This is a genomic window from Bacillus sp. FSL M8-0049 (assembly GCF_038593355.1).
Taxonomy (GTDB): domain Bacteria; phylum Bacillota; class Bacilli; order Bacillales; family Bacillaceae; genus Bacillus; species Bacillus safensis.
In genome coordinates, this window is sequence record NZ_CP151986.1 from 630,382 (window position 1) to 1,091,754 (window position 461,373).

Annotated in this window: 436 protein-coding genes, 17 tRNA genes, 3 rRNA genes, 8 pseudogenes and 3 riboswitches (2 of these 467 cut by a window edge); of the genes and pseudogenes, 309 read left to right on the top strand and 155 right to left on the bottom strand. The window is 41.8% G+C overall.

The features are described 5' to 3' along the window. Positions 1-128: the 5' portion of a hypothetical protein gene (locus NSU13_RS03160; protein WP_041116052.1), read on the bottom strand. The gene continues 46 nt to the left of window position 1, outside the view; the window shows 128 of its 174 coding nt (coding positions 1-128); the start codon lies at positions 126-128; its stop codon lies beyond the left edge, outside the window. Positions 129-307: 179 nt separating this feature from the next. Here NSU13_RS03160 and NSU13_RS03165 point away from each other — a divergent pair, with 179 nt between their 5' ends. Together NSU13_RS03165 and NSU13_RS03170 are read left to right on the top strand one after the other, a co-directional pair. Next, positions 308-853: a sigma-70 family RNA polymerase sigma factor gene (locus tag NSU13_RS03165; protein ID WP_041116055.1), complete on the top strand. Its 546-nt coding sequence runs from the start codon at positions 308-310 to the stop codon at positions 851-853. After that, positions 822-2,267: a DUF4179 domain-containing protein gene (locus tag NSU13_RS03170; protein WP_041116057.1), complete on the top strand. Its 1,446-nt coding sequence runs from the start codon at positions 822-824 to the stop codon at positions 2,265-2,267. The genes NSU13_RS03165 and NSU13_RS03170 overlap by 32 nt, the downstream gene beginning before the upstream one ends. Before the next feature lie 18 nt (positions 2,268-2,285). Here the strand turns inward: NSU13_RS03170 and NSU13_RS03175 are convergent, their stop codons facing one another. Then, entirely contained in the window at positions 2,286-3,473 is a 1,188-nt protein-coding gene (locus NSU13_RS03175) for an MFS transporter (RefSeq protein ID WP_041116059.1), read from the bottom strand. Between the two features lie 100 nt (positions 3,474-3,573). On the opposite strand from NSU13_RS03175, the gene NSU13_RS03180 reads away from it, so the two are divergent. The 21 genes from NSU13_RS03180 (at position 3,574) to ablB (ending at position 23,014) form a co-directional block, all read left to right on the top strand. Beyond that, complete coding sequence (locus NSU13_RS03180; RefSeq protein WP_024426705.1) at positions 3,574-4,470, top strand: LysR family transcriptional regulator; 897 nt, start codon at positions 3,574-3,576, stop codon at positions 4,468-4,470. A gap of 115 nt (positions 4,471-4,585) precedes the next feature. After that, a riboswitch (purine riboswitch) is annotated at positions 4,586-4,687 on the top strand. A 145-nt stretch (positions 4,688-4,832) separates the two neighbouring features. Then, on the top strand, positions 4,833-6,158 hold the full coding sequence (locus tag NSU13_RS03185; RefSeq protein WP_024424502.1) for an NCS2 family permease: 1,326 nt from the start codon (positions 4,833-4,835) through the stop codon (positions 6,156-6,158). Positions 6,159-6,365: 207 nt separating this feature from the next. Continuing rightward, complete coding sequence (locus tag NSU13_RS03190) at positions 6,366-6,527, top strand: hypothetical protein (RefSeq protein WP_166644707.1); 162 nt, start codon at positions 6,366-6,368, stop codon at positions 6,525-6,527. Positions 6,528-6,538: 11 nt separating this feature from the next. Next, complete coding sequence (locus NSU13_RS03195) at positions 6,539-6,718, top strand: YezD family protein (RefSeq protein ID WP_024424503.1); 180 nt, start codon at positions 6,539-6,541, stop codon at positions 6,716-6,718. Between the two features lie 222 nt (positions 6,719-6,940). Then, positions 6,941-7,732: a hypothetical protein gene (locus NSU13_RS03200; protein WP_211043988.1), complete on the top strand. Its 792-nt coding sequence runs from the start codon at positions 6,941-6,943 to the stop codon at positions 7,730-7,732. A 204-nt stretch (positions 7,733-7,936) separates the two neighbouring features. Next, the gene (locus NSU13_RS03205; protein ID WP_024424505.1) at positions 7,937-8,491 is read left to right on the top strand and encodes a DUF2179 domain-containing protein; all 555 of its coding nucleotides are present in this window, start codon (positions 7,937-7,939) and stop codon (positions 8,489-8,491) included. Further along, positions 8,488-8,688, top strand: coding sequence for an NETI motif-containing protein (locus tag NSU13_RS03210; protein WP_012009137.1), 201 nt, complete (start codon positions 8,488-8,490; stop codon positions 8,686-8,688). The genes NSU13_RS03205 and NSU13_RS03210 overlap by 4 nt, the downstream gene beginning before the upstream one ends. Before the next feature lie 79 nt (positions 8,689-8,767). Further along, positions 8,768-8,869, top strand: a riboswitch (purine riboswitch). Positions 8,870-9,038: 169 nt separating this feature from the next. Further along, complete coding sequence (gene purE / locus NSU13_RS03215; RefSeq protein ID WP_024424506.1) at positions 9,039-9,527, top strand: 5-(carboxyamino)imidazole ribonucleotide mutase; 489 nt, start codon at positions 9,039-9,041, stop codon at positions 9,525-9,527. Next, on the top strand, positions 9,520-10,662 hold the full coding sequence (gene purK / locus NSU13_RS03220; RefSeq protein WP_168948582.1) for a 5-(carboxyamino)imidazole ribonucleotide synthase: 1,143 nt from the start codon (positions 9,520-9,522) through the stop codon (positions 10,660-10,662). The genes purE and purK overlap by 8 nt, the downstream gene beginning before the upstream one ends. Next, positions 10,659-11,954, top strand: coding sequence for an adenylosuccinate lyase (purB, locus tag NSU13_RS03225; protein WP_008355754.1), 1,296 nt, complete (start codon positions 10,659-10,661; stop codon positions 11,952-11,954). Before purK ends, purB begins: the two co-directional genes overlap by 4 nt. A 72-nt stretch (positions 11,955-12,026) precedes the next feature. Then, positions 12,027-12,749 carry a phosphoribosylaminoimidazolesuccinocarboxamide synthase gene (gene purC / locus NSU13_RS03230; RefSeq protein ID WP_046314143.1) on the top strand — a complete coding sequence of 241 codons (723 nt, stop codon included), beginning with the start codon at positions 12,027-12,029 and terminating at the stop codon, positions 12,747-12,749. Next, complete coding sequence (purS, locus tag NSU13_RS03235) at positions 12,742-12,996, top strand: phosphoribosylformylglycinamidine synthase subunit PurS (RefSeq protein WP_003214349.1); 255 nt, start codon at positions 12,742-12,744, stop codon at positions 12,994-12,996. Before purC ends, purS begins: the two co-directional genes overlap by 8 nt. Further along, positions 12,993-13,676, top strand: a complete 684-nt coding sequence (gene purQ / locus NSU13_RS03240) for a phosphoribosylformylglycinamidine synthase subunit PurQ (protein ID WP_024424510.1) — start codon at positions 12,993-12,995, stop codon at positions 13,674-13,676. The genes purS and purQ overlap by 4 nt, the downstream gene beginning before the upstream one ends. Beyond that, on the top strand, positions 13,660-15,891 hold the full coding sequence (gene purL / locus NSU13_RS03245; protein WP_211043989.1) for a phosphoribosylformylglycinamidine synthase subunit PurL: 2,232 nt from the start codon (positions 13,660-13,662) through the stop codon (positions 15,889-15,891). Before purQ ends, purL begins: the two co-directional genes overlap by 17 nt. After that, a complete protein-coding gene (gene purF / locus NSU13_RS03250) occupies positions 15,867-17,297 on the top strand; it encodes an amidophosphoribosyltransferase (RefSeq protein ID WP_144496732.1) in 1,431 nt (476 codons plus the stop codon). The genes purL and purF overlap by 25 nt, the downstream gene beginning before the upstream one ends. Before the next feature lie 96 nt (positions 17,298-17,393). Next, complete coding sequence (gene purM, locus NSU13_RS03255) at positions 17,394-18,434, top strand: phosphoribosylformylglycinamidine cyclo-ligase (protein WP_327825679.1); 1,041 nt, start codon at positions 17,394-17,396, stop codon at positions 18,432-18,434. Continuing rightward, on the top strand, positions 18,431-19,000 hold the full coding sequence (gene purN, locus NSU13_RS03260) for a phosphoribosylglycinamide formyltransferase (RefSeq protein WP_046314139.1): 570 nt from the start codon (positions 18,431-18,433) through the stop codon (positions 18,998-19,000). Before purM ends, purN begins: the two co-directional genes overlap by 4 nt. Positions 19,001-19,015: 15 nt before the next feature. Continuing rightward, positions 19,016-20,554, top strand: a complete 1,539-nt coding sequence (gene purH, locus NSU13_RS03265; RefSeq protein ID WP_024426697.1) for a bifunctional phosphoribosylaminoimidazolecarboxamide formyltransferase/IMP cyclohydrolase — start codon at positions 19,016-19,018, stop codon at positions 20,552-20,554. A gap of 12 nt (positions 20,555-20,566) precedes the next feature. Continuing rightward, the gene (gene purD, locus NSU13_RS03270) at positions 20,567-21,841 is read left to right on the top strand and encodes a phosphoribosylamine--glycine ligase (protein ID WP_342489846.1); all 1,275 of its coding nucleotides are present in this window, start codon (positions 20,567-20,569) and stop codon (positions 21,839-21,841) included. A gap of 111 nt (positions 21,842-21,952) precedes the next feature. Beyond that, positions 21,953-22,147 carry a hypothetical protein gene (locus tag NSU13_RS03275; protein WP_070326825.1) on the top strand — a complete coding sequence of 65 codons (195 nt, stop codon included), beginning with the start codon at positions 21,953-21,955 and terminating at the stop codon, positions 22,145-22,147. Between the two features lie 21 nt (positions 22,148-22,168). Further along, on the top strand, positions 22,169-23,014 hold the full coding sequence (ablB, locus tag NSU13_RS03280) for a putative beta-lysine N-acetyltransferase (protein WP_034282832.1): 846 nt from the start codon (positions 22,169-22,171) through the stop codon (positions 23,012-23,014). On the opposite strand, the gene NSU13_RS03285 is transcribed toward ablB, so the two are convergent. Then, positions 23,009-24,667, bottom strand: coding sequence for a PucR family transcriptional regulator (locus NSU13_RS03285; RefSeq protein WP_081124058.1), 1,659 nt, complete (start codon positions 24,665-24,667; stop codon positions 23,009-23,011). The two genes, ablB and NSU13_RS03285, sit on opposite strands and share 6 nt — an antisense overlap. Positions 24,668-24,858: 191 nt before the next feature. Here NSU13_RS03285 and NSU13_RS03290 point away from each other — a divergent pair, with 191 nt between their 5' ends. From NSU13_RS03290 to NSU13_RS03305, 4 genes are read left to right on the top strand one after another with little or no spacing between them, the layout of a single operon-like run. Next, positions 24,859-26,223, top strand: coding sequence for an aspartate aminotransferase family protein (locus NSU13_RS03290; RefSeq protein WP_024426693.1), 1,365 nt, complete (start codon positions 24,859-24,861; stop codon positions 26,221-26,223). 12 nt (positions 26,224-26,235) lie between these two features. Next, a complete protein-coding gene (locus tag NSU13_RS03295; RefSeq protein WP_041116078.1) occupies positions 26,236-26,922 on the top strand; it encodes a CoA transferase subunit A in 687 nt (228 codons plus the stop codon). Beyond that, the gene (locus NSU13_RS03300; protein ID WP_342489847.1) at positions 26,898-27,563 is read left to right on the top strand and encodes a 3-oxoacid CoA-transferase subunit B; all 666 of its coding nucleotides are present in this window, start codon (positions 26,898-26,900) and stop codon (positions 27,561-27,563) included. The genes NSU13_RS03295 and NSU13_RS03300 overlap by 25 nt, the downstream gene beginning before the upstream one ends. Positions 27,564-27,577: 14 nt before the next feature. After that, positions 27,578-28,843, top strand: a complete 1,266-nt coding sequence (locus NSU13_RS03305) for a peptidase (RefSeq protein ID WP_342489848.1) — start codon at positions 27,578-27,580, stop codon at positions 28,841-28,843. A gap of 32 nt (positions 28,844-28,875) precedes the next feature. On the opposite strand, the gene NSU13_RS03310 is transcribed toward NSU13_RS03305, so the two are convergent. Beyond that, the gene (locus NSU13_RS03310; protein WP_024424522.1) at positions 28,876-29,097 is read right to left on the bottom strand and encodes a DUF2892 domain-containing protein; all 222 of its coding nucleotides are present in this window, start codon (positions 29,095-29,097) and stop codon (positions 28,876-28,878) included. A 125-nt stretch (positions 29,098-29,222) separates the two neighbouring features. Here NSU13_RS03310 and NSU13_RS03315 point away from each other — a divergent pair, with 125 nt between their 5' ends. Beyond that, on the top strand, positions 29,223-30,965 hold the full coding sequence (locus NSU13_RS03315; protein WP_024426688.1) for an adenine deaminase C-terminal domain-containing protein: 1,743 nt from the start codon (positions 29,223-29,225) through the stop codon (positions 30,963-30,965). A gap of 561 nt (positions 30,966-31,526) precedes the next feature. Further along, positions 31,527-31,841, top strand: a complete 315-nt coding sequence (locus NSU13_RS03320) for a YerC/YecD family TrpR-related protein (RefSeq protein ID WP_024424524.1) — start codon at positions 31,527-31,529, stop codon at positions 31,839-31,841. Positions 31,842-32,092: 251 nt separating this feature from the next. Here NSU13_RS03320 and NSU13_RS03325 read toward each other — a convergent pair whose 3' ends face one another. Further along, positions 32,093-33,673, bottom strand: coding sequence for an FMN-binding glutamate synthase family protein (locus NSU13_RS03325; RefSeq protein ID WP_046314119.1), 1,581 nt, complete (start codon positions 33,671-33,673; stop codon positions 32,093-32,095). A gap of 139 nt (positions 33,674-33,812) precedes the next feature. Here NSU13_RS03325 and NSU13_RS03330 point away from each other — a divergent pair, with 139 nt between their 5' ends. Then, positions 33,813-34,043, top strand: coding sequence for a hypothetical protein (locus NSU13_RS03330; RefSeq protein ID WP_046314118.1), 231 nt, complete (start codon positions 33,813-33,815; stop codon positions 34,041-34,043). A 46-nt stretch (positions 34,044-34,089) separates the two neighbouring features. On the opposite strand, the gene NSU13_RS03335 is transcribed toward NSU13_RS03330, so the two are convergent. After that, positions 34,090-34,449 (bottom strand): DUF2283 domain-containing protein, encoded by a 360-nt coding sequence (locus NSU13_RS03335; protein ID WP_231293956.1) that lies wholly within the window; start codon positions 34,447-34,449, stop codon positions 34,090-34,092. Positions 34,450-34,713: 264 nt separating this feature from the next. Here NSU13_RS03335 and NSU13_RS03340 point away from each other — a divergent pair, with 264 nt between their 5' ends. The 5 genes from NSU13_RS03340 to NSU13_RS03360 all read left to right on the top strand — a co-directional run bounded on the left by NSU13_RS03340 (position 34,714) and on the right by NSU13_RS03360 (position 42,080). Further along, on the top strand, positions 34,714-35,406 hold the full coding sequence (locus NSU13_RS03340; RefSeq protein WP_081124061.1) for a heptaprenylglyceryl phosphate synthase: 693 nt from the start codon (positions 34,714-34,716) through the stop codon (positions 35,404-35,406). Between the two features lie 57 nt (positions 35,407-35,463). Continuing rightward, positions 35,464-37,686 (top strand): DNA helicase PcrA, encoded by a 2,223-nt coding sequence (pcrA, locus tag NSU13_RS03345; RefSeq protein WP_041116090.1) that lies wholly within the window; start codon positions 35,464-35,466, stop codon positions 37,684-37,686. Between the two features lie 40 nt (positions 37,687-37,726). Next, the gene (gene ligA, locus NSU13_RS03350; protein ID WP_046314111.1) at positions 37,727-39,733 is read left to right on the top strand and encodes an NAD-dependent DNA ligase LigA; all 2,007 of its coding nucleotides are present in this window, start codon (positions 37,727-37,729) and stop codon (positions 39,731-39,733) included. 42 nt (positions 39,734-39,775) lie between these two features. After that, entirely contained in the window at positions 39,776-40,945 is a 1,170-nt protein-coding gene (locus tag NSU13_RS03355) for a CamS family sex pheromone protein (RefSeq protein ID WP_231122822.1), read from the top strand. Positions 40,946-41,072: 127 nt separating this feature from the next. Further along, on the top strand, positions 41,073-42,080 hold the full coding sequence (locus NSU13_RS03360) for a phosphotransferase (RefSeq protein WP_342489849.1): 1,008 nt from the start codon (positions 41,073-41,075) through the stop codon (positions 42,078-42,080). 43 nt (positions 42,081-42,123) lie between these two features. Here NSU13_RS03360 and NSU13_RS03365 read toward each other — a convergent pair whose 3' ends face one another. Together NSU13_RS03365 and putP are read right to left on the bottom strand one after the other, a co-directional pair. Beyond that, entirely contained in the window at positions 42,124-42,822 is a 699-nt protein-coding gene (locus tag NSU13_RS03365) for an MgtC/SapB family protein (protein ID WP_169510856.1), read from the bottom strand. A gap of 161 nt (positions 42,823-42,983) precedes the next feature. Beyond that, positions 42,984-44,465, bottom strand: coding sequence for a sodium/proline symporter PutP (gene putP, locus NSU13_RS03370; protein WP_034282812.1), 1,482 nt, complete (start codon positions 44,463-44,465; stop codon positions 42,984-42,986). A gap of 423 nt (positions 44,466-44,888) precedes the next feature. On the opposite strand from putP, the gene gatC reads away from it, so the two are divergent. The 3 genes from gatC to gatB are packed head-to-tail and all read left to right on the top strand — an operon-like array spanning position 44,889 to position 48,095. Then, positions 44,889-45,179 (top strand): Asp-tRNA(Asn)/Glu-tRNA(Gln) amidotransferase subunit GatC, encoded by a 291-nt coding sequence (gatC, locus tag NSU13_RS03375; RefSeq protein ID WP_024424549.1) that lies wholly within the window; start codon positions 44,889-44,891, stop codon positions 45,177-45,179. Positions 45,180-45,193: 14 nt separating this feature from the next. After that, positions 45,194-46,651 carry an Asp-tRNA(Asn)/Glu-tRNA(Gln) amidotransferase subunit GatA gene (gene gatA / locus NSU13_RS03380; RefSeq protein ID WP_342489850.1) on the top strand — a complete coding sequence of 486 codons (1,458 nt, stop codon included), beginning with the start codon at positions 45,194-45,196 and terminating at the stop codon, positions 46,649-46,651. Between the two features lie 13 nt (positions 46,652-46,664). Next, positions 46,665-48,095 (top strand): Asp-tRNA(Asn)/Glu-tRNA(Gln) amidotransferase subunit GatB, encoded by a 1,431-nt coding sequence (gene gatB, locus NSU13_RS03385; protein WP_024424551.1) that lies wholly within the window; start codon positions 46,665-46,667, stop codon positions 48,093-48,095. Between the two features lie 180 nt (positions 48,096-48,275). On the opposite strand, the gene NSU13_RS03390 is transcribed toward gatB, so the two are convergent. Further along, positions 48,276-49,121, bottom strand: a complete 846-nt coding sequence (locus NSU13_RS03390) for a TetR/AcrR family transcriptional regulator (RefSeq protein ID WP_342489851.1) — start codon at positions 49,119-49,121, stop codon at positions 48,276-48,278. 131 nt (positions 49,122-49,252) lie between these two features. Here NSU13_RS03390 and NSU13_RS03395 point away from each other — a divergent pair, with 131 nt between their 5' ends. Beyond that, positions 49,253-52,453 carry an efflux RND transporter permease subunit gene (locus NSU13_RS03395; protein WP_342489852.1) on the top strand — a complete coding sequence of 1,067 codons (3,201 nt, stop codon included), beginning with the start codon at positions 49,253-49,255 and terminating at the stop codon, positions 52,451-52,453. A gap of 31 nt (positions 52,454-52,484) precedes the next feature. On the opposite strand, the gene NSU13_RS03400 is transcribed toward NSU13_RS03395, so the two are convergent. Beyond that, positions 52,485-53,438: a nucleoside hydrolase gene (locus NSU13_RS03400; protein ID WP_342489853.1), complete on the bottom strand. Its 954-nt coding sequence runs from the start codon at positions 53,436-53,438 to the stop codon at positions 52,485-52,487. 181 nt (positions 53,439-53,619) lie between these two features. Here NSU13_RS03400 and NSU13_RS03405 point away from each other — a divergent pair, with 181 nt between their 5' ends. From NSU13_RS03405 to NSU13_RS03420, 4 genes and pseudogenes are all read left to right on the top strand, one after another. After that, positions 53,620-54,528 (top strand): diacylglycerol kinase, encoded by a 909-nt coding sequence (locus NSU13_RS03405; protein WP_024424554.1) that lies wholly within the window; start codon positions 53,620-53,622, stop codon positions 54,526-54,528. 61 nt (positions 54,529-54,589) lie between these two features. Continuing rightward, positions 54,590-55,984 carry a 23S rRNA (uracil(1939)-C(5))-methyltransferase RlmD gene (gene rlmD, locus NSU13_RS03410; RefSeq protein WP_342489854.1) on the top strand — a complete coding sequence of 465 codons (1,395 nt, stop codon included), beginning with the start codon at positions 54,590-54,592 and terminating at the stop codon, positions 55,982-55,984. 566 nt (positions 55,985-56,550) lie between these two features. Then, positions 56,551-56,676: pseudogene (locus NSU13_RS03415) on the top strand (N-acetylmuramoyl-L-alanine amidase); the annotation flags it as partial. Continuing rightward, positions 56,667-56,762: pseudogene (locus tag NSU13_RS03420) on the top strand (peptidase M15); the annotation flags it as partial. The pseudogenes NSU13_RS03415 and NSU13_RS03420, both read left to right, overlap by 10 nt. 195 nt (positions 56,763-56,957) lie before the next feature. On the opposite strand, the gene NSU13_RS03425 reads toward NSU13_RS03420, so the two are convergent. Next, complete coding sequence (locus NSU13_RS03425) at positions 56,958-57,686, bottom strand: hypothetical protein (protein ID WP_211043999.1); 729 nt, start codon at positions 57,684-57,686, stop codon at positions 56,958-56,960. A 465-nt stretch (positions 57,687-58,151) separates the two neighbouring features. On the opposite strand from NSU13_RS03425, the gene NSU13_RS03430 reads away from it, so the two are divergent. The 3 genes and pseudogenes from NSU13_RS03430 to NSU13_RS03440 form a co-directional block, all read left to right on the top strand. After that, a complete protein-coding gene (locus tag NSU13_RS03430; protein WP_061110517.1) occupies positions 58,152-59,279 on the top strand; it encodes a Rap family tetratricopeptide repeat protein in 1,128 nt (375 codons plus the stop codon). A 406-nt stretch (positions 59,280-59,685) separates the two neighbouring features. After that, positions 59,686-60,660, top strand: coding sequence for a tRNA-dihydrouridine synthase (locus NSU13_RS03435; RefSeq protein WP_111927656.1), 975 nt, complete (start codon positions 59,686-59,688; stop codon positions 60,658-60,660). A gap of 106 nt (positions 60,661-60,766) precedes the next feature. Then, a pseudogene (locus NSU13_RS03440) lies at positions 60,767-61,210 on the top strand (SMI1/KNR4 family protein); the annotation flags it as partial. A 143-nt stretch (positions 61,211-61,353) separates the two neighbouring features. Here the strand turns inward: NSU13_RS03440 and NSU13_RS03445 are convergent. Beyond that, on the bottom strand, positions 61,354-62,118 hold the full coding sequence (locus NSU13_RS03445) for a MurR/RpiR family transcriptional regulator (protein ID WP_111927655.1): 765 nt from the start codon (positions 62,116-62,118) through the stop codon (positions 61,354-61,356). 148 nt (positions 62,119-62,266) lie between these two features. Between NSU13_RS03445 and NSU13_RS03450 the strand changes: the two genes are divergently transcribed. Further along, on the top strand, positions 62,267-63,856 hold the full coding sequence (locus NSU13_RS03450) for an alpha-glucoside-specific PTS transporter subunit IIBC (protein ID WP_335370548.1): 1,590 nt from the start codon (positions 62,267-62,269) through the stop codon (positions 63,854-63,856). 17 nt (positions 63,857-63,873) lie between these two features. After that, entirely contained in the window at positions 63,874-65,199 is a 1,326-nt protein-coding gene (locus NSU13_RS03455; protein WP_111927653.1) for a 6-phospho-alpha-glucosidase, read from the top strand. A gap of 113 nt (positions 65,200-65,312) precedes the next feature. Here the strand turns inward: NSU13_RS03455 and NSU13_RS03460 are convergent, their stop codons facing one another. Then, the gene (locus NSU13_RS03460; RefSeq protein WP_046314086.1) at positions 65,313-65,684 is read right to left on the bottom strand and encodes a hypothetical protein; all 372 of its coding nucleotides are present in this window, start codon (positions 65,682-65,684) and stop codon (positions 65,313-65,315) included. 184 nt (positions 65,685-65,868) lie between these two features. Between NSU13_RS03460 and NSU13_RS03465 the strand changes: the two genes are divergently transcribed. Then, positions 65,869-66,306, top strand: coding sequence for an Rrf2 family transcriptional regulator (locus tag NSU13_RS03465; protein ID WP_034282786.1), 438 nt, complete (start codon positions 65,869-65,871; stop codon positions 66,304-66,306). Positions 66,307-66,370: 64 nt separating this feature from the next. Further along, the gene (locus NSU13_RS03470) at positions 66,371-67,282 is read left to right on the top strand and encodes an NAD(P)/FAD-dependent oxidoreductase (protein ID WP_342489855.1); all 912 of its coding nucleotides are present in this window, start codon (positions 66,371-66,373) and stop codon (positions 67,280-67,282) included. Between the two features lie 10 nt (positions 67,283-67,292). Here the strand turns inward: NSU13_RS03470 and NSU13_RS03475 are convergent, their stop codons facing one another. Further along, positions 67,293-67,499, bottom strand: coding sequence for a hypothetical protein (locus NSU13_RS03475; protein ID WP_070326795.1), 207 nt, complete (start codon positions 67,497-67,499; stop codon positions 67,293-67,295). Between the two features lie 113 nt (positions 67,500-67,612). Between NSU13_RS03475 and NSU13_RS03480 the strand changes: the two genes are divergently transcribed. Next, positions 67,613-68,260: a DUF3885 domain-containing protein gene (locus NSU13_RS03480; RefSeq protein ID WP_070326794.1), complete on the top strand. Its 648-nt coding sequence runs from the start codon at positions 67,613-67,615 to the stop codon at positions 68,258-68,260. A gap of 34 nt (positions 68,261-68,294) precedes the next feature. Here the strand turns inward: NSU13_RS03480 and NSU13_RS03485 are convergent, their stop codons facing one another. After that, a complete protein-coding gene (locus tag NSU13_RS03485; RefSeq protein ID WP_024424565.1) occupies positions 68,295-69,623 on the bottom strand; it encodes a 6-phospho-beta-glucosidase in 1,329 nt (442 codons plus the stop codon). A 197-nt stretch (positions 69,624-69,820) separates the two neighbouring features. Here NSU13_RS03485 and NSU13_RS03490 point away from each other — a divergent pair, with 197 nt between their 5' ends. Next, positions 69,821-70,552 (top strand): MurR/RpiR family transcriptional regulator, encoded by a 732-nt coding sequence (locus NSU13_RS03490; RefSeq protein WP_034282778.1) that lies wholly within the window; start codon positions 69,821-69,823, stop codon positions 70,550-70,552. 17 nt (positions 70,553-70,569) lie between these two features. On the opposite strand, the gene NSU13_RS03495 is transcribed toward NSU13_RS03490, so the two are convergent. Beyond that, on the bottom strand, positions 70,570-71,769 hold the full coding sequence (locus tag NSU13_RS03495) for an MFS transporter (protein ID WP_046314073.1): 1,200 nt from the start codon (positions 71,767-71,769) through the stop codon (positions 70,570-70,572). A 145-nt stretch (positions 71,770-71,914) separates the two neighbouring features. Between NSU13_RS03495 and NSU13_RS03500 the strand changes: the two are divergent. Next, positions 71,915-72,394, top strand: a pseudogene (locus NSU13_RS03500) (YbaK/EbsC family protein). Between the two features lie 34 nt (positions 72,395-72,428). Here NSU13_RS03500 and NSU13_RS03505 read toward each other — a convergent pair. Next, the gene (locus NSU13_RS03505) at positions 72,429-73,337 is read right to left on the bottom strand and encodes a LysR family transcriptional regulator (protein WP_065215101.1); all 909 of its coding nucleotides are present in this window, start codon (positions 73,335-73,337) and stop codon (positions 72,429-72,431) included. Between the two features lie 102 nt (positions 73,338-73,439). Here NSU13_RS03505 and NSU13_RS03510 point away from each other — a divergent pair, with 102 nt between their 5' ends. Further along, complete coding sequence (locus NSU13_RS03510; RefSeq protein ID WP_065215102.1) at positions 73,440-74,642, top strand: MFS transporter; 1,203 nt, start codon at positions 73,440-73,442, stop codon at positions 74,640-74,642. A 63-nt stretch (positions 74,643-74,705) separates the two neighbouring features. Here the strand turns inward: NSU13_RS03510 and NSU13_RS03515 are convergent, their stop codons facing one another. Further along, the gene (locus NSU13_RS03515) at positions 74,706-75,785 is read right to left on the bottom strand and encodes a DUF3900 domain-containing protein (RefSeq protein ID WP_034282768.1); all 1,080 of its coding nucleotides are present in this window, start codon (positions 75,783-75,785) and stop codon (positions 74,706-74,708) included. A 200-nt stretch (positions 75,786-75,985) separates the two neighbouring features. Further along, positions 75,986-76,135, bottom strand: a complete 150-nt coding sequence (locus tag NSU13_RS03520; protein ID WP_072367870.1) for a DUF1540 domain-containing protein — start codon at positions 76,133-76,135, stop codon at positions 75,986-75,988. 353 nt (positions 76,136-76,488) lie between these two features. Here NSU13_RS03520 and rfbF point away from each other — a divergent pair, with 353 nt between their 5' ends. Genes rfbF through NSU13_RS03545 form a run of 5 tightly spaced genes read left to right on the top strand, consistent with a single transcriptional unit; the run spans position 76,489 to position 81,270 of the window. Continuing rightward, a complete protein-coding gene (rfbF, locus tag NSU13_RS03525; RefSeq protein WP_034282763.1) occupies positions 76,489-77,253 on the top strand; it encodes a glucose-1-phosphate cytidylyltransferase in 765 nt (254 codons plus the stop codon). A 4-nt stretch (positions 77,254-77,257) separates the two neighbouring features. Beyond that, on the top strand, positions 77,258-78,229 hold the full coding sequence (locus NSU13_RS03530) for a GDP-mannose 4,6-dehydratase (protein ID WP_025092661.1): 972 nt from the start codon (positions 77,258-77,260) through the stop codon (positions 78,227-78,229). A 12-nt stretch (positions 78,230-78,241) separates the two neighbouring features. After that, positions 78,242-79,153, top strand: coding sequence for a putative nucleotide-diphospho-sugar transferase (locus NSU13_RS03535; RefSeq protein ID WP_024426658.1), 912 nt, complete (start codon positions 78,242-78,244; stop codon positions 79,151-79,153). Continuing rightward, positions 79,150-80,340, top strand: a complete 1,191-nt coding sequence (locus NSU13_RS03540) for a glycosyltransferase family 2 protein (protein WP_326484030.1) — start codon at positions 79,150-79,152, stop codon at positions 80,338-80,340. The genes NSU13_RS03535 and NSU13_RS03540 overlap by 4 nt, the downstream gene beginning before the upstream one ends. After that, a complete protein-coding gene (locus tag NSU13_RS03545; protein ID WP_335370551.1) occupies positions 80,341-81,270 on the top strand; it encodes a putative nucleotide-diphospho-sugar transferase in 930 nt (309 codons plus the stop codon). Positions 81,271-81,301: 31 nt separating this feature from the next. On the opposite strand, the gene NSU13_RS03550 is transcribed toward NSU13_RS03545, so the two are convergent. Both NSU13_RS03550 and NSU13_RS03555 read right to left on the bottom strand, forming a co-directional pair. Next, positions 81,302-82,540, bottom strand: coding sequence for an MFS transporter (locus NSU13_RS03550; RefSeq protein ID WP_024426656.1), 1,239 nt, complete (start codon positions 82,538-82,540; stop codon positions 81,302-81,304). Positions 82,541-82,687: 147 nt separating this feature from the next. Beyond that, complete coding sequence (locus tag NSU13_RS03555) at positions 82,688-84,727, bottom strand: penicillin-binding transpeptidase domain-containing protein (RefSeq protein ID WP_342489856.1); 2,040 nt, start codon at positions 84,725-84,727, stop codon at positions 82,688-82,690. 238 nt (positions 84,728-84,965) lie between these two features. Here NSU13_RS03555 and NSU13_RS03560 point away from each other — a divergent pair, with 238 nt between their 5' ends. After that, the gene (locus NSU13_RS03560) at positions 84,966-86,411 is read left to right on the top strand and encodes an SLC13 family permease (RefSeq protein ID WP_335371006.1); all 1,446 of its coding nucleotides are present in this window, start codon (positions 84,966-84,968) and stop codon (positions 86,409-86,411) included. A gap of 5 nt (positions 86,412-86,416) precedes the next feature. On the opposite strand, the gene NSU13_RS03565 is transcribed toward NSU13_RS03560, so the two are convergent. Next, positions 86,417-86,764 carry a hypothetical protein gene (locus NSU13_RS03565; RefSeq protein WP_046314051.1) on the bottom strand — a complete coding sequence of 116 codons (348 nt, stop codon included), beginning with the start codon at positions 86,762-86,764 and terminating at the stop codon, positions 86,417-86,419. A 92-nt stretch (positions 86,765-86,856) separates the two neighbouring features. Here NSU13_RS03565 and NSU13_RS03570 point away from each other — a divergent pair, with 92 nt between their 5' ends. Further along, a complete protein-coding gene (locus tag NSU13_RS03570) occupies positions 86,857-87,084 on the top strand; it encodes a hypothetical protein (protein ID WP_251232644.1) in 228 nt (75 codons plus the stop codon). On the opposite strand, the gene NSU13_RS03575 is transcribed toward NSU13_RS03570, so the two are convergent. Beyond that, a complete protein-coding gene (locus NSU13_RS03575; protein ID WP_024424582.1) occupies positions 87,065-87,544 on the bottom strand; it encodes an Hsp20/alpha crystallin family protein in 480 nt (159 codons plus the stop codon). The genes NSU13_RS03570 and NSU13_RS03575 overlap by 20 nt on opposite strands. A gap of 65 nt (positions 87,545-87,609) precedes the next feature. Here NSU13_RS03575 and NSU13_RS03580 point away from each other — a divergent pair, with 65 nt between their 5' ends. Both NSU13_RS03580 and NSU13_RS03585 read left to right on the top strand, forming a co-directional pair. Continuing rightward, a complete protein-coding gene (locus NSU13_RS03580) occupies positions 87,610-87,867 on the top strand; it encodes a hypothetical protein (protein ID WP_003213975.1) in 258 nt (85 codons plus the stop codon). A 6-nt stretch (positions 87,868-87,873) separates the two neighbouring features. Further along, the gene (locus tag NSU13_RS03585; protein WP_342489857.1) at positions 87,874-88,101 is read left to right on the top strand and encodes a hypothetical protein; all 228 of its coding nucleotides are present in this window, start codon (positions 87,874-87,876) and stop codon (positions 88,099-88,101) included. Positions 88,102-88,142: 41 nt separating this feature from the next. On the opposite strand, the gene NSU13_RS03590 is transcribed toward NSU13_RS03585, so the two are convergent. Both NSU13_RS03590 and NSU13_RS03595 read right to left on the bottom strand, forming a co-directional pair. Beyond that, on the bottom strand, positions 88,143-89,534 hold the full coding sequence (locus NSU13_RS03590; RefSeq protein WP_024426650.1) for an amino acid permease: 1,392 nt from the start codon (positions 89,532-89,534) through the stop codon (positions 88,143-88,145). A gap of 180 nt (positions 89,535-89,714) precedes the next feature. Further along, a complete protein-coding gene (locus NSU13_RS03595; protein ID WP_211044008.1) occupies positions 89,715-90,788 on the bottom strand; it encodes a glycosyltransferase family 2 protein in 1,074 nt (357 codons plus the stop codon). Positions 90,789-90,920: 132 nt separating this feature from the next. Between NSU13_RS03595 and NSU13_RS03600 the strand changes: the two genes are divergently transcribed. Beyond that, a complete protein-coding gene (locus NSU13_RS03600; RefSeq protein ID WP_342489858.1) occupies positions 90,921-92,804 on the top strand; it encodes an ABC-F family ATP-binding cassette domain-containing protein in 1,884 nt (627 codons plus the stop codon). 32 nt (positions 92,805-92,836) lie between these two features. Here the strand turns inward: NSU13_RS03600 and folE2 are convergent, their stop codons facing one another. Further along, on the bottom strand, positions 92,837-93,733 hold the full coding sequence (gene folE2 / locus NSU13_RS03605) for a GTP cyclohydrolase FolE2 (protein WP_081124078.1): 897 nt from the start codon (positions 93,731-93,733) through the stop codon (positions 92,837-92,839). Between the two features lie 143 nt (positions 93,734-93,876). Here folE2 and NSU13_RS03610 point away from each other — a divergent pair, with 143 nt between their 5' ends. Together NSU13_RS03610 and NSU13_RS03615 are read left to right on the top strand one after the other, a co-directional pair. Next, entirely contained in the window at positions 93,877-94,302 is a 426-nt protein-coding gene (locus tag NSU13_RS03610) for a MerR family transcriptional regulator (RefSeq protein ID WP_024424586.1), read from the top strand. Between the two features lie 56 nt (positions 94,303-94,358). Next, on the top strand, positions 94,359-95,549 hold the full coding sequence (locus tag NSU13_RS03615) for an MFS transporter (RefSeq protein WP_041116148.1): 1,191 nt from the start codon (positions 94,359-94,361) through the stop codon (positions 95,547-95,549). Between the two features lie 47 nt (positions 95,550-95,596). Here the strand turns inward: NSU13_RS03615 and NSU13_RS03620 are convergent, their stop codons facing one another. Then, positions 95,597-97,150: an ABC-F family ATP-binding cassette domain-containing protein gene (locus NSU13_RS03620; RefSeq protein WP_024426645.1), complete on the bottom strand. Its 1,554-nt coding sequence runs from the start codon at positions 97,148-97,150 to the stop codon at positions 95,597-95,599. Positions 97,151-97,302: 152 nt separating this feature from the next. On the opposite strand from NSU13_RS03620, the gene NSU13_RS03625 reads away from it, so the two are divergent. Then, the gene (locus NSU13_RS03625) at positions 97,303-98,445 is read left to right on the top strand and encodes a DEAD/DEAH box helicase (protein WP_342489859.1); all 1,143 of its coding nucleotides are present in this window, start codon (positions 97,303-97,305) and stop codon (positions 98,443-98,445) included. Positions 98,446-98,479: 34 nt separating this feature from the next. On the opposite strand, the gene NSU13_RS03630 is transcribed toward NSU13_RS03625, so the two are convergent. Together NSU13_RS03630 and NSU13_RS03635 are read right to left on the bottom strand one after the other, a co-directional pair. Then, complete coding sequence (locus NSU13_RS03630; RefSeq protein WP_342489860.1) at positions 98,480-99,484, bottom strand: NADP-dependent oxidoreductase; 1,005 nt, start codon at positions 99,482-99,484, stop codon at positions 98,480-98,482. A 121-nt stretch (positions 99,485-99,605) separates the two neighbouring features. Beyond that, positions 99,606-99,983 (bottom strand): YfmB family protein, encoded by a 378-nt coding sequence (locus NSU13_RS03635; RefSeq protein WP_342489861.1) that lies wholly within the window; start codon positions 99,981-99,983, stop codon positions 99,606-99,608. A gap of 221 nt (positions 99,984-100,204) precedes the next feature. Between NSU13_RS03635 and NSU13_RS03640 the strand changes: the two genes are divergently transcribed. Together NSU13_RS03640 and NSU13_RS03645 are read left to right on the top strand one after the other, a co-directional pair. After that, positions 100,205-100,552 carry a general stress protein gene (locus NSU13_RS03640; RefSeq protein ID WP_034282732.1) on the top strand — a complete coding sequence of 116 codons (348 nt, stop codon included), beginning with the start codon at positions 100,205-100,207 and terminating at the stop codon, positions 100,550-100,552. Between the two features lie 957 nt (positions 100,553-101,509). Next, positions 101,510-102,166: a methyltransferase domain-containing protein gene (locus NSU13_RS03645; RefSeq protein WP_024424594.1), complete on the top strand. Its 657-nt coding sequence runs from the start codon at positions 101,510-101,512 to the stop codon at positions 102,164-102,166. A 35-nt stretch (positions 102,167-102,201) separates the two neighbouring features. Here the strand turns inward: NSU13_RS03645 and NSU13_RS03650 are convergent, their stop codons facing one another. After that, complete coding sequence (locus tag NSU13_RS03650) at positions 102,202-102,327, bottom strand: hypothetical protein (protein ID WP_254968622.1); 126 nt, start codon at positions 102,325-102,327, stop codon at positions 102,202-102,204. A gap of 119 nt (positions 102,328-102,446) precedes the next feature. Here NSU13_RS03650 and NSU13_RS03655 point away from each other — a divergent pair, with 119 nt between their 5' ends. From NSU13_RS03655 to NSU13_RS03700, 10 genes are all read left to right on the top strand, one after another. After that, positions 102,447-103,172 (top strand): GTP cyclohydrolase II, encoded by a 726-nt coding sequence (locus NSU13_RS03655; protein ID WP_024426639.1) that lies wholly within the window; start codon positions 102,447-102,449, stop codon positions 103,170-103,172. 32 nt (positions 103,173-103,204) lie between these two features. After that, a complete protein-coding gene (locus NSU13_RS03660) occupies positions 103,205-104,008 on the top strand; it encodes an SUMF1/EgtB/PvdO family nonheme iron enzyme (RefSeq protein WP_024424597.1) in 804 nt (267 codons plus the stop codon). 4 nt (positions 104,009-104,012) lie between these two features. After that, the gene (locus NSU13_RS03665) at positions 104,013-105,770 is read left to right on the top strand and encodes a WD40 repeat domain-containing protein (RefSeq protein WP_024426638.1); all 1,758 of its coding nucleotides are present in this window, start codon (positions 104,013-104,015) and stop codon (positions 105,768-105,770) included. 283 nt (positions 105,771-106,053) lie between these two features. After that, positions 106,054-107,136 (top strand): bifunctional diaminohydroxyphosphoribosylaminopyrimidine deaminase/5-amino-6-(5-phosphoribosylamino)uracil reductase RibD, encoded by a 1,083-nt coding sequence (gene ribD / locus NSU13_RS03670; RefSeq protein ID WP_342489862.1) that lies wholly within the window; start codon positions 106,054-106,056, stop codon positions 107,134-107,136. A 112-nt stretch (positions 107,137-107,248) separates the two neighbouring features. Next, the gene (locus NSU13_RS03675; protein WP_342489863.1) at positions 107,249-110,569 is read left to right on the top strand and encodes an exosporium glycoprotein BclB-related protein; all 3,321 of its coding nucleotides are present in this window, start codon (positions 107,249-107,251) and stop codon (positions 110,567-110,569) included. 141 nt (positions 110,570-110,710) lie between these two features. Further along, positions 110,711-112,306 carry a sensor histidine kinase gene (locus tag NSU13_RS03680; RefSeq protein WP_342489864.1) on the top strand — a complete coding sequence of 532 codons (1,596 nt, stop codon included), beginning with the start codon at positions 110,711-110,713 and terminating at the stop codon, positions 112,304-112,306. 3 nt (positions 112,307-112,309) lie between these two features. Continuing rightward, entirely contained in the window at positions 112,310-113,005 is a 696-nt protein-coding gene (locus NSU13_RS03685) for a response regulator (RefSeq protein WP_025092679.1), read from the top strand. Positions 113,006-113,008: 3 nt separating this feature from the next. Continuing rightward, positions 113,009-113,986 (top strand): tripartite tricarboxylate transporter substrate-binding protein, encoded by a 978-nt coding sequence (locus tag NSU13_RS03690; protein WP_046314227.1) that lies wholly within the window; start codon positions 113,009-113,011, stop codon positions 113,984-113,986. A 347-nt stretch (positions 113,987-114,333) separates the two neighbouring features. Then, the gene (locus NSU13_RS03695; protein ID WP_034283666.1) at positions 114,334-115,632 is read left to right on the top strand and encodes a citrate:proton symporter; all 1,299 of its coding nucleotides are present in this window, start codon (positions 114,334-114,336) and stop codon (positions 115,630-115,632) included. 177 nt (positions 115,633-115,809) lie between these two features. Next, the gene (locus tag NSU13_RS03700; RefSeq protein WP_024424605.1) at positions 115,810-117,441 is read left to right on the top strand and encodes a M14 family metallocarboxypeptidase; all 1,632 of its coding nucleotides are present in this window, start codon (positions 115,810-115,812) and stop codon (positions 117,439-117,441) included. A gap of 72 nt (positions 117,442-117,513) precedes the next feature. Here the strand turns inward: NSU13_RS03700 and NSU13_RS03705 are convergent, their stop codons facing one another. Next, entirely contained in the window at positions 117,514-117,999 is a 486-nt protein-coding gene (locus NSU13_RS03705; protein ID WP_342489865.1) for a phenolic acid decarboxylase, read from the bottom strand. 112 nt (positions 118,000-118,111) lie between these two features. On the opposite strand from NSU13_RS03705, the gene NSU13_RS03710 reads away from it, so the two are divergent. Next, a complete protein-coding gene (locus NSU13_RS03710; RefSeq protein ID WP_024426629.1) occupies positions 118,112-118,669 on the top strand; it encodes a PadR family transcriptional regulator in 558 nt (185 codons plus the stop codon). A 104-nt stretch (positions 118,670-118,773) separates the two neighbouring features. Beyond that, positions 118,774-119,880 carry a nitric oxide synthase oxygenase gene (locus NSU13_RS03715; RefSeq protein WP_342489866.1) on the top strand — a complete coding sequence of 369 codons (1,107 nt, stop codon included), beginning with the start codon at positions 118,774-118,776 and terminating at the stop codon, positions 119,878-119,880. 309 nt (positions 119,881-120,189) lie between these two features. On the opposite strand, the gene NSU13_RS03720 is transcribed toward NSU13_RS03715, so the two are convergent. Beyond that, on the bottom strand, positions 120,190-121,599 hold the full coding sequence (locus tag NSU13_RS03720) for an MFS transporter (protein WP_342489867.1): 1,410 nt from the start codon (positions 121,597-121,599) through the stop codon (positions 120,190-120,192). A 101-nt stretch (positions 121,600-121,700) separates the two neighbouring features. Between NSU13_RS03720 and NSU13_RS03725 the strand changes: the two genes are divergently transcribed. Further along, entirely contained in the window at positions 121,701-122,588 is an 888-nt protein-coding gene (locus tag NSU13_RS03725) for a LysR family transcriptional regulator (RefSeq protein ID WP_342489868.1), read from the top strand. Between the two features lie 263 nt (positions 122,589-122,851). Here NSU13_RS03725 and NSU13_RS03730 read toward each other — a convergent pair whose 3' ends face one another. Next, a complete protein-coding gene (locus NSU13_RS03730) occupies positions 122,852-123,124 on the bottom strand; it encodes an acylphosphatase (protein WP_024426625.1) in 273 nt (90 codons plus the stop codon). Positions 123,125-123,246: 122 nt separating this feature from the next. On the opposite strand from NSU13_RS03730, the gene NSU13_RS03735 reads away from it, so the two are divergent. Further along, complete coding sequence (locus tag NSU13_RS03735) at positions 123,247-123,897, top strand: MOSC domain-containing protein (protein ID WP_025092683.1); 651 nt, start codon at positions 123,247-123,249, stop codon at positions 123,895-123,897. A 42-nt stretch (positions 123,898-123,939) separates the two neighbouring features. On the opposite strand, the gene NSU13_RS03740 is transcribed toward NSU13_RS03735, so the two are convergent. The 3 genes from NSU13_RS03740 to map all read right to left on the bottom strand — a co-directional run bounded on the left by NSU13_RS03740 (position 123,940) and on the right by map (position 125,446). After that, a complete protein-coding gene (locus NSU13_RS03740; RefSeq protein WP_064497716.1) occupies positions 123,940-124,077 on the bottom strand; it encodes a YflJ family protein in 138 nt (45 codons plus the stop codon). A gap of 134 nt (positions 124,078-124,211) precedes the next feature. Then, positions 124,212-124,373 (bottom strand): hypothetical protein, encoded by a 162-nt coding sequence (locus NSU13_RS03745; RefSeq protein ID WP_087978305.1) that lies wholly within the window; start codon positions 124,371-124,373, stop codon positions 124,212-124,214. 323 nt (positions 124,374-124,696) lie between these two features. Beyond that, positions 124,697-125,446 (bottom strand): type I methionyl aminopeptidase, encoded by a 750-nt coding sequence (map, locus tag NSU13_RS03750; protein WP_024424611.1) that lies wholly within the window; start codon positions 125,444-125,446, stop codon positions 124,697-124,699. Positions 125,447-125,634: 188 nt separating this feature from the next. Between map and nagE the strand changes: the two genes are divergently transcribed. Then, positions 125,635-127,002, top strand: coding sequence for an N-acetylglucosamine-specific PTS transporter subunit IIBC (gene nagE, locus NSU13_RS03755; RefSeq protein ID WP_034283672.1), 1,368 nt, complete (start codon positions 125,635-125,637; stop codon positions 127,000-127,002). A gap of 18 nt (positions 127,003-127,020) precedes the next feature. On the opposite strand, the gene NSU13_RS03760 is transcribed toward nagE, so the two are convergent. Beyond that, positions 127,021-127,779, bottom strand: coding sequence for a DUF817 domain-containing protein (locus NSU13_RS03760; protein ID WP_111927620.1), 759 nt, complete (start codon positions 127,777-127,779; stop codon positions 127,021-127,023). A gap of 195 nt (positions 127,780-127,974) precedes the next feature. Here NSU13_RS03760 and NSU13_RS03765 point away from each other — a divergent pair, with 195 nt between their 5' ends. Next, positions 127,975-128,478, top strand: coding sequence for a DoxX family protein (locus tag NSU13_RS03765; protein WP_034283676.1), 504 nt, complete (start codon positions 127,975-127,977; stop codon positions 128,476-128,478). Between the two features lie 207 nt (positions 128,479-128,685). On the opposite strand, the gene NSU13_RS03770 is transcribed toward NSU13_RS03765, so the two are convergent. Together NSU13_RS03770 and NSU13_RS03775 are read right to left on the bottom strand one after the other, a co-directional pair. Then, positions 128,686-129,273, bottom strand: a complete 588-nt coding sequence (locus tag NSU13_RS03770; protein ID WP_034283677.1) for a YjgB family protein — start codon at positions 129,271-129,273, stop codon at positions 128,686-128,688. Positions 129,274-129,371: 98 nt separating this feature from the next. After that, positions 129,372-131,354 (bottom strand): LTA synthase family protein, encoded by a 1,983-nt coding sequence (locus NSU13_RS03775; RefSeq protein ID WP_046314243.1) that lies wholly within the window; start codon positions 131,352-131,354, stop codon positions 129,372-129,374. 579 nt (positions 131,355-131,933) lie between these two features. Between NSU13_RS03775 and NSU13_RS03780 the strand changes: the two genes are divergently transcribed. From NSU13_RS03780 to NSU13_RS03810, 7 genes are all read left to right on the top strand, one after another. Further along, positions 131,934-133,592 carry a pyridoxal-dependent decarboxylase gene (locus tag NSU13_RS03780; RefSeq protein ID WP_081124091.1) on the top strand — a complete coding sequence of 553 codons (1,659 nt, stop codon included), beginning with the start codon at positions 131,934-131,936 and terminating at the stop codon, positions 133,590-133,592. A gap of 31 nt (positions 133,593-133,623) precedes the next feature. Beyond that, positions 133,624-135,348 carry a methyl-accepting chemotaxis protein gene (locus tag NSU13_RS03785; RefSeq protein WP_041116177.1) on the top strand — a complete coding sequence of 575 codons (1,725 nt, stop codon included), beginning with the start codon at positions 133,624-133,626 and terminating at the stop codon, positions 135,346-135,348. A 179-nt stretch (positions 135,349-135,527) separates the two neighbouring features. Further along, on the top strand, positions 135,528-135,914 hold the full coding sequence (locus NSU13_RS03790) for a DUF1992 domain-containing protein (RefSeq protein ID WP_034283684.1): 387 nt from the start codon (positions 135,528-135,530) through the stop codon (positions 135,912-135,914). Positions 135,915-136,082: 168 nt separating this feature from the next. Then, the gene (treP, locus tag NSU13_RS03795; protein ID WP_342489869.1) at positions 136,083-137,519 is read left to right on the top strand and encodes a PTS system trehalose-specific EIIBC component; all 1,437 of its coding nucleotides are present in this window, start codon (positions 136,083-136,085) and stop codon (positions 137,517-137,519) included. Positions 137,520-137,534: 15 nt separating this feature from the next. Beyond that, a complete protein-coding gene (gene treC, locus NSU13_RS03800; protein ID WP_342489870.1) occupies positions 137,535-139,235 on the top strand; it encodes an alpha,alpha-phosphotrehalase in 1,701 nt (566 codons plus the stop codon). Positions 139,236-139,254: 19 nt separating this feature from the next. Further along, the gene (treR, locus tag NSU13_RS03805; protein ID WP_024425854.1) at positions 139,255-139,983 is read left to right on the top strand and encodes a trehalose operon repressor; all 729 of its coding nucleotides are present in this window, start codon (positions 139,255-139,257) and stop codon (positions 139,981-139,983) included. Positions 139,984-140,055: 72 nt separating this feature from the next. After that, positions 140,056-140,490 carry a terpene synthase gene (locus NSU13_RS03810; RefSeq protein ID WP_081124094.1) on the top strand — a complete coding sequence of 145 codons (435 nt, stop codon included), beginning with the start codon at positions 140,056-140,058 and terminating at the stop codon, positions 140,488-140,490. Between the two features lie 38 nt (positions 140,491-140,528). Here NSU13_RS03810 and NSU13_RS03815 read toward each other — a convergent pair whose 3' ends face one another. Next, positions 140,529-144,821, bottom strand: a complete 4,293-nt coding sequence (locus NSU13_RS03815; RefSeq protein ID WP_342489871.1) for a multifunctional 2',3'-cyclic-nucleotide 2'-phosphodiesterase/3'-nucleotidase/5'-nucleotidase — start codon at positions 144,819-144,821, stop codon at positions 140,529-140,531. Positions 144,822-145,074: 253 nt separating this feature from the next. On the opposite strand from NSU13_RS03815, the gene NSU13_RS03820 reads away from it, so the two are divergent. Beyond that, positions 145,075-145,593, top strand: coding sequence for a type 1 glutamine amidotransferase domain-containing protein (locus tag NSU13_RS03820; protein ID WP_034283692.1), 519 nt, complete (start codon positions 145,075-145,077; stop codon positions 145,591-145,593). A 107-nt stretch (positions 145,594-145,700) separates the two neighbouring features. Here NSU13_RS03820 and NSU13_RS03825 read toward each other — a convergent pair whose 3' ends face one another. Further along, the gene (locus tag NSU13_RS03825) at positions 145,701-145,916 is read right to left on the bottom strand and encodes a DUF1128 domain-containing protein (RefSeq protein ID WP_003214000.1); all 216 of its coding nucleotides are present in this window, start codon (positions 145,914-145,916) and stop codon (positions 145,701-145,703) included. A 77-nt stretch (positions 145,917-145,993) separates the two neighbouring features. After that, a complete protein-coding gene (locus NSU13_RS03830; RefSeq protein WP_034283694.1) occupies positions 145,994-147,349 on the bottom strand; it encodes a sodium:alanine symporter family protein in 1,356 nt (451 codons plus the stop codon). A 173-nt stretch (positions 147,350-147,522) separates the two neighbouring features. Here NSU13_RS03830 and NSU13_RS03835 point away from each other — a divergent pair, with 173 nt between their 5' ends. From NSU13_RS03835 to NSU13_RS03845, 3 genes are read left to right on the top strand one after another with little or no spacing between them, the layout of a single operon-like run. Then, positions 147,523-147,993 (top strand): low molecular weight protein-tyrosine-phosphatase, encoded by a 471-nt coding sequence (locus tag NSU13_RS03835; RefSeq protein ID WP_327827777.1) that lies wholly within the window; start codon positions 147,523-147,525, stop codon positions 147,991-147,993. Positions 147,994-148,013: 20 nt separating this feature from the next. Beyond that, the gene (locus NSU13_RS03840; protein ID WP_041106306.1) at positions 148,014-148,337 is read left to right on the top strand and encodes a YtxH domain-containing protein; all 324 of its coding nucleotides are present in this window, start codon (positions 148,014-148,016) and stop codon (positions 148,335-148,337) included. A 27-nt stretch (positions 148,338-148,364) separates the two neighbouring features. Beyond that, positions 148,365-149,183 carry a YhjD/YihY/BrkB family envelope integrity protein gene (locus NSU13_RS03845; protein ID WP_024425272.1) on the top strand — a complete coding sequence of 273 codons (819 nt, stop codon included), beginning with the start codon at positions 148,365-148,367 and terminating at the stop codon, positions 149,181-149,183. 207 nt (positions 149,184-149,390) lie between these two features. Here NSU13_RS03845 and NSU13_RS03850 read toward each other — a convergent pair whose 3' ends face one another. Genes NSU13_RS03850 through NSU13_RS03860 form a run of 3 tightly spaced genes read right to left on the bottom strand, consistent with a single transcriptional unit; the run spans position 149,391 to position 151,073 of the window. Continuing rightward, complete coding sequence (locus NSU13_RS03850; RefSeq protein ID WP_251232628.1) at positions 149,391-149,582, bottom strand: hypothetical protein; 192 nt, start codon at positions 149,580-149,582, stop codon at positions 149,391-149,393. Positions 149,583-149,629: 47 nt separating this feature from the next. After that, positions 149,630-149,893: a hypothetical protein gene (locus tag NSU13_RS03855; protein ID WP_251232626.1), complete on the bottom strand. Its 264-nt coding sequence runs from the start codon at positions 149,891-149,893 to the stop codon at positions 149,630-149,632. 16 nt (positions 149,894-149,909) lie between these two features. After that, complete coding sequence (locus tag NSU13_RS03860) at positions 149,910-151,073, bottom strand: MFS transporter (RefSeq protein ID WP_101676701.1); 1,164 nt, start codon at positions 151,071-151,073, stop codon at positions 149,910-149,912. A 75-nt stretch (positions 151,074-151,148) separates the two neighbouring features. On the opposite strand from NSU13_RS03860, the gene NSU13_RS03865 reads away from it, so the two are divergent. The 3 genes from NSU13_RS03865 to NSU13_RS03875 all read left to right on the top strand — a co-directional run bounded on the left by NSU13_RS03865 (position 151,149) and on the right by NSU13_RS03875 (position 153,509). Then, positions 151,149-151,526, top strand: a complete 378-nt coding sequence (locus NSU13_RS03865) for an OsmC family protein (RefSeq protein ID WP_046314262.1) — start codon at positions 151,149-151,151, stop codon at positions 151,524-151,526. A gap of 65 nt (positions 151,527-151,591) precedes the next feature. Next, entirely contained in the window at positions 151,592-152,659 is a 1,068-nt protein-coding gene (gene cax, locus NSU13_RS03870; protein WP_101676702.1) for a calcium/proton exchanger, read from the top strand. 88 nt (positions 152,660-152,747) lie between these two features. Next, a complete protein-coding gene (locus tag NSU13_RS03875) occupies positions 152,748-153,509 on the top strand; it encodes a YfkD famly protein (protein ID WP_223255680.1) in 762 nt (253 codons plus the stop codon). 113 nt (positions 153,510-153,622) lie between these two features. On the opposite strand, the gene NSU13_RS03880 is transcribed toward NSU13_RS03875, so the two are convergent. The 3 genes from NSU13_RS03880 to yfkAB all read right to left on the bottom strand — a co-directional run bounded on the left by NSU13_RS03880 (position 153,623) and on the right by yfkAB (position 156,528). Beyond that, positions 153,623-154,342, bottom strand: a complete 720-nt coding sequence (locus NSU13_RS03880) for a YebC/PmpR family DNA-binding transcriptional regulator (RefSeq protein ID WP_264316048.1) — start codon at positions 154,340-154,342, stop codon at positions 153,623-153,625. A 220-nt stretch (positions 154,343-154,562) separates the two neighbouring features. Continuing rightward, positions 154,563-155,399 carry a mechanosensitive ion channel domain-containing protein gene (locus tag NSU13_RS03885; protein WP_041106319.1) on the bottom strand — a complete coding sequence of 279 codons (837 nt, stop codon included), beginning with the start codon at positions 155,397-155,399 and terminating at the stop codon, positions 154,563-154,565. 7 nt (positions 155,400-155,406) lie between these two features. Then, positions 155,407-156,528, bottom strand: a complete 1,122-nt coding sequence (gene yfkAB / locus NSU13_RS03890; RefSeq protein WP_024425845.1) for a radical SAM/CxCxxxxC motif protein YfkAB — start codon at positions 156,526-156,528, stop codon at positions 155,407-155,409. A gap of 146 nt (positions 156,529-156,674) precedes the next feature. On the opposite strand from yfkAB, the gene NSU13_RS03895 reads away from it, so the two are divergent. Together NSU13_RS03895 and pdaA are read left to right on the top strand one after the other, a co-directional pair. Then, a complete protein-coding gene (locus NSU13_RS03895; RefSeq protein WP_012009274.1) occupies positions 156,675-156,866 on the top strand; it encodes an SE1561 family protein in 192 nt (63 codons plus the stop codon). A gap of 101 nt (positions 156,867-156,967) precedes the next feature. Further along, positions 156,968-157,759 (top strand): delta-lactam-biosynthetic de-N-acetylase, encoded by a 792-nt coding sequence (gene pdaA, locus NSU13_RS03900; RefSeq protein ID WP_024425844.1) that lies wholly within the window; start codon positions 156,968-156,970, stop codon positions 157,757-157,759. 96 nt (positions 157,760-157,855) lie between these two features. On the opposite strand, the gene corA is transcribed toward pdaA, so the two are convergent. Both corA and NSU13_RS03910 read right to left on the bottom strand, forming a co-directional pair. Further along, a complete protein-coding gene (gene corA / locus NSU13_RS03905) occupies positions 157,856-158,815 on the bottom strand; it encodes a magnesium/cobalt transporter CorA (RefSeq protein WP_024425843.1) in 960 nt (319 codons plus the stop codon). Positions 158,816-158,948: 133 nt separating this feature from the next. After that, entirely contained in the window at positions 158,949-159,458 is a 510-nt protein-coding gene (locus NSU13_RS03910; protein WP_024425256.1) for a hypothetical protein, read from the bottom strand. A 434-nt stretch (positions 159,459-159,892) separates the two neighbouring features. On the opposite strand from NSU13_RS03910, the gene NSU13_RS03915 reads away from it, so the two are divergent. The 10 genes from NSU13_RS03915 (at position 159,893) to NSU13_RS03960 (ending at position 169,812) form a co-directional block, all read left to right on the top strand. After that, the gene (locus NSU13_RS03915; protein WP_111927629.1) at positions 159,893-160,762 is read left to right on the top strand and encodes a DNA-3-methyladenine glycosylase; all 870 of its coding nucleotides are present in this window, start codon (positions 159,893-159,895) and stop codon (positions 160,760-160,762) included. A 102-nt stretch (positions 160,763-160,864) separates the two neighbouring features. After that, entirely contained in the window at positions 160,865-162,250 is a 1,386-nt protein-coding gene (rlmD, locus tag NSU13_RS03920; protein WP_342489872.1) for a 23S rRNA (uracil(1939)-C(5))-methyltransferase RlmD, read from the top strand. Positions 162,251-162,384: 134 nt separating this feature from the next. Then, entirely contained in the window at positions 162,385-162,795 is a 411-nt protein-coding gene (locus tag NSU13_RS03925) for a DUF6508 domain-containing protein (RefSeq protein WP_342489873.1), read from the top strand. Positions 162,796-162,834: 39 nt separating this feature from the next. After that, positions 162,835-163,230, top strand: a complete 396-nt coding sequence (locus tag NSU13_RS03930) for a hypothetical protein (protein ID WP_231293961.1) — start codon at positions 162,835-162,837, stop codon at positions 163,228-163,230. 398 nt (positions 163,231-163,628) lie between these two features. Further along, positions 163,629-164,438 (top strand): MerR family transcriptional regulator, encoded by an 810-nt coding sequence (locus NSU13_RS03935; RefSeq protein ID WP_342489874.1) that lies wholly within the window; start codon positions 163,629-163,631, stop codon positions 164,436-164,438. A 33-nt stretch (positions 164,439-164,471) separates the two neighbouring features. Further along, positions 164,472-165,659, top strand: a complete 1,188-nt coding sequence (locus NSU13_RS03940; RefSeq protein WP_342489875.1) for an MFS transporter — start codon at positions 164,472-164,474, stop codon at positions 165,657-165,659. A 250-nt stretch (positions 165,660-165,909) separates the two neighbouring features. Continuing rightward, the gene (locus NSU13_RS03945) at positions 165,910-167,094 is read left to right on the top strand and encodes a DUF1835 domain-containing protein (RefSeq protein ID WP_342489876.1); all 1,185 of its coding nucleotides are present in this window, start codon (positions 165,910-165,912) and stop codon (positions 167,092-167,094) included. A 226-nt stretch (positions 167,095-167,320) separates the two neighbouring features. Further along, positions 167,321-167,890 (top strand): hypothetical protein, encoded by a 570-nt coding sequence (locus NSU13_RS03950; RefSeq protein WP_034283720.1) that lies wholly within the window; start codon positions 167,321-167,323, stop codon positions 167,888-167,890. Positions 167,891-167,913: 23 nt separating this feature from the next. Beyond that, positions 167,914-169,197: a hypothetical protein gene (locus tag NSU13_RS03955; RefSeq protein WP_284384717.1), complete on the top strand. Its 1,284-nt coding sequence runs from the start codon at positions 167,914-167,916 to the stop codon at positions 169,195-169,197. Between the two features lie 333 nt (positions 169,198-169,530). Next, positions 169,531-169,812: a hypothetical protein gene (locus NSU13_RS03960; protein ID WP_024425245.1), complete on the top strand. Its 282-nt coding sequence runs from the start codon at positions 169,531-169,533 to the stop codon at positions 169,810-169,812. Between the two features lie 53 nt (positions 169,813-169,865). Here NSU13_RS03960 and NSU13_RS03965 read toward each other — a convergent pair whose 3' ends face one another. Next, positions 169,866-171,374 carry a helix-turn-helix domain-containing protein gene (locus NSU13_RS03965; protein ID WP_034283723.1) on the bottom strand — a complete coding sequence of 503 codons (1,509 nt, stop codon included), beginning with the start codon at positions 171,372-171,374 and terminating at the stop codon, positions 169,866-169,868. A 700-nt stretch (positions 171,375-172,074) separates the two neighbouring features. On the opposite strand from NSU13_RS03965, the gene NSU13_RS03970 reads away from it, so the two are divergent. The 4 genes and pseudogenes from NSU13_RS03970 to NSU13_RS03985 all read left to right on the top strand — a co-directional run bounded on the left by NSU13_RS03970 (position 172,075) and on the right by NSU13_RS03985 (position 180,397). Next, on the top strand, positions 172,075-178,227 hold the full coding sequence (locus tag NSU13_RS03970; RefSeq protein ID WP_342489877.1) for a SpaA isopeptide-forming pilin-related protein: 6,153 nt from the start codon (positions 172,075-172,077) through the stop codon (positions 178,225-178,227). A gap of 17 nt (positions 178,228-178,244) precedes the next feature. After that, positions 178,245-178,847 carry a class D sortase gene (locus NSU13_RS03975; protein ID WP_342489878.1) on the top strand — a complete coding sequence of 201 codons (603 nt, stop codon included), beginning with the start codon at positions 178,245-178,247 and terminating at the stop codon, positions 178,845-178,847. Continuing rightward, entirely contained in the window at positions 178,840-179,223 is a 384-nt protein-coding gene (locus NSU13_RS03980; RefSeq protein WP_342489879.1) for a hypothetical protein, read from the top strand. The genes NSU13_RS03975 and NSU13_RS03980 overlap by 8 nt, the downstream gene beginning before the upstream one ends. 361 nt (positions 179,224-179,584) lie before the next feature. Next, positions 179,585-180,397: pseudogene (locus NSU13_RS03985) on the top strand (leucine-rich repeat domain-containing protein). 93 nt (positions 180,398-180,490) lie between these two features. Here NSU13_RS03985 and NSU13_RS03990 read toward each other — a convergent pair. The 3 genes from NSU13_RS03990 to NSU13_RS04000 form a co-directional block, all read right to left on the bottom strand. Next, positions 180,491-180,805, bottom strand: a complete 315-nt coding sequence (locus NSU13_RS03990) for a multidrug efflux SMR transporter (protein ID WP_034283733.1) — start codon at positions 180,803-180,805, stop codon at positions 180,491-180,493. Next, positions 180,806-181,150 carry an SMR family transporter gene (locus NSU13_RS03995; RefSeq protein ID WP_034283735.1) on the bottom strand — a complete coding sequence of 115 codons (345 nt, stop codon included), beginning with the start codon at positions 181,148-181,150 and terminating at the stop codon, positions 180,806-180,808. It abuts the gene before it with no gap. An 81-nt stretch (positions 181,151-181,231) separates the two neighbouring features. Further along, positions 181,232-181,810 (bottom strand): TetR family transcriptional regulator, encoded by a 579-nt coding sequence (locus tag NSU13_RS04000; protein WP_046314349.1) that lies wholly within the window; start codon positions 181,808-181,810, stop codon positions 181,232-181,234. A 176-nt stretch (positions 181,811-181,986) separates the two neighbouring features. Here NSU13_RS04000 and NSU13_RS04005 point away from each other — a divergent pair, with 176 nt between their 5' ends. The 4 genes from NSU13_RS04005 (at position 181,987) to NSU13_RS04020 (ending at position 184,973) form a co-directional block, all read left to right on the top strand. Beyond that, the gene (locus tag NSU13_RS04005) at positions 181,987-182,532 is read left to right on the top strand and encodes a VanZ family protein (protein WP_342489880.1); all 546 of its coding nucleotides are present in this window, start codon (positions 181,987-181,989) and stop codon (positions 182,530-182,532) included. Then, on the top strand, positions 182,533-182,997 hold the full coding sequence (locus tag NSU13_RS04010) for a DUF6884 domain-containing protein (protein ID WP_342489881.1): 465 nt from the start codon (positions 182,533-182,535) through the stop codon (positions 182,995-182,997). It begins immediately after the preceding gene. Positions 182,998-183,149: 152 nt separating this feature from the next. After that, positions 183,150-183,779 (top strand): rhamnogalacturonan acetylesterase, encoded by a 630-nt coding sequence (locus NSU13_RS04015; protein WP_340899161.1) that lies wholly within the window; start codon positions 183,150-183,152, stop codon positions 183,777-183,779. 153 nt (positions 183,780-183,932) lie between these two features. Then, positions 183,933-184,973, top strand: a complete 1,041-nt coding sequence (locus tag NSU13_RS04020; protein WP_034283741.1) for an NAD(P)/FAD-dependent oxidoreductase — start codon at positions 183,933-183,935, stop codon at positions 184,971-184,973. 67 nt (positions 184,974-185,040) lie between these two features. Here NSU13_RS04020 and NSU13_RS04025 read toward each other — a convergent pair whose 3' ends face one another. Next, positions 185,041-185,367: a YnfA family protein gene (locus NSU13_RS04025; RefSeq protein WP_034283743.1), complete on the bottom strand. Its 327-nt coding sequence runs from the start codon at positions 185,365-185,367 to the stop codon at positions 185,041-185,043. Between the two features lie 356 nt (positions 185,368-185,723). Between NSU13_RS04025 and NSU13_RS04030 the strand changes: the two genes are divergently transcribed. The 6 genes from NSU13_RS04030 to NSU13_RS04055 all read left to right on the top strand — a co-directional run bounded on the left by NSU13_RS04030 (position 185,724) and on the right by NSU13_RS04055 (position 189,565). After that, positions 185,724-186,290, top strand: coding sequence for a sigma-70 family RNA polymerase sigma factor (locus NSU13_RS04030; RefSeq protein WP_335370707.1), 567 nt, complete (start codon positions 185,724-185,726; stop codon positions 186,288-186,290). Continuing rightward, on the top strand, positions 186,287-187,027 hold the full coding sequence (locus NSU13_RS04035) for an anti-sigma factor (protein WP_342489882.1): 741 nt from the start codon (positions 186,287-186,289) through the stop codon (positions 187,025-187,027). The genes NSU13_RS04030 and NSU13_RS04035 overlap by 4 nt, the downstream gene beginning before the upstream one ends. Positions 187,028-187,127: 100 nt before the next feature. Then, positions 187,128-187,631, top strand: coding sequence for a hypothetical protein (locus tag NSU13_RS04040; protein ID WP_065215145.1), 504 nt, complete (start codon positions 187,128-187,130; stop codon positions 187,629-187,631). 90 nt (positions 187,632-187,721) lie between these two features. Further along, positions 187,722-188,747 carry a zinc-binding alcohol dehydrogenase family protein gene (locus NSU13_RS04045; protein WP_046314304.1) on the top strand — a complete coding sequence of 342 codons (1,026 nt, stop codon included), beginning with the start codon at positions 187,722-187,724 and terminating at the stop codon, positions 188,745-188,747. After that, the gene (locus NSU13_RS04050; RefSeq protein ID WP_342489883.1) at positions 188,744-189,271 is read left to right on the top strand and encodes a YfiT family bacillithiol transferase; all 528 of its coding nucleotides are present in this window, start codon (positions 188,744-188,746) and stop codon (positions 189,269-189,271) included. The genes NSU13_RS04045 and NSU13_RS04050 overlap by 4 nt, the downstream gene beginning before the upstream one ends. A gap of 12 nt (positions 189,272-189,283) precedes the next feature. Beyond that, a complete protein-coding gene (locus NSU13_RS04055) occupies positions 189,284-189,565 on the top strand; it encodes a hypothetical protein (RefSeq protein WP_034283749.1) in 282 nt (93 codons plus the stop codon). 22 nt (positions 189,566-189,587) lie between these two features. On the opposite strand, the gene NSU13_RS04060 is transcribed toward NSU13_RS04055, so the two are convergent. Continuing rightward, entirely contained in the window at positions 189,588-190,067 is a 480-nt protein-coding gene (locus tag NSU13_RS04060; RefSeq protein ID WP_120208572.1) for a MarR family transcriptional regulator, read from the bottom strand. A 168-nt stretch (positions 190,068-190,235) separates the two neighbouring features. Between NSU13_RS04060 and mprF the strand changes: the two genes are divergently transcribed. From mprF to NSU13_RS04075, 3 genes are all read left to right on the top strand, one after another. Next, a complete protein-coding gene (gene mprF / locus NSU13_RS04065) occupies positions 190,236-192,806 on the top strand; it encodes a bifunctional lysylphosphatidylglycerol flippase/synthetase MprF (RefSeq protein ID WP_034283750.1) in 2,571 nt (856 codons plus the stop codon). A gap of 92 nt (positions 192,807-192,898) precedes the next feature. Further along, complete coding sequence (locus NSU13_RS04070; RefSeq protein ID WP_034283751.1) at positions 192,899-193,447, top strand: thioredoxin family protein; 549 nt, start codon at positions 192,899-192,901, stop codon at positions 193,445-193,447. 333 nt (positions 193,448-193,780) lie between these two features. Continuing rightward, positions 193,781-194,248, top strand: a complete 468-nt coding sequence (locus NSU13_RS04075) for a DUF393 domain-containing protein (RefSeq protein ID WP_041116252.1) — start codon at positions 193,781-193,783, stop codon at positions 194,246-194,248. 36 nt (positions 194,249-194,284) lie between these two features. Here the strand turns inward: NSU13_RS04075 and NSU13_RS04080 are convergent, their stop codons facing one another. Further along, on the bottom strand, positions 194,285-195,541 hold the full coding sequence (locus NSU13_RS04080; protein WP_034283753.1) for a transcriptional regulator: 1,257 nt from the start codon (positions 195,539-195,541) through the stop codon (positions 194,285-194,287). Positions 195,542-195,815: 274 nt separating this feature from the next. Here NSU13_RS04080 and NSU13_RS04085 point away from each other — a divergent pair, with 274 nt between their 5' ends. Continuing rightward, on the top strand, positions 195,816-196,403 hold the full coding sequence (locus tag NSU13_RS04085; protein ID WP_046314306.1) for a nitroreductase: 588 nt from the start codon (positions 195,816-195,818) through the stop codon (positions 196,401-196,403). Between the two features lie 38 nt (positions 196,404-196,441). On the opposite strand, the gene NSU13_RS04090 is transcribed toward NSU13_RS04085, so the two are convergent. From NSU13_RS04090 to NSU13_RS04100, 3 genes are all read right to left on the bottom strand, one after another. Next, positions 196,442-196,597 (bottom strand): YfhD family protein, encoded by a 156-nt coding sequence (locus tag NSU13_RS04090; protein ID WP_024425223.1) that lies wholly within the window; start codon positions 196,595-196,597, stop codon positions 196,442-196,444. Between the two features lie 61 nt (positions 196,598-196,658). Further along, entirely contained in the window at positions 196,659-196,769 is a 111-nt protein-coding gene (locus NSU13_RS04095) for a YfhE family protein (RefSeq protein ID WP_017358836.1), read from the bottom strand. Between the two features lie 52 nt (positions 196,770-196,821). Continuing rightward, on the bottom strand, positions 196,822-197,718 hold the full coding sequence (locus tag NSU13_RS04100) for a TIGR01777 family oxidoreductase (protein ID WP_046314308.1): 897 nt from the start codon (positions 197,716-197,718) through the stop codon (positions 196,822-196,824). A 94-nt stretch (positions 197,719-197,812) separates the two neighbouring features. Between NSU13_RS04100 and recX the strand changes: the two genes are divergently transcribed. Continuing rightward, entirely contained in the window at positions 197,813-198,604 is a 792-nt protein-coding gene (recX, locus tag NSU13_RS04105; RefSeq protein WP_024425808.1) for a recombination regulator RecX, read from the top strand. A gap of 3 nt (positions 198,605-198,607) precedes the next feature. Then, the gene (locus tag NSU13_RS04110; RefSeq protein WP_046314310.1) at positions 198,608-198,922 is read left to right on the top strand and encodes a YfhH family protein; all 315 of its coding nucleotides are present in this window, start codon (positions 198,608-198,610) and stop codon (positions 198,920-198,922) included. 225 nt (positions 198,923-199,147) lie between these two features. Here the strand turns inward: NSU13_RS04110 and NSU13_RS04115 are convergent, their stop codons facing one another. Continuing rightward, positions 199,148-199,321, bottom strand: a complete 174-nt coding sequence (locus tag NSU13_RS04115; protein WP_008360604.1) for a YpzG family protein — start codon at positions 199,319-199,321, stop codon at positions 199,148-199,150. 25 nt (positions 199,322-199,346) lie between these two features. After that, entirely contained in the window at positions 199,347-199,496 is a 150-nt protein-coding gene (locus tag NSU13_RS04120; protein ID WP_003217849.1) for a small, acid-soluble spore protein K, read from the bottom strand. Positions 199,497-199,612: 116 nt separating this feature from the next. Here NSU13_RS04120 and NSU13_RS04125 point away from each other — a divergent pair, with 116 nt between their 5' ends. From NSU13_RS04125 to NSU13_RS04135, 3 genes are all read left to right on the top strand, one after another. Then, entirely contained in the window at positions 199,613-199,885 is a 273-nt protein-coding gene (locus tag NSU13_RS04125; RefSeq protein WP_024425219.1) for a YfhJ family protein, read from the top strand. A 300-nt stretch (positions 199,886-200,185) separates the two neighbouring features. Beyond that, positions 200,186-201,169, top strand: coding sequence for a glycosyltransferase family 2 protein (locus NSU13_RS04130; RefSeq protein WP_284384723.1), 984 nt, complete (start codon positions 200,186-200,188; stop codon positions 201,167-201,169). An 87-nt stretch (positions 201,170-201,256) separates the two neighbouring features. Beyond that, positions 201,257-203,851 carry a YfhO family protein gene (locus tag NSU13_RS04135; RefSeq protein ID WP_342489884.1) on the top strand — a complete coding sequence of 865 codons (2,595 nt, stop codon included), beginning with the start codon at positions 201,257-201,259 and terminating at the stop codon, positions 203,849-203,851. Positions 203,852-203,874: 23 nt separating this feature from the next. Here the strand turns inward: NSU13_RS04135 and NSU13_RS04140 are convergent, their stop codons facing one another. Continuing rightward, entirely contained in the window at positions 203,875-205,008 is a 1,134-nt protein-coding gene (locus tag NSU13_RS04140; protein WP_041116312.1) for an NAD(P)/FAD-dependent oxidoreductase, read from the bottom strand. A gap of 219 nt (positions 205,009-205,227) precedes the next feature. Here NSU13_RS04140 and NSU13_RS04145 point away from each other — a divergent pair, with 219 nt between their 5' ends. Continuing rightward, a complete protein-coding gene (locus NSU13_RS04145; protein ID WP_342489885.1) occupies positions 205,228-205,758 on the top strand; it encodes a DinB family protein in 531 nt (176 codons plus the stop codon). On the opposite strand, the gene NSU13_RS04150 is transcribed toward NSU13_RS04145, so the two are convergent. From NSU13_RS04150 to NSU13_RS04160, 3 genes are all read right to left on the bottom strand, one after another. Further along, positions 205,667-206,086 (bottom strand): regulatory YrvL family protein, encoded by a 420-nt coding sequence (locus tag NSU13_RS04150; RefSeq protein WP_081279494.1) that lies wholly within the window; start codon positions 206,084-206,086, stop codon positions 205,667-205,669. The genes NSU13_RS04145 and NSU13_RS04150 overlap by 92 nt on opposite strands. Positions 206,087-206,155: 69 nt before the next feature. Next, entirely contained in the window at positions 206,156-207,319 is a 1,164-nt protein-coding gene (locus tag NSU13_RS04155; RefSeq protein ID WP_065215152.1) for an oxalate decarboxylase family bicupin, read from the bottom strand. A 94-nt stretch (positions 207,320-207,413) separates the two neighbouring features. Beyond that, the gene (locus tag NSU13_RS04160; protein ID WP_073204399.1) at positions 207,414-207,578 is read right to left on the bottom strand and encodes a YvrJ family protein; all 165 of its coding nucleotides are present in this window, start codon (positions 207,576-207,578) and stop codon (positions 207,414-207,416) included. Positions 207,579-207,744: 166 nt separating this feature from the next. Here NSU13_RS04160 and NSU13_RS04165 point away from each other — a divergent pair, with 166 nt between their 5' ends. Together NSU13_RS04165 and rsoA are read left to right on the top strand one after the other, a co-directional pair. Next, on the top strand, positions 207,745-208,347 hold the full coding sequence (locus NSU13_RS04165; RefSeq protein ID WP_065215153.1) for a sigma-70 family RNA polymerase sigma factor: 603 nt from the start codon (positions 207,745-207,747) through the stop codon (positions 208,345-208,347). Further along, positions 208,295-208,516, top strand: a complete 222-nt coding sequence (rsoA, locus tag NSU13_RS04170; protein ID WP_041087348.1) for a sigma-O factor regulator RsoA — start codon at positions 208,295-208,297, stop codon at positions 208,514-208,516. Before NSU13_RS04165 ends, rsoA begins: the two co-directional genes overlap by 53 nt. A 25-nt stretch (positions 208,517-208,541) precedes the next feature. Here rsoA and NSU13_RS04175 read toward each other — a convergent pair whose 3' ends face one another. After that, positions 208,542-209,522 (bottom strand): metal-dependent hydrolase, encoded by a 981-nt coding sequence (locus tag NSU13_RS04175; RefSeq protein ID WP_034623275.1) that lies wholly within the window; start codon positions 209,520-209,522, stop codon positions 208,542-208,544. A 191-nt stretch (positions 209,523-209,713) separates the two neighbouring features. On the opposite strand from NSU13_RS04175, the gene mutY reads away from it, so the two are divergent. Next, positions 209,714-210,814, top strand: a complete 1,101-nt coding sequence (gene mutY, locus NSU13_RS04180) for an A/G-specific adenine glycosylase (protein ID WP_081124132.1) — start codon at positions 209,714-209,716, stop codon at positions 210,812-210,814. Here mutY and NSU13_RS04185 read toward each other — a convergent pair. Continuing rightward, positions 210,801-211,025, bottom strand: coding sequence for a hypothetical protein (locus NSU13_RS04185; protein ID WP_003217808.1), 225 nt, complete (start codon positions 211,023-211,025; stop codon positions 210,801-210,803). The genes mutY and NSU13_RS04185 overlap by 14 nt on opposite strands. A gap of 81 nt (positions 211,026-211,106) precedes the next feature. Between NSU13_RS04185 and fabL the strand changes: the two genes are divergently transcribed. The 10 genes and pseudogenes from fabL to NSU13_RS04235 all read left to right on the top strand — a co-directional run bounded on the left by fabL (position 211,107) and on the right by NSU13_RS04235 (position 220,656). Continuing rightward, positions 211,107-211,859 (top strand): enoyl-[acyl-carrier-protein] reductase FabL, encoded by a 753-nt coding sequence (gene fabL / locus NSU13_RS04190; RefSeq protein WP_024425211.1) that lies wholly within the window; start codon positions 211,107-211,109, stop codon positions 211,857-211,859. 75 nt (positions 211,860-211,934) lie between these two features. Further along, a pseudogene (locus NSU13_RS04195) lies at positions 211,935-212,084 on the top strand (gamma-type small acid-soluble spore protein); the annotation flags it as partial. 175 nt (positions 212,085-212,259) lie between these two features. Next, entirely contained in the window at positions 212,260-212,520 is a 261-nt protein-coding gene (locus tag NSU13_RS04200) for a YgaB family protein (RefSeq protein ID WP_034284208.1), read from the top strand. Positions 212,521-212,667: 147 nt separating this feature from the next. Further along, positions 212,668-213,198, top strand: coding sequence for a DUF402 domain-containing protein (locus NSU13_RS04205; protein WP_024425209.1), 531 nt, complete (start codon positions 212,668-212,670; stop codon positions 213,196-213,198). Positions 213,199-213,295: 97 nt separating this feature from the next. Then, positions 213,296-215,038: an ABC transporter ATP-binding protein gene (locus NSU13_RS04210; RefSeq protein WP_034284209.1), complete on the top strand. Its 1,743-nt coding sequence runs from the start codon at positions 213,296-213,298 to the stop codon at positions 215,036-215,038. Positions 215,039-215,149: 111 nt separating this feature from the next. Further along, the gene (locus tag NSU13_RS04215; protein ID WP_326135430.1) at positions 215,150-216,172 is read left to right on the top strand and encodes an ABC transporter ATP-binding protein; all 1,023 of its coding nucleotides are present in this window, start codon (positions 215,150-215,152) and stop codon (positions 216,170-216,172) included. After that, positions 216,141-217,118 (top strand): ABC transporter ATP-binding protein, encoded by a 978-nt coding sequence (locus tag NSU13_RS04220; protein WP_120208556.1) that lies wholly within the window; start codon positions 216,141-216,143, stop codon positions 217,116-217,118. Before NSU13_RS04215 ends, NSU13_RS04220 begins: the two co-directional genes overlap by 32 nt. Beyond that, positions 217,093-218,679, top strand: a complete 1,587-nt coding sequence (locus NSU13_RS04225; protein WP_061110602.1) for an ABC transporter substrate-binding protein — start codon at positions 217,093-217,095, stop codon at positions 218,677-218,679. The genes NSU13_RS04220 and NSU13_RS04225 overlap by 26 nt, the downstream gene beginning before the upstream one ends. 61 nt (positions 218,680-218,740) lie before the next feature. Then, the gene (locus NSU13_RS04230; RefSeq protein WP_061110605.1) at positions 218,741-219,742 is read left to right on the top strand and encodes an ABC transporter permease; all 1,002 of its coding nucleotides are present in this window, start codon (positions 218,741-218,743) and stop codon (positions 219,740-219,742) included. 17 nt (positions 219,743-219,759) lie between these two features. After that, positions 219,760-220,656, top strand: a complete 897-nt coding sequence (locus tag NSU13_RS04235; protein WP_025093464.1) for an ABC transporter permease — start codon at positions 219,760-219,762, stop codon at positions 220,654-220,656. A 222-nt stretch (positions 220,657-220,878) separates the two neighbouring features. Here the strand turns inward: NSU13_RS04235 and NSU13_RS04240 are convergent, their stop codons facing one another. Both NSU13_RS04240 and NSU13_RS04245 read right to left on the bottom strand, forming a co-directional pair. Next, positions 220,879-221,952 (bottom strand): aromatic acid exporter family protein, encoded by a 1,074-nt coding sequence (locus tag NSU13_RS04240; protein ID WP_034284217.1) that lies wholly within the window; start codon positions 221,950-221,952, stop codon positions 220,879-220,881. A gap of 247 nt (positions 221,953-222,199) precedes the next feature. Further along, positions 222,200-223,495, bottom strand: coding sequence for a glutamate-1-semialdehyde 2,1-aminomutase (locus NSU13_RS04245; RefSeq protein WP_061110603.1), 1,296 nt, complete (start codon positions 223,493-223,495; stop codon positions 222,200-222,202). Between the two features lie 129 nt (positions 223,496-223,624). Here NSU13_RS04245 and bcp point away from each other — a divergent pair, with 129 nt between their 5' ends. Both bcp and perR read left to right on the top strand, forming a co-directional pair. Then, a complete protein-coding gene (gene bcp / locus NSU13_RS04250; RefSeq protein WP_056766971.1) occupies positions 223,625-224,092 on the top strand; it encodes a thioredoxin-dependent thiol peroxidase in 468 nt (155 codons plus the stop codon). A gap of 157 nt (positions 224,093-224,249) precedes the next feature. After that, positions 224,250-224,687, top strand: a complete 438-nt coding sequence (perR, locus tag NSU13_RS04255; RefSeq protein ID WP_012009347.1) for a peroxide-responsive transcriptional repressor PerR — start codon at positions 224,250-224,252, stop codon at positions 224,685-224,687. 36 nt (positions 224,688-224,723) lie between these two features. On the opposite strand, the gene NSU13_RS04260 is transcribed toward perR, so the two are convergent. Continuing rightward, on the bottom strand, positions 224,724-225,071 hold the full coding sequence (locus tag NSU13_RS04260) for a YgzB family protein (protein ID WP_024425201.1): 348 nt from the start codon (positions 225,069-225,071) through the stop codon (positions 224,724-224,726). Positions 225,072-225,260: 189 nt separating this feature from the next. On the opposite strand from NSU13_RS04260, the gene NSU13_RS04265 reads away from it, so the two are divergent. The 23 genes from NSU13_RS04265 to NSU13_RS04375 all read left to right on the top strand — a co-directional run bounded on the left by NSU13_RS04265 (position 225,261) and on the right by NSU13_RS04375 (position 235,478). Beyond that, the gene (locus tag NSU13_RS04265) at positions 225,261-226,139 is read left to right on the top strand and encodes a nucleotidyltransferase-like protein (protein WP_024425790.1); all 879 of its coding nucleotides are present in this window, start codon (positions 225,261-225,263) and stop codon (positions 226,137-226,139) included. Between the two features lie 317 nt (positions 226,140-226,456). After that, a 16S ribosomal RNA gene (locus tag NSU13_RS04270) occupies positions 226,457-228,005 on the top strand. A gap of 182 nt (positions 228,006-228,187) precedes the next feature. After that, a 23S ribosomal RNA gene (locus NSU13_RS04275) occupies positions 228,188-231,118 on the top strand. Positions 231,119-231,226: 108 nt separating this feature from the next. Continuing rightward, positions 231,227-231,342, top strand: a 5S ribosomal RNA gene (gene rrf, locus NSU13_RS04280). The 16S, 23S and 5S rRNA genes sit together here with 16 tRNA genes alongside, the layout of an rRNA operon. Positions 231,343-231,351: 9 nt before the next feature. Beyond that, positions 231,352-231,426: transfer RNA gene (locus tag NSU13_RS04285), tRNA-Asn, on the top strand. Between the two features lie 4 nt (positions 231,427-231,430). Next, positions 231,431-231,521, top strand: a tRNA-Ser gene (locus NSU13_RS04290). Positions 231,522-231,538: 17 nt separating this feature from the next. After that, positions 231,539-231,613: transfer RNA gene (locus tag NSU13_RS04295), tRNA-Glu, on the top strand. A 33-nt stretch (positions 231,614-231,646) separates the two neighbouring features. Next, positions 231,647-231,722, top strand: a tRNA-Val gene (locus tag NSU13_RS04300). A 15-nt stretch (positions 231,723-231,737) separates the two neighbouring features. Next, positions 231,738-231,814 (top strand) — tRNA-Met (locus tag NSU13_RS04305). A gap of 4 nt (positions 231,815-231,818) precedes the next feature. After that, positions 231,819-231,895, top strand: a tRNA-Asp gene (locus NSU13_RS04310). A gap of 18 nt (positions 231,896-231,913) precedes the next feature. Then, positions 231,914-231,989, top strand: a tRNA-Phe gene (locus NSU13_RS04315). A gap of 6 nt (positions 231,990-231,995) precedes the next feature. Then, positions 231,996-232,068 (top strand) — tRNA-Thr (locus NSU13_RS04320). Positions 232,069-232,083: 15 nt separating this feature from the next. Continuing rightward, a tRNA-Tyr gene (locus NSU13_RS04325) sits at positions 232,084-232,168 on the top strand. A gap of 14 nt (positions 232,169-232,182) precedes the next feature. Further along, a tRNA-Trp gene (locus tag NSU13_RS04330) sits at positions 232,183-232,256 on the top strand. A gap of 30 nt (positions 232,257-232,286) precedes the next feature. Then, a tRNA-His gene (locus tag NSU13_RS04335) sits at positions 232,287-232,362 on the top strand. Positions 232,363-232,371: 9 nt separating this feature from the next. Beyond that, positions 232,372-232,443: transfer RNA gene (locus NSU13_RS04340), tRNA-Gln, on the top strand. A gap of 7 nt (positions 232,444-232,450) precedes the next feature. Further along, positions 232,451-232,525: transfer RNA gene (locus NSU13_RS04345), tRNA-Gly, on the top strand. A gap of 5 nt (positions 232,526-232,530) precedes the next feature. Then, positions 232,531-232,601, top strand: a tRNA-Cys gene (locus NSU13_RS04350). A 14-nt stretch (positions 232,602-232,615) separates the two neighbouring features. Then, positions 232,616-232,704 (top strand) — tRNA-Leu (locus NSU13_RS04355). Between the two features lie 36 nt (positions 232,705-232,740). Beyond that, positions 232,741-232,822, top strand: a tRNA-Leu gene (locus NSU13_RS04360). A 290-nt stretch (positions 232,823-233,112) separates the two neighbouring features. Then, on the top strand, positions 233,113-233,538 hold the full coding sequence (locus NSU13_RS04365) for a hypothetical protein (RefSeq protein WP_061109577.1): 426 nt from the start codon (positions 233,113-233,115) through the stop codon (positions 233,536-233,538). 422 nt (positions 233,539-233,960) lie between these two features. Further along, a complete protein-coding gene (locus NSU13_RS04370) occupies positions 233,961-234,755 on the top strand; it encodes a phosphotransferase (RefSeq protein WP_034282318.1) in 795 nt (264 codons plus the stop codon). A gap of 18 nt (positions 234,756-234,773) precedes the next feature. Then, on the top strand, positions 234,774-235,478 hold the full coding sequence (locus NSU13_RS04375; RefSeq protein WP_061109962.1) for a hypothetical protein: 705 nt from the start codon (positions 234,774-234,776) through the stop codon (positions 235,476-235,478). A gap of 34 nt (positions 235,479-235,512) precedes the next feature. On the opposite strand, the gene NSU13_RS04380 is transcribed toward NSU13_RS04375, so the two are convergent. The 5 genes from NSU13_RS04380 to NSU13_RS04400 form a co-directional block, all read right to left on the bottom strand. Beyond that, on the bottom strand, positions 235,513-236,055 hold the full coding sequence (locus NSU13_RS04380; protein ID WP_034282317.1) for a histidine phosphatase family protein: 543 nt from the start codon (positions 236,053-236,055) through the stop codon (positions 235,513-235,515). A 62-nt stretch (positions 236,056-236,117) separates the two neighbouring features. After that, the gene (locus NSU13_RS04385; protein WP_065214154.1) at positions 236,118-236,315 is read right to left on the bottom strand and encodes a hypothetical protein; all 198 of its coding nucleotides are present in this window, start codon (positions 236,313-236,315) and stop codon (positions 236,118-236,120) included. 141 nt (positions 236,316-236,456) lie between these two features. Beyond that, the gene (locus NSU13_RS04390) at positions 236,457-236,726 is read right to left on the bottom strand and encodes a hypothetical protein (protein WP_061109579.1); all 270 of its coding nucleotides are present in this window, start codon (positions 236,724-236,726) and stop codon (positions 236,457-236,459) included. Between the two features lie 65 nt (positions 236,727-236,791). Further along, complete coding sequence (locus NSU13_RS04395) at positions 236,792-237,481, bottom strand: DUF1963 domain-containing protein (RefSeq protein ID WP_217008499.1); 690 nt, start codon at positions 237,479-237,481, stop codon at positions 236,792-236,794. A gap of 18 nt (positions 237,482-237,499) precedes the next feature. Continuing rightward, the gene (locus NSU13_RS04400; RefSeq protein ID WP_065214157.1) at positions 237,500-238,303 is read right to left on the bottom strand and encodes a DUF2262 domain-containing protein; all 804 of its coding nucleotides are present in this window, start codon (positions 238,301-238,303) and stop codon (positions 237,500-237,502) included. Positions 238,304-238,844: 541 nt separating this feature from the next. Between NSU13_RS04400 and NSU13_RS04405 the strand changes: the two genes are divergently transcribed. Beyond that, on the top strand, positions 238,845-240,788 hold the full coding sequence (locus NSU13_RS04405) for an LTA synthase family protein (protein ID WP_024427404.1): 1,944 nt from the start codon (positions 238,845-238,847) through the stop codon (positions 240,786-240,788). Between the two features lie 155 nt (positions 240,789-240,943). Beyond that, positions 240,944-241,510, top strand: a complete 567-nt coding sequence (gene lepB, locus NSU13_RS04410; protein WP_041116900.1) for a signal peptidase I — start codon at positions 240,944-240,946, stop codon at positions 241,508-241,510. Between the two features lie 41 nt (positions 241,511-241,551). Here lepB (NSU13_RS04410) and NSU13_RS04415 read toward each other — a convergent pair whose 3' ends face one another. After that, positions 241,552-242,847 carry a homocysteine synthase gene (locus NSU13_RS04415; protein WP_041116902.1) on the bottom strand — a complete coding sequence of 432 codons (1,296 nt, stop codon included), beginning with the start codon at positions 242,845-242,847 and terminating at the stop codon, positions 241,552-241,554. Positions 242,848-243,112: 265 nt separating this feature from the next. Here NSU13_RS04415 and NSU13_RS04420 point away from each other — a divergent pair, with 265 nt between their 5' ends. The 12 genes from NSU13_RS04420 to NSU13_RS04475 all read left to right on the top strand — a co-directional run bounded on the left by NSU13_RS04420 (position 243,113) and on the right by NSU13_RS04475 (position 252,337). After that, on the top strand, positions 243,113-243,268 hold the full coding sequence (locus tag NSU13_RS04420) for an FbpB family small basic protein (RefSeq protein WP_070325637.1): 156 nt from the start codon (positions 243,113-243,115) through the stop codon (positions 243,266-243,268). A 163-nt stretch (positions 243,269-243,431) separates the two neighbouring features. After that, a complete protein-coding gene (locus tag NSU13_RS04425; protein ID WP_024427408.1) occupies positions 243,432-244,199 on the top strand; it encodes an ABC transporter ATP-binding protein in 768 nt (255 codons plus the stop codon). Between the two features lie 14 nt (positions 244,200-244,213). After that, positions 244,214-245,206 (top strand): aliphatic sulfonate ABC transporter substrate-binding protein, encoded by a 993-nt coding sequence (locus tag NSU13_RS04430; RefSeq protein ID WP_081124140.1) that lies wholly within the window; start codon positions 244,214-244,216, stop codon positions 245,204-245,206. Next, on the top strand, positions 245,203-246,033 hold the full coding sequence (locus tag NSU13_RS04435; RefSeq protein ID WP_342489886.1) for an ABC transporter permease: 831 nt from the start codon (positions 245,203-245,205) through the stop codon (positions 246,031-246,033). The genes NSU13_RS04430 and NSU13_RS04435 overlap by 4 nt, the downstream gene beginning before the upstream one ends. Before the next feature lie 17 nt (positions 246,034-246,050). After that, on the top strand, positions 246,051-247,193 hold the full coding sequence (ssuD, locus tag NSU13_RS04440) for an FMNH2-dependent alkanesulfonate monooxygenase (protein WP_342489887.1): 1,143 nt from the start codon (positions 246,051-246,053) through the stop codon (positions 247,191-247,193). A gap of 539 nt (positions 247,194-247,732) precedes the next feature. Further along, positions 247,733-247,945 (top strand): hypothetical protein, encoded by a 213-nt coding sequence (locus tag NSU13_RS04445; RefSeq protein ID WP_012009371.1) that lies wholly within the window; start codon positions 247,733-247,735, stop codon positions 247,943-247,945. Between the two features lie 115 nt (positions 247,946-248,060). Next, positions 248,061-248,807: an ABC transporter ATP-binding protein gene (locus NSU13_RS04450; protein ID WP_342489888.1), complete on the top strand. Its 747-nt coding sequence runs from the start codon at positions 248,061-248,063 to the stop codon at positions 248,805-248,807. After that, positions 248,785-250,251 carry a hypothetical protein gene (locus NSU13_RS04455; RefSeq protein ID WP_340907471.1) on the top strand — a complete coding sequence of 489 codons (1,467 nt, stop codon included), beginning with the start codon at positions 248,785-248,787 and terminating at the stop codon, positions 250,249-250,251. The genes NSU13_RS04450 and NSU13_RS04455 overlap by 23 nt, the downstream gene beginning before the upstream one ends. Then, positions 250,235-251,140 (top strand): PqqD family protein, encoded by a 906-nt coding sequence (locus NSU13_RS04460; RefSeq protein WP_025093297.1) that lies wholly within the window; start codon positions 250,235-250,237, stop codon positions 251,138-251,140. Before NSU13_RS04455 ends, NSU13_RS04460 begins: the two co-directional genes overlap by 17 nt. Beyond that, a complete protein-coding gene (locus tag NSU13_RS04465) occupies positions 251,137-251,418 on the top strand; it encodes a hypothetical protein (RefSeq protein WP_024425332.1) in 282 nt (93 codons plus the stop codon). Before NSU13_RS04460 ends, NSU13_RS04465 begins: the two co-directional genes overlap by 4 nt. Before the next feature lie 61 nt (positions 251,419-251,479). Further along, entirely contained in the window at positions 251,480-252,136 is a 657-nt protein-coding gene (locus NSU13_RS04470; protein WP_342489889.1) for a hypothetical protein, read from the top strand. Between the two features lie 127 nt (positions 252,137-252,263). Then, positions 252,264-252,337: transfer RNA gene (locus tag NSU13_RS04475), tRNA-Gly, on the top strand. A 98-nt stretch (positions 252,338-252,435) separates the two neighbouring features. On the opposite strand, the gene NSU13_RS04480 is transcribed toward NSU13_RS04475, so the two are convergent. Beyond that, positions 252,436-253,032 (bottom strand): hypothetical protein, encoded by a 597-nt coding sequence (locus NSU13_RS04480; protein WP_254001624.1) that lies wholly within the window; start codon positions 253,030-253,032, stop codon positions 252,436-252,438. An 83-nt stretch (positions 253,033-253,115) separates the two neighbouring features. Between NSU13_RS04480 and queG the strand changes: the two genes are divergently transcribed. The 10 genes from queG to NSU13_RS04530 all read left to right on the top strand — a co-directional run bounded on the left by queG (position 253,116) and on the right by NSU13_RS04530 (position 263,771). After that, positions 253,116-254,264, top strand: a complete 1,149-nt coding sequence (queG, locus tag NSU13_RS04485) for a tRNA epoxyqueuosine(34) reductase QueG (protein WP_024427417.1) — start codon at positions 253,116-253,118, stop codon at positions 254,262-254,264. A gap of 61 nt (positions 254,265-254,325) precedes the next feature. Continuing rightward, entirely contained in the window at positions 254,326-255,228 is a 903-nt protein-coding gene (locus NSU13_RS04490; protein ID WP_046310336.1) for an amidase domain-containing protein, read from the top strand. A gap of 43 nt (positions 255,229-255,271) precedes the next feature. Beyond that, positions 255,272-255,745: a tRNA (uridine(34)/cytosine(34)/5-carboxymethylaminomethyluridine(34)-2'-O)-methyltransferase TrmL gene (gene trmL / locus NSU13_RS04495; RefSeq protein WP_034282301.1), complete on the top strand. Its 474-nt coding sequence runs from the start codon at positions 255,272-255,274 to the stop codon at positions 255,743-255,745. A 173-nt stretch (positions 255,746-255,918) separates the two neighbouring features. Further along, positions 255,919-256,626: a YrpD family protein gene (locus NSU13_RS04500; protein WP_034282300.1), complete on the top strand. Its 708-nt coding sequence runs from the start codon at positions 255,919-255,921 to the stop codon at positions 256,624-256,626. A gap of 375 nt (positions 256,627-257,001) precedes the next feature. Next, complete coding sequence (locus tag NSU13_RS04505) at positions 257,002-258,897, top strand: PrkA family serine protein kinase (protein ID WP_024425326.1); 1,896 nt, start codon at positions 257,002-257,004, stop codon at positions 258,895-258,897. Between the two features lie 139 nt (positions 258,898-259,036). Continuing rightward, entirely contained in the window at positions 259,037-260,200 is a 1,164-nt protein-coding gene (gene yhbH, locus NSU13_RS04510; RefSeq protein ID WP_034282299.1) for a sporulation protein YhbH, read from the top strand. Positions 260,201-260,564: 364 nt separating this feature from the next. After that, a complete protein-coding gene (locus NSU13_RS04515; RefSeq protein ID WP_024425324.1) occupies positions 260,565-261,197 on the top strand; it encodes an HlyD family efflux transporter periplasmic adaptor subunit in 633 nt (210 codons plus the stop codon). A gap of 39 nt (positions 261,198-261,236) precedes the next feature. Continuing rightward, positions 261,237-262,856, top strand: a complete 1,620-nt coding sequence (locus NSU13_RS04520) for a DHA2 family efflux MFS transporter permease subunit (protein ID WP_041116922.1) — start codon at positions 261,237-261,239, stop codon at positions 262,854-262,856. A gap of 17 nt (positions 262,857-262,873) precedes the next feature. Further along, positions 262,874-263,398, top strand: a complete 525-nt coding sequence (locus NSU13_RS04525; protein ID WP_024425322.1) for a flavodoxin family protein — start codon at positions 262,874-262,876, stop codon at positions 263,396-263,398. 13 nt (positions 263,399-263,411) lie between these two features. Next, complete coding sequence (locus NSU13_RS04530; protein ID WP_034282297.1) at positions 263,412-263,771, top strand: hypothetical protein; 360 nt, start codon at positions 263,412-263,414, stop codon at positions 263,769-263,771. Between the two features lie 114 nt (positions 263,772-263,885). Here NSU13_RS04530 and cspB read toward each other — a convergent pair whose 3' ends face one another. Both cspB and NSU13_RS04540 read right to left on the bottom strand, forming a co-directional pair. Then, entirely contained in the window at positions 263,886-264,086 is a 201-nt protein-coding gene (gene cspB / locus NSU13_RS04535) for a cold shock-like protein CspB (RefSeq protein ID WP_008349061.1), read from the bottom strand. Positions 264,087-264,297: 211 nt separating this feature from the next. Continuing rightward, positions 264,298-265,389, bottom strand: coding sequence for a diguanylate cyclase (locus NSU13_RS04540; RefSeq protein WP_342489890.1), 1,092 nt, complete (start codon positions 265,387-265,389; stop codon positions 264,298-264,300). A gap of 97 nt (positions 265,390-265,486) precedes the next feature. On the opposite strand from NSU13_RS04540, the gene NSU13_RS04545 reads away from it, so the two are divergent. After that, positions 265,487-265,867, top strand: coding sequence for a hypothetical protein (locus NSU13_RS04545; protein ID WP_342489891.1), 381 nt, complete (start codon positions 265,487-265,489; stop codon positions 265,865-265,867). A gap of 34 nt (positions 265,868-265,901) precedes the next feature. Here NSU13_RS04545 and NSU13_RS04550 read toward each other — a convergent pair whose 3' ends face one another. After that, the gene (locus tag NSU13_RS04550) at positions 265,902-266,300 is read right to left on the bottom strand and encodes a spore coat protein (protein WP_081124145.1); all 399 of its coding nucleotides are present in this window, start codon (positions 266,298-266,300) and stop codon (positions 265,902-265,904) included. Positions 266,301-266,451: 151 nt separating this feature from the next. Between NSU13_RS04550 and NSU13_RS04555 the strand changes: the two genes are divergently transcribed. Next, positions 266,452-266,958 (top strand): YhcN/YlaJ family sporulation lipoprotein, encoded by a 507-nt coding sequence (locus NSU13_RS04555; RefSeq protein WP_034282294.1) that lies wholly within the window; start codon positions 266,452-266,454, stop codon positions 266,956-266,958. 156 nt (positions 266,959-267,114) lie between these two features. Continuing rightward, on the top strand, positions 267,115-267,987 hold the full coding sequence (locus NSU13_RS04560; RefSeq protein ID WP_317222578.1) for a hypothetical protein: 873 nt from the start codon (positions 267,115-267,117) through the stop codon (positions 267,985-267,987). A gap of 24 nt (positions 267,988-268,011) precedes the next feature. Here the strand turns inward: NSU13_RS04560 and NSU13_RS04565 are convergent, their stop codons facing one another. Then, positions 268,012-268,656, bottom strand: coding sequence for a spore coat protein (locus NSU13_RS04565; RefSeq protein WP_034282292.1), 645 nt, complete (start codon positions 268,654-268,656; stop codon positions 268,012-268,014). A gap of 144 nt (positions 268,657-268,800) precedes the next feature. Between NSU13_RS04565 and NSU13_RS04570 the strand changes: the two genes are divergently transcribed. The 3 genes from NSU13_RS04570 (at position 268,801) to NSU13_RS04580 (ending at position 275,783) form a co-directional block, all read left to right on the top strand. After that, positions 268,801-272,181, top strand: a complete 3,381-nt coding sequence (locus tag NSU13_RS04570) for a CheR family methyltransferase (RefSeq protein WP_342489892.1) — start codon at positions 268,801-268,803, stop codon at positions 272,179-272,181. An 86-nt stretch (positions 272,182-272,267) separates the two neighbouring features. Continuing rightward, on the top strand, positions 272,268-275,171 hold the full coding sequence (locus NSU13_RS04575) for a 5'-nucleotidase C-terminal domain-containing protein (RefSeq protein WP_342489893.1): 2,904 nt from the start codon (positions 272,268-272,270) through the stop codon (positions 275,169-275,171). 45 nt (positions 275,172-275,216) lie between these two features. After that, positions 275,217-275,783: a class D sortase gene (locus NSU13_RS04580; protein WP_342489894.1), complete on the top strand. Its 567-nt coding sequence runs from the start codon at positions 275,217-275,219 to the stop codon at positions 275,781-275,783. A gap of 38 nt (positions 275,784-275,821) precedes the next feature. On the opposite strand, the gene NSU13_RS04585 is transcribed toward NSU13_RS04580, so the two are convergent. Then, a complete protein-coding gene (locus tag NSU13_RS04585) occupies positions 275,822-276,730 on the bottom strand; it encodes an RluA family pseudouridine synthase (protein ID WP_034282286.1) in 909 nt (302 codons plus the stop codon). Between the two features lie 109 nt (positions 276,731-276,839). Here NSU13_RS04585 and NSU13_RS04590 point away from each other — a divergent pair, with 109 nt between their 5' ends. From NSU13_RS04590 to NSU13_RS04655, 14 genes are all read left to right on the top strand, one after another. Next, complete coding sequence (locus NSU13_RS04590; RefSeq protein ID WP_024425310.1) at positions 276,840-277,187, top strand: DUF5365 family protein; 348 nt, start codon at positions 276,840-276,842, stop codon at positions 277,185-277,187. A gap of 311 nt (positions 277,188-277,498) precedes the next feature. Continuing rightward, positions 277,499-278,164 (top strand): HAD family hydrolase, encoded by a 666-nt coding sequence (locus tag NSU13_RS04595; RefSeq protein WP_342489895.1) that lies wholly within the window; start codon positions 277,499-277,501, stop codon positions 278,162-278,164. Between the two features lie 15 nt (positions 278,165-278,179). Then, complete coding sequence (locus NSU13_RS04600; RefSeq protein WP_034282283.1) at positions 278,180-279,718, top strand: bifunctional GNAT family N-acetyltransferase/carbon-nitrogen hydrolase family protein; 1,539 nt, start codon at positions 278,180-278,182, stop codon at positions 279,716-279,718. Positions 279,719-279,844: 126 nt separating this feature from the next. Beyond that, positions 279,845-280,261 (top strand): VOC family protein, encoded by a 417-nt coding sequence (locus tag NSU13_RS04605; RefSeq protein WP_034282281.1) that lies wholly within the window; start codon positions 279,845-279,847, stop codon positions 280,259-280,261. 80 nt (positions 280,262-280,341) lie between these two features. Continuing rightward, positions 280,342-281,259 (top strand): AEC family transporter, encoded by a 918-nt coding sequence (locus tag NSU13_RS04610; protein ID WP_034282279.1) that lies wholly within the window; start codon positions 280,342-280,344, stop codon positions 281,257-281,259. A gap of 33 nt (positions 281,260-281,292) precedes the next feature. Beyond that, positions 281,293-282,885, top strand: a complete 1,593-nt coding sequence (locus tag NSU13_RS04615) for a PucR family transcriptional regulator ligand-binding domain-containing protein (RefSeq protein ID WP_342489896.1) — start codon at positions 281,293-281,295, stop codon at positions 282,883-282,885. Positions 282,886-283,140: 255 nt separating this feature from the next. Continuing rightward, positions 283,141-284,481 (top strand): aspartate aminotransferase family protein, encoded by a 1,341-nt coding sequence (locus tag NSU13_RS04620; RefSeq protein WP_342489897.1) that lies wholly within the window; start codon positions 283,141-283,143, stop codon positions 284,479-284,481. Positions 284,482-284,638: 157 nt separating this feature from the next. Continuing rightward, complete coding sequence (locus tag NSU13_RS04625) at positions 284,639-285,196, top strand: glycerol-3-phosphate responsive antiterminator (RefSeq protein ID WP_024425304.1); 558 nt, start codon at positions 284,639-284,641, stop codon at positions 285,194-285,196. A 215-nt stretch (positions 285,197-285,411) separates the two neighbouring features. Continuing rightward, positions 285,412-286,227: an MIP/aquaporin family protein gene (locus NSU13_RS04630; RefSeq protein WP_342489898.1), complete on the top strand. Its 816-nt coding sequence runs from the start codon at positions 285,412-285,414 to the stop codon at positions 286,225-286,227. 15 nt (positions 286,228-286,242) lie between these two features. After that, positions 286,243-287,739: a glycerol kinase GlpK gene (gene glpK, locus NSU13_RS04635; protein WP_034282273.1), complete on the top strand. Its 1,497-nt coding sequence runs from the start codon at positions 286,243-286,245 to the stop codon at positions 287,737-287,739. Between the two features lie 139 nt (positions 287,740-287,878). Next, positions 287,879-289,540, top strand: a complete 1,662-nt coding sequence (gene glpD / locus NSU13_RS04640; RefSeq protein WP_034282271.1) for a glycerol-3-phosphate dehydrogenase — start codon at positions 287,879-287,881, stop codon at positions 289,538-289,540. 194 nt (positions 289,541-289,734) lie between these two features. Continuing rightward, positions 289,735-291,480: a phospho-sugar mutase gene (locus tag NSU13_RS04645; RefSeq protein WP_144496534.1), complete on the top strand. Its 1,746-nt coding sequence runs from the start codon at positions 289,735-289,737 to the stop codon at positions 291,478-291,480. A 155-nt stretch (positions 291,481-291,635) separates the two neighbouring features. After that, positions 291,636-292,781: a GAF domain-containing sensor histidine kinase gene (locus NSU13_RS04650; protein ID WP_342489899.1), complete on the top strand. Its 1,146-nt coding sequence runs from the start codon at positions 291,636-291,638 to the stop codon at positions 292,779-292,781. Then, positions 292,778-293,428 (top strand): response regulator transcription factor, encoded by a 651-nt coding sequence (locus NSU13_RS04655; RefSeq protein WP_024425298.1) that lies wholly within the window; start codon positions 292,778-292,780, stop codon positions 293,426-293,428. Before NSU13_RS04650 ends, NSU13_RS04655 begins: the two co-directional genes overlap by 4 nt. Positions 293,429-293,805: 377 nt before the next feature. Here NSU13_RS04655 and NSU13_RS04660 read toward each other — a convergent pair whose 3' ends face one another. Next, positions 293,806-294,054, bottom strand: coding sequence for a YhdB family protein (locus tag NSU13_RS04660; RefSeq protein WP_024426598.1), 249 nt, complete (start codon positions 294,052-294,054; stop codon positions 293,806-293,808). Positions 294,055-294,302: 248 nt separating this feature from the next. Between NSU13_RS04660 and NSU13_RS04665 the strand changes: the two genes are divergently transcribed. Continuing rightward, the gene (locus tag NSU13_RS04665) at positions 294,303-294,566 is read left to right on the top strand and encodes a YqzG/YhdC family protein (protein ID WP_224426432.1); all 264 of its coding nucleotides are present in this window, start codon (positions 294,303-294,305) and stop codon (positions 294,564-294,566) included. Between the two features lie 109 nt (positions 294,567-294,675). Here NSU13_RS04665 and NSU13_RS04670 read toward each other — a convergent pair whose 3' ends face one another. Further along, a complete protein-coding gene (locus tag NSU13_RS04670; RefSeq protein WP_024426596.1) occupies positions 294,676-296,151 on the bottom strand; it encodes a catalase in 1,476 nt (491 codons plus the stop codon). 159 nt (positions 296,152-296,310) lie between these two features. Further along, a complete protein-coding gene (locus tag NSU13_RS04675) occupies positions 296,311-296,742 on the bottom strand; it encodes an Rrf2 family transcriptional regulator (protein ID WP_034282262.1) in 432 nt (143 codons plus the stop codon). Positions 296,743-296,925: 183 nt separating this feature from the next. Between NSU13_RS04675 and NSU13_RS04680 the strand changes: the two genes are divergently transcribed. Together NSU13_RS04680 and NSU13_RS04685 are read left to right on the top strand one after the other, a co-directional pair. Then, positions 296,926-298,125 carry a globin domain-containing protein gene (locus NSU13_RS04680; RefSeq protein ID WP_342489900.1) on the top strand — a complete coding sequence of 400 codons (1,200 nt, stop codon included), beginning with the start codon at positions 296,926-296,928 and terminating at the stop codon, positions 298,123-298,125. A 76-nt stretch (positions 298,126-298,201) separates the two neighbouring features. Further along, a complete protein-coding gene (locus NSU13_RS04685; RefSeq protein WP_034282259.1) occupies positions 298,202-299,614 on the top strand; it encodes a SpoVR family protein in 1,413 nt (470 codons plus the stop codon). Between the two features lie 38 nt (positions 299,615-299,652). On the opposite strand, the gene garD is transcribed toward NSU13_RS04685, so the two are convergent. From garD to NSU13_RS04720, 7 genes are all read right to left on the bottom strand, one after another. Further along, complete coding sequence (gene garD, locus NSU13_RS04690) at positions 299,653-301,182, bottom strand: galactarate dehydratase (protein ID WP_065214176.1); 1,530 nt, start codon at positions 301,180-301,182, stop codon at positions 299,653-299,655. Positions 301,183-301,244: 62 nt separating this feature from the next. After that, a complete protein-coding gene (locus tag NSU13_RS04695) occupies positions 301,245-301,949 on the bottom strand; it encodes a FadR/GntR family transcriptional regulator (protein ID WP_034282256.1) in 705 nt (234 codons plus the stop codon). Between the two features lie 71 nt (positions 301,950-302,020). Next, the gene (locus NSU13_RS04700; RefSeq protein WP_342489901.1) at positions 302,021-303,385 is read right to left on the bottom strand and encodes an enolase C-terminal domain-like protein; all 1,365 of its coding nucleotides are present in this window, start codon (positions 303,383-303,385) and stop codon (positions 302,021-302,023) included. Between the two features lie 27 nt (positions 303,386-303,412). Continuing rightward, entirely contained in the window at positions 303,413-304,789 is a 1,377-nt protein-coding gene (locus NSU13_RS04705; RefSeq protein ID WP_046310382.1) for an MFS transporter, read from the bottom strand. A 65-nt stretch (positions 304,790-304,854) separates the two neighbouring features. Next, a complete protein-coding gene (gucD, locus tag NSU13_RS04710) occupies positions 304,855-306,321 on the bottom strand; it encodes an alpha-ketoglutaric semialdehyde dehydrogenase GucD (RefSeq protein WP_342489902.1) in 1,467 nt (488 codons plus the stop codon). A 21-nt stretch (positions 306,322-306,342) separates the two neighbouring features. Continuing rightward, a complete protein-coding gene (gene kdgD, locus NSU13_RS04715) occupies positions 306,343-307,269 on the bottom strand; it encodes a 5-dehydro-4-deoxyglucarate dehydratase (protein ID WP_046310385.1) in 927 nt (308 codons plus the stop codon). A gap of 180 nt (positions 307,270-307,449) precedes the next feature. Continuing rightward, complete coding sequence (locus NSU13_RS04720) at positions 307,450-308,811, bottom strand: alkaline phosphatase (RefSeq protein ID WP_061109610.1); 1,362 nt, start codon at positions 308,809-308,811, stop codon at positions 307,450-307,452. A gap of 353 nt (positions 308,812-309,164) precedes the next feature. On the opposite strand from NSU13_RS04720, the gene NSU13_RS04725 reads away from it, so the two are divergent. Both NSU13_RS04725 and NSU13_RS04730 read left to right on the top strand, forming a co-directional pair. Continuing rightward, positions 309,165-309,995 carry a C40 family peptidase gene (locus NSU13_RS04725; protein WP_041116968.1) on the top strand — a complete coding sequence of 277 codons (831 nt, stop codon included), beginning with the start codon at positions 309,165-309,167 and terminating at the stop codon, positions 309,993-309,995. Between the two features lie 452 nt (positions 309,996-310,447). Then, positions 310,448-311,848 (top strand): amino acid permease, encoded by a 1,401-nt coding sequence (locus NSU13_RS04730; protein ID WP_024425289.1) that lies wholly within the window; start codon positions 310,448-310,450, stop codon positions 311,846-311,848. A 64-nt stretch (positions 311,849-311,912) separates the two neighbouring features. Here the strand turns inward: NSU13_RS04730 and NSU13_RS04735 are convergent, their stop codons facing one another. The 3 genes from NSU13_RS04735 to NSU13_RS04745 are packed head-to-tail and all read right to left on the bottom strand — an operon-like array spanning position 311,913 to position 313,733. Continuing rightward, on the bottom strand, positions 311,913-312,203 hold the full coding sequence (locus NSU13_RS04735) for a hypothetical protein (protein WP_024425288.1): 291 nt from the start codon (positions 312,201-312,203) through the stop codon (positions 311,913-311,915). Beyond that, positions 312,191-313,249 carry an anti-sigma factor gene (locus tag NSU13_RS04740; protein WP_070325651.1) on the bottom strand — a complete coding sequence of 353 codons (1,059 nt, stop codon included), beginning with the start codon at positions 313,247-313,249 and terminating at the stop codon, positions 312,191-312,193. The genes NSU13_RS04735 and NSU13_RS04740 overlap by 13 nt, the downstream gene beginning before the upstream one ends. After that, the gene (locus NSU13_RS04745; RefSeq protein WP_024425287.1) at positions 313,242-313,733 is read right to left on the bottom strand and encodes a sigma-70 family RNA polymerase sigma factor; all 492 of its coding nucleotides are present in this window, start codon (positions 313,731-313,733) and stop codon (positions 313,242-313,244) included. The genes NSU13_RS04740 and NSU13_RS04745 overlap by 8 nt, the downstream gene beginning before the upstream one ends. A 370-nt stretch (positions 313,734-314,103) precedes the next feature. Here NSU13_RS04745 and NSU13_RS04750 point away from each other — a divergent pair, with 370 nt between their 5' ends. Next, a complete protein-coding gene (locus NSU13_RS04750) occupies positions 314,104-314,706 on the top strand; it encodes a 1-acyl-sn-glycerol-3-phosphate acyltransferase (RefSeq protein WP_024425286.1) in 603 nt (200 codons plus the stop codon). A 39-nt stretch (positions 314,707-314,745) separates the two neighbouring features. On the opposite strand, the gene NSU13_RS04755 is transcribed toward NSU13_RS04750, so the two are convergent. After that, a complete protein-coding gene (locus tag NSU13_RS04755) occupies positions 314,746-316,077 on the bottom strand; it encodes a hemolysin family protein (protein WP_034282244.1) in 1,332 nt (443 codons plus the stop codon). Between the two features lie 58 nt (positions 316,078-316,135). Further along, positions 316,136-316,576 (bottom strand): MerR family transcriptional regulator, encoded by a 441-nt coding sequence (locus tag NSU13_RS04760; RefSeq protein WP_034667702.1) that lies wholly within the window; start codon positions 316,574-316,576, stop codon positions 316,136-316,138. A 337-nt stretch (positions 316,577-316,913) separates the two neighbouring features. Here NSU13_RS04760 and NSU13_RS04765 point away from each other — a divergent pair, with 337 nt between their 5' ends. Continuing rightward, the gene (locus NSU13_RS04765) at positions 316,914-318,296 is read left to right on the top strand and encodes a hemolysin family protein (RefSeq protein WP_041116973.1); all 1,383 of its coding nucleotides are present in this window, start codon (positions 316,914-316,916) and stop codon (positions 318,294-318,296) included. A 90-nt stretch (positions 318,297-318,386) separates the two neighbouring features. After that, on the top strand, positions 318,387-318,779 hold the full coding sequence (locus tag NSU13_RS04770; RefSeq protein ID WP_034282242.1) for a hypothetical protein: 393 nt from the start codon (positions 318,387-318,389) through the stop codon (positions 318,777-318,779). Here the strand turns inward: NSU13_RS04770 and crcB (NSU13_RS04775) are convergent. Genes crcB (NSU13_RS04775) through NSU13_RS04785 form a run of 3 tightly spaced genes read right to left on the bottom strand, consistent with a single transcriptional unit; the run spans position 318,776 to position 320,258 of the window. Beyond that, positions 318,776-319,141 carry a fluoride efflux transporter CrcB gene (gene crcB / locus NSU13_RS04775; protein ID WP_041116974.1) on the bottom strand — a complete coding sequence of 122 codons (366 nt, stop codon included), beginning with the start codon at positions 319,139-319,141 and terminating at the stop codon, positions 318,776-318,778. The genes NSU13_RS04770 and crcB (NSU13_RS04775) overlap by 4 nt on opposite strands. Beyond that, on the bottom strand, positions 319,142-319,537 hold the full coding sequence (crcB, locus tag NSU13_RS04780; protein ID WP_327828435.1) for a fluoride efflux transporter CrcB: 396 nt from the start codon (positions 319,535-319,537) through the stop codon (positions 319,142-319,144). A gap of 4 nt (positions 319,538-319,541) precedes the next feature. After that, positions 319,542-320,258, bottom strand: a complete 717-nt coding sequence (locus tag NSU13_RS04785; protein ID WP_070325652.1) for a glycerophosphodiester phosphodiesterase family protein — start codon at positions 320,256-320,258, stop codon at positions 319,542-319,544. Between the two features lie 305 nt (positions 320,259-320,563). On the opposite strand from NSU13_RS04785, the gene NSU13_RS04790 reads away from it, so the two are divergent. The 3 genes from NSU13_RS04790 (at position 320,564) to NSU13_RS04800 (ending at position 322,679) form a co-directional block, all read left to right on the top strand. Further along, the gene (locus tag NSU13_RS04790; RefSeq protein WP_017360338.1) at positions 320,564-320,665 is read left to right on the top strand and encodes a YhdX family protein; all 102 of its coding nucleotides are present in this window, start codon (positions 320,564-320,566) and stop codon (positions 320,663-320,665) included. A 164-nt stretch (positions 320,666-320,829) separates the two neighbouring features. Continuing rightward, positions 320,830-321,918: a mechanosensitive ion channel family protein gene (locus NSU13_RS04795; RefSeq protein ID WP_034282237.1), complete on the top strand. Its 1,089-nt coding sequence runs from the start codon at positions 320,830-320,832 to the stop codon at positions 321,916-321,918. Positions 321,919-321,932: 14 nt separating this feature from the next. Further along, positions 321,933-322,679, top strand: coding sequence for an NAD-dependent protein deacylase (locus NSU13_RS04800; protein ID WP_080769816.1), 747 nt, complete (start codon positions 321,933-321,935; stop codon positions 322,677-322,679). 40 nt (positions 322,680-322,719) lie between these two features. Here the strand turns inward: NSU13_RS04800 and NSU13_RS04805 are convergent, their stop codons facing one another. Further along, positions 322,720-323,574, bottom strand: coding sequence for a polysaccharide deacetylase family protein (locus tag NSU13_RS04805; protein ID WP_046310400.1), 855 nt, complete (start codon positions 323,572-323,574; stop codon positions 322,720-322,722). Positions 323,575-323,870: 296 nt separating this feature from the next. Between NSU13_RS04805 and dat the strand changes: the two genes are divergently transcribed. Continuing rightward, the gene (gene dat, locus NSU13_RS04810; protein WP_101677410.1) at positions 323,871-324,728 is read left to right on the top strand and encodes a D-amino-acid transaminase; all 858 of its coding nucleotides are present in this window, start codon (positions 323,871-323,873) and stop codon (positions 324,726-324,728) included. Between the two features lie 45 nt (positions 324,729-324,773). On the opposite strand, the gene NSU13_RS04815 is transcribed toward dat, so the two are convergent. Then, on the bottom strand, positions 324,774-325,280 hold the full coding sequence (locus tag NSU13_RS04815) for a universal stress protein (protein ID WP_034282233.1): 507 nt from the start codon (positions 325,278-325,280) through the stop codon (positions 324,774-324,776). Positions 325,281-325,836: 556 nt separating this feature from the next. Between NSU13_RS04815 and NSU13_RS04820 the strand changes: the two genes are divergently transcribed. Both NSU13_RS04820 and NSU13_RS04825 read left to right on the top strand, forming a co-directional pair. Then, positions 325,837-327,594 carry an ABC transporter transmembrane domain-containing protein gene (locus NSU13_RS04820; RefSeq protein ID WP_101677409.1) on the top strand — a complete coding sequence of 586 codons (1,758 nt, stop codon included), beginning with the start codon at positions 325,837-325,839 and terminating at the stop codon, positions 327,592-327,594. Then, positions 327,591-329,606, top strand: a complete 2,016-nt coding sequence (locus tag NSU13_RS04825; RefSeq protein ID WP_101677408.1) for an ABC transporter ATP-binding protein — start codon at positions 327,591-327,593, stop codon at positions 329,604-329,606. The genes NSU13_RS04820 and NSU13_RS04825 overlap by 4 nt, the downstream gene beginning before the upstream one ends. 122 nt (positions 329,607-329,728) lie before the next feature. On the opposite strand, the gene NSU13_RS04830 is transcribed toward NSU13_RS04825, so the two are convergent. From NSU13_RS04830 to NSU13_RS04860, 7 genes are all read right to left on the bottom strand, one after another. Beyond that, complete coding sequence (locus NSU13_RS04830) at positions 329,729-330,346, bottom strand: NAD(P)H-binding protein (protein ID WP_034282230.1); 618 nt, start codon at positions 330,344-330,346, stop codon at positions 329,729-329,731. Positions 330,347-330,631: 285 nt separating this feature from the next. Continuing rightward, on the bottom strand, positions 330,632-330,835 hold the full coding sequence (locus NSU13_RS04835) for an alpha/beta-type small acid-soluble spore protein (protein ID WP_024425744.1): 204 nt from the start codon (positions 330,833-330,835) through the stop codon (positions 330,632-330,634). A gap of 236 nt (positions 330,836-331,071) precedes the next feature. Beyond that, positions 331,072-332,178, bottom strand: a complete 1,107-nt coding sequence (gene ugpC, locus NSU13_RS04840) for a sn-glycerol-3-phosphate ABC transporter ATP-binding protein UgpC (protein WP_034282227.1) — start codon at positions 332,176-332,178, stop codon at positions 331,072-331,074. Positions 332,179-332,321: 143 nt separating this feature from the next. Further along, a complete protein-coding gene (locus NSU13_RS04845) occupies positions 332,322-333,197 on the bottom strand; it encodes a helix-turn-helix domain-containing protein (RefSeq protein ID WP_342489903.1) in 876 nt (291 codons plus the stop codon). A 20-nt stretch (positions 333,198-333,217) separates the two neighbouring features. Beyond that, entirely contained in the window at positions 333,218-333,427 is a 210-nt protein-coding gene (locus NSU13_RS04850; RefSeq protein ID WP_003211787.1) for a YheE family protein, read from the bottom strand. 152 nt (positions 333,428-333,579) lie between these two features. Then, the gene (locus tag NSU13_RS04855) at positions 333,580-334,938 is read right to left on the bottom strand and encodes a YheC/YheD family protein (RefSeq protein WP_056766057.1); all 1,359 of its coding nucleotides are present in this window, start codon (positions 334,936-334,938) and stop codon (positions 333,580-333,582) included. Beyond that, positions 334,931-336,007 (bottom strand): YheC/YheD family protein, encoded by a 1,077-nt coding sequence (locus NSU13_RS04860; protein ID WP_025093328.1) that lies wholly within the window; start codon positions 336,005-336,007, stop codon positions 334,931-334,933. Before NSU13_RS04860 ends, NSU13_RS04855 begins: the two co-directional genes overlap by 8 nt. Positions 336,008-336,220: 213 nt before the next feature. Between NSU13_RS04860 and NSU13_RS04865 the strand changes: the two genes are divergently transcribed. The 5 genes from NSU13_RS04865 to NSU13_RS04885 all read left to right on the top strand — a co-directional run bounded on the left by NSU13_RS04865 (position 336,221) and on the right by NSU13_RS04885 (position 342,113). After that, positions 336,221-337,354 carry a DUF445 family protein gene (locus NSU13_RS04865; RefSeq protein ID WP_024426577.1) on the top strand — a complete coding sequence of 378 codons (1,134 nt, stop codon included), beginning with the start codon at positions 336,221-336,223 and terminating at the stop codon, positions 337,352-337,354. A gap of 121 nt (positions 337,355-337,475) precedes the next feature. Then, the gene (locus NSU13_RS04870; protein WP_024425750.1) at positions 337,476-337,832 is read left to right on the top strand and encodes a YlbF family regulator; all 357 of its coding nucleotides are present in this window, start codon (positions 337,476-337,478) and stop codon (positions 337,830-337,832) included. 451 nt (positions 337,833-338,283) lie between these two features. Then, positions 338,284-339,150: a Cof-type HAD-IIB family hydrolase gene (locus NSU13_RS04875; RefSeq protein ID WP_024426575.1), complete on the top strand. Its 867-nt coding sequence runs from the start codon at positions 338,284-338,286 to the stop codon at positions 339,148-339,150. Positions 339,151-339,263: 113 nt separating this feature from the next. Next, a complete protein-coding gene (locus NSU13_RS04880; protein ID WP_342490025.1) occupies positions 339,264-340,763 on the top strand; it encodes a coproporphyrinogen III oxidase in 1,500 nt (499 codons plus the stop codon). Positions 340,764-340,838: 75 nt separating this feature from the next. Further along, positions 340,839-342,113 carry a SidA/IucD/PvdA family monooxygenase gene (locus NSU13_RS04885; RefSeq protein WP_342489904.1) on the top strand — a complete coding sequence of 425 codons (1,275 nt, stop codon included), beginning with the start codon at positions 340,839-340,841 and terminating at the stop codon, positions 342,111-342,113. 37 nt (positions 342,114-342,150) lie between these two features. On the opposite strand, the gene NSU13_RS04890 is transcribed toward NSU13_RS04885, so the two are convergent. The 3 genes from NSU13_RS04890 to NSU13_RS04900 all read right to left on the bottom strand — a co-directional run bounded on the left by NSU13_RS04890 (position 342,151) and on the right by NSU13_RS04900 (position 344,266). Next, positions 342,151-343,374 carry a cation:proton antiporter gene (locus tag NSU13_RS04890; protein WP_034282218.1) on the bottom strand — a complete coding sequence of 408 codons (1,224 nt, stop codon included), beginning with the start codon at positions 343,372-343,374 and terminating at the stop codon, positions 342,151-342,153. A gap of 3 nt (positions 343,375-343,377) precedes the next feature. Continuing rightward, a complete protein-coding gene (locus NSU13_RS04895) occupies positions 343,378-343,875 on the bottom strand; it encodes a cation:proton antiporter regulatory subunit (RefSeq protein WP_024425442.1) in 498 nt (165 codons plus the stop codon). Between the two features lie 64 nt (positions 343,876-343,939). Next, positions 343,940-344,266, bottom strand: coding sequence for a potassium:proton antiporter (locus NSU13_RS04900; RefSeq protein WP_231293971.1), 327 nt, complete (start codon positions 344,264-344,266; stop codon positions 343,940-343,942). 181 nt (positions 344,267-344,447) lie between these two features. Between NSU13_RS04900 and NSU13_RS04905 the strand changes: the two genes are divergently transcribed. Next, a complete protein-coding gene (locus tag NSU13_RS04905; RefSeq protein WP_081124168.1) occupies positions 344,448-345,221 on the top strand; it encodes an enoyl-CoA hydratase in 774 nt (257 codons plus the stop codon). A gap of 31 nt (positions 345,222-345,252) precedes the next feature. Here NSU13_RS04905 and NSU13_RS04910 read toward each other — a convergent pair whose 3' ends face one another. Next, a complete protein-coding gene (locus tag NSU13_RS04910) occupies positions 345,253-345,441 on the bottom strand; it encodes a YhzD family protein (RefSeq protein WP_041117003.1) in 189 nt (62 codons plus the stop codon). A 171-nt stretch (positions 345,442-345,612) separates the two neighbouring features. On the opposite strand from NSU13_RS04910, the gene NSU13_RS04915 reads away from it, so the two are divergent. The 4 genes from NSU13_RS04915 (at position 345,613) to NSU13_RS04930 (ending at position 350,988) form a co-directional block, all read left to right on the top strand. Next, complete coding sequence (locus NSU13_RS04915; RefSeq protein WP_081124169.1) at positions 345,613-346,827, top strand: DNA repair exonuclease; 1,215 nt, start codon at positions 345,613-345,615, stop codon at positions 346,825-346,827. Positions 346,828-346,843: 16 nt separating this feature from the next. Beyond that, complete coding sequence (locus tag NSU13_RS04920) at positions 346,844-349,630, top strand: AAA family ATPase (protein WP_342489905.1); 2,787 nt, start codon at positions 346,844-346,846, stop codon at positions 349,628-349,630. Between the two features lie 62 nt (positions 349,631-349,692). Continuing rightward, positions 349,693-350,640, top strand: a complete 948-nt coding sequence (gene yhaM, locus NSU13_RS04925; protein ID WP_024425447.1) for a 3'-5' exoribonuclease YhaM — start codon at positions 349,693-349,695, stop codon at positions 350,638-350,640. A gap of 117 nt (positions 350,641-350,757) precedes the next feature. Continuing rightward, a complete protein-coding gene (locus tag NSU13_RS04930; protein WP_041089925.1) occupies positions 350,758-350,988 on the top strand; it encodes a sporulation YhaL family protein in 231 nt (76 codons plus the stop codon). 53 nt (positions 350,989-351,041) lie between these two features. On the opposite strand, the gene NSU13_RS04935 is transcribed toward NSU13_RS04930, so the two are convergent. Continuing rightward, complete coding sequence (locus NSU13_RS04935) at positions 351,042-351,926, bottom strand: peptidylprolyl isomerase (RefSeq protein ID WP_041117009.1); 885 nt, start codon at positions 351,924-351,926, stop codon at positions 351,042-351,044. A gap of 161 nt (positions 351,927-352,087) precedes the next feature. Between NSU13_RS04935 and NSU13_RS04940 the strand changes: the two genes are divergently transcribed. Both NSU13_RS04940 and NSU13_RS04945 read left to right on the top strand, forming a co-directional pair. Continuing rightward, a complete protein-coding gene (locus NSU13_RS04940) occupies positions 352,088-352,174 on the top strand; it encodes a YjcZ family sporulation protein (protein ID WP_008361129.1) in 87 nt (28 codons plus the stop codon). A 145-nt stretch (positions 352,175-352,319) separates the two neighbouring features. Further along, positions 352,320-352,409 carry a YjcZ family sporulation protein gene (locus NSU13_RS04945; RefSeq protein ID WP_017360317.1) on the top strand — a complete coding sequence of 30 codons (90 nt, stop codon included), beginning with the start codon at positions 352,320-352,322 and terminating at the stop codon, positions 352,407-352,409. Positions 352,410-352,460: 51 nt separating this feature from the next. Here NSU13_RS04945 and NSU13_RS04950 read toward each other — a convergent pair whose 3' ends face one another. Both NSU13_RS04950 and NSU13_RS04955 read right to left on the bottom strand, forming a co-directional pair. Next, a complete protein-coding gene (locus NSU13_RS04950) occupies positions 352,461-352,646 on the bottom strand; it encodes a hypothetical protein (RefSeq protein ID WP_072368131.1) in 186 nt (61 codons plus the stop codon). An 82-nt stretch (positions 352,647-352,728) separates the two neighbouring features. Then, positions 352,729-353,250, bottom strand: a complete 522-nt coding sequence (locus tag NSU13_RS04955) for a DUF3267 domain-containing protein (protein WP_034282208.1) — start codon at positions 353,248-353,250, stop codon at positions 352,729-352,731. A gap of 232 nt (positions 353,251-353,482) precedes the next feature. Between NSU13_RS04955 and NSU13_RS04960 the strand changes: the two genes are divergently transcribed. Beyond that, positions 353,483-353,827 (top strand): YhaI family protein, encoded by a 345-nt coding sequence (locus NSU13_RS04960; RefSeq protein ID WP_024426566.1) that lies wholly within the window; start codon positions 353,483-353,485, stop codon positions 353,825-353,827. Here the strand turns inward: NSU13_RS04960 and NSU13_RS04965 are convergent. Together NSU13_RS04965 and NSU13_RS04970 are read right to left on the bottom strand one after the other, a co-directional pair. Further along, positions 353,805-354,425, bottom strand: a complete 621-nt coding sequence (locus tag NSU13_RS04965) for an HTH-type transcriptional regulator Hpr (RefSeq protein ID WP_034282207.1) — start codon at positions 354,423-354,425, stop codon at positions 353,805-353,807. The genes NSU13_RS04960 and NSU13_RS04965 overlap by 23 nt on opposite strands. A 187-nt stretch (positions 354,426-354,612) precedes the next feature. Continuing rightward, positions 354,613-354,969 (bottom strand): YtxH domain-containing protein, encoded by a 357-nt coding sequence (locus NSU13_RS04970; RefSeq protein WP_024425453.1) that lies wholly within the window; start codon positions 354,967-354,969, stop codon positions 354,613-354,615. A 128-nt stretch (positions 354,970-355,097) separates the two neighbouring features. On the opposite strand from NSU13_RS04970, the gene NSU13_RS04975 reads away from it, so the two are divergent. Then, positions 355,098-355,289, top strand: coding sequence for a hypothetical protein (locus tag NSU13_RS04975; protein WP_041117013.1), 192 nt, complete (start codon positions 355,098-355,100; stop codon positions 355,287-355,289). A gap of 252 nt (positions 355,290-355,541) precedes the next feature. Here the strand turns inward: NSU13_RS04975 and NSU13_RS04980 are convergent, their stop codons facing one another. The 3 genes from NSU13_RS04980 to NSU13_RS04990 all read right to left on the bottom strand — a co-directional run bounded on the left by NSU13_RS04980 (position 355,542) and on the right by NSU13_RS04990 (position 357,855). Further along, a complete protein-coding gene (locus tag NSU13_RS04980; RefSeq protein ID WP_024425455.1) occupies positions 355,542-356,060 on the bottom strand; it encodes a tryptophan transporter in 519 nt (172 codons plus the stop codon). A gap of 127 nt (positions 356,061-356,187) precedes the next feature. After that, positions 356,188-357,267, bottom strand: coding sequence for a 3-phosphoserine/phosphohydroxythreonine transaminase (serC, locus tag NSU13_RS04985; protein WP_034282206.1), 1,080 nt, complete (start codon positions 357,265-357,267; stop codon positions 356,188-356,190). A 159-nt stretch (positions 357,268-357,426) separates the two neighbouring features. Next, the gene (locus tag NSU13_RS04990) at positions 357,427-357,855 is read right to left on the bottom strand and encodes an HIT family protein (protein ID WP_024425457.1); all 429 of its coding nucleotides are present in this window, start codon (positions 357,853-357,855) and stop codon (positions 357,427-357,429) included. Positions 357,856-358,341: 486 nt separating this feature from the next. On the opposite strand from NSU13_RS04990, the gene NSU13_RS04995 reads away from it, so the two are divergent. From NSU13_RS04995 to NSU13_RS05005, 3 genes are read left to right on the top strand one after another with little or no spacing between them, the layout of a single operon-like run. Further along, positions 358,342-359,082, top strand: a complete 741-nt coding sequence (locus tag NSU13_RS04995; RefSeq protein WP_003212171.1) for an ABC transporter ATP-binding protein — start codon at positions 358,342-358,344, stop codon at positions 359,080-359,082. After that, positions 359,075-360,295, top strand: coding sequence for an ABC transporter permease (locus tag NSU13_RS05000; RefSeq protein WP_211042966.1), 1,221 nt, complete (start codon positions 359,075-359,077; stop codon positions 360,293-360,295). Before NSU13_RS04995 ends, NSU13_RS05000 begins: the two co-directional genes overlap by 8 nt. A gap of 45 nt (positions 360,296-360,340) precedes the next feature. Further along, a complete protein-coding gene (locus tag NSU13_RS05005) occupies positions 360,341-361,048 on the top strand; it encodes an EcsC family protein (RefSeq protein WP_342489906.1) in 708 nt (235 codons plus the stop codon). A gap of 27 nt (positions 361,049-361,075) precedes the next feature. Here the strand turns inward: NSU13_RS05005 and NSU13_RS05010 are convergent, their stop codons facing one another. After that, complete coding sequence (locus NSU13_RS05010) at positions 361,076-362,263, bottom strand: M20 family metallopeptidase (RefSeq protein ID WP_024425461.1); 1,188 nt, start codon at positions 362,261-362,263, stop codon at positions 361,076-361,078. Between the two features lie 283 nt (positions 362,264-362,546). Between NSU13_RS05010 and NSU13_RS05015 the strand changes: the two genes are divergently transcribed. Further along, positions 362,547-362,699 carry a hypothetical protein gene (locus NSU13_RS05015; protein WP_224426392.1) on the top strand — a complete coding sequence of 51 codons (153 nt, stop codon included), beginning with the start codon at positions 362,547-362,549 and terminating at the stop codon, positions 362,697-362,699. A gap of 64 nt (positions 362,700-362,763) precedes the next feature. Here NSU13_RS05015 and NSU13_RS05020 read toward each other — a convergent pair whose 3' ends face one another. After that, the gene (locus tag NSU13_RS05020; protein WP_120207478.1) at positions 362,764-363,249 is read right to left on the bottom strand and encodes an antibiotic biosynthesis monooxygenase; all 486 of its coding nucleotides are present in this window, start codon (positions 363,247-363,249) and stop codon (positions 362,764-362,766) included. Between the two features lie 127 nt (positions 363,250-363,376). Between NSU13_RS05020 and NSU13_RS05025 the strand changes: the two genes are divergently transcribed. The 7 genes from NSU13_RS05025 to NSU13_RS05055 all read left to right on the top strand — a co-directional run bounded on the left by NSU13_RS05025 (position 363,377) and on the right by NSU13_RS05055 (position 373,422). Further along, a complete protein-coding gene (locus NSU13_RS05025) occupies positions 363,377-365,512 on the top strand; it encodes a PBP1A family penicillin-binding protein (RefSeq protein ID WP_342489907.1) in 2,136 nt (711 codons plus the stop codon). 125 nt (positions 365,513-365,637) lie between these two features. Then, positions 365,638-366,696: a uroporphyrinogen decarboxylase gene (gene hemE, locus NSU13_RS05030; protein ID WP_041117026.1), complete on the top strand. Its 1,059-nt coding sequence runs from the start codon at positions 365,638-365,640 to the stop codon at positions 366,694-366,696. A gap of 32 nt (positions 366,697-366,728) precedes the next feature. Next, positions 366,729-367,667 carry a ferrochelatase gene (gene hemH / locus NSU13_RS05035; RefSeq protein ID WP_024426557.1) on the top strand — a complete coding sequence of 313 codons (939 nt, stop codon included), beginning with the start codon at positions 366,729-366,731 and terminating at the stop codon, positions 367,665-367,667. Between the two features lie 22 nt (positions 367,668-367,689). Beyond that, positions 367,690-369,102 carry a protoporphyrinogen oxidase gene (hemY, locus tag NSU13_RS05040; protein WP_251232216.1) on the top strand — a complete coding sequence of 471 codons (1,413 nt, stop codon included), beginning with the start codon at positions 367,690-367,692 and terminating at the stop codon, positions 369,100-369,102. A 175-nt stretch (positions 369,103-369,277) separates the two neighbouring features. After that, positions 369,278-369,856 (top strand): TetR/AcrR family transcriptional regulator, encoded by a 579-nt coding sequence (locus NSU13_RS05045; RefSeq protein WP_041117030.1) that lies wholly within the window; start codon positions 369,278-369,280, stop codon positions 369,854-369,856. A 63-nt stretch (positions 369,857-369,919) separates the two neighbouring features. Then, positions 369,920-372,229, top strand: a complete 2,310-nt coding sequence (locus NSU13_RS05050) for a YhgE/Pip domain-containing protein (protein ID WP_176967535.1) — start codon at positions 369,920-369,922, stop codon at positions 372,227-372,229. Positions 372,230-372,372: 143 nt separating this feature from the next. Continuing rightward, the gene (locus tag NSU13_RS05055) at positions 372,373-373,422 is read left to right on the top strand and encodes a M42 family metallopeptidase (protein ID WP_081124171.1); all 1,050 of its coding nucleotides are present in this window, start codon (positions 372,373-372,375) and stop codon (positions 373,420-373,422) included. Between the two features lie 34 nt (positions 373,423-373,456). Here NSU13_RS05055 and NSU13_RS05060 read toward each other — a convergent pair whose 3' ends face one another. Both NSU13_RS05060 and yhfH read right to left on the bottom strand, forming a co-directional pair. Next, positions 373,457-374,746 carry a cation:dicarboxylase symporter family transporter gene (locus NSU13_RS05060; RefSeq protein WP_034282190.1) on the bottom strand — a complete coding sequence of 430 codons (1,290 nt, stop codon included), beginning with the start codon at positions 374,744-374,746 and terminating at the stop codon, positions 373,457-373,459. A 339-nt stretch (positions 374,747-375,085) separates the two neighbouring features. After that, the gene (gene yhfH / locus NSU13_RS05065; protein WP_008359029.1) at positions 375,086-375,223 is read right to left on the bottom strand and encodes a protein YhfH; all 138 of its coding nucleotides are present in this window, start codon (positions 375,221-375,223) and stop codon (positions 375,086-375,088) included. A gap of 156 nt (positions 375,224-375,379) precedes the next feature. Here yhfH and NSU13_RS05070 point away from each other — a divergent pair, with 156 nt between their 5' ends. From NSU13_RS05070 to NSU13_RS05080, 3 genes are all read left to right on the top strand, one after another. Then, complete coding sequence (locus tag NSU13_RS05070; protein ID WP_342490026.1) at positions 375,380-376,123, top strand: MBL fold metallo-hydrolase; 744 nt, start codon at positions 375,380-375,382, stop codon at positions 376,121-376,123. A 2-nt stretch (positions 376,124-376,125) separates the two neighbouring features. Next, positions 376,126-377,115, top strand: coding sequence for a lipoate--protein ligase (locus NSU13_RS05075; RefSeq protein WP_098676786.1), 990 nt, complete (start codon positions 376,126-376,128; stop codon positions 377,113-377,115). 172 nt (positions 377,116-377,287) lie between these two features. Next, positions 377,288-378,841, top strand: coding sequence for a fatty acid--CoA ligase family protein (locus tag NSU13_RS05080; protein ID WP_034282189.1), 1,554 nt, complete (start codon positions 377,288-377,290; stop codon positions 378,839-378,841). 71 nt (positions 378,842-378,912) lie between these two features. On the opposite strand, the gene NSU13_RS05085 is transcribed toward NSU13_RS05080, so the two are convergent. Further along, positions 378,913-379,320, bottom strand: coding sequence for a hypothetical protein (locus NSU13_RS05085; RefSeq protein ID WP_034282188.1), 408 nt, complete (start codon positions 379,318-379,320; stop codon positions 378,913-378,915). Positions 379,321-379,497: 177 nt separating this feature from the next. Here NSU13_RS05085 and NSU13_RS05090 point away from each other — a divergent pair, with 177 nt between their 5' ends. Beyond that, complete coding sequence (locus NSU13_RS05090; protein WP_034282187.1) at positions 379,498-380,784, top strand: M48 family metallopeptidase; 1,287 nt, start codon at positions 379,498-379,500, stop codon at positions 380,782-380,784. A gap of 45 nt (positions 380,785-380,829) precedes the next feature. Here the strand turns inward: NSU13_RS05090 and NSU13_RS05095 are convergent, their stop codons facing one another. From NSU13_RS05095 to NSU13_RS05110, 4 genes are all read right to left on the bottom strand, one after another. Further along, positions 380,830-381,975, bottom strand: coding sequence for a S8 family peptidase (locus NSU13_RS05095; RefSeq protein WP_034282323.1), 1,146 nt, complete (start codon positions 381,973-381,975; stop codon positions 380,830-380,832). A 387-nt stretch (positions 381,976-382,362) separates the two neighbouring features. After that, complete coding sequence (locus NSU13_RS05100; protein ID WP_024426547.1) at positions 382,363-382,947, bottom strand: histidine phosphatase family protein; 585 nt, start codon at positions 382,945-382,947, stop codon at positions 382,363-382,365. 61 nt (positions 382,948-383,008) lie between these two features. Continuing rightward, a complete protein-coding gene (locus NSU13_RS05105) occupies positions 383,009-384,304 on the bottom strand; it encodes a globin-coupled sensor protein (protein ID WP_342489908.1) in 1,296 nt (431 codons plus the stop codon). A gap of 93 nt (positions 384,305-384,397) precedes the next feature. Beyond that, positions 384,398-385,930: an FAD-dependent oxidoreductase gene (locus NSU13_RS05110; RefSeq protein WP_328699310.1), complete on the bottom strand. Its 1,533-nt coding sequence runs from the start codon at positions 385,928-385,930 to the stop codon at positions 384,398-384,400. Positions 385,931-386,071: 141 nt separating this feature from the next. Here NSU13_RS05110 and NSU13_RS05115 point away from each other — a divergent pair, with 141 nt between their 5' ends. After that, positions 386,072-386,932 carry an SDR family oxidoreductase gene (locus tag NSU13_RS05115; RefSeq protein WP_034282185.1) on the top strand — a complete coding sequence of 287 codons (861 nt, stop codon included), beginning with the start codon at positions 386,072-386,074 and terminating at the stop codon, positions 386,930-386,932. A gap of 56 nt (positions 386,933-386,988) precedes the next feature. On the opposite strand, the gene NSU13_RS05120 is transcribed toward NSU13_RS05115, so the two are convergent. After that, on the bottom strand, positions 386,989-387,225 hold the full coding sequence (locus NSU13_RS05120; RefSeq protein ID WP_008348804.1) for an IDEAL domain-containing protein: 237 nt from the start codon (positions 387,223-387,225) through the stop codon (positions 386,989-386,991). A 288-nt stretch (positions 387,226-387,513) separates the two neighbouring features. Between NSU13_RS05120 and NSU13_RS05125 the strand changes: the two genes are divergently transcribed. Together NSU13_RS05125 and NSU13_RS05130 are read left to right on the top strand one after the other, a co-directional pair. Then, entirely contained in the window at positions 387,514-388,092 is a 579-nt protein-coding gene (locus tag NSU13_RS05125) for a competence protein ComK (protein ID WP_041117040.1), read from the top strand. 301 nt (positions 388,093-388,393) lie between these two features. Further along, positions 388,394-388,876 (top strand): hypothetical protein, encoded by a 483-nt coding sequence (locus tag NSU13_RS05130; RefSeq protein ID WP_041117042.1) that lies wholly within the window; start codon positions 388,394-388,396, stop codon positions 388,874-388,876. A 31-nt stretch (positions 388,877-388,907) separates the two neighbouring features. Here the strand turns inward: NSU13_RS05130 and NSU13_RS05135 are convergent. Next, positions 388,908-389,060, bottom strand: a pseudogene (locus NSU13_RS05135) (PLP-dependent aminotransferase family protein); the annotation flags it as partial. Between the two features lie 108 nt (positions 389,061-389,168). Here NSU13_RS05135 and NSU13_RS05140 point away from each other — a divergent pair. The 6 genes from NSU13_RS05140 (at position 389,169) to NSU13_RS05165 (ending at position 394,306) form a co-directional block, all read left to right on the top strand. Further along, positions 389,169-389,444: a barstar family protein gene (locus NSU13_RS05140; RefSeq protein ID WP_065214458.1), complete on the top strand. Its 276-nt coding sequence runs from the start codon at positions 389,169-389,171 to the stop codon at positions 389,442-389,444. Between the two features lie 160 nt (positions 389,445-389,604). Further along, the gene (locus NSU13_RS05145; RefSeq protein WP_041117046.1) at positions 389,605-390,555 is read left to right on the top strand and encodes an ABC transporter permease; all 951 of its coding nucleotides are present in this window, start codon (positions 389,605-389,607) and stop codon (positions 390,553-390,555) included. Further along, the gene (locus NSU13_RS05150) at positions 390,548-391,498 is read left to right on the top strand and encodes an iron chelate uptake ABC transporter family permease subunit (RefSeq protein WP_041117048.1); all 951 of its coding nucleotides are present in this window, start codon (positions 390,548-390,550) and stop codon (positions 391,496-391,498) included. Before NSU13_RS05145 ends, NSU13_RS05150 begins: the two co-directional genes overlap by 8 nt. After that, complete coding sequence (locus NSU13_RS05155) at positions 391,489-392,247, top strand: ATP-binding cassette domain-containing protein (protein ID WP_252050319.1); 759 nt, start codon at positions 391,489-391,491, stop codon at positions 392,245-392,247. Before NSU13_RS05150 ends, NSU13_RS05155 begins: the two co-directional genes overlap by 10 nt. Positions 392,248-392,269: 22 nt before the next feature. Further along, complete coding sequence (locus NSU13_RS05160; RefSeq protein WP_252050320.1) at positions 392,270-393,214, top strand: siderophore ABC transporter substrate-binding protein; 945 nt, start codon at positions 392,270-392,272, stop codon at positions 393,212-393,214. A gap of 138 nt (positions 393,215-393,352) precedes the next feature. Beyond that, positions 393,353-394,306 (top strand): LCP family protein, encoded by a 954-nt coding sequence (locus NSU13_RS05165; RefSeq protein ID WP_034282168.1) that lies wholly within the window; start codon positions 393,353-393,355, stop codon positions 394,304-394,306. Between the two features lie 68 nt (positions 394,307-394,374). On the opposite strand, the gene NSU13_RS05170 is transcribed toward NSU13_RS05165, so the two are convergent. After that, positions 394,375-394,737: a hypothetical protein gene (locus NSU13_RS05170; RefSeq protein ID WP_034282166.1), complete on the bottom strand. Its 363-nt coding sequence runs from the start codon at positions 394,735-394,737 to the stop codon at positions 394,375-394,377. Positions 394,738-394,893: 156 nt separating this feature from the next. On the opposite strand from NSU13_RS05170, the gene NSU13_RS05175 reads away from it, so the two are divergent. Together NSU13_RS05175 and lepB (NSU13_RS05180) are read left to right on the top strand one after the other, a co-directional pair. Beyond that, positions 394,894-395,511, top strand: a complete 618-nt coding sequence (locus NSU13_RS05175; RefSeq protein ID WP_252050322.1) for a TVP38/TMEM64 family protein — start codon at positions 394,894-394,896, stop codon at positions 395,509-395,511. Next, positions 395,511-396,023, top strand: a complete 513-nt coding sequence (gene lepB / locus NSU13_RS05180; protein ID WP_034282162.1) for a signal peptidase I — start codon at positions 395,511-395,513, stop codon at positions 396,021-396,023. Before NSU13_RS05175 ends, lepB (NSU13_RS05180) begins: the two co-directional genes overlap by 1 nt. 38 nt (positions 396,024-396,061) lie before the next feature. Here lepB (NSU13_RS05180) and NSU13_RS05185 read toward each other — a convergent pair whose 3' ends face one another. After that, positions 396,062-397,207 carry an AbrB family transcriptional regulator gene (locus NSU13_RS05185; RefSeq protein ID WP_034282161.1) on the bottom strand — a complete coding sequence of 382 codons (1,146 nt, stop codon included), beginning with the start codon at positions 397,205-397,207 and terminating at the stop codon, positions 396,062-396,064. A 266-nt stretch (positions 397,208-397,473) separates the two neighbouring features. Here NSU13_RS05185 and NSU13_RS05190 point away from each other — a divergent pair, with 266 nt between their 5' ends. The 3 genes from NSU13_RS05190 to NSU13_RS05200 are packed head-to-tail and all read left to right on the top strand — an operon-like array spanning position 397,474 to position 399,195. Further along, positions 397,474-397,896, top strand: a complete 423-nt coding sequence (locus NSU13_RS05190) for a BlaI/MecI/CopY family transcriptional regulator (RefSeq protein WP_034282159.1) — start codon at positions 397,474-397,476, stop codon at positions 397,894-397,896. Continuing rightward, positions 397,889-398,728, top strand: coding sequence for a M56 family metallopeptidase (locus NSU13_RS05195; protein ID WP_342489909.1), 840 nt, complete (start codon positions 397,889-397,891; stop codon positions 398,726-398,728). Before NSU13_RS05190 ends, NSU13_RS05195 begins: the two co-directional genes overlap by 8 nt. Positions 398,729-398,784: 56 nt before the next feature. Beyond that, entirely contained in the window at positions 398,785-399,195 is a 411-nt protein-coding gene (locus NSU13_RS05200; RefSeq protein WP_034282155.1) for a DoxX family protein, read from the top strand. A gap of 196 nt (positions 399,196-399,391) precedes the next feature. On the opposite strand, the gene NSU13_RS05205 is transcribed toward NSU13_RS05200, so the two are convergent. Next, on the bottom strand, positions 399,392-399,838 hold the full coding sequence (locus tag NSU13_RS05205) for a ferritin-like domain-containing protein (protein WP_034282153.1): 447 nt from the start codon (positions 399,836-399,838) through the stop codon (positions 399,392-399,394). A 152-nt stretch (positions 399,839-399,990) separates the two neighbouring features. Between NSU13_RS05205 and addB the strand changes: the two genes are divergently transcribed. The 5 genes from addB to NSU13_RS05230 are packed head-to-tail and all read left to right on the top strand — an operon-like array spanning position 399,991 to position 412,095. Further along, entirely contained in the window at positions 399,991-403,500 is a 3,510-nt protein-coding gene (gene addB, locus NSU13_RS05210; protein WP_342489910.1) for a helicase-exonuclease AddAB subunit AddB, read from the top strand. Next, positions 403,478-407,182 carry a helicase-exonuclease AddAB subunit AddA gene (gene addA / locus NSU13_RS05215; protein WP_342489911.1) on the top strand — a complete coding sequence of 1,235 codons (3,705 nt, stop codon included), beginning with the start codon at positions 403,478-403,480 and terminating at the stop codon, positions 407,180-407,182. The genes addB and addA overlap by 23 nt, the downstream gene beginning before the upstream one ends. Positions 407,183-407,208: 26 nt before the next feature. Then, positions 407,209-408,384 (top strand): exonuclease subunit SbcD, encoded by a 1,176-nt coding sequence (sbcD, locus tag NSU13_RS05220; protein WP_326135024.1) that lies wholly within the window; start codon positions 407,209-407,211, stop codon positions 408,382-408,384. Next, on the top strand, positions 408,381-411,776 hold the full coding sequence (locus tag NSU13_RS05225) for an SMC family ATPase (protein WP_034282146.1): 3,396 nt from the start codon (positions 408,381-408,383) through the stop codon (positions 411,774-411,776). The genes sbcD and NSU13_RS05225 overlap by 4 nt, the downstream gene beginning before the upstream one ends. A 19-nt stretch (positions 411,777-411,795) precedes the next feature. Next, positions 411,796-412,095 (top strand): hypothetical protein, encoded by a 300-nt coding sequence (locus tag NSU13_RS05230; protein WP_034282144.1) that lies wholly within the window; start codon positions 411,796-411,798, stop codon positions 412,093-412,095. A 47-nt stretch (positions 412,096-412,142) separates the two neighbouring features. On the opposite strand, the gene NSU13_RS05235 is transcribed toward NSU13_RS05230, so the two are convergent. The 8 genes from NSU13_RS05235 to NSU13_RS05270 form a co-directional block, all read right to left on the bottom strand. After that, positions 412,143-412,361 (bottom strand): spore germination protein, encoded by a 219-nt coding sequence (locus tag NSU13_RS05235; RefSeq protein WP_003211468.1) that lies wholly within the window; start codon positions 412,359-412,361, stop codon positions 412,143-412,145. 22 nt (positions 412,362-412,383) lie between these two features. Then, the gene (locus NSU13_RS05240; protein ID WP_041117063.1) at positions 412,384-412,815 is read right to left on the bottom strand and encodes a spore germination protein GerPE; all 432 of its coding nucleotides are present in this window, start codon (positions 412,813-412,815) and stop codon (positions 412,384-412,386) included. Next, complete coding sequence (locus tag NSU13_RS05245) at positions 412,815-412,991, bottom strand: germination protein GerPD (RefSeq protein WP_003210893.1); 177 nt, start codon at positions 412,989-412,991, stop codon at positions 412,815-412,817. Before NSU13_RS05245 ends, NSU13_RS05240 begins: the two co-directional genes overlap by 1 nt. After that, on the bottom strand, positions 412,988-413,602 hold the full coding sequence (locus NSU13_RS05250) for a spore germination protein GerPC (protein WP_041117065.1): 615 nt from the start codon (positions 413,600-413,602) through the stop codon (positions 412,988-412,990). Before NSU13_RS05250 ends, NSU13_RS05245 begins: the two co-directional genes overlap by 4 nt. A 30-nt stretch (positions 413,603-413,632) precedes the next feature. Next, positions 413,633-413,866 carry a spore germination protein GerPB gene (locus tag NSU13_RS05255; RefSeq protein ID WP_003210877.1) on the bottom strand — a complete coding sequence of 78 codons (234 nt, stop codon included), beginning with the start codon at positions 413,864-413,866 and terminating at the stop codon, positions 413,633-413,635. A 14-nt stretch (positions 413,867-413,880) separates the two neighbouring features. Beyond that, a complete protein-coding gene (locus tag NSU13_RS05260; RefSeq protein ID WP_003211745.1) occupies positions 413,881-414,102 on the bottom strand; it encodes a spore germination protein in 222 nt (73 codons plus the stop codon). Between the two features lie 125 nt (positions 414,103-414,227). Next, positions 414,228-414,389: an aspartyl-phosphate phosphatase Spo0E family protein gene (locus tag NSU13_RS05265; protein WP_029707539.1), complete on the bottom strand. Its 162-nt coding sequence runs from the start codon at positions 414,387-414,389 to the stop codon at positions 414,228-414,230. Between the two features lie 122 nt (positions 414,390-414,511). Then, complete coding sequence (locus NSU13_RS05270) at positions 414,512-415,606, bottom strand: CotH kinase family protein (RefSeq protein ID WP_041117067.1); 1,095 nt, start codon at positions 415,604-415,606, stop codon at positions 414,512-414,514. Between the two features lie 997 nt (positions 415,607-416,603). Between NSU13_RS05270 and NSU13_RS05275 the strand changes: the two genes are divergently transcribed. Continuing rightward, positions 416,604-417,509, top strand: coding sequence for a fumarylacetoacetate hydrolase family protein (locus tag NSU13_RS05275; protein WP_070325686.1), 906 nt, complete (start codon positions 416,604-416,606; stop codon positions 417,507-417,509). Positions 417,510-417,601: 92 nt separating this feature from the next. After that, on the top strand, positions 417,602-417,970 hold the full coding sequence (locus NSU13_RS05280) for a YisL family protein (RefSeq protein WP_034282135.1): 369 nt from the start codon (positions 417,602-417,604) through the stop codon (positions 417,968-417,970). Positions 417,971-418,008: 38 nt separating this feature from the next. On the opposite strand, the gene NSU13_RS05285 is transcribed toward NSU13_RS05280, so the two are convergent. Continuing rightward, positions 418,009-418,536 carry a DUF2777 family protein gene (locus tag NSU13_RS05285; protein WP_041117073.1) on the bottom strand — a complete coding sequence of 176 codons (528 nt, stop codon included), beginning with the start codon at positions 418,534-418,536 and terminating at the stop codon, positions 418,009-418,011. A gap of 154 nt (positions 418,537-418,690) precedes the next feature. Here NSU13_RS05285 and asnB point away from each other — a divergent pair, with 154 nt between their 5' ends. From asnB to NSU13_RS05305, 4 genes are all read left to right on the top strand, one after another. Next, positions 418,691-420,532 (top strand): asparagine synthase (glutamine-hydrolyzing), encoded by a 1,842-nt coding sequence (gene asnB, locus NSU13_RS05290; protein WP_041117075.1) that lies wholly within the window; start codon positions 418,691-418,693, stop codon positions 420,530-420,532. Positions 420,533-420,679: 147 nt separating this feature from the next. Next, a complete protein-coding gene (crtI, locus tag NSU13_RS05295) occupies positions 420,680-422,197 on the top strand; it encodes a phytoene desaturase family protein (protein WP_342489912.1) in 1,518 nt (505 codons plus the stop codon). Next, on the top strand, positions 422,194-423,669 hold the full coding sequence (crtI, locus tag NSU13_RS05300) for a phytoene desaturase family protein (RefSeq protein ID WP_268436399.1): 1,476 nt from the start codon (positions 422,194-422,196) through the stop codon (positions 423,667-423,669). The genes crtI (NSU13_RS05295) and crtI (NSU13_RS05300) overlap by 4 nt, the downstream gene beginning before the upstream one ends. Beyond that, a complete protein-coding gene (locus NSU13_RS05305; RefSeq protein ID WP_034282127.1) occupies positions 423,662-424,501 on the top strand; it encodes a phytoene/squalene synthase family protein in 840 nt (279 codons plus the stop codon). Before crtI (NSU13_RS05300) ends, NSU13_RS05305 begins: the two co-directional genes overlap by 8 nt. Before the next feature lie 25 nt (positions 424,502-424,526). Here NSU13_RS05305 and NSU13_RS05310 read toward each other — a convergent pair whose 3' ends face one another. Beyond that, entirely contained in the window at positions 424,527-425,903 is a 1,377-nt protein-coding gene (locus NSU13_RS05310) for an MATE family efflux transporter (protein ID WP_034282125.1), read from the bottom strand. 113 nt (positions 425,904-426,016) lie between these two features. Between NSU13_RS05310 and NSU13_RS05315 the strand changes: the two genes are divergently transcribed. The 3 genes from NSU13_RS05315 to NSU13_RS05325 all read left to right on the top strand — a co-directional run bounded on the left by NSU13_RS05315 (position 426,017) and on the right by NSU13_RS05325 (position 427,817). Beyond that, positions 426,017-426,883, top strand: a complete 867-nt coding sequence (locus NSU13_RS05315) for an AraC family transcriptional regulator (RefSeq protein WP_065214208.1) — start codon at positions 426,017-426,019, stop codon at positions 426,881-426,883. Positions 426,884-426,897: 14 nt separating this feature from the next. Then, entirely contained in the window at positions 426,898-427,464 is a 567-nt protein-coding gene (locus NSU13_RS05320; RefSeq protein ID WP_305933612.1) for a GNAT family protein, read from the top strand. A 95-nt stretch (positions 427,465-427,559) separates the two neighbouring features. After that, on the top strand, positions 427,560-427,817 hold the full coding sequence (locus NSU13_RS05325) for a hypothetical protein (protein ID WP_034282121.1): 258 nt from the start codon (positions 427,560-427,562) through the stop codon (positions 427,815-427,817). On the opposite strand, the gene NSU13_RS05330 is transcribed toward NSU13_RS05325, so the two are convergent. After that, positions 427,812-428,348, bottom strand: a complete 537-nt coding sequence (locus NSU13_RS05330) for a serine acetyltransferase (protein ID WP_098676799.1) — start codon at positions 428,346-428,348, stop codon at positions 427,812-427,814. The two genes, NSU13_RS05325 and NSU13_RS05330, sit on opposite strands and share 6 nt — an antisense overlap. A gap of 384 nt (positions 428,349-428,732) precedes the next feature. Between NSU13_RS05330 and NSU13_RS05335 the strand changes: the two genes are divergently transcribed. Genes NSU13_RS05335 through NSU13_RS05360 form a run of 6 tightly spaced genes read left to right on the top strand, consistent with a single transcriptional unit; the run spans position 428,733 to position 437,034 of the window. Then, a complete protein-coding gene (locus NSU13_RS05335) occupies positions 428,733-430,079 on the top strand; it encodes an aspartate aminotransferase family protein (protein ID WP_034282119.1) in 1,347 nt (448 codons plus the stop codon). After that, positions 430,066-431,553 carry an aspartate aminotransferase family protein gene (locus tag NSU13_RS05340; RefSeq protein WP_144496563.1) on the top strand — a complete coding sequence of 496 codons (1,488 nt, stop codon included), beginning with the start codon at positions 430,066-430,068 and terminating at the stop codon, positions 431,551-431,553. Before NSU13_RS05335 ends, NSU13_RS05340 begins: the two co-directional genes overlap by 14 nt. Then, the gene (locus NSU13_RS05345; RefSeq protein WP_034282117.1) at positions 431,550-433,331 is read left to right on the top strand and encodes an IucA/IucC family protein; all 1,782 of its coding nucleotides are present in this window, start codon (positions 431,550-431,552) and stop codon (positions 433,329-433,331) included. Before NSU13_RS05340 ends, NSU13_RS05345 begins: the two co-directional genes overlap by 4 nt. Further along, the gene (locus NSU13_RS05350; protein ID WP_024426511.1) at positions 433,328-433,882 is read left to right on the top strand and encodes a GNAT family N-acetyltransferase; all 555 of its coding nucleotides are present in this window, start codon (positions 433,328-433,330) and stop codon (positions 433,880-433,882) included. The genes NSU13_RS05345 and NSU13_RS05350 overlap by 4 nt, the downstream gene beginning before the upstream one ends. Further along, entirely contained in the window at positions 433,857-435,206 is a 1,350-nt protein-coding gene (locus NSU13_RS05355) for a lysine N(6)-hydroxylase/L-ornithine N(5)-oxygenase family protein (RefSeq protein ID WP_061109654.1), read from the top strand. The genes NSU13_RS05350 and NSU13_RS05355 overlap by 26 nt, the downstream gene beginning before the upstream one ends. Before the next feature lie 13 nt (positions 435,207-435,219). After that, positions 435,220-437,034, top strand: coding sequence for an IucA/IucC family siderophore biosynthesis protein (locus NSU13_RS05360; RefSeq protein ID WP_251232204.1), 1,815 nt, complete (start codon positions 435,220-435,222; stop codon positions 437,032-437,034). A gap of 43 nt (positions 437,035-437,077) precedes the next feature. On the opposite strand, the gene NSU13_RS05365 is transcribed toward NSU13_RS05360, so the two are convergent. The 4 genes from NSU13_RS05365 to NSU13_RS05380 form a co-directional block, all read right to left on the bottom strand. Next, a complete protein-coding gene (locus NSU13_RS05365) occupies positions 437,078-437,935 on the bottom strand; it encodes a GNAT family N-acetyltransferase (RefSeq protein ID WP_120207325.1) in 858 nt (285 codons plus the stop codon). 134 nt (positions 437,936-438,069) lie between these two features. Beyond that, the gene (metH, locus tag NSU13_RS05370) at positions 438,070-441,498 is read right to left on the bottom strand and encodes a methionine synthase (protein WP_342489913.1); all 3,429 of its coding nucleotides are present in this window, start codon (positions 441,496-441,498) and stop codon (positions 438,070-438,072) included. After that, positions 441,482-443,323 (bottom strand): bifunctional homocysteine S-methyltransferase/methylenetetrahydrofolate reductase, encoded by a 1,842-nt coding sequence (locus NSU13_RS05375; protein ID WP_041117099.1) that lies wholly within the window; start codon positions 443,321-443,323, stop codon positions 441,482-441,484. The genes metH and NSU13_RS05375 overlap by 17 nt, the downstream gene beginning before the upstream one ends. 78 nt (positions 443,324-443,401) lie before the next feature. After that, a riboswitch (SAM riboswitch) is annotated at positions 443,402-443,520 on the bottom strand. Between the two features lie 81 nt (positions 443,521-443,601). Further along, complete coding sequence (locus NSU13_RS05380; protein ID WP_012009527.1) at positions 443,602-444,093, bottom strand: YajQ family cyclic di-GMP-binding protein; 492 nt, start codon at positions 444,091-444,093, stop codon at positions 443,602-443,604. Between the two features lie 225 nt (positions 444,094-444,318). Between NSU13_RS05380 and NSU13_RS05385 the strand changes: the two genes are divergently transcribed. The 3 genes from NSU13_RS05385 (at position 444,319) to NSU13_RS05395 (ending at position 447,936) form a co-directional block, all read left to right on the top strand. Beyond that, complete coding sequence (locus NSU13_RS05385; RefSeq protein WP_342489914.1) at positions 444,319-445,167, top strand: S1 RNA-binding domain-containing protein; 849 nt, start codon at positions 444,319-444,321, stop codon at positions 445,165-445,167. 145 nt (positions 445,168-445,312) lie between these two features. After that, the gene (locus NSU13_RS05390) at positions 445,313-446,290 is read left to right on the top strand and encodes a BMP family ABC transporter substrate-binding protein (protein WP_065214218.1); all 978 of its coding nucleotides are present in this window, start codon (positions 445,313-445,315) and stop codon (positions 446,288-446,290) included. Continuing rightward, positions 446,287-447,936: a methyl-accepting chemotaxis protein gene (locus tag NSU13_RS05395; RefSeq protein WP_342489915.1), complete on the top strand. Its 1,650-nt coding sequence runs from the start codon at positions 446,287-446,289 to the stop codon at positions 447,934-447,936. The genes NSU13_RS05390 and NSU13_RS05395 overlap by 4 nt, the downstream gene beginning before the upstream one ends. Before the next feature lie 47 nt (positions 447,937-447,983). Here the strand turns inward: NSU13_RS05395 and NSU13_RS05400 are convergent, their stop codons facing one another. Next, positions 447,984-448,835, bottom strand: a complete 852-nt coding sequence (locus NSU13_RS05400; protein WP_024425073.1) for a DegV family protein — start codon at positions 448,833-448,835, stop codon at positions 447,984-447,986. Positions 448,836-448,974: 139 nt separating this feature from the next. Between NSU13_RS05400 and NSU13_RS05405 the strand changes: the two genes are divergently transcribed. Both NSU13_RS05405 and NSU13_RS05410 read left to right on the top strand, forming a co-directional pair. After that, entirely contained in the window at positions 448,975-449,817 is an 843-nt protein-coding gene (locus NSU13_RS05405; RefSeq protein WP_024425072.1) for a YitT family protein, read from the top strand. Between the two features lie 14 nt (positions 449,818-449,831). Continuing rightward, positions 449,832-450,287: a BsuPI-related putative proteinase inhibitor gene (locus tag NSU13_RS05410; RefSeq protein ID WP_024426502.1), complete on the top strand. Its 456-nt coding sequence runs from the start codon at positions 449,832-449,834 to the stop codon at positions 450,285-450,287. A 50-nt stretch (positions 450,288-450,337) separates the two neighbouring features. On the opposite strand, the gene NSU13_RS05415 is transcribed toward NSU13_RS05410, so the two are convergent. The 3 genes from NSU13_RS05415 to NSU13_RS05425 form a co-directional block, all read right to left on the bottom strand. After that, complete coding sequence (locus tag NSU13_RS05415; RefSeq protein WP_024425070.1) at positions 450,338-450,529, bottom strand: DUF3813 domain-containing protein; 192 nt, start codon at positions 450,527-450,529, stop codon at positions 450,338-450,340. Next, a complete protein-coding gene (locus NSU13_RS05420) occupies positions 450,526-450,675 on the bottom strand; it encodes a hypothetical protein (protein ID WP_024425069.1) in 150 nt (49 codons plus the stop codon). The genes NSU13_RS05415 and NSU13_RS05420 overlap by 4 nt, the downstream gene beginning before the upstream one ends. 88 nt (positions 450,676-450,763) lie before the next feature. Further along, a complete protein-coding gene (locus NSU13_RS05425; protein ID WP_024425068.1) occupies positions 450,764-451,576 on the bottom strand; it encodes a Cof-type HAD-IIB family hydrolase in 813 nt (270 codons plus the stop codon). 137 nt (positions 451,577-451,713) lie between these two features. Here NSU13_RS05425 and NSU13_RS05430 point away from each other — a divergent pair, with 137 nt between their 5' ends. The 10 genes and pseudogenes from NSU13_RS05430 to NSU13_RS05475 all read left to right on the top strand — a co-directional run. Continuing rightward, positions 451,714-452,499, top strand: a complete 786-nt coding sequence (locus NSU13_RS05430) for an alpha/beta fold hydrolase (RefSeq protein ID WP_034282104.1) — start codon at positions 451,714-451,716, stop codon at positions 452,497-452,499. A gap of 46 nt (positions 452,500-452,545) precedes the next feature. Then, entirely contained in the window at positions 452,546-452,854 is a 309-nt protein-coding gene (locus tag NSU13_RS05435; RefSeq protein WP_024425066.1) for a metal-sulfur cluster assembly factor, read from the top strand. A gap of 226 nt (positions 452,855-453,080) precedes the next feature. Beyond that, positions 453,081-453,887 (top strand): hypothetical protein, encoded by an 807-nt coding sequence (locus tag NSU13_RS05440; protein WP_342489916.1) that lies wholly within the window; start codon positions 453,081-453,083, stop codon positions 453,885-453,887. Between the two features lie 28 nt (positions 453,888-453,915). Beyond that, a pseudogene (locus NSU13_RS05445) lies at positions 453,916-454,029 on the top strand (MFS transporter); the annotation flags it as partial. A 137-nt stretch (positions 454,030-454,166) separates the two neighbouring features. Then, on the top strand, positions 454,167-455,204 hold the full coding sequence (gene argC / locus NSU13_RS05450; protein ID WP_342489917.1) for an N-acetyl-gamma-glutamyl-phosphate reductase: 1,038 nt from the start codon (positions 454,167-454,169) through the stop codon (positions 455,202-455,204). Positions 455,205-455,226: 22 nt separating this feature from the next. Beyond that, positions 455,227-456,447, top strand: a complete 1,221-nt coding sequence (gene argJ, locus NSU13_RS05455; protein WP_342489918.1) for a bifunctional ornithine acetyltransferase/N-acetylglutamate synthase — start codon at positions 455,227-455,229, stop codon at positions 456,445-456,447. Between the two features lie 14 nt (positions 456,448-456,461). Next, a complete protein-coding gene (gene argB, locus NSU13_RS05460) occupies positions 456,462-457,238 on the top strand; it encodes an acetylglutamate kinase (protein WP_025093396.1) in 777 nt (258 codons plus the stop codon). After that, positions 457,235-458,386 (top strand): acetylornithine transaminase, encoded by a 1,152-nt coding sequence (locus NSU13_RS05465; RefSeq protein ID WP_326136587.1) that lies wholly within the window; start codon positions 457,235-457,237, stop codon positions 458,384-458,386. Before argB ends, NSU13_RS05465 begins: the two co-directional genes overlap by 4 nt. Positions 458,387-458,457: 71 nt before the next feature. Continuing rightward, positions 458,458-459,519: a carbamoyl phosphate synthase small subunit gene (locus NSU13_RS05470; protein ID WP_024425061.1), complete on the top strand. Its 1,062-nt coding sequence runs from the start codon at positions 458,458-458,460 to the stop codon at positions 459,517-459,519. Continuing rightward, positions 459,512-461,373 carry the 5' portion of a carbamoyl phosphate synthase large subunit gene (locus tag NSU13_RS05475; protein WP_342489919.1) on the top strand. 1,219 nt of this gene lie beyond the right edge of the window, so the window shows 1,862 of its 3,081 coding nt (coding positions 1-1,862); the start codon lies at positions 459,512-459,514; its stop codon lies off the right edge, out of view. Before NSU13_RS05470 ends, NSU13_RS05475 begins: the two co-directional genes overlap by 8 nt.

Sequence of the window (461,373 nt, forward strand, 5' to 3'; positions counted from 1 at the left end):
TTCCTGAGCCAAGCCTTTACCTCTGTCATTCCTCGTCTCTTTGGATAGACCAGCTTGACGTACACTTCTTCGTTTCCTTCTATCTTTTTCTGACAGCTAGCACACGTGGGTTCTTCAAATAGAAACAATCGACTTACTCCTTTTTGTACATATTTCTTCCATTATATCAAATGTTCGACATGTTCTTTGCGGCTCGTTCTTCACTTTCTCTATTTTTATCCGACATATGCTAAGTAAAAGAAATTTCCATTTGTTGAAACCGTTTGAAAGAAAGCTTGCTCTAACAGGTGTAGGAGGTGTGAGTGTGATGAAGCAAGTGCGTCTAATTAAAAAAGCACAAAAAGGGAATGTCCCGGCATTTGAGAAATTAATGCTGATGTATCAAGAGCGTTTATATAAAACAGCTTTTCTCTACACAAGAAATAAAGAGGATTCGTTAGATGCTGTTCAAGAGACGGTATTTAAAGCGTTTAAGCATCTATCTGGTTTGAAAGAACCGGCTTATTTTTCTAGCTGGCTGACGAGAATTTTGATTCATACAATTTTTGCGATGAAGAAAAAACAGCAAGATGTTGTTCCGTTTGAACAGCAGCACGAAAGCGTTGAGCGTCATGATTTTTTGGAAGACAAGCTCGATTTAAAAAATGCACTTGAAGTGTTAGATGAGCAATACCAGGTGGTCATTCAGTTGTTTTATTTTCAAGATTATTCAATTTCGATGATTTCTGAGCAGATGGGTGTGCCTGAAGGAACGGTTAAAACTCATTTGTATCGAGCAAGAAAGTTATTAAAGCAAACATTGGAGAAGGAGGAGAGTGTCGATGAAACGAAAAGAAATGAAAAAGCTTTATGATGAGATTGATGTACCAATGGTTGAAGTAACCTCTGCGATTCGCCAAGCAATAGGAGATGTAAAAGCGGAACAGAAAAGACATTGGTTCAAATGGAACTGGAGAACGCCAATATACTCTGTCATTGTTCTCATCGTCCTTTATTTTTCTTCAGGTTTTCTTTTTCCTTCTCTTAATACAGCAATGGCACGTGTACCGATTATTGGGCAGTTTTATATGATGTTTCACGATAAAGTAGGAATGTCTCTTTTTCAGAGTGATTTGGTGAAGCATGTCAATGAAGGGGCTGAATCAAGAGGGGTGACTGTGAAAGTAAACAGCGTGTACTATGATGCCGGGCGGCTTGTTTATACGTTTACGGTGGAGAATCTCCATACAAAAGAAGATTCTGTATCGTTCAGAGTGAATGCAGAAAAAATCGATGGAAACTTCCAACTTAATTATGATAAAACAGAGTTGAAAAAATTAAAAGATGGCCGCTATGTTGGGCAGACGGAAGTCTATACAAATGGACAAACGATCAAACAAGGTCAGCAAGTGCCACTTGTCATTTCGAAGATTGGGGATATTGCAGGGAATTGGCGTTTCAAGTTACCTGTGGTCAAGCAAAAAACCACCTTACTAGCGGGACAAAAAGACGTGTCTATTTTAAATGGACGTTATCAAATAAGAAACGTAAAGGTAGAAAATGGAGTGAATGGCTCTGCTATTCAATATGCCATTGATTACAATGGTTTTGCCAAAGATGATAGAGTTAGTATTGATAGAATGAAGGATAATTTAGGGAATGAGTATGAGCTTGAGATTGGAACCGTTTTAAGAAAAAAACAACTGACTTCTGACAAAACTAGAAAAGATCATTTGACAATTTTGAATCAGCCGATCAATCCAAAGGCGACTGAATTGACATTTTACACAGATGTGAGATACGAACGAGAATACAGCCACATCATTCCTCTCAAGACAAAGCTGCCTGTTCAGTTCAAAACAAAACACCATGGCATCGGAATCAAAATCATTAAGATAGAGCAAAAAGACCGTTCTGTGATTGTTGATTATCAATTTACTGGAGTAGATCAAAAAGAATTAGATCAGGATGTGATGGAGAATATAGGTGAATTCATTGGATTAGGCGATGTTGAAAAGATGAAATCATGGCCCGATCCACAAGCAGACTATGAAAGCGGATATTACTTGAAGGGGAACCATGCGAAGGTGACGAATTTAAAGACAGCTTCCATGCAATCCACCTTTGAATTTGATGATAAGAATTTAGAGACTTTATCATTAAACCATTTTTCTTTTAAAGAATATGGGCTTTATCTTGATTTGACTGAACTGAACATGTTGGCACCACAGAAAGCGATAAAGGTAACCATTCCAGTCAAAAAAGAAACTTCAAAAGCTAGTCGATAAATAAGAAAGCGAACATGGTTATACATGTTCGCTTTTTGTCTGTTGTTCCACCAGTCGATGACGATTGATCGAATACCGAATCAACATCAACGCCACAAAACTAGCTAATCCGCCAATCCAACTTAAATTAGTCACATTTGTATACTGTATAATCACACCGCCCATTGACGATCCGAGCATCATGCCGATGTTCATAATCGCTGTATTAAAGCTTAGCACGGTTTCTGATGCTTGGGGTTTAAGGGAGATCAGATAAAATTGCTTCGCTGGTGTTGTTGTCCATGTGGCGATGCCCCAAATGGCGAGTGTGATCAAGACGCTAATTGTAGAGAATTGCGTAAAGAATAAGGCAAAGAGAGCGAACATCTGGATCATGATGCTGATCGAGATGGTTCGGTTTGGTCCCCATTGATCAACGGCGAAGCCGCCAAAGCGTGAGCCGATAAAAGCAGAAATGCCTAAGACGAGCAAGGCCATGCTTGTCATTTCAATTGAAAAGCCGGCGGTCTGTCGTAATAAAGGAGAGATATAAGCAAAGACCATCGTGTAGCCTAAGATCCAAAAGACCGTCGTGGCTAAGCCGCTGATCACTCTGCGGTCTTGAAGAATGTGTAATTGCTGCTTTAATGGCAGATGTGAATGTCCCTCTATGCGTGGCAGCAATTGATAAAGAAGCAAGAAGAGACAAGCAGTACCTAGTGCAATGATGAGAAAAATATAGTGCCAATCCACGTGGCCTGATAGAAATGTTCCAATCGGCACACCAAGTACGAGTGAAACAGTGAATCCAGTGATGACAGTCGCCATTGCGCTTCCCTTTTTTTCTGGCGGGGCGATCTGCGCTGCATAATTCGTGGCGACGACAATATATAAACCGCCGCTCATGGCCATGATGACACGAGAGAGCAGGAGCAGCACAAAATGATGGCTGAAAAAGGCGAGCATATTGCCTAAAATAAACACAAAAATAGCTGATAACAAAACCTTTTTTCGGTTCAGCTTCGACGTTGCCATGACTAAAAAGAGAGCGCCCACTGCATAAAAAAGAGAATAGACGGTGATGAGCTGTCCGGCAGCAGGAATAGAGATGTGTAAATCAACAGCAATGATATCTAGAATGCCTGACACAACGAATTCTGACGTGCCTGTGACAAATGAACCGACAGCTAAAAGAATGATTAATAGCTGATGAGATGTGTTTTTCATTTTGAACCCTTCCTTCATGTTGATACGTTGTCTTTAGTTTAAATTCCGTGCTAACATAAGTAAAATTGATGTTTTTCATGAAGGAGATGAGTAAATACTCATGAGCTTTGTTCGCTTTGATATTATCGCAAAAGTTGTGGAGCTTGGCAGTTTTACAGCAGCAGCTGAAGCATTAAACATGACGCAGTCAGCTGTCAGTCATGCAGTGGCAAATTTAGAGTCAGAGTGGGGCGTGTCTTTATTCATTCGTGACCGAAAAAAAGGTATTATGCTGACGGAGATTGGTCAAACGCTTCTCCCGCATATTAGAGAAGTGTTAAATAGAGTGGAGAAAATCCAGCAAGAAATTGCGTTAACGAAAAATATTGAAACGGGCCTGATTCGTATCGGCACATTTGCCAGTGCCTCTGCTTGTTTATTGCCTAAACTGCTTGTGAGCTATCAGAAAAAACATCCGAAAATCGAATTTAAATTCTATGAGGGAACGTATGAAGAAATATTGGAGTGGCTGGATTCTGGCATCATTGATGTTGGATTCGTTGTAAAGGGTCATGCGGATGAAGCCTTTGATTTAATGCCGCTTATGAAAGATGAGATGGTCGTCGCCTATCACCCAAATCATCGATATGAACAGCAGCCCATTGTGGATATAACAGATTTGGCGGGTGAACCATTTATTATGCCGACTGGCATGTATCAATCACATGTAGAGGATATTTTTTCAGAGGCGCAAATGAAGCCGGCTGTTTTATTTGAAGTTCATGATTGTACGACCATTGCCCGTATGGTCGGGGAAGGACTTGGCGTCACGATAGGTCCGGAGTTATTTTTAAAAACGCAGCAGCTTGTGCATATTCGCCAGCTGAATGTCTCTCATCATCGTGAGGTTGCGCTCGCCTGTCCGTCGCTCTCTCAAGCTTCGCCGGCAGTGAAAGAGTTTTTCCATGTAGCCGAAGCGGTTTTTGCAAAAGAGAAGGATTTGGGGAAGGGTGTATAAAGAACTACATGTGAATTTCCAAATTCGTGTAATAAGACGAATGAAGCGGACATTTCTTTGAAAAATGTTCGCTTTTCGTATTGTGTTTTAAAAATGAAGTTGGTACAATAGACACAGAAATCAAATAGATAGAAGTCGTATAATCGCGGGGATATGGCCCGCAAGTTTCTACCAAGCTACCGTAAATGGCTTGACTACGTCAATTCACACTCGTTTGATATAAATCATGCATTGTTCTTGTTTTATGTCACAGTCTGAATTCACATATGGTAGTCAAGCGTCCCAAAATTGTTGGGGCGTTTTTTATTTGACTAGTGAATGGGGCAGGCTAAAGCAAAAGGACATGAAGGGAGTCAGTTGGCTTGAAACAGTTTTTTCAGTTTGATGAATTAGGTACGAATTACCGCAGAGAGATCATCGGTGGTTTAACCACATTTTTGTCGATGGCTTACATTCTGTTTGTTAATCCGATCACACTTGCATTAGTGTCTGTGCCGGATTTTCCAGATAAATTACGAATTGATCAGGGGGCAGTCTTTACAGCGACGGCGTTAGCTTCTGCTGCAGGGTGTATTCTGATGGGATTGATCGCCAGGTATCCGATTGCGATTGCACCCGGTATGGGTCTGAATGCGTTCTTCGCCTTTTCGGTTGTACTTGGCATGGGCATCAAATGGGAAGCTGCACTTTCAGGTGTGTTTGTTTCAGGATTGATTTTCGTTGCTCTTTCTTTAACAGGTTTCCGTGAAAAAATCATCAATGCCATTCCGGCTGAGCTGAAGCTGGCAGTTGGTGCGGGTATTGGTTTGTTCATTACGTTTGTCGGTCTTCAAGGCTCTGGCATTATCGCCAATAATGATAATACGCTCGTTTCGCTTGGAAATATTCATAGTGGTCCGGTTCTGTTAACGGTGTTTGGTATCGTTGTGACGGTCATTTTAATGGTACTTCGAGTGAATGCAGGTGTCTTCATTGGGATGCTTGTGACAGCTATTGCAGGGATGATTTTTGGTCTTGTGCCAGTACCATCTCAAATTGTGGGAAGTATTCCAAGCTTGTCTCCAACCTTTGGTCAAGCCTTGATTCACTTACCAGAAATTTTCTCTATTCAAATGCTTGTCGTGATTTTAACGTTCTTATTCGTTGGGTTCTTTGATACAGCTGGTACACTTGTGGCTGTGGCAACACAGGCTGGTTTAATGAAGAATAATGAGCTGCCTCGTGCAGGAAGAGCACTTCTGGCGGATTCTTCTTCTATTGTTGTAGGTTCTATTCTTGGTACATCTACAACAACATCTTATGTTGAATCTAGCTCAGGTGTTGCTGCTGGTGCGCGTTCTGGTTTTGCAGCTGTCGTCACAGGTATTTTCTTCTTGCTTGCGATGTTCTTCTCACCACTTTTATCCATCGTTACATCGAATGTAACAGCACCTGCTTTAATCATTGTCGGTGCGCTGATGGTCGCTCCGCTGGCGAAGATTGCATGGGATCGTTTTGAAATTGCGGTACCAGCTTTCTTAACGATGATTATGATGCCACTGACATACAGTATTGCAACAGGGATTGCGGTTGGCTTTATTTTCTACCCGATTACGATGATCTTTAAAGGGAAAGCGAAAGAAGTGCATCCAATCATGTACGGATTGTTTGTCATCTTTATTCTATATTTTGCTTTCTTAAATCATTAATTGAACATCCGAAACAGCAGCTCATGGAAGCTGCTGTTTTTTTGTTAAAAAAATCAAAACATAGTTGACTTATAGGAATTATGTGTTTATGATAAAAAGACATAATTCGCTGATTGGATCACCAAAGGCGCTTTGATTTCCTTTTTAATAGAAGGTTTCAGGGTGCCTTTTTTTCTTGCAGACATTCAAAAGGGGAGGAGATGTCTTTTGTCACGCTGGCTTAGACAGGTGATTGAACGAAAAAAGCAGGTGCTGATTCAAAAGCTCCTTTTATGGGGGCATGAAGAAAAGCAGGAAGCGCTCATGCATTATACGATTCATGAGCTGGAAAATGAGGTTCTCTATTTAAAAGAGCGAAAACAAAAATAGGGGGATGAGCGATGGATGAACAAAAGCTGAATTATATTTTATCTGCCTTAAAAGGGATCGACTATGGATCAGTGGTCATCACCATTCATAATGGACATATTACACAGGTTGATACGACCAAGAAGACTCGGTTCCCCGCTCATCAGGAGAATCTCCGGGTCCAGCAAGGAAAGCGGAGTCAATATCGTTGACCATGAATTTCAACATTGATAAAAAGCTGATGGAGGCCGTCAGCTTTTTTGTTTTGTCTTATTTTCTCTCCATTTTAAAACCTCTGCTGCCTTTTATCCGTCTATTCGTATGAACGTCAAGGAATCTTGACTGAATAGAGAGACTCCGCTACTTTAAGAGGAGTCATCCGAACAGTTCATGCACTTTTAGCACTGTAAGGATTGGATAGGAGTTGATATGAGATGTTAGAGAAAGATCAAGATCAGGGGACATCTGAAAAGAAAAACGAAGAGTCATCAATAGATCAAGAAACAAGGCAATCCCGCCTCAGCCGCAGCGCTGCAAAACGAGGAAGAACCTCAAAAACAGCGGATGATGAGCGCTCAGCTATACAGCGTATACTGCAAGGTGTAGGAGGCGCGTTTAAGCGGTATGTTTCATATGGACTGGCGATGTTAAAATCACCGAGCCGGGCCATTAATCAAGCGGAAACATTGCGTATGAAGTACGCCTGGATCTCGATTGTGTTATTCAGCGTGTTTTTTGCTTTAGGCAACTATGTTCAATTAAAGGCGTCAAAGACCCGTTTATTAGGCTTTGGCATTCATTATTCTTTTGGTGACGCCTTTTTGAGGATTGCGGTCTTTACACTCATTTTGTTGACATTGATGATGCTTACCGTCTGGATGCTCGGAAAGTACATGCTAAAAGGAAACATATCACTGAAAGAAGTGATCATGAAGTTTGGTGCTGCGCTTGTGCCGGTGTTGGTTTTATCCATCCTTTGGCTTGTATTTGCCATGCTGAATATTCCATATGTGACCGTCATAATATCTGTGATGATGTTTGTCGGCCTCCAGTTGATTGCGGTCGTGCTCTTTCGCTCGATTCAATCGGAGCATGATGCCGTACGTGGAGATTTGATGTATGTGGGCTGGGTCTTTTTATTGGTTGAGCTTGTCATCATTGCGCTGCTCTGGGGCATAGTCGGGGAGTATTTGATTCCATCACTTGTTCCTGTTCGATTTGGATAAAACACACTGAAAACCTCCTTTTTTGAAAAAGGAGGTTTTCATGTTGAGAAGAGAAAAAAACGGGTAAACTCTTGGTAACAAACACCATCCTTGTTGTCGAAAGATATATGTGTTTTGATCGCGTAAATTTGATTGTATCAAGGTATGTTCTCTAGTAGAATATGGGGTGCTTTATTTGATTTTTTAGTGCAGGGGGTTCGAATCGTGCTTCAACAACTTTTATCCAATGCGTTCACCATGGTTTTAATCATTTTAGTGATTAATATTGTTTATGTTTCTTTTTCCACCATGCGTTTGATTTTAACGATGAAAGGCAGACGGTACGCAGCTGCTTTTGCGGGTACGATCGAAATGCTCATTTATGTCATTGGGTTAAGTATCGTTCTAGATAACTTAGATCAAATACAAAATGTCATTGCGTATGCGCTAGGCTATGGGATGGGGATCATTGTCGGGATGAAAATTGAAGAGAAGCTGGCACTTGGCTACACAACTGTTAACGTGATCACAAAAGAATTGGATGTCGATCTCCCAAGACAATTGAGAGAAAAAGGATATGGTGTCACCAGCTGGGTAGCAGGCGGTCTTGAAGGAGACCGGACAGCATTGCAAATTTTAACACCGAGAAAATATGAACTGCAATTATATGAAACGATTAAGACGCTGGATTCAAAGGCATTTATCATTTCATATGAGCCCAAATCGATTCACGGTGGCTTCTGGGTGAAGGCTGTGAAGAAAAGGAGAATTAAAGAATGACCGCAAAACCAAAGAAGAAAAAATTCTATGTGGAAGACAACATGACGATTGATCAAGTGTTGTCCCAGATGGCAGCGGAAGGCTACTCGCCTGTCCGTCGAATGGAGGAACCGATTTTTCAAGAAAAGAAGGAAAATGGGTCGATTCAGATCATTCCGATTGGGAAAAAAATCGTATTTGAAGGAAAAATAGTCTAAATCCGAACATTAAAACGACGACTTCGTAGATTGTTCGATAAATCCGTTGACATCATGAACATCCGTTGTTAAGATAAACATGAAATCAAAACACGAGCCTCATATAATCTTGGGAATATGGCCCATAAGTTTCTACCCAGTTACCGTAAATGACTGGACTATGCAGGATAGTGAACAAAACTGACATGGCGTTTCAAAAGCGAACAGCGCTTACCATGGCCCGGTTTGTGTTGCTTCCTAACATTGCAATACAGACCGGGCCTTTTTGTTCGGCGTTTGACAAGCTGCTTAGGTTTGGGAAGCGTGTCAAACGATACAAAATCGAATAACAGCTTAAAGGTGGGGACAAAATGAAGCCGCTTGTAGGTGTCATCATGGGAAGTACATCTGATTGGGAAACAATGAAAAATGCGTGCGACATCTTAGAGGAATTAAACATTCCGTATGAAAAACAGGTAGTATCCGCACACCGGACACCTGACTTGATGTTTGAATATGCGACTGAAGCAAGAGGTAAAGGACTAAAGGTCATCATTGCCGGTGCTGGAGGCGCAGCACATTTACCGGGGATGGTCGCAGCAAAAACGACACTGCCGGTCATTGGTGTGCCTGTACAATCAAAGGCACTAAACGGGCTTGATTCCTTATTATCCATCGTTCAAATGCCAGGCGGTGTACCAGTTGCTACAGTAGCCATTGGCAAAGCCGGTGCAACAAATGCAGGCCTTCTTGCCGCACAAATGATTTCAGCATTTGATGAAAAGGTCGCAGCTCGCCTTGAAGAAAGAAGAGAGCAGACAAAACAGACTGTACTAGAAAGCAGTGATCAGCTTGGCTAAGCAGACCATTTTTCCAAACGCAACCATCGGGATCATTGGCGGCGGACAGCTTGGCAGATACATGGCTGTCAGCGCAAAGCAAATGGGGTACCGGGCAGCAGTTCTAGACCCAGTCGCACAATCTCCTTGCGGACAGGTTGCCGATAAAGAAATCACAGCCGCATATAGTGACCTTGAAGCGATTCGAAAGCTGGCAGACATCAGCGATGTGGTGACTTATGAGTTTGAAAATATTGATTATGATGCACTCAATCAGCTGAAGGAAGAAGCCTATTTACCACAAGGAAGCGACCTTCTCCTTTTAACTCAAAATCGTGAGACCGAGAAAAAAGGAATTGTAGACGCAGGCTGTGAAGTAGCGCCTTACCGCATCGTTCATGATGAAAAAGAGCTGGAAGACGCAGTGGACGTGCTCGGTTTGCCAGCCGTGCTGAAAACATGCAGAGGCGGCTACGACGGAAAAGGACAGTACGTCATTAAAGAAAAAGGACAGCTTCAGGAAGCAGCTGCACTGCTCACACATGGAACTTGTATTTTAGAAAGCTGGGTTCCATTCCAAATGGAGCTATCAGTGATCGTCACTCGTTCTGTTCATGGAGAGATTGCAGTATTCCCAGTCGCTGAAAACATTCATAAGCATAATATTTTGTTCCAAAGCATTGTACCTGCAAGGGTAGAGAACCGCATTCAGGAGAAGGCGAAAGAACTGGCAACAACACTGGCTGAAAAGCTGGGGCTGGTTGGTACTCTTGCTGTAGAACTGTTCCTGACAAATGACGGAAAGCTGCTCGTCAATGAACTGGCACCACGCCCGCATAATTCTGGTCATTATACACTCGATTTATGTGAGACAAGTCAGTTTGAACAGCACGTCCGCGCTATATGTGGTTTGCCGCTTGGCGGTACAGCCCTTTTATCAGAGGGAATGATGGTGAATTTATTAGGCGATGAAGTGGACATTCCAAAAGAGCATCCTGAGCTTCTCAAAGAAGCGAAGCTTTATCTATATGGAAAGCATGAAGTAAAAGCCGGCCGCAAGATGGGGCATATGACGTTTATGAAACAGCTCGATGATGAGTGGATGACAAACATCACAAAGATATGGACTGAAAGAGATGGAGGAAACGGGAAATGATCGAACGTTACGCACGACCAGAAATGTCAGCAATCTGGACAGAGGAAAACAAATTTAATGCATGGCTTGAAGTAGAAATTCTCGCTTGTGAAGCTTGGGCAGAGCTTGGCGTCATTCCGAAAGAAGACGTTGTGACAATGCGCAAGAATGCAAGCTTTGATATTGGACGTATTTTAGAGATTGAACAAGACACGCGCCACGACGTGGTTGCCTTTACGCGTGCTGTCTCTGAATCTCTAGGAGAAGAAAGAAAGTGGGTTCATTACGGATTAACATCGACAGACGTAGTGGATACGGCGCTTTCATATCTATTAAAACAGGCGAACGATATCCTGCTCAAGGACATTGAGAGATTTGTTGACATACTAAAAGAAAAAGCAAAAGAGCACAAATATACCGTCATGATGGGCCGTACACACGGTGTACACGCTGAACCGACAACATTTGGCCTGAAGCTTGCTCTTTGGTACGAGGAAATGAAGCGTAACCTAGAACGTTTTAAACAAGCAAAAGCTGGCATTGAATATGGCAAAATCTCTGGAGCTGTTGGCACATATGCGAACATCGACCCGTTTGTTGAGCAATATGTATGTGAGAAGCTCGGCATCAAAGCTGCACCAATTTCAACCCAAACCTTGCAGCGTGACCGCCATGCAGATTACATGGCTACTCTTGCTTTAGTCGCAACGAGCATTGAGAAATTTGCTGTTGAAATTCGTGGCCTTCAAAAGAGTGAAACACGTGAAGTAGAAGAGTTCTTTGCCAAAGGACAAAAAGGATCATCAGCGATGCCGCATAAGCGTAACCCAATCGGCTCTGAAAATATGACGGGAATTGCCCGCGTGATCCGTGGATATATGCTGACAGCTTATGAAAATGTACCGCTTTGGCATGAGCGTGATATTTCTCATTCATCTGCTGAGCGCATCATTTTACCAGATGCAACGATTGCACTGAACTATATGCTCAACCGTTTCTCAAACATCGTGAAAAACTTAACGGTTTTCCCTGAGAACATGAAACGCAACATGGACCGCACACTTGGCTTAATTTACTCACAGCGCGTTCTTCTTGCATTAATCGATACAGGCATGGCACGTGAAGAGGCATATGACACGGTTCAGCCAAAGGCAATGGAAGCGTGGGAGAAGCAAGTACCGTTCCGTTCATTAGTAGAAGCAGAAGAAAAAATCACGTCACGCTTAACACCGGAACAAATCGCTGACTGCTTCGATTACAACTATCATTTGAAAAATGTCGATATGATTTTCGAACGTCTAGGTCTTGCGTAAGAAATGGGCCGCCTGCTTGCCAGGCGCCCAATCCTGAAAATTGCCAACATTCAAATTAGGAGGCCAACCTGAATGACTGTGAAACAAGAACTTCTCTACGAAGGCAAAGCGAAAAGAATCTATCAGACCGATGACGAGCATATTTTATATGTCGAATATAAAGACTCAGCTACAGCATTTAACGGCGAAAAGAAAGCCGAAATCGAAGGCAAAGGCAGACTGAACAACGAAATTTCGAGCTTAATCTTTCAAATGCTGCATGAGAAAGGAATCAACAATCACTTTGTGAAACGCCTTACTGAAACAGAGCAGCTCATTCAAAAGGTACAGATTGTTCCGCTTGAAGTGGTTGTACGAAATGTAGTGGCAGGCAGTATGTCAAAACGCCTCGGCATTCCAGAGGGAACGAAACTGGACACACCTTTGATTGAGTTTTACTACAAAGATGATGCGCTCGGCGATCCGCTCATTACAGAAGATCATATCCGCATTTTACATGCAGCGACACCAGAGCAGGTCGAGGAAATGAAACAAATCACAAGACAAGTGAATGAAGAGTTAAAACAAATCTTCTCAGACTGCCATGTGAATTTAATTGATTTCAAGCTTGAATTCGGAATAGATCACGAGAATCGTATTTTGCTAGCTGATGAGATTTCACCTGATACGTGCAGGCTTTGGGACAAAGATACAAACGAAAAGCTTGATAAAGACGTGTTCAGACGAAACCTGGGCGGCTTAACGAATGCATACGAAGAAATTTTCAAAAGACTTGGAGGCCATAAACATGTATAAAGTGAAAATTTTTGTCAGCTTAAAAGAGAGCGTTCTTGATCCACAAGGAAGTGCCGTGCAGCACGCTTTGCACAGCATGTCTTATCAGGAAGTAAAGGATGTCCGTATCGGGAAATACATGGAGCTTGTCATTGAAAAATCAGATCGTGATTTAGACACAGTCGTCAAAGAAATGTGCGAAAAATTACTTGCCAACACGGTGATTGAAGATTACCGCTATGAGGTGGAGGAGGTTGTCGCACAGTGAAGTTTGCAGTGATCGTCTTGCCTGGCTCTAACTGTGATATCGATATGTACCATGCGATTCAAGATGAGTTAGGTGAACAAGTTGAATATGTATGGCACGACGAAACGAGTCTTGACGGATTTGACGGTGTACTCGTACCAGGCGGTTTCTCTTATGGGGATTACTTAAGATGTGGTGCGATCGCCCGCTTCTCAAACATCATGCCGGCGGTGAAAAAAGCAGCTGAGGAAGGAAAACCTGTTCTTGGTGTTTGTAACGGGTTCCAAATTCTTCAGGAGCTAGGCATTCTTCCGGGTGCGATGAGACGAAATAAAGACTTGAAATTTATCTGTCGTCCAGTTGAACTCATTGTAGAAAACAACGAAACGCAATTTACAAGCGGTTATCAAAAAGGCGAATCCATTACGATTCCTGTAGCGCACGGTGAAGGCAACTTCTACTGTGACGAAGACACTTTAGCGAAGCTCATTGAACGCGGCCAAATCGCTTTCACTTACGGAGACGATATTAACGGCAGTGTGAATCGTATTGCAGGTGTAACGAATGAAGAGGGCAATGTACTCGGCATGATGCCGCACCCTGAGCGCGCGGTTGATTCATTACTAGGCAGCGCAGACGGACTTAAATTGTTTCAATCTATCGTGAAAAATTGGAGGGACACTCATGTCACTACTGCTTGAACCAAGTCACAAGCAAATTAAAGAAGAGAAATTGTATCAGCAAATGGGATTGAGTGATGAAGAATTCGCTTTAATCGAATCCATTATTGGCAGGCTGCCAAACTACACAGAAACGGGCATTTTTTCTGTCATGTGGTCAGAGCATTGCAGTTATAAAAACTCAAAGCCTGTTTTAAGCAAATTCCCGACAAAAGGAGAGCACGTCCTTCAAGGTCCTGGGGAAGGCGCTGGGATCGTTGATATTGGAGACAACCAAGCGGTTGTATTTAAAATCGAATCACATAACCATCCATCTGCGATTGAACCGTATCAAGGAGCGGCGACAGGTGTCGGCGGAATTATCCGTGATGTATTCTCCATGGGTGCGCGTCCAATTGCTGTATTAAACTCTCTTCGTTTTGGTGAACTGACTTCACCTCGCGTGAAGTACTTGTTTGAAGAAGTAGTGGCAGGGATCGCAGGCTATGGAAACTGTATCGGAATTCCAACAGTCGGCGGAGAGGTTCATTTCGATCAAAGCTATGAAGGCAACCCGCTCGTAAATGCAATGTGTGTTGGATTAATCAACCATGAAGACATCAAAAAAGGGCAGGCAAAAGGTGTCGGCAACACGGTCATGTACGTTGGTGCCAAAACGGGACGTGACGGAATTCACGGTGCAACATTTGCATCTGAGGAATTTTCTGATGAATCAGAAGAAAAACGCTCAGCAGTTCAAGTCGGTGATCCATTCATGGAAAAACTGCTGCTTGAAGCGTGCCTTGAAGTCATCAAAAACGATGCACTCGTTGGAATTCAGGATATGGGAGCGGCTGGCTTAACAAGCTCAAGTGCGGAAATGGCGAGTAAAGCAGGTTCTGGTATCGAGATGAATCTAGACCTTATCCCGCAGCGTGAAACAGGCATGTCAGCATACGAAATGATGCTGTCTGAATCTCAAGAGAGAATGCTTCTGGTCATTGAAAAAGGCCGTGAACAAGAAATCATTGATATTTTTGAAAAATACGATCTTGAAGCGGTATCAGTCGGTCATGTGACAGACGATAAAATGCTTCGTTTACTTCATCAAGGTGAAGTAGTATGTGAGCTTCCTGTTGATGCCCTTGCAGAAGAAGCGCCGGTTTATCACAAGCCGTCAAGTGAGCCTGCATACTATCGTGAGTTTTTAGAAACAAAAGTTGAAGCACCTGCTATCACAGATGCAGCTGACACGTTAAAGCAGCTTCTCCAGCAGCCGACAATTGCAAGTAAAGAATGGGTTTATGACCAATATGACTACATGGTTCGGACAAATACAGTCGTTGCACCAGGCTCTGATGCGGGCGTTTTAAGAATCCGCGGAACGAAAAAAGCCCTTGCGATGACAACCGATTGTAACGCACGTTATCTGTACCTTGATCCAGAGGTCGGCGGGAAAATCGCAGTCGCAGAAGCAGCACGTAACATTGTGTGCTCAGGCGCTCGTCCGCTTGCAGTAACAGATAACCTGAACTTCGGTAACCCAGAAAAACCAGAAATTTTCTGGCAAATTGAAAAATCTGCTGACGGTATTAGTGAAGCGTGCCGCAAGCTAAGCACACCAGTTATCGGTGGTAACGTCTCTTTATATAACGAATCAAATGGTACAGCGATTTACCCAACACCAGTCATTGGGATGGTTGGTTTGGTTGAGGATACAGCTCATATTACGACGCAGTCGTTCCAGCAGGCTGGCGATGTGATTTTCGTCATTGGTGAGACGAAGGAAGAATTTGCAGGCAGTGAGCTTCAAAAGATGACAGAAGGCCGTATTTACGGAAAAGCACCAGAAATTGATTTGGATGTAGAGCTCACTCGTCAGGAAGCCCTTCTTGCTGCGATTCAAAACGGACTTGTTCAATCAGCTCACGATGTGTCTGAAGGCGGTCTTGGTGTTGCACTTGCTGAAAGTACATTTGGAACAGACGGTCTTGGCGCTCATATCCAAATTGATTTAAACAGCGAAGCTTCACTATTCAGTGAAACACAGTCACGTTTTGTTGTCACAGTGAAACCAGAGCACCGCGAAGCGTTTGCTGCGGCTGTCAAAGATGCGAAAGAAGTTGGAACGGTCACAAATGATGGTGTATTCACTGTCAAAAATCAAAAAGGACAACAATGGATTCATGCAGCGGTCAACGAGCTTGAACGCGCATGGAAAGGAGCGATCCCATGCTTGCTGAAATCAGAGGCTTAAACGAAGAGTGTGGCGTCTTTGGGGTTTGGGGACACGAAGAAGCCCCGCAAATCACATATTACGGATTGCATAGCCTTCAGCACCGAGGACAAGAGGGTGCGGGAATCATTGCAACAGATGGTGAAAACCTGACGGCACATAAAGGCCTTGGACTGATTACGGAAGTCTTTCAAAACGGTGAGCTAAAGGATCTGAAAGGCAAAGGAGCGATCGGACACGTTCGGTATGCGACAGCAGGCGGAGGCGGCTTTGAAAATGTGCAGCCCCTCTTCTTCCGCTCGCAAAACAACGGCAGTCTTGCCCTTGCTCATAATGGGAACTTAGTGAATGCAACGCAATTAAAGCAGCAGCTAGAGAACCAGGGGAGTATATTCCAAACATCTTCTGACACTGAAGTGCTCGCTCATTTAATTAAGCGCAGCGGCTATGTTGAATTGAAAGAGCAGATCAAAAATGCCCTGTCCATGCTTAAAGGCGCATATGCTTTCTTAATTATGACGGAAACAGAAATGATTGTGGCACTTGATCCGAACGGCTTACGTCCGCTTTCACTTGGTATGCTTGGGGACGCGTATGTTGTTGCTTCTGAAACATGTGCATTTGATGTTGTCGGTGCCACGTATTTACGAGATGTGGAGCCTGGCGAAATGCTGATCATTAATGATGAAGGCATGAAATCTGAACGCTTCTCCATGAACATTAACCGCAGCATGTGCAGCATGGAATACATTTATTTCTCAAGACCTGACAGCAATATCAACGGCATCAACGTGCATAGTGCGAGAAAGAACCTTGGCAAAAAGCTTGCCGAGGAAGCGCATGTCGAAGCAGATGTCGTGACAGGTGTACCAGATTCGAGTATTTCTGCAGCAATTGGATATGCCGAAGCAACAGGTATTCCATATGAGCTCGGTTTAATTAAAAATCGTTATGTCGGACGGACCTTTATCCAGCCGTCTCAAGCATTGCGTGAGCAGGGCGTGCGCATGAAGCTGTCTGCTGTGCGCGGGGTCGTCGAAGGAAAACGTGTCGTGATGGTGGATGATTCCATCGTACGCGGAACTACGAGCCGCCGCATTGTGACGATGCTAAGAGAAGCGGGTGCGACGGAAGTCCATGTCCGCATTAGTTCACCGCCAATCGCACATCCATGTTTTTATGGAATTGATACGTCCACACATGAAGAGCTGATTGCTTCTTCTCATTCAGTGGAAGAAATTAGACAGGAAATCGGTGCAGACTCCATTGCATTTTTATCTGTAGACGGTTTAATGGACGGGATTGGCAGGAAGTATGATGATCCGCAGCGCGGTCAATGTTTAGCATGCTTTACTGGGAAATACCCGACTGAAATTTATGAAGATACTGTTCTTCCGCATGTGAAGGAAACAGCACTGACGAAATAATCGAATAAAGGAGCAGCAGTCAAGATGATTTGATATGCTGCTCTTTCATTCTGCTGAAAATAAATGGAAGAGAAGCAGCTAAAAGGAGTGAATGGGATGTCAGAAGCATATAAAAACGCCGGTGTCGACATCGAAGCAGGATACGAAGCCGTCAAACGAATGAAAACACACGTAGAACGTACAAAAAGAGCAGGCGTCATGGGTGCTCTAGGCGGATTTGGCGGTATGTTTGATTTATCTGAGCTGTCATACAAAAAGCCCGTTCTTGTCTCAGGAACAGATGGTGTCGGAACAAAATTAAAGCTTGCCTTTTTAATGGATCAACACGATACGATCGGTGTTGATGCCGTGGCAATGTGTGTGAACGATGTGCTGGCACAAGGGGCAGAGCCGCTCTTTTTCTTAGATTACTTAGCAGTTGGTAAAGCAGATCCGATAAAAATTGAATCAATCGTCAAAGGTGTGGCTGACGGCTGTGAGCAGTCTGGTTCAGCGCTTGTCGGCGGAGAAACAGCAGAAATGCCGGGTCTTTACACAGAAGATGAATATGATATTGCTGGTTTTTCAGTAGGCGTCGTTGAAAAGGATGAAATCGTGACAGGAGAGAGCATTAAAGAGGGGCACTTGCTTATTGGACTCAGCTCAAGCGGAATTCATAGCAATGGGTACTCCCTCGTTCGTAAAGTATTGCTGGAAGACGCTGGTCTGGATCTGCATCAAACGTATGAACCTTTTACAAGACCGCTTGGAGAAGAGCTGCTTGAACCGACCAAAATTTATGTGAAGCCTGTTCTCAAACAAGTGAAAGCTGGCAAGATTGACGGCATGGCACATGTGACAGGCGGCGGCTTTATTGAAAATTTACCGCGTATGCTGCCTGAAGGGCTTGGCGTTGAGATTGATAACGGCTCATGGCCAGTACCGCCAATTTTCTCCTTTATTCAAGAAAAAGGACAGTTAAAGGCTGAAGAAATGTTCAACGTGTTTAATATGGGCATTGGTTTTGTCTTAGCGGTAAAAGAAGATGACCTTGTCGAAGTGATCAGAGGACTTGAAGAAGACGGAGAGAAAGCATTTCTCATCGGCCGTGTTCAAAAAGGAGAAGGTGTCACATTCGGCGGTGGAAGCCTCTCATGAAGAAGTTTGCGATCTTCGCCTCTGGAAGCGGGACGAATTTTCAAGCCATTATGGATTCATTAAAAAAAGAACAGTGGCAGGCAGAGGCCGCCATTGTGATTTGTGATAAACCGGGTGCAAAGGTGCTGGAGCGAGCTGAGAAAGAGGGCATTCCTTCCTTTGCCTTTACCCCGAAGGCTTTTCCGAATAAAGCCGCTTTTGAACAAACGATCATTGAACAGCTTAGGCTGCATGAAGTGGAATGGATTTTCCTTGCTGGGTATATGAGACTGATTGGTCCGACATTACTTGAAGCATTCAGAGGGAAAATTGTCAATATCCACCCGTCCTTGCTGCCAGCCTTCCCAGGGCTGGATGCCATTGGACAAGCCTATCAAGCAGGCGTCAAAGTGGCAGGCATCACTGTCCATTTTGTCGATGAAGGTATGGATACCGGCCCGATTATTGACCAAGCCGCGATTTATATCGAACAAGGGGAAGAGCTTGAATCGATTGAAAAAAGAATGCATGAACTAGAACACACACTATATCCAAAAGTGATCAAATCACTTTTAGAATTATCTTAATGAGGTGACGAAGGCATGACGATCAAACGCGCATTAATCAGTGTTTCCGATAAAACGAATCTTGTACCTTTTGTGAAAGAATTAACAGAACTTGGCGTTGAAGTGATTTCAACTGGAGGTACACATAAGCTTCTTCAAGAGAACGGCATTGATGTCATTGGAATTTCAGAAGTCACTGGATTCCCTGAAATCATGGACGGACGACTCAAAACACTTCACCCGAACATTCATGGCGGACTTTTAGCAGTGAGAGAAAACGATGAGCATATGGCACAGATTGAAAAGCATGGCATTCAGCCGATTGATCTTGTTGTCGTGAATCTCTATCCATTCAAAGAGACGATCTCAAAAGACGATGTGACGTATGAAGAAGCGATTGAAAACATTGATATTGGCGGACCGGGAATGCTTCGTGCAGCATCAAAAAACCACCAAGACGTCACCGTGATTGTCGATCCTCGTGACTATGATACAGTCATTCAGCAAATCAAAGAAGGCGGCGTGTCACTCGAGAAAAAACGTGAGCTCGCTGCCAAGGTATTCCGTCATACGGCTGCATACGATGCTCTGATTGCGGATTACTTAACAAACTTTGTGGGCGAAACAGAGCCAGAACAGTTCACTGTCACGTTTGAGAAAAAACAATCCCTTCGTTATGGAGAAAACCCGCACCAAGCGGCGACTTTCTATGAAAATGCTCTTCCAGCCAAAGGTTCTTTGGCTACTGCAAAGCAATTACATGGAAAAGAACTTTCCTACAACAATATCAAGGATGCAGATGCAGCTCTCCAAATTGTACGTGAATTCACAGAGCCGGCAGCTGTCGCTGTGAAGCATATGAACCCGTGCGGCGTTGGTACAGGAGAAACGATTGCAGAAGCATTTGACCGAGCATTCAAGGCAGATGAAACTTCTATTTTTGGCGGCATTGTGGCACTTAACCGTGAAGTAGACAAACAAACAGCTGACGTGCTGCATACGATTTTCTTAGAAATTGTCATCGCCCCATCGTTCAGCCAAGAAGCCCTTGACGTGTTAACGGCGAAAAAGAACCTTCGTCTATTAACATTAGATGTAGAAGCGGATCTCGGGAAAAAAGAAAAACAGCTGACAAGTGTCCACGGCGGATTGCTTGTTCAGGATATTGACACGTATGGCTTAGAGGAAGCAACTATTTCTATTCCAACGAAAAGAGAACCAACAGAAGACGAATGGAAAGACTTAAAGCTAGCTTGGAAAGTCGTCAAGCATGTGAAATCAAATGCTATTGTCCTTGCGAAAGATCAAATGACAGCAGGGATCGGTGCTGGTCAAATGAACCGTGTGGGCTCAGCTAACATTGCCATTGAGCAAGCAGGTGAAAAGGCAAAAGGAAGCGCACTAGGCTCTGATGCATTCTTCCCAATGGGCGATACAGTGGAAGCTGCTGCAAAGGCAGGCGTCACAGCGATCATTCAGCCAGGCGGATCTATTCGTGATGAAGAATCGATTCAAAAGGCAGATGAATACGGCATCGCCATGGTCTTCACTGGCGTTAGACATTTCAAACATTAAGGGGATGACAGTGTGAACGTACTAATTATCGGCAGAGGCGGAAGAGAGCATACCATCGCATGGAAAGTGAATCAAAGTGAACTTGTCAGCCAAGTATTTGTCGCACCCGGCAATGATGGAATGACAGATGCTGCGAAGCTTGTACCAATCGACGAAGGCGATCATGAGTCATTAATTCGTTTTGCAAAAGAAAACGAAATCGGCTTAACCATTGTCGGTCCAGAGGTTCCTTTAATCGCAGGTGTCGTTGATGCATTTGAAGAAGCAGGTCTAAAGGTATTTGGACCGAATGCAAAAGCTGCGGTCATTGAAGGCTCAAAGGAATTTGCAAAAGATTTAATGAAGAATTACGATATCCCGACGGCTGCTTACGCTACCTTTACATCGTTTGAAGAAGCAAAAGCATATGTGGAAGAAAAGGGTGCGCCGATTGTTATTAAAGCAGACGGGCTTGCCGCAGGAAAAGGCGTCACAGTGGCCATGACGCTGGAAGAGGCGGTCGATTGTCTGCATGATTTCTTAAAGGATGAAAAGTTTGGCGATGCAAGTGCATCTGTTGTCATCGAAGAATTTTTAACAGGCGAAGAATTTTCACTCATGGCCTTTGTCAACGGAGAAAAGGTGTACCCGATGGTGATTGCGCAGGATCACAAACGTGCCTTTGAAGATGACAAAGGGCCGAATACCGGCGGAATGGGCGCTTATTCACCAGTTCCGCAAATTTCAGATGAAGTGGTCCAAAAAGCGGTGGAAGATGTCGTCAAACCGGCAGCTCGCGCGATGGTGCAAGAAGGGCGTCCATTTACAGGCATTTTATATGCGGGCTTAATGCTGACACCAGAAGGCTCAAAGGTGATTGAATTCAATGCACGCTTTGGCGACCCTGAAACGCAGGTGGTTCTCCCTCGTCTTGAATCAGATCTAGTCCAAGTCTTCCTCGATATTCTTGATGGAAAAGATGTGGACTTACAGTGGAAAGACACTGCAGTTGTTAGTGTGGTTCTAGCATCAGAAGGGTACCCTGAGGACTACGCAAAAGGCACACCGATCGGTGCCTTGCAAACGACTGTGCCTGATGTTGTGACCTTCCACGCAGGAACAAAAAAAGAAAACGATCAATTCGTCACAAATGGCGGCCGTGTAGCGAATGTGACCGCATTTGACGACACATTTGAAGCGGCAAGATCAAGAGTGTATGAAGCGGTTGAAGAAATCATACAGCCAGGTCTATTTTATCGCCGTGACATCGGTGCCCGTGCGCTGAAGGCTGCAGGGAAGAACGTTTAATCAAAACACCTTTCTATCTGACGAGATGGAAAGGTGTTTTTTGTTCATGAGAAGGGATGATGATTGAATATGAAGAAGTAGTATGGGATGACGAGTTTATGAGGAGGCAGCATGGTCATTCAAGGAATCATTCTATTAGCAATTGTGTTACTTATTTTATTTATACTGTTCTCCAATCTCATCATGTATGAAGCGAGAAAGCAAAACAAAGCCAAAAAAGGCTCAGCCATTAGGTATATGATCATGTCGATTTTTTCTGGTATCGTCATTGTTTCATTTTCCATTTGGATTTTTTTTATTAGCTGATTTATAAGAGAGGATGAGTATATGGTGCAATTGAAGGAACTTGCAAACGAGCGTTTTTCTGCCTCGATCTGTATTGATTCATTTAATGAGCGCATCCGTTTGGATGACTACAGCGGCAGGGTGAGGGATGTGATTCAGTCGGTTCTAAAGGAAGCGGCAGACTGCAAGGCTTCTAAGGTCATTGTGAAAGTCAGGCGTGAGCATATGCCTCTTTTTTTAGAAAAAGGCTTTCGGCTTGAAGGCGTGTTTTCTCATTATTTCCTTGGAAGTGATGCGTACGGCATGTCGCTCTTTCTGACGGAGGATCGGATGAACAGCCCGTATTGGCTGAAGGAAGATGAAATTGTTGCGTCTATTCAGAAAAAGCCTCTCAAAAAAGACCAAGGCACTTGGCAGGATGAGTATGTGATGAGGAAAGCGGATACGCAGGATATTCACAAGCTGGCAAAGCTCTATGATACCGTTTTTGAAACGTATCCTACGCCAATGAATGAGCCAGATTACATCCAAAAGGTGATGGAGGAAGGGACCGTCTTTTATGCCGTTGAACATGACGGGCACATTGTGAGTGCGGCATCCGCTGAAATCAATGCGCCGTATGGTCATGCGGAATTAACAGATTGTGCGACCCTTCCATCATACAGAAAACTAGGATTCATGCATCATTTGATTCTAGCACTCGAAAAAGAACTTCAATCCATGCACATCTATGTCTTTTATTCTCTCGCACGTGCACTGTCCTATGGAATGAACCAAGTGTTTTATCAGCTCGGCTATACGTATACCGGGCGTTTCCAAAACAACTGCTATATTTTTGACAAAATTGAAGATATGAATCTATGGGTGAAAACGCCGAATGAATCATGAAATGGTTCTCATCTGATCAAGCAGACCAGATAGGCGGTACGCCATGATACTGAGCTGCAGCTTCATCCGGTCATCCGTGGATTTGAGGCTGCAGCCTGTTCTCGTTTCAATTTGTTTTAAGCGATAGCTTAATGTATGCCTGTGAATAAACAATTCCCCCGCAGATTTTTGAATATTTTCATTGTGTGTCAAATACACTTCGAGTGTATGGATCAGGTCAGCCCCCTGTTTTTTCGTATAAAGCAAGGGACTTAACAGCTCCACGTAAAAGTCATGCAAATTCATACCCGCTTCATTCATTTCAAGCAGCATCCCGTACAAGCCGAGCTTCTGATAATGAATGATGCATTCGTCTGTCTTTAAAAGTGGAAGAAGCCTTGCTGCATACTGTGCTTCCTTCGCGCTTTTTGAAAAGAGACCGATCTGGTCATAGGCTCTCCCGATTCCAATCACAATCGGATGGACGGGAAAAAAATAAGACCAAGTGCTCCGGCACTCCTCTGCTGCGCGATACCACTCCGCTTCTTGAAATGCTTTTTTACCTGCTGGCGTAAGAACAAAAATGGAATCGAGCCTTGTTTTAAGTAAAAAAGGAATATGTCTGCGTTCAAATATCGACGTGAGCAATTGAGACAGGCGCTGCATCATTTGGTGATCGAGCTGTGTGTGCTGATGCTGAAATTGAAAGTAGATGACCACCTGCTCATCGCTCATATCGTATTGCAGCTTTGTTGCCTGTTCGACCACATAGCTTTCTTCTGTGTATTGCTGCTGCAAAATATCATCTAACAAATGACCTTGCATTTGGTTTTCTGTATCTTGAATGGCTTTTTGCTTCAGCCATTCAATCGCATACACCGCCCCGGCATGCTCGATGGCAATCGCGTCGAGATGATGCCACGCATCCTTTTTCTTTAAAGATACAATAAATCCGAAAATATCGCCCATCGCAATCACTGGACATGCAGCGAGGACAAACGCACCGCACGTGTCATAAACGAGCCGTCCTTTCTCCTCAGCCTGCTTGAGAAGAGGCGTCGTTTCGATTGGTTCATGATCTGTCAGAAAGCCAAAAGCAGGAGCGTACGTCACTTCATCTTTTATGAGATGAGCTGCTGTTTGATGTAAAAAAACATCAAGCACAACGATGTTCGCCGAAGTGAGGTGTGCCAGCTCATCTGTAATTTGTGTGACATTTTTATTGCTGACATTTAAATGGGTCAGTCTTTGGTGAATGGCTGAAGAATATTTAAGCTGATGGAGCTGGCTGCTGACGATTTGCTCTAGGACGGCTTTTGTAATGTCTGAGAAGTTGACATGTGAAGGAATCTCGATGAGTGGAATGCCGCTGTTTTTGGCAGCTTCGATCAGTGATGCCGGAATTTCTGTTAAGTATACGCCTTTATAAATCGCAATGGCTGATAGACGTTGAGATTGAATCAGCTCCTCAAGCCGGGTGCGCCTTTCCTGATTGTCTGCAAGCCCAAAGCCGGTTGTGACGAGCAGTTCCCCTTCTGAAAGCCTTGAAGTATCTTCGATAATTTCCACAATGGTCACCCACTGAATGAGACGGTCCAGTCCATTTTCCCCAGCAAGCAGCTTTGTTTCTTTCATGATATCGAGCGAGAGTGCATCTTTGACGAGAATCGCCATAGACTCATGACCTCCTTTTGAACACTCTTATACACGATGTATAAAAAATGCGTGTGAAATTCGGGCATGTGGCGAATGGAGGATGACTGCCCTCTTGATTAAGCTAATCTTATAACAAGTATACAAAATTTTCTTGCGATTCATGAAAAAAGAAAGATGCAGCTGCTGACGAGAGAGGGAGGAATGACAAAGTGGAGACCCGGGATTACTTAATCAAACCGATGTTGAATCAGCATTATCCTGTGGCTGTGAAAGGAGAGGGGATTTATTTATATGATCGGGACGGGAAAAAATATTTAGACGGCTCATCGGGTGCTGTCACGGCGAGTATTGGACATGGCATACGAGACATCATTGATGCCATGACAGAGCAAGCGGAAAAGGTGAGCTTTACGTACAGGTCACAATTCACAAATGAACCAGCAGAAGAACTTGCCTATGAATTGAGTACGCTCTGCCCAGGGAACCTGAACTGGTCTTTTTTTGTCGGAAGCGGATCAGAGGCAACAGAGACCGCCATGAAAATTGCCATTCAGCATTGGCAGGAGCAGGGGAAGGCTGAGAAGAATCACATCATTTCAAGATGGATGAGTTATCACGGCATCACACTCGGTGCGCTGTCGATGTCAGGTCATATTGCAAGGAGAGAGCGCTTTGAACCACTGCTCGAAAAACACCCGGTGCTGTCTCCGCCATACAGCTACCGTTCGTGGCTGCCAAAGGAAGAAAGCAAGCAGGTCGAATGGTATGTACAGGAATTTAAAACTGTCATTCAGCGTATAGGAAAAGAGAGGATTGCGGCTTTTATTGCAGAGCCGATTGTTGGAGCAGCGGGCGCGGCGCTTGTTCCGCCAGATGGATATTTTGCGGCGATGAAGCGAGTTTGTGAGGAAAACGATATTTTAATGATTGCAGATGAAGTCATGACAGGCTTTGGACGAACTGGGAAAATGTTTGCCATGGAACATTGGGGCGTCGTACCAGATATTATGGTACTCGGAAAAGGCATGAGCGCCGGCTATTCACCAATTGCGGCAGCTGTCTCAGCGGATCATGTGATTGCACCGATTCTCAGCGGTTCGGGCTCTGTGATGGCAGGCCACACTTATAGCGGCAATCCGCTTTCAGCAGCCGTCTCACTGGCTGTCATTCGATACATGAAAAAACACCAGCTTTCAGAACGGGCTGATCTGTCTGGCCGATATTTAATGAATGCTTTAAAGGATTTGCAAACAAAACATTCCATCATAGGGGATGTGAGAGGAAAGGGACTGCTCATTGGCATTGAGTTTGTCGCAGACCGATTATCGAAAACACCATTTCCTGCCCATGCTCAAATGACGCATTTAGTTGTGGAGACGGCCAAGCAAAATGGTTTGCTTGTTTACCCAGCAAGCGCTGGAGAGGATGGTGTGGGAGGTGCAGCGGTCATGATCGCACCGCCGCTTTCCATTACGCAGCAGGAGATGGATGAACTGATTCATTTATTCGGGCAGACAATGACGCAGGTCGAGCAAGAAGTCATCAATAGAGGGTTTTTCCCATCTGCCATGTAGGGAGGAAAGATGATGAACAAAACAGCGAACTTTGATCAAGTCATCACGCATTTTAGAGACGGAATGACCATCATGTTTGGCGGCTTTGGCGGTGTGGGGTCCCCGCCATCATTGATCGATGCCATCCTAGAAGCCAATATCAAAGACCTGACATTGATCGGAAACGATGCAGGCTTCCCGCAAATCGGTGTTGGCAGGCTGATCACAGAAGGAAGAGTGAAGAAAATCATTGCCTCTCATATTGGCTCAAATCCAATTGCCGGGCAGAAAATGCAGGCAGGTACACTAGACGTTCTTTTTTACCCGCAGGGCATCCTAGCAGAAAAGATCAGGGCAGGCGGGATGGGTTTAGCGGGCATTGTGACAGATATCGGCATGGATAGCCTCAATCTTGATGAGAAACAATTGGTTCAGCTGGATGGAAAGAAGTATATTCTTGAGCCTGCACTGACTGCGGATATCGCGATTGTGAATGCCCTCAAAGCAGATGAAGCAGGCAACCTGATTTTTGATAAAAGTGCACGGAATACAAACCCGATTGTGGCGATGGCAGGAGACTGGACCATTGCGGAGGTAGAAGAGATTGTGCCTGTGGGCGGGCTTCATCCAGAGGAAATCGTCACACCAGGCGTATTTGTGAACCAGATCGTGCAATCAAAAGGAGTGAACTGGACATGGGCATGGGAGACATCGATTTAAGACACCGCATAGCCAAACGCGCGGCACAGGAAATTGAAGATGGCATGATTGTGAATCTTGGGATCGGCATCCCGACCCTTGCAGCTGAGTACATTCCAGCACATTACGAGGTGTGGCTGCATGCAGAAAACGGCATTATGGGAGCAGGCGCTTCACCAGCACGAGGCGAAGAAGATCCGAATTTGTGCAATGCCGGGGGTTTTCCCATTACGTTAACAAAAGGCGGAACATATATGGACAGCACAACCGCTTTTGGCATCATTCGCAAAGGGATGCTGGATATGACCATTTTAGGTGCACTTGAAGTCAGCAGTCATGGGGATCTTGCCAATTGGATTGTACCAGGGAAACGAGTGCCGGGTATGGGTGGAGCGATTGAACTTGCGCAAAAAGCGAAAAAGGTGGTGGTCGTGATGAGCCACCTTGATAAACATGGACAATCTAAGATAAAAGCAGCCTGCACGCTGCCCTTAACTGCTAAGTCTTGTGTAGATCTGATTATTACGGATATGGCAGTCATTGAGGTCAAATCACAGCTGCTCATTTTGCGTGAAGTCATGCCGCCGTTTCAGCCGGAAGATGTCATGAGGGCGACAGAGGCGCCGCTCATTTTAGCGCCTGATGTCAAATCTGTTGTGTAGAAAGGATGACCGACTTGCAGCCAACCACACGTATCAGAAACTGGATGAAAGAGCATAAGGAGGAAGCCGTGACGCTTCTTCAGCAAATGGTGCAATGTGACAGCACACAAGGAAATGAGCAAGAAGTACAGCAAATCGTAGCAAATAAACTTTCTGCCATTGGCTTTGATGTTGACGTATGGGACATTGGCGGGGATGACTTGCTGAACCATCCGTATTTTTATTCCCCGAGGCGTTCCTTTAAAGGAAGTCCCAATGTCGCCGGACGATTGAAAGGTAAAGGAGGCGGCAAATCTATTTTATTAAATGGGCATGTGGATGTTGTCCCGGCAGGTGATCACAAACAATGGACATATCCGCCCTACAGCGGGCATATCATAAACGGGAGACTTTATGGACGCGGGGCAACAGATATGAAAGGTGGAAACGTTTCTTTACTCTTTGCACTTGAAGCACTGCATGCACTTCAGATTCCGCTGAAGGGAGATGTCGTGTTTCATAGTGTTGTCGAAGAAGAGAGCGGCGGTGCAGGCACCCTTGCAGCCATACTAAGAGGATATACCGCAGATGCAGCCATCATTCCAGAGCCAAGTCATATGAAAATCTTTCCGATTCAGCAGGGATCTAAATGGTTCAGACTGCATATTAAAGGAAGGGCTGCTCATGGCGGAACAAGATATCACGGCGTTTCTGCTATTGAAAAGAGCACGATTGTCCTTTCACATATAGCGGCACTTGAAGAAAAAAGAAATCAGCGAATCACCGAGCCGCTGTTTCAGCATATCCCAATCCCGATCCCAATCAATATCGGGAAAATTCAAGGCGGTGATTGGCCATCCTCTGTAGCAGACCTTGTCACAATGGAAGGCAGGCTCGGGGTGATGCCGGGTGAAACGATAGAACAGGCAGAGAAGGAATTAGAAAATTGGATGGCAGGACTCGGAGAAAAAGATGAATGGTTCCAAGAGCATCCTGTTGAGGTCGAATGGTTTGGTGCAAGATGGCTTCCGGGTTCAATCGATACAGATCATCCGCTTTTAGGTTTATTGAAGGAACAATATGAAGCGGTCATGAAGCAGCCGCCGAAAATCGAAGCCGCCCCTTGGGGAACGGACGGCGGATTACTGTCACAAACTGCAGGTATTCCGATCATCGTGTTTGGACCGGGAACAACGGAGCTTGCCCATTTTCCGAATGAATCCATTGACATTGAGCATGTGATTGAAGCAGCAGAAATTATTGCAGAGACAATAGTAGAATGGTGTGAAGCAGTGGAATGAGATGAAAATGATCACAAAAAAAGAAGGCTGCCTTACTCAGCCTTCTCTTTATGTGTGTCCTGCTGCTCACACATATATGTCACTGGACAAAAACGAAGAATGCCAGATCCCAGTTTCATACCGCCAAACATGATGCCCAAAAGCAGCATTTTACTCCATGGTTTTCTAGCATATAAGGATCCAGCCACAGTACATATTGTCATTCCGCAGGCAATTCTAATGAGCGCTTCCATTAAGCCGAGATTAGGTTTCATTGAAGGTGAATCTCCTTTTTTAAATTATTTTAAGTGTGATTTCAAGAAATTGTAACGTTTCATTAATGCGTAACGTAGTTCGTTATGTTACGATAGGGCTAATACAAATGAAGGAGAGTATGTGAATGTCCGAACGTACTTTTAATTGGAGAAACAATGACATCCGCACACAAATCGATGTAGTCGACTCAAAAATAGTTCCAACACTCCTTTTAACGAATGGACTCGTGCTTAACCCGTTTTTGAAGCAATGGGTGAAGGCAAATATTTGGATACATGATGATCGAATTGTTTATGTCGGAGCAGAGCTTCCTCAAAATAAATCAGCTAAACGTGTGATTGATTGTGAAGGGAAATACATTGTGCCTGGGTATATAGAGCCTCACGCGCATCCGTTCCATATTTATAATCCCCAATCACTTGCAGAATATGTGTCTCAATTTGGCACAACAACGATGGTCAGCGATAACTTATTTCTTCTTTTGCAAAGCAATGAAAAGAAAGCGCTTTCCACCCTATGTGAATTAAAAAAGCAGCCATTTCAGTATTTCTGGTGGTCCAGATACGATCTTCAAACGGAAGTCAGATATGAAGATGAGATGCTGCCAGTCAACTACCGGAAGGAATGGATTGATCATCCTGACGTCCTCCAAGGCGGCGAATTAACAAGCTGGCCAAGATTGATGGACGGTGATGATCTCATTTTATATTGCATGCAAGAAACAAAGAAGCAGAGAAAACGAATTGAAGGGCATTTCCCTGGAGCTTCTGAGAAAACGCTAACAAAAATGAAGCTGTTTGGCGCGGACAGTGATCATGAAGCGATGAATGCCGACGATGTGTTAAAACGCTTGTCCCTTGGCTATCATGTTTCATTGCGGCATTCTTCCATCCGTCCAGATTTAGTGAACATTTTAAGAGAACTGCATGAGCGTGACTTTAGACACTATGATCACTTTTTCTATACAACAGATGGTGCTGCCCCTCACTTTTATGAGGAAGGCATGATTAACCGTTTGATTTCGATTGCCCTTGAAGAAGGCGTGCCGATCATTGATGCGTATAATATGGCGACATTTAACATTGCAAAATACTATCAAATTGATGATTTACTAGGCGTTGTTGGCCCAGGCCGGCTGGCTTCTTTGAATATTTTAGATGATCCAATGAACCCAAATCCTGAAACGGTCATATCTAAAGGGGTTATTCTCAAATTAGATGGCGAGAACCAGCATCAATTCCAAGAAACAAAATGGGAAAATGGCGGGCTTGCTCCATTAGATTTAAGCTACGACCTCACGATGAGTGATTTGCAATTCTCTATGCCGCTAGGTGTGAAGATGAGAAATGCTGTCATCATGGAGCCTTATACAGTGGAAATTGATAACTCAATCAACCAGCTGTCATGTGACCATGATCAAAGCTTCTTTAGCCTGATTGACCGAAAAGGTGAGTGGCGTGTGAATACGATGCTAAAAGGGTTCGCAAATAAAGTGCAGGGCTTTGTCAGCTCATTTTCGCTCACGGGTGATATTTTAGTGATCGGGAAAAATAAAGAAGATATGATGCTGGCACATAAGCGGATGAAAGAAATTGGCGGGGGAATCGTACTCACAGAGAACGGGAAAATTTTGCACGAAATTCCGCTGCAATTATCAGGCTGTGCATCGGCTGAACCGTTTGAGACTGTTCTTCAGCAGGAACAAACATTACGCGAGCTGCTCATTGAGCGCGGCTATCCATTTGACTGCCCAATTGATACACTTGTCTTTTTCCAAAGTACACATTTGCCGTATATTCGAGTGACACCAAGAGGAATATTTGATGTCATGAAAAAAACTGTACTCTTTCCGTCTATAATGCGTTAAAATATAACAGAGTGGAGCTGTATCATCTTTGCCGCATTTCTGACTGCTGTTATAGGGCAGAAGTGAGCCATGGTTCTCTTCACTGCCATGTAAGTGATCATGATCTTATGTGGAGCTGTTGACAAAGCAGAGGGCTTTGACATGACGAATGAAGTACTCTAATTGTAAAATGAATTTGCCGGTTACGCTGACCGGCCAACATATTTTGAATAACCCGAGCAAGGCGGGGCGCATATTTGTGGTCTCGCCGAGCTTTCCGTAAAGCCTGTATATGAGGGCAGAAGACCTAACCAAGCAGAATTCATCTTTATACCGGAAGCAAACAAGTTTGTCAGATTGTCATACAAGGAAAATGACAGAACTTGTCGAATTTGTTTACGATAAAGAAGCTTCGGCTTACGAAAGAACCTGACGGCATTTTCAGCGTAGAACCAAACCTGTCATGATCTGTTCAAAGCTCATTGCTGAGGTTTTAAAAAAATTAGTCAGGAAAGATACCGCTTTCTTAGAAGAAGATCGTGCGAAGCGGTGTGGCAATAGTAAAGGAGAAGATGTATTAAGATGCAAATTGATAAATTAAGGGGCAAAAGCTTAGATCAGTTATTCAACTCCATCTTATCCCTTAAAGACCTGGAAGAATGTTATCGATTCTTTGATGATTTATGTACCATCAATGAAATCCAATCTTTATCACAGCGTCTTGAAGTAGCGCGTATGCTTCGTGAGGGAAACACGTATCATAAAATTGAGACGGAAACAGGTGCAAGCACTGCAACCATCTCACGTGTCAAACGCTGCTTGAACTATGGCAACGATGCCTATACGATGGCACTTGACCGCGTAGCAGAACAGCAGGAAAATAACGAAACAAAATAAAGCAGCTTTCACTGTAAACAATCCTTTTCACGAAAAATGGACTTGTTTGCAGTTTTTTTATGAAAAGGCGGGCAGGGGCTGATAAAGTGTCCCTGTTTTTTTACTTTAGCTCGCCCATCAACCATCTTTCTCCTTCATAGGAGATGCCGTCTTCGCTTGAGATGATTTCCTTAAACTCTACTGTTTGCAAACTTAGTACGCGATTGATCAAAAATATTAACAAAAAAGGCGCGTTTCCGCACCTTTTCGAGCTAGACAGATGGCTGTGTGCCTGAGAACATCGGCACTTCGCTTGTCTCGCCATTCTCTTGTCTAAAAATAATATGTTTTTCATTAAAATGAATAGGCGATTCTAGACCCGCAGCTGCGGATAAATTAAACAAACCTTCTCTAAGAGACAGGATATAATTGCACACTCGGTATTTTTTTTCTTCAATCGATAAACCCTTTTGCAGCTTTGGATCAGTCGTGGCGACCCCGACCGGGCATTTATTCGTGTGGCAGACTTGGGCGCGAATGCATCCGACTGAAAACATGAGACCTCTGGCAATATTCACAAAGTCAGCTCCCATTGAAAGGGCAATCGCAATTTTATCAGGCGAGAGAAGCTTGCCAGAAGCAAAGAGCTTCACCTGATGTCTGACACCGTATTCTTTCAATATTTGATGAACCATTGGGAGCGCCGTGAAAATCGGCAGCCCTGCGGAATCCGCCAATTCATGAAAGGACGCCCCTGTACCGCCTTCTCCGCCATCCACTGTAATGAAATCAGGGTGTTTCCCGCTTTTTTTCATATAGCTGGCGAGCTCTTCAATATTTTCTTTATGTCCGACAACAAGTTTGATTCCAACTGGCTTTCCGCCTATACTCCGCAGCTGTTCAATGAAATCAAACATGTCAGGAATGGAGTGGAACATCTCAAAGCGGTTTGGGCTGTCAATGGATTGGTGAGGCGGCAATTTACGGATATTCGCTATTTCTTCCGTCACCTTTTCGCCGTCAATATGACCGCCGCGTGTTTTTGCTCCTTGTGCCAGCTTGAGTTCAAATGCTTTGACTTCCTCGTGTTCGCTTTTTTTCTTGAATTCTTCAAAGGAAAATGCGCCATCCTCTGTTCTAACGCCAAATAAACCAGGCCCAATCTGGCAAATGATATCTGCGCCGCCTTTGAGGTGATAAGGAGAAAGCCCGCCTTCACCTGTGTTCATCCACGTCCCGCCGGCCATTTTTAATCCTGAAGATAGAGCTGTAATCGCCCTGTCGCCTAAGGAGCCGTAGCTCATGGCAGATTGACCGATCAGTCCTTTCACATGGAAAGGCTTTTGACATGTATGTTCGCCAATGACTTGTACATCCTCTTGATGAAGAAAGTAAGGATTTGCTTCGACTTCTTTGACATGTTCACTTCTTCTCAGTAAATTGTCTTGATCAATCTGATACACTTTCGTTTTGATTTTTTCAGATTGATCGATGCGAAGTTCATTTCGCTGCTTTGGAAACAAAACGTTTCGAATGTAATAGCCTGGCTTGTCAAAATCACGTTTTGATCCAAAGCCCATCGTCCGGCTTTTGTACTTCCCTGACATGACCGCCTGCTCGTATTCTCTTCTTGAGAAGGGCAGTTCCTCTCGGTCATTCAGAAACAGATATTGGCGAAGCTCAGGTCCTATTTTTTCAAAGATAAACCGCAGCTTTCCAATGACCGGATAATTTCGCAGAACTGAATGTTCTTCTTGTTTTTCATCCCTCATCCAAATCCAGATCAATAGAATGATTGGGATGATCAAACAAATGACTAGCAATGCGCCGATGACAATTAAAGTTGTTGTCACGAAGATCCCCTCTTTTCTCTTTCATTGCTGTTGTTATTCCACTTTTTAATGAAAGAGAAACCACATCAGCATATTGTGACGTTTAGAAATGAAAAGGCGGGGTAACTTACAAATAAGATCATAAGGGGAGGGAACATACATGAATAAGCGTCCAAATGCGTATGTACTTGCAGGATTAGGGGTTGGAGGAGCTGTGTTATTAGCGGTAAAAAATAAACAGCATCTGAAAAAATGGGCAGGCATGTTCCGGTCAGATGAAAAGGTTCCTGAAAAAGCCGGCCACCCAGATCCATTAGATATCCAAGACAACAAGATGGTCGACGAAGGGGCCATGACATCCGTCCATTATTTTAATGAAGTGAGACAATAATTTGAAAAAACCGTTTTGAAAGATCAAAACGGTTTTTTCTTGTTTATCATTTGACGTTATATCGAATTGGATCGACAATAGTAAAACCGATCAGCCCATTGTGATCAGGTGTTGAGAATTGGAATTCAACGCCTGACAGTTGATAGGTTGAGAGAATTTCCTGATCCGTCAAACGTAAAGAAAGCTCATCCTCATAAACCGGTGTGTTCCGCAGGACTTCGGATTCTTCTGAAAATAACTCCAAGCCAGCCACTCGGCCCTCTTGGTCGATATCTACATTGACACATTCATTTACATCTAATTCAATGGTTTCTTTGATTTTCATATGCTCCGCTTGCGGGGTGATATAGATGTATCCGATGTCTATATTTTGTTCATATGTAATCGTTCTTTTCAACTGAGTCACCTCTGCTTAATAGATGGTTTTTAAATCTATAGTAAAATATTCCTTTATTGTATAATAGCATGTGACAAAGTGCCAAAATAACAACCTCTTTCAGCTCCTCTTTGAGTGAATTTTTTAACTATTCTCCAGCAATTTTTTCTAAAGTCACAATCACCCATTTTCAAAAGAATGAAACTTTTAGCTAAAGGAGGTTACCCATTTTTTGCGGCCTTTGATTTTGTTATAATATTTAAATGGAATGAAACGAATGGAGGAACGTTTTTCATGTATGATGTTACCGAGTGGAAGCATGTCTTTAAACTCGATCCAAATAAAGAAATTTCCGATGAACAGCTAGAAGCGATTTGCGAATCTGGGACGGATGCCATATTGATTGGCGGAAGTGATCATGTGACAGAGGACAACGTGCTTCAATTGATGTCAAAGGTCCGCCGGTTTCTAGTGCCATGTGTGCTCGAAATCTCCACACATGAGATGATTGTGCCTGGCTTTGATCTGTATTTCATCCCGACCGTTTTAAACAGCTCTCATCCTGACTGGATTGTTGGGCTGCATAAGGACGCAATGAAGGAATTCGGTGATTTGATGTCAATGGAAGAGATTGTGCCTGAAGGTTATGTCATCTTAAATGAAGATTGTAAAGCGGCCAAGCTCACAGAGGCAAATACAGCGCTGGATATCGATGACGTCAGGGCATATGCAAGAGTGGCAGAGCATTTGATGAAGCTGCCCGTTTTTTATCTGGAATACAGTGGAACGCTTGGAGACATAGAGCTTGTCAAAGAAACAAAAGCAGTGCTTGATGAAACAGTTCTTTTTTATGGCGGCGGCATCGAGAACGCTAAGCAGGCAAAAGACTTCTCCCAGCATGCAGACGTCGTGGTTGTAGGAAACGTCATTTATGACAATTTCAAAGAAGCATTAAAGACAGTGGATGCAGTCAAAAAGTCATCATAGTCAAATAAGACGAAACGGGTTAAAATAGAACATAAGTTCGAATTGGCGGTGAATGGAATGAATGAAATATCGAATCATCTATTAGAAGGGCTGAATGACGCGCAGAAAGAAGCAGTCAAAGCAACAGACGGTCCTTTATTGTTGATGGCAGGAGCAGGAAGCGGGAAGACACGGGTGCTCACACATCGAATTGCCTACTTAATGGCAGAAAAGCATGTGGCTCCGTGGAACATTTTAGCGATTACATTTACAAATAAAGCAGCACGTGAAATGCGTGAACGTGTCCAAGCTATTTTAGGGCCTGGCGCAGATGACATCTGGATCTCTACGTTCCACAGCATGTGTGTCCGTATTTTAAGACGTGATATTGACCGCATTGGTGTGAATCGCAACTTCTCTATTTTAGACACATCTGACCAGCTTTCAGTTATTAAAAACATTTTAAAAGAACGGAATATCGATCCTAAAAAGTTTGACCCGCGCAGCATTTTAGGTTCCATCAGCAGTGCAAAAAACGAACTCATTGACGCAGAGGAATACGCCAAAACAGCTGGTGATTTCTATGATCAAGTGGTCAGCGATGTCTATACAGATTATCAAAAGCGTTTACTCAAAAACCAATCACTCGACTTTGATGATTTAATTATGATGACAATTCGTCTGTTTGAGCGCATTCCTGAAGTATTAGAGCACTATCAGCGGAAATTCCAATACATTCATGTAGATGAGTATCAGGATACGAACAGAGCACAGTACATGCTTGTGAAACTGCTCGCGCAGCGCTTTCAAAATATATGTGTTGTCGGTGATTCGGATCAGTCTATTTATCGCTGGCGCGGAGCGGATATTACAAACATTCTCTCCTTTGAAAAAGATTATCCATCCAGTGAAGTGATTCTGCTTGAGCAAAATTACAGATCGACGAAACGCATTTTGCAAGCCGCAAATACGGTCATTCAAAACAATGCAAACCGGAAGCCGAAAAATCTTTGGACAGAAAATGATGAAGGAGCGAAGATTGCCTATTATCGTGCAGATAATGAATTTGGTGAAGGACAATTTGTCGCAGGAAAGATTCGTCAGCTTCATCAGAGCGGAAAGCGCAAATTATCCGATTTTGCGATCCTTTACCGGACAAATGCTCAGTCTCGTGTCATAGAGGAAACGTTAATGAAAGCCAACATTCAGTACAATATTGTCGGCGGCACGAAGTTCTATGACAGAAAAGAGATCAAAGACATTTTGGCATACTTACGCCTAGTGGCAAACCCAGATGACGATATTAGTTTTGCACGAATTGTCAACGTACCAAAGCGCGGAATCGGTGCGACATCTGTTGATAAAATTGCAGCATATGCTGAGATGAATGACCTGTCTATGTTTGAAGCACTTGGTCAGGTGGATTTCATTGGACTGAGTGCACGGGCAGCCAATGCGCTTGATGAGTTCAAACAGCTCATTGATCAAATGACGAACATGCAGGACTATTTATCTGTCACTGAATTAACAGAAGAAATTCTAGAGAAAACAGGCTATCGTGAAGCGCTGAAGCTCGAAAAAACGATTGAAGCACAAAGCCGCTTAGAAAATATTGACGAGTTTCTATCCGTCACTAAGAATTTTGAAGAACAAAATGAGGACAAGTCACTTGTGACCTTCCTGACAGATCTCGCCCTCGTCGCAGACATTGATAAGCTGGATGAGAATGAAGAAGAAGATCAGGATGCCGTCATCTTAATGACACTTCACGCTGCAAAAGGTCTAGAATTCCCTGTTGTTTTCTTAATGGGAATGGAGGAGGGGGTCTTCCCGCACAGCCGTTCATTAATGGAAGATGCAGAGATGGAAGAAGAGCGCCGCCTGGCTTATGTAGGCATCACACGGGCTGAAGAAGAGCTTTATTTATCAAGTGCAAAAATGAGAACACTTTTCGGCCGGACGAACATGAACCTTGAATCAAGATTCATTCGAGAAATACCAGCCGATTTATTGGACAACCTAAATGAGAAAAAAGAAACAAAAACACCGTTTGGCCAAACAAGAGAAAGACCGCAAAGACGGGGACCAGTCTCACGTCCGCAAACACAAACGATTCAAAACACAGGCGGCGGCAGTATTGGCTGGGCTGTGGGCGATAAAGCGGCCCATAAAAAATGGGGCGTTGGTACGGTTGTCAGTGTGAAAGGCAGCGGAGACAGCACAGAGCTTGATATTGCGTTCCCAAGCCCTACAGGCATTAAGCGTCTTCTCGCAGCATTTGCACCAATCGAGAAGCAATAAACTGATAGGACAAAACGAATGAATTGAAAGGAAGAAGCAGATGGATAAAGAAGCAGCGAAACGCCGGATCGAGGAACTGCACCAGATTTTGAATCAATACAACTACGAATATCATACACTTGATCGTCCAAGTGTTCCTGACGCTGAATATGATGCGCGGATGCGTGAGCTGATTTCTCTGGAGGAAGAGCACCCTGATTTAAAAGCAGCGGATTCTCCTTCACAAAGAGTAGGCGGCGCTGTTTTAGACGCCTTCCAAAAAGTGCGTCACGGCACACCAATGCTCAGCCTTGGGAATGCGTTTAATGAACAGGACCTTCTTGATTTTGACCGCCGGGTTCGTCAAGCAGTCGGTGACGATATCGCATATAATGTCGAGCTGAAAATTGATGGACTCGCTGTTTCTCTCCGTTATGAAAATGGCGTGTTTGTCCGAGGAGCGACACGCGGAGATGGAACAACGGGGGAGGATATTACTGAAAACCTCAAAACGATTCGTTCCATCCCGCTTAAAATCAAACGCCCTCTGTCGATTGAAGTGAGAGGCGAGGCATTTATGCCAAAACCTTCTTTTGAAGCATTAAATGAAAAAAGAATACAAAACGAAGAAGAGCCGTTTGCAAACCCGCGTAATGCGGCTGCAGGTTCACTTCGTCAGCTTGATACGAAAATTGCAGCGAAACGAAACCTTGATATATTCGTCTACAGTATAGCGGAGCTTGATGAAATTGGTGTTGAAACGCAAAGCGCAGGACTTGATCTTCTCGACGAACTTGGCTTTAAAACAAACAAAGAAAGACGGATGTGCCAAACGATCGAAGAAGTCATCGACCTTATTGAAACATTAAAAGTAAAGCGTGCCGATTTTTCATATGAAATCGATGGAATTGTCATTAAAGTCGATTCACTGGCTCAGCAGGAAGAACTCGGCTTTACAGCAAAAAGCCCGCGCTGGGCGGTTGCGTACAAGTTTCCGGCTGAAGAGGTCGTAACGAAGCTGCTTGATATTGAACTAAGCGTCGGACGTACAGGCGTGATTACACCAACAGCGATTCTTGAGCCTGTCAAAGTAGCAGGGACGACAGTGCAGCGTGCATCTCTTCATAATGAAGATTTGATCAAAGAAAAGGATATTCGCTATTTTGATCAGGTGATTGTGAAAAAAGCCGGCGATATTATTCCTGAAGTCGCAGGTGTCCTTGTCGATCAGCGTACAGGCGAAGAAAAGCCGTTTCACATGCCAACTGAATGTCCAGAGTGTCATAGTGAGCTGGTGCGAATCGAAGGAGAAGTGGCCTTGCGATGCATCAATCCAGAATGTCCTGCCCAAATACGTGAGGGTCTCATTCACTTCGTTTCCCGTAATGCAATGAATATTGATGGGCTTGGCGAGCGGGTCATTACACAGCTCTTCAAGGAACAGCTCGTTTCTCGTGTGTCAGACCTTTACCGATTAACAAAAGAAGAGCTGATTCAGCTTGAACGAATGGGCGAAAAATCTGTCGACAATTTACTGCGTTCGATTGAGCAGTCGAAAGAAAACTCTCTTGAGCGTTTACTATTTGGACTCGGCATTCGATTTATTGGTTCAAAGGCGGCTAAGACCTTGGCGATGCATTTCGAAAACATCGATCAATTAAAGCAAGCAACGAAAGAACAATTACTTGAAGTCGACGAAATTGGTGAAAAAATGGCTGATGCCGTCGTCACGTACTTTGAGAAAGAAGAAATACTTGATCTGCTGAACGAACTAAAAGAGCTTGGAGTCAATATGACCTATACAGGGCCAAAGCCGGTAAAAGCAGAAGAAAGTGATTCCTATTTTGCAGGAAAAACCATTGTGCTGACAGGAAAGTTAGAAGAAATGGCTCGAAACGATGCAAAAGCAGCGATCGAAGCATTAGGCGGCAAGCTGGCAGGCAGTGTGAGTAAAAAAACAGATCTAGTCATTGCCGGAGAAGCAGCGGGGAGTAAGCTGACAAAGGCAGAAGAACTCAATATTGAAATTTGGGACGAAGCTAAAATGCTCGAGGAGCTAAAGAAATAAGAGGAGTGTTTTCTATTGAAAAAGTTGTTATTGCTGCTGACAATGCTCACACTGGTATTGTCAGCGTGTGCACCTTTTGGGGGAAAGGAAGAGGAAGAGGTCACACAAAAAACGGATGAAACGAAGGAAACAAAGGAAACAGCCATCATCCCGATGTACAATATCTCAGACTCCTATTACAAAATGGTGCTGCCGTTTAAACAAGGAGCTGCGAGAGGTTTAACAGCGGAGCGTCTCAACACACGCTTGGACATTGATGAATTTGAAACAGGACTCATGCGCCTCGCAACAGAGTCATTTAATACAAACGACTATCTTTTCCAAGAAGGACAGCATTTAGATGAGGACACCGTTCTCAGCTGGCTGGCACGCAAAAAAACAGGCAGTGATCTGAAAAAGGCAGAAAAAGAAGATAAAGACTTTAAGAATCTAGGCTTAAATCCTGCTCTTCCAAACTCAGGTTCAACAAAGTCTAAAAATGAAAATAGTCCTATCTACTTAGCTTCGATGCTAGAGCATAATTACTTAATTCGAAAAGACAAAAACAGCTTACAGCTTGGCGGAGTTGTCATTGGTCTTGCACTGAACTCTGTTTATTATTACCGTGAAAAGATCGGTGACCCGCAGCAAGAGGTGACCATCGATTCATCGAAAAATTCAAAGAAACTTTTGGCAGAGGGTGAAAAAATCGCTGAACAAGTGGTCAAGCGCATTCGTCAAATGGACGGACTGCAAAAAGTGCCTGTCATGATTGCCCTTTATAAGCAAGCACCAAAATCATCTATCGTTCCAGGCAACTTTATCGCCAAAACGGATGTGAAGGCAGGCTCTGCTGATATCGGAAATTGGGATACGCTCAATGAGGAGAATGTATTCTTCCCTTCAGATAATGCGAAAAGCAGCTACAAAGATGATTCAGAGCGATTTGACCGCTTCAAGACAAAGGTCGAAGACTACTTCCCGAATTACACTGGTGTTGTAGGAAAAGGCTTTTACAAAAACGGCAACCTGCAAAAAATGAAAATCGAAATTCCAATGCAGTTCTATGGAAAAACGGAAGTCGTAGCCTTCACACAATATTTAACCGGTGAAGTCATGGATTATTACAAGAGTACCAATATTGAAATCAACATCACATCTTCTGATCAACAAGAAGCCCTGATCACGAAAAATGCTGAAGACAAAGAACCGACTGTTCATATATATGACTAAATAAGAGGGATTTCCAAACTCTTGTCAAAATATTAGTAGAAACCAAGAAGAAAGGCAGGTATGTTGATGCTCGTATAATGCTGATTACCGTCAAGAACATTTAAAAAGACGATAAAGGAGAATCAGCATGCATAAAGAAGTAAAAGCACGATACGATGAACAGAAAGTCTTAAAGAAAGCGGCTCACTTGTATAAATTTCAGCTTGACCAAGTCACATTTCTAGCCGATGCAGAAAATTATGTGTATGAATATAAGGCAATGAATGGGGAGAATTATATATTAAAAATCACCCATACCATTCGTCGTTCACCCACATATATTTTAGGAGAAATGGACTGGATTCGATTCCTGTCTCATCATGGTATTTCCGTAGCAAAGCCGATTTCATCAGCAAGAGGAAAAGACGTTGAAACCATTCCTGATCAAGCCGGAGGCGCATTTTTACTCCGTGTGTATGAAAAAGCACCGGGGAGAAAAGTGAATGAAGGAGATTGGAATGGGGAGCTGTTTGAAGCGTTAGGGTCCTATACAGGACGAATGCATCAAATAACAAAACGATATCAAGTAAAAGATCCTCTTTATAAGCGTCAAGAGTGGTATGAAGAGGAGCAATTAAAGCTTGATCAATATATTCCGTCTGATCAAACGGTTGTTTTGCGAAGAAAAGATGAACTGATGCAAAAGCTTCACCAGCTCCGAATTTCGAAGGATGTGTATGGGCTGGTGCATGCCGATTTGCATCACGGGAACTTCCATTATCATCAAGGAGAGATTATCGCATTCGATTTTGATGATATTGGATATCACTGGTTTATCAATGATATTAGTATTTTGCTATACAATGTTCTTTGGTATCCAGTGATTCCATATGATGATAAAGCTGAATTTACGGCAGAATTTATGAGTCATTTTTTAAAAGGCTATCGACAGGAGAATGAGCTTGATGACGTGTGGCTGGCAACAATCCCTGATTTTCTCATGCTGCGTCATATGCTTATTTATGGGCTTTTACATCAAGCATTTGATCTCCAAACAATGACTTCTGACCAAAAAGCCATGCTGTCATGTTTTCGAAAGGAAATTGAGCAAAAAACACCAATTACTCCTTTTGACTTTCAACAGCTGGCCCGATAAAAGAAACCCCTTGCTGTGTCAAACAGCAAGGGGTTTTTTATGACTACACCGTATCACACTTCACGCCAACGACGCCTTCTAGATCTTTAATATCAAAGTACACATCGGTTGTATAGCGGTCTTTATGCACTCGTACACGTACTTCCATGATCGGATAGTCCTTTTCTTTTAAATCATCAATTCGTACAGAATGAATGCGGATATTGAGGGCTTTCATTTCTTTTAAAATATCGGTCATGCGGTTTCGGTCAGAAAGAGACATTCTGATGCGGATTTCTTTTTCCTGCAGGCGAATCGGTCCGATCCGCTGGAAGAGCCATGGCAGGAATTCGACACTAATGAGAATAAAGAAAAGACTGAGGAAGGCTTCTTTATAAAATCCTGCACCTGTTGCAACCCCAAGTCCTGCTGCTCCCCATATCATCGCAGAAGTCGTGAGTCCTGAGATGACATCATTGCTTTTTCGAAGAATCACACCTGCTCCAATAAAACCAACACCAGATATAATTTGCGCCGGTAACCTGAGTGGGTCCATTTGAAGCTTAGAGACTCGAGGGAAATTGTAGGCTGCATCAATGCTGATGATGGTTAAGACGCAGGAGCTGACAGCAATGACAATACACGTTTTTAAGCCGAGGGGCTTTTTCTTCAGCTCTCGTTCAAGCCCGATAATCAGACCGATTAAGGTGGCCACGGCTAATTTTAAGACTGTATCCCATTCAATTGTCCAAAACATGCGTATCGCTCCTTTCACTTCATGTACGTTTCACAACATGTATATGATCTTCTCACAGCCCATATGGCTGCACAACTCTTATTTTATTCAGTTTCTGAAGAAAGAAAAGCTTTTTATTTTATTTAAAAAGAGAGTCATCCGCATAGGGCAGATGACTCTTCAATTCTTTATTTTGTTTCTTCTTCAAGATGATCTTCCATTTTGTGAAATAGCTGTTTTGATGCTTTTGACGGCTTACTTGTCAATAAGCTCACAATAATGGCAGCTAATCCACTAAGGGTAAAGCCTGGAATCATTTCATAAATACCTGTGGCATGGTTGAGGCCTGTTGTAATCCATGTCAGAACCACGACTGCACCAACGATCATTCCAACTAGGGCACCGTGATGATTCATTCGTTTCCAGTATAGGCAAAGCAAGATGACTGGACCGAATGAAGAACCAAATCCTGCCCACGCATAACCGACAAGGTCAAGAATGGTGTCACTTGGGTTAAGTGAAAGGCAGAGAGCAATCACAGCGACAACGAGTACAGACATCCGGCCAATCATGACGAGCTCTTTGTCTGATGCTGTTTTTCTAAAGAACGTTCTGTATAGATCCTCTGTCATGGCACTTGCTGTGACAAGCAGCTGTGACGAAATTGAACTCATAATCGCAGCTAAAATGGCAGAAAGTAAAAATCCAGTGATATATGGATGGAACAATACTTTAGAAAAAACGATAAAGATGGTTTCAGGATCAGCAAGATTCATACCCGTTTCATGAACATAGGCAACACCCACTAAACCGACAGACAGTGATCCAATCACTGAAATAATCATCCAGCTCATTCCAATTCGGCGTGCTGGTTTTAAATCTTTAACAGACGTAATGGCCATAAAGCGCACGATAATATGCGGCTGTCCAAAGTAACCTAGTCCCCAGGCAAGGAAGGAAATAATGCCAATGACGCTCGTTCCTCTAAAAATATCAAGCAATTTAGGGTCAATCTGTTGAATATCTTGGAATGTAGCAACAGGTCCGCCTAATTGTGTAAAGGCAACGATCGGCACGAGCACTAATGCTAAAAACATGATAGCTCCTTGGACAAAGTCCGTTAAGCTCACTGCCAAAAATCCGCCGAACAATGTATACAAAATGACAATACTTGACGTCAAAATCAGTCCAAACATGTAGTGAGCACCGAATGCTGACTCAAATAAACGTCCGCCTGATACCATCCCAGACGATGTATACAGCGTAAAGAAAATTAAAATGATGACGGCTGAAACAGCTTTTAATAAAGCAGATGATCCTTTGAATCGTTTATCAAAGAAATCAGGAATCGTAATCGCATCATCCGCAATCTCTGTATAAGAACGTAAACGAGGTGCAAGAATGAGGTAGTTCAAGTAAGCACCAACGATTAAACCAATCGCAAGCCAGGCTGTCGATAAACCTGTTTTATACATCTCACCTGGCACACCCATCAGCATCCATCCGCTCATGTCCGCAGCACCTGCTGAAAGGGCTGTAACGAACGGGCCAAGCCCGCGTCCGCCAAGCATATAATCATTTAAATCATGTGTTTTCCTGAATGCATACCAGCCAATGGCAAGCATCCCGATAAAATAAATAGATAAGGAAATTGTAACTTCAATACTCATTTTCTGTTCTCACCTTTTTCGTATTAATTTGACATCACCTCAATCAAAATATACAGAAGAGCGATGGCAGCTTTTTTGCCTGACTGTCCCGCTCACTGCTATGGTTACTTAACCTAACAGAGTATTCCCAAGTGATCAACCTGCCTAAACCTCTTCATTTTGAAGAAAAAATGGACAGATCGGTGATAAGAACCAGTATGTAAGCGATTACAAAAATAAACAAAAGTAAAAATTTTCTGAAAAATAAAGAGTCACTTGATGAACATTTCATTTATTGGTTTGATAAGAAGACGTTTTCAAGAAAACGAACCTTTCACCGCACCTTCGTAAAGTTGCTTTAGAACAGTAAAATTTGATATGATAAAGTGTATATGACTTATGATCATGACCACGAGTACGCATCATTTTTGGAGGTGAACCTGCATGTCAAGAATTTCAATAGAAGAAGTCAAGCACGTTGCCCATTTAGCAAGGCTTGCGATTACAGAAGAAGAAGCTGAGATGTTTACAGAACAGCTTGATAGCATCATTTCATTTGCAGAGCAGTTAAACGAGGTAGATACGGAAAACGTTGAACCTACTACACACGTATTAAAAATGAAAAACGTCATGAGAGAAGATGTTCCGAATAAAGGTCTTTCCATTGAGGCAGTCGTCAAAAACGCGCCTGATCATAAAGACGGTTATATTCGTGTGCCATCAATTTTGGACTAAAGGAGGCCCGAGACATGTCACTGTTTGATCACAAAATTTCTGAATTAAAAGAGCTTTTACATAAAAAGGAACTGTCTGTTTCTGATTTAGTGGACGAGTCTTATAAACGAATCAATGAAGTAGACGGGAAAGTACAAGCATTCCTTGCACTGGATGAAGAAAAAGCACGTGCGTATGCAAAGGAATTGGACGAGGCAGTTGGTGAAAAGGACGAGCTTGGCCTATTGTTCGGTATGCCGATCGGTGTGAAAGATAACATTGTTACAAAGGATTTGCGTACAACAGCTTCAAGTAAAATCCTGCAAAACTTTGATCCGATTTATGATGCAACCGTTGTGAACCGCTTAAGAGACGCAGAAGCAGTCACAATCGGTAAATTAAATATGGACGAATTCGCAATGGGATCTTCTACGGAGAACTCAGGCTACAAAGCGACGAAAAACCCATGGAATTTAAACACCGTTCCAGGCGGATCAAGCGGTGGATCAGCAGCTTCTGTTGCAGCAGGTGAAGTACCGTTCTCACTTGGTTCAGATACTGGCGGTTCTATTCGTCAGCCGGCATCTTTCTGCGGGGTTGTCGGTCTTAAGCCGACATATGGTCGTGTATCCAGATACGGATTAATCGCATTTGCTTCATCATTAGACCAAATTGGTCCGATTACACGTAATGTAGAGGACAACGCATATGTTCTTCAAGCGATTGCTGGTGTCGATCAAATGGACGCAACAAGCGCAAATGTCGATGTCCCAGATTTTATTTCTTCATTAACTGGCGACATCAAAGGCTTGAAAATTGCTGTGCCGAAAGAATACCTTGGCGAAGGTGTTGGCGAGGAAGCAAAAGAATCTGTTCTTCAAGCGTTAAAAGTATTAGAAGGACTTGGTGCTTCGTGGGAAGAAGTGTCTCTTCCGCATTCTAAATACGCGCTTGCGACTTACTACTTACTGTCTTCTTCAGAAGCATCTGCAAACCTTGCTCGTTTTGACGGCATCCGCTATGGCTACCGTACAGATAATGCAGACAACTTGATTGATTTATACAAAAATACTCGTTCTGAAGGCTTCGGAGACGAAGTGAAGCGCCGCATCATGCTTGGTACATTCGCGCTAAGCTCAGGATATTACGATGCGTACTATAAAAAAGCGCAAAAAGTCCGTACATTGATCAAAAAAGACTTTGAAGATGTTTTCGAAAAGTATGATGTCATTGTAGGACCAACAACGCCGACTCCTGCATTTAACATTGGTGAAAAGACAAGCGACCCGCTAACCATGTATGCAAACGATATTTTAACGATCCCTGTTAACCTTGCAGGCGTTCCAGGAATCAGTGTGCCTTGTGGGTTTGCAAATGGCCTTCCGTTAGGACTGCAAATCATCGGCAAGCACTTTGACGAAGGAACAGTGTACCGCGTGGCTCACGCTTTTGAGCAAGCAACAGATCATCATAAAGCAAAACCTGAACTGTAAGGGGTGAATCAGAATGAACTTTGAAACGGTAATTGGACTTGAAGTCCACGTAGAGCTAAAAACACAATCGAAAATTTTCTCAAGCTCGCCGACACCTTTTGGTGCAGCTGCCAACACGCAAACAAGTGTCATCGACCTTGGATATCCTGGCGTACTGCCTGTACTGAACAAAGAAGCGGTGAACTTTGCGATGAAAGCGGCCATGGCGCTGAACTGTGAAATCGCAACAGATACAAAATTTGACCGTAAAAACTACTTCTATCCTGATAACCCAAAGGCGTATCAAATTTCTCAGTTTGATAAACCGATCGGTGAAAACGGCTGGATTGAAATTGAAGTAGAAGGCAAAACAAAACGAATCGGTATTACGCGTCTCCATTTGGAAGAGGATGCAGGGAAACTGACGCACACAGGCGACGGTTACTCACTCGTCGATTTCAACCGTCAAGGCACACCGCTTGTTGAAATCGTATCTGAGCCAGACATTCGCACGCCAGAAGAAGCGTATGCTTACTTAGAGAAATTAAAATCCATTATTCAATATACAGGCGTTTCTGACTGTAAGATGGAAGAAGGCTCACTTCGCTGTGATGCCAATATTTCTCTTCGCCCAATCGGCCGTGAAGAGTTTGGTACAAAGACAGAGCTCAAAAACTTGAACTCATTCGCTTTCGTACAAAAAGGCCTTGAATTCGAAGAAAAGCGTCAAGAGCAAGTATTGCTTTCTGGCGGCTTGATTGAACAGGAAACCCGCCGTTATGACGAAGCGTCTAAAAAGACGATCCTGATGCGTGTCAAAGAGGGATCTGATGATTACCGCTACTTCCCAGAACCGGATTTGGTGGAACTATACATTGATGACGAGTGGAAAGAACGCGTAAGAGCATCGATCCCAGAGCTTCCAGACGAGCGCCGCAAACGCTATATCGATGAGCTTGGACTCCCTGCATACGATGCAATGGTACTCACGCTGACGAAAGAAATGTCTGATTTCTTTGAAGCGACCATTTCAGAAGGTGCAGAAGCGAAGCAAGCATCGAACTGGCTCATGGGTGAAGTATCTGCTTACTTAAACTCTGCTCAAAAAGAGCTGGACGATACAAAGCTAACGCCGCAAGGACTTGCTGGCATGATCAAGCTTATTGAAAAAGGAACAATTTCCTCTAAGATTGCGAAAAAGGTATTCAAAGAGCTCATTGAAAATGGAGGAGATGCAGAAACAATCGTCAAAGAAAAAGGACTTGTCCAAATTTCTGACGAAGGTGCACTGCTCAAACTTGTCACAGAAGCACTTGATAACAACCCGCAATCCATTGAAGACTTTAAAAATGGTAAAGACCGCGCGATTGGTTTCTTAGTCGGACAAATCATGAAAGCATCGAAGGGCCAAGCTAACCCGCCGATGGTGAACAAGATTCTCCTTGAAGAAATCAAAAAACGCTAAATCTCAAAAAAACCGCCTGATGAAATAGGCGGTTTTTTTGCTTGAAATGACAGGGTCTTAACATAGATTCAGACCACCGCCGTATATCAATTTAGAGAATCTTTTCTTATAATGAAGCATAAGCGAAAGTGCACATTCGAAGGGGGAAAGGTGAGCTAAATCGAAAAACAGCACGACATGTTACTGAAGAAACAGCTTCAATTGCTCCACTGCTCTTAGAACAGCAGGCTCCTCACACTTTTCTAAATTCGTCAGCATTCCTTGGATGACTGGCTTTCGAGGTTCAGCTTTTGCCAGCTCTTCTTCAATCACTTCAATGGATACAACGGTATCATCTGAAAGCAGATGCTCAAGCTTTAACAAGCGAAGCTCCTCTTGAAGGGAAGCAGCACTCGGCGCTTCATCATCCCAAATGCTTTGCTTCAAAATCGGCTTCGTCTGAGAACGAAGCAAGCCGTGAACCAGATCATCAAACCGTTCGAGTATAAAGGATGAGAGCTCATCAAATGATAATTTCATTTGATCCTGTAAAAGCAGAACCTGCACATATGATTGGATAATTCCTTGAATCATGACTGACAGGTCAGTTATATATGGTTCGATTTCCTGTCCATAAGTGGTCAAGATGGAAATTTGAATTTCATCGTTCATTTGCTTTTTCACAGTTTTTGAATACTTTTTAATCTGCTGGTTTTCCGGAATAATGTTCTCGCTGAGGATCAGAATGATAAAATCCTTGTTCTCAGCAAAATGCTGAAACTGTTCAGAGATTTGTTTCTGAAAGATCTCTCTCGGCGCGAGATGCTGATTCTCTTTTCGAATCATTTCGATAGTTTGCATCGAAGTGTCGATATAATATTCAAACGCTCGGTTGAAAAGCTGTTCTTTTGATTTGAAATGTAAATAAAATGCGCCTTTTGATATTCCGCATTCATCTGCAATTTCCTGAATGGTCGTAGAAGAAAAACCCTTTTTCGCAAACAATTGGATGCTTGCTTTAATGATTTTTTCTTTTTTTTCGTTCATGAAATAAGGCCCCTTCAGCTTTAGAATGTTACGTCAAACGCAAGTGAAATGGTTGACGGCATTGTATATCACCGTTTATTATGATATAGAATGACCAGTCAGTCAATACATAAAGGAAAATGGAGGATATAATGAATTCGATCATCAATTTTGTATTAAAGAATAAGTTCGCTGTATGGCTCATGACGATTATCGTAACAGTTGCTGGTCTATATGCCGGATTGAATATGAAACAAGAATCAATCCCTAATATCAACACGCCAGTCATTACGGTTTCTACAACGTACCCTGGCGCAACGCCGGACGAAGTATCAGATAAGGTGACAGATCCAATTGAAAAATCGATTCAAAACCTCAATGGGGTCAGCGTGGTCACTTCTAATTCATTTGAAAATGCATCATCCATTCAAATCGAGTACGATTACAACAAAGACATGGATGAAGCAAAAAAGGAAATTGAAGATGCGATTAGCAATATCGATTTCCCTGAAAATGCAGAAAAACCTAAAATCGCACGCTTTAGTATTAATGCGATTCCAATCCTAGCTCTTAGTGTCTCTGGTGATAAAGAATCATTACAAGACCTTACACAAAAAGTAGAAAATGATCTCGTTCCTTCACTTCAAGGATTAGACGGTGTCTTTTCTGTCGAAACTTCAGGACAGCAAATCAAAGAAGTAGAATTTTCGTTTAAACAAAAGAAATTGAAAGAATACGGTCTAGATGAAGATACCGTCCAAAACATGATCAAAGGCTCTGATGTGAATGTACCATTAGGTCTATACACATTTGGCAACAAACAAAAATCAGTTGTCGTGGACGGCAATATTTTAAGCGTCAAAGATTTGAAAAACATGCGTATTCCAGTCACACCAAGTGCAGGCGGCGGTGCGGGAAGCGCTGGAGCTGGAGCACCTTCTAACGGCTCAGAAAACCCAGGTGCGCAAGGTGCGGAGCAGCAGGCTGGAAGTGCAAGTCAGCAGCAAGCAGGTGCAGCAAGCAGTCAATCTGTAGAGCTGCCGACGATCAAGCTATCTGAGATAGCAGATATTAAAGTCGTAAAAGATGCAGAATCGATCTCTAGAACGAACGGAAAAGACAGTATCGGTCTGCAAATTGTTAAAGGTTCTGATGCCAACACAGTGAGTGTAGCAGAAGAAGTGACAAAAGAGCTTGAGAAATTTAAAAAAGACAACAAAGGCATCAAAGTAAGCACCACATATGATCAAGCAGGACCGATTAAAGAGTCTGTCAGCACAATGCTGAACAAGGCGATCATCGGAGCAATCTTTGCGATCATTATCATTATGTTGTTCCTTCGAGATATCAAATCAACATTAATTTCGGTCATTTCCATTCCGTTATCTCTGTTGATTGCTGTTTTATTATTAAATCAGCTGGATATTACATTAAATATCATGACACTTGGTGCCATGACCGTCGCCATTGGGCGTGTTGTCGATGACTCGATTGTGGTCATAGAAAACATCTATCGACGAATGGCATTAAAGGATGAACCATTAAAAGGCAAGGCACTCGTCAGAGAAGCCACAAAAGAAATGTTTATCCCGATTATGTCTTCGACTATTGTGACTATTGCAGTATTCTTACCGTTAGCATTAGTAGGTGGAATGATTGGTGAACTATTCATCCCATTTGCCCTAACGATTGTGTTTGCGTTACTTGCTTCACTGCTTGTCGCCATTACAATTGTTCCAATGATGGCACACAGTCTATTTAAAAAGAATCTCTACGGCACAGCGAAAAAAGTAAAAGAACATAAACCAAGCAAACTTGCTGGCGGTTATAGACGTGTACTTAATTGGACACTCAACCATAAATGGATCACATCAGGAATTGCCATTCTTATGCTTGTCGGAAGCTTATTCTTAGCACCACTTGTCGGTGTCAGCTTCTTACCACAGGAAGCAGAGAAAACGGCCATGGTGACATACACGCCAGAGCCTGGACAAACGAGAGAGCAAGCAATTGATGAAACGAAAAAAGCTGAAGATTATTTGATGAAACGTGATCATGTCAATACAGTTCAGTATTCACTAGGCTCTTCAAATGCCATGACAGCAAGTGTTGGCGGTAACTCTAACGGTGCATTATTCTTCGTACAATATGATGATGACACGCCAAACTTTGATAAAGAAAAAGATCGCGTGGTCAAAGCTCTGCAAGATAAAGCATCTAAAGGGGAATGGAAATCACAAGACTTCTCATCTGCTGGTGCAAGCAATACGGTGACGTACTATGTGTACGGGGATAAAGCAAGTGATATTGAAGGCACAGTAAAAGATGTTGAGAACATCTTAAAAGATGAGAAAAACCTGAAAAATGTCAGCACAAGCTTATCTGAGAAATACGACGAATATACGTTTAATGCAGATCAAGAAAAACTAGCGAAACTAGGTCTAACTGCTTCACAAATCGCTCAAGCGATTGCACCTCAAAATAGTGAAACAACACTGACGAAAGTCACAGAGGACGGCAAAGAACTTGATGTGAAGCTTCAAACGGAAAAAGATGAATATAAGAGCAAAAAAGATTTAGAAAATAAAAAGATCACCACACCAACAGGGCAAGAAGTCCGTATTGGTGATGTCGTCAAAGTAAAAGATGGTACGACAGCAAATACAGTGACAAAACGTGATGGGAAAATCTACGCAGAAGTGTCTGGTGACATGACAACAGAAGACGTCTCAAGTGTAACGCAGGATGTTCAGAAGAAAGTCGAAAAGCTTGATCTAAAATCTGGCGTAACGATTGACACAGGCGGCGTAAGTGCGGATATTGAGGAATCCTTTACACAGCTTGGCCTTGCAATGCTTGCAGCGATTGCCATTGTGTATCTCGTTCTCGTCATCACATTTGGCGGAGGACTTGCACCATTTGCGATTCTCTTCTCACTGCCATTTACGATTATTGGCGCACTGCTTGGATTGTTTATAGCAAAAGAAACCATCAGCTTAAATGCCATGATTGGATTGCTCATGCTGATCGGGATCGTTGTAACAAATGCCATTGTCTTGATTGACCGCGTAATTCATAAAGAAAAAGAAGGTCTCTCAACAAGAGAAGCATTACTTGAAGCTGGTACAACAAGATTACGTCCAATCTTAATGACGGCACTTGCGACAATTGGTGCACTGCTGCCACTCGCATTAGGATTTGAAGGCGGAAGCCAGATCGTATCAAAGGGACTTGGCGTAACCGTAATTGGCGGTTTAACAAGTTCTACACTTCTCACATTGGTCATCGTCCCAATCGTGTATGAAATGTTAAGCAAGTTTAGACGTAAGAAAAAGTACGCAGAAGAAGAATAAGAGGAAGCCCCGCTCATTGGCGGGGCTTTTTTTATTTTGAAATCTGACAAACAGCTTTTCTCATAAGCTCTTCAAATGCGTGGAAAAAGGCATCACGATCGACATGGTCAATCACTTGAATTGATTTTCCATCTGGATGCTCTTCGGTGCGTCCTTGCTTTGGCGTCTCGGTATAAACGATCGCATTAACTTCTTTCGAACGGGTAAATGATGTAGATGCAAGAGTAATCGTTGTCAGCACATCCCATAAGTAATACGTCGAGTTCGTTTCATGATGAATGAGCGGCGGACAAAAGGCGTAGCACTGTCCGATAAAATCTATTCCAATATGAGAACGAAGAGAAGCCCAGCGCTGACGTACATCAAGTGTAAGCGGGACTTGATTTGTACTCTCAAGTGCGACCATTTCAATAGGAAACGGTTCTTGAAAGACAGTGCTCACAGCATAAGGGTCCCAAAATGCATTCCATTCTGCTGTCCCGTCATGCTCGGGTTCTTCAACATTGCCTTTTTCAAGGAACGTGCCGCCCATCCACACCAATTTCTCAATTTTATTAGAGATAGAAGGATCTTCTTCTAAAGCGCGTGCAAGATCTGTGAGCGGACCAGTAAAGAGCAGGGTGACAGGTTCTTTTGCCTTCTTAACCGTTTCAATCAGATGAAGGTGTGCTGGCAGCTTGGACACCTTTGTATCAACAGTGCCTTTTTCGTTTAAAATTGGCAGAGCATCTACATAAAAAGCATGCATGCGCCACTCCTTCGGAAATGGATTGACGCCTCTAGAAGTTGAAGCAGCGACTTCCATTTCATAAGGGCTGAATCGATCAATGATTTTTTGAGATGCACTGAGAGCAGGCTCTAAATAACAATCAGCAGGAATCACAGACATTCCGATGACTTTCAGATGTTCCATTTGAAGGAGAAGAAATAAAGAGACGAGGTCATCAACACCGCCGTCATGATTAAAATAGACAGGCTTTTTCATCGCATATCATCCTTTACAGCGTTTTCTTTTATCTTATCAGAATGCTTTCTTGCTGCGGGAAATGTGGTAGGAGATTTCACATATTAGGTGGTTGTTTTGTTGCCATTTTCAAATCTCATAGTATAATTAAAGGTTGTTAGTGGTGAAAATAGATTGCATAATGAATATAGGATGATGATGAATGAAACGTGCTCGAATTATATACAATCCGACATCTGGGCGTGAACTCTTCAAGAAGAATTTACCGCAGGTTTTGCAAAAATTTGAACAAGCTGGCTATGAAACTTCTTGTCATGCGACGACATGTGCAGGAGATGCCACGCAAGCAGCAGAAAAAGCCGCACAGAGAGATTTTGATTTAATTGTAGCAGCAGGTGGAGACGGCACGATCAATGAAGTCGTCAACGGACTAGCACCGCTTGAAAAAAGACCAAAACTAGGAATTATTCCAGTTGGAACAACAAATGACTTCGCAAGAGCACTTGGAATTCCACGAGAAGGTGTTTTGAAAGCGACAGATGCCATTATTGAGGGTGTAGCGAAGCCGCTTGATATCGGTAAAGTCAATGGCCATTATTTTATTAATATTGCTGGCGGCGGCCGGTTAACAGAGCTCACCTATGAGGTGCCTAGTAAACTGAAGACCATGCTTGGACAGCTTGCTTATTATTTAAAAGGCATGGAGATGCTTCCTTCTATCCGCCCGACAGAAGTCGAAATTGAATATGACGGCAAATTGTTTCATGGAGAAATCATGCTGTTTCTTGTTTCACTCACAAACTCAGTAGGCGGCTTTGAAAAACTAGCGCCAGATTCCATTTTAGATGATGGGATGTTTGACCTGATCATTCTAAAGAAGGTCAATCTAGCAGAAGCCATTCGAGTGGTCAGCCTTGCACTCAGAGGCGAGCATATTCATGATAACAATGTCATCTACGCAAAAGCGAATCGCGTGAAGGTAGATGTAAAAGATAAAATGCAATTAAATTTAGATGGTGAATACGGCGGCATGCTGCCAGGTGAATTTGAAAACCTGTATCGCCATATTGAATTTATTGTGCCAAAAGCAACAGCTGAAAAAATAGGGTGAAGACTGAACTTGGTTCCTTATGGCGGCCAAGTTTTTCTTTGCAAATGAGGTGATAAAATTGGTGAAAATGAAACCGCCTGTTGAAAAGAATGAATACTACAATGTAACCTTCGAAGACTTAACGCATGAAGGTGCAGGTGTAGCAAAAATTGAAGGATTCCCTGTCTTTGTACCGAATGCCCTTCCTGACGAACAAGGGCAAATCAAAGTTACACGAGTTAAAAAAGGATTTGCTTTTGGACGACTCATGGAGCTGACAAAGGAAAGTCAGCACAGGCAAGATGCGCCATGTCCCATTTACAAGCAGTGCGGCGGCTGTCAAATTCAGCATATGAGCTATGAAGGCCAGCTGCTTTTTAAACAGAAACAAGTAAAGGACGTTTTAGAGCGGATCGGCAAGCTTGATATGAGCCGTGTAAAAGTTCATCCTGTACTCGGCATGGATGACCCTTGGAATTACCGAAACAAAGCACAAGTTCCAATTGGCGAACGCGAAGGCGGACTTGTTGCAGGATTTTATCAGCAGCGTACCCATGAAATCATTGATATGGAAAAATGTTTGATTCAGCAGTCAGAAAACGACGAAGTGGTGCAGGCAGTAAAAGACATATGCAATGCGTTTGGCATCAAAGCATATAACGAAGAGCGGCACAAAGGCTGGCTGCGTCATGTGATGGTTCGCTACGGTATTGCAACAGGTGAAATGATGGTTGTGTTTGTGACTAAAACGGCTGATTTTCCGCAAAAGCAGCAGGTGATTGAGCAGATTATAGCACGCTTCCCACATGTTCGGTCAATTGTACAAAACGTGAATTCAAAGAAAACAAATGTCATTTTCGGAGACGAAACAACCGTTTTATGGGGAGAAGAATACATTTATGACACGATTGGCGACATCAAATTTGCCATTTCGGCCCGCTCATTTTATCAAGTGAACCCAGCTCAAACAAAGGTGCTTTACGACAAAGCGCTTGAATATGCAGAGCTGCAAGGCGAAGAAACCGTCATCGATGCCTACTGCGGAATCGGTACGATTTCCTTATTTCTCGCACAAAAAGCAGGCAGAGTTTATGGGGTTGAAATTGTTCCAGAAGCAATTGAAGATGCAAAACGAAACGCTGCCTTAAACGGAATCAATAATGTTGAATTCGCAGTCGGCGAAGCAGAAACCGTCATCCCAAACTGGTACAAAGAAGGCATCAAAGCAGACACCCTCGTCGTCGATCCGCCAAGAAAAGGCTGTGACGAAGCACTGCTTGACACCATTTTAAAGATGAAACCAAACCGAGTTGTTTATGTTTCCTGTAATCCTGGGACGCTAGCTCGTGATTTGCGTATTCTTGAAGATGGAGGGTATGTGACGGAGGAAGTGCAGCCTGTGGATATGTTTCCGCATACGAGTCATGTGGAGTGCTGTGCGTTGCTAGTTAGAAAAGATAAATCATTTACAAATTAAGAACCCTAAGCTTGTAGATTAAGTCTGCAAGCTTTTTTGTATAGAGGTGCTCGAACATAATCCAATGTTTAATTGGAATTCATCTTTATGTTCCAAAAAATGAAAACCGAAAATTTAGATAGAGGGATAATTGGTTATATATAAAAAAGTTAAAATAAAGATATTTTCGAATTATCTTTTGCGGAAATTCATTGTAGTTAGAATAAGAAGAAATATATGATCTGAACGTAACGCTTCTCTACTTTATGCCGCTACCTGTTCTAGTTCTTTTTGGATTGGTTAACGTGCATGGCGGGGCATTTAAAAGCAAATTAAAAGGGGGGGTTTATTAATCAAGTAATATAAAGCAACTTTAAATGCTGGGGCGTGTTTGTACTCACTATAGCTATTTTTTGATCATCTTTCAGTAGCTCAATATTCCCTGTCAAACTCAAATACTCCTTTGCATGGGAAAATTAAAGATCAGTTTGATAAAGTGTATAGACTGAATGCGCGTTGCACAGAAAACGCATTGAATCAACTAGATCAATCTAAAAGAATAACGGCTCATGGATTGAGGCACACTCACGGGCAATATGAACTGGATCGGCATTGAAATTAGTGCAAATAGTGACGGGGATTTTGAGAAGGCAGTCGAGAACGCTCAATGGTTAATTCGCCAATTAATGATGGATCACCGCATTCCATTGTCAAATGATTTTAATTGATGCATGGTCTTGCTGCTGAAGGCATCTATGGTTCAAAGACTAAAGCAGTATTAGAAAAAGCGTTGAAATAATGAAAAACCCCTCAATTAGAGGGGGCATGCTGTCGAAAAAATCGACAGTCTTTTTCTTTATCATTGGTCAACTTGACCTTTTTTTATATTTTTTTATTGCAAACATTGCAATCCCTATGAAAATTAAAGTTGGTATACCATAAGCAAATGCTTGGAACACAATATCTCCGACTGCCATTCGATACCCCCATAATCTTAGTAGTAAGTGTTACCCTGTGCTTTAGCTTTATCTTTACCTACGATGAGGGAAACACTTCGTGTTATACTGCCTATTCCTCCACCAATAACCAATGTAGCTGAAAGCCTAGCTTCTGCTTTTTTGAAATCAGTTTCTTTCTTTCTGATAATTCTCATCTTTGGATTACTGTAACTACCTGTTACTGTCCAAATGTTCCACTTTCCAGCACTAGAGATTGAATCAAACCCACCTTTGATAATTGAATAGCTGGCTTTAAAACTCAATGAAAATGTACCACTATTGTTGTAATAAACATTCCTGCCTGAGCAGTTAGTGTAACCTGACCCTCCTTGGCACTTTCCTCCATCAATGCCGATATATGCTAGGGTGGAAAAACCAGGTTCATCAACAGCCGATTGAGTATAGGAACCATCAGAAAAAATGTAAGTTATTTCATAACCAGTAGCTGTTTCTTTTTTAATAGTTTCAATAGCTTTTTCTTCCGGTAAAACAAAAGAATCCAGAGCTTCCCCACTAGCAAGTTTCTTTAATAGCTTATCCTGAGTCTCAAAAGATACTACTCCTTCAGTCTGCATGTTTTGTTTCACTTTATCTAGTTGCTTCTTAGTAAAACCACTCTGATCTTCAGGACTATTGTTTTGAGTTTCTTGAGCAGATACTTGTTGTGGTAAAGATAATCCAATTGTCGCAAAAACAATCACAAATAAAAGAACCAATTTTTTCATTTTTCTCTCTCCCTTAATAATTTTTTTCCAAGAGTTTATACCTACATCACAATCAAATCTATAATCAGAATGCAATAAGTCTATAAGCAACCCTCCCTATTACAAACATTAACATGTAAAATATTCAAAAACAAACATTTTTATCATAAAATAGTTAAAAATTTCTATGTCATTTGAAGTCAATTAATCATAAAGACCCTTCTGATAGTTTTTCGATTTGTAAAGAAGCTATAAATTTTCTTATTCAAGACATTCATACAATCATCACTCAATTTATGTTTGTCCGCATAACCGGGATTAAAAATTTGGACTTCAAATATTTTCATCTTTAGCAAATTCCTATTCATCACTCGTCTTCTTTTCGGGAGTCCTTTTTTATTATTGCGGTTTCTTTTCGGTGTGGTGTTATTCCAAAAATAATAATATGTGTCATTATAAGGGATATTAAGGAAGTAGATAGCGGGAGTGGGGAAAATTCTTTCTTCTCAAGTTGGTATCTTGATAAATGATTGGTATAGATTTATAAGAACATTCAACGTGCCGGATGCAGAGATTTTAAAAGAACAGGTTGAAAGAGAAATAGAGAACATGGAAGAGGATCAAGATTTACTACTTTATTATCAATTAATGGAGTTTAGGCATCGACTCATGCTTGAGAGCCTTGAGCCTATTGAAATGAATCAACAACGCCCCACTTTACCCAACTTACTCAAAGAAATAGAGAACAAACAACCTCATGTCAAAGGAACGCTTGACTACTATTCAAACTTCTTTAGAGGTATGCACGAATTCCATCACAAAAATTATGTTGCTGCTATAAATTTTTATAAGATTGCTGAAGAACATTTAAAGAATGTACCTGATGATATAGAAAGAGCGGAATTTCATTATAAACTAGCTGATGCATATTATCGCATTGATCAACATTTCGTATCGTTAAACCATTTGGAAAAAGCAAAAGAAATGTATTCAACAAGCGAGTTTTACAAAGCAAAAGTAGTCGGTTGTAATATCAAATTTGGAGCGAATATGTACGACTTATACCGCTTAGATGAGGCAGAATCTTATTATAGGGAAGCCTTGAGCTTGGCTCAAGAGCTTAATGAGGAAACAGCCCAACGGATTATTGGTGTAATACATCATAATTTAGGTTTAGTGAAAAAAAGAGCCGGAGAAATTGAAACCGCAGAAAATGAATTTCTAAATTCAATTCAAATAAAAGAACATGCCGAAACGATCTCGGGAATTAGAACACTTTATATGTTGTCCTGGGTATTCTACGAACAAGATAAAAAAGATAGAGGAAACCACTATTTCACCATTGGCTTAAATAGAGCTAATTTTGCAGACGATCAAGAATATATAGCTAAATTAAAAATCATTTATGCACTGTTTGAAGAATATAATGAATCGGAGGTAAATGAAAGCCTCAGTTATTTAGAAAGCAAAAGTTTGTGGCAAGATGAAGCGGAGTTATCAGAAAAACTCGCAGATTATCATTATCAAAAAGGGAATTTTGAATTGAATAGAGAATATCTAAAAAAGACCATTAAAGCACAACAACAAATACTAAAAATGGCGGAGGCGTTATGATGAAAAAGTTATTTATCAGTTTAACAATTTTTTCTGTGTTATTCGCTGCCGGTTGGTCACTTGATAAAATCATTACTTCTAACACTTATCATGTAACAGAAAAGGCAATTACAATTTAAAAAGCCCCTCCATAGGGCTTTTTTATTTGAATATCTTTTCATTAGTTTGCCGGATGCTGTACCTGCTGCCCGTCGCGTGACATGTTTACCCTGAAGTAGCTTTTTGAACGCCGTTTACGTCTCCTCAAATTTTTGATATTTTATAAAGTGCTGATAGTATTTTGTTCATTTTATCCTTGTTTTGCGTTGAATCCTTACTAAAGTATATAATGATAAAAATTGCTGAAAGACTTTATAGAAGGACATGCCCTATAAGGCGCTATGTCATGAGAGGAATTGGATGAAAGATGAGTAAAAATTTCTGGCGTGATTTGCCGCGGCCATTTTTTATATTAGCACCAATGGAAGAAGTGACAGATGTTGTGTTTCGTCATGTTGTGAGTGAGGCGGCGAGACCGGATGTGTTTTTTACAGAGTTTACGAACAGTGAGAGTTATTGCCACCCTGATGGTATTCAAAGTGTGAAGGGGCGTTTAACCTTTACAGAGGATGAGCAGCCGATTGTTGCTCATATTTGGGGAGACAAGCCTGAGAACTTTAGACAGATGAGCATTGGAATGGCGGAGTTAGGATTTCAGGGGCTTGATATTAATATGGGCTGTCCTGTCCCAAATGTTACGCAAAACGGGAAGGGCAGCGGCTTGATTCTTCGCCCAGACGTTGCGGCAGAGCTGATTCAAGCGGCAAAAGCTGGGGGATTACCTGTCAGCGTCAAAACAAGACTTGGTTTTACTGAAGTCGATGAATGGCGCGGGTGGCTTAGACACATTTTGGAGCAAGACATTGTGAATTTATCGATCCACCTTCGCACAAGAAAGGAAATGAGCCAGGTGGATGCGCATTGGGAGCTCATTCCTGAAATTAAAAAACTTCGTGATGAAGTAGCACCTGATACGCTTTTGACAATCAATGGTGATATTCCTGATCGTCAAACAGGCTTAAAGCTCGCTGAGCAGTATGGAGTAGACGGCGTGATGATTGGACGAGGGATTTTCCATAACCCATTTGCTTTTGAAAAAGAGCCGAAGGAACATACAAGTGATGAACTGCTCGGTCTTTTAAGATTACATCTTGATCTCCATGATCAATACTCATCACTAGGTTTGCGTCCATTCAAGGCACTGCACCGCTTCTTTAAGATTTATGTGAAAGGATTCAGGGGAGCGAGTTTCTTGAGAAATCAATTAATGAACACATCATCAACAGGTGAAGTGCGTGCAATGCTGGATGAATTTGAAGCGAGAAATCAAGAACAATCATGACCAACAAGAGGAGGGGGAACCCTTCTCTTTTTTTATAAATAGGACTATTAAACTAGTTATTATAAATGGTAAAATGAGATAGAAATAACAATTGGAGGTATTTTGTTTGAAACCATTTTGGGATAGAGAAAGCGAAGAAACATTTAAGAAAATCAATGAGAAAGGCATTGCAAAAGCGGAAAAGAAGCTAGGCGTCATCCTGCCGGATACATATAAGCAACTGATTCTCGAACAAAATGGCGGGTATACATTGCATAATGCTTTTCCAACAGATCAGCCGAATGGATGGGCAGAGGATCATGTGTCATTTGATCATTTAAGAGGAATTGCCAAAGATGAAGGTATTATGGATAGTGATTATTTAATAGAAGAATGGGAATTGCCTGAGGGACTTGTGCTCATTTGTGGGGATGGTCATACGTGGATTGCATTGGATTATAGAGAAACAAAGGAGCAGCCGCCGATTCACTACTTTGATCTAGAAGATGAGACGGATTTCAAATTAGCGGATTCGTTTGATGAACTGATTGCTGGGCATTATACTGCTGAATAACATGAAAAGGAAAAGGCAGCCGCGAGTAGATATATTTCATTAAAACCGTTGTTATACAGTATTTTTTGAGAGAGACAAAAGAGTCTCTCTTTTTTTGCGAAGCAATATGGATTCTCTCTCCAAAACTGTACCAGTTATGTTTAAGTCCTATTATTCAATTGGTTCACTTTCCACTCACTAAATTTCCTGACGATAATATCTGCCACAATGTAAAATGGCAGAAAGCTGGAGTTGTCCACTTTGTTATATAAGGGAAACGGGGTGCTGCTTACATAGATGTTAAACATGGCATTTTGTGCAAGGAGATTATTCCTTAAAGTGGTCATGCTGATAAATTTGATATGTCTTGTTTTCACCAATTGAATGATTTCATCTAAATTCTTCGATTCACCTGATAAGGAAATGATAAATAAAAGGTCATCCTCACCAAATTCAATGATTCCATCTGTTAAGTCCCGCTTGCTTCGTAATACTTGAGATTTCTTATGCAGTGACCATAGCTGCCGCTGTACATCATTGGCCAAATCGAGCTGTGCTGTTCCTGTCCCATAAATATAAATATACGGTGCACGATCAATCAGTACATTTAATTGATGAAAGTCCAGCTGCTCCATATATTTTCTTGTCTGCTGGATATCTTGATCGAGCAGCTTCATTAAATCTTGTGTTGTCTCTTCAGTGAAAGCATTTAATTTCACATAAGACTTTAAGTCACTGTAGCCGTCGAACCCTATTTTCTTAGCAAGCCGATGGATGGATGAGATGGAAGTATGAGCATAACGGGCAAGGTCTTGAATTTTCATTGTCTTCATTTCTTCAAGATGATCATGGATTGTTTTAATAATGTGCAAGTCATTCTTATTTAAGTCTTCGAAGTATTCATTTACCAGCTTGTCGAGTATCATGCGATGTGCCCTCCAACATGAAAATATTTTCTTCCTGTGAAAATATAATCTAATGTTACAACTTGATTTCTAAATACGTCAAACCTATTGGTTTTTGTAAGCGCTCCCTTTACAGTGGTGTTATGGATCAAGCAAAGGGGTTATGCTTATGAATGCAATCAAGCGGTTTGGCAGTGCTATGGTAGTTCCTGTACTTTTATTCGCGTTTTTTGGTATTGTTGTCGGCCTCGCGACTTTATGTAAGAATCCGGCGATTATGGGGGAAATGGCTGGAGAAGGTACGATGTGGTATAAGGTTTGGTCACTGATTGAAAGCGGAGGATGGACGATTTTCAATCATATGGAATTAGCCTTTGTGATTGGATTGCCCATCTCACTTGCAAAAAAAGCGCAAGCACGTGCGACGCTCGCAGCTTTGATGATTTATCTTGTATTTAACAATTATATTCATGCTATTTTGACACTTTGGCCGTCTACTTTTGGCGTTGATTTATCGCAAGGTGCCGAAAACGTAGCGGGAGTAAAAGAAATAGCGGGTATACCTACGCTGGATACAAGTATCATTGGTGCGGTGATGATATCTGGAATCGTCATTTGGATCCATAATCGTTTTTATGATCAAAAGCTGCCTGAAATGCTTGGAATTTTCCAGGGGCTTGTATTTGTTGTCATCATCGGATTCTTTGTGATGATTCCTATTGCTTTTATCGTTGCTTTTGTATGGCCCTATGTTCAGCAGGGGATTCAATCTCTTCAAGGGTTTATGGCACAGTCTGGTTATATTGGTGTCTGGCTGTTTCATTTCTTGGAAAGGGTGTTAATTCCAACAGGACTTCACCATTTTATTTATACACCTTTTGAGTTTGGTCCAGCGGCTGTAAATGGGGGGTTAAAACCATATTGGATTGCTCACTTAAATGAATTTGCGTCCTCCACTTCCGATTTGAAGGATCTTTATCCATACGGATTTTTATTGCATGGGAATATTAAGATGTTCGGCTGTTTAGGGATAGCTTTAGCCATGTATTTTTCTACACCGAAAGAAAACAGAAAAAAGGTTTTGGCATTGGTATTACCGGCCACATTAACAGCCATATTTGCCGGAATTACAGAACCGCTTGAATTTACATTCCTATTTCTCGCGCCTTATTTATTTGTGATACATGCACTTCTTGGTGCGACCATGGTGACAATTATGAATATGTTTGGTGTTGTTGGAATGATGGGTTCCGGGCTTATTGAAATAGCTGCATTGAACTGGATTCCGCTCTCTTCAAATCATGGAGGGACTTATCTGATCCAAGCGATGATTGGACTTCTCTTTACAGCAGTGTATTTTGTCATCTTTAGATGGATGATTGTGAAATTTGATATTCCATTACCAGGACGAAAACACGAGGAGGAGACGAGGCTATATACAAAACAAGATTATGAGAATGCTCATAAAAAAGGTCATGACCAAAAAGAAGGCCCCGTTTATGCGTCTGAGTATGAAGAGAAAGCCGTTTATTTCTTAGAAGGCCTTGGCGGTAAAGAAAACATTAAAGATGTGACAAACTGTGCCACGCGTCTGCGTATTACAGTGATTGACCCTAGCTTGGTGAAAGATAGGGACTACTTTACAAAAAATAAACGGGCACACGGCATGGCGAAAAGTGGTCAAAGCATTCAAATCATTGTTGGCTTAAGTGTACCGCAAGTAAGAGAGTCCTTTGAGACAAAACTTTCATTAGATTGAAAAAGGAGCTGGATATGATGAAAAAATTTAATATTACCATCGCTGGAGGCGGAAGTACATTTACACCGGGAATCATTTTGATGCTGTTAGACTATCTAGAGGAGTTCCCAATTCATACAATTAAACTCTATGATAATGATGAAGCTAGACAAAAGACGATTGCAGATGCATGTGAGATTATGTTAAAAGAACGAGCAGCAGAAGTACGATTACTGGCAAGCACGGACCCAGAAGAAGCCTTTACTCAAGTCGATTTTGTGATGGCACATATTCGTGTCGGCAAATATGCAATGCGTGAATTAGATGAGAAAATTCCATTGAAGCATGGAGTCGTCGGACAGGAAACATGCGGCCCAGGCGGAATAGCTTACGGAATGCGGTCCATTCCAGGTGTATTAGAACTTGTCGATTATATGGAAAAATACTCACCTGAAGCTTGGATGTTAAACTATTCGAACCCTGCAGCGATAGTAGCAGAGGCAACACGTAAGCTAAGGCCGAATGCCAAGATTTTAAACATATGTGATATGCCAATTGGTATCGAAGAATTAATTGCAAAAAATTTAGGCTTATCTTCGCGGAAAGAACTAGAAGTCGATTACTATGGTTTAAATCATTTTGGCTGGTGGACAGATATTCGAGATAAAGCTGGAAATAGCTTAATGCCTGAGGTAATTAAGCATGTAAGCCAGCATGGTTATGCAACAGATGGAACATCTGAGCTAGAACAGCAGAAGAGCTGGAACAGCACATTAAAAAAGGCCAAAGATATTCAAGCACTTGATCCAAAAACGGTACCGAATACGTATTTGAAATACTATCTATTTCCAGATGAAGAAGTGGCACATTCAAATATTGAGTTCACGCGTGCCAATGAAGTGATGGAGGGGCGGGAAGCTTTTGTTTTTAGTGAATGTCAGGCCATCATTGATAAAGGAACTGCAAAGGAAACAAAGCTGACCATTGATGAGCACGCTTCTTATATTGTTGATTTGGCACGAGCCATTGCTTTTAATAAAAAGGAACGGATGCTGATGATCGTAGAGAACAATGGCGCCATTAGGAACTTTGATCCAACAGCCATGGTCGAAATTCCTTGTATCGTTGGCAGCAGCGGTCCAGAAAAATTAGTAGTTGGAGAGATTCCTAGATTCCAAAAAAGTCTCATGGAGCAGCAAGTGGGCGTAGAAAAATTAGTAGTAGAAGCATTTGAAGAAGGGTCCTATCAAAAACTATGGCAGGCCATCACATTATCGAAAACGGTGCCAAGTGCTAAAGTAGCAAAAGATATTTTAGACGACTTAATTGTGGCAAATCAAGCATTTTGGCCAGAGTTAACATAACACGAGAATAAGCAATATGGGCGTGACAGCGCTCATATTGCTTATTTGTTTTTTCAACCGATGTTTTGTAATGGAGACAAAAAGCCCCCTTACCAAAAGGGGGCCGCCATTCCTTACTCTGCGCTCTCCTCAACCTCACGGCTATCCTCTGTTTCACCAATATAAATAGGGCCGTTTGCGTGGTCGATTCGGATTGGCCATTCGTATGGGATTTGAAGTCGTCTAGCAATGGCTCTCCAGAACTTTGTGGAATCCAATTCGAATTCTTGGAAGTCTTTTAATAAGTCTTTGTAAGACGAGCCATCAAATTGAATGAACATATCTTGAAGGCGCATGAACGCGACGTGTCTCACTTCAAGTGCTGCTGCGGCTTCCATTTCTTCTTCTGTTGCTTCTCCGATGATTGTACCTGCCGGCGGAAGCATGTCGTATACGTTAAATTCCTCTTCTTCTTCGTGTGCTGCATTGTGCTGCTGATCTGACATTTTTCTTCACTCCTTCTCGTTCTCAATCAAAACTTTATTTCGTGCTTACTTCTATTATCGGAAGGAAATGTGAAATGTGGAATGAAAAGTGGAGCAGATTCACAACTCTTGCTTTTTTCTCTTGAATCATCTATGATCAATTACAGATATAAAAGGTCTATAATAGATAGAAAGGAGTTTCCTCATGAAATATTCTAAAGCAACCAACTATGCGCTGCATACGATGGTGTTTTTAACTCTTGCGCCAAAGGGTAAAGCGATTGGCGTTGAGCCTCTTGCTAAGATGCAAGACCTTTCACCAACCTATCTATCCAAAATTTTAACAAAGCTTGTGAAGGCGGGACTGATTGAATCAACACCTGGTGCAAAGGGAGGATACACCCTTATCAAACGAAAGGAAGACATTTCGTTTTTAGATGTCATTCAGGCTGTAGAAGGGCAAACGAATTTATTTCGCTGCTCTTTAGAGCATGACTCCTTCATGCCTCATGATGGCTGTTTGATTGAACAAGTTATGCAGGATGTTGAAACGAAAATGCAGGAGACATTAAGTCAAAAACGGTTAATTGATATTGCGAACCAACTTGAGCAAACAGAAAAAAATCCATTTTTCAACGTGTGATTTTTTTGAACTGATTATAGATATTAAGAGTCTTTAAAGTCTTTGATAAAAGGGAGAGATTGATATGTTATTAGATTGTGCCATTATCGGAGGCGGGCCAGCCGGATTAAGTGCAGTACTTGTTGTAGGAAGAGGCAGAAAGCAGGTCGTTGTATTTGATGATGAGCTGCCAAGAAATCGAGTGACGCAGGAATCACATGGATTTATTACAAATGATGGAATGACACTGTTTGAAATCAGACAAGCGGGAGAGGCAGACCTTCAAAAATACCCTCATATCCAAATCAACCGATGTAGAATTGTTGATATACAAAAGCAAGAGGAAAACTTTACGTTACTAACACACGAGGGGGATGCATTCGAAGCGAAAAAAATCATTTTGGCAACTGGATTGCAGGATATACTGCCAGAGATCGAAGGAATTCATGATGTGTACGGAAAAACATTGTTTAGTTGTCCTTTCTGTGATGGATGGGAATTAAAGGAGAAAGCACTTGCCCTCATTGCAGAGAATCAGCGAGCCTTGCACATGGCTAAACTTCTTTCCAATTGGACAAAGGATTTGATCGTGTTTACGAATGGGCACATGTTAGCTGAAGAAGACAAGACGCTTCTGACGGCACATTCTATTCAAGTCATTGATGTGCCAATTGTGTCGATTGATCATGACAATGGGCAGCTGCGCTCTCTACAGCTTGCGAATGGGGAGATAGTGAATAGGGAAGGCGGTTTTGTCGCAAGTGAATTCAAGCAGTCAGCCCCATTTGCCGAAAAGCTTGGCTGTCAAATGACGAAGAATGCGGGTATTGAAACAGATATTCTTGGACGTACAACCGTCAGTGGTGTCTTTGCATGTGGTGATAATTTAGGCGGTCCTGCTCAGTTAGTTCTCGCAGCAGCAGCTGGAAGCCAGGCAGGAATGGGCGTCATTCATGAACTTGTGCAAGAAGAGTTTCAAGAAAAAACATCTCTATGAAAAGAGATGTTCAGCGGAGAGCGGTTTTTCGTTTTGCTAAGACGTGAGCTGTCCATTCAAAAAGTGCATAGATGACAAAGAAGATCAGGATCCAGCTGCTGACATCGACCCATACATTGGTGATCTGAATGATGTTCGCTTGATCAAGTCCAGCCTGTATCCACATGGTGATCAGTGCTGTAAGGAACACTTGTAAAAACCATTTTGATGTTTTCAATTGGCCACACCTCCATCTCTTTCTATCATATAAGAAATGACAGTTCATTTCCAATTGTTTTCCTATATGTTTCAACGGTAAAATGAAAAATAAAACGAGTGAAAGGAAAGCAAATGAGTGATCAAACAAATATGTTTCTAAAAAGTCATTTTCCTCATCTTATCCTCACGCCGCCGCTTTTTTATGAGTGGCCTATTGGGCTTCGGTTTGAATTGGCAGATTGGTCATTAGGAAAAGAATCGATTGTATTAGAAAAAGCGGGGGATCGTGCTTTAGAGATTGTGAAATATGCTTTTGATCCAGAAGACGAGATGCTGCTTGTAACGGATGTGTATACAGAACATGAACATGAATTAACGAAGCGTCAGCTCTTGGTTTATCAAAAATATGTCAATCGGAAAATGCGTTACCGATTGCGTCATGAGCTTTTGACCTATGTACGTCCAGAAATAGAAGATTCACTGACAATAGAGAGATTTACACTCAAATGCCAGCTGCAAGACATTCGATTGCGTCCGCTTCTCCATGCGATCTGCCAGGAAGACTTCTATGCACCGAATCAAATCTTGAAGGGGAAGCATGGTTATGAAATTTACCTAATGAATCTCTCGAAAAAAATGATTTTTCACTTATATGATGATCGAGGCTGTGATCTCATTGCGGCAGATCCAGAGCGTTTAAGACCAGTCTATGAAGGCTTACAGCACTGGCTATTAGACTATGATCGCCCTCAGATGGACCGCGTGTTTGCAGCGAAATAAGAAAAACCGCACTTTCGACAAGTGCGGCTTCTTTTTATGCTTCTACTTTATTGAAGAACTGCGGCAAATATTCTTTGTGTGCTTCTAGCATTTCATCTAGGATGCTTTTTGCAATGGCATCTGATGGGACAAGCGGGTTGATGGTCATTGCGACAAGAGCTGTGTTGTAATCGCCTGTCACGGCTGCTTCAGCAGCTACGCGTTCAAAGGATTTAATTTGAGAAATGAGTCCTTTGACAGCGACTGGCATTTCACCAACAGCAATTGGTTTAGGACCGTCTTTTGTGATAACACAGTTGAGTTCAACCGCAGAATCATTTGGAATGTCACTAATAGCCCCATTATTAATGGTGTTTACAGGCTGAATGTCATGCTTGTCGTTATAAATGGATGCAATTAAGTTACAAGCGGCATCACTGTAGTAGGCACCGCCTCGTTTTTCAAGCTGTGGCGGCTTGATGTCGAGATCAGGGTCTTTGTAAAGCTCGAACAAATCATTTTCTAATGCGCGAACGACCTCAGCACGAGTTCCTTCATTTGCTGCTGCTTTCTTTTCCTCAGCCAGCATATCACTTGTTTTGTAGTAGTAGCGGTGATACGGACAAGGAATGACGCCAAGCCCTTTTAAGAAATCAGCATCCCACGGAATCGCTTGAATGTTGTTCATCGACATGCTGGAGTTTGGATCAGCCATGTCTTCGATGACTTGATCCATGATGCTCTTGCCGTCTAAGAATACATTGAGTCCAAAGACCATATGGTTTAATCCAGCAAAGCTGACTTCGACTCTGCTTGCGTCGACACCAAGCCCTTTGGCGATTCCCATGCGAATGCCGATCGGCACGTTACATAAACCAACGACTTTGCGATGGTTTGAATAACGAAGAACGGCTTCAGTAACCATACCAGCTGGATTTGTGAAATTCACAAGCCATGCATTCGGGCAAAGCTCTTCAATATCTTTGACAATATCAAGAATGACAGGAATGGTGCGAAGTCCTTTGAATAGACCTCCTGGACCATTTGTTTCTTGACCAATGACATCATATTTTAAAGGAATGCGTTCATCCTTCATACGTGCTTCAAGAAGTCCGACACGGAATTGTGTTGTGACAAAATCAGCATCTACAAGTGCTTTCCTGCGATCTAATGTTAAATGAACCTCGATTGGAAGCCCTGCTTTTTTGACCATGCGTTTTGCAAGATTTCCGACGATCTCAAGCTTTTCTTTTCCCGCTTCAATATCAACGAGCCAAAGTTCGCTAATCGGAAATTCATCGTATCGTTTAATAAATCCTTCTACAAGCTCTGGTGTATAGCTTGATCCTCCGCCAATTGTGACAACCTTTAATCCTTTTGCCATGCTCTGCACCTCCGAATAATGTAACGCGCAATGTTATAATAGAGAAAAGTCTTTTTTATTGTGTACATCAATAGCTTATCGTGAGAGCATCGCGTGCGTAAATGACTTCAGCGTCTTTAGGCAAGGGTGCCCTATTTAGAGATTTGTTACATAAAAGAAACACATTGTGACATGTTGTTGGAGAAAGGGGAAGTCAGATGTTTTCAAGTGAGGTCATTTCCAGCTTTAATGAACTAGAAAGCGCTTTATACCGATATATCATGGAAAACAGTGAAAAGGTCGTGTACATGAGAATTCGAGACCTTGCAGATGCTGCACATATTTCCACCTCGTCTGTCCTTCGCTTTTGCCGAAAAGTAAATTGTGATGGCTTTTCAGAGTTTAAAGTGAAGCTCAAAATGTATTTAGAATCAGAGCAGACACCTTCTTTAAAAAGCACACAGCACTTTCTATATGAATTTATTGAACGAACATTAAAGGGAGACTTTGAGGGGAAAATTAAGGAGGCAGCGAAGCTCATTGCTGAGGCAAAAAATGTGCTGTTTATTGGGACTGGCAGTTCTGGCATTTTGGCGCAGTATGGGGCGAGGTACTTTTCAAGTCTTGAGAAATTTTCATTTTACATCAACGATCCGTTTTTCCCGATGAATATGCAGTATTTAGACAATAGTGTCACCATTGTGCTGTCTGTATCAGGGGAGAACAGTATTACGATTGATCATATTTCGAAGTTAAAAAGAGAAGGCAGCACAATCATTAGTATTACGAATAACCAGCACTGCACGATTTCGCGCATTTCAGATTTAAATATTGCCTACTACGTCACAGATGAACGGGTCCACAGAGCCAATATCACCACACAGACGCCAGTTGTGTATATTTTAGAAGCCATGGCCCGTGACATGTTTGCGATGTTAAAAGAAAAGTAAAAGAGCCGCTGCATACATCAGCTGCTCTCTTTTTTCTGCTTCATAAAAGCAAGGATGGCAATGCCGGAACAGACGAGCACAAACAGACCGCCTAGCAAATACACAGACCTCGCCCCGTATACATCTGCAATCAATCCAACAAAGAAAATAGACAAACCGACCGATACTGAAGAAAGGACGTAGTGAGCCGAATACACCTTTGATAAATCACGTACTGGCGTTTCCGTTTGAAGAATGGTTTGCTGCGAAACATCTCGGATTTGATAAGCAGGCCCCATCAAAATACAAAGCAGCAAAGCAAGCCACGGGAGGCTGTTCAGTGAATAGACAATGGTCAGCACTGCATAAATGAATGAACCAGCTGCCATAAAGAGGAGAAGCTGTTTTTGGATAAACTGACTCATCCATGCAGCTAAGAGCCCGCCTATGATGGCACCTGTATAATAAGCGGCATTGATAAATCCCCACCATTCCTCACCTTGCTTTAAATCATGGGTGACAAAAGCAAGCGTAATTGCTCCGATCCACACAGCACCCGCAATATTTTCACAAACATCCATAAATGTCAGGGTGCGCACCGTTTTATTTCTCCAAATGATCGTCCATCCATCTTTGAAGCTGTTCATCTTATTTGCCTTTCGAACCGTCTCTTCTTGCTTGAGAAGAGGAAAGACAGGGATGAATAATAGATAAGACAACACAATCATGACACAAGTGATCCACATTAAATAAAATGGCCCGATCCATAGGACGAGCATTCCAGTGAACGAATAGCCGGCGATTTGAATCATTTGATGTAAAATGGAGGCTGTACTGTTTGCTTTCACAAGCTGATTTGCTTTCACAAGCATCGGCATGATGGCCTGCATTAAAGGACTGATGAACCCGCCTGTGAGGGAAATCAAAATAAGCGCACTAAACAACCAGACCATGTGCTGCTGAAACAAATGAAATTGGGCTGTAAACACGATGAGCATCCCAAGACGTAAAAGCGGGACCCATTTTAATAGGCGGCCAGCTTGAAAGTAATCGGTTAAAACAGGAGAGAAGAGCCCAGCCAATAGCTGGCATATTGTTCTAATCAGCGGAAATACAGCCGCATAGGCAACAGATTGTGTATCTTGATAAATGACAAACGTGATCGTCATCACAAATAAAATATCACTCAGCATGAGAAGGCTTTTACTGCTTGTATAACACCAAAACTTGTTTCCCATATCAAACCGGCTCCTTTTCAAAAACAAGTTTAGTATAGCATGGTGATGAAGGGTCCATAGGCTTTCCATTGAAAAATACATCTTAAGGATGAGAAGATTGTGATAAGCTAAATGAAGGACATTGTAAGGAAAGGGGTTCAATCGATTGAAAAAATTACCGGCTCATGACTTTTTGGACAAACACGAGATCCCATATGAGATCAAAACATTTTCTGCCGAAACAGAGAAGGGAGCAGCAAATGTAGCGGCAGCTCTTGGTTTTCGTGAAAGACAAATGATTAAAACATTGATTTTTGAAACAGGAGAAGGAGAGTAGCTGCTTGTGATGGTTGGTGCTGACCAGCATATTAAGTCAGGGAAACTAAAGAAAGCCGCCGGCTCCCGTAATATTAAAATGGCTTCACCGGAGAAGGTTCTTGAAGTGACGGGCTATCGAATTGGCTCGATTCCGCCGTTTTGCTGGCAGCCAGAAGGATTCCGCACCATTATTGAGGCTTCGTTATTAGAAGAGGAGATATTAGGTGTTGGGGCAGGCGAATGGGGAAATGAAATCCTCATCACCCCAGAACAATTAGTGAAAGCCTCAAAAGCTGTACCGTTTGACATCGTGCAGCCAGCCGAATAGAAAAAAAGTGCCTGTTTCAGAAGCAGGCACTTTTTTAATTGGCAGCAGGCGTAGTAAATGGACCGATACCTTTCATTTGCAGGAAGGCATCCACGGTTCTATTTTCTTCAAGATCATTCGCCCGTTTGCACACAACAACCGGTCTGACGATCTCAATGCCTTCAATGTACACGCGCCCAATTTCTTGCCGCTTGAGACTGCCATGAACCGCATCACGGGGAACAAGTGTGATGCCATATCCAGCTTTGATCATTTGAATCGCTTCATGAACACCGCTGAATTGTAAATCAACGGTTGGTTTTTTGATCCCTTTCGAGGTAAAAAGAGAAAAGAGTTTATCTCTTGTGGAACTGCCTTCTTCACGCATCAAAAAAGGCTCCTGACTCAGGCGCTCTAGCGGGACAGTTTTTCCGTTCAACGGATGGTCTGCCGGCACAATAAAATCATAGCTTAAATTCGTTAAATGAGAGGTGAGAATCTCCTCATGGTGCAGATCCTCGATCACAGCGATGGCCACATCTGATTCATATTGAAGCAGGCTCTCTAAAACTTGAGCGGAGTTTCCGCTTTTTAATTCAATTTCTGTCTGTGGTGAAGATGTTTTAAAGGCAGCAAGCCAATCTGGCAGTAAAAAGTTAAGTGGTACATAGGTAGAAGCGATGCGGAGCCGCCCCTTTTTTCCGTTTTTTAAAAGTGTGATCTGATATTCTACTTCTTTTTCAGCCTCGAACACTTGCCGGGCATAAGGGTATAGAATTTTCCCCATTTCCGTAAGTGTAATGCCTCTGCCATTTCGTTTAAAAAGACGGAAACCGATCTCACTTTCAATGCTTCTAAGCTGAGCCGTCACAGCAGGCTGTGTCAATGACAGTACGTCTGCTGTTTGTGTAACGCTTTTTGTCTCTGCGACCTTTGCAAAAATCCGAAGGGCATGTAAATTCAACTTTACACCACCTATCAATTATTTTGATGGTTTAATCAAAAACATTCATTAGATTTATTATAAGGCATCCCTTATTGTAAAGATAGCGAAGGGGGAAGAGAAATGGATCATCGTCGAAAGCAAGTGGTGTCAATATCGCTTATCACAGCATTTGCACTGATTGGGGATTCAATGCTTTATATTGTTCTTCCGATTTATTGGAAAGAGATTGGTTTATCGTCTATTTGGGAGGTCGGGCTGCTGCTGTCCATTAACCGATTCATCCGCATCCCGCTAACGCCTGTCGTTTGGTGGCTCTATCGGTTTGTCCCAATGAAGACTGGTGTATTGATCGCTATTTTGATTGCTTCAGTGACCACGATGCTATATGGTGTGAGTGGTTTTTGGCTGCTGCTGATTTGCCGCTGCGCTTGGGGGCTGGCATGGACGTTATTGCGTATGAGTGGAATGAGATTAATTGCTGAGATGGAGGAAAGCTCTCAAGGGCATTATACGGGCATTTATAATGGGCTTTACCGGCTTGGCAGTTTATTCGGCATGTTATTTGGCGGAATATTCGCCAGCCTGATGGGCTTCCAGTCCATGACGTTAGTTTTTGGTTTACTCACATTACTAGGGGTCATTTTTTATGTCTCTTTGGATGAGATTGAAAAGGGAGAAGAGGGGCAGGTGTATCAAGTCATCAAACAGAGGTGGCTTACACGGGATGTTGTAAAAGTATTAATGACAGGTATGCTGATCGCACTTGTGATACAAGGGTTATTCGCATCAACACTCAGTCATGTCATTGAAGCAAGGATCGGTCATGGTGAATTTGCTCTGTTCGGCTTTGTTATCGGAGCTTCGGCTTTAAGTGGAATCATTCAAGCGCTCAGATGGGGGTGGGAACCATTTGTAGCACCGAAAACGGGCAGATGGTTTGATGGGCTTGTGATGAAGGAACGAACGCTTTGCTGGATGTTTCTTTCATTTGGAGGTCTCAGTTTTCTGGCGGTCATGCTGAAGGTAAGCGGCTGGTTTCTTGTGATGCTGCTTTTGATCCAGCTGCTCTCAACAATCTTAACGACATTAACGGACACGCTTGCTTTTCAAAAAGCGTCTGCTCAAACAGATAAAAACCGCTTCCTCGCAAGCTATTCCTTTGTTCAAGATATGGGAGCGGCTTTAGGACCCTTGTGCGGGTATACGATGATTCAGTTTTTTGGATCAAGCAGCGTCTTTTGGCTGATGCTCATCATAAGCTTATTGCTTGTCAGCATGTGGGCAAGAGGCAGGGAGCTGCATGTTTCTTCTGATCCAGCGTAATAAATCAAGCGTTATACAAAAAAATGCCTCATGCGCTGAATGCAAGAGGCAGTCATGTTTTTTTTATTCTAGATCTGAATCATAGGCTTTTTGCGTCAGCTGGCTGACCACCTCTTTTAACCCATTTGGTTTATGAAACTCAACAGGTGTGCTTCCCTTTTCGAAGACGATTTGATCTGCTTCAACGAGCACGACATATCGATTGTTGAGCTTTGCAATATGGATTGATTGGCCGAAGTCTGCTAGAAGACCTTTGATTTCCGTTTCGCCTAGACGCATTTTCATTGTGATATCAGGGGTTTGTTCAACAATATGGGAGGCCGCTTGTGTGACCTGTTCTGTATCGAGTGTTTCTCTAATTTCTCGCTTTTCACTCGCTTCCCATATTTCAAGATCCTCTTCAAACTGCTTTAATTCTTCACTTTCATCCTGTAATGTTTCAAAAACCTGTTCCTGTACCATATTCATGACCTGTGATTTCATGATTTCAGGCATGGATTCACCGTATTCGACGAATTTCAAAAAGTCCTCAAAATAACGAGCGTGTGAAGATTGATGAATTTTCACTTCAGCTTCCTCAGTCATGCCCTCTTCTGGCATAAACGGGTATTGAATTGATTTCATGTTTTTTGTCGTAATGGCCATTTCGACTTTTCTAATCAAGGTAGATGTATCAGCGATAGAAGCCACTTTCTGTTCGAAATCGCATTTCATAATAAAGACAAAGGAATCATCGAAATACTTTTTTGGAACAGCAGAAGCAACTAAAAAAACGCCGCCTCTGACAGCACTTGTATCTAAATATGTGCGAACAAACTGTTCACTGCATTCATTAAACAATTCTTTTGTATCTGCAAATCTCGTTTGATGAAATAGGTTGTAGTTGGGATTTGAATCGAGCTCATGACCGGGTTCTACAATAAATCGGCCAATTTTGGTCGGTACTTGTTCAGATTTAGGGTGCCTGTCCACTTTTCGTTTGACGATTTTTTTCAACTCACCGTCTAAAAAGTCCTTCAGCTCACTTTGTTCAAATTCTTCTTGATCTAGTGTTTGATAATGTTTAAACCGTTTATTTGCTTGTTCATCTTTGCCTTCGATTTCCACGACAAAGAATGATAGAAAACGTATCGTAAAATCCATTGATTGGTCACCACTTTTTCTTCTTCGGATATGTTGAGTATAGAAAAAGGAGTGAAAATCGTCAACGAATGGAGAAATATCGTGTCATTATTTCCCGAGAAATGTTTATTGAAAAACACTTGATAATAATTATCATTCTTGATAGAATGATAAAAGAAAAGAAGGAACCTGCCAGTTCCTTCATCTCAGAGAAAAATAGATTATTTTGTTTCAAATGTTTCGCAATCAGTTTCAGTATTACGAGTCACTTCAGTCATCGTGTTTTTACCAATTTTAATGGTAGAAGCGGTACAGCTGTTTTCAGCCCAAAAACGGCAAGAGTTCACTTCACAAAGAACGTTTTGTGCCATGGAATTCACCTCCGTGATTCATATTGAGAATGAAGCAAGCTGCCACTTGAATTCATTCAATCTAGTAGTCTCTTTGTAGAAAGAGGCTGTTTGTGCTGATTATGCACATGTTTATCATACCATCTACCCTGAAAATATACAATTTAAACTTTGGAAGAGCGAGAATATGAATCTCGCTCTTTTTTTATTTGTAAAAATAGTTAAATGCTAGGTGGCACACTCTCTCATTTCGACATATGAATAGAGTAGATTCAAAACCTGATGTCGGACAAAGTATGAGGGTACATGTACTGATTTTCCGCATAAAGATAGGGTTTTAATCAAAAATCTTCATAGAGAGATGAGGGGAGAAGATGAAAGCAGTCATTCTCTGCGGAGGAAAGGGAACGAGAATGAGTGAGGTCACACAAGCGCTTCCTAAACCACTTGCTATGATCGGAGACCGGCCTATTCTATGGCATATTATGAAAATCTATCAGTATTACGGTGTAGACGAATTTATCCTATTGCTTGGATATAAAGGAGAGAAGATCAAAGAGTACTTTCTGAACTACGACTGGCAGCATCACAGCATGCAGCTCGATATGGCGACAGGAGAAATGAAGCTTTTAGGTAAATCGGAAAACTGGAAAATCACCTTTTTAGATACAGGTGAAAATACGATGACAGGCGGACGTTTAAAGCAGGCACAGGATTACATTGGTGATGAGACCTTTATGATGACGTATGGTGATGGACTGGCTAATATCAATATGTTTCATTTGCTGAAACGTCATCAGGATCTTGGAGCAGCTGCGACTGTCACAGGCATTGAAAAGAAGTCCCAGTACGGGACACTGAAGGTGTATAACGGGATGGCACAATCCTTCTCTGAGAAGACAGACAGTATCGGGATGATCAATGGAGGATTTTTTGTGTTGTCTTCAAAGGTATTTGATTATTTGACAGACGATGATCAATGCGTGTTTGAAGCAGAGCCTCTTCAAAACCTGGCGGATGATGGAGAGCTTGCCGTTTATGAGCATCACGGATTTTGGACAGCAATTGATACGTATAAAAACCTGAAGGAAATCAACGACATGTGGACAGATGGAAAACAACCATGGAAGGTTTGGTGACAGCATGAGCGGATTTTGGAATGGAAAGAACGTATTTGTAACTGGATGTACAGGGCTGTTAGGGAGCTATCTCGTTAAGGAATTGATTGATCAAGGGGCAAACGTGACTGGACTTGTGCGTGATCAGGTGCCTAGGTCGAATTTATATCAAGGCAGTCAATTTGAAAAAATGAATGTGGTGCAAGGCGCATTAGAGGATATGCAGACAATTGAACGTGCGTTAGGAGAATATGAAATTGATACCGTCTTCCATTTGGCTGCCCAAGCCATTGTTGGGGTCGCGAATAGACATCCTGTTTCTACATTTGAAGCGAATATCTTAGGGACATGGAATGTGCTTGAGGCTTGCAGAAGACAGCCGCTGATCAAACGAGTGATCGTGGCATCAAGTGACAAAGCCTACGGTGATCAAGAGCAGCTGCCATACGATGAAGACATGCCGTTAAACGGGAAACATCCGTATGATGTCTCAAAGAGCTGTGCAGATCTCATTTCTCATACGTACTACAACACATATGGTCTTCCGGTTTGTATTACACGCTGCGGTAATTTATATGGAGGCGGGGATTTGAATTTCAACAGAATCATTCCGCAAACCATTCAGCTTGTGTTAGAAGGAAAGGCGCCGGAAATTAGAAGTGACGGGACATTTATTCGTGATTACTTCTACATTGAAGATGCAGTGAAGGCTTATTTGCTGCTAGCTGAGAAGATGGAGGAAAAAGGGCTGGCGGGAGAAGCCTTTAACTTTAGTAACGAGATTCAACTGACAGTGCTAGAGCTTGTGGATAAGATTTTAAAGGCAATGGGAAGTGAACTGAAGCCTCGTATTTTGAATCAAGGAACACATGAAATTAAGCATCAATATTTGTCAGCAGAGAAAGCGAGAAAGCTGCTTGATTGGAAGCCTGATTACTCCATTGATGAAGGCTTAGAGAAGACGATTGAATGGTACCGCGAATTCTTTCAAAAATAGAGGTGTAAATAGATGAACAGCATATATTGTACGGTTCTTTCAAGTGGAAGACTTTATCAAGCCATTGCGTTTTTCTTATCGTTGAAGCAAGTAGAAGATGATGCTGTCATCAAGACGTTATGTATGGATGATGCTGCATTTGATTTGCTTCATCAAATGAATTTTCCGCATGTGGATCTTGTTCATGTACGGGAGCTCGAAACACCAGAGCTGCTGGAGAAAAAAGAGGAACGGGATGCATCGGAATATTGCTGGACCTTAAAGCCGATTTGGATTGAGTGGTTATTTGAACAGGAGCAGGCAGAGAGCGTGACCTATCTTGATGCGGATTTGTTCTTTTATGAGAGCCCTCAGGTGATTTTTCAACATCAGCCGAATGCTTCTGTTTTAATTTCGAGAGGGGATATTGTCATTCCAAGCTTTGATGCAGAGGAAGTGAAGATGCTTCAGAAGCTTTTAGGACGCTATAATTCAGGCTTTCTGCATTTTAAAGGAGATGAAGCCGGACGAAAATGCCTCAGCTGGTGGAAAGAAGAATGCTTAAAAGAATGTAAAAATGCACCGGGAGAAGGCAAGTTTGGCGATCAAGGATATCTAGATCATATGCCGAGGCTGTTTGACAAAGTAGAAGATATTGAGACAAAAGGCGTGAATATTGGTCATTGGAACTATGGGCAGCATTCTTATCGGGAGGAGAATGGACGTATTCTTCTGGAGGATGGGCACCCGCTCATTTGCTATCATTACAGCGGCTTTCGGATTGTGAGCAAGGATGAGATGCAGCAAATTCATGAAAAAGGACGAAATGACCTGCCGTTTTTTCAAGAAGCCTATCGGCAAGTGCTTCGCCACGTGATTGAATCTGTGGAGCAGGTCGACCCGCTGTTTAACGGCTATGCCAAACGGGAGGAGGATGACGCATGAATGAAAAGCCAAAGGTAAGCGTCATTATTCCAAGCTATAATGCCAAAGAGCGTTTAGAGGGAAGCCTTTTTTCTTTAACGCTTCAGGAAACAGATATTCCATTTGAAGTCATTGTTGCTGATAATGGCTCAACGGATGGCACGATGGAAATGCTTGAGAATATTGAGGTGAACTTCCCGTTTAAAAAAGTGCGCATTCCTGTCAATCAAGGGATTGCAAAGGGACGTAATCATGCCATTCGCGAGGCGGAGGGGGATCTGCTCATTTTTCATGACAGTGATATGCTGGCAGAACCGAGATTTATTCAAAAACATGCAGAGGCTCATGCTGACAGGGAGGATCTTGTCATTTGCGGTGTGTGCTGGAAGCGGATTTATCGCTATTTTTACACAGCTTTTGATAAGGATCATATGAAGCGGTTGAAAAAGCAAGGACTGTATAAACGGAAAATGGAGGACAAAACGCCTCTTTTATCATTGGAAGAAGTCGAAAATGGTGCATTTCTAGAGAAAAGCTTCGATTTGCAGTCTGAGTTTATTGATATTCTGAAAGATATTTTGGAAACGTACCACTATGATTTAGGTTCTTATGAGCTGCCATGGCGCTTTTTTATTACAAATAACTCCTCTGTTAAACGTAAGCATGTCATGGCACTAGGGATGTTTGATGAAAATATCGTTCGGTATGGATTTGAGGATTATGATTTAGGAATTCGACTGAATCAGCTTGGTCTCTCCTTTGAATTGCGAGAGGATATTATGAGTGTGCATCAAGAGCATCCAAGTAATTTAACGTCATTTGATGACATCAAATACAACATTTTGTATATGTGTGAGAAGTATAACAATATTGATTCCATTGATGTCCATTTGGCTTTCTCTGGTCCGTTTTCTCACACTGTGACAAATGATATTGTGAAAGAAGTTCGGCAGCTGCGTGAGAATCCAGCATTTGATGACCTGTTATCCTATTTTTTAGAGCTGCTTCATTTGATCACAGAGCGGAATGTAGGCATCAAGCGGGATAAAAAAGATATGCTGACAGCCAAGCATTTTCCTTTGAAAAAGCTGGCAGAAGCGGCGCAGCTTGCACGTGAGGAGTATGGCTGCATGGTGCTTGTAGAAGCCATTCAAGGGCTGACGAAAGAGCTGTTGCGCGTTGATTTGTTCCAAGTGGATGTGTTGTAAATGGCGTCTTATCACTTTACAACCATTGTGTCGAATACCCATGTTTTTAAGCTTTTGGCGCTGATTCATTCGCTTGAACAAAACGCTCATGCCTTTAAGCTGTCCGTTTTATGTGCAGACCCTTTGGCTTATAAGGTATTAAAGGAGTTCCCTCACCCGCATGTTCAATATGAACAGCTTGAGGACATTGAAGATGATACGCTGCGAAGGGCAAAAGAAGATCGAACGTTTCATGAGTATTGCTGGACGTTAAAGCCTGCTTTTCTGCTCAACATTCTTGAGTCCTCAGATGCGGATTATCTTGCCCATCTGGATACGGATTTGTATTTTTATCATGATCCGGAGGCGATTTTTGCAGAGAATCCAAGCGCTCATTTATTTTTGACGGATCATATGAATTCCAAGCGGTTCTATCATTTTTATGAGTTGTCTGGCCGCTTTAATACAGGGTTTGTAGGCTGTCGTAACACAGATGTTGCCATACAGGCAGTCACGCAATGGAAAGAAAATTGTCTTGCCCATTGTACAGTAGAAATGGATACAGAAAAAAAGACGTACGGAGATCAGCGGTATGTGGAAAGATGGGTTGATGATTTTGAAGGGGTTCATATCGTTGCATCTAAAGGAGCCAATGCGGCGATTTGGAACATTGAAAACTACAAGCTTTCAGTTGTAAAAGGAGATATGTATCTCGACGAATGTCCACTCTTGTTCTATCATTTTTCTGCCTTTACGATCATTGACGAGAATACCTTTAACCTTAATTGGTATTACTATATGAAAGAACAGAAGCTTGTGGATCATTTGTATATTCCGTATGCCGACTTGGTTCATCAAAAGATTAAGCAGGTGCAAAAGGTATTTCCAGAATTTAAGCAAGGATTTATTGCGAAGAAGCATGTGCCTGACACGCATTTTTATGAGAGATGAAAAACCGCTCATTGATTGAGCGGTTTTCTTTTTATGATTCATTCCATTTAGAAATGGTTTGGTCGCTAGGAAGTAGGAAGGCTAGGATGCCTAATATCGGTAAAAAGGCAACACCAATCATGGTAGGCGTTAAGCCGAAGGCATCAATGAATGAGCCGAGGGCAACCGATCCGATTGCACCCATACCAAACGCAAGCCCAACAGTTAAACCAGACATTGTGCCAATTTTCCCGGGAAATAGTTCTTGGGCATAAACCACGGTAACAGAGAAGCTTGATGTCAAAATGAGCCCAATCAGCCCGAGTAAAACATAAGCAAAAACCGGTCCGGCAAATGGCAGCAGCAGGGCAAGCGGGAAGGATGCCAATAAGGAAACTAAAATCACGTTTTTCTTGCCAAAGCGGTCTGCAAGCGGCCCGCCTAAAAATGTCCCAATTGCACCTAGAATAAGAAATAAGAAGATATAAGTCTGTGATTCTTTAATCGTCAAACCGTATTGTTCAATCGCATAAAATGCATAGAAATTCGAAATGGCATTTCCATACCAAGAGCGGGCAAAGATGAGAAAGACGATAATGCCAAGTGCAATGAGTGCTGATTTACGATGAATATCAGATCTGACAGCTTTTGCAGGAGCTTTTTTCGCTTCGGCCCGAATGGTTTGAAGCCTTCCTGCGTACCATCTTGAAATATAAAGAAGGAAACCAACCGCCAACATTCCAACAATCGTAAACCAAGCCACGCCTGTCTGACCGAGCGGGACGAGCATTAATGCAGCGATAAGCGGAGCAAAGGCTTGACCTGTATTCCCGCCTACTTGATAGATGGACTGGGCAAGACCTCGTCTTGGACCAGCTGCCATGTTGGCAACACGGGAGCCCTCTGGATGGAAGATCGCAGAGCCGAGTCCGATAAAGACAACGCAAAGCAGAATGGTGGCAAACGACGGAGCAAACGCGAGTCCGAATATACCGACAGCACTTGAAAATAAAGCAATCGGAAGTGCATAAGGCATCGGCCGTTTATCTGTGTACCACCCAATAGCTGGCTGCATCACGGAGGAGACCATATTTAATGTAAAGGCAATCAGCCCTAATTGTGTAAAGGTCAGCCCCATTGAGCGTTCCAAAATAGGGAACATCGCAGGAATAACGGCTTGTAATGTGTCGTTCAGCATATGACAAATACCAATAATCAATAAGATGGGATAAACCGTTGAGCCGGTAACAGAATGTTGAGGTTTATCCTTTGTACGAGCAGCAATGGCCAATGAGACTTCCTCCCTTCATTTATCTGTTTTCTGTTTTTTGTATTCTTCTCATTTTATTCATAAGGTGAACTATAAAACAATAGCAAATTGTCATGATTTAGAAAAAAAGAGACACAAGCATTTGATTGAGCTTGTGTCTCTAAAGAGTTATTTGTAAAAAGAAGCAATGACAGGCTTCATTTTTTGAACGACGAGTCCGCTGCCGCCGCGGTTTTTTACCCCTTCGATCATGCCGACGAGGACGTAATCTTCTTTTTTAGGATTAAACGCAAGTAAAAATCCATTTTCGGTGCCGTCTGTTGCACCTTGTTTGCTTTTTAACTCTGCCGTTCCCGTTTTAGCGGCAATATCCGCTCCTTCGATTTGTAAGGAGTGGGCTGTTCCGTTTGGACTGGTCACGACCTTAGTCAATGCATCTTTCACTGTGTTTGCCGAGCCTTCTTTGATGATTTGTTTTGGTGAAGCTGTTTTTTCATCTTGAATCACTCGAGGATAGACAAGCTTGCCTCCTGTAGCAAATGGAGAATAGGCATGTACTTGTTCAATCGGTGACATGAGTAATTCGCCTTGCCCATACGCCGAGTCAGCCAGTAAGATATCCGATTGAATGCCATCGTTCGATACTTGTGCAGGCTTCATTGTAAATGGCATGTGTAAGTCTTCGCCAAATCCAAATGTTTTCACTTTTTTCTCGTAGGTGTCTTTGCCTATTTCGAGTGCTTCCTGTCCAAAATAAATATTGTCTGAGTACACAAGGGCATCGACCATATTTACTTTTTCTTTATCGTGAACCCGGGTGATGCGATAATTTCCCCAAGATTGATCCTTTTGCCATTTCAGTCCGTGAATGGTGCGCACTTTGTCAGGCTTTGTGACACCTGTTTCCAGCCCAATGGCGGCTGTAATGGTTTTGAATGTGGACCCTGGTGCATACCGGCTCGCATATCGAGCTTGGAATGGAAGGTCTGGATTTTCACTGTATGCCTGATATTGCTTAGGTGTAATCCCGTTTGTCATGAGATTGACATCGTAGGAAGGGGTGCTGACAAGTGCTAATAAATCACCTGATGATGGATTCATGATCGTGACGGCCCCTTTTTCACCTTTCAGCTGATCATAGGCTTTTTTCTGTAAAGAAGCATCAATCGTCAGCTTCACTGTTTTTCCATCTTTTCGAGCTGATTTTTGCAATGTTTCTTCAATGCCTGTTTCATCATGGACGATGAGAATGCTTCCGCCATCTTGTCCGCGTAAGTTTTTGTCAAATGTGAATTCAAGGCCGGTTTTGCCGATGATTTGATCCGCCTTTAATGCTGGATTTCTTTTGATATCATCAGCATTTGCTTTTCCTACATATCCGGTGAGATGAGCGGCGGCTTTGTTATATGGATAGTAGCGCATTTCCTTTGATTGATAGGTAACGCCATTGACGTCCTTTGGAATTGGCTTTTGTTTTAACATCGATTTGAGCGGGACAAACGTGTCGTCTGTGACCCATGCTTGTTTCAGATGATTGTTGATTAGTTCTTCCTCTATATCAAAAGCTTTGCTGATTTTTTTGATATTGCGTTCTTTTTCTTCTCCTGTTCCGAGCTTGCCCGGGATGATGCCAAGGGCGTTTCCACCAGTTGTTTCTGCCAGAGTACGTCCTTTTCGATCGACAATGTTTCCGCGGACAGCAGGGTCTGATTTGACCTTGATGGTATCTCCTTTCTCCATTTGCGGGAAGATGAGATTTGGTTTCCAGTCCACTTTCCACTTGTCGCCCTCTTCAGAGAGAATGCCCTTGTAAGACAGCTTATGCAGCTTGCCAAGAGACGTTTTCATCGTTACATCATAGGAAAATTGATACCCATTTCCTTTGTCCTGTTTTTCAACGTTGAGCTTTGATATGTTCAGATCATAAGCTCCAATGCCGTTGAAAATATTGTCGTATTTTTCGGCTAGTTGTTTTTTTGAAAAGTCATTGGCTTTCAAAGATGCACTTGTCACCTCATCTGCCAGCTTCGTAAAGTCTTTCTTCTCCATATGTTTCGTAAAGCTTTGAGCGGCTTTTAAAGCCTCTTTTTCTTTTGAGAAAAGAGTATCTTTTAAGAAAAAGAAAGCAGCAGCAACTACGATGATGCTAAGAAGAGGGATGATGACTTTTTTCTGTTTCCAAAATGATTTTTTTTGACCCGTATACAATGAAAACACCTCAATTTTTGATTAGATCCTCTATATTTTACAGTGATTGGTCGTGATTTGTATAGTTTCTCATAGAAACCTTGCTCGTTGGATGAGACAAACGGACCGTGATTTTGCCATTTGGGGTGCCGAATTTCCCTGTGTTAAACATGCCTTTCTACCTGTTCATCGCAAAAAGGAAATCACTTTAGATCATCGAAGGAACATAAGGACGAAATCGCTTGAAAGCGATGACAAAATGGAGGGATGTTTCATCGCATATCAAAAAGTCAATATCATAGGATTATTGCTTGGACCGTGTTTATTTGTCATCCTCATGCTGTTCATCCCAGAGACTGAACTGGCCTATGCGCCTAAGGTGGTACTTGCCGTTACAGCTTGGACAGCTGCTTGGTGGGTGACAGAAGCTTTGCCAATTCCAGCAACATCTCTTTTGCCGATTATTTTGCTGCCAACACTTGGAGGGCTGCCGATGGATGCAGCGGCAAAATCTTATGGTGATCCGATTGTCTTTATGTATATGGGCGGTTTTATGATTGCGATTGCGATTGAGAAGTGGCATTTGCATCGACGAATGGCGCTGCATATCCTCAGCTTCATTGGTACAAGAAGTGATCGTATCGTCCTTGGTATCATGGTATCTACGGCTTTTTTATCATTATGGATCTCAAATGCAGCGACTGCTTTAATGATGCTTCCTGTGGCACTGGCGATCATTAAAGAGGTGAAAGCGAATCAGATGTTGACAGGCCTCTCGCTTGAAAAGTTTAGTAAGAGCATACTGCTGTCCGTTGCGTATTCTGCTTCCATTGGCGGTTTGGCCACACTCGTTGGCACAGTACCAAATGCAGTGTTTGCCGCAATGTCCAAAAAGTTATTGGATCGTGAAGTTATGTTTTTTGAATGGTTTTTATTTGGCTTTCCTGTCACGGTCGTCATGCTGTTTCTTTTATATGTGTATTTAACAAAGATTCAGTTTCGAGTGGAGCATCGGAGTGATATGACAGCACATTTCATTCAAAAGGATTTGAAGGATTTGGGGAGGATTAAACAAGAGGAGAAGTGGGTTCTTGCGGTTTTTCTCATGACAGCGTGTTTATGGATTTTTAAATCCTTTTTGTTTGGAAATCTCTATGTATCTGATACATCCATTGCGATTTTTGGTGCGATGCTGCTTTTTCTCATTCCATCAACTACTGGTGAGAGAATCCTAGAATGGCCTGATATGAAACAGCTTCCTTGGGGATTGCTGCTTTTATTCGGGGGCGGTTTGTCGCTTGCTACTGGATTTGCAGAAACCGATTTGACGGGCTGGATGGGGGAAAAGCTTCAACTGTTAAACGGTCTTTCTTATTTCATGATCGTTGTCATTTTAACAGCGGCTGTTCTTTTTATGACTGAATTTATGTCTAATACAGCTGTTGCCAATATGTTGATACCAATCACTGTGGGGCTTGGTCTCGCAATTGGCATAGAGCCGTATGGTTTAATGGCCGCGGCTGCTTTGGCTTCCTCCTGTGCGTTTATGCTGCCGATTTCCACACCGCCAAACGCCGCTGTCTTTAGTGCGGACGTGCTGAAAATATCTGATATGGTCAGGGCGGGTTTTTGGTTAAATATCATCAGTATTGTGGTGATTGTTCTTGCGGTCTATTTCTGGCTGCCGGTCGTGCTGAAAAGCTGAGCGAATTAAGAAGATGAAGGCTTTGATCGAATCGAGACAACCGGTGTTTTTGTTTCTTTTGGCTTCGGTGTTTGTGTGGATTTTTTGATGCATGTGTCCTTTGGCGTGTAATAGGTTGCCCCAATATTGAGCCTGCCTTGAAGCTGGTCAATAGAAAGCTCCCCAAATTCTAAATGGTAGTCAATTTTGTCCACTCGCAGGGATTCGATATGGATGTGTGTATCCTCTGAGACAGGAGCAGCTGGTGCAGACATTTTTTGCTCAAGAGCGGCGAGTCTTTTTTCTAGCTCAATGACAGATGGGGATGGATTGGATTCAATTTTTTTAAAGAGTGATTGAATGAAATGTTTCAAGTAGACCACAACCTTTTCTTCCGCCTTACTCTAGTCTATGGAAAAGCTGCCCCGTATATACTTATAGAGATGACAAGAAAGGGGAGAAGCATATGCTGCCTACTCAGATTCACATTTCCCATATGAAAACGAATTCGATTGGCACAGGATCATCTATGACGTTTGGCTCGACGTTTGTTCGCAATCATTGCAGTACGATCAAACGAAACAATGGCTTTGGGGAACAGAATGCTGATGGCGTGATCACGATCCTGCCAATTAAAACAATTGATGATCGTGATCAAATAGACGCAGTGAGTATCAATATTCGTCATCTATGATGATAGCCGTCGCTTTTCCTTCATCCTTTTGCAGGCGGATGTAAAGTACACCGTCTTTAAAGGCAGCATTCATTTGACCAAGAATCATTTCTGGAAGGCGGATTTTCTTTTCAAACGGACCATACTTCCCTTGCTTTTGGCGAAAGTCCTGTTCGTTAAAAAAGGAAAAACGCTGTCCTTTCACAACCAAATATTCACCATATGATAACACCTGAACATCTTCCTTTCGGTAGCCAGGCAAGTAAATTAAGTATTGAATTTCTGCATGGGTTTCCACCATGTCGATTGGAGGAAACGACGCATCTGATCCCCGCTGATCCTGCTGTGTGAATGTAAATGGAGATGGACCGTTTGCCATAAAGGGGGATCTTTGCTCATCATCGAAGATCATTTTCCAAAAATCATCTCCATGCATTTGCTGGGCAATATCCATCCACTGCTTCATTTTTTCGAAGTCCATGTGAAGACCTCCCGTTAACATACTTGATGGGTGCTTGCATATACCTATAAAAAGGAGGTTTATCTGTGGTTCAACCAACTCCATATATCAATATTAATATTTTCATGTTAAAAATTAATTCCTTTGAAAATGCGTCGGCGGTGAATGTCGGACAAAATTTGTTAGCAGAGTGGCAAAACTCAGATAAAAAAAATCAGGGTTACGGACAGAATTTTGGAGATGCCAGCGGTTTTGTCGGTACAAAAAGCCATGTAGATGATCGAGATCAAGTGGACTCACCTGCCTCTTTTTCACCAGCAGCTAAACCCATTCAAAGGAAGTGACGTGTGATGTTATTCTCACCCTCAGTCGTCAATGTCGGTGCTTTTAAAATCAATGCAATGGATCGGGGTGCATCACTGACGCTAGGACCTTATCAGCAGATTGATTATTTTCTCTCAATGAAAATGAACCAAGGTTTTGGTGAGGACAATGGAGATTGTTCACCGCTTGTCATTCCGATTTCAAGCGTGCTAGATCCAGATATGGTGGACTCAAATTCAGTCAAAACAGCGTGATTTAAGCAAAAAAAGAGACCGGGAATCCCCGTGTCTCTTTTCTAATGTGTTTCATTGAGATGGCTTTTTCTTCTTGCATAGGTGAAATAGACAACAACACCGATGGCGATCCAGATGAGGAAGGCTCTCCATGTGACCCAAGAAAGTGTTGTCGCAAGTGTGATACAAATGATCGCGCTGATAATTGGAAGCACAGGCACGAATGGCACTTTAAACGCAGCTTTAACATTCGGGTGTTTTTTTCGCAATATGATGACCGCAATGGAAATCACCGTAAAGGCTGCAAGTGTTCCGATACTGACTAAATTCGCAAGCGTCGATAAATTCACAAAACCTACGATACATGCTGCGACTGCCCCTGTCAGCCAAGTGTTGGCAACAGGAGTTTGTGATTTTGGATGAACCTTTGAGAAAACCTTTGGCATAAGTCCATCGCGGCTCATCGCAAAGGTTAAGCGAACCTGTGCATAGACCAAGGCAATGAGTACCGTTGTAATCCCAATAATGGCACCGGCTGATATGATACCCGCCACACTATTCAGACCGACCACTTGAAGAGCAAATGCGACAGGATCACTGACATTCAGTTTCGTATAGTGAACCATGCCTGTTAAGACAAAGGAAACCCCGATGTATAAAATGGTACAAACACCGAGCGCTCCCATAATCCCAATCGGCATTGCCTTTTGCGGATTTTTGACCTCTTCCGATGCATTGGCGATTGCATCAAATCCGAGGTAAGCAAAAAAGACTGTTGCTGCGCCTGCGATCACGCCCTCAAATCCCATTGGCATAAACGGTGTCCAGTTTTCAGGTTTGACGTAAGCAAAGCCTGAAATGATAAAGAGAAGGACGATGGCAATTTTGATCAGCACAATAATGTTATTCAGCTTTGTGCTTTCTTTGACGCCTCTTGAGACGATAAAGGTGATGAGCAAAATAATGAGTGCGCCTGGAAGGTTAAAGACGGCCCCGTCAGCGGCTCCAGGTGCAGCTGATAAAGCCTTCGGTATGTGCAGGCCAAATCCGCTGAGCAGTGATTGAAAATAGGACGACCATCCACTTGCTACAGCAGAGAGCGCAATGACATATTCAAGCATGAGATCCCAGCCCATTAAAAAGGCGAGAAATTCTCCAAGTGTTGCGTAGGAATACGTATAAACGCTTCCTGACACAGGAATGGATGAGGAGAATTCAGCGTAGCAAAAAGCAGCAAGGGCGCATGCAATTGCAGCCAAAATAAAAGATATAATAATCGCAGGTCCCGCATCATTTGCCGCAGCAACCCCCGTAATGACAAAGATTCCAGTCCCGACCACACAGCCAATGCCAAGCAAGATTAAATCAAACGTATTTAACGAACGGCTGAGCCGCTTTGTTTGACTTTCAAGCATGAGCTGGTCGAGAGATTTTTTTCTAAATAAAGAACTCATGTTGACCTCCTAATGGATAAATCTTTTCGTAAGACGAATGTTAGTATATGCGCAAATGACAATTTAGTCAATTGGTTGAAAAACGCTTTAAATCACTAAAGTGTTAAACGTCACAACCGAATAAGTGTATAAAAAGAGACATCCGCCGTGAGATCGAAGGCGGATGTGGTAACAGACGATCTATGTCTGATCAGCAAATATTTTTTCATTGTACATGACACTTGGATGAGTCGGATGATGGGCGGAGGAGGCATGGTGATGTATTTTGGCTTGCTCCAGGTCACCGAGCTGATAATAACAGTAGCAAAGCTGAAGGTGAGGATACCACGTTTTATATTGTGTAAGTGTGAAGGCTGTTTCGTTTTCAGGAGCCTTCAGCGCCTGCTCATACCAAAAGATGGCTGCCTGATGTTTATTTTGTATTTTTAAATGATCCCCGATCCGGCAACAAAATTCTGGCCGGGGCTGATCATATATGAAGGAACGTAATAAGGAGGATAAGGCCGCTTCCTCAAAGCCTGCCGCATAATAGCAGTCCGCTAAATATTGGCATGTGCGAATTTCATCCTCAATCCAGCACTGTTTTGTGTTTAAAAATTCATGATAAAAACGAATCGCTCTGACATGCTGCCCATTGTCTCTTAATTCATTGGCAAAATAAAAGAGATCACGGGGCGTCATGTCCTCTCCTTTTGCCAGCATGTCTTCATAAATTCGCAAGTTGCGCCCAGGCTCACCAGCAGTTGTTTTCTTGCGTTTTTGATGTGTGACGGCGATATCTGCTGGAAAGATGTTTCCATACACTTGAAGAAACTCATGAACGGCCCCGTACCACTGAAAGTTTAAGGAACGCTTCACAAGGCGATTTCTTCTATATTTGAAATTGACTTGACCGCTTTCATCGAAGCCCACATGATAAAACATCGAAACGGCATCCACTGAGGGATCAAATGTCTGCTTGAGTTGAAGCAGTTTTTGGCGGTCTTCTTCAAGCAGAACATCGTCAGCATCGAGCCATAAAATATACTCTTTCGCTGCATGTGAGAAAGCAAAGTTACGTGCTTTTGCAAAATGCTGCACCCATTCAAAATCCAGCACCTTTGCTGAAAAGGAATGAGCGATCTCTTTTGTTTGATCTGTTGATCCCGTATCAACGATGATTATCTCATCGACAATGTCTTGAACAGAAGAAAGGCATTCCGCCAGCACTTCCTCTTCATTTTTCACAATCATACATAAGCTAATGGTTATCATCTTTAGATCACCTCTTCATAGTGTATCGAGCATCAAAAGGAAACATTCTTTTCAGCAGCGGGTTTTTTAAAACTAGTTTTCTGCTACTGGCTGATTTAAAATAAAGGAAGAATCTATGTAAGGGCTGATAAAATGAGTTTATTGAATGTTGAAGGATTATATAAAACCTATGGCGAGAAAACGCTGTTTGATCATATTTCGTTTCATATAGAACCGAAGGAACGCATCGGATTGATTGGTCCAAATGGTACAGGGAAATCAACACTTCTAAAGGTCATCGCGGGACTTGAATCGTATGAGGAAGGTGACATCACGAAAGCAGGGACACTTGATATCGAATTTCTTGAGCAAGATCCTGAAATGACCGGAAATGAAACGATTCTTGACTACATTTTTTCTGGAACGGCACCAATGATTCAAACGATGAAGGCGTATGAACGGGCACTCGCCGATTTAGAGCATGACCCGCAAAATGAGGCAAAACAAGAGGTGCTGATGCGCATGCAAAATCGAATGGATCAGGAAGATGCTTGGGATGCGAACCTTTCAGCTAAAACGATTTTGACAAAGCTTGGCGTGAAAGATGTGAGCCGCTCTGTACATGCATTATCTGGCGGACAGAAAAAACGTGTCGCCATTGCTAAAAATTTAATTCAGCCTGCAGGTTTGCTGATTTTAGATGAGCCAACCAACCACCTTGATAATGCCACCATTGAATGGCTTGAAGGATACTTAAGCCAATACAGCGGTGCTGTCATCCTCGTGACGCACGATCGTTATTTCTTAAACCGGGTGGCCAATCGGATTTATGAGTTAAATCAAGGGCAGCTTTATACGTATAAAGGAAATTATGAAGTCTTTTTAGAAAAAAGAGCGGAGCGGGAAGCAGAGGCTCAGGTGAAAGAAACGAAGCGTCAAAACTTGCTTAGACGAGAGCTTGCATGGCTGAGACGAGGAGCAAAAGCAAGAACGACAAAGCAGAAAGCACGTATCGGCAGAGTCGAAGAGCTGAAAGATCAAAAAGGACCTGATGCGAAGGGAGAGCTTGATTTTGCCATCGGCTCGCACCGCTTGGGGAAACAAGTGATAGAGGCAGAAGACTTATCAATTTCATTTGCTGGCCAGACCCTTGTGGAGCGGTTTACAGATTTAGTCGTGCCGGGTGATCGTATCGGATTCATCGGACCGAATGGAGTCGGCAAAACCACTCTGCTGAACTGTCTAGCGGGTAAGATTGAACCGACCTCAGGACAATTGACCATTGGACAAACCGTTCGTATTGGCTATTACACGCAGGATCACAAGGAAATGAATGATGAGCTGACCATCATTGAGTATATCAAGGAAACAGCTGAGATCGTCAAGACGTCTGATGGCGTTATTGTCACAGCAGAGCAGATGCTAGAGAGGTTCCTTTTTCCAAGATCGATGCAGCGGACGTATATTCGTAAGCTGTCAGGGGGAGAACGCCGCAGATTGTATTTATTGAAGGTCTTAATGGAAGAGCCGAATGTTCTCTTTTTAGATGAGCCGACGAACGACCTTGATACAGAGACCCTCAGTATTTTAGAAGATTATTTAGAGCAGTTCCCTGGAGTCGTCATCACCGTGTCCCATGATCGTTATTTCTTAGACCGAGTGGTTCACCGTCTGCTTGTCTTTGAAGGAAATGGGCGCATTTCACACTTCCAAGGTGCTTACAGCGATTATATGGAACAGGAAAAAGAGCAGAAGCGGACAGAGACAAAGCCTGCTGAGAAACAAGTAGAAGCCGCACCTAAAAAGAGAAAAAAACTTTCTTATAAAGATCAGCTTGAATGGGACGGGATTGAAGACCGGATACAGGCATTAGAGGAAAAACATCAGCAGCTCGAAACCAGCATTGTAGAAGCAGGAAGTGATTTTGGAAAAATTCAAGAGCTGATGGACGAACAAAAAGCCGTTGCGGAAGAACTAGAACAAGCAATGGACCGCTGGACAGAATTATCGCTTATGATTGAGGAATTGAATGAATAAAGATGTGGAAATAAAAAACCTGTAGAATCGCTCTACAGGTTTTTTTGATAGGAGCATTTGGCATACGCATCATGCTGGTGGATGGATTCCTCATTACGGCACTCGATTTGAAAGCTTTTAATCCATGGCTGCTCATATAATTCGATGGCAATTAATCTTGTGATATCTTCTACAAAGCGCGGATTTTCATAAGCCTCTTCCGTCACTTTCTTTTCATCAGGTCTTTTGAGCACGGGATAAAGCGGTGCGCTCGCATTGGACTCGATGATATGTAAAAGAGCGGCCTTGATGTCGTCAGGATGCGATGCTTGTTCAAATAACCCTACTTGAATGGAAACAGATCCGCGCTGATTATGTGCACCATATTCACTGATTTCTTTGGAACAAGGACATAATGTCGTGACCTGTGCATCGCAGCCAACGTGACAGGTCCATCCGTCCTTTTCATGAAAATGGACGTCATATTGGACGGTCGCATGCATCAAGCCTGACTGACCGGTGACTGGGCTCTGTTTTTCCATGTACCATGGAAAGGCAACTTGAATGGAAGCAGAGGGCTGATCCATTTTCCGGGCGAGCGCTGCCGTCCATTCTTTTAGGGCATTCACATTAAGCGGCTTGCTGCTCTCATAAAACGAGTGCAGCTGTTCAGTGAGCCGGCTCATATGAATGCCTTTTTGATGAGCTGGCAGGGAAGTACTCAGTGTAAATTCAGCTGTAGTTGTCTGGCGATGTGGTGCTGTTTTAGATACGATATGCACCGGATAGGACATGCGGCAGATCCCGACTTGTTCAAGATGAAAATAAAAGTTTTGCTCTGTTTTTTGAATGTCCGTCATGTCCTCTTTTTGCCAAGGCTTTGTGCCAAGACTTGGCGGTACAGATCCGAATAGCTGATGCCGTTCTTCTTTAGATGGAAATGAGCGCATATAGTACCTCCTTTAAATCGTAATTATTCCTATTTATTTTGCGATAAAACACGAAGGAAATCAAGGGTTAAAACTTTGACGTTTACGTTAAGGTTATAAAGGTGTATAATAAAACATGAATTGATGAGCAGGAGGCACTGGTGATGGAATGGATGAAAATTGATCAAGTGGCGAAAAGAAGCGGACTGACAAAACGGACGATTCGTTTCTATGAAGAGATTGGTTTATTATCAGCACCAAAGCGGACAGAGGGCGGAGTCAGACTTTACTCAGAGGACGACATGGAAGAGCTAGAGAAAGTGATGCAGGCAAAAGAGGTACTCGGCTTTTCTTTACAGGAGCTTCAATCGTTTATGGAAATCGGAAAGCAGCTAGAGCTGAATAAAGAAGGCTACTTGCTGTCGCTTGATCCGAAGGAACGATTAGAGAAGCTGTTAGATATTGAGGCGCAGCTGACTGTGCAGCATCAATTGATTTCAAAAAAGCTTGAAACCATTCAATCCTTTAAAAAGGATCTTGAAGCGATGAAAGAAAGAGCGGCTCATGCAATTGAGCAATTACAAAAATAAACACCTCTGCGTGTTTATTTTATTTTGTCAACATTTGAAGGAAAGGTTCTGATGGAATGAAGGAAGAAGAAGTGTTGAAACAGCGTACAAGTCTGCTTAGGCAGCCAAAAGCCGTTTGGGCTGTTGCCTTTGCATGTGTGATTTCGTTTATGGGAATAGGACTCGTTGACCCGATCCTGCCAGCCATTGCATCGCAATTACACGCATCTCCAAGCCAGGTGTCTCTTTTATTTACAAGCTACTTACTTGTGACCGGCTTTGTGATGTTTTTTACCGGTTTTATTTCTAGCCGGATTGGTGCGAAATGGACGTTATTAGTAGGACTCATTTTTATTATTGTTTTTTCTGCTTTAGGAGGTACTTCTTCAACGATTAATGAATTAATTGGCTTTAGAGGCGGATGGGGCATCGGGAATGCTTTATTTATTTCAACTGCACTCTCTGTCATTGTCGGTGTGTCTGTTGGAGGAAGTGCGAAGGCCATTATTTTATACGAGGCAGCACTAGGTCTTGGGATATCGGTTGGACCGCTGCTTGGCGGTGAGCTTGGAACAATTTCTTGGCGCGGGCCTTTCTTTGGCGTTGCCGTGTTAATGCTTATCGCTCTTTTAGCGATTACCTTTATGCTTCCACCTATGCAAAAGCCGCAGAAAAAAGTGAAATTATTTGAGGCTGTCGGGGCGTTAAAATATAAAGGGCTTTTAACGATGGCATCTGCCGCTTTCTTATATAATTTTGGTTTCTTTGTGCTTTTAGCGTATTCACCATTTGTGCTCCATCTTGATGAGCATGGACTTGGTTATGTCTTTTTTGGTTGGGGGCTATTTTTGGCTGTGACCTCCGTCTTCTCCGCGCCGGTCATTCATCGTAAACTTGGGACATTGACCTCGCTGGTGGTTTTGTTTGCTTCGTTTGCTGTGATTTTATTCGGCATTGGAATATGGACGTCTCATATTGTGGTCGTGATCTGCGGAATTGTCATTGCTGGGGGAATTCTCGGTATGATCAATACGGTGCTCACGACAGCTGTGATGGGGTCAGCACCGGTTGAACGTTCAATTGCTTCATCCTCTTACAGTGCTGTACGATTTATTGGGGGCGCGATCGCTCCTTGGATTGCCGGAGTTCTCGCTGAATCCTATACAGCAAGTACACCTTACTATGTCGGGGCTGGTGTTGTTCTTCTAGGCATGATTATTCTGCTCCTTGGACGTAAGCATTTGGTGAATATCCAAGCAGGTCATTAATTAGAAAAAAGCCTTATATCTGCAAAAGATATAAGGCTTTTTTGTCGTTATAATACTTTTGTCGTCCAAGATTCGCAATTCCAAGTTTCAGTTGCCACATCTTGATAAAATTCAGGCTCGTGAGAAATCAATAAGACGCTACCTTTATATTCTTTTAAGGCGCGTTTTAGTTCTTCTTTTGCATCGACATCTAAATGGTTTGTCGGCTCATCGAGAACAAGTAAGTTGGTTTCTTCGTTGATCAGCTTACAAAGACGGACCTTTGCTTTTTCTCCTCCGCTTAATACAGACACACGGCTTTCAATATGTTTTGTCGTTAATCCGCATTTTGCAAGAGCGGCTCTGACTTCATATTGCGTGTAAGAAGGGAAGGTGCTCCATACTTCTTCAATACAAGTATTGCTGTTTTGCTCTTTTACTTCTTGCTCAAAGTAGCCAATATGCAAGAATTCTCCACGTTCCACCTCACCAGAAATAGGTGTGATTTCCCCAAGAAGACTTCGGAGCAGCGTCGTTTTTCCGATACCGTTAGCACCGTACAGCGCAATTTTTTGCCCGCGTTCCATTTTCAAATTCAATGGGCGGGAGAGCGGTTCATCATAACCAATGACCAAATCTTTCGTTTCAAAAATCAGTTTCCCAGACGTACGTGCCGGTTTAAAGTGGAATTCTGGTTTTGGCTTTTCTGCTGCCAGTTCAATCATATCCATCTTATCCAATTTCTTTTGACGGGACATCGCCATATTTCTTGTGCTGACACGTGCTTTGTTTCTTGCGACAAAATCCTTTAGTTCAGCCACTTCCTGCTGCTGTCTTTTATAGGCTGCTTCAAGCTGCTGCTTTTTGACTTCGTACACTTGTTTAAATTGATCATAATCACCAACATAGCGCGTGAGCTCTTGATTTTCAACATGATAAATCAAGTTAATAACACTGTTTAAAAACGGAATATCATGTGAAATGAGGATAAACGCATTTTCATATTCCTGTAAATAACGCTTCAGCCACTCAATATGCTGCTCATCCAAATAGTTGGTCGGCTCATCGAGAAGGAGAATTTCTGGCTTCTCTAACAGCAATTTTGCTAGCAGGACCTTCGTACGCTGACCGCCGCTGAGCTCCGTCACATCACGGTCCAGTCCAAGATCCGTTAAGCCAAGACCTCTTGCAATCTCCTCGACCTTAGAATCAATGATATAGAAATCATTGTTTGTCAGTGCGTCCTGAATGACGCCAACTTCCTCTAACAGCTTTTCCAGCTCATCAGGATCGGCTTCACCCATTTTGCCATAAATGTCATTCATCGCGGCTTCCATGGAGAATAAATAATGGAATGCATCCTGAAGGACTTCACGGATCGTTCTGCCCTTTTCTAGCACGGTATGCTGATCAAGGTAGCCGACACGGACATTTTTCGCCCATTCGACTTTTCCTGCATCTGGCTCCAGCTTGCCAGTAATAATATTCATAAACGTTGACTTTCCTTCACCGTTGGCGCCGATTAAGCCGACATGCTCGCCTTTTAATAAACGGAAGGACACTTCGTGGAAAATGGCTCTGTCGCCAAAGCCATGACTTAAATCTTTAACAGATAATATCATTTTTTACACCTCAAATAGATTCAAAACGGCTAGTGCCTCTCATGATTATATCGAACTGTCCGGCTCGATAAAAGCATCAAAAGAAAAATTGCGTTTCAAAGCTGATTTTGAGATACTAAAGGATAGATTGAATGAGGATAAAGGAGATCGACATGACGGAAAATTGGGCATTTTTGAAAGAAGCAAAGCCATTTATTCAGGAAAACTTTCAAGCGGCTGGCTTCGAAAAACCAACAGCTATACAAGAAAAAACAGCAGAGTGGATTACGGAGAAGCGTGATGTGATCGCAGAATCGCCAACTGGAACGGGGAAGACACTTGCGTATGTTCTGCCGCTTTTAAATAAAATTGATGTCAATATTAAGCATCCGCAAGTCTTAATCTTGGCACCTTCAAGAGAGCTTGTGATGCAAATCTTTGATGTCGTGCAAGAGTTTAAACAAGGATCAGACATCAAAGCGGTCTCCTTGATTGGTGGAGCGAACATCAAGAAGCAGCAAGAAAAACTAAAGAAACATCCGAATATCGTTGTGGCGACACCTGGCCGAGTACAAGAATTAATCAAAATCAAGAAACTGAAAATGCATGAAGTCAAAACGATTGTATTAGACGAAGCAGATCAGCTTCTTGTGCCAGAGCATTTGAAAACGATCCAAGGGATCATTAAGTCCACATTAAAAGAAAGACAAATCCTTTGTTTTTCTGCAACGTTGAAAGAAGAAACCGTTCAGCTGATCAAAGAAATGACATCTGAACCAGAAGTATTGAAAATTGCTAGAAGCGAGGAAGAAGCGCAGAAAGTGGGTCACTATTATCTGTTATGTGATCAGCGTGACAAAGTGAAACTGCTGCAAAAGCTATCACGGCTTGAGGACATGCAGGCGCTCGTTTTTGTGCGTGACATTACGAACTTAAGCATTTATGCAGAGAAATTAGCGTACCATCATGTCGACCTTGGTGTCCTTCATAGTGAAGCAAAAAAAGCTGAACGTGCTGTGATCTTGAAATCATTTGAACAGCGTGAATTCCCGCTCCTCCTTGCAACAGATATTGCAGCAAGAGGAATCGATATTGATGATCTGCCATATGTGATTCATGCAGATATGCCAAATGAAGAGGGCTACATCCACCGTTCAGGCAGAACCGGACGAGCAGGAAAAGAAGGCGCAGTCATCAGTCTTGTCACACCTCAAGAGCAATCAATGCTGAAAAAAATGGCGAAAAAGCTGAATCTTTCGCTTGAAGAAATTGTGTATAAGCAAGGCCAGCTGCACCTTGCGCCCAAGCAGGCATAAGAAAAGGACCCTCCACATGGAGGGTCCTTTTTTGTTATGAAATTTTGACAAGCTGTTTTCCGACATTTTCTCCTTTGAATAGTCCAAGGAATGCGTCAGGAATATTGTCAAAGCCTTCTATGATTGTTTCTTTATATGTGAGTTTGTCTTCTTTTACCCATTGTGCGAGATCCTTCGCTGCCTCTCCAAAACGATCTGAATAGTTGGCAACGATGAAGCCTTGCATCAATGCGCTTGTTTTGATGAGTTTTGTTTGCACACGCGGTCCGATGTCCTCGCTTGCGCTAATATTATAAGAAGAAATGGCGCCGCACACTGGAATGCGTGCAAAACGGTTTAAATGATTCATCACCGCATCTGAAATCTCGCCGCCTACATTGTCAAAATACACATCAACGCCGTTAGGGCAGGCTTTTGCAATAGCATCATCTAAATCATTTGTTGTTTTATAATTAATCGTTTCATCAAAGCCCAATTCTTTTAAATAAGCGAGTTTATCGTCAGATCCGGCAATTCCCACGACGTGTGCGCCTTTGATCTTAGCGATTTGTCCCACAACAGAACCAACGGCACCTGCTGCTCCAGAAATGACAACCGTCTCGCCTTCTTTTGGCTGGCCAATCGCAAGCAGGCCGAAGTAAGCGGTTTGCCCTGGCATGCCCAAAATCCCTAAATAATAGGACAATGGCGCAATGGACGGATCAATTTTAGTCAGAGATTCAGCTTTGGCAGTGGAGTATTCTTGCCATCCAAGGAATCCAAGGACAAAATCACCCTTTTCAAATTGAGACGATTTCGACTCAACGACTTCTCCGACAACACCGCCCTGAATCACTTCATTTAGCTTGAACGGAGGTGTATAGGATTTTGTATCCTGCATTCGCCCTCTCATATAAGGATCTACAGAAACATATTTCGTTTGAATCAAGACCTCCCCTTCTTGCGGCACAGGTATATCGACTGTTTCAAAATGAAAAACATCTTTTGTAGGTAATCCTTTAGGACGTTTAGCTAATTGAATTTGCTTTTGTTGACTCATGTCAAATCCTCCCTTTCACTTACAGCCTAGATTTACATTAACATGATGCTTCTTTTCGTTCAAAACATACGGTCTTTTTAAAACACATACAAAAAAGCAGCCGCCATCTTATCGAAGGGGACTACTTTTTCTGAAAAGATACAGAGAGGAGCGGCGGGAGACAGCCAAACAGCTGATACACATCCGCATCACGTTCTTTTAACAAATATTCGTTTGCATTTTGCATGGAGGCTTTCATCATATCGCGCGTCACAAAAGCAAAAAGGATATTCAAGTATGAGGACAACATGTCTTGTGGATCTTGTTCAATTGACTCAATATCTCCAATGTTAATAATGATGGAAAAGAGATAATCAATTGAGATGTGAAAGTGCTGTTCGGCAAACAATGTAAGCGGCTTTGTATTTGCTTCTTCAGGATTCCACTTTTGAAAAAGCTGTTTCACCAAATCACTGACAACCCAAGCATTAAACTGCTGCTCCGCTGAAAAGTAATACATCAGCTCTCCCTCATTTCTAGCCTCCAGTATAAGAATTGTACAACAAATCAATAGGATTGAACATGATAATTCAGAAAATTTAGTCACTTTTACAGGATTTTTGTCAAAAATAAGTCGATAGACATGGTACGTCTTTCAAGAAAATTGGATGTGCTCGTGGAAGGTTTAATGTCAAAAGTGACGGGTAAAAGATTCGTAAGACGTTAAAGGAGGAATATAAAATGAAACCTGTTGTAAGAGAGTATTCAAATGATGAAACACTTCAAAAAGATGTAGAGCAATTAAAGGCACTCGGTGTTGCAAGAGAGGACATTTATGTTCTGTCCCATGACGATGATCGAACAGAGCGTATTGCAAATAATGCAGATGCCAATACGATTGGCTCAAGAGAAGTTGGACTCAAACATGCGGTTGGAAACATCTTTAGTAAAAAGGGTGATGAGCTCCGCAATAAAATTCATGAAATTGGTTTCTCAAAAGAAGAAGCTGAGACATTTGAAGAACATTTAGACGAAGGGAAAGTCCTTCTCTTTGTCACAGATCATGAAAAAGTGAAAAACTGGGCGTAAACGCCAACCGAAAAAGCCTCTTACTTTTGTAAGGGGCTTTTTTTCATGCTTCCATGTCTGAAAGAGAGACATATATCTTTTTTACGATAATAAGTAAATACAGAAGTATGGAATAAATAGTAAACTCTCTAATTGAAAATGCCGTTATACCAATGAAAATCATGGAGAATCAAAAAAAATAGTCGAAATATCACAAAAAACCATTCGGGAAATAATCATTGTATCTTTCTATTTTGATTTAAAATTAAATAAAAAACTTGTGTAATTTAGTAGATAAATTTCTTAGTTCTATTGGTTTAAGTTGTATTTTTGTGTAGAAATAAGTGTTTTAAGGTCAAAAAACCACGAAAATTACCTGTATTTTCAATTAGAAAATTCATTTTAATGTTTAGGAAATAATTTGTTGACAAAATAAACTAAAAACAATATATTTGGCTTAATCCAGTCATTATGGAATTAGTTGTTAAATTTCTGGCGGGTTTATTCGAAGCATAATCTAGTGAAAGGGGGTGGCAAGAACCAAAGCGTAAGCGCCTCTTAGATACAAAAATGTCTACTAGAACAGAACAAATCGTCGTTTACTTGAAGAAAAAATGATCGCCATTCTAAACAGTAGATTCATCTTTCTACTAAAAGCATAGTGTAAGAGATTGAAAAAGACGTTAAGTCCTTATAAAAAAGAGAAAGCGGTTTCAATAAGAAATGTGAGTTGATCGAACGGTAAAGGAGGTGAACTCATATGAAAAAAAGAGAGAACAAGCTGAGGCGGTGCGGCCTTCGAACGGCTGCATATGAGGATGAATGCTGAAAAAGAAGAGTGAACATGTGGGGTGCTTCTCTTCTTTTTCAGAAAAACAGATTTTCCTAAAAAATCCATCTTTCATTTTAACATAAGGTTTTTGGCTTGAAAACCACCTTTGCCCGAAAAGAAGATTGTGAATTGAAGGAGGTTTCATGATGAAAAAGGCTTTGTACCATGAAGACAGTGGATTGTATTTAGAAAAGATGCGCATGGCATTCCAAGAGCATTATGAGCAAAGAACAGATATGTGGTCTACTGATCCATCCTTAACAGACGCAGCAGTGATGTCATTAAAGGCATGGCGTTCAAGGGAAAAGAATGCACTTGCTTCTGTGCTGGATATCGGGTGCGGCAACGGCCGTGCACTAGAACATTTAAGCGGGCTTTCCGCATATGTCGGTATCGACCTGTATGAGCATGAGGAGTGGGAAGGATTACAGAAAAGAGAAACAGTTCCTGTCCATTTTGTTCATCAAGATTTTATGTCATGGTCCATGGATCAGGGACGCGGGATGCAGTTTGATTTAATTTTAGATCATGGCTGCTTTCATCATCAACATCCTGATGATCATGAACGTTATTTAAAACAGGTCTCTTCTTTACTTCATGAAGGCGGTGTCTTTTCACTTGTTGTCTGGGGAGAACAGTGGAAAACAGGATTAATCGGAGAAGATGGCCGTTTCCATTTTTCATTTTCAGATTCTCAGCTTGGCGAAAAAATTTGTACATCAGGTCTTGAGCTTGTATCCATATCACCGTTACAAGCGAAGGCTGGAATAAGCCAGCATCATGTCATTGCCGTCAAAATCTAGTACAAAGGTGAGTGATTCAAAGCTAGCAGAGGAGTTCATGGGAAGAAAGAGCGTCTGCCAATCAAGAGCGTTTGCTGCTCTGACAGAAAATAAAGCATATGAACCAAAATTTCTGCTCCTTTGTACTGGAAAAGGACAAGGTCTAAAACGATGAGAGACATCGCACATCCATTTCCTTCTGCGGGAGCACACAAGCTGAGGGGTGCGTACACATATTCATCACTCCATCACTGCGCTATGGGAGTCGATTTGGGTGCAGTGATGAATAGGGGGGAGACTAATGAACAAGTTTGTAGATGAATTACAATCAATGATTCATCATTTTACCTTTCAAGATAAACACTATTTGCTCGTGGGGCCTGTGAATTTGCCAATTTCCATTCAACATGAAGAAGTGCCATTTAAGTGGTATGCCTTCGCGCCTGTTGAACGGGATACAAAACCAACGATCGAATCGATTGTCCAAATGAGTACCGCGCAGCAAACCTTTTCCTCTTGTCTCTTATTTGGCGACTTTGAAAATGAACGGCCGCCGCTTGTGCGAATCCATAGTGTCTGCCAAACAGGAGATGTGTTTGGGTCACTGAAATGTGATTGTGGTCCACAGCTTGCATTATCGCTGAAGAAAATCACCGATTACGGAAAAGGCATGCTTGTGTATATGGCCAATCAAGAAGGTCGGTCTATTGGGCTGATGGCAAAAGCGTTGACGTATAAATTACAGGAGATGCAGCTGGATACTTTTGAAGCCAACCGCCTGATCGGCTGCGGGGATGATGATCGGCATTACGAGGAAGCAGCAGCTGTTTTGCACTATTTAAACAAAGGAAAACCATTGCATTTACTAACGAACAATCCAGATAAAGTCGATTCTATTGCAGCTTTCGGTCTTCCTGTTTTGCGGTTTGATCATACGGTCGAAGCCTCTCTCTACAATGAAGCCTATTTAAAGGCAAAAGCAGCCTCAGGGCATATGGTCGATGAGAAGAAATTAATTAATCAATAGACGAGTTTATTGAAAGAAGGCGGGAGAAAAGCGTGAAACCTGATATCAATTGGATTCAAATCCCAAGCGGCTATGCAACGATTGGAAGTAATGAAGAAGATATGAAAAAGGCAGCAGAATTCTGGAAGGACAAGCTGCTCAATCCAACCTACGGCCGTGAGAAAAAATTTCAAAAATGGCTGTACAAAGAATTTCCGTCCTATCAGCCGTATATCAACGAATTTTTTATCTCAGATACGGTCGTCAGCAATGAACTGTATCAAAGCTATTGTGATGAAACAGGCCAGACATACCCGGAGAGTTTAACGAACGAAGAGCTTGGCGGGGGAAAAGATCATCCAGCTTGGGGCATGGACATTGAGGATGCCTTCTCGTTCTGTCAGTGGCTGAGCGGGAAACTTGGGATTGATGTTTCGATTCCTACTGAAGAAGAATGGGAGTATGCTGCCCGGGGAAACACGAGAAATCAATACCCGTGGGGAGATGAGTTTGATCCTTCTTACTGCAATACGCACGAATCAAATATTGAAAAAACGACGCCTGTCCGTCATTACGAAAAGGGCCGATCCTTATTTGGTCTTTATGATATGGGAGGAAACGTCGAGGAATGGGTCAACACCAAATATCACGTTTATGAAGGCGGCATCGAGGTCGTCGATGATTTAACGGAAACACTCGGAAGTGACTACTACATTTTAAAAGGCGGCTCTTTCGCAAGAGGCGGAGATTTATGCAGAGTCGCAAGAAGACACGGGAAGCACCCAGATCCTGTTTTTCGATTTACTGGTTTTCGTTTAGTGACTCGTCAAAAACAACATATAAAGGTGGGAGTGTAAAACTATGCATAGAGGACCAATTACATCTGTTTTATCAACTCAGCACGACCAAATTGTTTACACTGGCGGCTATGACCGCTGTATTTATCAGTGGAACCGGGCGACGGGAGAAGGAACGTTTATTGGCAGTCACGAGCATATCATTAACTCTTTATCTCTTTCTGAAAACGGAAAGTATTTAGCAAGTGCATCGTCAGACTATACCATTCAATTGTATGATACAGGCACACATACCCGAATCCGCACGTTGTTTGGTCATGCAGATGATGTAGAAGCCGTCGCTTTTGCGAAGCAGGATACTTTACTTGTATCCGTGTCCAGAGATAGAAGATGCTTAGTCTGGGATATCGAAACGGGCGCTATTTTAAGAGAATTCCATGGCCATAGCAAAGATGTATTAGCTGTATGGATACATGGTGATAAAGCTTATACAACAGGTGATGATGGATATGTCCTTGTATGGCTGTATGAAACCGGAGAAATTGTAGGGGAAATCGGCCCGTTTGATTATGAGCTCGATACAATCAGCGGCAGCAATCAAAAAGAAGTATTCGCACTTGGCAGAGATGATGGCACTGTTATTATTTACGATGCAGCTACTTTACAGGAGAAGAAAATCATCAAAGCCCATTTACAGGGCGTCAAGCGCGTGAATTTTTCTCCAAGCGGCAATTACTTGCTGACAGCAGGCTACGACCATTTAATTAAGCTGTGGAATTATGAAACAGGTGATTTAGTCGATACACTGCTGCCTCATAAATATCAGTGGGAGCGCTCACTTGTCTGGACAGAGGATGAGAAGTCAATACTAGGGGCCAGCTTTGGAAAAACATATTGTGAATGGTCGATCGAAAAGGGCAAAGTCATATCAGATGAGATCGAAATGGCGACACCATCTATCAATGATATTGCGCTGACTGATGCGGGTGATATTATTACCGCATCAGATGATGGGAAATTCAGAAAAAATGGGATTGAAATCGCCAAATCGACGGGCGTTTTAACAAATGGAGTAGCTGTTGCACGGGATGGAAGCTATTATGCGTGGGGAGATCATGCAAGTCAGGTGCATATTGTTCATGAGTCATTAAAGCAAATGGTTTCGTTTGATCTTAACACAGGTCCGGTCAACAGCGTGTATTTTCACGAGGAGGATCGTCAATTTTATATTGGAACTTATGGCGGTTATGTCCATGTCATTTCGACAGAACACTTAAAGGAAATCGGCCGTTCCAAAGCACACGATTGTGCAGTTAAAGCATTAAAGGTAGAAGGAGATCTTATCATCACAGCAGCAGTTGAAGGAACCATCTGTCTTTTAGATAAAAAGAGTTTGTCCTTAAAAGCGGAATACATTGGTGCGACAGAGCTGTTAAATGATGTCTTTATTGATAGTAAACGAGACCGTATCGCCATTGTCAGCCGCGACAAGAATGTGAGATTGTTTGATTTGCATACAGGAAGAATTTTAGACCAGCATAACGAACACCAGTATTCGATTAAATCGGTCACAGTCACAGACTCAGGCTATATTGTAAGCGGTGATTATTGGGGCTATATCGTTGTGTGGAATCCAGAGCTGGATGTCAACACCGGCCCAATTAGAATTGCCCAAAATGGGATTAGTGCCATCAGACAATTAGGCAATGATGTATACGCAAGCTCATATGACGGCGGGATTTATCACGTTCGAGAAGATGGGACGCATACCGAAGTACTACGCTTATTTGAACAATTTCCGAAAGAAGTAATCTCTCATTAAGAAAAAGAATGTAAGCGGGGGATTCTCATGATAAGTGTTTGCAAGGAACATATGAAAAAAGGTCTGTCTGTACTCAATTGTCCGCATGTGCTCCTCATTAATAAATATGAATGTCGCAAATGCTGTTTTTGTAAACAACGAGCATCTTATAAACTTTTTTATTCCTTGCCTTACTATGATCGATCTGAAAAGAAACGGATGGAAAAAATATAGCACATGAGAATAGAACTCCTTCATTCCCTGAAGGAGTTCTTTCCCTTGAAAGAGAGGAAAGGAGACTTACATGAAAGACGATGTTTTTTATATGAAGCTAGCGATTGCCAACGCAAAGGCCATGAAAGGACAAACCTCGCCAAATCCGCTTGTCGGGGCAGTGGTAGTCAAAAAAGGTGAGATCGTTGGAATTGGTGCTCACATGAAGGCGGGCGAGCCGCATGCTGAAATTCATGCGCTGCAAATGGCAGGAGAAAAGGCGAAGGGGGCTCATATGTATGTGACGCTCGAACCTTGTTCGCATCATGGAAAAACAGGCCCTTGCTCAGAAGCCATTATAAAGAGCGGGGTGAAACGTGTGATCATTGCCACTGGGGACCCCAATCCACTTGTAGCAGGTAAAGGGGTCACGATGTTGAAACAAGCAGGGATAGAAGTAGAAGAAGGGATATGTAAGCGGGAAGCGGACAGCTTAAATCTTCCTTTTTTTCATTCGATACAATCAGACCTTCCTTATGTCATATTAAAAACAGCCATTTCGTTAGATGGGAAAATTGCAACAGCTCATCAAGAAAGCAAATGGATTACAGGGACAGAAGCGAGGAATGAAGTGCAGCAATTACGTCAAGAAGCAGATGCTGTGATAACAGGCGTTGAAACCATTATTCAAGATGATGCAGGTCTTATTGTAAAAGATTCATTCGTGACACAGCCCATTCGTGTCATTTTAGATTCCACCTTAAGGATTCCGCTTCATGCGAAATGTTTAAATGATCATATGGCAGAAACCATCATTTGTACCTCAAACAAGTATGATCAAAAAAAATACCATCAACTGGTGCAAAAAGGACATCAAGTATTTGTCACAAGCGGAGAAAATCGGACAGATCTTCATGCGGTGTTACGTATGCTGAAAAGGCGCTCTGTGATGTCGGTGCTTGTAGAGGCGGGAGGGAGTGTGAGCGCATCCTTTTTAGAAGCGTCACTTGTGAACGAAGTCATTATTTATATGGCACCATTATTAATTGGAGGGAAAGATGCACCTACTTTCTTTGAAGGAGAAGGTACGAAATCATTAAAAGAAGCCATCCGGCCGGTAGATATGGATTATAGTATGGTAGGAAAAGATTTAAAAATGACGATGAGACTTTAATGAAAGAAGGACCTTGTGCATAAAGTGCAAGGTCTTTTGATTATTTTAAAAAAATAAAAGTGTACATACACCTTTCCCAGTCATGATGAATACGATGGATGGGGGTGATTCCATGAAAAGATGTAGGCAATGTGGTAAGACATATCCAACTCATTCGACAGACCACTACCAAAAAGGAAGCTGGTATGATGCGTATAAGGATGATGGCTGGGAATGTGATAGTTGTAAAAAAGGGATATCAGAAAAGCCAAGGAAACCAGTGAAAAATCCTTGCTGCGGAAAAGATCCTTGTGTTTGTGTGATTCAAGGTCCGCCAGGCGGGAGAGGAAGAAGAGGCCCAGCAGGTCCAGCGGGTGCAGCGGGTCCGGCAGGCCCAGCAGGTCCAGCAGGTCCAGCAGGTCCAATCGGTCCAACAGGCGTAGGTTTAACAGGCATCTTGGCATTTGATCCAGCAGTAGCACCAACCTACCCAGTAGGGCAAGTGGTGACATACGATGGCAGTACGTACGTCGTCAATTCAGTACCGCCATTAGGTACACCGGATACGTCGGCAGATTATACATTATTAGCTGCAGCGGGGGAAACAGGTACAGGGCCAACAGGTGTCACAGGAGATCCAGGTCCAACTGGAGCCACAGGAGCCACCGGCGTGGGTTTAACTGGGGTTGTACCGTATGATGCTGCAGCAGCACCAGAATATCCATTGGGGCAAGTGGTGACATATGAAGGTGGAACGTATCTTGTGAATACAGCATCACCAACAGGTACACCAGATACATCATCAGATTATACGCTATTAGCCGCTGTAGGCGCGACTGGCGTTACAGGCGCTACCGGTACGGGTGCAACAGGAGAAATTGGTCCAACCGGAGCAACCGGCGTCACGGGTGCAACAGGAGAAATTGGTCCAACCGGAGCAACCGGTGTCACAGGAGCAACTGGTGATACGGGAGCAACAGGAGCAACCGGAGCCACAGGGATTACAGGAGCGACGGGAGTAGGTCTAGCCGGCGTCACAGCGTTTGATCCAGCGGCAGCGCCGACATATCCAGTAGGTCAAGTGGTGACATATGAAGGAGGAACTTACCTCGTCAATACGGCGCCGCCAACAGGTACACCTGATACGTCACCAGATTATACGTTATTGGCCGCTGCAGGAGCGACTGGCGTTACGGGTGCAACCGGTACAGGAGTCACGGGTTCCACCGGCGCAACAGGAGTGACAGGACCAAGCGGGGAAGTTGGCCCAACCGGAGCTACCGGCGTCACTGGAGTTACGGGAGAAATTGGCCCAACCGGAGCCACTGGCACAGGAGCAACAGGAGCAACAGGGATCACAGGCGCGACAGGAGAAACTGGTGCAACGGGCGTCACAGGACCAACTGGTGCAACTGGGATAACTGGTGATACAGGGGCAACAGGAGTGACCGGAGCGACAGGTGTCGGTTTATCTGGAGTTGCAGCGTTTGATCCAGCAGTAGCGCCAACCTATCCAGTAGGTCAAGTAGTGACATATGAAGGAGGAACATATCTGGTCAATACAGCGCCGCCAACAGGCACACCGGATACTTCTCCAGACTATACGTTATTAGCAGCCGCAGGCGCGACAGGTGTCACGGGAGCGACAGGAGCAACTGGGGTAACCGGTGATACAGGAGCGACCGGAGCAACGGGCGTCACAGGACCAACTGGTGCAACTGGGATAACTGGTGATACAGGGGCAACAGGAGTAACCGGTGTAGGATTAACTGGTATTCTGACATTTGACCCAGCAACAGCGCCAACCTATCCAGTAGGTCAAGTGGTGACATATGAAGGTGGAACCTATGTTGTGAATACAGCGCCGCCAACAGGCACACCGGATACTTCTCCAGACTATACGTTATTAGCAGCCGCAGGCGCGACAGGTGTCACGGGAGCGACAGGAGCAACTGGGGTAACCGGTGATACAGGAGCGACCGGAGCAACGGGCGTCACAGGAGCCACCGGGGTAACAGGAGATACGGGTGTAACCGGCGTCACAGGCCCAACTGGAGCAACTGGGATAACTGGTGATACAGGGGCAACAGGAGTAACCGGTGTAGGATTAACTGGTATTCTGACATTTGACCCAGCAACAGCGCCAACCTATCCAGTAGGTCAAGTGGTGACATATGAAGGTGGAACCTATGTTGTGAATACAGCGCCGCCAACAGGCACACCGGATACTTCTTCAGACTATACGTTATTAGCAGCCGCAGGCGCGACAGGTGTCACGGGAGCGACAGGAGCAACTGGGGTAACCGGTGATACAGGAGCGACCGGAGCAACGGGCGTCACAGGAGCCACCGGAGCAACTGGGGCAACGGGTGATACAGGAGCAACGGGCGTCACGGGTACAGGAGCAACGGGCGTCACAGGAGCCACCGGGGTAACAGGAGATACGGGTGCAACTGGAGTAACCGGAGCAACTGGGGTAACGGGTGATACAGGTGCGACTGGAGTCACAGGAGCTACAGGTCTCACCGGAGCTACAGGAGTGACCGGTGCAACTGGATTAACTGGAGTAACCGGAGCGACAGGAGTAACAGGAGCCACGGGAGTGACCGGCACAACTGGATTAACTGGAGTAACCGGAGCGACCGGTGTCACAGGAGCCACAGGCTTAACCGGAGCAACTGGAGTAACCGGAGCCACGGGAGCCACAGGTTTAACCGGAGCGACAGGAGTAACAGGAGCCACGGGAGCCACAGGTTTAACCGGAGCAACCGGAGCAACTGGATTAACAGGAGCCACAGGTTTAACCGGAGCAACTGGATTAACTGGAGTCACCGGAGCTACAGGTCTCACCGGCGCCACCGGAGTAACCGGTGCAACAGGCGCCACGGGAGTCACAGGTACAGGTGCAACAGGCGCCACCGGTCCAACAGGAGTGACAGGATCGAGTGCGATCATTCCGTTTGCTTCAGGTACACCTGCTGTCCTGACAACAATTGCAGGCGGTCTCGTTGGAACATCCAGCTTGATCGGATTTGGTAACTCAGCGACAGGTGTCAGTATTTTAGGCGGAGTGATTGATTTAACCGGCGCTGCAGGCACTTTACTCAACATGGCGTTCTCAGTTCCTAGAGCCGGAACAATCACATCATTTGCCGGCTATTTCAGTACGACAGCTGCTCTTTCTTTGCTGGGCACAAGTATTACGGTCACAGCTAGTTTGTTTGCTTCACCAACACCAAATAACAGTTTCACTCAAGTAGCGAGTGTCACTTTAGCACCAGCTTTAACCGGTGTTTTAACGCTGGGTGCAATTGCAAATGGTATTGCGACTGGTCTAAATGTACCAGTCACACCTGAAACACGATTGCTTGTTGTATTCTCCGCATCAGCTACAGGTCTTTCCTTAGTAAATACCGTAGCTGGCTATGCGAGTGCGGGTTTATCAATCACGTAATAGGCATATAGGGACGACTCGATGCCTGAGTCGTCTTTTTTGTTTGAAAGAATTTTCTCTTAACTTAGTAAGAAAAAATGATATCATTTTCTTAGAGTCTATTCGGGTGAATCTACTGAATTAGGGGTTGTAGCGGTGAGGATGGGCAAAAGGAAAGTCACTTTACAAACGAAAATTTTGGGATTAATTATCGGGCTTTTGCTTGTTGTCATTGCATTATTAACCATTTGTTTTGGTTTTTTGCAGACATCAGAAAGGCAGGCACAAGCTGAACAGCTGGCGGTGCAGACCGCTAGAACGATATCATATATGCCGCCCATTAAAGCATCGGTGGCTCTATCAGCGTCCCAAAATGAAGAACAGGCAGTGCTTGAGCAAATGAAGGAGCAAGTAAGAGCTCATGCTATCTTCATTACCAATCGAAAAGGAAAGGTCCTTGTTCATACGAATCATGAGGACGTAGGAAAAACCATCAGTGTATCGGAAGGAAGAAGTACTCTCTTATTTGGAGGAACCTCCATATCAACTGATGATTCTAATGGTGAAACCGTTGTCAGAGGCAGTGCACCCATTATGAAAGAAACAGAGGGGCATGAAGAAATTATCGGCACAGTCACCGTCGAATTTTTAAAAAAGGAAATTGATCAAGCGACAGCTCATCAGCTATTGAAGCTTAGCTATATTGCGCTTCTTGTGCTTTTGCCGGGCATATTCGGTGCAATTTTTTTAACGAAGAGTATTCGCAAAGATACATTAGGGCTTGAGCCGCATGAAATTGCTTCGTTGTATCGAGAAAGAGAGGCGATGCTGCTCGCTATAAAAGAAGGGATTATTGCGTTTGACCAGAAAGGCGCGATTACGATGATGAATACATCAGCTGAGCACATGCTGCGCGTCTCATCAAAGCTGCCCCTTCATATTGATGAAGTCTTGCCAAATGCCAAACTTCTTCTCTATTTAAAGGCAGAGACGATTGAACCTAACATCGAAACCGTCGTCAATGATAAAACCTATGTCTTAAATGTGAAAAAAGTAATGCAGGATCATCGAGTATTCGGAGGGATTGTGAGCTTCAGAGAGAAAACAGAGCTGACGAAGCTGCTGGATACATTAACAGAGGTCAGCCAATATTCAGAAGACCTAAGGGCCCAAACGCACGAATTCTCAAATAAGCTGTACGCCATTTTAGGCCTGCTTGAGCTGAAGCAAGTCGATGAAGCCATCGACTTAATTAAAGAAGAATATCATCTGCAAAACCGTCAGCACGATTTACTCATGAAGCAGATTCGGTCTCCTAAAATACAAGCCATCTTACTTGGCAAGTTAGGGAAAGCATCTGAGAAGAAAGTCCAATTTCACATTGATGAAAATAGCTCACTTGAGCCGCTCCCAGCTCATTTAAGTTTATCTCACTTTATCACCATCATTGGCAATCTCGTAGACAATGCTTTTGAAGCTGTATTAAATAAGGAGAAGCGTGAGGTAGACCTGTTCATCACAGATATTGGGTTTGATATTATCATAGAAGTGTCAGATTCAGGTGATGGGGTGAATGAAGAAGAACTGTCACAGATTTTCACAAGAGGCCATTCGTCAAAGGGAGAAGGACGAGGCTATGGGCTTGCGAATGTGAAAGAAGTATTGGACGAGCTTGGGGGTTGGATTGAAGTTGCGAACCAAAAAGAAGGCGGTGCCATCTTCACTGTATACATACCGAAAGGCACAAAGGGGGAATAGATGGTGATTAAGGTACTCATTGCGGAGGATGATTTTCGAATCGCTGCCATTCATGAATCTTATATTCAAAAGATAGAAGGATTTAAGGTCGCTGGAAAGGCAAAGAGTGCAAAAGATATGTGGGAGGCGCTCCAGAGGGAACAAGTTGATCTCATTTTGCTTGATGTGTATATGCCTGATGAGCTCGGCACAAACCTGCTGCCGCTTTTAAGAGAACGCTGTCCTGAAGTAGATGTGATCATTATCACGGCTGCAACGGAAACGACGCTTTTAAGAGATGCGCTTCATTACGGAGTGGTTCATTATTTAATCAAACCGGTGACCGCACAAAAGTTTGCACAAGTTTTAACCGAATATAAAGAGAAGAAAGACATCATCAATTCAAAGGATGAAGTCAATCAAACGATGATCGATCTGTTTTTTGGACAGATGCAGGAAGAGCCAAAACAAAGGGATGACAGAGATCTTCCCACAGGCATCAATTCACTGACCTTGGATAAAGTGAAAACATTGATGGCATCAGAGAATAGCGGAATTACAGCAGAAGAACTCGGGGAAAAGATGGGCGCATCACGTACAACTGCGAGACGGTATGTAGAGTATCTCGTGACAACAGGGGAATGCCGGGCAGAGCTTGCATACGGAATCATTGGCAGACCTGAACGTAAATATTACCCTGCCAAACAAGCGGAGTCATAAAAGATGAAAAAAGGAATACTTTTTGTAATCGTGCTCTGCCTTTGTATGACGCTCACCTTTAATGAAAAAAAGGCCGGTGATTCTTTCCTGCAGCAAAGCTCCTTATATATTGTGGTGTCGGGTGTACCAGAGGGGGGATTTGACCAAACGGCTCAGGTGATGAAATCAGTGCTTGAACAAGAGAAGCTGGTGAACCGGCCTGTGAACATTCTTTATCAAAGAGGCGGAACGGTGGATAAAGGATGGACATACATGATGGAGCGAGAAGCCAACTATATCAGTTTAAATTCAAGCTTATTGTTAAGCCGTAATTTGCTTGGCAGCAGTAACGTGACGATGAATGATGTGACACCGCTGGCAATCCTTGCAGAAGAGTGGCAGGTCGTCGCAGTCCCAGTGGATTCTCCTTTTTCAAATGGGAAGGAGCTGTTACACGCACTTAAGAAAAAACCAGATTCCTTAAAAATTGGGTTTGCCCCTGATTTTGGAAATGATGATCAAATCTCATTCGCCCGGGCAGCAGAAATGGCAGGAATTGATCCATATCGCATTCAATTTTTGAAATTTGACAGTGCAGATGATTTATTTCAGGCGCTCATCGACCATGAGGTGGATGCAGCAACGACTACCATTACAGAGGTTCGTCATGATTATGAAAAAAAGAGGCTGAAGCTCGTAGCGACGACAACCAGCCAGCGCTTAGATGGATTTGAAGATGTGCCGACATGGAAAGAGCAGGGCATTCCGCTCATCTTTTCCCATTGGCGCGGTGTGATGGGCCCAAAACAAATGAGTCAGCATGAGGTTCGTGAATGGGATCAGCTTCTTCAAAAAATGACGAAAACGAAGTCCTGGAAAAAGCGATTAAAGCAAAAGGGCTGGACAAGTCGTTATATGAACAGCAAAGAGGCAAAGGTCTTTATGGAAGATCAATTAAGGCAATATGAGCAATTGATACAAGGAGAACAAGCGGTCGAGTGAGACCGCTTCCAGCGTGTAGACAAACCCTTGCATTCGGTGCCGGTTCTGTGTGCTGGTGCTCACGAATCTCATATTCGCTCCGCTCCAGTACTCATCCTTCCTAGACTGCAAAGGTTTTCTATCACACTGAAAAGAAGACAAAGGGCTTAAATAAACCCTTTGTTTTTTTCATGGTATTAAAAAGCCCAATGTTTGAACAAAATGAACAAAAAGCATTTATCGACCGAAAAAGAATTAAAATTCATAATATTTACTTCAATTCTCACCTCAGATATGATGACAAAAAGGGTTGGAAATGGGATACCAACACATTAATGAAAGCGTATACAACATAAGGGGTGAACAATATGTTAGCAATCTTAGGATTTCTTATGATGATTGTATTTATGGTTTTGATTATGACGAAACGTATGTCTGTTTTAACGGCATTGGTGTTAACACCAATTGCATTTGCTCTTATTGCAGGTTTTCATTTTACTGAAATTTCAGACATGATTGTCAAAGGTGTGCAGCAAGTCGCACCAACAGCAGTCATGATCATGTTTGCGATTTTGTACTTTGGCATTATGATTGATGCGGGTTTATTTGACCCAATGGTGGCGAAAATTTTAAAAATCGTTAAAGGCGATCCATTAAAAATCGTTGTCGGAACAGCTGTCTTGACGATGCTTGTTGCACTTGATGGTGATGGAACGACAACGTATATGATTACAACAACAGCGATGCTTCCACTATTTACGCTGCTTGGCATCCGTCCAATTATTTTAGCGGGTATTGCCGGGGTCGGCATGGGAATTATGAATACAATTCCATGGGGAGGAGCTACACCTAGAGCGGCGAGTGCACTTGGCGTTGATCCTTCACTTTTATTTGGACCAATGATTCCAGTCATTGGTGCAGGGGTTCTCAGTATGATTATTGTTGCTTATTTTCTTGGAAAAGCCGAGAGAAAACGCCTTGGTGTGATTGAACTTGACCAGCCGATTCATGCAAATGAAATGGCAGCGGCACTGCAAGATGACATCAAACGGCCGAAGCTTTGGTGGTTTAACCTGGCGCTGACTTTGTTATTGGTGCTGCTGCTTGTATCAGGTAAAGTCAGCTTAACTGTTCTATTTGTTCTTGCTTTCTGTGTGGCAATTATCGTGAACTATCCGAACTTAGATCAGCAGCGTGAGCGAATTGCCGCTCACTCAACAAACGTTTTAGCCATTGCTTCGATGATTTTTGCGGCAGGTGTTTTTACAGGTATTCTAACTGGAACGAAAATGGTCGATGAAATGGCGATTTCGATTGTATCTGCAATTCCAGAGCAGCTTGGCGGCTTTATTCCAGTCATTGTCGCATTAACAAGCGGGATCTTTACTTTCTTTATGCCGAATGATGCATACTTTTATGGCGTACTGCCGATCCTATCAGAAACAGCGGCAGCATACGGTGTCGATAAAATTGAGATTGCCAGAGCCTCTATTATTGGTCAGCCGATTCATATGTTAAGTCCACTTGTTCCATCGACTCATTTACTTGTTGGACTTGTTGGCGTATCACTGGATCAGCATCAGAAATTTGGGATGAAATGGGCTGTGCTGGCAGTCGTCGCTATGACCGTCATGGCGGTTCTCATTGGGGCCATTTCCATCTGGTAAATAAAAAAGTGTCTGCTGCGGGCAGGCACTTTTTTTAGGTCATATTGCCGGGCAGGCTCCATTCATTTGCCCTAGACAAAGATATGCCTGTTCCTCCAAAAGATTTATTTTTGAAAAATACTGACACTTTTTCTGTTTTTTTCTTTATAATGCAAATCAACGAAGGGAGAGGATAGCATGTCCAAACGAAAAGGCACGATTCTTTTTGCTGCTGCATGCCTCTTGGCAGGCAGTTTGTCGATGGTGAGCCCAGCTTCAGCTCATGCAGAAACCCCTTATTATGGAAAGAGTTATGAACAGCCGGCTTCAGTGAAAAAGCTATACCCTAAGCCTGGCGAGACGTTTGAAACCCCTGCCTTTCAGAAAAAAGGAGAAGCATTTACGACACAAGAAGAGCTTCAAGCTTTCTTAAAAGACATTGTCCGCAAAAGCCCATATGCCACTCAGAAACAGATTGGAACATCCATTGAAGGCAGGTCCATTCCGGCCCTGTACTTTACAAAGGATCGCTCCATTACTCCACTTTCAAAAAAGCCAACCATCTGGCTCCAAGCACAAATACACGGAAATGAACCAGCCTCCGGTGAATCTGCTCTCGTCATTGCAAAACGATTAGCAGGTGAAGAAGGAGAGCGTATACTCAATCATGTCAATATCATCATTGTTCCAAGAATCAATCCTGATGGTTCTTATGCGTTTGACCGCAGACTGGCAAACGGATTAGACGGAAACCGTGATCATATGACATTAGAATCTCCAGAACTGGCAGCCCTGCATCAAGAATTTAATCGGTATGCGCCAGAGGTAGTTATTGATGCCCATGAATACGATGTGGGTCAAAAGCAGTTTGAAAATATCGGTTCATCAGGCGCTCTCAAATATCATGATTTGCTTATTCTTTCAGGGAAGAATTTAAACATTCCTGAAAGCATCCGGCTGACATCAAATGAGTTATACGTTAACGGAGTTCGTGAAACGCTGACGAATAAAGGATTTTCTAACGATTTGTATTATACAAACACAAGAGGAAAGGATGGAAAGATCGACATCTATGAAGGTGGTACGGATGCGCGAATTGGCCGTAATGCCCTTGCACTTTCGCCAGCCCTGTCATTTCTTGTAGAAAGCAGAGGGATTGGGATTGGAAGAGAGGATTTTGCCCGCCGCGTCGCTGCGCAAGTAGCCACCCATGAAAAAATCATTGAGACCACGGTGAAACATGCCAAACAGGTGAAGCAGCAAATGGTGACGGAGCGGCTGAAGCTGGTCAAAAAAGGACTGCAGCCAAATGATGATGATCAAGTGGTCATTCAAGATGATTTCCAAGCACCTGTCAATGACTCGCTGGAAATGGTTGATATTGAGAAGGGACAAACGACTCAAGTTCCTGTGCGCTTTCATAGTGCGAGCGATGCTGTTCCTGTTTTAACAAGAGAACGGCCGACAGCTTATCTCATTCTTCCGGGGCATGAAGGAGTAGAAAAGAAACTCAGAACATTAGGATTAAAAAGTGTCACATTGCCGGCTGGCATGAAAGTGCCGGTACAAGCCTATCAGGTGACAAAGCGAGAGGAAAAGAGCAAAACAGATATTCAGCTTGAAACAAAACTCGTTGACAAGAAACGTCAGCTGCCAAAAGGAACAAAGGTATATGTCACGGCACAGCCGCAAACCAATTTGCTGTCACTTGCCCTTGAACCAGAATCAAAGGACAGCTATATGTCATCAGGGTTTATTGCTTCAAAAACAGGTGATGAACTGCCAGTCTATCGTTTCGTGCTTCCTCAAAAGACGTTAGGCATTCAATAAAAAAAGGCTAAAATAAAGATCATTTTAGCCCTTTTTCACCAATCTAAAGCGGCACTTGGCGTGCCGCTTTTTTTATTTTCGTCCAGCTCTTATTTCATCTGTCATGCCTTCATATGGTGCTTCTGCGATAATGGTTTCGTCATTCACACCTGCATGATGGATATACGTAATGTCCGCAAATTCTGGGACAACATATTTCGGGTAGGTTTCGTATTTTTCACGAGATTCTTTCATGAAATCGATGTAGTCATTTTGATAGCAGACGGTGATGTCTGGACGTTCATGCACCCATTTAGGGAAGAAGATGACGCCATGCATGCGTTTTTCTTCAGGCATAAAGTTCAGAGAGACGTCTGTCCCAGTTGGTTCTGTCCAAGAGACTTTGTATACGCCTTTTGTCAGCTTCACAATATTTACTTCTTGATCACGGACCCAGCGTCCTCCAACCATTCCGCTATGAATGCGGTAATCAATGGTGTGATCGTTTTTAATGTAAATCTCATATTCCCAGCCATTTTCATACGTATAAATCATATGAAGTCCAACGAATTGATCCATGTTTATTCCTTCTTTCATTAGAATGATGTTTTTTCAAACATGTTGTGATTTACATGTTTATTTTAAAGTCTATGATATACTATTGTCAAAGAATAAGCGTTGGAGGCCCATCATGAGAGTACTAAAATATGCCATTCTTGGCTTGCTGGATCAGCATGAGCTGACGGGATATGATATCACGAAACATTTTAAAGATTCCCTTGGACAGTTTTGGAGTGCGAAGCACAGTCAGATTTACCCTGAGCTGAAGCGTCTCACAGAGGAAGGGTTTATTGAATTTGATATTCACATACAAGGAAAAAAGCTGGAGAAGAAGGTCTATCAAATCACAGCGGCAGGAAAAGAAGAATTGCGTCAGTGGTTAAGAACAAAAGATCCGATTCCGGAAACAACAAAGGATGAATTCATGCTCAAAACCTTTTTCATCTCCTCCATGGACAAAAAAGAAGCGGCTGACCTGTTTGCCTATCAACTTTTAGAGCGCACCAAGAAAGTAGATGTGCTGGAACAAAAGCTCCACGCTTTGACAGAGGAAGACCCTTCTGCTGAATCACTGCATTCAGCGCAATTTGGGCATTACTTAGTGCTGACAAGGGCAATCGAAAGGGAAAAAGGCTATGTCCGCTGGCTCCAAAAGACCCTTAAACGTATTGATTCATCTATGATCTAAGGACAATGGTCGGATGATTTGATAAAAAATGGTTTGAAACGAGTGAATTTATCAATAGAAACCGCTACAATGGATATATTCGTATTAAAGTGAGGCGAGTATGTTTGAGTAATCAAGAAGCGTTGTGGAATGAAGCAGAAGCTTTTATTTCTGTATGCTATGAAGAATTAAACAAGTCAAATGAAGAGAAAGCAGCACGTCTGCATGAAATAAAAAAAGAAATTGAGTCTGAAGGAATTTATACGCATACACTAGAGGAATTAGCTCACGGGGCGAAAATGGCATGGCGCAACAGTAACCGCTGCATTGGCCGTTTGTTTTGGTCGACCCTGCAAGTGCATGACTGCCGGCATGTAAAGACAGAGGATGAGGTGAAGGAGGCGCTCTTTCATCATATTGAGTATGCGACAAATGGCGGGAAAATCAAACCGTCCATTACGATCTTTCCCCCAGAGAAAAACAGACAGAAGGAAGTCGTCATTTATAATCATCAGCTCGTTCGTTATGCAGGCTATGAAACGGAATACGGTATCGTCGGCGACGAGGCATCTCTTGAATTAACAAAATTATGTGAAGCACATGGCTGGAAAGGGGAGGGCACACATTTTGATATTCTGCCTCTCATGTTTCAGCTAAAAGGTCAGCCGCCTGTTCTGTATGAGCTTCCGAAAGAAATCGTCCAAGAGGTAGAGATCACCCATCCTGAATATGATGGATTCCGTGATTTAGGACTGAAATGGTATGCGGTTCCGATTATTGCTGATATGAAATTAGAGATTGGCGGTATTCATTACAATGCTGCACCGTTTAATGGCTGGTATATGGGCACAGAAATTGGCGCACGCAACCTAGCGGATGAAAACCGCTACAATATGCTGAAAAAAGTCGCTTCTCTTTTAGGACTGGACACAACCAAGAATTCGTCCCTTTGGAAGGATAAAGCCATTGTCGAATTGAACGTGGCGGTTCTCCATTCTTATCGCGAAGCAGGGGTAACCATTGTCGATCACCATACAGCAGCACATCAATTCAAGCAGTTTGAAAAACAGGAAGAAAAGGCTGAACGCAAGCTGACCGGGGACTGGACATGGCTGATTCCGCCAGTATCACCAGCTGCTACCCACATCTTCCACAAGCATTACGACAATACCATTGTGAAACCAAACTATTTTTATCAGGACAAGCCCTATCACAGGACAGAAAAAGCTTAGCGAGAGTTATATGTAATTCCATAAAAAGATGGCTTTTATCATAATACACGTGTCCTCTCATATGATGTTGAACATTTAAATTGATTAAAACAAAAGGGATAGATATCTATCCCTTTTTATTTATTTATGATGACCACAAAAGATCTCTTCCTTACTACAACAATGGGCGAAAGTTTGCGCTCTCGCATTCCACTTCTGGATGACTTTCTCACCCTGAGGCTGTTTATCCTTTTGCATTCCCTGCCAAGTTTGATCCCATGAGGACCATTCCTTGATATTAACAGTTGTTATAACATTCAACTCCAATTTTTATTTTTTGTTTGAATTGCTTGTACTCGGTTCATCCAATTGCTCAGAATATCTGAGCCGCAGACTTATAAATACTAAGACCAATGCAATGACCGTTAGGAAAACCCCCAGCAATCGGAATCCTGTAAAGGTGAACGCACCTCCCATAATGATACCTGTCAACAGTGAAGATAAAATTGTTCCCAAGTATCTTGATGTATTAAATAGGCCAGATGCTACACCAGCAATTTCTTTTGGAGAGCTTTTAAACAAAGCTGCCTGCATACCAACAGCGTTTAGCCCGTTACTAAAACCGAATGCGGCTAATGCCAGGCACACACTGATGACTGGTGAACTTTGCGTCCATGTCACGATCCAGACTGCCCCTACTACCATCAGTAATGAGGATACAATCAATGCAGGTCTGGGTCCTGATTTACCGACCCATTTCCCTGCTATTGGCGAAGCTACAATCGAGCTCAAGCCCAAGGTTAACATAAGATTCCCTGTCTGGAATTCACTGACATGACGTACCATTTGCAGGTATGATGGAATCCCAAAAAAGAGAGAATAATAAAGGAAGTTAACTAGCAAGTATTGTATATTGACCCAAGTCATCCCTGGATATTTGGCGAAGGTGCGTAAAGGAATAAATGGCGACACTGTTTTTAGCTCATGTCGTACGAATATTCCCACCGCAACGAGCCCGATTAGCACAACAACGATATTCCACATAGAGAAATGCCCAGATGATTTCGCTGCCAGCAAGCCAACTAGAAGGGCAATCAGAGCCACCACAAAGAGCAGAATTCCTGGCACATCAATCACACCCAGTAATTTTCGAAACGACATGTCACGTGAAACCGTTGCTGCTGGTCCATCATTAGGAATCATTTTCCAAGCTAATATAAAGCTCGCTACTACAAACGGGGTATTGACGATGAAGATCGCTGGCCAGTCCCACCATTGAATAAGTACTCCTCCGGCAAAAGGTCCTATAGCTGCCGCACCGGATAGGAAAATTGATAAACCTGCTAAAGCATCTGATTGCTTTTCTGTAATATGAATGCGTACTATAGCTGTTCCAACTGCAATCAGCATACTAGTTCCGATGGATTGTACGATTCTGAACACAATAAGCCATCCGAAATTTGGAGAAAATGGAGCCAGAATAGAAGAAACTAAGGATACAACAAGACCAGCCAGAAATATCTTCCTCTGGCCGAATAAATCACTAGCCTTCCCCATGACAGGTTGGGCGATAGCACTAGCGATATAAAATGAAAACACAATCCAGGAAACAGCAGTAAAATCAATGCTATACACATGTTGCAACCTAGCAATAGCAACAGAAATCATTGATGAATTTAAAGGGTTTAATAATATTCCTAGTCCAACGGATATCATTAACCATCTGCTGCGAGAATTCATTTTTTCTCCCCCTTTAAATTTACTTGGAATTTTACATTCATTCCAACGCATTTAAAGTTATGATATCATTGACCAAAAGGAATGATTGGAGAGAAAATGAAATGGAACTCCTTCAACTACAATATTTTCTAGAGGTAGCTCGATTAGAGCATGTAACTGAAGCTGCACGAAGCCTCCACGTTACGCAATCGTCGCTAAGCAAAACGATTCAGCGTCTGGAAGAAGATTTAGGGGTGCCTTTATTTGATCGCACAGGCAGGAAACTGCGTTTAAATGAATTTGGCAACAAATTCATTCGTCGCGCGGAAAGGGCTTTGTTTGAGTTGGAACAGGGAAAACAGGAGATTAGCGATTTGTCTAGAGGAGAATCTGGCACACTAAAGCTTGCGCTAACCACAGCAAGCACTTTGCCTCAGATTATGCGAGAGTTTCGTAAAAAACGTCCTAATATCCAATTTCATGTGCAAATGCTGACCACACTGGAAATGGTCACGCTTTTACATCGAGGCGAAGTCGATTTTTGCTTGTCGTCCTCTCCTTTTCAAGGGGAAGACATCGAATGTCAAGTTGTCTTTGTTGATCCCATTCTTGTAGCAGTTCCTAATGGGCATCGACTGGCAGACCGAACTAGCGTATGTTTAACAGAACTTAAGGATGAATGCTTTGTCGGTGTGAAAAGAGGATACGGCACTCGTGATTTAGTAGACTCTGTATGCAAATCGGCTGGAATTGACCTTAAATATGTGTATGAGGGCGATGAACCTACACGTTTGATCAGTCTTGTAGAAGCTGAAATTGGACTTGCCTTCATACCAAGCACAGCAAAAATATCATGGGGAAAGATTAAATATTTGCAAATTGAGAATCATGAACTTGTACGTGATATCGCTTTATTATGGCATACAAGTCGATACATGACGCAAGCTTCATTGGAATTCCGCAAAGTCGTTCTAGACTATTTTGAGGCAATATCGAACCAGTCCAATTAATCTTATGCATGACTCGTACCGATTCGATGTTTTACGAGGTCTAAGTCCCAACCAGCCTCAAACATATTTCTACAAGTAGATGGTGATGAACAGTTTACTTGACGGAATCAATGTCCCACGCCTCCGTATGTTCTATCCTGGCTACTGATAGATTAAATCTAAATAAAAAAAGTTCAACCAGAAAGTTCTGGCTGAACTATATCATACGAAAGCTCCGTCTAACTATCATGAATAGGAATAATGTTTACAAAAAGCTAGGTTTTTTATGACCGTATTCGAAAATCCTGATAATGAGCAAGCTCGGTGAGCGGCTCCATTTGCATGTCGGTGACTTTTGAAAAAGGACTTCCTTTCCGGACAGTCTCTAAGAAATCAATCACTTTCTGCTGCTCACCCTCTACCTTTAACTCGACATGACCTTCATCTGTGTTGCGTACCCAGCCTTTCATTCCACGATTGACGGCTTCTCCCTGAACAAAATAACGAAAGCCGACTCCTTGCACACGTCCTTTTACAATGGCGTGATAATGAATCATGGTCATCTCTCCTTTTTTCACATCGTACCATAGCCTTCATCTGATCTTCACGCCTCGACTATGATTTGATTGTCAAACGATGTAAAATAAAGGTCAGTAGACAACCAAAGGAGATGGCCATCGTGGGACAAAAGAGATATGACATAGAAGGAATCCAAGTGGGACAACCTATCATTACATATGCGAATGGAAAAGAAATCAAAACAGCCATCAACAAAAGGCGCATTCATGAGCCTCTGTATTTAAGTCAGGTCAATTTTGAAGGAGATGGTCAGGGGGATTTGGTTCATCATGGGGGTTATGATAAAGCCGTCTGCGTCTTTCCGTATGATCATTATGCTCACTTTGAACAATTTTTAGGGGTACCATTACAGGAAGCTGCCTTTGGAGAGAATGTAACAGTACGCCAGCTAGTCGAAACGAATGTGCATATTGGCGATGTGTTTCAGCTTGGAGATGCATTTGTTGAGGTGAGCCAGCCAAGACAGCCTTGTGTGAAATTGTCTCTTAAGCATGGCAACATGAAGCTTGTAAAGGAAGTGCAAAAAACAGGGTATACAGGCTTTTATTTACGTGTACTGAAAGAAGGCATGGTGCCGCCTGATGCATCGCTAGTACTAGTAGAAAAAGCGTCCCATCACATTACGGTCCATGAGGTCAACGAAGTCAAATATCGTCAAACAAGTCCAGAGAGACTGAAAGCCGTTCTTGAAGTAGATGCTTTAGCAGATGTGGTGAGGAAGTCTTTAGAAAAACGAATTCAGCACATTTAAAAAAAGCCGTACATTATCTTAAGATGTACGGCTTTTCAGCGTTTATGAGCTGCGTTTCTTTTGCTCAAGAAGATTTGCAAGGAAATATGTTTTTAAGCTTTGAAGCTTTCTTCCTTCATGCTTAGTCACACCAAGCTTCTTTAATTCTTCGACATACCAGCCTTTGCTACCATAATGCATGATAGAAAACTCCTTTCAATTGAAACTGCCTGCATTGTAACATCTCAAAAAAGGACGTGAAAAGTGTGCAGGTATCAAGAAATGAAAACTGATTCTATCTGCCTATGATCCATGTATATGCTGGAAATATTGATTTATGAATTTGGCGGGTTGAGGGTAACGAGGATCATGCCGACCGTCATAATCATGATGACAACACCAAGATAGGTCATCATGGATTGTTTTTTCTTAATCCCTACAACCGTTAAGATAATACTTTCGATGAAAAAGATAACACCTATGATGATGAACCACATATCAAATAAGACCCCTTTCACATATCTTTGCCTATTTTACCACAGGCTTTTTTGTTTAGTCGTGACAGATTCGTGAAACGGGCATGAAAAAATCCCCTCCAGTGAAGAAGGGGATACAGCGTGTAGACAAACCCTCGCATTCGTTGTCAGGTCTGCGCTCCGGTGCTCACGAATGTCAAATTCGCTCTGCTCCGCTGCTCGTCCTTCCTAGACTGCAAAGGTTTTCTATCACGCTGAAAAGAAGACAAAGGGCTAAAATCAACATCATTTTAGCCCTTTGTCAACAATCTGAATCCCCTCCAGTGAAGGAGGGGATAGCTGGCTTACAGCTTTGTTAAAATAATCGGTTCGTCTTTAGTGATCACAATCGTATGTTCAATCTGTGCGACTAGACTTTTATCTGGTGTTTTAAATGTCCAGCCATCATCAGCCTGATAAATCGATTCAGCATTTGTTGAAATGAAAGGTTCAAAGGCAATGACTGTGCCATTTTTAAACAAAGCATTATCGAATGGATCATAGTAGTTCAAAATATGGTTGGGTGCTTCATGCAGATTCTTCCCAATGCCGTGTCCTGTTAGGTTTTTAATGACAGTAAATCCTTGTTCTTTCGCTGTATTGTAGACCGCACGGCCAATTTGGTTTTGTCTTTTACCGGCTTTTGCATGCTTTAATCCTTCAAGGAACGCATCCTCCGCACACTTACATAATGCTTCAAGACGAGCATCACCTGTTCCTAAAACGAATGAAATACCTGTATCGGAATAATATCCGTCAAGCTCTGCTGAGATATCAATGTTCACGAGGTCGCCCTCTTGTAAAATGGTTTTTTCACTAGGGATACCGTGTGCAACTTCATCGTTTACGCTGATACAAGTGGTACCAGGAAAGTCATATTCCTTTTCAGGTGCTGAATTGGCACCGTGCTCTTCTAATATTTTTTTCCCAATCAAATCTAATTCTTTTGTAGACATGCCTGGTTTCGCTTGGCTTTTCATTTCTTCTCTTGCCAAAGCGACAATTCGGCCGACTTTTTTTAAGGCTTCTAACTCATGATCATGTTTGACAATCACTGTTCATTCCCGCTTTCTATATCTTCATTCTATTCAATAGCTTACCACATTTTACGCAAAAAGAGTAAAGAGCGGAATTCAAATGGATGTGGACAAATTGGTATAGATAACTAGACGTGCATATGATATATTTTTTATGAACATCATGAATGATTTTGGTCATGATGATGACAAAGGGGGGAAATCAGATGGTGTTTCAGTTTTTTCAAAAGCTAGGAAAATCATTTATGCTTCCAATCGCTGTACTTCCAGCAGCAGGGATTATTTTGGCCATTGGGCGGGAGGATGTATTCAATATCCCGTTTATTCATGCGGCAGGGAATGCAATTTTTGCGAACTTGGCTTTAATTTTTGCAATGGGTGTAGCGATTGGTATTTCAAAGGATGGGAACGGGGCAGCGGCATTATCAGGAGCGATCTCTTATTTTATTTTGTCAGCCGGTACAACGTCGATTAACTCAACCAACAATATGGGGGTATTGGGCGGTATTTTATGCGGGCTTTTGGCAGGTTATGTTTACAATAAATTTAAGGATACGAAACTGCCGGAATACTTAGGTTTCTTTAGCGGAAGGCGGCTTGTGCCTATTATGACCGCACTTTTCACCATTCTATTAGCAGCCGTTTTCGGATATGTATGGCCGCCGATTCAAAGTGTGATCAATGATTTAGGGGAATGGATTTTAAGTCTTGGGGCAACAGGTGCAGGGCTGTTTGGTTTCTTTAACCGATTGCTCATTCCATTAGGACTTCACCATGTCTTGAATAACTTATTTTGGTTTCAATTCGGGGAATTCAGCGGGGCAACAGGGGATTTAGCGCGATTCTTTAAAGGAGATCCAAGCGCGGGTGTCTTTATGACCGGATTCTTCCCAGTGATGATGTTTGGTCTGCCAGCGGCATGTCTAGCCATGGTTGTGACTGCAAAGCCTGAGAAGCGAAAAGCAACAGCTGGACTGATGATTGGTATGGCACTTACATCATTTATAACAGGGATCACTGAACCAATTGAATTTTCTTTTATGTTTTTATCTCCACTTTTATATGGTGTCCATGCTATTTTGACGGGGCTTTCGCTTTTTATTGTAAACACTCTTGGGATTCATAGCGGCTTTGCCTTTTCAGCAGGTGCGATTGATTACGTCTTAAGCTTCGGAATTGCGCAAAAACCGATCTTGCTTCTTGTAGTAGGAATCATTTATGGCGTCGTGTACTTTGTCGTTTTCTATTTCCTCATTAAACTATTAAAGCTGAAAACACCAGGCAGGGAAGATGATGACATGGAAGATATCGCAGCGGATGATACGGTGACGGCAGGAGGAGCGAGTATGCTCGTAGAGGGACTTGGCGGCAAAGACAATATCACCACGATTGATCATTGTGCCACACGTCTTCGCTTAACAGTAGAGGATACAAATTTATTAAATGAAGGTACATTGAAGAAAGCAGGTGCCAAAGGGGTCCTGACTTCTGGAAAAACAACCGTACAAATCATCATTGGAACGAATGTAGAATTTGTCGCAGATGATCTCCGTAAGGAAGTCGATCGAGATTAAAAAAAACGTTCAGCCAGGTCAAATGGGCTGAACGTTTTTTTGTTTACGCTGTTCGATCACCAGTACAATGCTGATGACAACAAGTAAAAACCACGAACTGATTTTACCAAGATGGACGAGAGACCAAGCATGCTGCTGATTTGGATATTGCCATGCGCCTAAAAAGGTCGTGACATTTTCGGCCACCCAAATAAAAAAGCCAATCAGGAGAAATGAAACAACAAGCGGCATTCGAAAGGAAGATGGACCAACCTGAAACGAAACCGACGTTTTCCGAAACACAACAACAAGCAGACATGTCAGCCACCACCTGACATCATAGAGCCAGTGATGCGTAAAGAAATTGAGATAAATGCACAAACTGATGCCAATTGAAAGAAATGGATGAGGCCAGTCGGTCACTTTTACATGAAGTCGTGAAAGTGCCTGATAAATATAACTAGCCACACTCGCATACATAAAGCCGCTATAAAGTGGAACCCCAAATATTTTTGTATAAGCTTCTTCAGGGTAGGACCAAGAGCCCATATGTACTTTATACACTTCTAAACAGATTCCTATGAGATGAAATAGACAAATGACCTTTAGCTCCGCCCAAGTCTCCAGCCGCAGCGTCAGCATCAGGATCTGAGCTGCGATGCAAAGCAGTAGAATGAAATCATACCGGTGAAGAAAAGGAATAGTCACCGTCTTTGATAGGGCAAGCGCCGCAAAGATCATGACGGGGAATAGACATGAGATGGCCTGTAAATAAGCAAAATGAAATAGTGTTTTCATACAAAATTAAACCCCTTTTTACTGTCTGAAATGACTTAGACGGTTTTAGCAAGGGAAAAGTTTACCTCAACTAGATATTCATGAACAATTTGTGAATATATATGTGAAAAAGATCACAAATAACATTTCGCATAGTATAATAAGATCATAAAGAAAATGTGAAATATTTCACATAATTTAAAAGGAGGCATCATCATGTTTACAAAATTCTTACAAACGAATGTATGGGCAGCCGTTATCCTTTTGGCAGCAAGACTTTATATCGGATGGACTTGGCTGACATCTGGTATTGGAAAACTAACAGGTGGATTTGATGCATCAGGCTATTTACAATTTGCAATATCTGAACCTGTCGTCAAGGATGGTCATCTAGTGTATCCGTTCTATGTATGGTTTTTAGAAAATGTCGCTTTGCCAAATGCCGGACTATTCAGTGCCATGGTCATGTGGGGAGAAATCTTAGTAGGCCTAGGATTAATTGTTGGATTGTTTACAACAACGGCAGCCTTTTTTGGAAGCGTGATGAATGTCTCTTTCTTACTAGCTGGAACTGTCTCTGTGAACCCGCTGCTTCTGCTCATAGCCATCATTATCATGGCAGCGAAAGGGAATGCAGGCAAATTTGGACTTGATTATGTCGCAGGTCCAGTCCTCAAAAGAACAATGAAAAGAAAGCCGCAGTTAGAAGTGGCATCATAATAAAGAAAAGCATCCTGAGCACAAGCTCAGGATGCTTTCAGCGTGTAGACAAACCCTCGCATTCGGTGTCAGGTCTGCGCTCCGGTGCTCACGAATGTCAAATTCGCTCCGCTCCGGTACTCGTCCTTCCTAGGGCTGCAAAGGTTTTCTATCACGCTGAAAGGAAGAAAAAGGGCTAAAATAAAGATCATTTTAGCCCTTTTTTATTTAAGAATCGGCTTTAATGAGGTTGATATGCAGGACGGTGAGCTCATGCTGACTCATATCTGGATCATGGCCTACGATAAATTCGAGTTCATAATCACCGGTTCGATACACATATTTTTTCTCTTTTGTCTGCGGAATTGTACTCACTGAATCCGCTGGTCCAAGCTGTTTCTTTAGTAACGAAGGGGTCATACCGCCGATATTTGTTTCTTTTTCTACATTTGTACCGAAATAACGGATTTCATCAATTTTGCCTTTCGCATCATAGTGAAAAGCAAATCCAGGATTCCCCATTTCAGCATGATACAAATCAAAGCTGCTTTGACCTGTTTCTGGATATGGATGTCCGAGCTGATGATGAACGTCTTTTTTTGTTTGAACGCCTATTTTCAGTCCCTTCGCATAGTAGGGCATTTGTCCTTTATGTGCCAGCTTATAAATGCTGTTAAGCGCGGCTTTTGGACCTTGAGGAACGGATTGCTCTGCTGCTGGTTTAATCATGGCGTGTGCTGAGACCGCAGGGCTGAAACCGAATAGGGCCGATGAAGCAAGTGAGGCAGTTACGACAAAAGCTGCTGTTTTCTTCATGATAAATCCCTCCTTCTTCTCCTATACCCGGGGCCATCATGATCAAACGTGAAAAGAACCAGCTGATCAAGGATCGGCTGGTTCTTAGCATGAGAACGTTATTTTGAAGAAGAGCTGGATTCATCTTTGGCGGAAGAGGAATCCTTTTCATCCTGTACTTTCTTTGTATAGTCATAATCGTTGCGGTCAATCGGTGTAAAGCCTTTAGGCTTGTAGAAACGGAGTAAATCTTCGGTGACAATCTTATCAGATGTCTCCAGCATCTTTTTCACCGTTTCATTTTCTTGCGATGCCTTGTCAGTTGGCTCGATTTTCTCGCCTGTTTTGTTGCTGTAATAGTTATTGCCTACTTTCGTGTAGTCCTTAGACACGAAGTCACCGTTTCTAAATGGCACAAGCTCTTTAAAGTTCTTCGATAAGATATCAGAACCAGACATTAAATAGTTCTTCGTATCATCGCCAAGCAGGTGCAGAAGAGTTGGTGCGACATCGACTTCACCAGAGTATTTATGAATCTGTCCGCCTTTTACGCCAGGAACATGGATAAAAAGCGGCACACGCATGAGCTGCGCATTTTCATAATCTCCAATTTTTTGTCCAGTCACTTTTTCCATCGCTTCATTATGGTTTTCAGAAATACCGTAATGATCGCCGTACATAATAACGACGGTATTGTCATAGAGACCTGACTTTTTCAAATCGTTGAAGAACTGTTCAATCGCTTCATCTAAATAATGAGCCGATTGGAAGTAGTTATCGACGACAGAGTCTCCGAAGTCACCAGGTTCGAAATCAGTATCACCTTCATCCATTCCAAATGGGAAATGGTTCGATAAGGTAATGAATTTCGAATAAAACGGCTGCTTCATGTTTTTAAGGATTGGCATCGATTCTTTGAAGAACGGTTTGTCTTTCAGTCCATAGTTCTTCGTATCCTGCTCGTTCATATCGTAGTACTCAGAATCGTAAAATCTGTCATATCCAAAGGATTTAAACATTTCATTACGGTTCCAGAAGGTTTTCGTATTTCCATGGAATTCTGCTGACGTATATTGATCCTTCTTCAAAATACCAGGAAGTGCTTGATATGTGTTTTGCGCCTTGTTAATAAAAACAGAGCCCTGTGATAATGGGAATAACCCAGTATCCATCATAAATTCAGCATCAGACGTTTTTCCCTGTCCTGTTTGATGGAAGAAGTTATCAAAGTAAAACGTTTTATTGTCGTGTGCCAATGAATTAAGGAATGGCGTTACTTCTTTTCCATTGACCTTATAATCAATGACAAAGTTTTGCAGAGATTCAAGAGAGATTGTAATGACGTTCATGCCTTTCGCTTTCCCGTAATAAGCAGGGTTAGGATCAGCGCTGTTCGCTTTTAAATAGTTCTCTACATCTGTCACGTCATTTGAATTTGCCAGAGCACGCTGGCTGTTTGATTTCACATTTTGAATGGCATCAAACACAGTAAAGTTATAAGCGCCTAAATATTTAACTAAATAATTGCGGTCGAACGATCTTGATAAAAGCTCTGGACGATCGATCTCTGCAGCCACTAAGTTTAAAACAAAGATCACAACAGAGGACACAAGGACGAGTCTAAACGATTTTGACTTTTGAACAGGTACAGTGGCTGTACTTGTTTGCTGCTGCCTTTTCATGCGGACTGCAAGTACGATCAAAATGATTGTATCAATAAAGTAAAACACATCAGTCCAACGCATGAGTGAAAATGCACTATCACCTAATTGTCCGCCATTCGTTCCTGCCTGCATCACTGTAGGCAGCGTGATAAAGTCATTGAAGAATCGATAGTACACGATGTTTGCGTATAGTAAAAAAGACATGAAAAAGTGAATCACAATGATAGCGGCAGGCTGCCATTTTTTCTTGAACAATAAAGCAAAGCCAAGAAAGAACAAGCTGGAGCTAATAGGATTCACGAAAAGCAAAATATGCTGAAGCACATTTGATATACCAAGTTTAAATTCGATTAAATACGCTGAATACGTTTTGAGCCATAGTAAGACGGCTGCAATCAGAAAGAAGCCGAGACCTCTTTTTTGAATAAATGTTTTCATATAAACACTCCTTTTCTCCGATACACGGAAGAGGCGGAACGAAAGAAAACGAACCATTAGAATATACCACGAAATGCACAAATAGAAAAGTCATAACCAGTGAAGAGCCTTTGGAAGCCTGTCCGAGCAATAAAAGGAGAGAAAATGAAAATATTCGTCCATCGAAAAACTTTTTATGAAAATCGACCTATTATTGACAGAAAATTCAGTAATTTTCCAGTTGCTATATCAATAAAACAGGTAAAAAGACACAAGTCTAAAGAATTAATTTGATTTCTACAATGGTCATTTAGAGAGTATTTCCATTGTTTCTTAATGTTTATGCAGGTTAAGCAAAAAAAATGAGCCATGGAATGGAACAAAGTGATGGATAAAAATTCCTCTCATACAATATATCAATATATTTTTGTGTTTTACGAAAATAATGGTTTTCATGTGTTTTTTAAGGGTTTTATTTATTTTAATAAGTGAACAAATTATCTAAATATACTTAAGTGAACATATTGAGACTATAAACTTCTGAATTGGGGTCGATATAGACAGTGACAGGAAATCTTCCATTGAAAGGATTGATAGTATATGACTGTACGAGCAGAGAACCTCGTTCAGAACTGGTTTCCGAGTGAGGACGGAAATGCAGGAGAGCGTAAAGAACTCATCAAATTGATGGAGCAGATCATTTCAGGGGTCGATGACCTGAAAGATCCCAACCGTGCACACCTTAAAGGTGAAAAGAATCGTGGGGAGGACTTTTACAAAAAGCTTACTGAAACAAGTCAAATTCCGATGAACGGCCAGCAAGCGGAACTTGTGAATGAAGAATTACTGAAGCTTTTACATAACCATCCATACCACACCAAGTATTTCTTCACGAACATTTTGCCAATGGCAAGTACACCAGGAATTTTAGGCATGCTGACAGCGATGCTGGTAAACGGAAACAACCTATGGGATGTTTATGGACCAGCAGGTGCGGAAGCTGAGGTCAGAGTGGTCTCAATGATGTCTAAGCTCATCGGATATGATCCAAATGTGAGCGGGGGATACACAACATGGGGAGGTCAAGGAGCGATTTTTTCAGGACTTCGTTTAGCGATCGCAAAGGCTGCGCCGGAGTCACTGCGAAAAGGAGTTCCGCAAAATCTTTATGCGTTTTGTTCTGATGCTGCACATTACAGCCTATTTAAGTCAATGGAAGCAACAGGACTTGGCACAAACAACTTAATCAGAATTAAGACGAATAAAGATCATTCAATGGATATGGAAGATTTGCGTTGTCAAATGGAACGTGTTGCACAGGGTGGCGGGATTCCCGTTTATATTGTTGCAACAACCGGAACAACAGATGCCATTGCAATTGATGATGTAAAAGGGGTACGTGAAACAGCAGAAGCCATTGCTGAGGAGTATGGTCTAAAGGTGCCGCATATTCATGCAGATTCGGCGCTGGGTGGATTCTTTGCTTTCTTTAATGAGTATGATGTATCGGAAAACCCGCTGCAATTCTCAGAGGGTGTTCTTCGTATGCTAAAAGAAATCAAAGCGAAATTCCAGCATCTGTCTCTTGCAGACTCGATGTGCTTTGATTTTCAAAAGCTTGGCCAAACACCTTACACATCCAGTTTATTCCTAGTGAAAAACGCTGCTGACTTAAAGCGTTTGGACCTGGAAGAACAGGAGACACCATATGTTGGCCATAGAGGCTACGGGGAATACCATACGGGTTATACACTGGAATGCTCAAGAATGGGAAGCTCGATCAGTATGCTGAGTGTGCTGTTAACGTTTGGGATTGAAGGCTATCAGCGCTTGCTTGGTCAATTCTTAGAAGTGAACCTTGCCTTCAGAGAAGCACTTAGTCGGGAAATTCCGCAAGCAGAAGTCGTGAATGATGACAACGTCGGAATGGCTACATTATTTAGAATTTACCTAGACGGCTCACCGCGTTTTCAAGAAGAGATTTCTGGCGAAGCGACTTCAATCGAAATTGAGCGGAACAATGAATTGAACAAAATGCTGTTTGAAAAGCTTGGAGAGAAAAGAGATGAGATGTTCTTTGGCGATACAACGAAGTTTTTACTTGTCAACTCGAAAGAAGGCCAAGAATTCTATCTAAGTGTTAGTAAGTTTTTTGTCATCTCACCTTATACGTTACCAGAGCATATCCCTCATATCGTATCTTATTTAAAAGATGTGATTGCATCTGTTTGTGGACAATTTGAAAATGTACATGCTTAAATCAAATCTGAGAGTGGAGATGTAGGAAAAAATGGCGAAACAAAGGAAATTTGGAGGATACACGATATCCTCTAAAATCATGTCAGTCGTTACCGTAACATTACTCGCAACCGTTGCATTATTCGTTCTAACCTTTTATCTAGTCAGCCAGGATTTATCATCCCAGTTATTAAAGCAATTTGATTATCGATTAACAACAGATATTGATACTGCCAAAAAAGAAATCGATAACATCGATGGAAACGTGCTCAGCATTAGCGGGAAGGATGACCCCATTTATGCCGAGATTAAAACGAAATTCACAGAGCTTCAAAAAGATCATACGCTTGAGAACTTATACGTGTTATCTAATAAAGGCGGTAAAGAAAGAATTATCGTATTAACTGGAGAAGACAATGATTTTGACCAGGATTATGCATTTTCAGATGAGATGAAACAAGCTCTTTCTGAAGATAAAATGGTCAAAAGTGATATTTACAAAGATTCATTTGGTACACATAAATCAGTCTTTTTGCCAATCAAGGATTCAGGCGGTGAGCTGACAGGGATTTTAGGCATTGATTTAGATGCGTCTGTCGTGCCTCAAACAACGCAGAAGCTGACGATCTATATCACAGTGGCATCTGCCATTGTGCTCATCGGTGGATTACTCTTCTCATACTTTATGGGAAGAAGAATTGCGAAACCAGCACGTTCATTGATGGAATCAGCGAACCGAATTGCTGACGGTGATTTAACTGGTGTGGTAGAGGTTGAAAGTAAAGACGAGATCGGCCAGCTTGCCGCATCCTTCCAAAAGATGCAGGGGCGGATCAAAGAGCTCATTTCGAAAATCTCACACTCATCTAGTGAAGTGTCGAAAATGTCTTCACAGCTTCGTACGGTGACGAACGAATCGAGTCAAAGTGCGCAGCAAGTATCAGAAGCCATGACGAATATGAGTGAAGGAATCAATGATTCTGTCGCAAATATTACGGATTGTACGACATCCGTTGCTGAGATCGATACGCAAATCGAAGGTGTCACAAAAGAAGTTGATGAAATGAAATCTGTTTCATCTAACGTACAAGAGCAGTCAGAATCTGGTCAAAAATTAGTGAACCATGTGCTTGATCATCTGAATATGCTACATGACAAGATGACCAACTCAAAGCAGGCAGCAGAAGAATTACAATCTCATTCAACGGAGATTGAAAGTGTCATCTCGATTATTACAGACATTTCAGCACAAACGAATCTGCTTGCACTGAATGCTTCCATTGAAGCGGCACGTGTTGGAGAAGAAGGAAAAGGCTTTGCTGTTGTGGCAGATGAGGTGCGCAAGTTAGCTGAGCAATCAGCGGATGCGGCTAAAACCGTTTCAGACCTTGTCATCGGTACACAGGAAAACAGTCAGCGCGTTCTTGAAAGCGTAGAGGAAAGCAGTAAAGCAGTGGAAGAAGGACGTGAGCAAATGGAAGGCACGTCACAAAACTTCGCTTTGATTTACGACGGTGTGTCCCAGTTTTCAAGAAGAACGAACAATTTGCTTGCTTCTATTAAGCAAGTTGAGAAAGCATATCAAACGATTTCTACATCGATTGAGCAAATTTCTGTTGTATCGGAAGAACATGCAGCCAGCTCTCAAGAAGTAGCGGCAGCAACAGAACAGCAAAGTGCTGGTATGCAGCAAATTTCAAGTGCGATTGAACAGCTTTCTGATATGTCGGATGACTTAGCACAAATGGTCTCAACCTTCAAAGTCGACAATAAATAACGAGAAAGGGCTAAAATATTTTAGCCCTTTTTCTCTTTTCAGCGAAGAAGGGACGAGCACCTGAGCGCAGGATAGACACCGAATGCGAGGGGTTGTCTAGATGCTGAAGCTGGCTCTTGTGAGAGAGCCAGCTTTTTTGCTATGCTTAATCAAATACTTGCGGCGAAAGGAGAAACGCTATGGATTTTGCGCAGAGATTATCAGAAGAACGGATCAAAAAAGCGATGGATAACGGGGCTTTTGAAGGATTATCTGGCTTTGGGAAGCCTCTGCCAAAAGATGATGCTGCTCATGTACCAGAAGAACTTAGAATGGGCTACCGCATCATGAAAAATGCCGGATTTGCTGGGGAAGAAACAGCGCTGAAAAAAGAACTCATGACTGTCAAAGAGCTGCTTCACTCCAGTATAGACGGAGAGGAGAGAAAAAAGCTGTCTCTCATATGTGAAGAAAAACAAAAACGTCTGGATGAACTTACATCTAAGCGCCAAACTTTTGCCCGTCCAGCTTCCTCCTTTTATAAAAATAAGGTCTACGAGAAATTAACGGAGCATAAAAAAAGATGATGACACGCTGCCTCTCCCTGAGCACATTGAGGGGGCTTTTTTTATGTAAGCGCTACATTTTGTTGTTGACTACATGTATATACAAATATAAAATAAGAATCAAACATGTATATACAAGTTTTTTGGTTCTTTTTTCTTATATAAAAAAACGATCTCGGAGGGGATAGTATGGCTGATTATCAGGCAGCAGCAGATCAGATTGTGAAAGCCATCGGCGGCAAAGAAAATATTGATCAAGCGACACATTGTGTAACAAGACTGCGCTTTGTGCTGAAAGATGAAGGCAGGGTGGATGAGAAAGCACTTGAACAAATTGATGAAGTGAAGGGATCTTTCTCAGCGAACGGTCAATACCAAGTGGTGATCGGTCAAGGGGTCGTCAATCGAGTATATGCCGAAATGGTGAAACAGACGGGGATTGGGGAAGCCACAAAAGAGGACGTGAAGCGTGCCTCTGATCAGAAATTGAATCCATTGCAGCGTGCTGTGAAAACGCTTGCGGATATCTTTATACCGATTCTTCCTGCCATCGTCACAGCCGGTTTATTAATGGGGATTAACAATATTTTAACAGCCCCTGATATTTTCTTTGATCAAAAATCGATAGTAGATGTGTATCCGGCATGGGCTGATTTAGCGAATATGATCAACTTAATTGCAGGCACTGCCTTCACCTTCCTGCCAGCATTAATTGGCTGGTCAGCTGTGAAGCGGTTTGGGGGGAATCCGCTTTTAGGAATGGTCCTTGGACTAATGCTTGTACATCCAGACTTGTTAAACGCATGGGGCTATGGAGCGGCTGAGAAGACCGGTGACATTCCTGTTTGGAACTTGTTTGGACTTGAAGTGCAGAAGATAGGCTATCAAGGACAGGTTCTTCCGATACTCGTTGCCTCTTATTTACTTGCAAAGCTCGAATTATTTATTACAAAACGGACACCTGAAAGTATTCAGCTTTTAGTTGTTGCACCGATTACGTTATTAGTCATTGGATTTTTATCATTTATCGTCATTGGACCTGTTACCTTTGCAATCGGTAATGTTTTAACATCTGGACTTGTAGCTGTATTCCAGCAATTCGCAGCACTTGGCGGTCTATTATATGGCGGACTGTATGCAGCATTAGTCATTACAGGAATGCACCATACGTTCCTCGCTGTGGATATTCAATTGATTAACTCAAAGCTGCACGGCACGTTCCTATGGCCAATGCTTGCACTGTCCAATATCGCACAAGGATCAGCTGCACTGGCAATGATGTTTGTCTTAAAAGATGAAAAGCAAAAAGGACTTTCGCTGACATCAAGTATTTCTGCTTATTTAGGAATTACCGAACCGGCGATGTTTGGGGTCAACCTGCGTTATCGATTCCCATTTATTTTTGCATTGATCAGCTCAGGATTAGCCGGTATGTTTATCGCCTCTCAAGGGGTGCTGGCAAGCTCAGTTGGTGTTGGAGGCATTCCAGGAATTTTCTCCATTATCCCGAAATATTGGGGGGCATTTGCAATTGGAATGGTGATTGTACTCATCCTCCCATTCATCGGTACTCTTTTATATGCAAAACTAAAAAAGAAGAAGGATTTTTCAGAAGAACTTAACTAGTGGTGGTGAAGGAAATTGAATCAGCAATCAAATGAACCGTGGTGGAAAAAAGCGGTGGTCTATCAAATTTATCCGAAGAGCTTTTTAGATACAACGGGCTCTGGTACAGGGGATATCAATGGCGTGACGAAAAAGCTTGATTACATCAAAGAGCTTGGGGCGGATTGTATTTGGCTCACGCCAATGTATGAGTCCCCGCAGCATGACAACGGCTATGATATTAGTGATTATACAAAAATCCATGACATGTACGGCACAATGACAGATTTTGAACGCATGCTGAAGGAAGCGCATGAGAGAGGAATACGGGTCATCATGGATCTAGCCGTTAACCATACATCCATTTTCCATGAGTGGTTTCAAGCCTCGCGTGAGTCAAAGGATAACCCTTACCGAGATTATTATATTTGGAAGGAGCCAAAAGCGGACGGATCTCCTCCAAATGATTGGCAGTCGAAATTTGGCGGCCCAGCCTGGGAACTAGACGAAATAACAGGAGATTATTATCTCCATTTATATGATGTCACTCAGGCGGATCTCAATTGGGAGAAGGATGAGGTGCGCAGGAAAGTATATGACATCATGCACTTTTGGTTTGAAAAAGGAATTGATGGGTTCAGGCTGGATGTCATCAACAACATCTCAAAGGATCAGCGCTACTTAGATGATGCCGGACAATCTGTGCAAGGCGACGGCCGCATGTACTATACGGACGGGCCGAGAATTCATGAATTTCTGCATGAAATGAACCAGGAGGTTTTTTCGAAATACGATAGCATGACAGTTGGAGAAATGTCTTCAACGAATATCGCAGACTGCATTCGGTATACAAGACCTGATCGGCAGGAGCTGGATATGACGTTTAACTTCCATCATTTAAAGGTGGATTATCCAAACGGCGAAAAGTGGGCGATCGCACCATTTGATTTTCAAGAATTAAAGTCGATTCTGTCTGAATGGCAGACGAAAATGCATGAGGGCGGCGGCTGGAATGCGCTGTTCTGGTGCAATCATGATCAGCCGCGTATCGTCTCAAGATATGGTGATGATGACACGTATCATCAGCAATCAGCGAAGATGCTGGCGACCACGATTCATCTGATGCAGGGGACTCCTTATATTTATCAAGGTGAGGAAATTGGCATGAAGAATCCTCGCTTTGAGGACATTTCGTCTTACCGTGATATCGAATCACTCAATATGTACGAAGTCATGCTTGAAAAGGGAAAATCAAAGGAAGAAGCACTCGCCATTTTACAGGTCAAGTCAAGAGATAATGCGAGAACTCCAATGCAGTGGACCTCAGAGAAGAATGCAGGCTTCTCAACAGGAACGCCTTGGATTGAGCCAGCCGATAACGACATTTCGGTCGAAGCTGCGTTAAAAGACCGGACGTCCATTTTCTATCATTACCAAGCCCTTTGCAGACTGCGTAAAGAACTTGATGTGATCACATATGGCAGCTTCTCCTTACTTTTAGCAGAAGATCCAAAGATTTTTGTTTATGTTAGAGAAAGCAAGAATGAGAAGCTCCTCGTGATCAACCACTTTTATGCAGGGGAGGCGGACTTTACGCTTCCTGATGAGCTTGTGCAGGCTGTAGATGAGATGGAGGGGCAAGTCCTGTTATCCAATTATGAGGATGTGCCGGCACATATCAAGGGATTTACGTTGCGCCCATATGAGTCAATCGTTTATCATTTAACCAAACGCTAGAAAATGGGGCGGAGGGAAAATGAAAGAGAATAAGTTTCGAGTGATTTATGATCAGCTCGCAAGACGAATTGAGCAAGGTGAATGGCAGGATAAAGGCATCCTCCCATCAGAGCATGAACTTTCTATCATGTACGACACGTCCCGGGAGACGGTGAGAAAGGCATTAAATATTCTTGTGCAAAATGGCTATATTCAAAAAATCCGCGGGAAAGGCTCTGTATTGCTGAATCGGGAGAAAATGCAGTTTCCTGTATCAGGTCTTGTCAGCTTTAAAGAGCTTTCCCAAACGCTTGGCCGAAAGACGGTCACAACAGTTCATGAATTTGGTTTAATCAAACCGGATCAGTATATTCAGTCTCAGCTGAAAATTGATGAACAGACAGACGTCTGGAAAGTCATTCGATCTCGCAATATTAGCGGGGAAGAGGTGATTTTAGACAAGGACTACTTTTTGCAAAAGCATGTCGAAGTATTGTCTAAAGACATATGCGAAGGATCAATCTACGAGTATATTGAGGGAGAACTCGGTGTATCGATCAGCTATGCTCAAAAAGAATTTGTGGTAGAGCCATGTACAGAAGAGGACGCCAAGTACCTTGATTTGAAGGGATTTGACCATGTCGTTGTGGTAAAGAATTATGTGTTCTTAGAGGATACGAGTCTATTTCAATACACAGAAAGCCGTCACCGATTAGACCGCTTCAGATTCGTCGATTTTGCTAGAAGAGAAAAAACGGACAGAGCCTAGGCACTGTCCTTTTCAGGTTTTGGAGAAGCGGGGATATACACAACGACAAAATCTTGATTTACAGGAGGAAAAATGATTAGACTGAATCGACCACTAAAATTACGGGATTTAGAAATTTTTAGCGTGATGAAAGATCATCGAATATTATGTTACGTCATCATTGAAGATACGCGAAAACCGTTTACGGAAGAAGATCGAAAACTAGATCCATTATGTTATATGGATGAAGAAGATATACAAGCGTATTTGAATGTTTTTCATATTTCCATTATCAATGATGAAAAATTAAGTGAAGAAGATTTAACTCTTGTTCAATCGTATTTTGCTGAATTTGTAAATAATACGAATGTAACGAATTTTATTACGAGAGATTATGTTCAAGAGGATTTATATGCCGTCGATGATGAAGATGACATCACATTCTTCAATAGAATGCTGCGTCATATAGGATCAGATGAGGTGAAACAATTTGATAAACGCAATTGGATTTATTTATCTCAAGATTGAGATGAGAAAAGACAGAGCATAGGCTCTGTCCTTTTCTTTTAGGATGATACATTTTTTCTTGTACGCTTGCGCTGGTAGTAATATAGGATACCGCCTGAGGCAAGCATGAGTACGCCAATCAATACAGCTGTATACATCATTGTTGCTGTATTCGGGAGTGTGCCGCCTGGGAGTCCGGTTCCATCTTGGTTTGGATCTGTACCTGTACCTCCGCCTGGCGCTGATGTACCGCCGTCTCCGCCAGTTTGATCTGGCGTTGTTCCAGCTGCCCCGCTTTGGTTGAGTACGGTATATTCGCTGAAGTGTTCAGTTTGACCTGATACGACACCATTTTCGAACGATCCGTTACTTGTTTTTGCATAACGGTTTTTCTTGCGGTCTACATAATATACACCAGGTTTCTTCGCCTTTTGAGGCTCATCTAATGTAAAGGATAGTGTGACAGGATCTTTAAAGGTAGAAACCTTTTTCTGATCTTGTTTGATTTGGAAATCATACGTATCCGTTAATGCATTTTTCACCTTATCCGTCTTTGTCATCCATATATCTGCGCTTTTCTCGGACAAGTTAGAGAGCGGTAATGCGAGTCCCACTTTGTCATGATAGATGGTGACGTTTGGATCTTGCTCTCTTTTCTTCAGCTCGGCTACCTGCGCTTTTGATAGAGACAATTGAACGTTTTTCGCTTCGCTCGCTTTGTCTAAATAGAGCAATGCTTTGTTTGTATGCTGCACATACGTTTGGAATTTCTCATCATCTTGAATGTCATAGGTGCCTTTTCCTTTCGCACGCGGAAGGAAAACTTCTTTCACCCTGTGATCGATGACAGGAGAAATATGCCCGCCGTCTGCCTGTTCAATTTGCTCTTTGAAGATTTCATAGTCAACATAGCCTAAGTCTTCGCCGTGAGAGGCTTCTGTAAAGACACTGTAGCCATCTCCGCCTGTGCCGACAAATGCGTTTGTAGCCACGCGGTATGTTTTCTTATCATCAATGTCTGATAGTTTGCCGTTTTCGTCTTTCAGTTTGACATCAATGAGTCTGCTGCCAGCTGGTTTACTCAGTGTAAACGTATATTCAATGCCGGCTACATGAGGGAATGCGCCGCCGCCTTCCTCAATGCCTGAAAGCCCTTGTTCGAGTGCTTTCTTAATTTGGCTGCCTTTTAGATCTGCGACATAGAGTGTGTTTCCGAATGGCATGACCGTTAAAATATCACCTAAAGTGATATCTCCTTTTTCAATGCTGCCTCGAATTCCGCCGCCGTTTGTGATGGCAAGATCAGCACCAGCAGATTCTTGCGCTTTCTTCAGCATGCCGTCAGCAATAAAGTTCCCAAGGTTCGTTTCCTTTGCACGGACATGCTCGCGTTGTCCATCTAAGAGGACATCAGCAGACCCGACTTTTTCCGTTTTTAAATCTTGAATATCTGCCTTGTACTGATCGAGGATCGCTTTTGCATCAGCATCTTCTTTGACAGAGTCATCGATGGTGATGAGATCAAAAGAAGATTCCTTTGGCTGTACGACTCCTTTTTGATTAAAGGCCACGTCTACTTTTCCTAAAAATTGTCCGTAGTCTTTTACCTGTGCGACAATCGTTGGTTCTTTCTTATTGACGACCTTTAATTTTTCAACAAGGGTGTGCGTGTGACCGCCAATGATTAAATCAATACCATCTACTTTTTGAGCAAGCTCAAGGTCACGGTTATAGCCAATGTGTGTTAAAGCAATGATTTTGTTGATTTTTTCTTCTGTTTGAATCGTGTTGACTGTTTCTTTTGCTTTCTTGTATGCATCCTTGAATTGAATGTTCGGACCGCTGCTGGATGTAATGGCCGTGTCTTCAGTGGTTAAGCCGAATACAGCCACCTTTTCACCGTTTACATCAAGCAGGATGTATGGGTAAATCCCAGCTTCTTTTTTCTCACCAGCTTTAAATGTCGCTGGCTTTTTCACTAAGCCGCTCAATTGTTTTTCCTTAGAGACATCAACGTTTGATGACACAATCGGGAATGCAGGCTTTTCAAATTGATGACGGTTTTTCGCATCTACATCTGAAGCATCACCCGTCAGGAATTGACGAAGAACAGTAGGACCTTTGTCAAATTCATGATTACCAAAAGTCATGGCATCATATTTCATTAAGTTCATTAGTTTTAGGTCGGCAAGTCCTTGCCATTTTGTGAAATATAGGTCACCAGAGAAGACGTCTCCAGCATCTAATAAAATGTTGTTTTTGCTTTCGGCTCGAACTTCTTTAATCTTGGTTGCACGTCTTGCTGCATCATCAAGGTGGGCATGTGTATCGTTTGTATGCATCACCGTTAAATTCCAGTTGTCTGATGCAGGCGGTTCTGTTGTGCCATCCTCTTTAAAGGCTAGCTTGTACACGCCAAGACCATCTGTGCTGGCGTTACGAACAAAGTCTACGCTGCTTGATTTTTCAGCAAACGGCTTAGCTAAAAGAGAAGATTCGAATGTGACTGTTGCGCCTTTGATTGGTGCAATGGACCAGTTTTGATCCGCACTTGGGTTGATGGTTTTTTGTTCGATAATATAATCCATCAGTACTTGGCGGTTCTCATCAGCTGAGGCAAGCACCACTTTATCTTGCGTCAGATGCGGGAAGCCTCCGCCGCCAGAAGCTCGATAGTTGTTCGTCACGACTAAAAATTCTTGATTGTCAGAGACTGGTTTCCCGTTGTAGGACAGGTTTTTGATGCGGTTTGCATTTGCATTGACAAGGGTGCCTGTTGTGCTGTACTTAGCAGGCTGCGTCACATCGACTTGATAGGTGACACCATCGATCACATCAAAGTTATACGAGCGGTATTCTTCGTTTAAAATAGGCTGTTCATTTGAATCGTTTGGTTTGATTTGATTAAACTGTCCGGCAGACATCTCGAGCCAGTCTTTGACTTCACTGCCTCTCAGTTTGACAATCTGCACGGTGTTATCGTAAAGGTAGAGATCGCCGATATTTTTAATCGCTAAATCACCTTTTGTGATATTCGTATAATAATTCACACCGTTTCGACCGCCGGCTTTAAACGGGGCGCCTGCAGATAAAATCGGTAAGTTTTTGTACGCGGTATCCTTCATTTTTTCTTGTGCATACCATTTTTGTGCATCTGTCACAATTTGAATAGAAGGGTCATCCATCACTTGAGCAAAAAAGCTGTTAATGTCTGCTTCTGTTTTACCGACAGGTTTTCTCACATAATCAAGTGTGTTTTGATGCGTTGTTTGAATGGCATCTTTCACAGTGCTGTTTTGAGAGGTGACTCCTGCAACAGATTCAATCTTTCCTGTTCCATCTGTGACCTTCCATTTGCTGCCGTCAGGCTCTAATGTTAAATCAATGACTCCGAGGTAGCTTCCCCAGTTTTTTGACATGACGACTGGAATACCGTTGATGGTTCCTTTTGAGACATCGAATTTGTCGACGCCGCTATATTCAGCGCTTGGGAATGTGCCGTGCTGGTGGCCGGACACGATCGCATCGATGCCTTTTGTTTTCGTGGCAAGATCAAAGATCATATTTTCTGACCCTTTAGGCGAAGCGGTTTTTTCAATTCCTGTATGGGCAAGAGCGACGATGATATCTGCCCCTTTTTCCTTCATTTCAGGAATGGTTTCATTGGCAGATTCGACGATATCCTGCACTTGAACTTGTCCATCTAAATGTTTCTTATCCCACGTCATAATTTGCGGTGGAACGAATCCTATGTAACCGACTTTTACAGTTTGTGAAGCTCCGTTTGCATCTTTAAAGGTTTTATCTTGGATCACATAAGGCGTAAAACGGTGTTCTCCATTTAACTTTTTGACGTTCGCATTGACAATCGGGAAGTTAGCGCCGGCAATGGTACCATCAAGAAATGATAATCCGTAGTTAAATTCATGATTGCCAAGTGTTCCTGCATCGTACTTTAGTTTGTTGAGTGTATGAATAATGGGGTGAACCTTTGTTTGATTAATGATGCGGTCTTTCTCATTTTTGTAAACGTATTCTCCAAGAGGGGTTCCTTGAATCAGGTCTCCGTTATCAACAAGGAGTGTATTAGGATTTTGTGAACGGTGCTTTTCTATCAGCTCGGCTGTTTTTGCCAAACCAAATTCATTTGTTTCTTTGTCGCTGTAATAATCGTAATTCATCATGTTGGCATGTACATCCGTTGTGGCTAAGATGCTGACTTTTACGGCATCGCCGTTTTCTATTGCTGCATGAGTAGGTACTGCTGGGAGAATGAGACTAATCATCATAATGGAAGTGAGCAGAATAGACAGGTTTTTCCTTCGTTTAGACCTATGTGCTTGCTTCTTCACCTGATCTCCGCCTTTCAAATTTTTTTGACCACAATACCTATTGTAGAAATGTTTCGTTAACTTTTGTAGTTATTTTTTGCAGATTATTGTAAAGATAACATAAATCATACGAATTACCTTGTTGAGGGAATATAAATAAGTCTAAATGCTTATTTTCATCATAAGGTGTTTTCTGATCGGGATAGGATGTTTGATTTCAATGTACCCGGGTATAGTGTGTAATGTAACGATAATCAAGCAGGAGGGTTTCTACATGGGTAAGAAAATTGCAGTTGTATTAACAGATTACTTTGAGGATGTTGAATTCACCGAGCCTGCAAAAGCCTTTAAAGATGCAGGCCATGAGGTCACAGTGATTGAAAATGAAAAAGGAAAAACAGTGAAAGGGAAGCAAGGAGAAGCAGAAGTGAGAGTGGATGCGTCCATTGATAACGTGAAGCCTGAAGACTTCGATGCACTTCTGATTCCTGGCGGGTTCTCCCCAGACATTCTGCGTGCAGATGATCGCTATGTCCAATTCACAAGAGCATTTATGGACGAGAAAAAACCAGTATTTGCGATTTGTCACGGACCGCAATTGCTCATTACAGCGAAGACGCTGGAAGGCAGAGGCGCGACTGGCTATACATCCATTCAAGTAGATATGGAAAACGCAGGCGCAAAATTCAAAGATGAAGAAGTTGTCGTTTGTCAGGATCAGCTTGTGACAAGCCGTACACCTGATGACATTCCAGCATTTAACCGTGAATCATTAAAACTGCTCGCGAAATAAGCAGTTTTGACAGGATAAACAAAGTCAGCACCTTGCGGGGTGCTGGCTTTTTCTGCGCATGGATGGAAGAAAGCGGCGTAAACCGCAATCCAGTTTCCTTTGCACGATTATTTTCTTAAGTTTTTTAGCTCGCTTGCGATGGCTTGCATTTCACTTGGGCTGAATGAAGATTTTTTCATCACCATTTGGTGTAGAAATTCAATATCTTCGTACTTGTCTGGACTGAAGTCCTCGGCTTTGATGACTCCAATGTTCAGCATATTTAACTTTTGCGAAATGTCTTCAATCAGCTGATTGACTTCAGCCGCTTTTTGCTCTGACAAGGGCGGCACGTCCTTTCCTGCATATGTGTTGAATAATATGTCTATTTTAACAGAAATGCAAAAGAATAAAAGGGCTATTAAGACGACACCGAGATGTTTTTCTCCTTTTTCTCCTGCTTAATCTTATCAATGATTCGTTTAGATTCAAACACGACAACCCCAGATAAACCGATGAGGCCGATTAAGTTAGGAACAGCCATCAGTCCGTTTAGCATATCCGCCACGCCCCAGACGAAATCATTCTTAAACACGGCACCGAAAAAGACAGCAATAACAAACACAACACGATAATACATCACATATGAATCTTTCGCCAAATATGTAAAGCATTTTTCGCCATAATAGGACCAGCCAATAATGGTGGAATAGGCGAATAAAAGTAAGCCGATTGCAACAATGATTGAGCCGATTGGACCAAGGAAATGAGCAAAGGATAACGAGGTGAGTGCATCACTTTTTTCTGTGACGTACATATCGGCCATGACAATTGTGATCCCTGTAATGGAACAAACAATCATCGTATCAATAAAGACTTGCGTCATTGACACAAGCGCTTGACGAGCAGGCATATCTGTTTTGGCAGCAGCTGCAGCGATTGGTGCAGAACCAAGACCCGCTTCATTGGAAAATACTCCTCTCGCCACACCCCAGCGGATTACGGTACCGATTGCACCGCCTGCAACGGCTTGACCTGTAAATGCATCCGTAAAAATGAGCCCGACGGCACTTGGGACAAGATCCGCATTCATGACAAGAATGATCAGTCCGCAAATGACGTAGAATAAAGCCATGACCGGTACAAAAATAGCCGTCACACGGCCAATGCTTTTAATCCCGCCTAAAATCACGAGGGCAGTAAAGGCCGTAATAATAATGCCGGTGATCCATGTTGGAATTTGAAAGGTTGAATTCATGACACCAGAAATCGAATTTGACTGCACGAGATTCCCAATCCCAAAGGCAGCCGTAGCGCCAAAAATAGCAAACAGCACCCCTAGCCATTTTTGCTTCAAGCCATGCTCCAAATAGTACATCGGCCCGCCGGACATTTCCCCTTTTTCATTTTTGACACGGTATTTCACTGCGAGAACAGCTTCAGCATATTTTGTCGCCATTCCAAAGAACGCTGCAAACCACATCCAAAACACAGCGCCTGGTCCGCCGGCAATGACAGCAGAGGCGACCCCTACAATATTTCCCGTTCCAACCGTTGCAGCAAGGGCTGTCATTAATGCTTGGAAGTGAGAAATATCACCTTCTGATGTCTTATCTTGCTTTGAAAATGCCAGCTTAAGCGAATAGGGGAGCAGCCTAATTTGAATGAAGAGCACGCGAAAGGTAAGGTAAATCCCTGTCCCCACGATCAAAAACAAAAGCGGCGGTCCCCATAATACATCATTGATACTGCTGACAATCTGTTCTACCCATCCCATATGTATCCCCCTTTATTTGTTTATTTCTCCTAAAGTGTCACCTTTTTTTGTATAATGTGTCAATGCCGATGGGAGTTTTTCTTGCAAAGTTTTCAAAAGAAAAAGGGCTTGATATGATAGAGAAAAGGTTTCCGAAAGCAGTTCTTAGGGAAAAGATAGGAGGAGAATGAAGGATGATTCATGTATTATTCGTATGTCTTGGCAATATTTGCAGATCACCGATGGGAGAGGCCATGTTTAGAAAACGAGTAGAAGATGAGGGGCTAAGCGAGCACTTTGTCATTGATTCAGCAGGCATTGGCGGCTGGCATCAAGGCAGCCCTCCGCATGAAGGAACACGAAAGCTGCTTGATGAAAAAGGGATCAGCTATGAAGGGATGTCCGCAAGACAAATCATAGATGAGGACATCACAGCATACGACTATATCATTGCGATGGATGCTGAAAATGTAGGGGCACTTCGCAGTATAGCCGGCTATGGGAAACATCACTTTATTGGCCGTCTTCTAGACTTTGTTGAAGACGACGATCGAGATGATGTGCCAGACCCTTATTACACTGGAAACTTTGAGGAAGTACATGATTTAATTGAAAAAGGAATTGATCGTTTTTTGACGTATGTAAAAAAAGAGAAACACCTTTAACTGAAAGGAGATCAGACGAGATGGAAGAAAAAAATCAAATCATGCTTCGTGGAGCTGTGATAGGAGCAGCTTGCGGCGCACTGCTGACATTATTTCATCGGCCAACGAGAATCGCGCTTAAAGACAAATGGGATGACTGTCAGGAAAAGCTGGCGGAATACCGTCAGGAGCCAGCCAGAATTTCTGCTTGCATGAAAGAAAAAATGGAAGAAACGAAGCAGCTGATGCGAACAGTCTCAGATGATTTGTCATTTTTAAATGAACAAGTCAATCAGTTAAAGGAAACAACCCCAAAAGTATTAGAGATTATTGAAGAAACAAAGGATCACTTTCGATCAAAATAGAAAGATTGATCATTGGAGATGAGGCGTATGGGTTTTATTAAAGCGTTAATTGAACGCTTTTTGCTGCATGAAGGACCGGCAAAATCTGCTGAGCTTGCTTACTTCTTTTTGCTTTCATTATTTCCGTTTCTCATCTTCGTGCTGACGCTCGTTGGATATTTGCCGCTGACGTCGAAGGATGTCCTAAGCGTCATCTCTGGTTATGCGCCAGAAGGAGCGCTTTCGATGATTGAATCCATTGCCGAAGAGACACTGAACAGCCGTAACGGCGGATTGCTGTCATTCGGGATTATTGCCGCCCTTTGGTCTGCATCTAACGGGATTAATGCCGTCGTCAGAGCATTTAACCATGCTTACGAAGTTGAGGAAAATCGTTCCTTCATTCTCGTACGTTTAACATCCATCATCTTAACGATAGCGATGGTTCTTACGATTATTTTTGCCTTAATGCTGCCTGTCTTTGGAAAAGAACTTGGCTTATTTCTCGCTGAATTAGTCGGGCAGTCAGATGCCTTTCTCACCATTTGGACGGCCATGAGGTGGATCATTAGCCCGCTGATTTTATTGATTGTGTTTACAGCCTTGTACTATTTCGCCCCAAACATTAGATTGAAATTGAAATTTGTTCTGCCAGGCGCTATTTTTGCCTCGATTGGATGGATTTTGGTGAGCATGCTGTTCTCATTTTACGTAGGCGAGTTTGCTAATTACAGTGCGATGTACGGAAGTATTGGGGGAATCATTATTTTAATGATCTGGTTTTATTTAACCGGCATCATGATCATCCTTGGCGGCGAGCTCAATGCGCTTTTACATAAGCGTAAAATCGTACCAGGCAAGGTGTGAAGAAATCCGGGCATCCTAAAGAAGAACGAACATGTTCAATCTTGATGGATGGGGGAATCACATATGTCCAAACAATCGAAAAAAGGCGGAAGCAACACGAAACAAAACAAAGGCCATCAGCCAAAGCACAAAACAAGCGGCAGTGCAAACGGGCAAAATGGTTATCATTAAATGAAAAAACTCCTCTGCATAGATGCAGGGGAGTTTTTATTTCGACAATCGTATATATCGCTTAAGAATAAAAGCTGTATCAGGTTTTGACTGGTAATGAGGATCATGCTGAAACCCTGCGTTTATCGCTACACGTTCACTTCTGACATGGCCAGCAGGACAAAAAATTTCAATTCCATCGACTTTAGGAGCAAAGGTATCTGTCATATATTTCACGATGGCTGTCACAATGCCCTGTCCCTGCGCGTCTTCATCAATCCAATAACCGATATTGCCTAATTGTTGATCAACAGACGGAACACACCGATTAATTGCTCGTTCAGCTGAATGCCAGCTTCCAACCCTTTTTGTTCATTGTAGGTGGTTTGAGTTGATTGAATAAACGTTTTGACCGCTTCTACGCTTTGGCATTGATGAACCCAAGGCAGCCACTCCCCTAAATGGGCCTTATTGTTTTGAATAAGGCTAAATAGTGAGTCCGCATCATCTAATTGTAGAGATGCCAAAGTCAATTCATTTGTGATGTGATATGTAAACAACGATGTATCCCCCATTTTAGTGACTTTCCAGCACTGCCTGCGTTTTCCCAAATCGAACGCAGCAAAACACAAATAATATCACGATGCTGACAAGGTAAAGTAAATTCATTCCTTCAAACGTTTGCACAAAGAATCCTCCGAGTACCGGCCCGAGAATACTGCCTGCACTAAACGCCATCCCGCACATTAAATTCCCGGCGGGAAGAAGATGCTTTGGCAATAAGTCGGTCATAAAACTGATGCCAAGCGAGAAGGTAGAGCCTACAGCCATTCCAGCGATAAAGAAACAGATGGCCACAGCCAAAACGGATTGAATGAAAATCCCTGCCAAAAGGAAAAAGAATGATCCAGCGAGTGTCACACATAAAATGATGCGGCGCCTGCCAAACCGGTCACTGAGCATCCCAAGAGGAAGCTGAAAGACAATGCTCCCAATGGCAAACGCAGGTAAAATAAACGCAACTGCATCTACTGTCACACCGCTCCTGAGTGCATACACAGGGAAGTTACTATTAAGCGTCGTTTCTAAAAAGCCGTAGCAAAATGGCATCATAAAGGCGACCCAGCCAAATTGAAAGGCCTTTTTAAAGCGCTTCAAACTGTTTGTCTGCTCTGACGTTTGCACTTCGCCTGTATCTGGATATGTATTTTTTAAAACAAACACAAGCAGCCAAATACATAAACTAACGGCACCAGAAACAATAAAAGGCAAGGCTGGATTGATCTCAATGAGCGGCGTTAAAAAAGGGCCGGCGGCAAAACCGAGTCCAAATGATAATCCATACAATGAAATATTTCGTCCGCGATTTCTTGATGATGAAGCATAGGTCACCCACGTCTGTGTAGAGAAATGCAGCATATGGTCACCAATCCCGATCATGAGCCGGAGGAAAAACCAGACGACATAAGATTCAAAAAACACAAAGCTAAACAAGCTTAAAAAGACAGCAGCGCCTCCAATGACGATTAACGGCTTAAATCCAAACCGGCGAAGCGGTGCTTCCATAAAAGGAGACGCAAGCAGCACACCGAGATATAAGCCTGTGGCATGCAGGCCGTTTAACGTAGGAGAAGTGCCGGCATGTTCAAAAATAATGGAAATGACAGGAAGTAATGCACCCTGTGAAAAACCGGATACGGATACCAGTAAAATTAAAATCATAAAGTGAATTCTCGACATAAGATGCTCCTTACAAGTTCATGCTTTCATCGTACAATGGAACCAGAGGGGTTTCAATAGAAAGGTGGAAAAGGAATGAAGCTGACATACGAAAAGGATCATTGGAACGCACTTATTGAGGACAGGCAGCTGCCTATTTCAGGAACAGAAGAACTGGGGTACCGCCCATCTCAATTGCTCACCTCAGCCATTGCAGGCTGCTTTGGAGAAATGCTCATTCATGTATGCCGTAAAAAGCGAATATCCTATGAAGGGATGACGATCACACCTGAAACGACAAGGGCAGGAGCTGTAAACAACATTTCCTGCATTCATTTACATATCTTATTTGAAGACATCAATACATCTGATGAACAAATCGATAAAATGATCACCCTTGCATTGAAGCACTGCTCTATGGTGCAGTCCGTGAAAGAGAGTATTGATATCACCTTCTCACACGCGCGAATCTAAAATGTATACGATGACGGCACTCACGAAAGAATAACAGTCAGACATATGTAAAGGAGAATGGCTGTATGAATCGTTTATTTCTTGTGATTGTCGCAATCGGTGTTCCGCTATCGGTGATTGGCAGTTTTCTTCATTTCCCGCAGGTCATCATGTTTACCGTTTATTGTATCGCCATTATTGGTCTTGCTAGTTTTATGGGAAGAGCCACAGAAAGTCTTGCCATCATTGCGGGACCTAGAATTGGCGGACTTTTAAACGCCACATTCGGAAATGCAGTGGAATTAATCATATCGTTTTTTGCCTTGAAGCAAGGACTGACGGCCATCGTACTTGCTTCATTAACGGGATCAGTCATCGGAAATTTACTGCTTGTGGCGGGGCTGTCTTTTTTTGTTGGTGGATTAAAATATAAGCGCCAAGTGTTCAATGTCCATGATGCAAGGCACAATTCAGGCTTGCTCATGTTTGCCATCATTGTAGCGTTTGTCATTCCAGAAGTGTTTTCGATGGAGATGGCAGAGAATAAGCAGTTTGTTTTAAGCATTGGGATCAGCATTGTGATGATTTTGCTTTATGTTGCAGCGCTTTATTTCAAACTAGTCAGCCACCGTGGTGTCTATGTTGCCAAGCAGGAGAGCGTGCAAGGTGAAGCGGAGACGGAAGAAGAAACACCTGAATGGTCTGGGAAGTTTGCCACTGTCATTTTGCTGCTCTCGACGATCGCAGTTGCGTACATTTCAGAGCGACTTGTTCATACATTTGATACGGTAGGAGAACAGTTTGGCTGGAGTGAGCTGTTTATCGGTGTCATTATTGTGGCCATCGTCGGCAACGCCGCAGAACATGCCTCAGCTGTCATCATGGCGTATAAAAACAAAATGGATGTAGCAGTGGAAATTGCCTTTGGCTCCACACTTCAGGTTGCCATGATGGTCGCGCCAATCCTAGTCATCAGCTCGCTATTTTTTAATAAGCAGATGCCGCTCATTTTCTCCTTGCCAGAGCTCATTGCGATGGCATCCTCTGTGCTGCTCACGGTGATTTTATCAAATGATGGGGATACAAACTGGTTTGAAGGCGCCACATTACTCGCTGCCTATTTTATTATGGCGATTGGATTTTTCCTTTTATAATCTTTTGTGGATAAGGGACGTCTTTGCGGAAAATACTATGGAAAAATGAATGAGAAAGAGTGATGATATGAAAAAGATGCTCCGCATCATGTTTGTTGTTCTCTTATCCTTAAGTTTTCTATACAGCTTTCCTGCGGAGGCGGCAAAGCCATTTAAAGTGCCATCTTCTGTCGCCAGTATCTCCAAGGAGAATACGTATCCAAACGCGTCACAGGATCAGCCGCTGCTCCAGCCGAGCGAGCTGACGGCTGAATTGTTCAAAACAACAAGTGTACCGATTGAGAATACTCATTTGATTAAAATGCTGAATGAATCCAGCATTTCAGGGACGCCATTAGCTGTTGGATACCGTGCGACCATTTTCCTCGGGAGATGGGCGCTGAGCTACGATTCAAACGAAACGGTCGCCAACTGGGAATACAAAAAAGTGAATACAAACCACATTGATAACAGAGGCGGCAATAAAACAGCCATTGGAAAATACGTTCAAAAGCAGCAGGTGAAAGTAAGCGGCGGGCTCACAGCAAAAGTGCCGAACCCAGAAGATGTAAAAACATTGATGATGCAAAAAGCGATTCAAAAAACAAAGCTGCCCCTCGCTTTTGACACTGTGATTGGTGCAGGAACAAAACGAGATCAGTCATACCACGTCTCTCCGAAAAAAGCAGCATCGCTTCATGCCTATGCACCAGCGATTAACGAAAAAGGTAAGGTCACATACGGAGAAGTGTACCTTGTGCTAAAAGGAAATAAACGAAAACTCGTCGTAAAAAACGTGACCTCACAAGGAATCGGCGCTTGGATTCCTGTTCAGGATCACTTGACGTTTGGATTTCAAGGGATGAATTAATCTCCTTTTATTAATAGGGGAGACATTAACGCTTTATCCATGATTTTTAAAGAAAATAAAAAAAGCCATAGTAGAAGTTGAATGAACTCAACGACTACTATGGCTTAAATTTTTTATTCCCCTAAATCCACATTATGATAAACCTGCTGCACGTCTTCAAGCTCTTCTAATACATCGATCAGCTTTTCAAATTGTGCTTTCGATTCATCATCTAATGTCACTTCGTTTTGCGGAAGCATTGTGATTTCAGCGACAGTGAATTCTTCTACGCCGGCTTGTTTGAATGCTTCTTGTACTTGATGGAATTGATCTGGTTCAGCGTACACAATCACCGTTTCATCTTCTTCCATGATGTCACGTACATCAACGTCTGCTTCCATTAAAAGCTCAAGCGTTTCTTCTTCACTTTTTCCTTCGACACCGATGACAGCTGTTTCATCAAACATGTAGGCAACAGAGCCGCTTACGCCCATGTTTCCACCGTTTTTCCCAAATGCTGCTCGAACATCTGAAGCTGTCCGGTTTACGTTATTGGTGAGGGCGTCAACGATCACCATTGATCCGTTTGGACCAAATCCTTCGTAGCGCAGCTCATCGAAGTTCTCTTCCGCACCGCCTTTGGCTTTTTCAATGGCACGGTCCACGATATGTTTTGGGACACTATATGTTTTTGCACGTTCTAGGACAAAACGAAGTGCTTGGTTTGATTCTGGGTTTGGCTCACCTTGTTTGGCAGCCACATAGATTTCACGCCCGAATTTTGCGTAAATACGACTTGTACTGGCATCCCTTGATGCTTTCTTTTCTTTAATGTTGTTCCACTTACGACCCATCTTATTCACTCTCTTTCACTTAGAAAATACACAGTATGAGGGTCCCCATGCTGCATGAAATCATTCTGCTATCTATTATACATGAATCAGTCAAGAGGATAGAAGTAAGAGGGCTGAAATGAAAAGAATTGTTAGCGAATGTTCAAGTGTTCCAAGTTTCTCGCAAGCCCGAGTCAGCCCGGCAACTTGTATATAAAAAATAACCCCATCATATATGAGGTTATTTTGCAGGCTGGGGATAAGCGAGATCCTCAAGCAATTTGACATCATGCTGATGAAGTTGTTTGATCATTTCTTTTCGCACAGCGAGGGCGGCGTCGAAGTATTTTTCGTCTTCGACCATTCCCTTTACTGTGATTTCAATCCCGCGATTCAGCTTATTCAGACCCATAATTCCATGAACTTGAAAGGGTTCAATGGCGTTTTGAAATTCGTCTTTTTTAAGAAAATCATGATGCATTTGATTTAAATTGTCACATGCTGATTCAAGTGCTTGAAAGGCGATATCTGGGTTTTGATTCGCGCTAATTAACACAGATTCCGTAATCCGCATGTAGTGCATGTTATAGTTTTGGATTTGACGGATATCCCCGTTAGAAATGGTTAACAGCTTGCCGCTCCATTCTCTAATTTGCAATGAGCGGAGACCAATCTCTTCAATGGTTCCATTAAAGAGGTTATTCACCGTCACATAATCCCCTTTATGAATCTGACGTTCATAGATGAGGAAAACGCCTGCTAAAATATCACGAATCAGCGTCTGGGCGCCAAAACCGATGACGATCCCAGCAACACCAGCACCCGCAAGGATTTTCCCAAAGTCATGAAAGAACAGAGAAATGACATAGAGCACAAAGCAAATCGAAGCGGTGTATTGCGTGACCGATTTGACCAAGCTCTCGATCGTTTTCTTCTTCTTGTCCTCTATAAACTCAGTTCGTTTAAAGAAAATTTGAAGGGCTTTGTTAATCATAAAGACAGCAAGCCAAAGAATGAGTCCAACAAGGAGAATTTCAATGTATTTGTTTTTGACTACTGTCAGAAATGTATCGTCCATCTATCGGTTACCCCCTGGCTGTACGAGAAGTAAAATCAACATCTTGATAATAGCTGTTTTTCACTAAAACATTCGGACCGAGGCACTGCACGCTTGGGCAATGACAATTCAGTTCTTTTGCTAATTTTGTGTTCATCCAGCGTGTATAGGCTGATTGCAATGTATCAGTTGCAATGTTTCCAAGCGGCGGAGTATCGCCAAAGTCTGTCACAATAATATTCCCATCAAAAATATTCACATTCAACCGTGAACGTCCATCAGGGTCATTTCGTACCGTGACATTTTTCTCCTGGCGCAATCGGTTGAGGAGTCGCTGGTCTTCTTCATCTGTGCTGCATGAATAAAAGGGCAGGGTGCCAAACAGCATCCATGTGTTTTGATCACGAATATCAAGCAGCTGATGAATCGCATCCCGCATTTGCGGAAGCGTCAATGATTCAAGGGCGCTGGCGAAATCACTTGGGTACATCGGGTGAACTTCGTGGCGCTGGCATTTCATTTCCTCGACGATTTGCCGGTGGATGTGTTCGATATATGGAAGCGTGCGCTTATTCAGCATGGTTTCAGCGGATACGGTTACGCCCGCTTTGACAAGTGCCTGACTATTTTCAATCATGCGGTTAAATAATTTCTCGCGCTGCTCAAAGGTTGGTTTTCGATCCATCATGGCAAAACCGACCGTTGCAAACTCTTCGACAGTGCCCCAGTTATGTGAAATGTGAAGGACATCTAAGTATGGAATAATTTCTTCATACCGCGCTAAATCAAGGGTTAAATTTGAATTGATCTGTGTACGGACGCCGCGTTCATGGGCATACTTTAATAAAGGGACGACATATTCCCGTACAGATTTAAGAGAAAGCATGGGCTCTCCACCTGTAATACTGAGTGAGCGCAGAAGCGGAACTTCATCTAAACGGCGAAGCAGTAAATCTATCGGCAGCGCATTCGGATCCTTAGGCTGTAAGGTATAGCCGACCGCACAATGCTCACATCTCATGTTACACAGCGTTGTTGTCGTAAATTCAATATTAGTCAGCTTCATTTCTCCGTAATCCTGCACATCGAGATAGGCTTCCCAAGGGTCGTATGCAGGTGTGATCGGACGAAGTGCTGTTTTTTGGTTCATGGTATCTATCTCCTTTTCATTCGGGCAAACGTAGACCCGCCAACAGTTAATTTTAAGCCTCATCACGGTTATACGCAAGAGGGACACAATTGATTTACAAAGGAAAAAAAGATAAGCTATAAACAAATGCTAAAGGGAGTGTATCGATGGGTAAGGCAGCAGACAGCAAAGAGCAGCAGGTTGATTATTTAAAGAACCGATTAGATATGTTTATGAATGTGATTGATTCATTAGATCCTGAATCAACAGACGTTGAGGATATAGACAGACTGATCCAGATGATTGACGACCTGGAAGCGAAATATGAACGGTTTAAAAATGATTGGAAGGAAGAATAGCTCGCGCGGTGCGGGCTTTTTTCTTTAAATTGGCAGGTGAATCGGTGTATGAGTCTCGGTCTTATTCTGCACAATAGAAGAAAAACCGGGAAGTGACGTAAATGAAAAAATTCATGCTGATCTGTTTATGTGCGCTTTTTGTTTCCATGCCTCTCTCAGAAGCGGAAGCCGTGTCTAATAAGCCCATTAACTGGGGATTTGCGAAAAGTAAAGAGCACAGGCCGCCGGATGCGGGCAAAGAATTGACGGCACTCTTAAAAAAGTATGATGCGTTCTATTTAGGCAACACGAAAAAGAAAGAGATTTATTTTACCTTCGACAATGGCTATGAAAATGGGTACACACCCAAGATCTTAGACGTGCTGAAAAAACATCAAGTACCAGGCACCTTTTTTGTGACAGGTCATTTTGTAAAGGACCAGCCGGGGCTTGTCAAACGTATGGCAGAGGAAGGTCATATCATTGGCAACCATTCTTATCACCATCCTGATTTAACAACAAAGAGTACAAAAGAAATCAAAGAAGAACTGGACCGTGTCAATGAAGATGTTTACAAAATCACAGGAAAACAGGATAACCTCTATCTTCGTCCGCCGCGCGGTGTGTTCAGTGAAAGGGTATTAAAAGAAACAAAACAGCTCGGCTACCAAACCGTTTTTTGGTCAGTGGCGTTTGTGGACTGGCATATCCATCATCAAAAAGGAAAACAGTATGCATACGATCAAATGATGAAGCAGGCACACCCAGGTGCCATTTACTTACTTCATACCGTCTCAAGAGACAATGCAGAAGCGCTGGATGATGCCATCACCGCTCTGAAAAAACAAGGATATTCCTTTAAAAGTCTAGACGATCTCATGCTTGAAAAAGTATGGCATCTGCCTCAGCTATAGAAAGAAGCCTGCAGAAAATCTGCAGGCTTTTTGATTATCCTTCTCTGATTTTACGCTGAAACAAAAGAGGGTGATGACGTGAAAAAGAGTCAAACATTATTTAAAAATCCTAAACCACCCTTTATGTTTAAACCACAAAAGCATCCCCGTGACGAGGAGGCCCATAAAAATCAGCACGCCAAAATAGCCATATTTCCAGTGTAATTCAGGCATGTTGTCAAAATTCATTCCGTACACCCCAACAATAAAGGTCAACGGAATAAAAATGGTCGATACAATGGTCAATGTCATCATGATCGCATTCATCCGGTTGGAATTCAGCGTCTGATAGCTGTCTCGCAAATCGGCTGTCATATCACGGTTTGACTCAACGATCTCGGTTAACTTCAAAAGATGATCATAAATATCATTAAAATAAGCATGGCGGTTTGGATCGCTTTTCATCATATTCGTGTTCACAATACGATATAAAAGGTCCCTCATTGGGATAATCGTTCTTCGCAGTTTGAGCAAATCGGATCGAATCCCAAATACTTCGTTCATCAGCGTGCCATACGTTTTATGCCCTTCTTCATCCTCAATTTCATTCAGCCTGTCTTCAATTTGATAAATAATAGGGAAATAATCATCAACAAGCTCATCAATCAGCATGTAGGCAATATGCTCAGGTCCGCTGTTTCTCGCTTTATCAGAGCCTTTGAGCTTTCGAATCACACGTTCAACGTACGGCGCTTCTTTCAAATGAAAGGTCACGATATAGTTTTCACCAACAAACAGATCGACTTCCTCAGAACGAAGCGTTTTTTGATTAAGGGCATGCAGCACGAAAAACAAATATCCTTCATAAAAATCAAGCTTGGGCCGCTGTAAATAATGAAAACAATCTTCAATCGCGAGTGGATGGAAATGAAAATATTCCTTTAAAAGCGCTGCTTCCTTTTCCGTTGGCGCATGAAAATCAATCCAATACCAGGCGATATCGGGGCTTGAAAGCTGCTGCAATGTTGCATGTTCAATCAAGTCGCCGTTTTTTGTCACTGCAAGTTTTCTCAGCATGTGCACCCCTCCAGACTTGCATTATATCATGAAGCAGCGCCGGTGAACTTATACGTTTTCTTCATAAAAAAAGCCGATCTCATTTTTGAGATCGGTTCAATGTGCGTGTATGATTGATGGATAAAACCGAGAATTAAGGGCGACGGAAGTTGACGAAACCACCATTACGGTCGAACCAGCCTCTAAATGCCCAGTTGATGTAGCCGCCGTCACCTTTGTTTGTGAAAGATCCATTTTCAAATACCCAGACTCCGTACGTAATACTTCCGTATTTCACAGTAGCAAACGTTTTGACGCCGTTGAAACGAGTCTCATAACCTTGACTTAAGTTAAATACCATGACATTGTATTTTGCGCCGGCAGCATAGAAAGCAGACTCCATTAATCCTTTGACAAAGCCTTCACGGTTTGTGTTAGCATTTGCAGCATTGATTAATGCATTTGCAATACCAAGTACATCAAAGTTAATATTAACGTTTCCTGCAGTTGTAGATGCTTTACCTTCAGCAGCTTTGTTTAAGACAGTTTGCTGAAGTGTAGTAGAAACAGGTGCTGAAGTTTTTGGCTCAGCAGCGTCAGCGAATACTGGCAGTGTCGAAGAAACAGCAGTGGCAAGGGCAACAGAAAGAATTGTTTTTTTCATTGGTCGGATCTCCTTTGTTTTTAAATTTTGGGTCTTCTTTTTTGTAAAATGTGAAACTAAGTGAAGCCGGTCATCAATGAGGTAAATATGTTCCTGCAAGATAAAACAAATGATTGCCTAATCCGCTAATTTCTTTGTTCACCTCCTTGATATGTCATAATTATACAAATATTTTTGGAATGGAAGATATCACCCAGAGGTTCTATTTCTAATTTAAGGAAAATGAGCCTAAAATGTTGCAGGATGCTGTCGAATTTTAGCTGAATTCGACTAAAAACTTTCATCTATCCAAAAGGAGAATGACCACAAATAAGGAAGATATAACTGATAAATTCTTGTACTCTTTATGTTTAAAAGTATTCAATCTAGAGAATCATTCATGCAAAATGAAACAATCACATCTGCGTATGTTTGCAGAAAGGAAGAGGACATGTATGTGGGAAAAACAGCTTGCGGTAGAGCCGCCGTATCATTTCGATCAAGTGCTTAGACGCTTATCAAGTGATCCATTAAAAGCAGTCGATTTGAGTCAAAGAGAAATAAAAGTGCCGATCAGATTAGAGCAAAAACCGTACGTGGTCATCGTTCAAGCTACTGGAACAAAAGATGCGCCTATGTTCCGTGTGCGATCAAACGGCCCAGAGGAACCCCTTCTTTCTGAGGTGAAACGGATATTTGGCATGGAGCATCAATTACACATGATTCAAGACCATTTTTCTCAAACCAATCTAGGGTCCATTTTTGAGCAGCATATTGGAACGCCGCTCATGCTGGATTTTCATTTATATCATTGTTTAATGAAATGCATCATTCATCAGCAGCTTAATCTTTCGTTTGCTTACGAGCTCACGAAACGATTTGTCCATACGTACGGCGAGCAAATAGAAGGTGTATGGTTCGATCCTTTACCAGAAACCATTGCTTCTCTTGAAACAGATGATTTGAGAAAGCTTCAATTTAGTCAGCGAAAAGCAGAATATGTCATCGATGTATCGAAACGAATTGTGAGCGGCTCACTTTGTTTAGAGGAATTACACGATTTATCTGATCTGGAGGTGGAAGAGCGATTGCTTCCGATTAGAGGGATTGGACCTTGGACGGTTCAAAATGTGCTTATGAATGGGCTTGGAAGACCAAATCTTTTTCCGGTGGCAGATATTGGCATTCAAAACGCAATCAAACGACACTTCGACCTGCCTGAAAAACCGACAAAAGAAGAGATGGCAGCGCTAAGCAAGGAATGGACACCATATTTAAGCTACGCTTCTTTATATTTATGGAGAAGCATTGAGACAGATAAATAAATGAAAGGCATTTTCTCTCTTTGTCTAAGACGTGGTATACTAATGAGATGGAATAAAATGAAGACAACCTATTAAGGGTTCAAATAGAACGGAGAGAATAAAGTGAAAGAAAAACAGCAAGGTGCCCTTTTGCAAAAGGGACAGCAGTTCCCGCTTACCATTAAACGCCTTGGCATTAATGGTGAAGGGGTCGGTTATTTTAAAAAGCAAGTGGTCTTTGTCCCAGGCGCGCTTCCAGGTGAGGAAGTGGTGGTTGAAGCAACGAATGTCCAAGCAAAATATGCAGAAGGCACAGTGAGAAAAGTGCGAAAGCGCTCCGAGCATCGAGTCAAACCGCCTTGCCCAGTATACGAACAGTGCGGCGGCTGTCAGCTTCAGCATTTGGCGTATGAGCAGCAACTAAATGAAAAGCGTGATATTGTCATTCAATCAATGGAGCGTCATACAAAGCTATCTGTTGAAAAGCTTGATATTCGGCCAACGATCGGCATGGAAGATCCGTGGCACTACCGAAACAAAAGTCAGTTCCAAGTAGGACGTTCTCATAGCGGAGACATCATTGCAGGACTTTATGGACTAAATTCCCATAAGCTTGTACCGATCAAGGAATGTATCGTGCAGCATCCAAAAACGAACAAAACAACAGGCGTTGTCCGCAAAATTTTAGAGAAATTCGGCGTATCGGTCTACAATGAACGGACAAGAAAAGGCGACGTACGATCGATTGTCGTGCGTGTCGGCTTTGAAACAGGGGAAGTACAAGTCGTTCTTGTCACATCAAAACCTGAATTTCCAAAGAAAAAAGAAATAGCCGAAGCCATTCAAAAACGTCTGCCTGAAGTGACGTCCATTATGCACAATATTAATGGTGAAAAAACGTCGGTCATCTTCGGCCATAAAACATCTCACCTAGCTGGCAATATGGTCATTCAAGAATTTTTAGGAGACGTCTCATTTGAATTGAGTGCACGTGCTTTCTTCCAATTGAATCCGAAGCAGACGCTAAAGCTTTACGATGAAGCGAAAAAAGCGGCCAAACTGACAGGCAAAGAAAAGGTTGTCGATGCATATTGCGGCGTTGGGACCATTGGGATGTGGCTCTCAGATGGCGCCAAAGAAGTACGAGGAATGGATGTCATCAAAGAATCGATTGATGATGCCAAGAAAAATGCCAAAAAACACGGCATGAAAAGCGCGACCTATGTAACAGGAACAGCTGAACATTGGCTACCAAAATGGGTCAAAGAAGGCTTCCGCCCTGACGTCATCGTCGTCGACCCGCCAAGAACAGGCTGCGAGCGCACCTTCTTAGACACCGTCAAACAAGTCAAACCAAAACGCTTTGTCTACGTCTCTTGCAACCCATCCACACTAGCAAAAGACCTTGAATACATGTCAAAAGACTACAAAATCGAATACATGCAGCCAGTTGATATGTTTCCGCATACGGCGCATGTGGAGACCGTTGTATCAATGGCTAGAGTGTAAAAAAGTGAAGTAAATAAAACTGTCCGTGATTTGAATACTGGTGTCTAGCTGGTAGGATGATCACGGATTTTTTTTATACTGATCCATAGGTGTCGATCAGAGTAAACCATATGAATGAATAGAGGAGGATAAAGATGAGCCAATTCGAGAGTCTAACAAAATACATACCGATGCTCCGCGAGGACCATATCGGAGAATGGGTGATCGACCAAGAAAATGATGGAACAGCTGAACGCCCAATCCAGATGCCTTTTGTCCATTATTCCGAAACGGTCCGTCACTTTATCGAAGATGTCTATACCTTTGCGGAACAACATCAAGAGCTGGAGCTTATCCGCTACAGAGAAATCCTCAAAGAAAATGGCATTGAAGGTGGATTGAACGATATCGAGAATGTGGACCTCTCACATTTAAATGCGCAGTGTGTTCTTGCACTCATCATGGGGGTTGTGAGAGCTGAGCGATTTAGTGAGGGAGCCATATTCAATTTCTTTAAAAGTGGAAACATGTTGAAGTGTCTTGAAAGATTGGATTGTTTGGAGTAAGAGCGGTGAGCGGTTTATTTCATTTGTTGGAGTGATCAAATGAAAGATAAAACCGATGTAGCCGATACTTTTCCTCCTATGAAAATAGAAGAAATTGATCAAATTTTATTATATGAACTTGATGCAATAAAAATTGAAAAAGAAGATGAACGTATAAAGTTCATTTTACAAGATCCCTATTGTCCTGATAAAAGTCATATTCACAGTGTGTATGTCATTTATAAGAAGTCTATACTCAATTTACTTGAAGGTAGGATTCGTTCTATTCATAGTCATGAATTCATGAGTGCTAAGAAAAAAGATCGAACGATTTCTAAAGAAGATATAGAATATGGATTAGAGATGGCTACAGTTGTGGTTCTTGCAAGTGAAAATAATGGAGTATTGACGAATTATTTTTATAGTGGAAATGGAGAAAGGTTAGAGTATTTTTAATATATGCTTAGGTTATTCAACAGATTTTCAAAAAAAAGAGCATAAAGTAAGTTTACAACGATTTATGAATGATATAAAGATTGTTGAACAGATGGGATTGTTAGAAAAACTTTAATCGATAATAGATGTAAATTTACAAAGTAACTCGAATTGTGTGCATGTAATCAGAATCAAAAAATTAGCAAAACCTAGATTTTAAGAAATCTAGGTTTTTTTGCGTAACAGCAGTTATTTCATGGTGACTGAATGCTTAATAGATAATGAATGCGAAGTTGGAGTCTGCATTCTTCAACTTAATCTAATGATAATACGAATGAATATTAAATTCTTCTATTGACTTTCCCCTTTACTGAAAGGTTTATACTTTGATCAGATCAACAAAACGGAGGAGATGCAGGATGTTCAAGATTGGCGATTTTTCTATGTTAAGTAAAGTCCCTGTCAAAACCTTAAGGTATTATGACCAAATCGATTTATTAAAGCCTAAACAGATCGATCAAGATTCTGGTTACCGGTATTATTCAGCTGAGCAGCTGCTTGAGGTCAATCGAATTTTTATATACAAGGAATTAGGTTTTACGTTAAAGCAAATGGGACAGCTTCTTCGTGAAGATATTTCTGTCGAGCAGATTCAGGGCATGTTTCTCTTGAAAGAGAGTGAGATTCAGCAATTGATCGAGAAAGAACAACAGAAATTAGCGCGTATTAAGGAGCGGATGCACCTCATCAAACGAGAGGGGTGTGTTGAAAAAGAACAAGAGGTCATCATCAAATCGGTTGAAAGCAAACACATCATGTCTTTTCAATCCAACGGAACTGTTGACGAAATCCCTTCCTTCTTTCAAACGTTTCATCATTTGTTACATCCGCAAGAATTGAACTCTGAGCCGCAAATCGTGCTGTGGAGGGAATCAATTGCTAAAGAAAGTGAGTTCGAATTTGAGGTTGGGTATTCCGCGAAAGCGATAAGAGGCTCTCTGCCTCAGGGCATCACAATACGCACATTACCAGCTGAAGAAACCATGGCGACGCTCTTATTTCATTCAGATTCTCCATTTGCACAAACTGCTTGTGTTGACCTGGCGACATGGATCGAACATAACGGATACCGCGTGAAAGAAGATCAGCCGGGCCGAGAGATTTATTACCCGTTGGCTGAAAATGAAGAAGGAAGACTCATTGAAATTCAAATTCCCATTCAACTATAAATCGTCTACATTGCCCAAAGGAGAAAAGCGACTATGAAAAATAAAGCCGTTGTGTATTTACTTGCTTTAGCAGCCTTTTTAATTGGAACGATCGAATATATCATTACAGGAATTATTCAAATGGTCGCAGATGATTTACAGGTCACGACATCTGCTGCTGGTTTATTGGTCACATCATTAGCGCTCTCAGCAGCCATTGGCGCGCCGATTGTCATTGCACTGACCATCAATATCGACCGCAGAAAAATATTATCATGGATGCTGATCATTTTTATTTTAAGTAATATCATCACAAGTGTGAGCCATTCGTTTGAAATGGTGCTGATGACAAGGGTTTTACAAGGAATTAGTGGAGGGACGGCCATTGTAGTGGCAATGGCTGTGGCCACTCGTCTTGTCGAACGAGAAAAAAGAGGAACAGCGATTGGCATCATTTTAATGGGATTAAGCAGTTCCTTGGTTTTAGGTGTGCCCATTGGGACATTTCTAAGCAGCATGATCGGATGGAAAGCATTATTTGCAGCCATCGGCTTGATCACGCTCATTCTGCTGATTGTTGTGTATAGGCGCATCCCTTCTATGAAAGAACAAGAACCGGTGACGCTAGGTATGCAATTATCAATATTAAAAGATAAGAGAATTTTGCTGGCAGTGGCAGTGACACTGTTCTATGTAGGAGGATACTCCACCTTATTTACCTATTTAACGCCCTTCCTGCAAGAATCAGCAAACCTTAGCATCACAGAAATCAGCGGCATTTTATTACTAGCGGGAATATGCAGCTTTTTGGGCTCCAGTCTTGGAGGGGTTGCAGCAGATAAAAAAGGCCCAACATTCACGATTTTCTCCGGAATTATTCTACAAATCATCATGCTGATGCTGCTGGCATTTGTGTCAGGGAATCTCGTGGTCATGGTGGCGGTGATCATGATATGGATGATTGCTACATGGAGCACATCTCCAGCTCAGCAGCTGTATCTCGTCACACTTGTACCCAAATCTCCTGATATCGCATTAAGTGTCAATACATCGTTTATTCAATTCGGATTTGCTTTAGGCTCGGGGTTAGGAGGGCTTGTATTGAGCAGGACATCTATATTGCACCTAAGCTGGATCAGCGCTGGAACGGTTCTTCTTGCTTTACTCATGACCATCTTGATGGTGGCGTTTGACAGAATCTCTCAGCAGAAGAGTTTGAAGGTGATGGAGCAAGGTAGATAACATGATCGATTCACTAGTGAACATACAAATTTAGTATTGTATTGTGGGAACTGCTTATTTCGGGTAGTTCCTTGGCCCATTTCGTGGGCTTTTTTTATAAAAATTCTTATCTCTGCAGTTCTGCTTTATTACTTCTGTAAATACCTGATCTCCTTGTCATACTTTTGAATGAAATTGACTCAATAGAATTGACGTAAGAACCATGAATAGGTGAAGATGAAATAAACTGTAAGATAAAGGGAGACGGATGATGATACATATCATATTTGGGGCGGCAGCTGCCGGTAGTTTAAAACAAGCAGTACGTGAAATGAAGCAAGATCAAATAGATGATATCATCGCTTTTGATGATATTTATTCGATTGGACCACTTCTACATTTACACGAACATAAAGGACAAGCGAACCGTATAGAATGGCTGCGTAATGTGATGTCAAATGAATTTGGCTATTTTGATGACTTGGTCAACGATCAGCATAAAATGCTTCAACAAATAAAGGAGATAAAAGCAGGCAGTCGTATTCTCATCTGGACAGGCAGTAATGCCCATGAGCAAATTGGCTTGCGATATGCCGTCTATTTATTAAAAGAAAAAAGGGTTGAATTGTCTGTAATCAATATAACGACAGCATTTGATCAGCTGTTCAATACAAATACAAGAAGAATGGATATTCGACATTCCGGGGAAATTGCATCTGAAAAATTTAAAATTTTGTACGAGAGTAAAGAGCATATTCACACAGTGACAAAAGAAGAAAGAGAAAGATTACAAAACGAATGGCTTTCATTTGCTAAAGAAAATGATACGCTGCGGATATGGCAAAAAGGACAAACGATCAGCGTACCAGAAGATGAATTTGATGCTTATTTAGTGAAAATGGCTAAGCGGCTTCATCAGTCCGCGCCAGAAGAGGAGTACATCGTAACTCCACGCCTGATAGGGGAAGTCATTGGTCATTTAGATCAGTATATCGGGGATGATTTTATTGAGTATCGACTTAAGATATTAATTGATCAGGGGATTTTTGACATGAAAGGAAAACGAACTTTCATGCGTTATTACTCGATTAAACTGACAGAGTTCGGTCAGAACTTCAAAAAGTGGGTGTGCTGTCGAGAGTTTGTGGATCATCCTTTTGTGAAAATTGAAGGAGATTACGGTGGAGAACCTTTTCAATGCGGGCATTGTCAATGTCATTTAGAAAGAGATGATATACCAGTAAGCGATACCCTTTTCTCAAAGATTTGGAATTGGAATATACAGTATGGTCGCTGGTTTGACGAAGAAACCGATGATTTACTGCCAAATGGCGTAGACATGGAAAGAAAGTTTAATCAAGAAGGAGAGCGAATCACGAAAGAAGTGAAACGTGAATTATCTCCTGCGTATCAAATTGAATACAGCCCAAGTGAAATGACGAGATATTTTATTTAAAACAATAGAATTAATTAAGTAAATGTAGGTTTTCTAAGAATTAGACATTCGTTGAACTGATGGGAAATGAATGTTTAATTCTTATTTTTTATTTATGAAAGAATTTAAGATCCGCAGAAAAACGGAATCTGCAATGGAAAGGGAAAATATTGAAACATTTTTTCGGTAAAATCGTAATAAAGATAGAGCGTTCAACAGAAACATTTAAAACGGAGAGGAGTATTACATGGAACAAGCTGCACTGAAAAAAATGAGGACTAAACAAGTAGTTACCTCTAATTTGCTATTTGGCATGATGATCTTGATTTTTTTTGTTTTGATTCAAAAAGTTGAGATTCAATTTACATATTTTTTTCTTTGTTTAGGAATCTTCATGCTCCTTCAAGGCATTTACGGCTTGATCAAAAAAGGATCAACAAAGTCTATCATTCCCATATTTGAGCAGGTAGCCATTTATGAAAAAGAGAAATTGGGAAAAGAGTGGGAGAAAGAACAAAGAGTGGAAAACATTTGGAAATTGATATTGAGCGGACTAATGTTCTTCCAGTCATTTAGTTTTCAAACGATGCAAGATCCATTTTTTCATATAGAACCTAAGTTTCTCATTTTCTTATTTGTTATGGCTCTAGCCATTATCAATATAAGCATGCTCTTTCGCTTTAGAAAAATCGACCGATCGACGGAAGCGCATGGATTAAAAGGCTTTACAAAGGAATCAAACATGATGGCAATGGCTTTAGGATTATTATCAGTGATTGTCATATTCGGATTTATCGTCATCTTTTTTCTTCCATAAAACAGAATGTTGAGGTGAAACAAATGAATGCAAACATTCAACAACTGATCGATCAGACAAAGGCGAAATTTGGTTTAGATCTTTACTATTTAAAAAGGCACAGTTTTTATCGCTACGTCAATATGTTCAATGAAACGGTTTATACATTGAATATGGAATGGTTTCCCTCTCATGAAGCTGAACCCGAGGACGATGATCTAAACCCGGACGGCACAGCTGTGATTGACGTGAACTTAAATACAGGCCAGATTGAAACGGTCATTTTTGTCATGGACAAAACCTTCGCGAAGAATGGTGTCACATTTAAGAGGCCTTATCCAGCTCATGTCATTCAATGGATCGAAAAAGAAACAGGATTGGTCTATGGTGAGCATTTTCACATGCATCAAAAGGAGAAAGGGGAACTTTTTTTCGAAGAAGCAATAGATGGTGTGAAAGTGACGCCTTCAGGCAGAATCGAAGTGAAATGGGATGAACATGGGCAGCTCATTCACTATATACATCGAGGGCCATTTATGGCAAAAAAACGACTAAAAACTGAAGAATATGTGCTTTCCATTGATAGGATTGAGGATTTAGCCCAGCAGCAAGTGCAGCGGTTTGATTGGCCATTCTTCGAGCAGAATCGAATCCGCCCTATATATGCGTTAGAAGAAATTTATGTCAAGAACGATGGAACAGGAACAATACCGTTTGAAATTGGACGTGAAGAAACGCATTGTATACACATGTATCAGGTCATGGAGTGGAATGAACCGTTAAACAAAGCCTTTGAAAAAAAGGAAATCGATATAAACGAGGACATTACTGCTGAACAAGCCTTGTCACTGGAGCCTTCACCAGATACCTTCCCAATCTCAAAAGAAGAGCAAGCTGCGTGTATCAAAGCGGTTCGAACCTTTTTGGCGCAAAAATATTCAAAGGATACAGGGAAGTGGGTGCTAAAAACACTCCACCGTGATCATGGCTACATCCAAGCGATATTAAAAACGAATGAGCAAGAAGGCTGTGGTTTTATGGATAAGATCAAGGTCTTCATTGACGCCAGCACTTTTGAAGCCATTAATTACATAGATAAAAAAGAGATGTTTCAAGTATGCGGGATACTCAATCCATCTCAAACAGCTAGTGAAATCACCATATCTCCGAAAGAAGCCTTTGAAACATTGAGAGAACGCCTCGAACTTACACCCATCTATGTCTATGACGATGTGCAAAAACAATATGTTTTATGCGGAAAGCTCGACTGTCATGAAGGCGTTGATGCAGTGAGCGGTGAAGTGTTCTCTTTGACAGACCTTTCATAACTTCTAAAAGAACAGTGAGCAGCTGTTCTTTTTTGCCTATTTTCCTCTTTTTAGAATAAAAATGGAATTTTGTAGAAGGAAGTTGTCGTTTCATCACGAAAGAAACAGATAAGAATATGATCATAGGTCCATCGGTTGGAATTCGTATTTCATATAGTAAACGTCATACATATTGAAAACCCATTGCAGTAAAGTTGATCTACAATCTTTTAGAGGAATTCGTGTCTCTAGTAGTAAGCGAAACTAGGCGGACTAAGATCATAGGATGAGTTGAACATGTTTGTTTTTAGGTAAGCTTAAAGCCATAAATAGAAGAAAGTGAGGATATCTACCTTGAGTACATTGGAAGTGTTTCGTCAGTTTTTGGTTGACCATTATCCTGCGTTACAAGATGAGCTTTGGCTGAAAGATGTTGATACCCTTCGAATCTCTCCTATTCTTCATCCTTTTCTGAAAAGCAAGCTGCCAGAAGGAATCGAAAAATTCACTTGTGTCCTATTCACGCAGCAGACAGATCAAACCGCTGCACCGCTCAAAGTTTACCTTTTATTAGATGAATATGAGCAATCGCTTTACGCCATTGATTTGATGAATGAACAAATAGCGCTTCATTAATACAGAAGCAAAAAAGCTGCTTGAGAGCTCCTCAGCAGCTTTTCTTGTGAATATTAGTTTGTCATATCAACCAATCTTGAGTGCAAGTTGTCCAATTCTTTCTTTGTTGGAAAAGAGCTGATCAGCAGTGTAGACCGTCCTAATTGATTAGGAAGCTCAGTATCGGTCACAATCATATCAATCCCAAGTCGATCCATTGTCAGTTCATTTAATGTATTTTCTGGACTTGTGAAAATATGAATGAGAGGAGGCAATCTTAATTTAATTAAATCTGCAATCAACAAACTATGATTATAACCTAATGTTGAAATGACAAAAATGTTCAACACGTTTCTCCGATCCATTTCCAAATGAACAAGCCCCCTCCAGTTAGAAGTAATGATACGAATCAATTCTCGTTCATTTTTCACAAAAGAAGCAAGTATATCGTCTGTTTTTAACTCTTGAATGATATGAGTAATCCTCGAATAGAAGTAAGGAAGCTGTTTTTTTACCTCTGATAAATACCTCGATTTCTTTTTGAAAAGGAATCCATCTCTTACGGTAATTTCCCTAGAATACACATAATATTGGAGAAGAATCAGTGTCATCACCTTGCGATTAGCTATCTCTTGATGAAAAATCAACTCCAATTGATTGATAAAGGAATGAATAGCTTCGAAGAGGTGTGGTGTATGCGATTGAAAGAACGTCAATTTTTCTTCGACAGTTTCAATTGATTTATAATGGCCAATAGCTGGTTCAATCAACAGTAAAAAGACAAATTCGTGACGATCCAACGTAACACCAAAAGTGTCCTTTGTCATTTGGCAAACGTGTTCTTCCAAGTTTTTGATTTGATTATAGATACCTTTAGCTGTAGCTGTTTGTTTTTCCTTATCCATTGAGTACCTATAATTGCGTCGTATTGAAAAATTTTTCCTCACTCGGTGTATGGAAACGGCGAGCCATAGGCAAAATTTATCTATAGCCACATCAGGTAGGTTGACTTCGAGCACCTGAAATAGCTTTTGTAAAAAATCAACTGCATCTTGCTTTTGAATATCATCGAATGGCCAAAGCCTGCTTCCATAGACTTCAAACAAAAATTCCACAAAAAATTGACGAATTTCCTTCTCATTTCCATGGAACTGCATACTATCTGGTCGTAACTCAATGTCATACGAGATAAGAAGCGAATTGATTTTATGAATGGTGTTATACAATGTGGATCTACTGATATTCAGTGTGTCCATCCATTCATAGAAAGACCTGTTTTGTTCAAAGAAAACGCCGTCAATCAATCGAATTTCAATCGTATCTTTTAGAATTTCTTTGATATAGTAGTCGACTCGTATCGTCTGTGTATAACAAATGGATATGCCTTGTCTTGGCTTTATGTGGATTAACGGCTCTCCGTTCTCTGTTTGGAACGACTTCATTTGTTCTAAATCGCTTTGAATGGCACGAACCGAACCGATTTGTTCATTCGATATCTCTTGTAGGCTCCACCACTTATCTTTTGATACAAGCAGTTTTAAAATGTTTATCCATCTCTTTGATTTATTATCAATAAGCTCCATTAAACAACTAACTCCTTCCCTTGGCTTGCCTCTATATGATGAAGTCATCATAAAGAACGTTTTGTTCTCAATATAGCATGAAATGATTGTAATGTTTAGCTAAAGTGTTTTGTCTTCACTTTTAATGATAAAAGAGAAAAAAATTAGACAAAAACAAATGTTATTCGTTGATTCTCCATATTTTTCTTTTAAAAGGTTATAAGTGATCCATTAATCCTATAAAAATGGATCATTTTGTTTATTTTTTTGCTGTTGAAACGGTAAATGTAAGAATAAAACGCAGCAGCTTTTTGATTACCATATGAAAGGGAGTAGAAAGGAATGCGATTTATATAATGCTGAACTGACTCACCTTACATACGATATGATACATGCTTGTTTCTTCATATGAACGAACCATATGTGAATACATGCTTATATATGCATGTACACATCGTTTATTGTTCATTCCAGTATAAATATAAAATTCACATTTAATCTTTTCACGATCCTCTCACTATTCCCCATTTCTATAGACCCCAATCCAGTTACTCTAACCACTACTCATGATGACCTTTCAAGCTCATGATTGATCAACTCATTTTATTCATAGGGTCTTAAGGTGCAATTTTTAGAAAATATTGATCAGAAGCGGAGTGATTGATCTGACAGTATACGAATGATTTTTTTTATCGTTGTTGAAAATTAATTTTAGAAAAGGGTGGATGTATTGAAAAGAATATTGTCGCTGGCACTCATTACAGTGCTAGTCATACAGTCTAGTATATTAGGAATCTTGCCTTTAGCAGGGGCACAAGCAAAAGAAATTCAAGAAAACATTTATGGGGATATTGAGTTTGCTGATAGCGAAGGCAATAAGTTATCAAGCATGGAAGATCAGCAAGTAAGAAAGGCCACTGTACATTGGTCTATAAAAGGAATTGATCTAAAAAAACAATATCCGTATGTTCTCACTCTTCCTTCAGCCATCCAGGTAGAGAAGGAGCAGAAGGAACCCATTACTGTGGGTGACATAACTGTTGGCGAGTATACCGTTTCAAAAGAAAATGAAGTGACGGTGACATTTAAAGAAGATGTCGAGATCGATCCAAATTTAGAAGGGTCAATTGACATCGATGTCACCAGTATAACTCAGCAAGAAGAGAAAACAAAGCAAAATAAGGGTGAAGAAAGCCTTCCAAAAGATGACTCAATCTCATCTGAGAAAGATAAAGCTTCTAACAATCAAGAAGCCGCTCAAACGAAACAAAACGATGAAGATGAATTACTAAAAAACAAAGTGAGCGTGTCCAAGCGTGCAGGGCTGCAAAGTGTTTCAAAACAAATGCTGATACAAGAAAATCTCCTCACTGATGCGAAATTAATATTTGAAGATCAGGAAGGAAATTCAGTTGAAAAGCCTGATATCAACTCACTGATTTCCATTAACTATGAGTGGGCCATCCCGAACGGTCATAGCTATAATGGCGGGGATGAATTCCATTTCAAGGTTCCAGAGGAATTAGTGATTTATGAAAAAATCGATCGTCTTGAGATGAAATTTAATCAGGCAACCATTGGTTATTTTTCTGTAGATGAAAGCGGAAATGCCTCCATCGAGTTCACTGATTTTATTAAACAATATTCAAATATTCATGGAACACTTCAAGTGTGGACGCAATTAGATAAAAAAACTGTCATTACTGAAGAAAAAGAAGTGGTCATTACCCCGATTGAAGGAAAGGATAAAATATCCATCCCGATTAAATACATTCCAAATGGCCCAAATGTCTCTAAAAAGGGAGAACCAAATCGAACTTACAATGCTGAAACCATTCAATGGACAGTAGATTTTAATATGGATTTAGAAGATGTGAAACAAGCGAAACTGTTAGATCCGATTCAAGAAGGTCAGGCGTTGAAAAAAGATTCAATTAAGCTTTATCGTATTGATACAAAGCTAAATGGCGAAACATCGATTGGTCAGCTGCTTGACGAAAACCACTACACAATCGGCCAAACAGCAGATGGTCAAGATTTCACGATTGAATTTAAAGATGACGTTCATCTAGCTTACCGTTTAATGTATGAAACGGATATTACGAATCAGGATCAATCTGCATTTCGTAATAAAGCGTCCCTTGTTTCTGGTGATAAAGTGATCAGTTCAGCAGAAGGAACAGTGAATGTGACAAGAGGCAGTCCTTTAAATAAAAAAGCCGCTCACTACGATCCAGTCACACAAACAATTACATGGGAAATTCGATATAACTATAACGAAAAAAAGCTGGCTCAAAAGGACGCTTTGTTAGAAGACTACTTTAACGGCACACAGGCGCTGATTTCTGATTCATTTCAAGTCAAAGAAGTCACAATTGATCAAAATGGCAACGAAGCAGGGACTAAAGCGTTTGAAAATTATGTAGTTCAACCTCAAAAAAAGGATGAACAAAACGGGTTTACCTTGCAATTCAATCAAGATATTCAATCAGCTTATCTCATCACCTATCAAACGAAAGCAGCCGAGCGGATTTTTGAAGCTGAAGAGATTATCAATACGGTAACAGCTGGCAAAGAGAGCAAACAAGGGAAGCAAAGAATTGACCAGCAAATCCTAACGAAAAGTCATGGAACACCGAATTACAAGAACAAGACCATTCCATGGCGTATCACCTTCAACAAAGATCAACAAACGATGAACAATCTAATATTAAAAGATACGTTTACAAACGAAGGATTGACGCTGCAAAAAGATAGTTTAAAAGTAACGACAGGCAATTCAGTGCTTGAAGAAGGCACAGACTATCTAATCGTTGAACATGCAAATGGATTTGATATTCAATTTATGAAAGAAATAAACACAGAACATACCGTCACATATACAACGGCTTTTGATTATGAAAAAAGAGCAGATAAGGATCAAAAGAACCTGCGTAATCATGTAAAGCTTGAATGGGTAAATGAAGATGGCAAGGATTTGACGAAGGAAAATCAATCTATCTTCACGCCTGACACATACACGCAGTCAAATGGATTCAAGAACGGAACTTATGATGCAAAGAAAAAAGAGATCACATGGAATATCGGTGTGAACTATAACTTGAAACATTTAGAAGAGGCGAAAATCGAGGATTTCATTCAAGGAAATCAGCGTTTGCTTAAAGATTCAATCACCGTTTACTCGCTTGATTTACAAGGCGGGGAAAATGGAGCAGAAGAAAAAGAGGTATTAGCGAAAGAACATTATGACATCAAATTCCTTGAAAATGAAAAGGGAGAAACAGGCTTCGAAGTCATTTTCAAAAAAGCCATTGATTCCCCATACAAAATCACGTATCAAACAAGTGTTGAAGGAATGGATTTAGTACAGAAAACCTACGATAATAAGGCGACCCTTTATGATGGACAGACAAAAGAATCAGACGTGAATGCTGTAGTGTCCATTCCAAATGGAGGGAAATACACGAGCAAATCAGGAAATCAACAAGGGAAAGTCATTGATTGGAAACTGAATATCAACTTTGGTCAATCAACTGTCCAAGATGCGACGATTATAGATCATCCAAGCAGTAACCAAGCCATAATAGAAAACTCATTTCATCTCTATTCGACGACAATAGATGAAAAGGGGCAAGTGGCAAAAGGAGAAGAGCTGGAAAAAGGGAAGGATTATGAGCTAGACCTTGAATTCGATCCAGATTCTTTTCAAATTAAATTTAAAGAAGAAATCACGAGACCATATATTTTAGAATACCAATCTCTCATTTTAGATAAAGTGGGAAGTACACTTCAAAACGAAGTAACGTTTAGAGGTGAAAATGTAAAAGAAATCAAAAAGGAATCCGAAGCCTCAATTGTGGTCAAACGCACAGCTGGCATGGGAGATGGCACAGGAGCGATTGGTGCTTTAACCATTAAAAAGGTAGATGCAAGTACTGGAAAAGCGCTAAAAGGAGCAAGCTTTTCTCTGACAGATGCTGCGAGTGGTATCGTCATTGGAACAAAGGCAACAGATGAAGAAGGAGCTCTTCGATTTGATCGTCTTCTGTATGGTGACTATATCGTGACAGAAGAGAAAGCACCTGATGGTTATATTAAGACGAAGGAACCGATCCATGTAACGATTGATCAGCCTTACGAATCAGGAGATCAAGCGAAAACAGGAAATAGCATGACGGTGCAGAACCAAGAAATACGCCAGCATGTCAAATTAATGAAAAAAGACAAAGAGACAGGTGCTGCATTAGAGAATGCAGAATTTGAACTGAAAAATGAATCTGGAGAGACCGTCCAAACCCATTTGAAAACGGACGAAAAAGGAGAAATTCTTTTCAAACATCTTGAGCCAGGTTCCTATTATTTTGTGGAGACAAACGCACCGAAAGGCTATCAATTAAATCAGCAAAAATGGCCGTTCACCATTAAAGAAAATCAAACAGAAACAACAACTGTAACCGCCGTAAATGACATCATCAAAGGCTCTGCAGAATTGAGCAAAATAGGTGAAGGCGGAGAGAGACTAGAAGGTGCACAGTTCAAGCTATTAGATCAAGACGGGCATGAGTTAAAAGGTTCGCTTGTCACAGGAGAAAATGGCAAGATCACGATAAACGAACTAAGACCGGGTACGTATCAGCTCATTGAAACAAAAGCACCAGATGGTTATGTGTTAGATGAAACACCAATCAAATTTGAAGTACCACTTGATCCAAAGGAACCAGTCGTCATTTCGCAAAAGAACCTATATGAAACAAGTGCATTAGAAGTGATGAAAGAAGGGGAAGATGGCGAGAAACTTCAAGGTGTTCGCTTTGAAGTCACGGATCAAAATGACGAAGTTGTGCGTAAAGATTTGACAACAGATGAAGATGGGAAGCTTTTTGTCGATAACCTCAAACCGGGCAAATATCAGCTCGTAGAGACAGAGAGTATTGATGGTTACGAAAAGAAAAATAAACCTTATCCGTTTACCATCGAAGTCGCACAAAAAACACCAGCAGAGATCAAAGTGATCAATGATCTTAAAACTGGAGCTGTCCAGCTCACAAAGCTCGGTGAAAAGGATGATGTGCTTGAAGGAGCCGAATTTAAGCTTGTAGATGCAAATGGAAAAGAGATAAAAACAGGTCTCGTCACTGATCAGAACGGGAAGATCATCGTCAACGATCTGAAACCTGGAACCTATCAGTTTGTTGAAACGAAGGCTCCATTCGGTCATGAGCTTGACGAAACACCTGTCACTTTTGCTATTCCATTTAACCCTGAGAAGCTGGTCAGTGTGACAAAAGAAAATAGCCGCACTACAGGCGGAGTGCTGTTACACAAAAAAGGAGAAGATGGGAAATCATTAGAAGGAGTTGTCTTTGACCTATCTGATGCCAAAGGAAAGATAGTGGCAGGAGGAGAAGGGATTACAACCAATCAGGATGGAAAGATCACCTTCACAGGTTTAAAACCTGGAACCTATCAATTTGTTGAAAGAAAGAGTCTTGAAGGCTATGAATTGAGTAAGAAACCACTTGCCTTTCAAGTTGAATTAGGTCAAAAAGAATTGATTCAAGTGGAGGCCATCAATCAGCTCAAGAAAGGTTCTGTAGAACTCACCAAAATAGGGGAAGAAAAAGAGAGACTGAAAGGCGCAGAATTTACCCTTTTCAATGACGATGGTAAAGAATTGATGTCAGGTTTAACAACCAATGAGAAAGGCATTATCAGTGTCAACGATTTGAAACCAGGCGCTTACCAATTGGTTGAAACGAAGGCTCCTTTTGGACATAAACTTGATGCAGAACCAGTAGACTTTAAGATTGATTTCAATCCTAAACAACTGGTGAAAGTGACAAAAGAAAATATTCGGACGACAAGTGCTGTGCAGCTTCAGAAAAAAGGAGAAGATGGTCAGTTGCTCAATGGAGTGACCTTCGATCTGCTTGATGAGCATGATCAACGTATAAAGAAAGACTTAAAGACAGATAAAAACGGTCAACTAACAGTCGATCAACTGAAGCCAGGCACCTATCGATTTGTCGAAACAGCAAGCATTGCCGGCTATGAATTGGATCAGACACCTGTCACCTTTACGATTCGATTAGGTCAAGACAAACCAGCAAAAGTAGAAATGATTAACAAGCTGACGCCGGGAGCAGTGGAACTGACCAAAGTGGATGATGAGGGACATACGCTGGAAAATGCAGAGTTTGCTCTTCTGAGTAAAGAAGGAAAAACGTTGAAGAAATCACTTGTAACGGACCAAAAAGGCAAGCTTCACATCAACGATTTAAAACCGGGACAATATCAATTCGTTGAAACGAAAGCACCTCATGGCTATGAATTGGATCATCAGCCGATCCTATTCACAATTGAGAAAAATCAGCAGAAGCCGCTTCAATTAACAGCGAAGAATCACTTGATCTTAGGAAGTCTGCGTATCATAAAGGTAGACCAGCAGACAGATAGAACCTTAAAAGGGGCAGCCTTTGACATTCGTACAAAAGCCGGGAAAACCATAAAATCTGTGACAACAGGAAAAGACGGAGAAGCGATTGTCAAAGGGCTTACACCTGGAGAATATATACTCACAGAGACGAAAGCACCAGATGGTTATGTAGCTTTAAAGAAGCCGCTCGCTTTTACAATTCAAATGGGCGAAGTGGAGATCAAGACAATGATTGTGAAAAATGCACCAGTGAAGAATGAAGAGGATCACACGAATCCTCCAGCTTCAGATAAAGGGGATCAGCATCCGCCTCATGACTCAAACGGTGAGCTGCCAAAGACTGGAGAAGAATGGCTGCGTTATATGATGTATGCAGGGATTTTACTAGTAGTGTCTGGAACTGTTCTCCTTGTTCTTAGAAGAAGAACCATTCAGTAAAAGGAAGGAGTGTATTGATGAAAAAAAGAACCTTATTAGGCAGCTTTTTGGTGGTCGCGGGGCTAATGCTCATCTCCGTTCCTTTTCTATATGAGTGGCGAACTTCTCAAGAGACAGCGGCAATGGAACAGGCATTAAAGATGATTGAAGAAAATGACAGTGATGCTCTTTCTACTGTTCCACATCTAACTGTGTCAGAAGAAGACCTGCGAGATGTGATGGAGCTAGAGATCCCGTCAATTGATTTAAACGAAAAAGTGCTTCCTGTTACAACAAAAGAAAATTTAGGTATTGCACTGACTCAAATTAAATCTCATCAAATGCCAGGTGAAGGGAATTTCACGATTGCAGGGCATAGAGGGTATAGAGGCGACCGGCTTTTCAGGCAGCTGCCAGAGGTGCCGAAAGGAGAAAAGGTCGTCTTACATCATCAAGCGGAAACATACGAATATAAAATTGTCAGCTCAGCTACGATTGAACCGACGGATGTGGATGTACTAAAGGATCGCGGGAAAAATGAACTGACATTGATCACTTGTACACTTGATGGTCAGAAACGATTTGTCTTAAAAGGAATACGAATCAACGCTTCAAAGGGTGAGCAGCCATCGGATGTATAACACCAACATAATAAATGATGGATACGATGGAAAAGCAGCGCTCACGACCAGCATGTTACACCAATTGTTATCAGAGCATTATCCAACTTTAAAAAACGAACGTTGGGATGTTGATGTAGATACAATTCGGGCTTCGCCTATTCTCCACCCTTTATTAAAAAGAAAGCTGCCAGTTGGTATTGAAAAATTCACCTGTGTTTTGTTCGCGCAGCAGACAGCAGCTTTTGGAGAGCCTTTGATTGTGTACTTTTTATTGGATGAGAAAGGCGAATCGATTACGCAATGGATTTCTTGCTTGAGCAGCAAGATACCCATTAAACGAGAAATAAAAAAAGAGGCTTTGATGAACGGGTTCGATTTTAAGGTAGAAAAATAAAATCAGTCATATCATGAGGACTCTAATTCGGATAAGAATTAGAGTTCTTTTATTTATATATAGGCATTTTACTAACTTTATTATCTACTAAAATTAGCATATCAATTGGTAGAAGTCCGCTGCCTAGCAGATAGTCTCCAATGACTGCTCCATATTTTGGATGATAAAGATTTTATAAAATGGATTGAAAACAGAGGTCATAATCACGATTGACGACCAAAGAAGATCATCTAGTTTTTATCCCTTCCCCTGTTTCTTCAGAAGAAATATCAGAAAGTGCTAAAGATAATAATGTGTTGACTCCAAAATACTGATAAAATTTATTTAGATATTCCCTAATTATAGGTGTGGAGGTAGAAGGATGCTAAAAGAAGACCCCCAATATATTTTTCATCATGATAAACGACCAGAAGTTGCTCATGATTTAGCCAATGTAGATGAAAATTCCACTGAGTTGTTAATCACAGGAAAAACAAAAAATATTGAAAGATTGAAATCTTTTTCTAATTTGACGAAATTGTGGATTTACAAAGTGAACCAAAAGGAATTCAATACGATCTTGAGCTTAGTTAATCCCAAAATGCTCTATATGCGTGAACTGAGAGTAGAAGATTTATCAATCATCAGTTCTCTTAAAGATGTTGAGGTATTGGCACTTGAATGGAATACAAAGGCACAAAGTTTATGGGATTTATCAAAAAACACTTTTTTAAAAACTTTATCCATAACAGATTTTTCAAAGTTGAATGACATAGCCCCTTTGCAGAAAAAAACTGATTTAGAATGGTTATAATTGTCAGGCGGTCTTTTTAATTCATTAAACTTAAATACTCTTCAACCTTTAAGATACCTCAAGAATTTAACATATCTGTGTTTATCAAATATAAAAGTGAAGGACGAGTCTTTAGAGCCGATATCGGAATTAGTGGGACTCAAGGAACTTGAAATTTCGAACCAATTCCCGACAGAAGAATATGCCAGGTTATCCGTAACCCTCCCAAATACGAAGTGTGATCGTTTTGCGCCATACATCTTTTTATCAAGTCCTATTGTAGATAAAGATGTGATGGTGATTGGAAAGCGAAAACCGAAATTAAATTCAAAAGTTGATGGGGCAAAGCTGCAAAAATACGAAGAACAATTTAAAGCGTACCAAGAAAAGTATATAAATTAACTTAAAAAGCAATGGAACATCAATTCCATTGCTTTTTCTATTGCTACTGTAATGGCTAATACCATCATAAATTTTTTCTTTCTTGTGATTCAATTACGCAAACAGCTTGAGCCCAACCACACCAATCACAATCAGCAGCAAGCTGAGTATACGAATCATGTTTTTCGGCTCTTTAAATAGAATCATATTAAACAAGACAGAGCCCGCCGTTCCAAGTCCAATCCAGACCGTATAGGCGACGGATACTTGAACGGATGAGAACGAGGCGTATAAAAACAAAAAGGATAAGGCAAACCCGCCGACAAATAAAATGCCTGTCGTGAATTGCTTTTTCTTACTAAACATATTGAGGCCAATGGTTCCGCCGATTTCGCAGGCAGAGGCTAACAGTACAAAAAACCAGCCCATTTATACCGCTTCTCCTTTCTGCTCATGTGCATCTCCATCAGACACTTTCAGTCCGATAATTCCGAGAATTAAAATGCCCATAAATAAGAGCTTCTCTAATGAAAACGAACCGCCGAACAGCGCATAATCCATCAATGACGTACCAATCGTTCCAACTCCGGCAAACACGGCGTACACAGTCCCTGTCGGCAGCTTCTCGCAGGCCTTCATTAAAAAATAAAAATCAACCGGGATCAGGCAGATAATGACCGCCCATTCCCACACAGCATCAGCTCTATTTAAACCAAACACCCAAAGTAATTCGAATAAACAAGTGAGTGCAACATACATCCAGCTTTTTTTCATCGTATTTCCTCCTAAAACTTAAAAAATGACGATTCGTCATTTTGAAACCAAAAAAGAGCGTACAGCAAGTGCTGTACTAAGTTAAGGTGTCTCTAAGCCAAGTGCGTAAAGAAGAAATTGCTTCACCTCTCGCTTTTGAATCAGAACCTCTTCTGTGTCTGTTTCCGTAAATAAATACATTTGCTCAGCAGAAGATTCAAGTAAACCGATAATGAATTTGGCTGCATATTGACAGTTCAAATTCGCACGGACCCTTTTGTCCTGCTTTGCTTTTTCTAAAAAAGCAGCGACCCATTTGTAAATTGGCTCATAAATATCTTCCCATTCCTTTAAATGCTCGGTGGCGGCTAAGCCTGAGTAGGTCAGGGCAAGGACATCACGGTATTGCCTTGTAAAAGCGAAAATGAATTCAACAAGCGCATCTGCTTGATCGAGGACATCTGCATGCTGAGTTAATTCCTTTTCGATCGCAGGCACCATCTGTGCGATCAAATGTTCAGCGATAGCAGGCATGACGGAAAGCTTTGAAGGAAAATATAAATAAAACGTTCCTTGCGCTACTCCTGCTGCTTTCACAATATCCGAAATGGTCGTCTTTTCGATTCCTTTTTCTTTAAACGCATCAATCGCAGCAAGCATAATCTTTTCTCGTTTCGACATATCATCACCGGCCTTAACTGACTGAATGTCATTCATTTTAGCGGGAAAATGACGATTTGTCAATATGGTTTTCTCTTCATTGAATGTGAGAATAAGTGATGAATAGATGCGGGCAAGCCTGAATAAGCTGTAAATATGGTCAAGCATCATCATGTGAGAAAGGGGCAGCTTTCTGTATGACATCCAGTACTATGTTTTCCATTGCTTATTTTCTCCTGCTCGTCCCGCTCTATTTACATATGAGATACAGACAGGCAAAAAAGCACAATCGTTTTATTTATTTGCGGACAGAATTGGTTCTTGCCAGTCTGTTTATTTATACGAATGTTTTATTATATTTGACGGTCTTTCCAAATCGTTTTTCCGCCCCAAGAGATCAGGTGAGTGTTAATCTCTTGCCTTTGCAGTCCATTTATCAAAATCTTCACGCCTACCATCACGGCTATCCAAATCTTGTCTTTTTAAATTTAGCAGGCAACATATTGTTATTTGTACCACTCGGTTTTTTTCTATATCAAGCCTTTCGAACCATGCGCTGGCAAAAGGCGGTTCTTGGTGGCTTTCTCCTGTCAACCATGATCGAATTGCTCCAATGGATGTTCTCACAATCTGGTATCATTACAAGAAGCAGCGATATTGATGATATTCTTTTAAATACACTTGGCACAGCGCTAGGCTGTATCGTGTATCAGATCTATCGAAAAAGGAAGGAGAAAACCTGAGTGAAGCGAGTTTGTATCATTCCATGTGGCGCGAAGAAAATTTGGGACGTCGATCCAGAAGCAGGGAGCCAGCCGGCGAACCTCATTTATTTAAGTCCGCTGCATCAGCGTACGAAAAGCTATGCCCAAACTTTTTTTTCAGACTGGATGATCTTATCAGCGAAGCACGGGTTCTTAAAGGCAGATGATATCATACATGAAAATTATGATGTTGCTTTTGGTACACCCCATGCTAAGCAGATCACACGAGAAGAACTGAGCCAGCAATTTCATCAAAAAAATCTTTTCGCATATGATGAACTGGTGGTACTAGGTGGAAAGAAATATCGAAAAGTGATCGACCCTTTATTACAGCCTCATCAAAAAGCAAATTATCCGCTGGCTCCATATAAAGGAATTGGCTACATGCTTCAGGCGTTACATCAAGCAGTGGAATCAAAAATAGAACTTCCGCCGCATATTTAACACATTCACATCTACCGGTAAGCAGGGTTTTGATCTTTAAAAAGAGAATAATTGAAATAGCGATGCTGATTGTTTCATATCTTTTCAGCAGCCACTAGGATGTCCGTATCGCTCGGGTGAAGTGGCTCAATGAAAAAGGGAGGCGTATGAACATGACAACCATCTATTTAGCTGGTGATTCGACCGTTTCATCATATCCAGATCGTCCTGTTCAAGGAGGATGGGGAGAGTTTTTACACCGCTATACAGCGCAAGGGGTGAACGTCGAGAACCGTGCCATTGGGGGAAGAAGCTCAAAAACATTCATTGAAGAAGGACGCCTTGATGACATATTGGCTGACATTCAGCCAGGAGACTGGCTTTTCACACAAATGGGGCACAATGATGCTTCCAAGGAAAAGCCTGAGCGGCATACAGATCCTTTCACGACGTATAAAAGCTACCTGTCTCAATATATTCATGGAGCAAGAGCAAAAGGGGCAACACCACTTTTACTCACGCCAGTCGGCCGTTTTCATGAAAAAGACGGAGAATTTATCAATGATTTTCCTGATTACTGTGCCGCTATGAAAGAACTAGCTGATGAAGAAGAAGTCCTTCTTGTTGATTTAAATACGGTAAGCCTTCAGTTTTATCAAATTTCCGGTATAGAGAAAACAACCTCTTACTTTATGCTGTCAACAGGAATTGAGGACCGCACACACTTTACAAAAGAAGGCGCAGATGCGATTGCAAGACTTGTTTCTCTTGAATTAAAAGACCTTGGTTTAACCATTGTATGATGGATGACAGGACGAGTGAGCGCTCGTCCTGTTCTTTTTTTGAAGAAAGCTATTGATTCCCTTCACTAGAGTAGACTACAATAGACACATATGATAATGAGAATCAATATCACTGAAAAATAGATCATTCGATGGAAAACTGGAGGGACTCAAATGACAGATCAGCTTGAATTGTTTGACGTCACCATTATTGGCGGCGGTCCAGCAGGTATGTACACCGCCTTTTATAGTGGGATGCGGGACTTAAAGACGAAGGTACTTGAGTACAACGAAAGCCTTGGCGGGAAAATCCTTCTGTATCCTGAAAAGGTCATTTGGGATGTCGGCGGTTTGCCGCCAACAAGAGGAGAACAGCTGATACAGCAGCTAGAAACACAGGCGAAAACATTTGAACCAGAGATTGCACTGAATCAAAAAATCACGTCATTCGAGCGAGATGAACATAATCATATCCTGCTGACGGCTGAAAATGGTGATCGTCATTTGACAAAGACCCTCATATTAGCGATGGGTCACGGCATTCCAGTTCAGCGGAAACTTGAAATCGAGGATGCAGACCGCTATGAAGTGACAAACCTTTATTACACTGTCCAGGAGCTTAAGACATTTGCAGGGAAGCGGGTTGTGATTTCTGGAGGCGGCGACTCAGCGGTTGACTGGGCCAATGCTCTTGCACCGATTGCTGAAAGTGTCACCGTCGTGCATCGCCGAGACATGTTTGGCGGACATGAGAAAAACGTCGCCAACATGAAGGCAACTTGCAAACGAATTTTAACCCCGCATGAACTAACAGAGCTGCATGGTCAAGGCGACAAAATTGCTGCGGTCACCATTCAAAACATAGAGACAGGTGAAAAAGAACGAATCGAAACAGATGCTGTGATCGTCAATCACGGGATGAAAGGCGATTTAAGCGTGCTATCAGAATGGGGCCTCAAGCAAGGTGAATGGGGACTGATCGAGGTTAATGAAAAAATGGAAACCAATTTACCGGGCGTCTATGCGGTAGGCGACTTGTGTACACATAAAAGCAAGGTCCGCTTAATTGCCGGCACGTTTGTTGATGGAGTCAATGCACTGAATAGCGCAAAGCTGTACATCGAACCAGAAGCTGAAAAAGTGGCGTACGTTTCCTCTCATAACGAACGCTTTAAAGAGAAAAACAAAGAATTACAAACGGCTGGAGCTCGTTAAATCATTCAAATAACATAGCAAAAGTGCTGTCCGCATCGCATGTGGCAGCACTTTTTATATGGGTCCATTAACTGCGAGGCGCAAATAACATCACACTGACTCCAGCCAAACAAATCAAAGCACCCATCCAGTCATATAGATCAGGTGTTTTTCGATCGACCCACCAGCCCCAGAATACAGCAAGAATGACAAAAACACCGCCATAGGCAGCATAAACCCGTCCGAAAGTCGGGAACTGCTGGAAGGTCGGAATGATGCCATATGCTACCAAGATGAGGCTGCCGGCGATCCCGAAGCTGACAGGCTTTGCTTCACGCAGCCAAAGCCATACCAAATAGCCGCCGCCAATTTCTGCTAAACCTGCTAATAAAAAAAGAACAATCGTCACCATCATATACGGACACTCCAATTTCTCCAATTTACACCCTATTATGACATGAGGAAAGAATGCGTTCTACCTCAATTGAATTGAGAGGGAGACGAGAGTTTGCTAAAATCAGCTGATCAGAGAGTGGTCACACATGGATTCTTGACTTTTGTACCACGAGTGATCCAAATGGTCTGTTATGTCGTAAAGTAAGTACATTCTCATGAGGAGCACACTTCCTTTTTCAGCACTCTTTTTTTCTCCTTGAAAAAAGAGTAAAGTACAAGGTAGGCTTATTTCAGTAAATCGAGTGATAAGCAATACGTGAAGGATTTCATGATGAATACGCATGCTCTTTCTCATGAAAAAGGAAGGAGATGACCATGGACACATTGCAAGATTTTGAGCTGTATCAAAAGATCAAATATGATCGTCACAAGCCCTCGCTTGAAGTGCTGTACGATCGCTATGAACGTGTGTTATATTCGTTTATTTATAAAATGACTGGCAACCGTGAGCTCGCGGAGGAAGTGCTTCAAGAGGTCTTCATCAAGCTCTGGCGCGGCACAGGAGAATATCATACGGATAAAGGGAAATTCTCCTCGTGGTTATTTATGATGTCACGCAACACGGCCATTGATCTTATAAGAAAGAACCGGAATGAAACGGCTTTGGAAGATGAGCATATTGAATATTTAGCTGATCATCAAGAAGATATATCAAAAGAAGTAGAATGGAACGAGGAAAAACAAATCATACGTGAAGCAGTATCTACATTGTCAAAAGAACAGCAAACCATCATAGAAGATGTCTATTTTAAAGGAATGACACAAAAGAGCATCGCAGACAAGCTGGGCATCCCTATTGGTACGGTAAAAGGAAGGGTTCGATTGTCATTGAAGCATTTGCGATCGAAACTGTCTCGCGGAGGAAAGGAGGAAGAGGCATGACTCAGTGTAAACATCAAGTGATTGATTATTTCAACGGGCATTTACAAGGAGAAGAAAAAACGCAATTTGAAGAGTACATCAAGCACTGCTCAGCTTGCAAAGAAGAGCTTGAAGAATTAACATCGCTCATGTCTGACATTCCATTTCTAGCAGGTGACCAAACACCTCCGGCAGGGATGAAAGACCGTATTTTATCCCAGGTGTTCGAAGAAGAGACAGTCGAAGAAAAGAACAGCCATAAAAAAGAGCTCAAGCCTGAGCCAAACGAAATCAAACCGCTGCAAAAGAAACGAAACCAGTGGCTCTTACCGCTCGTTGCGGCACTGCTTCTCATATCAGCAGCTGGAAATGTGTATTTCTTATCGAATGGAAAAGAACAGGCGGAAGAACCTGTCAGGGTTGTTGCCACAAAATCATTGGCATCGGCCGCATCACCAAAAACGACAGGTGCTTTTTCAGTAATAGAGCATAACGGCAAAAAAGAACTTGTGGTGAGTGCAGACGGCTTAAAGGGTCAGCTTGATTCATCTGCTGTTTATCAAGTGTGGCTTATTAAAGGAGATCAGCCGGTTCCAGCCGGTGCCTTTAAAACAGATAACAAGGGGGAAGGAACCGTCACCTATGCGTTATCTGAAAAAGAAGCAGGCGAATCATGGGATACCGTGGCTGTTACACTTGAACCAAAAAAGGATAACAAGCTCCCGCAAGGCCCTGTCGTACTCAGCGCTGCTTTTTAAGTTTGATTCATGAAAAGGATGCCTTCTTGGGGCATCCTTTTTTGATAGCGAAGGGGAACATTTTGGCAATTGAAACGTAGTACATACGGAGGTGAAACACATGAAAACATCTATAGAAAAAGACCTATTTCTCTTATCAGTCAGACACGCATTGATTGCCATTTATTTTCTTGTGATCCCATTTGCAGTCCCAATTTTTTATCACCCATCTCCTTTATCGATAGCGCTTATTGCACTATTTATAACTCATAACTTAGCAGAAAGTATCATTTGGTTCTACAAATCGAGAAAAATTAGAAAGCACCAGTCTGCTGATTTATTAAAACGCGGGCAGCTCCTTAGCCAGCTCGTGCAAAGAGTTGAACAGCTCATCATCCTCGGTTTTGTGATTCTTTTGATCAATGAATGGATACAAGGAAGGGCGGATCTATCTACACTCTCATTCACTCTTTTTCTATTGACCGTTGTTTTTCTCCAGCACGTCCAGTTTTATTACGTTCAGCTGTTTTTTAAAACGAGCAGCTGGTTCACTTATGTTCCTTCTTTGCAAAAGGCACGTCCTTCATACATGGCGAGGGAGCGAAACGCCCTGAAAAGGTCATAAATGTGCCGTCATTCGTTTGATCCAGCCATAAACATCAGAAAATTATGATAAAATGTGGAAAGAAAGAATGGAGAAGGGGAGTGCGAACGAGTGAAAGCAGTTGGACTATTGGAGTATTTGCCGATTGAGCATGAGCAAAGCCTGATGGATCAGGAGGTCGAAAAGCCTAAAGCGTCTGGCAGAGATGTACTGGTGAAGGTAGAAGCTGTGTCCGTGAATCCAGTTGATACAAAGGTGAGATCACCGAAGGATCAGAAGGAAGAAAAACTGAAAATACTAGGCTATGATGCAAGCGGTACGGTTGTTGAAGTGGGTGAATCGTGTACATTGTTTCAGCCAGGTGATCACGTATACTATGCGGGAGATATTACGCGTCAAGGCTCGAATAGTGAATACCAGCTTGTGGATGAACGTATTGTGGCGAAAAAGCCTGCCAATCTATCCTTTGCAGAAGCAGCCGCAATGCCCCTTACAACAATTACGGCTTATGAGGCTTTATTTGACCGGATGCATATGAAGCGGAATGCTGAAGGCTCAACCTTGCTGATCATTGGTGGTGCAGGCGGTGTTGGTTCTATCGCCATTCAACTAGCTAAATTAACGAAGGCAACTGTGATCGCTACCGCATCAAGACCAGAAACAAAAGAGTGGTGTCTGTCCTTAGGTGCCGATCATATCATTGATCATCATCAGCCGCTTTTAGCGCAGCTAGAGGAAAAAGGAATCGGCGAAGTGGATTTTATTTTATGCTTAAATGATACAGATGGACATTTCAAAGGCATGGCAGAAGCCATCAAACCGCAAGGAACGATCTGTACCATTGTCGAAAACCAGCACAACCTAGACATTCAATTACTCAAAAATAAAAGTGCGGCATTTGTTTGGGAATTCATGTTCACACGCCCTATGTTTGAAACAGCGGACATGATCAAACAGCATGAGCTTTTGACAGAGGCGGGTGAGTTATTTGAGCAGGGAAAAATAACGCATACTTTAACAAAGGTTCTCAGTCCGATCAATGCTGCTAACTTGAAGCAGGCACATCAAACACTTGAGCATGGAAAGATGATTGGCAAATTTGTACTTGAAGGATTTGAGAAAGGGGAGAACGTATGACGTCATTACAATATCCGATTGGCTTATATGAACCGGTTGAAACAAAAACGAAAGCACAGCTTGAAGCATGGATTGATCAGCTGGCTGCAATCCCCAAAGAGTATGAAGCGGTGACCGCACCGCTTACAGATGCTCAGCTTGATACACCTTATCGGCCGGGAGGATGGACTGTTCGTCAGCTCATTCACCACGTAGCAGACAGCCATCTGAATGCATACTTACGATTCAAACTTGCTTTGACAGAAGATACACCGGACATACGTCCATATGATCAGGAGGGATTTGCCTCACTTCCTGACAGCAAGGCGCCCATTAGTTTATCCCTGCCTTTGATCAGCAGTCTGCATCGCAGGTGGGTCACTTTAATGCGGGGAATGTCAGAGGATGACTTCAACGCTTCTTATTATCACCCTGCCGATCAACAAACGGTGTCCTTATATAATGCAGCAGGAATGTACGTCTGGCATTCAAAGCATCACCTTGCCCATATCACGGAATTAATCAAAAGAAATCAGTGGAATTAAAGGAGTAAACGCATGTCTGGTAGAAGAATTGTCGGCGCCATGTTTATCTGTATGGCGGGATTGTTTTATATAGCGAAATATGTTCTTTTTGAGATACGTTATAGTAACAGCTTAGGCTCAGAAAGAACGATTGAGGAACTTGAACAGCTGCTTCCTGGCGGTACGTGGATCAGCATCTTTTTTCTCATCATTGGCTTAGCCTATCTTTTATGGGATGACAGGGAAGTTCTTCAAAAAAATTTCGTCCTCTCAGATAAACAAGTAGAAGAAATAAAAAAGACGGACCTCAAGTGACCGTCTTTTTTCCTTTTCATATTTAGCCGCGTTCAGGACGCAGTGCTTTTTCTAAGATAGCAAGGCCTTCATTGACTTTTTCTTTTTCCTCGTCATTGAGCCGCTGCAGGGAATTTTTGATTTTTTCGTGTCCTTTTTGATAAATACTTCTGAAAATATTTTTCGCTTCCTCTGTCAGCTCTACGACAATGATTCTCCGGTCACGCTCAGAGTGCTTTCGCATGACAAAGTTAGATTGTTCTAACCTGTCAAGCAGGCCTGTCATATTGGACAAAGAAGCGCCCATTTTTTCAGCGATTTCGGATACTTTGAGAGAGCCATGGTTATTGAGCAGCATGAGCACCTTCATTTGAGGCATACTCATATCAAGCTTCATCCATTCAGAAACATCTCCAAGACCTGCAGCTGTGAGCACTTTCATATAAAGAACCCATGTCTTTTTTTCTTCTGGAGATAGAATCTCTTCTTTTAATACGGTGGTGTCATGAATATTATATTCCACGCTTGTTCACTTCCTTTAAGCGGCTCTTTTTCTTTATATTACTGATTTTTACTTCTAATTGAAAGGTTCGTCAAGCTTTTAAATGTTAAACTGCATGAATCAAGTGGTATTTGTTGTATAATAATGTTCAGTTGAAATAATGAAGCAACCTAGAAAGTTGGGAAAAACATGTGGAACAAAAAAACGGGTATGACGATCTTAAAAATGCTTTTTCCGATCGTCATTATCCTTGTCTTAATCTTCGTTGCGAAGCAGGAGCTGAGCGGACTTTCCATTAAAAAGACGTTTTATATTATTGACAGCTTGAACCGAATGGACTTGTTTATTCTTGTCTTTCTTGGACTTGTCGCGGTTTTATCGATGTCCTTATATGATTTTATTTTACGAAAAAGCCTGAATATGCCGATCAGCGGCTGGAAAACGATACGCATTTCATGGATTGCAAACTCCTTTAACAGTGTTCTTGGATTTGGCGGTCTATCAGGAGCAGGGCTTAGAACGCTTCTCTATAAGGAGTACATAACAGATACGAAAAAATTGCTGAAAGGCATTGCCCTTTTGACTTCCTCTGTCCTTTTGGGCTTATCTATTTTCAGTGATTTGATCTTGGTCAGGGTGCTTCCAGTTGAAAGTATTATCAGCCAGGAGCCGTGGCTATGGGCATTTGTCATTATCTTTGCCTGTATTGTACCGATATATATCGTCATGGCATCCATTCGAAAAAGCTCGATTGAGAGCGGTGAAAATGGACTGAAGCATCCAATTTACGCTTATATCGGAGCATCGTTTTTAGAATGGCTGGCAGCTGGACTTGTCATGTACATGGCTGTCGTCTCTATGGGGATGAATGTCGATGTCCGAATTGTATTAGGTGTATTTGCGATTGCGTCAATCGGCGGTTTAATCAGTATGGTTCCGGGCGGCTTTGGTTCGTTTGACCTTATCTTTTTACTGAGCATGCAATACATTGGTTTTGATAAAGAGATGGTGCTGACGGCGCTCGTCTTGTACCGCTTCGTGTACTCGATTTTCCCGTTTATTTTAGGGCTTTGTCTAGCTGCTTACGATTTAACGGGAACGACGCTTAGACGTCTTGAAGGCAATCCGAAAATGGCACCTGCCATTGAAACAACGAACGTTTTAATTGTTTTGCACCGTGCTTTATTAATCCGTTTATTGTACGGATCTTTATCGATTTTAACCTTTGGAAGCGGCTTGCTTATCATGGCATCTGTTGTGCTTCCAGTCGATCGATTAGGTGTGATTACCAGCATTCCGCGCTTTCTGTTATCAGGATTTAATGGTCTTTCTTTAATGTTCGGAATCATTCTGATGATTTTGTCCATTGAAGTGTATAAAAGAACGAAAAGATCGTACGTGCTGACAATGATCTCCTTAGCAGGCGGTTTTGTGTTTACTTTGTTAAAGGGGTTTAACCTCAGTCTGATCTTTATTTTGCCAGTCATCATGGCTGTGTTTTTCTCTCTTCGAAATCAATTTGTGAAGCAGCAGGCACCTTACTCCTTAAATCAGTTTGTGACGGCTGCCGCTGGTTATTTATTCGTGCTCTTTAACTATAATGTGATTGGCAACTTTATTTGGACAAAAATCGGGCATTTCTTGAGTAAGGATTACTTGGTGCATAATGAACGGCATATCACGATGACAAGCATGATCGCTCTCATCGGTGTACCGCTTTTCTTCTTCATTAGTAAATTGATTTTTAATAAGAAAGCCTTTCCGATTGGAGAAAAAGCAGATGATGAAAAATTAAAAACGTTTTTAGAAGAAAAGGGCGGAAATGCCCTCAGTCATCTTGGCTTTTTAGGCGACAAAAAACTATTTTTCTCAAGTGATGGAGAAGCGATGCTTCAGTTTGGGCGAATTGGCCGCTGCGTCATTGTGCTCGGAGATCCATCTGGACGTGAGGCGTCTTATCCGCTTGTACTTGAAGAGTTTTTACAGGAGACAGAAAAAGCCGGCTACCGCGTCGCTTTTTATCAAGTAGAACGAGAAGGGATGGCTCTTTATCATGACTTAGGCTTTCACTTCTTTAAGCTTGGGGAAGAAGCCATGGTCGATTTAGAAACGTTTACTCTGTCAGGTAAGAAAAAATCAAATTTACGAGCTGTGGCGAATAAATTTGAACGAGAAGGCTACACCTTTGAAATGCTGGAACCTCCCTTTTCAAATGAGTTGATCTCAACCTTAAAACAGATCTCTGACAGCTGGCTCGGAAAGAAAAAAGAAAAAGGATTTTCGCTCGGTTATTTTCAAGAAGACTATCTTCAAAAAGCACCGATTGCGATTCTAAAGGATGAGCAAGGGCAGATCATTTCCTTTGTATCATTGATGCCGATGTATCAAGAAGGGGAGATTTCCATCGATTTAATGCGTCATATGCATGATGCACCGAACGGGATGATGGATGCGCTGTTTATCCACCTGTTTCAATGGGCGAAAGAAAGAGGCTACAAATCGTTTAACATGGGAATGGCACCTTTATCGAATGTGGGGACGTTCCATCAGTCCTTTCTCACAGAGCGTTTGGCGAGTGTTATTTTCAACAATGTCAGATACATGTACAGCTTCAGCGGTTTACGGTCATTTAAACAGAAATATAAGCCCGAATGGCGCGGGAAATATTTAGCGTATAAAAAGAATACGTCACTGCCTGTCACAATGGTGCTTGTCACCAAGCTGATCGGGATGGACCCAAATCGAAAGCGGCGTCCATAAACCAAAAGACCTTTACCTTTCACTAGGTGAAGGTTTTTTTAGACAAAAGAATAGCAAAAGTGGTAAAGTTGAAGGGTAAGGGGGATGTTCATATGACATTAAATGAATGGTTTACAAAGGGATTAGCTGAACGTACATATGTACACAACATGGAGAAAAACCGGGAAAATCTGCTCACGGTGTACAACCAGTATGCAATTCATCAAAAAGAAAAAGAGCTGCTTCAAAAGCTGCAAAAGAAAAAGCTCCGAGCGCTTGTCATCACAGCGGATTGGTGCGGAGATGCGATGGTCAATGTCCCGATTTTCATGCGTATTGCAAATGAAGCACTCATTGATGTGCGCTATTTCATTCGGGATGAGAATCTAGACCTGATGGATCAGTATTTAACGAACGGGACCGCAAGATCGATTCCGATTATCGTCATCATTGATCAGGACGGGAATGAAGTGGGCAAATGGGGACCTCGCTCAGCAGAAGCACAGCGCTTTGTCGATGAGAAAAAACCGGACAAAGATGCACCTGATTTTGAAGAAGCTTTTCAAGTATTTGCGAAAGAAGCCGCACATCACTATACGACCGACCGTTACTTATGGAAAGATATTGAGAAAGAAATAGTAGAAGTTTTGGCAAAAATATAAACCAAAAGACTACTTCGCCGCAATGGGAAGTAGTCTTTTTTTATCTTGTTTTTGCGTTTTACCTACAAAACCACCGCATAAAGATGTAGAAAACCGCAGAATTCTATCAAATACCGCAGAAAACCGCAAAGCACCACGATTTTCCCAACCACTTTTAGTTGAAAAACCTCATATATGCCATAAAATCAATGATTTTGCCCTTATCCAAAGGCTCATATAACGCACAATGGTTGGCTTTTTCCCAATACAAGAGGCCCAGCAACTATAGTAATCTAGTTGTAATCTCCTTTGAACGAACTAAAAAAATGACGGAAAAGGACAGGCGATCAATTTATGAAAAAAATCATTTATCTCGATCAAGAAAAAAAGAAGCTCGCTGAATCGAAAAAAAGAGAACAGCGTTCCATTAAATCACTGAGGCTGCTTGTGTTTTATGACGGACAAAGTCCTGCATGTGCAAAAATGATTGATTTATTAAGATCACTCGATTGGAAAAATCGGATTCACTTTGAATCCTTTAGACACTCGCAGCTGCTCAGGCTGAATAAAATCAGTGAAGAGAAGGCGGAAAAACGAATCGTGTCTATTTCTTTAGCCAAAAATCAGAAGAATTCAGGGATTTATACTTGGCTGCGTATGGCCTGCCATATCCCTGCTTTATGGGGAACGGTCCCATTCATCTTGCTCAGTATTTGGCTTGGCTTTGGACAGCATGCGTACGATTTCTTTGCAAAAAGACGGTATATTCATTCTGTCAAACGGGTGAACCATCATGACACAGATCAACAAGAGACCATTTAATAAATAGAAAAAGCATGACCTTCGATCGGCAGAAGGTCATGCTTTTTTGTAATAGGGAAGATATCCCGCTAAATGATCAAGAAGCTTCTTTGTATAGGACTGATACGTCTGCTCATCAAGCTCAGCACCTGCATAGGTAAGTAAGGTTCTAAGAGCAAACAAATATTCACTGTGCAGCTCATTGTGTTCAAAGTAAGGAAGGGCTGCTTCGACCAAATAGGTTTTCAAATCAAGAGGGTTTTCCTCAATCATCAATTTATAGATTTTGATCATATATAAACAGTTTGGCTGAATACGAGGCTGTTTTAACAGCTCGTGTATGTAGGGAAGTGCTTTTTTGCGGTCATATTCAGCATATAGTGTCGCAATCTCATATAGCGTTTCACAGTAACGATCTTCTATCTGTTCTTGATTAAAGTAATTGAGTGAATCTAGTAAATAAGGCACAGCTGAAGAGAAATCACCTTCACGTTTTAAGAGCACCCCGTAATAAAAATAAGCGGACATTTTAATAAAGGCATCAGGGTGAAGGGACGTGTGCAAAATCACTTCCTTTATATATTTCTTCGCAGTTTGATAGGCTTTTAGTTCAAGTGAGATCACGCCGTGAATAAGTGTACAGTGAATAATCCGCTTGAAATTGTTCTTTTGTCTATATAAATCCATCGCTTGATGTGTCGCTTCAAGCGCATCACCCAGCTGTCCCAAGTTTCCAAGTGCTTTTGCATAGTGATAATACAAATCACTTTGTTCAACTGAAGCGTAGGAAAAGCAGCTTTCAAGCTTTTTCAGCCCATCTTCAAGCTGACCAATTTTAATTTGATGAATGCCGTCAAGATATTCAAAAATTTCTTTTTCCGTTTCAATAAAGGTTTTTTCGAATTTTTTGAGCACGCGGTGTGTTTTTAAGGCAAGCGGCTGTTTATCCGTTAGTAAATAAAATTGAAATAAAGACAAATGATACTGAATGCCTAAATCGAGCGAAAAGAACTGCTCCTCGTGCTGAATGATCATTTCTGCATTTTGTTCAGCTTGATCGAGAGCATAGAAATACATATTCATTTGAAACTCATCCAAAAGTGACAGCAGATGACGCGCCTTTTGTGACAGCTTTTCTTGGCTGATGCCAAGCCGTTCAAGCAGCAGATTGATCGTATCTTGATTGGCCTCCTTTGAGCCATTTTCAATTTTACTTAAATGAGAGACAGAACAAATTCCTTCTGCCAATTCAGATTGGGTCATATTTTGTTTATAACGGTAGAGTTTAATGATTTGTCCAATATTGATTTTCATTCCATCCAGAAGCCTCCCTTCCAATCATGGTTGAAAGCCTTTTGACAAAAAAACAAGATCAGACAAAATGGGAATACTTGAAAATCATTTCATCATCTTGGCTTTTTTCTCAAAATTTGTTTAAAACGTAATATGATTGTAACATTACTTGAAAAAGTCAAACAACTATTTAGCAGACGGGGAGAAGAGATACTTGATTTGCAACTGCACGCGATGACGTTTATAATGTGAATGAGAATCAATTTCAATTAAGTTGATTGAAAGGATGACATTTATGCCAGAAATGAAACAACAAACAGAAGCGTTAACGGTTCGAGACGCTGTCAGATATAGACGATCGATTCGAAAATTCAAAGACACACCGGTGACGATTGAGCAGCTTCAGCCGCTATTAGAGGATGCAGTCTATGCACCTAATCATAAAATCACGGAGCCGTGGCGCTTTTTATATGCGGTGACGGATGAAGCCAAAGCGACTTTTGTAGAGCGCTTCATTGCTTTCTTTCAGCGCAACAACCCAGATGCAAAAGAAGAAAAAATCAATCAATACAGAGAATACTTTTCTAAGGTTCCGGCGCTTTTACTTGTCGTGCTAAAAGAAGACGAGAACCCTGTAGTGAGAAATGATGATTTTGCCGCTGTCAGCGCGCTCATTCAAAATCTTCAGCTACTTGCGTGGGATCAAGGGATCGGTATGGTATGGAAGAGCGGACGTATTTTATACGACAAAGGCTTTCAACAAGACATGGGATTAAAGGAAAACGAACGGTTTGCTGCGATCCTTCATATAGGTTATCCAGAAGAGGTGCCTGAGGAAAAATCACGCCAGAAAGCATCAAGTCTTCTTACTGAAATCAAATAAAAGAAAAGCAGACCGCTGAATAAGGTCTGCTTTTTTACTTATTGTTTTTTGGCGCGCTGATCGGCTGCTTTCATACGTGCCATTGCTTTTACGTCATTCGGATCTGCAAGTTCTTTGGAAAATTCAACATATTCGCCATCCGTCTCTTGTGCCGCGAGCTCGTGGTTGGATTTTTTGTGTTGGTCTTTTTTCAAAGCCTTTCCCTCCTTTACAAGATCACTTTAGTTATGTGCTTGTTGGAGGGGAATATCCGCCTTATTTGTTTCTTTTTTCTGCTGCTCTTTCCGCTTTTTTGAATTCCTGCTGATACAGGACTTCCTGGGTTTTCTTCAGCTTCGAAGTTGGCTGGTGTTCTTTTTTCTTCATCAAAATCGCTCCCTCATCTCATTTCTAATAGGATGGGTGTTTTTGACAACATTTATTCCCCAGATTGCAAAATCGCTTCTTTTAGTTCAGGGTGCAAAAAGTCATAAGAAGAGAGCAGTGCTTTTTTTGGCAGAGCACGCTGGCCTTCTAAAACAAGTAATGACATTTCACCAAGTGCCGTTTTGATCACAAAAGATGGCACCTTCAGCCAATGGGGGCGGCGAAGGGCAGAAGCAATGGTTTGTCCAAGCTGTTTCATTTGAACAGGATTCGGTGATGTCGCATTGAGCGGACCTGACAGGTCGTCATGATGAATCGCATAAGCAATGAGATGTGCCACATCCTCAACATGAACCCATGAAACCCATTGCGAGCCAGAGCCAATTGTCCCGCCGGCAAACAGCTTGTAAGGAAGTGTCATCAGCGGCAATGTGCCTTTTTCGCCCAACACGACGCCAAAGCGTGTGTAGACCGTACGAATGCCGAGGGCTTCAATCTTTTGTCCCTCAGCCTCCCAAAGCCTTGATGTATGACTTAAGAAATCAGAATCCGCAGGAGGTGATTCCTCCGTAAAATCTCCTGTTTGAGATGTGCCATAAATCCCAACAGCACTTGCTTGAATCAGTACAGATGGTTTTGATTCCTGCGCTTCTATAATGCGTTTTACCTCTTGTGTTGATTTGAGACGGCTGGAGAGGATGTCTTCTTTTGCCTTGTCTGTCCAGCGTGTAAAAATGGATTTTCCAGCAAGGTTAATCCATACATCGATGGCAGGCAATTCATGCTCAGGCGCAGCACCTTCGGTCAGCCACTGCACATAATGTAAATGATTTTGTTCGGATTCCTTTGGATTTCTTGTTAAAATATATAGATGATGTCCCTCAGCAGCGAGCACTTTTGTGACATGCTGGCCGATAAAACCGGTTCCTCCGGTAATGGCGATATTCAATTGACATCTCTCCTCTCATATACATACCTATATCTTTCACGATTTTGAATCAGAAGAAACATCCTGACTGTTTTGGAAAAGGAGTGATTACAGGATGCCTTATATTACAAAAATTTCTGCTCAGAAAAACAATACCGAGCGGGTCAACATCTTTCTTGATGAAAAGTACGCCTTTAGCGTTGATTTAGATGTGCTCGTCCAGCACGATTTGAAAAAAGGAAAAGAGCTGGACGAAGCAGATATCATTGAGATTCAATTCGGTGATTCAGTGAAAAAAGGATTTCAGCAGGCAGTTGATTATTTATCCTACCGCATGAGATCAGTGAAAGAAGTCACCGATTATTTAACGAAAAAAGAAATCCCTGCACCTGCTATTAGTGAAATTATACACAAATTAAAGCATTATAAGTATGTAAATGATCTTGAATTTGCAGAAGCCTATGTCAGCACCCACCGGAAAACGAACAGCAAAGGACCGTCCGTCCTAAAAAAAGAATTGAAGCTCAAGGGGATAGACGATGACACGATTGAACAGGCGCTGTCTCAATACCCTGATGACCTACAGCTGGAGGAAGCGGTAAAGCAGGTTCTCAAACTTGTCAAAAAAGAAAAAAATCGTTCTGCAAAAGAGATCGAGCAGCGCATCAAGCTGCAGCTGCAGCGAAAGGGATTTTCGTTTGAGATCATTGATAAAGCCCTTCAAGAAGCCTATGATGGACAAGAAGAGGAAAAGGAAGAAGAAGCCCTCCTTTATATGCTGGAGAAGGCAAAACGCAAGGTAGGATATGACGGATCATTTGAAAAGAAGATGAAAGTGAAGCAATTTTTATTCAGAAAAGGCTTTGATCTCGATACAATTGATCACGTTTTAGACAAAGGGGAATGACAGATGGAAAAACGCTATAGTGAGATGACAGAATATGAATTGAAGCAGGAGATTGCCGCCCTTTCTGAAAAAGCACGAAAGGCTGAGCAGCTTGGCATTGTGAATGAATACGCAGTTTTAGAACGGAAAATTGATATGGCGAAAGCCTATTTATTAGATCCAGCCTTGATTCAAACGAAAACAACTTATCAAATCAAAGACACAGACGAAGAGTTTTATGTAGAATATCTAAATGGCGTTTTTGCGTGGGGATACAGAATATCGGCTCCAAATCAGGAAGATGCCCTGCCGATTTCAATGCTGACGCAAAAGGACTGATCCAAGTGATCAGTCCTTCATCGTGTAGACAAACCCTCGCATTCGGTGTCAGGTCTGCGCTCCGGTGCTCACGAATGTCAAATTCGCTCCGTTCCGGTGCTCATCCTTCCTAGGGCTGCAAAGGTTTTCTATCACGCTGAAAAGAAGACAAAGGGCTAAAATAAAAATCATTTTAGCCCTTTGTCAACAATCTGAAGGACTGATCCAAGTGATCAGTCCTTTTCTTTACTTCGAACGCTGTTTACGGACGTTGTTCTGAAGTACGATGTCGTGCTGCGTTTGCTGCGTTTCTCCGTTGACCTGAGAGGCAGAATGCTTTGCATTTGCCCATGGTTGAGGGTAAGCGGTTGTCCTTAATTGAACAAAGTCTGCCATATACGATTTCCCATTTGAACTCATATCTCAAGCACTCCCTTTGGAAAAATTAGCGTTTCCCTGATGCCCTCATACGTTCCTGTGGACGTGTATTCGTTTCACCATTCGGCCGTTTAGACGCATAAGCATCTGTAGCGCCTGGTTCGCCTTCAAACTTGTGATTTACCTGATTTGGAAAGCCTTTTGCTTTATTACGCATATCGATTCCCTCCAAACAATACAAATCATTTGCGTCTTTTGAAGACGTAAGGGTAGTATATGAAAAAAGAAGTTTTTTTAAAAAGGCACTTTCTGCTAGATGAAGGAGGAACAGGCATGGAACAATACTTTGAGCGACTAACAGAACAACTTATGGAAAAAAACAATATGCTGACATATGACGAAGCACGTACATGGGTAGAGCTGCTTTGGAGTGATTTTGAAACGACCTATGCAAAGGCTGGCCGTAAGTATAAAGGACAGGAAACAACAGAACGAATTGTCCAAGAGTGGATCGAGAGCTACGGAGCGCAGCTGCATTTATTTCAAAATAAACAATCAAAGGCAAACGAGCATCTGCAACAAAACAATCGAGGGCTGCTTCACTAAAAAGGCTGCCCTTTCACTTCCATTCATCTTTTTCAATAAATAGGAAAATATATAAATGAACAAACAATTTTATGAAACAATACCCAGTCTGTGATCAAAATTACAGGCTTTTTACAATGATTAAACTTAAAATTACATTAAATTCATCCTGCTGAAAATCAATGGAAATAAAACTCTGATATAATGAAACGATTAAAGAGACATGTAATTTATGGATAATAAAAAAGGGTTTCGTTTTCTGACAAAAAAGGAATAATGAACATATCAGACTATGTGAAAAAAGTGAAGAGAAGGTGCGATATGGAACGGGAACTGCTCTCTGTTATAATTCCTTCTTACAATGAAGGTGAAAACATCAGACGAATCTTTGAGGCACTCGAGGAAGAGTTTCGCGATTTTCATTATGACTTTGAAATCATCTTTGTGAATGATGGAAGCAAAGACAACACGCTTCAATACATGAGAGAGCTCTCTCGAAAAAGTGCAAAGGTTAAATATATTTCCTTTTCGCGTAACTTTGGAAAGGAAGCCGCTATTTTGGCAGGTCTTGAATATGCAAAAGGAGCAGCTGCGATTATTATGGACGCCGATCTGCAGCACCCGACGTATTTAATTCAGGACTTTGTCAGGGGATATGAAGAAGGCTATCATCAAGTCATTGCCAAACGAAATCGTAAAGGTGACAGCAAGCTGCGCTCTTACCTGTCATCCATGTACTATAAGGTGATGAACAAGGTAGTAGAAGTGGACTTGCGTGATGGCGTCGGGGATTTCCGTTTAATTTCACGCCAAGCCATCGATGCATTGCTTCAGCTGAAAGAGGGAAATCGTTTTTCGAAAGGGCTTTTTTGCTGGATTGGGTTTGAAGAAAAGGTCATCTATTATGAAAATGTAGAAAGACAGCATGGTGATACAAAATGGTCACTGAAGAAATTATTTAACTATGGCATAGATGGCGTCATTTCTTTTAACAACCGCCCGCTGCGAATTTGTTTTTATACTGGCATACTGATCTTATTTCTCTCATTGATTTACATCGTGGCCACCTTTATTCAAATCGTCAGAACGGGCATTATGGTGCCGGGTTATTTTACTTTAATATCGGCTGTGCTGTTCCTCGGAGGTGTCCAGCTTTTGAGTCTAGGTGTGATTGGAGAATATATTGGCCGTATCTATTATGAAACGAAAAAGAGGCCGCATTATTTAATCCAGGAATCAAATGTGATGGAACAAGAGACAAGCTCAAAGGAACAAGACCGAGTGTTAACACAGTTATTTAAATAACGTGGAGTCAAATAACCGGCAAGCACGAATCGCTTGCTGGGTTGTTTTGTTTCAAAGAAAAGTGGATCTTTTGTGGAAAGGATTTAGATGATGAAACGTAGATGGATAATGATAGGAATGTGCCTCATTCTCGCTTTATTAGGACACTCCTTTTTCTTATATGAATATACGCAAGGCCGGTATATGACAGGAGATGGAGACGGAATCTCACAAATGCTCCCATTTAAAAAGCTGCTTTACGATGAATACGTCAAAGGGAACTTCTTTTATTCCTATCAATTCGGTCTAGGCGGCGGTACATATACGCAATTAGGTTATTATTTCACAACGTCGACTGTCTTTATGGTCACAGTCGCTGTCGTCTGGCTGATGAATGCGCTTCATTTCATCCAGTCAACGGACATTCATTTCTGGGCAAATGCCGTCATTTGGCTGAGTGTGATCAAGCTGACGCTTATTCTTTTCATCGCTTACCGTGTGCTTCTTTCAATGGTTCAGCATAGGCTGAGCGCATTAACAGGAGCCGCAATTTACGGATTGTCTATTGTGTATTTTCGGCATCAAACATTTTGGGAGTTTTTCACCGACAGTATGATGTGGCTCCCGCTGCTTGTACTTGGGGTTGAACGGATTTTCAAAACAGGTAAGCCGGCTTGGTTTATTGCGGCGTGCAGCCTGATGCTTATCAACAATTTTTACTTTGCTTATATTCATTTTATCTTTTTAGCGATCTATCTTGTCTTCAGATATATCATCAAGCTTCGAAGTGAGGAGAACGGGTGGAAGGTGTTCTGGACGCTGGCGGTCTCTACGCTGTTATCCTTTGGAATCAGTGCCGCCTTTTTTGTCCCGTCTGTCTATGGCTTTCTGAATAATATAAGGCCGCCATATGATCAATCCATACCTTGGTTTGATCTGCATGATCATCTGCTGTTTACAAGCAGGGTGTATTTATTACCTGTGATCTTTCTCATTTGTATGTTCCTCGTTCCGCTTTACCGGAACAGGTGGTTTTTCATGTTTACATCGATCAGCGTTCTGCTCATTGTTTTTCACTACAGTCCAAAGATGGCGAGCGTGTTTAATGGTTTCTCAGCACCGCAGTACAGATTTGAGTACATTCTTGCCTTTACAGTTGGAGCGGTCGCAGCCATCACCATCAAGCATTTCTCGCAAATCGAGTGGAAGTGGAAAAAGCGTGCGGTCTTAGGCGCTTGGATCGTGTTTCTTCTCGCAGTCATCTTATCAGAACGAGCAAAGGGAAATATGGATGTTGTTGTATTTACAGGCATAGGACTGCTTGTGATCAGCTTGTTTTTCCTTTTGATTCATGCGGAAAAACGCCAGCACCTTCGTCTCTTTTCAGCTGTGCTCATCGTTGTCAGCTTACTGACAGCAGGCGTGTATCAGCAGGGCTACTTATCTGAAAGAAGCAATATTAAGAGCGTATCAGATACGTATCTGAATAGTGAGGCTTATGCTGGACATGAGCAAATGAAGCTCATTCAGCAGATTCAAAGCCGCTCTTCAAAAGATCCGCTTGCCCGGATTGACTGGATGAACGGCGTGCGCAACAACACCCCGTTATTTGAAGGCTTTCAAGGCATGAGTGCGTATTCAAGTATATTGAATCAGCATTTACTCAATTTCTACTGGAATGACCTGCAAATCGATATGGGACGGGAAAGTGTCAGCCGTTATGCAACAATGGGGGACAGAGCGAATTTATACAGCCTGACCTATGGAAAGTATTATATGAGAACGAGCGCGATGCCTTACTCACCGCCAGCTTATTTTAAGCCAATATTGGAAAGCGAACATTATAAAGTGTATGAAAATACACGGCCGCTGCCATTTGCAAGAACAACAAGCACCGTTTATTCAGAAGAATCCTTAAAGGATGCCTCAGCACTTGATAGGGAGCATGCGATGCTGCAAGGTGTGGTTTTAGACAAAAAAGGAAACGCTGAAATTGAGCACGCGCCAGATCGAGTCAAGGATACAAATATTCATACGATACAAGCCATATACGAACATGGCGTGCTTGATGTATACGGAGAAACAGGCGGCCTGAATATCACGCTGCCAGATGATATGGCCCGCGCTGGGGATGTGTATGTGAGCTTTTATGTGAAGCGGACAGACCGTAACGAAGGATTTCAGTTATCTGTTGATCACTACGTCACCTCAAGAAAAAGCAATACATCCATCTACAAAACAGGCGTCAATGAAGTGACGATTCGAGTCCCTGCGGAAAAGATTCTCTCGATTCGAGTACCAAAAGGGACGTATGAGCTGAGTCAATTAAAGCTATATCAAGAGCCTTACCGCGTCCTAGAGAAGGCATATGAAAAAGAAAAACAGGATCATGGCAGCCAGCAAGTAAAGCTCGAAAACAACCGCTTTACGATTTCATATGATAACAAACGCGGCGATGATTATATGGTTCTGCCAGTACCATATGAAAAAGGCTGGGAGCTCACGGTGAACGGACAGCAGACCGATATTGAACAAGCCAATTACGCCTTTATCGGTTTTCCAATAGAAAAAGGCAAAAACGAGATTGTGTTAACCTACTATCCGCCTTATATCAGAATTCTCGGGTTGATTTCACTCGTCAGTTTGATTGGTGCGATCTTATATGCACGGAGAAAACACAAGAAACACCACTTTTCATCATAAGTGGTGTTTTTTTATCTTTCATCTCATACATATGTTTCTTCTTCCCATTTAATATGGTATTCGTTCATCTTTCGATCAATATCGTGTTGAATATTCATATGCTGAAATAACGCATTTAACTCTTCTGTCCTCGTTCTTCGATCCTGTTCATAATAATAGAACGCATCTCGATAATCATGATCCCTCAGCATCTTTGCTATGACCATCGCATCTTCTAGACTATATGATGCTCCTTGACCAACAAAAGGATTAGCCGTATGTACAGCATCACCTACAAGAACAACACGTCCTTTTGACCACACAGAGAGGTCCTTGATTTCATAAATACTTCTTGGGAAAAACATCTCTGTATGATCGATCATGTCAAAAAGGTGCTTCGGAATATTCCAGCCTTCCATTTGTTGATATAATAACTGTCGAATGGTTTCTTTGCTGGCTTTCTCAAAATGTTTTGCAGGTAATTTTTCAGGACGTTGCGAGAAAGCCTGCCATAAAATATTCAATTGATTTGTCGGATGCGCTTTTCCAAAAATGAATTGAAAGTGTTCATCATTGTAAAAATAACTCGTTGCCTCCTCTAAGACAAAATCCTTCACATAGGATACCCCTTGAAGTCCCCAAAAACCGCTATAGTCTAATTTAGCATTAAATGCAACCGCTTCTCTTGTTTTCGAAAAAGTCCCATCTGCTCCTATTACAATATCACCTGTTATCACAGTTTCATCTTCAAAAAGAACCTGAACGGAATGAGGCTGCTGTTTGATCGAGGTTAACTTTTTGTTGTATTTCACTTCGATTCCTTGTCGTTCAACTTCCTTTAAAAGGACGGTTATGATTTGTGCTCTCATGACGTTGATCAAAGGGGCATGATGATATTTTTCGCTATGATTGTTAAAGATTGCTTCCACTTCATTTTCACTGTTTATTTGCTGGATCCTCTTTATCACTGCTGCATTTGCTATCACTTCATTTTTACACCCGATTTCATCCAAAATCTTTACCCCATTTGGAGACAGTAAAAAACCTGCGCCTGTTTCTAATTCTTCATCTGACCTGCTTTCATAAATCGTACTTTCCATTCCAGCCTTTTTTAAAAATAAAGAAGTAGCCAATCCTGCTACACCACTGCCAATAATGATCACATTTTGAGATTTCATCATTTTTCCTCCTTCCATATAAACAGACCGGTCGGTTTATTTTAGTGCAAAAAAATAGGCTTTTTCATGTAGGACAGCGTATGACAATTCCCCCTTTTCATTTGGTAATTAAAGTATATCATAATATGTTTTAAATAATATCGCAAGGATGAACCCTTCCAATTTCTGATCAGCTTCTTTTAAATAAAGTTAAAATAAACCTCAGGAGGATAACAAAACATGAACAAAGACACCGTGATACAACACTATGAACACTCCATTGAATGGGCAAAATCGCTTATGGAAGTAACAGACGAAGAGTGGTGCAGAGCGATCGCTGATGGAAAATGGAGTACGGTTGAAATTATCGCCCATTTCGTTCCATGGGATGAATTTATTTTAAAGGCTCGACTAAAGGAATTTTGGAACGATCGGCCGTTACCGCAGGCACCTGATGTGCACAAAATGAATCAACAGTCAGCTGAAAGAGCGAGAAAGGAAAAGAAAAGCGAGACGATCGGTCGATTTATTGCTGTCAGAACAGAATTACTTCAAGAAATGAAGAAAATCGAACCATCTCGCTGGAATGAACCCTTTTTTATTGGTCGAACCAAGCTGACGTTATTAAGATACTTCCAAGGGCTGATCGAGCACGATACCCATCATATGAAGCAAGTCACTAAGCTTCTTTCTCAAACGAAAACGTCGCATAATCAAACAAAAAATGAAACAACCAAATGCTTAGGGCAAAGAGAATTTCCTCAGAAGTAGACAGTAAAATGCCGCCTACCAATTCATCTGATAAATAGACAGCACCCCAAATAAACAAAAGATGAATTGAAATGGCATAGAAAACGATAGAGCATTTTTTGGAACGGCACTTTCTCACAACTCTCATGAGCACATGCTCCACATGCTCAAAGGATATCCCAAGTATCACATAGATGCCCATAAATAAAAGCATCGATAAAATCGATTGATAAAAAGCACCCGTTAAATGAAAGAACAGCACACAAAACAACAAAAATATGTAACAGACAGCCGACGCCGCCATGAGCCATTTCAGCCCTTGCCATAAAGCGTGAACAGATTGCTGCATAGGTGAACAAACACTCCTTTACATGAAGATACCTGCAAAAAGGACAGCCTTTTTGCAGGAAGTTATATGTTAATCCTCTTTTTTTAGTGCAGCGATCACAGGATGTTTTTCAGTATCAAGCAGTTTTAAGAAATCTTCGCCTTGATCTAAATGATCAAGAACAAGCTGTTTCGGTGTGACCGCAAGCCACTGATTCAGTGAAATGTCTGCATAATGATCGCTCTTAAAGATTTCTAAGAAATAAAGCGGTTCGTCGCCTGTATTTTCTACATAATGCCCCATCGCAAATGGCACATAGCCAACGTCTCCCGCCTGATAGTTGAAGGTTCTCGCATGTCCATCAGAAGCAAATACCGTCATTCGTGCCTTTCCAGAAATAAAATATTGCCATTCATCCGTATTTGGATGCCAGTGCAGCTCGCGAATGGCACCTGGATCAACTTTCACAAGAGCGGATGCAATCGTTTTAGACGCTTTGAAATTGGTAGAGTCCGCAATCCACACTTGTCCGCCGCTTGACGTAATCGGCTCCTGTTTTAACAGCTCATATTTAAAGGAATTCGGGACTTCTCCTTGCTCTGTTTTCACCTTGTCACATTCAAGGGAACCAGGAATTCCTTTTTGGAAAATATACTTTTCTTTCTCTGGCAGCTTGTCAAACTGCTCTTTTGTCATACCGAAGTTCTTAAGCACGACTTCCTCTGGCGTATGGGCAAGCCAATCGGTTACTTGGAACGTACTATTTTCTGAGAATGACCCATCATCAAACACAAGCAAGAATTCAGCTCCCGGTTCAAGTGCTTGGATAGAGTGCGGCAGGCCAGAAGGGAAGTACCACAAATCACCCTCAGTCACATCCTCTGTAAAATTGCGCCCCTCTGCATCAACCGATGTAATCCGGGCTTCCCCATAAATCATGTACGCCCATTCCGCTTCCTTATGCCAATGAAGCTCTCGAATCGCACCAGGCTTTAGCCGCATATTAACAGAAGCAAGACTTTTAGAGATCGGCAGTTCGCGGACTGTTACCTCTCGGGCATAGCCGCCTTTTTCTAAACGATTGTGTGTATCAGAAAAAGAATATTTCAGGTTGGAGACCGTTCCATGATCGGTTTCTGGCGGCGTGAGCATATCTGGATTTTGTCTGTCCCGCTCGAGATTACGTGGAATTTTGACCGTTGCTCCTTTTTCTCCTCGAATCGGCTGTGGTATTCCATTTTGCTTTTCACTCATGATAAAATCCCCTTTCAACATCGTATTGTGTGAGGTGACAAAAGGCCTTTCATTTCGCCCTCGTTTTCATAAGGTGAAACGAATCAAGCAGATGTCAATCTGATTCATCATTTTTTTGAGCAGCGACTAATCGTTGGATGAGCTTGCTTAATTCATCAAACTTTCGTTCAAAGCGTGTCAGCAAGTAAACCGTCAAAATGGCAGGGAAGCCAGCCTGACCGAGTTGCTTCAGCCATTCCTCTGAAAAAAAGGTCTCCATTTGTCTCACCTCCCAGCGGATGCTCGTCTTCTATATAAGTGGTATGAAAGAAGAAAAAGGAAAGTAGAGGGGGATAAAATGAACCATTAGACCCGTTTCACGAAGTTTACTTTTTTTAACTTTTGTCCACTTAATGCTAGTAGAGGGAACAAAGGGGAGGATGCACATGGATTATCGGCTGTTATTGAAAGCAAAATGGAAAGAAATCATTGATCACCCGCTCATTCAGCAGTTTTTAAGCAACCCGAAAAACGAGCAGCTGCTCCGGCAAGTCATGGAAGAGCCAAACGAGGAAAATGCCAAAAAACTAGATTCCGAGTTCAAACAGTTCTATCAGAAAATCCGCATCATCAAGTATATCTCCACAATGATACGCATCTTTTCAGTCGACTTTGACAAACGAGTAAAAAAGAAACAGCAGCGTTTTCCGCTCATACTCGATCATCCTGATACGCAAGAAGTGAAAGATCCTGTTCAAACAGATACGTATGAAGCCGTGCTCTTCAACCAGCAAGACCTAGGGGAGCATCTGCAAAATCAAACATTGTACAAGGCCTACCAGCAGCTCACAGACAAACAAAAAATGGTCCTAACCAAAATCTATGTCGAAGGCCAAACAATGAAGGAAATAGCCGATCAGTTAGGCGAAACAAGACAAAACATCTCAAACATTCACAAAAAAGCGCTCAACAAACTAAAAGAAGAAACAGGGGGAGATGTCCGTGCAAGAAGACAAAATGACCAATGGAGAAATGGAAGAACTCATTGAAACCTTCACACCCATGATCAAAAAGAAACTACAAAACACGGCATATCAAGAAAGAGAAGACCTCGAACAAGAACTCTATATCAAACTCATCGAAAAAGTAGACCGGCTAATTTACCAAGAAGGCCCTGGATTTTGGGAGTTTATTGTGGAATATATGACGAAGTTGTAAGAGTGAAGCACAAAAAAAGACTCGCTCACACAGAGCCGAGTCTTAATTTTTTTTGCAGTTTTTCTTCACTGAAAATCCAGCCGGTATAGGAATTTTTGATTTGGTGGTCCATGTCGATATGGCAGATCGCGACAAAAGGATAATGACCTTTGCTGCGGTAGCGCAAATCAATGAACCGCACCTCATAATGATCCTTGTATTTATCCACTTCCCACCGGTAGACAGGGGAGAAGGAGAGAAAGGCTGAAATGTTTTCATCTTGTTTGGCAATTTTCATAATTTCAGTATCAGGGACCGGCACACGGTTAAAGGTGTCTAAAATGACGACTTCTCCATTCATACTGCGCCCAACATGGAAAGAGGATTTGCATTTCACAGCAATGCGCCATTGTCTGAACTTCATTGTAGGCGAAATAATAATCTCTTCAATTTCATCGAATCGTGCACGCAGCTGACGTTTAATCTGAAGCTGCATGATGACCCTGACGATATAGTAACAGAAAATCACGGCATACAGCGTAATAAACGTATAGCCGGGATGTCCGCCAATCGCCCAAACGACAATGGCGACAAGGTGTGTAAAAAAGATAAACGGATCAAACGTATTAATGATCCCAAGTGCTACCCATTTCTTCGAAAATGGACGAATGGCCTGCGTGCCGTATGCATTGAAAATATCGACAAACACGTGAAGCACAACGGCTAATAGTGTCCATAACCAGAGGTGAAGTAAATTCGCCCCAGGCACAAATGGGAAAATCACAGCCGGAATCAGCAATGACCAAAACAGTACAGCTGGAATGGAATGTGTAAATCCTCGGTGATTTCTTATATAAACCGCATTATTTTTTAGTTTTAGCACAGTATCAATGTCTGGTGCTTGGGAGCCGGCGATGGTCGCGATCATCACGGCGTGTGCCATGTGTGGATCTGCGCTGACGGCTGGATCTAAAAGTGCAAGTCCCCCAAGAGAAATGCCCATTACTACATGAGTACCAGTGTCCAATTGATTACCTCCTAGTTGTCATGCTTAGGAACAATCATACAAAGTATACGTCTCTAATCAAGACTATGTGCAAAATCACTTTTGCTTTATCCCGATTTAATGTAACATGTTAACGTATCTACAAACAGTATACAACAAATAAGGTTCTATTCAGAACGTTAGCCCTCGGTCCAATGAGAAGGAGTATAGATATGAAAGACATTCAAGAAAAGCTGGACCGCAAAGATATTGCGGGCTTTCAGCATGATCTAATTGATTGGTATGAAAAAGAACAACGAACATTACCATGGCGTGAAAATCAAGATCCATACCGCGTCTGGGTATCAGAAGTGATGCTTCAGCAAACGAGAGTAGATACGGTCATTCCGTACTTCAACCGGTTTATGGAGCAATTTCCGACGGTAAAGGATCTCGCTTTAGCTGACGAAGAAAAGGTCATGAAAGCATGGGAAGGTCTTGGCTACTACTCAAGAGTGCGTAATTTACAGGCAGCTGTGAAAGAAGTATATGAATCCTACGGTGGCATTGTCCCTGATACGAAAGAGCAATTTTCAAAGCTCAAAGGTGTAGGCCCATATACGAGCGGCGCAGTGCTGAGTATTGCCTATAACAAGCCGTATCCTGCGGTAGACGGCAACGTGATGAGAGTCATTTCTCGTATTTTGTCCATATGGGATGATATTGCAAAACCAAAAACGAGAAATATTTTCGAATTTGCGGTCGATCAGCTCATTTCCCGGGAAAAGCCGTCAGAATTTAATCAAGGGCTGATGGAGCTTGGTGCGCTCATTTGCACTCCAACATCCCCTGCCTGCCTCATTTGCCCTGTGAACATGCATTGTTCGGCACTCGAGGAAGGCGTTCAGCATGAGCTCCCAGTGAAAAGCAAAAAGAAAAAGCCGACTGCAAAATCAATGGCAGCAGCGGTGTTATTTGATGACGCAGGCAACCTATATATTCATAAGCGGCCAAGTACAGGCCTCCTTGCGAATTTATGGGAATTCCCTAATATGGAAACCGTGAAGGGAAGAAAAACGGAAAAAGAGCAGCTCATTGATTTCTTAAAAGAGGAGGGGGGTGTACAAGCGGAGCTTGGTGATTTAGAAGGCACCATTCAGCATGTATTTACCCACCTCATCTGGAATATTTCTGTTTTCTTTGGACGAGTTACCTCTGTATCTGATGACACGAAGCTGAAAAAAGTCACAATAGAAGAATTTGAGGCATATGCTTTGCCAGTCTCACACCAAAAAATTTGGAAGCTGGCACTTGAGCAGCCTAGTCATATTTAACCGTTGTACCGTGGGTATAATCAGCTTCATTTCGGTGCAGACCCCCGCGGTCTTCGATTTCAGAAATGATTTCTCGATACTTAGATTGCCCTTCTTCATTCAAATAAGGTAAAATTTGTTGGAAAGCATGATGAAAGTAAGCAAGCTCAGTATCTTTCCATTGATCCTTGGACATCATGCCAAGCTGGCTTAAATCGCGTCCGACATACATGAATGTAACCTCCTAATAGAAACTTTCCTATTAGTGTGAAGCGAATGAACGAAAACTATTCAAATCAGGAGATGAATCATAATGAGTCAACGTAAATGTGCATTAATTACAGGAAGCAGCAGAGGAGTAGGGAAAGAAGTAGCCCTTCGCCTCGCTGAAAAAGGATATGACATTGTCATTAACTATGCGAGAAGCAAAAAAGCCGCACTTGAAACAGCGGAAGAAATTGAAGCGATGGGCGTTAAAACATTGGTTGTGAAAGCCAATGTAGGCCAGCCTGAGAAAATCAAAGACATGTTTCAACAAATTGATGAAACTTTTGGCCGTTTAGATGTATTTGTGAACAACGCGGCATCAGGTGTTCAGCGTCCAATTATGGACCTTGAAGAAAATCATTGGGACTGGACGATGAATATCAATGCGAAAGCTTTGTTATTTTGCGGACAAGAAGCGGCGAAACTAATGGAGAAAAATGGCGGCGGACATATCGTCAGCATTAGCTCTCTTGGCTCTATTCGCTACCTTGAAAATTACACAGTAGTCGGCGTATCAAAAGCAGCACTAGAAGCTTTGACACGTTACCTTTCTGTAGAGCTGTCACAAAAAAATATCGTCGTCAACGCTGTATCAGGCGGCGCGATCGATACCGATGCACTCAAGCACTTCCCGAACCGAGAAGAGCTTTTAGAAGATGCGAAGAAAAACACACCTGCCGGCCGAATGGTGGAAATTAAAGACATGGTCGACAGCGTGGAATTCCTTGTATCAGGCAAAGCAGACATGATTAGAGGCCAGACGATTATTGTGGATGGCGGACGTTCTTTGCTTGTTTAAAAAAATCATGAATAGGATCTGCACCTTCTGCACAAATTAATGTGCGTGGAGGTGATAATGATGGATCAACAACAAAACAAAACAAACGCACAACAAGTGAAGAAACAAAACCAAGCTTCTGCACAAGGCGGTCAATTTGGTACTGAATTTGCTAGTGAGACTGACGTACAGCAAGTAAAAAAATACAACCAAAAAGCTGAGCAAAACAAACAACAAAACAGCTAATCACTGAAACAAAGGAAAGCACTTCATATACGAATGAAGTGCTTTTCTTTTTTGCCTCTCATCACCATCCGACAAAACCTGTAAAACCTCTACATAAACAGTCAAAGGATTTCTTCTTTCTTTCAAGAAATGGTATACAGACAAAAAGTGGATTCGATGAAAAGGGAGGAGTTAGATGTCTGATTTCGATCAGCTTGTAAAAGAACAAATGCAGCTCATGGATCAGCTGCTCGATGTGCAGGGAGAACTCGATCTATGCTTAGAAACAGAAAAACAATTGCAGCAGGATGAAAAAAAAGAAGAGTGGCATAGGCTTTGTGATCAGATCAAACAGAAACGTGAGGAACTGCAAAAAGTGCAAACCCTATTTACAAAACAGACAGAAGAGGTCATCAACTCATATAAACAGATGGAAAAGAGTTCTAGCGTGATGTAAGTCAGTGTGCCGTTCAATTGGGTTGAATGGCTTTTTCATTTCATTTTTTAATGATGTAACGGTATAATATAATAGAGACATGTTTAGTTGGGAAATTAGGTCTTTGGACTGTTAGGTTTGTTTGTTATAGAAAGTAGGGGAGAAAATATGGGCTATCCCAAGGAAGGAGAAACCATCCAAATTCAAAGCTATAAACATAATGGCTTGATCCACAGGATTTGGAATGAAACCACCATTCTGAAAGCAACGGAATTGTGTATCATTGGTGCAAACGACCGTACAATGGTGACTGAATCCGACGGCCGTACTTGGATGACGAGAGAACCGGCTATTTGCTATTTCCATGCAAAACAATGGTTTAATGTAATTGGGATGCTTAGAGATGATGGGGTATATTATTACTGCAACATCAGCTCTCCTTTTGCGACAGATGATGAGGCAATTAAGTATATTGATTACGATTTAGACGTCAAAGTCTTTCCAGACATGACGTACAATATTTTGGATGAGGATGAATATGCAGATCATAAGAGGCAGATGAATTATCCAAAAGAAATCGATAGTATCTTAAGAGAGCATCTGAATACATTACTGCATTGGATTCACCAGCGGAAAGGTCCGTTTGCTCCTGAATTCGTGGATATGTGGTATGAACGTTTTTTACATTATACAAAATAAGCAAGAGCATCAAAAAACCTGTTTGGCTTTTTTTAGGCTAACAGGTTTTTGACTGCGTACGGATAAGAGGCACTGATAGATTGGGAAGGAGATTTACATGGGGGTCATTAAACGCTACATGGCTTTTGTAACACCGTATAAAAAACAGATTGCATTGACAATGGTCATCGGAATGATTAAGTTCTCGATTCCCTTAACCTTGCCTCTGCTTTTAAAGTATGTCATTGATGATGTCATTCAAGGCTCGGGGTCAGCTGAAGAAAAGACATCAACTCTACTGATCATAATGGGAATCATGCTTGTATTATTTTTAGTGTTGAGGCCGCCTGTTGAATACTATAGACAATACTACGCACAGTGGACAGGCAGTAAGGTATTGTTTGATATTCGGGAGAAGCTGTTCTCGCATATTCAAAAGCTAAGTCTTCGTTATTATGCCAACACGAGAACAGGAGAAATTATTTCAAGAGTGATCAACGATGTGGAGCAGACAAAGGAATTTGTAATCACAGGTCTCATGAACATTTGGCTGGATATGATGACCGTACTGATCGTGATCGCCATTATGTGTACACTGGATCTGAAGCTCACCATCGTGTCTGTCATTATTTTTCCGCTCTACGCGTTTGCAGTAAAGTATTTTTACGGACGGCTTCGCAAGCTGACAAAAGAGCGGTCACAGGCGCTGGCTGAAGTGCAAGGGCACCTGCATGAGCGGGTACAAGGAATGCCGGTCATTCGCAGCTTTGCGATTGAAGAATATGAACAAGAGAATTTTCATGATGAAAACAAAAATTTCTTAAACAAAGCAATCAACCATACGAATTGGAACGCCAAAACATTTGCCGTCGTCAATACGATCACTGACATTGCACCGCTGTTAATCATTGCATTTGCTGGCTACACCGTGATTAACGGGTCGCTTTCGATTGGGACGATGATCGCCTTTGTCGGCTATATTGACCGGATGTACAATCCAATTCGCCGTCTCATTAACTCATCCACGACTTTAACCCAGTCGGTGGCATCAATGGATCGGATCTTTGAGTTTATTGATGAGCCATATGAGGTCACAGACCGGCCGAATGCAAAAGAAGCCAATCATTTAAAAGGAGAGGTAGAGTTTAAAAATGTGTCGTTTCGTTATGAACACACGCAGGAAGAGATTCTGCACAATATCTCCTTGAAAGTAGAAAAAGGACAAACGGTTGCGCTTGTAGGAATGAGCGGTGGAGGGAAGTCGACACTCGTCAGCTTAATTCCAAGGTTTTATGATGTCACAAACGGGTCACTTGAAATTGACGGCATTGATATCAAAGAGTACAAAGCAAGAAGTCTTCGAAATCAAGTCGGAATGGTGCTGCAGGATACATTCCTATTCAGTGACACGATTAAAGAAAATATTGCGGTTGGTGACCCTGAAGCACCTTTTGAAAATATCGTGTCGGCTGCAAAAGCGGCAAATGCGCATGATTTTATTATGTCTCTTCCTGAAGGATATGACACGAAAGTAGGAGAACGGGGCGTGAAGCTGTCAGGTGGACAAAAACAGCGGATTTCCATTGCAAGGGTATTTCTTAAAAATCCACCGCTTTTGATTTTAGACGAAGCGACGTCCGCACTTGATTTAGAAAGTGAGCATTACATTCAAGAAGCGATGCAAAAGCTGGCGAAGGATCGCACAACCTTTATTGTCGCACACAGATTATCAACCATTACACATGCTGACCAAATTGTGGTCATGGAACAAGGCGAAATTGTGGAAAAAGGAACACACGAAGAATTAATGAACCGAGACAGCCACTATCGTCATTTATTTACCATTCAAACTTTAAATTAGTAGAAGCCTATCCGATTCTAGCGGATAGGCTTTTTTATGTTGTCAAAAACATGACATATTTCCCAGCTTGTCTCAATACAATTTTAAAAAGTATGACGGGGTGGTGAATATGTGAAAGAACAAGACGTGCTGCTAGATGTCAAACAGCTGTCCATTGCGTTTCAGCAGAAAAAGCAAAAAGTGCCCATCGTCCATCACATATCGTTCTCGATTCAAAAAGGGGAAACGTTAGGGATTGTGGGTGAATCAGGCTGCGGGAAAAGTATCACAAGCATGTCATTAATGGGACTGAATCAGCAAACCGATACAACGGGCGAGGTTCACTTCGAAGGGCAAAATCTGCTGTCACTTTCAGAGAAGCAGTGGCGAGAGATAAGAGGAAATGACATTTCAATGATTTTCCAAGAGCCTATGACATCTCTGAACCCATTAATGACCATCGGCAAACAAATGACGGAAGCCCTTTTCACACATCAATCAATCGGTCAGAAAGAAGCAAAAGCGAAGGCGATTGATCTTCTTCAAACAGTTGGGTTGAAGCAAGCGGAATCGTTACTTAAAAAATATCCACACGAATTATCAGGCGGCATGCGCCAGCGAGTCATGATTGCGATGGCAATGCTTTGTCACCCAAAGCTCATGATCGCTGATGAACCGACAACTGCACTTGATGTAACCATCCAAGCGCAAATCCTTCGTCTGCTCAAAAAGCTGAACGAAGAGATGAATACTGCTATTTTATTTATTACCCATGATCTAGGTGTCGTGCGGCAAATATGCCAGCGAGTCATGATTATGTATGCCGGTCGAATTGTAGAAGAAGGAACCGTTGACCGTATTTTTCAAAAACCTCTGCATCCCTACACGAAAGGTCTTTTCGCCTCAGTTCCATCGTTTAAAGAGAAAAAAGAAAAGCTCATCTCTATTGCAGGTCATGTGCCTAAGCCAGGGGCCATCCGGTCCGGCTGTCAATTTGCACCACGCTGCCCATATCAAATGGCGCAATGTCTTGAAAAAGATCCAGCCTTACAATCCATTGAACAGAATCACCGCGTGGCATGTTTTCTAATGGAAGGAGGAGAAGACACTGAGTCACCCACTTTTGCAAGTGAATCAGCTGACAAAACGGTATGACACAGCCGCTTTTTTTTCTAAACATAAACAATCGACTTTGGCTTTAAATCAAGTGTCCTTTCACGTGAAGGAAGGAGAAACGCTTGGCATTGTTGGTGAATCAGGCTGCGGGAAATCAACACTTGGCAAAAGCCTAATGAGATTGACTGAACCGACGTCAGGCTCTATTCAATTAAAAGGGCAGGAGATCACCCTTCTAAAAGAACGAGATATGCGTTCCTTAAGAAAAGACATTCAAATGATCTTTCAAGATCCATATGCTTCTTTAAATCCAAGAATGAAAATCAAAGATATTTTAGAGGAACCACTGATTGTCCATCAGCATGGGACGAAAGCAGAAAGACGGAAACGGGTAAAAGAGATGCTGCACATTGTTGGATTTGATCCTTCCTACGGAGAACGTTATGCGCATCAATTCAGCGGCGGGCAAAGGCAGCGTATCGGTATTGCTAGAGCACTTATTACGCACCCAAGTCTTGTCATTGCCGATGAACCAGTTTCGGCTTTGGATGTATCCGTTCAAGCGCAAATTTTGAATTTGATGCTTGAATTGCAAAAGACGTTTTCTCTGACGTATCTGTTTATTTCTCACGACCTTGGGGTTGTCAGATATATGAGCGACCGGATCGCCGTCATGTATGCTGGGCGCATTGTCGAGATGGGGCCTGCCGAAGATGTGTTTCACAGCCCGCTTCATCCTTATACGTCGCTGCTTCTGAAATCCATTCCACATATGGATCACGTACTAGAGGCGCAAGATGTGGCAGCAGAAGAGACCCCAATGACGGAACGCGGCAGCTGTCCTTTCTACAAAAGGTGTCCAAAAAGATGGGAGAAATGCCTGAAAGCAGTTCCTGCTTTGTATGAGGAGGCACCGGGGCACGCAGCCGCGTGTTATTTATATCAAAAGGAGGAACACAATGAAGAAGACATGGTTATTCAGTAGTTTCATTTTTGTGCTGGCACTGGCGCTCTTTTTAGGGGGATGCTCATCTTCACCGACATCAGAAGAAAAGGCAACAAAAGATACCCTCGTATTTGGCAGAGGAGGAGATTCCACTTCACTAGATCCAATCACCACAACAGAAGGCGAAACCTTCAAGGTCACAGAGAATATATTTGAAAAGCTCTTGAATTACGGTGAGAAAGACACGACCATCCATCCTGGCCTCGCAACAGAATGGGATGTTGCAAAGGACGGAAAGTCATACACGTTCTACTTAAGAAAAGGTGTGAAATTCCACGATGGCACAGACTTTAACGCAGAAGCAGTGAAATTCAATTTTGAGCGCTGGATGAATGGAGACGCAGAAAAGTTTCCTTACTATGGTATGTTTGGCGGCTATAAAAAAGATAAAGGGCATGTCATTAAAGACATCATCGTCAAAGGCGAGCATGAAATTGAATTTCAGCTAAAGCGCCCGCAGGCGACATTCCTCAAAAACATTGCTATGTCACCATTTGGCATCGCAAGTCCAGCGGCTGTTGAAAAAAGCGGCGATTCATTTAGAGAAAATCCAGTGGGGACAGGACCATTCAAGTTTAAAGAGTGGAAGCAAAACGACCGTATCGTGTTAGAAAAAAACGAGGATTATTGGCAGAAGGATAAGCCAAAGCTGAATCAAATCATCTTCCGCTCCATTCCAGAAAACTCTGCTCGTTTAAATGCCCTTAAAACAGGCGAGATCGACTTAATGGATGGCGTGAATCCGTCAGATTTAGATGGCATTAAAACCGACAAAGCACTCCAGCTCATTGAAAGACCATCGATGAACGTAGGCTATATCGGACTGACTGTCACAAGAAAGCCGCTTGATAACAAGCTCGTTCGTCAGGCACTCAATTATGCGGTCGATAAAGAATCGATTATTGAGTCATTTTATGGCGGACTTGCTGAGCCAGCAAAAAATCCATTGCCGCCAGCTTTAGAAGGCTACAATGACGACATTGAGCCATATCCGTATGATCCAGAAAAAGCGAAAGAACTATTAAAACAAGCGGGCTTCCCTGACGGCTTTCGCATCAAGCTTTGGGCAATGCCTGTACCGCGTCCATACATGCCAGATGGAATGAAGGTAGCAGAAGTCATTCAGTCAAATTTTGAAAAGGTCGGCGTCAAAGCAGAAATTGTGACATATGACTGGGCAACCTACTTAGATAAAGCAAGTAAAGGGGAAGCAGATGTGTTCTTATTAGGCTGGACAGGGGACAATGGCGATCCTGATAATTTCATCTACACTCTGCTGGACAAAGACAGCATTGGCGGTAACAACTATACATTCTTCGAAAATGATAAAATGCATGACATTTTAATTGAAGCGCAAACAGACACAGATCAAAAGAAACGAAATGAGCTGTATAAAAAAGCGCAGGAAATCATTCATGACGAAGCGCCTTGGATTCCATTGGTGCATTCGATTCCAATGCTTGCCGCTTCTAATGATTTAAAAGGCTATCAGCCGCATCCAACTGGTTCAGAAGCTTTAACTGACGTGTATTTCGAATAAGCAAATCAGGGAGATCTTGTATCTCCCTGATTCAAACAAAGAAAAAGGCGGTGAAAGCTGTTTGTTTGCTTATTGTATGAAGCGGGCAGGAATGCTCATCCCAGTACTCATCGGAATGACATTGGTCGTGTTTTCAATTATTCGTTTTATACCTGGAAATCCAGCGCAGGTCATCTTAGGACAGCGGGCAACGAAAGAGGCAGTAGAACAATTAACGATCCAGCTCGGTTTAGATCAGCCATGGTACGTTCAATACGGTCATTATATGCTTGGCCTTTTAAAAGGGGATTTAGGAACTTCCATTCGAACAGGAGCGGCTATTGCCCAGGAAATGAAGCCCTACTTATTTGCGACGTTAGAATTGACCTTTTTTGCCATGGTGCTGGCGATTGTGGTGGGAGTGAATGCCGGAATCATTAGTGCTTGGTTTAAGCATTCTTTCTTTGATTATGCCGCGATGTTTATTGCACTCATCGGAGTGTCCATGCCGATTTTCTGGTTAGGCTTAATGGGGCAGTGGCTGTTCTCGATCGAATTAGGTATTTTGCCGACAACAGGCCGAGAAGATGTAAGGAATCCAGTCGAGTCGATCACGTATATTCATACACTGGACACGCTTTTGCAAGGCCGGTTTGATCAATTCGCTGACAGCATCAAGCATTTGATCTTACCAAGTACAGCACTCGCAACAATTCCTGCTGCGATTATTGCGAGAATTACAAGGGCAAGTATGCTGGAAGTGCTTCATTCCGACTTTATTCGAACAGCAAAAGCAAAAGGAGTACGTTCATTTTTTATCATTTATCAGCATGGCCTGAAAAATGCGCTCATTCCGGTCTTGACGATTATTGGTCTTCAGACGGGCCTCTTGCTTGGTGGAGCGATTTTAACAGAAACCATTTTTGCTTGGCCGGGAATCGGACGGTATATATATGACGCCATCAGTTATCGCGATTACCCAGTCATTCAAACAGGTATTCTTGTCGTTGCGCTTATATTTGTCCTGATCAATTTCGTTGTGGACATCTTGTATGCGGTCATTGATCCAAGGATTAAATATTAGGGAGGGAGAGTGACAATATGGAAGCACAAAAAGAGCTTGAACCACCTCAGCCAAAAGATGAACGCTCTCAATCATTGATTCTTGAATCAATGAAGCAGTTCTTTCAGCATAAGCTGGCGGTCATTGGCAGTGTGATTGTCTTTTTATTTCTGATCCTAGCAATCTTTGCACCGCTCATTGCTCCTTATGGAATCAATGAACAATCACTCGGTGAGCGATTTAGTGCCCCTTCAGCTGCACACTGGTTTGGTACGGATGATTTCGGCAGAGATATATTTTCAAGAGTTGTGCATGGAGCACGGATTTCCTTATGGGTCGGCTTCTTCTCGGTCCTCGGGTCTGTCATTTTAGGCACACTGCTTGGATTGATAGCAGGCTATGGCGGAAGAGTGCTAGATGCTGTGATCTCTAGATTGTTTGATATTTTACTTGCTTTTCCTAGCATTCTATTAGCGATTGCTATTGTCTCCATTCTAGGCCCCTCCTTACAAAATGCCCTTATTGCCATTGCGATTATTAATGTCCCAACCTTTGGACGGCTCGTTCGTTCAAAAGTGCTGAGTATTAAACAAGAAGAATACGTGCTGGCAGCAAAGGCGGTGGGGATGTCACACCGCCGCATCGTACTGCGTCACATTCTGCCAAATAGTATGGTGCCAGTCATCGTACAGGCAACGCTAGCAATCGGAACCGCAATTATTGAGGCAGCCGCTTTAGGCTTTTTAGGGTTAGGTGCACAGGCGCCAAGTCCAGAATGGGGGAAAATGCTCGCCGATGCGAGACCTTATCTCGTTCAAGCCCCTTGGACATTATTCTTCCCAGGGATAGCGATCATGCTGACGGTTCTAGGCTTTAACCTGATGGGGGATGGATTAAGAGATACACTAGATCCTAAAATGAAGAAAATAAAATAAGACCGATTCTCAGAATCGGTCTCAGCGCGCAGGCAAACCCTCGCATTCGGTGTCAGTCCTGCGTGCCGGTGCTCACGAATACCAATTCGCTCCGCTCCTCGTTCTTCCTAGACTGCAAAGGTTTTCAGGTCACGCTGAAAAGATGACAAAGAGCTAAAATCAAGATCATTTTAGCTCTTTGTCAACAATTTAAGACCGATTCTAGGAATCGGTCTTTTCTGTTTATGCTTCTTTTTCTTCTGTCTCAATTTCACTATCTTTTGGGTGATACGTCTGGAAGCTTGTAATCAATGTATCTAAATGCTCTAATTCATCACGGTATTCGATGATGCTGGACATGACATTCAGCATATTGTAATCGAGCAAGTCGTTTTCTTGGTTTTGCTGATGCTGAATAAATGATTTCGTTAACGTCTCAAGGCGAAGAGAGCATTCATTTTGAAATTCATCGTCCTGCGGCTTCATTTTTCCGACGAATTTCATCAAGGTGCGCTCATGCCAATACAATAAATAATCAATTTCATCCGTTAAGCTTTCCCTGAAATGCTCTGGCATCAAATGAATTTCATTTTCTAATTTATGAAGCTTTTTCAGCAAATACAGAGCGCGATTCGATGTCATAATGGCCTGCCTGAACAAAACAAGCTTTCTTGATTTGACATACGTGGTTTTCTTTAAATAGCTTCGTTCTTCTTTGTATAGCAAGTAAATATGATCTAATTTGATCATGCGTTCTTTTATTTGATCGATGTCATCCTTTAATGTGGAATGATCAGTAGACTGTCTGGAGCTCAGACGGATCCATTTTAAAATCTCCTCCGTATTTTCCATAATGTGATGAACAAGCTTTGTTTCATATTTTGGCGGCAGGAAGATTAAATTCACTAAAAATGAAGAAAGAACTCCTAACACCACAGTAGCTGTTCGGATTAGGGCAAAGGAAAGGAAATGATCCCCTGCACTTTCTAAAATCGCGATGACGGTTACAAGTGCAATCGGAATCGTGTGTTCAATCTTCAGCTTTAAATTAATGGCGATGACCATGACGGCGGTTAAACCGATAATGACTGGTCCTGTGCCAAAAAGCAGACCGAACGTAATGGCAAGCGCTGCTCCAATAATATTGGCTTGCACTTGATCAACAATGGTTAAAAAAGATCGATAAATTGATGGCTGGATAGCAAATACAGCTGCAATTCCCGCGAAGACGGGCGTTGGCAACCCAAGCCATGTTGCCAGGTAAAGCGCGAGTACAATGGCAATACCAGTTTTTAAAATACGGGCTCCAAGTTTCATTGGTTTTGTCCCTGCATTCCTTTCTTTTCGATAATAGATGATCACTCGTCATTTATCATTCATATTTTGATGAAACAACTAAGTAATATACAGCGGTCTTCCGAAATATTCAAGTGATTTTTGAAAGTTCATGAAAACATCTAAAGAAGGTATTGAGAAGAAATGTAACAGATTCGCACGCTTTTGACAAACAAGAGTTGGTAAATAAAAAAACAGGCGCATGTTTTTACGCCTGTTTTGGACTTCATTATGATTGTTTTAGCTGTGCAAATGCATGATCTACTGCTTTTAGCGTCTCAGAAATATCTTTTTCAGTATGTGCGATCGTTAAGAACCAAGCTTCATATTTAGAAGGAGCGAGGTTAATGCCTTGGGCGAGCATTAATTTGAAGAAACGGGCAAACATTTCTCCATCCGTATTTTCAGCCTGCTCGTAGTTCACAATCGTTTCTGTTGTGAAATAAATTGTGAGCGCTCCTTTTAAGCGATTCACTGTAATATTTACTTGATGCTTTTTGGCATGGGCTAAAATGCCTTCTTCTAACATAGAGCCAAGCTGATCAAGACGCTCGTAAACACCGTCTTCTTTTAACACTTCCAAGCAGGCAATACCTGAAAGAATGGATGCAGGATTTCCTGCCATTGTGCCAGCTTGATAGGCTGGTCCAAGCGGGGCAACTTGTTCCATAATTTCTTTTTTACCGCCGTAAGCGCCGATAGGAAGTCCGCCGCCAATAATTTTTCCTAATGCAGTGAGGTCAGGTTTTACTTGAAGCAAGTCCTGTGCACCGCCATACATAAAGCGGAAAGCGGTAATGACTTCATCATAAATCACCAGTGCGCCTTTTTCATGTGTGAGGTCATTGACCTGCTGCAGGAAACCGTCCTTAGGCTCTACGATGCCGAAGTTCCCGACAATTGGCTCGACAAGGACAGCTGCTACTTCATCACCCCAGCGATCTAATGCTTCTTTATAGCTGTCAATATCATTAAATGGAACGGTAATGACTTCATTAGCGATACTTTTTGGTACGCCCGCAGAATCAGGTGTTCCTAAAGTGGAAGGACCAGAGCCTGCTGCCACAAGCACAAGATCAGAGTGGCCGTGATAGCATCCGGCAAACTTAATGATTTTTGTTCTGCCTGTATATGCGCGAGCCACTCGAATCGTTGTCATCACCGCTTCTGTACCTGAATTGACAAAACGAACTTTGTCCAAAGCAGGCATGGCTTCCTTCAGCATTTTAGCAAAAGTGACTTCATGCTTCGTTGGTGTTCCGTAAAGGACACCTGTTTCAGCCGCTTTCGTGATGGCTTTTGTAATATGCGGGTGGGCATGTCCTGTAATAATTGGACCGTATGCTGCTAGATAGTCAATATAGCGGTTTCCGTCAACATCCCAAAAATAAGCGCCTTCTCCTCTTTCCATCGCAACGGGTGAACCGCCGCCTACTGCCTTATATGAACGAGACGGGCTGTTGACACCTCCAACAATGTGCTCCAGCGCCTCTTGATGTAATTTTTCTGATTCTGTGAATTTCATAAATAGCCTCCTATCTCAACGTATCACGTCGTCTAACATTATTTTAACATGCCGATGCAAGCGTCCTTAGTTGAATATCCTCTCAAAATTGGATAGGCTAATTAAAAAATAGGTTGGAGGGATTGTGTCATGACAATCGAAGTAGGGCAGCAGGTACCTGACATTGAATTAACCGGTGACAACGGGGAGAAAATAAAGCTTTCTGATTTTAAAGGAAAACATATTGTTCTTTATTTCTATCCAAAAGATATGACACCAGGCTGTACAACAGAAGCATGTGATTTCCGCGACCGCCATCAAAGCTTTGCAGAATTAGATGCTGTCATTATCGGTGTAAGCCCAGACAGTCAGGACAAGCACCAAAAGTTTAAAGAAAAACATGATTTGCCGTTTCTGCTTCTTGTAGACGATGAACAGAAATTGTCTGAAGCCTTTGGGGTATGGAAGCTGAAAAAGAACTTTGGCAAAGAATATATGGGAATCGAGCGTTCAACGTTTCTGATTAATAAAGAAGGCACGCTTGTGAAAGAATGGCGAAAAGTAAAGGTAAAAGACCACGTAGAGGAAGCGCTTGAGGAATTGAAAGCTCACGCTTAATATCCTAACAGGATGAGATCGGCAGTCATGCCGGTCTTTTTTGTAAAGAAGAATAGGTAAAAAAGAGGATTGTAATTGACAAAGTTTCGGCTCTGGGGGTACACTATTTATAAAGATTATAATATAAGAATATTTTTGAAGAGAGGTGCATGATGAAATGGCTGCTCACGAACTAAAAGACGCTTTAGATGCTCTAAAAGAAACCGGTGTTCGAATTACTCCGCAGCGCCATGCCATCTTGGAGTTTCTCGTAAATTCTATGACTCACCCAACCGCGGACGATATATATAAAGCACTTGAAGGAAAATTTCCAAACATGAGTGTCGCAACGGTTTACAACAATTTACGAGTCTTCCGGGAATCTGGATTAGTAAAGGAATTAACGTATGGTGATTCCTCAAGCCGATTTGATTTTGCGACATCTGACCACTACCATGCGATTTGTGAAAACTGCGGAAAAATCGTAGATTTTCACTATCCTGGCCTTGATGAAGTTGAACAGCTTGCATCCCATGTGACAGGCTTTAAAGTCAGTCATCATCGCTTGGAGATCTATGGAACTTGTCAAGAATGTGCGAAAAAAGAAAATCATTAATGAAAAAAGCTGACCGGTTAAATGGTCAGCTTATTTTTATGACTTTTTTCGATTGTAGGATTCATCAAACTCTTTACCTTCTAATGCTGGATCAAGTGTAAGCGGCTCTCTGCAATGCATGCACATGTCCACCCGCCCAAGCACTTTTGTTTCCTTCTCACAGCCTGGACAAACGACACGTACTGCCTTCGTAGAAAGCATACCAATCCAAAAGTAAACCGCTGTACTTAATCCAATCGATAAGACGCCAAGCAGCATAAAGAAAGTCGACAGCCAGATCGATTCCTTGAAGAACACACCGATATACATGATCAGAAAGCCAACAAAAACCAAACTAAGTGCAAATGTTCTGATTTTATTAATCTTACTGGAGTATTTCGCCATCCCTAGTCCCCCTTATCTCCAATATAGCACATTTTACCTTTCCGTTTGAATTAGTTATAGAGTTTTGTGAATAAATTGCTTATAATGATTCAATGATCTTTTTTCATGTATTGAAGGAATTTTGATTCTATGAGGAGAAATACATAGCATTAGAGAAGAACTTTACACCCGAGTATTGGAGGAATCACTATGGAAAATCTTCTCCGTCCTATTTATCAAGAGAGAGCAAGCCATCCAGACACATTAGCTGTGATTATAGTAGAAAGAAGACATAAAGTATCTTCTGAGACGGATAACTTTGATGCAGCACTTTTGGTCATCGTAAAAGAAGCGGAAGAGCCGTTATTTATCAAGCACTATGAATCCGATCACCAAACAGCTTCTTTAAACGTTGTCACAGATGATCAACTAAAGGAATGGATTACCCTCGGTACTAACCGCCGAATCATCGATTGGATTTTGAATGGAAAAGTCCTTTTTGATCGAAATGAATATATCTTCAACTTAATTGATGAACTAAGTACATTCCCGTTTTCAAACCGCAAGCTCAAAATCGGTTTAGAATATGGCAAGCTCATTCGCAGATATATAGAAGGAAAAGCATTTTTTGAGTCAAATCAATTCCTTGATGCATATAATTCCATTGTGCATGCCCTGCATCACCTAGCACGTATTGAAGTAATTGATAAAGGCTTCCACCCAGAAGTGACCGTTTGGAACCAAGTGCGTCATATGGAACCTGAAGTATACAAACTTTACTCAGAACTGATTGAAAGCCATGAAAGTCTGCATAAACGTTTGGAACTTTTATTTTTAGCAAATGATTTTTTGATCCATTCAAAAGCAGAAATTGGTGCCGCTCATTTGCGTCATGTCATGGAACAGAAGGATATATGGCTTTTTGGTGAGCTTCTTGCACACCCAGATCTAAAGTATTTCACGCCTGACCTTAGCGTCATGATTGATTTCTTTGTGGAAAAAGGAATTGTTCAAGTGGAGCCGATTGAGACAAAGGGTCAAAAAATCTATCATCGAGGATATTTTGTGAAAAAAGATATTGACGCATGAATATTATGATGGTATATTATTAAACGTCGCTAACGAGCAACTGAGTTGCTTTGAAAGAAAAGCTGACAAAAAGAAATTCTAAAAAAACGCTTGACGCACACGGTGCTCAAATGTTATATTAAGAAAGTCGCCTCTGAGCGATAACGAAGATGATCTTTGAAAACTAAACAAGACAAAACGTACCTGTTAATTCGAGTTTTTATAAAAAAATCCTATGATACTTCATAGGTAGTCAGTCAAACTGGCGAGGCAGGAAATGATCACATGCTAAGTTCGCTACATCGTGTAGCAACGCATGTGTGATATGCATCCTGCATACCTCGGAGAGTTTGATCCTGGCTCAGGACGAACGCTGGCGGCGTGCCTAATACATGCAAGTCGAGCGGACAGAAGGGAGCTTGCTCCCGGATGTTAGCGGCGGACGGGTGAGTAACACGTGGGTAACCTGCCTGTAAGACTGGGATAACTCCGGGAAACCGGAGCTAATACCGGATAGTTCCTTGAACCGCATGGTTCAAGGATGAAAGACGGTTTCGGCTGTCACTTACAGATGGACCCGCGGCGCATTAGCTAGTTGGTGGGGTAATGGCTCACCAAGGCGACGATGCGTAGCCGACCTGAGAGGGTGATCGGCCACACTGGGACTGAGACACGGCCCAGACTCCTACGGGAGGCAGCAGTAGGGAATCTTCCGCAATGGACGAAAGTCTGACGGAGCAACGCCGCGTGAGTGATGAAGGTTTTCGGATCGTAAAGCTCTGTTGTTAGGGAAGAACAAGTGCGAGAGTAACTGCTCGCACCTTGACGGTACCTAACCAGAAAGCCACGGCTAACTACGTGCCAGCAGCCGCGGTAATACGTAGGTGGCAAGCGTTGTCCGGAATTATTGGGCGTAAAGGGCTCGCAGGCGGTTTCTTAAGTCTGATGTGAAAGCCCCCGGCTCAACCGGGGAGGGTCATTGGAAACTGGGAAACTTGAGTGCAGAAGAGGAGAGTGGAATTCCACGTGTAGCGGTGAAATGCGTAGAGATGTGGAGGAACACCAGTGGCGAAGGCGACTCTCTGGTCTGTAACTGACGCTGAGGAGCGAAAGCGTGGGGAGCGAACAGGATTAGATACCCTGGTAGTCCACGCCGTAAACGATGAGTGCTAAGTGTTAGGGGGTTTCCGCCCCTTAGTGCTGCAGCTAACGCATTAAGCACTCCGCCTGGGGAGTACGGTCGCAAGACTGAAACTCAAAGGAATTGACGGGGGCCCGCACAAGCGGTGGAGCATGTGGTTTAATTCGAAGCAACGCGAAGAACCTTACCAGGTCTTGACATCCTCTGACAACCCTAGAGATAGGGCTTTCCCTTCGGGGACAGAGTGACAGGTGGTGCATGGTTGTCGTCAGCTCGTGTCGTGAGATGTTGGGTTAAGTCCCGCAACGAGCGCAACCCTTGATCTTAGTTGCCAGCATTCAGTTGGGCACTCTAAGGTGACTGCCGGTGACAAACCGGAGGAAGGTGGGGATGACGTCAAATCATCATGCCCCTTATGACCTGGGCTACACACGTGCTACAATGGACAGAACAAAGGGCTGCAAGACCGCAAGGTTTAGCCAATCCCATAAATCTGTTCTCAGTTCGGATCGCAGTCTGCAACTCGACTGCGTGAAGCTGGAATCGCTAGTAATCGCGGATCAGCATGCCGCGGTGAATACGTTCCCGGGCCTTGTACACACCGCCCGTCACACCACGAGAGTTTGCAACACCCGAAGTCGGTGAGGTAACCTTTATGGAGCCAGCCGCCGAAGGTGGGGCAGATGATTGGGGTGAAGTCGTAACAAGGTAGCCGTATCGGAAGGTGCGGCTGGATCACCTCCTTTCTAAGGATATATGGAGCAGCGTACGTTTTCGTCTTGTTTAGTTTTGAAGGATCATTCCTTCAAAACATGTCTCTAGCGAGACAGGATTGTTCTTTGAAAACTAGATAACAATAAGTAATACATTCACATTGAATGCAATGCAAAGTTCATCACACATAGTGATTCTTTCTAAAGTAAGAAATGGTTAAGTTAGAAAGGGCGCACGGTGGATGCCTTGGCACTAGGAGCCGATGAAGGACGGGACGAACACCGATATGCTTCGGGGAGCTGTAAGCAAGCTTTGATCCGGAGATTTCCGAATGGGGAAACCCACTGCTCGTAATGGAGTAGTATCCATACTTGAATACATAGAGTATGAGAAGGCATACCCGGGGAACTGAAACATCTAAGTACCCGGAGGAAGAGAAAGCAAATGCGATTCCCTGAGTAGCGGCGAGCGAAACGGGAACAGCCCAAACCAAGAGGCTTGCCTCTTGGGGTTGTAGGACACTCTATACGGAGTTACAAAGGAACGATATAAGCGAAGAGGTCTGGAAAGGCCCGCCAAAGAAGGTAACAGCCCTGTAACTGAAATGTCGTTCTCTCCAGAGTGGATCCTGAGTACGGCGGAACACGTGAAATTCCGTCGGAATCCGGGAGGACCATCTCCCAAGGCTAAATACTCCCTAGTGACCGATAGTGAACCAGTACCGTGAGGGAAAGGTGAAAAGCACCCCGGAAGGGGAGTGAAATAGATCCTGAAACCGTGTGCCTACAAGTAGTCAGAGCCCGTTAACGGGTGATGGCGTGCCTTTTGTAGAATGAACCGGCGAGTTACGATCCCGTGCAAGGTTAAGCAGAAGATGCGGAGCCGCAGCGAAAGCGAGTCTGAATAGGGCGCATGAGTACGTGGTCGTAGACCCGAAACCAGGTGATCTACCCATGTCCAGGGTGAAGTTCAGGTAACACTGAATGGAGGCCCGAACCCACGCACGTTGAAAAGTGCGGGGATGAGGTGTGGGTAGGGGTGAAATGCCAATCGAACCTGGAGATAGCTGGTTCTCTCCGAAATAGCTTTAGGGCTAGCCTCAAGGTAAGAGTCTCGGAGGTAGAGCACTGATTGGACTAGGGGCCCCTACCGGGTTACCGAATTCAGTCAAACTCCGAATGCCGATGACTTATCCTTGGGAGTCAGACTGCGAGTGATAAGATCCGTAGTCGAAAGGGAAACAGCCCAGACCGCCAGCTAAGGTCCCAAAGTATACGTTAAGTGGAAAAGGATGTGGAGTTGCTTAGACAACCAGGATGTTGGCTTAGAAGCAGCCACCATTTAAAGAGTGCGTAATAGCTCACTGGTCGAGTGACTCTGCGCCGAAAATGTACCGGGGCTAAACGTATCACCGAAGCTGCGGACTGTTCTTACGAACAGTGGTAGGAGAGCGTTCTAAGGGCTGTGAAGCCAGACCGGAAGGACTGGTGGAGCGCTTAGAAGTGAGAATGCCGGTATGAGTAGCGAAAGACGGGTGAGAATCCCGTCCACCGAATGCCTAAGGTTTCCTGAGGAAGGCTCGTCCGCTCAGGGTTAGTCGGGACCTAAGCCGAGGCCGAAAGGCGTAGGCGATGGACAACAGGTTGATATTCCTGTACCACCTCCTCACCATTTGAGCAATGGGGGGACGCAGGAGGATAGGGTAAGCGCGGTATTGGATATCCGCGTCCAAGCAGTTAGGCTGGGAAATAGGCAAATCCGTTTCCCGTAAAGGCTGAGCTGTGATGGCGAGCGAAATTTAGTAGCGAAGTTCCTGATTCCACACTGCCAAGAAAAGCCTCTAGCGAGGTGAGAGGTGCCCGTACCGCAAACCGACACAGGTAGGCGAGGAGAGAATCCTAAGGTGATCGAGAGAACTCTCGTTAAGGAACTCGGCAAAATGACCCCGTAACTTCGGGAGAAGGGGTGCTTCTTAGGGTGTTAAAGCCCCGAGAAGCCGCAGTGAATAGGCCCAGGCGACTGTTTAGCAAAAACACAGGTCTCTGCGAAGCCGTAAGGCGAAGTATAGGGGCTGACGCCTGCCCGGTGCTGGAAGGTTAAGAGGAGCGCTTAGCGTAAGCGAAGGTGCGAATTGAAGCCCCAGTAAACGGCGGCCGTAACTATAACGGTCCTAAGGTAGCGAAATTCCTTGTCGGGTAAGTTCCGACCCGCACGAAAGGCGCAACGATCTGGGCACTGTCTCAACGAGAGACTCGGTGAAATTATAGTACCTGTGAAGATGCAGGTTACCCGCGACAGGACGGAAAGACCCCGTGGAGCTTTACTGCAGCCTGATATTGAATGTTGGTACAGCTTGTACAGGATAGGTAGGAGCCTTGGAAACCGGAGCGCTAGCTTCGGTGGAGGCATCGGTGGGATACTACCCTGGCTGTATTGACCTTCTAACCCGCTGCCCTTATCGGGCAGGGAGACAGTGTCAGGTGGGCAGTTTGACTGGGGCGGTCGCCTCCTAAAATGTAACGGAGGCGCCCAAAGGTTCCCTCAGAATGGTTGGAAATCATTCGCAGAGTGTAAAGGCACAAGGGAGCTTGACTGCGAGACCTACAAGTCGAGCAGGGACGAAAGTCGGGCTTAGTGATCCGGTGGTTCCGCATGGAAGGGCCATCGCTCAACGGATAAAAGCTACCCCGGGGATAACAGGCTTATCTCCCCCAAGAGTCCACATCGACGGGGAGGTTTGGCACCTCGATGTCGGCTCATCGCATCCTGGGGCTGTAGTCGGTCCCAAGGGTTGGGCTGTTCGCCCATTAAAGCGGTACGCGAGCTGGGTTCAGAACGTCGTGAGACAGTTCGGTCCCTATCCGTCGCGGGCGCAGGAAATTTGAGAGGAGCTGTCCTTAGTACGAGAGGACCGGGATGGACGCACCGCTGGTGTACCAGTTGTTCTGCCAAGGGCATCGCTGGGTAGCTATGTGCGGACGGGATAAGTGCTGAAAGCATCTAAGCATGAAGCCCCCCTCAAGATGAGATTTCCCATTCCGCAAGGAAGTAAGATCCCTGAAAGATGATCAGGTTGATAGGTCTGAGGTGGAAGCGTGGTGACACGTGGAGCTGACAGATACTAATAGATCGAGGACTTAACCTATATTCTAATGTGAAGCATGAACATTGTTATCTAGTTTTGAGAGAACATTTTTAAAATACTCTTGATTTATTTTCAATACATAGTATAATATCTTTTGTCACTAAATTGTCTGGTGATGATGGCGAAGAGGTCACACCCGTTCCCATACCGAACACGGAAGTTAAGCTCTTCAGCGCCGATGGTAGTTGGGGGTTTCCCCCTGTGAGAGTAGGACATCGCCAGGCTTTCTTCATTCCGCAGTAGCTCAGTGGTAGAGCTATCGGCTGTTAACCGATCGGTCGTAGGTTCGAATCCTACCTGCGGAGCCAATTTGGAGAGCTGTCCGAGTGGCCGAAGGAGCACGATTGGAAATCGTGTAGGCGGTAACCCCGTCTCAAGGGTTCGAATCCCTTGCTCTCCGCCACAATTTACATAATAAAGGGCCCGTTGGTCAAGCGGTTAAGACACCGCCCTTTCACGGCGGTAACACGGGTTCGAATCCCGTACGGGTCACCATTTTTATAGAATATACACCAGCATTTTTTATTCGGAGGATTAGCTCAGCTGGGAGAGCATCTGCCTTACAAGCAGAGGGTCGGCGGTTCGAGCCCGTCATCCTCCACCATATCTTTTATATCGTCGCGGGGTGGAGCAGTTCGGTAGCTCGTCGGGCTCATAACCCGAAGGTCGCAGGTTCAAATCCTGCCCCCGCAACCAAAATGGTCCGGTAGTTCAGTTGGTTAGAATGCCTGCCTGTCACGCAGGAGGTCGCGGGTTCGAGTCCCGTCCGGACCGCCATTTTTCAAAAGAATACTTGGCTCGGTAGCTCAGTTGGTAGAGCAACGGACTGAAAATCCGTGTGTCGGCGGTTCGATTCCGTCCCGAGCCACCACTATTTGCCGGTGTAGCTCAACTGGTAGAGCAACTGACTTGTAATCAGTAGGTTGGGGGTTCAAGTCCTCTTGCCGGCACTGTTTTTCAAAAGTGGAGGGGTAGCGAAGTGGCTAAACGCGGCGGACTGTAAATCCGCTCCCTCCGGGTTCGGCGGTTCGAATCCGCCCCCCTCCACCATTTTTTATTTTCATAGGGGCATAGTTTAAAGGTAGAACAGAGGTCTCCAAAACCTCCGGTGTGGGTTCGATTCCTACTGCCCCTGCCAATTTTCTTAATATGATTCATAACATCTATGGCGGTTGTGGCGAAGTGGTTAACGCACCAGATTGTGGCTCTGGCACTCGTGGGTTCGATTCCCATCAATCGCCCCATTTTATTATTGGGCTATAGCCAAGCGGTAAGGCAACGGACTTTGACTCCGTCATGCGTTGGTTCGAATCCAGCTAGCCCAGTTGATGTGCGGAAGTAGTTCAGTGGTAGAACACCACCTTGCCAAGGTGGGGGTCGCGGGTTCGAATCCCGTCTTCCGCTCCAATAATGGCGGCATAGCCAAGTGGTAAGGCAGAGGTCTGCAAAACCTTTATCCCCGGTTCAAATCCGGGTGTCGCCTTTTTTGAAAAGACTGCCGGGGTGGTGGAATTGGCAGACACACAGGACTTAAAATCCTGCGGTAGGTGACTACCGTGCCGGTTCAAGTCCGGCCCTCGGCACCATGTTTTTTAATATAAGATGCGCTCTTTAATGATCATGCCGGTGTGGCGGAATTGGCAGACGCGCACGACTCAAAATCGTGTTCCTCACGGAGTGCCGGTTCGACCCCGGCCACCGGTATCTAGTTTTAGATATTCTTTATTGTCGTCAATTACAGAAAAATTAAGGAATATCAACGTTTAAAACGTCTTTCTACAAATTGTAGGAGGGCGTTTTTTATTTGTTTTTTAGCTGCTTCTTCATACGACAAAATTACTTCAAATCGCGTTCACTGCTGAAAGGGTGAATTAGCTAAGAGGAACATATTAAGGAGATTAACTTTTACTTTATTGATGGTTGTCTTATTATTAAACTAAAGGGGCAGGATAATTGAAGAAGGATTGGATAAATTGTACACAAGAGGTGTTGTAATGATTACGGTTAAAAATGCTGAAAGTTATCTTAAAGATAGCATTAGTGAAGATAACGATGATATAAAAAAGGTTTGGGAAACATTTAAGGCTTTTTCAAAGGAGACAGTTGAGGGCGAAGAAGATAAAGAAATTTTATTTCAGTGTGGTGTCTATGATTTTACAGGAGAGGAACTATTTCATTTTGACTTTGTACGTCAGTTTACAGTTTATGAAGAAGATGATTATTCTCACATGGAACAACTACACTGTGAATTTTTATTTAAACCAACAAGCGAGTTAAAAAAGTTAAAGGTGGTAGAAGAATGGTCAATGGATTATGACGATATCAATCATTTTTTTAATCATATTGAAAGTATTCATGAGTTTAAAATACCTTTGAGTTTAAAGCCGATAAAATCAGAAATATATCAGGAAGAACTTTAATTCTTTTCATTAACAGGGGCTTTACTTTAAGAGGGTATACCTTGCCTTTTTAGAATAATTTATCACGGAGTGCTGGTTCGACCCCGGCCACCGGTATCTTTTAAAATTTTCATGATTGGTTTTTCCATGAACCTAACGTTTCACCCTCGTGGTAAAACGTTTTTTTGTGGTTTAAATGAGTTATTTAGATAAAAAATAGGAACCTATTAGAAAATAATGAGTATGTACTTCTTTTGGCAGAATAATCTTTAGATGATTTGCAACATTTGATAAGATACATTTAACCATGTAAGGAAACAAAATGGAGCAGCACATTCACATAAAACAGTTGTACTACCTTTGAGTAACTAAATGAATATTTGTGGGTACATACACATCTTTAGCTGACATCAACATGGTGACCCAGTTTGAGGGGAGAATTTATGAAAAAACAAAATGATCATGAGGAGTTATTGACAGGTGGCAATGTCTCGAACGTATATCGTTCTGGAGATACGGTTCGTCGAGAAGTAAAGTCAGACAATATCAATATACGAAAGCTGCTAAAGCATTTAGAAAAAAAGAATTTCTCCTATGCTCCAAAGTTTTTAGGGGTTGATGAACAAGGTAGAGAGGTATTGTCCTTTATTGATGGCGTGGCAGGTCATGATCCTTTAAAAGAATACATGTGTACTCACGATGTTTTAAAAGAAATAGCGAGCATGTTAAGGCTTTATCATGATGCTGTTCAGGACTTCTCCATTTCAGATGATTGGGAACGAATGGACAATACGCCTAACAACATAGAGGTTGTTTGCCATAATGATTTTGCGATGTACAACATCATTTTCAAGGATAAAAAACCAGTAGGGATTATTGATTTTGATGTAGCTGCTCCTGGTCCAAGGCTTTGGGATATCGCATATACCCTTTATACATGTGTGCCTCTCAGTAGATTTTTTCGCACTGAAACAGGGGAGGTCGTGAATTATCTTTCATTAGACCATGCAGACCAGATAAAGCATAGAGTCAAACTGTTTTTTGAATCTTATGGCGAGGAAATAGCAGAAGATTATTTGGATATGGTGCTGCTTCGTTTAGAAGGGTTATGTCAGTATATGAAACGACAAGCGTGTGAGGGTGATATCGCTTTTCAAAACATGATTCAAGAAGGACATCTTGAACATTATCAAAAAGACATTCAATTTATTCATGAACATAGAAAAGAATGGATGTAAAGAGGCGGCGTTGTGATCATGCAAACGAAGACGATATTACAGGCTATTATTCAAGACGAGGGAGTAAATGATTATCCTCTTTTTAGACAGTACTGTGTGAGAAAAGAACAGGGCCTGCGTAAAGATGCGCTAAAAGTTCTTCAGGCCTTTATTGAAGAGATGAAAGAGAACGATTTTGAAGAACAGCGTGAATTTGCTGCTTGGCTGTTTGAGTGGATTGAACGGTTTGAGGATGGTCATCATCTGCTTGTGTATCCGCTGGTAAATGGGGTGATCCAGCCTGTTTTTCAAACGTGGGAGAAAGTTGACCCATTGGATGTAAGACTGTATCGCTGGCAAGGTTTGTTTGTACATCAGGGAGAAGGGCTGCCTCATTTATTGAAGGCACTAGAGCTTGGGGGCAGCAAGGAACAGCGTGTGATTGTTCAAATTTGTGAAATCTATTTATCGGCCTTGTGGTATTCGTTTCACCATATACATGAAGATCTTTATTTAAGCACCTATGAGAAGGATCAAGAGAGAATTCAAGGGATTGAAAATGTTATGATGCTGATTCAAAATAAAAGAATTCGTACCAATGTTCAAAAACAAGCCGTCTATTATGGCCAGCTTTTAAAGGACTGGATGGCGTTTCAGCAGACGGAGACAAGAGGCTTTATGACATGGTGTGCGGAGCGTAAGAAACCGTATGAGTGGGTAGAGGCATTTTATTATCAGCAATAGATGAGAAAACGGCAGAGTTCATTCTGCCGTTTTTTTAATGCCATATTCGCTTTGTTTCTATATGATCTGGACTAAAATATTTCAGAATATAGACATCTGGATTGCTTAGTTTCTTCCACTCCTCGAATCCAATCGTTGGATCAGCGTGTTTAAGAAGCAGGCTCATGATATTGCCATGTGTGACGAATAGGGTATGATCTTTTTCTAATTTTATTTGTTCGTGGAGTGCTTCTACAATACGATTCATGGCTTCTTGGCTCGATTCTCCGCCTTCACAGGTCATATGTAAGTCTGTAAAACTGAGCTTTAGCTTCTCAAACCAATCGTCTATTGGTTTGCTGCTTAATACACGTTCAGAGAGGCGCTGATCGATTTTTATCTCGAGCTGTTTTGCATGAGCAAGGGGCTCAGTAGTTTGGATCGCTCGTTTATAAGGACTTGAGATAATTTGATTGAGATGAATGCTGGAAAAAAACTGTGCCAGTTCATGAGATTGAGTGATGCCTTGTGGGGTTAAAGCTGCAGCTTTAGATTGTCCATCTGCTTGGCAGTGTCTGACGATATAATATGTTTTCATTGGATACACCTTTCATTGAGTATAAAAAAATCATCCAGTATTGGATGAGGATTTACGAAGATCTAGGTAAGCTTGTTCGTATCTGTTTCTTTATAGGGATCTATGAGCTTGGAGGTCAGGTCTAGATTGAACAAAAAATCATCGACGGTGTCTGTGCCAAAGGGAAGTGTGGAGAAGTTGACTGGGATGCTGTCTTCTTGCTTTTCTGAAGTGATTTGCTGTGCAGGCTGCTTTTTTCTCCAGTTCTTAAATAAGCGCATGTGAGGCCCCCTTTTCTTTGAAAAAGATGGATTTATACATAATATACGGGGAGAGTTGTCCAGGCGTCAAATGTTTTCTTCAAAAGGAACGATTCAATTGATAAACAAGAGCCACAGGAAAGTGCGGCTCTTGTTGTCAGTTTAGAATGCGCGTTGTAATGCTTGCAGTAATTTACGTTCGCATCTTAAGTTGTATCGCTTCTTATGGAGTTTCTCCGTTTTAAACCTGCCTATGACACGTCGAACATCGGGATCATAAATGATGAGCTCCCTGCAAGTTTGTTCATGTAATAGTGCTTGAAACCAGCTATATTTTTTGAGATGTGCTGCGTTCCTCGAGATCTCCTCTTCATCCACTTGTAGAAAAGGGATATACACAGCAAGTGAAAAGATGTCTAGAATGAATCCCATTTTGCTGCCTCCTTTCATTGTTACTCATTACGTTTAGGAGAAGGCGAGGTTTCATTCAATAAACGTTAAAAACAATCCCAGTGCATAAACCATTCTTTTGATTCTTTGTCATAATAGAAATACATCGTGCCGTTATCACCAATCATGAAACGAGGTTTTTCTTCTGAGGCGATTTGGAGCATGAATTCGCCTTGTTGTTGATGGGGCGGGGATTGAATATACGCCCCATATCCGCCGATTTTTGTGAACGAATAATTTGTGTATTGATTAAAGAAGTGGTTTGTCGCTTCTTCACTTTCGTTTACTTCTGATAAATCGACATATGACCATGCCTCTTCCCAGCAAGGGAAGTCCCTTTGCTCACTTTCGTTCCATTGGATTTGAAAGGGTTTGAGTCCTCTCACTTCTTCAGGAGTCTCAGCTACTTCTAAACCTTCGATTGATGAATATTCAATGAGCTTCCAGCCTTCGCCGTTTTTGGTGAGATCAATCGGAAGTGTATTCTGATTAAGAAAAATTTGAATCAGCTTACATTCATTGAAGCCGTTCATTCCTCCTGGCACTTCTGGTAAATAAATTTGTAAAATCGGAATCATGGCTCCATCTTGATCTATCGGCCAGCCTTGATTAGGATCGATGAAAAAATGACCTGCAAACCAGCTGTGTACAGCTGGATCAGGACGGAAGCCGCCAATTTTGGCGATGGCTGGCGTTTTCCCAAACAGATTTAATTCTTGAAAAGCTTTGATTTCCATGGGTTATTCCTCCAGCCTTTAGCCTGCAATATGTGCATCATGAAATGTGCCATTTATATTTCCTTTGACAATAATGACATGCCCCCAAAATAAATCACCGTCATGATAGTAGACTTCAAACTCTCCCTCAGGGTAAACATGCAGGCTTTCAAGTGAAATGCGGCTTATAAATTGATTCATTGTGAGTTCTTCTTGCTCTTCAGCTGATTCGTCTTGTTCCTGCCAATCCTTTGCTAGATCTATCAGCTGATTCGCGGCAAATGATTTAATAGAAGAATCCCATTTGGCCTGTTCTTGCATGAGGTGGTTTGCTGTTCGAAGAGAGTCATTTATTTTTTCATCTTCTTCGAGGTTAAAGTAGAGAAGGCACTCTTCATTGCTCCATTGGATCGTTTTTTCAAATAAGTCTAGTCCTTTTACTAACTCAAAGGTTCCAAGTATGTCATCATGATAATACACAGGCTTTTGGGCTTCTTCTAAAATTTCTTGAAGCGCTTGATCCTGTGTATCTGTATCAATCAAAGATACAAGCATGAATTCACCTTCGCCTTTTCGGACCTGAAGTGTAACGATTGATTCTTTATGTAATTGTGCCTGTTTTTCCCTTAATCCCTCGTCATCTGTTAACCAGCAAAGTCTTACATTTTCGGTTGTGATACGGCCGTTTTCTTTCCAAGCAATCAGTGGAATAGAAGCGGTCCAAAGAGGTGCCTGTCCTGCTTTTCCTGCCCCTACGCCAGAAGGTCCTGTAACAGCAATGATAGTGACTACATCTTCTGAAAATCTCTTTTCAAAAGTGTTGATTTGTTTGTTCATCTTCATGTGATGTCCTCCAGCCTGATTTTTTTGTCATGAACATATAAGTGTTGTGATCAAGTTCTACCTCTTTATCACACCGCACATCAGTAGGGGAAATCAAGCTTTTTTTGTGTAAAACTGTTTTTTTAGGGAGGTACATGGATTAATGGAGGTTGAGTCACAATAAAAGAAGCATGGATCGAATTTTGTATAAATTTGGGTAAATGAGTCGAAAAGCCTAGGTGATTCTTCCTTTTCTTTATAATTACTTTGACACGAATAGATGAAAAAAGTAAAGTAATACTGAGTGATTTACAAAACCTTCTTCATCCACTAAAACATGAAGTGTGCGTAAATTTAATGTAAATGGATATTTTTCCTTTTATTTACTCGTATTTTTTTTGAAACTTATGATGCTTCTCATTCGTTATATTAAAGGAGCGCATGTATCCGGCGGAGACAGAGCATCGGCATGCTTGGCGAAGAAGATTTACATTTGCAAAATGAATGTAAATTTTTTATGATTTCATTTATATCAGAACGATGATAAGAAAGAAGAGGTTTTATGAAAAAAATATTTGCAAACAAATATAGCTTTTTTGTTTTGGCTGTCCTTTTATTCTGGGCAAAATCGTACACAGCCTACAAAATGGACTTTAATTTAGGAGTAAAAGGTTCTTTTCAAGAGGGGCTTCTATTATTGAATCCATTTAGTTCAGCCATCGTGTTTTTTGGACTTGCTCTCTTTTTGAAGGGGCGTAAATCTGCCATTGTTTTAATTGTTATTGATTTTATTATGACCGCACTTTTATATGCAAATGTAGCGTATTACCGTTTCTTTGATGACTTTTTGACTTTCTCAACAATGAAGCAGGCAGGAAATCTTGGGGGAGGCATGACTGGCGGTGTGTTAGCAAGCATTAAGCCGCATGACCTTTTATACTTCCTTGATATTATCATCTTGATTGCGATTGTCATTTGGAGACCAGAAGTGAAGAAGTTCCAAATGAAAAAGACGTTTGCACTGCTGATTGTAGCTGCAGGTATTGGACTGTTCTTTGTAAACCTTCATTTGGCTGAAAAGGATCGTCCAGAATTATTAACGAGAACCTTTGATCATAAGTATGTTGTCAAATACTTAGGTGTTTATAATTATACGATTTATGACGGGGTACAAGCAGCACAAAACGCAACACAGGTAGCAAATGCAAGCAGTGAAGATTTAACGGATGTTGTGAACTATACGTCTTCTCACTATGCGAAGCCAAATGCAGAGTATTTTGGGAAAGCAAAAGGCAAAAACATTATTAAAATTCATTTAGAAAGCTTTCAGTCTTTCTTAATTGACTACAAATTAAATGGAGAAGAAGTGACTCCATTCTTAAACAAACTGGCTCATGGGAAAGACGACTTTACGTATTTCGATAACTTCTTCCATCAGACTGGTCAAGGGAAGACATCAGATGCTGAGCTGATGATGGATAATAGTATGTTTGGCTTGCCAGAGGGAGCAGCATTTGTGACAAAGGGTGAAAATACCTTCCAATCACTACCTGCCATCCTAGATCAAAAAGCAGGCTATACGAGTGCAGTGCTTCACGGGGACTATAAATCTTTCTGGAACCGTGACACGATTTATAAACATATGGGAATTGATCAATTCTTTGATGCTTCCTATTACAACATGGATGAAGAAAACCTTGTGAATATGGGTCTGAAGGATAAACCGTTCTTCAAAGAATCAATTCCAATGCTAGAATCAATGAAAAAGCCATTTTATGCACATTTAATGACACTGACAAATCACTATCCATTTAATTTAGATGAAAAAGATGCGACAATCGCTAAGGCAACAACTGGCGATAAAACAGTCGATAACTATTTCCAAACAGCAAGATATTTAGATGAGTCATTAGAGCAATTCTTCAAAGACTTGAAAAAATCAGGTATGTATAAAGACTCAGTCATTTTATTATATGGTGACCATAACGGTATTTCTGAGAACCATAACCGTGCAATGAGTGAAATTCAAGGGAAAGAAATCACTCCTTATCAAAATGCACAAAACCAGCGTGTTCCGCTTATGATACGTATTCCCGGTAAGAAGGGCGGCGTGAACCATACGTATGGTGGTGAAGTCGACGTTATGCCAACACTTCTTCACTTACAAGGTATTGATTCAAATGAATTCGTGAATTTTGGAACAGACCTATTCTCTAAAAAGCATGATGAGACTGTTGCCTTCCGTAATGGAAACTATGTGACACCGAAATACACACTTGTCGATAATACCGTTTATGATACGAAAACAGGTAAAGTGGTGAAACAAAATAAAAAGACAGAGGCGATTAAAGCCCGTGTTGATAATCAGTTAAGTCTTTCAGATAAAGTGCTCTATAGGGATCTACTTCGATTCCATAAGTTATCTGATTTCAAACCAGTGAATCCATCGGATTATTTCTATGGTAAAGCAAACAAAGAAAAAGAAGCGGATTCTTCTGCTAACTAACTGAGTTTTGGGCAAGCACAGAAAGGTGCTTGCCTTTTTCTCTCTCTTCGCTTGATTTGTTGGCAAAATATGTTTATATTTAGGGAGAAACAAGCGTGACGCCGGCTGGCAGCTGGTGACACACATTTCGTCCTTGGGGAATTCAGGAGGAGCTTATGACAACAAATACAAAAACACAAAAAAAGAAATCAGAATTATGGGGCTGGATCAAAGCCATCTTAATCGCATTTATTGCTGTTTTTATCATTCGGAACTTTTTATTCGCACCGTATATTGTGAAGGGGACTTCTATGGACCCAACACTGCATAACACAGAGCGGGTGTTTGTGAATAAAACGGTTGATTATTTCGGTGATTATAAACGGGGACAGATCATTGTTCTTGATGGGGAAGACCGCAGCACTCATTATGTCAAACGATTGATTGGTTTACCTGGTGATAAAATTGAAATGAAAAATGATCAGTTATATGTTAATGGAAAAAAAGTGGCGGAGCCTTACTTAGCGTCAAACAAAAAGAAAGCAGCTGCAGATGGCACCTTGCTGACACCTGATTTTGGCCCTTTGACTGTTCCAAAAGGAAAGTACTTTGTCATGGGGGACAACCGCCAAAATTCAATGGACAGCCGCAACGGCTTAGGTCTTTTTACAAAGCGTGATATTCAAGGAACTACCTCATTTGTATTTTATCCTTTCCAAGACATTCGATTACTCAATCATTAATAAACAATAAAAAAGCACACAGCCGTGTGCTTTTTTCTATGTCATTCAGACTGACTTTTTGTCATCGCCTGTTCAAGATCTGCAAGAATATCTTCAATCGCTTCTGTTCCAACAGATAAACGAATGAGCTCTGGTGTGACACCTGTCGCTTTTTGTTCTGCCTCGCTTAATTGCTGATGCGTTGTGCTGGCAGGGTGAATGATGAGGGATTTAGAATCACCCACGTTTGCGAGATGGGAGAAAAGCTGGACAGAATCAATGAGCTTTTTACCTGCTTCGCGTCCACCTTTAATACCGAATGTGAGGATCGCGCCTTGTCCTTTTGGTAAATAGGTTTGAGCAAGCTCATATGATTCGTGACTTTCAAGACCTGGATAGCTTACCCAATCGACAAGAGGGTGATCCTGTAAGAATTGTGCTGTTTTCAATGCATTTTCACTATGCCGCTCAAGACGAAGGTGTAATGTTTCTAAGCCCTGCAGAAGTAAAAATGAGTTGAATGGCGACAGAGCTGCCCCTAAATCACGTAATAGCTGTACTCGTGCTTTTGTGATATAAGCCGCTTCTCCAATTGCTTCTGTATAGGTCAGCCCGTGATAGCTTGGATCTGGTTCAGTCAGCCCTTTAAACTTATCGCTGTCAGCCCAAGGGAATCGGCCGCTATCAACGATGACGCCGCCAATTGATGTACCATGGCCGCCAATAAATTTCGTCGCTGAGTGGACGACAATGTCTGCACCGAATTCAATAGGTCTTAATAAATAAGGGCTGGCGAGTGTATTGTCAACAATAAGCGGGATATGATGCTTGTGTGCAATGGCTGAGATGGCTTCAATATGTAAAATGTCGCCTTTTGGATTCCCAATGCTCTCTGCATAAACTGCCTTTGTTTTGTCAGTGATCGCTGCTTCGAGTTCTTCAAGGTTAGATGAATCGACAAATTTTACAGTAATTCCGAGTTTTTTGAGTGTATGGGCAAATAAATTGTAGGTGCCGCCATAAAGACTGCTTGAGGAAACGATTTCATCTCCGGCTCCTGCGATGTTTAAAATAGAATAAGTCGTCGCTGCTTGTCCAGAAGAAACAGCAAGTGCACCAATTCCACCTTCAAGCTCAGCGATACGCTTTTCAAATACGTCATTTGTAGGGTTCATAATACGTGAATAAATATTTCCCGGTTCCTGAAGACCAAATAAATTCGCTGCATGCTCACTGTCTCTAAAACCAAATGAGCTCGTTTGGTAAATAGGCACGGCTCTTGAATAGGTCGCTGAATCAAGCTCCTGACCTGCGTGAATGGCTTTTGTTTCTAAACGAAATGGACGTTCTTCTGACATGTGTGTATCCTCCTTTTGTTAGATAAAACCAACTGTTTTGATAAGAAATATTTAATAAGACTATAAATCTTGTTCCCTGCTCGGTCAATCATTTTTTAGATAAATCTGAAAAAACAATAAATATAGTTGACAGGTAGGAATAGTGTGTATTAACATGAGCATACTGAAAACACGAACAAGAATGGCTGATCGGTCAACCGAAGGCTCTATCACTCAAATATGAGTGAAGAGCCTTTTTTTATTTGAATGAGAAAGGATGAAGAAGATGGAAAAAAGGAAAAAACGAAAAAAATACAGAAAACATATGGATCTGACACTCGATATCTTGATTGAGCGGAACAAATATGAGATTTACAGTAACAAGGAACGAATAGAAGCGATTTACGATCGGATTGATGAAAAGCATACAAGGACAAAATAACCATTTTATAAATTTGAGTTGATTTATGGGATTAATATGATTTAGGATGGTGCTAACAAATCAATATGATTAGCTGATCGGACAACGCGAAGGCTCTTATCTCTTTTTTGGGATAAGGGCCTTTCTGTGTATTTATCTGATCGTAAGAGGAGTGGAGGTTTCAATGACGATTTCAATTGATATTGTGGATAAATCCTTTTGGAAAGACAAACAGACCATTCGGGTACTTGAAGACTTAAGATTGAGCATTATTCCCGGTGAATTTGTGACAGTGATAGGTCCGAGCGGATGTGGGAAAAGTACATTGCTAAAGATCATAAGCGGCCTCGACACAGCGTATGATGGGCAAATTTTGATAGGAGGCAGACGGATCACAGAACCAGGAATGAAACAGGGCTTTATCTTTCAGGAACACCGCCTGTTTCCATGGCTGACGGTTGAAGAAAACATAGCGGCCAATTTCAATTTAAAACAACAGGATGTACGCCGCAAAGTGGATGAATTGATTGAAATTGTTCGATTAAAAGGATTTGAACATGCTTATCCACATGAGCTTTCAGGAGGAATGTCACAACGGGTTGCCATTGCGAGAGCACTCCTTCGTGATCCGGAGATCTTATTGCTTGATGAACCATTTGGTGCGCTGGATGCATTCACACGAAAGCACTTGCAGGATGTGCTGCTGGACATTTGGCAGGAGAAAAAAACAACGATGATGCTCGTAACTCATGATATTGATGAATCGATTTATTTAGGAAATGAAATTGTGCTAATGCAAGCGAGACCTGGCCGAATCCATAAGATTCTTCCTGTGAACCTGCCTTTTCCGCGTGATAGAACGTCAACCGCTTTTCAAAGCTTAAGACAAAAGGTGCTTTCAGAATTTGAGAAAACAGATGAATTGTTACTAACCGATGGCTTAGGGATTTAGGGAGGGGAAATCGCATGAAAAAGAAACAAATGATCGTTATCTTTTTGAGTCTGCTGCTTGTTTTAGCAGGGTGTGATCAAGCAGCAGACGGCTCGGAAAACAAGGTGAAAGAAATTAGGATTGGGATTCAGCAAAGTTTGAGCCCGCTGCTTTTAGCAAAGAAAAAGGGGTGGTTTGAACAATCATTTGAAAAAGAAGGAGTGAAGGTAAAGTGGGTGGAGTTTCAAAGTGGACCTCCCCAATTTGAAGGACTTGCTGCAAATCAATTAGATTTCACGCAAGTTGGAAACTCACCTGTTATAGCAGGTCAGGCAGCTGGTATTGATTTTAAGGAAATTGGTTTATCTCAGGATGGGCTGAAAGCGAACGGTATTTTAGTGAATAAGAACAGTGAGATTCAAAAAGTAGAAGACTTAAAAGGGAAAAAAATTGCTGTCGCTAAAGGGAGCAGCGGCTTTGACTTTTTATACAAAGTATTAGATCAGGCAGGTTTATCTGCGAAGGATGTTCAGATCATTCAGCTTCAGCCAGATGAAGCGATATCAGCATTTGAAAATGGGTCCGTTGATGCTTGGTCGATCTGGGAGCCGTTCTTATCACTTGAAACGATAAAGAAAGGAGCAAAGCTGCTGGTGAATGGGGAAGCGACCGATTTATATTCTCCAGGTTTCACACTTGTTCGAACTCAGTTTGCTGATCAGCATCCTGAACTAGTGGTGAAATTCTTAAAGGTATATGACCATGCGGTGAAGTGGCAGAAATCACATCCAGAAGAGGCTGTTACTCTATATGCGCGTTTAAAAAATTTAGATAAGAAGGTTGTCACACAAGTATTAAACAATACGGAGCCACTCAATAAGCCCATTTCTAAGAAGATCATCAATGCCCAGCAGCATACCGCTGATTTTCAATACAAAAAAAAGGCGATCCAGCGGAAAATTGATGTTAATCAGGTTGTAGATAATTCGTTTATTGAAAAAATGCTGAAAGAGGAGATGGATGAATGAAAGCTGTATCGAATCCGGCTTTAGCATCTAAAATCGAGCGGGCAAAGAAAAAAAGGAGAAAAGCTTCTTCTTTATATAAGTTAAAGGGACTGGTATTACCTGTTCTACTTATTGCGGTTTGGCAGATCATAGCTGGTTCTCAAATTGTTTCTTCCACTGTACTTCCAGCGCCTGTCTTGATTGCAGAATCTTTTCGAGATTTATTTCGTTCTGGTGAACTGTTTGGCCATCTATACATCAGCATTTATCGAGCGATATGTGGATTTTTACTTGGGGGAGGTTTAGGTCTTTTGCTGGGCGTATGCGTAGGGTTTTCTAAAAAAACAGAGCAGTATGTAGATCCGACCTTGCAAATGCTGAGAACCGTTCCACATTTAGCGGTCACTCCTTTATTCATCCTCTGGTTTGGTTTTGATGAAACAGCGAAAATTTTATTAATTGCACTTGGGGCTTTTTTTCCGATTTATATTAATACGTTTCTAGGTATTCGCAGTGTAGACAATAAGCTGTTTGATGTGGCTCGCGTCTTAGAGTTTAATGTGTATCAAAGCATCACAAAGCTGATTTTACCGGCTGCTCTTCCTCATATTCTTCTGGGCGTGAGGCTGTCATTAGGAATTGCTTGGCTTGGTTTAGTGGTAGCTGAGTTGATGGGTTCAAGCAGCGGGGTCGGCTATATGATTATGGATGCAAGGCAATTCTCTCAAACGGATAAAGTGTTTGTAGGAATTATCATCTTTGCAGTAGTAGGTAAGCTGACAGATTCATTTGTACGTCTGTTAGAAAAGCGTCTGCTCAAGTGGCGCACTAGTTATCAAGGTGAATAATAACAGGGGGCGATGTCATGAATATTTTATGGTTTATTCCAACGCATGGAGACGGCCGTTATTTAGGATCAGCGAAAGGGGCAAGACAGGCAGACTATCCATATTTTAAACAAATTGCTCAAGCAGCTGATCAGCTTGGTTATACAGGGGTCTTGCTGCCTACTGGGAAATCATGTGAAGATCCATGGCTGACGGCAGCTGCTTTAGCTGCGGAAACCACTCATTTAAAGTTTCTCGTGGCTCTTAGACCAGGGCTGATGCAGCCGTCTGTTGCTGCTAGAATGACGTCTACATTAGATCGTCTTTCAGGCGGGAGACTGCTGATTAATGTGGTAGCAGGGGGAAGTAAAGAGGAGCTTGAAGGAGATGGGCTGTTCATTTCTCATGATGAACGCTATGAGGCAACAGAAGAGTTTTTGACGATTTGGAAGCGGTTATTGAAAGGAGAAAATGTACAATTTCATGGCAAACATCTACAAGCAGAAAATGGCCGGCTGTTATTCCCACCAGCTCAAACCCCCCATCCACCAGTCTTTTTTGGCGGATCATCAGCAGCAGGAATTCAAGCAGCCGCCAAGCATACAGATGTTTATTTAACTTGGGGCGAACCGCCTGCACAAGTGAAAGAGAAAATTACACAAGTGAAGAAGCAGGCTGAAAAGGAAGGAAGAACGGTGAAGTTTGGCATTCGTCTTCATGTGATTGTGAGAGATACCGAAGAGGAGGCATGGCAGGCAGCGGAACATCTGATTCGTCATTTAGATCAAAAAACCATTGATGAGGCGCAAAAAGTGTTACAGGGGATGGACTCAGTGGGTCAAAGACGAATGGTGGAATTGCACCAAGGGAGGAAAGACAAACTTGAAATCAGCCCAAATCTTTGGGCAGGCATTGGTTTAGTACGCGGCGGTGCAGGAACAGCACTCGTCGGAGATCCGCAAACAGTAGCAGATCGTATCATAGAATACCAGTCTCTAGGCATTGATACATTTATATTTTCTGGATACCCGCACCTAGAAGAAGCTTATTATTTAGCAGAGCTTGTTTTCCCGCTCCTTCCATTTAAGAGATCTGGGGATACAGGACTCTCTGTGCCAGCCGGTGAAATCATTGGGAACAATCATTTTCCAGATGCAGCCTCTGCTGCTAGTTCCTCATAAATTTGAAAAAGCAAAGCAGTCTGCCATGGCTGCTTTGCTTTTTTTCATAGAATAGGCGAGTCATTTGTTGTGTAGTGCTGAACAAGGTAAGGGCTTTTTTCCCAATCGATTTTCTTGTATATACATATTTTTAGAGTCAAGAGAAGAAGGAAAATGTGCTCACTCTTTTATCGGAATGATCAGTAAATATTTCATAATTGGCATTATTGCGACATATAATCAGGACTTTTATATCTGATATATCGGGGGAATTCTTTCTATCTCACAAAAAGGAAAGAATAAATATGATAGATGATAAATATGGACTATTTGAAAAAAAGAAGAAAAAAGATGGTGAAAATGACATTAAATGGGTCTTGTGGTTCTTATGGGGTGTCAAAATCTAGTAAATAAGAGAGGGTTTAAACAGATGGAAGTGAATAATTGAATAAAAAGTCACATTTTAATCAAATATATGTTCGGTCAAAAATGGGATGTTCTGTAGATGTTTGGCGTGTGACGCCTATGATACGATCATCATAAGCTGGGAGGTGAAAAGTATGACTTATGCAGCGCCGCAAGTTGACTATTCCACTATGGAACCTGCTATTATGGACCAAGCTTGGTTCTTAGTATTTGTTGCTGTCCTTCTTGGATTGGGAGCAACAGTTGTTCTAGGAGCAGCAGTTTGGTGTATCGCAAACGGCAAGGGCAGCTTTACAGGAGCCGTTCAGTGGGAAAGTGGCTTAAAAGTCCAAATTGAATGTAAGTAGCTATACTTAGGATTCATCTTTTTACTTCTTAGATAAGACACCAGGGCTAAACCGTCTGTGGCGGGCGGTTTAGCCTGATCTGTTTTTAAAGAATATGCAGACACTTGGAGGTTATATGTTTACGATCGAGAATTTAACCAAGACGTATAAAAATAACGTGACTGCTGTCAATGATTTTCATTTAAAGATCGACCCTCATCAAATCGTTGCTGTTGCTGGACCGAATGGTTCGGGTAAAACAACGATGATTAACTGTATACTCGGCATTATTAAGCATACAGAAGGAAGGGTTCACTTGCAGGACGTCACAAATGATGAACCATCCTTTAAAAAACAAGTAGCCTATGTTCCAGATGACCTGCTGCTCCCTGAAGCATTGAATGGTGCTGAATATTTAGATTTTGTTTCTTCTATGTATGAATGTAAAACAATTCACAGAAGAAATCAACTAATTGAACTGTTTGATATGGACTCGGCTTTATCAAGACCGATCGAAACCTATTCACATGGGATGAAAAAAAAGACACAGCTGATTGCTGCATTTATGCTTGATAGTCAATTGGTGATCATGGATGAGCCCTTTAGAGGACTTGATATTGAAGCGGTTATAAACACAAAGAAACTGATGAAGCGGTATGCCGAGCACCATGGTGCGATCTTGCTTTCAACGCATGATATGCTTTCAGCGGAAGAGCTGTGCCACAAAATCGCCATTATTTCTAAAGGAAATAAAATGGATGAAGGAACGGTCTCAGCCTTAAAGGAGAAGTATCAATCAAGCACACTGGAACAGGTGTTTCTAAAAGCTTCAATGTTAAGTGATAGGGGTGCACATTTTGATGAAATCATTAATCATTTCTAAAATGATGCTTAAAATGTGGCAGCAGGAGATGCATAAGCTCTTTGATACTCAAACGAAGCGAATCATTGTGGTCTTATTCTTTTTGTTTGCCGTCACAATGGGAGCCATTATCGGATACAGCTTTACAGGTGTCTTTATGAAGGCTTTCTTAAATGGAGATGAACGTTCACTTGGATTACTCGTCGTGTCAATGGCGATCAATGCTTCTATATTTACAAGCTTGTTATTCGTTTTGATCAAGGTCAGAACACCTGAACAAGACCGGTTTTCTATGCAGCTCAGCTGGTTCCCGCTCTCTACCTTTCAGAAAAGTTTTGGATACTTCATTCCGATGGTGACAGTGGTGGCAGGGCTTGTTTTATTTTTTATCGGCATTCTGCTTTTACCTAATTTTATTGCCCAGGGAATTGGTATTTTTTTTATCTTCACTTTCTTTTTGATGGTGCTTTTGCAGTCGCTTTTTGTCTTAATGCTGCTCCAGTTTATTTACAATATCACTTATTTACTCGTTTTGAAATTAAAATTACCGTTGCAAAAATTTGCAGCGATATTTGTTTTATTGGCACTGGTCGTGGCGTATGGATTGACGCATTTTGATATTAGTCAAATTCAGCAATCATATATTCAGTTTGATTATCATTTGATGTATTTGACAGCACCGTTTTTCTTAGCGGCACAAGGAATGCCTCCTGAAGGGGTAAATTATGCCATTTTGATTCTGTTCATCCTCTTATCGGCAGGCGGGGCATTTCTTTCTCTTGCGATGATGCCGATTATGGCAGAGAAAAAAGCGCTAACCTTTTTACACAAGCTGCCGTTCTCTTCTTCAAAGAAGTGGTCGCTTATTGTGAAGGAAATGAAGTCACAGGTGCGAAATGAAGAAAACATTTTAAACTTTCTTATTCTCCTCATTGTGATCTTATTCGTCCGTTATCAGTTTGGATTCCGCTTTGAAGATGAAGCATTTTTTGTTCTATGCGCTCTTGCTGGTTTAACAGCCTTCAATTCGTTTGGCAATGATAAACGAATGCTGGGCATGTATAAAACATTTGGTCTGAGATCTTGGGAAGTGGCTTTATATAAATTTATCGGCCTTCTGCTCGTAGGTGTACTGCAAATTGTTTTATTCATGCTGACAACGCTGACGCTTCCTGATCAGATTTGGCACGCATTGATTGGTGCTGCTGTCTTATGCAATGCCACTGCGCTCTTTTATGTGGTAGGTATCTTACTTCCTCTAGATCGAAACAATCCCTACACAGGCATTTTTTCATTTGGAGCGCTTATTTTACTCATGATTCCGATTGTTTTTATTGGAAACTATGTCATAGGGGCGTCTAGTCAAGCGCTTCAGTGGCTGCTTATGGCTGCATTTGAGGGTCTGCTCATCTTTGCCATATACAAAGGTTTTTCATGGAGGTATTCACATGATTCAACTTCTTAACAATAAGCTAAAGATTGAGCGGGTACCGGCACTAGCGCCGTATGTGACCTTACAAAAGAGGCATCTCACGGATACGCAGTATGGAAGCACACTCCCGATCAATGAAAGTGCCTATCATATGTTAACGAAAGTGGACGGTAAAAGAACTGAAGCGAGTATTACCGCAGAGCTCGCCGATTTGTTTCAGGTCGATGAGTCGGTGATTGCTCGTGACTTTTATCAGCTGATGATGGGATTGAATCAGCATCACTTGCTGTCTATTCATTATCATTCACCATATCGGATTGTGACAGCCTGCTGTCAATTTTTCAAGCAGTATCAAGTCAAAATGAAGGAACGATTTGATTGTACTGGTCACTCGTTCCTTCACATTTTTGGGACGGCTTTGCTCATGGTGACACGTAAAATCATCTTTTTCTGGATGCTTTTCATGGTCATGGCAGGGATCGCTTTTTTATTCATTCCTGATCCGTCGATTGCAGCCATTGCGATTTATTTTACGATTATTTATTTCGGGTTAATTACCGGAACCGCCTTACATGAGGCGGCACATGGCTATGCGCATCGAAAATTTGCAGGGCGGGATGGGCCTCAAGGCTTTTTTGCGAGTGACATGATGTCAGTGAAGTTTGTAAGGCCCGTATTAGATCCATTTCAGAAAAAGCAGGTATGGATTACGCTGCTTGGCCCGCTTGTTCCCGGTGTGATTGGCGCAGCAGGCATCATTGTGACCATTTTATTTCTAAAAGAAAACCCGGTTTCGACAGCTTTTTTCATTTTTTCAATCACATATTTTATTCAATTACTATATCTTCTTCCGTTTATGGGGGATGGTAAGTCTATTATGAAGCAGTTATTGCTTGGGGGAATGGGAGGACAACGATCATGAACGTACAGGCGATGAAACAAGGCGCGATAGTTGGTAGTTTTCTAGGATTCTTAGGCTTTCCGATGCTGACAATCGGTGTACTGTTCTATCATTTATTTCAATCAAAAACGAATGATGCTTTATTATTTAACAGTCTCGCTTTTGAGATGGAAGGCTCTTCCGCATTTACTTTTCAGATCAAGCCAAACTTTTTTATTTATATGATGGTGATTTTTGCTGTGAGTTTTCTCATTGTGGCATTCCTATCAGCCATGAAACAGAAAAAAGCAAAAGGTTAGGAGAATTCTCCTAACCTTTTTTTGTTATAATAGGAAATAAAAAACATCAAAGGGGATCACAATGTTTAAAAAATGGAGCATTCTTATCTTCACTGTTTTTCTATTAGCTGGATGCGGCGAGAAGGCCGAAGTAACCACGACAACCGAGAAGACGGTTTCGACAATAAAAAAAGAGCCTGCCACTAAAAACCAAGTAACCATCGAACAAATGAAACTGACAAAAAAAGAAAAAAACTTACTAGAAGCAGCAACCACTAATGAAAAGGTCGCTCTGACACTGAAAGGATTAACGAAGAAGGAAAAGAGTATTACGTTTATCGGGAGTCATTACAAAAATGGACGATTAGTGAATAAGGAAGCCTCATCTGCTACCTTTACTTTACACCAGGATGGAACCGACCAAACGGTGAATGTACTTCTTCAATTACATCATGAGAAAGATACATATGAATCACAATTTAGTATTTGGTCAAATAAAAAGAATGATGGGATGACGAAAGCGACATCAAGCTTCCCGTTCAAAGTAAGTGACTATGTATTTTCTGCACAATCTGAAACTGTCAAAGTTGCTTCTGGAGGAAAGGCACTGATTGCGTATACAGCGGCGATGGGGAAAGACGGGGGTTCAACAATATTTGAAGAGATTGAGGAGAATCCAAAGCAAGCACTGAAGAATAAGTCACATGCATACTTATTTTATATCCAGCTAGATAAATAACTATCTTAATATATACGGAGAATATGAAGTTTTTTGACGAAAAATTTTCATATTCTCTTGACGAATTGTTAAGAAAGTTGTAACATAATAAAAGTCAACGCGATGACGTTGCTTTTAAAAGATTGATGCGGGTGTAGTTTAGTGGTAAAACCTCAGCCTTCCAAGCTGATGTCGTGAGTTCGATTCTCATCACCCGCTCCAATACATAATTTTGTTTATAACGCAGTATTTCGTTTCTTAGATAAACGAAGTGTTGCGTTTTTTATTATGTCAGTATAATGTGAAAAAGCACTGTCAGGCTACAGTGCTTTTTCAATGAGTTCATATTTGCTTTCTCCGCCATGTATTTGTACAAACATCTTCGTCAAGGATTGAATAAGAGCTTCACTCTTTTCCCGGGAAATAGATGGCGGGAAAAGGATGATTTGAAGAATGTTCTTTGTGTCTTGAGAAATTTGTGCTTTACTTGCTTGAGAAAATAATCCATTCAGTCCTGCGCTGTCCTGCCATTCGATGTGACCAGCCTCATGTTTTGCCAGTGAAAGCGGTCCTTTGATGCGATCGGCATCTAATGTCAGGATAGGTAAGAAATATTTTAGTGAGAAAAATATCGACAAATCCTGTACGGAATTGGTCGAGTCAATAAATTGTTCCTTTTGGATGTTAGAAAGAAGTGGAAGGAAAGGAACGTCTTTTAAAAGATCCGTCCATTCTTTGATGGCTGGTACTTCTTCTAAGACTTTATCTTCGTATTCAAAAAATAAAGATTCTTGAAACAGGCGTAAGCGGCCTTTTAACATTTGAGGTGATGTACCCACTTCAATATGTGAATATTCAATCTGCCCAACATGGATAGACGGGTTTTGAGGTTGAGAAATTTCCATATGTATCTTCACAGTGACTCACTCCAATCGGTCATGATACACTCGTATTATACTGAAAACAACAGAAGAAACAAAGAAAGGAGGTTTGCAAGGTGATTCATGTTGGAGAATTAAAAGAAGAATTGATTCAATATGCGAAAGAAATTGGTGTCGATAAAATTCGATTTGCAAGTGCCGACACATTTGATTCATTAAAGGACCGCCTTATCTTACATGAATCGTTAGGGTATTTGTCAGGTTTTGAAGAGCCTGATATTGAAAAAAGGACAAACCCTTCTTTGCTGCTTCCGAAGGCCAAATCAATTGTTGCGATAGCGCTCGCGTATCCTTCCAAAATGAAAGATGCTCCTCGAAGTACAAAGGATGCGAGACGGGGGATTTTTTGCCGGGCTTCATGGGGAACAGATTATCATGTTGTGCTGAAAAAAAAGCTTGATATGCTCGAAGAATTTCTGCGAAGCAAACATGTCGATATACGGACAAAATCAATGGTGGATACAGGAGAATTATCTGATCGTGCTGTAGCAGAACGTGCTGGCATTGGTTTTAGTGCAAAGAACTGTATGATTATCACGCCAGAGTTTGGATCTTATGTGTATTTGGCTGAAATGATCACAAATGTTCCGTTTGAACCGGATGAGAAAATTGAAGACCAGTGCGGAACTTGTAATAAATGTGTGGATTCGTGTCCAACGGGTGCGCTTGTGAATCCAGGGCAGCTGAATTCTCAGCGGTGCATTTCATTTTTAACGCAGACAAAAGGGTTTTTACCTGACGAATTTCGTTCGAAAATAGGGAATCGATTGTACGGGTGTGATACATGTCAAACTGTCTGCCCGATCAATAAAGGAAAAGACTTTCATCTGCATCCTGAAATGGAGCCAGACCCTGAAATTGCGAAGCCGCTGTTAAAGCCGCTTCTGACGATCAGCAATCGTGAGTTTAAGGAAAAATACGGTCATGTTTCAGGTTCATGGCGGGGGAAAAAGCCCATTCAGCGGAATGCAATTTTGGCACTCGCTCATTTTAAAGATACATCTGCCTTACCAGTGTTAATTGAGTTGATGCACAAGGATCCAAGACCGGTCATTCGGGGAACGGCTGCTTGGGCAATTGGCAAAATTGGCGATGATCAGCAGCTCCCAGAGTTGGAAAAGGCTCTTGAGCGGGAAAGTGATGAAGAAGCGAAAGAGGAGATTGTGAAAGGGATTGAGCTTTTACAGACACCTTTAAATACTAAATAACATCCCTGTGAACATAGAATGAACCAAACAAAGATTTTAAAAAATGTTTGGTGGTGTCTGTGTGAAACAATTATTAGAGAAAACTTTAGAAGACAGGCTGGCGTATTTAATCAATGACCGTGCAATCAAACAGCCGCAGCTTATGTCTGATGTGGAAGCAGTAGAGCGGAAAAAAGAGCTTTTTGCTAGAAGACAGGTTGAGATTGTGAAGGCGAAAGCAAAAACAAAACTTCTCGATTCAGCCATTCAAGATGATGGCGCTCAGCATGTGCAGTACCTTGCTCATCTCACATATGTATGCAAGGATGTAGACGATTCTTTTTATTTAGAGGAACAGGTGGAAAAAAGAGAAGCATTTCTTTATAACAACATGCTTGTCAAAGATCGGATGATGCTAGAAGAGCGGCAAAGCGAAGAGCATATGGATGAGCGCTTTCAGACCGAAGAACAATTCGGCAGAGCCTTTCATTATGACCGGCGGGCAGCCGTGAAGTATGCGGAGACATATTGGAATAAACGGAATCCAGCCTATAAAAACTTTGAAGATAACTGTACAAATTTTATTTCACAATGTTTGAAAGCAGGGAATGCGCCAACGAGAGGGTATCCGAACCGCGGGTCTGGCTGGTGGGTGCGTCCGCATACGTGGAGCTATAGCTGGACGGTGGCTCATTCGATGAAAAATTATTTAGCGAATTCAAAAGCGGGTTTGAGAGCAAAGAAACTCAAAGAAGCCCACGAGCTTCAAATTGGTGATGTCATTTGCTACGATTTTGAAGGTGATGGAAGGTATAATCATACAACCATTGTCGTTGATCATGACAAAGGCGGAATGCCTCTTGTGAATGCACAGACGTATGACTCCCGCATGCGTTATTGGTCATACGAGGATTCGACTGCCTATACACCTGCTATTCGATATATGTTTTTTCACATTTTGGACGATGCCGCGAAGGATAGTTAGTGGTATAATGTTGAGCGGAAATGAAAATTAGAGGTGAACTTTTTTGGGACTTCATGTCGTTTTATATCAACCAGAGATTCCAGCTAATACTGGAAATATTGCGCGTACATGTGCAGCAACAAATACAACCCTTCATCTGATTCGTCCGCTTGGTTTTTCGACAGATGACAAAATGCTGAAGCGTGCAGGACTCGATTATTGGAAATATGCCAATGTGGTCTATCATGATTCACTTGATGAATTATTTGAGGCACATCCGAAGGGGCAATTTTTCTATATCACAAAATTTGGCCAAAAGCCGCATACAACATTTGATTACTCTCAGCTGGATGAAGACTATTTCTTTGTGTTTGGAAGAGAGACAAGTGGATTGCCAAAAGATTTGATTGAACAAAATATGGACCGTTGTCTTCGTTTACCGATGACAGAGCATGTTCGTTCTTTGAATCTGTCGAATACGGCAGCCATTCTTGTATATGAGGCACTTCGCCAGCAGCAATATCGCGATCTCATATAAGATCATGATTAAAAGCCGAGATACTGATCTCGGCTTTTTTATGTGAGTTAAGAAACAGAAAGATGAAAAATATGACTTAATTATACTTTTTTTGACATGTTAAAAAATAGGTAGTATGATAGATTGTGATCACGTTTTCAAAAAATGATGAATCCATTAGGAGGAATAATGAGATGAAAAAGCTACTGATCACTAGTGCCATTAGCTCAGCAATTTTAATGGGGACGCTTCCAGTCAGTATTCCAGGACTCTCTCAGACGCAGGAGATAGAAGCAGCGCAGTTATCAAAAGGGATTGGCGGGCGTACTTATATCAATAGTAACGGATCCATATTGGTCACAAAAATTCAACTCCCTTCCACAATGAGTGTGTCAAATGGTACAGCTTATATTTATTCTGGATTCACAGGTTCAAAGGAAGCGGATATTGGTCTTCAATACAGTTCAACCTATAATGTGTGGAAACCTACGATGAAAGTAGGAGCAAATAATCAAGAGACATATATCGAAGGAAAAGATGACTTCACGTATACAAAGGGATTTAAACCTGGAAGTACTGTTCAAATGACGATTTATAAAAATTTGAATGGGCATACAAGAGCGACGTTCTGGGGCACAAATAATGTTGGTTATACCGGCCGCATTATTACAGAAATTCAAAACTCAAACATTGGCTCTGTGACCAAGTGGAAACTACTGTCGACGGTAGCAGTAACTGACGATATTTATCGAAAAGACATTCGGGCGAATTTCTCTACTCGTTTTACTGACATCACATTGGATAATCGTGCCGTTACACCTGTGGTCGATACGCAAGACTTTACGAAGGTTCAGGTGTCAGGGAATACAGTGAATATGCAAGTGCTGAAAACAACGAACTAAATGAAAAAGGATGTTCCGCAAATGGAACATCCTTTTTTTCATTTACCAGGCTTGCCTTCGTAGCCAGCAGTGAAAATGGATACTAAAAACGTAATGATGACGCCCATCATAATGACCGTTCTCATATAAGCTCCCCCTTATCCCTTTGTTCCGTTCGCTGCCTGTTTCATATGATGTGAAGTTCACCTTGAAAAGCAGGAGAAGAAAATCATTTTTCTCCTATTTTTCCTTTATTATGAAGGGTCTTGCGGATGGTTGTCAATTCAGTTTGCCAATTCGTCATTTTGAAGAACGAAAGCATGTAATAGGACGCCTCCGCATAGATTGTAAAACAGTATCTGATTTCTAGCTTCAATCTTGAAAGAGGAGGTTCATATGGATATTTTAAAGAAAATCGAACAGCACAGAGAAGAAGAGCAGCGTCTCAAATGGGAAGGCACATTCAGCGATTATTTAGACATTATTAAGGAAAATCCACTTGTCGCTCAATCTGCTCATTCTCGCGTTTATCATATGATTAAAGACAGCGGGATTGAAGAAGAGAATGGGGTCAGAACCTACAAATTTTTTGATCAGGAGCTGTTTGGGTTAGAGGAATCACTCGAAAGATTAGTGGAGGAATATTTTCACCCTGCTGCAAAGCGGCTGGATGTCAGGAAGCGTATTTTATTACTGATGGGACCAGTAAGCGGGGGGAAATCGACGCTTGTCACTAGATTGAAAAGAGGACTTGAAGAATATTCACTCACAGATCATGGCGCAGTTTATGCGATCAAAGGCTGCCCGATGCATGAAGATCCGCTTCATCTCATTCCGCAAAATCTGCGGGAGGATTTCTATAGAGAATATGGGATTCGTGTGCAGGGGAATTTGTCGCCTCTGAACATGATGAGACTAGAAGAGGAATATGGCGGCAGAATTGAGGATGTAAGGGTCGAGCGGATCTTTTTCTCTGAAGATAAACGGACCGGCATTGGTACCTTTAGTCCGTCTGATCCGAAATCTCAGGACATTGCCGATTTAACAGGAAGCATCGATTTTTCAACCATTGCTGAATTTGGATCAGAGTCAGATCCCCGCGCCTACCGCTTTGATGGAGAACTCAATAAAGCAAACCGAGGGATGATGGAGTTTCAGGAGATGTTAAAGTGTGATGAGAAATTTCTCTGGCACCTTCTGTCATTAACGCAGGAAGGAAATTTTAAGGCAGGAAGATTCGCCTTAATTAGTGCAGATGAATTGATCGTCGCCCATACGAATGAAACCGAGTACCGGTCGTTTATTTCAAATAAAAAGAACGAGGCGCTCCATTCAAGAATTATTGTGATGCCAATTCCTTATAACTTAAAGGTCACAGAAGAAGAACGCATTTATCATAAAATGATTTCAGAAAGTGATGTCTCAGATGTGCATATTGCCCCGCATACGCTGAAGGTAGCAGCAATGTTCTCCATTTTGACGAGACTGAAAGAGCCGAAGCGTTCTGATATTGATTTGGTGAAAAAAATGCGTCTGTATGACGGAGAAAGTGTCGAAGGCTTCCAGTCAGTCGACATTGATGAGATGAAAAAGGAATTTCATGACGAAGGGATGAGCGGAATTGATCCGCGGTATGTGATTAACCGAATTTCATCTACCATCATTCGAAAGAATATGGAATCGATCAATGCACTAGATGTCCTTCGCTCCTTAAAAGAAGGGCTCGATCAGCATCCGTCTATCTCCAGCGAGGATCGGGAGCGTTATTTGAATTTCATTTCAGTCGCGCGAAAAGAGTATGATGATATTGCGAAGAAGGAAGTGCAAAAGGCCTTTGTGTATTCCTATGAGGAGTCTGCGAAAACGCTGATGGATAATTACTTAGATAATGTCGAGGCATACTGCAATAAAAACAAGCTGCGTGATCCGTTAACGGGTGAAGAAATGAATCCTGATGAAAAGCTCATGCGTTCAATTGAGGAGCAGATCGGTATTTCTGAAAACGCCAAAAAGGCATTTAGAGAAGAAATTCTGATTCGTATCTCGGCTTATGCGAGAAAGGGAAAACGCTTTGATTATAATTCACATGAGAGATTGCGGGAGGCCATTCAGAAGAAGCTGTTTGCTGATCTAAAAGATGTGGTGAAAATCACGACATCGACGAAGACACCGGATGAACAGCAGCTGAAGAAGGTCAATGAAGTAGTGGCTAGATTAATTGATGAGCATGGCTATAATTCAACAAGTGCAAATGAACTTTTAAAATATGTAGGCAGTCTTCTGAATCGATAATAAATGAAGGAGGCATTATTGGCGCATCAGCACCGGTAATGTCTTTTTTAGAAATGATCGTCAACTTGGATGACGAGCAGCATAGGATAAAGGAATCGATGGCTAGAAGAATTGTGCAAATAGGTGAGGAGGGGGATGGATGTCCCGGCAAGAAAAAAGTCAGTTTATTGTGTCTCAGGAAGACTGGTCCCTCCATCGAAAAGGCTATGACGACCAGCAGCGTCATCAGAAAAAAGTCAAAGAGGCGATTAAAAATAATTTGCCGGATCTTGTTACAGAAGAAAGCATCATCATGTCGAATGGAAAAGATGTTGTGAAAATTCCGATCCGTTCATTAGATGAATATAAAATTCGGTATAACTACGACAAAAATAAACATGTGGGTCAAGGCGATGGAGACAGCGAGGTTGGCGATGTTGTTGCGCGTGACGGCTCAGACAGCAAGCAGGGTCAAGGAAAGGGGCAGGGTGCTGGAGATCAAGCTGGTGAGGATTATTACGAAGCAGAAGTCTCATTAATGGATCTCGAGGAAGCACTGTTTCGTGAACTGGAGCTGCCAAACCTCAAGCAAAAGGAGCTTGACGACATCATTGTTGAACAAATTGAGTTTAACGATATTCGCAAAACCGGGTTAACAGGAAATATCCACAAAAAACGAACGATGCTGTCGGCATTTAAACGAAATGCGATGACAGGCAGTCCTTCCTTTTATCCGATTTACCCAGAGGATATCAAGTATAAAACGTGGAATGAAGTGACCAAACCAGAGTCGAAAGCTGTCGTTTTGGCGATGATGGATACGAGCGGAAGTATGGGGCTTTGGGAAAAATATATGGCGAGAAGTTTTTTCTTTTGGATGACACGTTTCTTACGGACAAAGTATGAGACGGTCGATATTGAATTTATTGCCCACCATACAGAGGCGAAGGTGGTAGACGAAGAACATTTCTTCTCACGGGGTGAGAGCGGGGGGACCATTTGCTCGTCTGTCTATCGAAAGGCACTAGAGCTCATAGACGAACGATACCCGCCGTCGCGATATAATATTTATCCTTTTCATTTTTCTGATGGTGACAATTTGACCTCAGACAACGCCCGGTGTGTGAAACTTGTTTCTGAGATCATGAAAAAAGCCAATTTATTCTGCTATGGTGAAGTCAATCAATACAACCGGCATTCTACGTTAATGTCAGCATATAAACACATTCAGGATGAGAAATTTAAACATTATATTTTGAAGCAAAAATCAGACGTTTTTCTCGCACTAAAAAAATTTTTTCAGCAGGAAGAAGTTCATTCATAACGAGCACATTTGAAAAAACCTTTCAGCATAAGGGCTGAAAGGTTTTTTGTGTGGAGAAGGAAAGGATCGCCAAAAAAAAAGTAAAACTTTCTCTTTGACATTTCAATTTTCATTTATTAATATTTAATCTTGTTAAATATAAGTTTTTCAAAAAAGATGCCGATCGTCTTTTCTTCTTTTTCTGCTCTTTGCTCATAAGTGAACAATAAGTATAAATGGGCTGCACACCATGATAGGGGCGGGAGTAGAAGAAGGGAAAAGGACAGAGTGTTGAGCTTGTTTCATATTCTGTCAGATGATGGGCATTCTAAGTTTGCTAAAGCAGATGACACTATATTTTTATACATGAAAGGAGAAACAAAACATGAACAGAGGGCGTTTATTGCTAACGAACATTATTGGCCTTATTGTGATTCTTGCCATTATTGCCGGAGGTGCTTATTACTACTATGAAAGCACAAACTTTGTCAAAACAGATGAGGCAAAAGTGACAGGTGACATGTATCAAATTACAGCACCAGCAGCTGGACAAATCAAAGGCTGGGATATCAACGAAGGTGACGAAGTGGAAAAAGACAGCACAGTTGCAAAAGTTGAAGGACAAACAAAAACAAACATTAAAGCAGTGGCTGATGGCACATTAGTCAAAAAAGAAGTACAAAACAATCAACAAGTGCAGCCTGGTACAGTTCTTGGTGAAACAATTGATTTAAGCAAGCTTTACATCACAGCAAATATTAAGGAAACAGATATTAAAAACATTGAAAAAGGCGACAAAGTCGACATCGTTGTAGATGGAGATCCTGATACAACATTTGAAGGAACTGTTGAACAAATTGGTTATGCGACAAACTCAACATTCAATATGCTGCCAGCAACTAATTCAAGTGGCAACTATACAAAAGTAACGCAAAAAGTAGCAGTGAAAATTTCAATTAAAAATCCATCAGACAAAGTACTTCCAGGTATGAATGCTTCTGTCAAAATTTCATCTTAATGATGATTGATATCAAAATATGAAAGGAGGTTGTCTGAGATGGCAAATCAACCTGCAGCGACAAAACAGGGAACAGGCTCCTTGTCTTTACTGATCATTTTAATGGCCGGTTTGTTCGTAGCGATTTTAAACCAAACGCTTTTGAACGTAGCTATGCCCCATTTAATGACAGAATTTAATGTGAGTGCAACGACGATTCAGTGGCTGACAACAGGCTACATGCTTGTCAACGGTGTGCTGATTCCGTTGTCTGCGTTTTTAATCACACGTTTTGGACAGCGCAGCTTATTCCTAGTGGCTATGATCTCGTTTACACTAGGTACATTTATTTGCGGCATTGCGCCAAACTTTTCAACGATGCTTATTGGCCGTTTGATTCAGGCTGTCGGCGGCGGTATCTTACAGCCGCTCGTTATGACAACAATCCTTTTTATTTTCCCTCCGGAAAACAGAGGGAAAGGAATGGGGATTTTTGGTCTTGCGATGATGTTTGCTCCTGCAGTAGGACCAACATTATCTGGTTACATTATTGAACATTATTCTTGGCGTATTATGTTTTATGGACTTGTGCCAATCGGTGCGATTGTCATTATCGCGGCTTTCTTTATGTTTAAAAATATTGTAGAGCCTAAAAAAATCAAGCTGGACAGTCTTGGTGCGATTCTTTCAATCGTCGGTTTTGCTTCCCTTTTATACGGAGTGAGTGAAGCAGGAAGTGATGGTTGGACAGATCCGATCGTCTTATCTACGATTATTATTGGTGCGATTGCGATCATTCTCTTTATTTTCCAACAGTTGAAAGTTGATAATCCGATGCTTGATTTCCGCGTATTTAAATACAGCATTTTCTCATTATCAAGTGTCATTAACATCATTATTACGGTTGCTTTATATACGGGGATGTTCTTACTTCCGATTTATCTGCAAAACCTCGTTGGGTTTACGGCATTGCAATCTGGGCTATTAATGCTTCCAGGGGCACTTGCGATGCTCATTATGTCCCCGATTTCAGGGATCTTGTTTGATAAATTTGGACCTCGTCCGCTTGCCATTGTGGGGATGCTCATTACCGTTGTCACGACGTATGAGTTTACGAGGCTGACCATTGATACTTCCTATAGTCACATTGTGCTCATGTATGCAGTACGCGCATTTGGTATGTCACTCTTGATGATGCCGGTTATGACAGCAGGGATGAACCAATTACCGCAGCACTTAAACAGCCATGGTACAGCGATGTCTAATACATTAAGACAAATTAGTGGTTCCATTGGTACGAGTTTGATCACAACGATTTATACGAATCGGACGACATTCCATTATTCCAATATGGCGGATCAAACAAATACTGCGGACCCGTTCTTTATGAATTCATTCCAGGCGGCTGTATCGAATGTGATGCATCATATGGGCATGACAGCAGAAGCTGCTCAAAAATATGTATCTACCCAGCTCTTTACAAAAGCACAGGTTGATTCAAACGTGATGGGCATCAACGATGCTTACATGTGGGTGACATTATTCTGTGCCGCTGGTGTCATTCTCAGCTTGTTCCTGCGAGATGTTCGTAAGGATAAAAAGCGAAAAGAACAGCAGCATAAGAAACAAGAAATATCACTGCTTCCGGCACCTAAGGAAGCTAACCAGGATGCAAGATAAGTGTGGAGGGACCGTACATGAAAATTTATGTTGTATACGATAGTGAAGGTGACCATACAAAAGCACTTGCAGAAGCGATTGCAGCAGGCGCAGGTGAAACAGAGCAAGCTGAAGTATTCATTGATCACGTGAAAGATGCAGACATTCGCAAGCTCGATCAAATGGATGCGATCATTTGGGGCTGCCCTGGTCACTTTGGTACCATTAGTTCTGGGTTAAAGACATGGATTGACCGTCTCGGCTACTTATGGGCAGAAGGAAAACTAATCGATAAAGTCGGTGCTGTTTTCTGTACAACTGCTACAACACACGGCGGTTTAGAAATGACAATGCATAATTTGATTACACCAATGTTCCACCAAGGAATGCTTGTTGTCGGCCTTCCTGGAAATGTTCCAGAGAATGCTTTATACGGCTCTTACTATGGAGCTGGTGTGACATGTCCGATCGATTCAGATGAATTGATTTCGACTGAAGGCATTGAACTTGGAAAAGCACTAGGAAGACGTGTAGCATCAGTCACTGCATCATTTAAGCGATAAGGAGAGGGTTCTTTTGGCGACGATTATTGTAGCGTTAGTAGCTGCTGTTCTAGTCATTATTGGATTAGTAGCGTTCAATGTCAGACACGCATCAGCCGATAAGGAAGAGATCAAAGAAGATGTCTCCAATCAGCCTGACGTGCCGCATAGCGAGCCAGAAGCTGTGGCGAGACCTGTAGAACCTGAAGTTGAAAAAAAAGCGTCAGAGCCTTCTCGAACGGATGATGCTGCGTCTGGCGACGATTTCTATAGACAGGCGCTTCAAAAGTTTAAACAGCCAGAACCACCTGTCAAAGAAGAAGAACCAGAGACAAAAATGAATGATGATATGTATCGTTCTGCTTTGCAGAAGCTAAAGCAGAAGGACAAATAAAAAAGAGAACCTCTCATCAGGTTCTCTTTTTTTTATGGCACAAAAAAACCGCCGGCAGAAGCCGGGCGGTTTTCCTTCACTCTATAAAGTGCTAAAAGAGCAGATGCTCTTAAATTACGCTTTGTTAACGTTAGCAGCTTGTGGTCCACGGTTACCTTCAACGATTTCGAAAGAAACTGATTGACCTTCTTCTAAAGTTTTGAAGCCTTCGCCTTGGATAGCAGAGAAGTGAACGAATACATCGTCTTGACCTTCTACTTCGATGAATCCGAAACCTTTTTCAGAGTTGAACCATTTTACTTTACCTTCTAACATGAAATTTCCTCCTAAAGCGATCTTAACGCTTAAATTCACTATTCTTGCTCTTACACAAACTTCAAAGACGAAAACTCTTTCAAAACTTTCTTCTTAAAGATGATACGAACAAAAATAATTACCTTTACTTTACCAGTGTTTGCGGGAAAAAACAACTGTTATACGAAAACTTTTTTAAAAATAATTAGTGCTAACAAATTGAGGAAAATGCCTATGTCAAATGGTCTTTTTTTCTCTCTGAAAAGCTCACTTGATTTCGGCCAGACTCCTTCGCTTTATAGAGCTCCTGGTCAGCTATAATTGGTAATTGCTTGATGTCTGCACTCGTTCCATGAGAATAAGCACATCCAATTGATACCGTAGTGTGAATGGACATACCATTTTTTAAATAAATCGGCTGATCGGCTATTTTTTTTCGTAAGCGTTCTGCAATCTGCCATGTTTTTTCAATTGTACAATTTGGTAGAAGGACAGCGAATTCTTCACCGCCAATCCGACCAATATAATCAGAGCTTCTTGTGTTTTTAATCAGCCTTGTACCGATTTCTTTTAAAACAATATCTCCCTCATGATGCCCATATTGATCATTGATGGTTTTGAAGTAATCGATGTCTAGGTAAATAAGGGACATTTGATGGATAGGCTGCTTCAACTTCTTAGTAAAAGCTTCTCTTAATACCTCATTGAACTTCCGTTTATTTAAAACACCTGTTAAAAAGTCATAATGAGCTTGGAATTTATATAAATTTAACAGCTGATATGCTTTTGTTTGATGTTCAATGACATAAAAGTTAAACAATCCAGCAATATATGAGAAAATCCAATATGTAGAATGCAGCTGAAATGATGTCTCATGCACGATCAAGATGAACAGGCTTGTGGCAACCACATTACCAATCGTAATGGATAACAGCATTTTCACAACATGATTCATATGACGCTCTGCAATCAAAAAAGAAGAGGCTGCGATAAACATCATGGAAAAAATATTGATGGAAGAAGCGATGTTGGCTTCAATTAATAATCGGCCAATGATCACAATAAAAGCTGCAATCATTGTTTGGGCGATGCCTCCATAAAAGGCCGTTAAAATAAGGGGAATATGTCTTAAATCGATGATCGCTGGCCCTGTTTTAATAGAGAAGAACATTAAAAGGACACCGAGTAACCCAGAAAGCATGCCTTTGCATATTTGCCTGAGCAAGGTATCTTCTTTCTTCAGAAAATTCTCTTTAAACACAAGCATAAATAAATAATGGAAAGTGACAAGAATTGTTAAATTAATAAAGAGGTCTCTTAGCAAAATAGAATCACCTTTTTAAAATTACTAAAATTTGTTGCAAAAGAAAAGGGGAAAAAGGATAATTAATAAAAATTTTAATGATGAGGAATTGAAGAAAATGCGGGGAAAACGCTTTCCAGATCAAACGGACTGGCTTTCTTTTTTTGAAAAAATGCCAGATGCCGGATTTGAAAAAGAAATGCCGGTTGAATATCAAGATTTGACGTTTCGGTTCGAGAATCAGGAGGAGCGATTTGTTGTGAACATGTCGCTTGCTATGCAGGAGTTTACCTTAAAGGTCGTTCGAAAAAAGACCGAATCCGTTTTAGGAATATATGATTTTAAAACAGTCCAGTATGTAGAGATTAAAAAAGATCGGAAGGAAGAAAAGGAGCTGTTGCTGATATTAGAGCATCATGACGACTTCATCACAACAATCGAAATCACATTTCTACCTTCCTTTTGTCTTATGGTCAAAGAACATTTTTCAGGAGAATAAACAGGAGCCTCTTTTTATGAAGGCTCCTGTTATATTATTTGTGCTCGATGTCATTGATGACTTGCTGGATCGATTCATCATCCATCACATTCATCACACTTTCATCAATGTGAAGAGATTGCGCATAAGATTCTCTTGGCTGATGAGTTCTTGATGGTGATTGGTGCTGGTTCGTTTGATTTGGCTGGACAGCTGTGAATGCCTGCTTGATCATTTGGCCAACTTCACCTGTTCCTTTTGATTCCTTATGTGAGCGGGACTCATGGCGAGATGAGTTTTGGTGCTGATGGTTTGCGCCTTTCATCATTGAAGACATATTCATTTGTGTCATGCTTTTCAGTCTTCTTCGTAAAACCGGGGAGAATAATGCAATGATTGCTGTTGATACTGCGATCATTGCGCCAGTGCTCATACCTTTTCTTTTTTTAAACAAACGAATCCCTCCATTTGATCGTGATGATCTTTCATCAAGTTTAGGATGACCAATCACAGCTGAATTATGAATTCATTTTGCGGAAAGAGAGGATATGTGCATAAAAAGCCGGCTGGATGAAAAACCTATGAGCAAAAGGAGGGAATAATTGATGAATAAGAAATGGATGCTATCTTTACTGCTCGTGCCAACATTAATCACCGCTGGGTGTGGAATGAACAACCAAGGCGATGAGCGTAGAGGAACAATGAAAAGGCAGTATGAAAATGTCACATATAAAAATGACAACATGAGACAGGATCAGCCAGATGTTCAAACACCTCAGAAGGTCAAAGTGGCAGATAAGGCGTCAGAGCTTGTAGCCAATATGTCTGAAGTGAAGACAGCAAACGTGCTTGTCACAGGAAAAAATGCATTTGTTGCCGTTGTACTTGAAGGCAATAAAAGCGGTGATGTGACGGACGATCTGAAAAAGAAAATTTCAGACAAAGTCAAATCAACGGATCAACAAATCGACAACGTGTATGTATCTGCTAATCCAGACTTTGTCGATCGTATGCAAGGTTATGGAAAACGTATTAAAAGCGGAGAGCCGATTTCAGGATTTTTCGATGAATTTACTGAAACGGTTAGACGTGTCTTCCCTGAATCAAAATAGCTACGACAAAAGCCGTATGTCATATGCGGCTTTTTTGTTTGGAACCGCACCTCGCGCACCTGACTGCATAAAGTAAAAAATATATCACCTCTTGTTGATCTTTGTTTCTTCATAGAGAGAGAAAGAGGGTGCAGGATGAATTCAGGTGGGGAGCAAATGAAAGCAGGGCCGTCATTGATTCATAAAAAACTTGTAAGCGGGATGATTGCAGCAGGTCTGATTTTTTATGCTTTCACCGCGTACTTGATTTATGTTGCGTTTCAGCTGACAGGACAATATTTGGAGCAGTCTTCTCCTAAAACGGTTATCACGGAGGGACTCAATAAGCAAGTCTATGAACATATTCGAATCTACTATGCAGAGGAAGAGGATGCTTTTGTTGATCTGACAATAGAGGCCATGAAGCAGGCAGAGAAGAGGACAGCGTCAGTGTTTCAATTTGAAGCTGACAGACCTTTAGACGTTATTTATTTTGATGATAAAGAGACGATCGAACAAATTGCTGGTATTAAGCATATTACGGGATTTTACTCCGATCATGATCAAATGATTGGGTTATATCCAGATAAACGGGAAGCATTATTAAAGAAAGAGACACTGCCTTTATACTTTTTCAATACGCTTTTTATTCATGAGTATGCTCATTTTGTTTTCTATGAAAAGGTCCATTCATATGAAGTATCTCCAGGCATTTTTCCGCTTTGGTTCCACGAAGGAACAGCAGAGTGGACGGCCTATGACGTGTTAAATGCTACGTCTGAACGCTTCGATGTAATTCCATTTCAATCTCTTCATTCTGATCAAGACTGGCAGAACTCCCGGGTAACGTATGAGACAGATGTCTATTTACAAAGCTATTATATGATCTATGAGCTGGTGCAGCTTTACGGACGAGACGTCATACATGAGATCATGGAGGAGACTGCGAAAACGGGCCAATTTGCTAGCGGTTTTGAACAGGCGACGGGGGAGAGGCTCACAGATTTTGAAGAACAGTTTAAAATGATGTATCAAAGAAAAAACGGCTGACCGAGAAGGAGGTCAGCCGTTTTTTTAATGAAGAGGCTTTTGTTGATCTGCCTTGCTAGGAGGCATTTGAACCTGCCCCTGAAGCGGTGCAAAAGCTGACGTCATGGCTGTCATATCTTGTTTGGAAAGCTGAGGAACTTGATAGTAGCCATGCTTGTTTTGATACAAGAAAATTTCATATGCCATTTCAATAAAGTTCGGAATCTGCGCAGCAAGCACACGTCTGACAACAGGATTTGTTACTTCTAATGCGGACATGGAAAGTAGCCCAGCGTGTGATTTGACTAGGCTGAGCATATGTCCTGTGATGCCTAAGTCTTTTACATCCTGTAATGACTGATTTGGCTTCTTCGGCTGAGAAGGTTTGATTCCGTATGTCACTTGTGTGTGTTCTTTCATCATATAAGTAGCGGTTTCTTCACTAGGCTTTTGGCCTGTAGAAAAACAATCTACAGTGACATTGTACTGTGATAAAACGAACTGATATTGTCGATCCAGGATGTCGCATAATGCAGGATCTTGAATAAATTGCCGCAGGATCATATATTGATCCAAAATATTAATCGTGCCGGCTAAAATTTCATGTAAATCGAATAACTCATGCCCGCCATGGTTGAGCTCAGGCTGCTGAGCGCTTCCTTGAAACATTGGCTGCTGATCGTTTTGCATTGATATTCCTCCTTCTGTTTATACAATCTGTTTTAATGTGAGGATATTTTCTCGTTTTCATGCAAAAAACATTATTTACAATTAGAGGGTTTTCTTTCTTTTTGTCGAAAAAAAGTATCAGACGAATGAACATGGGGGTACCAGATGCAGGACAAAATCATTAATCGTTTGATAGAAGACGAACATGTGCAGGCACCAGTGATCGGCATCGGTGTTTCGCCGTTTGAACAGCATCATCTTGAGGCTTTTTTTCAATCGTTGCCACATGAATTAAATGCCTCTTTTATTGTTGTGCAAAATCACGTGACAGGCGATTGTATAACAGATTTGGAAGCACTTGTTTTACCGATTGGCTACCGGGCAAAAACGATTAAACATGGTGAGAAAGTCATGAAGAAGACCATCTATTTTTGTCCGCAGCATGCGGCTGTGACGTTAACAGAAGATCATCGGCTTCATGTATCTGAGCAGCTGCCAACAAACAAGGGATGCTCTGTCGACTCGCTTTTTAAGTCACTTGCCAGTGTTCAAAAGGAAGAGGCGTTTGCGATCTTTTTTCAAAAAGGTCATTGTGTGGGGAGTGGATTGCTTCGGTTGGTAGAGCAAGGCGGTACAGCGTTATCGTGCAGTGAGGTAGAGAGTGGTTTTGACAGCATGTATCATCACACATTCAAAAGTCCATCCACCCTTGCAGCTTATATGGCCAATATCATCAATGTCCCGCATGCGGATGAGACGGATCCAGCTTTACTAAGAATCATTGAACGTCTCGAAATGTATAAAGGGATTGCCTTTTCAACCTATGAAAAGAAAAGGCTGCTTTCTGTTATTCAAAAACGCATGCGCACTGCAAACGAACCGATGTCATTATTAACAGAGTACGATCGTTTATTAGAAAGAGAACCAGATGAGCTTGACCGCCTGCATGCCCAGCTCCTAAGCGGCACGACTGCTTTCTTTAGAGATATGGAGGCTTTTCGAGTATGTGAACAGAAGGTGATCCCGTCAATCATTGACCATTCGATGAACAACGGGAAATCTCGGTGCCGAATTTGGATTGCGGGATGTTCGACAGGGGAAGAAGCTTATTCTTTTACGATTTTATTTTTAGAAGAAATGAAGCGAAGAGATGTGTCCATTGAACTTCAAGTCTTTGCGACAGATATCAACCGAAAAGCCATTCAAATAGCTAGTAAAGGTCTTTACTCGATAGAGTCTATGGCAAGCATACCGGAAAAATGGCGGGCGCGATATTTCGAAAAAAAAGGTGACGCTTTTATTGTGAAGCAGTCGCTTAGAAAACATATTGTTTTTGCTCCTCACAATTTATTGATTGATTCACCTTTTATCCACCTCGATTTTATCAGTTGCCGAAATGTTCTGATGTACTTTGAGCCAGAAGTACAAAAACGAGTATTATCCCGATTCCGATATGCTTTAAAAGATCAAGGGGTGTTAATCTTAGGGCCAAATGAAACTGTTCCCAATATTCCTCGATTGTTTCAATTGTTCAATGAGAAGTGGAACATTTACACCTATTCAAATGTTCCTGCATCTAGTGTCCCTTGGGTATATGACGCTCGTGATGCCGAGTTAAAAAAGCGAGCTGCACAATATATGGAAGAAGTGAGCGGAGAATATGACGCATGCATGGTGATCAATGATTGTGACAAAATTCTGGCGATGTCAAATGGGGCCTATTCCTTTTTAGACCGTACAGAAGTGTCAGATCAATCATGTGAATATGTCACACCTGATTATTTGAAAGAGATGTTGAGTCAAACCTTTCAAAAGGTATGGACGGACGAGACAGAGGTTGTGTTTCAGCATGTCCTCATTTCGGAAAAAGGAAAAAAGCAGTATGCGGATTTTATTGTAAAGAGTTTTGATCACCGTTTTAAAGGGGTATACGTCATTCTCATTCGAATGAATGAGAGAGGGAAAATTCAAAAGAACAGCAGGGAAAAAGGGATGCCAGATCAGAATTCAGTTTATCAGCAGCGTATTGTCGATTTAGAAATTGAACTCAATGAAATTAAACAAAAAGAGCAGGAGGCAAGGGCTCAATTAAAAGTGAAAAACACGCAAATAGCGGAGCTTGAGAAAAAACATGAACATTTTATTAATATCATAAACAACTTAAGGGTAACAAGGGAAGAACTGTATAGACCTTCTGTTAAGCCTCAGCTTGTGACGTTGTTTGTGGACCGGGACATGAATATTCGCTATTACACTCCTACAGCCGCCTCTTTATTTACTTCAGCACAAATAAGGCAACAGCAATCCTTTCAGGCGATGGCTAAAAAGCTTACACAGGAAACACTCTATCATGACATACAATCGGTTATCTCGGACAGGCGCGTCATCGAACGAGAAATTGAAACGAATGAAGGAGAACAATTTACTGTTCACATCACACCTATCTTTGATCAAGATCATGAGGGAGCGGTGATGACGTGGATTAAAATGACGGAAATGACAAAAATCAAACAGTCACTCCATCTAGCGGTAACAGCACTGGATAACAGCCATATCCATATTGTTGTTGCAACTGAGGAAGGGGTCATTCAATGCGTGAATCAGCGCTTTTGCCAGTTTGTACAGCAGCATGAATATGACCTGATCGGCAAAGATATTTTTTCTGTCTATCATTCGCTGTGTCAATGTGATGATTTAGAAAAGCAATGGGACGTTTGTTTAAAAGAAGGCAGCTGGACTGGTGAGCTGTACTTTCAGGATTTATCAGGCCGTGAACGATGGGAGAGAGTCTCTTTACACCGAATTGATGATCCTGACAAAATGCAGTCAACCGTGATGCGGATTTCTGAGGACATTACCAATCAAAAGCAGTCAGAGAAGATGCTGATGAAGTCCGAGATGCTGTCCGCAGTTGGTCAGCTTGCAGCCGGCATCGCCCATGAGATACGGAACCCGCTGACGTCGTTAAAGGGATTTTTACAGCTGATGATTCAAAGTAAGAAATATCAGAAGGATTATGCAGATGTGATGATGTCTGAATTTAATCGGCTTGAAGCCATTATTAATGAATTCCTTGTGCTCTCTAGAAGCAAATCGGTGAAATTTGAGCCGGTACATGTCAATCTTCTGCTCGAAGAAGTGATCATGGTCGTTGAATCACAGGCGGTTTTAAAAGGCGTATCTATTCAGAAGAATTTGTCTCCGTCGCTGCCAAACATTCAAGGTATACCAAATGAGCTGAAACAAGTTTTCTTAAACATTCTTAAAAACGGTATTGAAGCGATGGATGGTGTGACAGGTGTCATTCAAGTCACATCCGTATTGGAACATAATCAGATGATGCTGATTTTTGAAGACCAAGGAAAGGGCATACCAGAAGAAGAACTAGGGAAACTGGGTGAACCTTTTTATACAACGAAAGAAAAAGGGACTGGTCTTGGTTTAATGATGACGATTAAAATCATTGAAAGCCATGGCGGCAGCATTCGTTTTGAAAGCAAAAGCTTTGAGGGGACACGAGTGATTATTACGTTTCCAATGAGCTGACAGACATAAGATTTACAAGAAATCCATCTACCATCAATATTTACTTAGTACACTATGAGAGATAAAGCTCGGAAGGGGAGGGTCTAATGAAACGTGTTCGATCCATTCGAATGATCTGCTGTCTGGTTTTACTGATCTTTAGTCTGCAATCCTTACTGCCTGGCATGATTACAGCAGAACAAGCCATTGCGTCTGAAAAGAAGGAAACGGTTTGGAACCAAAAGAAGCCAATGAAAATCAAGAAAGCCCGTCTGCTGATCGGAGAAACGGTGACGGTAAGTGGAATTGTGACAGCAGACCAATCGGCTATAGGCAATGGGAAACTGTCAACGTACATTCAAGACAAATCAGCTGGAATCAATATTTATTCAGCACAGCCCAACAACTTCCCAGAACTGAAAACAGGCATGAAGGTGACAGTAACGGGGAAGATCACGTCTTATAAAGGACTGATTGAAATTGTGCCGGATCGAGATGCCCTGAAGGTAGATGCTGTCAATCAAACCTTGCCAAAGCCAAAGCGAGTCTCACTGAAACAACTAGAAACGGATCAGGCACATAAACATGAAGGAAAACTTGTGAAGGTCAAAGGCTATGTTGAATCAAAGCCAGAGCAGCCGGCTGGCGGTGGATATAATGTCGTGATCATTGATAAAAAATATCACAGCACCATCCTTAGAGTGATGGTGGATACAAGTGCCATTGATAAAGTAAAGACAGGGAAATGGTATGAGTTTACAGGAGTTTTAAGCAGATATGATACGCTGCAGGTGCTTCCAAGACACAAGGGTGATATCAGTCTGCTGAAACGTCAGCCAAAGCCGCCAAAAATCAAGAAAGAATACGAGGCAACGGTTGACCGGGTAGTGGATGGTGATACGATTCATTTAAAGAAGCCTGTGCTTGGTACAACAAAGGTGCGCTTTGTGAATATGGACACGCCGGAAAAGTACCATAAGCCAAAAAATGAATTAGATCAAAACCAGCTGCGTTTTGGACAGAAGGCGGCGGACTATTTAAATACGCTGCTCTCAAGCGGAGATAAAGTCACATTAAAGATTGGTCCTGAAGCGAAGGACGACTATGGACGTCTTTTAGCTCAAGTGAAAACCAAAAAAGGGGTCAATACGAATTTAGAGCTTGTGAAAAAAGGATATGCTCCTACGTATTTCATCTGGCCGGTTGGAGATGAAAAGGACTATCAGATGTTCCAAAAAGCGGTCAAAGAGGCGAAAGAAAAAGGGCTGGGCATTTGGAATGAAGCGGATCCGCTGCTGGAACAGCCGTTTGAATTTAGAGCACGTGAACAGAAAAAAGGACTGACACGCTACGCCGGTGATTCATCAGCGAAAACGTACGTATCGCCTGACAGCTGGAAAGAAATCGCTGTAGATAAACGCATCTTTTTTGCTTCAAAAGAAGAAGCAGAACAGGCTGGCTATCAGCCGGCAGAGGAAGCTGGGGAAGTCCCGTTAACCATTTTAAGCATGAATGATTTACACGGAAAAATTGATCAACAATACGAGCTGGATCTAAAAGGTGATGGCAATAAAGGAACGTACGGACGGATGGATTATGTGGCGGCTTATATGAAACAAAAACAAGCAGCACACAAAAATACGATCACAGTTCACGCCGGAGATATGATTGGCGGCAGCTCTCCAATATCGTCTCTTCTGCAGGATGAACCAACTGTTGAACTCATGGAGAACATTGGTTTTGATGTTGGCACGGTCGGCAACCATGAATTTGATGAAGGGGTGGACGAGCTATTACGGATCATAAATGGCGGAGATCATCCTAAAGGCACAAAGGGATATGACGGACAGAATTTTCCACTCGTTTGTGCAAACTGTGAATACAAGGATACAGGTAAACCACTTTTACCTGCTTATGAAATCATAGATGTCGAGGGAATTCCTGTAGCATTTATCGGTGTTGTGACAAAGTCAGCCGCAGGAATGGTGATGCCAGAAGGGATTAAAGACATTCAGTTTACAGATGAAGTCAAGGCCGTTAATGAAGCCGCGAAGGAATTAAAACAAAAAGGGATCAAAGCCATTGCGGTCTTAGCTCATATGACAGCCTCTCAAAATGGAGATACCATCACTGGAGAAAGTGCGAAGCTGGCCAAAGAAGGCGATGATGAAATTGATGTCATCTTTGCAGGGCATAATCACGAAGGGGTAAACGGAGAGGTCAATGGGAAATTAATTGTTCAAGCCTTTGAATATGGGAAGGCCGTTGGCGAAGTCAATGTAACACTTGACCGCAAAACGAAGGATATTGTCAAAAAGAGTGCAAATATCCAGTATGTAGATCAGTCTGGTATTGAAAAGGACAAGGAAGCAGCCGGCATCTTGGCTCATTACGGGAAAGAAGTTGAGCCGATTATTAGTGAGGTCGTTGGAGAAGCTGGTGTCAAAATGGAGGGCGGCTATTCAAATGATGGAGACACGCCGCTCGGTAATTTGATTGCTGATGGTATGAGGTATTCTATGAAAAGTGATTTTGCCATGATGAATGGCGGCGGCATCAGGCAAAACCTTGAAAAAGGGCCGATTACGTGGGGAGATCTGTTTAATATTCAGCCTTTTGGCAACGTCTTAGTTAAACTTGAGATTAAGGGGAAAGACTTGGCTGAGATCATTGAAGCGCAAATTTCTCCTCAATTTGGACCAGATTATAGCATTTCGGGTTTTTCATATTCCTATGATCCGGTAACATATAAAGTAGTCGACTTAAAGCTGCCAGATGGATCAGACGTTGCGCTCGATCAAACGTATACACTCACGGTGAATAACTTTATGGCAACTGCAACTGGCAGTAAGTATGCACCGATAGGAAGGCTGGGGAAAAATCCTGAAACAGGTCCAGAGGATTTAGAAGCCACTGTCGCTTTTGTGAAGAGCTTTGAAGGAGCTTCCATTGTGTATCAAAAAGAGGGACGCATTCAAAAAGCAAAACAAGAAGAAAAAGCAGCAAGCTAAAGAGCGTTTCATCTAAGGAAATGTAACAGGTAAAGGAGTTTAAGCATGAAAAAGTGGCTTGCACTTACTGTGATGACAGCAGGAATTGTCTTGCTCGGCTGGGGAATTTGGCAAATCGCCTCTACACACCTTCAAACAGCACAATCATTAGAAGCCGCGAAGAAAGCGGTAGCGGACGATCAAAGGATGTCAAAGAAGCAGTTTTCTCCTGAAGTGGGGAAAGCCTCTGGCATCCTGACGATTCCGAAATTAAAAGCAGACCTTCCCATTGTGCAAGGGACAGATGCGGATGATCTTGCCAAAGGAGTCGGGCATTACAGAGGCAGTTATTACCCTGATCAAAAGGGACAAATCGTCCTATCTGGCCATCGTGACACGGTATTTCGCCGAACAGGTGAGCTGGATATTGGCGATCAGCTGAAAATCACTGTGCCGTATGGTGAGTTTCTTTATGAAATCACACATACGAAAATCGTGGATCAGCATGATACATCCATTATTACTTTGCAGAATGAAAAGGAAGAGCTCGTGTTAACGACATGCTATCCATTTCATTTCGTGGGCAATGCACCAGAGCGATATATTATTTATGCAAAAAGAGCATCTGTCTAATGAAAAAAGAGCCTGCATTTAATCAGCAGGCTCTTTTTTTAATGAATGATCTCGTCCATGAGCTGAGCCATATCTGGTGGAAGCGGCGCTTCTATGCTCAGTTGCTCACCTGTAAAAGGATGTGTCATGTCTACTTGTTTGGCGTGAAGAGCGCATCTGTTGATATAAGCGCGAGCACCGCCATAAAGTGAATCCCCGGCTAAAGGATGCCCAAGACTGCTAAGATGGACACGAATTTGATGTGTTCTTCCGGTCTCAAGTTGCAGCTTAACCGCTGTCATTTGCAGACGTTTATTAGTGTCCATAACCTGAAAATGAGTCACAGCACTTTGACCAGTAGGAGAGATTCTTCGTCTGACGGCATGATGCTTGTCACGGCCGATCGCTGCATCGATCGTGCCTTTCTTTTTCTTGAAAAGTCCTTCTGCGATAGCGATGTATGTTCTACGGATCGTTTTCTTAGAAAGCATTTGATCAAGCACAGCATGAGCTAACCTGTGTTTAGCAAAAATGACAGTGCCGCTTGTATCTTGGTCAAGCCTGTGGATATGTCTCACTCGCTTTTCCTCGCCATTTGCTTGAAAATGAAAGGCCACAAGGTTTGCCAGTGTGCCCGTTTGTCCCTTTTCATTCGGGTGCGTTGGCCGTCCAGCGGGCTTTTGCACAATCAATAAGTGCTCGTCCTCAAAGAGCACCTCTAATTCACCATATTCTGGCGTCACATCACTCTCTTCCATTTCAAATAAATCGATCAAGATGTGATCGCCTGTACTGACTTTTGCCGCGTGATGGGCAGGCTTTTGATTTAAACGTATTTTTTGATGCTCCATCCAAAAATGGATAATCGGTTTTGAGGCCGATACGGCTGTTTTTAAAAACTGACTAAGTGAAGTGTCATGATGCTGCTCACCTGCTTTTAGTGAGAGCGTGTGCCCGTTAATATTCATAATATCCGTTCCTCTCTTTGGGTATATATAGGAAACACTTACCTTGGCGAACGCCTTTTTTTCTGTGCTATTCTGAATGGAGAACTAACGACAGAGAGGTAGATGCCACGTGAGAATAATGAAAGCTGCTACAGACCTGCAAGAGCAGGCAATTGAAGAAATATCAAAGGATGTTGAAGATCTTCTATCCCATGCTGTCGGTGAAAACCCAGCTGCGCGTCAACAAGAACGCCCGCTGACCTTTGTTGAAGGGGTTTATAACGGAACGATGGACGATGCTTTTCGTATTTTATCGGGACTTCAGCTATTACATACCATTATTGTAAAACCTAAACGCCATATTACAAAGCGTGATCGTGAGCTATTCGAGCGAAACCGTGAGCAGGTCAATGCATGCGGCTTTTCTTTTCCGTTTGATTTAGACGATTTTGCCAGCCGCCGCCTTCAAAATGCGTAAAAGTTGGTGTGAACTTCCTTGTTAACTTACAAGGCTGCCGCACATACTATTTTTAAGGGAACGGAGAAACCTTTAGATCTGTAATACCAAACCCGCTCTTTTTCAACATTGCCTATATTCTCCACGAATCGGAGCGCTTGGACCTCTTGCAGAATTGAACCGAACACGGGTAGGAGCCTGACAAAATGGTACAGGCTCCTTTTATACATAATTATTTTAGCAGACATTCATCTTTGAAAGTCAATTTTATTCACGATATGATAGCATTGAGTATCATATTAAAGACTTTCGTAAAAAAAGGAGTGGCCTCGTTGGTAAAGGCGATTATATTTGATTTTGACGGATTAATTTTAGATACAGAAACACATGAATATGAAGTTTTACAAGAAATGTTTGCAGAGCATGAGTCGGAGCTGCCTCTTTCTGTATGGGGCAACGTCATCGGGACTCAGGCGGGCTTTAAGCCTTTTGAATACTTAGAAAAGCAGCTAGGAAAGACGCTCGATCATGAGGCACTCACAGCGGACCGGCGTTCTCGTTTTCAAAAGAGAATGAAGGATGAATCAGCACGACCTGGCGTAGAAGCTTATTTACAGGCAGCGAAGGAGCTTGGAATCAAGATTGGACTTGCTTCCAGCTCAGACTATAAATGGGTGTCTGATCACCTGAAGCAAATTGGTCTTTTCGATTACTTTGAATGTATCCGTACGTCAGATGTTGTGGAAGAAGTCAAACCTCATCCAGAGCTTTATTTGCAAACCGCAAGCTGCTTAGGTGTAGAGCCAAAGGATTGTGTGGCATTTGAGGATTCAGTGAATGGATCAATTGCTGCCAAACGTGCAGGCATGAAATGCGTCATCGTCCCAAACAAAGTGACGAGCACGCTGCAGTTTGAAGAATATGATGTCAGAATAGAATCCATGGCTGAAATCGAATTGCTCCAGCTATTCCATCAGCTTGAAAAAGAGGATCAGTAAGGGGGCAAAAACATCATGGCAGAAAAACTCGATTTAACGCGGTTTGAAAAAAGAATGGTGATCCGTAATATCCGGGAAGAAGATATTGACCGAATCATCGCCTTGCAGGAGGTATGCTTTCCGGGCATGGACCCTTGGAAACGAGAGCACCTTGAAAGCCATCTTGAGCATTTCCCAGAAGGTCAGTTTTGTGCTGAATTTGAGGGAGAAATCATTGGCTCTTGTTCAAGTTTATTAATTAACTTTGATGAATACGATGACCGTCATACTTGGCAGGACATCACAGATGATGGGTACATCACTAACCATAATCCAGATGGGATGAATATGTATGGAATTGAAGTGATGGTTAGTCCTGAATACCGCCGCATGAAAATTGGCCATCGTTTATATGAAGCAAGAAAAGACTTAGCGAGAAGATTAAATTTAAAAAGCATCATCATTGGCGGACGCATCCCGAATTATCATAAATACCAAGAGGAAATGACGCCTCGTCAATATGTGGAGCAGGTCATGCTTCACCAAATTTATGATCCTGTTTTATCTTTTCAGCTGTTAAATGAATTCAGCCTCATGCGGATCAATCCGAATTACTTGCCGGATGATAAGGCATCGAGCACATATGCGACGTTAATGGAATGGAATAATGTTGATTATCGTCCGCAATCGAAAAGATTTTATAAATCGGCGTTCCCAGTTCGCATTTGCGTCATTCAATATGCGATGAAACAAATTCATTCCTTCGAGGAATTTATGAATCAGGTGGAGTATTATGTTGATGTCGCATCAGATGCGTCAGCTGACTTTGCCGTATTCCCAGAAATTTTTACAACGCAGCTCATGTCTTATTTAGAGGAGCGCTCCCCAAGTCTTGCAGTTCAGCGGATCACGGAATATACCGAGGATTACATTAATTTGTTTACAGACCTTTCTGTGAAGTACAACATTAACATCATCGGCGGATCACATTTCGTTGAAGAGGAAGGGAAAATCTACAATATCGCTTATTTATTTAGACGTGATGGAACAATTGAAAAGCAATATAAGCTCCATATCACACCGAATGAAAGAAAATGGTGGGGGATTTCAGCAGGTGATCAAGTTCGGGTATTTGATACAGACTGCGGTAAAATTGCGATCCAAATTTGCTACGATATTGAATTTCCTGAGCTTGCTCGGATTGCAGCTGATAAAGGAGCGAAAATTATTTTTACGCCGTTCTGTACAGAAGACCGTCAAGGCTATTTAAGAGTGCGTTACTGTGCACAGGCTAGAGCGGTTGAAAACCAGATTTATACCGTGATCTCAGGAACTGTCGGAAACCTTCCGCAAACCGAAAATATGGATGTCCAATATGCACAGTCAGCGATTTTTGCCCCATCTGACTTTGAATTTGCAAGAGATGGGATTGTAGGTGAGTGTAATCCGAATATAGAAATGGTTGTCGTTGGCGATGTCGATTTAGAAATTTTAAGAAGACAGCGGCAAGATGGAACGGTACGTCAGCTCAAAGACCGAAGAAGAGACGTGTACCATATTGAATATAAGAAATAATGAAGGAAGCGCCTATTGTTGAGGCGCTTCTTTTGATGACATCAGATTTTTTCAATTGACAAAGGGATGCTGGAGAAAAAGACGAATATACTGAAAGGAGATTATGTGTTCAAAAAGGAGAGGAACATGGGGCGACAATCTAAACATTTGTATATCAATTTGCCGGTAAATCATGTGAAGGAATCTATCGCTTTTTTTGAGCGGCTGGGTTTTGACTTTGAGCAGCAGTTCACGAATGATCAGGCGGCCTGTTTGGTCATTGATGACACGATCACCGTCATGCTGTTATCTCTTAGGCATTTTCAATCCATTTCAGAGAAACAATTAGTGGATGCAAAAAAAGCATCAGAGGTGATAATCTCTATGCGCGTTCATTCACGGGAAGAGGTCGATGAGCTGGTGGAGCAGGCGATGGCAGCAGGCGGGTCACCGTTTAAGGAAAAGCAGGATCATGGGTACATGTATGGCTGGAGCTTTCAGGATCTTGATGGTCATTTGTGGGAAGTGTTCTATTTGGATGAAGAGAGAAGCGGCCTTTCATAAGGGTGCTTCTTTTTTATTGTTTAGCAGTGGTATGATTATGAGGAAGAATAGGAATTCATCTAGAGAAAAGTAGGTGCAGCATGGAGTTTTTAATTGTCTTACTGCCAGTGTTCGGTATCTTTCTTATCGGGTATATTGGGCAGAAGGCCATTGGTTTTGACATACATACGCTCTCATCAATGTCTTTATATTTAATGTCACCATTTCTTGCGTTTGAAACCTTTTATCAAAACAAAGTATCGATGGACTATGTGTACCTATCTATTTTTGTCGTCGGACTTTGTCTTTCACTTGTTTTATGCGTTTTTATTTTATCTCGTATTTATGGTTATTCGAATGAAATGTATTGTGCCATGATTCTGTCGTCAGCATTTATGAACAATGGGAATTACGGCACACCCGTTGTCCTGCTTGTCTTCGGAGCTGCTGGTTTAGATATTGCCATCGTTTTAATGGTACTGCAGCAGCTTGTCATGAGTACAATCGGTATGTATTATGCAGCAAAGGGCGGAGAGGATGCAGGAGATGGAAAGGTTGTGCTGAAAAAAGTGCTGCGTATGCCTGTTGCATATGGGGCACTCCTCGGGCTATTATTTCAGCTGCTTGATCTTTCATTACCTAAAGAGGTGATGACGGGTGTCCAGCTTGTGGGGGATGCCGCCATACCGACGATTATGCTTATTTTAGGCATGCAGCTCGCCGTCATTTCTTTTAAGCAAGTGGATTATCGAAATATTTCTTATGCTGTATTGCTGAAGCTGTTTATCTCACCTCTCATCGCATTTGGTTTTACGCTCATTTTACCGGTAGATGATTTGGTGAAACAAATTATGATCTTAGTTGCAGCCATGCCGACAGCAGCAAATACCACGCTGATGGCTGTACAATTTCGAACGAAGCCTGAGTTTGTCTCAAGCACGACATTTCTCAGTACCGTTTTAAGCATCGTGACATTACCAGTTTTATTATGGATTTTATCTATGCACCCTCTGGGATAGGGGATAGGCGGCAAAACAAAGGGGGACATATCAATGAATGCAGATGTTCATTTTCAAGTGAGTGATGTGTTGAAAACAAAGTATTTTGCCCATGCAAAAGTGTTAGCAGGAGAAAAGGGATTGTTTCGGCAGGTCAAATGGGTCCATGTGCTAGAAGTGCCTGCTGTAGAAGATTTGTTAAATGGGGGAGAGCTCATACTAACAACAGCCGCAGGCTTTCATGATCAATTGGATGTGTTTCAAGCATTTTTAAAACAGCTGATCGATTCTGGTGCGGCAGGCTTGTGTATTGAATTTGTTCCGCTCAGATTCGATGTGCCGGAAGAACTGATTGCGTATGCAGAAGAAAGAGATTTTCCGCTGATTCTGTTTACAAAAGAAGTGAAATTCGTCAACATTACACAGCATCTCCATACGAGGATGATTGAACGCCAGTATCAAATGATGGCTGATTTAGAAGCACTGTCATCAAAGCTGAATGAGCTTTTATTGACTCCCCATCCGCAGATGGATATTTTGGATCAAGTGTATCAGCACGTAAGGGGCATTCTTTTACTCATTCCTGTTCAGGGGGAGCCGATTATTTTATGTGATTCCTCTAAACAAACCGAAGAGCTGGTCATGAATTATTTACAGTTTGCTTCCTTGCCAAAAGGATATGAAGTGACCAAAAAAGAAGTGCTTGCACTCAAGCAGACATTTGCAGACCTTGTGCTCATTCATCAAACAAACACACTCTCAGAATTCGAACTGCTCGTTATGGATAAAGGAGCAAATGCTCTTGCCCAGCAAACGCTAAGAGAGCTTTATACAGAAGAATTGAAGAAGACAAAAGAGAACGAATGGCTGCAAAAATGGTTCCAAGAAGAGCATTCAGAAAGAGATATTTTAGAGCATCTTGAAGAAACAGAAGGATTGAAAAAACCAACCGGCTGTGTGGTCATGCTCTTTCAAAAGAATCATCAAATCGAAGAAATTGCAGGAAATCTTTATTTTCTCGTATCGTGCCGCTCCATCTTTCAGCGAGCAGGTTTCCACTTGATTCCGTATGAGCATCAAGGACAAACCTTGTTTATTTTATTGAACACGAGAAAGAAGGAGGACTGGAAAGAGCGTGCAGAGAAGGCGGCAGCTGACATCAAACAATTGTATGATCGGGAGCAGCCACGAGGAACTGTGATCAAATTTGGCATCGGTCCATATTGTGAACAGTTTCAGCATATGAGAAAAAGCTTTCAGGCAGCCAAGGAAGTGCTGCATATAAAGAAAGTGATGCCCCAGCGGGTGGAAAGCCCATTTTATCAAGATTTGCATATGCTCCGTCTTATGCCTGTCATGCAGGAAAGCGGACTGCTTGAATGTATGGTGAAAGAGTATTTGGAGCCTGTGATTTTATATGATAAGCAAAATAGCGGAAGACTCTATCAAACGCTGAATATCTTTTTACAGACAAACGGTTCTAAAAAGGAAACTGCAAGCCGGCTCTATATTGTCAGGCAGACCCTTTATCATAGACTCGATAAACTGCATGCATTGCTTGGTGAGGATATGATGCAGGCACCGAAACGACAGGCGCTTGAATTTGCGATTCTTGCATATGAATTCCTGCAAGGAAATCGTCGTTAACAACGTATGTTAGATTTGCTAAGGCAACCGAGTAGAGTGTCTTATGGTTCTTTTCAATCAGTTGACGATCTGTCTAATGTAATCAGCCCGTCCCCTTTTTTATAATGAAAGTAACGATTGGTTCTCTCTTACGGGCGGCCTAGTTTCAGTTTCATATGCCTCCCTTTTCATCCATATAATGAATGGAGAGGCAGTGTGCTGCTGAACCGGTCTAAGCTTCTTTAATGATGAAAACGGATACATGGGGGCGGGAAGATGAAAATACATGAGCAGGCTCAAAATCTTCAGGCGAAAGATGATCAGTTGATCTGGCACCATATGAAAGGGACAAACAAGGAAAATGAAAGCATGGTCATTCACGAGGCAGAAGGCGCATGGGTGACTGATATTCATGGTAATCGATATTTAGACGGGATGTCAGGTCTTTGGTGTGTAAATGCCGGTTATGGCAGAAAAGAGCTGGCAGAAGCTTCATATAAGCAGCTAAATACAATGCCTTACTATCCGCTGACGCAAAGCCATGTGCCAGCGATTCAGCTGGCTGAAAAGCTAAATGAATGGCTTGGCGGGGACTATGTCATCTTCTTTTCTAACAGCGGTTCTGAAGCCAATGAAACCGCATTTAAGATCGCCAAACAATATCATGCGCAAAAAGGAGAGAGCACAAGAACAAAGTTCATCTCCAGGTATCGGTCGTATCACGGCAATACAGCAGCAGCCCTTGCCGCAACCGGGCAGGCGCAGCGTAAATATAAATATGAACCATTAGGTCAAGGCTTTATCCATGTCGCACCGCCTGATATGTATCGTCATCCTGAGGATCAAGATACATTGGCAAGTGCGGCGGCAATCGATCAAGCCATGACGTGGGAACTAAGTGAGACCATTGCTGGGGTCATTATGGAGCCGATTATTACGGGCGGCGGTATCTTAATGCCTCCGAAAGGGTATTTGAAGAAGGTCAAAGACATCTGTGAGGCTCATGGAGCGCTTCTCATTGTGGATGAAGTCATCTGCGGATTTGGCCGGACAGGGAAGCGGTTTGGTTTTATGCATGAGGAAGTAAAACCAGACATTATCACTATGGCAAAAGGGATCACAAGCGGCTACTTACCTCTTTCTGCAACGTGCGTGAAACGAGAAATTTATGAAGCGTACGCAGGGGAAGATACGTATGACAGGCTGCGCCATGTAAATACATTTGGCGGTCATCCTGCTTCCTGTGCGGTTGCCCTTGCCAACCTAGAGATCATGGAAAACGAGAAATTAGTAGAACGGTCTGACACGCTGGGGCAAGACATGCTCGAACGTTTGCAAGAGTTAAAAGAGCATCCATTTGTCGGTGATGTCAGAGGGAAAGGCCTGCTGTTTGGAATTGAGCTTGTCCAGGATCAACAGTCCAAAAAACCAGCTGATCCACAGGTTGTCGGTCAATTGATTGCTGAATGTAAAAAACGCGGACTGATCATCGGGAAAAATGGTGATACGGTTGCCGGCTATAATAACGTTGCCCAGCTTGCACCTCCGCTAAATATAACAGCCGAAGACGCTTCATTTATTATCAACACGCTAAAAGAAAGCATGGCACAGTTATAGCAGAGAGATTTCTCTGCTTTTTTCTATGGGAAGAGCACATACATTAAGATCTGCTAGGTGAAATCGGCATTGGATACACTAGGTGTATTGAAAAATAGAAGAGATTCTATTACTGTTAGGAGAAGACTGAACCAAAACACTTAGAAGGAGACGGCATATGAGTTTTCATGATCAACCCATTCTACCTGCTGTTCGCAATATGAAGCAATTTGAGGAATTTTTAAAAAGTCCATTTACATATGGGGTCTTACTTGATGTCCATTTAGGCCGGCTAAAGGGCATCATGAATGAGGCAAATGCTCATCATAAAAAAATGTTTGTTCATGTCGATCTCATTCATGGGATCAAACATGATGAGTATGGAACGGAATTTATTTGTCAGGAAATGAAGCCGGCAGGAATTATTTCTACTAGGTCTTCTGTCATAGTAAAAGCCAAGCAAAAGAAGGTATATGCCATTCAGCGAATGTTTTTACTTGATACAAGTGCCATGGAAAAAAGTATGGAGTTCGTAGGGAAACATCGCCCAGATTTTATTGAAGTATTGCCAGGGGTTGTGCCGGATTTAATTACAGAAGTGCGCGAGCGAGCTGGTATTCCAATATTTGCAGGCGGGTTTATCCGCACAAAAGAAGATGTAGAAAGAGCACTTGAAGCAGGAGCTACAGCTGTGACAACATCGAATACAGCCCTTTGGAAAGCGTTCCAAAAGTGAAAAAGATAAAATGTGAAAATTGATTGACAACGTTTTCATCCTCTGATACTATAGCACTAAGTTAATATCATGTGATGGAGAAACGGAGATCCACAACAGCGCTTTACTAGGTGACAAATGACCCTGATGTAAAGTATGTTTGTTGTGGATCTTTTTTCTTTATCTTTTTTTACACATTCATAGGGGATGGCAACTGAACCAGAGGAGGAATTTTCATGACACCATTTTGGGGTGAAGTCGTAGGTACAATGCTTCTCATTATTTTTGGAGGCGGTGTATGTGCGGCAGTCAATTTAAAGAAATCGCTCGCATATCAGTCCGGCTGGATTGTAATCGCTTTCGGATGGGGATTTGCAGTAGCCATAGCAGCTTATGCAACAGGTGGAATCAGTGGAGCGCATTTGAATCCAGCACTAACAATTGGGCTTGCGCTTGAAGGAAGTTTTCCTTGGGCTGACGTACCAATGTATATTGCCGGTCAAATGCTTGGCGCATTAATAGGAGCTATTATTGTCTTTTTACATTACTTACCGCACTGGAAAGCAACAGATGATCCAGGTGCAAAGCTGGGTGTATTCTCAACTGGTCCTGCGATTCCGCATACTTTTGCAAACGTACTTAGTGAAGTCATCGGTACATTTGTATTGGTTCTAGGAATCTTAGCGATTGGTGCAAATAAATTCGCAGACGGAATCAATCCGCTGATTGTTGGATTCTTAATTGTGGCAATTGGTCTTTCTTTAGGCGGAACAACTGGTTATGCAATCAATCCTGCACGTGATTTAGGTCCGAGAATTGCACATGCGATTCTGCCGTTTCCAGGTAAAGGTCCATCGAATTGGAAGTATGCTTGGGTGCCAGTCGTTGGTCCAATTTTAGGCGGCGCATTTGGCGGTGTTTTCTACAATGCAGCCTTTAAAGCGAACATCACTCCAGCCTTTTGGATTGTAAGCGTTATTTTAGTTGTGGTATTGTTAGGACTCTATGTCTCTACGAAAAATCAAACAAATGCTGTAAATGAAAGTATGTAAGGGGAGGAAAACATCATGGCAAAAGAAAAATATATTCTCGCTTTAGATCAAGGGACAACAAGCTCAAGAGCGATCTTATTTGATCAAGAAGGCAAAATTGCCCATACAGCTCAGAAGGAATTTAATCAATATTTTCCGAACCCAGGCTGGGTAGAACATAATGCAAATGAAATTTGGAGCTCTGTTCTATCCGTCATTTCAACTGCTTTAATTGAATCAGGCATTGAAGCAGATCAAATCGCCGGTATCGGAATTACGAACCAGCGTGAGACAGCAGTTGTTTGGGATAAACATACAGGCGCACCCGTTTATAATGCAATTGTCTGGCAGTCTAGACAAACGTCTGGCATTTGTGAAGAGTTAAAAGCGCAAGGACACAATGAAACGTTTAGAAATAAAACAGGTCTTCTCATTGATGCTTATTTCTCAGGGACAAAAGTAAAATGGATTTTAGATAATGTAGAAGGTGCTCGTGAGAAAGCAGAAAATGGCGACTTGCTGTTTGGCACAATTGATACATGGCTCATTTGGAAGATGACAGGCGGTCAATCACACGTCACAGATTACTCCAACGCGTCAAGAACATTAATGTTCAACATTTACGATCTGAAATGGGATGAAGAATTACTTGATATTCTTGGCGTACCTGCTTCTATGCTTCCAGAGGTGAAACCATCCTCACACATCTATGGTGAAACAACAGACTATCACTTCTTCGGCAGAAATATCCCGATTGCAGGAGCGGCGGGAGACCAGCAGTCTGCACTATTCGGTCAGGCTTGCTTTGAAGAAGGAATGGCGAAGAACACGTATGGTACAGGATGTTTCATGTTGATGAATACAGGGGAAAAAGCAATTAAGTCGGATCATGGTTTACTAACGACAATTGCATGGGGCATTGACGGTAAAGTTGAATATGCTTTAGAGGGAAGTATTTTCGTAGCTGGTTCAGCGATTCAGTGGCTGCGCGACGGACTGAGAATGTTTAAAGACTCAAAAGACAGCGAAGCTTATGCAAAGCGAGTTGAGTCAACAGAGGGCGTATATGTCGTTCCAGCATTCGTTGGTCTAGGCACACCATACTGGGACAGTGATGTCAGAGGCGCTGTATTCGGATTAACACGCGGTACTTCTAAAGAGCACTTTGTCCGTGCAACGTTAGAATCACTTGCTTATCAAACGAAGGATGTTTTAGATGCGATGGAAAAGGATTCAAACATCTCATTAAAAACGTTGCGTGTGGATGGCGGAGCTGTAAAGAATGATTTCTTAATGGGCTTCCAAAGTGATTTGCTGGATGTACCAGTAGAGCGTCCAGAAATTAATGAAACGACGGCACTCGGTGCGGCCTATCTTGCGGGAATAGCAGTTGGCTTCTGGAACGACCGTTCAGACATTGCAAAACAATGGAACCTTGACAAGCGCTTTGACCCTAAAATGGAAGAGGACAGCCGCGACTCGTTATACAGCGGGTGGAAAAAGGCTGTAAAAGCAGCTCAAGCTTTCAAATAAACCAAAAGTATGGTATACTTCAAGTAAGTTAATAGAACGGTTGGAGAACTGGAGAGACCGCAGGCACCGAAGTGTAGAAATACGCTTTGGGTGTTTGCGGTCTCTTTTTCTTTACCGTACAACATGGGAGGAACAAGAGATGACTTTTTCTAGCTTAGAAAGAGAACAAATGCTGCAGGAAATGACAAAAAAACCATATGATGTGTTTATCATTGGTGGGGGTATAACAGGCGCTGGTACAGCACTTGACGCGGCTTCACGCGGAATGCGTGTCGGTCTTGCAGAAATGCAGGATTTCGCTGCAGGTACGTCTAGCCGCTCAACGAAACTAGTGCACGGCGGACTTCGTTATTTAAAACAATTTGAAGTGAAAATGGTCGCAGAGGTCGGTAAAGAGCGTGCCATTGTATACGAAAATGGTCCTCATGTCACAACGCCAGAATGGATGCTTCTTCCGATGCATAAAGGCGGGACATTTGGTAAGTTTTCAACCTCTATTGGGCTTAGAGTGTATGACTTTTTAGCTGGCGTAAAGCATAGCGAACGCAGAAGCATGCTAAGTGCAAAAGAAACACTTGAAAAAGAACCGCTTGTCAAAAAGGACGGCTTAAAAGGCGGCGGCTACTATGTTGAATACCGTACAGATGATGCACGCCTCACAATCGAAGTCATGAAAGAGGCTGTGAAATTTGGAGCGGAGGCGGTCAACTATGCGAAAGTAAAAGAATTTATTTATGATAAAGGCAAAGTGGTTGGTGTTGTCATTGAAGATGTCATGACACAGAAAACCTACGATGTGTATGCGAAGAAGATCGTCAATGCGACAGGTCCATGGGTAGATCAGCTGAGAGACAAGGACCACTCAAAAGAAGGAAAACATTTACAGCATACAAAAGGAATTCACTTAGTATTTGACCAATCGGTCTTTCCATTAAAACAAGCGATTTACTTTGACACACCTGATAAACGTATGGTCTTTGCCATTCCAAGAGAAGGCAAAACGTACGTTGGAACAACAGATACAGTGTACAAGAAACAGCTAGAGCACCCGCGTATGACAAAGGCCGATCGTGACTATGTCATCCAAGCGATTCAGTACATGTTCCCTGATCTCAATATTACAGAAAAAGATGTAGAATCCAATTGGGCCGGTCTTCGTCCGCTCATTCATGAAGAGGGCAAGGATCCTTCAGAAATTTCTCGTAAAGATGAAGTGTGGACATCATCTTCAGGCTTAATCACCATTGCTGGCGGTAAATTAACAGGCTACCGTAAAATGGCTGAGCATATTGTCGATCTAGTACGTGATGGACTGAAACAGGAAACGGGCAAAGATTATGGACCGTGTAAAACAAAACATATGCCAATCTCAGGCGGCCATGTAGGCGGATCTAAAAACATGGCAGCCTTTGTTCAAGCGAAAACAGCAGAAGGAGCATCTGTTGGTTTAACAGAACCGATTGCACAAAAACTAGCTGAAAAATATGGCTCAAATGTCAGCAGTCTCTTCAAACGTGTCGAGCAGCTTCAAGGGGAAGCAGACAAACGAAATATTCCAGCGTATGTACTGGCAGAGCTTGTCTATGCGATTGAAGAAGAATTAGCCGTTACTCCTGTTGACTTCTTCTTAAGAAGAACAGGAAGCCTATTATTTAATATCAATTGGGCAAAAAAATATGCACAGCCAGTCATCGATTATATGGCAGAACGTTTTGGCTGGGATGAAGCAGCAAAACAGAAATATCAAACAGAATTAGATCAACTATTCCATGAAGCAGTCGTACCGCTTGATGCTGAATAAAAAGAAGACAAAGGGCTAAAGCAAGATCATTTTAACCCTTTGTGAACAATCTGAAAGCCGATCATGTATCGGCTTTTTTTATTTGTGCAGCATTTTTTCCAACTGCTAATGATATAGCATGACATAAAGGATGATTCCATATAAAATAACAGTAGATGTTATTTTATTGATGATAAGAGCTGGGGAGGACGACCATGAGTTGGAAGACGAATTATGAGCGATGGATCAATGAGAAGCACCTGGATACTGAACTAAAGGAATGGCTGGAGACGCATCAAGATGACCACCAGGCCCTTGAAGACTGTTTCTACAAAAACCTTGAGTTCGGCACTGGAGGAATGCGCGGTGAGATTGGTGCAGGCACGAACCGAATGAATGTGTACACTGTTCGTAAAGCATCAGCAGGTCTTGCTGCATATATTGCGAAACATGGAGAGGATGCAAAAAATAGAGGCGTCGCCATTGCATATGATTCACGCCATAAATCGCCTGAATTTGCAATGGAAGCAGCCAGAACACTTGCTTCACAGGGCATTCAAACGTACGTATTTAATGAATTGCGTCCGACACCAGAGCTCTCCTTTGCGGTTCGTGAGCTGCATGCATTTGCTGGAATCGTCGTGACAGCAAGTCATAATCCACCAGAATATAATGGCTATAAAGTGTATGGTGAAGATGGCGGGCAGCTGCCTCCATTTGAAGCAGATCAAGTCATTCAAGAAGTAGATGCAATTGAAAATGAACTGTCGATTTCAGTTGATTCTGAAGAAACGTTGAAACAGCAAGGGCTGATCAAAATAATCGGAGAAGAAATCGACCATGCTTATATTGAAAAATTAAAAACCATTAGTGTGCACCCTGAGCTGGCACATGAGGTCGATGTCAAAGTCGTGTTTACTCCGCTTCATGGGACAGCCAATCACCCTGTCAGAAACGGGCTGCAGGCTCTTGGATATCAGCATGTCACTGTTGTGCCTGAGCAGGAAAAACCAGATCCACAATTCTCAACAGTGACCTCGCCGAATCCAGAGGAGCATGCAGCATTTGAGTACGCCATTAAGCTTGGTGAAAAACAAAATGCAGATATCCTCATTGCCACAGACCCAGACGCTGACAGGTTAGGCATTGCGGTCAGAGATCACGAAGGAGAATTTACCGTCTTAACAGGCAACCAGACAGGCGCCCTGCTGCTTCATTATTTATTGTCTGAAAAACAAAAGCTGGGTCAATTGCCGCCTCGTCCCGTTGTGATGAAAACCATTGTCACAAGTGAGCTTGGGCGCGCTGTAGCATCAGCTTTTGGTGCCGACACGATAGACACACTCACAGGCTTTAAATTTATTGGAGAAAAAATTAAGCAGTTTGAAAAGAGCGGAGAATACACGTTTCAATTCGGTTATGAAGAGAGCTATGGCTATTTGATCGGTGACTTTGCCCGAGATAAAGATGCGGTGCAAGCGGCACTTTTAGCCGTTGAAGTTGCTGCCTTCTATAAAAAGCAGGGCAAGTCCTTGTACGATGCGCTTGTCGATATTTTCAAGCAATTTGGATTTTACCGGGAAGGATTAAAGTCGTTAACCTTAAAAGGAAAAGAAGGAGCAGAGCAGATTTCAGCGATCCTTCATACCTTTAGAACAAATCCGCCAGCTGCCATCGCAGGGCAGCGCATCACAGTGATTGAGGATTATCAATCAAGTCAAAGACAACTTGTGGCTGAAAAGAAAGAGGAAACCATTCACCTGCCAGCATCAAATGTGCTGAAATATTTCCTTGAGGATGGTTCGTGGTTCTGCTTAAGACCTTCCGGCACTGAGCCTAAAGTGAAATTTTATATTGCAGTCAAAGGCACGTCTTTAACAGATAGTGAAGAAAAGCTAAAGCATTTGTCAGAAGAAGTGATGAAAGTCGTTTATGATATTGTGGAAGAAACAGCGAAATAACGAAAGACAAGGCCATCGTGTATGAATGCATGATGGCCTTTTCTCAGCCAAAAGGATGAGAAGAAATCATTCTTTTGGAGAAAGAGCGACGAGGGGGCTCATGGTATAATGAGCGTAATGATAAGTGAAGGCTGCAAATGCCGGGGGTAAACAGTATGGGAGAATACCAAGAGAAGGTTGAAACATTAAAAACGTTAAAAGAAATTGCTGAAAAGCTAAATGAAGGCATGGAAATGAAAGAAACGCTCCATGAAGTGCTCCATATGCTGATGGATGTCACAGGCTTTCATTCAGCATGGATTTATTTTATAGAAAAAGACGGGTCATATGAACTGATGGCAGAGGTTTCCTTACCTGAAGCACTTGCAAAGCATCAAGAGCAGCTCATGTGTCAAAATGATTGTTATTGCATCAACCGATACACAAAAGGCTCGCTGCAATCAGCCACCAATATTATTAACTGCAAACGGATTGAAACGGCAATTGAAGAAAAGCTCGGGGATACAGAAGGAATTACTCATCATGCGACCGTACCGCTAAAAGCGTGTAAGCGTACGTTCGGCTTATTAAATGTGGCGGCAAAAGGAAAAGTCACATTTACGCAAGAAGAGCTGAATTTGCTTGAAAGCATTGCACTTCAAATTGGCACCGCCATTCAGCGGATGAAGCTTGTGCAAAATGAACAGCAGCACGCACTTCTGGAAGAAAGAAACCGGCTGGCACAGGACTTGCATGATTCTGTCAACCAAATGCTGTTCTCTGTGAGTCTGACTGCTAAGGCTGCACGGCAAATGACAAGCGATCAACATTTAGGAGAAATGATTGATTTTATTCAGCATTTGTCACAAGATGCTCTGATTGAAATGCGGTCACTCATTTGGCAGCTGAGACCCAGAGGCCTTGAAAAAGGGTTTACGACAGCAATTGAAGAGTATGCACAGCTTTTAGGATTACGCTGCACTTTATCTTTATCAGGCTGTATAGAAATGGACCATTCTCACAATGAAACTTTGTTTCGGGTATGTCAAGAAGCGCTCAATAACTGTCAAAAACATGCGGAAGTAGAAGAAGTCGAGGTCAAGCTTGAGCAATCAAAAGACACGTTGGAGATGAAAATCATTGACCACGGAAAAGGTTTTCAATATGACGAGCAGATGAGCCTTCCTTCACTTGGGCTGAAAGGGATGTCTGACCGCATCCGAAGAGCAGGTGGTACATTTTGTATCCATTCAGAGTTAGGTAAAGGGACTACGATTCATGTAAAAGTGCCATTTTCACAAGAAAGGAAGGGATCGTCATGAGAGTTGTCATTGCAGATGATCATCATATTGTGAGAAAAGGGCTTGTGTTTTTCTTGCAGACACAGTCTGATGTGGACATCGTTGGTGAGGCGTCCAATGGGCAAGAGGCATTAGAGGTTGTCAGAGAAACCCGGCCTGACATTGTCTTAATGGATTTGTCTATGCCTGTAATGAATGGCATTGAGGCAACGAAACAAATGACGCTGGAAATGCCGGACTCCCGCATTGTGATCCTGACAAGCTATGCGGATAAAGATTATGTCATTCCCGCCATTCAAGCAGGGGCGAAAGCCTATCAATTAAAGGATGTAGCACCAGAAAAGCTGCTTTCGACCATGATTGAAGTTCAAAATGGCACCTACCAGTTAGATGGTCATATCACGACCTTTCTCGTGCAGCATCTGACAGAGCCAAAAGAGCAGAAATGGGCATTGATGAAAGAGCTCACCAATAGAGAGCGAGATGTCTTATTTGAGATTGCAAAAGGCAAAAGCAACAAAGAAATTGCCTCATCGCTGTTTATTTCTGAAAAAACTGTCAAAACGCACGTATCTCATGTATTATCAAAATTAGAGCTGGCAGATCGAACCCAAGCGGCTCTGTATGCAGTGGATTATCAAAAAAATCAGCCGAAAGAGCTGCTATGACAAAAGGAGATCTAGGCGTCATGCTAAAACTTTTAAGCGCACATTCAATTCAATGAATTGAATAAAAAAGAGAAGCATGAACAGTCTAATTTCTAATAGAAAAACCATAAAAGACTTGATGAGTGTATGCTCATCCAGTCTTTTTTTATTTTAAATGAGGGGATGAACCGGTCAATCACAGGTGAATGTAAAATAGGAGGGGATCTAGTGGAGGCATATGAATTAGTAAGTGATTTTCGTCATGATGATGACAAATTAAAAGAGAACTTGAATAAGCTTGCGATCCATACATTAACTCTAACGCTTCCCATTACAGCGCACTGCTAATTGTATATAAAAGGGAAGGGCTAAAAAAAATTCATTTTAGCCCTTTTTCTTTATGTGTACATCGGTTGTGAATAAACTTCAGAAGCAGCAGCCTCTGAAGCATGATCAATGTACTGCAGGAGCCCATATAAACATTTTTCAACATCTGCATCGTTCCGGTTAAATTGATACGCATGTAAGAAATGCTCAATACGTTTCGAGAGCAAATCATCTTGCGTACGTACCATAAGAATAAGTAAATTATCCCATTGCGAGCGATGCGTATAATAAAGTGCTTTATCATAATCCGCCACATTCATTAAACCTTCTCCTTTCCCTTGAGAAGTCTTCATTAGTTTGCTCGGATCATATCGACTTTTTCAGGGGAAAAGTTGGTGTCCGCATCAATCGTGTACCGGGAATTATAGGCTGAATAATTGCTTCATGTATGAAAAAGGACAGGCTTGCTAAACCTAAACAAAACATATATGAAAGTGAGTTCAATGATATCATGCAGCCGAAATGGTGGATGCTTATTGCAGCAGGAATCGTTTTGCTTGGCAGTTTGATGATTCATCCTGCATCAAAAGCAGCAGTGCAGCCGTTTGAAAATTGGGAAAGACTTGCGTACACAGCGTTTAAAGATGAATATAAAGGTGCCGCATTAAATGATTATCATTACATTGGCCGGACAGAAGTGAATGATGAGCAGACAAAAGATGTGTTTCGCGTCACTGTAAAGGAAGGGTCAACTCGCTTTGCCGCACATGCAGAAATTTATTTCCATCCGGTGACTGGTCATTTGATTAGTATTAACGTGTTTCGACTATAAAGAAGCACCTTTTTTTGTAAAGGGTGCTCGAGGCGTTCAGTCAAAAAAGACAAAGGGCTAAAATAAAGATCATTTTAGCCCTTTGTCCAACAATTTTTTCGAAATGGAATTACTTCATGCTACCTTGAAGATAAGCGCGAATATCCACACCAAGTGAATCTGCTAATCGCTGGCCGTAATCTTCATCGGCACGATAGAAGTTGCAGATTGCAAGTAATTTTGTTTGGTCATTCACATCTTTCAAATCAGCTGTTAGGTTTTTAATCAATGCTTGTTTCTCTTCTTCAGAGTAGCTTCGATATTTTTCTCCAGCTTGTTTGAAATCGTTCGGTTTTTCAATTTTTTGTCTCACCATACGGTCACCGTGAAGAACTGGCTCACTTTCTTTGTAGTGAGGGTTTTCTTTTGGCTGATCGGCATAACGGTTTGGTTCATAGTTAATATGACCGCTTGGACGAGTCGTTGTCATAAAGCCATCCTGCTGGTTATTGTGTACAGGTGCATAAGGGCAGTTAACCGGAATGCGCATGTAGTTCGCACCAAGTCGGTGGCGCTGCGTATCAGGATATGAGAACAGACGGCCTTGAAGCAGTTTATCTTCAGATGCCTCAATTCCTGGAACAAATGCACTTGGCGTGAAAGCAGACTGTTCCGTTTCAGCAAAGAAGTTTTCAGGGTTGCGGTTGAGTGTCATGCGTCCTACTTTTTGAAGCGGGTAATCTTCCTCGCTCCACGTTTTTGTTGGGTCACATGGATCATAATCAAGTTCATCATAATCGCTAAGCGGCATAAGCTGAACATATAAGTCCCATGCTGGGAAGTTGCCTTTTTCAATGCGGTCATATAAATCTCTTGTCGCATGCTGGAAATCGTTTGCTTGAATTTCCGCTGCTTCTTCCATAGATAAGTTGCGAATACCTTCAGAAGGTCTCCAGTGATATTTTACATATTTTGCTTCGCCGTATTTATTCACCCATCTAAATGTATGCACACCAGAACCGCGCATTTCAGCATAGCTTGCAGGGATTCCTTCGTCAGAGAAAAGCCATGTGAGCATATGAGTGGATTCAGGCGTTAAGGTCATAAAATCCCAATAACGGTCAGGATCTTGAATATTGGTTACAGGATCTGGCTTGAGAGAGTGAACCATATCAGGGAATTTCAATGCATCACGAATAAAGAAGATCGGCAAGTTGTTACCAACGAGATCATAGTTGCCTTCTTCTGTATAAAATTTGACAGCAAAGCCGCGCGGGTCACGCAATGTTTCAGGTGAACCTTTCGGATGAATAACGGTGGAGAAGCGAACAAAAACGTCTGTTTGTTTTCCTTCTTCACTTAAGAAGGCTGCTTTTGTATGTTTCTCCATGCTGTTTTCTACTTCAAACACACCGTAAGCGCCGGCGCCTCTTGCATGAACGACGCGCTCTGGAATACGTTCACGATCAAAGTGTGCGAGTTTTTCAATCAAATGGTAATCATCAAGAAAGGTAGGTCCGCGGTGACCAGCTGTTCTTGAGTTTTGGTTATCGCCAACAGGCACGCCTTGGTTCGTTGTCAAATTTTTATGATTTGAATTTGTCATTCTTTTCTCCTCCTGTAAACAAAAAAGTGTTTTCTAGCAATCTATATACCCTAATTATATTGAATCAAACATGATAGTCAATATTTATTTATAATAATTTTAAATAAATTATTATTACAAGAAGGTAAAGAAAAAGACGAAAGAATAAATTCTTTCGCCTTAAAGCAGGAGCTCTCTAAGAGCATCTTTGTTTCGTGTTAAATCGTTTAGTGTGTATCGGTCTAGAACGCTTAAATAAGCAGTGAGTGCTTCATGAAGTACATGCTTTAATGAACAAATTGGGGAGATAATGCAGCTGTTTTTCTTTGGATCAAAGCATTCAACCATGACTAAATCATCCTCTGTATAACGGACAACCTCTCCAATATTAATGCTTTCTGGGCTTTTTCCAAGCCTGATCCCGCCATTTCTTCCGCGAATCGTTTCCACATACCCGCGTTTTCCAAGATGATAAATCACCTTCGTCAGATGATTTTTAGAAATGCCATAAACATCGGCGATCTGCTGAATATTTGACAGTTCATTATTTTCTCTCGAAGCTAAATAAATGAGTACCCTTAATGAGAAATCTGTGTAATTCGTAAGTTTCATTTTGACGACCTCTAAACCTAATAGAGTTTTGTATCATCGTAACACATTTTAGACAAAAACTGTTCGAGAAAGTGTAAAATGTGACAACATTTAAAACATGTATTATAAATATTGCTTTTAGAGACTGTCATCCATTACGATAAAGATGTATTTAAAATACTTCTTTTGAAAGAAGGAATGACGATGTTTTCTAAAGATCAAATGAATGCAATAAAGCAATCAGCTCCTCTACTAAAAGCCGAGGGAACCAAACTTGTCACTGTTTTTTATCAAAATATGATTCGCCAGCACCCGGAGCTGCTCAATCAATTTAATAAAACAAATCTGATGAACGGAAGTCAGCCAGAGGCACTTGCTGCGACACTATATCAAGCTGCACTGCACATTGATCGATTAGAGGAATTACTTCCTGCGGTCAAACAAATTGCCCATAAGCATGTCAGTGTCATGGTCAAAAAAGAACAATACCCAATTGTCGGATATCACCTGATTGAAGCGATGAAAGATGTGTTTGGCTTAAGAGAAGAAGATGCCACTTTATTAGCTTGGAAAGCTGCATATGACATCATTGCGAATATTTTCATTACTATAGAAGCAGAAATGATGGATGAAAATGTGAAACAGACAGGCGGATGGGCAGATGTGAAGCCGTTTGTGATTAAGAAAAAGAAGCAAGAATCTCCATCGCTTATCTCTTTTTATTTAGTACCAGAAGATGAATCAGAGCTGCCATTGTATCAAGCAGGCCAATACATTACGGTTCAGGCAGATATGCCAGGAGAGGCCTATATGTGCAGCAGACAATATAGCTTATCAGACGAGCATCATCCATCTTATTACCGTATTACAGTGAAGCGTGACGGTCATGTGTCTACATTTTTGCATGATGAAATGGAAGAAGGGGACGTTCTTCAAGTGAGTATGCCGCAGGGAATGTTCTGCTTGCAAGGAGACACAAAAGAGCCTGTTTATTTCATCAGTGCTGGGTCTGGTGTCACACCAATGATTGGTTTAGTGAAAACTGCCGCACAAAACAGCCAGACATTCACGATGATTCATGCAGATCGATTAGAGGATGTAAATGCTTTTGAAAATGAGTTTGAACGCGTTCTAGCTTCAGCTTCCCATGGGCGCATCATCCTATGTAACGAACAATTTGCGCAGTCTGGAAAGGGTGAGCTTGTTGAGAAAGTGTCTTCCCGCATTGACCGTCCATTTCTTCAATCGGTGATCGGAGAAGGGAAAGGCCAATTTTATCTATGCGGTTCCCCGGTGTTTACACAGGAGATCATTCATATTTTAAAAGAGCTTGGAATTCCATCGCGCAATATTCATTTCGAAGCATTTGGCGGGCAATCCACAAAAGAAATGGAAGTCGTCTAAACGGTTGGCGGAACATCATGTTTTTTTACATACGCTCATATAGTAGGGATAAGTCCGATGAGGAGGGATGGTTTCCTTGAGCGTATCTGAAAAACGTCTTTTACAAAGAGCGATTGATGAAATTACAGAAATTGCAGAAGGATTTGGTCTAGATTTTTATCCGATGAGGTATGAAATCTGTCCCGCGGAAATTATTTATACGTTCGGTGCATATGGAATGCCAACACGATTCAGCCACTGGAGCTTTGGGAAGCAATTTCATAAAATGAAGCTTCATTATGATTTAGGATTAAGCAAAATTTATGAACTGGTAATCAATTCAAATCCTTGCTACGCCTTTCTACTAGATAACAATACGCTCGTTCAAAATAAATTAATTGTGGCTCATGTATTGGCACACTGTGATTTCTTCAAAAATAATTGCCGTTTCCAAAACACAAAACGAGATATGGTCGAAAGCATGTCAGCAGCGGCAGAGCGGATCAAAGAATATGAGCATATCCACGGAACAAAAGAAGTCGAAGCCTTTTTAGATGCCGTATTGGCTATCCAGGAGCATATTGATCCGTCTCTTGTTCGATCAAAATTAAGCTGGAATATGGACGATGAAGAAAGTGAAGATGATAAACCAAAACGTCAAACGCCTTATGATGATTTGTGGGGAATGGATGAGCCGAAAATGCGTGAGAAAAAGAAAACCGTTAAGCAGTTTCCGCCAAAGCCTGAAAAGGATCTTTTACTCTTTATTGAAGCGCATTCCCGGGAGCTGGAGCCATGGCAGCGGGATGTTCTTACCATGCTGAGAGAAGAAATGCTCTATTTTTGGCCGCAGCTGGAAACAAAGATTATGAATGAAGGCTGGGCATCGTATTGGCACCAGCGGATTATGCGGGAGCTTGATTTGGATTCAAGTGAATCGATAGAATTTGCGAAATTAAATGCAGGTGTGGTGCAGCCATCTAAAACAGGCATCAATCCTTACTATTTAGGGCTGAAAATTTTTGAAGATATTGAAGAACGCTATAACAACCCATGTGAAGAATTAAAAAAAGCAGGGGTCAAAGAAGGATCTGGCCGCAGTAAAATGTTTGAAGTCAGGGAAATTGAATCGGATATTTCCTTTATTCGAAACTACTTAACGAAAGACCTTGTGATGAGAGAAGACTTGTACTTGTTTCAAAAGCAGGGGAGAGACTATAAAGTCATTGATAAAGAATGGAAGGCGGTTCGTGATCAGTTAGTCAGTATGAGAGTGAATGGCGGCTTTCCGTATTTGACCGTGATCGATGGCGACTATTTAAAAAATAACGAACTTTATATCAAGCATTGGTATGAAGGCATTGAACTTGATCTGAAATACTTAGAAAAAGTCCTTCCGTATTTATATCAGCTGTGGGGAAGAAGTGTGCATATCGAGTCAGTTCTTGAAGGAAAAGAAGTGATGTTTTCTTATGATGGAAAAGGGGTTCATAGGAAATATCTCGCTTAATGATCATAAAAAAAGATGTCCTCAAACGGACATCTCTTTTATGTGACTGGGGCTGGATTAAATAGACACAAATCGTTATGAATCCCCCAATGATCGGCCCATGTTTCTTTCCGGCCGCTGGCGATATCTAGTATATAATGAAACAGGTCTGTACCGACTTCCTCGATTGTTGCTTCTCCGGTTGCAATACGGCCGGCATCAAAATCAATAAGATCCGGCCATTGTGTCTGTAAGCTGGTTTTTGTAGAAACTTTTATTACAGGTGCTGCTGCTAGGCTGTATGGAGTTCCTCGGCCTGTTGTGAAAATTTGTACATTCATACCAGAGGCGAGCTGCAGTGTTCCGCAAACAAAATCGCTTGCCGGCGTTGCAGCAAATATCAGCCCTTTGGTGGCCGCTTTCTCACCAGGCCCAATCACACTAGATATTGGACTTGTGCCAGATTTGGCGATAGAACCAAGCGCCTTTTCTACGACATTGGATAAACCGCCTTTTTTATTTCCTGGGGAAGGATTTGCACTTCTATCTGCTTGACCTCTGCTTAAATAGTCGTCGTACCATTTCATTTCCCGTATAAGTGCCTGCCTCGTTTCTTCATTCAAAGTTCTTGGAGTTAATAGGTGAATGGCATCACGCACTTCTGTCACTTCTGAAAAAAGAACCGTTGCTCCTGCTTTGACAAGGAGGTCTGCTGCATATCCAACGGCGGGGTTTGCTGTTACACCTGAGAATGCATCGCTTCCACCGCATTGTAAGCCTACCACTAAATCCGATACAGGACATGGGACGCGTGTCCGCCTATTGAGTTTCTTTAGTTTGTGCTCTGCAGCCTTCAGAATGGAGGTAATCATTGAAGAAAAGCCTGATTCCTCCTGTAATGTTAAAATATCGTCTTGCCGCTCTTCTGACACAATGCGTGATGGTATGAGTTTTTCACAGCCTAATCCAATGACGAGCACTTCTCCGCCAAAGTTCGGATGTGTGGCTAAGTTTTGGATGGTTCTGATGGGAATGACCGCATCTGGTGCATGAATGGCCACACCGCAGCCGTATTGGTGGTGGAGGGGAATTACGTCATCCACATTTGGATATTTCGGCAGCAGATCTTCCTTGATTTTTTTGACCGCATAGTCAAGAACCCCAACGACACATTGCACGCTTGTTGTAATCCCGAGAATATTTTTAGTACCAACAGAATGATCTGGATTTCGGTATCCCTGAAATTCATAACCATCAAGCTTTTTAAGCGGAGGACCGCTGTATGTTAGGCATGATAATTTGTCTAAAGGAGGAGGAGCTGGCATTTGAACGAGCTCTTCTTTCACCCAGCTTCCCTGTATGATGGTTTCGTTAGCGTATCCAATGATTTCACCATATCGCACAATTGGTGCATGCTGTTCAATTGTCTTAAGTGCAACTTTATGCCCTTGAGGGATGCGTTCAGTTAACGTCAATCCACTTGAAAAGCTGGTGCCAGCTGGTAGTCCGCCATCATTTACGATGATTGCTACATTATCCTTTGAACTTACCTGAATATATAGGGGTGCTTCCTTTGCTTTTTGATTCAAGAGATCACTCCTTTGAAAGCGCTGTCTTTTTTAAGAGGAGAGGAAGCATATCCGCTTCCGTATCATGGCGTTTGATTTAATCCTTTTAAAATTTTATCACGTACAAACTTCAAATGTTCATGCATATGGAAGTGTGCTTGATATGGGTCTCTAAGCTGAAGCGCTTCATAAATTTTCTGATGATAATTAACGGTCACGTTTTTTTCTCGATAAGGAATTTGGCTGTCAATCTTGGCGTGTGATACTAAAAGCGCCTGAATCATGCCTTCAACAACTGGATTGTTTGCACTTAAGGCAATAATCCGGTGGAATTCTTTATCGGCTTCACCATAGTTGTTATCTGTACTTTCCTCAATCATTTCAATGGTTCTTTCTAATTTTTTTAATTCTTCATCACTAATTTTCTCAGCAGCAACGGTGACAAGGCCTAGTTCTAGTACCATACGAGCTTCTAGAATGGCTGGTAAATTATCTTGAGCCAGTGCGAGCATAACTGAAAATGGCTGATTGCTAATTTTATCATTAAAATATGTACCGCCTCGTGTTTTTCTAGTGATAACGCCTAATGTTTCAAGAGAACTTAAAGCTTCGCGCAATACAGGGCGGCTTACCGATAAAATATCCATGAGTTCCATTTCTGTTGGCAGTTTATCACCAGCTTTTAATTGTCCGCTAGACAATAAATGAACGATACGTTCTATGACTTGTTTTGCTAATGTTTTTCGATTCACTGTTTCAAATTTAAGTTCATCCATACTTTCATTCACGAGTCATTCTCTCCCTTCAGTTGTTCAATTGTAAGACAAAATGAAGGGGAATACAATCATTTACAGTCAAACTACCGAATCAAACACGGTTTTTTCGGGTCGAATGTCCAGCCATTCATGAGATATTGCATCTGAATGGCATCATTTCTTGCACCAAGCTTCATTTGTTTATATAAACGGTTGGCTTCCTCTATCTTTTCTAGATCAATTTGAATACCCAGCCCGGGTTCTTGTGGCACTTTGACACGACCTTCTTTGATTGAAAGTGGGTTCCTTGTTAAATGCTGGCCATCTTGCCATATCCAGTGGGTATCAATCGCTGTTATATGACCTGGTGCAGCAGCGGCAACGTGTGTAAACATGGCCAGAGAAATATCAAAATGGTTGTTTGAGTGCGATCCCCAAGTCAAGCCGTTATCATGACACGTTTGAGCGACTCTAACTGAACCTTCCATTGTCCAAAAGTGCGGGTCCGCCAGTGGAATATCAACTGCATGTAATTGGATGGCGTGTGACAATTGACGGAAATCAGTTGCGATCATATTTGTAGCCACTTGAATGCCGGTAGCTCGTTTGAATTCGGCCATAATTTCTCTTGATGAGAATCCGTCTTCTGCTCCACATGGATCCTCTGCATATGCAAGCACATGTTGTTTTCCTTTGCAAAGCTGAATGGCTTCATCAAGAGACCACGCTCCATTAGGATCAAGTGTGATGCGCGCATTTGGAAAACGTTTTGAAAGAGATTCTACAGCTTCCATCTCTGCTTCCCCGGAAAAGACACCGCCTTTTAACTTGAAATCCTGAAATCCATAGCGTTCATAAGCCGCTTCAGCCAAACGGACAATGTCGATCGGTGTTAGTGCTTTTTGACGCCTTAGCCGGAACCAGCTGCAAGATGAATGATCTTCTTTCAAATAGGGGAGAGGGGTTTTCATTTGATCCCCTATGTAAAATAAATACCCAAGCATGTCAACGACCTGTCTTTGTTGACCTGTTCCTAATAAGGAGGCAACCGGTTCTTCTAAAAATTGACCTAATAAATCCAAGAGAGCCGCTTCTATCGCTGTAACAGCATGTATTGTTGTCCGTAAGTCAAAGGTTTGATTGCCTCTCCCGCTTCTATCGAGGTCTTGATATGTTTGCTGCACCGATTGCAGGATGGCATGATATTGCCCAATTGGTTTTTGGAGGACAAGTCTGGCGGCTTTTTCAAGTGTTTGTCGAATGTTTTCACCGCCGGGAACTTCTCCGACTCCTTGACGGCCACTGCTGTCTGTTAGTATGACAACATTTCTTGTGAAAAAAGGTCCATGCGCTCCGCTTAGATTCAAAAGCATACTGTCATAGCCGGCAACAGGAATCACCTTCATGTCAGTAATGTAAGGGAGATTGTTTGCTCGTTCCTTTTTGACTTCTTTTAAGTATTGATTCATATATATCCTCCTTTATATAAAGCGCTTTCAAATAGAGCTGGATGGGACTTGGGCCGGAGGTGTTGAAGGGGGTTCTTTTAACTTCACACGTTTAATGGGACCCACAAGGAATAAATAACTTAAGATTGCAATAACGGCATTACTGCCGACAAAGACGAGCGCACCACTGAAAGAGCCTGTCGCATTGACAATATATCCAATGATAATGGGTGTTGTAATGGATGCAATGTTGCCAAAGGTATTAAATAAACCGCCGCTTAACCCGGCACATTCCTTTGGGGAGGTATCTGATACAACGGCCCAGCCAAGTGCACCGAATCCTTTTCCAAAGAAAGCAAGCGACATAATCGCAACAACAATCCATGAAGATTCTGTATAGTTGCAGATGATCATACTGCATGAAAGAAGCATGCCGATAATAATGGGTGTCTTTCGTGCGAAAGTAAGCGATTTCCCGCTTTTTAATAAAAAATCGGATAACAAGCCGCCAAGGATTCCGCCTAAAAAACCGCAGAGAGCTGGCAGGGAAGCAACAAAACCTGCTTCGAGAATGGACATTCCTTTTGCTTGAACAAGATACACAGGAAACCACGTCAAGAAAAAATAAGTGAGGGTGGTAATGCAATATTGAGCAATATAAACCCCAATTAACATCCGATTTGAAAGTAATTGTTTCACGTATGGCCATTTGGATTCTTTGTTTTGCTGGCTCTTTTCATCATCCATTGAGGTCAAAGCCCCGCCTTTTGATATGTAATCGAGCTCTGCTGCGTTAATTTTCGGGTGTTGTTTTGGATTATAGACGGTTTTTATCCAAAGAAAAGACAGCAAAATACCGAGGATTCCCATAACAACAAAAACAGAATGCCATCCTAAAGAATGTGTAAGCCAGCCCATAATTGGAGAGAAAATGACAAGCGCAAAATACTGAGCTGAATTAAAGAAAGCAGAAGCTGTTCCACGTTCAGAACTAGGAAACCATGCAGCCACTACACGGCTATTGCCTGGAAAGGAAGGAGCTTCCGCCAGCCCTACTAAAAATCGCAGGGTAAAAAGGAGAATAATCGCAGTACCCGCTGTAAAAAAACCTATGGCACCTTGAAACAATGTAAACAAAGACCAAAAGAAAATACTGCAGGCAATCACCATTTTAGAACCGAATTTATCCAATAAATAACCGCCAGGCAATTGGCCAATGACATATGCCCAGCCAAAAGCAGAAAAGACATAACCCATTGATACAGAGCTAAGACCAAGGTCATGTTGAACAGAATCTCCAGCAATAGAAAGGGTAGCACGATCTGCATAATTGACAGAAGTGACAAGAAACAGCATGAAGACGATAAACCAGCGGACAGACGTTTTTTTATCAGTTTGTGAAGCATGGAAGAGGTTATTTATCATCATTTCTTCTCCTTTTCTAAAATAGAGAATTGAGGAGGGCAGATGCCCTCTCAAATGCTTCAATTTTACGATTTAATGAAAACGGTTTGAATGGCTGTAAAGAATTCCTTTGCCGCTTCTCCTTGTTCACGAGAATGAGAGCTTGATTGTTTCATTCCACCAAATGGTGCCTGTAACTCTACACCAGCACTTTCTGCATTAATTCTAATGAGCCCAGCTTGGATATTCTGAATAAAGGACAGCATACGACCGATATTTTGTGTGAAAATAGAAGCGCTTAAGCCAAAAACCACATCATTGGCAATGTGAAATGCTTCATTGATATCTTGCACTTTGATTAAAGCAATGACAGGACCAAATATTTCTTCTTGAGCGATGGTCATGTCTGAGGTGACATGTTCGAAAATAGCAGGCTCAATAAAATAACCATTCTGATAATCACCATCTGTTAATGGTTCCCCGCCAAAAAGGAGGGTGGCACCTTCTTTTTTTCCAGTTTCAATATAGGAAAGGCATTGATCAAGCTGCTGTTTGCTTGCGATCGGACCCATCCATACGTCTTTTTTTAAACTGTCCCCAATAGTGATCTCTTGCGTTTTTTGAACGAGTTTTACTTTAAAGGCATCATAGATGTCTTCTTGGACAATGACTCGGCTCGTTGCTGTACATTTTTGTCCAGTTGACCGGAAGGCTCCTGTAATGGCTGCTTCTACCGCAAGATCAAGATCCGCATCATTGGCTACGATAACGGGGTTTTTTCCTCCCATTTCAAGCTGATACTTAATCCCGCGATCAAAGGCTTTTTGACCGATGGCTTTACCCGTTGCATTTGATCCAGTAAATGTAATTCCTTGGATATTTGGATGTTCAATCATTCCTTGACCTACGACAGCTCCCGATCCTGTGACCATATTGACTACTCCTTTTGGAAGGTGGGCATCTGCAAAGCAGGCCATGATTTTTGCGCAAGTAACGGCAGTTTCTGTCGCAGGTTTAATGACGACCGTGTTCCCATAAATGAGTGCAGGAGCCATTTTCCAAATAGGGATCGCAATAGGGAAATTCCAAGGAGAGATGATGCCTACAACACCTAATGGAACCCTTTTAGTGAACATGAGTGCCTCTCGGTCAGTAGAAGGAATGACATCGCCTTCTTTGCGCATTCCTTCGCCGGCATAGTAGCGGAGAATGGCTACACCGCGTGCCGTTTCTCCTTTTGCCTCAGGCAGAGTTTTACCCATTTCTTTTACAGCAGTAATGGCAATGTCATCGAGACGTTCTTCCAGCAAATCAGCTGCTTTATAAAGATATTGTCCTCGTTCTGCACCTGATAAATCTCGCCACATCGTCTTTGCTTCATGAGCTGCAGTGATGGCTGCGTTTACATCTTCGAGACTTGAGCGCTGCACATATCCAGCAGCCTCCTCTTTGTCGGCAGGATTTTGAATGGGGATCACTTCTCCTGTGGAAGCCTTTACCCATTCACCATTGATATAATTGAAGTACGTTTTTTGTTTCACTGAAGTGGACATAATATGAGCTCCTTTCTTTCGTTAATTCACAGCCGCTTTTTTCGGGAAGCGTTCCATTGCGTGCTGTAAAATGTTCTCTAGTTCTTGATAGTGTTCTTTTTCTACAGGAACAACAGGCGGTCTTGCTGAATTGCGGACAGAATGTCCCATGATGTTCATGCCGGCTTTAATGAGTGAGACGGCATAGCCCTTTCTCTGTTGGCGAATCCGGTTAATCGGTAGAATAACAGTTGTGTAAATGTCCTTGACCGTTTCTTGATCACCCGTTTTTAGTGCGTGATAAAACATTCTTGAGATGTGCGGGATATAATTAGAAATTGCGGAGGAATAGGAATGAAAACCAATCGGTAAGTAAGCCGGCATTGTGACCTCTGCCATAGGCAATCCATTTATATAGCTGAGCCTGCTGCCTATTGTATAGGAAAGATTCACGTTTAAATCCATATCACCGACCCCATCTTTTACACCAACAAGCTGTTCAAAAGAAGTGAGCCGTTTGATTTGCTGCACAGAAAGAACAGCATTATCTCGTTGATATAAGATGGCATTTAGGTTTGTACTTTCTATAATGGTTTTGGCGTATTCATATAGTCCTTCTTGTTCACCATGAATTAAATAAGGAGGGAGTAATAAGTAACCGTCAACGCCTTTTTCCTCGGAAATTTTCGCCCACTCCAGTGCGGTATTTAAATTTCCTCCAACTCCTGAATAAACAGGGACTTGACCACCGGCAGCTGCAAGTGCCACATCAATCATTTGCTCGTATTCTTTTTGACTAATAGACTGAAATTCTCCCGACCCACATGCAATAAAAATGGCATCGAGCCCTTCGTCTAGTAAGAATTGAATGTTTTGAAATAGTGCTTCCTCAGAAAGCTGACCATTTGCTTGAAAAGGAGCGATAGGAAAACCTAATATGCCTTCTGGTGCTCTTCTACCTTGAATCATTGCTAAAAACCTCCTGTAATTTGTTAAAAAGAAAGGTAAGCGCTACCAAAAACTCTTTTGTTTAATTGTAAGACAAATAAACAATTTGTCAATATCTTTATTTTCAGAAATTTCAACTGGAAGATTGAACAATAAAAAGAGCAGGCATTTTCTACACCTGCTCTTACAATGTTCTTCGTTTTATTGATGAAGTAATTTAAAGATATGTTTTGCTTGATCTGTATTTTCCATCAGACCTTTTAGCTGCTGGCTTGTTGGGCCATACGCAAAGAATGGAACTTCATCACCGGTATGACCAGAAGTTGTCCAGCCTGTATGTGATCTTGTATTGATCACTTCTTCAATCGCATCATCAATTTTAACAGTATCTTTTGTTTCAGCGGCCTTTTGAATAGAGGCTGTTTCTTCTTTTGTGAAATCAAGATTGATATATTGTTTCAGCGCTGACTCAACAGTCATGCCGCTGACAATTTTGTTTGCGATAAAGTCAGGCGTTTTTTTCGCTGCTTTTACCGGTTTGTAATCCCAGCTGCCTGAACCGTCTGCTCCGAAGGAAAGTCCGCCAGTTGAATGATCTGCGGTCGTGATGACTAACGTGTTTTTATCCTTTTTCGCAAAACGAATCGCTTCTTCAAATGCTTTTTCAAAATCCTTCATTTCGCTCATTGCACTGACAATATCATGATCATGTCCAGCCCAGTCAATTTGACTGCCTTCGACCATAAGGAAAAATCCTTTTTTGTTTTTAGACAGCTGTTTGATGGCTGAGGATGTCATATCTTGCAGGGAAGGGGTCGTTTGATCACGATCAATGGCTTTATCGAGACCTCCATCAGCAAAAATGCCTAACACTTTTTCATTTTTGTTTTTTTGTAAGGCGGCTTTATTGGTGACATAATCATAACCGGCTTGTCTGAATTCCTTCGTCAGATCACGATCCTTTCGGACAAAATCGACAAGTCCTCCGCCAAGCATGACATCGACTGTATGCTGTTTCCCGATTTTCTCATCGAAGAAATCATCAGCGATGGCTGCAGTGTTTTTCCTAGACACATCGTGAGCGGCATACGCAGCAGGCGTAGCATTTGTTAATTCAGATGTCACGACAAGACCCGTCGATTTTCCTTTTCGTTTGGCTTCTTCTAAAACGGTTTTTAGTTTTTTGCCGTTTTTGTTTACACCAATGGCATTGTTGTATGTCTTTTTACCAGTGGCCATGGCTGTACCAGCTGCTGCTGAATCGGTAATGTTACTTTTAGAGTCGTCAGGGTATGTTTTATGCATGCCAGTGAGGTAAGGGTCAAACGCTGTTTGCTTTGAAAGGTCACCGTTGTGTTTAAATGAGCGGTAAGTTGAAAGATAAGGTGTTCCCATGCCATCTCCAATCAGCACGATCACATTTTGCACGTCATTTTTCGGCTTCTTTTTAGCCTCAGCTTTGTCAGCTTGTCCAAATTCAATCCCTGAAAAAATGCCAATCGATAGCACAGATGCTGCTGCCACTGCAGCAATTTTCGTTTTCGAGCTTTTCAACACACTCATTCATTTTGCCTCCTCATTGTTTATGTATCGCTCTTACGTTTACAATGGTAGAGCAGAAGTGTGGATTCCTTTTTACAGCACCGTAAAGTTCACTTTAAAATTGTAAAGGTCCACTTTACATAGAATGAACCAAAAAGAGAAATGAATGTATCATTTATCCATGACAAGATGCGATTATTTTGTCATGATTGTGTAATGAAAATGAAATAAAAAGAACCCTAAAAAAAAATAAATTTTGCCGAATTAATAAGCATAATGTCGTAGGAAGTCAAGACTATTTCTTCTGGTATTTGATCCTTATAATAGGGAGTAGATAAAAATTCGGATCAGATAGATACATACAGGAGGAACAAATGAAAAAACAATTGATCACAGCTGCAAGTGCAGTTCTACTTGGGACGACATTATTTGCCGGCGCTGCCTCAGCACAATCAGTAAAAGTTCAAAAAGGTGACTCTCTTTCTGTTCTAGCGAAAAGATACAAAACAAGCGTGAGCAAAATTAAATCAGACAATAAGCTGAAATCTAACGTGATTTATGTTGGACAAACCTTAAAAGTGAATGGCACTTCTTCGAAAAAAGCAGTGAAGACATCAAAAACAACAACAAAAGTAAAAACGGCTTCAGCAACTGCCACTCATAAAGTTGTCAAAGGTGATACATTATCTAAGATCGGCAAAAAATACGGGATGACTGTGAAAGAGTTGAAATCGTTAAATAAACTTAAAACAGACCTCATTAAAATCGGGCAAAAGCTAAAGGTGAAAAAGACGTCTAAAGTAAAGGCGAAACCTGTGAAAGAAAAAACAGTCTCTACTTCTTCCTTAAACACGTCTAAGCTCATAGCAGATGCTAAAGCGCAAAACGGTACTCCATATAGATGGGGTGGAACGACACCGAAGGGCTTTGATTGCAGCGGATTTATGTGGTATATCATTAACAAACAAAAAAAGATTTCAAGACAAACAACTGAAGGTTTCTGGGGATCGATGAAAAGTGTATCCAAACCAAAGGCTGGAGATTTTGTCTTCTTTACAACGTATAAATCGGGTCCATCTCACATGGGTGTCTACCTTGGGAACAATAAGTTTATCCATGCTGCTTCTGACGGTGTAACGATCAGTGATATGACATCAAGCTATTGGAAGCCTATTTATCTTGGAGCGAAAACATTTGTAAACTAATTCATTTTAAGAGACTGCTATGAAGCAGTCTCTTTTTTCATATATCATTTGTGCCGCAGAACTGGTCTTTTTCTCATAGATCACTATCGGTCTAAAGGCTTTAAAATAACATAATTGTGACCCCGCTTTTAAAAAAAGGGTCTTATTTTTGTTGAATAATAAGTATATGAAAAAAATATAATCTTCCATGTTGTATCATAAATAGAGGGAGACAAACTATCAATTGAATAAGGATTGAAGAAAATCTAACCGTTTTATTGACAATATTTTCGTTGATATATAAGAATTTTCACTCTATTTTTTAAAAAAGTGTTTTCATTTTTTAATTTTCATATATAATAATTTTACGCCACCAATTTATTGCGCTAAATTTAATCTAAATATTCAGAAAATATTGTGAATTATATGAATGTGGCGTCTTTAGACTGATACTAAGTTTTGGGAGTGATGGTATGAGCAATTCGTTGTTTAGAAAAAAGAGCATTTCAGAGCTCATTGCGGCAACACAAGGGGAAAAAGCATTAAAAAAGGAATTGGGTTCATTTGATTTAACCATGCTGGGCATTGGAGCCATTATCGGGACAGGGATATTTGTTCTAACAGGTACAGGAGCCGTCACTGCGGGGCCAGGACTTGTGCTATCATTTGTCATCGCAGGTCTTGCTTGTTTGTTTGCAGCACTGTCATATGCGGAATTTGCTTCAACAGTGCCTGTGTCAGGGTCTGTGTATACATTTACGTACGCATCAATGGGGGAATTTCTAGCATTCATCATTGGCTGGGATTTAATATTAGAATATATGCTGGCTGCTAGTGCCGTTTCAGCGGGCTGGTCAGGCTATTTTGTGTCTTTTTTAAATGGGATAGGGATTCATATACCAGTTGAGTTAACAGCAGCTCCAGGTGGTTTAAAGGGGCAAGTGACATATTTTAATCTACCAGCATTTATTATTTTAATGGTCATCACCTTCCTGCTGTACTTTGGTATTAAAGAATCAAAACGAGTAAATAACATCATGGTTATTATGAAAATTGCTGTGATTCTGCTCTTTATTTTAGTCGCTGTGAAATATGTAAAACCTGAAAACTGGACACCATTCGTTCCATTTGGGACATCAGGGGTCTTAAGTGCAGCAGCCCTAGTATTCTTTGCATTTATCGGGTTTGATGCAGTTGCTTCTGCGGCAGAGGAGACAAAAAATCCATCACGCAACCTGCCTAGAGGAATTATTACTTCTTTATTGATTTGTACGCTGCTTTATGTCGTTGTCAGTGCGATTATGACGGGCATCGTTCCTTTTATGAATTTTGAAGGAGTATCACATCCAGTGTCTCTCGTTTTACAAGTAGCCGGACAAAACTGGGTGGCTGGTATTGTGGATGTCGGAGCGATTCTAGGGATGACAACCGTGATGCTTGTCATGCTGTACGGCCAGACACGCGTGATGTTTGCTATGTCTCGTGATGGCTTGGTGCCAAAGGTATTATCAAAAGTTCACCCAAAGCATAAAACTCCTTACATCAATACATTGTTCTTCGGTACATTGTCAGCATTAATGGGTGGATTTATTCCACTTGATGAGCTGGCAAGTTTAGTGAACATCGGGACACTTTCAGCATTCATTTTGATATCAGTGGCGGTCATTGTGATGAGAAAAACGCAGCCGGACTTACCGAGAGCCTTCAGATGCCCGGCAGTTCCGCTTATTCCGATCTTAGCTATTCTATCTTGCGGATTGCTCATTTATAAGCTTGGTGCAATCACCTTTGTACGTTTCTTAATCTGGCTTGCCATTGGGCTGGTTGTGTATTTCTTATATTCAAGAAAGCATTCAGAATTGAATAAAAAATAAATGAAAAAAGCCCGTGATGCTTGGCATTAGTCAAGTAACACGGGCTTTTGCTTTTGAGTGCTGATTAAAAACCTAATTGAAGATCGACATCGATTGATACGATGGCATAGACACAAACAATGACAAAGATATTCAGTACGACACCGAGGAAACCTGGACCCGTACGGCCTTTTTTAATGAACAGTTCAATAATGCCAAATGGAACTGCGGCCATTGCAAAAGGAAGCATTTGAAAAGAATAAAATGTCACGTTGCTGATAATGGCGAGGTTTAGCATGAGCAGGGATAATATCGCTGTGCCGACAGAAATCCAGCCAAATACATTATGCTCTTTAAAAATTCTTACCAATTCCATAATTCCACCTCGCTCACTTTTGCCGTTTTAATGCGTTTTGTCTTTACAAATTTCTCAATCTCTTTTGAAGGCCCAGTGACCACAGAGCCATAAACCGTGACGCCATTTTGATCGATATAGCGTATACGATTAGACAGGTCAAGATCAGGTCTGCCAGAGATCGTTGTTGCCCATGTCGGGTGCTGATTAACATAAGCAAGGGCATCTTTGAATTGATCTACCTCAGTTTTTGATGTGTGCTGAAGCTCTTTTAAAAATTCAGAGTCCTTCCCAGGAAAGCCGATTGGCCGCTGATTTCCACTTAATGAATCCTCTGTTTTAATCGCATTCCACAGCACTTTCATATCGTATTTTTTAGCAAAGGAATAAACATCCTTTGGTGTGTAAGCTCTGTCATAGGATACATACACTTCACTTACTGTTCCTTCAGGAAGCTTGTCTAACGTAGTGAGTGTTTGTTTTTTTGAGGCATCTGCCTGCGCCGAAGGATGGGTAAAGAAATCCTCCGTTTCGCGTGCGCTGTCACCATAATAAGAGATGGTAGGCTGCTTTAATTTATCGAAAAACATCTCGATTTGTTCACTGCCAATAGCTTCTGTTTTATTGCCAATTTGCTTTTGCAGCTTCAATTCGGTGTTCATCCCAAAAAGTTTGACCTGACCTTTTAAATCCTTCATATCAATGGCCACGTTTGGTTTGGTTAAAGCGACGGTGACAGCTGCTGTTTCCATGAAATGATTGCCTTTGCTCTCGGCGCCGCCAACGCCGTAGTATAAATAACTTCCTAATGTACAAAGCGGTAAAATAATGAGTGTCGATATGACAGCAAGTACGGAAATACGTAAATATGACTTTCTTTTTCCGTATTGTAAAATGGCTTTTTGCTTCTCAGGACTGATGGAAAAATCTGTCCAATCTGAGTCGTTCAGTTCCTGGCTTAAGCGTTTTTCGTTTTCTTCAAGTTCTTCTTCAAACGCTATCATTTCTTCCTCATTCATCTCACCATTATTATATTGTTCCCATCGCTTGTTAAACTCTTCATTCATCATTAACACCTCTGTTGTAAAGTGCTTTTAGGCGCTGCCTTGCACGAAATAAAACACTTTTAAAATTTGCTTCAGTAATATTCATGACCTTGGATGCTTCCTTGTAATTTAGCTCTTTTAAATAATACAATGTCAACGCTTCCTTGTAGTTATCTGGAAGCTGCTCCAAATACATGGTGAGAACTTCCTTTATTTCAACCTGTTCAGCAGGGCTTTGTACAGACGTTTGTAAAAGACCGCCAATGAGGTCATCCGATATGGTCACTTCTTTTTTATGTTTCCTGACATAATCAATAAAAGCATTTCGTGCCACCTGAAATAACCAAGGTTTCACTTTGCTATGGTCGTAGGAATGAATATGTATATACGCACGCATAAAGGTTTCCTGCAATAAGTCTTCTGCCAAATGTTTGTCTTTTGTCATGGAGAGCAGAAACCTGTAAACATCGTTCATATACATTTGATAAATTTCATCGATCGTCACTGATTTTTCTCCCCTCTATGTTATACACGCATAAGAAAGGCATAAAGTTGCACGAAACTTCTCATTACCGTACATTACTCATTTCTTTCGCCGAATTAAAATCATTTCTCCTTATCATAGCGAAATTTGCATCATTTATAAAGTATTTTCAATAGAACAAATCAGGAAAAAACATCGAAAAACGACAAAATTGGACACAATTCCTATTCTATTCTCCCCTAAAACCTTGTGCTTGAATACAGTCAGAACGTTCATTTTAAACGAAAAAAATAGGGAGGATTGGACTGCGTACAAATTTTTAGTACCAGGTAATAAAAAATTTGTTATAATAGAGACAAATCCTTCATTCTTCAAACAAAGGAAGTGCACTATGTATAAATTTTCAGGCTATACCGTCAAATTATTATTTGGTCTCCGAGGTGGAATCAAAGTATATCAAAAAGAGAATCTGCCAACTGATCGGGGTTTTGTCATTGCTTGTACACATGAGGGTTTTGTGGATGTTCTTGCATTAGGCGCAGGAATTCTTCCGTTTGAGATCCACTACATGGCGAAAAAAGAATTGTTTGCAAATAAATGGATCGGTGGATTTTTAAAAAAGATTCATGCCTTTCCAGTTGATCGAGAGAATCCTGGGCCAAGCAGTATTAAAACGCCCATTAAATTATTAAAAGAGGGAAAGATCGTTGGGATTTTTCCAAGCGGCACACGTACTACAGAGGATGTTCCTTTAAAAAGAGGAGCGGTTACCATTGCGCAGCTCGGTAAAGCGCCAATTGTTCCAGCCGCATACAAAGGACCTTCAAATGCGAAAAGCCTTTTCAAAAAAGGGAAAATGCGCTTAATCATCGGTGAACCGATTGAGCTGTCTGAATTTGACCATCTGCCGCCAAAAGAAAGATTAGGTGCCATGACAGAAGTATTAAACACAAGAATCAAAGAGCTAGAAGCTCAATTAATGGAAAAGGCATAAGAAAAACGACCGCTTGCTTAGGCAAGGGTCGTTTTTTTCTTAAGAAGCGCCTTCTTCAGCTGCTTCTAATAATTGTTCATTTAACTTTTTTACTTCGATGTATGCCACATGGTGTCCATCGACTTCATTAATAATAAATTCATAGCCTTGTTCACGAATGGCGTCATTTTTCTCTACTTCATATTTCTGAGTAAGGAACCAGCCGCCGATTGTGTCGACCTCTTCATTATCAAGCTGTATACCTAATAGCAGGTTGACTTGATCAACAAGAACCTTGCCATCAAAGATGTAATGGTCTTCTCCAAGTTTACGCACTTCGTTGATTTCATCAATGTCGAACTCATCACGAATTTCACCAACGATTTCTTCAAGGATGTCTTCAACAGTGACAAGACCTGCTGTACCGCCATATTCATCTGATAAAATGGCCATGTGTACACGTTCACGCTGCATTTTGAGCAGTAAATCATGAACAGGAACCGTTTCAATCACGTGAATAATTGGATTTACAAACTTTTCGATCGTATCGCTTGTAGAGCACTCACCGCTAATGCAGGCAGTGAGAACCTCTTTAATGTTAAGAACACCGATAATGTTGTCTTTGTCGCCATCTTCAATTGGATAACGTGTATATTTCTCTACCTTTGTTACCTTCAGCATTTCCTCAATGGTAATATCATATGGGAAGCTGACAACTTCGGTACGAGGAATCATAATTTCTTTCGCCAGACGGTCATCAAATTCGAAAATTTTATTTACATATTTGAATTCAGACTGGTTAATCTCGCCGCTCTTATAGCTCTCTGATAAAATAATCCGCAATTCTTCCTCAGAGTGCGCCATGTCATGCTCAGATACTTGCTGAAGACCGAACGCTTTCGTTAACAAACGAGCAGATCCATTTAATACCCAAATGAACGGGAACATCACTTTATAAAAGATCATCAGTGGTCTAGCAAAAAGAAGGGATACTTGCTCAGCCTTTTGAATGGCGAGTGTTTTCGGTGCAAGTTCTCCAACGACAACGTGTAAAAACGTCATGATACTAAACGCAATAATAAAAGTGACAATAGAACTAGCTGATTGAGGAATGGACAGCTCTGCAAAGAGCGGCGCAAGCATATGCGCAATTGTTTCTTCCCCTAACCAACCAATACCAAGGGCGGTAATGGTAATACCAAGCTGACAGGCTGATAGGTACTCATCAAGATGAGTCGTTACATGCTTGACAGCAACTGCTGTTTTATTACCTTCTGCGATTAACTGATCAATTCTTGAGCTTCTTAAGCGAATGATCGCAAACTCTGATGCAACGAAAAACGCGGTTAAAGCTATAAGTAAAGCGACTATGAGTAAATTAACTATGTCCAATTAAGGCCTTCGTTCTGACTTTGAGAACGAAGGTAACACCTCCTGTTTAGTAAAAATTTTAACTTAACAGCAGTAAAAATGATTGGACAGCCGTCATTTTTTCAGGAGTAAGCTGCTCTTTTAGTTTTTCACGTTGTTCTGGCTGAAGCTGCTTACAACGTGCCAAAATGCGGTCCATATGCTCATTCATCCGATCGATATCAGAGGTTAAATGGACAAGTTCATCATGATCTTCCTTTTGAGAAGGGAATTGTTCATCTAATCTGGATTTGATGTCAGAAAGAGCCAATCTCTGCTGTTTGCAAAGAACGATTAATTGTAATCGTTTTAAAGCATATTCATCGTAATAACGATAATTTGAGCAAGATCTAACAGGCGCAAGCAAACCTAGATTTGTATAATAATCTACAGTTCGTTTCGTCACCTGTGCAATCTGTGCTAGTTCACCAATACGATACTTTTTCTCAGCCCCATCTGAACATCTCCTCCTAACCGTCACGTTATAGTTTATGAAAATAGTTTAATATAATTCTAGTCTGAAACACAAGTTAATTGTTCATATTTCCTGCCAATAAGAAGAAACAGAGGAGGATTTCCCTCAATTTAGTCAGTCATGTCAAAAACAGCATGATGATACAGGAATTTTCAGATTATTTATGGTAAGATAAAATGAATACCGTTTCATATATATGTAGAGAGGCGGAATTTTACGTGAACCGGAGGTGGTTAAGTGGGGCCCTCAATGTAGTCTTATTTAATCAGTTAACCGTTTTGCAAAACATAACATCATCAATCAGGAGGTGACTCCTTGTTCTTCTAAGAAAGAGCAAGGTTAAATGGACGATATTGTTAATCTGAGTATAGTCGGTGTTTTGATTGCTTTAACAGCTTTCTTTGTTGCATCTGAATTTGCCATAGTAAAGGTGAGAAGTTCAAGAATTAATCAGCTTGTTGCCGAAGGATCCAAAAAGGCCATCATGGCGAAAAAGGTGACATCAAGGCTAGATGAATATTTGTCAGCCTGTCAGCTCGGTATTACAGTGACATCCCTTGGTTTAGGGTGGATTGGTAAGCCGGCTGTGAAAGAACTTTTGGTTCGAGGTTTTGGTTTGACAAACATTCCTGATTCAGCAATCAGCCTGATCTCAGCAACACTTGCGTTCTCTATTATTACCTTTTTGCATGTAGTTGTAGGTGAGCTAGCACCAAAAACGCTTGCCATTCAAAAGGCGGAAAAAATGACGCTATGGCTGTCAGGCCCGCTGCATGCATTTTATATCCTTATGTTCCCTTTCATTTATGTGTTAAACGGATCAGCCCGTTTGCTAACTAAAATGATGGGCATCGATATGGGGTCTGAAAAAGAACATTCCCATTCTGAAGAGGAATTGAAGATTTTATTATCTGAGAGCTTAAAAAATGGGGAAATCAACCCATCAGAATATAATTATATGAACAAGATTTTCGATTTCGATAATCGAATTGCCAGAGAGATCATGATACCGCGGAGAGAAATTTGTGCGATTCCAGAAGATATGCCGTTAGATGATATCCTCGCCATCATGACGCAGGAAAAGTATACACGTTTCCCTGTTTTTTCAGGCGATAAAGACCATGTCATCGGCATGCTGAACAAAAAGCAGCTCTTTGCAGATCTTGTGTATCAAGGAGAAAAAGATCAACTGAAAATTCAAGATTATATATATCCAGTGATTGAGGTCATCGACACGATTCCTATTCAAGAGCTTCTCGTTAAGATGCAGCGTGATAGAATGCATATGGCGATCTTAACTGACGAATATGGCGGAACGTCTGGACTTGTCACAACGGAAGATATTTTAGAAGAGATTGTCGGAGATATTCGAGATGAATTCGATGAAGATGAGCAGCCAGTTATTCAAAAAAGAGCCGATCATCATTATGTTTTAGATGGCAAAGTGAGATTAGATGAAGTTCAAGATTTGATCGAGATCTCTTATCATGATGAGGAAATTGATACAATCGGCGGACTCATCTTAAAAGAGAATATTGATATCAGAGAAGGACAATCCGTCTATCTTGATGATATTCGAATGAAAGTGCTGGAAATGGATGGACGCTACGTTAAAAAGATCGATTTGAAAAAAGGCGTCACATCGTCAGAAAAAGGCAGCGCACGCACTGGGCTTGATATAAAGGAGCCGCTTTTAGTAAACGAAATGACCTTGAGCGAAAAATAAGCTCAAGGTTTTTTTAGGTATTTAGTCTCTTTTGAACGAATATATGTTCGGTATATAATAAGAACAAACGTTCGATAGAGGGGGATGGACATGCTTTGGTATGAAACAGCAAGTATCACGGAGAAAAAAACCTCAATGAAACGAATTGAGTTTCATTTAAAGAATTTCAAAAATTATCAAGCAGCGATCTTAAATATCGAAAGGCAGCTTGAAAAAAGAAGCCCGCATCATCTCGACCACATGACTCGGAAAAAGTTAGAAGAACAAAAAAGTCAGTATGAACTCATCGTTGCTTGTATTGAAACGGCATTAAAAGAGTTGGACGAAATAGAGCAGCAGCTCATCGATTACAAATATTTTCGAGATTGGCGGATGGCAAAGTGTGCAATGGAAATTGGCTATAGTGAAAAAACACTCTTTTTGATGAAGCGCCAGCTCATGGATCAGCTGCTCATCAGCTTAGCCGCCATTACCAATATTTAAATAAGATGCTGTCCTATTTGATAAAACGCAGCAAAGAGACATAAAGACCCGATGATTGTGACCAGCAAGTAGACAGCAAGAAGTCCAATTTGCCGCTCATGCAGCATGGACGCAGCTTCTACACTAAATGTAGAGAATGTTGTAAAACCACCGAAAAACCCAGTACCAATGATCATAAGCAGCGGATCATTGTCAGACACTGCACCTGTCAGTAAACCTAAACCGGCAGCGCCGAGTAAGTTGATGAGAATAATACTATACGGAAAACGAGTATGAAACTTGGTTTTCTGAATCGATTGACTGAGGAAAAAACGAAGGGCACTGCCCATCCCGCCGGCAACAGCTGTATAAAATACAATCATTTATCTGCTTCCTTTCGGCTGCTCATTTTGTTGAAAGAGGCGCTGAGCGGTGATCAGTCCACATAAGGCAGCGCCCACTCCAGCAATCACTGAGAGTAGAATGTACATGATACTTGATGTGAACAGTCCATCCTGTAATAAGAGAACCGTTTCTTTAGAAAAAGTGGACATTGTCGTAAAACCACCGCAAAATCCTGTTCCGATCAAAGCAGCAAGATATTTTTTTCCTTTCCGAAACATAAAATATCCTGTTGAAAAGCCAAGAAACAGACTGCCTGTAATGTTTTCAATCAGTGTTGCATAGGGGAATGTCTGGCTGACAACGGATTGGCTAAGTTCATATCTGCAAAGGGTACCAACCAATCCACCGATAAATACGGCGAGATATGCTTTCATTTAATCATTTCTCCTTTAGAAAAAATGGCGGGTGATCCGTCACCACTCCATCAATGAGGTATGTTTTCATCCTGTCGGCTGTTTTTTGATCTTTCACTGTCCATATAAAGACATCCATTCCAAATGAGTGGATGCGGTCAATCCACCATCTGTTGATCATCGTTTTCTTCATATTAAGGCAATTGGCAAAGGAGCTGTACTCCGCTAATTTCCTTTTCGTCAGTTTAAAGGCAGAGGGTTTTATAATAAAAGCTGTTCGAAGAGAAGGGGCGTAAGCTTTGACTCTTTGAAGTGCATTGGCATCAAAAGATTGAACCATGATGTGACGGGAATAGGCAAACCGGTTGATGATGTCGACAACTGCCTTTTCAATCCCAATCTGCCGTTTTGGATGCTTGATCTCAATCAGTATCCCGACACGATGAGCGTACCTTTTAAGAATTTCCTGTAAGGTGGGAATTCGTTCGTTGGCGTACTGTGAATCAAACCAGCTTCCTGCATCCAGTTTCTTCAGCCGATCAAGTGTATAACTTTTCACTAAGCCGCTTCCGTTAGTTGTTCGATTAACGGTATCATCATGGATGACGGCTACGTGCTGATCCATTGTCAGCTGGACGTCTAACTCAATATAATCCGCACCTTGCTGAACAGCTAAATCAAATGCGGCGATTGTATTTTCTGGGGCAGCGCTTGAAGACCCTCTATGCGCGATAATATACACATGCTCCAGCTCCTGACATAAGTTCTGGTCTTATCATATCAAATTTTTGCTGTTTTTCCTTCTTTACTATATGGAACGAGGGAGAGCTGTATGTAATGGAACATGGCGTGTGGTGAGAAAGCATCGTGTATAAAAGGTGAAAAGTTGCAGGAATATCCCAAGCTCTTATTGAGTAAATCTGAACTACATCATTTTTTCTTCGATCAATTTTGTCCAAATCGTCAGCGTTCGTCAAAATATTAGTGCTTTCGTCATGTTGACTGAAAATTCTGATGTTTTATAATGATGAAAAGGAGGCGAGATGATTGGGTAAAGGGAGAATTAGAGTGGAAGAACGTATTAAGGCTGAAACGGATGCTGAAATGTTTAAAGCGACTCTCCTTGATCAGGCTCAGAAGAAAAAGTAGTTTGCTGCCCGTCGATATGTCTCTAGCCAAAATTTCATATTTGAACTTCATGCCTCGGGATCAGTCCCGAGGCTTTTTATGTAGAGGTCAGACATTTAAGAGAGGACATGAACGAAGGTTATATTATAAACTAGAGAGGATTGTTTTAAAGGAGAGAGACAGACATGTTTACACAAAAATGGATGGATACATATTTTACAGTAGATATTGCGATCCAAATTGGTATTAGCCTTTGTATTTTATTGCTTTTTTTATTGCTTCGGAAAGTATTTACGAAGTATTTATTTCAGCTTCTGTTTAGGCTGACGAATCGGTCTAAAACGGAGGTCATTAACCAAATTGTTGTGGCATTTGAAAAACCAGCCAGGCTGTTTTTCGTGGCACTTGGTTTATATTTTGCGTTAAGACAGGCACCATACTTTGAGCATCATATGGATGTCATCGTTAAATTGTATAGATCTTCTATTATATTAATGCTGACGTGGGGGCTTTGTAATTTAACCGCTGCATCTTCTTTCTTGTTTCAAAAGGTCAATTCGAAATTTGAATTAGATATGGATGATATTTTAGCACCATTTTTATCAAAGGTACTTCGTTTCATTATTATTGCACTGAGTATTAGCGTCATTGCACAAGAATTTAATTATGACGTAAATGGACTTGTGGCAGGGCTTGGTCTAGGTGGTTTAGCATTTGCGCTCGCTGCTCAGGATACAGTGGCTAACTTTTTTGGAGGGATAGTCATCATTACGGAGAAGCCTTTTACGATGGGCGACTTTGTGGAGACACCAAGTGTACTTGGGACTGTGGAGGACATTACATTTCGAAGCACAAGGTTTCGAACACCTGCTGAAGCCGTCGTGACCGTTCCGAATTCTACGCTTTCTAAGGAGCCAATCACAAACTGGACAAGAATGAATAAACGTCAGATTACGTTCTCTGTTCGCGTTTCCTACAATACACCAAAGGAAAATATTGATCAGTGTATTAAGCGTCTCAAACAGATGCTTCACGAGCATGATGGGGTGCATAAGGAGACAATCATGGTAAATCTCGATGTACTGGCAGACAGCTATTTGAACTTGTTTTTCAACTTTTACACAAACACGACAGCTTGGTCTGAAAACCTTGATATTAAGCAGGATATTAACTATCGCATCATAGATATTTTCCACGAGGAAGGCGTAGAATTTGCTTTCCCTGGTCAGGCCATTTATATGAAACAAAAAGGTGAGAAGCAGCTGGGTGAATAAAGGAGGAATGGTGCGTGGATCAAACAAAAGTGGAAGCACTAAGAGAGAAATTATCGCAGGCTTCACATATCACAGTACTCTCAGGTGCAGGTATGAGTACAGAATCGGGTATTCCTGATTTTAGATCAACGGGTGGTCTGTGGACAGAAGATACTTCCCGCATGGAGGCGATGAGCCGGTCCTACTTTTTATCAAACCCTCATCAATTCTGGCCGAAATTTAAGGATTTGTTTCAAATGAAAATGAGTGGAGAATACGAACCAAATAGCGGGCATACCTTTTTAGCCAGCCTTGAGCAACAAGGGAAGCATGTGGATATTTTTACCCAAAATATTGACGGTCTTCATAAAAAGGCGGGAAGCCAGCATGTATATGAACTCCATGGCTCCATTCAAACGGCTACTTGTCCATCGTGCCAGGCGGTATATGATCTGCCTTATTTATTGAAAGAAGAGGTGCCGGTCTGTCAAAGGGTTTCCTCAGACGGCAGTACGTGTGGACGTGTGCTAAAAACAGATGTTGTCCTATTTGGCGATATGGTCAAACATTTAGACCAAGTGGAGACATCACTTCAGAAAACGGACATGCTCCTCGTCATGGGGACTTCCCTGGAGGTAGCGCCAGCAAGGTATATTCCAGAAGATGCAGCTCATGATCCTTCCATCTTCATGGTGATGATGAATTTGAGTGAAACAGAATTTGATCCGCTCTTTGATCTTGTCTTTCATGAGCGAATTGGCGATCTCGTGAAAGCTTTATAAATCATTAAAAAACCCGCATCCTAAAGGTGCGGGTTTTACTTTATTGCTGCAGCGGCTTCATTGTTTCATCAAGGACTTCAAATGTATAGCCCTTTGCCTTTAGCTGCGTGATTAAGCTGCTTAAGTATTTTGCCGTCGCCGGCTGATCATGCATTAAGATGATTTTTGGTTCTTTTGGATATTTTGTCTCCAGCACTTGCAGCTGATTTAATACCTCTGGTACATATTTTGAGCTTTTATATTTCCAGTCAAGACTGTCAATGGTCCAGTCCCAGTAGACAAAGCCTTTTTGTTTTAAACGTGCTTTTTGCTGATCGGTTAAATTTGGGGTGCTGCCATAAGGTGTTCTTACAAGATGGGTATACTCACCTGTGACAGAAGCCAAAATGCGCTGATCTTCCTTCATCTCGTTAACAGGAGAATCACTTTTTTGATAAAAGCGTTTCACATCATGGGTAATACCATGAAGCCCTAATTGATGACCTTCTTGATGGAGTCTTTTCACAGCTGCCGGGTGTTCTTTAATCTGCGGTCCGAGCATAAAGAATGTGGCTTTCACTTGATGTGCTTTTAGCACATCTAACAGCTGATTTGAAGTCGCTGATGGACCATCATCAAAGGTTAAAAAGATCGTTTGATCCGTTATATGTTTATTTGAATGGATCTTAAAATGTGCATCTAATGTTTTCCGAGAAGCATCTTTTGCTTTCATACTAGTACTTGTGTCCCTAAATTGACTGCTCGCAGACAATTTCGCCGGCTGATCTGCTGCCTGCATATTGGTTTTGGACATATCCCAAATAAAAAAGAGGATTAGTGTCAGGATGACAAAACCAATCGCCTTTGAGAGCAGCATTGTGTTTGAAGGTGTCTGTTTTTTTTTAACCCGTTGCATTACAATCGCTCCAATAAATCAAAAATTTGTGTCGAATCATGTAGTGGATTCTGTCTTATTTCGCTGTTTTTTGTCGTGTTTATATGGAGTAAGTATACAGGAAAAAAGAGCCTATGAATATAGAAGATGCTAAAAAATTGGAATCTTTTTGGTTATCAAACTATATTTGTTACAATAGAGGGTTATCCATTTCATACGATGTGAAATAATTCTGAATAATCATTGAAACGAACCCATTTATCCGCTAAGATAGCATCAGATTCAACCATTATTGCAAAGCGAAGGGGAGATTCCATATGAAAATATTGTACAATGGAGATTTCATTGAAAAAAAGGATGCACATGTTGATATTGAGGACAGAGGCTATCAATTTGGTGACGGAGTCTATGAGGTCATCCGTGTATACAATGGTACTTTGTTTACGTTAAAGGAACATACAGAGCGTCTGTTCAAGAGTGCAAAGGAAATTGGCATTCATTTGCAAGGTACAGTATCAAATATGGAAGAAAAGTTACAACAGCTCGTCGCTCACAATCAATTAACAGATGGCGGTGTGTATATTCAAGTCACGCGGGGTGTCGCCCCTCGTAAACATCAATATAGTGATTCTCTTACTCCTCAAATCACAGCATATACGTTCCAGGTGAAAAAGCCTGTTCAAGAGCAGAAAGCTGGGGCAAAGGCCATTTTATCTGAGGATCTTCGCTGGTTAAGGTGTGATATCAAAAGCTTAAATCTTTTATATAACATCATGGAAAAGCAGAAAGCATCTGAAGCTGGTGCGTTTGAAGCAATCCTTGTGAGAGACGGTTTTGTGACCGAGGGAACCTCCTCGAATGTATATGCCGTGATTGATGGCGTGATTCGTACTCATCCTGCAAACAATCTCATTTTAAACGGCATTACTCGTAGAAAGCTGCTGGAGGTATGTGAGGAAGAAGGATGTACGGTTGAAGAAACTCGTATAAGCAAAGAAGAACTGCTGCGCGCTCAGGAAATCTTCATCAGCTCGACGACAGCTGAAGTTATTCCGATTGTTGAAATAGATGGCGAGCCCGTAGGGGAAGGCGTTCCAGGAGAGCTGACAAAGCGCGTACAGGAAGGCTTCCAGCAAAAAATTAAACATGAAAGTGAAGCATCCATCTCTTCATAAATAAAAAAGGCTGTAAACCAATGTTTACAGCCTTTTGTGATGCATTTATTTCACAATAAGCACAGGTATATCTGATTTTGCTGATAACTTTTCACTCACACTGCCAAACAGCATTTTTTTCAATCTGCTTTGGTCACGTGCTCCCATGACGATGAGGTCTGCTGATATTTCCTCCGCATATTCGATAATCGCTTCTGCTGGTTCTCCTTCTACAATTTCAATGGCAGCCTCAAACTGCTCCTCATTTAAAAGCATTCGTGCTTCCGCAACGACCTCTTCTGTATGGTCTTCAAAAATCAAGGGACTTTGCTGTTCATCGTGAGGTACATATACAGGGGGAGTTTGAAGATCTGCCGTACCGCCGCCGATATAAGCTCCGCCAGTCATTGGGCGCGGTGCATCAAACACCTGTCTGTCTGTTTTGCCATCATGTGCATAGGTAACGGTCAGCTTGGCATGTAAGGTTTTAGCTAAAGCGATTGCCTTTTTTAATGCTTTCTTACTGTCTTCATGTCCATCAAACGCTACGACCATCCGATCAGCTTGAAACAATGTCCTCATTCCTTTCAAAAGGAGTCTTTACACTCATGGTATACCCGTTAATAGAAAAAGATACACATGAAGGAGAATGATTTTTGTTAGAAAATTTCATTTATTGAAAAATATTTATTGACAAAATAGTGACAGCCACTATAAGATAAAAAAAGATTCAAGAGCCAAAAGGAGGAAATGTCATGTGCAACATTGGAAGAATGAAATCAAACTGCATGAATGGGTTGATTCACGTGACAATTACACCTTCATTGGTCATTGAAAAGGAACTCGTCTGTTCCAATTGATCGGATGAATCAAGGCGTATGTTGCGTATTTGTCAACATGCGCCTTTTTACATGACGAAAAGAGGCGTACCAGCAAGCTGGTGGCCTCTTTTTTTGTTGAATTCATTTCGTATTTCGAAATAAAGGGATGAAAAACAACAAGTAAATGAAGAGGAGTGAAAGCATGTGAACATGCCAAAATCAAGACAAATGACAAAAGCTCAAAAAACGAAACAAGGTGACTTGCAGGAAAATTTAGAAAGCGGCTAGCTTGAAAAGGAGAGACAAACATGTTTTCAGTATTTGCGAAATTAGGCTGGTTCTTTAAAAAAGAGTGGAGGCGTTATACCATTGCTATTACGCTCCTGCTCATTGTGAATGTGCTTGAAATGCTGCCGCCAAGATACCTAGGCCAGGCAGTTGATGACATTCGTTCTGGTCAATTTACAACATCCAGTATTGTGTTTTATGTGACCATTTTTTGCTTACTAGGTGTCGTCGTCTATACACTTACATATTTTTGGATGTATCAGTTATTTGGCGGCGCAAATGTCATGGAGCGTGTGATGCGCGGGAAACTGATGCGCCACTTGCTTAAGATGACGCCTACCTTTTATGAAAAGAAAAAAACAGGCAACTTAATGGCACTAGGTACAAACGACTTGAATGCTGTGGCCTTAACGACAGGTTTTGGCGTTCTGACCTTGGTTGATTCCACTGCTTATATGCTGATGATCTTCTTTACGATGGGGCTGACGATTAGCTGGAAATTAACCTTAATGGCGATTATCCCTATGCCGCTGATGGCGCTCTTGATTGCGTTTTATGGAAGCAAAATCCATGAGCGCTTTACAGTCGCTCAAGATGCATTTGGTGATATGAACGATCGCGTTCTTGAATCAGTGGCAGGTGTCCGGGTCATTCGCTCTTTTGTGCAGGAGAAACAAGATGTCGAACGCTTTCGAGAAATGACAGATGATGTATTTCAAAAAAACATGCGAGTGGCGATCATTGATTCTTTGTTTGAGCCGACAGTGAAATTACTTGTGGGGATCAGCTACTTAATCGGAATCGGCTACGGAGCATACCTCGTGTTCCAAAGTGATTTAACCATTGGGGAGCTTGTTGCATTTAACGTCTATCTTGGCATGATGATCTGGCCAATGTTTGCGATCGGCGAATTGATTAATATTATGCAAAGAGGAAATGCGTCGTTAGACCGGTTAAATCATACACTCGGCTACAAGCCGGACGTAACAGATGCTGCTCAGCCGAAAACGTTACAAGAGCCTGGAGATATTGAGTTTGATCATGTGACATTCAGGTATCCAACTTCATCTAAAGATAATCTCATTGATGTGTCCTTTACCGTTCGAAAAGGACAGACGATTGGGATTACAGGCAAAACAGGAAGCGGTAAAACGACCATTGTCAAACAGCTTCTGCGCCAGTACCCGGCAGGTGATGGGCAAATCTTGCTATCAGGTGTTCCGATCCAAAACATTGAATTAGATCAGTTATTTCAATGGATCGGATATGTACCGCAGGATCATATACTTTTCTCAAAAAGCGTGGAACAGAATATGCGCTTTGGTCATCGTGACGCGAAACAAGATGAGTTAGCACAAGCAATCAAAGATGCTTATTTTGAAAAGGATTTACGCCTTTTGCCAGAGGGTCTGGAAACCATGGTTGGGGAAAAAGGTGTGGCGCTGTCAGGCGGACAAAAACAGCGAATATCCATTGCACGTGCTTTATTAATTGATCCAGACATTTTAATTCTGGATGACTCATTATCTGCGGTAGATGCAAAAACAGAAACCGCTATTTTAGAAAATCTAAGACAAAACCGTCATGGCAAAACGACGTTTATTACAACTCATCGCCTATCAGCTGTTGAACATGCGGATCTCATTCTTGTCATGGAAGAGGGACGCATTGTCCAAAAGGGCACACACAACGAGCTCATCCAGCAGGATGGGTGGTACAAAGAACAATTTTTGCGTCAGCAGCTGACAAATCAGCTGGAAGGAGGGGATGAGGCATGACAACAGGAAGAAGACTCCTTGCCTACGCACTCCTATATAAGAAAGTATTGTCTGTTGCCTTAATCTTTCTAATGATTGCAGTTGGTGCTGAGCTGACAGGACCGTTTATTGGGAAGAAAATGATTGATGATCATATTTTAGGTGTAGAAAAACCGTATGTCGAGGTCAATGAAAAGACAGACAAAACCGTTTATTACCAGGGAAATAACTATATACGAAGCGATCGATTAAATAATGGAATGGATTCTGGAAAGCAAATCAATGTAGTGCAAGTCGGGTTCGGTTACTATTTTGTGAATGAGCCGATTCGTTTTGATGGAAACAGAAAAATATCGGGAGATCAGCTCACCATTGATAATGGAAACGAGCGTGAGACCTATGAGGTACAGCGTTTATCAAAAGAGGAGATTTTCGCTTTTTATCAGCCAGAAATCAGTGGTTTGGTGCAGCTTGTTCTATTTTATCTAGGACTGCTCATCGTTGCGATTTTCTTTCAGTATGGGCAGCATTATTTGCTCCAGAGGATTGCAAATCGAATTATTCAAAAAATGAGGGTAGACGTATTTGAGCACATCCAAACACTGCCGATCCGATATTTTGATAATTTACCGGCTGGAAAGGTTGTCGCGAGAATCACAAATGACACGGAAACCATTCGTGATTTATATGTAACAGTCCTTGCTAATTTCGTGACGAGTGCCATTTACATGATTGGGATTTACATTGCCATGTTTTTGTTAAATGTAAAGCTGGCACTCATTTGTTTGGTAGCAGTACCGATTATTTTCCTATGGTCGATGACTTACAGAAAGTTTGCATCAGTGTACAATCACCGCATTCGTTCGATCATCAGTGAAATTAATGCCAAGCTAAATGAAGCCATTCAAGGGATGACAATCATTCAAGCGTTTCGTCATGAAAAAGCGACGCAAGAGGAATTTGATGAGCTGAACAACAATCACTTTCGATATCAGCGAAAGATGCTGCATTTAAATTCACTTCTTTCACATAATTTGGTTAACCTGCTGCGAAATTTAGCATATGTGGCACTCATTTGGTATTTTGGCGGTGCTTCGTTAAGTGCGACAGGCATTGTGTCCATTGGTGTGCTCTATGCGTTTGTCGATTATTTAAATCGATTGTTTCAGCCGATTACAGGCATTGTGAATCAATTCTCTAGGTTAGAATTAGCAAGGGTTTCCTCGGAGAGGGTTTTCAGGTTATTAGATGAACCAGGAACAGAAGTGGAAGAGCCTGTTCAGAAGAAGCTGGAGGGACACGTTCAGTTCAAAGATGTCACCTTTGCTTATAATGAAGGGAAAAATGTCTTAAAGAACATTACGTTTGAAGCAAAGAAAGGTCAAACGGTTGCACTTGTGGGGCATACTGGTTCTGGGAAAAGCTCGATCATGAACTTGCTGCTGCGTTTTTATGACATTCAGCAAGGAGACATTCTCATAGATGGCGAAAGCATTTATGATCAGTCGCGCCAAACGCTGCGTAAACAAATGGGCATTGTGCTGCAAGACCCGTATTTATTTTCTGGAACAATTGCTTCCAATGTGAGCTTAGGAAATGAAGACATCAAAAGAGAAACCATTGAATCTTCATTAAAGCAAGTAGGCGCAGCAGAGTTATTGAAGCACCTGCCAGAAGGTTTTGATGAACCAGTCGTTGAAAAGGGAAGCACCCTTTCCTCAGGGGAACGTCAGTTGATTTCATTTGCGCGCGCATTGGCGTACGATCCAGCGATTTTAATTTTAGATGAAGCCACAGCCAACATTGATACAGAAACAGAAGCGATCATTCAGCGGGCACTTGATGTAGTCAAAGAAGGAAGGACGACTTTTGTGATTGCTCACCGATTATCCACTATTAAGAAAGCCGATATGATCTTGGTGTTAGAAAAAGGTGAAATCGTCGAGCGTGGCAGTCATGAACAACTCATGCAGCAAGAAGGGCTGTATGCACAAATGTATGAACTGCAAAAAGGTGCTGTTGCCAACAACTGATGAATAGTAGAAAAAAGAGCCTCTTCCAATTGAATGAGGCTCTTTTCCTTTGCATGAAAAAGTCGGAGATTCTGTTCTCGACTTTTATTGATTATATTGTTTTGTTTGGACAGGCTGCATCATCAATAAGCGATGCCGACGCGTTGATGTACAAACTCCTTCGAATTTAACTGCTGATATAAAAAGTGTGCGGTATCTTCAACTGAAATTTTCTTTCCATCTATAGGGAGAAAATCTTTCTCATAGCGATATGACCGTGTCACTTCTCCATCTGGTAAATAGGTTGGACAAATAATGGTCCAATCTAGATCAGTCGATTGAAGGATTTCAAACGCTTTCGCATGCTCTTTAGCTGCTCGGGAAGTGGTCCGTCTTGATTCATTTGTTTCAAAACGGTAGAGCTCCGGCTGCTTTCTTGCTTTTAAAATACCTGCTGTACCAATTGTAATAATTCTAGATGTATTTGTTTGCTTCATGGCTTGTACGATATGCTCCATTGAAACAGATAATGTATCGTCACCATCTGTTGATAGACAGCTCACAACAATATCTGCTCCTTTGATTGTCTCAAGCACATCTTCCCGATTTCTTGAATTGCCGGTGACTTGAAACATACCCGCAAGCATTTCTTCTCGGTTTGTTCGAATCAATGAACGAACCATGTAACGATCATCTACTTGAACGAAACGAAGAAATGCTTGTCCTACACGTCCATGAGCACCGAAAAGAGCTATTTTCATCTGTTCGATCCCTCCACTACATACTATAAGTGAAAAGGGCACAAAATGGTACAACTTTTATGTGATGCTTTTTTTATATAAATGAAAGGACCGAATACTATGAGCATATTCACATAATAGAGAGATACCTACAAATTGTAAAAGTTCAAAGTTCATACCAGAAATAATGTCCATGAAGATCCGCTCCTTTCTACTACATGATATGAGCTGAAAGGAGTTTGGTGAGGGATAAAAACAAAAAAAGAAGACACCATAAGAGGTGCCTTCTATGATCCAAATATGAAATTAAGCTTTTGTTCCGCCAAGATTTTGTTGAGCGAAAGACACAAGACGTTTTGTAATTTCTCCACCAACTGAACCGTTAGCACGAGATGTTGTTTCTGCTCCAAGGTTTACACCAAATTCAGAAGCGATTTCGTATTTCATTTGATCGATCGCTTGCTCTGCTCCAGGAACTAGTAATTGGTTTGAACTATTAGAATTTGCCATGATGTGATTCTCCTTTTTGTATATGTTTTGTTTTTTTGGTTGGGTTTGCTGGAATCGCACCAGCGAAATGATCAAGTCATTTGCCACTTGGCGAAACCCAATGCAGTAACTGCTTTGTACTAAGTATTATGGTTATTTCCGAAAAAAACATACGAGAAAAGAACATGGTAAATGTTGTGTTAACATACAAAAAACCATCACCCAATGATGAGTGATGGCGCTGCTTATATATCTTCTTATTCTGCTGAGCGGATGCGCAGCTCCGTATCCGCATCAAAGAAATGGGCTTTGTTCATATTAATTGCAAGAGGGATAGACTGTCCGGCCTGTACATCGGTACGAGAATCAACACGTGCAATAAACGATTGACCATCGATAGAAGAATAAAGCATCGTTTCTGCTCCCATTAATTCAGCTACTTCTACATCAGCATTAATTTTTGTGCCTTCAGACGCCTCTATAAATACTGGTTCATCGTGAAAATCTTCTGGTCTGATGCCTAAAATGACATCCTTTCCAATATAGCCTTGGCTGCGTAATACTTTCATTTTTCCTTCTGGTACACGAATATGTGTTTTTCCAACCGCAATGGCACCGTCAGAGAGCTTTCCTGTGAAAAAGTTCATCGCAGGTGAGCCGATAAATCCACCTACAAACACATTCTCTGGGTTTTCATATACATCTTTCGGCGCTCCAACCTGTTGAATAAATCCATCTTTCATGACAACAAGGCGGGTTGCCATTGTCATGGCTTCAGTCTGATCATGTGTCACATAGATAAATGTCGTTTGCAGACGCTGATGAAGCTTAGAAATTTCAGCACGCATCTGAACACGGAGTTTTGCATCTAAATTAGAAAGCGGCTCATCCAAAAGAAAAACCTTTGCATCACGTACAATTGCTCTGCCAAGTGCAACACGCTGCCTTTGACCGCCAGACAGTGCTTTTGGTTTCCTGTCTAAATATTGCTCAAGCCCTAATATTTTAGCGGCATTTCGTACCCGCTCATCAATTTCTGCTTTCGGAAACTTCCGAAGCTTTAATCCAAAAGCCATATTATCGTACACATTCATATGAGGATATAATGCATAGTTTTGGAAAACCATTGCGATATCCCGGTCTTTCGGTGCTACATCATTCATCCGTTTTCCATCTAACAAAAAGTCTCCTTGTGAAATTTCTTCAAGACCTGCAATCATGCGAAGGGTTGTTGATTTTCCGCAGCCTGATGGACCAACAAACACAATAAATTCTTTATCTTCTATATGTAGATTAAAGTTGTCTACTGCTGTTACCTTGTTATCGTACACTTTGTAAATTTGATTCAGCATCATTTCAGCCATTAGCTGTCAGCCTCCCCAGTCCCTCTTTTTTGAAAGCGCTTTACTAGTAAATAAAGTGTATAAAATGAGGAAGAGTCTGTAAATGGACAACGTGCACAACATCCTATTTTCATTTTTGGGCAGGGTGCTCATGTCTTCGTTCTTTATGAAAGATCGAGTAGAATCATCATCAAATAAGCAGCTGATGCTTCTGGAAAATGTCGTATATCTAGACCAGTGCGCTCAATAAATTTATCAATTCGATATTGAAGACTGTTTCTGTGAACATATAACGCTTTTGCTGCCTTGGATGCGTTTAAATTACATTGCATATAGGTCATGAGAGTGCGATAAACATCCCGGTCAAAGACCGCTTCTTTAAAAGCATCTGAAATAGCGTGAGAGAGTGCAGATGCATCATAACAAATGAACGATGGCAGGCATTGATAAAATGTGGCAGCCCCTGATCTAAGCTTTTCTCGCTGCAGATGGCATAAAAAGAGCTGTTGTTCATTTAATAACCTCATCTGTAAATGGTCATTAGGCAAATGCAGCTGTCCTTGCATAAAGACTGAGTCTGTTAAAAAATCACTTGTAATAGCCAGAGACAAATCATTTAACTGATCTAATTGACTGTTTTCTGATGTGGCGTTTGGTTGAATCAACATAGCTGTTTCAGGGCCTGTCCATATGAAATGAGTATGTTCGAGGCTGTTATTCACAGCCTCTTTTATTTGCTGTCTTTGTTCTTCTTGATGGATCATTTGAAAATAATAAACACGGACGGGATGTTGGACAGTTAGTGGTTTGTTTTCAAAAAGATAGCTGAACCATTTTTGTTCATCCTCGGTCTGCGCTTTTTGAAATAGATCAATTGGTGTAAGAAAAGAGTTGAGAAGAAGTGTTTCTCTTTCTGAAAGCTCCGATTTGTTTACTCCAAATATTTCACCTTCGTCTGTTTGATACCAAAGAATTTGTTTGTCATGAGTAGGTGTGCTGATGATATGGTCTCCGTAAACAAGTTTTAATTTTTCTAACATGGCGGGGCTCCTTAAACAGTTTAATCATAGACATGGAACAGCATTAATTCGTGGATTTCTTCTTTTAAAGTTGGTTCTACTTCATGGGGCGGAAGCTGAGAGCCCCATTCAATGTCACCTGTTTTGTGGTAGATGCCTTCATAGTGTGCACCATTGTGGAAAAAGGATATTTTCCAGCCTGGCAATTGTGCTTTCTTAAAAAGGGGTTTCCATTGAAAATGAGAAATCATATCATCATTGCCTCCTTGCTTTTATTGATGAAACAATAAACAAACACGACAACACGGAAACAACCTTGAACTTGATTTTATTGTATCTCATCTCATGAAAAGAGCATAGAAAAAGCATAGATTTAAGAGCACTGACATGTGACAAAAAAGCGTCAGTAGACGTTCGCGTGATCTGAAGTGGTGAGTGCCGTTTTTGAAAGGTAAGATGCGTAATCCATGATTCTCTTCCCAATCAGCCATTCTGATTTTTTCAAAGAGACATGCTGGAAAATCTCTCGGCCAGGGCGAGAATTAGCTTCGAACATCCAAATTGCACCTGTTTGATCAATGCCTAAGTCAAAACCGATTTCACCAATATGCCCGGTCATTTTTTTATCTATCACTTGGCTAAGCATGATGGCAGTATGAGAAAGCTGCTGTAAAATCTGCAAACGTTTCTTTTCTTCTGGAAAGACAGCATAAAGTGTTTTCACCGTTCCCCCGTGTAACTGGTGAGTCGTGATGGTATGGTCTCCAGAAACCTTTGCTGCTGCTGCTGTGACTGTCCAATCACCTTCTTTATTTTTATTCGTATGAACTCTGAAATCCATCGGTTGATTGTCTATTTGAAGAAGCTCAATGCCTTGTTGTGCAATAAAATCATGAATTGCATGATCCTTTCGCAGCCTTTGAACAAACTGATCTATTGAATCATATGGAATAGAATTTCCGAAATTTGAGGATACAGTGATTCCGTCGTTTTCCTTTTTTAACTGATAAATCCCGTCTCCATGACTTCCGTTTGTCGGTTTTAAGTATATAACTTGATGCAGATGGAGAAGTGTTTCAATTTTACTTAGAGCGTCCACGGGATCTAATTGTACAGAATGTGGGAGAAAGGACCATGTTTTTTCATCTGTTAATAGCTGTTCGTGAATCTCCCATTTATTAAAAAAGTAAGGATTGAACCAAGGGATATCATAGTCTTGGGTGAGTTTTCGCTTCGTTTCTTGAATGAGTGCCGACTGAGCAGCTTTTCTATTTGGAAGCCGGTCATAAATGACTGACGGAAGGGGAAGCTGTTTTTTAACCCATGAATCTTCGTGGTACAACAGTCCTTCTACAATTCCTTTTTCCCAATCAATAGAATGTGACCCAAAAAGATAGGCAAAACCAGGATGCTGCCTGAAAGAGTGCAGCAGTTTGATAAAAAATTCTGATCTCGTTCCTAATGGCTGTGTACTTTGCTCAAAACCTGCAGTGAAAATGCCCATCAACGGCCCTATAAAAAGTGTATGGTCAATGATGATCACATCAGCTTTTGATTGGTAAGGAATCAGTAAACCTCTGTATAAATCTTCAGATAATAAAATTTTATTTGGATGCTGATGATAGGAAATGTTGAAGCCATCTACTAAACGAGATCCTAGAGCAAGAGAATAGATGGCATCTTTCTGTTTATAATGGACGGGAAGATGAATTGTTTTTTCACTTGTAAGGTGTGGGGCGATGATGCAGCGCTTTCTATTCATAAGAAACCTCCTTCGGTTGAGATTTTATCGATTGCGCATGTTCAAGAATGATACGAATCAATTCGTGTTCCTTCTCAGGATAAACATTTAAAAAAGCGGACCGCCCTGGCTTTGATCTGATATTTGATATGAAAAGTCTGCCTTCACTTGTATGAAGTAAGTCTACTGCGAATTCAAAGCAAGGAGAGTAAGTTTTATCTATATAAGCTGGGAGTGATGCCTGAATGGATGCCATATCATCTAAAAGGAGTTCCTTGATGTGTGGCTGCAATGTATTTAGATAGTGTTCAAAGCCTATCACAGGAGCTGATTTTTGTGTATGACTTAAAAGACTATTTTCTGCAGGTGATTTTGTGTGAATTCCCATGCGTTTCCATTGATTTTGTGAATCTTTCATAAGGAAAATCTTGATTTCATTGAATAAAATTTCTTTTTGATCATTCGTGTTGAAAAATTGAAGGAAATACCGGCCTGCATATTTTTTGCACCAGCGCTCCAGCTCTGACGTACGAGAAAATGTAATGGTTTGATTGGAACTTAGTTGAACAGTAAATGTTGATTTGCCATCAAAGGAAATGAAGTAAGTAGATGCTGCATGCTGATGGGAGAGAGGCTGCATTCTACAATAACCGCCAGCCCCGTACTCCCTTACCATATTGATCAGGTCTGAGGGCTCTTTTAATAAAAAGCAGCCAGGTAAATATGGCTGTGAAGCAGAGAGGAGACGGAGCTGCTCAAATAGCACCATTTTATTTGAAATGCCGGTATTCAAAAAATCTGTTTTTGGATATTTTTTTAGCCATTCCATGATGGGTTTTGCTTTTTTAGATTGTGCGTCATGCCGGTAAAGACATCGGTCATAAATCAAGTCGGGAATCGGAAATTGTGCGTCGGCAAACCCTTGGCCATTCGTATATGTTTGGCCTTGTATCATATTTGAAGCCGGCTTTAAATCAAATGGTGTAAAACGAACAACCTCTAAACGATAAGAAGAGGCAGCTTTGGCGAGCTGCCGTGTGAATGCCTCTTCATACTGCGGAGAAAGGCTCGCAATACCTAATGTTTTCATTAAAAAACACCTTCTTTTCAACTTCTTTTTTTACCATCAAAAAACATTTTTTTATGATTTTACATAAAGCTTACGCTCCTTTATCATTACGACAGATCGCTTGATCATATGTCTCGCTGCATGCTTCATTTGCTTGGGAACTTGACAACAACTATAATACGTATAGATCAAAACAATAAACCTCGGGTGTTGTTTGAAAGGTAGATGACGACTTTGAATATATTCACAACGTTTATCTTTATGATTGTTATCGGCGCAGTCATAGGAGCAGCGACAAACCATCTTGCAATTAAAATGCTTTTTCGGCCTTATAAGCCATATTACTTATTCGGAAAACAGCTTCCATTTACACCAGGGCTTATCCCTAAAAGAAGAGACGAAGTAGCCAAGCAGGTTGGTGTCATGGTTATGGAGCATTTGCTCACGCCAGAAGGTATTCAAAAGCGATTTGAATCATCGGAGGCAAAGCAGGAGATCCTGCGTACAGTCCATCAATATATTGACAAAGGCGCAAATATGGAGATCACCGTATTCTCCCTGCTAGAAAAATTCGGCGTTTCACAGGCTGATGTTAAAGCAGATAGATGGCTCCATCAGTGGTCTGACCAGAAGCTCGCTTCATTGCTTGAAACATATAACGAGCAAACTTTATCTGAATTGCTCCCGGTAGAAGTGGAAACCAAAATATCATCAAAAATTCCAGATGCAGCAGATTATATTTTAAAGAGAGGCATTCATTATTTTGAAAGTGATGAAGGCAAAGCCAGGCTTGGCAATATGATTGATGATTTCTTAAAAGAACGGGGAATGCTTGGCAGTATGGTCCAAATGTTTCTAGGGAATTCAAGCTTAATTGATCGTGTACATCCCGAAATCATCAAGTTTTTAAGAAACGCAGAAACAAAAAGATTTTTATCAGATTTACTTGTTCAAGAATGGGACAAGGTGAAGCTATTTTCTCTTCATGAGCTTGATGAAAAATGGAATGTGAAGGAACTTATTTTTAGTGTGAAAAATCAATTGCTTTCTCATTTCTCTACAAAGCTGATATTAGACAAACCAGTTGGAACATATGTCAGTGCTGTAGCGGATGACCTTAAAACACATTTTGCGCCAGTGTTGATTGATAAGGGGATCGAAGCGGCTTCAAATGCTTTAGAGAGTCTGCTTGCAAAGCTGCAATTTGAAGATATCATTCGTGAACAAATTGAACTTTTCCCGCTTGAAAAAATGGAAGAGCTTGTAGTCAGCATCTCTAATAAGGAGCTGAAGATGATAACATTTCTAGGCGGTCTTTTAGGCGGGATGATTGGTGCTATCCAGGCTGTTTTTGTGGCGCTATTCTAAGACAAGCTATAGAAATTTTAATGAATTCATTGTATATATGTGAAACGAAAGCCATAGTTTGTTATAGTGGAGTGGTGTCCGCCGATCATATCGGTGATAACGGATAGAAAGGAGACATAACATGTCTGTAAATCTTTATGATGTTGCATATGACCTTGAAAAAGCATTGCGTCATAGCGAAGAATATTCAACTTTAAGAAATCTTTATGATGAGGTAAACGCGGATGAGTCCTCTAAAAGAATGTTTGAGAACTTCCGTGACATTCAAGTAAACCTTCAACAAAAACAAATGACTGGTCAAGAGATCACACAAGAAGAAGTGGAGCAAGCTCAAAAAACAGTTGCTCTTGTTCAGCAGCACGACAAAATCTCTCAGTTGATGGAAGCAGAACAACGTGTGAGTGTTCTTATCGGTGAATTAAATAAAATTATCATGAAGCCACTTGAAGAGCTTTATGGGAATCCAGAAGAAAACTAATAGAAAGGGCGATGTCATTCGCCCTTTTTTGTTTTATTTTTTCTCCTCAATATCTTTTAAAAAAAGGTTGTCGAAGCACATAAATTCTGCGATAATACTTATATTGAAAGTGCTTTCAAAAGGCGCTCTCAAGGGACAATTGGGTGCGTTTCACTTGGGATTTATGGCGGTGAGCCAAACGAGAGAGAAGCGCTTCTGGGAGAAACGCAAAGCATCATAAGGGGATCTGATATAAGCAATGCTTTGGTGTGTAAATGATAAGGGGATCATGGGGAGCTTCATCACTCCATTGTAACGCATCCAAACCATACATAAAAAAAAGCCTAGGGGTAGGCTTTTTTTATTTATCCATCTATTCATAACCTGGGGCTCTTTCAACTGCATGTTCTAAAGCACCAAGCTAGGGCATATCCTCATCGTAAGTACAGTCATCAAGAAGGGGGATGCCTCAGTGTCAAAAAAACTACTTGCACTCAATATAGATGGGACGTTACTTCGTTCCAATGGTAAAATCCATTCTGCTACAAAAGAAGCTGTGGAATATGTAAAGAAAAAAGGGGTTTACGTGACGATTGTCACCAACCGGCATTTTCGTTCCGCTCAAAAAATTGCCAAGGCGTTGAAGATTCCAACATCAACCCTTGTGACGCATAGTGGTGCATTTATCGCCGATAAACTCGATGAGCCGCTTCATGTGAAAAAATTAACGGAAGAAAAGACATTTAATCTTGTGCAAATCCTTGAAAGCTTCGATTGTAATGTCCGCTTGCTGCATGAAAAATTCTCGATCGGCAACCGGAAAAAAACGCAGTCTCAGCTGATGGGAAAGACGCTCATTCATCCGTCTGATCCCATTTTCTATCCCGTCCAATTTGTTGAATCTTTAAGTGATATGCTGATGGATGAACCAGTCAGTACACCAGTGATTGAAGTATATTCGACCGCGGAGCTTCAGCCTGAGATTCACAGGACCATTCAACAAGCATTCCCATCTGTTGATCTTATTAGGATCAGTGATGAGAAAATGAATATTGTATGCAAAGGGGTTTCGAAGGAAGCGGGACTTTCTCTTTTAACCTCTGCACTCGGTTTTACTTTAGAAGATACGGTTGTCATTGGTCATGGAACAGATGACATTCCAATGCTTGAATTGGCTGGTTTAGGCGTTGCTATGGGAAATGCCTCCAATGATGTCAAGCGTAAAGCCGATTGGGTGACGCGCTCGCATGATGAACAGGGTGTGGCTTATATGATCAAGGAATACTTTAGAATGCAGCAAAGAGAAGGATTTTTACACCAATTCGATATTAAACGATAATACAGTGAAGGCCCTGTTAATCAAGAAATGACAGGGCCTTCGTCTGTTCCCTTCATTGCTTTTCCTACATGAATTTTGTAAAATGAAACAAGTTTGAAGATAAAGGTGATATGATGCGAATTTTAATTAAAGGGCTGTCAGATGAACGATTTCATCGCCCGCTTGTCAATATAGCCAATTTATTTGAAGAAGATAGTGAAGTGATGTTTGAACCAAGTGAACTGGATGAGGGTTTGATCATGGAATTTAGCTGGAAGGAAGAAAATGGCATGGTGGAAGCATCTGGTCATATCGATGGATCAGACATCACCAGTCGTTTTTCGCGGAATGTCCCAGAGAGCTTGAACGATAAGGAGCGCTGGAAACAAATCAAAAACACAGTGCTGTCTGTTTATTTACACTTGCTTCAGGAGCACACAGGAATGACACAAAAGTGGGGGATTCTCACAGGAATACGTCCGACGAAATTGCTCCATAAGATGCTGAGAGAAGGCATGTCAAAGGAAGATGCACATGAGGCATTAAAGCGTGATTACTTGATTCATGATGAAAAAATCAATTTGATGCAGAAGATTGTCGATCGTCAGCTTAAAGCCATTCCAGATCTGTATGACCTTCAGCAGGAAGTGAGTATTTATATTGGCATTCCTTTCTGCCCCACAAAATGTGCTTATTGCACGTTCCCTGCTTACGCCATTAAAGGACAAGCTGGCAGAGTGGGAACGTTTTTGTTTGGTCTGCATTATGAAATGCAAAAAATGGGCGCATGGCTTAAAGAACATGGGATCAAAGTGACGACTGTTTACTTTGGCGGAGGCACGCCAACGAGCATCACAGCGGAAGAAATGGATTTGCTGTATGAAGAAATGTATCGCTCGTTCCCAGATGTGAAGCATATACGGGAAGTGACTGTCGAAGCAGGGCGTCCTGATACGATTTCGCCTGATAAGCTAGAGGTACTAAACCGCTACAATATTGACCGGATTAGCATTAACCCGCAATCGTATGAGAATGAAACACTAAAGGCTATTGGCAGGCATCATAGTGTGGAAGAAACGATTGAAAAGTATCACTTATCAAGACAGTACGGCATGAATAATATCAATATGGACTTAATCATTGGATTGCCGGGAGAAGGGCTCAAAGAATTTCAGCACTCCTTGCAGCAGACTGAAGAGCTCAAGCCTGAATCTTTAACCGTGCATACACTCTCCTTTAAAAGAGCATCTGAAATGACGCGCAATAAGGAGAAATACCAAGTAGCAGACCGAGAAGAAATCACACGTATGATGGATGAAGCGGTCTCTTGGACGAAAGCACATCAATATCACCCGTATTATTTATATAGACAAAAAAATATTTTGGGAAATCTCGAAAATGTCGGGTATTCATTAGATGGACAGGAAAGTTTGTATAATATCATTATCATGGAAGAAGTACAGACAATCATTGGCATTGGGTGCGGTGCAGCGAGTAAATTCATTGATCCACGGACAGGAAAAATTACGCAGTATGCCAATCCAAAAGATCCAAAATCGTATAATGACCGGTATGAACACTATACAGAAGAGAAAATTCAATTCCTTGAATCATTATTTGTTTCTCACGTTTAAACACTGCGATGACGCAGTGTTTTTTTCATTTGTAAAAGGGTATATAAGTGATAAAAAGTTAAAGCAGGTGTACATATGATAGATGTGATCGGAATTGGGATTGGGCCCGCCAATTTAGGATTGGCCGCTTTGTTAGAGGAGTATGAGGATGTCTCATGCTGTTTTTTTGAACAAGAGTCTGAGTTTGCTTGGCATCCTGGTATGCTGATCAAAGGAACGGATTTGCAAGTTTCCTTTTTAGCAGATCTTGTCACAATGGCGAATCCAAGGAGCAGGTATACATTTTTAAATTATTTACATGAATCAAATAGACTTCACCGTTTCTATACATTTGAGCAGTTTGATATCCCGCGGAGAGAATTCAATGAGTATTTATCATGGGTTGCAGGAGAATTAGACAGCTGTCAGTTTGGGATGAAGGTAGAAGAAGTGACGGACTGCCAAGATGGCTATCTTGTGAAAGTCAGACGGCTGAACGATGGTTCGCTTTCTGAATATCGTGCAAAGCATGTCGTGTTAGGCACAGGAAGCAAACCGATGATTCCAGTCGATGTGCCTGAAGCAGCTTACCCATATGTGACCCATAGCAGCCGTTATTTAGATCAGCAGAAAGCACTTCATGAAGCTGAGTCGGTGGCGGTGATCGGCTCAGGGCAGAGTGCAGCCGAAATTTTCTTAGACCTGCTTCAGCATCAAAAGAAAGGACAGCAGCTTTCATGGTTTACGCGTTCTAGTGAATTTAGAGAGCTGGAGACGGCAGAGCTTGGCCAAGAACTTTTTACACCAAAGTATGTCGAGTATTTTCATTCGCTTCCTTATGAAGAACGTATGAACACATTGCCCAGGCTGACAGGATTAAGAAATGGCATCGATGCATCAACGCTTTCGCGCATTTATCAGGAGTTGTATCATCGCTCCGTTTCAGGTGAAGAGCCATCTGTGTTCATTCAGCCAATGACCGAGCTTGAAGCGATTCAAAGAGGAGAGCATCAGCCTTTGGAGCTGCATCTCAAGCAGTGGCAGCTGAAGAAAGAAAAAAGCATAACTGTAGATCACGCTGTATTGGCTACAGGATACACACCGAATATTCCTGAATGGTTTAGCGCATATGAACCTTTGATTGAATGGGAAAGTGATGAGCATTTTAAAGTGACAGACGACTTCAAGCTTGTGTTCAAAGACAAGCGTTCAAATCATTTCTTTACATTCACGAATCTTGATCATTCTCATGGAACAGCGGCGACCAATTTGAAACTATCGATTTACCGCAACCAGAAAGTCATTCGAACCATTCGCGGTGTCGAGGAAGCGCCAGTCAAGCAAATAACTGCATTTCAGCAATTTGAATAAGACATAAAAAAGGGCCCAAGCATAGGACCCTTTTTCATTAGATCGTCGTTTCTTTTTTTACTTTTGGTTTTTCAGGTTTCCATTTGAAGATTTTGTTTAGGATTTGATAGATTTTCTTAGATTCTTTCGTTACGAGCGGTCCTAAGATCGCAAGGATTAAGACATACAATGCAGCAAAGGGCTTCAAAGTAGCGGCAAGTCCGCCGGCGATGCCAAGCTCGGCAACAATGATTGAAAACTCTCCTCTCGATACGATGGTTAATCCAATATTAGAAGAGGCTTTATGAGAAAATCCAGCTCTCCGTCCAGCGAACATTCCGGCAGTGAAGTTCCCAATTAAGGTAAGAATCACAGCGCCGATCGCAAGCCAGAAGGCATCACCCAATGTAAACGGATCGATACTGAGACCAAAGCTGAAAAAGAACATCGCTCCAAAGAAATCTCTAAACGGAACCACGAGATGCTCGATGCGGTCTGAGTGCTCTGTTTCTGAGAAAACAAGACCAAGTAAGAGAGCTCCAATAGCCTCTGCTACATGAATCGTTTCTGAAAAACCAGCGACAAAGAACAAAGCGGCAAAAATCACAATGATGAACACTTCGTTCGAACGGATATCAAACAACTTATTTAATAGTTTTGGCAGCTTCCGCGCAATGATAAAGAAAAGCATCATATAACCAAAAGCGATTAAAATCGATAATAAGGCACCGCCAACAGTAGTGGCATCTCCAAGGACAAGACCTGATACGACGGATAAATAAACGGCGAGGAAAATATCCTCAAACATAATAATCCCTAGAATTAACTCTGTTTCAGGATTCGCCGTTCGTTTCAAATCGACAAGGACCTTGGCCACAATGGCGCTGGATGAAATGGTGATCACCCCTGCCATAATGAGAACCTCAAGGAATCCAAACCCTGTGATAAAACCGTAGAGCAGTCCTAAGCTGAAGTTGATCAAAATATAAATAGATCCGCCGACTGCAATAGATTTACCCGATTTAATGAGTTTTCCGACAGAGAACTCAAGTCCAAGATAGAAAAGAAGGAACAGGACGCCCATTCTGCCAAAAAACGAAATAATCTCCGTGCTTTCGATAAATTTCAAATCAATGATCCCGATAGTTGGAGCATGCGGCCCAACAATCATTCCGAGGACAATGAGAAAAGGGATGATAGAAAATTTAATTTTATTGGCGATTAAGCTGGCGATGGCGATAAGAATTAGCGCCGTCCCAACTTCAAAGACTAAATGATCCATTCATCACTCTCCCCCTCTAGAAAGAAAATCACGTACCAATCGCTTCAAGTGTTTTCTTTCGCCCGAAATGACCATCGTATCATTTGCTTGAATAATCGAATCGGCACCAGGGTTGAGTAATTTTTCATTTGTATGTTTAATGATCGCAATCACGGTGACTTCATAATTTTGTCTCACATCTAAATCACCGAGTGTATGTCCAACCGCTTTTGCACCTTTTTCCACTTTAAACCATTCAATGATCAAGTCGTTGAAGGCCATTTCAATGGTTTCTAGTGCCTGCGGTTTATACACCATACCGCCGATAATAGCAGCGATTTGCCGGGATTCAGCATCATCGAGTGAAATGGTAGACAGCACTTCATCTGGATCATCATCGTCAAAACGATAAATTTCCCGTCTGCCATCATCATGAATCACAATCGTCATCTTTTCTCTATTTCTCGTTTCAATTTCAAATTTCTTTCCGATCCCAGGAAGATCATTTTCTTTAATGTTCATTTTATCCCTCCGAATTTGATAGTCTGTGTTTTTCATATAGTAAATGCGGATGAAATAAAATGAATCAGTAGAGGTAATTAGATTGATACATAACGGGGATCGCACACTTCATTTCCAAAAAACATAGATCAATGGACAATGCAGCTGATGAGGCAGGCTTTGGCAGAAAAGTCTTGGCATCCGCCCTTGATAATCTGTCCTTCAACAGAATGGATGAAGCATGTTTTTTTGAAAACGAAGGTGTCTTCACAGCATTGATTTCTTCATCATAAATGGATGGAGAAATCAGGCTAGGTATACTCGCTTCTGCCTGTGAAGCAAAAACGACATTTGAAAAAGGAGAAAACATGACGATGAAGCTAACCAATATCATGATGGAACATCTGATCAATCATCCTCCTCCTTTCAAATTTATTTTCTTTCTTTTTTTACTATATAAAAATATATTTCTTGTTTCAATCATTATGCTTATTTTAGTATCAATTGATCTTGAAATTTTTTATTTAGAGAAAAAGGTTTTACATGATGAAAATGGAAGTAAGTGATGAGCTTTTAAAAGAAGAGGGGGATGGATGATGACATATATCAATTGTCAGTTAGACGGGGATGTTTTTGAAATCGTTTTCAATAGGCCTGAAGCTTATAATTCTTTTCATGTGGACATGTTTGCTGAATTCAAAGAAGCATGTGATGCAGCGGAGGAAAGCAGTGCAAAAGTCGTTGTCATCAAGGGAGCGGGAAAAGGATTCTCAGCAGGCGGAGATATTGGGATGATGCTCAAGCAGGAAAGTGAAGAAGATTTCCATCGTGTGATGGATTTGATCGAGGGAATTACACTTTCTCTAGCTAGTATGAAAAAAGTGACGATTGCGCTTGTTCACGGGTCAGCAGCAGGCCTCGCTTTTAGCTTTGCTCTAAGCTGTGACTACTTGTTTATGCATCAGGATGCAAAACTCGCCATGAATTTTAATGGAGTAGGATTAATTCCAGATGGCGGGGGGCATTTTTTCCTCACAAAAAGAGTGAGTGAGCAAACCGCTAAACAATTGATTTGGAGCGGACAAAAGCTGCCGGCTGAAGAAGCGTTAAAGCTGCGCCTTGCAGACGGGGTGTTTCAGGATGAGGTCGATACGTACCAAAAAGTGTGTGTGAAGCCATTTATGAACATGCCGCTTCAAGCCTTTATCGAAACAAAGATGATCTATTTCCACCAGTCAGAATCAAAGCTCTTAGCAGTTCTTCAAAAAGAGAGAGCAGCACAGGCAAGACTGAGAAAAAGTCATGATCACAAGGAAGGTATACAGGCCTTTTTAGAAAAAAGACGTCCTGTCTTTCAAAAAGCATAAATGAACATGAGGCCGGCGAAAGCCGGCTTTTTTAACGTTCAAATAAAAGCAGTTTTCCTGCTTGATCAACGAGTCGATGAGAATGCTTTGTGTATTGCTGTTCCATTAAGCGATGACGTCCTAATTCCTTTGCTTTCTCGTCACTATCCGCTGTGATTTTTTCATTTAATAAAGTCTCACCCGACCGGTCAAATACGGTTAAAAAGTATGTCTTCTCCATTCCTCATCTTCCTTTCCTCTGTTTTTAATGTAATTAAACATGGAATAAGACAAAACCTCTTTTTTAGCCCTTAAAAATGTGTTTTTTAGAATGAGAGTGATAGAACGTGCATTCGTAAAAATGGCATGATAAAATATGGACAATGACAGTATCGGACAAGGAGATAGACGTTTGACTAAGCTCACCTTTATTCATGCCGCAGATTTACATTTAGACAGTCCATTTGCAGGAATGTCGACTATACCTAGTTCCATATTTAAGCGGCTCAAAGAAAGTACATTTCAAAGCGCTAAGAACATCTTTGATCTCGCCATTGTGCGGGCAGTAGACTTTGTGCTGCTGAGCGGAGATTTATTTGATGAATCCAATCGCAGCTTAAAAGCACAGCTGTTTTTAAGAAATCAGTTTGTAAGACTGCAAACGCACGGGATTGAAGTCTTTATTATTTATGGGAATCATGATCATTTAGGCGGTGAATGGACACCGATTGAGTGGCCCGAGAATGTACATGTCTTTTCGAGCAGTACACCAAGTGAGCACTCCTATTATCGAGGGGATCAGCTTGTCGCGAGTATTTATGGGTTTAGCTACAAAGAGCGGGCTGTCTATGAAAATATGACATCTCATTATGTCAAAACAACAGATGCTGCCTATCACATTGCGATGCTTCACGGCACATTAGCCGGACAAGAAGGACATGATGCATATGCCCCATTTCAGCTGCAGCAGCTCATAGCGCGGGATTTTGATTATTGGGCGCTTGGACATATACATAAAAGAGCCCTTCTGCATGAAGACCCATATATAATTTACCCTGGTAACGTGCAGGGCAGACATATAAAAGAAACGGGAGAAAAAGGCTGTTACTTGATTCACCTCTCCGAAGATTCACGGGCAGCGGATTTTATCAGCTGTGCAGATATCATCTTTGAGAAACTGGCAATAGACATCACAGAAACAACTCATATGACGGATCTTGTCACACTTGTGGAAGGCAAAATCAATGAGCTGAAAGAGGAAGGTATTCCTCATTTTGTGAGAATTGAATTGACAGGTGATGCGCCTTCTTACTTTGAGCATACACAGCTTGAGGTCCTCGAAGAGCTGATGACTGTTTTTCATGAGCAGGAGGAAGATGAAGATGTGTTTGTTTGGGTGATGTCAATTGATTGCCGAACAAACGAGGATGTCATTTATCCAGAAGATTCCTTTTTGAAGGAACTAACGGCAGAAATTGCACAGTTTGAGTCATATGAAGAACTGCTTTCACCGATCAAGCGTCACCCAACCTACAGGAAGTCAGGAAAAGCGCTCACAAAAGAGGATGAAGTGGATATAAAAGAAGAGGCACAAAGGCTGTTGACGGAACAGCTGAAGCAATTATGAGAAAAGGAGAGGTATGATGAAAATACGTTCACTCCATATAGCGAATTTCGGGAAATTTTCAAATCGAACCTTTCACTTTTCTGATGACGGTTTTCAGCTAGTTTACGGCCTGAATGAATCGGGGAAAACGACATTGAAGGCATTTATTGAGTCGATGTTATTTGGTTTTTCAAAAAACAAGATATACAAGCCGAAACAAGGATCTTTCTATGGCGGCTCCCTCACTTGCTTAGATGAGGAGTTAGGTGTCATTCACATTGAGAGATCGTCCGATCGAGGCGGTCAAGCACAGGTGTTTTTACCGAATGGTGAAGTGAAAGATGAAGCATTTCTACGAACTCTTTTAAAGAGAACAGATCGCAGATTATTCCAATCAATCTATTCATTTGATGTGTTTGGACTGCAAAATGTCCAAGCCTTAAACGAAGATCAAATCGGTGAATTTCTCCTTTTCTCAAGTTTATTTGGCTCAGATGCTGCCTCCAAGATGGATAGCAGGCTGCTTAAGCAGCAGGAGCAGCTGTTTAAACCAAATGGACGCAAGCCGGAATTAAACCAGCAGCTTGATCGTTTAAAAGAGCTGACTGGCCAGCTGAAACAAGCTAGATTGGCAGAAGGCCGTTATACAGAAAAAAAACGGGAGCATTCTGAATTAATAGAGAGTATCGCAGCGCTTCAAAAGGAAATGAAGCAGACAGAAGAACAGATTCAGCAATTAAATGAACACATTCGACTTTATCCCATGATAGAGAAGAAGATGGAGTTAAAAAAAGAATTAGCCCGTTATCCAGAACGAGTCAAACGCTTTAGAGCAGAAACAGAGCATGAATTGGATAAATTAGAATCACACCTTCATCCGAAAAAGGCTCAAATGACTGCACTAAAGCAAAAATTAGACCATTTGCAAACCTCGCTGGCACAAGTTCAACCGCTTCATGACAAGGATACATTACTGGAGATGACACGTGTCATTGATGAATCATCTCATGCTGAACGTATCAAAAACCGCTTAGCAGAATGTAAAGCAGAACGTGATTCATTGAAACAAAAAATGGACGAAGCCGCAGCGAAGCTGAAGTGGCAGCGTTCAGTCAAGCTTGATCAGATTGACGACTCCCTTGAATTTGAGTGGGAATTAAAGGAGGCTGTCAGCCACTACGTTCGTTTAATGGACAGAAAGGCACAGCTGGATGACCGGTTTGATCATGCAAGACATGAGCTGGAAGAAGCGGAAACCGCTTTAAAAGGATTAAAGGAACAGCAGGCCAGATCGGACAGTTCAGTGGAAGCTGGGGAAACAAGAGCAAAAGAGAAACAGGTTCATTCCCGGGCGTGGTTATTCCCTGTGATGGTGATATTTGATGCTGCATTTCTGCTTGTCCTTTTCTTTTTAACAGAGTGGTGGGTTACTTTCTTATTTGCAGGGTTTTCTGTTTTTGTCTTCTTTGCTATTTACCCATTTTTGAAATCGACACAGGTGAAACAGGGAAGCGGCGGGGGAACATTCGATTCCTTCCAAGTACAGGCAGCTTCAGCTGAAACGCTTGTGAGGCAGAAGGAGCTTTTGTACGAAAGGATCATCCGGCAATATGAAGACTGGGAGCAGGAGCTGGAACCTGTCCAGCAGCAAGTAGAGGAAAAGAAAAAACAGCTGGGCTTGTCCTCAGAGCTTTCTTTCCTAGTAGAAGCCTTCCTTATCCTGAAGCAATTAAAAACGAATACAGCGGGATATGAGGAGCTTAGCCGGGAAATAGACGAGCTTGCCGGCCAGCAGTCCAATTATGAGCAAAGGGTGGAAGCGTTAAGCAGTCTTCTGCAGCGAAAGGAAGGCACCATTCAAGAGAACATCTCGGCCTTTCAAGAGATATTGAAAGATGAGGCGAAAAGAGAAAAAGAACGTCAGACATTGGATGTATCGATTCAACATGTGAAACAGCAGATCACGACACTGGAAGGGGAAATTGACTATTACGAAAAACAAATGGACGCGCTTTTTCGCCAAGTAGAGGCAGAGTCCAAAAAAGATTACCAAATTCTTTCTCATCTATCGAAAGAATATCGGGAACGGCTTTCCCATTTGCAGCAGCTGAATCAAGAGCTGCATAGAAGCGGCTGCTTTGATGAGGAAGAATCGATTGTTCGTAAAGGATTGCGCCTTCTTGAAGAAGAGTGTGCGGAAGCAAAGCAGCACCTGAATAACATACAATCGAATGCGGCGAATATGGAAAAACGTCTGGCAGAACGAGCAGTGGAAATCCGGCAAATAGAAGCTTCAGGTACGGTGTCTGATTTGACTCATCAGCTTTCAGCTGAGCAGGAGCATGCAAAGCACCTTGCGAAAAAATGGGCGGCGATTCAGCTTGTCCGCTCCGTCATTCGAGAAAAATTGAATGAACATAAAGAAAAAAGGCTGCCAGAACTGCTGCAAACAGCTTCCCGCTTTATTCAGCCGTTAACGAATGATCGATATGAAGCCATTTTATTTTCACCAGAGGATGACCGGCTGATCGTGAAAAGGATGGACGGACGAATATTCCGCCCAGAAGAGCTCTCGCAAGCAACATGTGAACAAGTCTATCTGGCCATTCGTTTTGCACTCGCCTTGTCTCATCAGCAGGAATGTCAGCTTCCGTTTATGATGGATGACAGCTTCGTTCATTTTGATCATGTTCGTCTAGGAAGAGTACTGGAGTTGATGAATGAACTCACGCGTTATGAAACACAGCTGTTTTATTTTACCTGTCATCAGCTTATGATGCAGGCAGCTGAAGATGGACAGATTACGAGTTTAGCAGTTGAATGATTGACAAATAATGACTTATGTTATACTTATATGAGCAGAAACATGGAAGGAGCTTTTATTGAATGGCTAAAGGGATCATGACCTATGATGTCGGCGAACAAGTTGACCTGCATTTATTAATTAAATCATCTACTAAAGGAATTGCAAGTAATGGCAAACCATTTTTAACGCTCATTCTTCAAGATCAAAGTGGAGATATTGAGGCGAAACTATGGGATGCAAAGCAGAATGATGAAATCACCTATGGACCGCAAACCATCGTGAAGGTAGTAGGCGACATTCATCATTATCGCGGGAGGAATCAGCTGAAGCTTAGGAATATACGCCCTGTTGCTGAAAACGAGCAAATTCGAATTGATGACTTTCTCGAAACAGCTCCTATTCCAAAACACGATATGATGGATACGATTATGCAATATATCTTTGATATGAAAAACCCTAATATTCAGCGTGTTACAAGGCATTTGCTGAAGAAATATGGACAGGAATTTGCTGATTATCCAGCAGCGACAAAAAATCATCACGAATTTGTCTCTGGACTCGCCTACCACGTCGTGTCTATGCTGCATTTAGCAAAATCCATTGTTGACCTATATCCATCACTAGATCGAGATCTTTTATATTCAGGCATCATTCTTCATGATTTAGGGAAAGTCAAAGAGCTTTCGGGTCCAGTCTCCACGACATATACTGTGGAAGGGAATTTAATTGGCCACATTTCCATTATGGTGACAGAGATTGCGAAAGCTGCGGAAGAGCTTAGCATTGATTCAGAGGAAATTCTCATTTTACAGCACTTAGTCCTGAGTCATCATGGAAAAGGAGAATGGGGCAGCCCGAAACCACCAATGGTAAAAGAAGCTGAAATTCTCCACTATATTGATAATTTAGATGCGAAAATGAACATGATGGATCGTGCGCTTGAGCATGTGAAACCAGGAGAATATACAGAACGTATTTTTGCACTTGAGAATCGTTCGTTTTATAAACCAACCTTCCATCACGAATAATCATGTCAAAACGTCCGTTTATGCGGGCGTTTTTTTTCATAACTTGTCTTCTTTTCGCATAAGCATGTAACACAAAGGAAGAGAGGAATGTCCTTAAGAAAAGGAGGCGATGAAAAAATGTTGTTTTTTCCGTGGTGGGTGTATGCATGTATCATCGGCATTATTTTCTGTGCGTATAAATTAATGACAACAGCCAAAGAGGAGCAAGAGATTGATCAATCCTTTATTGAAAAGGAAGGAGAAATTTTTATCGAGCGAATGGAACAGGAAAGAGAGCGCAGACGTCAGGATCAGCAGGTGAAAAGATCGCAGGATACTGCGGCACATGAAGATCATTCGATTGCTTAATCTCGTCATACAAAAACCCCTCTGCACGATGACGGCAGAGAGGTTTTTTGTGATTACTGGCCTTGTTGAGGCTGCTGATTTTGTGCAGGCTGTTCAGATTTTTCTTTGAACGTTTTTTGAAGCTCTTTATCTTTTACTTTCACATCAGCATCTTTTACTAATTTGTTTAAGATGTTTTGGATTTCATTTGTGTCTGCTTGTTTTTGGTCAAGCAGTTCTTTTTTCAAGTCCGCTTTCATGTCATCATATTTACCGCGTTCTTCAGTCTTTTTAATGATATGGTAGCCGAATTGGGATTTTACTGGCTTGCTGATTTCATTTACTTTTAGTTTGAAAGCAGCTTTGCTGAAGTTCTCGTCCATTTGGCCCTCTTTTGCGAACCAGCCTACATCGCCGCCTTGTGCTGCTGAAGCAGTATCAGTTGAATATTCAGAGACAAGGGCATCCCATTTTTCACCTTTATCTAATTTCTTTTCCACTTCGTCAGCTGTTTTCTTATCAGCTACTAAAATGTGACTTGCGCGGATTTTTCCTTTAAGGTCATCGTAATACGATTTTACTTCTTTATCAGTGATTTTGATGTTAGCTTTGGCAGCCTTTTGAGTCAGCAGCTCATATTTCACTTGATCTTTGATGTAATCTTTACCGAATTCATCTTGAAGCTGTTTTAAACGATCTTCACCAAGTGTCTTTTTATATTCTTCCAATTTCTTATCAATTTCTTTATCAGATACTTTGTATTTGTCAGCAAGAACCTTTTGTTGAACAAGTAGGTTTAAAGCATCTCCACCTGCTTGTTTCTTAAGAGTAGTATAAAGTTCTCCTTTTGTGACATCTCCTGATTTTGTTGTGGCGATCACATCTTTATCACCGCTACTGCATGCGCCAAGAGTTAAAACACTTACTGCTGTTACAGCTGCTAAAGCCATTTTTTTCATTCAAAAAACACTCCTAATCTTTCCAATTTATTTATCATTGCTTGTATCATAACATATTGTGACACGCTGTAAAAAGAAATGCAAATGGAAGGGCATTCGTCTAGTCAAAAAATTGCGCGCGACATACACATATAGTGATCACAAAAAGGAGGCTGAATTATATGGGAGCAGGATATTCTAATGGGTTTGCTTTATTGGTCGTGCTATTCATTTTGCTGATCATCGTTGGTGCAGCATATCTTTACTAATTAAATCGCTGTGACAGAAGGGAGCCGTCCTGCCGTGCGTGAGGGCGGTTCTTTTTTCAAACGATGACAGGTGCCTAAACGTTTTTTATTTTTCTGCATACACTGAGCTTAGAACAGAGGAAGAACTGGCAGGAGGTGTTTTCACATGGGAGGAGAAGTCTTTGCTGGCGGTTTTGCACTAGTCGTCGTATTATTTATTTTATTGATCATCATCGGTGCATCTTGGATTTGCTAATGAAAATATACACAAAAAGCTGCCCTCAAACTGGCAGCTTTTGCTTTGATCTTAAATGGAAATGGTAATTTCAACAAATGATGAGATAAGTAAGATCAGTATCGATACATTGATAAAGCGAAACACCTTATCTTGCCGTTCTTCAGGAATCTCTCTGACAAGGCATAATGTATTAGTAAGCCTGTTTATTGAATACACAATAAACGCGGCAAAGACGATGAAGTAAAATAAAACTATCGGAGATCCCCCCTCTCTATGCTATTCCCATACTACATTACCAAATTTTTTATGAAAAAGATAGAAGTTGGCTTTAAAAACCTCATGATGAGGAAGTTTGGTCAACTAAAATATCAAACTCGTCTTGAGCTTGATCGATGATGCAGGATTTAGGTGCTTTGAGCAGCTTCCATGCAAATAAAAAGTCAGGCAAACAATAGCCTGCATGTATACTTGCGATGATGATAAAATAGTGTGCGTACATAGGAAACGCCACGCCTAACAAAAAGTAAACCGGTGAGATGACACAAAACGGGCTGAGAAGTGAAAAAAGCATCACTTTCTTAGGCACGCGCTGCCAGCAATTTCGTTTCATCAATAGCGTCATTTTTTTCTTATTTTTCATCACTGGGATCAAGTGAACCACACGGTGGACAAGCAATGTCACAAGTAAGAGCACGGCAAAAAGTGGTGCGTTATGGCTGCTTAGCCGCGTTTCAGGATGAGTCAGTTGAAAACATAAAAATGCCATAATGAAAAAAAGGATAGCAAGACTTATGGCTGAAATCATCATTCTCGTATAACCATAATCCTTTTCAAGATTAATGGTCTTCCAACAATTCATTTTTCATCCTTCCAATCTAAAAATCGAATTGAATATCTCAAGATAATTTACTCTTCCTGAGGATAAAAATCAATGGTTTTGATGAAAAAAAATAAAATGGTGCCTTCATATGGAATAAAGAGAGGAAACTTTGGGTTTTTCAAGAAAAAAGAACAGAAGGGGGAGGTTCGTCTCTTTCGTCAATGAGTAATTTCGGCTAAAATAGAAGGACTAAGAGAAAGAGGGAACGTACATGAGTATTGAGGAACGAATGAGCCAGCTTGAATATTACATGGAACTTTTATTGACGGCAGCCGATATGAGCCGTTATCCATATTATGCGTTATTGATCAGGCAGCGTGTATCGAAAGAAGAGGCAGAGGAAATTGAGCGTATTTGTGCTGAGCTTTCAGAGGAAATGGATAAGCAAAAAGCACAAGGCTACGTCATGTTTGACGATCTCCTTGCGCTCTTTGCGGGACAGTTAATTGAAAAGCTGGATGTTCATGAGACGATATTTGCTTTGCATGATCAGGGGCTGTTTCAGCCGCTAATGAATGAATTTATAAAGATCATTAAACAATTTGATTTGTTTTAGCCGCTTTTTCTGCTGCCTCAGCTGAGTTTTCAAGTTCCTCAGTCTTTTTTGTGACTTTTCCTCGCTCATTCAAAAAGTCCTTCTCAATGTTTGAAAACGATTTCTCAAAAATCTCCATGAAATCCTCACCATAAATGTTTCGGATAATACACATCATTTCTAAAATCTCAGGGAACTTTCCGTAAATGTCATGAAGCGGCTGTGCGCCTTTGACAATACCAGTTCGTGCCGGGTCATAATCTTCGAGTAGTTTATGGAATGTCTCTTCGCCTTTTGGCGTTAGCTCAATATACGTATTGCGTTTATCGTTTAACTTTTTAGAAAATTTTAAAAATCCTCGTTCCTCCAGTTTCTTGGAGAAGTTAAACGCCGTTGATACATGCATGACGCCAAACTTTGCAATTTCTGATATTGAAGCTCCTTTTAATTGATACGCAATCCACAAAATATGATGTTCATTGATATTTAGGTTATACGGTTTGATCCACTGCTGCCAGTCCTTTTCAATGGATTTCCAAAGAGCTTTGCTCAATTGGGCCATTCTTTGACTGAATAAAAGTGCTTCTTTTACATCGAAAGGCTGTTCCGAATGATTCATCCATTTCACCTACTTCTCTTTTTCTTGTAATTCTATTATGCCAATAAAATAAAGATTAATAAAGCTGAAAATTCAAGAATTTTTAAAAGTCATGAAAAACATTGTCAAAATAACCTTTTTTCAACAAAAAAAGTGCGGGATACGCACCCCGCACACTTTTGTAAACGAATATTTTTTTGTGAGTATATTAGTTTTGTAAGGTTTTCTCCAGTTGTTTGAGCTTTTCTTCAATTTCCTGAATTTCCTTTTGTAAGTCCTGCTGATGAGGTTTGATTTCTTCGCGCCATTGCTGAATCGATGTTTGCAATTCAGACCCGACTTCTTTAATCACCTCTGCGCTTTCTTTTGCTGTTTCCACAATTTGCTCTTTTAAAGCTTGTCCATCTCTTTTTAATTTTGTCAGCGTATCTTCGAATTTGTCATAGCCGTCTTTCACTTTTCCGCGCACATCTCTGCCAGAAGAGGGAGTCGTCAGGAGCACTGCCGCACCTCCGAGGAGACCGCCTACAAATAATCCTGTTAATAAAGAACGTCCACTAGCCATTCAAATCACCTCTAGTCAAATTTTACACATTCGCATGTTCTCTCTGAGCTGACGATCAGCTTCATTGAACTTCCATACATAGCTTGCTTTATTTTAGCATACTTTTGAAGAAAAGGGAGGGGAGAAGGTTGTCTGTCTTTCTGTTCGTTTTTATGTGTATCGGCATCGTTTTTACAGTTGGTTCTATTCATTATGCAAGACAGCTTGGGTATGCAGGGTCTTATCCGCCAAAACATGTCTTAAAGCAAAAAGCACTTGTGTGTGCGGCTGGTGCAGGGATTTCACTCCTCATTTTGCTGCTGACCCTTTTTCTTTTATAAAAGCATGAAAAAAACCTCTTCATCTATCATGAAGAGGTTCCAGCGTGTAGACAAACCCTCGCATTCTTTGTCAGTCCTGCGTGCTGGTGCTCACGAATATCAAATTCGCTCCGCGCCAGTACTCGTCCTTCCTAGACTTCAAAGGTTTTCTATCACGCTGAAAAGAAGACAAAGGGCTAAAATCAAGATCATTTTAGCCCTTATCAACAATCTGAAACCTCTTCATCTATCATGAAGAGGTTCGGTTATTCGTTAAGCAACTTCTATCATTCTTGCACGTCTCAAAATGGACTGAGCAATTGGGAAGACAAATACCATAGCAATGGTATTAATCACGGCTGCTGGCAGGACCACGCCCACAAGAAGTGCCGGTAATGCAGCTGGCAGTCCAGTGATCAGTAAAGCGGCAGATAGGAAAATCACACCGGATACGATGGTTCCAATCGCAGTTAACACAGCGGTCAGCACCACTTTGTTCTTTATCTTTAAGCAAGATAAGAAAAGGGCTAGGAAGATAAAGGCTGTCACTGGTTTATCAATCATATTCGGAATTTGTCCGCCTGGGAATCCCGTTGTTAATGCAGAAATCACGCCAGTCACTAGCGCAATCACGACAACATGCTGAACCTTTGGGAAAAGGATGATGCTTAAAAACATCATGACCAGCATCATATCAGGTTTCATTCCGAAAAAGATGGGCGGGAAAATCGTATGCAAAACAGCTCCCATTGCTGCAAGCAATGACATAATCACTAATTCTTTTGTTTTCATTTCTATGCTCTCCTCTGCTAAGCTCTTATAGGACTCTCCAATAATATGGCTCATCATTTATTGCAAGAGTCATGACTTTATATTTCTCGTTATTATAACAAATTTATTTCCCTATAGAAAAGCCTTTTTACTCATTTTCTTGCTGGAACTTTTTCATAAAGTCCGCAAGCTTTTGGCAGTCTTCTATTGAGACCGCATTGTAAATAGATGCTCTGCATCCGCCGACAGAACGGTGGCCGGCTAGTCCAACCATTTGCTCTTGCTTTGCTTTTTCCACAAAGGAAGAAGTAAGTGCATCATCACGAAGAGTAAAGGTGACGTTCATATGAGAACGGCTGTCAGCACGCGCATGTCCTTGATAAAAACCGCCGCTTTGATCAATGGTATCATAGAGAATGCCTGCTTTTTGTTCATTGCGTTTTTCCGCTGCTTCTACACCGCCAGCATGTTTGACATGCTCAAGGACAAGTGACAGCATATAAATCGCAAAAGTCGGTGGTGTATGATAAAGAGAATTGGCTTTTGCGTGTGTTGAATATTTTAATATTTTTGGCGTGCTGCTTTTCTCTTTCTCTAATAAACGTTTGCGCGCAATCACAATCGTGATACCTGAAGGCCCTAGGTTTTTTTGTGCCCCGGCATAGATGAGATCAAATGAAGAAACGTCTATTTTTTTGCTGAGAATATCACTGGACATATCCGCAATGAGCGGGAGTGACGTGTTCGGGAACGTTTTCCACTGAGTGCCGAAGATCGTATTGTTCGATGTGATATGTAAGTAAGCGCCGTCTGTTAAACCGGATGCATCTACTTCTGGAATATACGAGTAGTTGTCATCTTCACTTGAAGCAAGCACAGATGTCTGCCCAAACCCTTTTGCTTCTGACAATGCTTTTTCTGACCAAGCGCCTGTTTGAATGAAATGAGCTGTTTCGCCTTCATGTAAGAAGTTCATTGGAATCATCGCAAATTGAAGACTAGCTCCGCCTTGTAAAAAGAGGACTTCATAATCTTCTGGAATGTCCATCAGTTCCACTAAAAGCGCTTTTGCTTTATTGTGGACTGCTTCATATTCACCGCTGCGATGAGAAAGCTCCATCACAGACATCCCAGTTTGTTTAAAATCAACAAGTTCTTCCTGTGCTTTTTGAAGCACTTCTAGCGGCAATGCCGCCGGACCAGCATTAAAATTCGTCGTTCGCTTCATCACAATCTCTCCCTATTTCTCGCGTTAATGGATCAAAAGATAAAACCATCCTATCACAAATTTGAAGCATTTGGACAAAAAAATTGAATCGTTCAAAATATCTTACTATTAAAAGGCGGAAGCGATGAAAAGGGGTGAAAATAAGAAAAACCTCATCTGTTAAGATGAGGTAAGCCGCGTGTGGATGGCAGAAGAAATGTCTTTTAAATCCTCTGACGTGTATTGATCTTGATGTGATTTCCATACGGCACCAAAGCCATCACCTTTTCCGTAGCGCGGAATGATGTGCATATGGTAATGGAATACCGATTGTCCGGCTTTTTCACCGTTGTTGTTCAGGAGGTTTAACCCGATTGGTTCAAATTCCTGTTTGATCGCCCTTGCAATTTTCGGAATCGCTTGGAAGTAGTGGTTAGACACTTCTGGTGTCATCTCATAGATGTTTTCTTTATGTATTTTCGGGATTACAAGGGTATGTCCTTTTGTTACTTGGCTGATATCAAGAAAAGCCAATACATGCTCGTCTTCATATACTTTTGCACATGGAATGTCTCCATCAATGATCTTGCAAAAAATGCAGTCGCTCACGCCATGTCACTCCTCATTATTTTTCCTTTATCGTATCACAAAAAGAAGCAAAAAAGAAAACAGGACAAGCGAACTCCTTTGGTCGCTCATCCTGCTCCTGCAGAAGAAATGCTGATGCTTTCATTCGAATGCCTTTTGAATTCTTTATTTACTGAAATAAAGAATTCATATGCCTGCTATTTCTGCCGTAAACACCTCATTTGACGTTTTGGTTTGTCGTATACATATTGTATAGGACACAAAAATCAAGAATCAGTGAAGCAAAACAGAAGCTAAGGTTTTTAGATGAAAAACCAACTTGTCATGCGGTTCTTTGCCTTTAACAAACACCTCATTTACATATTGGTCATCAAGTTCATTTCTTCTACATACATTATGATGACCAAAGCGCCTATTTTTTATTCATGACTCGTCTATAGGTAAACATTTCAAATTATCATTCGTTTTTGTTACTATAAAGGAAAAAAGAAAGAAAGGAACGAATTCATGTCCCTTCTCACTGTAAAAGATGTAACGGGCGGATATACGAAGAATCCCGTTCTAAAAAATATTTCATTTGAATTAGAAAGAAATCAAATCGTCGGTCTCATTGGCTTAAACGGGGCGGGGAAAAGTACAACCATCCGCCATATTATCGGGCTCATGAAACCGCATAAAGGTGTCATTGAATTGAATGGACGAACCCTTCAAGACGACCAAGAGGCGTATCGTTCACAATTTACGTTTATTCCTGAAACACCTGTTTTATATGAAGAATTAACGTTAAAAGAGCATTTAGAGCTGACAGCGATGGCTTACGGTCTATCAAAGGAACAATTAGACGAACGTCTGCCATCATTGCTGAAAGAATTTCGAATGGAGAAACGGCTGAAATGGTTCCCTGCTCATTTTTCAAAAGGAATGAAGCAGAAGGTTATGATTATGTGTGCATTCCTTGTGGAACCAGAGCTGTATATCATCGATGAACCGTTTTTAGGGCTTGATCCTCTTGCGATCAATGCACTGCTTGAACGGATGAATGCTGCGAAGAAAAATGGCGCTAGTGTCTTGATGTCAACGCATATTTTAGCGACAGCTGAGCGCTATTGTGATTCCTTCATTATTTTGCACGAAGGGGAAATCAGAGCGAAAGGAACACTGACAGAGCTGAGAGAACAGTTCAATATGAGAGATGCGACACTCGATGATCTTTATTTGGAATTAACAAAGGAAGAAAGCTATGAGTAAAACTACGCAAACCATTTGGAAATCAAGATTAGAGGAACACGTACAAGAAACAAGAAAATACTTAAAATACATGTTCAACGATCATCTTGTCATTGTGCTCATTTTTTTCCTTGCAGGCGGAGCAAGCTGGTACAGCAGCTGGCTCAAACATATTCCGGCTCACTTCCCATCCTACTGGGTGATGGCAGTTGTTTTCTCATTGGTACTCACAAGCTCATACGTACGTACGTTGATTAAAGAAGCCGATCTCGTGTTTTTGCTTCCTTTGGAAGGGAAGATGGAGCCTTACTTAAAACAAGCGTTTAATTTTAGCTTCATTTCTCAGCTGTTTCCTCTCATTGCTGTATCCATTGTCGCACTTCCTCTTTATTCGGCGGTGTCTTCAGGAGGCATCACGGGATATGTGCTGATACTGGCGCAAATGATCTTAATAAAGGGCCTGAATACAGCCATTCAATGGAGAATCACATATTTTCAAGGAAAACACGTGAGATGGCTCGATGCAGCCCTTCGTTTTCTATTAAATATGATGCTGATCTACACCGTCTTACAGGCAGCCTATGTGATTGCAATCGTTTTTTATCTTATCTACGGTGTCTATCTCGTCTACTTAACAAATGCAGTGAAAAAACAGCCCTTTCAATGGGAAATGCATATTTCTGATGAATTAAAACGGAAGCAGCGCTTTTATCGTTTAGCAAACTTATTTACAGATGTGCCTCACTTAAAGAAACAGGTGAAAAGAAGAGCATACATGGATTGGCTTATGAAGTTTGTTCCTTACGATCAGCGTAAAACTTTTTCTTATATGTATGTGAGGGCGTTTGTACGCTCAAATGACTATTTTGGTCTCGTGTTTAGATTAACCGCCGTGTTTGTCCTGATTATTTTGTATACAGGTGCAGCAGGCTGGGTGGGTGCGTTACTTGTCTTGTTCACAGTATTTATCACAGGTGTACAGCTTGTGCCGTTAACGAAGCACTTTGCTCATCTTTCATTACAGGCACTTTATCCAGTTTCTCAAAAAGAAAAGGATCGAAGCTTTTTTGTTCTCGTCCGTAATGTGCTCATCATCCAATCAATCTTGCTGAGCTGTGCGGTACTTCCAGCGGGAGGCTGGCAGGGAAGCGGACTTGCCTTTCTCATTTCTTTAGCATTTGTGCTTGTCCTCTTTAAGCCTTACGTACAAAGCAGGTTAAAAAAGATGAGATAAGTGGAGATTACAGCGAGCGTATGATGACACCAAGGAGGGAACCGGATGAATGCAGCTGAACGAGAGTTGTATGAAGAAGCCATTCTTTTTCAAACACGTTTTTTAAGAAAACCTTCAAAGATCGAACGGTTTTCAAAAGGAGTTCAGCAGCATGTGAACCGCCGAATTCCTGCCAGGTTTCATCAAGTCATCACAAGTGCAGTCAAAACAATGGTTGAATCCACCGTATCAGGATCACACTTCACTTCATTTTCAGTGATTGATGAACAATTATCTATTGTAGAACGAAATGAACTGGCTAAGGATAAAGTGAAGTATTACCAAAGGGCGGCTGCTATCGAAGGGGTTGGAACAGGTGCAGGCGGTTTATTCCTCGGAATGGCAGACTTTCCGCTGCTGTTAAGCATAAAGATGAAATGCCTTTATGAGCTGGCGTGTATTTATGGCTTTGATTTATCTCAAAAGGAGGAAAGACTCTTTTTGCTCTGTATATTCAAGCTCGCCTTTTCCAGCAGTGCCCATCGTCAAAAAATGATGAAGATCATAGATGATTGGGAAACGAGCCGCGAGGAAATGGATTGGTACAGCTTTCAGCAAGAGTATCGAGATTACATTGATCTTGTAAAGCTGTTTCAATTAATGCCGGTCGTCGGAGCCGCTGTTGGCGGGGTGGCGAATCATCAGCTGACAGGACAGCTCGGAGAGGTCGCACGCCATGTGTTTCACTTGCGAATATTGAAAGAAATGAAATAGAAAAGCCGCTGATGACAGCGGCTTTTTTTATTCATTGTAGGAAAGAACGGCGTTAGCGAGTACCTTTGCTGCGATAGGCATTGCTTTTTCGTTGATATCAAACTTTGGATGATGATGTGGATACACGTCCTGGCTGTTTTCCGGCATGGCGCCTGTGTAGAAGAAGGTACCAGGGACATGCTGAAGGTAGTAAGCAAAGTCTTCTCCGCCCATTTGGGTTTCCGCTTCTTTTACTTCTGTGACACCTTCTGTCTGGTTTGCGATGCCAGCAATATATTCCGTCGGCTTTGGATGGTTTTTGACAGCAGGGTATCCTCTGACGTACTCATATGTGTAGGCAGCATCATGCATCTGGCATACCCCTTTTACCACCTGTTCAATTTCTCGTTCGATAATATGCCGTGCACTTTCTTCAAAGGATCGTGCAGTACCAGTTAAAACAGCTGAATCTGCAATAACGTTAAAGGCATTCTCTGCTACAAAACCTCCAACAGAAACAACAGCAGAATCAATCGGATTGACTTTACGTGCAACGACTTGCTGCAGGTTTGCGACGATTTGTGAACCGATGAGTACGGCATCTTTTGTTAAATGAGGCTGAGCGCCGTGTCCGCCTTTCCCTTGGACTTGAATGGAGAAACGATCGGCCGCTGCCATAAAGTTCCCGCTTTTATAAAGAATCGTGCCACAAGGCTCTGAAGACCAAAGGTGCGTACCGAATATCACATCGACACCGTCTAAACAGCCGTCTTCAATCATTGGTTTTGCACCGCCGGGAGCATATTCCTCCGCATGCTGATGAATGAGGACGATCTTTCCTTTTAATTGATCACGATGCGTATGCAAGACTTTTGCTAATACAAGAAGTGTCGCAGTATGCCCATCGTGACCGCACGCATGCATCACACCAGGCTTTGTTGATTTGTAAGGTACATCTTTTTCATCGTGGATGGGAAGTGCATCAAAATCAGCTCTGAGGGCAATGGTTGGTCCCGGAGAAGCTCCTTCAATAAAAGCGAGTACGCCATGACCGCCCACCTTGGTGCGCGTAGGTATTTGTAATGTATCATAGTAGCTGGCGATGAAAGCGGCTGTTTCTTCTTCCTGAAAAGAAAGTTCAGGATTCATATGGAGATGGCGTCTAATTTCAACCATTTCCTCATAATGTTCATCAAGACGTTCATTGATGCTTTTTTGTAAAGTGGATATTGTCATTGAATCGAAAACCTCCTTCATGCTCTTTTACTGATTGTATGGTAATTGTTAGAATCTTTCAACAGAAGAGGATTTCGTGGTCAGTAGCAAAAGGTCATTTTACATAAAAGTCGAAGTTGATATGAAGCAGGGAAAGGGAGGAGTAGCGTTGGGAAGCTGTCCAAATTGTTCAAAAACATTTTCTTTCGTCGAAAAATTTCATTTATCACATACGAAAATGATGATGTGTCCAAGCTGCCGGCATCAAATTAAAGAAACATTTCTCTCAAAAATGAGTTTTTTCATGATCTGCTTGATTCCACTATTGGTGCTGCTGATTCAATTGAAAGGTGCTTCTCCTATGTTGAAGTGGCCGGTCTTATTAGGTTGGATATTGCTGAATTTCTATGTGCTTCAGCCGATCATTCATCGGTACGAGCTGAAATCAAGCTCATAAAATGAAGAGCCCATCGACTGGGCTTTTTTTGATGAAAAAAAGAAGTGCTGAGAGCAGCACTTCCTTAATTGTCTGTGACGGCATGATAGGATGTGAGGTAAGCTGGACGAGAGAAAATGGAGCCTGTATCCTCGTGTGGCTGAAAGAATGCTTCTGATTCTTGAAAGTCTTGAAATAAGTCCTCTGATTCCCAAAGTGTCAAAATCAAATAAACTTCTTCATCTTTTTTAGGTCTTAAAACGCGAATAGCCTGGAAGCCGCGCTGATGTTCTGAGATGTTCGTCTTTTTCTGAAAGGTGGATTCAAACAGTGCTCTGCTTTCAAGCTTAACAGGGATATGATTCAAGGTGACGAAACCAGATTGGACAAGCGCGCCTTTCGCATAAATCACATCATAGGCATGAGGGGCTTTAAATACAGTCTCACCCTCCGTTTCATGAAAAAGAGCTGCTTGTTCTTTTCCGACCATATAAAGCAGATTTTCCAGATGGTGTTTCTTTGCGATTTTATGCAAAAAATCTGCTGTTCCATATGTAATATAGAAATTCATCTAAACCGCCTCCTGCTTGATAGTATAACAAAAGAATGATATATAATTCTTTGGCAGTCAATCCATAAAACATATTATGAAGCAATACATCCCATACTATCCGTATAAAGGAATGAGGTGACCTAATTTGAAGAAAAAGAAGATAATCATTCCATTAGTCATTGCAGGAAGTACCATCGTACTCTCATTTATTGGCTATCTGACGATTTTATTTTTAGGACATTATGTCATAGATGAAAAGAAGCTTGTTTTTCACGCTTCCTCCAAAATCATTGATCAGAATGGAAAAGAACTCACAAGCATGTATTCAGAAAATCGGGACCCCGTGTCATTAAAAGAGGTGCCTGATAAAGTAGCAAAAGCTTTTGTGGCTGTTGAGGACAAGCGTTTTTATGAGCATCACGGCATTGATGCACAGTCTATTTCAAGGGCGGTTTATCGAGATATATTAGCAGGAGGGAAGGTAGAGGGCGGCAGTACAATCACCCAGCAGCTCGCAAAAAATATTTTTCTCACAAATGACAAAACCTTTCTTCGAAAAACAAAAGAAGTCATTATTGCCATTAACTTAGAAAGAGATTATTCAAAGGATAAGCTGCTTGAGATGTATTTGAATCAGCTATACTTTGGCCATGGTGTTTATGGTATTCAGGCAGCAGCCAATTATTACTTTAGTAAGGATGTCAAAGATTTAACGGTCAGCGAAGGTGCCACACTCGCTGCGATGCCAAAGGCACCATCTTCTTACTCGCCTGTTTTACACCCTGATAAAAATAAACAAAGGCGGGACACCATCCTGAATTTAATGAACGAACAAGGATATTTGTCTTCAACAGAAACAGTAGAAGCAAAAGGGAGAACACTAGGCATTCATTTGAAAAAGAAATCAGAAACGCCTTGGGTGGACAGCTATGTTGATCTCATCATTAAAGAAGCAGAGTCAGAGTATGCCATTTCACATGAACAATTGCTTCAAGGCGGCTATACCATTACAGTTCCGATTGATATGAATCTGCAAAAAACCGCATATGATGCGATGAAGAACAACCGTTATTTCCCGGGAAAAAGCGGTTCTCCGGAAAGCAGCGCCGTATTTATTGATAACGAATCTGGTGGAGTGAAAGCAGCCATTGGAGGACGAGAATATCAGGCGAGAGGCTATAACAGGGTGACGGCTGTTAGGCAGCCTGGATCTGTTTTTAAGCCGATCGCGGTCTACGGTCCGGCAATGCAGGAGAAAAAATTCAGACCTTATTCATTGCTTGAAGACAAAGAAAAAAGCTATGACGGCTATTCACCAAAGAATTACGATGGGCAGTATGAAGGAAGGGTCACAATGGTGGATGCCCTCATGAAAAGTAAAAATACCGCTGCTGTGTGGACGTTAAGCAAGCTGGGCATTGACACGTCGAAATCATATCTTGAGAAAATGGGGATAGATATCTCGGATAAAGGACTAGCCATGGCGCTTGGCGGTTTAGAAAAAGGAGTTTCTCCATTACAGATCGCTGGAGCCTTCCATACATTTGCAAATGAAGGCGTATATAAAAAGCCTTTCTTCATTCAGAAAATCACCAATGATGAAGGAGAAACTGTAGAAAAGAATCGTGGTAAGCAAGAACGAGTGTTTAGCGTGCAGAATGCTTGGAATATGACAAGAATGCTTCAGCAAGTCGTCAAAGGCGGGACAGCCCAGAGCGGTTCATACGCTGGAGATTTAGCAGGTAAGACAGGTACGACCACATATTCAGGTGTGAAAGGTGCAACAAAGGATGCTTGGTTTGCCGGCTATACGCCTAGTACAACGGGTGCGATTTGGATGGGGTATGACAAAACCGATAACAGTCACTATTTAACCGGCGGCAGTCAATTCCCGGTGCAGCTGTTTAAAGATATTTTAACAGCAGCTCAAATCACCAATGAAACGTTTGAAAAACCAGAGGGGATAAAAGAGCTCGAGTCGCCTATCCATTTAGAGGGACTATCAGGATTTGAAGCCCGCTATGCGTTTAAAATCAAAGGATTGTTTACATTAGAGCTGTCTTGGAACAATCAAGAGGATAAACGCGTTGAATACCGCATTTATGAAAAGAGAAATGGAAGCGAGACGCTGATCGACACAGTGACAGGCGTGGGCAGCTATACAATGCCGTATGCCAATGTATTTTCAAATGCAGAGTATAAGGTTGTTCCATATAATACCCAAACGCAAGAAGAAGGCGAAGGCAGTCCATATGTCAAGCCAGAGGCTTTTGGACGTTAATATTCGGCGATTTTTTGAACATTGAGCCGCTTTAGTATACCGTGCCTTGAAAAAACGGTATAGTAAAAGCAGGTTTGAGCCTTGTACAAAAAGAGAGTATAAGGCGAAAGGTGGAATGAAAGGTAATGGGAAAAACGAAGGTTTTTAATGACACGTTCTTAAAGGCGTGTAAAGGGGAAAAAACAGACCATGTACCAGTTTGGTATATGAGACAGGCAGGACGCTCACAGCCTGAATATCGTGCCCTTAAAGAAAAATACGGGCTATTTGAAATTACGCATCAGCCAGAGCTATGTGCTTATGTAACGAGACTTCCTGTAGAACAATATGGTGTAGATGCCGCTATTTTATATAAAGATATTATGACCCCGCTTCCGGCTATTGGAGTGGACGTAGAAATTAAAAATGGAATTGGACCTGTGATTGATGCACCGATTCGATCTAAAGCAGATATCGAACGTCTTGGGGAACTTCATCCTGAAGAAGACCTGCCATATGTGCTTGATACCATTCAGCTTTTAACGAAGGAGCAGCTGAATGTTCCACTTATCGGTTTTGCTGGCGCACCATTTACGATGGCAAGCTATATGATTGAAGGCGGTCCATCTAAAAATTATCATAAAACAAAGGCGCTGATGTACAGTGATCCTGAGGCGTGGATGCTGCTTATGAACAAGTTAGCTGATATGACGATTACGTACATACGCGCGCAGGTAAAAGCCGGGGTCAGTGCATTTCAAATTTTCGACTCATGGGTTGGTGCTTTAAATGCAGCAGATTACCGGACATTCATTAAGCCTGTCATGCAGCGAATTTTCACAGAGCTGAAGTCTGAAAACGTCCCAATGATCATGTATGGAGTTGGAGCAAGCCATTTAGCGAAAGACTGGCATGACCTGCCGCTTGATGTGGTTGGACTGGATTGGCGTATGAGTGTAGACGAAGCAAGAAAAGAAGGGCTCACAAAAACGTTACAGGGGAACCTTGATCCAACCATTTTACTTGCTCCTTGGGAAGTCATTGAAGAGAGAGCAAAAGCTATTTTAGATCAAGGAATGAAATCAGATCACTTTATCTTTAACTTAGGTCATGGGGTATTTCCAGATGTTTCACCAGATACGTTAAAGAAGCTGACAGATTTTATTCACGATTATTCAGCGAAACATAAAAAATCATCCATCTAAACTATTTCAAATGATCTGAAGGAGTGTTGGTTGTGGAGAAAAAGAAAATGGGACTTCTTGTCATGGCATATGGCACCCCATATAAAGAAGAAGATATTGAGCGTTATTATACACATATCCGCAGAGGCAGAAAGCCGGAGCCAGAGATGCTGCAAGATTTGAAGGATCGCTACAAGGCAATCGGCGGTATTTCTCCTTTATCAAAAATTACCGAACAGCAGGCAAATGGTTTGTGTGATCATTTGAACGACATCCAAGACGACATTGAATTTCATGTCTACATTGGCTTAAAGCATATTGAGCCGTTCATTGAGGATGCAGTTGCAGAGATGCACAAGGACGGCATCACAGAAGCAGTGAGTATTGTTCTTGCGCCGCATTTTTCAACCTTTAGCGTGAAATCGTATAACAAGCGTGCACAAGATGAGGCAGACAAGCTTGGCAATCTGAAGATTACGTCTGTGGAAAGCTGGTACGATGAGCCGAAGTTTGTGGACTATTGGGTGAAACAAGTGAAGGATACGTATGCATCGATGAGTGAAGAGGAAAGAGAATCAGCCGTACTCATTGTGTCTGCACACAGCCTTCCTGAAAAGATTATTGCAGCAGGAGATCCATATCCTGATCAGCTCGCACAATCTGCCAAAATGATTGCAGAAGGTGCAGGAATTGAACATTATGAAATTGGCTGGCAAAGTGAAGGCAACACGCCTGATCCATGGCTTGGACCAGACGTTCAAGACTTAACACGGGACCTATTCGAACAAAAAGGCTATAAAACGTTCGTATATGTGCCTGTTGGATTTGTCGCTGACCATCTTGAAGTGTTATACGACAACGATTATGAATGTAAAGTCGTGACAGATGAAATCGGTGCAGCCTACTATCGTCCAGAAATGCCAAATGCGAAACCAGCATTTATTGATGCTCTCGCAACTGTCGTATTAAAGAAGCTTGACGAAAGCAAGTAATTATATAAAAGAAGGCGATCCTATGCATGACAATCAAAAACACCTTGTCATCATTGGCGGTGGCATCACTGGTTTAGCCGCCGCCTTCTATTTGGAAAAGGAAGTCGAAGAAAAAGGTCTTCCCATTCAAATATCTCTTATTGAAGCGAGCCCTAGGCTAGGTGGAAAAATACAAACATTATATAAAGACGGCTACATCATTGAACGTGGACCTGATTCATTTTTAGAAAGAAAGGTCAGTGGACCGCAGCTGGCGAAGGATGTGGGTCTCGCAGATCAGCTCGTCAATAATGAAACAGGGCAGGCATATGTACTAGTCAATGAAACCCTTCACCCGATGCCAAAAGGCGCTGTCATGGGTATTCCAACTCAAATCAGCCCATTCATCACAACCGGTCTTTTTTCAGTTGCAGGAAAAGCGAGAGCCGCAATGGATTTCGTCTTGCCAAAAAGCAAGCAAACAGAAGATCAGTCGCTCGGTGAATTTTTTAGAAGACGTGTCGGTGATGAAGTAGTTGAGAATTTAATCGAACCTCTTCTATCAGGCATTTATGCAGGTGACATTGACCGTCTCAGCTTAATGTCCACCTTCCCGCAGTTTTATCAAACAGAACAAAAGCATCGCAGTTTGATTCTTGGGATGAAAAAATCACAGCAGCATGCGAAAGCGCAGCAAGTGACAGCGAAAAGACAAGGGCAGTTCCAAACGATCAATCAAGGACTGCAAGCGCTTGTTGAAGCAGTAGAAAGCAAGCTCAAGCTGACAACGATTTATAAAGGGACAAAAGTGAAGCAGATTGAAAAAACAGATGGGGGCTACGGTGTGCAGTTAGACAGCGGTCAAACGCTTTTTGCTGATTCAGCCATTGTGACAACTCCGCATCAATCGATCTATTCCATGTTTCCAAAAGAAGCAGGGCTTCAGTACTTGCATGATATGACATCTACTTCTGTTGCAACGGTGGCACTCGGTTTTAAAGAAGAGGATGTTCATAATGAATATGACGGTACTGGTTTTGTCATCTCAAGAAACAGTGATTTCTCTATTACAGCCTGTACGTGGACGAACAAAAAATGGCCGCATACAGCTCCTAAAGGAAAAACGCTATTGCGTGCCTATGTAGGGAAAGCTGGCGACGAATCAATTGTCGAGCAGTCAGACCATCAAATCGTCAGCATCGTGCTGGAGGATTTGAAAAAAATCATGGATATTAAAGCAGATCCAGAACTGACGACAGTGACTCGCTGGAAGACGAGCATGCCGCAATATCACGTCGGTCATCAAAAAGCTATTTCGAACATGCGAGAAACGTTTAAGCAATTATATCCTGGTGTTTATATCACAGGTGCTGCTTTTGAAGGTGTCGGAATCCCTGATTGTATTGATCAAGGAAAAGCTGCTATTTCAGAAGCTTTATCTTACCTATTTTCATAAAAAAACAACTCCCTTTTCTGTCATGGAAAGGGAGTTTTTCATGTTCGAATCAATCGAAAAGAGTTGGGAATCATAAATGTGAACAAAGTTGTTGCATCCGGGGAAAAGGGTGTGGTATATTACTTTCTGTACTTAATGACCAAAACGTTCAAATAGTCATTTTGGGAGTGAGATCATGAGTGTTGATAGGAGACAAATGATTTTAGACGGGGCTACGAAGGCATTTACTCAATTCGGGTATAAAGCCACCACAATGGACCTTGTGGCGAAGCTTGCCAACGTCGGAAAAGGAACTATTTATACCTTTTTCAAAAACAAAGAAGAGCTGTTCGATGAAATTTTCACATCCCTTTTAATGGAGATGAGGAAAATTGCGGATGAAGCAATGGATGAGGAAAAAAGTTTCTCTGAAAACCTTCACTTAGCACTCTTTGCAATATTGGAATTTCGAAAAAACCACCAGCTCACAATCAAAATCTTTCAGGAAAGTGCGGAGCTTGGCACGTCAGCGGTCAAGGAAATGATTGAGAAGATGGAGCAAATGATCATTCGCTATATCAAAACGAAAGTAAAAGAAGCGATTGATAAAGGCGACATTAAGCCATGTGATCCTGAATTGACTGCATTTGTGATGGTGAAACTATATATTGCACTTATTTTTGATTGGGAAAAGCGATACGAGCCTTTAACAAAAGAAGAGGTGGCCGAGTCGCTGGAACTTTATGTACTCAAAGGACTTTTAGCAGCACCATAATTTTTTTTAGTTCAAATGACCAAATTCTAAATTTAGTCATTCATCTATGGGAGGAAAACAGCAATGAATTTAATTCGGAATCAATGGAAAGACATTGTGACGAGCAAAAAACTACTGATCCCGATTTTAGCTGTCTTATTTATTCCGCTGATTTACAGCGGTGTATTTTTAAAAGCGTACTGGGATCCATATGGTACAGTCGATCAGTTGCCTGTAGCGGTTGTCAACTTGGATGAAGGCAGTCATTATGACGGGAAGACACTGCATGTCGGCGATGATTTAGTGAAGGAATTAAAGAAAAACGATAATTTCAAATGGAACTTTGTCGATAGTGAAGAAAAGGCAGTGAAGGGATTAAATAATGAGGATTATTATCTCGTCGTGGAAATACCAAAGGATTTCTCGAAAAATGCAAGTACAGTCCTTGATAAGCATCCAAAAAAATCGAATCTGAAATATTATACGAATCCAGGCGCCAACTATGCGGCGTCACAAATTGCGAATAATGCCATTATCAAATTAAAAGATTCGGTTTCAAAGGAAGTCACAAAAAATTATGCAGAGGTCATTTTTGATAACTTCAAAACGATTGCAAAAGGCTTAGATCAAGCAAGCGATGGTGCGAAGAAAATTGATGACGGAACAAAAAATGCAAAAGATGGCAGTAACAAGTTAAAGGACAATTTAGCAAAATTGGCTGAAGGAACGTTAACCTATAGCGAAGGTGTTCATCAGTTTGCTGGTAAAATGGGTGAACTGAACACAGGGATACAATCTCTTGACAGCGGACTTGGCCAGCTCTTAACAGGCTATCAAACCATCGATCAGAAATTTGGAGAGCTTGGTACAGGAATTGATACATTGACTGAAGGGTTAAACACAAGCCGTGAAGGTCATCAGCAGCTCGCTTCTAAAATGCCACAATTCACAGCGGGTATTGAGCAGCTAAACAACAAAGCACAATCTTTTTCAGAAAAAATTGAAGCAGTAGAAAAAGTCTTGTCGTCACCAGAATTAGCGAACCTTGAAAAGATGGCGCCTAAACTCGATCAGGTGAAAAAAGACGCAAAAACGTTTCGTACAAAACTTGCTTCATTAAAAGAAGCGCTATCGAATCGAGATGCTAAAGTAAAAAGCATCATCCAAAACAGCTCAATGACAGATGAAGAGAAAAAGGCGGCAATGGATCAGCTTGACAGTCTGCCTAAAATCGAACTGCCAGATCTGTCTGGACTTGAACAAAGCTTAGCGGCCTTGCAGGAACTGCCTGATGCAAGTGAGGTTCAATCTGCGGTTGCTTCTGCAAAAGCTCAGCTGCAGCAAGTCAAACAGCTGCCAAAGAAAACGGAACAGCTGTACACATCTACAGTCGCGATACAAAATGCGATTGATCAAATGACATCTGGTACGAATAAATTGTATCAAGGTGCACTTAAGCTCCAAGCAGGTCAAGGCCAATTACAAGATGGTCTGCAAACAGCAAATGGAAAGCTGGATACAGCGAAAAGCGGTGCAGATAAGCTTGCGAATGGTTCAAGCCAGCTGAGTGCAGCGTTAAATAAGCTGGAAAGTGGTTCAACGAATATCCAAAGCAACACATCTAAGCTTGCTGAAGGCTCAAAATCACTCGATAAAGGATTGGGAGATTTAAAGAGCGGTACAGGTAAGCTGTCCGATAAATTAAAAAGTGCCGCTGATGAAACAGGAGAAATTGATGCGGGTCAAGACAATTACAATATGATTGCGAGTCCCGTGAAAACAGAAAATGATACAGCGAAAAAGATCGATAATTATGGTACAGGGCTCACACCTTATATTTTATCGATGGGACTCTTTGTAGGGGCTCTCATGCTCACCGTTGTATTCCCAATGAAAGACCCTGCTGGACGCCCTAGAAACGCGTTTGAATGGTTTTTCAGCAAATATAGCGTACTCCTCTTTGTCGGTATCCTACAAGCAGTCATTGCAAGCTCCATGCTCATCTTTGGGCTTGGTCTTGAGGTGGAAAGCCTCTGGCGCTTCTATCTCTTTGCGATTATCGTCAGTCTGACATTCTTAGCGATCATTCAGCTACTGGCGACAACTATGGGGAACCCAGGACGCTTCATTGCCGTTATTATCTTGGTTCTTCAGCTCGCAGCAAGTGCTGGTACATTCCCGCTTGAGCTTGTGCCGAAATTCTTCCAAGTCATTCATAGTCTGCTTCCAATGACGTATACAATCAACGGATTTAGAACGATCATTGCAAGTGGTGATGACAGCTATTTATGGCACCAAGCAGCGATCCTTGGAACAGTTGCGATCATCATGATGGCGGCAACAACAGCATACTTTGCTTGGAACGTAAGAAAAATGAAACAGGACGAAGCTTAATTCATGAATCCTTTCTCTTTATAGAGGAAGGATTTTTCATTTGAAATTAGACATCTCGAACCTGAAGCGATATATTTTAAGAAGAGATGCTGAAAAAGGCATACATGGAAGGAATTGCTTTCAGACAAAGGAGGAAATGCCGAATGACAACTGAAGTAAACGAAACCGTTCAGCTGATTCAAAAGCTCGTATCAATCCCAAGTCCATCAGGAAATACGGAAAAAGTGATCGGCTTTGTTGAACGTTTTTTACAAGATTTAAATATTGAGACAAAACGAAATCGAAAAGGCGGATTAATTGCCACAATCAAAGGGACAGATGACAAAGAACACCGCATGCTGACAGCGCATGTCGATACGCTCGGTGCGATGGTTAAGGAAATTAAATCAAATGGACGGCTTCGTCTTGCACTCATTGGAGGCTTTCAATATAACTCAATTGAAGGCGAATATTGTGAAATTGAAACAGCATCAGGCTATACATACACAGGGACCATTCTTATGCATCAAACATCCGTTCACGTTTATGCGGATGCTGGAAAAGCGAAACGAAACCAAGAAAATATGGAGATTCGTCTCGATGAAAAGGTGAAAAATGCAGACGATGTCAAAGCACTTGGCATTCAAGTAGGGGACTTTATTTCATTTGATCCGAGAGTGGAAGTGACATCTTCAGGGTTTATTAAATCAAGACATCTTGATGATAAGGCAAGTGTTGCGCTGCTTTTGCGGCTCATCCACCGGATTCAAAAGGAAAACATCACATTGCCGCATACAACGCATTTTTTAATTTCCAATAATGAAGAGATTGGCTACGGCGGAAACTCGAATATTCCAGAAGAAACAGTGGAATATCTCGCTGTTGATATGGGTGCGATCGGTGACGGTCAATCGACAGATGAATACAGTGTATCGATTTGTGTAAAGGATTCGAGCGGCCCTTATCACTATGGATTACGCAAGCATTTAGCTGCATTAGCAGAAGAGAACAACATTGATTACCGCCTTGATATTTACCCTTATTATGGCTCTGATGCATCAGCAGCCATTAGAGCAGGGCATGATATCATTCATGGACTGATTGGTCCTGGTATAGATTCCTCGCATGCTTTTGAAAGAACACATGAAGATTCACTTGTCCATACAGCGGATCTCCTTTACTACTATGTTCAATCACCATTAATCACAGCATAAAAAAAGAACCCCTGATAGATGGGGTTCTTTTTGGTTAGCTTGAAAGCTGTGTTGGCTCAGGTGCCTCTTGTCCAGTCATCACACGATGTCCTTTTTCAGGGTCATACTGCCCTTCCCATTTAGACATGACAACAGCTGCAAGTGCATTTCCTGTTAAGTTAACAACAGTCCGCGCCATATCCATGATACGGTCCACACCTGCAATAAATGCAAGACCTTCAGCAGGTACACCGATCGTTCCTAATGTCGCGAGTAATACAACAAATGAAGTACCAGGAACGGCAGCCATTCCTTTAGATGTTACCATCAGCACAAGAACTAGTGTAAGCTGCTGGACGATCGTGAGGTCAATGCCATATACCTGTGCAAGGAAAAGCGCAGCAATGGCTTGATACAAGACGGAGCCGTCCAGATTAAACGTATAACCGATTGGGATAACGAACGAAACAATTCCTTTTGGACATCCGATGCGCTCCATTTTATCCATGACTCTTGGTAAAACTGTTTCAGAGCTGGATGTACTAAAGGCAAGAAGCATTTCGTCTTTCATGTAAGCAAGAAATCTGAAAATATTGACGCCAATCATCTTTCCGATAATTCCGAATACAACGATAAGGAAGAGAGCGAGCGCAAAATAAACAAGACCTACAAGCTTACCTAATGAAATGAGAGATTCAAGACCAAATTTTGATACGGTTACACCAATGAGTGCAAATACACCAAATGGTGCAGCTTTCATCACAACATTGACGACATGGAACATGGCATGTGATACACCCTCGAAGAAGGCGAGCACTGGTTTACCGCGTTCGCCAATCGCTGAAACGCCAAGTGCAAATAGCACAGTGAAGAAAATAATCGCAAGCAAATCACCTTCCGCCAATGATTGGAAGAAGTTCGTTGGAACGATATGAAGGAACGTATCAGCAACTGATTTGCTGCTTTGCTCTTTTTCCGTTTCAACATACTGACTAATATCTTGCTTTTCCGTATTTCCAAAGTCAACGCCTGCACCAGGCTGTACAAAGTTTGCAAGCACAAGACCAAGGACAATCGCAAATGTTGTGATAATTTCAAAATAAAGAATGGTTCTAAAACCTAGTTTCCCTACTTTTTTACCATCACCCGCACCTGCAACACCTAAAATTAAGCTGGATACGACAATTGGTATGACAATCATCTTGATGAGCCTTAAGAAGAAGTCTCCAATTGGTTTTAAGTATGTCTCGACACCTGGGTTACCGAAAAAGATTGCCCCAACAACAACACCGAGAATAAGACCGATTAGGATTTGAGTAGCCAATCCAAATTTTAATTTTTTCATAGATTTCCTCCCTAACATATTCATTAAAGGAATATTCCCACCATATTAAGTTTTAATATATGAATTAAAGTATAACTAAATTTAAAGAGGTTCGTCCACGATTAAATTATATTAAGAAAATACAAAATTATTAGAAAAAATAGACATTTAGAACCCCCTCCATTGTTTCGAGTCAATAAAAAGTGTCTTCAGAACTAAAAGTCATCATATGAAAATACTAAAAAACCCTTTTGTGACGAGGGTTTTACCTTTTTACCTATTTTTCAGAAAAAATAAAAAGCACCTTTGACTCCAACTGATGACGGAGGAAAAAAGTGCTTTTTTATTCAATTTATTTCCTTATTTAAGATAACTTACTTGTGAGCATTCCTCACATTCATTACCGTAACACTCGTGCTGTTCCATTAAATCATTTCCACATTTTGTGCATTTCTTTGAGGGCAAATTTCTAAAAAACTCTGTGATTTTTCCTAGCATTTGTCATCCTCCAATACGATTTGTTGCTATTATTGTATTATAACAGATTAATAATTGTCAATCTGTTTTGTAACAATAGGCAGGAAGAATGCTTTTTCCTTGAAAAATGGGTATATTGTAAGAAGGGGATTTTTAGAAAAGGAGGGAAAAATGACGATGAACTTAACCGTGATTGGATGCTATGGAGGGTTTCCGGCAGCTGGTGAAGCGACATCAGGCTACCTTTTTGAATCAAATGGCTTTCGTCTTCTTGTAGACTGCGGAAGCGGTGTTCTTTCAAAGCTGCAGCAATACATTGATATAGAAGAACTAGATGCTGTTCTCCTTTCTCATTATCACCACGATCATATTGCAGATATAGGACCACTCCAATATGCAAAGCTAGTGGGATATCATTTAGGAAAAAGCAGCGGCCCGCTTCCGATCTATGGACATACTGGTGATCAAGAAGCATTTGGGCGGCTTTCTGATGATGTACATACAAAGGCAAAGCCTTACCAGCCAGAAGAAGGGATTGAACTCGGACCCTTTCAAATTGATTTTTTGAAAACGATTCATCCGGCAGAATGCTATGCTATGAGAATTCAGGCAGAAGATGCTGTGGTCGTGTATACAGCAGACTCAAGCTATCAGGAGGCATTTATTCCATTTAGCAAGGGGGCAGATCTGCTCATTGCCGAAAGCAATTTTTACGCTGGACAAGATGGATCAGGTGCCGGACATATGAACAGTACGGAAGTAGGGAAGATTGCAAAGGAAGCAAATGTTGGGGAACTCATCATCACCCATCTGCCCCATTTTGGCCGTCATAAAGACCTAGTCAATGAAGCACAGGCGTTATATACTGGCAGTATACAGCTTGCCCATTCAGGGCTTAGATGGAACAAGGAAGGAAGATAGAGATGCTGTTTATCGATAACGAACAACATTATGATCCAATGATTAATTTGGCAATTGAAGAATATTGCTTAAAATATTTAGATCCAGAAGAAACATATTTGCTGTTTTACATCAATCAGCCGTCGATCATTATTGGAAAGAACCAAAATACAATAGAAGAAATCAACACAAAGTATGTGGAAGACAATGGAATCAAAGTCGTGCGCCGCTTATCCGGCGGTGGTGCAGTTTACCATGACAAAGGGAACTTAAACTTCAGCTTTATCACAAAAGATGATGGAGACAGCTTTCATAACTTTAAAAAGTTCACAGAGCCAGTTATCAAAGCGCTTGAAAAGCTAGGCGTTAAAGCTGAATTGAGCGGCAGAAATGACATCATGGCAGATGGACGTAAAATTTCTGGAAATGCCCAGTTCGCAACAAGAGGACGTATTTTCAGCCACGGCACACTGCTATTTGATTCAGAAATTGAACATGTCGTTTCGGCTTTAAATGTGAAAAAAGAAAAGATTGAATCAAAAGGCATTAAATCAATTAGAAGCAGGGTTGCCAATATTAGTGAACTGATGGATCAAAAAATGACAACAGAAGAGTTTAGAAAAATTCTTTTAAGCTACATTTTTGATACAAATGGGGACGTGCCTCAATATCGCCTGACTGAAAAGGATTGGGAAAAGATTCACGAGATTTCCCGAGATCGCTATCAAAAATGGGAATGGAACTATGGCCGTTCACCGAAATTTAATTTGCAGCATTCTAAGAGATTCCCTGCAGGCTCCATTGATTTGCGATTAGAAGTGAAAAAAGGGATGATCCAGGATTGCAAAATCTTTGGTGATTTCTTTGGCGTAGGAGATATTGCCGATATTGAGAAGCGGCTCATTGGCCAGCAATATGATCGTAAAACGATCAGTGACGTCTTAGAAAATATGGACATGCGTCACTATTTCGGCAACGTATCAAAAGAGGATTTTCTTGATTTGATTTATTAATCGCGGGAAAGCACTGCTAGGCATAGCAGTGCTTTTTTGATTGAAGGAAATGAAAGCGATTTACATTTGATCTTGTGGATTTTTTCGATTGTCGATTATAATAGAAAGGAGGAATGTTCGGCCATAAAATGAATGGCCATTCATTCATTGATGACATGTAAGGGGTGGGAGAATGGATTTGATCAAAAATCTTCAGCAGACGGCGATGACGAAGGGAGAAAATATCGCATTGATCTTTGAAGGAAAGAAGTGGACCTATCGAGAGCTGATGACAAGTATCGAGCGTTTTGCAGATGGATTAGTGAGCGAAGGGTTTCAAGCCGGGGATCATATCGCGCTTATTTTAGGAAATTCACCGCATTTTGTCATTTCTTTTTTTGGCGCATTAAAGGCAGGGCTTGTCGTTGTGCCTATTAACCCAACATACACACCTAGTGAAATTGGATATATGCTCATCACAGGTGATGTTAAAGGGATTGTTGCGCCTGAACAGCTTCTGCCAGTGTACGAGCAGGTGTATGAGCAGCTTCCTTCCATTGAAAGAGTCATTATTTGTGCAGAAAATGAAGCGGCGTGCAGATCAAGCTTCAAGGAAGTATCTGATCGGCTTGTTTTCTTTGGAAAGCTTGTGACAGGTGCTGCGAATGAAAACGTACACCCTTCCATTCAGCCAGATGATACCGCTGTTATTTTATTTACATCTGGCACGACAGGAAAACCAAAAGGTGCCATGCTGACTCATTTCAACCTTTATTCAAATGCCAGAGATGTCGCTGAGTATTTATCGATTGATAAAAAGGACAAGGTCATTGCCGCTTTGCCAATGTTCCATGTATTTTGTTTAACAGTCTGTATGAATGCGCCGTTGATTCATGGTGCGACGATTTATGTCTTGCCGCATTTCAGCCCGTCAGAGCTTTTGCGCATGATGGAAAAAGAGAAGCCAACGCTATTTGTTGGTGTGCCCACCATGTATAACTATTTGTACCGACAGGAGGGGCATAATGAAGCGATGTCATCTGTGAGGATCTGTATATCAGGCGGTGCCTCAATGCCTGTTGCCTTACTGCATGGCTTTGAGAAAAAGTTCGGAGTTACGGTCCTTGAGGGCTATGGGTTATCAGAGGCATCTCCAGTGACTGCATTCAATCCTCTTGACGGAAAAAGAAAACCGGGTTCTGTCGGAACTGACATTATGAATGTGAAGAATAAAATTGTGAATGAACTTGGAGAAGAAGTCGGTCCTAATGAAGTCGGAGAGCTGATAGCAAAAGGGCCAAACATCATGAAAGGCTATTATCAAATGCCAGAAGATACGGAAGCTGCACTAAGAGACGGCTGGCTGTATACTGGCGATTTGGCGAGAAGAGATGAAGACGGATATATTTACATTGTCGATCGGAAAAAGGATATGATTCTTGTTGGCGGTTATAATGTTTATCCAAGAGAAGTAGAAGAAGTACTATATCAACATGAAGGTGTAGCAGAAGCCGTTGTCATCGGTGTGCCAGACCCAAACACAGGAGAGGCAGTCGTCTGTTACATTTCCCCTAAGAAACATGCTCACATCAATCAAGAAGACATCATCACACATTGTTCACGCTATTTAGCAAAATATAAGCAGCCCCAAACGATCCATTTCATAGATGATATTCCTAAAAACACAACAGGTAAAATTTTAAGAAGAGCGCTAAGAGAAAAGTATCAAGCAGAAGAAAGTAAATAAAAAAAGGGAGTCTCTGATGAGGAGGCTCCCTTACAAATCCCCGCACTTCAAGGTTTTCTCTCAAAGACATTTTAGCTCTTTTGAATGGCTTCTTTTAACTGTCTCTGAAAAGAATTCGACTGTTTTTGATTCAGTTCATAAAACGTTCCATCAACTAAAAAAACGACCTGTGATCGGTTGGTCCAAAGCTGGAAGGTGGTGCCGTTTGTTCGTCCGAACATCACCTTGGCGATATAATCAGGCTTTTTTAAATTTTTCTTGAGATGATTGCTTGTTTGTTTGCCTTTATTTAATTCTTCAATTAAATCTTCTGCTGTGTCCTTATCATCTATTTCATAAGAGATTGATTCATTCGCAGGTGAGAGCAGCAATTTTTCTGCTCGATTCTCATCAAAGATTTCGCTCGTCCGGCTGAACACATAAAAGAAAGTAATTAATAAAAGTCCAAAAATCACAACTCCTGCAAGGATTTTCTTCATTTTGATCCTCCAACTTACTGTTTTACATGTAGCTTCTCCGATTTTTGAGCCGCATAATCATTTTTTTCGCGAAAGCTTTTTCAGATGGGGCATGCTATGATGGAGCCACATGAGACAGGTTCTAAACGAAAAAATGCGCGACTAGAATAGAGAGAGGGATGGAAAGGAGGCTGACCTGTGCGAGTACGTAAATGGATAGCTCTTGTAACGGTAGCATACATATTGTACGGTCTTTTTATTTATTCGTATTTGTTTCTAATGGGGGATTCATCGGTACCTGAAAGTATAAAAGAGACAAGTGCAGATCCGCATACTTTTATGACAAGCCATGAGCTTGTGATCAGTGAGAATTTCTCGAACATACGGAACCTGCTGTATTTCATAACCATCCCATTAGATTGGTATGTCTTTTTTCTTTTGCTCATTTCAGGGTTTTCACGGAAAATAGCAGACTGGAGCTTGGCAGCAGCCCGTTTCAAGTTTTTAAGCAAACTTGTGTATGTGTTTGTGCTGTCACTTTTAACAATGATCATTTCATTCCCAATTAAATGGATTGGCTATCAGCTGTCTTTACACTACGGAGTATCTTCACAAAGTACGGCAAGCTGGTTGAAAGATCAAACACTGGATTTTTGGATTCAATATCCGCTCCTTGCCCTTTGTGCTATTGTGTTCTTTTGGCTGATTCAAAAGAGAAGAAAGCGCTGGTGGCTGTATGCGTGGTGTTTGACAGTCCCAGTTACGCTGTTTCTCTTCTTTATACAGCCGGTCGTCATTGATCCGTTATATAACAATTTTTATCCACTAAAGGATCAAGCCCTAGAGAAGAAGATATTAACGCTGGCAGACAAAGCGCATATTCCGGCAGATCATGTATACGAGGTCAATATGTCTGAAAAAACGAATACGATGAACGCTTATGTCACAGGAATAGGTGAAAATAAGCGTATTGTTTTATGGGATACAACACTGCAAAAGCTGAAAGACCGCGAAATTTTATTTATCATGGCGCATGAAATGGGACATTACGTCATGAAACATGTCTATATTGGGTTAGCAGGATATTTAGTGCTGTCACTGGCCGGATTTTTTGTAATCGACCGTCTTTATTTTTATCTTTATCAAAAAGGAGCAGCCTCATTTCGACTCAAGGTGTCTAACGACATCGCCGCTCTTCCGCTTCTTTTAATCATCGTTTCCATGCTGTCATTTGCAGCTTCACCTTTTACAAATGCAGTGTCAAGGCATCAAGAACGGGCAGCCGACGAATATGCGGTGAACATGACAAAAGACGGGAATGCAGGCGTAACGTCTTTTCAAAAGCTTGCAAAATCAGGGCTCTCCCAGGTGAATCCACCATTTCTAGTGAAGATTTTCCGCTATGGACACCCGACCATGATGGAAAGAATTATGGATATGGAAAAAGCAGCGGAAAAAGAGAAAACGCCGAAAAAGCAGGAATAAATAAAATCCGGCTGGATCAGCCGGATTTTTATTATCACATTTGGATTAGTTAGAAGCCGCTTGAACGTTGATTAACCCTTTTCCGTAATAGAATGAGTCACCAAGCGGTGTTGCCGTGTTTTCTAAGCGCTGGCGAACCTGAGAAGTTGATAGATTCGGATACTTAGAAAGGATAAGCGCTGCTGCTCCTGCTACATGAGGAGACGCCATAGATGTTCCAGTATAAGAAGTGTATCCACTGCTTGGCACCGTACTTAAAATAGAAGTACCAGGTGCAGAAACATCTAATTCAGGACCTGCGCTAGAAGATGAGTTTCTGACATTGTTACTGTTTACATTGGCAACAGCAATTGTAGAATCGTATTTTGCTGGATAGCCAACGGTGCTAGTAGAGCCAAATGAACCTGAATTTCCTGCTGCGGCAACGACAACTACTCCGCGGTTATTCGCTGTGTCAACAGCATTTTTAAGCGCTGTGGAGCCGTTTGGTCCGCCTAAGCTCATATTGATGACATCCATGTTATTCGCTACAGCCCATTCAATACCGCTAATAATCCAGCTGTATTGTCCGTCGCCATTACGGTCTAATACTTTCACAGCATATAGGGAAGCGCTTGGAGCGACCCCAAGAACACCAATTGTGTTATCAAGGGCAGCAATGGTTCCTGCTACGTGAGTTCCATGTGATTGAAAGTCTTGGGTGGCATTTGGCTCTGAAGGGACGAAGCTCGCACCGCCTGCAACATTTAAGTCAGGGTGTGCAGCGTGGATTCCAGTATCAAGGACAGCTACTTTGACATTAGCACCTTTATAACCTTGAGCGTGTACAGCTGGAGCTTTGATTTGAGGGATTCCATAAGGGACGGTTTGTGCATATGCTTCTGCTTTATGGTCTTCTTCTACGTAAGCAATGCTAGGGTCATGTTCAAGTTTCTTGGCGGCTTGTTCGGACATTTTCACTTGTGCAGCATTAATGAGGCGGTATTGTTTTTCTAGTTTTCCACCATTTTGAATGACAGCTTGTTTCTTAGAGCTGTTTGTGGTGGCAGAGGCTTTAAAACCAACAATATAGCTTTTTTCACTATCTGTTTTGGAGACCGTTTCGGCATTTGCCATGGATCCTCCAAACCCTGCTGAAAACAGAAGAGGGACAGCCAATAAAACACTTGTCATCACATTTTTCTTTTTCACGCACATTCCACATCCCTTTTTTCTTATTTCAGAATAATCATCCGTAGTCTATAAGAATGAACCGTTTGATTATTCTGTATATTCAGTTTAAGGGAAGTAGGCAAATAAGAGTAGACCCGAATTTTTGTGAAAGTCCTAGCGAAAATTGGGGAATTAAGTCACTTGGAACTGGTGGTAAAATATGTTTATTCTATCATTTCAGCGATGTTCTATTAAAAAGGGAGTGTGCTTTTTTTCTCATGATCCATTTCCGGTTAAATATTCGATACCCGAAAAGCCATAAAATAGGTAGAATCGTCTAGCATCTATTTCGAATTTCGATATAAAAAAATATTATTTTATCATTGTTTTTGCCATAAAAAAGAACCTGCTAAGATAACAGGCTCTTTAAGAAGGGGCGGATTGAGTTAAATGGCTGACCACGTTGTAATCACGGACCTTCCATTTACCATCTGACCATTCCACATAATTTAAGCAAGCATTAACAAGTCTCGTGTTCTGTAGACCCATATGTTCATCTGCCAAAGTGGTGAGTAAAGCATGGATAGCAGCTCCGTGAGCCACGATCAGGACATGTTGATCTGGATAGGCGGCTCTGACTTTCTCAATACCTTCTAGCATTCGGTTTTGAATCGTCTCAATTGGTTCCATATTTGGATACTGTTTATCTGGAAACAGCTTCTGACGCTCCTCAAACGACATGCCTTCAGCGTCACCATAATCTCGTTCTATAAAATCATCCATGATGACAAGTGGAGCATGGACATGATTTAAAATCAAGTGTGCCGTTTCTTTTGCCCTTGTTAGTGGACTGGAAATGACAACATCCCAATGGACATCCTTTAAGTAAAGTCCAGTTTGTTCAGCCTGCCATTTACCTGTGTCGTTTAAAGGGATATCTGTTCGTCCTTGAATTCGTTTCGCTGCATTCCAATCTGTTTCCCCGTGTCTGACTAGGCAAATTGTTGTCAATCAAATCCCGCCTTTTCTATCTTTTCTTCTATTATACTAAAGCAGAAGAAAAAAGACTGTATTAGCGATTTGTCAGGCTTGTTAAGGATTCGACGGAGCTTGCAACTTGAGACACCGTTTGTTTGACTTCCTTCAATTCGTTAAGGAAAGTCTGAAGGTCAATTTCAATTTTTCCGTTTTGGTTTTTGCTTAAGTTCATGCTGCTGACGATATCATCGAAGAGTGAATTGATTTGTGTCATTTTTTCTTTACTGTCTGTCACAAGTAAATTCACGTCCGCAATGTGCTGAGAGACAATGGCGATTTGTGAATTGGTATTGTTGACAAGTTCAGATACAGTTGAAACCGTTTTCTTTGTGTCCTCTGATAATTTGCGCACCTCGTTTGCAACGACAGCAAAGCCTTTTCCATGTTCTCCTGCTCGTTCAGATTCGATTGAAGCATTTAAAGATAACAAGTTCGTCTGCTCTGCAATGCCTGTGACAATCCCAAAGATTTGTTCAATTTGTTTGGCGATTTCCTCAAGACGCTTAATTTCTGTTTCAATCTTCGTCATGCTGCCATCAATCTGATTCATTTGTGTTTGCTGAATTTCTAATTCTTTTTTACCGCCGATTGATTTTTCTTCGACCTGTGCTGAAATTTGTGTTCCAGCTTGTGACATGTCCGCCATCTCATCCGATTTTGAGACAAGCTTGTCGACCGCACTTGTTGTGTTTGAGAAGAGCGAAGCAAGCGAATTTGAAGTCTCTGTGATTTTTGTATGAAGCTCCTGCTGCTGCTCTTCTGCTTCATCACGAATTTTAGAATATTCATTTTGGAATGTATCTAGAACAAGCTGCTGCTCTAAATTTAAAATTTTCGTCGTCGCTTTGACCGCTGTCTGATATTCTTTGAAATCTTGGATATGGTTAGCGAATAAATCCATAATTGATAGCAGAAGGTCTTGGAATGCTGCCATGTACCATTTAGGCTGGAGTCCAATCCGTAAATGAACTTGCGCAATTTTAATGCGTTTTGCCACATAGGCTTCGTCAATCACGCCTGCAAACATTTCGCTAATATGAATGCGGAGTGTTTTTTTCAAACGATCGACAGAACTATTGTCTTGAATGATATGCATCAAGGAAGACTCGACTTCTAAATTTTTATAAAACTTATCAACAATATGTGCAATATCATCCTGAACAATTGGATTGAGCTGCTTTAATATCAATAGGTCATGCTGCGTCAGGTCAATCATTTTGATTTGTTTGGCGATGTCCGTATTGTTCGAGAAGTTGATTCGTTTTATCCCATCATCCTGCTGTGTGAAAAAAGCAGTGTTTTTTCTTTTCGGTTCTTTTTTAAATAACAATGTGTTTGTCCCCCCATAATCATCAAAAATATCAGACTTTATGTTTTTTATCGGATAATATTGGATTTTTTAAAGGGGGGGACGAGTGAAATTTTACTGTTCTTTATATGACCTTTTTAGTGGTTTTTTAGCAGGGCCTTCTACTACTTCTCCAGTAATGGAAAAACGTGAACCGTGACACGGACAGTCCCAAGTGCGGTCACTATTATTCCAAGCCACTTCACAGCCTAGGTGAGTACATGTTGTATCGACTAGAAAGACATTCCCATCCTCTGATTTATAGGCGCCGCACTTTTTATGTTCATACGAGATAATGCCGCCCTCACCTGGTTTTAAATCATCGATTGTTTGATCAGTTCGTTTGAATTTACCACTGATCAGCTTGGCAGCGACATTGGCATTTTCTTTAACGAAATCTTTGACGAAAGAGTCAGTAACAGGTCTTGATGGCGTAAAGATTGATTCGTATGGATTCGATTTACCTTCAATTAAATCACCGATAAGAGTGGCAGCGACGTGGCTTGTAGTCATGCCCCATTTTCTAAAGCCGGTTGCTACAAAGATATTCTGGTGGTGTTTGGTCAGGCGGCCAATGTAAGGGATTTGATCCATTGTGACCATATCGTGGGTTGACCAGCGATACAGCACTTCTTCTATTCCGAGGGTGGCATCTCCAAACGTTTCTAGTCCTTCATAGTGAGCGGATTCATCTCCGCCTTGTCCTGTTTTATGGCCTTCTCCTCCGATGAGGACTACTTCTTCTCCGTCCCATTCTGCCGTTCTTAAAGAGTGAGCAGGCTGGTCAATTCCTAGGTACATTCCGTCTGTGAGTGGTTTGGTTGTTTTAGCTGCTACGACATAGGATTGCTCTGGATGAATACGGGTGAAATAAAGTCCTTTTCCATCATAAAAAGGAAAGTGTGAGCATGAAATGACATAGCGCCCTGTCAGATGATATCCGCTTTTTGTGACGACAGCAGGGCGGTTCCCTTCTTTTACATCAACAGCGGTTGTTTGTTCAAAGATACGTACACCTCGCTCTAGGAGCTTGTCGATTAGCGCATTGAGATAATGAAGGGGATGAAACTGTGCCTGATTGGTCATCGCAAGGGCTGCTTTAATGTCAGCGTCAAAAGGAAGCTTTGTTTTCCATTCCCGGTCAATACCAAGCTGTTTGTAGGCATCTAATTCCTTCTTTAACTTTTTTACACCGCTTTCTTCCTTTGTATAAAGGTAAGCATCTTTTATCTCTAGCTGACAATCGATGTCGTGCTCTTTGATACGAGCTTGAATGAGGTCTTTTGCTTTCTCATTTGCTTCTACATACAAACGTGCTTTTGGCATCCCAATTTGTTGAATCAGCTCATAATAGTACACATCATGCTGTGAGGTGATTTTAGCCGTTGTGTGTCCGGTCGTGCCTTGCAGCAATTGTTCGGCATCAATGATGATCACATCTAATCCTCGCTCTGTCATTTCAAACGCCGCAGCGATACCGCTAATACCGCCGCCGACAATGATCACATCTGCTGTGAGATCTTCACTGACAGCAGGAAAAGAATGCTTCTGACTATCCGCCAGCCATAACGATTTTGCCTGTTCCATTCCTTTATGTTCTTGTTCCATGTTGTCGCCTCCATTGATTTGTTGTGTATAATTTTTCCACAATGCTGAAAATCATACATCTGAAAGGAAACAGGGGCGTCATACATAAAAAAGCAGCCAGCACATAAAAATAAACAAGATAAAAGGAAGGAGTGGACTAACGTGTCAACAAAGCAGCCGAAGAAAACATTACCGCCTCAGCACCAAAATGAACGTCCGGGTCTTGAATATAAAATGAACCCTAGACCTGTCTTTGATCGTGAGGTGCAGAATAAAAAGTTAGCAGGAAAAACAGCCATTGTGACAGGTGGAGACAGCGGGATTGGAAGAGCAGTCTCTGTTTTATTTGCGAAGGAAGGTGCCAATGTCGCCATTGTTTACTTAAGTGAACATCGTGATGCCGAGGAGACGAAGGACTATATTGAGAAAGCGGGAGGCCGTGTCATCTTAATTGCAGGTGATTTAGGGGATGAGGCTTTTTCTAATGAGGTCGTCAAAAAAACAAAAGATGCCTTCGGTTCCATTGATATTTTGGTGAATAACGCCGGGGAACAGCATCCACAAAAAAGCATTGAGCAAATTACCTCGCATCAGCTTCTTCGGACGTTTCAAACGAATATTTTTGCCATGTTTTATTTAACAAAGGCTGTTCTTCCTCATTTAAAAAAAGGAAGCAGTATCATTAATACAGCCTCTGTCACCGCCTATAAAGGGCATGAAACATTGATCGATTATTCATCCACAAAAGGGGCGGTCGTTACCTTTACGAGATCATTATCTTTATCGCTCATTAAACAAGGGATTAGAGTGAATGGAGTAGCTCCCGGTCCTATTTGGACACCGCTGATTCCCTCAACCTTTACGGAAAAAGAAGTCTCTGAATTTGGCGGAGATGTCCCAATGGAACGTCCTGGTGAGCCAGTAGAGCTTGCGCCAAGTTATTTATTTTTAGCGAGCGAAGACTCATCTTATATGAATGGACAAATGCTGCATGTGAATGGCGGGACCATTTTAAATGGATAAACAAAAAACTTGCGGTAAAGAGACGAGTTACTGTCTCTCTGCCGCAAGTAAAATCATCATGATTGATGTAAGCAGTGTTCTGCATATTGAGCTGACAAGTCATTGAATCGCTTTTCATCACGCTGATCCAGTGCCTTATCAATCTCTTCTCTTAGGAAGGTTAAGCGCTGTTTATAAAGCGCCTCATCTAAAACCATTTGAATATAGATGTCTAAAATGGTGACGCCGTTTTCTTCGGTTTTTTGGGTGTTGCGGGACTTCATGAGCTCAGCATACGTTTTTTTCTCTTTCATAAAGAATCCCCCCGATGCCTTTTTTATAGTATATGGATTGGCGGAGAAAAAATCAACAAAAATTTATAATTTTTAGACAATTTATTTTTGAGCAGAATCGACACCTTTGTCCAATCGACAGGATGTGATATATCTTTAAAAATGGCTTTTCGATAGATCGAATGGACTAAAAAATATGATAAAAAGATGATTTTTAATAAATTTTAAAAAAATCCTGTCGTTTCTTATATGTTGGTGATAGATTAATAGTATCTCAAATAACCAAATATTAACACAGGAGGAAATGAAGTGTCAGGAATTAGTGAAACACCTTTAGATTCATACGTCATTAATCAAACAACAATGGCGGTCCTTCCAGTTGAAGAAGGAAAAAGAGTATATTCAAAAGTTATAGAAAGAGAGACAAGCTTTTACGTTGAATTAAAGCCCCTGCAAATTATTGAACGCAGCTGCAGATTCTTCGGCTCAAGCTATGCAGGCAGAAAGGCGGGAACATACGAAGTAACAGGAATTTCTCACAAACCCCCAATTGTGATTGACTCATCCAATCATCTGTATTTTTTCCCAACCTATTCATCCAACCGTCCTCAGTGCGGCTGGATCTCCCACAAATACATTCATACCTTCCAAGAATCATCCCTCGGAGACACGGTGGTCACCTTTACAAACGAACAAGCCGTCAAACTTGATGTCTCATATAAATCATTTGAGAGTCAGGTGCACCGGACAGCATATCTCCGAACGAAATTTCAAGATCGTCTCGATGGAGGTCTTCCGAAGAAACAAGAATTTATGCTGTATCCAAAAGAACAGCAGCTCAATCTCGTATACGATTTTATATTAAGGGAGCTTCGAAACAAATATTAGTCAAAAGCCAGCGGCAGAGCAGCCGCTGGACCTCTTATCCAGCATGAATGAAATGCAAAAAGGCGCCGCTACATCATAAAGAAGAATTCATTGAAACCAAATACGTATGTCTCGTCGTCTATTGGTTGTTTGGGAAATGACAGGGAAATGTGAATCCTTAGACATATTTTCATTCATTTATCCATAAATCACAGAAGAGACACGAGCTTGTCTGTTACAATAAAAGAAATCTTATGTGGTAAAGGATGCTTATATTTGACCGATATGAACGAATGGGATGATGAAGAAATGGAGGCTCTGTATGAAAAAACAATCACATTTGGTGCTGCTATTTATCCTAACTTTGACATTACTAGCAGCCTGTCAGCAAGCAGGTCAGCCGCCTTCAAAGCAAGACACAAAAGAAGCTGCTTATGAACAATGGGTGCAGTCTTATATGGATGAGTTAAATAAAGCATATGAAAATATGACCGATCAGTTTATCTCAGATGGACATGGAAAGATCCAAACAAATAAAAAATTGACAGAAGCGACGAAAGCATTTGATCGTGTGATTCAAAAAGGGCTTGATCATCAAGAAGTTCCAGCTGCTTACCAAAAGGCCGATCAACAATTAAAGACAGGCCTTGCTTCATTTGAAAAAGGGATCAGTAAGGTGGAAAAGCTCTTGAAGCATCCCGATCAAGAAAAGCTGTTTATTTCCGCTACCCTTCATTTTCAGGATGGCTTGCAGCAGACAGCCGCATTTATGGAAGAAGTAGGTCAGATTCAGCAATCATCCTAAAAAAGCTTGGAAGTAAACCTTCCAGGCTTTTTTAGATGTGAAGGATTTTCTTTAAACGGCGTACGCCCTCTTGAATCATGCTTTCGTCCGTACAGGCGAATCCTAGCAGTAATCCCTTTCGATTGCTTTCAAAACAATAAGGACTTAATGGATAAATGCCAACGCCAGCTGCTTTTGCTGCCTTCCTCATTTTGTTGATCTCAGGTGTCGGGCAGAAACAAAAGTAAGATGTCCATCTTTCTCTTTCTCTTCCAATTCGTTTAAAATATAGAGAGGAGAGGGGAAGATGAACATGAAAAAAGTGCAGCTTGATGGCGCAGCGTGCAGGTCGCAAGAAGAGCTTCATGACCAGCTAAAAACAGTTTTACACCTTCCTGACTATTACGGAAAAAATCTTGATGCCCTTTGGGACTGTTTGACAGGCGAGGTGACTCTTCCAGTTGAACTGACATGGGTGAATTTTCAAACGAGCAAAGACGCTCTTGGTGATTATGCTGAGAACTTGCGTCAGTTATTTCAAGAAGCAGAAGAAGAACTGAATGGACAATTTCAATTGAATATTCAATAAGAGAAAAAGCAGCCGCTGCCGCAGGCTGTTTTTTGAGTTTTCGTCTTTTTTATACCGCTATTGAATATTTCACTAGATGTGATAATATATGAACTGTCGCTTAATTGATAATGATAATCATTTATGGCGGATAGAGCTTGATAGAAAGTGAGAAACCTGTATGAAGTTGTATCAATTAAGTTTGTTATTTGTATGTTTGGCATGTATATCTCTGTTTGTCGGTGTACAGGATCTGTCCATTTTAGAACTGTTTCATTTAACAGATGAACAAGTGCACACGTTAGTTTCAAGCCGCCTCCCGCGTCTCGTGAGTATTGTGCTTGCTGGTATGAGCCTTAGTTTATGCGGCTTTATTATGCAAAGCATGACGAGGAATAAATTTGTTTCACCAACCACTGCAGGAACGATGGATTGGGCGAAGCTTGGTATTTTAGCAGCAATGCTTGTTTTTACACATGCGAATCCGCTTATGAAAATGGGGATTGCGTTTCTATTTACTTTAGCTGGGAATCTTCTTTTCTTAAAAATCCTGCGGCATATCAAGGTGAATGATACGATTTATGTACCATTAGTCGGCTTAATGTTTGGGGGGATTGTCAGTTCAATATCTACGTTTATAGCCTATAAATATGATTTGATCCAAAACGTATCCGCATGGCTTCAAGGGGATTTTTCTCTTATTGTCCAAGGGCGTTATGAACTGCTCTATGTGAGCGTTCCACTATTGATCATTGCGTATTTATATGCTGACCGCTTTACAGTGGCAGGCATGGGCGAGAGCTTTGCTGTCAACTTAGGTTTAACGTATAAACGTGTGATGGCAGTTGGTTTGGTGATCGTTTCAATGATTACGTCTGTCACCATTTTAACTGTCGGGATGCTGCCATTCCTTGGATTAATCATTCCGAATATTGTTTCGATCTACCGCGGCGATCACTTGAAAAAAAGCCTCCCGCATACAGCTTTACTAGGAGCTATTTTTGTTCTGATTTGTGATGTGCTCGGAAGGGTGATCATTTATCCATATGAAATATCAGTTGGGCTCATGGTAGGCATCATCGGGAGTGCGATCTTCCTGTACATGTTATTAAGGAGGAAACGCTATGCATAAGAAACGTATATTATGTCTGATTGCAGCCATTGCAGCCGTGTTGATCGTAATTTTTATTACCTTTCAAATGGGCTACTGGCCGTACACAGTCCCAAGCCGTTTAAAGAAAGTGCTTGCGATGACATTAACGGGAGGCGCGATTGCCTTTTCATCTGTTGTCTTTCAAACTTTGACCAACAATCGAATCTTAACGCCGAGCATATTGGGCTTAGACGCACTGTACTTGTTTTTGCAAACAGCGATTATTTATGTGTTTGGGTCGACTCATTTAATGATCGTCAATAAGAATCTTAATTTTTTCCTTTGCGTTGGGCTGATGATTCTATTTTCTGTATTGCTGTATACAGTCATGTTCAAACGCAAAAATAAACACATTTTCTTACTTCTGCTTGTTGGAATTGTGTTTGGGACATTATTCAAAAGTCTTTCTTCGTTTATGGAAATGCTGATCGATCCGAATGAATATCAGGTCGTACAGGATAAATCCTTTGCAAGCTTTAATCACATGAACACGGACATCTTACTGATCGCTTCTGTTTTATTTGCGGCGCTGTGTGTTTACATTTGGACATTCCGCTCCAAATTAGATGTCATGTCTCTTGGCAAGGAACATGCGGTGAATCTAGGCATTGACTACGACAGCATCACAAAAAAAATGCTGATCGTGATAGCTGTCCTTGTGTCTATCGCAACGGCACTTGTCGGACCAATTACGTTCCTCGGCTTACTCGCCGTAAACGTCGCACGAGAGCTTTTTCGGACATACCGGCATACATACTTGCTATTAGGCTCTTTTTTTATCAGCGTGATTGCCCTTGTAGGCGGGGAATTTCTTGTAGAAAAGGTATTTACTTTTCAAACGCCGCTTAGTGTGTTGATTGATTTAGTCGGCGGACTGTATTTTATTTATTTACTGTTAAAGGAGAGTCGTTCATGGTCTTGATGAAGGGCGTCAGTAAGGCGTATAACGGAAAAACAGTGCTTCACGACACAACGATCAGTGTGAAAAAGGGACAGCTGACGTCTCTCATTGGTCCGAATGGTGCGGGAAAAAGCACGCTTTTATCCATCATGAGCCGGCTGATTCAGCCAGACTCAGGTGCAGCTTATTTAGAAGACAAGCCATATAGTGCATACCCTCCGCAGGAACTTGCAAAGAAGATGAGTATTTTAAAGCAGGCCAATCATATGAATGTGCGGCTGACCGTTCGGGAGCTTGTCAGCTTTGGCCGTTTCCCTTACTCGCAGGGTCATCTGACAAAAGAGGATGAGAAGATGATTGATGTGTCCCTCCAATACATGAAGCTTGCCGATATCCAGCATCAATATGTAGATGAACTGAGCGGTGGACAAAGACAAAGAGCTTTTATTGCAATGGTGCTGGCGCAGGATACAGATTATATTTTCTTAGATGAGCCTTTAAACAATTTGGATATGAATCATTCTGTCGAGATGATGAAGCTCTTTCAGCAGCTCGTCAAAGATCTTGGGAAAACAATTGTTGTGGTTCTTCATGATATTAACTTTGCCTCTGTGTATTCCGATCATATCGTCGCCTTAAAAGATGGACAGGTCATTAAAGAAGGTGGAGTGGACGAAGTGATTCAAACAGATGCACTTGAACAAATTTATGACATGCGCATACCGATTGAAGTTATTCGTGGTGAGCACATTTGCTTATATTTTTCTTAAAAAAATGAAGAGGTGATTACGTATGAAAAAATGGACTTGGATGATGACTATATTAATAGCAATCGTGGTACTCGCTGCCTGCGGGAACCAAGGGAAAACTGAAGTCACAAAAGGGGAAACCGTCACGGTAAAAGACATACTGAATAAAGATGGTGTAAAGATCAAGAAAAACCCGAAAAAAGTGGTCGTGTTTGATATGGGAAGTCTTGATACTTTAGACAAAATAGGTGTGAATGTAACAGCTTTACCGAAACAAGCGGTGCCTAAATATTTATCAAAATATGAAGGAGACAAATATGAAAATGTCGGCGGATTAAAAGAGCCGAACTTTGAAAAAATTGCAGAAATTAAGCCGGATTTAATCATTATCCAGCACCGTCAAGCAGATGCATTCGATGAATTTTCTAATATTGCCCCTACGATTTATATGGATGTAGACAATGCCAATTATATGGAATCATTTAAAAAGAATGCCAAAACTTTAGGCAAGGTTTTTGATAAAGAAGACAAAGTTAAAGAAGAACTTGCAGCCATTGATCAAAAAGTGGATGCTTTAAAGAAAGAAGCAAAAGAGTTAAAGAAAAATGGGCTGGTGATCATGGCGAACGACAGCAAAATGACAGCGTTCGGACCTAAGTCAAGATACGGTCTCATCCACGATGTGTTTGGTATCACACCGGCAGATCAAAAGCTTGAGCCATCTGATAAACACGGTCAAAGCATTTCGTATGAATACATGGTCAAAACGAACCCAGACTATCTATTTGTCGTTGATCGAGGCGCAGCGATCGGAGAAGAAACGTCTGCGAAACAGCTTGTTGAGAATGATTACGTGAAATCAGTCAAAGCGATCAAAAACAACCATGTGGTGTATTTGAACTCTGACATGTGGTATCTATCCGGCGGCGGGCTTGAATCATTATCTGCCATGATTGGTGAAGTAAAACAAGGTATTAGCCAAAAATAATGAACGAAAGCTGCTCATCTTGAGCGGCTTTTTTATTGTGGATTCATAAAAATATGTTGCGTGCAGGAAACTTTCATCAAAATATGTTATAGTGGAACCTACATTGATAGACTAAGATAGAGTGAGGGTTCGGAAAGGATGAAGGAAAAAAGATCAAAAAGAAGACTAAGGCCTTGGGTAAAAGCCGTGCTGTTTATCATGGCATTTGTCATGGTGATGGCAGTGTCCGTGACTGGATACGCATACTATAAAATTTCAAAAGCGTCGAATAAGGCGCAAGTATCATTAGAAAGAGGAGACACCTCGCAAAAGCGTGTGAAAGCTTTTGATCCAGGAAAGGACAGCTTTTCGGTGCTGCTGCTTGGAATTGACAGCCGTCCAGGTGAAACGGTAGATGAAGCAAGAAGTGATGCGGTCTTACTGGCGGCGGTGAACCGAACAGACAAAACCATTAAGCTTCTCAGTATTCCTCGTGATTCTTATGTAGATATACCGGGAAGAGGATATGATAAAATTGCTCACGCCCATGCGTTTGGGAGTGCAGATTTGTCAGTCAAAACGGTCGAAAACTTGTTGAACATTCCTGTAGACTATGTGATTTCAGGGAACTTTAAGGCGTTTCAAGACATTGTGGATGAGCTAAATGGAATTGACGTAACGATTGAAGATGAAAGCATCGCAAAACAGATGGAAAAGGATTCAAAGGGAAAAGTTCAAGTGCAAACAGGCACTCATAGACTGAATGGCGAAGAAGCTTTGGCCTTTGTGAGAACGAGAAAGGCTGATAGTGATCTCATGCGCGGAAAGCGCCAAATGGAAGCACTTCAAGCCATCTTTGAAAAATCTAAATCGATTTCTTCGATCCCGTCATACGACAACATCATTGATACGCTTGGTGATAATGTCTCAACCAACCTTTCCATGAAACAGTTCATCGGTCTTTTTCCATTACTGAGCTCATTGAAATCAGTGGATACGATTCAGCTAAAGGGCCATGATTATCAGCCTGGGAATGTGTATTACTTTGAGTTAGATGGACCAGGATTAGAAGAAGTTAGAACAGAGCTGAGAAAACAGCTTGAATTATCATAAATAAGAAGGAGCCTGCCGCCGCGGCAGGCTTTTTTTGCATGGGTACCGCGCCGCATTTCAGCAAGAAGTTAATTTGCTTGATGCAGAAAATATGCAGTCAGCAGTTCCTCTACCCGGTGACGTATACGCGGATTAAAGTATTTATGCTTTTCTTCATAGCCATTTATGATAAATAGATACGTTGTAAATCCTTCATCGTGTTCAATTTGCTGTACTTTCATATTTTCTTTACGTAAATGCTGCTTCAGTTCGTAAAGTGCTTTCTGTGCTTCCTTTAACACAGAGGTCACAAGCTGAATGTATGGTTCATTTAGTTTAAATGTTTGATGTTGTTTTAAGTGTGTCAGGTCACGATTGAGGATGGAGATGACCATTGGAAGAAAGATGGCCTGTTCCATCATCTGAAGCTGTATTCTTGATAGTCTTGTCATGTCCAAGCCTGCTTTCTTTATGAATAGAACAAATGTTCTTGTTTATTATATCGAATGAGTCAAACAATCTCAAGGGGGCGAGTGGGATTCATTTGTATATTTTTATGTTTTCCATGTAAAATGAAATGTAGACAAACCTTGAAGGAGTCAAACAAGTTGACATCATTTCTTTTTCTATTTACTCATGAAAATATCACATCATTTTTTGAAAGCTACAAGGCTTTTGGACCAATTGTCGCTATATTGCTTCCTCTGATTGAAGCATTTCTTCCGTTTTTACCACTTGTGGCGTTTGCGGTGGCCAATGCAAATGCATTCGGCCTTTGGGAAGGCTTTTTATTAACCTGGATCGGTGCAAGTGCAGGGTCTATTCTTGTCTTTTTACTGATCAGAAAATTTGGACAGATGAGAATGCTGAACTTTATCAGCAGACACCCTTCCATTAAGAAATTGATGCTTTGGGTAGAGAAGCGGGGATTTGGTCCGTTATTTATTTTACTCTGCTTTCCTTTTACACCTTCTGCGGCTGTCAATGTTGTCGCAGGCTTATCAAGAATTAGCATGTGGCAATTTTCATTAGCTGCTTTAGCTGGTAAGTGTGTCATGCTCTTTATCATTAGTTTTATCGGTTATGATCTTTCTGCTTTAGTAAAGAATCCGTTAAGAAGTGTTTTTGCGGTTCTAGTTATCGTTTTATTATGGTATGTTGGAAAGAGAGTAGAAAATAGGTTGAATATTCGAATGAGCAAGCGTGAGGACAAAGGAGGCTCTTAATGAAAAAGAAGCCATTGCTGTGGTTGATGATTATTACATGCATCGTCTTATTGTTCCAGGTAAAGAATTTCATGTTTGTGAAGTATAAAGTAGAAGGGGTTAGTATGGACCCTACATTTACAGATGGAACAGAATTATTAATCAACAAGTTCTCGCCAAAACTCACGAAAATTAGCCGGTTTGATTATGTGTTATTTCACGGACCCAAAAATCAAATTTTGATCAAACGGGTCATTGGGCTCCCAGGAGAATCGATCAAGTATGTAGATGATCAGTTATTTGTCGATGGGGAAAAATGGAAAGAACCCTATTTAAAAGAGCAGAAAAAACATAAAATGGGGAATGTCCTGACAGGAGATTTTCAGCTGAAAGCTATCACAGGACAAGATAAAATCAAAAAAAACCATTACTTCGTGATCGGAGATAACCGAATACATAGCTTCGACAGCCGGCATTTTGGAACGATTTCAAAGGATCAAGTAGTTGGTGTCAAAAGAAATCAGAATGAATAAAAGAAGAGGCGCTCTGCACATGCAAAGCGTCTCTTTTTTTATTTTGCGGCTTTATATTCAGGATGTCTTTTTGCCCAGACATGATGTAAGAATCGAAAAAACGGTGGCAGCATCGCAATGACAAGAATGATTCTAACGACTTGTACAGCTACTACAAAGGTTGAGTCCTCATGGAGTGTGACTGCTGTTGTTGCCATTTCTGCAATACCGCCAGGCGAAAAGGCAAGAATGGCTGTAATGACAGAAATGCCTGTGACCTCTGCAATGGCAATTGAACTGAGAACCGTTGCAGCAATCAGTCCAGCTGAGCTGACGACGGCCACAATTAACGTGTTTTTTAGCCCGACAAACATCTGTTTATTCATTTTTGAACCGATGGTTGCACCTAGAAATACCTGTGACGCGATATTCGCTTGTGCTGGCCAGTAAGGAATCAAATCATGACCTATGAGAGCACCTGCACCTACTTGAAGAGCTGCAACTCCTAACATACTGCCAATCAGCCAAGGGGCAGGGAAATGAAGACGAACCGCGAGGCGTGACATAAGCCAGGCACCTAAAATAAGTGCGATACTCCACGAGATATTTGACAGGGTGAAAACGCCGGATGAAAAGGCGCTCCCTTGCACGGTTGCAGCTGCATCCGCTGGATTTTTTGTATTTAAATAGAACACCGTAAATGGGATGGTGAGTACCACCATTAATACACGTGTTGTTTGTACGAGACTGACAACGGCTGTATTTGCTCCAACCTCTTGGGCAATCCCTGGCATAGCAGATAAACCGCCTGGTGCTGTTCCGACAAAGCTGGTCAGCATATCTGTTTTACTCAGCTTCCATAAGGCAAAGCCAGAGAGCATCGCCAGTAGAATAGAAAAAACGAGCATGAAACTCACAGGGAGCCAATGTTCAGTGAAAATATGAAGAACTTTCATGTTCATTTTCTGTCCGAGTTCGATTCCGAGAATAAATTGACCAAGGAGTAGCCATCTGCTGTGGATACGCAAGGTGTTGTTTCCTTTACGCTGAAACAGGGCGGGGCGTCGCATGGCAATAAATGCAGCCGTGATTAATGTTCCGATCATCCAGCCAATAGACATTCCTGTTAAAGACAAAAGAAATCCACCTAAACCGCTTATCGCGATCAAAATGAGATCGGTTCGAAGGCTGTTTCCTTGTTTCATCACATGTAAACCTTCTTCCTATAAATTTGTTCAGTAAGTGAAATGTTGTTATCTTCACTATAATACAAAAGTCTCTATAAATAAAATACGAATTTTTTTACCAATTTCATAAGATTATCTTATCGAGAATCAGATTGCCTATTGATATAAATAGGTTCGTAATTTTTACCAAGAAGCAAGGTAATATGCAACGATTTTCCCCTATTTTGGTTATCTGTTGACTATCATTTTCAATTACACTACAATCCTTAGTGTGAGGTGATGACATGAAAATTCCTTCTTTTAAATATAATGAAAAGGGATTGAATCGCTTTTTCGGTCCTTTAGAGGGAAGGATTATGGAGATCCTTTATCAAGGTGAGGGTATGCCGATTAAAGAAGTGCAGCAGAAGCTGTCAGATGAGAAGCCGATTAATTTCAACACGGTGATGACTGTGCTGAACCGCTTAACCGAAAAGGGAATTGTCGAGAAGAAAACAAAAGGGCGTTCATCTATTTATAATCCCATTTTAACAAAAGAAGAATTTCTAAATGAGCAGACAAAATGGATTACCCAAGGGCTGATGGACGATTTTGGTCCACTGGCAGTGAATCATATGGTGGATGCAATTGAAAGTGCTGACCCTGAATTACTCAAAGTGCTTGAAGCAAGGCTGGCATCCAAAAAAGAGGAGCAGCAAAATGAATAAAATGAAATCGAGCCTGCTGTTTTTAGGCGGTATATTGATTGGTTTAACGATTTTTTATCAGATGGGTTATTACGTGCTTTCAAGCTTTTTTGGCTGGAATCAAGCATATAATCTTATTCATGTATGCCAGTCTGTTCTCGAATTCTATGGATTCACTCCTTTGAAATATTTTCTAGATGCTTTAGTCCTCTACACACTGGGATTTGCGATTTTCTATATGACGAAGCAAATCAAAACGTACATTCAATTCAAGCAAAATCTGATGCTTGCAGTCGATTACAACTCGACCGAATCTTTATCTGAGAAATATGCAAATGACATCATTGTGTTTCATTGTCATGAACCGCTTGCTTTTGCCATGGGGATGCTTCACCCAAAGGTTTACTTATCAACGTCTCTCATGGACGTGCTGGATGAAGAGGAGATTGACGCTGTTGTTTATCATGAATTACACCACAAATACAGCTATGATCCTTTAAAGGCTTTCACATTCTCAATGCTCACAAAAGTTATTTGGTACATTCCAGTGTTAAAGCATATGAGACAAAGCTATTCCGTTTTTCGTGAAGTGATCGCAGATGACTATGCGATTCGGCAGACAGGCACTGAGCTTGGAGTAGGGCAAGCCCTTTTGAAGCTGATTAAAAAGAGAACGCAGTTTCAAAAACAAACGAAGTTTGCGGTATCCTTTGGAGATCGGGCATTGAATTTAAGAATACAGAAGATCTTAAATCCAACATACAATATTCCTTTCAATGTACCCATCATTCCCATTGTCACATCAACCATTCTCATGGTGGCCTTAATGATTATGCTTAACCTAAATTACTAATTTTTTTACTTATTAACATTACATTATGTAGTGTAAAAACAGGAGGAAATCACTATATGAAAACGAATCAAGAAATAGGAACACTTTTTGTACGTGTTATTTTAGGTATTATCTTCTTTCTACACGGACTTCAGGCATATCAAGGAGGTCTGGGGGGAACAGCGGCATTCTTTGGACAAATCGGTGTACCGGAATTTATGGCCTATATTGTAAAGACAATTGAGCTGGTCGGTGGTATCGCCTTGATTTTAGGTCTAGGAACACGTATTTTCGCAGCATTATTTGTACCAATTATGGCTGTGGCGATTATTACGGTTGGTTTTTCTAAAGGATTTGTTGGCGGTTATGAATTTGAACTATCGCTGCTTGTCATGGCCCTTTATTTAACACTCAGCGGCAGTAAGATGCTGTCCATTGATGGGTTGCTAAAACATCAGCAGCAAAGCAATGAAGCAAAATTTCATTAAACGATCATGAAAAAACTCCTTCTGCTATTTGTGGCAGAGGAGTTTTTTTATTTCTCAAATTGTCGTTTTCACGTTTGAAAAAGTGAAAGAGATGAGGGATTTATTGAGAATAGTATTTTATTTGATAGATTGAATGAACAAAAAGCCGATTTCATTTTTTGACGGAACATACGATCTCCTATTAAAATAGGACTATCTAAGACACATGGTGCGTTAAAAGATATAAAAACCATACCGCATGCTGCTGTTCATCTTGAGCGATACGTTTCATCAGCTCTTTTGTTCCTTGATCCCGGACATAATCTGATATCGTTAAGTAAAAATCGACCGTTCTTTGTTCATCTTTAAATGCGAAAAGAAGCCCTTCTCTAAATTGATCTGGACAAGGTTCTGTTACGCTTGGTTTGTGATTTTTACCTGTTAAAGAATAATACAGCTTTGAAAATAGTTGATAGTGTCTGACTTCATCCTGGCGTATTTCTTGAATGATTTTTTTTGCCTCAGGAGTTTTTGCTCTTTGAGCAAGTTTTTCGTAGCATTGGATCGCAGAATATTCACCATTGATTGCTTTTTCAAGGTCTGAAATGATTCTTGTGTTTTGGCGCATGTCATATGGCGGGTAGTCGTAATAACCGTAATACATGATATTGCCAGCCTCCTTTGAGTTCATGATGGTTTATGATATGAGAAGAGTAAGGAAAGGTGCCTATATCTTTTTAGGAAGGAGAAGGGGAAAATAGCTATTTACTTTTATTTTCGCTAGAATATGAGTACATAAGAAAGGTGTTGTGGAGCGTGGAGATTCAGTTTTTAGCAGGCAGATCGGGGAGTGGAAAAACGACTGCAATCTTAGAGGAAATCAAAGAACAGCTTCGGCTTGATCCGTTGGGTCCGCCAATCATTTTTTTAGTCCCGGATCAAATGACATTCTTAATGGAATACGAGCTTGCAAAAACGTCTGAAGCTGGCGGGATGATCAGGGCCAAAGTATTTAGTTTCACGCGTCTTGCTTGGTCTATTTTACAGCAGACTGGCGGAGCGAACCGGCAATTTGTGACAAGCACAGGAATTCAAATGCTTTTAAGAAAAGTGATTGAAGAGGAGAAAGAAAAGTTTAAGGTATTCAAAAAAGCGAGTGATAAGCCGGGGTTTGTCGAGCAAATCGAAAAGACGATGGCTGAGTTCAAGAGATATTGCATGCTGCCTGAGGATATTGAAAAAATTTCATTATCGAGCATGCATTCAGAGTATACAGAAGAAAGACGGGCAGCCGAGAAATTGCATGATCTGCATGTTCTTTATCAGCAGATGGAGCAGCATTTACAAGATGAATATGTGCACTCAGAAGACTATTTGACGCTTCTCACGGAGCAAATTCCTTTATCTGATGAAATAAAAGGAGCACACATTTATATAGATGGTTTTTATCAATTTACACCGCAGCAGCTTCTCGTCATTGAACAGCTTCTGCTGCATGCTGAGAAAATAACGGCTGCTTTCACAGTGGATCGTTCCTATCATGATAAACAGCCAAATGAACTTGATTTATTTCGTATGACAGGTAAAACGTATTTCCAGCTCTATCAGCTTGCTAAAGAGTGCGGCGCGTCCATTTCTGAGCACATTTTGGAGAAAAATAACCGTCATCTTCATACGCCGGATCTTGCTTATTTAGAACGGCAATATGAGCAGAGACCGGTGAAGCCATATCAGGAAATAACCCCTCATCTCACAGTGTCTAAAAGTGCGAGTAAACGAGCTGAAATTGAGGGAGTAGCGAGAGAAATTCTTCATTTAGTGAGAGAAGAAGGACTTAGACTGCGAGATATTTCGATTGTAGCGCGGCATGTAGACGACTATAAAGATACGTTAAAAGAGGTTTTTCGAGATTACGATATTCCATTTTTTATTGATGGAAATGAATCGATGCAGTATCATCCGCTCATTGAATTAATTCGTTCAAGCTTGGATGTCATAAAAGGAAACTGGCGTTATGAGGCCGTGTTTCGCTGCGTGAAGACAGAGTTCTTATTTCCGCTCGAACTTGCCAAAAACAAAGCGAGAGAACAGGCAGACCAGCTTGAAAACTACTGTATTGCTTATGGTGTAAAAGGAGAACGCTGGACAAACGGTTCCCGTTTCCATTACAGGCGATTCCAATCCTTAGATGAGGATTTTGGACAAACAGATCAAGAAATTGAAATGGAACAGATGCTGAATGATGTAAAGGAATGGATCGCACCGCCGCTTTTCCAATTGCAAAAAAGGCTGAAAAAAGCGCAAAAGGTAAAAGACATGGTAGAGGCAGTTTATGTCTTCTTAGAGGAAATACAAGTGCCGGATAAACTTGAAAAGGCTAGGCTGGAAGCTGAAGAAGCAGGTAGATTAGCTGAAGCCATGCAGCATGGACAAGTATGGGATGCTGTTATTCAATTAATGGATGAATTTGTTGAAATGCTCGGTGGGGAGGAGCTCTCATTTCCTTTATTCCAACAGATGATGGATACAGGATTGGCCTCTTTAAAATTCGCTTTAATTCCGCCTTCACTCGACCAAGTATTTATCGGAAGTATGGATTTATCGAGAATGTATCAAGTGAAGTGTATGTTTATCATTGGGGTAAATGATGGCGTTATTCCCGCACGTCCTTCTGACGAAAGTGTTTTGTCTGAGGATGACCGGGAGTGGTTAAAACGAGCAGGAGCAGAACTCGCAGAGACAGGAAAAGAACGGCTGCTAGATGAGCAATTTTTAATTTACCAGGCGCTGTCGAGTCCATCTCATCATTTGTATCTGTCTTATTCAGTGTCAGATGAAGAGGGGCGCTCTCTATTGCCTTCGCCTCTTATCAAGTATTGTCAGGAGCTTATGCCAAATCATGAGCATGCTTTGTATGTGTTAGACCCGGAACAGCTGGATGACAAGGAGCAATTAAAATTTGTAGCGAATGAGCATGTCTCGTTATCGTATACTGTCTCGCAGCTGCAGCAATGGCTCAACCAATACCCCATCAGTGGTGTATGGTGGAGTGTCTATAATTATTTGATGACGTCATCTCATCGGGATGTATCAAAAAACATCTTGTCGAGTTTGTTTTTTACAAATCGAGCGAAGCGCTTAAAACCAAACGTCACAAAAGAACTTTATGGTGATCACATTCAAGGCAGTGTTTCAAGAATGGAGAAATTCAATGCGTGTGCATTTTCTCACTTTGCTTCCCACGGGTTAAAACTAAAGGACCGGCAATTTTATAAATTGGAAGCACCCGATATCGGCCAGCTGTTTCACTCGGCCTTAAAGCATATTTCAGATACGCTTGTTGAACAAAAAAAGGATTGGAAAAACCTAACGAAGGATGACTGTGTCAACTATTCAAGACATGCAATCGAACAGCTTGCACCGCGTCTTCAAAAGGAAATCCTATTAAGCTCTAACCGGCATGCTTATATTAAAGAAAAGCTCCAGAAAATCTTGATTCGAGTCTCTTCTATATTAAGTGAGCATGCAAGAGTGAGTGGATTTTCTCCCGTTGGGCTTGAGTTAGGCTTTGGCGGCCAAGGGCCACTTCCGCCGTTTACTTTTCAATTGAAAAATGGCTGCACGATGGAGCTTGTCGGAAGAATTGACCGGGTGGATAAAGCAGAAGGTTCAAAAGGGCTGCTGTTGAGAATCGTCGACTACAAATCGAGTGAGAAAGGCCTTGATCTAGCAGAAGTATACTATGGGCTGGCCTTGCAAATGCTCACATACTTAGACCTGACGATTACGTATTCAAAGGAGTGGCTCGGTGTAGAAGCAACGCCAGCTGGCATTTTATATTTCCATATTCATGATCCGCTCATTCAAGCACCGATTCCGCTTGCAGAGGATGAAATCGAGCAGGAAATATTCAAGAAATTTAAAATGAAAGGTCTTTTGCTTGAAGATGTAGAAGCGGTAAAGCTAATGGATCAAACGCTTGAATCAGGAAGATCACAAGTCATTCAAGCTGGCTTGAAAAAGGATGGGTCTTTCCGTTCTGACTCTGCTGTTTTAAGTGAAGATCATTTCCATATACTCACACAGCATGTTCGGCGCACGTTTGAAGAGGCAGGCGAAAGAATTACAAATGGCGAGGTAGCGATTAATCCATATAAATTGAAGGATCAAACACCATGCCGCTTTTGTTCATTTAAGTCTATTTGCCAATTTGATGAATCGATAGAGGATAATGAATTTAGAGTGCTTTCATCTGAAAAGGATGATGTTGTGATAGACCGGATCAAAAAAGAAGGGGATCAGTATGCAAATACCAAAACCGAATAACAGTACTTGGACGGATGACCAGTGGGAAGCCATCGTTTCAGAAGGACAAGATATCCTTGTTGCGGCGGCGGCAGGGTCAGGTAAAACAGCTGTTTTGGTTGAACGGCTGATTCGAAAAATGACCCGTCCTGAAGATCCAGTTGATGTGGATCGTCTGCTCGTTGTGACTTTCACAAATGCATCTGCGGCAGAGATGAAGCATCGGATCACAGAAGCACTTGAAAAGGAATTAGCTAAGAACCCCGGGTCCCTTCATATGAGAAGACAGCTGTCGCTCATGAATCGTGCCAATATTTCCACCCTGCACTCCTTTTGTTTGCAGGTTTTGCGCACCTTTTACTATGAGATTGACCTTGATCCAGGCTTTCGTTTGGCTGATCAAACAGAAGGAGAATTATTAGGAGATGAAGTGTTAGATGAACTGTTTGAGGATGAATATAAGGCTGGAAAGCCAGCGTTCTTTGAACTGGTTGATCGTTACACTTCTGACCGTCATGATTTAGATTTGCAATGGCTTGTGAAGAGAATTTATGAGTTTTCCAGATCTCATCCTTCACCTGAACAATGGATGAGGGCATTCCTTTCTCTTTATGATGTAGATGCTCAAACAAAAGTAGAACAATTACCGTTTTACCCATATATCAAAGAGGACCTTTCTCTCGTTTTTCGAAGCTGTCTTGAACTGCTCGAACGAGCTCTCGCCCTATCAAAAGAACCGGGTGGCCCCGCGCCGAGAGCAGAAAATTTTATAGATGATTTAGAGCAGATCAATGAATTAATCAGGCACCAAGATGATTTTGAGAAGCTTTACGAGCTTTTGCCAAACATCAATTTTAAAAGGCTCAAAACATGTAAAGGGGACGAATATGACCCTGTGCTGTTAGAAAAAGCCACAGATGCACGCAATCAAGCAAAAAAACAATTAGAAAAGCTCAAAGATGAATACTTTATGCGCAGTCCCGCCCAGCATTTGAAAAGTTTAGCTGAAATGAAGCCGGTGATCGAAACACTTGTGGAGCTTGTCATCCAATTTGGACAGCGTTTCGAAAGAGCGAAGCAAGAAAAATCAATCGTGGATTTTTCGGATTTAGAGCATTATTGCTTACGCATTTTAGCAGAGCAGGACGCGGAAGGAAATTTGATTGAAACAGAAGCGGCCAAGTACTATCAACAGCAGTTTGAAGAAGTGCTCGTTGATGAATACCAGGATACAAACCTTGTACAGGAAACGATTTTAAGGCTTGTATCTAAAGGGGAACATGCTGCAGAGGGCAACCTGTTTATGGTTGGTGATGTAAAGCAGTCCATTTATCGTTTTAGACTGGCTGAGCCTATGCTCTTTTTAAACAAATATAAACAATTTACACCAGACGGCAAAGAAACAGGGAAGAGAATTGATTTAAATAAAAACTTCCGCAGCCGTTCAGATGTGTTAGACAGTACGAACTTTTTGTTCAAACAGCTGATGGGGGAAACAGTTGGAGAAATTGATTACGATGAACAAGCTGAATTAAAGCTTGGAGCTAGTTATCCAGAAAGCGAAGATACAACGACAGAAATGCTTCTTGTACATTTAGATCAACAGGAAGCAGAAACTGACGAAGAGCGAGAAGAACTAGAGACCGTACAACTAGAAGCGAGAGTCATTGCTAAAAAAATAAGAGAATTGGTGGAGCAGCCATTTCAAGTGTACGATGCAAAACAGCAAATGACCCGTAACTTGCAGTATCGGGACATTGTGATTTTACTTCGCTCCATGCCTTGGGCTCCGCAAATGATGGAGGAATTGAAGAAGCAGGGAATCCCTGTGTATGCGAATCTTTCCTCCGGTTATTTTGAAGCAACAGAGGTGTCTGTGATTCTTTCTCTGTTAAAAGTCATCGATAATCCATATCAGGATATCCCGCTTGCAGCTGTATTAAGATCACCAATTGTTCATTTAGACGAAAATGAAATGGCACTGATTCGCACGAGTGATAAAAAAGGCACTTATTATGATGCTGTGAAGGCATTTATGAGTGTGACTCATTCAGATCACCCTACATGCAAAAAACTAGAACGGTTTTTCAGGTTGCTGCGTAAGTGGCGTGATTTCTCCATGAATCATTCAGTAGCGGAATTGATTTGGGAAGTATACCGCGATACGCAGTATCTAGATTACGTTGGCGGGATGCCTGGAGGCAAGCAGAGACAGGCGAACCTCCGTGCTCTTTATGATCGAGCGAAGCAGTATGAAAAAGCTGCCTTTAGAGGGCTGTTCCGTTTTCTTCGTTTTATCGAAAGAATGCAGGAGCGTGGAGATGATCTTGGTGCGGCAAAAACGTTCAGTGAAACAGAGGACGTTGTTCGCATGATGACGATCCACAGCAGTAAAGGATTAGAATTTCCAGTCGTCTTTACCGCAGGACTCGGCAGAAACTTTAATATGATGGACTTAAACCAGTCCTACTTGCTTGATAAAGAATTAGGCTTTGGAAGCAAATATATTCATCCAGAGCTGAGAATTAGCTATGCAACATTACCGCTTGTGGCGATGAAAAAAAAGATGAGGAAAGAGCTATTATCTGAAGAGCTGAGAGTTCTATATGTAGCGCTCACAAGGGCTAAGGAGAAATTATTTCTGGTCGGCTCTGTCAAAAATCAGGTGAAGGCATTAAGCAAATGGCAAAATGCTGCAACCGGAGAGGACTGGCTCCTCCCTGATTTTGAACGTTATCAATCGAAAACATACTTAGATTTTATTGGTCCTGCTCTCATCCGCCACCAAGCAATGTCATCTATTTTAGAAGAAACAGGTGATGTTGTTCTGTCACACCCATCAGCATTCACGATCTCATTTACTCAAGCTTCCGATCTTCTAAAAGAAGATATGTCACTTGAAAAGAAGCAGCAGGACGAGGTGGTACAAGCTTTGATGGAAGGTCTGCCTGTTGAAAAATATGGTGATGCTGATGAGAAAGTAGCAGAGAGACTTTCATGGAGATACCCATACCTAGCGGCCTCACAAGTCGGCACAAAGCAGTCAGTTTCCGAGATAAAAAGAATGAAAGAAATACAGGATGAGTACAGTGTTCCTTCTTCTCTTCGAAAAGACCGTGCCACGATGTATGACCGGCCGGCTTTCATGAAGAAAAAAACACTCACTGCCGCAGAGCAAGGCACCGCAATGCATACAGTCATGCAGCATATTGCGCTTCCTTCTGACGAGCCCTTCGATGAAATCCGTATACATCAGCTGCTCGATTCCTTACAGCAGCGAGACTTGCTAACAGATGAACAAGTCCAGTCAATTGATCAAGAAGGAATTGCAGCTTTCTTCTCTACTTCTATTGGTCAAAAGCTGCGGAAAGCGGACTGGGTGAAACGAGAAGTGTCATTTAGTATGGTGTTACCTGTTAAAGAGGTATACAGCCATATTGATGCAGAGGGGGAGCCTGTCCTTATTCAAGGGATGATTGACTGTTTGTTTGAAACGGATGGAAAACTATATTTACTAGATTATAAAACAGATAGAGTGCAAGGCAGATATACAGACGGTCTTGAAGCAGCTGTACCTATATTGAAAAAGCGCTATGAAACTCAAATAGCGTTATATGCAAAAGCAGTAGAACGTTTAACAAACAGAACATTAGAGGAGAAAATTCTTTATTTCTTTGATGGTAATTTAGAAATTTCATTATAAATGTATCGGAATGAGAGGTGAATCACATGAGGATTCTGCATACGGCAGATTGGCATTTAGGAAAAACCCTTGAAGGCCGGAGCCGGCTTGATGAGCAAGCACAGTTTTTAGATGAGCTGAATCAAATCGTAAAAGACGAACACATTGATGTCATTGTCATGGCTGGAGACGCCTTTGATACAGTGAATCCGCCTGCTAGAGCAGAACAGCTTTTTTATGAAAGTCTATCCGCCTTATCAGATAAAGGAAAACGTCAGGTCGTGGTCATCTCAGGCAACCATGATAATCCGGATCGACTATCTGCCGCATCTCCTTTAACTAATGATCAGGGGATTCATTTAATTGGTTATCCGACAAATGACATCATCCGCGTCGATGTTCCTTCTTCAAGTGAACGTTTATCCATTGCAGCACTCGCTTATCCGTCTGAAGCGAGACTAAACGAGGTGCTGGCTGAAACATTTGAAGAGAAATTGCTTCGCGATCATTACAATTTAAAAATACAGCAAGCGTTCCAACATTTAAGCACTCAATTTCAAGCCGATACGGTCAATATCGCAACGAGCCATATTTATGTGGCAGGAGGAAGTCAAACAGATTCAGAAAGACCGATTGAAGTAGGCGGTGCATATACCGTTGCGGCAGAAAGCCTGCCAGAAGCAGCCTGCTATGTGGCCCTTGGTCATTTGCACCGCCCGCAAACCATCAAGCGTGCCAAAACGATTGCCCGCTATTCCGGGTCACCTCTTGCTTACAGCTTTTCTGAATCAGGATATGCCAAATCAGTCACAATTGTAGAGGCAAAACCTAATGAAAAAGCAAGCTGGAAAGAAGTGTTGTTATCAAGCGGAAAACCACTTGTGAAATGGAAGGCAACTGAGGGACTGAGTCAAGTGCACGAGTGGCTGGATGAAAAACGGGATCTTCAGGCATGGATTGATTTAGAGATTCATTTAACAGATCAGCTCTCCATAGAAGAGATCCATCAGCTCCGAAAGCAGCATAGCGGGTTTGTCCATATTAGACCGAAATTTAAAGAACTTCAGCAAATGGAAGAACAAAAGCAAGCCGAAAAGCTCTCAATCGAGGAGCGGTTCGTGAAATTTTATGAGCGCCAGACAGGCGGCGGTCTTCCTGATGAAAAAACAGTCAAGCTGTTTTTGGAGCTCGCCAATGAAATGCAAGAGGAGGAAGCGACTTGAAGCCGATTACGCTAACCATTAAAGGACTTCATAGCTTCAGAGAAGAACAAACAATTGACTTTAGCTCATTATGTGATGCAGGTGTGTTTGGCATTTTTGGACCGACAGGCAGCGGAAAGTCGTCCATATTAGACGCCATGACCCTGGCACTTTATGGCAAAGTGGAACGTGCGTTAAATAATACACATGGTATTTTGAACCAAGCGGAAGAGAAGCTGTCAGTTTCCTTTACGTTCGCTTTACAAAAGGAACACCACATTTCTTATAAAGTCGAACGTGCTTTCAAGCGGGCAGATGAAATGAAAGTCAGAACGACACTATGCCGTCTGATTGAAATTGGGGATACACAGACAGTTCTTGCAGATAAAGCGAGTGAGGTCAATCGTAAAATAGAAGAATTACTCGGGTTAACCATTGATGATTTTACGCGAGCGGTTGTCCTGCCTCAAGGGAAGTTTGCAGAATTCCTTTCCCTAAAAGGAGCCGATAGACGACAAATGCTACAGCGTTTGTTTAACCTGGAAAAGTATGGGGATCAGCTCGTTAAACGTTTGCGCGCAAAAGCGCAGAATCAGTATGGACAAAAAAATGAACTGCTTGCTGAGCTGAATGGCTTAGGAGAAGCTGGCCCAGAGGCGCTCGCAAAGGCAAAGGAAGCGGCTGAGCAGGCAAAGGCTATTTTTCATGAGAAAAAACAAGCACGGGATGAAGCGTTCACTGCTTTTACAAAGGCGCAAACAATTTGGCAGTATCAAAAGGAACGAGAAGCCTATGAGACGGAACTAAACCATCTGAATCAACTGGCACCATCAATGGAAGAAAAAAAGGCCAAGCTTCATATTGCTGAGCAGGCAGAGGCATTAAAGCCTTATGCGGATGCATTAACAAAGGCTGAAAATCAGCTTTCTCAAGCATTAAAAGAGAAGCAGGAAGCAGAAAATCAGCTACTGCATCAACGAACGATCTATGATCAAATGACGCAGAACTATGAGCAAGCAAGGCAAAAGAAAATAGAAACTGAGCCAGAACTTCTTCAAAAGAAAGAGCAGCTGCTTCAGCTAAAGGAAATTGAACGGAAAAAAGAGGCGGCTCTTCAGGAAAAGACGGCAATCGAACAGCGAAAAAACGATACAGCGCAGCAATTATTACAAAAAAAAGAAGAAGCAGACAATCTCCAATCTTTGTTAGAACGTGCACTGGCAAAACAAACACAGCTGAAGCGTGAGCTGGAGCAATTACAAGTCTCTGTAAAAGAACGGAAAAGTGTACAGGATGCTTTGCGTTTAAGCGAAAATGTTCAAAGAATACACCAAAGCATACACAAGGAAGAACAAAAGATGGAGGAGCTCAAAAAGCGATCAACACAGACCGCAGCAGCATATGAAAAGCTTCAAAAACAGCAAAAAGACCATCATGAAAAAATAGACCAATCGTTTCAAGCGATTGAACAGCTCTATTTCTATGTATGTGAATTCGAACGGGCTTTTACAGAATGGAGTAAAAGAGAACAAAGTCAGAAGCTCGCAAAATTAAAACAGCGTGATGCTGTTAGGGCGGCAGAATTAAGAAAAGAATTAGCGGCAGAGCTCGTAGATGGTGAGCCATGTCCTGTTTGTGGATCGATTCATCATGATCCAAAGGCATTGGAAAACAATGACCATGAAGAAACAGTGGCACAAATCGATGAAGTGATTCAACGGATGGACACAGAGCTCAAGCAGGCAGAGGAATATACAAGAGACATGTATGCCGCCAAGCAGTTATTGGAAACGCACGCCAATCAATTAGTAAAGCAGTTTGCCTTTTTATCTCAGAAAGCTCCAGGTGCGGAAGTTGCAGCAGCAGTAGAAGCAGTGCAAAAGCCGGAGTCCTTGCAGTATCTCATGCAAGAATGGAAAGGCTTGAAACAAGATATTCAAGAAGTTGAACGTAAACGAGCTCGTTTAATGGATGAAACATACGATCAAGCAGCAGAGATAAGCAAGACGAAAGATCAAATGACATTTGATCAGCAGCGTATCGAAGAATTAGACGGGCTGATCAAGGAGCTTCAATCTGAGCTTTCAGAGCAAACGTCTCAATTTGAACAGGCCTTCCCGCACTTTACATTGCACCAAGTACAAGAGATGCAAAAGCAGATCGACGAAAAGGACCAGCAAGCGGAAGGCTATAAAGAGCGTATTGAGAAAAGTATTTCATTTTTGGAAGAAAAACAGCAGGCAAAAGAACAGCTGCAAACAGCCATATATGATGTAGAGAAGGAACTTGATAAACTAGCGCATCAGCTAGAAAGCCAGCAGCAGCTCATTTATCAATATGAAACAGATTTAGGGAGATATCCATTGAAAGCTGTCTCTATTTCTGAAGAGCTGATCGAGGTTGAACACACGCTTGCTCGTCTCAATGAAATGGAACAGCAATCGTACAAGCAATTACAGCATGCGCAGGAGCTCTTTAGTGAAGCACAAAGTCATTTTTCAAGCTGTGAGCGTCAGCTTCAAGAGGCTGACCGGAGAAAACAAGAAGCAAGTGCAGCATGGGCTAAAGAATCGGAGTCTTCTCCTTTTGATAAGCCTCAAGAGATTGAATCTGCTTTTATGAATCAGGCAGTACGTCACTCGGTTAAACAAGAAATTGACGAATTTGAGGATAAAAGAAAGCAATGTGCCGCAAACTTAAAGCGAATTTCTGAGCTGCTGAAAGATGAGTCACTAGATGAAAAACAGTGGACTGATATTCAACTGAGGAAAGAAGCGGCAGAGAAGGCATTGGAAGAAGCAACAGTGATGAGCGGCTCTGCATATGAACATCTGCGTGTAATGGAAGAGAATCACCAGCGATTTGCAAGTATTCATGAACGCTTGGCGGAGCTGCAGCAAGAAATTGATCGGCTCGATAAGCTGCAAACCGTGTTTAAAGGAAATACATTTGTTGAGTTCTTAGCAGAAGAACAGCTGGAAAGTGTCAGTCGTGATGCATCTGCCCGTCTTGGTATTTTGACAAGACAAAGGTATGCGATTGAAGTTGATTCAGAAGGCGGCTTTGTCATGCGTGATGATGCGAATGGCGGTGTCAGACGTCCAGTGTCCAGCTTGTCCGGCGGGGAAACCTTCCTGACGTCGCTTGCGCTTGCACTAGCTCTTTCAGCGCAGATTCAGCTGAGAGGTGAGTTCCCGCTGCAATTCTTTTTCCTTGATGAAGGCTTTGGTACCCTTGATCAAGACTTGCTCGATACAGTGATTACCGCATTAGAGAAATTACAGTCTCAAAACTTAGCTGTTGGTGTCATCAGCCATGTGGAAGAATTGAAAATGCGGCTGCCGAAAAAACTGATTGTCCATCCAGCAGATCCAAGCGGGAAAGGGACAACAGTCTCAATGGAATTAATGTAAATATTGAGGTGATGACACGGTGGCAAAGCAAACAATTGGATTATGTGAGATGTGCGGAAGACAAGATGTCCTGCTCACAGAACATCACTTAACGCCAAGAGAAGAGGGCGGGGCTTTTTTACCGACTGCCTTCCTATGCATCCCTTGTCATAAACAAGTACATGCCCTCTTTACAAACCAGGAGCTTGCCGCACGTTTGAATACAATTGATGCGCTGAGGCAGGATGAAAAGCTTGCTTCGTACATCAAATGGATTCGGAAACAGCCGGCAAGCAAGCTGGTCAAAACGAAAAAATCGAGACAGCGCAGAAAAAAATAAGCATAAAAAAGCGCTCCTCTATTTGAAATGGGTGTAGAGGAGCTGCTTTATGCATTGCCTACCATATTCTGATCATTTAAGTCAGGATCCACATAGTTGGTGGCGCTAATGCCATTATTTAATATCAAGAAATCTCCGGTATTCCCCGCTCCAGAGCCTAAAGCAGATTTTGACGAACTTTTAGGCGACAGGTAGAATGAGTCACCGACGTTTACGACGCCTCCAGAAATAGAGTTAATGTAAATGGGTCCGACAATTGCTGGCATAATCGACATCCTTTATTCGAAGTCATATCACCATCATATGCGCAGGTAGGTCCATTTGTGAGTTTTGCGGACTTTCATCATTGCTAAACAGCTCTCTAATATGCTTCACTCGCGCAACGCCATTCATTCTACAAGTAGAGCCGATTTGATAGACAGAGGACGATGATACCCCTTCTACATGGATTGAAGACACTTTAATCACAGGCTTTTCATGGTAAAATGCCGTTCTCACTGATCGTTCTGGCAGCATCAATGGAATGGGCTCATAATACACTTCAAATTCTTTCGCATCTAAATTTTCCGCTTCATAGCCATAAAACAAACTAATGGTTCGTTGAACAGCTAAAACCTTGACTGCCGGGCACAGCTCTTGTGTATCACCAATTTGAACCACACTCGAAATCCCGACAGAATTCACCTTTGAGAACTTCACTTTAGATGTGCGCTTGATCATTATCGAGGTGCCAGAGGAACAAACGGGCCAATAATCAGTGATTCTGGCGGTGTATCGAAAATCGAGGATAATTGTACATGGTCTGTGTCCCCGATGATAAACAGGGAAGAGGACGAAACCCCGACTACTTTAATGCTTCCGGTCTCGATGTTGCGGTTGACAACTGTGAAATTCATCCGTTTTCCTCTCCTTTCGTTTCACTTGGAATATGGGCTAAAAAGTGCTCAATCGCCCGCTTTACATCATGCTTCACATATTCAGCAATTTGCTCTGAACGCTGCAGCGGTGTCATTTCTTCCCGGTGTGGCAGCTGTCCCGCATAGTATTTGATCCTGCTGTCAATTTGCTTGCGAATATCCTCAATGATATGGTGTTTGTTGCTTTCATCGAGGGACCCTTCATATCGCTGTTCTAGTTCTTCAAGAAGTTCTGGGGCTTCTTCATTTAAAAATGCATCGACAAGCTGCCGTGTTTGATTGAAAAATTGATCAGCCATTTCTTGCTGCATCATTCCAATTCCCGGGGTTGTTGTTTGGCCCACTTCAAAGTTTTGAACACTGTTTGGATCAGATGGATTGAGGCCGATATTCAGCGTTCCTTCCAGCCGTTCGATTTTCAGTTGATCAAATTGATAATCAATCCGTTCAATATTCGTTGTCGGTTTATCTTTGATCATTTGTATTTCCTGCTGAAGCTCGTTAAGCCTTTTTTCAAGCATCATGATTTGTTGCGAGTGTTTTTGAATGATGCCATATACTTGTGAAGCGTTGCTCTGATAATCATACATTTACATACACCTCCGGGGATTGCAGATGACTTAAGTTGTTGGTGACTGAAGCGGTACAAACGGTGCTGTGCTTGCGCCTTGAGATTCTTCAATTCCTTGTGTACCTGCTGCGGCAGGCGCTGCTTCTACGTAGCTTCCCGTGTTATACAGGTTGGAAAGGGCCTTGATGGATCCAGCACTCCCAATTTGCAGAACAGAGGAGTTACTTACAGACTCTACACGTAAATAATTAATTTGTATCGCTTGATTAATATAGAAGTTCAACGGATCCTCACTCCTTACAAGTTACCAACAAGCGGTTGATCAATGACATCACTGTCGTACGTATTTGTCACACTTTTGTAGTTGCTAATTCGCAATTGATCACCAGTATTAAAACTGCCTGCGCCAGCAAACGTTTTAACCTGACTATTTGGAGAAATAGTGATGCAGTCTCCAACATGAACGACTCCGCTCGTTCCGACGGCATTTACTTTAAAGGCTCCCACAATAGCCGGCATAGCGGTGCACATCCTTTATAAAATTAGGGCACTTGTTTTGGGCGTTTCACCATAGCTTATGATGGGTCTTTTAATGTGTGATTGTCTTTTTGAAAGCTTTTGATGAGAGGAATTAGATGTATCGCTTACCCTTTTTTTGAGCAATCTTTAGAGGTGGATTTGATGCCTTTATTTAAGAGTGTGTCAAGCTCTTGACTGCACCTGATTGTTTCTTCGGCATTCATCCCGAATTTTTTCGCAGTCTCAATTAAATGTAATCTTTTTTGTTCAATTTCATAATTGATCATAACGGACGCCAACTCTCACATTTTTTATCAAATAGAAGGATATGGTTAGTATACCCTATTTTTCTATAAAAAAAGCTGTTTCGTCAATATGAGTAATAAAGTGACAAAATTCGAAAGTGTTCTTACGTACCAAAAATCTCTTTTTTGATCTCAGTCTGTAAATAACGTCGTCTTTTGTTGATATATTGCCGGATTAAGTCCCTTTCAGACTGCAAGATGTCTTTTCGGCCTTTCGTATATGGATCATCTCCAATTCGATCCTCAATCGATTCATGCCATTTCTCGATGATTGGGCAGAGCCGGTCTTCTACAAAATGTGTATCGAGTACATGCTGGAAAAGTGTGTAATAGGCTCTTTTAAACGAAGGGATATCTAGTAATCTAGCAGTTAATGTATTAAACCCGTTTACTGGGATATAATCAAACGGCATTTCTTCTCCATGAATGTCACGACCCCATGTTGCATCATAATCCCAAGGAAGTACTTGAAACCTCCCTTGTTCATTTACATAAAGGGCGTAGTTATGAACAAAACCATCAAAGTTTTGTGTGCATACCACACCGATGAGCCAGCGGAAATATTGTGTCACATCTAGGTATTGTTCAATTTTTTCTGCAAAAGTGTCATCTTTCGCTGTGTTGAGAAAGTAAATAAATTCGCTCAGCTGCTGATCATGTTGAGAAGTCCCCGTTTTTTTCTCATATCCGAGAAGAAGGTGCTTTTTTGGTTTTTTATCAAAAGAACTCAAAAGGGAGAAGTTCGCGTCATCATCAACCGCATAATAAATGCCGCCTCCTGAAAGCTGCCGTTTTTGAAGAAAGAACTCATCGACAGATTCTATTTTCAAATAAATCCCTTCCTTTCTTCCATTTATGGTGAGAAACACATGAGAAGCGGCTGGGCTATGCACCCCCATCTGCTCAAAGAAATAAAAGGACAGCCTGTTTCGGATAAACGACGGATCATTGTACTCTGCATTTAAATGAAAGATGGATTCGCCTTGTCTTTGTTTTGGCTTTCGGTATTCAATTTGATAGGACTTTTTCTTAAGCTTTCTAATGTGCGATCCGCGGTATGAAGCATAAATATGTGATTTGGTTTGGCCGGTTTTTAGAATAGCTTCAACAGGTTCATCGTTCCAAATGTCTTTTTTTAATTCAATCAGGTCCTTTGGATGAATCCACATATCAAGTTGTTTTAAAGGTTCTGTGTTCATATGTTCATCAGCCTCCTATATGCTCTTCTTTACGATATGAAAGTGAAGGAATGTCCTGTACCGGCTGGTAGGTATTCATGGAGTTTTCAAGGAAAGAGGCATTCGTCACGAACACTTGTCTACCGAGTCTCGTAACATAAAGCAGAGAAGATAAACAGCTTTGTCTGTTTGTTTTGTCGAAGATAGACTGGGAGGGGAATTGTTCGTGAGTACATTTGATCATTCACACATTGAACATGCAGTAGCTTCACTTCGAAGTGAGGGACGTGATCATCACTTAGATCGTGAACCAGAATCGAGACGTTCGCATAAGTCAGCTCGTTCTCGTCATTCAAGTCGCGGTCATTGGTTCTTTGGCGGTGGTGGACGCCGTAAATCACGCCGCAGTAAAAAAAGCTACAGAAGCTATCGTTCAAAGAAAAGTTATCGCTCTAAGAAAAGCTATCGTTCGAAGAAAAGCATGAAGAGTAAAAAGTCATATAAAAGCAAAAAATCTTACAGAAGCAAAAAGAGCGAACCGAAAAAGTCACATCGCAGCAAATGCAGATCTCATCATAAGAAGAGCTGCCGCAAGTCACACCGCAGCAAATGCAGATCGCACCATAAGAAGAGCTGCCGCAAGTCACACCGCAGCAAATGCAGATCTCATCATAAGAAGAGCTGCCGCAAGTCACATCGCAGCAAGCACAGATCCCACAATAAGAAGAGCCGAAAGTCGCGCCGCAGCCATCGATCTAAACGTTCTCATCACCATAAACGCAGCCGCTCTTGCCGAAGATGTGGAAAGAAGTCGCATCGTTCCAGAAATAGAGGAAATGTTGAGCGTAAATGGGATCAAGGGAACATGTGGGAGTACCGCCGTTTCCGCTAAGCATTTAATCATCATTTTTGAAACCCTTTTTAAAAGAGAGTATGATAAAAAAGGGTTTTTTTTATTTCGTAGAGAAATAAAATGAGACATCATAACTTAGCGAAATGAAGATTGTGAGGGGAAGACATGAAGTTTTTTACAGGTGAGATACATAGCAGCATGTTTATTGGGGTAGTCATTGATGATGAATGGGTGATGGACGTCAAAAAGGCAGAAGCCAAATTATTTGAGCTTGAGACACTGCCGAACTCTTTATCTGAGTGTATCAAAATGGGGGACAAGTTTGTTGAACATGTAGGACAGCTTCTTGATTGGGCTGAGAAAAAAGAAGAAGACCGCGGTTCTTATGTATATCCGCTTTCGGACGTGAAACTCCATGCGCCGATTCCAAAGCCGTCTAAAAACATCATGTGTGTCGGAAAGAATTATCAAGACCATGTCATGGAGATGGGAAGTGCGGCGGATATTCCTAAAGACGTGATGATTTTTACAAAGGCACCTACTTCTGTCATTGGACACGAAGCGGACATTCTTCTTCATGAAGGTGTGACCAGTGAACTGGATTATGAAGGAGAGCTTGCCATTGTGATGGGCAAATCAGGGAAAAACATTGCTCCTGAAGAGGTCCAAGATTATATATTCGGTTACACCATTTTAAATGATGTGACGGCAAGAGATTTGCAGAAAAAACATAAACAATTTTTCATTGGTAAGAGCTTAGATGCTACCTGTCCGATAGGACCTTATATCGTTCATAAGTCAATGATCGAGGACCATGGTGCGCTCCATGTGGAAACAAAGGTAAACGGAGAGGTTCGTCAGTCTGCCAGTACGGAATTAATGATCTTCACAATTGAAGACATTGTCTCCACTCTTTCAAAAGGGATGACATTAGAAGCGGGTGACATCATTGCAACAGGTACACCTTCTGGGGTAGGGAAGGGCTTTGAACCGCCTAAGTTTTTAGCTTCTGGAGATCGAATTGACATCACAATTGAACCGATTGGAACGCTGACAAATCACGTCAAATAAAGCGCGTGATGACACAGGATTGTCGCTTTGTGTTCGACTTATTTCGTGGTACGATGAGAAGGTACTTGTTCTGATAAAGGGGGAAATCACAAATGGGAACACATTTACATATCACAGCATGGGTGCTGGGGATTATTTTATTCTTCGTAGCCTTTGCTCTTGCAGGTAAAAACGACAAAGGCGCTAAAATTGTGCACATGATCGTTCGCTTATTCTACTTGATCATTATCGCAACAGGCGTAGAATTGTATGTTCGCACAGGAATGAAAATTCCAGGTTTCGGGGGCGAGTATATTGGAAAAATGATTCTCGGTATCCTCGTGATCGGTTTCATGGAAATGGTCCTAGTGCGCAAGAAAAAAGGAAAATCGGTGACTGGTGTGTTGATTGGGTTTATCGTATTTGCGATTGTGACCATTCTTCTCGGTTTACGTCTGCCGATCGGTTTCCATATCTTTTAATATAAAAAGGGCATTGCTTATACGAAGCAGTGTCCTTTTTATGTGGCATCAAATTGTGAAACGATCCGTTGTCCGTCTGAAGTGGTCCATTCAAAACGAATGTGGCTGGCTGCAGGCTCATAGTGACATTGAAGTGCAAGTGATTGCGTATCTGTCGAAAACTGAAAGAAAGAGACGCGCTGCATTGAATAAAAGGAGGAGAAGACACAATCATAGACGGAAAAACCAAGCTGCTCTACCTGTTCAAGGATGTGATCAAAAACGTTTTCCGGTACGAACATGAGAAGATCAAGCCATCCTTTGGCAAGGGACGCCGTATATTGAATGTTTTCTCCTCCCTGTACTTCTATTAGTTGCCCGTTTTCATGAAGAATCATAGAACCGAGCAATTCCCCTTTTGTCCATTGGTCATTTTCCTTCAAACAGATCATTGTGCTTTGAAGACTTTCTGGCAGCATGATCTCTCCTTCTTCATCTTCAATCAGACAATGCCCGTTTTCAATGAGCAAATACCCGTTACACCATCTTCGGCTGCAGCGTTCAAGCTGCTTCATTCGATTTTCCATTTGCAAAAGCTCCTTTCTTCTTTCTTTTCTTACCAAATCAAGCTTGTCCTATACGCCGGGAAAAAAGGACAAATCAACTATCAAGGAAACGATGCATAAACTAAGAAAGGCTGAATGAGAACACTTGAGGAAAAACGGATGGGAGCTGATGATGATGTGTGGAATTACAGGCTGGGCAGACTTTAAAAAGCAGCTCATCCAACAGGATCATGTAATCAATCAAATGACAGATACGTTATCTAAAAGAGGGCCAGATGATACAAATACGTGGAAAAGTGAGCACGTTCTTTTCGGGCATAAAAGGTTAGCGGTGGTAGATGTAGAAGGCGGAAAGCAGCCGATGACATATACACATCAAAACCATGCTTATACGATTGTATACAATGGAGAGCTCTATAACACGGAGGATATAAGAAAAGAATTATTAAAAAGGGGGCACCGCTTTCTTGGGCATTCTGATACAGAAGTTCTTCTTCATGCCTATACAGAATGGAAGGAAGAGTGTGTCTCCCATTTTAATGGCATTTTTGCATTTGTGATCTGGGATAGTGAGCGTGAATTGTTATTTGCAGGGAGAGACCGGCTAGGCGTCAAGCCATTTTTCTATACAGAACGTCATCATTCCTTCTTATTTGGTTCAGAGATCAAAGCACTTCTTGCTCATCCTGATATCAAAGCAAAAGTCGATTATGAAGGGCTGTCGGAGATCTTTGGCTTAGGACCGTCAAGAACACCAGGTCAAGGAGTGTTTAAAGGGATAAAAGAGCTGAGACCTGCACATGCCTTGACCTTTTCAAAAGACGGACTGCGCGTGTGGAGATATTGGAATGTCAAAAGCAAGGAGCATACCGACTCACTTGATGACACCGCACAGCACATTAAGCATCTCTTTACAGATGCCGTGACAAGACAGCTCGTCTCTGATGTGCCTGTATGTACATTTTTATCTGGGGGCGTCGATTCTAGTGCCATTACTGCCATTGCCGCTAAGCACTTTGAGAAAATAGGGGAAGCACCGCTTCATACGTATTCCATTGACTACGAAGGAAACGATCAATTCTTTGAGGCAAATCAATTCCAGCCGAATGCTGACGGCCCATGGATTGATCAAATGACAAAAGCGTTTCAAACGAATCATCACAGCTGTATCATTGGACAAAAAGAGCTCGCTTCCTATTTGAAGGAAGCCGTTGAGGTTCGAGACTTACCGGGTATGGCAGATATTGATTCTTCCTTGCTTTGGTTTTGCCGAGAAATTAAAAAGGACTTCGTTGTTGGCTTGTCAGGTGAATGTGCTGATGAAATCTTTGGCGGCTACCCTTGGTTCCATATGGAAAATGAAACGAATGGTTTTCCGTGGATGAGATCGACTGAAGCGAGAACTCAGCTCCTGCAAGACTCGTGGCAAAAAAAGCTGTCACTTAAGGAATACGCGCAAAGCAAATATGAAGAAACGGTGGCAGAAACGCCTCTTTTAGATGGAGAAACTGGCGTTGATAAAGCCCGTAGAGAACTTTTTTACTTAAATATGATCTGGTTTATGACAACACTGCTTGATCGAAAAGATCGAATGAGTATGGGGGCTAGTCTTGAGGTACGTGTGCCATTTGCAGATCATCGTCTTGTCGAATATGTGTGGAATATTCCTTGGGAAATGAAAATGCATGGAAATCGTGAAAAAGGGGTTTTACGAAAAGCATTAGAGGGAATTTTACCGAATGAAGTGCTTTATCGAAAGAAGAGTCCTTATCCGAAAACACATCATCCAGCCTATACTCAGGCTGTGAAAGAGATGCTAACAGACTGCCTCGCGCAAAAAGACTCTGTACTTCACGAATTTTTAGACCCACATCAATTAAAGCAGCTGATTGAAACGGAAGGAGCTTCTTTTCATGTGCCATGGTATGGCCAGCTCATGAAGGGCCCGCAGTTGATTGCCCATCTTGCACAGATTCATCATTGGTTTGAAACGTATCGAATTGATATAGAAGCGTAATAAAGGGTCGGCTTTCTTGCACTTGTTGAAAGGAAGCCGGCTTTTTTGATACATAACATGAGACTTTTTGAGCACATCAAAAGTTGATCTAATCTTTCTAATTTGTATAATTAACTTAAAGTGAATTAATTTGGAGGAAAAAGGATAATGAAAATCATTGTGATCGGAGCGGGACCAGGGGGCCTTGCAGCAGCTATGATGCTTCAAAGCAAAGGACAAGATGTTCATGTATACGAAAAACAGCCCTTTGTTGGCGGGCGTAATGCTAAGTTTCAACTTGGTGATTTCACGTTTGATACAGGTCCTACCTTTCTCAGCATGATTCATATTGCAGAGGAGCTGTTCACCTTTGCTGGTAAAAATCTTTATGACTATATTGATGTGATTGAATTAAAAGAGATGTATAGATTAATATTTCAAAACAATCAGCTCGATATGATTCGGGATCGCGATGAAATGTACAAACGATTAGAAGCCTTTGCACCTGGTGAGGGCGAAGGGTATCTAAGATTTATGAAGGATACAAAGCGCAAAATGGATCGTTTGACACCAATTCTACAAAGTAAAATGGACCGCTTTCATCATTACCTTCGTCCGAAGGTGATCAAAGCACTTCCACAGCTTTCACTAAATAAAAGTTTGTATGATGTGCTGTCAGACTATTTTTCGAATGAATCAGTGAAATATGCTTTTACATTTCAATCAAAGTACTTAGGAATGTCCCCGTGGGAATGCCCTGGTGCGTTCTCGATCCTTTCGTTTATGGAACATGACACAGGTGTATTTCATCCGAAGGGCGGTGTCAATCAGCTGTCAGAAGCGATGGCAAAGGCCGCGCTTGAAGCTGGAGCAGAGATTCATCTGTCAGCCGGCGTCGAAAAGCTGCTCACGGAGGGAAGGAAAGTAAAAGGCATTCGTTTAGAATCTGGGGAAGAAATACAAGCAGATGAGGTTGTCGTCAATGGAGACTTTGCACATGTGATGACAAAGATTGTCGAGCCAGGACTCTTAAAGAAATACAGCGAGAAGAAATTAAAAAAGAAAAAATTCTCTTGCTCTACCTTTATGCTTTATTTAGGACTGGATACCATATATGATGAGCCGCATCATACCATCGTTTTTTCCGATGATTATGCTAGATTTGTCAAAGGCATTACGAAAACATATGAGCTGCCAGATGACCCGTCTATTTATATTCAAAATGCAAGTGTAACCGATGACTCACTTGCTCCAAAAGGAAAATCAGCTCTTTATGTGCTGGCTCCAGTTGCCAATAACCAAAGCGGTATTGATTGGGGGGCGCATCAAGATGAATTTAGAGAGCTTGTGCTAGATACATTGGAGCGGAAAACAGGCTTTCAGAATGTGAGACAGCATATAGAAGTCGAGCGGATGATCACACCGAAGCAATGGGAGGAAGACCTTTACGTATATGAAGGAGCTACATTTAACCTCGGCCACCAGCTGACGCAGATGATGGTCCTAAGGCCGCACAATGAATTTGATGAATTAAAGCACTGCTGGCTCGTTGGAGGAGGAACACATCCAGGAAGCGGACTGCCAACCATTTTAGAATCAGCACGTATCACGACAAATGCCATTCTTAAAAAAGAGAAACATTCACACAAAACAATGCCGCATCAAGAAAAGGGGAGCGCCTCATGAAAAAACATATATTAATTGCAGGCGGCGGTATTGGCGGAATGATCTCAGCGCTTTATTTAAAAAAAGCGGGACATGATGTCACCCTTGTCGAAAAAAATGAACGGCTTGGCGGGAGACTTGCTTTTGTACGTGAGAAAGGATATAAAGTAGATGAAGGTCCGACCATTGTCCTACTTCCTGACATGTTAAAAGGCATTTTACATGAGGTAGGAATTGACGATTCATCTCTTGATCTGCTGCAGCTTGATCCGCTGTACACAATTCAGTATCAAGATGGAACCTCCTATACGAAATACTCTGATGCACTTCGTCAGCTAGATGAAATCAGACGTGTATTTCCAAAGGAAGATCAAGGGTTCCTGAGGTTTATGGAAGAAATGACAGACCGGTTTCAAGAAGGGCAGCAAGCCTTTCTAGAAAAATCATTTCACGAAAAACGTACATTTTTTACAAAAGCGAATATGAAGATTTTAATGAAATTAAAGGCGTATCGAACGGTACAAAGTGCTCTGAAAAAATATTTCTCAGACGAACGCCTGCGAGATGCATACGCACTTCAAACCCTCTATGTTGGGGGAAACCCGTATGAAGCATCGGCTATTTATTCGCTTGTGTCCTATAGTGAGCACGCGCATGGAATCTACTATTTAAAAGGCGGCTATGCGAGTTTAGTAGATATATTGGAAGGGCAGCTCATCAAAATGGGTGTGCATGTAAGAAAAAATGAAGAAGTCACGCAATTGGTGTTTGAGGGGAAACGGGCAGTCAAAGCAAAAGTAAATGATGAATATGAAACCGCTGATGCATTTGTGATCAATGGAGATTATCCAGCTGCGTTAAAGCAGCTTGGTTTAGACGAACAAGATCGCCGGAAATACGTGCCGTCCTCTGGCTGCGTGATGTTGTATCTCGGGTTAAACAAGATGTATCATGAAGCACCTGTTCATCAATTTTTTATGGGAGAACACTTTGATCAGCATATGAAAGAAGTTTTTCAAACGAAAACGATTCCTCAAGACCCGTCGTTTTATACATTTAATCCATCGATCATTGATCCATCTCTTGCCCCAGAAGGCTGCAGTGTTCTATACATGCTCGTTCCCGTTCCTTCAGGAGATCATATCAACTGGGAAGAGGAGACAGAGTTTGTCGAGAAGATGGTGGATGTCCTTGAGAAAAGAGGCTTTCCGAGATTGCGAGAGTCGATTGTCTGGAAAAAGGTCAGAACACCAAATGATTCCTTGCGAGAAGGATTGTTTGAAGGCGGCAGCTTTGGACTTGCGCCTAATTTGTTTCAATCAGGTGTCTTCCGCCCGCAAGTGAAGGTCAGTGAGACAGATAATCTTTATGCGGCAGGTGCTTCCATCCATCCGGGTGGCGGGGTGCCGATCGTGATGCAAAGTGCGAAGCTTATGGCTTCTGTACTACTAAAAGATTTGAATGATAGAAAGGAAGTGAAGCTAAGTGGTTGATGTACAAACAGCATTAAAAGTGTGTGAGGAAACCATTCAAACCCATTCAAAAACGTTTTACCGGGCCTTTTCCATGCTACCTAAAAAGAAAAGACAGGCCGTCTGGGCCGTATATTCCTTTTGCCGTAGAGCAGATGACATTGTAGATGAATCCCCTTCGCCAAAAGAGGACCTTGCATCCTTTCGGGAGACGTTTGATCGATTTTTACAAGGTGAGGTAGACCGGAATGATCCAATATGGGTGGCGCTAGAGCATACATTTCAAGAGTTTCGGATGGATGAAGCCCCGTTCCGTGACCTGCTCCAAGGACAGGAGATGGATTTAGAGCAGCAGCGATACGAAACGTTGGATGAACTGCTCATCTATTCCTATCATGTTGCTAGTACAGTTGGGCTTATGCTCCTTCCCATTATTGCACCGCGTAAAAAAGAGCAGCTAAAAGAAGCAGCCATTTCGTTAGGGATTGCTATGCAGCTAACCAACATCCTTCGAGATATCGGCGAAGATCAGGCTGAAAGAGACCGCATTTATTTGCCAAAGCAAGTGATGGATCAATTCGGGTACACAGAGCAAGAATTGCAGGAAGGGATTGTGAATCAAGCCTTCCAGCACGTCTGGGAGTACATTGCCTTTGAGGCAGAGGCATACTACGAGGAGTTTTTTGACCATCTTCATGAATTCCCGCTCTATTCACGAATACCGGTGAAAGCAGCAGCCTACTTTTATAAAGCCATTTTAGATAAAACAAGAGAAAACGAATACCGCGTCTTTACAGAGCGAGCATTTATTTCAAAACAGGAAAAAGCACTTATTTTAGAAGATATTACGTAAAAAAGGACTGCACCCGCAGTCCTTTTTATGTGGAAGAAAAACGATACTCCGTCCATACTCTGGAACGCCAGCGCCTATACATGAAGATACCTCTTACCCATTCATCCACAATAAAAGAAATCCAAACCCCGATGAGCCCCATTTCAAACTGAATGCCTAACAAATAAGCGATCGGAAGCCCAATTCCCCACATTGAAATCATCGCCATATACACTGGAAACTTCGCGTCACCAGCAGCCCGCAATGAATTAATAATGACCATATTAAAAGAGCGTCCCGGCTCTAAAATGATCGTCAATAGGAGAAGTGTGGCGGCGATTTCAATGATTTCACGATTGCTAGTGAAAAAGGTAAGCAAATGCGTCGATGATAAAGATAAAGCAGTGGAAGAAAGAAGAGAGATCCCAATGGCCCAGTATAAGCTTTTCATACATCTGCGGTAGGCAGCATCAAATTCTTTCGCTCCAATATGGCGCCCGATTAAAATCTGTGTCCCTTGGCTAATCGCTGCACCAAACAACATAATAAACATCATCAAATTTTGAGTGTAGACCTTTGCGGCTAAAGCCTGCGTCCCCATAAATGTAATAAACAGTGTAATAATCATTTGAGAGCCGTTATAAGAAAGCTGCTCTCCAGCAGAAGGAATGCCAATTTTCAGCAGCTTTTTTAAATGCGTCCGCTGGATGTGAAACATACTCTTCAGTGAAAAGCGCAATCCAATTCGGCGGCGGACAATGAGGATCATCGCCATCAATCCGATCAAACGAGCCAGCGAGGTTGAAAAGGCAACACCCATGACACCTAATACAGGAAAGCCAAACGGACCAAAAATGACCAAATAATTGCCGGCAACGTTGAGCAAATTCATTCCGATGGTGACATACATCGTGTCTCTTGTATATCCGTAGCTTTTTAAAATAGCACTATACGTCATAATGAGTGCTTGAATAAAAGAAAGCAGGCCGACAATTTGTAAAAAGACCGCCGCATCCGGCATGAGTTCACTTGATAAGCCCATCATGTGCAGGATTGGAACAGCTAACACAAACATGAGGAGACTAATGACAAAGCTGATCAAGAAGTTGGTTCCTAGTGAGACATAGGCGACTTGAGTCGCTTCCTGCTTGCGGTCAGCTCCTAAAAGCTGCGCAATCACAATGGTCGTTCCTGTTGTAATGAAGCTGAACATGACAATTAATAAATTCAGGAGCTGGTTGCTTACACCTACTGCGGCCACACTGTTATCGGAGTATTGGCTGAGCATAAGTGTATCAGCGCTCCCCATGAGCATATATAAAGAGATTTCGATAAAAATAGGCCAAGTTAATGCAAATAATGAAGGGTGTGTTTTCTCATCTTTGGCTTGAACCTTTTCATATGACAGGGTTTGAGATTTCATCACATAGCCCCCTTTCGTATAAATCCGATTTATAGTGTACCGTGCATCGACTATAATAAGAAGAGATGAAACCGAAACTTATTGGAGAAATCCGACTTCATAAGGGGATGAATATGGATCGATTTATTACATTTACTGTACCGCCGTTTCCTATTTATATTGCTTCAGGTAAAGGTGTATTTCATCAAGGAGAAAGACATATCTCAAGAACCTTCACTGTATTTGATCTTCTCTATATCACAAAAGGTGAACTATGGATGACAGAGGGCGAGGAGGCTTTTCATGTAAAAGAAGGTGAATATATGATTCTCTCACCGGGCCTGTCTCATGGTGGACATCTGCCGTGTGAAGAGGAAACCCACTATGAGTGGCTGCATTTCTCAATTGACCGATTTGAGCTGACGAACCGGCCGAGAGAACACTGGATTGATATGAAACAAAATCAAGCGACCTTCGAAAAGCCGGCAACCTATGAATTTAGTCTGCCCCGTTTAGGAAAAGTGAAAGGGCGAAGTGTGTTAAAAAAACACCTTTCAGCGATGAGAGCACTAAATCATGATGCATCTGAACTTCCGCTGAAAAAACAGCTATTATTTGAGGAAATGCTCATTCACCTGCAAAAGGAAGCATTCCATATTCCGAGTGCAAAGGAGACTGTCGCATCAGAAGTGGTTCACTATCTTGAGCATCATTTTATGGAGAAATTACACATGGAGCAGCTTGCAGAGAAACTGCACTATCATCCTGATTACATGACAAGATGTATGCAGACGGTGTATGGATTGACGCCAAACCAGTACAGCCATCGTCTCAAAATCGAAAAAGCCAAAAGCATGCTGGCCTCAACGAATGAAAAAATCGCTGCCATTGCAGATCATGTAGGTATTGACGACCCTACTTATTTTTCTAAGCTGTTTCGGCAAAATGAAGGCATGACGCCGATTGAATACCGTCATTTAGCAAAAAGAACGACAAAGTAAAGGAACGTGAACAGATGAAAAAAGAAAAGGAAGAGCTTGTGAACATACGTCCATTAACCGAAACGGACTTAGAGACGGTGTGGCATTTAAAATTTAAAGCATCAGACCAGTCCTATCGAAAATGGAATGCCCCTTATTTTTATGAACACGAAATCCCGCTTGCTGCATTTAAGAAACGGTACTTACAGGAAGAATCCATTCCCCAAAAGCTATATGGCATTGTAATAGATGGTGATATCAAAGGCACCGTATCATATTATTGGGAGAATGAACGTACGAGGTGGCTTGAATGCGGCATTATCATTTATGATTCACGCTTTTGGAGCGGGGGTATTGGGACAAAGGCATTAAATCTTTGGATTGATGTGTTATTTACGCATATTGATATCCCTCGAATTGGTTTAACAACTTGGTCAGGTAATGAACGGATGATGCGGTGCGCAGAGAATTGCGGATTTATCCTTGAGGGGAGACTGAGAAAGGTCCGTTATTATCAAGGGGTTTATTATGATTCAATGCGCTACGGAATGTTGAGAGAAGAATGGAGAAGCCTTCCGCGGAACAATGATAAAATATTTTAGGACAAAAGTATTGTATGTTTGAATAAACTGAAAAAAATCGGTTTTTCAAGCGAATAATAGAAAATGTGTTTTTTTACATAAGGGGGAATTTAAATATGAGATTAACGGGTCTATTCGTTTCACTTGCTGTTGCCATCTATTTATGGTTTGATGCGCCAAAACATAACAAAGACAAATGGCTGTGGGCTGTTTTAGGCGTGCTATTTAGCACCATCGTACTTGGTATTTATTTGATCAAGACAGAGAGGAAGGGGCTGGGCTGGACGATCTTGATTTTAACCATCTTGTTTTATCTCATGCTGCTCATCTCTGTTTTGATCGGTGTTATTCTTTTTTATCAGGCGCCTTCATGAAGAAGGGCCTTTTTCTTTTACCTTTTGAGCCGGTACACCAGCAATGACGATCTGCTCTTCATGAAAGGAACGATTCACCACGGCATTTGCTCCGATTGAAATATGATTTGCAATGTAAATGTCTCCAAACAGCTTAGCACCGGGGCCAACCCATACGTGATCTCCAATGGTTGGTACATCCTTTTCGGAATGGTTTTGGCCAATATTCACCCCTTGATGAATATCACAAAATGCCCCAATTTTTGCGTGCTTATTCACAATTAAGAGACCACTATGATTGATTCTAAGGCCGGGGCCAAAGACGCCAATCGGAATATCAAAGCCAAGCTGCATGCCTTTCTTTTTATGTAAATAGCGATAAAACCATTTGCGCAGTAGAGCGCCGCTATTAGAATAGTACTCATATTTTCGCAAATACCTTTGATATTTCCATATATCGTCCCCAAACCACTTTGGTCTTCTGCGCGTGATCGCTAATGCTTTCTTATCCTGCGTTAAGTAATGGTGAAGATCGTGCTTTGTAAAAATCATCAAATTCCCCTCCATCCCTTTATGTTTCAGAGAAATTATACCATCCAAACCATTTATATCAAGAAAAAATGATGTTACTTCTTCAATTTTCTACCTTCATTTCATCCAAATTTCTTCATAAAATAAGCGCTTTGAGTTGAGTAGAACAAAAGAACCAGGAAGAATGATTTGTAATTTTTTTCAATATCAAACCGTCTCATGCGTTCCATCTCCTTATAGCAGTAAGGTTTGTAAAAATTACTCGAAAATACTCATTAAAAAGAGAATATTGCATTCATGTGCTTTTTGAATCATCTTTTTGAATACAATTGACTTTCCTATCTCACATCCTCTAGGCTAATAAATGAAAATGATAATCTTTATCAATTGGAGGAGTGTTTTATTATGTCCATCAAAACCGTTTCTAAAAATCAGCAATTTTTAGAGCAGCAAAGTCAAAGAGAATCTAATGCAAGGTCTTACCCGAGACGGTTCCCGTTAGCCATGCAAAAAGCCGAGGGTATGATCGTGACAGATGCAGATGGCAGAGAGTTTTATGACTGTCTGGCAGGCGCAGGAACACTTGCACTTGGTCACAATCATCCGGTTGTTATAGAAGCTATTGAACGTATGCTTCATGAAAAAAGACCATTGCATACGTTGGACATAACCTCAGAAATTAAAGAAGAGTTTGTGAATGAAATTTTTTCTCACCTGCCAGAAGAGTTTGCAAAGAGAGCAAAAATTCAATTTTGTGGACCAACTGGCGGTGATGCCATAGAAGCTGCGATTAAATTAGTCAAGACAGCGACAGGAAATCGTTCCATTCTTTCTTTCCACGGTGCTTATCACGGTGCGACACATGGCACGATGTCATTAAGCGGAAATTTGTCTCCAAAGGAAAGAGTGCAAGGGTTAATTCCAGATGTGCATTTCATGCCTTATCCATATGAATATCGCTGCCCATTTGGCATTGGCGGGAAAGATTCACACCGCATTTCCAGCTCTTATATTGAGCGTGTATTAAATGATCCTGAAAGTGGTATTCTACCGCCAGCAGGTATGATCTTTGAAGCAGTGCAAGGTGAGGGAGGTTCAATTCCAGCATCTATTGAATGGATAAAAGAAATGAGAAGAATCACAAAAGAAAAAGGCATTCCGCTCATTATCGATGAGGTTCAATCAGGCATTGGCCGAACAGGCAAGATGTTTGCCTTTGAACATGCGGGAATTGTGCCAGACGTTATTGTATTATCTAAAGCCATTGGTGGAAGCCTGCCGCTTTCAGTTGTGATTTATGATCAAGATTTGGATCAATGGAATCCAGGTGCACACATTGGCACATTTAGAGGGAATCAGATGGCGATGGCTGCAGGAACCGCTACGCTTAAATTTATAAAAGAAACCAATCTGCTTGATCATGTAGACCAGCTAGGGGATCGCATGCAGGCTTATTTAAAAGACATACAAAAAAATGTACCTGCTATCGGTGATGTTCGAGGAAGAGGATTAATGATTGGTGCTGAAATAGTCAATCCAAATGAAAAGCAGGATGTGGATGGAAGTTATCCAGCAAATCCTGAGCTAGCCAGTCTCATTCAAAAGAATTGCTTCGACAAAGGCTTAATTGTAGAGACAGGAGGCCGTTTCGGTAGCGTCATTCGATTCTTACCGCCATTGATCATGACAGAAGAACAGCTTGAACAAGTCATCGCTATTTTCAAAGAGGCCGTTTACGATGCAATCAACTAAAGCTTCTGTGGATTCATTATTTATCAATCAAAGCCAGCTTGGAAGAGAGTCCTTCCGAGCGGCTCTTCATACATCTATCGACAGCTTACTGGATCAGTGGCAAAAAGACCAAGGTCCATACAGCGGAATATTGCCTGGGAAATTAGCGGCTAGTGTCGAATCCTTATTTCAGCTTCAACCGTCTGGCGAATCAATGGAATCTGTCTTTCAAGATATACAGCAGCACCTTTTGCCGCATCTCGTTGATGTATCGCATCCTAAATGCTTGGCACATTTGCATTGTCCGCCGCTTATTCCTGCACTTGCCGCAGAGGTGATAGTGAGCTCCTTTAACCAATCAATGGATTCTTTCGATCAAAGCGGTATTGCATCTTTGGTTGAGGAGGAAATTTTAAAGTGGCTATGTGCGAAGTTTTCTTATGGAAATCTAGCAGATGGGACATTTACGAGCGGTGGCACCCAATCTAACTACATGGGACTGCTTCTTGCAAGAGATGCATTTTGTGAAAACACATGGCAATGGAATGTTCAGCAGAAAGGCTTGCCGAGTGAGGCTCACCGCATGAGAATTCTTTGTTCTAAGAATGCTCATTTCACTGTGAAGAAATCTGCATCCCAGCTAGGCTTAGGGGAGCAGGCAGTTGTTCTGGTAGAGACAGATGAGCATCACCGCATGGACCTCAACGATTTGAAGAAGAAACTTATTGAATTAAAGGAACAAGATCTCCTGCCTTTTGCGGTAGTGGCGACTTGCGGGACAACTGATTTTGGCAGTATTGACCCAGTTCGAGATGTGTATGACATCGTCAAGCCATACGGTCTATGGATTCACGCAGATGCTGCCTACGGCGGAGCGCTTGTATTAAGCGAAACCTACGGGAATAAATTAGACGGTATTGAACTTGCTGATTCCATCACGATTGACTTTCATAAACAATTTTATCAGCCGATCTCCTGCGGAGCATTTTTGCTAAAGGATAAAAGACATTTTGGTTTGATTCATTATCATGCAGATTATCTCAACCCAAAGGAAGATGAACTGGATGGAATACTACATCTTGTCCATAAATCTGTGCAAACGACGCGCCGGTTTGACGCTCTGAAATTGCTTCTTTCTCTTCGTCTGATTGGGGAGGAAGGATTTGGTGACATCATTGACCATACCATTGATTTTGCAAAGGATGTGGCCGCGCTTATTGAGAGCAATGATCACCTTGACCTGATCAATCCTGAGCCAGAAATCAATGCAGTTGTGTTTCGATTTAAGGGGGCGGATGACATCAATAAAATCATCCATCGAACGTTATTCAAATCAGGAACTGCTGTCATTGCGAAAACAGTGGTGGATGGTCAAACATGCTTAAAATTCACTTTGTTAAATCCGAGAACGACAATCACACATATTGAGGAAATCCTTTCTGACATCGTTGATATCGGGATCGCTCATATTCAATCCGGGAGGGTACTACGTTGAGTCAATATAAACAAATGGCTGAAAATGCAACTATGCAAAGCTTTTTAAACTGTTTTTTACGTGAAACAGGAATCGATCGATCTGCAAAAAAAGAGACGAAAGCAGATGGTTCGCTTGTATTCGTGGCAAAACTAGCAAAGCAAGACCTTGAGCTTGTGATTCCGATCCGATATTTTTCATCTGTAGGCCGCCATCTCTTTGATTTTCCGATTCGCTTTCGTCCAAGTGGCAGCGAAAAAGAGGGAACGATCGTCGATTACACGACACTTGTTGCTTTATGTTCAAAGGAGCTCCTCATTGCATATGGCCGCACTGATGCAGAGGATGAATTCATGCTGCGCATCATTTTAAGCTGCCGAAATATTGAACGATTCTTACGGGAGAGAGAAAGTGATCAAGCTGCTTTATCTCAAGCTGATTTTGAGTACATCGAGGCTGAGCAGTCACTTCTCCTTGGACATTTAACACATCCTACACCAAAAAGCAGACAAGGGATGACAGAAGAGGAGGAAGCCGTCTATTCTCCTGAGCTGAAAGGAGCTTTCCAGCTTCATTACTTTAAAGCGCACCATTCGATTGTGCTTCAGGATTCGTCTATTTCACAATCTGCGGCAAGCCTCATGTTAGAAGAGCTTTCGCGTCAGGTGCCAGAAGAAACAGAGAGACTGAATAGGTTAACAGAAAACGGAGAATTTGTGCTCATTCCGATTCATCCGCTGCAAGTCAAAGTGGTCATGGAGAAGGCATTCGTGAAGCGTTATATAGAGGAGGGGAAACTGACTTATTTAGGACCGCTCGGGTCTGAATACACAGCGACCTCATCCTTTAGAACGGTCTATCAAAAGGATTCTGCTTACATGCTCAAATTCTCTGTTCCTGTGAAAATTACGAACTCTTTACGTATCAATAAACAAAAGGAACTGGATCGAGGAGTAGAGATGTCCCGCATCTTAAAAACAGAATTAGGCGTTTCTTTATATGAAAAATTCTCTGGATTCCGTGTCATTGAAGATCCTGCATATCTCTCTATTCGAGGAGATGAAGCGGAATCTGGCTTTGAAGTGGTCATTCGTCAAAATCCATTCTTGCATCGTGAAAAAGGCGCAAGCTTAATTGCTGGGCTATGTCAGGATCATGCGTACGGAGGAAAATCGAGATTAGCAGGAATTATTCATAAACTTGCAGATTCAGAAGGCCGGTCAACAGAAGCGGTCAGCCAAGATTGGTTTAAACAATATTTGACCATTTCGTTAAAACCGATGCTCTGGCTGTTTGAAACGTATGGTCTTGCACTCGAGGCCCATCAGCAAAATGCTGTTGTGCAAATGAAGGATGGTTATCCAGAGACTTTCTATTATCGTGACAACCAAGGCTACTATTATAGTGAATCAAAAAAAGATAAGCTCGCAAATCTAGTTCAAAACTTGAGCGTAAGAAGTGAAACCATTTGTGCGGATGATGTAGCCGTTGAGAGACTCCGTTATTATTTCTTCTTTAATCATTTATTTGGTCTCATTAATGGCTTTGGCACAGAAGGTCTAGCAAAGGAAGAAGATTTGCTGGCACTCGTGAGAGATACATTGCTCGCTCATGAGGAGACGTACGGAGCATCTGATCTGACTAACAGCCTTCTCCGCTCAAAAGAACTTCCTTCAAAAGCGAATTTGCTGACACGATTTGAAGATATGGATGAGCTGACAGGATCTCTGGAAACACAGTCTCGTTACACGGCTGTCTTGAATCCGCTCTTTTTACATAAGGAGGCGCTGATTGGATGAGGCATCGCATCAGGTTTATTCGTGCTGAATATGAAAGAGATGTCCAGCTTGTCCATAAGTGGATGCAAGAAGAGTACGTTCACCCATTTTGGCATTTGAATATTCCATTTCCTGCTTTTGAAAAGCATTTTTATCAGGCCATACATGATCCGCATCAAACCCTTTATTTAGGCACGATTGATGGGACGCCAATGAGTTATTTTGAGGCTTACAACGTCAAAGGGGATATCATTGAATCCTACTATGAGCCTTCTCCGCATGATCAAGGCATCCACCTGTTAATAGGGGAGCCGGATTATGTGGGAAAAGGATTTGCTGCGCCGCTCCTTCAGGCAATGACAGCATTTCAATTTGAGCAGAACAAACGAACAGAAAAAATCGTTGCTGAGCCGGATATTCGCAATGAAAAAATGATTCATGTATTTGAAAAATGCGGCTTCGAACGTGTGAAACCAGTCACTTTACCCGATAAAACAGGTCTTTTGATGTTTTGTGATCGAGAACGATTCGAAAGGAAGTATAACCATGACGCGGTTCAACAAGCAAAATAATATAGTGGATGTAATTGGGATCGGCATTGGCCCGTTTAACCTCGGGCTTGCCGCATTATCTGAAGAGGTAAATGAAATCGACGCTTTGTTTTTTGAAAGAAGTGAAGCCTTTCACTGGCACCCAGGGATGCTCATTGAAGGGACAACACTGCAAGTCCCATTTTTAGCGGACCTTGTCAGCATGGCAGATGTGAAAAGCAAATATAGCTTCCTCAACTATTTGCAGGAACAAAACCGTTTGTATTCATTTTACTTTCTAGAAGACTTCCATATCCCGCGCAAGGAATACAGTCATTATTGCCGCTGGGTCGCTGACCAGTTAGACTCTTGCCGATTCGGCATGAATGTCGAATCTGTCTCACTGATCGAAAAGGCAGGGGAAAAGCGGTATGAAGTGCATGTCCGTCATGTAAAGGACCAAACTGTAGAGGTGTTTGAAAGCAAACATCTCGTCTTAGGAATTGGCACGCAGCCGGCGATACCCGCATCGCTCCAGCCAGCTTTAGGAGAGAAGGTTTTTCACTCAGCTGACTATTTAAAACGAAAGAAAGAAGGCTGTTTCAAAGGGAAATCTGTGACAGTTATCGGCTCTGGTCAAAGTGCGGCAGAAGTGTTTTATGACATTTTATCAGATGATGAGGCGAAGGATATTCACTGGTTCACACGGTCAAAAGGATTTTTCCCAATGGAATATTCAAACCTTGGACTTGAGTATTTCTCCCCTGACTATATTGATTTCTTTTATGAGCTTCCGCAAGCCAAAAAGGATGCGTTATTAAAACAGCAAGACTTGCTGTATAAAGGTATCAGTTCGGCGATGATTCGTGATATTTATCATTTGCTTTATGAACGTTCCGCCTGTGGAAAGCAGCTGAACACAGTGCTTCAAGCCATGACAGAGGTTAACCTGATTGAGGAAACTACAGGCAGATTATCACTTTCATGCACGCAATGGGTCAAGGAAGAATCCTTTACACATGAAACGGATATTGTCGTATTGGCGACTGGCTACCAATCCGTTCTGCCGCCGTTTATCAACCCTATTTCTCATCACATTCAATGGGATGATCAAGGACGTTTCCAAGTTGAACGTGAATATCGTTTGAAAACAAATACGATGGGTGAAAATGATATTTTTGTACAAAATGCAGAGCTTCATACACATGGGGTCGGCGCTCCAGATTTGGGGCTGGGGGCTTATCGAAACAGTGTGATCATCAATGAACTTGCTCGTCAAACCGTGTATCCACTTTATCAAAAGCATGTCTTCCAGACATTTGGTACACACAAGAACGCACACACATTTGAAGAAATCAAAGGATAAGGAGGATGAAGCGATGAGTGTACAAGATGAATTGAAAAAAGCGGTGAATCCTGCTGCTTGGAAAAAGGCAAACCAGCGAATGGTGGCAAAAATGCTGTCTGAATATATGTATGAGGACATGCTTCATCCTGTTGAGCTGGATTGTAAGGATGGCATCGCGCAGTATGAATTAATCATTCACGAACATAAGAAATATCGTTATCTGGCAAAACCTCGGTTGTTTGATAGTTTTGATACAATCGCTGAATCAATTGAGTGCTGTCAAGATGGAAAATGGTCAAAGGATGTCAGTGCCATTGTGTTTTTACTAGACATTCAGCCGATCATTCCAATGTCTTCTGATACAACAGGCCATCTTATCAAAGAGCTTCACCATACTTTGTTAGCCGATGTCCATTTGCTGTCGAAAAAAGCACTTCGTGCGGATGAACTGACAGATACGGATTATGCATGGATTGAAGGAGAAATGACAGGCCATCCTTGGATTGTGTATAACAAAGGACGTATAGGATTCAGCTACGATGATTACTTAGCTTATGCACCAGAACGGCAGGAATGTGTGCAGCTGTCTTGGATTGCTGTACATAGAGAGCTTGCGACATTCCATGCAGTCGATCATGAAAACTATGAGCAGGTGATCGCCAAAGAATTAGATGAAGTCACGATTCGTCAATTTCAGCGTGTGTTAAAGGATGAAGGACTGAATGCAGCTGACTATTATATGATGCCTGTCCATCAGTGGCAGTGGACGCATATGATTATTCAGCATTTCCCGGAAGATTTGGCCTTGCGCCGGATTGTGTATTTGGGAGAGGGACTGGATCAATATATCCCGCAGCAGTCGATCAGAACCTTTACAAATATCTCAAACAAAGGCAAGCATCATATTAAACTGCCAATGAGTATTTTAAATACACTCGTGTACCGTGGACTCCCATCAGAACGTACGGTCATTGCCCCGCGCATTACAGCGCATATTAAAGGGATTGCCGATCAAGACTCATTTTTATCTGATGTCTGCCGCGTCATTTTACCAGGTGAGAATGCAAGTATCAATGTCGATCATCCATACTACAGCAAACTGCCTGGTGCGCCGTATCAATATCTTGAGATGCTCGGTGTCATTTTTAGAGAAAGCATTTATACGTACTTAGAAGAAGGGGAGAGCCCTGTTACACTTGCGGCACTCACTTATGAGGATCATGAAGGTGAGCCGTATATCAAGCAGCTGATTGAAAAATCAGGTCTCTCAGCAAAAGAATGGATGGCGAAGTTTTTCCATGTCGTGATGCCGCCGCTGCTGCACTTTATGTATCAATACGGCACAGTCTTTTCACCGCATGGGCAAAATACAATTCTTGTGTTAAAAAATCATCAGCCGCATCGTTTGGCGATCAAAGATTTCGTTGATGATGTGAATATAAGTGACCAGCCGCTGCCTGAATTAGCTTCATTAGAAGAAGATTTAAGAGAAGTGCTGCGCAGTGAGCCGCCAGAAGGTCTGGTGCAATTTATCTTTACAGGATTATTTATTTGCAATCTGCGTTATGTATCCAACGTATTAGACAATCACAATCTGTTAGATGAAACGACTCTTTGGCGTTTGCTTGCTGAAGAAATTCAGCAGTATCAAAATCAATTCCCGCAGCTAAAAGACCGTTTTGAATTATTTGATCTATTCCAGCCGAAGCTGACAAAGCTTTGCTTAAATCGTAATCGAATGATTGATTATGGCTATGGAGATGGTGATGACCGCCCGCATGCATCAGAGCATGGGAAGGTCACAAATGCACTCGCTCATGTTCTTTCGTCAGTTGGGGAGAAGTAATAGAAAAGCTGTAGACATCAAGTGTCTACAGCTTGTTTGTTTTTTAAGAAAATGCTTGAGAGGCAAGGAAATAGAAAAGGGCGGGATCATTCAGTTTTTCTTTCCCGCGAATCATCATAAAATGCGCTACGTTTGTTTTTGTAAATCCTGCTTCAACAAGTGTTTCATGCAGGCGTTCAGCAGTTTCTTCCTGCATATCTAAACGAATTGCGCCTGAATAAGACGAGATGAGTGATTGGATAAGCGAGAGAGCGGTTTGTTCATCGTTTGCTGTAAGCGGTCCAATCATTAGATTAGCAGGGGTTTCGATGCCAAAGGCAAATCCAGTTGTTTCATGGTGCTCATTCTTTGCAATCAGCCGGAACGATGCTCGTTCCATTCGCTTTCTTATAAAGCTCGATCGATTGGTGCCTGCACCTTTTTCGTCAAGTGCTTCAATAGACGGAAGGTCCGCTTCATCAGCAGGAGAAAGGTGAATCCCGCCTGACACACGAAAAGCCGCTGGATTCGTGGTCTGTGCTTTGTATGTATGAATGTAGCCGGCCGTTTGAAATCCAATTTTTTCGTAAACGGGCTGTCCTTGTACAGTAGCAGTTAAAACGACAGGAACGCTTTGATCGCTTCTGCGAAGCAGGGTGTCAATCATTTTCCGTGCAAGGCCTAAGCCGCGATGTGTCTCAGATACAATAACGGCACCAATTGATGCTGCTTTATCATATTGGAAAAGTCCTGCACATGAGATCACTTGTCCATCTGTTGTTGAAAAACCTGTAAAATATCCGTTTGTTAAAAGAGATGTAAGCTCATCCGCATTGTAATCAGGCCAGTCGACCTCTTTTGACAATGCGATAAGATCGGGTATGTCATCAAGTGTTAAAGTTCGTTGTACAACGTTTTCCAATACACGCAACTCCTTCTTAGCTGATTTCATCTATATGTATCGTACCATATGAAGGCATAGGAAAAAGGAAAAGGAAGATCCTTTTCCTCTCAGCGTGTATCAAAAAAGAACCCCCAATGACGGAGGGTCCAGTCTTAATGAACATTAAAATATCGAGCTTCAGGGTGGGAAACGACGATCGCTGAAACAGATGCTTCAGGTTCCATCATGAATCCTTCTGTCAGATGGATGCCGATTTTTTCAGGCTGAAGCAGCTTGAACAGCTTTTCTTGATCCTCAAGATTTGGACACGCTGGATAACCAAAGGAATAGCGCTGCCCTTGATATTTCGCTTGGAATCGTTTTTCCATTGTAAAATCGACTGGGTCAGCGAATCCCCATTTGTCACGAATCACTTGGTGGGTTCTTTCAGCTAATCCTTCTGCAAGCTCAAGTGCCAGAGCTTGGACAGCATGCATTTTTAAATAATCTCCTTCCTGCTTAAATTGCTGCGCGACCTCGCGTATACGCGCGCCGGCTGTGACGGCGAATAAGGCAATATAATCTTTCTCGTTTTCATCACTTTTCCGTACATAATCAGAAATGGAGCGGTACGGGAGCTTCTCCTGCCTTGGAAATTGGAACGTTTCAATGATGCGGTCAGGCTCTATGGGATCATAAATATGCAAATCATTTCCGTCTGAACTGGCAGGGAAGAATTGATACACAAATGCTGGCGCAAACCAGTTTTTCTCTCTGCCTTCGTTTAGAAGATCTGTGACAAGCTGTTTTAATTCCAATGCTTTTGGGTGCTTTTCAGCTAATAAGGTTTTGATCTTTCCCTTTAAGCCGAGATGATGACCAATAAGCATTTGTTCATTCACATAAGGCATAATATGATGCAAATCGATGTCCTTCACATAATGGCGTGCGGTATTTTCTGGCGTAAATACCGGTGCCTTCGGGAGTGCTGCGCGTTTTTCTAGTAATTCTATGACAGCTTTCGGCTGCTTTCCTTCTTTTTCCTTGAAAGGTGCCGCTGGCTCTTCTTGCGGTTTTGTTTGAAATTGAAGAGGATTCGCTTTTAACTCATTGGCTAATGATAGTCCGTCCATCGCATCTTTTGCATAAAGAACAGGTCCATCATAATGAGGCGAAATTTTCATTTTCGTAAATTTACGAGAAAGGGCAGCACCGCCGACCAAAATAGGAACAGAAATATTGGCTTTTTGTAAATCTTGAGCGGTTAGTACCATTTGCTGTGCGGATTTTACAAGTAAGCCTGATAATCCAATCATATCTGGTTTTTCCTTTTGCACAGCTTCAATCAATGTTTGAGGTGTCACCTTGATGCCGAGGTCGACCACCTGAAAGCCGTTATTGCTCAAAATGATGTCGACGAGGTTTTTCCCGATATCATGGACATCTCCTTTTACGGTCGCAAGTAGAATCTTTCCTTTCCCGCTCGCATGCTGCTTTTCCATATATTGCTCAAGAAACGAAACAGATGCTTTCATGACCTCAGCCGATTGAAGCACTTCGGCTACAATCAATTCGTTTTGATTAAAAAGACGACCAACTTCAGCCATTCCCTGCATTAACGGGCCATTGATGATATGAAGCGGCGATTCATATTGCTCCAAAGCAAGGGATAGGTCATCGATGAGACCTTCTTTCGTTCCCTCGACGACATAGAGCGCCAGCCTTTCATCAAGTGAAAAGGAGATCTTTGGTTTTTTCTCCGTTTTCTTTTTGCCGCGGTAAAATTGGGTGAATTCAGCCAGTGTTTGATCATTTGTTTCATAAAGCAAGGTTTCAGCCAGTTTGATTTCTTCCTTTGGAATGGAAGCGAAGCGTTCAAGCTTTTCTGTATTGACAATGGCATAGTCAAGCCCTGCTTGCACGCAGTGATACAAATAGACGGCATTTAAGATTTCTCTGCCAACAGGCGGAAGTCCGAAAGATACGTTGCTGATGCCTAAAATGGTGAGGCACTCAGGCAGGGTTTCCTTAATCATTTTAATGCCTTTGATCGTTTCTTCAGCGGCGCCAATATATTGCTCGTCTCCAGTGCCTACGGGAAAGACAAGCGGATCAAAAATGATGTCACTTGCGGGAATACCATATTTCTTTGTTAGTAAATCGTGAGAACGTACAGCAATTTCAAGCTTTCGTTCTGCTGTCACCGCCATTCCTATTTCATCAATCGTGCCAACAACAAGTGCACCGCCATATAGCTTCACAAGAGGAAGAATCTCTTCAAAGCGTTCCTCGCCATCCTCAAGGTTGATGGAATTGATGATGGCTTTCCCTTGAGAGTAGGTCAGTGCCTTTTCAATCAGGTGTTTATCCGTTGAATCAATGACAAAAGGGGCTTTCACCTTTTTCATGGCTTCTTGTAAAAAGCCTTCCATGTCTGCTGCCTCATCACGGTCTGGATCGGCGAGACACACATCAACGACGTGAGCGCCATTTTTCACTTGAGCACGAGCAATTTCTGCTGCTTCTTCAAACTTTTGTTCCGCAATGAGCCGTTTGAATTTGCGAGAACCAATGACATTGGTCCGTTCTCCTACAAAAAGAGGACGCATCGAATCCTCATAAATAAGAGGCTCAATTCCTGATACGGTATGCTGCGGTGATTCGCGGTTGATATGACGCGGCTGAAGCGTGCGTACTTCATCTGACAATGCTTGAATATGCGCAGGTGTAGTTCCGCAGCAGCCGCCGACAATATTTAACCAGCCTTCCTTAGCAAAGGCGGCGATTTTTTTAGCAAGAGAGGCAGGGGATTCATGATATTGGCCTTCTTCATCTGGGAGACCAGCATTCGGATAGCAGCTCACCGCTGACTTTGCAATGGAGGAGAGCGTGCGGATGTGGTCTGTCATAAATTCTGGACCAGTCGCACAGTTAAGGCCCACACTGATTGGTTTCATATGCTCAAGAGAGATATAAAAGGCTTCAATATCCTGACCAGCAAGGGTGGTGCCCATCGGTTCAATCGTTCCTGATACCATGAGTGGTAATTGGATGCCCGTCTGCTGAAAGGCTTCCTGAATCCCTTTGAATCCAGCTTTTACATTCAGCATATCTTGGCTTGTTTCTAAAAGAAGGGCATCACACTTTCCGTCAATTAGAGCGCGGGCCTGCTCTTCATAATTTCTGACGAGCTCACTGAAGGTTGTGCCGCCTGTTACAGATAATGTTTTCGTTGTCGGGCCCATTGCGCCTACAACAAAACGAGGCTTTTCTGGTGTGGAGAAACGGTCAGCTTCTGCCTTTGCCAGCTGCGCAGCTCGAACATTGAGTTCATAGGCAAGGTGCCCAAGCCCATATTCGTCAAGGACGAGCTTTGTCGCGCCGAACGTATTTGTTTCAATGAGGTCAGCACTTGCTTCAAGGTACTCCCTATGGATCTTAGAGATGATGTGAGGGGCTGTCACATTCAAATACTCGTTACAGCCCTCATACTCTTCTCCGCCAAAGTCCTCTGCTGTCAGGTTGGCGTTTTGAATCATTGTGCCCATTGCCCCATCAAGGACGAGGATGCGTTTTTTGAGCTGTTCAGTGATAGTTGACATGGACGTTAGACTCCTTTTCTTTCTGATGGATGTAGGTGGTCAGTTCTGCTGTTAAATCTGATCGAAGGAAAGGAGTAATTAAATAAATGCCATTAAACAATTCGCAGGCTGTATCTAATAAAGAGCGGGCAATCGCTAAGCCTTCTGCTCGCTGCTTTTCTTTATCCTCGCCAGCCTTAGCCATAATGTCACGAATAGAATCAGATAATTTGATGCCTGGAATTTCGTGATGAATAAACTCTGCATTTCGGCTGCTTGTTAACGGCATAATGCCGATATAAATCGGTTTATCCAAGTGGCGGCTTTCCTCATGAATTTTCACAAGCTGTTCCTCAGAATAAACAGGCTGTGAAATAAAATAATCAGCACCGTATTCGATTTTTTTCTCAAGACGTTTCACCGCTTTATCAATATGGCGCACATTTGGGTTAAACGCGCCAGCCACTGAAAAATTGGTCTTTTTGCCAAGGGGCTTTCCTGAGAAAGAAAGGCCTTCGTTAAACTGTTTGATGAGACGAATCAAATCAAAGGAGGTTAAATCATACACAGATGTTGCACCTGGGAAGTCTCCAATTTTAGATGGATCGCCTGTGATCGCTAAAATATCGGTTAATCCAAGGGTGTCGAGCCCCATTAAATGAGATTGAAGCCCAATCAAATTACGGTCGCGGCATGTGATATGAACAAGAGAACGCATATCGAGCTGCTGCTTTAATAATGCGCCGCAAGCGACATTGCTAATGCGCGGAGTCGCAAGAGAATTATCGGCTAACGTCAATGCATCAATGCCAGCATCCTTTAATTCATTTGCAGCAACGAGAAATTTTTCGAAGTTCAGCTTCTTCGGCGGATCAAGCTCTACGATAATCGATCGTTTTTTCACAGCCAGCTCATCAAGACCTGGCTCAGTGCGCTGATCTTGGATGGAAATGATTTCTTCTTTTAACACCTTCACTTCTTTTTCAGTGATCGGTGCTAAATCTTTGACCGCTTCAGCCATTGCGCTAATATGCTGAGGTGTTGTTCCGCAGCAGCCTCCGATAATACGTGCGCCCTGATTTCTAAATTCAAGTGCACTTTTTCGGAAATAATCGTTATCGGTATCATAGACGAGTCTGCCTGCTTCAAGAGAGGGGAGACTGCTGTTAGGATAGACAGATAAATGAGAATTTTCCAAAAGTGGAACGCCTTCGAGTGCCTGAATCATGTGATAAGGGCCCAGCCGGCAGTTGATGCCGACAACATCTGCACCAAGAGATGATAACTCAGATAAACCATCCTTCAGCGGGGTACCATCCTGCAAAACGCCTTGTTCATGCATAGAAACGTTCATGACAATCGGAAGAGTCGTTTCTTTGCGGGCAATTTGGAGAACAGCCTTCGCTTCTTCTATATCATAATATGTTTCAAGCAATATTCCGTCAGGCTCTTCATTTAATAGGATGTACAGCTGCTCTCTAAAGCTTCGTTTGATTTCTTCTATAGAGTAAGCATTTTTGTTAAACGTTCGAATGCCGCCAATTGTTCCGAGTACATAAGCAGAGCCTGCGGCTGCTTTTGCAATTTGTACCGCTTTTGTATTGATGCGTTTCGTTTCTTCCTCTAGGCCGTAGCGGGATAGTTTAATATAATTCGCACCGTATGTGTTCGTTTGGATGATGTCAGCGCCTGCCTGCACATATGCTTCGTGCACGCGTTTCACTTCATCCTCTTTCGATAAATTTAATTCTTCAAAGCAGCGGTCAATGCCGTAAGAGTATAAAAGTGTTCCCATCGCTCCGTCAGCAATCAGTACGCGGTTTTGTAAGTCTTGTAATAGGCCCATTGTATTCCTCCTTATTTCTATGTAACAAAAAAAGCCTTCTGATAAGAAGAAGACTTTTTGGCTGTATCGTAATTCTTCTCCTTATCTTCCAAGCAGTTGCTTGCTGGATTTAGCACCTTGGTCATAGAAATTGGATTTCTACTACACCGGTTGCTGAGGCTTCACAGGGCCAGTCCCTCTGCCTCTCTTGATAAGAAAGCAATATGAACATGTCAATGAATTGAACTTCCATCAACTGTAACGAAAAATGCAGAAATAATCAATGGAAAATTTGAAATTTATCGAAAATTTATAAATTGGACATCAATCGGCAAATCGGCCTTGCGCATAAGAGAAATCACCTCTTGTAAATCATCTTTATTTTTCCCTGTCACACGCACTTGGTCATCCTGAAATTGTGATTTCACTTTGATGCCAGACTGCTTGATAAGCGCGTTGATCTTTTTGGCGTTGTCTTGATCAATCCCGCTGATCAGCTTCGCACGCTGGCGTACTGTACCGCCTAGGGCATGCTCAGTTTTTCCGTAATCGATGTTTTTAGTTGGAACATTTCGTTTGATCAGCTTTGTCACAAGCACATCTTTTAGCTGCTCAAGTTTGAAGTCATCATCAGAAATGAGGACAAGCTCTTCTTTTTCGAGAGAAATATCACTTTTACTTCCTTTAAAATCATAACGGTTTTTAATTTCTTTCAGTGCTGCTTGAACAGCGTTTTGCACTTCAGGCAGTTCAACCTTCGATACAATGTCAAATGAGCTTTCTTTTGCCATCACACATGACCTCCAAGTTTAGATATTGCGTCTATTTTATCATGCAAATAGCAGAAGAAGAAAACTTTATCAAAGAGTAAAGCCGCCAGCCGTATAAATCGTGTCCAGTTTGTCCACTTTAGCTAACAGAACTAGAGATGTTCATGCAGGAAGAAGTATAGTAGAATAGAGTGAATCAAAAGATGAACGAACGCTCTTTTATGGGCAGATAGGAAGGAAGAGAACATGAGACCAGGTGAGCAACTGACCTTGCAAATAGAGAATGAAATGGAATACGGCTACTTTTTGACAGACGGTGAAGATTCGGTCCTCTTACACCGCAGTGAAATGACAGAAGATATTGGTGACCGAGATGAAGTAGAGGTCTACTTATATGTAGATCATGAAGAAAGACTCGCTGCCACGATGAAAATACCTACAATTAACGCACATACATACGACTGGGTAGAAGTCGTGGACGTGGTAGAAGACATGGGCGCATTTGTTGATGTTGGGCTGTCAAAGGATGCACTTGTTTCAACAGAACACCTCCCGCCTTTTGAGGAAGCATGGCCGAAAAAAGGAGACAAACTCTACTGTATGCTGAAAGTTACAAGCTACGGCAGAATGTTCGCAAAACCAGCCACAGAAGACGTGATCAGTGAATTGTTCACAGAGGCACCAGAAACCTTAATGAACAAAGAAATCACTGGAACAATCTATCGTTTAATTGCGACAGGTTCTTTTATGCTGACAGATACAGGCGTGCGTGGGTTTATTCACCGCACGGAACGAAAGGAAGAGCCACGATTAGGATCGACCGTGACAGGACGCGTCATTGCAGTGAAAGAGGACGGAACGGTGAACGTTTCTCTGCTTCCTAGAAAACAGGATGCACTATCTGTCGATGCAGAAGAAATTTTAACCTATATGAGAACAAGAAACGGCGCCATGCCTTATGGGGACAAAAGTGATCCAGAGGATATCCGCGAAAGATTTCAAATGAGCAAGGCAGCCTTTAAACGAGCACTAGGTCATCTCATGAAAAATGATTTAGTTTACCAAAAAGAAGGCTGGACATACGAGAAAAAGTGAGCATTTGCTCACTTTTTTATTTTTGTCTTAAATAATGGATTTTTTCTGTGAAAAAAGTCATGAAAAACCTTCACTAATCATTGAAACAACGCCTCTCAAATCCGATAAAAAAGGAGTAAGGATGATAAAAGGAGTGTGTTTTTGGATGAAAGTGAAGATTTCATTACTTCTGATGGCAGCCATGCTTATGGTGCTCGCCGCATGCGGTAATCAACAGGAGGGGGCGCCAAAATCAACTGCGAAGCATATTGGCGTTATGCTCACAGATGATGGTCTTGGTGATCAATCATTTAACGATTCATCATTTAAAGGATTAGAAAAAGCACGTGATGAGCTTGGCATTGAATTTGATTATAGAGAAATTGCAGAAACTGATACATATGAAAAAGGGCTGACAGAACTCGTAAAAGATGGAAATGATCTTGTCATTGGTGTAGGTTTCAGTATGCAAGAAGACCTGGAAAAAGTCGCAAAGAAATATCCGAAGAAGCAGTTCCTTTTGATCGATGCTGTATCTGAGCTGAAAAATGTGACCTCTGTGACGTTTAAAGAAGAGCAAGGCAGCTATTTAGCGGGAGCACTTGCTGCAATGACAACGAAAAGCGATGTCATTGGATTTGTTGGCGGTGTTGACGCAGATGTCATTCATCGTTTTGAAAAAGGATTTCAAAAAGGGGCCAAATCAGTCAATCCGAAAATCAAGATATTATCCACCTATGCCGGTACGTTTAGTGATGCAGGCAAGGGTAGTAAAATAGCCAAAGACATGATCAAAAAGAAAGCAGACGTTTTATATGCCGCAGCCGGTTATACAGGTGTCGGTGTATTAAAAGAAGCGCAGGCGCAGGGTAAATATGCCATTGGTGTAGACAGCGATCAGTACTATACTGCTGAAAAAGCGGTCATTTCGTCTATGGTGAAAAAAGTCGATGAAGTGGTCTATCAATTCAGTGAACAGCTCGTCAAGAACAATCAAATGAAAAGCGGTCATGTTGTCTATGACTTAAGCAATGATGGAATCGATATGGCAAAAATCCGGATCCTGAAAAATGCTGAGACACTGACCAAAAAATTAAATGGGCTGAAGCAGACGCTTCTAAAAGAAGAGGGGGACGCATCATGAGCTTACGCGTCAAAATTTTACTTAACTCACTTATTTCACTTCTTTTAGCAGTTGGCGTCATCGCCTTTATCATTGTCAGCATGACAAAGATCCAATCATCAAATGAGACAGATGTGCAAACCTTATTAAACGTACAAAAAACGAAGGCAAGCTTTGAAAGTGTCGAGCAAGCCATGACCAATTATTCGATGACACTCTCAGATGAACAGCTAGAGATCGTTCAAAACGATATTTCTACAGCAAAAAAGCAGCTGCAAACGCTAAACAAACATGCAGGAAATATGAACAAAGAGGCATTAACAAGGTTAAATTCAAAATTTGACACGTGGACCAAGGAAGCAAACAACGCCATTGGTGAAAAAAACGCATCGGATGCAAGACGTGTGGCAGCAAGAATTGATGGCGTTTTAAACGATGTGCATACGATGAATAAAAGGGCAGAAGAAGCGTATAAACAAAATCTAGAGGCTGCAGCAGACAATGTCCAATGGATTATCACAAGTGCACTCGTCTCAGCACTCACACTGATTGTCATTGCTGTCTTTTTGAATATTGGATTAACGCGATCCATCGTGACACCCATCAAATCACTATCCTACAGAGCAAAGCAGATCGCAGAAGGCAATCTTGCTGTGGAGCGGATGGATATTCAGCGCAAGGATGAAATCGGCGGCTTGAATGAATCCTTTAATCAAATGACAGATCAGTTGATTAGTCTGATTAAAGAAATCAGCAATGTCTCAAGCCGAGTAGAGACATTCTCGATCCACCTGAATGATGAAAACAAAAAGATGATGGAGTCTGCGAATCAAGTATCTGTTTCGACAGACGAAATGGCCAATGGGTCACAAGCGATTTCAGAAGATCTCCAGCACGGCGTCAGCTTGATTGAGAAAATGGACCATCATGGACGTAAAAATTCAGAACGCTCGCAAACGGTCATCCGCAGTACAGAGGATGCCATCGAAGCCGTAGAAAGCGGAAAGCACACGTTAACAGAAACAAAAACAGCGATTGAAAAAAATACACATGCCACGAGACAAATCGAAGAATCAGCAGGAGAATTTACGCAATACGCCAGCGGAATCTCGGCCATGGCCAAAACGGTTTCTGACATTGCGGACCAAACAAACCTGCTTTCCTTAAACGCAGCCATTGAAGCGGCAAGAGCAGGCGAAGCTGGAAAAGGCTTTGCCGTTGTAGCAGATGAAATTCGCAAGCTTGCTGATGAATCGTCTAATGCAACAAGACAAATCTTTGACATGGTCAGTCATATTGAAAGAGGCATTCAATCCATTAGTCAAACTGTTCAAGAAGGGGTCAAACTTTCACTTCAGCAGCAGGATGCGATGGACAAAACCTCACACTCCTTTGAAGATATAGAAACAAAAGCGCAGCATATTAAACAAGAAATGGCGGTCTTAAATGACCAAATTATGCAATCAACAGAACTTGGCGGACAAGTGCTGCACTCGATTGAAAATATTAGTGCAGTTGTAGAAGAAACAGCAGCTGGCAGCGAAGAAATTTCTGCCTCAGCCAATGAACAGCTGCAATCGTTCCATCAAATGAACAAACAGGTCGAAGAATTGATGAGTATGACAGCGAGGTTAAATGAAACCGTCCAGCGATTTAAACTTTCATAAGAAAAGCACCCTTCCCGTGTTGTGTCAGGGAAGGGTGCTTTTTATGATCATTTGCCTGTAAAAAAGATCGCAAGCGTGCTAGGCCCTGAATGGGACCCAACAGCGGCGCCGATGATCTGAATATCAATTTCCTTTGGATGAAATTCGGCTTCGATCAGCTGTTTCATGTCTTCCGCCAGTGCAGGATCATCACCATGACTAATACCGACCGTTTGGTTCGACCAATCCGTTCCGCGTTCTTTCATTAGTTCAATAATGCGTTTCAGCAGTTTTTTACGTCCGCGGATTTTTTCAAGCGGGATGAGTTTTCCATCTTCGACATGTAAAATGGGCTTAATGCTTAACAAACCGCCAACAAATGCGGACGCTTTACTGATTCTTCCGCCTCTTGCTAAATACGATAAATCGTCTACAGTAAAAATATGTTGTAAAGATTCACAAAAATGCTTTACAGACGTTTCAATTTCTTGTATTGTATTTCCGTCAATGGCAAGTGATTGAGCGTGTTTGACAGCAAGCCCATAGCCGAGTGAAGCGCATTTAGAATCAATGATTCGTAAATCAAAATCCGGGTATTCTTCCTTCACTTCGTTTGCCATCATCACAGCTGTCTGGTATGTACCTGAAAGCTCTGATGAAAAAGCGACATAGATAGCAGATGTATGGGTTTGAGCGGCAGAAACAAAGGTTTCCTTGATCCGGTTTGGTGAAGCCTGTGACGTTTTTGGACTGGCTCCTTGTCTCATCGCATCAAATACTTGTTTTGGTTCAATGGTGATCAAATCCTCAAATTCCTGCTCGCCAAGCAATACGCGGAGCGGAATGAGCGTTATGTTATGTTCATCATAATAAGAAAGAGGCAGATCAGCAGCACTGTCTGCTATGATATGAACAGTCATATAAATCCCTTCTTTCTAAAAAATAAGCCATATTTTACATCTTTTTAGCCTAACTATATCATAGAAATCATCTTTTCGTGTTCAAATTCTAAATTTTAGGGAAAACCATAGAGAGAATGGTAAGTGGAGGAATGACAACATGTTCATTGGAGAAGCAAAAAAACTCATTGTCGTCGTTATTGGTGCATTACTCAATGCGATTGGACTGAATTTATTTTTAATCCCAGCTGACGTATATGCAAGCGGTTTTACAGGGGTAGCCCAGCTGTTATCCAGCTTAATCGATCAATATGCGCCATTTTATGTATCAACAGGGATTCTATTATTTATTTTAAACATTCCAGTCGGCATTTTAGGCTGGATGAAAGTTGGCCGTTCCTTTACTTTGTACAGCATCATCAGTGTTGCACTGACGACCATTTTCCTTGGCATTTTACCAGAAACGAGTGTTTCCCACGATATTTTATTAAATGCTGTGTTTGGCGGTGTCATATCCGCAGTAGGGATTGGGATTACGCTCAAATACGGGGCATCGACAGGCGGACTAGACATTGTTGCTATGGTTTTAGCGAAGTGGAAGGATAAACCAGTTGGCACGTATTTCTTCATTTTAAATGGAATCATCATTTTTACAGCAGGATTATTACAAGGTTGGGAGAAAGCATTATATACCCTTGTCACATTATATGTGACCACAAGGGTCATTGATGCCATCCATACAAGACATGAGAAGCTGACCGCGATGATTGTCACGAAGAAAGCAGATGAAATCAAAGAAGCCATTTACGGAAAAATGGTCAGAGGCATTACGACTGTACCTGCAAAAGGCGCATTCACCAACGAGCAAAAGGAAATGATGGTGATCGTTATTACAAGGTATGAGCTGTATGAACTTGAACAAATTATTAAAGAAGTCGATCCAAAAGCCTTTACAAATATTGTGCAGACAACCAATATTCTTGGATTTTTCAGACGAGATTAAAAGGTGGGTAGCAGATGAAAAAAGGGTTTGTGCTTCTTCTCATTCTATTGGTTTTAGCCGCTTGTGGACAACAAAAAAAGGATGAACCAGACAAGGAGGTATCCGGTCAAATGGGAGAAAAAACGGTTGAGCTCACAGTAGACCCCGTCCAGAAAGGTTCTTCAGTTCAATTTAACATGTCACTGAAAAATGAATCAGATCGAGATTTTGAATTTACTTTTAACACAAGCCAAAAATTCGAGCTTAGTGTGTATGACGAAAACGGGAATGAACAATACCGCTATTCGAAAGACCGTATGTTCACACAGGCCATCCAAACTTTTGTGCTGAAAAAAGGCGAGGCGTATGATTTTCAAGATACATGGTCAAACGGTGTAAAGCCCGGAACATACGAAGCAGTCGTAACGTTTAAAGGAAAAGCAGAAGGGCTGAAACAAATCACGGAGAAGAAAACATTCCAAGTCAAATAAGCGAGGGAATCAGAAAAAGCTGTCCACATTAGGTGAACAGCTTTTTTATGTTAGAGATCATCGAGCAAGTCTTGGAAGGTATGCAGCTGGTTTCTTTCTGCATCTGTCGAATTGGCAAATGCAGAGGATACGGCATTTTTCGCTCGCTTGACTGCCTGCTGACGCTCTAACCCAGATGAAAATGAAGAAGTAAGAGCTTCTTCAGTAAACGATTTGGCTTGATCAAAAAGTTCGTTTCTCACAATGAACCTCCAGAAGCATCAGTCTTCATATTCCCTCTGTCTGACGCTTCTTCAAGTGTCGAACGATAAGGAAAACGTGCGTCATGAAGACTGACTGAATCTTTACCTTGTTGTATAAAGCGTTTCGATTTGCTTCTTTTACCCATTCGGAATCCGCCCCTTTACACAAGCTGACAGGACAACCTGTCTAACGGTAGTATGCCCGCTTTCATCTGCTATGTATGAATGGAAAAATTAAAGCGAGAAGTAATTCGTTAGAAACTTTGCAATCCCATCTTGTTCATTTGTATCAGTGACTTCATTTGAGACACGTTTCACGGCATCAATTCCGTTGCCCATTGCTACACCGCATCCAGCAAATTCAAGCATTTCTAAATCATTGTCTTCATCTCCGAATGCCACAATCCGCTCCTTAGGAACACCGTAATAATCACTGATCTTTTGCAGTCCAACGGCTTTGTTCATGCCTGTTTTAATGATTTCAATCACGTGCCACGGAGCAGCCCAGCGCCTGTGATCAATCACTTCTGCATGAACATCTGATAAATAGCTTCGAATGGCTCCGACGTCCTCTTCTTTTGCATGAATTAACACGCTCGTCACATTCTCTCCAAGGTTGTCCCTAAGGTCTCCAACAGTGACTTTGTTTGCATTCATATTAAAGATATCAATGAGTTTTTCATCATGATAATGGAAATACAAATCGTCTAACACTTCAGCTAAGACATTATGCACTTTATATTCTTCACTAATGTCTACAAGCTGTTTGACTACTTGAAGATCAAGTGACGTATGAAATCTGCCCCACTTTTCATCAAGAGGATGATGGACAAACGCTCCGTTAAAATTCACAATGGGTGAATCAAGCTGTAATTGCTGATAATAAGGAGAGCTGGAACGAAATGGCCGGCCTGTTGATATACAGACGTGATGCCCGCTGTCTCTCACTTTTTGAATGACGTCAAGTGTATGCGCAGAAATGGTTTTATCATCTTTTAATAATGTGCCATCCAGGTCAAGTGCGATTAGATAAGGTTTAGTCTCCATAAAATCTCCTTTGATCTGTAAGTGATAGGAGGCAATTCATGTTAGCGCCTCTTTCTATAGTGTATCTTTATCACATCTTTGTTGTCTACATGTTAAAATAAACAAAGACGGGAATGATAAAGGAGGATTCATAGGCTGTGATCACCATTGATGAGCAAATTACGCGCGATATTCCATTTTTACATATCGTAAAAGCTGAAAATAAAGACAAACCGCTGCCGCTTGTATTTTTTATTCACGGATTTACAAGTGCACGTGAGCATAATTTACACTTTGCCTTCCATTTGGCAGAAAAAGGCATGAGAGTCATTTTACCTGACTGTGCTTATCATGGTGTAAGATCAGAAAACCTCAGCTTAGAGGAACTGGCATCAAAGTTCTGGGAAATTGTCCTGAACGAAATTCGTGAAATCGATATACTCAAAACATACTTTCAAGAAAAACAATTGATTGAAGCCGATCTGATAGGCGTTGCGGGTACATCCATGGGCGGCATCACCACCTTTGGTGCACTTGCCAAGCATGATTGGATCAAAGCCGCTGTCAGCTTGATGGGAAGTCCAAACTATACGACATTTCTAAAAGCACAAATCATGGACATGCGTCACAAAGGGTTGATGAAAGACATTACAGACGAAGAGGTTCATCTGCAATTAGACGCCCTGCGCCCATATGATTTAACGCTGCAAACAGATCGATTAAACAAAAGACCGCTGTTATTCTGGCATGCAGAAAACGATCCTGTCGTCCCTTACCGGCACGCAAAAACTCTATATGATGAGTTAGTAGCCACACAATATAAGCAGGATCCGCATCTGATTCGTTTTATCACTGATGGACAAGCTGGACATAAGGTCTCAAGACAAGCGATGTTCGAAACGATAGACTGGTTTGAGACACATCTGAAAAGCACAAACGTTTAGTCATAAGAAAAAGTACGTTATACTAATGGAAAAAGGAGTGGATATCATGGATGAAGCATTGAAAGAAAATATTTTAGGCGCCCTAGAACAGGTGATTGACCCTGAGCTGAATGTCGACATCGTCAACCTTGGACTTGTCTATGATGTCGATCTTGATGAGAATGGAAAAGCGGATATCACCATGACCTTAACATCAATGGGTTGTCCTCTTGCACCAATTATCGTAGATGAAGTCAAAAAAGCATTAAGTGATCTTCCAGAAGTAAAAGAAACAGAAGTTCACATCGTATGGAATCCCCCTTGGACACGAGACAAAATGTCAAGATACGCAAAAATCGCGCTTGGTATTCAATAAGCACAAAATGAAAAATGCCTGGTATGAGTTGAACTCATGCCAGGTTTTTTTATGAAAAATTAATCTTTTAAAGATATGTGAACTGATGTAGGTACTACTTTTGTACAAATTATTGAATTTTATTAGAAGTTTTCTTAATGTATTATATGGTTTTATTTTGTAGATTGAATTATAATGAAATATATGGAAAATTGGGGGTTTTTAAGTTAATAAGTGGGGTGATCATATGATTAGGCTAAAAAGTGGATATAGTGTATCTAATTTAATTGTAATACTATTAACTATTATTGTCAGCATTGTTCTTTTTTTAATTTCGGAGTTATTGCCTTCACATAATATATGGAAAGCTATAACAAGTAATGTGGGAGCTGCATTACTTATATCGGGTGTATTTACTGGATTTAATGAATACTTTATGAAGGACAAATTAGTAGAAATGATTTTTGATAAATTAAAATTAAAAGAAAACATTCAAAACACGGGAATCAATGAAACATTTCTAGATGTAACACAAATTGATTATGGCTATTACATAAAAAATGCAAAAAATTCAATTGATATTTTTCATACTTATGGCGAAACATGGACAAAAACGAATCATGATCACTTTGTGAATAAGTTAATAAATTCTAATTGTAAAATTAGAGTTTTTTTGTTATCTCCAGAATCTAAATTTTTACCAGCTTTAGCCGCTCAATATGATATATCACCGGATGAATTAAAACAAACAATTCACAAGGTTACGGATTTATGGAAAACCATCTATGGAAGAAAAAGTAAACAAAGAAAAAAAGCAACTCAAAGTGAGTTGCATTTATATTTTCATAATTTTTTTCCTTCAAGATCTATTTATCGAATGGATGACAAAGTAATTGTAGTGGATACTAGAATTTTAAAAGGGAGATCAAGTAAATTGCCAGTTTTAATTTGTTCTAATACAAAAAAAACAAATGATTTCTATGATTATTATGTCAGCGAAATAAATGAATTAGAATCGAGTGCAGAAAAACAATCTTTAAACAAAAATTCATAAGAACAATACAGCAATTATGGCATTTTATATGCTTGGCGGCCTGTTTGCTGATTTCTTTACCGTTTACTTCATTTTTTATGCAAGCTCCATATTATATTTATGCAGTGCACTCATGGTCCTCTATATCAAAAACGAAAGATAAATCCGCATGTCTCATGAAGATATGCGGTTTTTTTGTTGAAAAAAAATGAAAACAAATATTAAATATACAATTGAATTAATTTTTATACATGTTATAATGTTAAATAATTTCACAAAGATCAAGAGGGTGTATTGACGTTGAAAATAGGTATTATAGGTGCTACAGGGTACGGTGGTGCGGAATTGGTTCGTATCTTCAAGCATCACCCGCATGTGGAGGAATGTATATTGTATTCATCAAGTGGTGATGGGCAATCATACAGTCAATCTTATCCGCATCTGACAAACATGACTGACCAAACATTAAAAGCCATTGACCCGGCTGCCATTGTGCAAGAGACAGATGCTGTGTTTTTAGCGACACCAGCAGGCGTATCTAGTGAACTGACACCAAAGCTGATGAATCAAGGAGTGCCGATCATTGATTTATCAGGTGATTTGCGCATTCAAGATGGAGCAACCTATGAAGCTTGGTATAAACGAAGGGCAGCGGATGCAGCATCTGTCCAACAAGCGGTGTACGGTTTATCTGAACTGAATCGTGACAAAATTCAACAGGCTGAAGTGATTGCCAATCCGGGCTGCTTTCCTACCGCAGTTCTTCTCGGTTTAGCACCGCTCATCAAACAGAATGTCATCGATGAATCCATGATTATAATAGATGCAAAAACAGGGGTGTCCGGTGCCGGACGATCTGCCTCACTTGGCACGCATTTTTCAGAACTAAACGATAACTTTAAAATTTATAAGGTGAATGAGCATCAGCATACGCCAGAAATAGAGCAAATATTAAGAGAATGGGATCCGCAGACGGCGAACGTCACATTTTCTACGCATCTTGTCCCGATGACAAGAGGGATTATGGCGACGATGTATACACAATTAAAAACAGATGTCACAAAAGAAGAATTGATGAAGCGAATGAAAGACTTTTATGAAGATTCCTATTTTGTCAGAGTGAGAGATCACGGCGTTTATCCACAAACGAAAGAAGTATACGGCAGTAACTTCTGTGACATTGGCTTTCATTTAGATGAGCGAACAGGGAGACTGACAATCGTGTCGGTCATAGACAATCTCATGAAAGGCGCGGCCGGCCAAGCGGTTCAAAACTTCAACATCATCAAAGGCTTACATGAAGAGGCGGGCCTCACAATGACACCTCTTTATCCATAAGAGAACAGGGGAGACAACAAACATGATCGAATTGAATGAAAAAAGCATTGTCAAAATAGACGGTGACGTATCATCACCAAAAGGCTTTGAAGCGAAGGGGATTCACATTGGCTTGCGCTATTCAAAAAAAGACCTTGGCCTCATCGTCAGCGAAGTACCAGCAGCAAGTGCAGCGGTCTACACACAAAGTCACTTTCAAGCTGCGCCTCTCAAAGTCACACAACAAAGCTTAAAAAAGACAGGACAATTAAAAGGTGTCATTGTCAATAGTGCTATCGCCAATGCATGTACTGGTGAGCAGGGATTAAAAGACGCATACGACATGCGGGCAGCCTGTGCAGATATGTTAGGTGTAGCACCTGATTACATTGCTGTTTCTTCTACTGGTGTCATTGGGGAATGTCTGGAGATGGATAAAATCAAAAAGGGCATCGCCGATTTAAAAGAAGCAAAAGCCGAAAAAGGCCATTTTGAAGAAGCGATCTTAACGACAGATACTGTCATTAAAAATACAGCATACACTCTTACGATAGACGAAAAAGAGATTATCATTTCAGGCGCAGCAAAAGGCTCTGGCATGATTCACCCGAACATGGCGACAATGCTTGGCTTTGTCACAACAGATGCAAATGTTGAACAGGAAGCCTTACAGCAAGCGCTTCGTGACATTACGGATGTGACTTTTAATCAAATTACCGTCGATGGAGAAACTTCGACAAACGATATGGTGCTTGTGATGGCAAATGGCATGGCAGAAAACGATGTACTCAATGAAGAGCATCCAGAGTGGCCATTGTTTAAAGAAGGATTAAAACTAGCTTGCGAGGATTTAGCCAAAGAGATTGCGAGAGATGGAGAAGGCGCAACCAAATTAATTGAAGCAAAAGTCGCTGGTGCTAAAAATAACTTGGAAGCCGGCATCATTGCAAAAAAAATCGTTGGTTCAAGTCTTGTTAAAACTGCCGTATATGGTACGGATGCCAATTGGGGACGAATCGTTGGAGCCATTGGTCATAGCGCAGCATCCGTCACACCGGAAGAGGTAGAAGTCTATTTAGGCGGACAATGTTTGTTCAAACACAATGAACCGCAGCCATTCTCAGAAGAGGAAGCAAAAGCATATCTAGAAAAGGATGAGATTACGATTTTCATTCAAATGAGTGAGGGGAATGGTGAAGCAGCAGCATGGGGCTGTGACCTTACCTATGATTATGTGAAAATTAACGCGAGCTATCGCACATAAAGAAGGAGATAGACATGAATAAAACGATCGTGTTCAAGTGTGGAGGCAGTGTCATTCGAGAACTTTCAGATACCTTTTATGAAAATGTCCGCTCACTTCAAGCCGCTGGATTTAAACTGGCTATCGTGCATGGCGGAGGACCTGAAATCACCGACATGCTGCAAAAATTAGAAGTGAAAACAGAATTTGTTGACGGGCAGCGTAAAACAACGAAGCCTGTGTTAGAGGTAGCCGAAATGGTTCTTTCGGGAACGGTCAATAAATACTTTGTGTCAGAGCTCGCAAAGCATGATATTTCATCTGTCGGCGTATCCGGTAAAGATGGGCAGATGCTTGTCGCCGATTTCCTAGATCAAGACGTTTACGGGTACGTTGGCGAAATCAAAGAAGTTCATCCAGAGATGGCAGAAGCACTCATGGAAAAACAATTCATTCCTGTGATTGCGCCGCTGTCTATGACGGAAGAATGCCAAACCTTAAATGTGAATGCCGATTTAGCAGCATCAGCTGTCGCCGGAGCCATGAAGGCTGATAAGCTTATGTTTGTCACAGATGTTGAAGGCATTTTAAAAAATGGTGAACTATTAGATGTCGTCACCGAACAAGAAGCCCTTTCACTCATTGATGAAGGCATTATTTCCGGGGGAATGATTCCAAAAGTACAATCCGCATTGAGTGCTTTATCAGGTGATGTAGATGAAGTGATGATCGTAAATGGCAAAGGCAGTATCTTTACAGGAGAAACCTTTAAAGGAACAAGAATTGTGAAACAAAAGGAGGCGGTCCTGTGAGTCATCTCTTTCAAACTTATGGACGGTGGAATGTTGAAATTAAAGAGGCAGCAGGTTCTTGGGCAGTCGATACAAATGGAAAAAAATATTTAGACTTTATACAAGGCATTGCGGTTACAAATTTAGGCCACAATCACCCAAAGGTCAATGAAGCCATTAAGGAACAGCTTGACCACGTCTGGCATGTATCAAATCTATTTGAAAATGGACTGCAAGAAAAAGCAGCAGAAAAGCTGGCAGAAAACAGTTCAGGGGATCTCGTGTTTTTCTGCAATAGCGGGGCAGAGGCAAATGAAGGTGCCATTAAATTAGCACGTAAGGCGACAGGAAAAACAAATATCATTACATTTTTGCACTCTTTCCATGGGCGCACGTATGCTGGTATGGCTGCGACAGGCCAAGATAAAATCAAAACTGGCTTTGGTCCTATGCTAGAAGGCTTTCACTACGTACCGTTTAATGATCCAGACGCTATGTCAGCGTGTGAAGTCGATGATGTGGCAGCGGTGATGCTGGAGGTTGTGCAAGGTGAAGGTGGAGTGAATCCAGCGACACCAGAATTTCTAGAAGCCGTTCAAGCATTTTGCAAAAAGCATGAAGCACTGCTGATTGTAGATGAAATCCAAACCGGCATCGGTCGAACAGGAACAGCATTTGCGTACGAAGAGACGTGTCTTGACCCTGATATTATCACTTCGGCAAAAGGGTTAGGAAGCGGCTTTCCAGTTGGTGCAGTCATAGGGAAAAAAGCTCTAGGAGATGCATTCTCGCCAGGTTCACATGGTACAACATTTGGTGGAAATATGCTTGCCATGGCGGCTGTGAATGCGACACTCGATGTCATTTTCAAAGAAGAGTTTCTTTCAGAAGTGAAAGAAAAGGGTGATTACCTGTTAGAAAAGCTGCAAAATGTCAAACAGCTGAATATCGTAAAAGAAGTGCGGGGAAAAGGATTGATGGCAGGTATTGAATGTGATCAGCCAGTCGCCGGCTATATCACAGCTCTTAGAGAACAAGGGCTGCTGGTGCTTCCAGCTGGTCCGAATGTCATTCGTTTATTACCTCCGCTGAATGTGAAGAAAGCAGAGCTGGATCAAGCGATCGAAACAATTGTTCAAGTATTAGCCAATAAAACAGTTTCGGTGTAAATTTTTTTTACAAACAAACGTATAAAAATGCATTTATATCATTAATTATTCAATTTTGGGGTGACATAAGCATGAAGGGTTATTTAAATTTAGAAGATGGAGCCTCTTTTGAAGGAGATCTGACAGGAGAAGCTGGCATCACAGGTGAAGTGGTCTTTTTTACAGGTATGACAGGTTATCAAGAGGTGCTCACAGATCCTTCCTATAAAGGTCAGATCATTGTTTTCACATATCCGCTGATCGGAAATTACGGCATTAACCATGAAGACTTTGAGAGCAAGAAGCCTCAAGTAAAAGCGGTGGTTGTGTACGAGGCAGCAGAGCATTTTTCACATCATCTTGCAGCGGTCAGCTTAAAAGATTATTTACAAAAGTGGAATATCCCGCTTCTGACACATACAGATACGCGCGCAGTCGTGCAAAACATCCGGGCAAATGGAACGATGAACGCTGTGCTCAGTGTAGACGAAAACGAAACACCGCCTGCAATGAAACAAGACAATGTCGTCGCACAGGTGACAGATAGCGAGATCTACACACAAGGCAGCGGTGAGGAGCATGTGGCGCTCATTGATTTTGGCTTTAAAAAATCAATTGCAGATTCGCTTGCAGCGCGTGGCTGTAAAGTAACCGTCATTCCATATAAACAAATGGAAAAGGTATTTGAGATCAAGCCGGATGCGATCCTCTTGTCAAACGGACCTGGAGACCCGAAAACCATGACACCGTATTTAAAAACAATTCATGACATCATGATGTCATTTCCGACACTTGGGATCTGCCTAGGTCACCAATTAATCGCTCTTGCACTTGGCGGAGATACGTATAAGCTGCCATTTGGCCACAGGGGAGCGAATCATCCTGTTCAGGATACAGAATCCAAACGTGTCTTTATGACAAGTCAGAACCATAGCTATGTTGTGAATGAAAAAAGCATGAATGACAAAGAAGTGGACGTGAAATTCCTTCATGTCAACGATGGATCTGTAGAAGGATTCATTCATAAAGAAAAGCTGATTATGTCAGTTCAATTTCATCCAGAAGCACACCCAGGGCCTGCTGAAAGTGAATGGGTATTCGATGATTTTATTGAGAAAGTGAAACAAGCAAGGAGAGAAGTCGCACATGCCTAAAGATCAAAGCATACAAACCATTCTAGTCATCGGGTCTGGTCCAATCATCATTGGTCAGGCAGCAGAATTTGATTACTCAGGAACGCAAGGATGTATGGCCTTAAAAGAAGAAGGCTACAAAGTCATCTTAGTGAATAATAACCCAGCAACCATTATGACAGACGAGTCATTTGCTGATGAAATCTATTTTGAACCGCTTTCAGTTGATTCAGTGACAAGAATTATTGAAAAGGAAAAACCAGATGGTCTTTTAGCCAACCTTGGCGGACAGACGGCTTTAAACCTTGCTGTCGAGTTAGAAAAAGCCGGTGTGCTGAAAAAGCATGGGGTGACTCTGCTCGGAACGTCAGTTGAAACCATTGAAAACGGTGAAGATCGAGAGAAATTCCGTGCTCTCATGAAGCATTTGAACGAACCTGTGCCAGATAGTGAAATTGTGGATAATGCGGTTGATGCTCTTCAATTTGCAAAAGAAGTCGGCTTCCCAGTCATCCTAAGACCAGCATACACACTTGGCGGTAAAGGCGGCGGAATCGCTCTAACAGAGGAGGCGTTTAAGCCGCTCATTGAAGGAGCTCTTTTAGCGAGTCCGATTCACCAGTGTTTAGTTGAAAAAAGCATAGCTGGCTTTAAAGAAGTCGAATATGAGGTCATGAGAGACCGTCAAAATACGTGTATCACGGTATGCAACATGGAAAATATCGATCCAGTTGGTGTGCATACAGGAGACTCGATTGTCGTTGCACCTTCCCAAACATTAACGGATCAGGATTATCAAATGCTCCGTTCAGCGAGCCTGAAAATCATTTCAGCGCTGGATGTAGTCGGCGGCTGCAACATTCAATTTGCCCTTGATCCACTCAGTAAAGAATACTTTGTCATTGAGGTGAATCCTCGGGTCAGCCGTTCTTCTGCTCTTGCATCAAAAGCAACTGGCTATCCGATTGCGAAAATGGCAGCTAAGCTTGCGGTGGGTTATACGCTAGACGAATTGAAAAACCCGCTCACAGGTACAACCTATGCTAGTTTTGAGCCGGCACTAGATTATGTTGTCGTGAAATTCCCGCGCTGGCCGTTTGATAAATTTAAACAGGCAGACCGTCAATTAGGCACAAAAATGAAGGCGACTGGTGAAGTCATGGCGATTGATCGGAATTTAGAGTCAGCCATTCAAAAAGCAGTTGCATCACTTGAAATTAAAACGAAGGGCTTCCACCTGCCAGAACTGAAAGAGCAATCGACAGAACTTTTATTTGAACTTATCAAAACACCAGACGATCGCCGGTTTTTCGCTGTTATGGAGCTTCTTTCAAGACAAGAAACGGTTGAAACGATTCATCAAACGACGAAAATCGATCGATTCTTCTTACATGTGTTCCAGAATATGATTACGCTCGAACAAGAATTGAAAGATCTTAAGGGGACGCTATCAAAAGATACCTTGAAAAAGGTAAAGGAAAAGGGTTTCCTTGATGAAACGATTGCTCTGCTTACGGGTCACACGGAAGAGTCAATCAGGCAGCTTCGTCAAGAATACGGCATTGCTGCTTCATTTAAAATTGTCGACACATGTGCGGCGGAATTTGATGCTAAAACGAATTACTTCTATTCAACCTACTTCGGCAAAAGCGATGGTGAACATCAAGAAAAAACAAAGCAGCGTGCACTCATCATTGGCTCTGGTCCAATTCGAATCGGGCAGGGGATCGAGTTTGATTATAGCGCTGTTCATGGCGTTCTGACCTTGCAAAAGCTTGGATTTGAAACCATCATGATGAACAACAATCCAGAAACAGTCAGTACTGATTATGAGATTGCAGATCGTTTATATTTTGAGCCGATTACATTAGAGCA

Excerpts from the sequence above, each read along its gene's own strand:
- NSU13_RS03165 (WP_041116055.1), top strand. The coding sequence starts at position 308 with ATGAAGCAAGTGCGTCTAATTAAAAAAGCACAAAAAGGGAATGTCCCG.
- NSU13_RS03170 (WP_041116057.1), top strand. The coding sequence starts at position 822 with ATGAAACGAAAAGAAATGAAAAAGCTTTATGATGAGATTGATGTACCA.
- NSU13_RS03175 (WP_041116059.1), bottom strand. The coding sequence starts at position 3,473 with ATGAAAAACACATCTCATCAGCTATTAATCATTCTTTTAGCTGTCGGT.
- NSU13_RS03180 (WP_024426705.1), top strand. The coding sequence starts at position 3,574 with ATGAGCTTTGTTCGCTTTGATATTATCGCAAAAGTTGTGGAGCTTGGC.
- NSU13_RS03195 (WP_024424503.1), top strand. The coding sequence starts at position 6,539 with ATGGATGAACAAAAGCTGAATTATATTTTATCTGCCTTAAAAGGGATC.
- NSU13_RS03200 (WP_211043988.1), top strand. The coding sequence starts at position 6,941 with ATGTTAGAGAAAGATCAAGATCAGGGGACATCTGAAAAGAAAAACGAA.
- NSU13_RS03210 (WP_012009137.1), top strand. The coding sequence starts at position 8,488 with ATGACCGCAAAACCAAAGAAGAAAAAATTCTATGTGGAAGACAACATG.
- purE (WP_024424506.1), top strand. The coding sequence starts at position 9,039 with ATGAAGCCGCTTGTAGGTGTCATCATGGGAAGTACATCTGATTGGGAA.
- purB (WP_008355754.1), top strand. The coding sequence starts at position 10,659 with ATGATCGAACGTTACGCACGACCAGAAATGTCAGCAATCTGGACAGAG.
- purC (WP_046314143.1), top strand. The coding sequence starts at position 12,027 with ATGACTGTGAAACAAGAACTTCTCTACGAAGGCAAAGCGAAAAGAATC.
- purS (WP_003214349.1), top strand. The coding sequence starts at position 12,742 with ATGTATAAAGTGAAAATTTTTGTCAGCTTAAAAGAGAGCGTTCTTGAT.
- purL (WP_211043989.1), top strand. The coding sequence starts at position 13,660 with ATGTCACTACTGCTTGAACCAAGTCACAAGCAAATTAAAGAAGAGAAA.
- purF (WP_144496732.1), top strand. The coding sequence starts at position 15,867 with ATGCTTGCTGAAATCAGAGGCTTAAACGAAGAGTGTGGCGTCTTTGGG.
- purM (WP_327825679.1), top strand. The coding sequence starts at position 17,394 with ATGTCAGAAGCATATAAAAACGCCGGTGTCGACATCGAAGCAGGATAC.
- purN (WP_046314139.1), top strand. The coding sequence starts at position 18,431 with ATGAAGAAGTTTGCGATCTTCGCCTCTGGAAGCGGGACGAATTTTCAA.
- purH (WP_024426697.1), top strand. The coding sequence starts at position 19,016 with ATGACGATCAAACGCGCATTAATCAGTGTTTCCGATAAAACGAATCTT.
- NSU13_RS03275 (WP_070326825.1), top strand. The coding sequence starts at position 21,953 with ATGGTCATTCAAGGAATCATTCTATTAGCAATTGTGTTACTTATTTTA.
- ablB (WP_034282832.1), top strand. The coding sequence starts at position 22,169 with ATGGTGCAATTGAAGGAACTTGCAAACGAGCGTTTTTCTGCCTCGATC.
- NSU13_RS03285 (WP_081124058.1), bottom strand. The coding sequence starts at position 24,667 with ATGGCGATTCTCGTCAAAGATGCACTCTCGCTCGATATCATGAAAGAA.
- NSU13_RS03295 (WP_041116078.1), top strand. The coding sequence starts at position 26,236 with ATGAACAAAACAGCGAACTTTGATCAAGTCATCACGCATTTTAGAGAC.
- NSU13_RS03300 (WP_342489847.1), top strand. The coding sequence starts at position 26,898 with ATGGGCATGGGAGACATCGATTTAAGACACCGCATAGCCAAACGCGCG.
- NSU13_RS03310 (WP_024424522.1), bottom strand. The coding sequence starts at position 29,097 with ATGAAACCTAATCTCGGCTTAATGGAAGCGCTCATTAGAATTGCCTGC.
- NSU13_RS03315 (WP_024426688.1), top strand. The coding sequence starts at position 29,223 with ATGTCCGAACGTACTTTTAATTGGAGAAACAATGACATCCGCACACAA.
- NSU13_RS03320 (WP_024424524.1), top strand. The coding sequence starts at position 31,527 with ATGCAAATTGATAAATTAAGGGGCAAAAGCTTAGATCAGTTATTCAAC.
- NSU13_RS03330 (WP_046314118.1), top strand. The coding sequence starts at position 33,813 with ATGAATAAGCGTCCAAATGCGTATGTACTTGCAGGATTAGGGGTTGGA.
- NSU13_RS03340 (WP_081124061.1), top strand. The coding sequence starts at position 34,714 with ATGTATGATGTTACCGAGTGGAAGCATGTCTTTAAACTCGATCCAAAT.
- pcrA (WP_041116090.1), top strand. The coding sequence starts at position 35,464 with ATGAATGAAATATCGAATCATCTATTAGAAGGGCTGAATGACGCGCAG.
- ligA (WP_046314111.1), top strand. The coding sequence starts at position 37,727 with ATGGATAAAGAAGCAGCGAAACGCCGGATCGAGGAACTGCACCAGATT.
- NSU13_RS03355 (WP_231122822.1), top strand. The coding sequence starts at position 39,776 with ATGCTCACACTGGTATTGTCAGCGTGTGCACCTTTTGGGGGAAAGGAA.
- NSU13_RS03360 (WP_342489849.1), top strand. The coding sequence starts at position 41,073 with ATGCATAAAGAAGTAAAAGCACGATACGATGAACAGAAAGTCTTAAAG.
- putP (WP_034282812.1), bottom strand. The coding sequence starts at position 44,465 with ATGAGTATTGAAGTTACAATTTCCTTATCTATTTATTTTATCGGGATG.
- gatC (WP_024424549.1), top strand. The coding sequence starts at position 44,889 with ATGTCAAGAATTTCAATAGAAGAAGTCAAGCACGTTGCCCATTTAGCA.
- gatA (WP_342489850.1), top strand. The coding sequence starts at position 45,194 with ATGTCACTGTTTGATCACAAAATTTCTGAATTAAAAGAGCTTTTACAT.
- gatB (WP_024424551.1), top strand. The coding sequence starts at position 46,665 with ATGAACTTTGAAACGGTAATTGGACTTGAAGTCCACGTAGAGCTAAAA.
- NSU13_RS03390 (WP_342489851.1), bottom strand. The coding sequence starts at position 49,121 with ATGAACGAAAAAAAAGAAAAAATCATTAAAGCAAGCATCCAATTGTTT.
- NSU13_RS03395 (WP_342489852.1), top strand. The coding sequence starts at position 49,253 with ATGAATTCGATCATCAATTTTGTATTAAAGAATAAGTTCGCTGTATGG.
- NSU13_RS03400 (WP_342489853.1), bottom strand. The coding sequence starts at position 53,438 with ATGAAAAAGCCTGTCTATTTTAATCATGACGGCGGTGTTGATGACCTC.
- NSU13_RS03405 (WP_024424554.1), top strand. The coding sequence starts at position 53,620 with ATGAAACGTGCTCGAATTATATACAATCCGACATCTGGGCGTGAACTC.
- NSU13_RS03425 (WP_211043999.1), bottom strand. The coding sequence starts at position 57,686 with ATGAAAAAATTGGTTCTTTTATTTGTGATTGTTTTTGCGACAATTGGA.
- NSU13_RS03435 (WP_111927656.1), top strand. The coding sequence starts at position 59,686 with ATGAGTAAAAATTTCTGGCGTGATTTGCCGCGGCCATTTTTTATATTA.
- NSU13_RS03445 (WP_111927655.1), bottom strand. The coding sequence starts at position 62,118 with ATGATACTCGACAAGCTGGTAAATGAATACTTCGAAGACTTAAATAAG.
- NSU13_RS03450 (WP_335370548.1), top strand. The coding sequence starts at position 62,267 with ATGAATGCAATCAAGCGGTTTGGCAGTGCTATGGTAGTTCCTGTACTT.
- NSU13_RS03455 (WP_111927653.1), top strand. The coding sequence starts at position 63,874 with ATGAAAAAATTTAATATTACCATCGCTGGAGGCGGAAGTACATTTACA.
- NSU13_RS03460 (WP_046314086.1), bottom strand. The coding sequence starts at position 65,684 with ATGTCAGATCAGCAGCACAATGCAGCACACGAAGAAGAAGAGGAATTT.
- NSU13_RS03465 (WP_034282786.1), top strand. The coding sequence starts at position 65,869 with ATGAAATATTCTAAAGCAACCAACTATGCGCTGCATACGATGGTGTTT.
- NSU13_RS03470 (WP_342489855.1), top strand. The coding sequence starts at position 66,371 with ATGTTATTAGATTGTGCCATTATCGGAGGCGGGCCAGCCGGATTAAGT.
- NSU13_RS03480 (WP_070326794.1), top strand. The coding sequence starts at position 67,613 with ATGAGTGATCAAACAAATATGTTTCTAAAAAGTCATTTTCCTCATCTT.
- NSU13_RS03485 (WP_024424565.1), bottom strand. The coding sequence starts at position 69,623 with ATGGCAAAAGGATTAAAGGTTGTCACAATTGGCGGAGGATCAAGCTAT.
- NSU13_RS03490 (WP_034282778.1), top strand. The coding sequence starts at position 69,821 with ATGTTTTCAAGTGAGGTCATTTCCAGCTTTAATGAACTAGAAAGCGCT.
- NSU13_RS03495 (WP_046314073.1), bottom strand. The coding sequence starts at position 71,769 with ATGGGAAACAAGTTTTGGTGTTATACAAGCAGTAAAAGCCTTCTCATG.
- NSU13_RS03510 (WP_065215102.1), top strand. The coding sequence starts at position 73,440 with ATGGATCATCGTCGAAAGCAAGTGGTGTCAATATCGCTTATCACAGCA.
- NSU13_RS03515 (WP_034282768.1), bottom strand. The coding sequence starts at position 75,785 with ATGGATTTTACGATACGTTTTCTATCATTCTTTGTCGTGGAAATCGAA.
- NSU13_RS03520 (WP_072367870.1), bottom strand. The coding sequence starts at position 76,135 with ATGGCACAAAACGTTCTTTGTGAAGTGAACTCTTGCCGTTTTTGGGCT.
- rfbF (WP_034282763.1), top strand. The coding sequence starts at position 76,489 with ATGAAAGCAGTCATTCTCTGCGGAGGAAAGGGAACGAGAATGAGTGAG.
- NSU13_RS03530 (WP_025092661.1), top strand. The coding sequence starts at position 77,258 with ATGAGCGGATTTTGGAATGGAAAGAACGTATTTGTAACTGGATGTACA.
- NSU13_RS03535 (WP_024426658.1), top strand. The coding sequence starts at position 78,242 with ATGAACAGCATATATTGTACGGTTCTTTCAAGTGGAAGACTTTATCAA.
- NSU13_RS03540 (WP_326484030.1), top strand. The coding sequence starts at position 79,150 with ATGAATGAAAAGCCAAAGGTAAGCGTCATTATTCCAAGCTATAATGCC.
- NSU13_RS03545 (WP_335370551.1), top strand. The coding sequence starts at position 80,341 with ATGGCGTCTTATCACTTTACAACCATTGTGTCGAATACCCATGTTTTT.
- NSU13_RS03560 (WP_335371006.1), top strand. The coding sequence starts at position 84,966 with ATGGAGGGATGTTTCATCGCATATCAAAAAGTCAATATCATAGGATTA.
- NSU13_RS03570 (WP_251232644.1), top strand. The coding sequence starts at position 86,857 with ATGCTGCCTACTCAGATTCACATTTCCCATATGAAAACGAATTCGATT.
- NSU13_RS03575 (WP_024424582.1), bottom strand. The coding sequence starts at position 87,544 with ATGGACTTCGAAAAAATGAAGCAGTGGATGGATATTGCCCAGCAAATG.
- NSU13_RS03585 (WP_342489857.1), top strand. The coding sequence starts at position 87,874 with ATGTTATTCTCACCCTCAGTCGTCAATGTCGGTGCTTTTAAAATCAAT.
- NSU13_RS03590 (WP_024426650.1), bottom strand. The coding sequence starts at position 89,534 with ATGAGTTCTTTATTTAGAAAAAAATCTCTCGACCAGCTCATGCTTGAA.
- NSU13_RS03595 (WP_211044008.1), bottom strand. The coding sequence starts at position 90,788 with ATGATAACCATTAGCTTATGTATGATTGTGAAAAATGAAGAGGAAGTG.
- NSU13_RS03600 (WP_342489858.1), top strand. The coding sequence starts at position 90,921 with ATGAGTTTATTGAATGTTGAAGGATTATATAAAACCTATGGCGAGAAA.
- folE2 (WP_081124078.1), bottom strand. The coding sequence starts at position 93,733 with ATGCGCTCATTTCCATCTAAAGAAGAACGGCATCAGCTATTCGGATCT.
- NSU13_RS03610 (WP_024424586.1), top strand. The coding sequence starts at position 93,877 with ATGGAATGGATGAAAATTGATCAAGTGGCGAAAAGAAGCGGACTGACA.
- NSU13_RS03615 (WP_041116148.1), top strand. The coding sequence starts at position 94,359 with ATGAAGGAAGAAGAAGTGTTGAAACAGCGTACAAGTCTGCTTAGGCAG.
- NSU13_RS03620 (WP_024426645.1), bottom strand. The coding sequence starts at position 97,150 with ATGATATTATCTGTTAAAGATTTAAGTCATGGCTTTGGCGACAGAGCC.
- NSU13_RS03625 (WP_342489859.1), top strand. The coding sequence starts at position 97,303 with ATGACGGAAAATTGGGCATTTTTGAAAGAAGCAAAGCCATTTATTCAG.
- NSU13_RS03630 (WP_342489860.1), bottom strand. The coding sequence starts at position 99,484 with ATGAGTCAACAAAAGCAAATTCAATTAGCTAAACGTCCTAAAGGATTA.
- NSU13_RS03635 (WP_342489861.1), bottom strand. The coding sequence starts at position 99,983 with ATGTATTACTTTTCAGCGGAGCAGCAGTTTAATGCTTGGGTTGTCAGT.
- NSU13_RS03640 (WP_034282732.1), top strand. The coding sequence starts at position 100,205 with ATGAAACCTGTTGTAAGAGAGTATTCAAATGATGAAACACTTCAAAAA.
- NSU13_RS03645 (WP_024424594.1), top strand. The coding sequence starts at position 101,510 with ATGAAAAAGGCTTTGTACCATGAAGACAGTGGATTGTATTTAGAAAAG.
- NSU13_RS03650 (WP_254968622.1), bottom strand. The coding sequence starts at position 102,327 with ATGTCTCTCATCGTTTTAGACCTTGTCCTTTTCCAGTACAAAGGAGCA.
- NSU13_RS03655 (WP_024426639.1), top strand. The coding sequence starts at position 102,447 with ATGAACAAGTTTGTAGATGAATTACAATCAATGATTCATCATTTTACC.
- NSU13_RS03665 (WP_024426638.1), top strand. The coding sequence starts at position 104,013 with ATGCATAGAGGACCAATTACATCTGTTTTATCAACTCAGCACGACCAA.
- ribD (WP_342489862.1), top strand. The coding sequence starts at position 106,054 with ATGAAAGACGATGTTTTTTATATGAAGCTAGCGATTGCCAACGCAAAG.
- NSU13_RS03675 (WP_342489863.1), top strand. The coding sequence starts at position 107,249 with ATGAAAAGATGTAGGCAATGTGGTAAGACATATCCAACTCATTCGACA.
- NSU13_RS03680 (WP_342489864.1), top strand. The coding sequence starts at position 110,711 with ATGGGCAAAAGGAAAGTCACTTTACAAACGAAAATTTTGGGATTAATT.
- NSU13_RS03690 (WP_046314227.1), top strand. The coding sequence starts at position 113,009 with ATGAAAAAAGGAATACTTTTTGTAATCGTGCTCTGCCTTTGTATGACG.
- NSU13_RS03695 (WP_034283666.1), top strand. The coding sequence starts at position 114,334 with ATGTTAGCAATCTTAGGATTTCTTATGATGATTGTATTTATGGTTTTG.
- NSU13_RS03700 (WP_024424605.1), top strand. The coding sequence starts at position 115,810 with ATGTCCAAACGAAAAGGCACGATTCTTTTTGCTGCTGCATGCCTCTTG.
- NSU13_RS03705 (WP_342489865.1), bottom strand. The coding sequence starts at position 117,999 with ATGGATCAATTCGTTGGACTTCATATGATTTATACGTATGAAAATGGC.
- NSU13_RS03710 (WP_024426629.1), top strand. The coding sequence starts at position 118,112 with ATGAGAGTACTAAAATATGCCATTCTTGGCTTGCTGGATCAGCATGAG.
- NSU13_RS03720 (WP_342489867.1), bottom strand. The coding sequence starts at position 121,599 with ATGAATTCTCGCAGCAGATGGTTAATGATATCCGTTGGACTAGGAATA.
- NSU13_RS03725 (WP_342489868.1), top strand. The coding sequence starts at position 121,701 with ATGGAACTCCTTCAACTACAATATTTTCTAGAGGTAGCTCGATTAGAG.
- NSU13_RS03730 (WP_024426625.1), bottom strand. The coding sequence starts at position 123,124 with ATGATTCATTATCACGCCATTGTAAAAGGACGTGTGCAAGGAGTCGGC.
- NSU13_RS03740 (WP_064497716.1), bottom strand. The coding sequence starts at position 124,077 with ATGCATTATGGTAGCAAAGGCTGGTATGTCGAAGAATTAAAGAAGCTT.
- NSU13_RS03745 (WP_087978305.1), bottom strand. The coding sequence starts at position 124,373 with ATGTGGTTCATCATCATAGGTGTTATCTTTTTCATCGAAAGTATTATC.
- nagE (WP_034283672.1), top strand. The coding sequence starts at position 125,635 with ATGGTGTTTCAGTTTTTTCAAAAGCTAGGAAAATCATTTATGCTTCCA.
- NSU13_RS03760 (WP_111927620.1), bottom strand. The coding sequence starts at position 127,779 with ATGAAAACACTATTTCATTTTGCTTATTTACAGGCCATCTCATGTCTA.
- NSU13_RS03765 (WP_034283676.1), top strand. The coding sequence starts at position 127,975 with ATGTTTACAAAATTCTTACAAACGAATGTATGGGCAGCCGTTATCCTT.
- NSU13_RS03770 (WP_034283677.1), bottom strand. The coding sequence starts at position 129,273 with ATGAAGAAAACAGCAGCTTTTGTCGTAACTGCCTCACTTGCTTCATCG.
- NSU13_RS03775 (WP_046314243.1), bottom strand. The coding sequence starts at position 131,354 with ATGAAAACATTTATTCAAAAAAGAGGTCTCGGCTTCTTTCTGATTGCA.
- NSU13_RS03780 (WP_081124091.1), top strand. The coding sequence starts at position 131,934 with ATGACTGTACGAGCAGAGAACCTCGTTCAGAACTGGTTTCCGAGTGAG.
- NSU13_RS03785 (WP_041116177.1), top strand. The coding sequence starts at position 133,624 with ATGGCGAAACAAAGGAAATTTGGAGGATACACGATATCCTCTAAAATC.
- NSU13_RS03790 (WP_034283684.1), top strand. The coding sequence starts at position 135,528 with ATGGATTTTGCGCAGAGATTATCAGAAGAACGGATCAAAAAAGCGATG.
- treP (WP_342489869.1), top strand. The coding sequence starts at position 136,083 with ATGGCTGATTATCAGGCAGCAGCAGATCAGATTGTGAAAGCCATCGGC.
- treR (WP_024425854.1), top strand. The coding sequence starts at position 139,255 with ATGAAAGAGAATAAGTTTCGAGTGATTTATGATCAGCTCGCAAGACGA.
- NSU13_RS03810 (WP_081124094.1), top strand. The coding sequence starts at position 140,056 with ATGATTAGACTGAATCGACCACTAAAATTACGGGATTTAGAAATTTTT.
- NSU13_RS03820 (WP_034283692.1), top strand. The coding sequence starts at position 145,075 with ATGGGTAAGAAAATTGCAGTTGTATTAACAGATTACTTTGAGGATGTT.
- NSU13_RS03830 (WP_034283694.1), bottom strand. The coding sequence starts at position 147,349 with ATGGGATGGGTAGAACAGATTGTCAGCAGTATCAATGATGTATTATGG.
- NSU13_RS03835 (WP_327827777.1), top strand. The coding sequence starts at position 147,523 with ATGATTCATGTATTATTCGTATGTCTTGGCAATATTTGCAGATCACCG.
- NSU13_RS03840 (WP_041106306.1), top strand. The coding sequence starts at position 148,014 with ATGGAAGAAAAAAATCAAATCATGCTTCGTGGAGCTGTGATAGGAGCA.
- NSU13_RS03845 (WP_024425272.1), top strand. The coding sequence starts at position 148,365 with ATGGGTTTTATTAAAGCGTTAATTGAACGCTTTTTGCTGCATGAAGGA.
- NSU13_RS03860 (WP_101676701.1), bottom strand. The coding sequence starts at position 151,073 with ATGTCGAGAATTCACTTTATGATTTTAATTTTACTGGTATCCGTATCC.
- NSU13_RS03865 (WP_046314262.1), top strand. The coding sequence starts at position 151,149 with ATGAAGCTGACATACGAAAAGGATCATTGGAACGCACTTATTGAGGAC.
- cax (WP_101676702.1), top strand. The coding sequence starts at position 151,592 with ATGAATCGTTTATTTCTTGTGATTGTCGCAATCGGTGTTCCGCTATCG.
- NSU13_RS03875 (WP_223255680.1), top strand. The coding sequence starts at position 152,748 with ATGTTTGTTGTTCTCTTATCCTTAAGTTTTCTATACAGCTTTCCTGCG.
- NSU13_RS03880 (WP_264316048.1), bottom strand. The coding sequence starts at position 154,342 with ATGGGTCGTAAGTGGAACAACATTAAAGAAAAGAAAGCATCAAGGGAT.
- NSU13_RS03885 (WP_041106319.1), bottom strand. The coding sequence starts at position 155,399 with ATGGACGATACATTTCTGACAGTAGTCAAAAACAAATACATTGAAATT.
- yfkAB (WP_024425845.1), bottom strand. The coding sequence starts at position 156,528 with ATGAACCAAAAAACAGCACTTCGTCCGATCACACCTGCATACGACCCT.
- NSU13_RS03895 (WP_012009274.1), top strand. The coding sequence starts at position 156,675 with ATGGGTAAGGCAGCAGACAGCAAAGAGCAGCAGGTTGATTATTTAAAG.
- pdaA (WP_024425844.1), top strand. The coding sequence starts at position 156,968 with ATGAAAAAATTCATGCTGATCTGTTTATGTGCGCTTTTTGTTTCCATG.
- corA (WP_024425843.1), bottom strand. The coding sequence starts at position 158,815 with ATGCTGAGAAAACTTGCAGTGACAAAAAACGGCGACTTGATTGAACAT.
- NSU13_RS03910 (WP_024425256.1), bottom strand. The coding sequence starts at position 159,458 with ATGAAAAAAACAATTCTTTCTGTTGCCCTTGCCACTGCTGTTTCTTCG.
- NSU13_RS03915 (WP_111927629.1), top strand. The coding sequence starts at position 159,893 with ATGTGGGAAAAACAGCTTGCGGTAGAGCCGCCGTATCATTTCGATCAA.
- NSU13_RS03925 (WP_342489873.1), top strand. The coding sequence starts at position 162,385 with ATGAGCCAATTCGAGAGTCTAACAAAATACATACCGATGCTCCGCGAG.
- NSU13_RS03930 (WP_231293961.1), top strand. The coding sequence starts at position 162,835 with ATGAAAGATAAAACCGATGTAGCCGATACTTTTCCTCCTATGAAAATA.
- NSU13_RS03935 (WP_342489874.1), top strand. The coding sequence starts at position 163,629 with ATGTTCAAGATTGGCGATTTTTCTATGTTAAGTAAAGTCCCTGTCAAA.
- NSU13_RS03940 (WP_342489875.1), top strand. The coding sequence starts at position 164,472 with ATGAAAAATAAAGCCGTTGTGTATTTACTTGCTTTAGCAGCCTTTTTA.
- NSU13_RS03945 (WP_342489876.1), top strand. The coding sequence starts at position 165,910 with ATGATACATATCATATTTGGGGCGGCAGCTGCCGGTAGTTTAAAACAA.
- NSU13_RS03950 (WP_034283720.1), top strand. The coding sequence starts at position 167,321 with ATGGAACAAGCTGCACTGAAAAAAATGAGGACTAAACAAGTAGTTACC.
- NSU13_RS03955 (WP_284384717.1), top strand. The coding sequence starts at position 167,914 with ATGAATGCAAACATTCAACAACTGATCGATCAGACAAAGGCGAAATTT.
- NSU13_RS03965 (WP_034283723.1), bottom strand. The coding sequence starts at position 171,374 with ATGGAGCTTATTGATAATAAATCAAAGAGATGGATAAACATTTTAAAA.
- NSU13_RS03975 (WP_342489878.1), top strand. The coding sequence starts at position 178,245 with ATGAAAAAAAGAACCTTATTAGGCAGCTTTTTGGTGGTCGCGGGGCTA.
- NSU13_RS03980 (WP_342489879.1), top strand. The coding sequence starts at position 178,840 with ATGTATAACACCAACATAATAAATGATGGATACGATGGAAAAGCAGCG.
- NSU13_RS03990 (WP_034283733.1), bottom strand. The coding sequence starts at position 180,805 with ATGGGCTGGTTTTTTGTACTGTTAGCCTCTGCCTGCGAAATCGGCGGA.
- NSU13_RS03995 (WP_034283735.1), bottom strand. The coding sequence starts at position 181,150 with ATGAAAAAAAGCTGGATGTATGTTGCACTCACTTGTTTATTCGAATTA.
- NSU13_RS04000 (WP_046314349.1), bottom strand. The coding sequence starts at position 181,810 with ATGTCGAAACGAGAAAAGATTATGCTTGCTGCGATTGATGCGTTTAAA.
- NSU13_RS04005 (WP_342489880.1), top strand. The coding sequence starts at position 181,987 with ATGACATCCAGTACTATGTTTTCCATTGCTTATTTTCTCCTGCTCGTC.
- NSU13_RS04015 (WP_340899161.1), top strand. The coding sequence starts at position 183,150 with ATGACAACCATCTATTTAGCTGGTGATTCGACCGTTTCATCATATCCA.
- NSU13_RS04020 (WP_034283741.1), top strand. The coding sequence starts at position 183,933 with ATGACAGATCAGCTTGAATTGTTTGACGTCACCATTATTGGCGGCGGT.
- NSU13_RS04025 (WP_034283743.1), bottom strand. The coding sequence starts at position 185,367 with ATGATGGTGACGATTGTTCTTTTTTTATTAGCAGGTTTAGCAGAAATT.
- NSU13_RS04030 (WP_335370707.1), top strand. The coding sequence starts at position 185,724 with ATGGACACATTGCAAGATTTTGAGCTGTATCAAAAGATCAAATATGAT.
- NSU13_RS04035 (WP_342489882.1), top strand. The coding sequence starts at position 186,287 with ATGACTCAGTGTAAACATCAAGTGATTGATTATTTCAACGGGCATTTA.
- NSU13_RS04040 (WP_065215145.1), top strand. The coding sequence starts at position 187,128 with ATGAAAACATCTATAGAAAAAGACCTATTTCTCTTATCAGTCAGACAC.
- NSU13_RS04050 (WP_342489883.1), top strand. The coding sequence starts at position 188,744 with ATGACGTCATTACAATATCCGATTGGCTTATATGAACCGGTTGAAACA.
- NSU13_RS04055 (WP_034283749.1), top strand. The coding sequence starts at position 189,284 with ATGTCTGGTAGAAGAATTGTCGGCGCCATGTTTATCTGTATGGCGGGA.
- mprF (WP_034283750.1), top strand. The coding sequence starts at position 190,236 with ATGTGGAACAAAAAAACGGGTATGACGATCTTAAAAATGCTTTTTCCG.
- NSU13_RS04070 (WP_034283751.1), top strand. The coding sequence starts at position 192,899 with ATGACATTAAATGAATGGTTTACAAAGGGATTAGCTGAACGTACATAT.
- NSU13_RS04075 (WP_041116252.1), top strand. The coding sequence starts at position 193,781 with ATGAAAAAAATCATTTATCTCGATCAAGAAAAAAAGAAGCTCGCTGAA.
- NSU13_RS04080 (WP_034283753.1), bottom strand. The coding sequence starts at position 195,541 with ATGAAAATCAATATTGGACAAATCATTAAACTCTACCGTTATAAACAA.
- NSU13_RS04085 (WP_046314306.1), top strand. The coding sequence starts at position 195,816 with ATGCCAGAAATGAAACAACAAACAGAAGCGTTAACGGTTCGAGACGCT.
- NSU13_RS04095 (WP_017358836.1), bottom strand. The coding sequence starts at position 196,769 with ATGAAGAAAAAAGAACACCAGCCAACTTCGAAGCTGAAGAAAACCCAG.
- recX (WP_024425808.1), top strand. The coding sequence starts at position 197,813 with ATGCCTTATATTACAAAAATTTCTGCTCAGAAAAACAATACCGAGCGG.
- NSU13_RS04110 (WP_046314310.1), top strand. The coding sequence starts at position 198,608 with ATGGAAAAACGCTATAGTGAGATGACAGAATATGAATTGAAGCAGGAG.
- NSU13_RS04115 (WP_008360604.1), bottom strand. The coding sequence starts at position 199,321 with ATGAGTTCAAATGGGAAATCGTATATGGCAGACTTTGTTCAATTAAGG.
- NSU13_RS04120 (WP_003217849.1), bottom strand. The coding sequence starts at position 199,496 with ATGCGTAATAAAGCAAAAGGCTTTCCAAATCAGGTAAATCACAAGTTT.
- NSU13_RS04125 (WP_024425219.1), top strand. The coding sequence starts at position 199,613 with ATGGAACAATACTTTGAGCGACTAACAGAACAACTTATGGAAAAAAAC.
- NSU13_RS04130 (WP_284384723.1), top strand. The coding sequence starts at position 200,186 with ATGGAACGGGAACTGCTCTCTGTTATAATTCCTTCTTACAATGAAGGT.
- NSU13_RS04135 (WP_342489884.1), top strand. The coding sequence starts at position 201,257 with ATGATGAAACGTAGATGGATAATGATAGGAATGTGCCTCATTCTCGCT.
- NSU13_RS04140 (WP_041116312.1), bottom strand. The coding sequence starts at position 205,008 with ATGAAATCTCAAAATGTGATCATTATTGGCAGTGGTGTAGCAGGATTG.
- NSU13_RS04145 (WP_342489885.1), top strand. The coding sequence starts at position 205,228 with ATGAACAAAGACACCGTGATACAACACTATGAACACTCCATTGAATGG.
- NSU13_RS04150 (WP_081279494.1), bottom strand. The coding sequence starts at position 206,086 with ATGCAGCAATCTGTTCACGCTTTATGGCAAGGGCTGAAATGGCTCATG.
- NSU13_RS04155 (WP_065215152.1), bottom strand. The coding sequence starts at position 207,319 with ATGAGTGAAAAGCAAAATGGAATACCACAGCCGATTCGAGGAGAAAAA.
- NSU13_RS04160 (WP_073204399.1), bottom strand. The coding sequence starts at position 207,578 with ATGGAGACCTTTTTTTCAGAGGAATGGCTGAAGCAACTCGGTCAGGCT.
- NSU13_RS04165 (WP_065215153.1), top strand. The coding sequence starts at position 207,745 with ATGGATTATCGGCTGTTATTGAAAGCAAAATGGAAAGAAATCATTGAT.
- rsoA (WP_041087348.1), top strand. The coding sequence starts at position 208,295 with ATGTCCGTGCAAGAAGACAAAATGACCAATGGAGAAATGGAAGAACTC.
- mutY (WP_081124132.1), top strand. The coding sequence starts at position 209,714 with ATGAAAGACATTCAAGAAAAGCTGGACCGCAAAGATATTGCGGGCTTT.
- NSU13_RS04185 (WP_003217808.1), bottom strand. The coding sequence starts at position 211,025 with ATGTATGTCGGACGCGATTTAAGCCAGCTTGGCATGATGTCCAAGGAT.
- fabL (WP_024425211.1), top strand. The coding sequence starts at position 211,107 with ATGAGTCAACGTAAATGTGCATTAATTACAGGAAGCAGCAGAGGAGTA.
- NSU13_RS04200 (WP_034284208.1), top strand. The coding sequence starts at position 212,260 with ATGTCTGATTTCGATCAGCTTGTAAAAGAACAAATGCAGCTCATGGAT.
- NSU13_RS04205 (WP_024425209.1), top strand. The coding sequence starts at position 212,668 with ATGGGCTATCCCAAGGAAGGAGAAACCATCCAAATTCAAAGCTATAAA.
- NSU13_RS04210 (WP_034284209.1), top strand. The coding sequence starts at position 213,296 with ATGGGGGTCATTAAACGCTACATGGCTTTTGTAACACCGTATAAAAAA.
- NSU13_RS04225 (WP_061110602.1), top strand. The coding sequence starts at position 217,093 with ATGAAGAAGACATGGTTATTCAGTAGTTTCATTTTTGTGCTGGCACTG.
- NSU13_RS04235 (WP_025093464.1), top strand. The coding sequence starts at position 219,760 with ATGGAAGCACAAAAAGAGCTTGAACCACCTCAGCCAAAAGATGAACGC.
- NSU13_RS04240 (WP_034284217.1), bottom strand. The coding sequence starts at position 221,952 with ATGAAACTTGGAGCCCGTATTTTAAAAACTGGTATTGCCATTGTACTC.
- NSU13_RS04245 (WP_061110603.1), bottom strand. The coding sequence starts at position 223,495 with ATGAAATTCACAGAATCAGAAAAATTACATCAAGAGGCGCTGGAGCAC.
- bcp (WP_056766971.1), top strand. The coding sequence starts at position 223,625 with ATGACAATCGAAGTAGGGCAGCAGGTACCTGACATTGAATTAACCGGT.
- perR (WP_012009347.1), top strand. The coding sequence starts at position 224,250 with ATGGCTGCTCACGAACTAAAAGACGCTTTAGATGCTCTAAAAGAAACC.
- NSU13_RS04260 (WP_024425201.1), bottom strand. The coding sequence starts at position 225,071 with ATGGCGAAATACTCCAGTAAGATTAATAAAATCAGAACATTTGCACTT.
- NSU13_RS04265 (WP_024425790.1), top strand. The coding sequence starts at position 225,261 with ATGGAAAATCTTCTCCGTCCTATTTATCAAGAGAGAGCAAGCCATCCA.
- NSU13_RS04365 (WP_061109577.1), top strand. The coding sequence starts at position 233,113 with ATGATTACGGTTAAAAATGCTGAAAGTTATCTTAAAGATAGCATTAGT.
- NSU13_RS04370 (WP_034282318.1), top strand. The coding sequence starts at position 233,961 with ATGAAAAAACAAAATGATCATGAGGAGTTATTGACAGGTGGCAATGTC.
- NSU13_RS04375 (WP_061109962.1), top strand. The coding sequence starts at position 234,774 with ATGCAAACGAAGACGATATTACAGGCTATTATTCAAGACGAGGGAGTA.
- NSU13_RS04380 (WP_034282317.1), bottom strand. The coding sequence starts at position 236,055 with ATGAAAACATATTATATCGTCAGACACTGCCAAGCAGATGGACAATCT.
- NSU13_RS04385 (WP_065214154.1), bottom strand. The coding sequence starts at position 236,315 with ATGCGCTTATTTAAGAACTGGAGAAAAAAGCAGCCTGCACAGCAAATC.
- NSU13_RS04390 (WP_061109579.1), bottom strand. The coding sequence starts at position 236,726 with ATGGGATTCATTCTAGACATCTTTTCACTTGCTGTGTATATCCCTTTT.
- NSU13_RS04395 (WP_217008499.1), bottom strand. The coding sequence starts at position 237,481 with ATGGAAATCAAAGCTTTTCAAGAATTAAATCTGTTTGGGAAAACGCCA.
- NSU13_RS04400 (WP_065214157.1), bottom strand. The coding sequence starts at position 238,303 with ATGAAGATGAACAAACAAATCAACACTTTTGAAAAGAGATTTTCAGAA.
- NSU13_RS04405 (WP_024427404.1), top strand. The coding sequence starts at position 238,845 with ATGAAAAAAATATTTGCAAACAAATATAGCTTTTTTGTTTTGGCTGTC.
- lepB (WP_041116900.1), top strand. The coding sequence starts at position 240,944 with ATGACAACAAATACAAAAACACAAAAAAAGAAATCAGAATTATGGGGC.
- NSU13_RS04415 (WP_041116902.1), bottom strand. The coding sequence starts at position 242,847 with ATGTCAGAAGAACGTCCATTTCGTTTAGAAACAAAAGCCATTCACGCA.
- NSU13_RS04420 (WP_070325637.1), top strand. The coding sequence starts at position 243,113 with ATGGAAAAAAGGAAAAAACGAAAAAAATACAGAAAACATATGGATCTG.
- NSU13_RS04425 (WP_024427408.1), top strand. The coding sequence starts at position 243,432 with ATGACGATTTCAATTGATATTGTGGATAAATCCTTTTGGAAAGACAAA.
- NSU13_RS04430 (WP_081124140.1), top strand. The coding sequence starts at position 244,214 with ATGAAAAAGAAACAAATGATCGTTATCTTTTTGAGTCTGCTGCTTGTT.
- NSU13_RS04435 (WP_342489886.1), top strand. The coding sequence starts at position 245,203 with ATGAAAGCTGTATCGAATCCGGCTTTAGCATCTAAAATCGAGCGGGCA.
- ssuD (WP_342489887.1), top strand. The coding sequence starts at position 246,051 with ATGAATATTTTATGGTTTATTCCAACGCATGGAGACGGCCGTTATTTA.
- NSU13_RS04445 (WP_012009371.1), top strand. The coding sequence starts at position 247,733 with ATGACTTATGCAGCGCCGCAAGTTGACTATTCCACTATGGAACCTGCT.
- NSU13_RS04450 (WP_342489888.1), top strand. The coding sequence starts at position 248,061 with ATGTTTACGATCGAGAATTTAACCAAGACGTATAAAAATAACGTGACT.
- NSU13_RS04455 (WP_340907471.1), top strand. The coding sequence starts at position 248,785 with ATGAAATCATTAATCATTTCTAAAATGATGCTTAAAATGTGGCAGCAG.
- NSU13_RS04460 (WP_025093297.1), top strand. The coding sequence starts at position 250,235 with ATGATTCAACTTCTTAACAATAAGCTAAAGATTGAGCGGGTACCGGCA.
- NSU13_RS04465 (WP_024425332.1), top strand. The coding sequence starts at position 251,137 with ATGAACGTACAGGCGATGAAACAAGGCGCGATAGTTGGTAGTTTTCTA.
- NSU13_RS04470 (WP_342489889.1), top strand. The coding sequence starts at position 251,480 with ATGTTTAAAAAATGGAGCATTCTTATCTTCACTGTTTTTCTATTAGCT.
- NSU13_RS04500 (WP_034282300.1), top strand. The coding sequence starts at position 255,919 with ATGAAAAAGCTACTGATCACTAGTGCCATTAGCTCAGCAATTTTAATG.
- NSU13_RS04505 (WP_024425326.1), top strand. The coding sequence starts at position 257,002 with ATGGATATTTTAAAGAAAATCGAACAGCACAGAGAAGAAGAGCAGCGT.
- yhbH (WP_034282299.1), top strand. The coding sequence starts at position 259,037 with ATGTCCCGGCAAGAAAAAAGTCAGTTTATTGTGTCTCAGGAAGACTGG.
- NSU13_RS04515 (WP_024425324.1), top strand. The coding sequence starts at position 260,565 with ATGAACAGAGGGCGTTTATTGCTAACGAACATTATTGGCCTTATTGTG.
- NSU13_RS04520 (WP_041116922.1), top strand. The coding sequence starts at position 261,237 with ATGGCAAATCAACCTGCAGCGACAAAACAGGGAACAGGCTCCTTGTCT.
- NSU13_RS04525 (WP_024425322.1), top strand. The coding sequence starts at position 262,874 with ATGAAAATTTATGTTGTATACGATAGTGAAGGTGACCATACAAAAGCA.
- cspB (WP_008349061.1), bottom strand. The coding sequence starts at position 264,086 with ATGTTAGAAGGTAAAGTAAAATGGTTCAACTCTGAAAAAGGTTTCGGA.
- NSU13_RS04545 (WP_342489891.1), top strand. The coding sequence starts at position 265,487 with ATGCGGGGAAAACGCTTTCCAGATCAAACGGACTGGCTTTCTTTTTTT.
- NSU13_RS04555 (WP_034282294.1), top strand. The coding sequence starts at position 266,452 with ATGAATAAGAAATGGATGCTATCTTTACTGCTCGTGCCAACATTAATC.
- NSU13_RS04560 (WP_317222578.1), top strand. The coding sequence starts at position 267,115 with ATGAAAGCAGGGCCGTCATTGATTCATAAAAAACTTGTAAGCGGGATG.
- NSU13_RS04565 (WP_034282292.1), bottom strand. The coding sequence starts at position 268,656 with ATGCAAAACGATCAGCAGCCAATGTTTCAAGGAAGCGCTCAGCAGCCT.
- NSU13_RS04570 (WP_342489892.1), top strand. The coding sequence starts at position 268,801 with ATGCAGGACAAAATCATTAATCGTTTGATAGAAGACGAACATGTGCAG.
- NSU13_RS04575 (WP_342489893.1), top strand. The coding sequence starts at position 272,268 with ATGAAACGTGTTCGATCCATTCGAATGATCTGCTGTCTGGTTTTACTG.
- NSU13_RS04580 (WP_342489894.1), top strand. The coding sequence starts at position 275,217 with ATGAAAAAGTGGCTTGCACTTACTGTGATGACAGCAGGAATTGTCTTG.
- NSU13_RS04585 (WP_034282286.1), bottom strand. The coding sequence starts at position 276,730 with ATGAATATTAACGGGCACACGCTCTCACTAAAAGCAGGTGAGCAGCAT.
- NSU13_RS04600 (WP_034282283.1), top strand. The coding sequence starts at position 278,180 with ATGGCAGAAAAACTCGATTTAACGCGGTTTGAAAAAAGAATGGTGATC.
- NSU13_RS04605 (WP_034282281.1), top strand. The coding sequence starts at position 279,845 with ATGGGGCGACAATCTAAACATTTGTATATCAATTTGCCGGTAAATCAT.
- NSU13_RS04610 (WP_034282279.1), top strand. The coding sequence starts at position 280,342 with ATGGAGTTTTTAATTGTCTTACTGCCAGTGTTCGGTATCTTTCTTATC.
- NSU13_RS04615 (WP_342489896.1), top strand. The coding sequence starts at position 281,293 with ATGAATGCAGATGTTCATTTTCAAGTGAGTGATGTGTTGAAAACAAAG.
- NSU13_RS04620 (WP_342489897.1), top strand. The coding sequence starts at position 283,141 with ATGAAAATACATGAGCAGGCTCAAAATCTTCAGGCGAAAGATGATCAG.
- NSU13_RS04625 (WP_024425304.1), top strand. The coding sequence starts at position 284,639 with ATGAGTTTTCATGATCAACCCATTCTACCTGCTGTTCGCAATATGAAG.
- NSU13_RS04630 (WP_342489898.1), top strand. The coding sequence starts at position 285,412 with ATGACACCATTTTGGGGTGAAGTCGTAGGTACAATGCTTCTCATTATT.
- glpK (WP_034282273.1), top strand. The coding sequence starts at position 286,243 with ATGGCAAAAGAAAAATATATTCTCGCTTTAGATCAAGGGACAACAAGC.
- glpD (WP_034282271.1), top strand. The coding sequence starts at position 287,879 with ATGACTTTTTCTAGCTTAGAAAGAGAACAAATGCTGCAGGAAATGACA.
- NSU13_RS04645 (WP_144496534.1), top strand. The coding sequence starts at position 289,735 with ATGAGTTGGAAGACGAATTATGAGCGATGGATCAATGAGAAGCACCTG.
- NSU13_RS04650 (WP_342489899.1), top strand. The coding sequence starts at position 291,636 with ATGGGAGAATACCAAGAGAAGGTTGAAACATTAAAAACGTTAAAAGAA.
- NSU13_RS04655 (WP_024425298.1), top strand. The coding sequence starts at position 292,778 with ATGAGAGTTGTCATTGCAGATGATCATCATATTGTGAGAAAAGGGCTT.
- NSU13_RS04660 (WP_024426598.1), bottom strand. The coding sequence starts at position 294,054 with ATGAATGTGGCGGATTATGATAAAGCACTTTATTATACGCATCGCTCG.
- NSU13_RS04665 (WP_224426432.1), top strand. The coding sequence starts at position 294,303 with ATGATTCATCCTGCATCAAAAGCAGCAGTGCAGCCGTTTGAAAATTGG.
- NSU13_RS04670 (WP_024426596.1), bottom strand. The coding sequence starts at position 296,151 with ATGACAAATTCAAATCATAAAAATTTGACAACGAACCAAGGCGTGCCT.
- NSU13_RS04675 (WP_034282262.1), bottom strand. The coding sequence starts at position 296,742 with ATGAAACTTACGAATTACACAGATTTCTCATTAAGGGTACTCATTTAT.
- NSU13_RS04680 (WP_342489900.1), top strand. The coding sequence starts at position 296,926 with ATGTTTTCTAAAGATCAAATGAATGCAATAAAGCAATCAGCTCCTCTA.
- NSU13_RS04700 (WP_342489901.1), bottom strand. The coding sequence starts at position 303,385 with ATGAATCAATACTTAAAAGAAGTCAAAAAGGAACGAGCAAACAATCTC.
- NSU13_RS04705 (WP_046310382.1), bottom strand. The coding sequence starts at position 304,789 with ATGATAAATAACCTCTTCCATGCTTCACAAACTGATAAAAAAACGTCT.
- gucD (WP_342489902.1), bottom strand. The coding sequence starts at position 306,321 with ATGTCCACTTCAGTGAAACAAAAAACGTACTTCAATTATATCAATGGT.
- kdgD (WP_046310385.1), bottom strand. The coding sequence starts at position 307,269 with ATGATTCAAGGTAGAAGAGCACCAGAAGGCATATTAGGTTTTCCTATC.
- NSU13_RS04720 (WP_061109610.1), bottom strand. The coding sequence starts at position 308,811 with ATGAGTGTGTTGAAAAGCTCGAAAACGAAAATTGCTGCAGTGGCAGCA.
- NSU13_RS04725 (WP_041116968.1), top strand. The coding sequence starts at position 309,165 with ATGAAAAAACAATTGATCACAGCTGCAAGTGCAGTTCTACTTGGGACG.
- NSU13_RS04730 (WP_024425289.1), top strand. The coding sequence starts at position 310,448 with ATGAGCAATTCGTTGTTTAGAAAAAAGAGCATTTCAGAGCTCATTGCG.
- NSU13_RS04735 (WP_024425288.1), bottom strand. The coding sequence starts at position 312,203 with ATGGAATTGGTAAGAATTTTTAAAGAGCATAATGTATTTGGCTGGATT.
- NSU13_RS04740 (WP_070325651.1), bottom strand. The coding sequence starts at position 313,249 with ATGAATGAAGAGTTTAACAAGCGATGGGAACAATATAATAATGGTGAG.
- NSU13_RS04750 (WP_024425286.1), top strand. The coding sequence starts at position 314,104 with ATGTATAAATTTTCAGGCTATACCGTCAAATTATTATTTGGTCTCCGA.
- NSU13_RS04765 (WP_041116973.1), top strand. The coding sequence starts at position 316,914 with ATGGACGATATTGTTAATCTGAGTATAGTCGGTGTTTTGATTGCTTTA.
- NSU13_RS04770 (WP_034282242.1), top strand. The coding sequence starts at position 318,387 with ATGCTTTGGTATGAAACAGCAAGTATCACGGAGAAAAAAACCTCAATG.
- crcB (WP_041116974.1), bottom strand. The coding sequence starts at position 319,141 with ATGATTGTATTTTATACAGCTGTTGCCGGCGGGATGGGCAGTGCCCTT.
- crcB (WP_327828435.1), bottom strand. The coding sequence starts at position 319,537 with ATGAAAGCATATCTCGCCGTATTTATCGGTGGATTGGTTGGTACCCTT.
- NSU13_RS04795 (WP_034282237.1), top strand. The coding sequence starts at position 320,830 with ATGTTTACACAAAAATGGATGGATACATATTTTACAGTAGATATTGCG.
- NSU13_RS04805 (WP_046310400.1), bottom strand. The coding sequence starts at position 323,574 with ATGCAACGGGTTAAAAAAAAACAGACACCTTCAAACACAATGCTGCTC.
- dat (WP_101677410.1), top strand. The coding sequence starts at position 323,871 with ATGAAAATATTGTACAATGGAGATTTCATTGAAAAAAAGGATGCACAT.
- NSU13_RS04820 (WP_101677409.1), top strand. The coding sequence starts at position 325,837 with ATGTTTTCAGTATTTGCGAAATTAGGCTGGTTCTTTAAAAAAGAGTGG.
- NSU13_RS04825 (WP_101677408.1), top strand. The coding sequence starts at position 327,591 with ATGACAACAGGAAGAAGACTCCTTGCCTACGCACTCCTATATAAGAAA.
- NSU13_RS04830 (WP_034282230.1), bottom strand. The coding sequence starts at position 330,346 with ATGAAAATAGCTCTTTTCGGTGCTCATGGACGTGTAGGACAAGCATTT.
- NSU13_RS04835 (WP_024425744.1), bottom strand. The coding sequence starts at position 330,835 with ATGGCAAATTCTAATAGTTCAAACCAATTACTAGTTCCTGGAGCAGAG.
- ugpC (WP_034282227.1), bottom strand. The coding sequence starts at position 332,178 with ATGGCTGAAATGATGCTGAATCAAATTTACAAAGTGTACGATAACAAG.
- NSU13_RS04845 (WP_342489903.1), bottom strand. The coding sequence starts at position 333,197 with ATGTTAGAAAAATTAAAACTTGTTTACGGAGACCATATCATCAGCACA.
- NSU13_RS04850 (WP_003211787.1), bottom strand. The coding sequence starts at position 333,427 with ATGATTTCTCATTTTCAATGGAAACCCCTTTTTAAGAAAGCACAATTG.
- NSU13_RS04855 (WP_056766057.1), bottom strand. The coding sequence starts at position 334,938 with ATGAATAGAAAGCGCTGCATCATCGCCCCACACCTTACAAGTGAAAAA.
- NSU13_RS04860 (WP_025093328.1), bottom strand. The coding sequence starts at position 336,007 with ATGAAAACATTAGGTATTGCGAGCCTTTCTCCGCAGTATGAAGAGGCA.
- NSU13_RS04870 (WP_024425750.1), top strand. The coding sequence starts at position 337,476 with ATGTCTGTAAATCTTTATGATGTTGCATATGACCTTGAAAAAGCATTG.
- NSU13_RS04880 (WP_342490025.1), top strand. The coding sequence starts at position 339,264 with ATGCGAATTTTAATTAAAGGGCTGTCAGATGAACGATTTCATCGCCCG.
- NSU13_RS04885 (WP_342489904.1), top strand. The coding sequence starts at position 340,839 with ATGATAGATGTGATCGGAATTGGGATTGGGCCCGCCAATTTAGGATTG.
- NSU13_RS04890 (WP_034282218.1), bottom strand. The coding sequence starts at position 343,374 with ATGGATCATTTAGTCTTTGAAGTTGGGACGGCGCTAATTCTTATCGCC.
- NSU13_RS04895 (WP_024425442.1), bottom strand. The coding sequence starts at position 343,875 with ATGAACATTAAAGAAAATGATCTTCCTGGGATCGGAAAGAAATTTGAA.
- NSU13_RS04905 (WP_081124168.1), top strand. The coding sequence starts at position 344,448 with ATGATGACATATATCAATTGTCAGTTAGACGGGGATGTTTTTGAAATC.
- NSU13_RS04910 (WP_041117003.1), bottom strand. The coding sequence starts at position 345,441 with ATGGAGAAGACATACTTTTTAACCGTATTTGACCGGTCGGGTGAGACT.
- NSU13_RS04920 (WP_342489905.1), top strand. The coding sequence starts at position 346,844 with ATGAAAATACGTTCACTCCATATAGCGAATTTCGGGAAATTTTCAAAT.
- yhaM (WP_024425447.1), top strand. The coding sequence starts at position 349,693 with ATGGCTAAAGGGATCATGACCTATGATGTCGGCGAACAAGTTGACCTG.
- NSU13_RS04930 (WP_041089925.1), top strand. The coding sequence starts at position 350,758 with ATGTTGTTTTTTCCGTGGTGGGTGTATGCATGTATCATCGGCATTATT.
- NSU13_RS04935 (WP_041117009.1), bottom strand. The coding sequence starts at position 351,926 with ATGAAAAAAATGGCTTTAGCAGCTGTAACAGCAGTAAGTGTTTTAACT.
- NSU13_RS04940 (WP_008361129.1), top strand. The coding sequence starts at position 352,088 with ATGGGAGCAGGATATTCTAATGGGTTTGCTTTATTGGTCGTGCTATTC.
- NSU13_RS04945 (WP_017360317.1), top strand. The coding sequence starts at position 352,320 with ATGGGAGGAGAAGTCTTTGCTGGCGGTTTTGCACTAGTCGTCGTATTA.
- NSU13_RS04955 (WP_034282208.1), bottom strand. The coding sequence starts at position 353,250 with ATGAATTGTTGGAAGACCATTAATCTTGAAAAGGATTATGGTTATACG.
- NSU13_RS04960 (WP_024426566.1), top strand. The coding sequence starts at position 353,483 with ATGAGTATTGAGGAACGAATGAGCCAGCTTGAATATTACATGGAACTT.
- NSU13_RS04965 (WP_034282207.1), bottom strand. The coding sequence starts at position 354,425 with ATGAATCATTCGGAACAGCCTTTCGATGTAAAAGAAGCACTTTTATTC.
- NSU13_RS04970 (WP_024425453.1), bottom strand. The coding sequence starts at position 354,969 with ATGGCTAGTGGACGTTCTTTATTAACAGGATTATTTGTAGGCGGTCTC.
- NSU13_RS04980 (WP_024425455.1), bottom strand. The coding sequence starts at position 356,060 with ATGAAAACAAAAGAATTAGTGATTATGTCATTGCTTGCAGCAATGGGA.
- serC (WP_034282206.1), bottom strand. The coding sequence starts at position 357,267 with ATGAAGCGAACGACGAATTTTAATGCTGGTCCGGCGGCATTGCCGCTA.
- NSU13_RS04995 (WP_003212171.1), top strand. The coding sequence starts at position 358,342 with ATGTCCCTTCTCACTGTAAAAGATGTAACGGGCGGATATACGAAGAAT.
- NSU13_RS05000 (WP_211042966.1), top strand. The coding sequence starts at position 359,075 with ATGAGTAAAACTACGCAAACCATTTGGAAATCAAGATTAGAGGAACAC.
- NSU13_RS05005 (WP_342489906.1), top strand. The coding sequence starts at position 360,341 with ATGAATGCAGCTGAACGAGAGTTGTATGAAGAAGCCATTCTTTTTCAA.
- NSU13_RS05010 (WP_024425461.1), bottom strand. The coding sequence starts at position 362,263 with ATGACAATATCCACTTTACAAAAAAGCATCAATGAACGTCTTGATGAA.
- NSU13_RS05015 (WP_224426392.1), top strand. The coding sequence starts at position 362,547 with ATGATCTGCTTGATTCCACTATTGGTGCTGCTGATTCAATTGAAAGGT.
- NSU13_RS05020 (WP_120207478.1), bottom strand. The coding sequence starts at position 363,249 with ATGAATTTCTATATTACATATGGAACAGCAGATTTTTTGCATAAAATC.
- hemE (WP_041117026.1), top strand. The coding sequence starts at position 365,638 with ATGGGAAAAACGAAGGTTTTTAATGACACGTTCTTAAAGGCGTGTAAA.
- hemY (WP_251232216.1), top strand. The coding sequence starts at position 367,690 with ATGCATGACAATCAAAAACACCTTGTCATCATTGGCGGTGGCATCACT.
- NSU13_RS05045 (WP_041117030.1), top strand. The coding sequence starts at position 369,278 with ATGAGTGTTGATAGGAGACAAATGATTTTAGACGGGGCTACGAAGGCA.
- NSU13_RS05050 (WP_176967535.1), top strand. The coding sequence starts at position 369,920 with ATGAATTTAATTCGGAATCAATGGAAAGACATTGTGACGAGCAAAAAA.
- NSU13_RS05055 (WP_081124171.1), top strand. The coding sequence starts at position 372,373 with ATGACAACTGAAGTAAACGAAACCGTTCAGCTGATTCAAAAGCTCGTA.
- NSU13_RS05060 (WP_034282190.1), bottom strand. The coding sequence starts at position 374,746 with ATGAAAAAATTAAAATTTGGATTGGCTACTCAAATCCTAATCGGTCTT.
- yhfH (WP_008359029.1), bottom strand. The coding sequence starts at position 375,223 with ATGCTAGGAAAAATCACAGAGTTTTTTAGAAATTTGCCCTCAAAGAAA.
- NSU13_RS05070 (WP_342490026.1), top strand. The coding sequence starts at position 375,380 with ATGAACTTAACCGTGATTGGATGCTATGGAGGGTTTCCGGCAGCTGGT.
- NSU13_RS05075 (WP_098676786.1), top strand. The coding sequence starts at position 376,126 with ATGCTGTTTATCGATAACGAACAACATTATGATCCAATGATTAATTTG.
- NSU13_RS05080 (WP_034282189.1), top strand. The coding sequence starts at position 377,288 with ATGGATTTGATCAAAAATCTTCAGCAGACGGCGATGACGAAGGGAGAA.
- NSU13_RS05085 (WP_034282188.1), bottom strand. The coding sequence starts at position 379,320 with ATGAAGAAAATCCTTGCAGGAGTTGTGATTTTTGGACTTTTATTAATT.
- NSU13_RS05110 (WP_328699310.1), bottom strand. The coding sequence starts at position 385,930 with ATGGAACAAGAACATAAAGGAATGGAACAGGCAAAATCGTTATGGCTG.
- NSU13_RS05120 (WP_008348804.1), bottom strand. The coding sequence starts at position 387,225 with ATGAAAGAGAAAAAAACGTATGCTGAGCTCATGAAGTCCCGCAACACC.
- NSU13_RS05130 (WP_041117042.1), top strand. The coding sequence starts at position 388,394 with ATGAAAAAACAATCACATTTGGTGCTGCTATTTATCCTAACTTTGACA.
- NSU13_RS05140 (WP_065214458.1), top strand. The coding sequence starts at position 389,169 with ATGAAAAAAGTGCAGCTTGATGGCGCAGCGTGCAGGTCGCAAGAAGAG.
- NSU13_RS05145 (WP_041117046.1), top strand. The coding sequence starts at position 389,605 with ATGAAGTTGTATCAATTAAGTTTGTTATTTGTATGTTTGGCATGTATA.
- NSU13_RS05150 (WP_041117048.1), top strand. The coding sequence starts at position 390,548 with ATGCATAAGAAACGTATATTATGTCTGATTGCAGCCATTGCAGCCGTG.
- NSU13_RS05155 (WP_252050319.1), top strand. The coding sequence starts at position 391,489 with ATGGTCTTGATGAAGGGCGTCAGTAAGGCGTATAACGGAAAAACAGTG.
- NSU13_RS05160 (WP_252050320.1), top strand. The coding sequence starts at position 392,270 with ATGAAAAAATGGACTTGGATGATGACTATATTAATAGCAATCGTGGTA.
- NSU13_RS05165 (WP_034282168.1), top strand. The coding sequence starts at position 393,353 with ATGAAGGAAAAAAGATCAAAAAGAAGACTAAGGCCTTGGGTAAAAGCC.
- NSU13_RS05170 (WP_034282166.1), bottom strand. The coding sequence starts at position 394,737 with ATGACAAGACTATCAAGAATACAGCTTCAGATGATGGAACAGGCCATC.
- lepB (WP_034282162.1), top strand. The coding sequence starts at position 395,511 with ATGAAAAAGAAGCCATTGCTGTGGTTGATGATTATTACATGCATCGTC.
- NSU13_RS05185 (WP_034282161.1), bottom strand. The coding sequence starts at position 397,207 with ATGAAACAAGGAAACAGCCTTCGAACCGATCTCATTTTGATCGCGATA.
- NSU13_RS05190 (WP_034282159.1), top strand. The coding sequence starts at position 397,474 with ATGAAAATTCCTTCTTTTAAATATAATGAAAAGGGATTGAATCGCTTT.
- NSU13_RS05195 (WP_342489909.1), top strand. The coding sequence starts at position 397,889 with ATGAATAAAATGAAATCGAGCCTGCTGTTTTTAGGCGGTATATTGATT.
- NSU13_RS05200 (WP_034282155.1), top strand. The coding sequence starts at position 398,785 with ATGAAAACGAATCAAGAAATAGGAACACTTTTTGTACGTGTTATTTTA.
- NSU13_RS05205 (WP_034282153.1), bottom strand. The coding sequence starts at position 399,838 with ATGTATTACGGTTATTACGACTACCCGCCATATGACATGCGCCAAAAC.
- addA (WP_342489911.1), top strand. The coding sequence starts at position 403,478 with ATGCAAATACCAAAACCGAATAACAGTACTTGGACGGATGACCAGTGG.
- sbcD (WP_326135024.1), top strand. The coding sequence starts at position 407,209 with ATGAGGATTCTGCATACGGCAGATTGGCATTTAGGAAAAACCCTTGAA.
- NSU13_RS05235 (WP_003211468.1), bottom strand. The coding sequence starts at position 412,361 with ATGCCAGCAATTGTCGGACCCATTTACATTAACTCTATTTCTGGAGGC.
- NSU13_RS05240 (WP_041117063.1), bottom strand. The coding sequence starts at position 412,815 with ATGATCAAGCGCACATCTAAAGTGAAGTTCTCAAAGGTGAATTCTGTC.
- NSU13_RS05245 (WP_003210893.1), bottom strand. The coding sequence starts at position 412,991 with ATGAATTTCACAGTTGTCAACCGCAACATCGAGACCGGAAGCATTAAA.
- NSU13_RS05250 (WP_041117065.1), bottom strand. The coding sequence starts at position 413,602 with ATGTATGATTATCAGAGCAACGCTTCACAAGTATATGGCATCATTCAA.
- NSU13_RS05260 (WP_003211745.1), bottom strand. The coding sequence starts at position 414,102 with ATGCCGGCTATTGTGGGAGCCTTTAAAGTAAATGCCGTCGGAACGAGC.
- NSU13_RS05265 (WP_029707539.1), bottom strand. The coding sequence starts at position 414,389 with ATGATCAATTATGAAATTGAACAAAAAAGATTACATTTAATTGAGACT.
- NSU13_RS05270 (WP_041117067.1), bottom strand. The coding sequence starts at position 415,606 with ATGAACACAGAACCTTTAAAACAACTTGATATGTGGATTCATCCAAAG.
- NSU13_RS05275 (WP_070325686.1), top strand. The coding sequence starts at position 416,604 with ATGAAGTTTTTTACAGGTGAGATACATAGCAGCATGTTTATTGGGGTA.
- NSU13_RS05280 (WP_034282135.1), top strand. The coding sequence starts at position 417,602 with ATGGGAACACATTTACATATCACAGCATGGGTGCTGGGGATTATTTTA.
- NSU13_RS05285 (WP_041117073.1), bottom strand. The coding sequence starts at position 418,536 with ATGGAAAATCGAATGAAGCAGCTTGAACGCTGCAGCCGAAGATGGTGT.
- asnB (WP_041117075.1), top strand. The coding sequence starts at position 418,691 with ATGTGTGGAATTACAGGCTGGGCAGACTTTAAAAAGCAGCTCATCCAA.
- crtI (WP_342489912.1), top strand. The coding sequence starts at position 420,680 with ATGAAAATCATTGTGATCGGAGCGGGACCAGGGGGCCTTGCAGCAGCT.
- crtI (WP_268436399.1), top strand. The coding sequence starts at position 422,194 with ATGAAAAAACATATATTAATTGCAGGCGGCGGTATTGGCGGAATGATC.
- NSU13_RS05310 (WP_034282125.1), bottom strand. The coding sequence starts at position 425,903 with ATGAAATCTCAAACCCTGTCATATGAAAAGGTTCAAGCCAAAGATGAG.
- NSU13_RS05315 (WP_065214208.1), top strand. The coding sequence starts at position 426,017 with ATGGATCGATTTATTACATTTACTGTACCGCCGTTTCCTATTTATATT.
- NSU13_RS05320 (WP_305933612.1), top strand. The coding sequence starts at position 426,898 with ATGAAAAAAGAAAAGGAAGAGCTTGTGAACATACGTCCATTAACCGAA.
- NSU13_RS05325 (WP_034282121.1), top strand. The coding sequence starts at position 427,560 with ATGAGATTAACGGGTCTATTCGTTTCACTTGCTGTTGCCATCTATTTA.
- NSU13_RS05330 (WP_098676799.1), bottom strand. The coding sequence starts at position 428,348 with ATGATTTTTACAAAGCACGATCTTCACCATTACTTAACGCAGGATAAG.
- NSU13_RS05335 (WP_034282119.1), top strand. The coding sequence starts at position 428,733 with ATGTCCATCAAAACCGTTTCTAAAAATCAGCAATTTTTAGAGCAGCAA.
- NSU13_RS05340 (WP_144496563.1), top strand. The coding sequence starts at position 430,066 with ATGCAATCAACTAAAGCTTCTGTGGATTCATTATTTATCAATCAAAGC.
- NSU13_RS05350 (WP_024426511.1), top strand. The coding sequence starts at position 433,328 with ATGAGGCATCGCATCAGGTTTATTCGTGCTGAATATGAAAGAGATGTC.
- NSU13_RS05355 (WP_061109654.1), top strand. The coding sequence starts at position 433,857 with ATGACGCGGTTCAACAAGCAAAATAATATAGTGGATGTAATTGGGATC.
- NSU13_RS05360 (WP_251232204.1), top strand. The coding sequence starts at position 435,220 with ATGAGTGTACAAGATGAATTGAAAAAAGCGGTGAATCCTGCTGCTTGG.
- metH (WP_342489913.1), bottom strand. The coding sequence starts at position 441,498 with ATGTCAACTATCACTGAACAGCTCAAAAAACGCATCCTCGTCCTTGAT.
- NSU13_RS05375 (WP_041117099.1), bottom strand. The coding sequence starts at position 443,323 with ATGGGCCTATTACAAGACTTACAAAACCGCGTACTGATTGCTGACGGA.
- NSU13_RS05380 (WP_012009527.1), bottom strand. The coding sequence starts at position 444,093 with ATGGCAAAAGAAAGCTCATTTGACATTGTATCGAAGGTTGAACTGCCT.
- NSU13_RS05385 (WP_342489914.1), top strand. The coding sequence starts at position 444,319 with ATGAGACCAGGTGAGCAACTGACCTTGCAAATAGAGAATGAAATGGAA.
- NSU13_RS05390 (WP_065214218.1), top strand. The coding sequence starts at position 445,313 with ATGAAAGTGAAGATTTCATTACTTCTGATGGCAGCCATGCTTATGGTG.
- NSU13_RS05395 (WP_342489915.1), top strand. The coding sequence starts at position 446,287 with ATGAGCTTACGCGTCAAAATTTTACTTAACTCACTTATTTCACTTCTT.
- NSU13_RS05400 (WP_024425073.1), bottom strand. The coding sequence starts at position 448,835 with ATGACTGTTCATATCATAGCAGACAGTGCTGCTGATCTGCCTCTTTCT.
- NSU13_RS05405 (WP_024425072.1), top strand. The coding sequence starts at position 448,975 with ATGTTCATTGGAGAAGCAAAAAAACTCATTGTCGTCGTTATTGGTGCA.
- NSU13_RS05410 (WP_024426502.1), top strand. The coding sequence starts at position 449,832 with ATGAAAAAAGGGTTTGTGCTTCTTCTCATTCTATTGGTTTTAGCCGCT.
- NSU13_RS05420 (WP_024425069.1), bottom strand. The coding sequence starts at position 450,675 with ATGGGTAAAAGAAGCAAATCGAAACGCTTTATACAACAAGGTAAAGAT.
- NSU13_RS05425 (WP_024425068.1), bottom strand. The coding sequence starts at position 451,576 with ATGGAGACTAAACCTTATCTAATCGCACTTGACCTGGATGGCACATTA.
- NSU13_RS05435 (WP_024425066.1), top strand. The coding sequence starts at position 452,546 with ATGGATGAAGCATTGAAAGAAAATATTTTAGGCGCCCTAGAACAGGTG.
- NSU13_RS05440 (WP_342489916.1), top strand. The coding sequence starts at position 453,081 with ATGATTAGGCTAAAAAGTGGATATAGTGTATCTAATTTAATTGTAATA.
- argJ (WP_342489918.1), top strand. The coding sequence starts at position 455,227 with ATGATCGAATTGAATGAAAAAAGCATTGTCAAAATAGACGGTGACGTA.
- argB (WP_025093396.1), top strand. The coding sequence starts at position 456,462 with ATGAATAAAACGATCGTGTTCAAGTGTGGAGGCAGTGTCATTCGAGAA.
- NSU13_RS05470 (WP_024425061.1), top strand. The coding sequence starts at position 458,458 with ATGAAGGGTTATTTAAATTTAGAAGATGGAGCCTCTTTTGAAGGAGAT.